We start from the raw sequence: 461,373 nt of genomic DNA, 5'->3' as shown, positions 1-461,373 counted from the left end.
TTAAACGAAGCATGTATATGAGCTATTCCTTCTGATACATTCTTTTTTATTTTTTTTCGTACTCTAGAAGTTATTTTAACCATTTATTTTCCTTTTATACAACTATATAAACAATCATATTATCTTGCACGTATCGCTTTACGCGGCCCTTTTCGCGTTCTTGCATTTGTACGTGTTCGTTGCCCCCTAACAGGGAGGCCCCGTCGATGACGCAAGCCTCGGTAACAGCCAAGATCCATAAGTCTTTTTATATTCATTGATATCTCTCGGCGTAAATCTCCTTCAATAGTCAGCTTCGAAACTTGATCACGTATCAATTCTATCTGATCTTCAGATAAATCTTTAAGCTTTATATCAATATCAATATCAATAGCTTTACATATATCTATTGAGCTTGTTCGACCGATTCCATAAATAGAAGTTAATGCTATACCAATATGTTTATGATTGGGAATATTTACACCAGCGATACGCGCCATTCAATTTCCTTGTTTCTTGTGTATAAAAAAAGATAAGTAATAAATAATTATCCTTGTCGCTGCTTATGTCTTCGATCCTCACATATTACTCGAAGTATTCTATTTCGACGTATGATCTTACATTTTCTACAAAATTTTTTTACAGAAGCATTTACTTTCATAGTATTTATTCCACAAAGGGTTTAAAATTATTATTTAGCTCTAAATGTAATTCTAGCTCTAGTAAGATCATATGGAGTTAAATCGACTGTAACTTTATCGCCAGGTAAAATCCTTATATAATGCATCCGCATCTTCCCTGAGATATGGCCAAGAACGATATGTCCATTTTCTAATTTTACTCTAAACGTCGCATTAGGAAGAGTTTCGAGTATCTCACCTTGCATTTGTATTGTTTCTTCTTTAGCCATCAATTATTATTATATCCCGCTATTTAACATTTAGTTTTCCACTATTAGTTTTAAGATTGGTTTTCTTTAATAAGCTATCATACTGCGAAGACATCACATGCGATTGTACTTGTGACATAAAATCCATCGTAACAATCACAATAATTAGAAGCGATGTGCCACCAAAATAAAATGGCACATTCCATTTCAGAATTAGAAATTCTGGCAACAAACACACGAGTGTTACATATATTGAACCAGCTAAAGTTAAGCGAAGCATTATTTTCTCAATATATCGCGTAGTTTGCTCTCCAGGCCTAATACCAGGTATAAAAGCTCCACTTTTTTTAAGATTATCTGCAGTTTCCTTTGGATTAAAAACGAGTGCTGTATAAAAAAAACAAAAGAAAACAATCATTATAGCGTATAACATTACATAAATTGGCTGCCCAGGAGCTAATGCGGCACTTATATCTTTTAATATTATCATTGAGTCATTATTAGCAAACCATCCAGCCAAGGTTGCTGGAAATAAAATAATGCTGGATGCGAATATGGGTGGTATCACACCGGCCATATTTATTTTTAAAGGCAAATGAGAGCTTTGTCCCCCATATATTTTTTGACCGATCTGGCGTTTCGCATAATTTACCAAAATACGCCTCTGTCCTTTTTCAACAAATACGACAAACCATGTAACCAAAGCAGCAGCTATAAAAATCCCCAGCGCAATGATAAAATGCATTGAACCAGTACTAACTAAATCTAAGGTACCTCCTATCGCACTTGGAAGTCCTGCCGCTATCCCAGCAAAAATTATCAAAGAAATTCCATTACCAATACCTCGCTCGGTAATTTGCTCCCCCAACCACATCAAAAAAATTGTTCCCGTCACCAACGTAATTACCGTTGTTAAGGTAAACATCCCACCTGGATCAATTACTAATCCATTTTGTGATTGAAGCGCAATAGATATTCCATAGCTTTGTACTAACGCTAGAGCAAGCGTGCCATATCTTGTATATTGCGTAATTTTTCTTCTGCCATTCTCTCCTTCTTTTTTTAGCGCCTCTAAATAAGGCACAGCAACAGTTCCAAGTTGCATAATGATAGAAGCAGAAATGTAAGGCATGATACCTAATGCAAATATAGAAAAACGCGAAAGGGCTCCCCCTGAAAACATATTAAACATACCCAAGACGCCACTTTCCTGCGATTCAAACAAATCCTTTAACACAATTGAATCAATACCAGGTACCGGAACGTGCGCACCAATTCTATATACGATTAACGCCAATAACAAAAACCATAAACGTCGCTTTAAATCATAAAATTTATCGACAGGCTTATTTGCTGCAACTTTTATAGCCACTTTTATCCCTTATGCTTCTATAATATTTTTCCACCCGAAGCTTCTATCATTACTTTTGCTCCTTTACTAACATAAAAACCCTGTAATGAAATTTCTTTATCAATCTGATCTGCACCATAAATTTTAACTTTTTTCACTTTATCTGAAATAATATTAAATTTTTTTAATAAATCGATGCTAATCACTTCATCAGGAATTAATTTTATGTCTCTCAATCGCAAACTATGATAATCAGTTTTTTTTAAAACGGAAAAACCTCTTTTAGGCAAGCGCCTTTGTATTGGCATCTGCCCTCCTTCAAATCCTACTTTATGAAAGCCTCCCGAGCGCGATTTTTGTCCTTTATGACCACGACCACAAGTTTTTCCCAAACCTGATCCCATTCCCCGACCCACTCGCACTTTATTTTTAACAGAACCTATACCAGGTTTAATTTTATTTAGGAACATATTAGCTAAATTTTATTAAGTATCGAACTTTATCTATCATCCCAAGAACTTCTGGGGTCTTAACAAGTATTGAACAACTATTTATCTTTTTTAATCCCAATCCTCTGATGGTTGCTCTATGAGATTTATTTACACCAATCAGACTTTTAAATAAAAAAATTTTTATTGTGCCTGGAGTTATATCAGTAGTCATTGTTTTTATCCAAGAATTTCTTTAACTGTCTTTCCACGCTTAGCTGCTATGGCTGCTGGCGTATTCATCATATTCAATCCTTTGAGCGTTGCTCGCACCACATTATACGGATTTGTAGAACCAATACATTTAGCAAGTATATCCGTCATGCCCACAACTTCGAAAATTGCTCGCATAGGACCTCCAGCAATAATCCCTGTCCCCTCAGGAGCAGGCTGCATGTATATCTTTGCAGCTCCGTGAGAAGCTGTTATTGGATGATATATTGTGCCATTCTTTAGTTTAACTTTTATCATTTTTCTACGAGCTTCATCCATTGCTTTTTGAACAGCAACTGGCACTTCACGGGATTTTCCCTTGCCCATACCAACACTTCCATCACCATCACCAACAACTGTAAGCGCCGCAAAACCTAATATACGCCCACCTTTAACAACTTTAGTAACTCTATTGATAGCAACCATTTTCTCACGCAAGTCATCACTTCCTTCATCACTTCCTAAAAGCTTTCCATTTGCCTTTCCAACTTTTACCATCACTAATCCTTCTTTAGAATCTTAATCCATTTTGACGTGCTGCTTCTGCCAACGCTTTAACTCTGCCATGAAATTTATATCCTGCTCTATCAAAAGCGATATCTGTTATTCCACATTCCTTTCCTTTTTCCGCGATTCTTTTTCCAATGAGAGCTGCTGCTGATATCGTGTTACCAGTTGATATCTCCTTTTTAACCTCTGGCTCCAAAGTAGACGCGCATGCAATAGTTCTATGATGCTTATCATCGATTAATTGCGCATAAATATGCAAGTTAGTTCGATGAATTGATAATCTTATGACTCCAATTTCTGCAATTTTGAATCGAGTTTTTTTTGATCGCTTTAGACGTTTATCTTTCAAATTTTCCATATACTTAACTTATTTCTTCTTCGTTTCTTTAAGAATGATACTCTCATTTGAGTAACGAATACCTTTCCCTTTATATGGCTCTGGTTTTCTATACGACCGTAAATCAGCAGCTACTTGCCCAACCATTTGTTTATTTGTTCCCTTAATATGTATTTCCGTTTGTGTCGGAGTTTCAATTTTTATTCCTTCAGGTATTATATAATCTATCGAATGCGAAAAGCCAAGCGCCAGATTAATTCTATCTTGAGTTGCTTGCGCTCTATAACCAACCCCAACTAGTTGCAATTTTTTTTCAAATCCAACGGTCACACCTTGAACCATATTAGCTATAAGCGATCTCATAGTTCCCGACATAGCATTAGCCTGTTTAGATTCTAATACGCATTTCACTCTAATCTCGTTACCAGTCACTTCCAACATTACACTATTAGTTAATTTTTGATGCAGAACACCTAAAGGACCTTTAACAGTTAGGCCAATGTCAGAAGAGCTTACTTCCACGCTGGAAGGAATGACTACAGGATTTTTACTTACACGAGACATTTAAAATATCCTTTAAACAACATAACATAATAGTTCTCCTCCAACTCTAAGCATTTGCGCTTTTCTTTGGGTCATTACACCTTTCGAGGTTGACATAATTGCAACACCCAATCCATTCATAACGTTTGGTAGGTTTTTACTAGATTTATAAATTCTTAGACCAGGTTTACTGACGCGCGATATCTTTTCAATCACACTAGCGCCCGAATAGTATTTCAATTCAACTTCTAAATTAGTTTTAATACCTTCTTCAAAAATATTAAAATTTTCAATATACCCTTCATCTTTAAGAACCATGGCTATTGCTTTCTTGATACGAGAATTTGGCATTATTACAGATTTTTTTTTAGCCAATTGTGCATTACGTATGCGTGTTAGCATATCAGCAATTGGATCACTCATACTCATAATGATATTTACCCACCGATTAGTTATATTAATAAAACCTAATGAACAAGCTTTGATTAACTAAAATATTTCCACATCACCAACTCGCCTTTATTATCCCTGGTATTTTTCCACTCATTGCAATATCTCTTAACTTACCTCTTCCTAAGCCAAATTTTGAGTACACTCCCCGCGGTCTACCAGTTAACGTACACCTGTTCCTTAATCGAACAGGACTAGAGTCTCTCGGGAATTTTTGTAATGCGAGATGAGCTTCATTACGCTCCGCATCACTTAGCTTAGAATCATTTATTATTTTCTTTAAATTTACTCTTCTCTCATTATACTTTTGTATAATTTTATATCTTTTTATATTTCTATTAATAATAGAAAGCTTTGCCATTCTAATCTCAATTTTTAAAAGGAAAGTTAAAAGCAGTCAATAACGCTTTCGCTTCTGCATCACTCTTAGCGGTAGTTGTGATTGATATATTCATACCCCTCAGACTGTCAATTTTATCATAATCTATCTCAGGGAATATGATTTGTTCTTTCACGCCCATATTATAATTACCTCTTCCATCGAAAGATTTGCTCGAAATTCCTCTAAAATCTCTTATCCTAGGTATTGCAATTGTTATCAATCGATCAAGAAATTCGTACATTCTAACTCGCCGCAACGTAACCATACATCCTATTGGATAATCCTTTCTCACTTTAAATGTAGCAATGGATTTCTTAGCTTTAGTAATTACCGGCTGTTGACCCGATATCTTTTTAATGTCAGATAATGCGCTCTCAATTATCTTTTTGTCAACAGTTGCCTCGCCAAGCCCAATATTTAATGTAACTTTAGTTATACTAGGAACCTGCATGACAGAATTGTACTTGAATTGTTCCATTAATTTTTTCACAACCGTATTTCTATAATACTCTTGTAAGCGAGCCATATTTAACCTACTTCCTCTTTACGATTCAATCAAATCACCACTAGATTTAAATATGCGTACTTTATTATTATCTAAGTTAAATTTAAATCCCACTCTATCAGATTTCTTTGAATTAAAATTATAAATTGCGACATTAGAAACATGTATCGGCATCTCTTTGCTTATTATACCACCTGAGGTACCATTAGTCGGATTTGGTTTTTGATGTTTCTTAACCATATTTATACCTTGAACAATTAAATAATCACTTCTTTCAACATGAAGGACAGTTCCTCTTTTTCCTTTATCTTTACCGGCAATAATTATCACATCATCACCTTTTCTTAATTTCTGCATGCTATTTTCCTTCCGTCGCTATAATACTTCTGGAGCTAGAGATACGATCTTCATAAAATGCACACTTCGCAACTCGCGCGTCACTGGACCGAAAATGCGTGTTCCAATCGGTTCAAATTTATTATTAAGTAATACAGCAGCATTATCATCAAATTTTAATAAAGAACCATCATTACGTCTAACGCCTTTTGCTGTTCTAACCACTAACGCATTATATACTTCGCCTTTTTTAACTTTCCCCCTAGGCGCCGCATCTTTAACACTAACTTTAATAATATCACCTATCCCTGCATACTTTCTTTTTGATCCGCCAAGTACTTTTATACACATAATTGACCGAGCGCCCGTATTATCTGCCACTCGTAATATTGATTGCATTTGGATCATTTTTTATTCACTTTTATTAAACTTTATTTTCGATATATAAATACTAGTTTTATGTAATCAATATTTGTATCAATACACAAATTAACAGAAATGATCATAGTATTTACTTATTATTCTCAAATATTGAATCACATAATCTTATTTTTTATTACCAATAGAACTTGTTTATTCTGCTTTTTCTATACTTTATCTATTACTTTCCAATTTTTCGTTTTAGATAAAGGCCGACACTCTTCCAAGAGAACAATATCACCTATAGAATATTGATTAATTTCATCATGAGCATGATATTTCTTAGATCTCGTGATAAATTTCCCATATAAAGGATGCATCAGTTTACGTTCTATTAAAACAGTTACAGTCTTATCCATCTTATCACTAATAACTTTTCCACTTATAGTGCGATTTTTATCATTTTTCATAATTGTTTTGTCGCTGAGTTATGAATGTTTTTACTCTGGCAATATCTCTTTTTATCATTTTTAATTTCTTTGTATTCGACAATTGCTGTGTTGCCAATTGCATTCGTAGTCCAAATTGTGCTCTCAACAAAGAAATAAGTTCTACATTTAATTCCGATAGTTGCTTATCTTTCAGTTCGATTGACTTCATTGCTATCCACCGATTTGCCTTATAGTAAATGTCGTTCTAATTGGAAGTTTAGCCGCAGCTAATCGAAAAGCCTCTTTCGCCAATTCTTCTGTAACACCATCCATCTCGTATAGTACTTTTCCAGGCTGTATCTCAGCCACATAATATTCTGGATTTCCTTTTCCGTTACCCATTCTAACTTCAGCAGGTTTTTGAGAAATCGGTTTATCCGGAAAAATTCTAATCCAGATCCTTCCCCCTCTTTTGATATGTCTTGTCATCGCTCTACGAGCCGCCTCAATTTGGCGAGATGTTAATCGACCTCTTCCTATTGCTTTTAAACCAAATTCCCCAAAACTAACTTTGGCCCCGCGCGTAGCAATTCCTGTATTTCTTCCTTTCTGCTGCTTTCTATATTTAGTTCTAGCTGGCTGAAGCATTTATTCCTCCACAATTCATTTCTTATCAACTTTTTCAATATGCTCAATATAGGTTGAACTATCTTCTAATTCAGCAGAATCTTTATTATTACTTTTCTCATTCTTTGAACCTGAGGCATTTATGAGTGATAAAGAAGATCGTTTATTGTGTTTCTTTTTTTCATTTTCTGAATTCGGATTTGTAATTAAATGATTTACTTGATCACCTTTGCCAAGTAATTCACCCTTAAAAATCCATACCTTAATACCTATTATTCCATAAGTAGTTTTAGCTTCCGATGTTCCATAATCAATGTCTGCTCTTAACGTATGAAGCGGAACCCTTCCTTCCCGATACCATTCAGTACGAGCAATCTCAATCCCATTCAATCTACCAGAGCTCATGATTTTTATTCCTTGAGCACCAAGCCTCATAGCATTTTGCATTGCACGTTTCATTGCTCTTCGAAACATTATTCTTTTTTCTAACTGCTGCGCAATATTATCAGCTATCAATTGCGCGTCGATTTCAGGTTTTCTAATTTCTTCTATATTTACATGAACGGGAACCCCCATTCTTTTTTGTAGTTCACTACGCAGTATCTCAATATCCTCACCTTTTTTACCAATAACGACACCTGGCCTAGAGCTAAAAATTGTAATTCTAGCGTTTTTTGAAGGTCTTTCTATCAAAATCTTACCAACAGATGCATTTTTAAGCCTATTTGCCAAAAAAGTTCGAACCTTTATATCTTCATTAAGCATAGTTGCAAAATTACTACTATTCGCATACCATCTTGATAACCAATTTTTATGCACAGACAATCTAAAGCCAGTCGGATTTATTTTTTGACCCATATCAGTTAGTGCCTTTATATGTAGAGCCACTACCATCACCCAAAGTCAACGATATATGGCAAGTCGGTTTTACAATTTTATTTCCACGTCCCTTAGCTCGAGCACTTGTTCTCTTCATAGATGTGCCTTGATCAACCGTAATTGACAAAATCTTAAGCTCATCAATATCGGCACCATCATTATGTTCAGCATTAGCTATTGCAGACTCTAGTAGTCTATGTATTAGCTCTGCTCCCTTTTTAGGGGTAAATGTTAATATGTTTAACGCCTTGTCTACTGCTACACCTCTTATCTGATCGGCAACAAGACGGCATTTTTGCGCTGAGATTCTTGCACCACGTAATTTAGCAATTGTTTCCATCTTTATATTCTAACGCTTAGTAACAATTTTCTTATCACCAGCATGTCCTTTAAAAGTACGCGTTAATGAGAATTCCCCAAATTTATGGCCTACCATATTCTCGGTAACAAATATCGGTATATGTTGCTTTCCATTATGGACTGCTACTGTTAATCCAATGAAATCAGGCAATATCGTTGATCGCCTTGACCATGTTTTGATAGGGCGCTTATCATTCGTATTTCGCGCTTTTTCAATTTTTGCAACTAAATGAGCATCAACGAATGGTCCTTTCTTTACTGAGCGCGGCATCTAATTAACCTTTCTTTGAATAACGATGACGAATTATCATCACATTTGTTCTTTTATTTTTACGAGTTCTATATCCCTTCGCTGGCACTCCCCATGGACTTACTGGATGTCTCCCTGCCGACGTTCTACCTTCACCACCCCCATGAGGATGATCTATGGGATTCATCGCCACACCTCGAACAGTGGGCCTAATTCCACGCCATCTTACTGCGCCGGCCTTACCTATCGACCTCAAACTATGCTCCGCATTTCCTACCTCGCCTATAGTAGCCCTGCAATCAATGTGCACTTTACGAACTTCGCCTGAGCGCAGTTTAATTTGCGCATAATTACCTTCCCTAGCTTGTAGTTGCACAAACGAACCTGCGGACCTAGCTAATTGAGCTCCTTTTCCAGGCAACAACTCGACACAGTGAACTATAGTTCCCATTGGTATATTGCGTAGTGACAAAGTATCACCAAGCTTAATTTGTGCCAGTTTTCCACTGCCAATTTTCATCCCTACTACCAACCCTTTTGGCGCAATTATGTATTTTCTTTCACCATCGCCATAACATACCAAAGCAATATTTGCTGATCTGTTGGGATCATATTCAATACGTTCTACCGTAGCAATAACATCATCTTTATTGCGCTTAAAATCGATCACCCTATAGTGCTGTTTATGCCCTCCGCCACGATGCCGTGTAGTAATATGTCCATGATGATTACGGCCAGCGGTTTTAGATTGCTTTTCAAGTAAACTTTTATGAGGCCTTCCTTTGTATAATTCTTTATTTATTAACTTAACAACCGATCTGCGCCCAGGCGATGTGGGTTTTAATTTCACAAGTTGCATTACTTAGCCTCTATATTCGCAAAATTTGTAAAATTAAGCTCTTGCTCATTTTTAATACTCACAATAGCTTTTTTCCAATCAGATCTTTTTCCTACAAAACGCCCAAATCGCTTTTGTTTTCCTTTTACATTAATTGTCTGAACTTTTTTAACTTCAATTTTTTGTTCTTTCCATAACAACTCTACAGCTCTCTTAATTTCCAGCTTAGTAGCATCTCTCGCCACGCGAAATATAGTTTGATTATTTTTCTCTCCCAGATAAGTTGATTTTTCTGAAATATGAGGTGCCAATATAATTTTTAACAAATGCCCCTGATTGGTATTCTGATTACTCATGAAAGAAGCTCCTCTATTTTTTTCAAACCATCACTTGTGACAAGCGTTTTCTTAAATTTTAAAAGACTGATCGGATCTATATTGTTTACTTCAACCACAGCAACATTTGGAATGTTGCGCGATGATAAATAAAGATTATTATCAATCTGGCCAGTAATAATCATCACATTACTCAATCCAAGATCTTCTAATTTCTTAGACAATGCTTTAGTTTTATACGATTCTACGCAAAATGATTCAATAACAAGCAGTCTATTATCGCGAATTAGCTGTGACAATATAGAACTTATTCCAGCACGGTACATTTTTTTATTCAATTTTTTCCTAAAATTTTCCCCAGAACTATTAGGAAAAATTTTTCCACCCCCACGCCATATAGGACTTGAAGTCATACCAGCACGAGCTCTGCCCGTTCCTTTTTGTCGCCAAGGTTTACGAGTCGACTTATCAATATCAGATCTACTTTTTTGTGCTCGAGTTGCAGAACGTGCGTTAGATAAGTATGAAGTGACAACTTGATGAACTAGCGCTTCGTTATAATTTCTCATAAAAAGCTCATCAGAAACAGTTATGCTCGCTGTTTTCTGATCGTTACTACCAATAAGCTCTATTTTCATTGCCCATTCACCTTACTTATTTATATTTTGTTTTTATTAATTTATTTTTTTTCTTTTACGCTTGATCGAACTACTACATATCCATCTTTTGATCCTGGAATTGCACCTTTGACTAACAACAAATTTCTTTCACTATCAATTCGTAATATCTCAAGATTTTGTATAGTTCTTCTGACATTTCCCATATGTGCCGCCATACGTTTACCTGGAAAAATACGCCCTGGGTCTTGTGCCATACCAATCGAGCCGGGTTTTTTATGCGCTTTTGAATTACCATGACTTGCTCTATTAGAAGAGAAGTTGTGCAACTTTATTGCACCAGAAAAACCTTTTCCTATCGTAACCCCGGATATATCAACCTTCTGCCCTACTTTAAATATATCGCTCTTAATTTCCATTCCGCTTTGAAGTGGGTCAAGAATGGAGTCATTCTTTACTCTAAACTCTCTAACAATACTTCCAGCCACTACGCCAGCTTTAGCACAATGGCCTGCTGTTGGTTTATTAACTCTTGATATCTTTTTCTGACCAAAAGATACTTGAGCAGCACAATAACCATCAGAAGAAGTTTTCTTTATTTGAGTTATACGATTACTGGCAACATCAATTACCGTTACCGGAAAAGCATCTCCATTTTCTGCAAAAATTCGCATCATACCAATTTTACGGCCAATTAATCCTAAACTCATTTCATCTCTCTTTCTAGGAGCGTTCTTATTTAATTTCTTAAAATAAAAAATATATTAATAAATTATGAGTATTGTATTTTCATTTATAGCTTTATCTCTACATCAACGCCTGCTGGCAAATCTAACTTCATCAACGCATCTACTGTTTTATCTGTCGGATCTATTATATCCATTAATCTTAAATGCGTTCTAATTTCAAACTGATCACGTGAAGTCTTATTTACATGAGGTGAACGCAACACATCAAAACGCTCAATTTTTGTTGGCAATGGGATTGGCCCCTTAACTACTGCCCCTGTTCGCTTTGCTGTCTCAACAATTTCTATAGCCGACTTATCTATCAAACGATAATCGAAGGCTTTAAGACGAATTCTAATTTTTTGATTTTGCATACACTCGTTCCTGAGTTAATAAATTCAATATTTAAATACACCAAACATTGAACTTATTTTTCCTTACGTTCTCTCATATTACTCAATAATTTTAGCAACAACGCCCGCACCAACGGTTCTTCCACCTTCACGTATCGCAAAACGCAATCCGTCTTCCATCGCAATTGGTGCTATTAAGTTTACCGTTACCGAAACATTATCCCCAGGCATCACCATCTCTGTTCCCGCCGGCAACTCTATCGCTCCCGTCACATCTGTCGTTCTAAAATAAAACTGTGGGCGATAGCCAGGAAAAAACGGAGTGTGCCTTCCACCTTCTTCCTTGCTTAATACATAAATCTCCGCCGTGAATTTAGTATGGGGCGATATACTGCCCGGTTTCGCCAATACTTGACCCCGCTCCACCTCTTCACGCTTCGTGCCACGCAGAAGTATCCCCACGTTATCTCCTGCCTGCCCCTGGTCCAGAAGCTTACGAAACATTTCAACTCCTGTGCATACTGTCTTTAGTGTCGGCTTGAGACCTACTATCTCGATCTCTTCACCCACTTTGATTATGCCTCTCTCTACGCGACCCGTTACAACCGTTCCGCGACCAGATATTGAAAACACATCTTCAACCGGCATAATGAAGGCACCATCAATAGCACGCTCCGGTTGTGGAATATAGCTATCCAGCGCATCTGCTAATTTCAGAATGGAAGCCTCACCAATATCACTTTGGTCCCCCTCAAGCGCTTTCAACGCTGATCCAACTATAATCGGCGTATCATCACCAGGAAAATCGTATTTCGATAACAGTTCACGTATCTCCATCTCCACCAATTCAATCAGCTCCGCATCATCAACCATGTCTGCTTTATTCATGTACACAATAATGTAAGGAACACCCACTTGACGCGCCAACAAAATATGTTCCCGCGTCTGCGGCATCGGACCATCGGCTGCAGATACCACCAATATCGCCCCATCCATTTGGGCCGCACCAGTAATCATATTCTTTACGTAATCCGCATGGCCCGGGCAATCCACATGAGCATAATGACGCTTATCCGTCTCATATTCAACATGAGCTGTATTTATGGTTATTCCGCGTGCACGTTCTTCCGGTGCAGAGTCAATTTGATCATAACTCTTAGCTTCTCCACCAAACTTCTTCGTCAATATCGTCGTAATTGCCGCCGTAAGCGTAGTCTTACCATGATCCACGTGCCCTATCGTTCCAACATTCACATGTGGCTTCGACCGCTCAAATTTACTCTTTGCCATGTCTTATCCTTTTACACCCTAAACAATTTCACTACTTTTTATTTATTATGGCTTCCGCCACATTCTTTGGCGCTTCTGAATAATGCTTAAACTCCATCGAATAAGTCGCTCTTCCCTGTGTTGCAGATCTTAAAGCTGTTGAATAACCAAACATTTCTGCAAGAGGCACTTCAGCTCGAATAACTTTAAAACCGGGAATATCCTCCATTCCTTGTATCATACCGCGTCTTGATGACAAATCTCCCACGACATTCCCCATAAAATCTTCCGGTGTTTCCACTTCCACAGCCATCATGGGTTCTAACAGGACCGGATTAGCCTTACGCATACCATCCTTAAATGCTATTGATGCAGCCATTTTAAAGGCATTTTCATTTGAATCCACATCATGATACGAACCATCAAAAAGAATAACCCTTACATCTACAACAGGATATCCTGCCAACACACCGCTTGGCAACGTTTCCAGTAATCCTTTTTCAACTGCCGGTATGTATTCTCGCGGAACGGCACCACCCTTAATTTCATCCACAAATTCAAAACCCTTACCGGTTTCATTGGGCTCCATCCTTAACCAAACATGGCCATATTGTCCACGCCCCCCAGATTGCTTTACAAACTTCCCTTCAATCTCGACTAATTTCTTTATCGCTTCACGATAAGCCACTTGCGGCGCTCCTACATTCGCCTCTACGCCAAACTCACGTTTCATGCGATCAACAATGATCTCAAGATGAAGTTCACCCATTCCAGAAATAATTGTTTGCCCAGATTCCTCATCTGTTCTAACTCTAAAAGATGGATCTTCTTGAGCTAGCCTATTAAGCGCTATACCCATTTTTTCTTGATCCATTTTTGTTTTTGGTTCAACTGCAACATGAATTACAGGTTCTGGGAAATCCATTCTTTCTAGAGTTATTACATTCTGGGAATCACACAATGTATCGCCGGTAACCACATCTTTCAAACCCACTGCCGCAGCAATATCTCCTGCGCGCACTTCTTTAATCTCTTCGCGCTGATTTGCATGCATTTGTAATATTCTACCAATTCTTTCTTTTCTTCCCTTTATCGGGTTATAAACTGTATCGCCTGAAACCACAATACCCGAGTATACCCTGAAGAAAATAAGCTGCCCTACGTATGGATCCGTTGCTATCTTGAATGCCAGCGCCGAAAAGGGCTCGTCATCATCAGCTCTTCTCTTATCAGGCTCACCATTTTCATTTTCACCTTGCACTGCCAAGATATCTGTTGGCGAAGGCATATAATCTATGACCGCATCCAACATTGCCTGAACTCCTTTATTTTTAAAGGCGGTACCACACATCATTGGCACTATTTCATTATTGATTGTACGCGCCCGCAAGCCAGTCTTTATTTCTGCAATATCCAGATCTCCACCCTCTAAATACTTATTCATCAAGTCTTCATTAGCCTCAGCTGCTGACTCTAACATTTTTTCACGCCACGCTTTCGCATCTACCAGCAAAGCTTCAGGAATATCACGCTCTTCAAACTTCATTCCCCTGCTTTCATCATCCCAGTAAATAGCTTTCATTTTAACCAAATCTACTATACCTTCAAATTTATCTTCGGCTCCTATTGGTAACTGTATTGGCACCGGAACCGCTTTAAGCCGTGTTTTAATCTGCTCATAAACACGCATAAAATTCGCCCCTGAGCGATCCATCTTATTCACAAATGCAAGTCGCGGAACTTGATATTTATTTGCTTGTCTCCAAACTGTTTCAGTTTGCGGCTGAACCCCCCCACGGCACAAAAAACGGTACAAGCCCCATCCAACACCCGAAGTGAGCGCTCCACTTCGATAGTAAAATCTACGTGCCCTGGCGTATCAATGATATTAATTCTGTGCTCAGGATAATTACCGCCCATTCCCTTCCAGAAACATGTTGTCGCAGCCGATGTTATCGTAATGCCTCTTTCTTGCTCCTGCTCCATCCAATCCATTGTTGCCGCACCATCATGAACTTCGCCTAATTTATGTGACACACCGGTATAAAATAACACGCGCTCAGTAGTTGTCGTTTTACCAGCATCAATATGCGCCATGATACCGATATTTCTATAACGCTCTATAGGAGTTTTTCTTGCCACAATTTAACGCCTTACGATATTCAATTAATGAATGAACACTTTTTTAATTTTTAAGATCAAAATCTAAAATGTGAAAATGCCTTATTAGACTCCGCCATCCTATGCACCTCTTCACGTTTCTTAACTGCGCCCCCACGGCCTTCAGCCGCCTCAGTCAATTCATTTGCCAATCTTGCATCCATTGACTTCTCACTTCTTTTTCTTGCAGCATCTCTAAGCCACCTCATGGCCAATGCATTACGCCGGACAGAACGCACTTCAACAGGAACCTGATAGTTAGCACCACCCACTCGACGACTTTTCACCTCCACGATCGGCCTTACATTGGTCAGCGCTTGCGTAAAAACCTCTAGCGGATCACTTCCAGTTTTTTTTTCCAATATGCTCTAGCGCACCATAGATAATTCTTTCTGCCACCGACTTTTTACCTCGTGTCATAAGAACGTTAACAAATTTTGCCAACTCTACATTGTGATATTTTGGATCCGGTAAAATTTCCCGCTTTGGAACTTCTCTACGTCTTGGCATTATGCAACCTCATCAGATTTATTACTTTTCCGCTTGCTTTTTTACTATCTAAAAATACTCGTGTCACATGCACCAAATACTATGCACTATGCAGTTTTTGGTTTCTTGGAACCATATTTTGATCTTCCCTGCTTACGATCTTTAACGCCTGCTGTATCCAAGCTCCCCCTCACTGTGTGATAACGAACGCCCGGCAAATCTTTGACACGTCCTCCACGAATCAACACAACCGAGTGCTCCTGAAGATTATGTCCTTCGCCGCCAATATAACTTGAAACTTCAAATCCATTAGTCAATCTCACTCTCGCAACTTTACGCAACGCTGAATTTGGCTTCTTTGGCGTTGTTGTATATACCCTTGTACATACTCCCCGCTTTTGCGGGCTATTCTCTAATGCAGGAACACTACTTTTAACCCGCTTAGCTATACGCGGCTTTCGAACTAACTGACTTATTGTCGGCATTTCTATGTCCTAAAAAACTGCGACGGCTTTTAAGCCGTCCGCAACGAACCTATTGCTGAATTTTATTTTTATCAATTAAAGTAAAAACTAATTACTATTACTCTTCATTTTCATTTTCACAAAAGAAAAGATGCATCAAAAAAGAGAGCGGATTCTATTGGGTTTATATTTTTGTGTCAAGATAAACATCGTTAGCAGATAGCATCATTTTACCAGCATCTTGCTATGTCTTACCATTCATTTTTTATATCATATAAAAAATCAACGGTCTTTATTAATCTCTGAAGTTATGAAACTGCAATGGAAAATTATCAATAGTTTTTTTTATTAATTTTATTACTTCCTGCAATACGTCTTTCTTTGCACCGCTCACACGCACCACTTCCCCTTGGATACTGGCTTGCACTTTGAGCTTACTATCTTTAATACCTTTTATTATTTTTTTAGCCAGTTCTGTTTCCACCCCGGTTTTAACCGTTACTAATTGCTTTACTTTGTTCCCGCTTATTTTATCAATCCGCCCCTTATCCAAACATCGCACATCTATACTCCGTTTTGTCAATTTAGTTCTGAGGATATCTAAAACTTGCTCCAATTTAAATTCATCATCCGCGAATATCGTTAATTGATAATCAACTTGCTCCACTCTCGCATCCGAGCCTTTGAAGTCAAAACGAGTATTTACTTCCTTATTAACTTGATCAGTTACATTCTTGACTTCTTGCTTATCAACTTCCGAAACTATATCAAATGTTGGCATTTTATTAAGATCAAATGAATAAATAATCCTGATTCTTACGTACGCTGCCGCACTTCATGTCACAGACCTGATCTTTCAATTAAATTAATTAGATCGGCTAGCGCTGGCGCTTGGCTGCAATACGCAACCTCAAGGCGTTAAGTTTAATGAATCCTGCCGCATCTCTCTGATTGTAAGCTCCGGCGTCATCTTCAAATGTTGCAATATTTGGATCAAATAATGAATCAGTATGAGAATCTCTACCAACTACAGTGATATTTCCTTTATACAACTTTAACCTCACCCATCCATTTACTCTTTCCTGACTCGCATCTATCAGGACTTGCAGCATTCTGCGCTCCGGGCTCCACCAATAACCATTGTAAATTAGCTCAGCGTAGCGAGGCATTAAATCATCTTTTAAGTGAGCAACCTCTCGATCCAAAGTAATTGATTCCATTGCACGATGTGCACGCAGCAAAATGGATCCACCAGGGGTCTCATAGCACCCTCGCGATTTCATACCAACATACCGATTTTCCACTAAATCTAATCTGCCGATCCCGTTCTTACCGCCTAGCGTATTAAGTTTTTCCAATACCCTGGCTGGCGATAATTCAACACCATTTAATGCGACAACATCTCCGCATCTAAACTCCACATCTAAATACTCAGGCACATCCGGCGCTTTTTCAGGTGATACACTCCAACGCCACATTAACTCTTCCGGTTCAACCGCAGGATCCTCGAGCACTCTCCCTTCATAAGAAATATGTAGTAAATTCGCATCCATGCTATAAGGTGAACCAGTCTTCTTTTTCATCTCAACCGGAATATTATGTTGCTCGGCATATTGCAGCAATTTTTCTCTGGAAGTTAAATTCCATTCGCGCCAAGGTGCAATTACCTGGATATCCGGCTGCAATGCATAATATCCTAGTTCAAAACGTACTTGATCATTACCTTTCCCTGTAGCGCCATGGGAAACCGCATCGGCACCAGTTTCTTTGGCAATTTCAATCTGCCGCTTTGCGATTAATGGGCGCGCAATACTTGTACCCAGCAAATACTCTCCTTCATAGATCGTATTGGCCCGAAACATAGGAAAAACAAAATCGCGCACGAATTCTTCACGCAAATCATCAATGTAAATTTCCTTGACTCCAAGCTGCTTTGCTTTTGCGCGCGCCGGCTCAACTTCTTCGCCTTGCCCAATGTCAGCAGTAAATGTCACCACTTCACATTGATAGGTATCTTGCAACCACTTCAAGATAACTGATGTATCCAGCCCTCCCGAGAACGCCAAAACTACTTTATTTATTTTTTTCATTATTCTTTCTTATCATGTTTTTATATAGCAAATTCAAGCAGATAAATACGCCCACTAAAAATTCCAAATCATTCTATATTCCAGTATTTATTTTACCCAGTAGCAAATACTCCATAAGCGCCTTTTGCGTATGGAGCCGATTTTCTGCTTCATCCCATACTACCGATTGCGGCCCATCCAAAACTTCGGCGCTTACTTCTTCTCCACGATGTGCTGGCAAACAGTGCATAAATAACGCATCTGATTTAGCCAAAGACATCATTTCCTTATTGACACAAAATGCAGCAAAATCATTTTTTCTTTGCTCGATTTCTTCCTCGAATCCCATACTCGTCCACACATCTGTGGTAACAAGATCCGCACTCTTTACAGCTTCGCGAGGATTCGTATAGATTTCATAATGCGCAGTACCATTTAACCCTATCCGCTCAGGATTAATATCGTAGCCTGGCGGTGTTGATACATGCACTTGAAAATTAAAAATTTCAGCTGCTTGCAACCAAGTATTGCACATATTGTTGGAATCACCGATCCATGCTACAGTTTTTTCTTCTATGCTGCCTCTGTATTCGATATAAGTAAAAATATCGCTCATGATTTGGCACGGATGATATTCATCAGTTAAACCATTGATTACCGGAACTCTCGAATTCTCAGCAAAGCGCTTAATCGTGTCATGTTGATAAGTTCGGATCATAATCAGATCGACCATGCGCGAAATCACTCGTGCAGCATCCTCTACAGGTTCCCCACGCCCCAGCTGTGTATCCCGTGTTGACAGGTAAATGGCCGCACCACCCAATTGATGCATACCCGCTTCAAATGATAACCGTGTACGCGTCGAATTTTTGTCAAAAATCATCGCCAATGTTCGATCATTCAATGGCCAGTATTGCCGGTATTGTTTGAATTCCTTTTTTATCCAGCGCGCACGTTCAAACAGATATTCATATTCATCGCGGCAGAAATCATTAAATTTCAGAAAATGCTTAAATTGCATAATAAAATAAATAACCAATCAGTCATTACACAGATGCAAGCTGATTAGTTATTAAAAAACTCCCTTATTAATGAGCAAGTAATATCAACCACCTGTTCAGCTTCGTTTTGCTGCATCACAAACGCAGGCAGCAATCGCACCACTTTATCGGATGTTACGTTAATCAATAATTTTTTCTCCAAGGCTTTCTGTACCAACTCAACACAAGGCACTGAAAGCTCAATACCTATGATCAAACCTTGACCTCTGATCTGTACGACTCCGGCAACGTCAATTAGCTGTTTCTTAAGTCTTTCACGTATAAAATTACCCAATTCGGTAACATGGTCAAGAAGATTTGCATCCGTAATCACATTGAGAGTTTCAATTGCAGCAGCGCAAGCCAGCGGATTGCCTCCAAAGGTAGAAGCATGATTACCCGGCTTGAAAACTTCCGCAGCCACGCCTCTAGCCAAACAAGCGCCGATCGGAACCCCCCCCGCCAAACCCTTAGCCAGCGTTATTACATCCGGCATGATATGGCTATGCTGAAATGCGAACCACTTCCCACTACGCCCGATCCCGGACTGTATCTCATCCAGCATCAAAAACCATCCATTCTGATCGCATAAATCGCGCAATTTCCGCAAATAATACACTTCAGGAATATTAACCCCACCCTCACCCTGAAAAGGCTCCACCAGCACCGCCACAACATCCTTATTGTTAGCAGCAACTTGCGTGATCGCCTCCATGCTGTTATAGGGAACACGTACAAATCCCGACAACAGAGGTTCAAATCCCGCTTGCACCTTACGATTCCCGCTAGCCGTCAAGGTTGCCATGGTACGCCCATGAAATGAACGCTCCATTACTACAATAGTGGGCAAGGAAATTCCTTTATTATGCCCATGCAAACGGGCTAGTTTTATCGCCGCCTCATTAGCCTCGGCCCCGGAATTGCAAAAGAATGCATTATCCATACCTGATAGTTCGATCAGACGATCAGCCAATCGTCCCTGCTTCTGAATACCATAAAGATTAGATGTATGGATTAACCTTCCGGCTTGCTCACAGATAGCTTTGGTCAATCTTGGATGACAATGCCCCAATCCACACACAGCAACACCGGCCAACGCATCCAAATACCGCTCGCCACGATCATCCCATAACCACACCCCGTCACCTTTTACAAAGGTGACGGGTAACCGCGAATAAGTATTCATCAAATTAGACACAGCACTACACTCGCATTTAGTTTAATTTTAGTTGGAAAATTCAATTTATGTGTCCTGACTCAATCAGACATGAAAAGTAAGAAAAATTTGGAAAAACTATTATGTTTACTTATTTAATTTGCTTTTTCAAGCTTTTTTCTCCAATGATTGGCTTATTTTTGCAATTTTACAATGCAAAGAACTAAGAAATTATGACAGCATGTTAGAATGTCGGGGTTTATAAATTTTCTTATATTAAACTTTAAGAAGATACACCTCTGCATCATAACCCGCTGTTCTCACAAAAATCATAAGATATGAATCAATTCGCCAAGGAAACTCTGCCCATCAGCCTTGAAGAAGAAATGCGACGTTCCTACCTTGATTACGCGATGAGTGTGATTGTAGGTCGTGCCTTGCCTGATGTTCGTGACGGCTTAAAACCGGTTCACCGGCGCGTATTATTTGCCATGCATGAACTTTCCAACGACTGGAACAGACCGTACAAAAAGTCTGCACGTATCGTCGGTGATGTCATTGGTAAATACCATCCTCACGGCGATACTGCTGTTTATGACACTATTGTACGCATGGCACAGGACTTTTCGTTGCGCTATATGCTCATTGATGGACAAGGCAACTTCGGTTCAGTAGATGGTGATAACGCTGCTGCCATGCGTTATACCGAGATCCGCATGTCACGTATCGCACATGAATTGCTGGTTGATCTTGACAAGGAAACAGTCAATTTCGGTCCCAATTATGATGACTCCGAAAAAGAGCCTCTAATACTACCGGCGAAGATCCCCAATCTGCTAATCAACGGCTCATCTGGTATCGCCGTGGGCATGGCAACCAATATTCCGCCACACAACCTCAATGAAGTAGTAGAAGCCTGCCTAGCTCTGCTCAAAAATCCGGATATCAGCATTGATGAGCTTATTGATCTAATACCGGCACCAGATTTTCCCACTGCCGGCATTATTTATGGTGTAAATGGTGTACGAGACGGCTATCGTACGGGCCGCGGTCGTGTTGTTATGCGTGCGCGCACGCACTTCGAAGATCTGGAGAAAGGCAGTCGTCAATCTATCATCATTGACGAATTACCCTATCAAGTTAACAAAGCGAACTTACTCATCCGTATCGGAGAGTTGGTTCGCGATAAAAAAATCGAAGGCATCTCCGATTTACGTGACGAATCCGACAAATCGGGCATGCGCGTCGTTATTGAGCTGAAACGCGGAGAAATGCCTGAGGTCATTCTGAACAACTTGTATAAAGAAACACAAATGCAAGATACGTTTGGTATGAATATGGTCGCCTTGCTCGATGGTCAGCCACGATTGTTAAATTTAAAGCAAATTCTAGACGCTTTTCTGCGTCACCGCCGTGAAGTTGTTACGCGCCGCACAGTATTCGAACTGAAAAAGGCTCGGGAACGCGGCCATTTACTCGAAGGCCTGGCAGTCGCACTATCCAATGTTGATGAAATTATCACCTTGATCAAGGCTGCACCAACACCGGCTGACGCCAAAGAAGCGCTAATGGCAAAAGTCTGGCATTCCCAATTGGTTGAAGAAATGCTGACGCGCGCAATGGCGGACGCTAATGCACTACGTCCGGAAGGCTTGGATGACGTGTTCGGACTAAAAGCGCAAGGCTATCATTTATCTGATGCCCAAGCACAGGCCATTCTGGAATTACGTTTGCAACGCCTCACCGGTTTGGAACAAGAAAAGATTGTTGATGAATATAAAGATGTCATTGAAAAGATTATTGACTATCTCGACATTCTGGCAAACCCAGAACGCATCACTCAAATCATTACCGAAGAACTGGATACAATCAAACAACAATTCGGTGACAAGCGTCGCAGTGAAATCGTTGTCGATACACAAGATTTAAGTATGGAAGATTTGATCACGCCGGCAGATGTAGTCGTTACACTGTCGCATACTGGCTATATCAAATCCCAATTGCTGGATGATTACCGCGCACAAAAACGTGGCGGACGTGGCAAGCTGGCAACCAGTACCAAGGAAGATGACTTTATTGACAAATTGTTCATTGCCAACACGCATGATTATATCCTGTGCTTTTCAAGTTTGGGACGTGTGTATTGGATCAAGGTATATGAGGTACCGCAAGGCGGTCGGCAATCCCGTGGAAAGCCGATTATCAACTGGGTGCAACTGGAAGAGGGCGAAAAAATCAATGCGATTCTGCCGGTCAAAACCTTTGATGAAAATCGTTTTGTTTTTATGGCGACATCTTTTGGTACAGTCAAAAAAACACCCTTATCGGAATTTTCCCGTCCGCGCAATAACGGCATTATTGCAATCGGATTGGATGAAGGCGACTTTCTCATTGGCGTCGAATTGACCGAAGGCAAACATGACGTGATGCTATTTTCAGACAACGGCAAAGCCATGCGCTTTAGCGAAAATGATGTGCGTCCAATGGGGCGTACCGCCCGTGGGGTGCGTGGCATGAAACTGGGTTCAGGACATAAGGTCATATCAATGCTGGTCGCTGAAAATGAAGATCTCGCAGTATTAACAGCCACTGAAAACGGCTACGGCAAACGTACTCCGATCAGCGAATACACACGCCATAACCGCGGCACGCAAGGTATGATTGCAATCATTACCAGCGCGCGTAACGGCAAGGTTGTCACGGCAAAACTGGTAAAACCGGATGACGAAATCATGCTGATCACTTCCGGCGGCGTATTAATCCGTACCCGAGTCAGTGAAGTACGCGAAATGAGCCGCGCTACGCAAGGGGTTACCCTAATCAATCTGGATGCAGGTGAAAAACTGGCCGGTCTGGAACGAGTGGTGGAAAGCGAAGATGATAATGACAGTTAATAACTAATCAAAAATTAATCGCAAATAACGCAATGGATCAAATCTATAACTTTAGCGCAGGCCCTGCGGTCCTTCCCAAAGAAGTGCTACAGCAAGCGCGCGATGAGATGCTGGATTGGCACGGTAGCGGCATGTCCGTAATGGAAATGAGCCATCGAGGTAAAGAATTCATGTCTATCGCCGAGAAAACCGAAAGCGATTTTCGTGAACTGGTGGGCATTCCCGAAAACTACAAAGTGTTATTTCTACAAGGCGGCGCTTCCAGTCAATTCTCCATGGTGCCGATGAATCTGTTGCGTGGCAAAACAAAAGCGAACTATATCAATACCGGTCAGTGGTCAACCAAGGCCATCAAGGAGGCTAGCCGCTACTGCACGATCAATGTAGCTGCGTCCTCGGAAAAAACTAATTTTACTTGTGTACCCACCCAAGATAAATGGCATCTGGATCCTGAAGCAGCCTATATCCACTATACCAGCAATGAAACGATTGGCGGCGTCGAGTTTCATTGGATACCCGACATTGATTCGCGCAACGGTATTCCATTGGTAGCCGACATGTCATCCGATATTTTGTCACGACCGCTGGATATCACGCGTTTTGGATTAGTCTACGCGGGCGCCCAGAAAAACCTCGGGCCTGCAGGACTAACACTGGTCGTAGTCCGCGAAGATTTATTGGGTCAGCCACTAACAGGCACTCCAACATTATATGATTATCAGATTCATGCACAAAATGATTCGATGTACAACACGCCACCTACCTACGCCATGTATATTACCGGTTTGGTATTTGCATGGCTGAAAAATAAAGGCGGATTGGCGATGATGGAAAAAATCAATATTACCAAAGCTAATTTACTGTATGACTTGCTGAATAACAACGATTTCTATCATTGCCCGGTAGCAAAAGCGGATCGCTCACGCATGAATGTTCCCTTCACATTGAAAAATCCTGCACTGAACGAAGAATTTCTCAAACAAGCCGACAACAATGGTTTGATTCAGTTAAAAGGCCATCGCTCCGTAGGCGGTATGCGCGCATCGATATACAATGCCATGCCGATTGAAGGTGTAACAAAATTAGTTGCGTTTATGAATGAATTCGCCAATCAGCATGCCTGAACCTCAGTATAAAATCTTCAAGATTCTCACGCTTAACCAGATTTCTCATCATGGTCTGTGCCGCTTTCCAACAGAAAGCTATCAGATTGGCAAAGATATCACTGAACCGGATGCAATTCTGGTGCGTTCGCATAACATGTTAAACCAGAACATTCCCATCAGCGTTAAAGCAATTGGCCGTGCTGGTGCGGGCACCAACAACATTCCGGTGCCCGATATGAATAATCGTGGCATTCCCGTGTTCAATACGCCGGGCGCAAATGCCAACGCGGTTAAAGAACTGGTTCTAGCCAGCCTGCTCGTAACCGCGCGCAATCTGGTGCCTGCTTTGCAGTTTGTTGAAAATCTGCAAGGTGATGATGTGATTCTGAACAAACAAGCCGAAGATGGAAAAAAACTTTTTTCCGGTATTGAATTGCCCGGACGCACACTCGGTATTATCGGCTTGGGTGAAATTGGTCGACTGGTTGCCAATTCCGCACTTAAACTAGGCATGAAAGTAATCGGTTATGACCCTCAAATCACCGTGGATTCTGCATGGAATTTATCGGCAGAAGTTAAGAAAGCCAACAGTATGGAAGATCTCCTGCGCCACAGCGAGTTTGTCAGCGTACATGTTCCATTACTGGATTCCACCCGCCATCTGATTAATGATAAAAACATCAAACTGATGAAGCAGAATGTGATTCTTTTAAATTTTTCGCGTAGCGCAATCGTCGATGAAGAAGCTGTTCTGGCCGGTATCGCCATGAACAAAATCAAAACTTATGTCAGTGACTTTCCCAGTCAGAAATTGCAGCATCAGAAATCGGTTATCACCTTCCCGCATATCGGTGCATCAACACAGGAATCAGAAGAAAATTGTGCGGTTATGGTAGTGGATCAGCTCATTGATTATCTGCAAAACGGCAACATCACTCATACGGTCAATTTTCCCGACATCCGGATGGAACGGGAATCACCTTATCGTGTAGCGGTAGCCAATGCCAACGTACCCAATATCTTGGGCCAAATCTCCACTAGCATGGCCAAGGCCGGATTGAATATTCATAATATGATCAACAAGTCACGAGGCGAAATGGCTTGTACGCTGGTTGATGTCGACAGTCCGGTGCCACAACATGCATTGGATGAAATCGCCGCCATTGCGGGTGTGCTCATGGCGCGTTATCTGCCGCTTACTCAATAGAATTCGATGTCTTATCGTTAAGTCAAAATTTTCACTGCTCATGTCAGAAGAACTCAAACAATTACGCAATCAGATTGACACCATTGACGAAGAACTGCTCCTGCTGATAAGCAAACGCGCCGGGCTGGCACAGCAAATCGGCAAGATTAAAAAGAGCGGCATTATTTATCGCCCCGAACGTGAAGCGCAAATACTGACACGGATGCAAGAACAGAATCCCGGTCCCATCAGTAGCAAACACATCAAACAACTATTTATCGAAATTATGTCGGTATGCCGCGCCTTGGAAAGGCCAATGAGTGTAGCTTACCTCGGACCTAGCGGTACTTTCTCGGAAGATGCAGCGTTAAAACGTTTTGGTAACGCCATTTCAACCCTGGCGTGTGATTCTATCGACGAAGTATTTCGCGCTGTGGAATCGGATTCAGCTAATTACGGGGTGGTGCCAGTGGAAAATTCTACCGAGGGCGCAGTTGGCAGAACCATGGATTTATTGCTGCAAACTTCACTGATCATTTGCGGTGAAATTCAACTGGCTATCCATCAATTTTTGATGGCACAACAATCCGGATTATCACACATCAAAAAAATATATACTCACCCGCAATCTTTCGCTCAATGCCATCAATGGCTAAAAGTCAATTTGCCGCAAATTTCCGATATTGCTTTTGTCACTACCGCCAGCAATGCAGAAGCAGCCCGGCAGGCAGCAGCGGATGCCCATGCAGCGGCCATAGCGAGCAAGAGAGCTGCCGAATTATTCGGGCTTTCCATCTGCGCTGAAAACATCGAAGATGATCCAAAAAATACCACGCGTTTTCTCGTTATCGGTAAACAGCTAGTAGATGCTTCAGGAAAAGATAAAACTTCTTTGATCCTGTCAACCAGCAACCACTCCGGAGCAATCTATAAATTGCTTGAGCCGCTGGCGCGGTATGGTGTCAGCATGAGCCGTTTGGAGTCGCGTCCATCGCGCGCTGGGCTATGGCAATATGTTTTCTTTGTGGATATTGAAGGGCACCAACAAGATCAAAAAGTAGCCGCTGCACTGGTAGAATTACGTGACAAAGCAGCTTTTCTGAAAATCCTCGGATCATATCCAGTAACATAACGCTTCACTATCACCGAATAATCACATTATTGAATTATTCAACTCCCGATATTTTACCCATAACACATTTAATCTTATGAATCTTTGTGACTTTGCTCCGGAATATATCCGTTCGATCCAACCCTATCAACCCGGCAAGCCCATTTCCGAACTTGCACGGGAAATGGGTTTGGATGAAGCACATATAGTCAAACTGGCCTCCAATGAGAATCCGCTCGGCACCAGCCCACTCGCATTAGATGCGATAATAAACACATTGCACGATATCGCACTTTATCCGGACGGCAGCGGTTACGAATTGAAAGCTGCACTCTCCAAGCGCTATCAACTTGATCCGGAACAAATTATCCTGGGTAATGGCTCGAATGATGTATTGGATCTGGCCGCACGTGTATTTCTAAAACCGGGCGCCACAGCTGTATATTCACAACATGCTTTTGCCGTTTATCCGTTGGTGGTAAAGATGATCGGTGCCAATGGCATATCAGTTCCCGCCCGCGATTATGGCCATGATTTACCAGCGATGCTGGATGCCATCACGCCGGAAACACGTATCGTATTTATTGCCAGTCCCAATAACCCGACTGGCACCCTATCCAGCGAAAATGAACTATTGCGATTTATGGAGCGCGTATCGCGCGATGTATTAGTCGTTATGGATGAAGCCTATTACGAATACTTACCCGAGGCGAACAAACCAGATAGTATTAGCTGGTTAAAGCAGTTTTCCAACTTGCTGCTCACACGAACTTTCTCCAAAGCATACGGCTTAGCCGGTGTGCGCGTTGGATTCGGCTTGACACATCCGGATGTGGCTAACTTGATGAACCGTGTGCGCCAACCTTTCAATGTCAGCAGCATTGGCCTGGTAGGCGCTCTAGCTGCATTGCACGATGCCGAATTCGTGCAACGTTCATACGCACTGAACCGTGTGGGTATGCTGCAACTCACCGATGGTTTCCGCAGGATGAGCATTGAATGTATTCCCTCATATGGCAATTTCATCAGTTTCCGCGTCAAGGGCGATCCATCCAACACCCTGACGGTTTATCAGAATCTGCTGCAACAAGGCATCATTGTACGCCCGCTCGGTATTTATGAAATGCCTAATCATCTTCGGGTTACGATTGGATTGGAAGCGCAAAACAAACGTTTCCTGGAAGCGCTGGAACTGGCGTTAAGTGAACTGAATTAATTAAAAGCTCAATCCAAGTGCCACCAATGACACAGACCACAGCGCTCAATAAACTGGTTATTATAGGTGTAGGCCTGATCGGCGGCTCATTTGCACAGGCCCTGCGCAGTGCCGGCCTGGCCAAGCATATCGTCGGTGTTGGGCGTAGCCAGAAAAATATGCAATATGCCATTGAACTCGGGGTAATTGATGAAATTGCAAGCGATATCGCTTCCGCCCTGCATCATGCAGATTTGGTGTTCCTTGCGATGCCGGTAGGCCAAACCAAGCGCATCATGGAAAAAATCGCCCCACATCTGCACGCCGACACCATCGTCACCGACGCTGGCAGCACCAAGCAAGATGTAATCGCTGCTGCACGCCACTATCTTTCGATGCAAAGCCGGCATCATTTTGTCCCCGGTCACCCGATCGCCGGTGCAGAACAAAGCGGTGTACAAGCCGCACAACCTGATTTATATCTTAATAAACACGTGATCCTAACTCCGCTACCGGAAACCAGTTCCGACGCTATTGAACGGGTATGTCAGTTATGGCAGGTCTGCGGCGCACGAGTATCGTTGATGCCTGCAAATGACCACGACCAAGTCCTCGCCGCCACCAGTCATTTACCGCATATTCTCGCCTTCACATTGATGAATCACCTCAGCAACACCAGTCAACCCGAAAACATGCTGCGTTTCGCCGGTAGCGGCTTTCGTGACTTCACCCGCATCGCTAGTAGTTCCCCGGAAATGTGGCGCGATATCTGCTTGGCAAATCGCGCGGCTTTGCTCAAGCAAATTGATATGTATCAGGATGAATTGAAGGTGCTGCAAGTAATATTAAGTACTAATGATGCAGAGGCATTAGAAGAAAATTTTTCTCGAGCACGAAGCCTGCGCGATGAATGGCTGAAAAATAGCATCTAATGCCAGATGAACCTTGACTGCCGCCCAACTTGTCAAGCATATCCAACAATCTGCAACTAAATATGCAATTGCTTAATTCTTCTTTTTCCTGCCCGTCGCAGACCAACACGTTATAAAACCATCATATTATTTCTTCAAGCATCGCCACCCAGCGCAATCCACAAAAATGTAGAAAAATTCGTTCAAGTACTCTCTATTCTAGTCGTTTATTTGGCAGACTGGAAAATGATGCGAGAGCCTTTCTCACTTCAACATTGACACCCTAAGGATATAGGAATATTCTTACAAATTAAAACTCCTCTTTCCGGAATTTTATCTTTCTTATACTGTAATATTTATTCTTGTTTAATAAAATAATAATGATAAATAGCTATATTTTATATACTATTACATGATAGTTCAGCAGTTTATCCCATTATAGAAGCTTAGAATACACTCCCTCATGCACGTTACCCGATCTATCCTAAAGTAATTAAAAAAATCATTTATAGGAAATATATTACATAATTACTGTTATGACTCAATTATCCAAAAGAATTCGGGTCCTCATCGTGGACGATTGTGTGTGTATTCGCACCACATTACGAGCCATGCTGAACGGTGATGAATATGTAGTCGTGGGAGAGCTGAGTAGTGGTGAGAAACTTCTTTCCACAATTGAGATGCTAGATCCCGATATCATCTGCCTTGATCATTTATTACCCAACAAAGATGGTATGCATCTTTTGGGCGAAATCCGCACGGCATATCCTAACCTTCCTGTGGTAATGATTACGGGAAGCGATGACACCACGTTACAACATGTTGCCGCCATGTTGGGGATTGATGGATTTATCTACAAGCCATTTTCTCAGAAGAAAATATTTGATGTACTGCAAGAAATAACCCACGCAAAAAAACAGTTAATGATCCTGACTAGAAAGTATAATAGTTTCCCCGAGGATGATACCTTTCACACAACAGCCGTTGTAGCCGATGATAGCCGCACAGTGCGACGATTGTTGATAACAATTTTGACACAAATGGGGATCGAAGTAGTCGGGGAAGCCTATGATGGCATGCAAGCCACCGAACTGGTAGCAGAACACAAACCCGATATTGCATGTCTGGATTTCGATCTGCCAATGATGAATGGAATAGAAGCCTTAAAAATCATACGCAGTAAAAATGATACAACAAAGATCGTAATGACAACAACATTAGCCAGCCGAAAATTGCTCAAACTAGCTGTGAGCGCAGGGGCTGCAGGTTTTATCATAAAACCCTTCTACCCGGAAACACTCAAGCAAAATATCTCACGAATACTGAAAAGTTAAAAATAACCATAAATATTAACAACTTAAACAAATACTAGCACCACCTCCACCTACTTTCTTCAGTTGTCAAAATCAATAAATCTCGCTCGACACTCAGTATCGCACCCTTTGTGTATTTTTTATCAACTTGCCTAACTTCACAAAATCTATTTGTAAAAATTCATCCTGTACTCGTTTGGCACCCATACCTCATTTATGATCTTCCGGATTTAGCAGGTTGCTTACCCGCAGCACGAAGATCAACCACCTTATTCAATAACTGAAACCAGAATGGAGCACCCAAAGAAGCGGCAAAAGTGGTAATCAGGATACCCATGATTTTAACGATCCATCCCATTAAATCGAATTCCCTGTACACCCAAACATCTTCTCCATCTATCTTTTCCTTCCAACCGATCGGCAGATGCAATGCTTTGATTTGCTCGATTAGCGCTCCAGTATTCTTAGCGGATTGCACCCTATCTTCCGTTGCAGCTTTAATTGCCGTTTGTTCACTGGGATGCACGACAACATCGTCTACGACTGTCGGCTCTTGCTCGGTTGATTCTTGCGGCATCAAACGAGCAATATCCGATGATGAGGCAGCTTCAACCAGCGCTTGCCTGAGCGCGATATCGGTCCAAAGTGTCTGGGAAATTTTGATTGCATCAATATTGAGTACTGCACATATGATGAGTGAGGTCACAAAGATGATAATTTGTGTTTTTTGTTTATACCAGCCGCCCACCCTATCCATTGCATCGTTATACCAGCCTTCAAGATTCCGGCGTGCTTTCTCCACATTATCTCCTGCTTCATGCAGCAGAAGAATAATAGACTTTCCTGCTTCAGTCCGAGCAAATTGACCCTGCCTCTCAATCGCCTCGATTAAGGATTTATTGTCGGTCGGAATCTTGCCCATACTACCCGACATGATATCCATTAACGCCAGAGTAAAGTTCTTGGCCGGAATATAAGAGGGTTTATGCCCCGCTTTTGAAAGCCCGTTGATTAACGGATGATTATAAAGATCGCTTACCAGTTTGTTTCCTGCACCTGATTGCAGCAGGTTTGCCAACCCTGCTTCAAGATTCTTCGCCCGCATGCACAAAAATTGCGCAATCATTTCATTGATCGTGGAACACAGCAAACTGATCAACACGAAAAGAAACACCATGCCTATGGCAATATCCAGTATTGAAGAATTAAGCATTTTTTCTCCCCCATTTTAGTCTCTACATTTATCAGCTTAATTGACGGAACTGAAAGTAGATAGCTTTGTTTAAACCCCAAGCTAAAAAATAATTACCAACAGTATATAATTCCTGCTTTTATTATTGGCTTGTTAAGTAAAAATGCAGAAACCTGAACCTCCCATTATACAGCCATATACCTTTGTCTTCAGTTGGCGGCGTTTTTTACTTCATTGCTCCATCATGGGAATTTGTGTCATGCTGGGCCTGATGACTTGGTATTTTGGTAAACCTGAGAATGTTCGATTTTTTGAAACAAACTCAGAAGAGCAACTTACCGCTTCGATAGCGCCTGGTATCGATATGGCACTCGATACACAGAGTTCTATAGCGGTGAAAGAAGGTCAACCGCTGCAGGTAGAGTTGCTCAAGGGAAACGTTTATTTTGATATTCGGAAGAATGCCGTCAATCAGCTTGAAGTGAAAATTGGCAATACTATGATTAAAGATTTCGGAACCCGTTTCAGTATCCAATTGCACAAAGGTGGCAGCCGCCATATTGCAGTTGCCGATGGTTATATTAAGGTTCACGTAGCTTCCGGGGTTTATCAGATCAGTGCGTTTGAACAGGCTGATTTTGATGATACCGGTATTAGCAAGCATCGTTTGATAGCTGAACGCGATATCGCACCTTGGCGCTCACCACAATAATGCGATTAAGAACCCAATGTCATGCTACACAAACTATTTTTTCAGATTCTAGCCTTTATAATCGCAATCATACTGGGCATATTTACAATCGGTGCAGTTTTGACTGCATCGGCACCGACTGCTGTAGGAATATTAACTACAGATTTTCCAGTTGAATCAGTGCAGATCCCTGCTGCAAACGGACCAACTGTGCATGGTTGGATGATTTATGGAAAACCGGGGAATGGCGTGGTATTACTGGTTCATTCAATGCGCAGCAACCGAGTTGAAATGCTGAGCCGGGCACGGTTCCTGAAGGATCAAGGCTTTAGCGTTTTGCTCATTGATCTGCAAGCCCATGGAGAAACTGCCGGGAATCACATTACCTTTGGTTTGCATGAATCTAGAAATGTGGAAGCGGCAGTCACTTTTCTGCGAAAAACATTTCCGACCGAACGAATAGGTGCACTTGGCACTTCTTTGGGCGCCGCGGCAATAGTTTTGGCTAAGCAAGAATTGAGATTGAATGCTGTTATCCTCGAGTCGCTTCACCCCACTATTGAAGAAGCTGTCGAGAATCGTCTAAAGTTGCATTTTGGAGACTATGGATCGCTATTATTACCGCTGATGCTATGGCAATTATCTTTTCATCTGGATATTTCTATGGATGAGTTAAGTCCAATTTTCCGAATTAATAATCTTCATTCACCCCTGTTGTTTATTTCTGGAACCGATGATATGCATACCACTCAGTTGGAAACCAAAAGACTCTTTGAAGCTGCGAGAACCCCTAAAGACCTATGGATTGTGCCTGGTGCAAAACATTTTAATATGCATACCTATGCCGGAAGAGAATATGAACAACGCGTTAACGCTTTTCTATCAAAATATTTAAGAAAGCATGACGACGAGCAATAACTCTCAGCATATAAATAAAGATAAGTAGAAATGTAATACAGTGCCATGCTGCTGTAGAATTTACATTTTCTCTTGCTCATTGCCATAATCAAAAAATACTTCACATGAACAATTATCAAAATATTTTACTCGCTGTTGACTTCTCCGGATTCGAACATACTGTAGCAGGTAAAGCAAAATCCCTTGCAGTACAATTCAATGCACAACTTCACATCCTTCATGTATTGGATAATATTCCTATGCCAGACACACCCTATGGGTCAGTAATTCCTCTGAATGAAAGCTCATCCTATGAGCTGCTTGAAACAGAGAAAAGAAAATTGATTCAAATCAGCAATGAATTGAACATTGCGCCAGAGCGCTGTTGGATGATATGGGGAGAACCGCAGGAAGAAATTACTCAGCTTGCCGTGAAACAAGGCATTGATTTGATTGTCGTGGGCTCCCATGGACGGCACGGTCTTGCTGTATTATTGGGCTCCACAGCAAAGGGAGTCCTCTATCATGCGAAATGCGATATATTGGCTGTTCATCTGGAAGATCATTAGTCACTGATTCAGAGAAAATTCCGGGGTGTCAGTTTTTCCAAAACTCCCACCATGCTTTAGCACCCACCTCGGGTAATTCCGCGAGAAAAATGCTATCCGGGAAATTAATTCGCATCACACGTTCTGCATCGTCCCGTAAATCATACATTTCCAGTGCTTCATACGCTTTGATCATTATATACAAGGCCTCTTCCGTCGCTGGTGTAGGAGGATACTCCTTGACGGCATTTTGCGCCCGATTAGCAGCTGCAATATAAGCCTTACGTTTCATGTAATATCGTGCCGTATGAATTTCACCCATTGCAAGTAAATTAAGCAAATACGCCATACGCTGCCTCGAGTCTGCCGCATATTTACTTTCCGGGAAACGGGTAACCAATTCCTTAAAAATTTCAAATGACTCATATGAGGCTTTGGGATCTCGCTCACTCATATCCTGTTTAAATGGTCCCTTCAGCAAAAAACCCAGCATCCCCCAACCTTCATTAAAATTTGCCAAACCCTTGATATAATATGCATAATCTACATTCGCATGATTTGGATGCAATTTAATAAATCGATCAGCAGCTGCGATTGCCGAAGCAGGCTCATCGTTTTTATAGTGTGCGTAAGCAACCTCAAGCTGTGCTTGTTGAGCAATCCTCCCATAAGGATAGCGTGATTCTAAAGTTTCATAGAGCTTAATAGCCGCAGGGTAACTACCATCATTCAATTTTTCTTTTGCTTCCGAATAAAACTTATTGGCAGACCAGTCCTCTTGATCATCTGTACGATCCGGCAACAAACCGCATGCTGACAACCCTAAAACCAGAAATAAGGCTAAACTATGTAACATGATAAATTCCGTAAAAAACAAAGATACAACGGGCGATTATAACGTAAAGCCCCTGGCGGCAGTAAGCGACGAATTAACAACGAATGTTGTAAATTTAACGATCCCTATTAATTATGCAGGTTCGCGTCTTGATCAAACTTTAGCAAAGCTTGTGCCAAATTGGTCACGCAGTCGCCTGCAAACCTGGATTGCTGAAAAACGAGTCCTTGTGAATGGGCAAATAGCTACAGCTAAACAGCTTGTATGGGGAGACGAACATGTCGAAATTTTCCCTCTGAAGATCGCGGCTGAATCACCTTTTGTGGCTGAAGCTATCCATTTAAACATTATGGAAGAAGATGAAACGCTCATTATCATCAACAAACCTGCCGGCCTGGTAACCCATCCAGGCAATGGTAACTGGCAAGGCACCTTGCTTAATGCGTTACTGCATCATGCTCCGGAACTGAAGAATATACCGCGCGCGGGTATTGTGCATCGCCTGGACAAAAATACTACCGGGCTATTGGTCGTCGCAAAAACCCTAGCCGCCCAAACAAATCTCGTACGACAATTGCAGCAGCGCACAGTAAAACGGGATTATCTGGCATTGGTTCTGGGGGAAATCAAACAAGCGGGAAATATCGATGCGCCGATTGGTCGTCACCCCATTCATCGTACCAAAATGACCGTCACATCCAAAGGTAAACCTGCGCGCACGAACTATCAAGTGATCGAAAATTTTGATGGCTGCACACTACTGCAATGCAGTCTTGAAACCGGCCGCACGCACCAAATCCGGGTGCATTTAAACGCCATCGGACATGCCTTGGTAGGCGACCCCGTCTATGGCGGCAAACCTGGGAAAACAGCACAAGCGATTGCTCAAATATTGATAGACTTTCCGCGTCAAGCACTCCATGCCCAGAAACTTGCATTGATCCATCCCAAAACTGAACAAGTTAATCAGTGGGAAGCCGCCACTCCGGAAGATATCAATGACTTGCTGCTGATGTTACGACAGAACAAAAAATGATCAGTATACGAAATAAAAAATGCGCCCGAGAGCGCATTTTTCATAATTGATACAGTATAACTATATGCATATCGCATTAGAAAGGCAGTACCGCATCCAGCGAGAAGAGAATCTGGTCTTTATTACCACCGAAAGGCCGGTACGCAGACGCTTGAAGCGATTCATGCAGCGCATCTACACGGTCATAGCGGATATTCGGACGGATATTCAAATTTTTCATCCCCTGCCAACCCATTTTAAGCGTTCTAAGAGCCTTCCAGTTAGCACCAATGGTTACCGCATAATAATCTGCAGGTGTACTGGTACCTAGTAAACCAATATTACTCGCATAGCTAGTTCCAAGATGGTTGGTTGCTGCAGTCACCCTGCCTGGTGCAAAAACACGAAAGCCATCCCGATCACGAAACCATTCAGCACGAACACCCACAGACACATTAGGAGTCACATCATAGTAAAAATGCGAATTGACTCCATACCATTCCGCATCTTTTATGACACCGCTATAAACATTATTGAATAGTATTACGTTATCAGCAAAACCGTGATCATGTTGCAATATTAAATGGGTTCTGTCTGTAAATTTGTGCTGCAGGACAATACTGTACATACCCCAGAAGCTACTATTACGCGTAGACGTCGTACTACCGGTACCACTGACATTGAGGGAGGTATTGCTATCATCGCTGGTCCAGGTAACACCTCCGATTCCGCCCCAGTTTTCCATTTGCTTATCGAAATTGCCATCCCAGCCCCCGGTTCCGCTACCACCGATTGTACCCGCCATCGCAGTGAAGTTCTTAGTAACTGTGTAATTACCCAGTACACCGGTATGTGTGAAAGGTTCCCCGTACTGCATGGTATAGGCATGTGAATAAAAGAAGTTGTTAGGAGCAGGAACCGATTCAAAACCTATCGGCGTATAAAAATGACCTACCTTAACATTTAATCCATTACCAACTGGCGCATAAATCTCAGCATAAGCCTGCGGAATTGCAATGCCATAAGTGCGACTTGAATTACAACATATATCCAGATCCCAATTACCCCGATCTGCCAGCGGTCTACCATTGTTTACATCAAATGCCGGATTACCATAGGCTTGAGTAAAAATTGCATCAGTGCCGAATAAAAAATCAGCTCGGAAACCAATATCCCAACCGGTGCCTTCTGTTTTTACTGCCCGTTCCACAAAGAAATTCAATTGATTCAGTTGGAATCTATTCGCCTGATCAGTAAAAGTGACCGGGCCATTGAAACCATGAGTTGAGCTGGGATTAAATGTCGCACCGCCCTGAATCCAACCACCAGCCGTGATACCAGTACTTTTGAGTGCTTCCATAAAACTATTACTACTTTTCATGCTGTTAGCATAAACACTAGACGCACTCATGCCGATTAATAACAACCCTCCCGTAACGGCACGAAACATCTGGCTTTTATTGATCATTTTATGTTCCATCAACTCCCCCTTTAAAAATGTTCATACAAAAAATACAAACACACGCAAAAACCCTAATCTTCACATGGATAGAACTCTAACACTGAATAACGTGGAGGGTCAACGCGAACTCCCTTGATATTTGCTTTATTGGAAAAAATACAACAAGTTCCAGCTGAATCAATTTTAAAAAGGAAATGATAAAAATCAGAAGTATTTTTTACCTCCACCCATCATTCATAAAACACTTTTGATATCATTAAAGTTTTTAATTATCGTGACCGTTAAGGAATCTAGATAGCCTCTGTAAAAATTAGCTTACTGCACCAAGAATAGATAATTTAGTAATTCAATCCATTAGAAGCTATTTATCTATCAGATTTAATTATTGTAATCATTTGCTAATCCACTCAATAGGATTTACTCAATTACACGCATCAACAAACATCCCGACGCAGATACATTTTCCAAACAATGCAATAACAATTGAGAAATTTTAATAATCTATAAAATGTATAAACAAAATGTAAAAAATGAGCTATCCGAATCAATCAATGATTCCTCAGAAAAAATCAATTTTGAAGACATGCACCTTAGGGTGGGTCAAAAAATGTATTTGGCTACTAATTCTGGTAAACCAAGCAGTCCATACGCAACATCCATGATCGGTTATGTGCAAAATAGTACGTTAATGGTAACCATGCCTTTATCAAACCAATTAATCGGGGAACCCTTCGTTGAAGGAGATCAAGTATATGTGCGCTTGGTAAATGGGCAAAATGCTTATAAATTTTCAGTGTATATCGACAAAGTCATAAAAATACCATTTAAATATTTACATTTATCTTTCCCTAAAAATATACAAGGGCAAAGTGTACGTAAGTCGCGAAGAATTAAGTGCAATTATCAAGCTACCATTGCTGAAAATTCTATTTCAGCCAATATCATAGACCTCAGTATTTATGGCGCTGGGATTAGTTCGACCCTTCCTTTGGGAACATTGAATTCCATAGTAACTTTATCATTTACTATCTTAGTGCATGACAGAGAGATACCAGTATTTATTAAAGCTATCATCAAATCTACTAAACAAAGCTACAAGAATGATCAAAAATTAATCTTCTCGGGAGTCGAGTTTACTGAAATAAAACCAGATCAGGAGTTTACGTTAAGCCATCTGATTTATCAGGAAATAGTTGAACACCCTGAGAAAGTAATTTAAATAATGACCGTAATAAATAATCGCACCCTTATACCCATTTACCAAAAACCCCAATTACCTGTATAAATAATCCAAATGCCTAATATCCCATTGGTCGTAGCGTGTGCAAGGATGGGAGACCACAATGTCCCGCTGCGCATATACAACATATTATAGACAATACCGGCAAACAATCCGGCAAACCATAAGCTATGCGCAATTGCGAAAAGTATTGCTGTAATGCAGAAAGCCTTTACTCCAACTTGTGCGGGATTTACGGCAAGAAAATTGGGGTGGGCAAGCCAGCGCATCAGAAATGACCGCCAGAATAACTCTTCCATTACGGGAACCACTAGAGCCGCGCCAATCAACCTCACAGTTACCAGAAACCAATCCATCTCATTATTATCGCGTGGATCAAAGCCAACAGCTTCTCCCATTACCATCCAGTCTGCAAGCAAATTGATCCAAGCAACGAACACTAGGATACCTGCGATTATTGCAATTACCCAGGTACGAAAACTACTATTGATCGGCCAATGCAGTTCGCTATAAGCGCTTCGCATCGTCCAAAGCAACCCAATCACGACAGTGATTTTGACCGCATAGAGCATACGTAAATCATTAGCTTCCCAGCCAAATTTCAATAGCACGTCCTCCAGTACCATGAAAAAGACATAAGCACCAAAAGGCGCTATGCGGCAAAAATTAGCACGATCAAACATAACAACATCCTTTTAAATTTCCTTCTGATTGCAATGTCAAGCGGTTCTGATTGATTTTCTGCAGGCTTTTCATTTTCAACGCGTCACGACATCAGCGGCAACTCTCTCTGCCAGGGCGCAGTCTCGATAGCGGCATTAACGGAGCAAAGCGTGGTGACTTTTACACCGAGTAATCTAATTCTTTTCTTCAATAAAATTCGCCGCAGACAATCTCCGGCAGCACGACGTATCAGAATCGGGTCTCCGGTATAGGCACTCAATGAACAATCGCGTGTAAGCGTATGAAAATCTTCGAAGCGTAACTTGATACTGATCGTACGCCCAACGTAACCTTTGCGCTTCAAATCATCAGCGACTTGAATACACAATACATTGAATGCTTCAGATAAATCGGAGCGATCCTGACGTGGATGCAAATCCCGTTCAAATGTAATTTCCCGGCTGATAGACTTAGGCTTCGCATCAGTAATTACCGGGCGTGAATCGATTCCGCGCGATGCTTCATAAAGCCAGATGGAGTAACTGTGGCCGAAGTGAATCCGGAGAAAGCTGAGTTCGGCCTGTGCCAGTTCAGCAATCGTAGTGATACCCAGTAACGCCAGTTTATTCGCAGCTTTAGGACCGATGCCATTGATTTTATGTACCGGTAACGGCCAAATTCGCTGCGGGATATCAGACACTCCGATAATGGTCAAACCATCCGGTTTCTCCAAATCCGAGCAAATTTTAGATAACAGTTTATTCGGTGCGATCCCGATCGAACAAGAAAGTCCGGTAGCTTCCTTGACTGCCTGTTTGATGCGTTTTGCCAATGCTAATATTTCATCGGGCAAATCACTCAGATCCATGTATACCTCATCGATACCGGAATCCTCAATTTGTGGAGCAATCCGCGCAACAGCGGCTTTGAACAAACGCGAATAATGCCGGTAAATAACAAAATCCACCGGCAACAGAATCGCATCCGGCGCCAGTTGCGCAGCTTTCATGACACCCATGGCGGAATGGATTCCCAAGGCACGTGCCTCATAAGTAGCGGTCGTAATAACACCACGACCTGTATAATCACGCAAACGGTAAAAATGCCTTCTCCCATCCTCCCCTATCACCGGCTGGTGCTCGTTGCGCCCACCGATTACAACTGGCAAGCCATGCAACTCAGGATAACGCAACAGTTCAACCGAAGCATAAAAAGCATCCATATCCAAATGCGCTATCCGACGTAATGAGTCGTTCATTGTAGGGATCAAGACAATATTCCTGCGGACTGTGATAAATTACACTGACAGATAAACCACATTGTATATGAATACGAAAACCATTCATTTAGAAACATTGACTTGCTCTTGTCCGTGCGGCAGCAGCAAACAATTTTCTGATTGCTGCAATCGTTATATTAATCTGGGCGAGCTGGCCACCACCTCAGAAATCCTCATGCGTTCACGTTACACGGCGTACACACTGAATTATGAGCACTATCTGTTGGCAACCTGGCACCGTGATACACGCCCCGCATCTATAGAAGTAATCGATCAATTGTCGAAGAAGTGGCTAGGACTGGTAATCAAACGCCATGAACATTTTACGGGGAATCGTGCCATCGTTGAATTTATCGCACGCTACAAAATAAACGGGCGAGCTCACCGAGTACACGAAATTAGCCGGTTTATTCGCGAAGCTGGGATATGGTTTTATGTTGATGGAGATATACTGTAACAATAAGAAACATGATGCTTGTGTACTAAAAAATCAAATTATGCCATTACAGCCATAGGAAAAAATCAAACTGCCGCCAATGCTTGTTCCAGATCATCTCTCAGATCATCAACATGTTCCAGGCCAATAGACAAGCGAACCATATCTTCACACACCCCGGCCTTTTTCATCTCATCCGGATTTAGCTGACGATGCGTTGTACTGGCGGGATGACAGGCAAGCGACTTGGCATCACCGATATTCACCAGGCGGGTAATCAGCTTGAGTGCATCTTGGAATCGTACGCCACCAGCAATGCCTCCCTGAACACCAAAGGTCAGGATGCCGGACGCACGCCCACCCATGTATCGCTGCATCAGCGCATGCTCAGGATGATCCGGTAAACCGGCATACTTGACCCAACCCACTTTCGGATGTGCTTTGAGATATTGCGCAACAGCCAAGGCATTCTCGCAAATGCGATCCATCCGTACTGCCAACGTCTCGATACCCTGCAGAATTAGAAAACTGTTAAACGGCGAAATTGCCGCTCCCATGTTACGCAGTGGTACGACGCGTGCTCGGCCGATGTAGGCCGCCGGACCCAGTGCTTCGGTATACACTACCCCATGATAGGAAACATCGGGAGTATTAAGGCGCTTGAACCTTTCCTTGTGCTCCGTCCAGGGAAATTTACCTGAGTCAATCAGCACTCCGCCAATGCTGTTACCGTGGCCTCCCAAGTACTTTGTCAAAGAATGCACAATAATATCAGCACCATGTTCAAACGGACGGCATAAGTATGGCGTTGGTACCGTATTATCCACAATCAGCGGCACGCCACCCGTATGCGCTACCTCGGCCAGAGCAGTAATATCCACGACATTACCCAGCGGATTACCGATAGATTCGCAGTAGACCGCTTTGGTGCGATCGTCGATCAATGTCTGAAAGCCGGATGGATCACGATAATCGGCAAAGCGGATATCAATGCCATACTGTGGCAATGTGTGTGCGAACAGATTGTAGGTACCGCCATAGAGCGTACCTACCGACACGATATTGTCACCCGCTTCGGCAATAGTCATAATCGCATAAGTAAGCGCCGCTTGACCGGAGGCTAATCCAAGACCACCAATCCCACCTTCCAGCTCGGTCATGCGCTGCTCAAGGACGGCAGTGGTGGGATTCATAATACGCGTATAAATGTTACCGCTAACCTTCAGATCGAAAAGATCGGCACCGTGCTGGGTATCGTCAAAGGCATAGGATGTCGTTTGATAGATCGGCACCGCCACTGCTTTCGTAGCCGGATCCGGACTATAGCCGCCATGAATAGCAATGGTTTCGAGCTTCATTAATAGCCTCTATAGAAAAAAGTAAAATTCATTTGAAAAATAAACATCTTCTTAATTGAAAAGAAACGTACTGGAAATTGAAATAAGTGTCAAACCCATTCGAGAATAATAATTTCGTAATTGATTGTTATCAAATAATTATTATTGCTATGCATACTAATCAAAAACAGATATTAAATCCTCTTCTTGCATTGGAGAATGATCGTCTTGACTCAATGCCGGATAAATTCCAGAATTGATCGGGTAGAATACGCGCATTACAGTTTTTCAAAGCGTTCCAAATACAAATATGATGTTACGTAAAATTTTTATTGCCAATCGTGGCGAAATTGCTGTTCGCATCATTCGTGCCTGCGCTGAGATGGGCATTCGCTCGGTAGCTATTTATTCGGAAGCGGATCGTTTCGCGTTGCATATCAAAAAAGCGGATGAATCTTATTACATCGGCAGCGATCCGGTAGCCTGCTATCTGAACATCCATGCCTTGGTTGATTTAGCTCTGGCGACCGGTTGTGATGCTGTACATCCGGGTTACGGATTTCTTTCTGAGAATGCAAAATTTGCGCGCGCATGTAAAGAACGCGGCCTGATTTTCATTGGGCCGAATGCTGATGTCATTCATCGCATGGGCGATAAAACCGAAGCCCGTAAAGCAATGAAAGCTGCCGGCATTCCGGTTACGCCCGGTTCGGAAGGTAATTTGCAGTCAATAGAAGAAGCACAGGAAGTCGCAGCGCAAATTGGTTATCCCGTCATGTTGAAAGCCACTTCAGGCGGCGGCGGGCGCGGCATTCGGCGCTGTGATAACGCTGACGAACTGAAGCACAATTACGCCCGGGTCATTTCCGAGGCCACCAAGGCATTCGGCAGTGCCAATGTTTTTCTGGAAAAATGCATCGTCAATCCGGTACACATTGAAGTACAAGTTCTAGCAGACCAGCATGGCAACGTGATTCATCTCTACGAGCGGGATTGCTCGATCCAGCGCCGTAATCAGAAACTTATCGAAATTGCACCGTCCCCGCAGCTGGACGAAGCACAGCGCCAGTATATTGGCGGTCTGGCAGTGATTGCCGCAAAATCCGTAGGCTATACTAATGCCGGCACAGTCGAGTTTCTGTTGGATGACAACGGCCGGTTTTATTTTATGGAAATGAATACGCGAGTACAGGTCGAGCATACTATTACTGAAGCAATCACCGGTGTCGATATTGTCGAGGAACAAATTCGCGTGGCGGCTGGATTGCCGTTGCGCTTCAAGCAAGATGAGATCGTGCGACGGGGTTATGCAATGCAATTCCGGATCAATGCCGAAGATCCAAAAAATAATTTCTTACCCAGTTTTGGTCGCATTTCCCGCTATTATGCACCCGGTGGCCCAGGCGTTCGGACTGATACCGCGATTTACACCGGTTATGAGATTCCCCCTTTTTATGATTCCATGGTCGCGAAAGTCATTGTCAACGCGCTGACCTGGGAAGATGTGATTAAGCGCGGGCAGCGTACATTGCGTGATATGGGGTTATTTGGCATCAAAACCACTATTCCCTATTATTTAAAGATTCTGAAGCACCCTCAGTTTCGTGCAGCCCGATTCAATACCGGTTTTGTTGAGCAGAATCCTGCTCTGATAAATTATTCCGACAAGCCACGACCTGAAGTTATTGCTAGCGTCATAGCCGCCGCAATGGCTTCGCATACCGGTCTGTGAGCAGACTTACTGGTTAATCAAGGAAAATCATGCAAAAAGTTCATATTACCGATGTTATCTTGCGCGATGCGCATCAATCCCTGATCGCCACCCGGATGCGCACCGAAGATATGCTGCCAGCGTGTTCGATGCTCGACAGCATAGGCTACTGGTCACTGGAATGCTGGGGAGGTGCGACGTTCGATGCCTGCTTGCGGTTTCTTAAGGAAGATCCCTGGGAACGCCTTAGCAAACTAAAGGCCGCGCTGCCCAATACACCACTGCAAATGTTGCTGCGTGGACAGAATCTGCTAGGCTACCGTCATTATTCTGATGATGTGGTGCGCGCCTTTGTAAACAAAGCCGCTGAAAACGGTATGGATGTTTTTCGTATTTTTGATGCATTGAACGACATGCGCAATCTCAAAACTGCCATCCAAGCTGTCAAGGAATGCGGCAAGCATGCGCAAGGCACCATTTGCTACACCACCAGTCCGGTTCACAATGTCAACAGCTTCGTATCACTGGCAAAAGATTTAGCCGATTTTGGATGCGATTCGATTGCCATCAAAGACATGGCCGGTCTGCTGACACCGTATGCAACCCAGGAACTGGTAACCGCACTGAAACAAGCGGTCGATCTGCCCATCCATTTACATTGCCATGCCACCGCCGGACTCGCCGAAATGTGTCAATTGAAAGCCATCGAAGCCGGTTGTCGGCATATCGATACCGCATTATCGTCATGGTCGGGCGGCACCAGTCATCCACCCACTGAAAGTCTGGCAATGGCCCTGCAAGGCACGGATTATGATACCGGCCTGAATCTGCAAAAATTACAGGAAGTCAACGATTATTTCGTCCAGGTTCGCAAAAAATACCACCGCTTTGAAAGCGAATTCACCGGTGTCGACACCCGGGTTCATGTATTTCAGGTTCCAGGCGGGATGATTTCAAATTTGGCCAATCAATTGCAAGAACAAAATGCTCTGGACCGGATTAATCAAGTCTACGAAGAAATTCCGCGGGTGCGCAAAGATTTGGGTTATCCGCCTTTGGTCACACCTACATCTCAGATCGTCGGTACGCAAGCGGCGCTGAATGTTCTGACCGGCAAACGCTATTCCACCATCACCAATGAAGTGAAACGCTATTTGCAAGGCGGTTATGGCAAAGCACCCGCACCGATGAACGCCAGTTTGCAAAAACGCGCGATCGGCAAGGAAGACATTATCGATTGCCGTCCCGCAGATCTATTGAAACCGGAATTTGAACAACTACGCCAGGAGATTGGCCATCTGGCCAATAACGATGAAGATGTACTGAGCTATGCCATGTTCCCGGAAGTCGGCAAACAATTCCTGGAGCAGCGCGCTACCGGCAATCTGGTTCCCGAACCTTTGGAAACGGTTCCAACAGCAGGCGGTAGTGTGCAAAAAGCACCGACTGAATTCAATGTCGCACTGCATGGCGAGTCCTATCACATCAAAGTCACCGGCACCAGTCCCAAAAATGAGACTCTACGGCACTTTTATTTCATGGTGGATGGCGTTCCGGAAGAAGTTGTCGTCGAAACGCTCGATGAGATCGTGCTGGACGGCGGCACACAAGGTGCCGTCAAAAGCAGCATCGCCAGTAAACGCCCGCGTCCTGCCAGTGAAGGCGATGTCGTCGTCAGCATGCCATGCAATGTACTGGACGTGCTGGTGAAGGTTGGCCAAAAAGTCGCCGCCGGACAACCCGTTCTAGTCACGGAAGCAATGAAAATGGAAACTGAAATCACTGCACCGATTGCTGGAGCCATCAAAGCCGTGCATGTGGTGAAAGGCGAATCGGTGAATCCAAATGAGGTGCTGATTGAGATTGAGGCTGGGTAATTATCGAAGAAATCGTGGAGATTTGGTGCGTAGATCGAACCCGGGTATAAAAAATACACACTATTAGCAGATAATCTTCTCATATTCCCGTCATGCAATGTTGACGTTACTACAACATTTTTTCCACTCGTTTTCCGCCTGTTTCTGTCGATCGATTGAATTACAATTGAATGCATCGATCGACCGTCAATGAGAAATATTTATGACATTCATCAGAATGTCATAAATATGTCATGCTTTATTAATATTATTACAACATCTATTAGCTGATAGTGAATATCAATGGAGTAGTTGATGGCTGTAACAATACTGATTGTTGAAGATGAGCTTGCAATTCAGGAATTGATCGCGCTTAATTTAAAAAAGGCAGGTCATATGGTTTTATGTGCGGGAGATGCGACACATGCAAAACTTCTGATCAACAATGTCCTACCAGATCTGGTATTGCTGGATTGGATGCTGCCTGATATCACCGGTTTAGAATTTGCACGCAGCTTAAGACGCGAAGAGCGCACCAAAACCATTCCGATCATCATGCTGACAGCCCGGATTCAAGAAAACGACAAAATTGCCGGGCTGGAAGCCGGTGCAGATGATTACATCACCAAACCATTTTCCCCGCGCGAATTACTAGCCCGGATTAAAGCGGTGCTACGTCGCCGTTTACCCGAAATGTCCGATGAAATTATCGACATCGGCGGCTTGAAACTGGATCCCACGACACACAGGGTTCACGTGTATTTCGAGTATGATCCTGCCAAACTTACAGAAATTATACTGGGCCCAACGGAGTTTCGTTTATTGCACTTTCTGATGGCGTATAAAGAACGTGTACACACACGGGCTCAATTGCTGGATCGTGTCTGGGGCGATCATGTTTTTATCGAAGATCGTACCGTCGATGTGCATATCCGCAGACTGCGCAAAATTCTTGAAACCGTCGGTAAAGAAAATCTGGTGCAAACCGTACGCGGGACTGGTTATCGGTTTTCTGTCGAGCGCAGTGAAGAAAGTATAGGATAAAATCAAAACGGCAGCCCCGCCATGCCATCCTGTTTATGTAACCATCGTTTTCAGATTCTGTAATCAATTCAAGGATGTAACGCATATTACGCGGGGGTCGTCCGCAAATTCGAGCAACAGGCGCCGCACACGTTCCTGCCATGCATTAGCAAATGCAGTCTGTTGCGCCGCATCGGCACAATCCTGCAAGATAGCCATCAGGCGTTCTCCCTGAGCGGGATCAGCCGGTATCAACGAGACATCGAGCGTCACCGCCACGTTTACATTGGTATCGAGACGAGTAAAAACAATGGCTTCCCCTTCGCGTTGCGATGCAAAACTGAGCAATCCCTTGCGCCGGTGGCGTCCGCGTATTCCGTGAAAACCGTTACCTGCGGCAGCGCCCGTCAACAGCGTCAAAACTTGCGCCATGACGCCGGTAACGCCCTCATCCTCCGGTGCCGGCATATGCACGGCTATATTGCCACGCGCGGCAGGCTCATCCGGATAAAGCGCGGCCAGCGCCGCGCGCCCGATCAAAAATGCTCCGGCAACGGTTGGACAGGAATGTCCGGCCAGACGCACGGCATCCAGATAATGATAATCAAACCGTCCATCTTGAGCAGCGCCCAACATGGCAGCAAACGGATCATGAGTACGCACAACTGGCGCTTGTTCATAAAAATCAGGAAAATTCACCATTTTTACCTCTCTGTATAGATTGGGTTGATTCTTCGGTTGCAAAAACAATAGCCGGATGCGATTGTAATTGGGGGAAAAGCACCCGCTCTTCATATCGCACATGCGCAGCCAGCAAATCGCCAAACCGACGCAAACGCGTTGCGGGATCAAGTGCATAAGATTCACAAGCTAGCATGCGCAATTCCTCATGGTCAGCAAGAATACGCGCAATTATTCCAGTATCCAATGCGTCTTGGGCAAGCTGTAATAGTGCTTCCTCCTGAGCAAAATGCGTCACCAACACATCCTGCCAGTGCGCTTCGATGCGTTGCACTGCCGCCACGCAAGTAGCCACGTCATTACTCTCCGCCGCTTTCCGGGCAGCACGCGCGATTACCAACGATGTATGATGTTCACGGGATAAAGGAAGTAAAGCGCCATTTCGGGGCATAATAAACTGACGGTATGATTACAGATAATTTCTGAGAAAAATATTCGTTATATTAATAATAAAGACCTCTGCACAACCGCAAGAATTTTGCTGTAGCGACAGAGAAAATTTTCCAAGTGACACTTGTTGCACGTCACTTTAATAGAAAGTGGAGTTTTTTCCTTTTTTTAGGTGAATTTTTCCCCCTTATGTAATATTTGGACGGATCGCTCCCCTTAATGGTTGGTCTACGAAGATTTTGTTGGCTGCTTTCTTTAGATTCATGCAGATACTTTTCAGTATGACTTGGGCGTTGACTTTCGTCGTACCGAAGTAGCTGGCGCGTTCCATTCTGAATAAGCGTTTGATTGTGCCGAAACACTGTTCGACAATATAGCGTTTTTTACTGATCAATTGATTCGCCAGCTTCTGGCGTGACGAGAGGGGTTTATTCTTGTACGCGCGATGCATGATTGCGCTCTTGATCTTTTGCTTTCTTAGAAATTGCCGATTGGCATTGCTGGCGGATCCCTTGTCGGCATACACCCGATTCGCCTCGATATGCGCACCATCGATAGCGGCTTCGAAATGCATCATTTCGCTCTGGTTGGCAGGGGCGGTGTAAACCCCGCGCACATAGCCGTCTTGTGCGTCCACCACCAGGTAACTGCGGTAGCCAAACTGCGACTTCCTGCCTTTCTTTAGCCAGGTCGCATCCGGATCCGCGCTTTGTTCTTCGATACAGTTGATTCCAGGTTGACTGCCATCTTCAAACTGAACAACCTTACCTTCTTCGGCATCCACTTCCAGTGTGATGGTCTTTTTAGGGCGTGCCGCTGACTCAATCAGCGTGGCATCAATGACCGCTCCTGTCGCACCCTTGATCATCAATCCGTGGCATTGAAGCTGTTCATTAATAGTGGCCAGCAGATCATCTAGCCGGTCGTTGGTTATTAGCCGGTTACGGAACCGGCACAAAGTGGTTTCGTCCGGTATCGCATCCGACAAGGACAGTCCGCAAAATTGCAGAAAATCAATGCGTACACACAGTGCTTGCTCCAACGCAGCGTCCGATAAACTATGCCACTGACCTAGCAGGATCGCTTTGAACATCAACAACCCATCAAACGGCTCTTGGCCTCCACCATGCGATAACTCGAGCTTGTATAAACCCGTAAGTTTCGGACGTAATTCCTCCCACTCAATTAGGGCATCAATCTTCAACAGAACATTATCTCGATTCAATCGCTCTGCTAATTCCAGTGTTCCAAAACTCATCTGCATCTTTTGCTCCAACTGTCTTTTAACCCCCTCTATTTTAGTTGGTTATTGCACTGGCAGGCAAGGTTGTGCAGGAATCTTTAATATCTGATTCGCATATTCAATGGCAAAACCACAGTAAATTGTAAGTTAAAGTTAATTGGTTGATTGGCCATAACTCCAATACAACATAAACCCCGTAAATAGCATCCCGCCCAATAGATTCCCTGCAATCACCGGCAATCCATTCCACAACCACCAATCCGCGATGGTAATATCCGCGCCCAGCCACATGCCCGCGGGAATTACGAACATATTGACGATGGCGTGTTCATAACCAAGACCGAAAAAAGTCATAATCGGCAACCACATCGCGGCGATTTTTCCGCCGGTAGTGCTGGACGCAAAAGCCATCACGGCACCCAACGTCACCATCCAGTTGCATAATATTGCGCTGGTAAAGGCCGTGATCGTGCCATCGAAACCCAATTTGGCGTACTCGAGCGTTTTAGTCTCGGCAATCACGATGGTTCGTTGCAATGCGGGAATGGTTTCCAGATCAATCGTTCCCATTTTGGTCGCCACAATACAATATAAATAGGCATACGTAACGCTGCCAATCAAGTTACCGGCCAGCACCCAGGTCCAATTGACAAGCAAACGGCTCAATGAAGCTCTTTGGGCTTTGACGGCAATTGGAATCAACGCAAAATTGCCGGTGGCCAATTCCAATCCGAGCAGCACAATCATTACGAAACCCACCGGAAACACCAAAGCCCCTGCCATGCCCCATCCTGTCTGCGTGGCTGTCAGAATCGCCAATGTAGTCGCGTAACCGAGAAAAGCGCCCGCCAAAAAACCACGGATCAGCAATTGCCTGACTGGCAGGTTCGCCTTTTTGGCACCTGCCTGCAACATGTTTTCGACAATCTCTTCCGGTTTTACATACGCCATGACCCGACTCTCCCTCCAACCCATTCAAGGCAGCGATTTTAGCGCATTATCGGATGACGTGTTTTCGGGCAAAAAAATTTGCAGCAGATCGTTCAGAAAGCGCCGACCCAGAACAGTGGGTTTAATGCGTAGATGATCATGCACCAGTAAACCGCGCTGTTCGGCCTCATCCAGATGTTGCTGCACGACAGCAATCGGTAAGCCGGTACGCTCCTGAAACAGCGGTGTATCAAATCCGCCGGTAAGTCGCAGCGCGTTCATCATGAATTCAAAGCTCCGATCTTCGACCGTCAATTCCTGCTGTACCTGAATTAATGATTCACCCATCCGGGCTTTGGCCAGATATTCCTTGGGTTGTTTATAACGCATCTGACGCACAATTTTATCGGCAAAGCTGATTTTGCTGTGCGCACCTGCACCGATACCCACATAATCCCCAAACAACCAGTAATTCACGTTATGACGTGACTCCTTCCCTGCATGGGCGAATGCCGAAGTTTCATAATTACGGTACTGATGATTCGAGGTGGTCTGCTCGATCATATCCTGCATCGCTGCAGCTGTTTCATCATCGGGCAGCTTGGGCGGAAAACGATAAAACAGCGTATTGGGTTCCAGCGTTAAGTGATACGCGGAAATATGCGTAACCCCGCGAGCACACGCTGCCTCGATATCCGCCTGAGCGTGTTCCAGGGTTTGTCCGGGTAATGCGTACATCAGGTCGAGATTGATATTATCGAAATACTTCAGTGCAATATCCACTGCCCGATGTGCTTCCTGATCATCATGCACCCGGCCTATTGCCTTCAGATGCCGTGGATTAAAGCTTTGTATGCCGATCGACAGACGATTGATGCCCGCTTTGCGGAAATCCGCAAATTTTTGCGCTTCGAACGTTCCGGGATTAGCTTCCAGCGTGACTTCGGCGAAGTGTTCCAGCGGCAGCAGTGTGCGCACTGCGGTCAACACTGCGTCCATTGCTTCGGCGCTAAATAGACTGGGCGTCCCCCCCCTAAAAAAACGCTGCTGAGTCGCCGCCCCCACACATCCTGAAGCGCAAATTCAAGATCCCGTATCAACGTGGCAACATATTCCTCCTCAGGTACCCGGCTTTCATCGGTGCGAAGTTCGTGTGAATTAAAATCACAATAAGGGCATTTTTTCAGACACCACGGAAAATGAACATATAAACTCAGTGGCGGCAGCGATTTAAGCTTCGGGGTCGGCCAATCAAGCATCGAGTTAACCGATTTTGCGTAACGTCAATAGTGGCGGACTGGATAGCGCTGAACGCGTACCCAGCAAACCTGCCACCAAAACACCGATCACACCCGCCAATGTGCCAACCACCCAGATCCACGGATTAAATGTGTAGTCGAAATGCAGAACATGCTTGCTGATGACATACGCAAGCGCACTGGCCCCGGCCGATGCAAATAACCCGGCCAATCCGCCCAGAATCGCAAACTCGGCAGCCCATGCGCGTGACAATTGCTCTCGCTTGGCGCCCAGTGTTCTGAAAATGGCTGCTTCATAAATGCGCTCATCTTGTGTTGCGGCAATTGCCGCATACAATACGGCGAACCCTCCCAACAAAGTGAATAAAAAAACAAATTCAATGGCTTGAGAAACTTGCTGGATCATTTGCTGCACCTGATTGATAACTACAGCCACATCGACGACCAGAATGCTTGGAAATGTCCTGACAAGTTCATGAATCATGGAAATTTCTGCTGGCGGCACATAGAAGCTGGTGACAAAACTGGCCGGATAGTTATCCAGCAAACCTGGAGGTACCACAACAAAAAAGTTAGCCTTGAAAGTATCCCAATCCACTTTTCTTACACTGGTAATTTTGGCCGTGAAGTGGCTTCCGGCAATATCATAAGTCAGCTCATCACCTAACTTAACGCGAATGGTTTTGGCTATGCCTTCTTCAATCGACAACTCGGCCTCATGAGTACCGGTATTCCACCAAGTCCCCTGAACAATCTGGTTATCCGATGAAAGTTCGTTTGCCCAGGTTAAATTGAATTCACGCCGTATGTGCCTCTCGGCATGCAGATCATCCTTATAGCTTTTAGGTGATACATTTTTACCATTAATCTTGACCAGTCGCCCCTTGACCATCGGATACATCGGCGGCGGCTCTATCTCATATTGCTGAAAAAATTCTTGCAGCGACTGCACTTGATCCGCTTGTATATTTACCAGGAAGTGATTTGGCGCGTTGGGAGGTAAGCTAGCGTGCCAATCATCAATCAGATCATTCTGAATCAGAGTCAGCACAAGCAATGCCATCAATCCCAATCCCAAAGCCACGGCTTGCAATACGCTAGAAATTGCACGACGATAAATACTGGCCAAACCATAGCGCCAGGCACCCCCGGCTTGATGACGCAGACCTGAAAGCACTTTAATCAGCAACCAGCCCAGGCAACCAAAAATAATAATCGCTGAAACAAACCCTGTCACGATATAAAGACCCAACTTTAGATCTTGCGCTTTCCAAATAAACAACAGCGATAAAGTTACCAATCCCAATAAATAACCTGCCAAACTGTGTGCATTGGATAAGCCGATGTCTCTACGCAACACGCGTAACGCCGGAACGCTACGCAAATTCAGCACCGGCGGCAATGCAAAACCGACTAATAACACCAAGCCAACCAGCAATCCTTGCAACGCTGGCAACCAGCTTGGCCAGGGTAATGCAGTATCCACGATACCAATCAGCCAATGCGTCAGAATTTGCTGCGCGGCAAAGCCGATCAAACAGCCGATGGCGCTGGCAATAACACCCAAGGTAGTAAAATAATACCAATAAAGATAAAACAGTTGCTGTTGGCTGGCTCCCAAGCTGCGCATCACAGCACATCCATCCAAATGGCGCTGAGTAAACCGGCGCACCGCCAATGCGATTGCTGCGGCTGCCAAAACCACGCTGGCCAATGCGGCCAGACTTAAGAATTTTTCCGCACGCTCCAACGCGGCTTTAATCTCGGGACGCGCATCGCGAATGCCTTCCACTCTTTGTGCTTTTGTCAGTTGTGGTTTTATCCAATCGCGGAATTGCTGCACTGCCTTTACTTCACCGGCCACCAGCAGCTGATACGAAACACGGCTACCTTCCTGAATCAAATCCGTTTCCGATAAATCGGATGCATTGATCATGGCACGTGCACCCATGTTGATAAATCCTACCGAGTGATCCGGTTCGCGTACAACCAGTTCAGTTACGGTTAGTTGCGCCGCCCCGACATCGACCACATCGTTTGCTTTCAGATCAAGGCGCGTCATGACTTTCTCATCCACCCAAATAGTACCCGGTTGCGGTATGGTGTCTGCGATCGTAATTTCTGGCTGCTCTGCACGCGATATTGACGACCGGCTGGCCAGATGTATACGCCCGCGTAAGGGATATCCCTCAGTTACCGCTTTAATTTCCGTGAGCAAATTATTCTCACCATCAGAAATCATGCTGGGAAACTTGGTTAACGAGGATATTGTTAACCCTAATCGACTGGCCTCATCAGCATAAGTCTCCGGCAAAGGTCGGCTCGAAATGACCAGTAAATCGGCGCCCAATAATTGATTACTTTCACGCGTGAGGGCCAACTCCACTCGCTCGGCAAAAAAACCTACCGTGGTCATACCGCTCACTGCAATGATCAATGCCAACACCAGAACATTAAGCTCACCTGCGCGCCAATCACGGCATAGCATACGGAAAGACAATTTCAAATGGCTCATAATGAAAATTATCACTGTACTGAAAAGATAGAATGAATAGCAATAATGCCAAGCTTCTGCAACTATTGCACCAATTTGCCGTCCGCTAAACGAATCTGACGCGAACAGCGCCGTGACAATGCTTCATCATGAGTAACCAGAACCAATGTCGTACCATGCTCACGATTAAGCTCAAACATGAGATCAATGATCTGTATACCGGTAGCCGAGTCAAGATTCCCAGTGGGTTCATCCGCCAGCAATAACTTAGGATCCGTGGCAAAAGCACGTGCAATGGCAACCCGTTGCTGCTCTCCCCCGGACAATTGTTTAGGGTAATGATTCAGGCGTTTGGCCAGTCCTACGCGCTCCAGCAATTTTCGGGCAATTGCTTCAGCATTTTTGTTCTGTTGAGAAAGCTCCAAAGGCAACATCACATTCTCAATCGCCGTTAATGCTGGCAATAATTGAAATGATTGAAAAACAAAACCCAGAATTTTTCCGCGCAAAGCCGCGCGGCTATCCTCATCCAATGTAAAAATATCGACTGCATCCAGATGAACTTTCCCTGCGGTTGGCAAATCCAATCCTGCCAGTAAGCCTAATAAAGTAGATTTTCCCGAACCGGATGCGCCTATAATTGCAACAGCTTCACCCGCATATACTTGCAGATCGATATCTTGCAATATGGTAAGTTGTGTATCTCCGGTATTGACCTGCTTGGTCAATGCATGAGTCCAAAGAATGGATTGATTAACATGGTTATCTAACATGAAAAAAAAATTCCTGATTATTCTGATTGTTGTTTTTACTATCTGCGCTCCGGCAGTCGCATCGACCAACACTATCATGGTCTTTGGCGATAGCTTATCCTCCAGTTATGGCATATCGACCGAAGCAGGCTGGGTTACATTGCTGGAACAACGATTACAGTCAAAGTATGCTGATTATCGCATCATCAACGCAAGCATCAGCGGCGAAACGGCATTGGGAGGGCGCAATCGAATCCGACAAGCACTTGAAACACATCGTCCCGAGATTGTCATCGTCGAACTTGGTGGAAATGACGGTTTACGCGGCGCATCAATCAAATCCATTTATGAGAATCTGGCTGCCATTATAGAAGAATGTCAACAAAACAATGCATTGGTTTTACTTGCCGGCATGCAGTTACCACCGAATTATGGCAGAACGTATACGCAAAAGTTCCAAGCGATCTTTCCGCAATTGGCCGAAAATTATCAAATCAAATTAATACCATTCTTACTAGCTGGTTTTGGCGATAAACATGAATTCTTCCAAGCTGATGGAATACATCCTACCGAAGTCGCGCAGAAAAAAATTGCAGAAAATGTCTGGGAAGTTTTGCAAACCATGTTTAAAACTGAACAAATTGCCACCAATCCTGATATTTAATTGTATATTGTATCATCGCAACTTCATAAGAAGAACTTAAACTAAGGCGTTAGAATCGATCCAGATCGTCGATGAATTTCTGCAGATCACTGGACAAAGGCGAACGCAGATTCATACGTTGTCCTGAAACGGGGTGTGCGATTTGCAGCGAATGTGCGTGCAAAAACATACGCGTCAGTTTATTCTTCCCACGACCGCCATCTTTAGCGAGACGCTTATTGATCTCAAAATTACCATATTTATCATCTCCTAGGATAGGAAAACCCAAATGTGCAAGGTGAACACGGATTTGATGCGTGCGGCCAGTTTTTATTTCTGCATCCAATAAACTGAAATTATCCCAAGATTTATCCAGCTTAAATATCGAATGAGAAGACATCGGCTTGTTGCCAGGGCGAATGCTGGTGACTACAGCAACCCGTCTTTCACCGCTGGCCGTCACATATTTGTCAAGCGCTAGCTTTACATGCTGTTTAGCATTGCTCCACTTGCCTTTGACCATAACCAGATAGTGCTTCTCCACCAAGCCTTCGCGGATTTGTCGATGCAATTCCACCAGTGCACTGCGTTTCTTTGCCAATAACAGCACACCCGAAGTTTCCCGATCCAAACGATGCACCAACTCTAGAAATTTCCATGATGGATTTTGCGCACGCAATTGCTCGATCACACCAAAGCTGATGTTACTTCCACCATGAACAGCCATTCCACTAGGCTTGTCAATAGCCAGCACTGCATCATCCTCATATAGATGAGTAAAAGAGAAAAAATTTACACAAGTAATTGCGGCTCGATGGAAAGAATCTTTTGTTTCAATCTTAACTGGCGGAATTCTCATCATATCGCCTAATTGCAATCGATAGTTAGCGTCTATCCGCTTTCCGTTAACACGCACCTGACCGCTTCTTATTAATTGATACAAATGATTTTTGGGTACACTCCTAAATCGTTTGAATAAAAAATTATCGATCCGCTGATCATCTCCATCTTCTTTCACACGCTCTTTGATTATTGATGTAATAGATTCCATACTTTAATTATATATTTGATTTAATGAAATCCCAGATATAATATGTAAGCTCGAGGGGGTAGAAAGGGTATTAATCATTATTTCTCTGTAAAAATTAAAGCATTCAAGACAAAATATGCATTATAAATTCGCTGATCAAACCCATGTACTGTGAGAGTAACGAATTGTCGGATTTAAACAAAGTGGCGTTTGGAACTTTATGTAAAATCTGTTACCTTAAACAGCTTGCATAATATCTATAAATATCGTTGAGCTTAAAACTATAAAGCAACTCAACATATTAAATAAATTAATAAAAAGAAACACATAATTGACAAATATTTTTTGTAATTCAAACAATAAACTCAAAACTCGTCATTACAACTACGTACACCGAAAAAATCTATCTATTCGACAGATTATGGATAGTGCATGGACAAATAAAACACGTAAGGTTTGTAAATGAAACGAATGTTATTTAATGCAACACAACCTGAAGAGTTGCGCGTTGCAATAGTAAGCGGTCAAACGCTGGTTGACCTCGATATAGAATCTGTAAGCAAAGAACAACGTAAAAGCAATATCTATAAAGCTGTTATTACACGCGTCGAACCCAGTCTGGAGGCTGCGTTTGTTGATTATGGCTGTGAAAGACATGGTTTCTTGCCATTTAAAGAAATCGCCCCTTCATGTTTTGCTGAAAGTGACACTCCTAATGCGCGAATCCAGGATCTTCTGCAGGAAGGGCAAGAACTCATCGTTCAAGTCGACAAAGACGAACGGGGAACTAAGGGCGCTGCATTAACGACTTATATCTCTCTAGCCGGTCGGTATTTGGTTTTAATCCCTAATAATTCCAATAGTGGCGGCGTATCGCGCCGCATCACAGGTGAAGAACGCAATGATTTACGCGAAGTCATTGCAAAACTTGAAATTCCCACGGATATGAGCATTATTGCCAGAACTGCCGGAATCGGTCGCAGCAAAGAAGAACTGCAATGGGATTTGAACTACTTGACACAACTTTGGTATGCTATTGAAGAAGCTGCCAATAATCAGGACGGTGTTTTTCTGATTTATCAAGAAAGCAGCTTGGTTATCCGTGCAATTCGTGATTATTTTAGCCAAGAAATCGGTGAAATCCTGATTGATAGCCGTGATATCTATGAACAAGCCAGTCAATTTATGGCGCACGTTATGCCTGCAAATGTGGATCGTCTTAAGTTTTATCATGATGATGTCCCATTATTCTCACGCTTTCAAATTGAACATCAGATAGAAACAGCCTATTCCAGACAGGTTTCTCTTCCTTCAGGCGGTGCGATCGTTATCGATCACACTGAAGCATTGGTTTCCGTTGACGTAAACTCAGCCCGTGCAATCCGCGGCCTGGATATTGAGCATACTGCACTCAATACCAATCTTGAAGCAGCGGATGAAATTGCTCGTCAATTGCGATTACGGGATTTGGGTGGATTAATTGTTATCGATTTTATCGATATGGATGTACAGCGCAATCAGCGTGAAGTTGAAGCTCGATTGCATGAGGCATTGCGGCAAGACCGCGCACGTATTCAAGTAGGAAAAATTTCGCGCTTTGGATTACTGGAATTATCCCGCCAACGCTTACGCCCTTCATTAGGGGAAAGCAATTACATTCCATGCACGCGATGCCAAGGCACTGGCTTCATCCGTGGCACCGATTCTTCAGCGCTGCATATACTAAGAATCATCCAGGAAGAAGCAATGAAAGAAAACACCAACACGTTGCATGTTCAATTGCCGGTTGATGTGGCAACCTTCTTGTTAAACGAAAAACGTGCGGAAATTTATGACATTGAAATGCGTCAAAGGATCAATATTGTTCTGATCCCCAATATTCATATCGAAACGCCTAACTATAGTATTAATCGTTTACGCCAGGAAGACCTAAGATCAAATGAAGCAGTCGCCAGTTATAAATTGGTGGAGAAAAATACTGAAGATAACAACCTGGTATTTTCAGAACAGAAAAATAAACCTACCCGTCCACAAGCCGCAGTTCAAGGTATAACCCCTACTCTACCCGCCCCGGTGCGCGAAGATAAATCACGCGACACTTCGTTGCTGGATAAATTCTTCAGTTGGTTTAAACCTGTCAGGAATGAAGAGATCACAACCGATCTTGAAAAAAAAACAACAGATTGACATTGATAAAAACAAGATGTCTCAAGAACGCACGCGGTCGAGAGGGCGGCGTGGAAGAAATCGCAATGAGCGCAATAAAGATGCCTCTATGCACAAGCAAGCTAAACCAGGCGAATTGACAGATTCCGGTGTCACTGAGGCAACACCAGCAGAATACGCCATCTCAGCGGAACCTGGTTATTCACCAGAGCTATCTACAGAACGAAAAAATGTCAGAAACAAGCCTTCTCCGCAATCCACTCCGGATCTTGAAGAAAAATTACTGTCAAACAATACACTGATCAGTGAAACAGAAAATCATGACGGCATAGATGCAAAACCCGTGGATCGTAAACGTACGCGTCGGCATCGCGGAAATAAGAATCGCGATCAATCCGTACGCGCTAAAACTTCGGTTGAGAATCAGGATGCTCCGGATACTCCATCGACTAATGAAGAGAATTCGGCAAATTTTATACAGGATATTGAAACATCAATGCCGGTCATTGAACCTGCTAAGAAGCAATCTGGGAGAAAAGAAATTGCAAAACACCCTGCTGACGATCCTGAAATAACCGGTAGCAATAATCTTCCGGATGAATCGCCTATTGCACAGCAACAACCTGAAGCCCGTGTCACTAAAACACTTCCGGATTTCACGGAAAGTGGCCTCGTGATGATAGAAACACCGCCCGAAAAAGTTGAACTGGTAACCGAAGAAATCATTATTCCTAAAAGACCACGAAGAAGAAAAACCAAGCAAATCTCCGATGCCCCCGTTGAGCCGTTAATGCAAATCGAAACACGCGAATGAGGCCTGTGCACGCTGCACAAGCGCATATAATTTTCTAGTGCGCCTGTTCCCAGTTATCTCCGACTCCGATCTCGATTACTAGCGGTACATCAAGCTGTAAAACATTGCCCATATATTTGGGCAGGCTAGATTTTATTAATGCAACCTCATCATCAGGAACCTCCAGAACCAATTCATCATGGACTTGCATAATCAGCTTGCTGAGTAATTTTTCCTTGTGTAGCCAGTTGTGTACCGCGATCATTGCCAGCTTGATAATATCAGCGGCAGTTCCTTGCATGGGCGCATTAATGGCAGCCCGTTCCGCCCCTTGTCGGCGATTGCCATTGGCATTGTTAATCTCGGGCAACCATAGCCTGCGTCCCAGTACAGTTTCCACATAACCCAGCCGTCTGGCTTTCTCGCGGGTTTGCTGCATATAGCTCTCCACTTTCGGATACCGGGCAAAATAACGCTCCATATAAGCACGAGCAGCACTACGCTCAATGCCCAATTGCGTCGCCAAACCGAACTCAGACATACCGTAAATCAAGCCAAAATTTATCACCTTAGCATAGCGACGTTGTTCTTGACCAACCTGATTCAGGGGAATGCCCAGAATTTCTGCAGCCGTTGCGCTATGGATATCTTCTCCGGCTGCAAACGCTTTTAACAAACCCTCGTCTTGAGAAATATGCGCCATGATGCGTAATTCTATCTGTGAGTAATCGGCTGAAATAATCCGGTATCCCGCAGGTGCTATAAACGCTTCACGAATTCTGCGGCCCTCGCTGGTACGCACTGGAATATTTTGCAGATTAGGATCCGAACTGGCCAGGCGACCAGTTACAGCAACGGCTTGGGAATAATTGGTATGCACCCGCCCGGTATTGCGATCCATCATAAGCGGTAATTTATCCGTATATGTGGATTTCAATTTAGACAAACTACGATAATTAAGTAATAACTTCGGTAATGGATAATCCAATGCAAGCTGTTGCAACACATCTTCATCGGTAGAGGGAACACCCGTAGGTGTTTTTTTGACGATCGGTAATTTAAGCTGGTGAAACAAAATTTCCTGTATCTGCTTGGGTGAATTCAAATTAAATGGCTGTCCGGAAATGGCATAGGCTTGTTGTTCCAGCGCATGCAATTTTTCACCCAGTTCGTGACTCTGCTTTTGTAACAGTTTGTAGTCCAATAAAACGCCATTTCTCTCAATTTCAAATAACACATTTAGTATCGGCATTTCGATTTCACGATAGATGTGATTCAATTGCGCGTTACTTTGGATATTGGGATACAACGTTTGATGCAAACGAAGCGTGATATCCGCATCTTCCGCAGCATACTGCGTGGCGGTATCAATTGCTACTTCATCGAATCCGATACGTTTGACGCCTTTCCCGGTGACATCGTCATAACCGATCGTCTTAACATCGAGATGGCGCAACGCCAAACTATCCATATTATGAGGACGATGAGATTCCAGCACATAGGATTGCAACAATGTATCATGAGCAATACCGTTCAACTGAATACCATGGTTGGCAAAAACATGTTTATCGTATTTTAAATTCTGTCCTAATTTGGGCTTCGTTCCACTCTCCAGCCACGGCTTAAGTTTTTTTAATGCACTATCAAGCGAAAGTTGCTGCGGCACCCCGGGATACCTATGCATCAACGGAAAGTAAGCCGCATGATGGCTCTCAACGCAAAACGAAATACCCACCAATTTTGCCTGCATTGGATTCAGACTGGTTGTTTCGCTATCGATCGATACCAGCTGCGCTGAATCCAATCTAGTTAGCCAATCATCCAATTCCGCGTCTGTAAAGATCGTTTGATAGGTTACTGATTGACCCAAAGCGGCTTTATCGTTTCCGCCATCACTCGTGGTTAGCTGATTTTCACCGACAATTGCTGATCCCGATTGATTCGGATTTGCAGCTCCTCCCTGTTGACGTAACTCACGCAACGACGTCTTCATATCCAGCTGCTCGTAAAGCCGTGCCAGTTGTTCGGTATCCTGAGGCTGCAGAGCTAGATCCGTGATTTTAACCGGTAGATTTACATCACATTTGATGGTGATTAACTGGCGCGCGGTATCGAACCAATCCAATGCTTTGCGTAAATTATCACCTATTGCCCCTTTGATTTCATCGGCATGCACAATGATGTTATCCAGTGATCCATATTGCGTCAACCATTTCACGGCTGTTTTGGGCCCTACTTTGTGCACACCGGGGACATTGTCTGACGTATCGCCTACCAGCATCAGGTAATCCAACATGCGCTCCGGCGACACACCAAACTTGGCTAACACGCTCGCTTCATCAAGTACTTCATTACTCATGGTATTGACCAATGAAATATGAGAATTCACCAGTTGTGCAATATCTTTATCTCCAGTGGAGATGATGCACCGCATATCAGCTTCGACCGCCCGTCTCGCCAAGGTACCGATGACATCATCCGCCTCCACGCCGTCAATAATCAACATTGGCCAGCCCATAGCACGGATACAGGCATGCAAGGGTTCGATCTGGGCTGCCAGTTCCATAGGCATAGACGGTCTATGCGCTTTATACTCAGGATAGATCTTGTCTCGAAAAGTTTTACCTTTTGCATCAAACACGCACGCGCTATAATCCGCGTGGTAATCCTTGTGCAAACGCCGCAACATATTGAGAACACCATGAATAGCGCCCGTTGGTTCATTATTGCGATTACGTAAATCAGGCAATGCATGATAAGCACGGTATAAATACGATGAACCATCAACCAGTAACACTGTTTTCATTTATAAATTTCCTATGAGCTTGCAAGATAAACCTAAATCGATCGCCCCCCTGTCCGTGGACAAACCCTGGTCAGCCAAAGAGTCATGGCGCTTGTTTGGAATTATGGCAGAATTTGTAGAAGGAACAGAACGACTCGATACCATTCAACCCGCTGTCAGCATTTTTGGCAGTGCGCGCACTCATCCCAACAGCCCACACTATAAATTAGCCGAGCAAATTGCCAAACAACTTTCTGATGCCGGCTTTGCGGTAATCTCCGGTGGCGGTCCGGGTATTATGGAAGCCGCGAATAAAGGTGCTTATTACGGAAAATCACCCAGCATCGGTTTGAATATCCAATTGCCACATGAACAACACCGCAACGCATTTCAGGATATCAGCCAGACTTTTCGGCATTTCTTTGCCCGCAAATATATGTTTGTTAAATTTGCTACCGCTTACGTCGTGCTTCCCGGCGGGTTCGGAACATTGGATGAACTTATGGAAGCGTTAACCCTGGTGCAAACAGGAAAAACTCGTAAAATGCCTATTATCCTTGTTTATTCAGAATTCTGGCACGGCTTGCTCGACTGGTTCCGGCACGCGTTGATTGCCGAAGGGTTTATCTCAACCGATGATATGAATCTGATTCAAGTCATCGATGAACCCGAACAAGTTGTCAGCGCAATTTTTCAATATTACGAAACCAGTGGATTTGAGCCATCCGCTGCTGAACGAGAAATTCAACTCAATTTGTAACCCTCAACAGCGATTTTAGGTAGAATACGGGAATCCTGACCCGCCGGGAATCACTCATGTACCTATACCAACTTATTTTAATTGTATCCCTATGTTCTATACTGCCTGCAATGGCAGAGTCAGGACATCCTCAGCAATCGAAGAAACCTAAGCACCCCGACAATCTTATACCCTTACCTGAAGTTCCGGAGCTTCCCCCTGAAACCGATTCTTCACCGCTGCTTCCTGAAATTCCGGTAGATCCTGAGCTGGAAACCGAAGTCACCATTATTAAACGTGGCGAGGATATTATTGAAGAACATCGCGTGAACGGTGAACTTCTGATGATCAAAGTGATTCCGCGTATTGGCCCACCTTACTATCTGAAAAAGAATCCTATCAGGAGTCATCACGACCATGCAGGTGAAGGTGGCATTGATGTTAATCCACCCATGTGGCAAATATTGAGATTCTGATGATAATGAGTATGCAGATATCTATTTCCATGAATAATCGGTACTTCTACTTTCGCACTTTTATTTCTTGCTAATTCATGTCTGTTTTCACACCTGTTACCGATAACCAGCTTAACACTTGGTTGAAAGATTACGAACTTGGGAAACTCATCCATTTACAAGGCATCACATCAGGTATAGAAAATACCAATTATTGGGTCACCACTACGCAAGGCAAATTTGTTTTAACTCTTTTTGAAAAACTTACCAGCCATGAACTGCCCTATTATCTGAATCTAATGGCACATTTGTCACAACATAACATACCCTGCCCCGAACCAATCCCGCGGTTGGACCGGCGGTTACTGGGCGAACTGAACGGTAAGCCGGCAACAATAGTTACATGTTTACCCGGACAATCAGTGATTCATCCAACCGCCACGCAATGCACGGAAGTCGGCACTGTTCTAGCTAGAATGCATTTAGCAGGAGGCTCGTATCACGGAAAAATGAATAATCCTCGCGGATTAAAATGGTGGCAAGCCCGAGCACCCGAGATCACACCTTTTTTATCCCATGCAGAAAATCATCTGCTCCAGACTGAATTGGATTTTCAATTAACACAACCCAAAATCACACTACCCAATGGAATTATCCACGCCGATTTATTTCGCGACAATATTCTGTTTACCGATCATACAGTAGGTGGCGTCATTGATTTTTATTTTGCCTGCAATGATAATTTTTTATACGATCTGGCCATTACTGTAAACGACTGGTGCATGACTCAAAACAAAACTTTGGATGAAACTTGCACACTTTCCCTGTTGAAAGCTTATCATGATATTCGCCCACTCACTACAGCCGAACACGATGCTTGGCCTGTCATGCTGCGCGCAGGGGCGTTACGTTTTTGGATTTCGCGATTGTACGACTATCATTTGCCACGTCCAGGGGAATTAACGCATGCCAAAGACCCAGCACACTTCCGGGAAATATTGGAAAACCATGCCGCAGATCCGATGAAACTGCGGCAACTCTGGCTCTAAATCATTATTCATACTATTCATAGAATTCAACTGGAGAAACATCAATGGAATTTCATCAAGTTAATGCAAAACAGGGACTGCAATGGATCTTAAGCGGTTTCTATCTGTTCCGCAAAGCACCGCTGGCTTGGGTATTTGTGTGCTTTTCCTTGATGTTGATCGCTATCACCATGTCATTGGTGCCACTATTGGGAAAATTTATTTTTACCTTGATTTCACCCGTTTTTCTAGCCGGCATCATGCTGGGCTGTAAAGACATGGAACAGGGTAGACCCTTGGATATATCGCATTTATTCATGGCGTTCAAAACCAATCCGGTGCCATTAATCACGATCGGGGGTATTTATTTGATCGGGCAAATTCTGATTATTGGCTTGGTCATCATGATCGGAGGTTCTCAAATGACGGATATGCTGCTATATGGGAAACGAGTCGACGAAAGCGAGCTTATGGGCGTAATGAGCAATCTCCTTACAGCCTCATTAATCACATTAGCGCTTTCCATTCCGCTCATGATGGCGTCCTGGTTTTCCCCGCTATTGGTAATTTTCCACAATATTCCACCCATTGTTGCAATGCAAAAAAGCTTTTTTGCTTGCTTAAGAAACTTTATACCTTTTCAACTCTATGGCATCACGCTCATCCTTCTAACCATTCTGAGCATAATGCCTTACGGCGTCGGACTGGTGATTTTGATCCCGACGATTTTCACTTCCATTTATGTGAGTTATAAAGATATTTTCCTGAATGAGCCGCTTCGATTCAAAAATAACGAGTCCGGGCACAACTATCAACAAGCCAATTGGGTTGCTGATAACACTGCAGGATCGAAAAGAATCGAAACTGAAACCAAGCAACAATCTCATGAATCGGAAAGCAAAGCGGTAGATTCGAATTCCGGGGAACTCGTTCAGTGCGCACACTGCAACTTATTTGTACCGCAGAGCGAAGCCATCAAAGATAAAGAACAATTTTTTTGTAGCGAGGAGCACCATAAGCTGTACCAACCCAAAAACAAATCTCCCTCATGATCAGGGGCTATTAAAAAATTGAGTTGATCTGATAATAAAAATGCGACAGAAGCCCGGTCTCGACTACACTCCGGAATTCTCTATTCATTACCCCATTCCGGGCCAATAATAACTATCCGGCAATGGCCGCTTACCGAATATCGCCTGCCCAACCCTCACCACCGTTGCGCCTTCTTCAATCGCCAGCTCATAATCTCCCGACATGCCCATTGATAGCTCATCAAATGCCAATCCAGCCGGTGCTTCTTGGCGCAACATGGCTTGGATTTCACGCATTTTGACGAAGCACTCGCGCACCCGATCGTGATCGGAAGAGAAAATAGCCAATGTCATCAACCCCTTAATATGCAATGACGAATAATTAGGGAGTTTCTGCACGAAGTCGCGCACGTCCTCAGGAGGAAGACCGAACTTGCTGGCCTCGCCGGAACTATTGACCTGCACATACACATCAATCGCCCGTCCTTCATTTTGCAGACGCTTGTCGAGCTCCTCGGCAACTTTAAGGCTATCGAGCGCTTGGAATTCATTGGCGAAGCGCGCCAGATATTTGGCTTTATTGGTTTGCAAATGACCTATGACCGCCCATTTGATGTTTAAATCGCTCAATACCTCGGATTTCTCGCGTGCTTCCTGAATCTTGTTTTCGCCCATTTCGTGACAACCTGCAGCGTAGGCAATACGCAATCTTTCTGCTGGAACCGTTTTGGTAACCGGCAGCAATCGCACACTGGCAGGATCGCGTCCCGCTTTTTTGCAAGCGTCAACAATGCGTTGTCTCACGATTGCGAGATTATTCTGGATATCTTTGAATTGCTGCTCTGCATTAAGTTCCACGGGCCGCTCCTGTTATGCGAGAAATTAATTTTTCCTGGATGCTTGGTGAAAAACCATTTTCCACTGGTTTTTCCGGTACTGCCAAATTGAGGTTCTGGTGGATCCTGCGCCATTCATGTGATTCGGTTTGTGCAACGAATAAATCGCCAGCACCATATCATCAGTTAATGCTTTAATACGAAAATCCTTAAAGGTCCATTGAATGTGCTTATCTTTGTGTAACAACCAATCGATCACGTCGTTTCTGGTACGAATTTCTCCGTTACTATCAACTTCTTCAAAATTCTCCGCCAACAATTCGTCGATCAATTCAGGATGCGCAGCCAGATCACTTTGCAATAACTTAAGCTCCAATTGTTGGATCTGTTTAACAAAAACATTCAATTCCATACAGACAATTACTTAACCCGCATTCCGGGTTGTGCACCGGTATCGGGTGACAAAATGAATAACTCACCTGGATTGCCGCTGCCCGCAGCCAACACCATGCCCTCCGATAAACCGAATTTCATTTGCCGTGGCGCGAGATTAGCAACCATCACGGTCAGCCGTCCTTTAAGCAGTTGCGGATCGTAGGCGGATTTAATACCGGCAAAAACCACACGTTGCTCGCTGCCGATATCGAGCGTTAGCTTCAATAATTTTTCCGCGCCTGGCACGTGCTCTGCATTGACAATTTTAGCGATACGCAAATCAATTTTACTGAATTCGTCGATGGAAATGGTTTCGGCAAGTGGCGCAACTGCATGTTGTTTCTTCTCCGCATGCCTTATCGGTACATCTTGCGCTGTAGGCGCCAAACTTTGCGTGTTGGCTGCAATTAACGCATCGATTTGCTTTGGATCGATACGTGTCATCAAATGCTGGTAAGTATTGATCTTATGGCCCGCAGGCAGCAATAGATTGGAAACCGGTTGAGCGTCGCGCAGCTGCGGCCAGGTCAAAGGTGCACAATTAAGAAAGGCTTCTATTTGTTGCGCAGTGGCCGGCAGGATCGGTTTCAGGTAGCGCGATAGCAAATAAAACAATTGAACGCCAAGACTGCAAGTACGTTGCAAATCATCACTACGATCGGGATTTTTGGCGATTTCCCATGGCGCGAGTTGGTGAATCATTTCGTTTGCTTCGTCAGCAAATTTCATGATTTGGCGAATAGCGGCAGAATATTCACGCGCTTCAAATGCTTGTTCAATAACATCCGGCCTCCATGCGGCAAAATGCTTATTCACCATCTGCTGCAGAGCTTGATACTGCGCGCCATCAACCAATCCGCCATCAAATCGTTTGCTGATAAAACCCGCACAGCGACTAGCAATGTTGATGAACTTGCCAATCAAATCTGAATTGACGCGCGCGACGAAATCTTCCAGATTCAAGTCGATATCTTCCAATGTGCTGTTCAGCTTGGCTGCGTAGTAGTAACGCAGCCATTCGGGGTTCAAACCTTGTCTCAAATAACTTTCCGCAGTGATAAACGTGCCGCGCGACTTGCTCATTTTTTCACCATTCACCGTCAGAAAACCATGCGCGAAAATCTTCGTCGGTGTGCGATATCCGGCATTTTTCAGCATCGCAGGCCAAAATAGCGCGTGAAAATACAAAATATCCTTGCCAATGAAGTGATACAGTTCCGTATCGGATTGCGGCTGCCAAAATTCATCGAACTGAATCCCTTGCCGTTCGCATAAATTCTTGAAGCTACCCATGTAACCCACCGGTGCATCAAGCCAGACATAAAAATACTTACCGGGTGCATCGGGAATTTCAAAACCGAAATAAGGAGCATCGCGCGAAATATCCCAATCCGAAAGCTTATTTTCCCCTGTTTCTCCGACCCACTCGCGCATTTTGTTGGCGGCCTCAAGCTGTAAATGATTGCCTTCACAAGCCCAATCCCGTAAAAAATCAACGCAACGAGGATCGGACAAGTTAAAGAAATAATGTTCGGATGATTTATTGATCGGCTTTGCACCCGATACAGCGGAATAGGGATTTTTCAGTTCGGTTGGCACATACGCCGCGCCGCATACCTCGCACGAATCGCCGTACTGATCTTTTGCCCCGCACTTCGGACACTCTCCTTTGACAAACCGGTCCGGCAGGAACATATTTCTGACCGGATCGTAAAGTTGTTCAATGCCACGCACAGCAATTAAACCCGCAGCTTTTAGCTTAGCGTAGATATCTTCGGAGAAATGCCGTGTTTCCGCTGAATGCGTACTGTAATAATTGTCAAATTGAATATGAAATCCGCTAAAATCTCCTAAGTGCTCCGAATGAACGCGCGCGATCAAAGCTTCCGGGGTGATGCCTTCTTTTTCCGCGCGCAACATAATCGGCGTACCATGCGTATCATCGGCACACACATAATAGACCTCATGTCCGCGCATTTTCTGAAATCGCACCCAGATATCGGTTTGAATATATTCCACCAGATGACCTAAATGGATACTGCCGTTGGCGTAAGGAAGTGCAGAAGTAACCAGAATTTTTCGCTTGCTCATTCGCTATTCATAGCTCGCATTGAATAAACGTCAATTGTAACAAACTGTGTACGCATTCCTGATATTTGTTACCATCTCTTTATTAAATTGTTAGCCGCTAACCGGCAGTAATAAGGAGTTTTGGAGTGACCATTTCTGAACAACAAATACAAGTAATTCTCTCTCAGACCATTGATCCAACAACGGGCAATGATTATATCACCGCAAAAACCGTGCGTTCGATTCGGGTTGAGCAAAACAACGCTGCGATTGACATCGAATTGGGATATCCCGCCAATAGCGTTAAAAATGCGGTACAAAATCAGATCATCGAGGCTTTACGTTCAATACCCGGCATTGCAAATATCCAGGTGACGGTGACTAGTAAAATTATCCCGCATGGTGTGCAACGAGGTGTCAAACTGATTCCCAGTGTCAAAAATATCATCGCAGTCGCATCCGGCAAGGGTGGTGTCGGAAAATCCGCAACGGCAGTTAATCTGGCTCTGGCATTAGCAGCGGAAGGCGCATCCGTAGGCATTCTGGATGCCGATATTTATGGACCGTCACAACCTCAAATGCTAGGTATAACAGGACACCCGGAGTCATTTGATGGCAAAACCATGGAGCCAATGCAGGCACATGGTATTCAAGCGATGTCGATCGGTTTGCTGGTTGATGTTGAGACCCCGATGGTTTGGCGCGGCCCGATGGTTACGCAAGCCTTGCAGCAATTATTGAACGATACCAATTGGAAAGATCTGGATTATTTAATTGTTGATTTACCACCAGGCACTGGCGATATTCAATTGACGCTGGCGCAAAAAATACCGGTAACCGGCGCCGTGATTGTCACAACGCCGCAGGATATTGCCTTATTGGATGCTCGCAAGGGCTTAAAAATGTTTGAAAAAGTAGGTATTCCGATTCTGGGCATTGTCGAAAATATGAGCACGCATACCTGCTCACAATGTGGGCATACCGAACCGATATTTGGTACCGGCGGTGGTGAAAAGATGTGTCAGGATTACAATGTGGAATTTCTCGGTGCTTTGCCACTCGATATCAAAATTCGCGAGCATACGGATACGGGAAAACCCAGCGTCGTTGCTGAACCGGAAGGAAAAATAGCCGGAATCTACCGGTTGATTGCACGGCGCATTGCCGTCAAGGTCGCCGAATGCGCCGAAGATCATTCTGAATTGTTCACCAAAATCATTATGGAAAATGACTAGGAGCCGCTAAAGCATGACAATTAAGTCAGACAAATGGATACGCCGCATGGTCCTGGAATACGGCATGATTGAGCCATTCGAACCCGATCAAATTCGTCAAAAGGATAATCAACGGATTGTTTCCTACGGCACATCAAGCTATGGTTACGATATCCGTTGTTCTGATGAATTTAAATTGTTCACCAATATCAATTCAACGATTGTTGATCCGAAGAATTTCGACTCCAACTCATTTGTTGATGTCAAAAATAATGTATGCATCATTCCACCCAATTCCTTCGCCCTGGCCCGCACTGTCGAATATTTCCGTATCCCGCGCAATATATTAACCATTTGTCTGGGCAAATCCACATACGCCCGCTGCGGCATCATTGTCAATGTAACCCCTTTTGAACCGGAGTGGGAAGGGTATGTGACATTGGAATTCTCCAATACCACACCTCTACCAGCTAAAATCTATGCCAATGAAGGTGTTGCACAAGTAATATTTTTTGAAGCGGATGAAGTTTGTGAAACTTCATATAAGGATCGAGGCGGCAAATATCAAGGACAGCATGGCGTGACGCTGCCAAAAATCTAAAGTTGTATTTCTTAATCAGCGTGAAAGCGCTTTGATTTGACGCAAGAAAATTTCACCTTGATCCAGCAATTTTTCGTCTTACTGATGTTTATCTCTCTTTCCGCAGCTTTGCCAGTGGAAGCACAGAATCGTATTTCCTTGCCGCGAACAAGTTTGGGGCCCAATGATATCGCGGTCATCATTAATGAAAACGATCCATTGTCGCGACAAATAGGCAATTACTACCTGCAAGCTAGACAAATACCCGAAACAAACATCATTAAACTACGCTTCTCATCTAAACTTAGCATTATAACCCCAAAGGAATTCAAGCAACTAAAAGCAACTATTGACCAGCTTACCCCTAAACATGTGCAGGCATTCGCAGTTGCCTGGACTACGCCATACCGAGTTGGTTGCATGTCGTTAACATCCGCGTTGGCTTTTGGTTTCGACAAGAAATACTGCGCCGAACCCTGTGGATCGACCGCTCTTAGTCCTTATTTCAATTCGTCCAGCCTTTATCCCTACGACGATTACAAGCTGCGCCCTGCGATGATGCTGGCCGGAACCTCTTTCGAACACATCAAGGCATTGATCGACCGTGGCATACGTTCAGATTACAGCTTTCCTAAAGGCCAAGCCTATTTAATGAATACTTCGGATAAAGCACGCAACAGTCGGGCAACCAGCTTTACACAAGCTGCGGAAGAGCTGGGTGAGCTATTTCCCCTACAAATACTAGCAGCCGATTATATTTCTGAGCGCAAGGATGTGCTTTTTTACTTTACCGGTTTGAAAAAAGTGCCTATGCTCGAAACATTGTATTTTCTTCCAGGCGCTTTAGCAGATCATTTAACGTCAGCTGGCGGCATGTTGACTGATTCTCCGCAAATGAGCAGTTTACGATGGCTGGAGGCCGGAGCTACAGCAAGCTATGGAACCGTTGTTGAGCCGTGTAGTTTTTCACAAAAATTTCCCTCACCCATAGTTACCATGTTTCAGTATGCATTAGGTGCCTCTGCGCTTGAGGCCTATTGGAAAAGTGTTGCTTGACCAGGTCAAGGCCTATTCATCGGTGAACCATTGGCAAAACCTTTCGCTCCGCATATAGAAGAAGTAAGTCCGAAACAGTTTATGTTGAAATTCTTTTCGCCACGTACGGGGCGTTTAAGGATCGAACAATCATTTTCTGCTGCTGGACCTTTTAGCCCATTTATGCAACAAAAAACCATTAGCCGCGGTGAAAATCAATTTCACTTTAAATTTAATGAAAAAACAGACGGCTACCTAAATATACAATGGCACTGACAAGCTATCAGAAAACCCTAAACCTGCTCTAAACTTTTTATAAAACAACCGCCTAACGAGACGATCATTTTATTTAATACAACACATTGTTTCCAATAGTTTATTCTTTGCAATTAAAAATTATTTTTTATATAAAAAATACTTGATTTGCCCACAATGGAGACTATAATGCGTGCAATTTGTTTATCCATAAAATTATTGATGAGGAGGTCATCATGAGAAGTATAAAGAACTTTTTCGCTCCAGCTGATTTAGTCAATATTCATATTCCTGAAACGTAGCGTCATTTAAAGGAGCATTCGCATGCCTAAACTCGCATCTTCACTTCAGCAGCATAATCAATCTGAAGTTCTGTTCGACACTCATCCCGAAATTAGTCTTAATTTTGAACATGTTCAAGATACCCTGAAAAATGGCTATCAACGCCCTTTTTTACTAGTGGACAGCGATATTGTCCGACATAAGTCCCGACGTTTTATTACCGTCATGCCCCGGGTTCATCCACATTATGCTGTCAAAGCAAATCCTGATGAGCGTGTACTTAATACTTTGATCGATGAAGGCGTTGGATTTGAAATCGCCTCTATTGCCGAGCTGGACTTGCTACTTAAGTTAGGCGTACCGGCTGCTGAAATATTTTATAGTAATCCGATGAAATCCCGTGCTTACATAGAATATGCTGCTGCCAAAGGGGTTGAATGGTATGTGCTCGATAGCATTGAGGAACTACGAAAAATTGTCAGCGTCAGGCCGGATGCCAAAATGTACTTGCGTATTGATACACCGAATATTGGCAGTGACTGGCCGTTAGCTGGAAAATTTGGCACGCATCTTGCCGATATTAATGAGATTATTCATGAAGCTGTGAGACTCAAAGCAGATCTGGCCGGCGTCACTTTCCATGTCGGTTCTCAATGCCGTAATCCACAAAATTGGCGCGTTGGTATCGAACGTGCAAAGAAAGTCTTTGCTGAAATGCGATGTGTCGGCTTGAACCCCCGATTGCTGAATGTTGGTGGAGGCTATCCAGTTCGACATGTCAAACCCATTCCTTCAATCGAAATCATCGCAGAAGTTATCAACGAAGCCATTGCTGATTTACCGGAAAGCATCCGCATTATGGCAGAACCAGGCCGTTACCTAGTATCTGATTCAGCTTATTTTGTATGTCGCGTCGTGGGTACCGCAACCCGTAATGGAAAACGATGGATGTATTGGGATGCAGGTATGTTTGGCGGTGTCATAGAAATGACTGAAGGATTGCGTTATGAAATCCTAACAGACCGAAAAGGCAATAACATCCCTTGGTCAATTGCAGGCCCCACTTGTGATTCAGTTGATATCTTGATGCATGAGTTGATGCTACCAAATAATATACAGGAAGGAGATTTCATTTATATACCGAACGCAGGTGCTTACACTACCGCATACGCAAGTAATTTCAATGGATTTCCTTTACCTGATGTGAAAGTGATCTGAACAATCCGCGATCACTCATACCTACAGCAATAATCCTAATAAATGGTGAAATGGCACTTGATGCATAGTTTCACCATTTATATTGGTCATATCATCTATTAAGAGCAGAGATCAATCCTGAAGGATGTTTGAGTCATACTTTACGCTCAAGAATGACAAAATGATATTCGATTTGCGCATCATTCACTGATATATGTTTATCGCGCTGTATTTCTTCCCAGTTGTTGCGATTAAATTCCGGAAAAACTACATCACCTTCAAAATCACTCTGAATTTCAGTAATATACATTCTTTGACAAATATCCAGCGTTTGCCGGTACAGTTTCTCACCACCAATAATAAAGCTTTCCTTATTGATCGTACTGCTTTCTTCGCATATCAACAAGGCATCTTGAAGAGAATTCACTACAGTTGCTCCCGGCACGTCATAGCCTGATTGTCGGGTAATAATAATATTCTCTCGTCCGGGTAACGGTCTACCGATAGACTCATAGGTTTTTCTTCCCATCACAATGGTTTGACCCATTGTCAGGAACTTAAAGTGCTTAAGATCAGCCGGTAAATGCCAGGGCAATTGATTATTTCCGCCAATAACTCGATTCTTAGCCATAGCCACCAGGATAGAAAGACGCATTGAAATCATACGGCTACAGGTGCTTTGATTAATGGATGAGGATCATAGCCCTCCAAGACAAAATCCTCATATTCAAACTCGGAAATTGTTCGTATTATCGGATTTAATCTCATTACGGGCAATGACCGTGGCTCACGCGATAACTGCTCGCGCGCGTGTTCCAAATGATTCAGATAAAGATGCGCATCGCCTAACGTATGAACGAACTCCCCTATCCCGAGATTACTAACCTGCGCAATCATCATTGTTAGCAAGGCGTACGAAGCAATATTAAATGGCACGCCCAAGAAAATATCCGCACTTCGCTGATAGAGCTGACACGATAACTTATTATCGGCGACATAGAATTGAAAAAGAGCGTGACATGGAGGCAATCGCATTCTGTGCAATTCACCTACATTCCACGAAGAAACCAGCATTCGACGCGAATCAGGTGTATCTATAATCTGTTTAATTACCTGCTGAAGCTGATCAATTTCCTGTCCGTCTGCACTCATCCAGGAACGCCATTGTTGACCGTAAATAGGACCCAGATTGCCATTTACGTCAGCCCACTCATCCCAAATTGAAACACCATATTTATGTAGATAACGTACATTGGTATCACCCCGAATAAACCATAACAGCTCATGAATGATTGACTTTAAATGACATTTCTTGGTTGTAACTAACGGGAAACCATCATTTAGATTAAAACGCATTTGATGACCAAAAATCGATAATGTACCAATACCCGTTCGATCTGTTTTTTGAAAACCGTAATCAATAACATGTTGCATTAATTCGAGATATTGACGCATTCTTATTTAAAATCCCCTATTCATGTTTTTTTAATCTATCTGCAACGGGCTATCCCTGCCACAGCATACATAACACGTATATAATAGCAATATTATCTGCAATCGTTCTTTTTGTAATGACTCCCGACATCGCTACACAGAAAATAATATTTCACAGGAAAGCTTTCAATGCTGGCATCCCTTTTCCAGAATATATCATCTATTGATCAATCAATTAAAACACCTCATATTCTCGTAGTACTTCCTAAGTTAGACAAGTTACCCAAGAAATATAGTATTCCCGGTGAAGAGCCTCTGAATAAATTACTATTGCGGCGCAATATGGAATTAACAGAGCTTAGCGAAACTCCCGTGAGTGCAAATCTCCAGAATGGTGAATTATGTAGTTGGGTAATGCTTGATACTGACAAACCCATTTTTGAACAACAAACGCGCCTACGCAAGGCAATAAAATTTCTGCTTCTAGAAAATCCGGATGAAATACATATTGCTGTTTATGGCACCCTGCAGCAAAAAAGAAACTTTGCTGAACTGGCTGTTTACACAGTTTGGATCAATGGAGCTGTATTGCCGATGCGCAAAAGTAAACCGATCAGGAAACCGCTGATTAAGATGTTTCTATATGGCTATCAAGATGCTAATAATTTTTCCTTGCAACGTGCATTAGCAGAAGGAAATTTATTAGCGCGCGGATTAACTGCTCTTCCTGCAAATGAATTAATGCCTAAGACTTATCGACAACAGATCAAGAAACTGGCTGAAAATGAGGGATGGAAGTATCAAGAATTTGATTTTAATAAATTGAAAGAAATGGGAGCAGGCGCTTTTATTGCGGTTGCACAAGGAAGCGACACAGAAGATGCTGCTATTGTACATTTACAGCATAATTGCAAGCCTGGCTCCCAAAATAAAAAAATTGCGATTGTGGGCAAAGGTATTTGCTTCGATACTGGTGGTTACAATATAAAACCAGCTCGCTATATGCAGGGCATGCACGAAGATATGAATGGCTCTGCTGTTGCTTTAGGTATTCTTCTTGCAGCCACACGCGCCGAAATACCTGTCACAATTGATTGTTGGCTTGCCATTGCACAAAACCATATCAGCCCGCGTGCCTATAAGCAAAACGATATTATTTCAGCATTAAACGGATTATCGATTGAAATCGTACACACTGACGCTGAAGGTCGAATGGTTTTGGCAGATACATTGACTTTAGCAAGTCAACAAAAACCTGATCTGATCATTGACTTTGCCACTTTAACAGGCAGTATGAAAACAGCTTTGGGATCCCGATATAGCGGAATTTTCAGCAATCAAGATGATTTATGCCAGAAAGCTATTGTCGCAGGAACGAAAAGTGGAGAACGTGTTTGTGTTTTTCCGATGGATACAGATTATGAAGAAAGTCTTGAAAGCGATATCGCCGATATCAAACAATGTCAGTTAGACGGGGATTTCGATCATATACTTGCTGCATGTTTTTTAAAACGATTCATACAGAACACGCCATGGTTACACGTGGATTTATCCGCGAGCAATCACAAAGGGGGGTTAGGTGCGGTTAACAGTGAGATTACAGGATTTGGTGTTAATTGGGCTATTGAATTTCTTAAAAATATTGAATAGCATTTATTACAAATGCTTACAAGGTTACATGCTGCCTTGGCACAGATTAGCCTCTTAGCATGACCAGCTTCTGACCTATGGACAAATTTTCATCGCTATTATTCCAGTGTTTAATTTGATCAACTGTTGTGCGATAACGCTTTGCAATTTCATATAGGGTATCGCCTTTTTTCACCACATAAACAACAGATTGATTACGTTGTGTTGGTATCTTCCAGGATGATCGAGCGATTTGATTTCCTGCCACAATTTGAGGCACCAATATTTTTTGACCTAGTGTAAGATTTTTGTTTCGAGCAATCCCATTGATTGTTTGGAGCTGTTTTACAGTAGTCTCATGCCGAGTAGCGATCTCATTAATTTTCTCTCCTTTCTTGACTCGATAAAATTGCCATGAAATTCTAGGATCATGATAAGTTTCCAGATTTCTAACAAATATCTCTTTCTTTTCTCTTGGTATCAATAAAGTACGAGGCTCATTACTGACTTTAATAACGTAACGATTATAAGCCGGATTTAGCGCTGTGAATTCAACCTCGGAAATATTAGCAAGGCGTGTAACGAGCGGAATATCGATGTGTTCATGAATCTTTACAGTATCAAAGTACGGGCGATTTGGTATCGACCGTAGCTGTATACCATATTTTTTAGCATTGGCAACGATATCTTTTATGGCCAAAATCTTGTAAACATAATGCTTAACCTCAACCGGCAAATTCACATCATAAAAATTAACGGTCCTTCCTTTATGGATGTGCTTTGCCAGAATTTTGCTTACAGCACCTTCACCCAGATTGTAAGCCGCTAACGCCAGCTTCCAATTATCGAATTTTAGATAAAGATATTGAAGATAATCAAGAGCCGCTTGAGTTGATGCCACAATGTCGCGCCGATCATCATGCCAGACATTTTGTTCCAAGCCCAGGATTCGCCCTGTTTCCGGAATAAATTGCCACAGCCCTGCTGTTTGGCTATTTGATTTTATCAAAGGATCATAAGCGCTTTCTATTATCGGCAGCAATGCTATTTCCATCGGCATTCCACGACGCTCAACTTCCTCCATTATATAAAACAAATAACGTTCACCGTTTGCGACAATGCTGTTAAATGCGTGGGGATTCTGTATATAATTGAGCGCAATCTTGCGAATTGCTTTATTATTCGGAGAAGGTGGGAGGGCTAATGCAAACCCGTTACGAATACGTTCCCACAAATTTGAACTATGCTGAGCTTTGTCGTGCAATAATCGATCTGCAAATGCATTAAACGATAAAAAAGAACACGCAGCGGAAATCAGTAAGAATAATATAGCAAAAATGACATTTCTTTTTATAATCATCTATATATACTTTTATATACCTATATCGCCTGACAGGATATATAAAAATTGACTATTTGCAAACTGTTTTTTTCATACTGCCATATTGCAATATATATATATACCATTACATATCATAATGTTAGACGATTATCTTTATATCAATAATTAATAATCATTCTCGAAAATTTAACTGCCCCGATAGCTCTCCTATAGGAATCATAGACTTAGACATCCATCCTTTTTTGCGATGATCCACGATAATGTTTGTAAAAATGCCACCACGCACATAAAAACGCGCTATCAATCGGATATATCTCGGTTTCAAAACTGCGATGAGGTCATCAAGAATTAAGTTTGTCACCGCTTCATGAAATACACCATCATTCCGGTATGACCAGATATACAATTTTAAGCTTTTAAGTTCAATGCATTTTTTATCCGGAACATAATCCAGAATCAGAGTCGCAAAATCTGGCTGTCCTGTTTTGGGACACAAACAAGTAAATTCAGGAATTTCCATATGAATGTGATAATCCCGATTAATAAATGGATTTGGAAATGTTTCAAGGTTTTTCTCAGGTTTACTGGCCATTCTTCATACTCATAGATAAATTAATTCAGTTACAATAAATGTTCATTGCCTGATGCGCTTTATCTATTATAACTGCCTTATCTCATAAACTGAAAAATTGCGCCTCGCCTATATCAAGTTAGCCGGCTTCAAGTCTTTTGCAGAACCAACTACCGTTCCAATTTCCCATGATCTAGTAGGTATTGTTGGCCCGAATGGCTGCGGAAAATCAAACGTCATCGATGCGGTACGGTGGGTTTTGGGAGAATCAAAAGCTTCAGCCCTAAGGGGAGATTCGATGCAAGATGTTATATTCTCAGGATCGGAGAATCGAAAAGCAATTGGGCGTGCCAGTGTTGAAATTGTATTTGATAATCACTTAAACAAAATTACTGGCCAATGGTCCAGCTATACCGAAATTGCAATAAAACGTGTTCTCCACCGAAATGGTATTTCAAGTTATTTCATTAACAACCTTCAAGTTAGGCGACGTGATATTTCTGATCTTTTCTTAGGTACCGGTGTTGGTAGTCATGGCTATGCCATCATTGAACAAGGCATGATCTCACGGATCATTGAAGCAAAGCCACTGGAATTAAAAAATTTTCTAGAAGAAGCTGCCGGAATCTCTCAGTATCGAGAAAGAAGACACGATACTTCGTTGCGTCTGACTGAAACCCGAAAAAATCTAATACGCTTAGAAGATATTCATCAGGAATTAGAAACTCAGTTGCAACGCCTGGAAACACAAGCGAATACTGCCATGCAATACCAATTGCTGCAAGATGCAGCGCATAAATCTCAATCTTTGCTGTGGTTACAGCGTAGAGCAGACGCTATGCATCAACGCGATGCTGCAAAAAAAGAAATTCAAAAACTTGAAGCGGAATTGGACATCACACTTTCGACTCAACACAATGCAGAAAAAGATTACGAGAATACTCGCAAGAAAGAACAGGCTATCAATGAACAATTGCTTCAAATACAAGGGCAATTATATTCTGCCGATGCTGAAATAGGACGCCTGCAACAAGAAATTACCTATTTGAGAAACACACAAGATCGCTTAACACAGCAAATTCAGCGAACCGATGCCCAGCTCCAAGAAAACCATCAATTAAAAGAAACAAGGTTAGAAAATCTTCGGCACTGGCGACAAGAAAAAGCAGATGCTAAGTTATCTCATCAATGCAACATCATTGTTTATAAAGAGGAAAACAATAAACTTCCTGCTGTTGAAACTGAATTCTTCAATCATCAAAAAAAACTAAACGCATACCGAGACAACCTTTTAATTCTTGAACAAACCAATCAACTTGAAGAAAATCATCTTTCACATGCAGAAAAAAATATTCAACAGCTAGAAACTCGATTTGCGCGCTTATCCAATGAACAGAATGAATTAATCTCGATTGAACCCTCCATGTTAATGGAATTACAGTCAGAAATTGCACACATCGAACGTGCATTAAAAGATGGAACTCTGAAGTGTAAAAGTTTAGAAAATCACCTGTCAGATGCAGCCATAAATAAACAACACATTATCGACAATATTCAAGCACTGCAACATGCATTATCTCAGGCCATCGCCCGCTTTTCCGCACTGGATGACCTGCAGAAAAAACTTAATAATAATCAGGATCTCAATACATGGCTCAGTAAGCATAAATTGGATCTGTTACCCCGTTTATGGCAGAAAATACATATCACACCAGAATGGGAAAACGCTTTGGAAGCTGTATTACGCGAACGACTCAACGGTATCGAATCCGAGCAACTAGATCATGTTTTAAACTGGATCGATGACGCACCAAACTTAAAATGGACAATTTTTGATAAGAACCAACCCAATTTATCGGATGCGGCATCACAATCGGCAACTCATAACCTTGTAAACTGTAGGAAATTGCTTGTTTTCCTCACGGTTGCTCAACCTGAAATCAGACAGGTCTTAGAAAATTGGCTACACCCGGTTTATGTCACAGAAGACACGAAAGAAGGTCTTATTAAGCGTGCAGCTTTAAAACCGGATGAAATAATTGTAACTCGCCAAGGACATATCATTACTCATAATAGCTTTACCTTTTATGCGCCTGATTCGGATTTGCACGGTGTATTGTCTAGACAGCAAGAGCTCATACAAATACAAACAGAAATTGCTCAACACGAATCATCTTTGCAGAAGCAGCGCATTTTATTATCAGAAGCAGAGCAACAGCATATAGAACTGGCAAATATTCTCCGAACGGTTAACGAGAATAACAAACAATTTCAGGAACAATGGCACAAACAACAGCTTGAAGTCGTTAAACTAACTCAGGTTAACGAACGTACGACACATCGTAATGAGCAAATTAATTTCGAATTAACCGAGATCAGGCGAGCACTGGATCATGAGATATCACTACAGAAATCTGCGAAAACAAGATTTGAAAATAATTTGATACAAATCGAAACACTCAAAAATGATGAGAAACAAGCTCAATCCACTTGGGAAGCAACCAATCATGCACTTATAAATTTACGCCAAAAAATATTGCAATCCGCACAAGAAGTACAAGAAGCTGCTTTTCATGTAAAAACTTGCCAGAATAAAATCATTGAGATTGAAATTCACATTCAAGCCATTGAAGCAGATCTTCAAAAGCTCACGGAAAATCATATTAACTTGGTCGGGGAAAAAGAAAAATTAGATGCGAACCGAATCAATACTCTGTTGCAAGATGCTCAGGCACAACGCAAATTAATCGAACAAGCCGCATTACAGGTTCGCCACGAAGCGAGTAATATCGTAAAAGAATTACAGGAAATAGAAAATATTCGCATGACATCGGAACAAAAATCTTACTCATTGCGTGAAACCATAAGTAAGTTCCAACTCAAGGAACAAGCGGCGGCAATTACAATGAGCCAATTTGATACACTAATCAATGAGGCAGACATTGAAGTGGAATTGCTGTTACCACTCCTTAATAAAAAAAATACGACAGCATTACAATCCGAGATTGATCAGATCAATACAAAAATTGCAGAGCTCGGTCCCGTCAATCTCGGGGCATTAAAGGAACTTGAAATTGCGCGCGCACGAGGATCCAATTTGCTGATACAGTTACATGATATCGGCGCGGCCATTGCTACGTTGGACAATGCCATTCAACAGATTGATCGCGAGACCCAAAGCCGCCTGAACGACACTTTCTATCTAATAAACAAATATCTGGATGAAATTTTTCCAGTTATTTTTACAGGGGGAAGAGCTCGGCTTGAATTTTGTGACAATAAAATTCTCGATTCAGGCTTACTGTTGATGGCGCAACCGCCAGGGAAAAAAAACAGTTCTATACATTTATTATCCGGTGGAGAAAAAGCGCTCACTGCATTAGCATTGATTTTTTCATTATTCCGATTAAATCCGGCTCCATTCTGCTTATTGGATGAAGTCGATGCCCCCCTTGATGACAACAATACCAAGCGATTTTGCGAAATAGTCAAAAACATGACCCAACATACCCAATTTTTATTTATCAGCCATAACAAAATAACCATGGAGATGGCACAGCGACTAATTGGCGTTACAATGCAAGAACAAGGTGTATCAAGAATAGTAACCGTCGATCTCGCTGATGCAATTACTATGGGAAAACGCGACAAGCAGGCCGCAATCCAGTGATTGTAGTAAGTCGTACAAAACTGACATAATCTGCTGTCCCCAACAGCAACTTTAAGAAATAGCAAGGAGGTAATATGGAGATTCTTAGCATGAGTGACTTGCAGATAAGTTTGATCATTATCGGCATCATAATTATCGTTGCAGTTGCCATTTTTAACTGGCTGCAACAACTGCGTTATCGTCGAGAAGTACAAGCGGCATTTGAGCATAAACATGATGATATCCTCTTGGACGCACATCATTCTGACGAACCTTTTCAACGTATTGAACCGAAGTTTAATAAAAAAATATCGGATGTAACGCTTGATACTTTGACTCCAGCTGATGATCAAGTTGATTTACCAACGGTTGAATCAAAGAAAACATCAGTTACATCAGCCGCACATCCAACCATCAATATTCCCCAAACAAGCACCTCTATAAATTCCGCAACAACCTCACCGCTGCTTGACTATGATAGTAATACTAATTACATCGTCAATATTCGATCAGGCTCAGTTATTGCCAATACTCACATTGCCAAGCTGTTACAAAGAAAATTTGACTTTGGAAAACCGGTTTATTGGCTGGGACAACATGATAAAAATGAACCATGGGAAGAAATCTCCAATGAATCCAATGTGGACAGTGATGGTTACTGTCACTTGAAAGGCTGCTTGCAACTTGCCGACAGGGCTGGCCCTATCAGCGAGGTCAATTTATCCAAATTCAGGGATTTAGTTCTAGATTTTGCATCACAGGTAAATGCTTCTGCAGAATGTCCTGATATTGTGAGTGCACATGAGAAAGCCGTTATGCTCGATAAGTTTTGTGCTGAAGTCGATGTCATGATAGGCATTAATATCATTAGCAAAGACGACGGTGCATTTGTTGGTACTAAGATTCGGGCACTGGCGGAAGCTTCCGGATTCAGACTGGAAACAGATGGATTATTCAAATATCGCGACGATAGCAATAATATTCTGTTTACATTGAATAATTATGAATCATCTCCATTCCTACCTGAGAATATTAAATCATTAACTACACATGGCGTAACTTTTCTGTTGGATGTACCAAGAGTTGCCCATGGAGAAAGAGTATTTGATCAAATGACGCATTTGGCCAAGATTTTCTCCAATACCCTTGGTGGAATCGTAGTTGATGATAATCGAGTTCCGTTAAGCGATAGTGGATTGCAAAAAAGTAAACAGCAACTGCTGGAAATACAAACTTTAATGAAAAAGAATCATATCAACGCGGGTAGTCCTAGCGCCTTACGATTATTTGTATAACAAAAATTTTCACAAAAATACTAAAGATAAGTACTTTAGTCTCCGTAATCGCTACAAAGTCTGTTGATTATTTATAAAATAAACATTAAAAATATATTGTTATAAAATTCTTCTCGGCATGGATATTAAGATATTAATACAAATTATTGATAATTAATTAAAATTTATACTCAAAAAAACAAGAATAATTATGGATTGCTGTTTTGATCGGAAACCAGGGCACGATAACAGAATTTCAGACTTGGTTACTCAATAACCTTTTAATAGTTCAAAAATTTGTGCCCTATGGAAACAGAACTGAAATCTTTAGAAGAAAAAGTTTCATTACTTTTACGTATGTATCAAGATACCCGCGTAGAAAATAAGAAATTACAGAAAGAATTGGCGAATTCTCATCATCAATGTGAGGAATTAAATGAGAAAATACATGTTGCTGCTGACCGGCTTGAAGCGCTTTTATTGAATATTCCTGAAAATGAATAACTCCATTTTCAATGTAAATATTATCGGTCGTGAATTCAGTATCGCATGCACTGACAAAGAATGTGAAGAACTTCAACTCGCTGCCGTTTATCTGGGTAATAAAATACAAGATATCAAAACAGAAGGAAAAATTATCCATTCCGATCACATCGCGATTACTGCGATGTTAAAAATCACCCATGAATTGTTAATATTAAAAAGCATCACAAGTTTTGACATGGATGAATTTAAGCGTAGAATTATTATCCTAGAAAAGAAAGTTGATGAAGCAATAACAATGGAAGTTTAGAAATAAAATTAAGGTGTTAATCCCTGCGGTGTTTGTTAAGACTTATATTCTTTGAACCATTTTTAGAAAATGGTTGTGGATTTTAGTGATACTGTTGTGCGCGCCATTAATGGATGTGCCTGATGTATCCGTGAAGCAACCGCCTTGGACCTCATGGTTCAAGATGATGGTCTAACGGCATATGTGGGGAGCTTATTTCAGGACAAGAAATGTTTAGAAAATGTTTCTTGTTTTTTTAGTTGCAGTAGTCGCGACCCGCGTATTGCTTCAATCAAAAATCATACTACTTTTAGCGGTACACCTCATCACAAAAAGTGAGGTAATGGACGCCCACTACCCTAAACGGCATCGAAGTGCCAAAGTAGTGGTGCAATAAAGCCCACTAAATAAGAGAGGAGCGTCCGACATGAAGATTACAACGATAGGCATTGATTTGGCAAAAGAAGTATTTCAGATTCATGGCGTGGATATGTATGGTAAGGCGTTGCTGCGCAAGCAGTTGCGCCGTAGCGAGATGTCAAAGTTTTTTGCCAATCTGGAGCCTTGCCTGATTGGGATGGAAGCCTGCGGTAGTTCACACCATTGGGCGAGAAAGCTGTGCGAATTTGGGCACACCGTCAAGCTCATGTCACCCCAATTTGTCAAACCCTACGTCAAGACCAACAAGCATGATATGGCAGATGCGGAAGCGATCTGCGAAGCGGTAAGCCGACCCAACATGCGTTTTGTATCGATCAAGAATATTGAGCAACAAGCCATTTTGTCAGTGCATCGTGCCAGGCAAGGTTTCGTCAAAGCCAGAACCGCACAGGCAAATCAGATACGCGGCCTGCTTTCTGAATTTGGTATTGTTATCCCACAAGGGATCCGTTCGATTATCAATCGGGTGCCGGATATTCTGGAAGATGCTGGAAACGATTTACCAGGATCAATGCGTCATTTACTGAAACAGTTGAATGATCATCTCAAACAACTAAGTCGACAAATAGAAGAGTTGGAATTGCAGATCAAGCTGTGGCACAAGGAGAACGAAGCCAGTCAAAGATTGGAAGCTATTCCCGGTATTGGCCCGATTACGGCGAGCGCCATTGTTGCAACAGTTGGAAATGCCACAGAGTTCAAGAACGGCAAGCAACTTTCGGCATGGTTTGGATTGGTGCCAAAACAGTGCTCCAGTGGTGGCAAGCAGATATTACTCGGCATCAGTAAACGTGGCGACACTTATCTGCGCACTTTGCTGATTCACGGAGCAAGAGCAGTCATCCGTTTTGCTGAAAATAAGGAAGAACCAGAAAGCTGGTTGCGTAAACTGATAGCTCGACGCAACAAGAATATCGCTGCTGTTGCACTAGCGAATAAAAATGCTCGTATTATCTGGGCGTTGCTCGCCCAAGGCACAACATTCCACCATAATCGCGCTACGACATCAGTTGCTGCCGAGCATGATTATGGTGTTGCATAGAAATTTATTGATAGCACTGCAGCAGATTTAAGGAGAAAAATTTCAACCGATTGCACGGGCAATCATGACAATGATGGCGAAACTGGTCAGACCGTGAGTAGCTAAACCTAAACAGCACACAGTGCATAGAGCACGCTGAGGTGATAAGGCGCTACTCAGCAAATTCCATCAGGGGCAGGGGCAATGCGCCTCATACAAAGTCCGGATGTATGGCAGCAATCTTTACCTGCTCAAAATCATTGACTGAAAGCTTGGCAGAAAGTGGGCGTCCATGTATGTGCTGTCAAGAATGGAGTCCATTGGTTTAAGCAACAAGCAAATTTGCATAGTATTGCTGCGTAAATTGTGCTGGTGAAAAATAATCCAGCTTTTTCTGTTTTCTCTGCCGGTTATAGAATATTTCTATATATTCGGTAATCTCCTGGATGGCTTGTTGCCGTGTTTTGAATCTTCTATGATGCACCAGCTCGGTTTTAAGTATCCCCCAGAAGCTTTCCATCGGTGCATTATCATAGCAATCACCCTTACGACTCATGGAAGCAATCATGCCAAATTGTTGCAATACATTCTGGTAATCATGTGCACAGTATTGGCTGCCGCGGATGCCCTTCTAAATGTCAAGCAGCAATTTGGATACTATTGATAAGATTGTTGCGTTTTTTCAGAATGTAATAAACTTCTCGCGCAATATAGCGTTTAAGGCACCGCAGCGCCTCAAGTTTAGTGTGACCCTGAGTTAAACGCTTTTCAACATACTCTTTAGTTTTATTGTCCGTCCTTAGTCGTCCAATAGCGATAATATGCAGTGCACTATTAGCGGCTCTGTCACCGCCGCGATTCAATCTGTGTCTATTGACCTTGCCCGAGGAAGCAGGAATTGGATTTACACCGCATAATGCGGCAAAGCTAGCTTCGGATTTTAATCGATCCGGATTGTCTCCCGCGGTAATGAGTAATTGTGCAGCAGACTCATAACCAATGGCTTTACCTGCAATCAGATCGGGAGCAAGTTCATCAACTATGGCTGAGATCATGACATCCCGATCCGCAATCTCATCATGCAATTCCAGATATCGCCGTGCAAGAGATTTCAATGCGATTTTGTATGCAGTTGATATATTACGATACCCGCCCAGATCTGGCCGCCAAGTGACAAGAGTACGGATTAATTGCATGCGAGTCAGTGCACGGAGCGGTTCCCGAATCGACTCTGGTGCGGAAATAATATTCATTTGGATCATTTGGAGTGCGATACGTCTAGCTGCAATGGCAGTCTTCCTACATACCTTTAGAACTCGTAACGACTCCACCATGCCATCTCGTGTTTTAGGTGTGACGGTTCGTATTCCAGCAAATGCAGCATGGGCCGCATTTTCCGCATCGATTGTATCGTTCTTGCCGCGTCTGCGTCGATCCATTTTATCAGGTGAGGTAACTTCTAAAATTTCGACGTCAAACTGCTGCAGATACCTTAGCAAACCCGCACCATAAGTCCCAGTGCATTCTATTCCAATGCGCTTGACCTCACCAAAAGATTGCATCCAATTCATCAGCATTGATTTGTATCCTTGCCGTGTTGTGGAGAAAGAATTACTGGCAAGCACTCGATCGTAAGTATCGACTACGGCTGCGAAATGTATGTCTTTGTGGGTATCAACTCCTCCAACTATGCCATGATGATTGTCATCCATTCTCAGCTCCCTATTTTTGAATGATGTTATTGATAGGGATTCACCGAAACCGATTGCCGGGACAAGACAGTAATGAGATAAGCGATCAGGCCCTTCTTGGGTCACAGACAATGGCGAGGTGAAACCTCACCGATAGATATTGCCAAATAACCGACAGATCCAGGGAATGACACTATTGACGGTCTATCGCTCTGAGAGTCAGGAAACTTGGCAATTCTTACGGTACCAGAATTCCAATAATTACTCATTCAATAATTGAGTCAAATCATTATTGAAATCTGGTGCAAGTATTCTTACTATCGCTATGGTGAATCACTTTGCCCGGTTTACGAGTGATTAACGCCATGTTCAACGCACTGATCACCAGGCTTGCTGTCATGGTTTCACCGAAAGACCAGCCCACTACCTTACGGCTGAATACATCGATGACCACGGCCAGGTACAGGAACCCTGCCCAGGTAGGAATGTAAGTCATGTCCGCAACCCATAGTTGATTGATGCTAGCTGCCTTGAAATGGCGTTGCACTAAATCCGGTGCAGGGCGGTCACGCTTATTCCGATGAGTCGTGATCACAAAGCCTCGCCTGCGACTCACCCCTTTAATTCCAGCTTCACGCATCAACCTGCCTACGCGCTTATGATTGACCCTGACTCCACGATCGGCTAATTCAACGGTAATGCGGGGACGGCCATACGTACAATCGCTGGTACGGTATATGGCCATGATCTGCTCGATCAATCGACAGTTGGTAATGGCCCGTCGGCTGGGTGTGCGTTTTGCCCAGTCATAGTAACCGCTGTGCGATACACCGAGTGTCTCGCATAGAACACGAGCCGGAAATTGGGCCCGGTTTGCCTTGATTAATTGGTACACCTTCCCCATCAATCCTTGTTGTTTGCAAACCAGGCCGTAGCCTTTGCCAATATGTCACGCTCCATCTCCACACGCTTGAGCTTCTTACGCAATTCCAGCAGTTCCTGCCGTTCGTTGGCACTCAAGGAAGCAACACTCGATGTCGCAGCGAAAGCAATTGCCTGGCTTGATCTAATTGGTACACCTGCTGCTCGACACCAGGTTTGTATCGAAGTGTAGTGGCATCCAAATTCCTTGGATAATTGCTTGGGGCATTTGCCTAATGCTACCAATTCCACCATCTGCTGACGAAACTCCGGTGGGTAAGCAGGTTTGTAGTTTTGTGTCATCTTACTTCTCCTTTAAACAGAACATAATGTGTCCGTTCAAAGGGGGCAACTCCAATGTCCCATTTGAGAGTTATACGTCAACATCAGATGAAGGCGTCCATTCCATTGACCGCCGACCGAAATGATGGTGACATTTGTCGATAGCAACAAAGCGGAATCCGGGGTCGAGCCAATCTGCAATGAAATCTGGATTGCCCCGTCGAGCTACTACGAACACAAAGCGCGCGAGCGAGATCCCGATCGATTGCCTGACCGCATCAAGCGGGATATGAGACTAGAACTTGATATACAGCGGGTATGGAAAGACAATTTCCGAGTTTATGGTGCTCGCAAAGTATGGCGGCAGTTGCTGCGAGAAGGTATTGGTGTTGCTCGTTGTACGGTCGAGCGGTTAATGAAGAAGCTTGGAATACAAGGTGTTCGACGCGGCAAAAAGTGTTGGACAACCATTTCGGACGATTTGCTTGACCGGCCAACGGACAAGGTTAACCGGCAATTTGATGTAATGGAATGGACGCCCACTACCCTAAACGGCATCGAAGTGCCAAAGTAGTAGTGCAATAAAGCCCACTAAATAAGAGAGGAGCGTCCGACATGAAGATTACAACGATAGGCATTGATTTGGCAAAAGAAGTATTTCAGATTCATGGCGTGGATATGTATGGTAAGGCGTTGCTGCGCAAGCAGTTGCGCCGTAGCGAGATGTCAAAGTTTTTTGCCAATCTGGAGCCTTGCCTGATTGGGATGGAAGCCTGCGGTAGTTCACACCATTGGGCGAGAAAGCTGTGCGAATTTGGGCACACCGTCAAGCTCATGTCACCCCAATTTGTCAAACCCTACGTCAAGACCAACAAGCATGATATGGCAGATGCGGAAGCGATCTGCGAAGCGGTAAGCCGACCCAACATGCGTTTTGTATCGATCAAGAATATTGAGCAACAAGCCATTTTGTCAGTGCATCGTGCCAGGCAAGGTTTCGTCAAAGCCAGAACCGCACAGGCAAATCAGATACGCGGCCTGCTTTCTGAATTTGGTATTGTTATCCCACAAGGGATCCGTTCGATTATCAATCGGGTGCCGGATATTCTGGAAGATGCTGGAAACGATTTACCAGGATCAATGCGTCATTTACTGATGCCCTTCTAAATGTCAAGCTGCAATTTGTGCGCTATTGATTAAATTATTTCTCTTTCTCAAAGTGTAATATACCTCTCTTGCGATATAACGTTTAAGGCAACGAAGTGCTTCAAGTTTAGTGTGACCCTGAGTTAAACGCTTTTCAACATACTCTTTAGTTCTGGCGTCTATCCGCAATCGTCCTATAGCAATAATATGCAGCGCGCTGTTAGCCGCTCTATCACCCCCACGATTTAACCTGTGCCTATTGACCTTGCCTGATGAGGCAGGAATTGGATTGACACCACACAACGCCGCAAAGCTAGCTTCAGACTTTAAGCGTTCCGGATTGTCTCCTATGGTAATGAGTAGCTGTGCCGCAGATTCATATCCAATGGCTTTGCCTGTAATCAGTTCGGGGGCTAATTCATCAACAATGACGGAAATCATCACATCCAAATCTGCAATTTCGTCATGTAACTCCAAATATCGTCGTGCAAGCGATTTCAATGCAATTTTGTATGCAGTTGATATATCACGATACCCACTCATATCTGGTCGCCAGGCAGCAAGGGTACGGATTAATTGCATTCGAGTCATTGTGCGTAGTGATTCACGAATCGCTTCTGGCGCAGAGATAATATTCATTTGGATCATTTGTAGTGCGATACGGCGAGCTGCAATGGCGGTCTTCCTACACATCTTGAGAACCCGTAGCGATTCGACCATGCCATCACGCGTTTTAGGTGTGACGGTGCGTATACCAGCAAATGCTGCATGCGCCGCATTTTCCGCATCAATTGTGTCGTCTTTACCACGTTTGCGCCGAATTGTTTTATCTGGTGCAGTAACCTCTAAAATTTCGATATCAAATTGTTGTAAATATCTTAACAAGCCTACACCATAAGTCCCTGTGCATTCTATTCCAATGCGCTTGACCTCACCAAAAGATTGCATCCAATCCAACATTGATTTATAACCCTGTCGCGTCGTTGGGAAAGAATTACTGGAAAGTACTCGATCATAGGCATCGACTATAGCGACGAAATGAAGATCTTTGTGTGTATCGACTCCCCCAACAATGGTTTGATGATTGGATAATGATTGATTATTCATTTTCGTTCCCCATTTTGAATACAGTTATTGATAGGGATTCACCGAAACCGATTGTCAGGACAAGACAGTAAAGAGATAAGCGATCAGGCCCTTCTTGGGTCACAGACAAAGGCGAGGTGAAACCTCACCGTCAGATGTTGCCAAGTAACCGACAGATCCGAGGAATGACACAAATTGTGGTCGATCAGAGTGGGGGTCAGGAAACTTGGCAACCCTTACGGCACCAGAGCTCCAATAATTACTCATTCAATAATTGAGTCAACTCATTATTGAAATCTGGTGCATGTATTCTTACTATCCGAGTGAGCAATGAGTCCTTTGTCCGGATGTTTTTTCGCTGTTGCACGAAATAATGCCTGTATAACCAGGCTCCTGGTCATTCTCTCATTCATGGCATAGCCTACCAGTTCTCCATTAAACAGATCCTTTACGCCAGCCAAATACAGCCAACCTTCGTCTGTAGGGATGTAAGTGATGTCACTGACCCACACTTTATCAGGTGCGTTAACAGCAAATTCCCGGTTCAGAATATTGGGCGCAACCGGTAAATGATGTTTAGAATCGGTGGTCGCCTTGAATTTCAGTTTTTGCTTACAACGCAAGTTCAATTTCTTGCGCAATGTTCTAACGCGGTATGGCGTGGTTTGTACTCCGTGATCCGCCAAGTCATAATGCAAGCGCTCGGCATTGTAGGTCTCTCGTGTACGTTGGTGTGCGGCCAGTATTTCTATTTCCAGTCTTGTATTCTCCTGCTTACGTTTACAGACCGGGCGAGTCCTTTGGGCATGAAAGCCGCTCTCGGAAACATCAAATGCCCGGCACATGAGCGCAATCGGATATTTTTGTCGCATCGATTCAATCAGACCCTCTTTCACCACCAAATGTAACAACTAAGCTTCGCGAAATACGTCACACATTTTTTATAAAATCACGCTCCATCTTGACTTCTGCTAATTCACGTTTAACTCTGGATAGCTCTAACTCAAGTTCAAACAGCGGCTTCTGATGCTTGCCTACTGTAGTGAGCTCTCCTCGTTTGTCAGTATAAACCCAATTCTTTAGTGTCCCTTGGGGTAACGACAGCCGTTTTGCTGCTTCAACCAGAGTCAATCAACTTTCTTTAAAAACTTAACTGATTGCTCCCGAAATTCCTGACTATATTGGGTGCGGGGTAATTCCATTTTCACCCTCCATTTCATGTCTTCATTTTATGAAACTTCGGATTCCTTGAAAATCAGAATACTTCAACTTACTAATAGTTGTAATTGAAAATTGTATTTAAATGCCGCCGCAAAGATTCACTCGTTTGTTCGGAATATAATATTTGCAATTGCTCTCCATTCGCTGCAAAGAAAGCCAATGCAGCCGGACCGAACCCATGGTTATCTGCAAACCGTTTGCCTTCTGGCGTATTGATATCAGCTACGATAAATGCAACATGTTGCTCGAAATCATCTCTTACCGCATTCATGGCAGCCATGGTATCGGTGCTTTGAAGTATATTGCCGTCATGCACCAATACAACCGCGTTAGTCCCTTGACCTACGACTGATAGATCCTGTGAGAAACCTCGTGGAAGCAGGCTTACTGCAATAACGATAACCAACACTATGAATGAAAATGTAATCAGTTTGGGCCAAATATTTTTTGTATTCGATGCTGCATTATTCGTTGTGGGCATGTTTCCTTTTCTCTCTCGATCGTTAACAAAGTCGGCCAGCCAGACTCAAGTAGTTGCAGTGGCTCGGATAGCGCGGGGGTTCTTGTAATTCTGCGGAGAATAGCGAGATTCTGCAACAAAAAATCAAGAAAATGTGAACCGCAACCCCCATTAGCAAAAACCGCGGTTTGTGATGTCACCTTTTACATCTACAATCAATTTTCCTCATCCGCGAGAACTAAGAAGCGATTGAGCAGAAGCTTGGCGACACCGATGCTGATATATTTTCATATGCTATTTGCGGTTACAAACCTCAGAAGCAGCTGACGAAGAAATTCTTCTATACAACCGCTCCGTCATTTTCCAATGGCTTTTTCTCCGGCTTGAGTAGATCCTCGCGCTTGACTCCCAGAAGTACGATGATAGAACTGCCCACCATAATTGAAGAGTAAATGCCAAATAGTATGCCGATTGTCAGAGCTAACGAGAAATAATACAGCACTTCGCCGCCAAATATGAGCATTGCAATTACAACCATTTGGGTACTACCATGCGTGATGATTGTACGCGACATGGTTTGCGTGATCGCACCATCAATTACTTGTGTCACTGAAGCTTTGCGAAGCTTACGGAAATTTTCTCGAATACGATCAAAAATAACTACTGACTCGTTCACTGAGTAGCCCAATATGGCTAAAACTGCAGCTAGCACTGTCAATGAAAATTCCCATTGAAAAAAGGCAAAAAAACCGAGAATGATAATGACATCATGTAAATTTGCAATAATACCGGCTACACCAAATTTCCACTCAAATCGCACGGCCAGGTATGCCACGATACCTAACGAAACGAATAACAAGGCGAGAGCGCCATTCTCCAATAACTCCTGACCCACTTGCGGCCCAACAAATTCCACCCGCCTCATCTCAACCGAAGAATCAACTTCGCGCAGCGCATTTAAAACAATCTCGGATAATTGAGCACTGGAAAACTCTGGTTTAATAGGCAATCGTATTAAAACTTCTCTTGAGGTGCCAAAATTTTGTACACTTGCATCGGACATCTCGAGAGCTGTCAACACACCACGTATTTTTTCCAAGTCTGCGGTTTGACTATAGCCAACTTCAAGTACTGTTCCTCCTGTGAAATCCACGCCCAGGTTGAGCCCCTTTGTCGAGATAAAAAAGACCGAAAGAATAAACGTTGCGATTGATATAATTGCACCCACCCGCCTCCACTTCATGAAAGGAATGGTATGCTTAAATCTGAATAATTCCATGTTGTATCCTTAGTGATGGGTTATTGCTGTCTATTCTTTTTTACGTCGGCTGATTTACGTTTACTTTTAACCTTATCAATTGCTTTGGAAGTCGTTCCGACTTTAGCTGAGATTTTTGTTGAGCTTTCGTCCTGGACCATGACTGATGCTTGACTGACAATATCCGTTTTTACATCACTCACATCGATCTGTTCGCTGCGCTTAGGTTTTGTACTAATTGTGGTTTCAGTAACCTCATTCTCAGGGAAAAGATCGATTTCTCCGTTAACTAAAGAATCGTGCTTCGGTATCCAGACCACTCCGATAGGAACATTGTCAAGTTTGCGAAGATTTCCATACATAAAATTAACCATACCTCTAGACACAAAAATTGCCGTAAACACGGAAGTCAAAATACCCAAACACAGCACTACAGCAAAACCCTTAACCGGTCCCGAACCAAACGCAAATAAGGCAATGCCTGCAATCAAGGTGGTAATATTAGAATCCAGAATAGTGCCAAATGCACGTTCATACCCTGCGTGAATCGCCAGTTGCGGAGAGGCACCAGCCCGCAACTCATCTCTGATACGTTCATTAATCAGAACATTGGCATCGATCGCCATGCCTACTGTTAAAGCCAGCGCGGCCATTCCTGGCAAGGTCAGTGTTGCTTGCATGAGCGATAATAAACCTACCAGTAACAACAAGTTAAATCCCAGTGCAATAGAAGAAATAACGCCAAACGCTGTGTAATAGGCGATGATGAAAATGGCAACGGCGAGAAATCCATACAAGGTTGAATTAAATCCTCGAGCAATATTATCCGCACCCAAACTTGGGCCAACAGTGCGTTCCTCGATAATATCCATGGGTGCCGCTAATGCACCTGCACGTAATAATAGCGCAACATCCCGCGCCTCCAGGCTAGTCATGCGTCCACTGATCTGAACCCGACCACCGCCGATCTCCTCACGAATAACCGGTGCGGTTACGACTTCTGCTGTATTTTTTTCAATCAGCAGAATGGCCATTCTTCTACCGACATTCTCACGCGTTAATTGTTTAAAAATGCGCGATCCATTATTATCCAGGCTGATGTGTACCGCCGGTTGGTTATCCTTATCGAAACCCGGTTGCGCATCGGTAATGCGTTCACCAGTAAGCAAAACCTGTTTTTTAACGAGAATTGGACTACCGCCACGCTCCTGGTGCAGCTCTGTTCCAACCGGAACTCTGCCACGTAAGGCTGCATCAAGATCATGTTCGTCATCAACCATACGAACTTCCAGCGTAGCCGTCCGCCCCAAAATATCTTTTGCTTTAGCAGTATCTTGCACACCCGGCAATTGAACAATTACGCGATCTGCACCCGCTTTCTGAATGATAGGCTCGGCCACACCTAATTCATTGACACGATTACGCAGCGTAGTGATGTTCTGCATTACGGCAGAATCCTGCATACGTATCTGAACTTCCGGTTTGATGGCAGCAATGAGATGATATCGATTCTCGACATCTTCTGTACTTAATGCGAAATCCGCAAAATTTGATTTTAATTCCGCTTCTGCCTTTGAGCGTGACTCAACATCACGAAATTTTATCACCAGTTTTTTGGCTTGCTTCTCAAGACCGGTGTATGAAATCCTTTTCTCGCGCAATGTACTACGTATATCGATACTATAACGATCGAGTGACTTCTCAATCGCCCCTTCCATATCAACCGCAAGCATGAAATGCACTCCACCTCGCAAATCCAATCCCAGATACATTGGCAAGGCTCCCAGGTTTGTAAGCCATTGCGGAGAATTGGGAAGCAGGTTCAAAGCAATGATATACTCGTTGCCCAGCGCGGATTCAAGTAAATCTTTCGCTTTCATCTGCAAATCCGTGTCGGCGAAACGAACCTTAATGCTGCCTTCCTCAAGAATAATTCCATTCATCTCGAGATTGGCTTGTTTCAATGTATCTTCGACTCGTTGCAAAAGTGCGGTATCAGAGCTTGTAGAAATTCGTATAGGAGAAATCTGTATTGCTGGAGATTCGCCATAAAAATTCGGCAAAGTGTAAAGCAAGCCGAGTAGCAGTGAAACCGCAATAATCAGGTACTGCCAAAGTGCGTAGCGGTTCATGGGTATCAGTTAATTAAGTAAGAGTAAAAGACAAACAAAAGCAGGGATTAAATAGCTAACTCCCTTCTTGTCAAACGTAATTATTTCTTTTCGATATTTTTATCAGCTTCAGTGGTAATGACTTCTGCAGTTTCTTCAACAGCTTCAGCTCTATTACTTTCTGATGCAGCTGATTTTGCCATTTTTGATTTGGGCGCTTTACTTTTGGGTTCAATGCTCTTCAGCGTTCCTTTAGGCAATAAGGTTTGCACCGAGGATTTAAGTACCGTGACCTCCATAGCCGGAGCAATTTCGATAATAACGTAAGCTTCACTCACATTGAGTATTTGCCCCAAGATACCACCATTGGTAATAACTTCATCACCTCTTTGCAATTCTTCCACCATTTGCTTATGTTCTTTGGCACGCTTAGCTTGAGGACGAATGAGCAGAAAATAAAATAAAACAAGTATACCGATCATCGGTAATAAGGTGACCCAGCCTGCATCACTTTGCGCTGTTGAAGAAGCCGCTTGTGCAAATGCATCATTAATCAGCATCATGTTCTCCCTTTGTTAAAAGGGCACATATTAGCATGATGACCGCTTATGCCTGAAATTCTTGTGCATATTCTTCAAATCGCCGATTTTCAATCGCACTGCGAATCTCTGACATAAGATTATGATAATAAAATAAATTATGCACGGTATTCAAGTGCGCGCCGAGCATCTCATTGATACGTTGTAAATGGTGCAGATAGGCACGACTAAAATTTAGGCACGTATAGCATCCGCAGTGTTCATCGGGAGGTAATGTATCTAAGCGATAGCGACTGTTACGCAATTTGATGATGCCATTGCGTGTATACAACCAGCCATTGCGAGCATTGCGAGTTGGCAGCACGCAATCAAACATATCAACACCTTGAGCCACTGCATGAACAATATCAGCAGGCGTTCCAACACCCATCAAATAGCGCGGTTTATCAGTTGGCAGCAGCGGTGCAGTGTGTCTTAGAATACGTTGCATATCCACTTTGGGCTCACCGACAGATAATCCACCGATAGCGTAACCATCAAAACCGATCTGATTCAAACCTGCAAATGAATGTGTGCGTAGATGTTCGTACATGCCCCCTTGCACGATGCCAAACAACGCATTTGGATTTTCCCCGTGCGCTTGTTTGGAACGCTCTGCCCATCGCAGACTCAACTCCATCGATAGCTTAGCGGTAGCTTCATCTGCCGGGTAAGGCGTGCATTCATCAAAGATCATCACGATATCGGAATTTAAGATACGCTGGATTCGCATTGATTCTTCCGGAGACAAAAAGCAGTTATCGCCATTGACCGGCGATTTAAAATGAACGCCCTGCTCAGTAATTTTTCGCAACTTCCCCAGGCTATATACTTGGAATCCACCTGAGTCTGTTAATATCGGATTGTGCCAATCAATGAAATCATGTAGCCCGTGATGTACTTCGATTACCTCCAATCCAGGCCGCAACCATAGATGAAACGTATTCCCCAGAACGATCTGTGCATGAACTGCCCGCAACGCCGCAGGGGACATACTTTTGACCGCACCATAAGTTCCCACTGGCATAAAAACGGGTGTTTCGACTGTACCATGCGCCAAAGTCAATGTACCTCTACGGGCTGCCTTATCCGTAGAATGCAATTGAAATTTCATAACTCTCTCTCAATTAGCATAGCGTCTCCATAACTAAAAAAGCGATATTGCCCTTTAATCGCATGCTGATAAGCTTGCCGAATATTTTCCATACCGGCAAAAGCGGAAACCAACATAAGTAAAGTCGAACAAGGCAGGTGAAAATTGGTTAATAATCGATCAATCACTTGAAAGCGATATCCAGGAGTAATGAAAATCCGTGTATCACCATAGCCCGCAACTAACCCACCCTGATGAAGCGATGCGCAGGTTTCCAGTGCTCTCAGAGATGTCGTTCCAACCGCGAGGATCCGCCCCCCCGATATTTTAGCTTGCTTAATTGCATCAGCGGTGGATTGAGGGATGTGATAAGTCTCACGATGCATTATGTGATCGGCAATATTTTCCACACGGATCGGCTGAAATGTTCCCGCGCCCACATGTAAAGTGACATACGCAATAGTTACACCGATGGCTCGCAATTGTTCCAGCATATCAATATCAAAATGTAAACCGGCCGTTGGCGCGGCAACCGCCCCAGGGGTTCTGGCATACACTGTTTGATAACGCGCTTCATCGATCATCGTAGCAGGACGGGCAATATAAGGGGGCAAGGGTAATTGACCATAACTCTCCAGTAATTCCGCAACGGTTTTTTCATGTTCAAAGCGCAAGGTATAAAATTCTTGTTCCCGCGCAATTACGGTTAATGAAATTGCATCAGCCAGAACGAGTTGTGAATCCAGTTTTGGTGCATGACTGGCGCGGACGGTGGCCACAACATGACGATCATCCAGCACGCGTTCCACCAGTACTTCCACTTTGCCGCCACTGGCTTTTTTACCCAATAGGCGTGCTTTGATTACTTGCGTATCGTTAAAAACCAAAACATCCCCAGCGCGCAAGAAATTAGGAAGACTAGCAAATAAGGCATCCTGCCAATGATTATTGATACTATCCAAATAGAGCAAGCGGCTACCAGTACGTTGCTCAGTAGGAAATTGTGCAATTAATTCGGTGGGTAAATAAAAATCAAAATCCTGAGTTTTCATCCTATGTATTATACCGATCAACAGGTTTCTCACCCATGCTGCTGGTAACAACAAATAGAAATGTTCGGTTTTTTAGCAAAAAAGCTATGTTAAAAGACAGGGAAAAGAATATCAAAAATTACTCGAAAATAGGCAGGCTGAACTTTTCTAACTTCCCCCGCCTCACTACTCGTATACCTCGCCCTGTGAGGCGAGGTCGCTCATTGACTATTTCGACCAGAAAAATGATGCTATTGGAACATTTCCAATCGACGGAATTATTTGCAAAACAATATTAGTTTTTTCTATCAAATACTTGCACTATTTCACAAACAGCCATTTATACAAAAACAGCCGTTAACTTTGCCAGCAATCCATCAATCATAGGCTGGAAAACACCCAGGAAACCGGGCAGTTGCAATATGCCGACAATAAGTATCAATAAACCGCCCGCAACTATCCCATATTTAAGACCTCGCACAAAATTTGCCGATGCGGGCGCACGAGTATAGGTTTGATTAGAGAATGCTAAAAATATTTTCAGTATCCCCAGTAAAACACCCGCAGCTATACACCCTAAAAACAAATGCAGCGCACAAAAAATTCTTTTAATTAAAGGTTCATCAGCAAATTCTAGACTTGAGAAACGAAGACAAATGATAATTACAAACAATAAAATAAGGGAGTTCCAGAAACCTCCAAATCTCATTCTGATCTCACTTTCCATACTCATATAATCTCTCCATTTAAAATAAGTACATACAACAGCTTGGTAAAAATCGTTGACACAATTTGTTAAGTTAAGACTCAATCCATCAATTCTGTACAGCCACCTATTTACACTCAGTATCCATAAGACACTCATACTTCTTCACTTTATAGCTTGAAGATTATAGCGAAATTAACCTGGAATGTAGTCACGCGAGCAATAAATTTCTTATTATTTTGATACCTTCATATGCATGTCAGAAAAATGAATATGAATAGCCGGGGTGAAGATTAAGATTTTATACAGGGGTAATCATTAATAGAAATAATCACCCCAGAAAACGCATAGTAAAAGATTAAGTCGCAGAAATTAAACCAAGACTGTCAAAAACATAAGGAAACAGCTTATAGCCAAAAAGCAGAAATCAGCGGATCAAGAGTAGCTGCGTAACTGGATGGAAGTATTGTTTGACCGATCTCGGGTGGTTCAAAACCTGCCATGGCAGTAACTAAACTGTCAACTTGGCTATCCAGCAACATCAAACCTCCAGCCGTTTTAAACTGCTCAACGTGAGCGCCCGAACTCAGGTACCAATCTTTGATTACCAATTTATCATGGCTACCAATGATACTTACTTCAAGATTATTGCCCCCACGCTGGAACCAAATCTGTTCCGGGATGATATCTGACAGAAATTTAACGGTATCCAACACACCCAAAGCGGGATCATTTTCGACAATGATATCCTTGCCATATCCACGCCCGAAGGAGTAAGTATCAGTGCCTGTTCCGCCAATCAGCAGGTCATTACCAACTCCACCATCCAACGAATCATCGCCGGTATCGCCAAGCAAAGTATCCGCACCGCCCTTGCCCGACAACATATCGTTTCCTGCACGACCCCATATAATATTGGCAGCCGTACTCCCGGTTATTTGATTGGCAGTCGAATTGCCAATACCAATAATCGCCCAGGTTCCTGACAACGTTAAATTCTCCAGATTATCACCGAGTGTATACGAAATGGATGCAATCACCGCATCGCGGCCGCCATTAGCATTTTCAACGACCCTATCCCAAAAACTATTCAATAGGTAAGTATCATCGCCTGCACCTCCAGCCATGAAATCAATCCCACTCCCGCCATCCAACCAATCATTCCCGGCGTTACCGTTTAACACATCATTACCTGCTAATCCGCTGAGTGTATCATTTCCATTCCCGCCACTCAGTTTGTCCGCACCTGATGTCCCATTGATATCGATGTCCAAACTACTAATATTGATATCGAAGATATCCGCAGCGGTTAGGTCACCGGTATCTTTGGCAGTAATCATCACGCTCAATTTTCCAGGTGTATCTGGTGTACCGCTGATTGCACCTGTTGTCGTATCAAAGCTGAGCCAGGCCGGCAGTGAACTTCCATCGATCAGGGCCGCACTGTAAATAAGCCTATCGCCATCCGGATCGACAAATGTATTGGGATTCATCACATAGCGGAAGTTCTCGCCCGCAACTGCCACTTGATCTGAGAGCGCAACCTGCAAATGAGGAGCCTGATTATCTTTCAATTTGGCTTTCACTGTTGCCAAATCCCAAACAGTGTCATCCTCCTTGAACTTGATCTCTTCGACAGAAAAGGGGGTCACACCATTATTTTCCAAGTAGCTTTGAATAATAAGTGTATCTCCGGTACCGATAATAGTTAACACTAGATTATCTCCCGAACGGCTAACACGAACTTCATCAGGGATTACGGCATAATCAAATTGCACTACATCGACCTTTCCAGTAGTCGCGTCATAACTATTGATCGTATCCTGACCTGAGCCTAAACTGAATAAGTAAGTATCATCACCGGTACCACCCGTGATAATGTCGTCACCTGTTCCGCCATTTAGAAAATCATTACCAGCACCACCATCAATCGTATCGTTCCCACCTTCACCGTAAATTACGTCATTCTCAGTTTTACCCGTAAGGCTATTGTTCATTTCTTGCGGATTCAGAGTGGGTACAGGGCCTGCAAGCGCGATCAGCTCCGCCATTGTCAATATCATCCCATTACCAAACTGAATACGCTCCAATCCCATACCAGTGAGATCAGTCGAGTTTGGCAGCACAATCTCGACACCACCCCCCGTCCATGTTACGGTCAGGGCAGCATGCATGGTCTGGGTATATAGCGCATCTTCAAATTCAGCCTGGCCCCGCACCCCTTCGACGACAAGTTGTTCCCAGGTAAAAGCGATATCATCCTGGTTAATCCCTATCAACCTAAGCAAGTCCTGTGCTATAGGTTTTACTTCCTGGGTCAAATAAACATTCGGGGCATTCCTGGAATAATCCCACCAATGCGCCAGTTGCGTTCCTGTGTCCCAAATCCTGTCTACTCCCAATTCACCAATGAGCATGACATATGTATCTTGACTGAACTTGCCATCCAGAAAATCAGCCCCATCACCACCGATCAGCGTATCTCTGTAATAACTACCATACAGCGTATCATCCCCCGTATTCCCATAGGAAAATCCACTCATACGCGACTCGGTATCAGTAAAATACGCCACCTCATTACTAAGCCAAGGGATACCGGGCGCATAGAGAATATCGTCCCCGCCACCACCATCGATCATCGATATCTCATCCGAAAAACGATTGCTTCCGTAACCTTCGATAATATTGTCGCTGCCACCGCCCTGGATTCGTTCAATTTGCGTATTGATGGTCCTTGTCGTTTGCCAGTACTGTTGAATCACATCGGGTGACGCTGGAACCTGATTATTCGTTATGAAACCAACAATCACACCATTCTCATATACAAGCTGCATGTCATTGATGACTGTCGCGCCTACCAGAATTCCTTGATTGTAAATTTCATGCCATTCAGAAAATGGAATAAATTGCTGCACTACTGATGGACTAGTTGCTGGAGGAATAGTAGAGGGCGTATTGAGAACATCGATTGTGGAAGATGAAGAATCCCTGCTATAAGATTGGCGTTGAATATTGGACGTATCAGCAGAATTCTCGAGTAATGTAAAACGTTGCACAACGATATTCGCTTCATATGCAGACACCAAACTAGCACGATAGGTGGTTTCATCCACTCGCGCATACAACCCGTGATGCGGGTCACGGGTGTTACCAAGCAAATCATTTGCCCACTGCGCGCGTGCTGCATCCAGAAAATCCATTTGTAATTGCGCGATATCGAGGGCGGGCGCAGGCCAAGCCAGCCAATCAGCCATTCCAACCGCCACGTTATTTTCTGCATGGATTACCCAGGTATGCTGCGATACGTAATAATCTTTGATTGTTAATGTCGTACCGCCACCACGCAACGATAGAATCAAATCATTCCCGGTACGTACGTGACGCAAATCAGTCAGTAATGTACTTTCTGTCAATGCAACAATACTCGTACCTGCTGCTGATTCCACCACCCTATCGCTGCCCAGTGAGGTCCAACCATAAAGATAAGTATCATCACCATCACCGCCCACCAACAGATCATTACCGGCATTACCATCCAGAATATCGTTACCTGCATAGCCTTCAATATGATCATCGGCGACTGTTCCAATCAAGACATCATCGCCCATCGTCCCACCGAAAATATTTGCCGCCAGCATGCTCATTTCATTAGCATCTATCAGCGAATTGTCGTTCAAGCGCAATGCCGTTACATTGGGTCCTTGAGTAAACCAGCTTTGAAAAAGGATACTGTCTTGACTCCCCTCAATACGCATAAGCAGACTACCATCAGCCAATTCAAAGAAACGCAGATCACTGGCAACGATACCCGCGCCTAGTTGAACTTCATCACCAGCCGCATCCTCGCTGTTTGCTGAAGTGATAATATCGGCACCATCTCCACGATTGAATACATAAATATCGGCGCCACTGCCACCCGTATTGTGATCAGCACCGGCGCCACCTTGCAAAGTATCACTGCCCTCTTGTCCGAATAGCGCGTCATTACCTGCTCCGCCGATAATCCGATCATCACCTGTATCACCAAGGAGGTGATCGTCGCCACCATTCCCCTTAAGGGTATCGTTGCTAATACTGCCCTGAATCAAATCTGCACCCGCGCCTCCATAGGCTTCTACGATTGATTCTTCAGAACTGATCTCGATTGATGACAAATTCAGAACCACTGCTTCGCGCAGGTGCTCACTCGTCCAGTTTTCCAGGTCAATTGAATTGCCACCATAATCAAATTGAATCTGTGTACTCATCCCGTAAAGAGCATTTTGTAGATCGAGTACTCCACCATTTCCCAAAGTAATGCGTAAGATATTGGAATCACCTAACCATTTCACACCTGATGGCGCATTCGATGCTACAACGCTGGAATTAGCCAGGGAATCTTGTGGCTCACTGCTTAATTCCGACATAAAACTTACTGGAGCGCCGGTATTTCCGGCATCGGCCAATCTGATAATATTATTCCCTTCCAGGTCACTGATGAGGTCGCCTTCTTCAACATCGATGTAGATATCATCACCCGTCCCGCCATATAACTCATCATTTCCTGTACCGCCAATGAGTGTATCGTTACCACCTCCACCAAAGAGCTGATCTTCGCCTGCGCCGCCATCAAGAAAATCTTGACCCTGATATTGCAAAGAAATCCCTCTCTCATCGCCAACAAGTACATCTCTGCCTGCACCACCAGCAAGAAAATCGGAACCTCCAGCACCCACTAGCCGGTCATCACCATTACCTCCGCTCAAGTAGTCATTACCATGCAAAGATGCATCCAATTCGAAATGAGGATTATCCCCCAGCATCAGATCATCTCCATCATGTCCAAGAATAGTGTCGTTGCCTGCTTCTCCAAAAATCACATCACCATCAGCACCCGCATCAATAAAATCATTACCACCCCCCGCAAAAATCCAATCTTTCCCAGCACCGCTTGAAATCACGTCATCCCCACCAACAGCTTGGGCAACTTCTGCGGGTGACGCACTGAAATTATATTTACGGCTATAGGTGATAATATTATCTTTAGTAATTGTCTCACGACTGATTTTCCAATCTCGATCGACTGACTCGATATTGCGGTCACTTTCAATAGTGTCATCTCCACCCAAACCTATCAAAATATCTTTACCTGCGCCTCCCATCAGAATATCATCGCCAGCATCGCCGATAAGCGTATCATTGCCCACATTGCCATCGAGTAAATCACCCCTTCCTCCGCTACCGATCTGTGTTCTGCTCAGGGTGTAAGCTGCATCCAAACTATACTCGGTTTTTGCATATAGCCTGTCGTTGCTTAATTGCCCTCTGATGATGTCGCTATCGGCATCTCCCACTATGACATCGTCATCTATACCGCCAGCCAGAATATCCTCACCGTCTCCCCCTTCAATACGGTCTTTACCATCCTTACCATCGACTTCGTCATCACCTCCAAGACTTCGGATATGATCATTCTCGGTACTTCCATACAACACATCTTCGCGATCTGCCTCTTCCTCTGCACCGACAACAATATTACCAAACTCGTCAAAATCAATAGGATCTTCAGGTTTCAGATCACCCAGGATGACACGATCCAATACCGGTGCTTCGTCAAGTGCATTATCGCCAAGCGCGACCCCTAATTTACCATCACTCCAATTCTTGATCCGAACCCTGGCACTGTCGGTGCTGCCGACAAAACTGATCAACAGATCATACGTGCCGTTATCTTGAGCAGCACGAAGATAAACCAGACTATTCTTCTGATCCATCCAAGTATCACCGATTCTTATCCAATCCTTATTATTGGATACACCACTTCTGCCCTGAGCAACCACAGAGCCGAATTGAATTACTCCAACCCCATCAGTATCCAGCACGGTATCGATACCATCACCCGGATTGATAATATAAGTATCTAGGCCTGATCCACCTTCCAGATAATCGTTGCCCTCAAGCCCTTTCATTATGTCATCGCCGCCGCCGCCATAAAGGTGATCTTCAACAGCTGATGCCGCAGGATTATCCGCATCGTTGCCACCAAAAAAATAACGTGGTGTGCTGCCTGATAACTCACCTTGTGAAATCTTGTAACCTGTAGCCACATCTTCATAATAATCGTTAATATTTTGATAGCTATGATTACCTGAACTGAACGTAACTGTCGAATCAAGCGGGTTTTTGTCCTCAATATTGAACCAGTTTTTACGTATCAGCATCGTCATGCGATCCACCAGATATGATGATGTCAGCGAACCCGAGCCGCTCTCCGGATTGAAGCGATCAAGCGCCCCGTTCGAATTGAAAATACCATAATCTATACTTACCCCCTCGAGGATGAAAGGATTGAGCGCCACAAGCGCAAAGCGCGCTGCCAGGCCCTGTTGACTATCACTCTCTACCCTGGTGATAATATCGCTGCCAGTTAGGTCGGATAACAATGCTAATTGAACCTTACCCACAGAATCTTTAAATCGAACACTGTTCTGTAATTCGTAAAGATTGGTATAAAATTTGTCGCGATTACCTGTTTCAGTCTTCTGATTATCAGCAAGCATAATTTTGCCACCCGCAGGGTTTAGCAAAATAGTGCGCAAAGCATCAAGTCCGGATTCAAGCGTTTTACTGTTGGATGCTCCAGCCATATCCTTAGTGGAACCAAAAGCATCGATGAGTTTCCTCAATTGTTCTTGATTCAGAGTCGGTGTCAGTTGGGAATAAACTGAATGAACCGCCAAGGCATCGACTAGCAGACTAATGCTATGATTATTGAACGATTTTTCTGTTTGGATACTGACAGACGAACCCAGTTGATAACCTAAGCCTGCGATAACAGGAAAACCCTCGGAACCGCGTATATTCCAAACATTATCTGGCGCTATGTTACTGATACCAAGAACACTACTCACTGCATTTGCTAAATTACCCTGCAAACCACTAACTCCGGGTGCATTGTAGAGATAAGCATCAGTGACCTGCGAATAACTTTGCTTGACTGCTGCAGCCAAATAACCTCCCAGACTGTGACCGCTGACAGTAAAACTGTGATTCTGCAGTACATTGGGATCATTCAACCAAGTATCGATTTGTAATTTGAGTACGATAAATTGAGGATTGAGAAACGGAGGTATTGCTGAAGCCAATATTCCATCAGCAAGTAAATCATTAGCCGCAAATTCGGTTCCCCGTATCGCAAGATATTTAGCACCACCTTCTTTCGCTTCAAAAACAGTGGCTGAAACTCCGGTAATTGGATCGGTGTATTGATCTGCAACTTGCCAGTTATTGACGAACTCGGCAGCTTGAGAAAGAGGCATACCGACAGTATCATTGCTGGTTAGTTCTTCAATTGCAATTGTTTTGCTCAAAAACGTACCATACGCTGCTTGGCTCAATTCAGCTTGAATAGTATATGTTGCGGTATTATTCATTCCTGCTGCTCCTCAATTGATTTTATAAAGATCTTTTTTATCAAAATAGTAGAATTAGCCTCTATAACACTTGGACATTGATACGATGAAGGCACCCATGGCCCCGGTAAATCACCCCCACCTCTGCTATACAAAACAAACTCGCCTAGTAATTTTATGTCAGCTTTTCGAATGATCTTGATATGGGTTCGCTTCATGACTGTCTCTTGAGGTCCATTAGCAGCAGGATCGCCTTTTTTATAATAATGAACATCCCATTTGAAGATATATTTAGGTCCTAGCGATTCTTCTATTTTCTGATCAGATTGGTAGAAAATAACTTCTCCTCGATCATTAAACATATCTGGTGGTAGCGTTACCGTTTTATACACTCTGATACCCCCATCGATCGCACATAGACGATCCACCTCCCTATCCAACCGCGCTTTTTCTGAGAAGAGTGCGGCATAAATGACTGATAAAACAATCATAAGGAAAACGATTCTTTTCATACGGAAAGACCCTTTTATATTTGACGACAATTAATTCAACACAAAGTCGTATTTCACTTTTACCCAATTCCGTAGTTCTAATGATTAATTCATTTCACGACAGAAAATATTTATTGTTATGATATTAATGAATAATTTGGATAAATTCCCCCCTTGCTTTACGACAAGGGTACGCCAATACTTTAATTTTGAACTATGATGGGATTAGTTTGAAAACAGGAGAAAACATACTCAAAGACTCAATCACGTATGCAACTACTTCCAACCACTCGCTATTGAAAGACGATGTAATAATTAAACTAATCTCAGGAAAGGAAAGAATCCGGCTACTTTTCGAATTTGATAGCGCTTATCTCATCCAGCATAGCGCAGTGATTCAGATAATCGATAGCGATGGGAAACACAGCATGGTTGTGCACCAGCCGCAGGGAGGGATAGGAATAAACATCCATGTTTCTTGCCTGTTGAATTTGCTGCTGCAATTCATTTTCCATCGCCGAGCTCGTCAAATCGTCGATAAAGGTTTGCGCGTCCAATCCAATCTCCCGGGCACAGGCGTGCAAGGTCTCTGGCAAAGAGGGATTTTTCGCTTGTTGATAATAGGCGGTCTGAATAGCGCGGATCATTTCCGCCTCGGCATCCGCACGTTGTTTTTTGGCTGCCAGCACTGCCCGGCAAGCCGGATAGGTTGAGCGGATAGGCGTATTACGCGACCAGAAATCCCAATTGAAATAAACTCCGGGAACGGTTTGTTCGATGCGTTGCCAGGCCTGCTGCACCATCTTCTGCGTAGCGGGCGGCATCGGCTCAGTGGTATCCGGAGCGAGCCCGCCCACGACATAAGTAATTTCAACATCCTGCGGCAGATCCCGTTGCAATGCTTCCCAGTTTTGGCTAAATGCGTAGCACCAGCTGCACATGGGGTCATGGATGTAATACAGCATAGTTTTATCCATCTCTTTCATTCTTCGTATTCAAGATTTCTTGTAGGCTTTGATTACGCTTGTTTTCACGGAACCATACCTCAAGTTCTTGCGCCGGTACGGGTCGATGAAACAAGTAACCCTGATAATAATCACAACCGTGCTGATTTAAAATATCCAGTTGCTGCTCGGATTCCACGCCTTCAGCCAGCACATCAAGCTTCAGATTCCGCGCCATGGCAATAATGGTAGCTGCAATTTCACGATCATTAGGGTCATAGGCCAAACCGTGCACAAAACTTTGGTCAATTTTTAATTTATCAATGGGAAAACGTTTTAGATAAGTCAGAGAAGAATAGCCGGTGCCAAAATCATCTATCGCTAAACGTACTCCCAAAGATTTTAGGGTCTTAAGTATTTCGATCGACTGTTCGGCATGCTCCATAAACATACTTTCTGTTAATTCCAGCTCCAGGCAAACCGCGGGTAGTTTTGTCTCCTCCAGTACCTGGCGGATCAATTCGACCAGATTCTCCGATTGAAACTGCCGCACCGATAAATTAACCGCCATAACAAACGGTGGAAACCCTGCGTCCATCCAGGCACGCCCCTGAGCACACGCAGTTCGCAAAACCCATTCCCCGAGCGGAACGATCAATCCGGTTTCTTCGGCAATCGGGATAAATTTTCCGGGAGACACCATCGCTTTATCGGGTGGCTGCCAACGTACCAAAGCTTCGACGCCCATTACTTGGCCCTTTCGTGCATCGATCAAAGGTTGATAATGCAGCACGAATTCGCCGGCGCTCAACGCCTGGCGTAATTGTGTCTCCAGCACCAAGCGCTCATTTGCTGCAATGCTTAAAGCATCGGTATGATAGCGATAAGTATTTCGGCCCTCTTGCTTGGCTAAATACATCGCCATATCTGCGTGCTGGATGAGTTCTGTAACACTATTGGCATCGGTCGGAAAAAGACTGATGCCAATACTGGTATTAATGAATATCTCGTGCCCGCTGGGTAAGGAAAAAGGCGTAGCAAGCAAATCAATCAGGGTTTGCGCTACCATAGCCGGTTCGTTGGAATCTTTGATATCTTCGAGCACGACCAGAAATTCATCGCCGCCCAATCGCGCCAATGTATCTTCTTCGCGCAATCGCTTTTTCAGACGCAAAGCTAACATAACCAGGAGCTCATCTCCGATGGGATGCCCTAAACTGTCATTGACGTTTTTGAATCGATCCAGGTCAAGATATAACGCTGCAATCTGATTGCCATGTCGCAATGTACGTTCAATAGCATGATGTAGCCGGGATTGTACCAATAAGCGATTTGGCAAACCGGTCAAGGCGTCATAGTGTGCAAGATGTGCTAAACGCGCTTCAGATTGTTTTATCTGCGTAATGTCAGCAAACACCCCAACATAATTACAAGGCTCGTTTTTATCATCGAAGACGGTACTAATCGTCAGCCATTGCGGATAAACCTCGCCACTCCTGCGACGATTCCATACTTCTCCACACCAATACCCAGCTTTTGTAAGACTTGCCCACATGACCTGATAAAACAACTTGTCATGACGTCCCGATTTAATAATTTTAGGATTCTTCCCGAGCACCTGGTCTTCACTGTAGCCGGTAATTTCGGCATAAGCGCGATTAATAGCAACAATTCGCGGCTCTAAATCGGTGATCACAACCCCTTCCCGGGTAGATTCGAATACCGCAGCCGCTTGTTTCAATGACTCAGCTGCATACACCTTTTGCACGGCCAAAGCAGTTAGCAAAGCAAACTCATTGATCAGCCCCAGGTCAGCCTGGGAAGGTTCACGAGGTGTCCGGTGATAAATCGCAAAAGTACCCAAAACTTTTCCTGCGTCATTCTTGAAAGGTATTGTCCAGCATGCATGAAGATCGGCTTTACGCGTTAATTCCAGATAAGCTTGCCAATAGGGATGATGATCGATATCAGCCACTATAACGGGTTCACCTCGCCAAGCCGAGGTACCGCAAGAACCTATTCCTTCACCAATTTTCAGTTGATCGATAGCGGCGTTGTAATCATCCGGTAAACTCGGTGCTTCACCATGCTTTAGCCGCCCGGTGTGTTGATCCAGTAGCAAGATCGAAACCAGCATCTCCGGATTAATTGTCTCAAGCCGCTGCGCGATGTCCTTTAGAATAACCGGTAGCGGCTGGTTAGCCACAATCAAATTCAATGCCGATTGATGTGCCTGACGAATTAATTCCTCCCGCTTATGTTCAGTGACATCCAACCAAGCACCAACGACTTCGAGAGGCCTTCCATCCGTGCTTCGTACTAATCTTAATTCATCGTGAATCCAAATGTTTTGGCCATTACGATGCCGGAATCGATAATCATAAGTAAGCTGGCCTAGCGCAAACAACTCTGATTGATGAGTCAATGCCGCTTCACGATCATCAGGATGCACATGTGCACTCCACCAACCCTCAGCCATCACTTCCTCTGGAGTATATCCAAGCAGGCGTTCGATATTTTCGCTGACCCAAGCGAACCGGAATGTTGTCCCCACAATACGTAGGTTATAAAGAATCGTCGGGCTTGCAGCGAGCAAATCCGAAAGACGCAAACTGGTTTTCTTCAAACTAACCCGCTCACGGGCCAATTCCGCTTGATGTTGTACTTTCTCTAATATTGCCGTAGTTTCATAAAGATACCCTGCATGTTTGGATAAATAATCGTCCACACCAAAATGCAATGCACGTGCCACGACAATCTCACTCCCCTGGTCCGTGATCAGCACAATGGGAAGATCCAGTTTCCGTTCGTTACGCAGCAATTTAATGAACTCTAAATCATCCATATCTGCCGTGCAGTACTCGACCAAGAGTACATCAAACTGTGTAGTCTGCTCACTCGGATCAATCGGAAGAAATGCAAGCGCATCATGCACATCAGTTACTGCAGTTAAGTGAATATGGGGCGCGTACAAAGCTAAATGATGACGCATAGGATCGATATCCCTCCCAGTATGCGCGATATACAGCACACGCAGCACCGGTCGATTTCGCTCAACGTTATTGTGAAAATGGTCTAATGAATTACGCAGAATGCGTGGTAGGCGCTCCAGATAATCATCCCGCTTGATCAGATAATCATCCGCACTGGCTTTGAGTGCTGCAATCGCGGAACCCTGATCGCCTGAGCCGGTAAGAATTACAACTGCCGTGGATAACCGTTGTTCCCGCACACGCGCCAGTGCTTCCAGGCCGGAGCCATCCGGCAAAGAAAGATCGGTTAACAACACATCGTAATTTTCTAAGGGAGTCAGTCTTTTCAATCCCTCAGTCAGGGTCGTAACTATTTTCAGTTCTATTTCAGGCGCAGTGCGCGCCAGAGCACGACGAGCCAGATCAGCATCACTGGCGGAGTCTTCAATATACAGAACACGCATCGCAACTATTTCGGCAGTTCATTGATAACACACCAATACAACTCTATTTGCTGCGCCACATCCATAAAATTATCAAAACCTACCGGCTTAACAATATACGAATTAACACCCAAATCATAAGCCACTTGAACATCGCGATCTTCTTTGGAAGTGGTAAGAACAACTACTGGGATACGGCGCAATAGCGGGTGTGATTTTAATGTCCGCAGCACCGTCAGGCCATCTACGCGTGGCATATTGAGATCTAACAGAATCACCGTCGGCAAAGTTTCTCCCGACTCCCAGCGCGGTATCCAAGCAAGTGCCTCTTCCCCATCGCGCGCTACTAAAATGGGATTAGCCAGCTTACGCCGTTGAAAAGCTCGTAATGTCAGATCAACATCAAGTGGATTATCCTCAACGAGTAAAATCGGTGGATACGCGCTCATAATATGTAAAGTACTCCATTACTACGCTTTCAGTATTTTCATCGCAACAGGTAATTCTAAAGAGAAAGTTGCACCCTCACCCGGAGCGCTCTGCGCCCAGACTCGACCACCCATACGTTGCATAGCTTTCTTCACCAATGCCAAACCAATCCCGGTTCCGGGATAATCTTCTAGTCGGTGCAAGCGCTCGAAGATCTCAAATATGCGTTGATTATACTTCATGTCGAAACCAATACCGTTGTCACGAATCCACAGAATCACATGATCTTTATTCCGGCAAGCGCCAAATTCTATTCGCGGACGAGGCAAACCCTGGCTAAATTTGATCGCATTTCCCAGCAAATTTCGTAGCGCCAGCGCCAAACCTTCGCGATCGCCATAAACCTTAAGTGGTGGTATATCAATAATGATCGCAATACGATGCAAGGTAATTTCTTCACCATATTCGGCCAACACCTGATGGATCAATAGCGTTAAATCCAATTCATCGGACTCCAGCTTACACCTTTCCATACGTGAATAAGCCAGTAAATCATCGATCAACTCGTTCATACGCGTTACCCCTGTACGAATGTTGCTTATGAACAAGCGCCCTTCATCGTCTAACCGGTTAGAGTAATCTTCTTCCAGTAATCGGCTGTATCCTTCCACCCCACGCAGGGGCGCTTTCAGATCATGAGACACGGAATATACAAAACTTTCCAATGATTGATTCAAGGTTTTTAATTCTGCAGTACGTTCAGCAATGCGTTTTTCCAAGTCGTTATTAAGTTGTTGCAACGCTGTCTCAGCTTGTTTTTGTTGGGTGATATCCTCGGTAAAAATGACAATACCGCCAATTATATTACTCGTCAGCCAAGGCCGTACTTCCCAGCGAAGCCATTGTATAGTGCCATCAACCCGCACATATCCATCTTCCTCGCTACGAATTACCTCCCCCGCTAGGCACCTCCGATGAATGGCTTTCCACTCAGCACTGATATTCGGAAAAACATCGTAATGACACAATCCAAGCAAATTGCGCTCACCCAGAGAATAATCATTGCACCACCTCTGACTGCATGCAAGATAACGCATTTCCCGATCAAACATGGCCAACGCCGCAGGGGCATATTCAATGAACAATTTAAGCTGCTCTTTGCTCTGTTGCAGCGCTACTTCGGCCAGCTTGCGCACGGTGATATCCTGTACCGTGCCATGCAACGAAATGATTTGATCTTCGGCGTTGCGAATGGCTTCACCCCGAGCAACAACCCAATGGTGACTGCCATCGGGTTTGACTACTTCTGCGTCACATTGATAGCCGATCCCCTCACGCATGCATTTCTCCACAGCTGCAGACAGATTGCTCCAGCTCTCCGCTGTAAAATATTGCGAAACTTCCTGATAGTTTGCCGGCGGCAAATCCAAGTCACGCCCGAATATGTGAAAAATTTCTTCTGACCAAATTTGCTTGTTGCTGTTTAAATCCCAGCGCCAATGGCCGAAATTCGCAATACGTTTGGCATCGTTCAAATTCGCTTCAATTTCTTTGCGAGATTGAATATCTTGAATGATAGTAATGAAATAATCCGGGGTGCAATCTTGCTTCCGTACCAGCGATACGGAGAGACTGACCCAGATAAGACTACTATCTTTGCAGATATAACGCTTTTCCAATGAATAAGTAGAGATTTCACCTGCCAATGTTCGTTGTACATAGCTCAGGTCTGCGTCAAGATCCTCCGCATAAGTGACCTCCTGAAAAGTAAGGAATGTTAATTCGTCATGACGATAGCCCACTAAATCACAGAACTTTTGATTCACTCGTAACCATCTTCCTTCTAAAGAAACTATCCCGATTCCAACGGCCGCCTGTTCAAATGTCGCCTGAAAGCGAACCTCGCTTTCACGCAGTTGTTCCTGGACACGCTGACGCTCGGTTATCAGCCTATTGATTCGCGCGCGTAATTCATCCACGACAAAAGGCTTATTCAGATACTCCTGTACTCCCAGTTTGAGCAGTTCCAACTTGAGCGCCTCATCCACCCTGGCTGTCAACATAATAACCGGCACATCGATCAGTTGTGGATATTGGCGCAATGCCAATATCATTTGATGCCCTCCCATCACCGGCATCATTGCGTCACAGAGAATGACATCGGGAATAGTTTCCAGTGCCTGCTCCAATCCTTGCTGTCCATTGTAAGCGCAGCTCACACGATAATGTTCGCGCAATGTATCAGCAATAAACTGATTCATATCGATGTTATCTTCTACAATCAGAATAAGGTTCTGATTATTATCAGAGACCGGTTCCACGATTAATTCGGGGAATGTGCTTCCTTTTAACCCTTCAACAGCATCATGCAAAATTATTGCATCGAGCGAAGAGGGTTTATCCATCAGTACCGATGTAGCCGGAGCCTTGAGTGACAAAATAATTCTGAATAGCGCTCCTCCTCCTGAAGAATCCTCGAGTGTAACCTTGCCACCCAGTAAGTCGACAAAATCCCTGACAATAGCCAACCCCAATCCAGTACCGCCGTAATTCCGATTCGCAGCGGTTGCATTCTCGACTCGTGTAAATCGCTCAAATACATGCTCACGCATTGCTATTGGAATACCCGGACCGGTATCTCGCACGTCGATCTGCACGTCATGCCGAGTGGAAGTAAGACATAACGTAATGCAACCATTATCAGGAGTAAATTTAAATGCATTTGAAAGCAAATTTAACAATACACGTTGCAGTTTTTCGCTGTCACTCTCTATTACTAATGTTCTTGGGGAAATTATTTTAAGAAGGATATTTCTATCATGCGCCGCTTGCTCGAAGTAACTGGCTGTCATTCTGAGCAGCTTCGCAATATCAAATCTTGCCGCATAAACTTTTGTGCAATTCGCTTCAAATTTAGCCACATCGAGCAAATCAGTCACATGACGATATAGAAGACGAGCATTACGTAGCATTAATTCGATTTCGCGACGCTCTTTAATCGACTTGCCATCCTTGTTCGTAAGCTGGCGCAAACGATTTTCCAATGGCGCGAGAATCAATGTCAGTGGCGTATGCAGTTCATGGCTAACGTTGGCAAAGAATTCTGATTTGAGATGATCCAGCTCGGTCAAGCGTTGATTAGCAACGGATAATTCCTCCAGCGTTGACTTTAATGAACGATTCGCTTCCTTAACTTCAATCGTACGACGCAAAATTTCTGCTTGCATCCGCTCGGCGCGAGCTTCCCCCTTACTCAATTTCGATTGCGCCTCACGAACATCGCTAATGCACTCATGACCGGCAACGAACTCGGTCACATCTTCAATATGGTGGATAATATAGGCTACCCCCCCCTCAGTTCCAAATACAGGCGTATTCACCGGGCTCCAGTATTTGAGCACAAAATGATCGCTGTTGTCCGGTAACGGAATATCGTATTTCTGCACCCCCATGACATCCGGGTGTTTTTTATCGAGCACACGATTCAGAGAAGCACGTAGGTCAGCAACACTTTGACTTGCCGGCTCGTTTGGATTATCAGGAAAAATATCGAACAAACCATAACCAACAATCGTCTGACGATGTGTGCCAGTGGCCTCAAGATATTTATTGTTTACTGCAACAATTGTGAAATTGTCATCCGCCCGCAAAATTAAGTATGGATGCGGGCTCGCTTCAAATAATTGCCGGTAGAATGAAATTTCATGCATAAATATCTCCCAATATGGGGGGTTGCTCAAAAAACACTAAACAATAGCTATCTTTTGATCAGATTTTCAAGCACTGAAGACTTAACTTATTGGTGAGAATTTCCAGATTCAGTATTACAATACAATTACTTGCTTTTATTCTTTACTATAAAATTAGTTAAGGTACTGTAAACAAAGCACTACCGCGGATAATTCAGAAAAACTTGCGCAGAACTTCGGTAAAAGTTTTAATCACTGATTAGTCAGCAAGTACGCCGAATTTGCAAATTGAAAGCTGGTATAACAAATGTTTCTCAGGGGGGTATTTCCTAATGACTCAGATTAGGAAATTTCGACTTAAATGGAAACAATCGACCCAAACTTTAATTACCCTAATGATTGCGTGTCACTGCGAAGCTTGCCAGTTGCAAAAGACATTTTTTATTTTCCGAGTCGGGCAAGGTGGCGATTGCAGCTACTGCAGTTGTCACTTCGGCTTCAGCGCATTTCTTTGCATATTCCAAAGCTGCAGTTTGGCGAATCACATTCAGGACGGGTTGGAAACCATCTTTTCCACCATCTTCGATCGCCTTGCGAATGATATCTGCCTGCTCCTGCGTGCCCATGCGCATGGCATATATCAGAGGCAGTGTAGGCTTTCCTTCAGTCAGATCATCGCCCAGATTCTTACCGATATCATGGTTATTCCCGGAATAATCGAGCATGTCATCTACAAGCTGAAATGCGGTACCTAAATGCATACCATAAACTGCCATCGCATTTTCTTCTTCGGATGTAGCGTTCCCGAGTATCGCCCCGAGCCGACTTGCCGCTTCGAACAATTTAGCCGTTTTAAATCGAATGACCTGTAGATAATTTTCTTCAGAAACTTGTGGATCGCGGCAATTAAGCAGCTGTAAAACCTCACCTTCGGCAATCGTATTAGTCGCATCAGCAAGCACTTGCATCACACGCATATTGTCGACTTCCACCATCATCTGAAAAGCCCTAGAATAAAGGAAATCACCTACTAAAACACTAGCTGCATTACCAAACAGCGCATTGGCGGTTTCCCTGTTTCGTCGTAATTCCGATTCATCCACCACATCATCGTGCAATAGTGTGGCGGTATGAATAAATTCGATAACAGCTGCCAAGTTATAATGAAATTTTCCTGAGTAACCAAAAGCACCCGCAGACAATATAACCAACGCGGGACGCAAGCGTTTGCCACCGCTGTTGATGATATATTCACTCACTTGACGAATCAGCAGGACGTGGGAATGTAATTTTTCCCGAATGACATTATCAACAATGCTCATATCTTGAGCAATGAAGCTTCTAATATATTCTATTGACACAATATTACCTTGTAGAAAACGCTATGTTAGGAATGACAATGCCCAAGTGTCAAGCATAATGATAAATTGTCAGAAATTTTCCACCACAATCAAGGGTTATTTAGGTATAATTCGCGGTTCTGAAAAAGGGAAGCATGGAGTTAAAGTATGTATGCGGTCATAAAAACCGGCGGTAAGCAATATAAAATCCAAGTGGGCGAGAAATTAAAAATAGAGCAGCTGAAAGTGGAAAACGGCAGCGAGCTTATTATTGATCAAGTATTAATGGTGGCTGATGGTGATAAAGTATCGGTGGGAGCACCCCTTGTAAATGGCGCCAAAGTAAGCGCAACAGTGCTCGGTCAAGGACGGCACGACAAGATTCGCATCTTCAAGATGCGACGTCGCAAACATTATCAGAGACATCAAGGTCACCGTCAGAATTACACTGAAATAGAAATTACGGGTATTTCAGCTTAAGGAGTTGATAAATGGCACATAAGAAAGCAGGCGGAAGCTCAAGGAATGGACGCGATTCACACTCAAAACGGCTTGGAGTCAAGCGCTATGGTGGTGAATTGATTTCAGCGGGATCGATCATCATCAGACAGCGTGGCACGCAGGTTCATCCGGGAGAAAATGTAGGCATGGGCAAGGATCATACTTTATTTGCCAAAGTGACAGGAAAAGTAAACTTTAGTATCAAAGGTGCTTTCAAACGCAAAGTAGCAAGCGTCATTCCCGCATAAAGAATAAAGATAGCATAACTCATTTACTCAAAAAGCCCTGTCAGATGTGATGGGGCTTTTTTGTTTGCAGGACAAAATACTACCCAGGAAATTTATACCCCGTTAATTATGAAGTTTTTTGATGAAGCGATTATTCAAGTTTATGCAGGTAAAGGCGGTGATGGGGTCGCCAGTTTCCGAAGGGAGAAATATATTCCCAAAGGCGGACCCGATGGCGGCGATGGCGGACGCGGTGGTAGTATATTTGCTGTGGCGGACCGCAATATTAATACCTTAATCGACTATCGTTTCGCTCGCATTCATCGGGCCAAGAAGGGCGAGAATGGACAAGGTTCAGACCGTTATGGCAAAAGTGCCGATGATATTGTGCTGCGCATGCCGATAGGCACGATAATCAAAGATATCAATACCGGTGAAACCATCGCGGATCTGACTCATGATCAGCAAAAAATTCTTTTGGCCAAGGGCGGATCTGGCGGAATTGGCAATTTGCACTTTAAATCCAGCACCAACCGTGCACCGCGTCAATTCACCCAGGGTGAGCCGGGACAGGAATTGGAATTGAAGCTGGAACTCAAGGTTCTTGCTGATGTAGGGTTACTCGGCATGCCGAACGCTGGAAAATCCACGCTCATTCGCGCTGTCTCTGCCGCTCGCCCGAAGGTTGCAGATTACCCATTTACAACTTTACAGCCGAATCTCGGTGTGGTTCGAGTCGATCATAATCGCAGCTTTGTCATGGCGGACATTCCTGGATTGATCGAGGGCGCTGCCGAAGGCATTGGATTAGGACATCGATTTCTGAAGCATCTGACTCGTACCCGGTTATTGTTACATGTGATCGACATGACACCGCTCAATACAGAAACCAATCTCGTACATGAAGCCCGGGCACTTGCCAAGGAACTGGAAAAATTTGACGAATCTTTATATCAAAAACCACGCTGGCTGGTTTTGAATAAAACCGACATGATGCCAGAACAAGAACGCGACGAGCTATGCCGTCAATTTGTCAACAAATTGGAATGGGAAGAAAATTACTTTATTATTTCCGCATTGACAGGTGAAGGATGCAAACCTCTAATCTATGCCATCATGGAATATCTGGAGCAGCATTTGCCCCCACAGGATGGCAATTCTGCTTTGGAAAATGAGATCCCGAATCAATGTTAAAGCAAGCACGCCGTATCGTTATTAAAGTAGGCAGCAGTCTGGTAACCAATCAGGGCAAAGGGCTCGACCATTCCGCCTTGGCCGACTGGGCAGCACAAATTGCCACGTTAAAACAGATGAATAAAGAAATTGTGCTGGTTTCCTCAGGTGCAATCGCTGAAGGTATGCAGCGACTCAACTGGGAGATCCGTCCTACTGCACTGTACGAATTGCAAGCCGCGGCGGCTGTAGGGCAAATGGGACTGGCGCAAGCTTATGCTTCAAATTTCTCACGATACCATTTGCAAACCGCCCAAGTACTTCTAACTCATGAAGATTTATCCAACCGGAAACGCTATCTTAATGCCCGTTCCACTCTGACCACCTTGTTAAAACTTAATATCATTCCCATCATTAACGAGAATGATACGGTAGCGACGGATGAAATTCGTTTTGGCGACAATGACACGCTAGCGGCACTGGTGACCAATCTGGTTGAAGCTGATGCACTGGTAATACTGACGGATCAGGCGGGTTTATATACGAGCGACCCACGCAAAAATCCGGATGCAGAACTATTAAAGGAAGTCAATGCTGGTGATTCTGCATTGGAAAAAATGGCCGGTGGCGTAGGTAGCAGTATCAGCCGCGGCGGCATGCAAACCAAAGTAATAGCTGCCAAGCGCGCTGCTCGCAGCGGCGCGAATACCATTGTGGCGTCCGGTCACGAAAATAACGTGCTGGTGCGACTGAGTCAGGACGAAGCTATCGGCACACGCTTCCTGGCCAGAGTGCCTGTTCTGGCGGCACGCAAGCAATGGCTGGCTGATTACTTGCCGGTACGCGGTTATGTCACATTGGATCAGGGGGCTGTAAAAGCGCTCTGCGTTGATAGAAAAAGCCTGCTGCCCATTGGAGTCACTAGCGTGGAGGGTGAATTTGAGCGCGGGGAAACGGTAGCCTGCCTCGACGAGCAAGGCAGAGAGATAGCTCGTGGCTTGATAAATTACAGTGCGGTAGAAACACAGAAAGTCCTGCAGCAAGCCAGCAGTAAAATAGAAACCCTATTGGGCTATGTCGATGAGCCCGAGCTCATCCATAGAAATAATCTGGTACTGCTTTAATTTGTAGCTAGAACTATGCACTGAATTTTTCGTCCCGTTGATTTTATCTGCAAAAATCGATGACCATTTCATTCGATAACAGTAACAGCACACAACGCATCGCTGCCATTGATTGGCTGCGTGGAATTGTCATGATACTGATGGCGCTGGATCATGCTTCATGGTATTTCAACACCAACCGGATTTTTGCGGATTCCATCCTGCTGTATGAGCCTGGCGTGCAATTTGCTTCCGATCAATTTTTCACCCGCTGGATCACTCACATCTGCGCGCCAACTTTTATTTTTCTGGCTGGCGCATCCATTGCCATCAGTAATTTCCAGCAACGGCAGCAAGGCATCAATGAGGCGGTCATTGAACGCGAATTACTGCTGCGGGGCGCTTTTATTACCTTGATTGATTTATGCTTGTTTTCTCTGGTTTCTGGCAAACCTATATTCCAGGTGCTCTATGCCATCGGCATCAGCATGATGTTGATGGCTCCGCTACAGCGACTTGGAATCCGCATGGCGCTGTTACTGTCATTGTTAATCATCTTCGGAAGTGAATTATTGCTTATGATACTTTGGCAACCAGGCAGTGAGATTCCGTTCTGGCTGGCCATCACTTTTGCGCCGGTATTCGGCGAAGCTTATACCGTGCTGTACCCGGCATTACCATGGCTGGGTATCATGCTTCTGGGCTGGGTGTTCGGCCAATGGTTCATCGCAACCCCATTCGATTTACGAACAGTAGCACGCCTGCTGATGACCATCGGCTGGTTTATGTTAACTTTGTTTGTAATAATTCGCGGCCTGGATGGTTATGGCAACATGTTCATGCACCTGGAAGGAAATACGCTAATACAGTGGCTGCATGTCAGCAAATATCCGCCGAGTCTCACCTATACTTTGCTGGAACTGGGTTTGATGGCGATTATTTTGGCACTGCTAATGCGTCTGGAGTCTATGAAAAGAACCATCAATCCCAACGGACCTTTGCTAGTCTTCGGGCAAACCGCACTATTCTTTTATCTGACCCACTTCTGCGTGCTGACAGTACTAAAACTCCTATTTGAACGCGGCAGCCTGGAACAAACCTACGCAATCACGCTGGCGGCACTGATCATTCTATATCCAGTCTGCCGTGTTTACCGCTCACTGAAATACCGTTACCGGCAAAGCTTATTGCGTTTTCTGTAAAACGAGCTATGATCGGAGAATGCATGAACAAATATAAAAGGAAACAAATTGATGCGAATAAAAATAATTAATACACTGTGCTTAGGCTTAGTTTTAGCAGGCTTTTTAGCAGGATGCTCAACAACTCAGAAAATAACCAGTTCAGCCAGAACAGCCACTGAACAGTTATTAATAAGCGAAGCGGTGATGCGTAGTATCGCCCAATCATCAGATTTTTCCTTGCCTATTCCTAAAGGCTCGGTAGTTAAGCTTGATTTGTTCGGGATAAGCGGAGATAAGGATTTAGTGAAAGGAGTTGTTGCGGGTTGGCTAGGACAACAAGGTTATATCGCACAAGACGAGTCTGCCACTTATCGCATGAATGTTGTAGTCGATTCTTTAGGAACGGAACACGCCAACACCTTTTTTGGAATTCCTCCAATTTCAGCAGCTTTAATCCCCATTTCGTTACCCAAACTTTCGTTTTATGAAGCAGATTTACAAACAGGGTATGCTCGGTTTCATTTAGACATCTTTGAGATACCTTCCGGTCGTTTCGTAGGTACAACCGCACCGTTTATAGCTGATACACATTTTAATATGCATACCGTGCTATTTTTAATTAAATTCAAAAGAACCGACCTGACATCGCCCCCATCCGTTGGATCTTTCAAGAATATGGTACGCTAACACTCAATGCGGTAACGGCAATTTATCGTTTCCTAAAAGAAATCGGAAGAATTCAGAGAAATGAGGATTACTTTAGAACGGCCCTGTAATTTCATATGTCAGGCCATCCTCGAGTAATCCGGTCTTGCCGCGTATGGAGCTAAAATATAAGCGTGATCCATCCGGACTAAAAGCAGGTCCGGTTATCTCGGAGCTATCCTGATCGACGATTCGCAATATAGGTCTGACTTTACCCTCTGCCAAAGCGACAAGCTGCATATTACCGCCATCTTCAGCAATCAATAGCTCTCCCGCAGCATTGCCCGTAATACTGTCCACTCCGGTAAGTATGGGCTCGAGATACAATGAAGCGTCGTAAATAATCCTCACAGATTGTTTTAGAACATCATACGCCCAAACACGATTATCTCCTTTGGTTGAGAAATAAACGATTCCCCATCGGTACCAGATACCCTCTCCTCCATTAAATGAGGTGCTGACAGAAACTTGTTTACGCGTAGGCACCAAGGTCGCCAATGGATCGGGTACAACATGCCAGTGCACCGCTCCAGTGCTTTTATCCATTACTTCTGCAACTTCCAGCACACCATGATCGAGATCAGGATTTCCTTTCGCATCGATGGTATCAGCAGTGTAGCGATAAAGACGGCCATCCGGTTCATCTTCAGTCAGATAAATTTGTTTTCGTGCGAAATCCACGGCAATCGCTTCATGCCGAAATAAACCTAAAGCGCTTCTGGGTTGCGCCGCCCTTTTCCCGGATGGGTCGCATTCCCATACCATTCCTCTATCGACTTCTTCACATGATAACCATGTCCACCATGGTGTCTTACCACCGGAACAATTACGATCAGTCTGATTTAATATGGAATACGCATCAATCACCTCACCCAGCGGATTGAAGCGTAAAGCACCCACACCGCCGCCGCCATGGTCAATCTCGCTGTTGGATACATAAATCCAACCCCCATCTGCTATACGAAAAACAGCACCGCCATCCGGAGCGTCATGCCAGGCATAGCCAAAAAGTTTTTGCCCTGAGTAGGCCACAATACGGGAAGTAAAACCCGGAGGCAGACATATCCCATTTGCATCTGGTGGTCCCAGGTTTCCCAGGGATAACAATGAAGAAGCTGCAGCTCTGGCTGTTGATGGTAACAAAATGTTGCCAAAAAACGCACCCAGCCCCATAAAGCCGTATTGCAAAAATCTACGGCGATTAACGTCTTTAATATCAAGTTTGCGCATCATCCAACAACCTAATTTTTGGAAAATGCCATACTATGATATTGCCCTTCCGGTACAAGGAACTAATACAACACTATTTCAGCTTCTATTCTGATATATGCAGCCCATTCTTCGCACCGGTATGTTTTCTTCCCGCACCTTCCTGAATACGCATGACTAAATCAGAAGTTGAAATACCGGGGGTATAGGATAATTCCTGAATCATCTCGGCCGGCAACATGTGACATAGTTTATATTTCTCCTGTCGCTCCTGTTCGGAAGCGCAAGCGAACGTGTAAATATCGAAACCGTTCCGCAGCATATATTCCGGCGTAACTCCCGGCGGGGTTTCCGTCATCACGGCATCGACATATTTGCAGGCAGCCACAACCGCGACCCGTTCCGCCTGCTTCATAACCGGTAATTTTCCTTTGTTTTCCATCACGCGCTCGTCAGACACCACACAGACCGTTAAATGCGTGCCCAATGCACGTGCCGCCCGTAAAAAGTTGATATGCCCCTCGTGAAATAAATCAGCTACCATGCGCGTATAGATGCGTTTCTGTACTTGATTCTTCGGCCATGTCGGCATTTCACGGTTTAAACGCACCATCGCATGTTCCATCCATTGACGGCTACGCAATGCAAGGACATCATCGGGGTCTTTCAATACAATTTGGTGTGCATAACACCATGCTTTGGCCAGGTTTCCCAGCAACCAATGTTGTATCAGCCGGTGATATGCGTAACAACGCACCAGCAAAGTAAAATTCTCCAGATTGAGCGCTGACACCACAGTATCCCAGTTGGGATTGGGCGTGCGCCAGTCGCCATAAAATGCCCGCAGAATCTTTTCCGGCTGACGTGGAAACCAAACAGCCCCATACTCAGTGTCTTTCTGAATCAAGTCAAATTTTGGAAAAACCGATACGCGTTGATAGTCATCCGGATAGCCAGGCAAAGCAAAACCCCCCACAATTTGCTTCCCTCTATCTTGCAAACCGCAGACATCCAGCGTAATTCCCAATTCCGGATGCACGTAATCACGATAATTGGCATATTGGATGCGCATCGGTACCTTCTCCCACCCTGCTTGCTCCAGCGCAGCGCAGCAGGCATCCCAGGATTGCATTTGCACCGCGATATCGATATCTTTATCAAAATCCAGTACACAGCCGTTGCGCACTAAACCCAGCAGAGTCCCCGCAAACGGAAATGCGGGAATATCCAATCGAGCTAGTTTCGCGCAGGTGGTCCACAACAATTTTTCCGCTTCACCGGAGGAAAAAACATTCGTCTTGCTTCGTAATGGCTTGGTTTTTTCCTTCTGCGGCGGTATTTTCCCGGATTTAGCCAGCGCCATTAAATGATTTAAAGCCGTTGTAAAATGTAATTGCGATACTGGCAGATCCAGCAAAATAAAACTTGCGGTTCCCAGCACATGCGCCCAATGCGCTTTATAAAAATCACTCTGCACATGGTCATAAATGGCTGCCGCGTAAGCCGGTACTTCAGCCGTGCGCCCGGTACGCATCGCCAAAGAACACCATAAGCGGGCAACGTCCTGAGACAATGGATTCTCACTTCTAAGCCTACCGACTATCTCATCCGCCTCATTGAATTTACCTGCTGCGATCAGATCCCTCCCTTGCAGCAGCCGCTCGCTTAATTTCCGGATCATATGGAGCCCCCCGTTATGCTGGTTTCTATATTTTTTATCATCACTTAAACAAGCCCATTCTGTAGCGATCCCTATCAATGATTGCATTTTAATCATTATTCATTATAATAGGAATCATTCTCATTATGGCTTAATAATGAGACATTAAAAAAATCACATCAATTCAATACATAATCAGGAGATAATATTATGACAGTCAGAACAGAACCTCGCCCGAATCAGGGATCGGGAGCTATTAAATTTATTGATGGTATTGGATTCGACGGTATCGGATCTGCCGGATTTGACGAGAACGATTTACTCATTATCGGTGATGAACTGGATAATATTCTGGAAGGCGGATCCGGTCACGATGAAATCGACGGTGGCGCAGGAAACGATACCATCACAGGCGGAGCCGGCAATGGGATTTTGAACGGCGGCGACGGCGACGATATCATAGATGGGCAGGAAGGTACCGAAAGATTATTTGGCGGCAATGGTAACGACATCTTGCTTGCTGGCGGTAGCGTGCCTGTTAGTCTCGTTGCCCCTGGAGCTGGGGATTTTGACAGACTGAATGGCGGAGCGGGTAATGATACGTTTGGTTTTTATGGCGTCGGAAACTTTGAGATTGCTGATTTCACAATCGGTGAAGATCGCTTGTTTTTTGATTCTGAAGTACTTGGAATCACTCAAGTTTCAGAATTACTTCCGCATATCACCAATTTTGTGGATAACGGCGATGATGGGTTTACTGCTGAATTCCTCGGCGGTGCAGCCTACATTGAGCTAGTTGGTGTAAACTTGAACTCAATCACTGCAGACATGATTGTCTTTACACTCTGATATCACTTGCACCCTATATTATTGATTTCTTAAGTTGATAAATTGCTTCCAGCGTCAGTTGGAAGCAATTTAATATCCTGAAATATGGAATCCTGTTTTCCGGGTAACCACCAACAAGCTTGTAACCGCCTGCGTTCAATCTAATCGCCGAGTCGATTTCATACATCGATTCAAAGCCTCCAGGTTAAATAGCCAAATGTAATTTCTGAGAGCTTTTCTACTCACACGATTCATAATCTATGAGACTACTTAGTTCGGCATTGAACGCGTCTCAGCATCTATCTTCAAAAGCCAGCGATAGAATCGCATCGTTATTGGATGGATAGCCTCCAGAATCCTGACGAATGAGTACCTTGCCATGTTATTCCTTGCGATATCTTTATCGTTGTACAAAATATCAAGTTAAACTATAAAACTTTTTAATTCCGGATCATGTTATGGATGAACAATCGAGTCTGCTGGCATTATTCACCAGCAGTTTCCTGGCTGCCACTCTTCTTCCAGGCGGGTCGGAAGCTGTTCTTGTAGGTGTCTTGCTGGCATATCCTGATCTCCACTGGCAAGCGCTTATTTTGGCAACTATCGGCAATACATTGGGCGGGATGAGTTCGTATCTCATTGGCCGGTTACTACCGGATGAAAAAACATTGCATAAAAAATTGGGTGGCAGTATGCGAAGTCTGGAATGGGTACGCCAGCACGGCACCCCTATTCTGCTTTTATCCTGGGCGCCTCTGATCGGTGATGTGTTATGCGTGGCTGCTGGATGGTTACGAGCCAATTGGTTATGGGCGCTATTATTTATTGCAGTGGGTAAGTTTGCCCGTTATTGGATTATTGCCACGGCAATCAATTAGTGCTAAGCCTCCTTGCACGATTCAGTTTTTTATAGCTGTAAACACCCTGAATCGTGGCTCATTATTCTAACTAAATCAGTTTTCGAACAGTTTCTGCAATTCTCCAGATTGATACATCTCAGTTACGATATCCGAACCGCCGATAAACTCACCATTCACGTAGAGTTGGGGAATAGTGGGCCAATTGGAAAAATCCTTGATACCCTGTCTGACTTCCGGATCTGCCAGAACGTCAACCGAAAAAATGTCATCAACACCACAAGCTTTAAGAATATTCACAGCATTCGCTGAGAAACCACATTGCGGTTGATCCAAAGTACCTTTCATATAAAGCACCACCGGATGTGCAGTAATTTGCTGTTCGATTAAATCTTCAACGTTCATAGTATTAATTTCTCCAAAAGATTATTCCCAAAAGTTTTACACGGAAAGAACAAGAAAACAACTAATTAATTAGTACATTAGAACCATAATGTAATTTTATGGTTTAAATTGACGAACTCAGTTGACCGCCACTTACCCGCATTATGCCAGCCAAATCCGGATAAGAACAAATATTACTAAAATCCTTATCACGTAACAATTGCCGACAAGCCTCAGCCTGATCATAACCGTGTTCCAGTAATAGCCATCCCTCCTTACCCAGATAACCAGGTGCCGCATTAATAATATGAGTAATGCAGGCCATACCGTGTTCCCCCGCGGACAAAGCCATTTCCGGTTCAAATCGCAGATCGCCTTGTTGCAAGTGAGGATCATCCTCAGCCACATAAGGTGGATTTGATACAATCAGATCAAATTTCTCCCCTGAAAGTTCATCAAACCAATTTCCCCTGATGGCATTTAGATTAGCCACTTCCAGAATCTCTACATTGCGTTGACAGACATCGATAGCAGCCGGAGACAAATCAACTGCAATAACTTGAGCTTGAGAGCGATGCTTGGCAATGCTAATTCCGATCGCACCGCTGCCTGTACCCAAGTCCAGCACTTTACAAAATTTTTGAGACGGTATCAGCTCAAGTGCCCACTCAACCAGTAATTCAGTTTCAGGACGAGGAATTAACACAGCCTCCGTGACTTTAAACGTTAAATCGAAGAATGCACGTTCCCCGATTAAATACGCCACCGGCAAGCCTTCAACACGCTGCTGAACCAAGCTGGAAAATTTCTCGAATTGCTGTACAGTCAGCGTTTGATCAGGGTGAGTCAGCAGAAAAGCATGATTCACGGATAACACATGCCGTAGCAATAGAATTGCATCAATACTGTCAATTTCAGAGTATGCCGCAGCCAATGCTTGCGAAATTGTCACAGGTGGTGGCATAGCAATGATTTAGAACGATCAGCAGGCAATGATTATTCTTGTACTGATGCAGCTAACAACTCAGCCTGATGCTCGGCCATGAGCGCCGAACAAAGCTCATCGATGTCCCCATCCATAATTTGATCCATCTTATAGAGAGTAAGATTGATACGATGATCGGTCACCCGTCCCTGGGGAAAATTGTAGGTACGAATCCGTTCCGAGCGTTCGCCGGTACCCACCAATGATTTCCGTGCAGCTGCTTGTTCCGCGTGCTGTGCGCGCATTTGTTTGTCATGTATGCGCGCCGCCAACACGCTCAATGCCTGTGCCTTGTTTTTATGCTGCGAACGTCCATCCTGGCACTCTACAACGATCCCGGTGGGTAGATGAGTCACGCGCACGGCGGAATCGGTTTTATTGATATGCTGACCGCCCGCACCGGAAGCACGAAAGGTATCGATACGTAATTCCGCGGGATTCAAAACCACTTCACTCACTTCATCGGCCTCAGGCATAATAGCCACGGTACATGTAGAGGTATGCACACGACCTTGAGTTTCAGTTACGGGCACACGTTGAACACGGTGACCACCTGATTCAAACTTAAGTTTCGAATAAGCGCCGTAACCAATAATTTTAGCGATAATCTCTTTATATCCGCCAATTTCCGACAAGCTTTGCGAAATAATTTCCACTTGCCAACGTTGTCTTTCTGCATAGCGTGAATACATGCGAAACAAGTTTCCTGCAAACAGAGCGGATTCATCCCCTCCCGTTCCTGCGCGGATTTCCAGAAAAATATTGCGCTCATCATTGGGATCTTTCGGAAGTAATTGCTTTTGTATTTCCGATTCGATCTGAATCAGTTTTTCTTTTCCAGTTTGAATTTCAGTCTCGGCAAATTCACGCATATCCAAATCCGCATGCATCTCCCGCGCTGTTTGCACATCACACTCGAATTGCTGATAAGACCGATAAAGCTCAACAATCGGAACAATTTCAGCATGCTCACGCGTAAGCTTACGATAGTGATCCAAGTCTGCAGTTGCAGATTCGCTGCTCAGCAAATGATTTAATTCGTCCAAACGCACACTCAGACGAGTGAGCCGGTCCATGATATTTTTGTTCATTGGGGACGGTGCAGTTGATATAGTCGATTAATCAATTCGACCAATTCTTCACGCTCATCCGCTGCTGCCTGATTTAAAGCATTGGAAGGCATATGCAAGAATTTATTTGTTAGACCAGTGCTTAAAGCCTCTATAACTTTCTTTGGATCTTCACCTTTTTCAAGCAATTTGGTGGCTCTAGCCAACTCATGCCGACGATAACGTTCACCTTGATCTCGCAACGCGCGAATTGTGGGAACCATTTCACGCGTGGCAAACCAGCGCATAAAATCGACCACATTCGAATCAATGATAGTTTCAGCCTGTGTAACCGCATTAAGACGTGAATCCAGTCCTTCCTTAACGATCTCGGATAAATCATCGACATAGTATAGAAAAACATCATCGAGTTCTGCAACTTCGGACTCAACATCCCGCGGCACAGCGAGGTCAACGATAAATATCGGTCGATGTTTGCGTATTTTAATTGCGCGCTCCACCATGCCTTTACCCAGTATGGGCAAAGGGCTTGCTGTACAAGTTACCACAATATCGTGCAGTGCCAATTGCTCGGGCAATTCGCTTAAAGTAATAGCCTGTGCATTGAAACGATTAGCTAATGCTTCAGCGCGCTCAGTAGTCCGATTGGCAACCGTGATCTTTTTGGGATTACGTGCCGCAAAATGATTAGCGCATAATTCGATCATTTCACCCGCGCCGATAAACAAAACCCGCTGCTCGGCAATATCACCAAAAATTCGTTCAGCTAAGCGCGCAGCCGCCGCAGCCATTGATACAGAACTAGTACCTATTTCAGTCGAGGTTCGAACTTCCTTAGCAACGTAGAACGTGCGCTGAAATAACTTATGCAATAATAATCCTAGTGTCCCGGCATGTTCTGCAGATTTAACCGCACTTTTTAACTGTCCCAGTATTTGCGGTTCACCCAATACCATCGAATCTAAACCACTGGCAACCCGAAATGCATGTTTCACGGCCTGTTCGCGTGGCAATTTGTATATGTAGGGATCCAACTCACGAGTCGGCAAATGATGAAAATCAGCCAGCCATATGACAGCATCTTCCGGTCTTTCGGTGCAACAATATACTTCAGTGCGATTACAGGTGGAAACGATGGCAGCTTCCTTTATTGGATTACGCCCAACCAGATCGCGTAATGCATGCTCCATCGTATTTTCAGGAAAAGCAACTTGCTCGCGCACATCCAGTGGCGCGGTGTTATGATTGATTCCAAAAGCAAATAATTGCATGGAAGATAATGTTGCCAAGGTGAACAATTAGAAAGAAATGATTGGTAATTATAATATTAGGTTTTCTTAAATACCATCAATGCAATTAATTTATTTCACTCGCTCTGGTTACTTAATGCCACGGGGTAATTGGAATTATTGAAATACTATTTTTGGGCGATCCTTCAATAATTCTGTCGCTATAAGTTAAATAAACGAGAACATTTCTTTTGGCGTCATAAAATCGTACTACCTGTAACGATTTAAATAATAGCGATGTGCTCTTTTTAAAAACTTCTGCGCCATCCTCGTCACCATTTTTTACTTTCTCGGGCAAAGAAATCGGACCAATCTGCCGGCATGCAATTGAGGCATCCGAAGTATCTTCAGCAATCCCTACCATCCCACTGACCCCCCCTGTTTTGGCTCGACTCAGATAACAGGTAGCTCCGGCAATATCCGGATCATCAAATGCCTCAACGACAATTTTATCGTTTGCACCTAACACTTTGAACTTAGTAGAAACGCTACCAATTTTTTCTGCCATCACATAAGAAACTGTTTGCAGCATTAAGATACCGATCAACAATGCATTTAATAAGCTCTTGGTACTAATAACTATAAAATATTGCATAATTTTCTCCCGATAAAATTCAATAGCACATACTGATTCCGCTTCTATTTAGCTCCGATCTCTGGCTACAATCTTGCAAATTAATGTCATTGAGTCCTGGCAGATATGTAAGTTGCATACATACCCCATTCTCGGAAACGTTAGTCAAGAATTATAAAACCCGTATCATTCCACTCATTTTTCTTGGAGTGACGCAAGCTGGATAGGTGTCATTAATTCTCAACCCATTCAATCGAAAATAACAGAAGATTATTATTTGATAATTGGTAGGCGCGATTGGACTCGAACCAACGACCCCCACCATGTCAAGGTGGTGCTCTAACCAACTGAGCTACGCGCCTGAAAGAAATGGATTCTAACCGAAACAACTAGCTGCTACAAATAATTAATTGAATTGGATGAATTGATTCACTATAAAAATTCAAAAAATTTTGATTCAAAGCTAAATTTTCCAAAAATAAAAAATCATGAGTTCTGGGTTATATAGTCCTCAGCGTGCAAAAACACTACACATAATAAAGAACATTTCTTATCTATCAAGACTAAATATCCATAATTTTGAAATAAAGTTATTAAAATTTCATCTCTCGGACCCGGTTAAATACCGAATGCTTTATTAGCAAAATTAAATTTTCAATAATGTTCATAATCAAATTTTCGAGTATACTCGCCCGCTGCAAGCATCATCCAGATTAAGTAGAGGAATTAATCTGGAAGCAATAAGTTAGAAGCAATCGAAGAGCTACATATTTATAGAATAATGAATTGGCATTTTGCCGAGGAGAATTTATGCGCAAATTAGTATTAGACTTCTTTTTATTAACATTACTTGTTCTGCCGCTTAGTGTCTTTGCTCATGGAGACGAGGAACATGAACATGAAGAAGATAAACCTGCAGCTGAATCTGTTTCACAGCTGGAAAGCGGTATTGGGTGGCGGGTTGTGCGTACTGTGGAATTAGGAGCTTCAGGGAAATTTGTGCATTTAGTGCTGATTGATCATAGTAAGTATACTGACAAAACGATCTATAGTGCGGCTATTAATAGACTCTGCAATCCCAATGATGAATTTTGCAGAATCAGATTCTGGAGCGAAGAAAGATTTATACCAGAGAAAGCTTCTTTAACTGTAGAGCAAAACAAACAACTGAGAGCTGATTATTTAGTCAATAAAGCGGGTGGTATTCACCATCTTCAATGGTCATGCAGTGTTAATCCTGATAAAAATAATTGTTTCTAAAATATAGATTTGATGTGCTTGGATAAGTAGTGCTGAACTATAACCCGTTAAATATGCAAAGTACGCTTATCCACGCCGAGTGCAGCTTCATGAAAAACTTCTGATAAAGACGGATGAGCATGAACAATGCAGGCGATATCTTGACTGCTGGCTGAAAATTTCATCGCCATAACCGCCTCTGAAATAAGCTCTGACACATGCGGACCAATCATATGCACACCCAGCACACGATCAGTTTTCTCATCAGCCAAAATTTTTATAAATCCACTGGTCTCGTTGATGGCACGTGCACGTCCATTCGCAATAAATGGGAATTGGCCAGCCTTATAAGCAATACCAGCTGCTCTTAATTCCTGTTCGTTTTTTCCTACCCACGCAATTTCGGGCGCCGTATAAATAACCCAGGGTATCGTATTGAAATCTATTGCCTCATCCACACTGGTTTGATTTGTTTCAAGATGCTTAATCATTTCCGCAACAGCCACGCCTTCTTCGGATGCTTTATGCGCCAGCATAGGCCCTCGAACCACATCACCCACTGCATATACATTGGTCAGATTAGTCCGGCAATTCTGATCAACAATAATAAATCCCCGTTCATCTACTGACAAACCATTCTCTTCCAAACCCAATCCAATAGTATTGGGAATGCGACCAATGGCCACAATCAGTTTGTCAACTTCCATGACCTGTTCCTGATTGTTGGAATCACCATAACCAACGACTACAGAGTTACCGGATACCTTAACCGATTTGATATTGACACCGGTGTTGATTTGCAAACCAGGTTCTTTGGCGAAAATACTTTTTGCTTCTTTAGCAATTTGTTCATCGGCTGCCATCAGAAATCCGGGCATTGCTTCAAGAATAGTGACTTCAGCACCCAATCGGCGCCATACGCTACCCATCTCAAGTCCGATCACCCCTGCGCCAATGACTCCCAGCCGCTTAGGTACTTCCATCAAAGCTAAAGCACCGGCATTATCCAGAATCATCTCATTATCGACTGGCGCAAAAGATAATTGCCGTGGTATCGAACCAGTCGCTACAATCACATGCTTTGCCTCGATTGTTTCAGTAGCATCGCTATTGTCAACTTTTATTTTCCAAGCATTGATGGATTCTTCCCGATTCAGCAACGTTCCCCTACCATGCATCGACTTAACCTTATTCTTTTTGAAGAGTGAAGTAATGCCGGCGGTAAACGTGGTGACAATTTTGTCTTTGCGCGCAATCATGGCCGGAATATTTACCGAAACATTTTCTGCAGAAATCCCATGTGCTGAAATTTTATGCTGAATCTTGAAATAATTCTCAGAAGATTCCAGTAAAGCTTTGGAAGGAATACAACCGACGTTCAGGCAGGTCCCGCCAAGGCTGGCTTTACCCCTTGAATTTTTCCACTCATCAATACAAACCGTATTTAAGCCCAACTGCGCACAACGAATTGCCGCAACATAACCTCCTGGGCCAGCGCCAATAATTGCCACATCGAATGTTTCTAACATAATTAGACCTTATGTGAAATTTTTTCTAAGAGGTAATTTTAAAACAAAATAGGCTGTACATAGTTCGCTTTGAGAAATAAATACAATTTACTGTAACGGCAACTCACCACTTTCACATCCAATAATGCTGATTTCACGTACTGCCTGTACATACTCACCATTTTCACGCAATTTTATTATCGAACCGGTATTATTTCTGGCATGCAAACGTGCCAACCGGGAAAGGCTTGTCGCTGACATTTCCCAACGCAATCCATGTAGAACTTCGTCGACCCCTGCAGGATTATTGCAGATTAATATCATGTCGCAACCCGCATCGAGCGCAGCTTGCGCACGTGAAGGCATAGATTCCAAATAATCTCCAGCGCCACGCATACTTAAATCATCACTGAAAATACAACCCTCGAATTGTAATTCCTTACGTAAAATGTTTTGTAACCAGATTCTCGAAAATCCGGCAGGTTTGGAATCGATTTCTGAGTAGATAATATGTGCTGGCATTACCCCAGCCACTCCCGAATCAATCATGTGTTGGAATGGAACTAAATCATCCGCTTCAATCTCAGTGTATCGACGTGGGTCAATTGATTTTTCCAAATGCGAGTCAGTCTGAATATAACCGTGTCCCGGAAAATGCTTTACTATTGCCGGCATACCGCCTTTCTTAAGTCCGAGCATCAAATTATACGCCAAGTCCGAAACAACATCGGCCTCATGATGGAAGGCACGATCACCGATTACAGAATTTTTCCCATAATCCAGATCCAACACCGGTGTAAAACTGAAATCGATACCGCAAACATTTAACTCAGCCGCCAACACGAAACCAACCTGTTTAGCTAAGTGCCGAGCCCGGCTCGATTGCTTATCCCAAATTTTTCCCAACTCACGCATTGCAGGGAGTTTTGTAAAGTTTTCCCGAAAACGTTGAACACGCCCACCTTCATGATCAACCGCAATCAGCAAATGCGGACTTCGTAGCGCATGGATCTGCTGCGTCAATTCAGTCAATTGACGATGGTTTACATAATTGCGGGTAAAAAGAATGACGCCCCCTGTGAGGGGATGTAAGAGCCTCTTGATTTCATCTTCGGATAATTGTGTTCCGGAAATATCGAGCATCACTGGTCCCAGTGGCACGATTATTTCTCCAATACGACAAAAGCACAAACCATATTCACTTCGTCGCTAATAGAAAGATGATGTTGCGTGATTCCATGGTCGAAAAGTAATTGATTGAGTTCAGGGTGAAATTGGAAAAATGGTTTCCCCAAAACATTGTGAGTAATCGTGATATATGTCAAATTAACCGGGTGCCGTAACCCTGTACCCATCGCTTTGGATAACGCTTCTTTAGCCGCAAAGCGACTAGCAAGAAAAAGTATTGGCTTACTACTCGTTTGATACTCTTGCAACTCGCTATCGGTTAATATACGCTGCGCAAAGCGCTCGCCGAAACGACTCAACGATTGTGCAATCCTTGCTGATTCGACAATATCGGTTCCAATACCATAGATCATTTACGCGACTCGAGCATGAGTTGTTTCATTTCTTGTACAGCAAGTTTAAAACCAACAAAAATCGCTCTGGCAACAATTGCATGCCCAATATTCAATTCCGAAATTTCAGGAATGGCTGCAATGGCTTGAACATTTTCATAATGCAAACCATGTCCGGCATTAACTTTCAGACCAAGGTTCCGACCCAGACCAACGGCTTCCTGAACCTCAAGAAAATGCTTTTCCTGCGCGTCAAATGAATGTGCATCAGCATAGCTGCCGGTATGGATTTCGATAACAGGTGCACCCGCTCGGGCTGCAGCATTAATTTGTAGCGCATCAGCATTAATGAACAATGAAACACGTATCCCCGCCTCTCCCAGTTTCTCACATGCACGCTTGATCTGATCGAAATGCTTCACAACATCGAGACCCCCTTCCGTTGTTAGCTCTTCACGTCTCTCAGGCACTAAGCAAATGTCGTGGGGCTTTATTCTAAGCGCGATAGTAATCATTTCATCGGTCACTGCACTTTCCAGATTCATTCTAGTCGTCAGCCGGTTACGCAAAATTTCCACATCACGATCCTGAATATGCCGTCGATCTTCGCGTAGATGTAAAGTAATCGCATCAGCCCCGGCAGATTCGGCGATCAATGCCGCTTCAATCGGGTCCGGATATTTCGTTCCGCGTGCTTGTCGTAATGTCGCCACATGATCAATATTGACACCTAGTTCAATCATTCTCTGAGACTCCCAAGATGCAAGCAATGCTTAATGGTTTATTCATACCCTAGATTTCTTAGCACACTTTCACTATCAGCCCAACCACCTTTAACTTTAACCCAAACTTCCAGATACACTTTCTCCCCAAACAACAATTCCATGTCTTTTCGCGCCTGGCTTGCTATTTGTTTAAGCTTCTCACCTTTCTTTCCAATAATAATTGCTTTTTGATTAGGTTTATCAACCAGGATGGTGGCATACACTTTGTGCAGATGATTTTCCAACTTAAATTGATCAATCACAACACTGGTCGAATAAGGAATCTCATCACCAACCAGGCGAAATAATTTTTCACGAATAAATTCTCCGGCAAGAAAACGCTCACTGCGATCTGTAATTTCATCCTTATCGTATAAAGGTTCACTAACAGGTAAATAGTTGCGAATGGTATTGAGAAGCTCCGCTAGCTGAATTTTATACATCGCGCTCACCGGTATGATGTCAGAAAATTTAACTACTTGAGCTACTTCACCCAGAAATGGCAATAGTCGATTCTTGTCTGCCAATTTATCAATTTTATTGACCACTAAAATAATCGGAACATTCGCGGGTAGAATTTTGAGCACCGCGATATCGCGTTGATCAAGGCACATCGCTTCAAGGACAAACAATATAACATTCACCTCGCGCATACTTTGGGTCACCACTCGATTCATTGCGGCATTTAAGCCACTGGTATAGTGTGTTTGAAAACCCGGCGTATCAACAAAAACAAATTGTGTCTGTTTATCTGTCAAAATACCATTAATTCTGAAACGAGTGGTTTGCGCTTTCTTTGATGTAATGCTGATTTTCTGTTTCACCAGCTTATTCAACAAAGTCGATTTACCCACATTGGGGCGACCAATAATTGCTACGTAACCAGTACGAAAATTGGCATGAAGGGTCATTCTGAAGTGTTGTAGGTAATAATTAGCTTATTAAACACTATTAATTTAGTGCGTATGCTGCAAGCAAATTTTTTCATAGGCTAATTTTGCAGCCACTTGTTCGGCACTCCGGCGATTGGTGCCTTCACCTGCAGTTCGAATATTTAATGTGGATATTACACATTCCACTTTGAATTTTTGTTTATGCGCTTTACCACTGGTTGTAACCACTAGATATTCTGGCAATGATAGTTTCTGGCTTTGTAAAAATTCTTGCAATAAAGTTTTAGGATCCTTAGCAGGTGATTTAAGATCAATATCTTGTATCAGAGGTAAATAGATTGCCATAACTACTGTTTCCACCTTTGCATAATCACTATCCAGGTAAATGGCACCCAACAAGGCTTCAAAAGTATCTGCAAGAATCGATGGGCGATGACAGCCACCGCTTTTTAGCTCGCCTTCACCTAGTCGGAGCAACTTATCCATTTGTAAATTAAGCGCAATGCTCGACAATGCCTTTTGATTCACAAAATTGGCGCGAAGCCGGGACAAGTGCCCTTCTGGCAATTCTGGAAAATGCTTATAAATTATTCCTGAGATTACGCAGTTCAATATCGCGTCACCCAGAAATTCAAGACGTTCATTATGGGGAGTACTGTGGCTTCGATGAGTTAACGCCGTTTGCAACAATTGGGATTGATTAAAACAATATCCTAGACGTTCACAGAATACATCCAGTAACTGTCGGGTATCATTTGATATTGTCTCATCTCGCATAATCTTTCAAGTACTAGTCGCTCACTGCTTCAAAATCAATGCTTAAAGATACATTGGAAAATAGCGGGATTTTTTCTGTATAGCCGACACTCAAAATCACCCGTCCATTTTCTCTACTTATCTTAATATCTTGACCACTGATAGACTTAATATCATCAATCTGAGCACGCCTACTAAATGCCAGTCTTATTTGGTTTAGATTCGTATTTTGCAAACTTGTGTCTTTAGCAATGGCCGATAGATTCTTTTTAATTGCTGAGTATTCTATATAAGCCGGCGCAATTCTCAAACTAGTGATAACAATCAATACCAGAACCACGGACCACATTAATAAGCTGACCAAACCAATACCTTTTTGTTTCAGTGACATCTTGTGATAATTCACATCTCACCTCATAGAAAAAAGCTTATTATTTAATCGACAATCCGATACGACTAAGATCTCCAAAATTCCACCAAATCATGAATGCCTTACCAACAATATTTTCCTCAGGCACGAACCCCCAATAACGACTATCACTACTGCTATCACGATTGTCTCCCAAGGTAAAATAATTTCCAGCCGGTACTTCACAAGTAAAGCCGGTACGACGATACTTGCAGTTATCACGGAATTCAAATTGCCGAACGTTCGAAAACTGGATACCTTTAATATCTGGACTAATAATAATGAAATGACTTTCATCAGCTAAATATTCCGAATAACGATCGGAATAAATATATCCCAACCCGGATTCGACATATTTATAGTCGCCCTCGTATTCCATTTTTATCACTTCCCCATTAATAATTAACTGCTTATTATGGTAAGTAATAACATCACCCGGGACACCGACTACTCGTTTGATGTAATCAATTGATGGATCTTCAGGATAACGGAAAACCAATACATCCCCTCGTTTGGGTTCGTCCATCTCCAAAATTTTCTTATTAATGACTGGTAGCCTTATACCATAGATATATTTATTTACAAGAATAAAATCGCCTATCAATAGTGTAGGTAACATTGAACCTGATGGAATTTTAAATGGCTCAATGACGAAAGAACGCAAACTAAAAACAATCAAAATAATAGGAAAGAAGCTTTTGGGATATTCGATCCACCATGGTTCATTCTCATTCGGTTCGCGCTTTCTTTTCCAGAAAATAATATCTAACAACCAAATACTACCGGTAATTACAAGCAGAATTAAAAGTATCAACGGAAAATTCATGCAATTTCCTTTGATTGTGCATAAGGAGTGCTGTTTTGAATTATTATGTATACGTTTAAATTCAACCTAAAATCCTGCGGAAAAAAAATTTTTCTACTCATCATTATTATTTATTATCGACTTGCAAAATTGCCAGAAACGCCTCTTGTGGAATTTCCACATTGCCAACCCGTTTCATTCTCTTTTTACCTGCTTTTTGTTTCTCCAGCAACTTTCGTTTACGTGAGATATCGCCACCGTAGCATTTTGCCAACACATTCTTTCGTAATGCCTTGACTGTTTCGCGTGCAATAATATGGGCGCCCACAGCAGCTTGTACGGCAATATCAAACATCTGACGGGGAATTAATTGGCGCATTCTTTGCACTAATTCACGCCCCCGATACTGACTGCTACTTCGATGAATGATCAAAGACAACGCATCGACCTTGTCGCCGTTAATCAATACATCCAGCTTTACTAAATCGGAAGCACGAAACTCTTTGAATTCATAATCCAAAGAAGCATAACCGCGACTGGTCGATTTCAATCGATCAAAAAAATCCATAACAACTTCATTCAGTGGCATTTCGTAGGTCAGCATGACTTGCTTACCCATATACTGCATGTTCACTTGATTTCCACGTTTACTAACGCACAAGGTAATCACTGCGCCAACATATTCTTCCGGCACAATAATAGTTGAAGTAATTATGGGTTCGCGAATCTCGGCAATTTTTGACAGATCTGGTATTTTTGACGGGTTCTCAATTTCAATCACCGTGCTATCACGCATCAATACTTGGTAAACAACAGTAGGGGCTGTCGTAATCAAGTCCATATCATATTCGCGCTCTAAGCGTTCCTGCACAATATCCATATGCAACAACCCAAGAAAACCGCAACGGAAGCCGAAACCCAATGCCTGAGATACTTCCGGTTCAAAATGTAGTGACGAATCATTCAGCTTCAGCTTTTCCAATGCAGAACGTAACGCATCATATTGATTGGATTCTACGGGATATAAACCGGCAAATACTTGTGGTTTTATTTCTTTGAAACCCTGAAGAGGATTTGCCGCAGGATGAATTGCAGAAGTTACGGTATCTCCTACCTTTGCTATATTCAATTCTTTGATACCCGAGATGATAAAACCCACCTCACCAGCGCTGAGCAAATCACGATAAACTGACTTTGGCACAAACACCCCTACCTGCTCACATAACTGCACAGCTTTGCTGGCCATCAGCAATATCTTATCGCCAGGTTTTACCTTACCGTCCATCACTCTGACCAAAATCACGACACCGACATAGTTGTCAAACCAGGAATCAATAATTAAGGCTTTTAAAGGCGCGCTCGGATCACCTTTCGGTGCGGGTATTTTAGCGATCAAAGCTTCTAAAACATCTGCTACACCTTCTCCTGTTTTTGCACTGATTTTGACCGCATCTTGCGCATCGATTCCAATTACTTCTTCAATGTTGCTGATGACACGTTCCGGATCAGCAGCGGGAAGATCAATCTTATTTAGAACTGGAACAACTTCAACATCTTGCTCAATCGCTGTATAACAATTGGCAACGGTTTGTGCCTCAACACCTTGGGAAGCATCAACTACCAAAAGTGCACCCTCGCAGGCAGCTAATGAGCGCGAAACTTCATAAGAAAAATTTACATGTCCCGGTGTATCAATTAAATTCAATAAATAAGTTTCACCATTTTTTGCTTTGTAGCTTAATGCCGCTGTTTGGGCTTTGATGGTAATGCCTCTTTCACGTTCCAGATCCATAGAGTCTAATACTTGCGCCTCCATTTCACGATCGGATAAACCACCGCACAGATGAATAATACGATCCGCCAGTGTTGACTTGCCGTGATCAATATGAGCAATGATGGAAAAATTACGGATATGCTGCATCAAGGTATAAAAAATAGAGAGTATATTTTCAGCAGAGCACTAATAACTCACTAGCCAAGCTGAAAACTTAAATATTATATTGGCAATTAAAGAGGCAGCATTCTAACGAAATTTACCAAGATAATCATCTAAAGCTGCTAAATCAAGAAAATAATGACAAATCTCTTGATTGGTAAGCGGTGAAATCAATACTGGAATTTTTTCTCCATAGCGCGCAACCAGCTGTGGATCGGAATCAATATCAACAACCTTGAAATCGAATGATACTTGCTGCTGCAAATTCTGCAGCGCAAACATCATATCTTGGCAAAGATGACAATCTTCGCGGCCATAGATGATCAGCTCCCGTGTTTGATCAGTGTGAAAAGAGTTAGACTCAATTTTCTTTGTCATCGTCGGAGAGTTTCATTGTAATGAAAGTTGTGATCTCCCCTCTTTTTACAAGTAAGGCAATATTTTTTCCACTTTGAACTTGATTGAGCAGTTCATTAAACTGCGCGACACTTTTTACATCTTTACTGTTAAATCCCAGGATAATGTCCCCGATACGAATTCCGGAACGACTGGCAATACCGGATTGCATGTCTTCAACCAGCAAACCATTGGCAATCTCCAACTGTTTCTTTTGCTCATCGGTAACTTCACTTAATGCCAACCCAAGACGATTAGAAGTATCCGGTTTTTTGCTTTGCTTAAGTTTGCGGCTTTCTGATCCCTCATCAGAAAGTGTTTCTCCAACTTCAACCTTAACTGTTCTTAAAGCACCATCCCGCCACATTTGAATGGTTACTTTTGAGCCTGGCTTAGTATTGCCCACTATGCGGGGTAAATCAGAAGATGTTAAAACTTCCTTTTCATCGAACTTCAGAATAATATCACGGGCTTGAACCCCGGCTTTTCCTGCAGGGCCATTTTTCTCAATAGAAACGACTAATGCTCCTCTACTATCCGTTAATCCAAAAGATTCTGCCAATTCTTTAGTTACTTCTTGAATCATTACACCAATTCTTCCTCGGCTTACCTTACCGCTAATCTTTAACTGATCGGCAATTTCAGTGGCAACATTGATCGGTATAGCAAAAGACAATCCCATAAATCCGCCCGTACGGCTATAAATTTGAGAATTAATTCCAACTACTTCACCCTTCATGTTAAACAATGGCCCGCCTGAATTTCCTGGGTTAATTGCAACATCAGTTTGTATAAATGGAACATAATTTTCCTGTGCTAAAGAACGTCCTTTAGCGCTTACAATGCCCGCGGTCACGCTATGTTCAAAACCAAATGGAGAACCGATCGCAATCACCCACTCACCCACCTTAAGATTTTCGGGATTTCCTTGTGCAACTACAGGCAAATCACTAGCGCTAATTTTAATCAATGCTATATCGGTCTTACGATCGGTACCAATAATTTCAGCGACAAACTCTCTTTTATCATTAAGCTTTACGGTTATCTCATCAGCAGTTTCAACCACATGCGCATTTGTCAGAATATAACCATCCGAACTAATAATAAAACCTGATCCCAGCGACTTAGGCTCAGACTTTCTTGGCCCGGGGAAAGGCTGTATATGTCTTCTAAAAAAATCATAAAATGGTGAATTCTCCGGAATTCCTGGTATTTCAGGAATTATCTGATTATTCATCACATTTAGACTCTGTACAGCACTGATGTTCACGACTGCAACACCATGTTTCTCAACTAGTCCCGTAAAATCAGGTAGTTCGGCGGCTTGGACAAAGGTTACCGATGAAAACAAAATGAATGGAATTATTATTAATTGAAACATACCTCTTATCCTTACTATACGCTTATGTAAAAAATAAATGCTGATATACATGATTAACGATCATGATCTTGCATAAGTATTCAAATTTAAATCATGAAGTTAAATAAAGATTATTACTGTTATACTTCTATGAAGGAATAGTAAAATATATAAAATTAAATGACTTAATTAATCTTGATAACAGAATCTCCAATTAATTTTATGGTTTCCATTGGAGCCTCGCCTATTGTAGTTATTTTATTACCCTCCAGCACGCGCACATAGATATTGATTGCGCCGCGATCTTTAAAGAAGCCCGATGCAGGCGTGGGCGTATCTTCTGCCATAGACTCAATAAATACAGATACTGTTGCAAGTCCATCGGATAAAGCAATATGATCTACAAACACTGGTTTCTCAGTCAAATTGCGCTTCATTTCAACTAATTTTCTAAAACCAAAAGGTAAGTTATTGATTTTCCATTCTAATTTTCCTTCTCCGATGACAGAGGTCAATAGATTGGTTACCTTCCAATCCTCTTGCGTCATGAATGAGTTAGGTTTCAATAAATCGGATTGTATTTCTCCGTCGATTTCTAGCTGTGCAAATGCAAATTGTTCAATAATTTGACCGCCATCCATGATAGCACTTTTTAATAGCAAACCTGTTTGGGTATCTATCCAGAATTGATGACCATGACGTAAAGAATCCCTTGGTATCAAAGAAATAATCTGACTTTCGTGATCAATTATGCGCTCGCGTTTGACCTCTTTGATGTAATAATTCTCATCAAGGTTACCAAATGGCTGTGGAAGAATATCTGGGAAAAATTTTCGGAACCAACGTTTCTCGGTATATATTTTTTTGCTTTCTGGCAAATAACATTTCATTTCATCGTTAATACGCAAAACTATTCGCGGCGATCCATCTAAAACTTCAATTCTTTCATGTTCGCCAGCTTGATCATTTTTATGAACAATGCGTGATGCCTCTATATGATTATCCGCATAATAAATGAATACTCCGGAATAGTTATGCCGACGAGGAGCTTCGGCCATTTTTTTCAGCCACTCAAGCGCACCTTCAGATGAGCGGGGCAACTCCTGGGCTAGTACAACTTGAATACCAAATGCTATAAAACATAACAACGAGATAATACTGCGACTAATCATCTACCATATCTTTCGTGATATTCAACGTTATGAATATTGCTCGCTTGCCCACGCATCGTAATTCCCGGGGAAAACTCCCTATGCACGAACAAATAATCATTAATTTCAACTGGGGGATGCGAATAATTATGGATTAGAGGTGGGGATGAAACCATAATGGGAGCGGCACTTAGACTGTTTTCCTGATTCGATTGCTCAGCAATCGTTATTTGCTGCGGTTTATACAAATTATTCATAATTAGACCGGCAGAAATCATTGCAACAACAGAAGCAGCAGCCGCGAGTGTAAACACTTTATACTTCTGTTTTTGGATTGCGCTTGTTATATTGGGAGAAAGTACTGTGGGTTCGGTTATTAATTTTTGACTGACTCTGGAAGATATATTCATGGACAGTCGGGATGACTTTCGGAGCGTATCGCCAATCAAATGATAAGATCTCCACTCGTTCTGTAGATTATCATCTTTTCTGATAGCTTCAATAACATTGGTAACATCCTGTTGATCAAGCTCGCCATCCATCAATGCAGATACTTTACTTTTCACATTACCACCTCTTATCTTTACTTGTCCCTAACAAAGGGCGTAATTGTTCCGAAATTGCTTCACGTGCACGAAATATTCGCGACCGTACAGTTCCAATAGGGCAATTCATGATATTGGCAATTTCTTCATAACTCAACCCATCAATCTCTCTTAAAACAATCGCTGTACGCAATTCTTCCGGCAATGAATCCAACGTCTGATTAACTGTTTGAGCAATTTCCTGACTCATCAGTTCACTCTCAGGTGTATTCATTTCCTTTAGCAAACCACCATCTTCAAAGTCTTCAGCATCTTCATTATCGAAACCTTGCAAAGTTGGTAATTTCCGCCCTTGAGATACCAAGAAATTTTTTGCAGTATTAATGCCGATGCGATATAACCACGTATAGAAAGCACTATCTCCTCGAAATGAAGATAATGCTCGATATGCTTTAATAAACGCTTCCTGCGTAACGTCCTCAACTTCAGCGGAATCGCGTATAAATTGCGACAACAAACGAGCCAACTTGCGCTGATACTTAATCACCAGCAGATCAAATGCCTGCTTATCCCCGCTTTGAACTCGTTCTACTAACTGCTGATCGATCTCCCGATCACCCATACAACTTGATATCCCTGAGCATTTTAAATAAATTTAAACTTATTCTTGTTCCATTATAGGCACCATAATGACACAAATGAATAAGTATACCTATCCAAATGAATCTCGGGAACTATGTAATTCTATATCTATCGTTTTAAAAGACACTTAACCCTACTGATTAGTTCACTATTTGGATTGAACATAATCAATGAAACTGAACCCAATGTACCCAGGATGAGGTATTCTGAGTCTGTTATTATTCAATTTACTAATCATAAAAATAAAACCCAGCTTAATGACTGACAATAATTACGATACACTCATTATCGGTAGCGGATTAGCCGGATTTTCACTAGCGCTACATTTAGCGCAACACCAGAAGGTTTGTATTGTAACCAAACAAACTGCCGAATCTGGAGCCAGTTCATGGGCACAAGGCGGTATAGCAGCGGCGCTCTCAAATGAAGATTCCCCGTCACAACACGTTCAAGATACTTTAATTGCCGGAAGTGGTTTATGTGATGAAGGCATCACACGCTTCGTAACCGAAAATGCGGCTGATGCGATTCATTGGTTGATCGCTCAAGGAGTAATCTTTACCTGCGACCAAACAAGCGAAACCGGCTATCACTTAACTCAAGAAGGAGGCCATAGCACACGACGCATCATTCACAGTGGCGACGCTACTGGTAAAGCCGTACAACAAGCGCTCATTCAAAAAATACGATTGCATCCGAAAATCACTGTTCTAGAGCATCATATTGCTATCGATCTGATAACCGATGATAGATTAACTGATTACACAAAAGACCGAAATAAAAGATGCGTTGGTGCATACATTCTTGACAAGAAAAAAGATAAAGTAATAAGCTTTGCTGCACAAAATACCGTACTGGCAACCGGGGGTGCCAGTAAAGTTTATCTCTACACTACCAATCCCGATACAGCTACCGGCGATGGCATTGCAATGGGCTGGCGGGCGGGCTGCCGAATTGCCAACATGGAATTCATTCAATTTCACCCAACCTGCCTTTATCATCCTCACGCAAAATCTTTTTTAATCAGTGAAGCTGTTCGTGGTGAAGGTGGATTATTAAAACTTCCCAGTGACGAACGCTTCATGCCTTGGCACGATCAGCGCGGCGAACTTGCTCCACGTGATATTGTGGCTCGTGCCATCGACTTTGAAATGAAAAAAAGAGGATTGGATTGTGTTTATTTAGATATATCGCACAAACCTGAAAATTTTTTAAAAAAGCATTTTCCAACAATTTATGCCCGCTGTTTAAAATTAGGTATCGATATTAGCAAAGAGCCAATCCCTGTGGTTCCTGCCGCTCACTACACTTGCGGCGGCGTGATCACCGACAATCATGGCAAGACCGATTTGAGCAACCTATATGCAATCGGAGAAACCGCGCACACCGGATTACATGGTGCCAACCGTTTAGCCAGCAATTCCCTCCTGGAATGTTTAGTATTGGCTCAGACGGCAGGAAGCGACATTATCAATCAACCCACAAATGAATTGCCAAAACTTCCGGATTGGGACGAAAGCCGTGTCACAGACGCCGATGAAGAAATCGTGATTGCACATAACTGGGATGAATTACGCCGTTTTATGTGGAATTATGTTGGTATCGTACGCACCACAAAACGATTACAGCGCGCACAACACAGAATTGAGCTACTGCGCGAAGAAATCAATGAATACTATACCAACTTCCGTGTCACCAGCGATTTACTGGAATTACGCAATCTGGTTGATAGTGCCGATCTGATTGTGCGGTGTGCATTGCTACGTCACGAAAGCCGGGGATTGCACTACAGCAAGGATTATCCTGATACATTACCGCGCGCAGTAAATACGGTGCTAAAAAGAGAAAATTAAGTAACTCTCGACGAAACCTGAAATCGCTCGACCTGAGTCGATCTACCTAGTCGCCCCTGAAATATCACCAAGCCATTGATATTAGGGATAGATTCTATTGATTGCGATGACTATAACGACCGAAAATATTAAAATGACGGTTATTTTCTGGTTGAAATGGTGATTAAGAATGCCAAGACGTAGCAGTACGATTCATCACCGAATTTGTTTGGAACAGATTTGTTGATGCAGCTTGATCCTGCTGACCCATTGCTGAAGCTTGCATCGGCGATACCATGGCAAGCGTTTGAAGAATCATTCTCGATTCATTACACGGCGTTGACAGGAGCGCCCAGTAAACCGATCCGACTGATGGTTGTGGGCTATTGATACTGAAACAGTTAGAGGATCTGAGTGACGAATCGGTGGTATTGCAATGGAAGCGCAATCCGTACTACCAGGCATTTTGTGGTCTGAAAGAATTCCAGCGAAAATTGCCCTGCCACAGCACGGCACTGGTTCACTTTCGTAAGCGCATTGGCGCTGAAGGCGTAGACCGGATTTTTCAAATGAGCGTTGGTCTGCATGGAGACTTGGCACAGGAAGATGTCATCCATGTAGATACGACGGTCCAAGAGAAGAACATCACATACCCGACCGACAGCAAGCTTGCAATTAAGATCATCAATCGCCTGAACAAGATTGGCAAAGTGCATGGTGTTACACAACGACGTACCTTTGTTAAGGAAGTCAAATCATTGCGGCTGGCGATCCGGCATTTCCGTCACGTTACCAAACGAGCGCAAGCCAAACGTGCCCTGAAGCGGCTTAGAACCATTGCCGGTATTTTGATGCGGGAGCTCGGGAGGCAATTACCGCAACACTGTTTGTTCGAGTGCTACCAAAGGGATTTTCTCTTGTATGAACGGATTCTTGCGCAACAGCCGAAGGATAAAAACAAGATCTACTCGCTGCATGAATCGCAAGTGTACTGTGTGGCCAAGGGAAAAGATCACAAACAATACGAATACGGCAGTAAAGCATCGATAGCCAGTACCGCAAAAAGCAATTTGATTGTCGGTGTTGTCAGTCATGAACAAAACCGACATGACAGTCATACGTTACCGGAAATATTGCGTCATGTGGAACAATCGCGCGGGAGAGCCGCTAAGCAAGCCGTATGCGATCGCGGCTACCGTGGCAAACGTGAAGTCAAAAGATTCCTGCACAACCTTGCCTGCCAGTGCAATAACCAACTAAAATAGAGGGGGTTAAAAGACAGTTGGAGCAAAAGATGCAGATGAGTTTTGGAACACTGGAAAGCAGAGCGATTGAATCGAGATAATGTTCTGTTGAAGATTGAAGCCCTAATTGAGTGGGAGGAATTACGTCCGAAACTTACGGGTTTATACAAGCGCGAGTTATCGCATGGTGGAGGCCAAGAGCCGTTTGATGGGTTGTTGATGTTCAAAGCGATCCTGCTAGGTCAGTGGCATAGTTTATCGGACGCTGCGTTGGAGCAAGCACTGTGTGTACGCATTGATTTTCTGCAATTTTGCGGACTGTCCTTGTCGGATGCGATACCGGACGAAACCACTTTATGCCGGTTCCGTAACCGGCTAATAACCAACGACCGGCTAGATGATCTGCTGGCCTCTATTAATGAACAGCTTCAATGCCACGGATTGATGATCAAGGGTGCGACAGGAGCGGTCATTGATGCCACGCTGATTGAGTCAGCGGCACGCCCTAAAAAGACCATCACACTGGAAGTGGATGCCGAAGAAGGTAAGGTTGTTCAGTTTGAAGATGGCAGTCAACCTGGAATCAACTGTATCGAAGAACAAAGCGCGGATCCGGATGCGACCTGGCTAAAGAAAGGCAGGAAGTCGCAGTTTGGCTACCGCAGTTACCTGGTGGTGGACGCACAAGACGGCTATGTGCGCGGGGTTCACACCGCCCCTGCCAACCAGAGCGAAATGATGCATTTCGAAGCCGCTATCGATGGTGCGCATATCGAGGCGAATCGGGTGTATGCCGACAAGGGATCCGCCAGCAATGCCAATCGGCAATTTCTAAGAAAGCAAAAGATCAAGAGCGCAATCATGCATCGCGCGTACAAGAATAAACCCCTCTCGTCACGCCAGAAGCTGGCGAATCAATTGATCAGTAAAAAACGCTATATTGTCGAACAGTGTTTCGGCACAATCAAACGCTTATTCAGAATGGAACGCGCCAGCTACTTCGGTACGACGAAAGTCAACGCCCAAGTCATACTGAAAAGTATCTGCATGAATCTAAAGAAAGCAGCCAACAAAATCTTCGTAGACCAACCATTAAGGGGAGCGATCCGTCCAAATATTACATAAGGGGGAAAAATTCACCTAAAAAAAGGAAAAAACTCCACTTTCTATTAAAGTGACGTGCAACAAGTGTCACTTGGAAAATTTTCTCTGTCGCTACAGCAAAATTCTTGCGGTTGTGCAGAGGTCTTGTCAATGGAACCCAGATCATTTTGCCTGGAAAAGGACTCAAGAAAGATACCCGGTACCAGAAAGACAAGAAGCGAAAACAATGCAGGAGGCGTGCCGCGATTGAACCCATCATAGGCCATTTGAAATCGGATTATCGCATGACGAGAAACTATTTGAAGGGTGCTGTGGGTGATCGCATTAACCTGCTGATGGCTGCCGCCTGGAATCTCAAACTAATGGCTGTTGCCCATTTTTTTGTTTTTCTTCCCGTGGCGAAGATTACAAGTTTCACAGATTCTTTGATAGATCAAAATTAGCCTGTTCGTTTACTTTATTGACAAACCATCTTTTGAAACCACTGATACAAATATAGCGATTGATGGGGTTTTTCAGGGACGACTAAGTAGTTGTCATTTCACAATCGTGTGCGTTACACTCATAACCTTCTTCCGCCCCTTCATGAGCAATGCAAGCCCACTGGACCAATCCGAACGTCATAAACTGGTGTCAATATCTTCTCGACAGCTATGTTCACTGGACCAAACTGGAGCTAATGGATCGTAGCGGCACTTTGCTGACACAAGCCGAGCGACTGTTCAACAGTGCGTTTGTTGTGGCATCGCATGGCGCGGAAGCTGATCCCATATTAAATTATGGTAACCAGGCAGCCCTTAATTTATGGGCCATGGATTGGCAACAATTCACACAAACACCCTCACGCCTCACAGCTGAGTCACCCAACCGTGAAGAACGTACACGCATGCTGCAACAAGCTAAAATACAAGGCTACATTTCCAATTATCGCGGTATCAGGATTTCCAGCACAGGAAAACGTTTTCTGGTTAATCAAGCCACCATTTGGAATATACACAAACCTGACGGCACAGCAATTGGACAAGGCGCCACTTTCTCCAATTGGAAATATTTGGACTGAATTCAATTTCTTCAAATCTACTCAACACAAAACAAATTTGCCCGAAACCAAGAACTGGTTTATTCTTTGCCCCCTGCTGATTAGCACCCTGGAGAAGTGACCGAGTGGCTGAAGGTGCACGCCTGGAAAGCGTGTGTACGGCTTAAACCGTACCGCGGGTTCGAATCCCGCTTTCTCCGCCAGCGCATCAATAAAATCAATAAGTTACAAAACGATTAATTATAAACCCCACATACTACCCAACAACTAAAAACAGCTTCAAACAATAATAAACCCGCCACTCGGACGGGTTTATTAAAAGTTTTATTCTTCTAACCGGCATTTATCGCGATGTTTATCCAGATCATGGAAAACTTTTCTTTTCTTTACACTCTTATAAAGCAGAAATTCAAGATAAGTAAAAAATCCAACATGATATCCTTTCGCGCATGAATCATCGGTGAAATCCATATCTTCAACTATTGAGCCAAGAAGATTAATTTCTACATCATTAGGATTATTCTTTAGATACTGAACGAAGTGCGCAGCATACTCAGCGCCAATATTACAAGCCAAACTGTAGTCGTTTATGGGTTTTACGTCCCAATATTTTTTACCAGGCTTAGACCGATCTTGCTTTGATACAAACGGCAAAGCAAGCGCACTAACTTCTTCTAATTCTGCCTTGTAATTTCTGCGTGCAGGAAATAAATCTAATGTGATAGGGGCTTTTATTTTCATGATTAAGCCCCTTTAGAAATTTTAAGGCCGCGCTTGCCACCGACAGGAAATGGAATTACTTTGCACTTGGCGATGGATTCACCAAGCAAGCGACGGATTTCTTTTATTCCAGTTACTGGATCGCCCCAAGGGCATACATGCCCTACTATCTTCATTGCCGGACTATCCCATGGATTGGCTTCCATGAAATCAAGTATTTCTTTCTTTGCCTTTTTTCTGCGTAGCTCGTAGGTTAAATGTGTGGGTTTTGTAACTGATTTGGTTTTGCGACGTGCGGGTGCACGGGTAGATATAGTTGTCATGATTGACTCCTTGTTGATTTTTTGATGATTGCCCTTTGTTGGGCGGCCAGGTGCTCAAAACCGCAACAAGACGGCTGGCATATTTCCCGCAAGCAGGTATTTTATTAGCCTAACGCCCGGCCATAACAAAATTTGGACGCAAAAAAGCCACGACTATCGGGCGCGGGTATGTCCGCTTGTTGAGTGTTTTGAGCACTTAAAGAAAGAATAATCCTGAATGGATGGGGTGTCAATAAATAATAATTTTAAACTTTAATGCTATTTGTATCACCAGGTTTTAATGGCTTTTGTTTTCTAAATATTTTCTAAAAATATCAATTAGTTCTTTAAAGAGGCTTTGCCAGATCGAAACACTATCTCCGGAATCATCTTTGGTTTTTGGGGCAGTATAAATTACGCGCAACAATGCTAATGGTAGAACAATACTAATTGCGGCTAAAATACCGATAATAGTTAACCGCTCAGGCAGAGGAATTGTTTCACCAAAGGATTGTATGGAAATACGAAAACTTATAAACGTTATTAGCAATATAAAAGTCGTTACGAATGCACTACTAATACCCCAGAAAAGCCAACTTTTAAATATATTTCGATTCTGAATTTCCAGAAGTTCTTCAGCTATTAACTCTTGCTTAAAATTTGGTAGTGGATCGCTTGAAGATAAATCATTTATTACTTTAATAGGATTCTTTAAGAAAGAACGCTCACTCACTTCAGCTTATCAACCCAAGATTTTTTAAACGAAATTGCATGGCAATCTGAGAAACTTGCAACATACTAGAAAGCTTGGCTATATCCTTTATTCCTTTTTTAAAAATTAAAAGATTTATAACGGCTTCAGGCATAAGCAATTCCGCTGCAAATCGGTTTGCTGCAATTTCTAAGGGATCATGATTGGCTAACGAAAATTCTTCAGGGTTATCTCGATACGCCCCACCATGCCCAAGGACAAAATGTCCAAGTTCATGAGCTATAGTGAATCTCTGACGTACCTTTGATTCTGTATTATTGTACTGAATTAAAGGGCCATCGTTAGTGCAGTTGAATTCCCCACTTGTGGCCAAATCGGGATCAGCCTTTACCTCAGCGCCCAACGCATTGGCTAACTTTATGGGATCGATAGGTATTTCCTTATCCCAGTATTTTTCAAGTATTTCCCTTGCTTGTGTAGACATAGCTAGTTAATTTTATTTATAGGTTAGATTATGCTAATTTGCATAGTACTTGTTCTTTTCTCTATTAGTCAACACAACTGGAATCGATTTCAGGTTTCTCAATTTTGCTCTAAAACTTTATCGGCTTCTTCACCAAAATTTTAAAGCCAATGTCCAATATGTAATTTTTTACATACAAAAAAACTTTTTTGGTTAGGATTAGCAACAGAAAGGCTAGGCATGGTTTCTATAATTAAAATTCGTGAAGATAGGCGGTGGCCTGTTACCTATGTACTTTTCTAGATCGTTCAATGTAGCCCCCTTAGAACGCATAGAATCCAGCTCATTAAGCAATAGTTGCTTGGTCTGTTCTGCGTAAGTAAGACCAAAAGCATGCGATTTGCGATTAACTAGGCTCAATATCTCTTTTGGTAGCTTTTGTTTCATATTACCTCGTGCGTGAGCGCATATCCGGGTGCGGGAAATTATGGGTTAGCGTTAAATCGAAGGCTAATTGCGGTTTATGTAAATAAAAAAATGTAGAGATTTGGTTCCCGGTTACTAAAAACCGTTTTTATTGTTTTGCACGTGCGATTATTTGGGCTAGTGGCGGTTTATCAAATCTATTTTTTCCAGAGACTGAATGCCCCGGCTCCTTCTATTAGATTCCCTCCACCAAAGACTATGCTCTCTTGGTGTGAGCATAGCCTAAGCGAGGGATGACGGGGTTTTATTACAGTGAGGCACTGCCCGTCTAATCCTCAATCCGCTCTTATATTCCCCTCGCGGCAAGGGGTTGCTGCATTGTTACTAAACTACTGTTTTCAACTGGCGATAGAGTGAGCCGGGTTGCACTGTGTAGAAAGCTCCTCTCATGTATGCAATCATTAAATGAGAAGCAGATCCAGGGCGGTGCCAGCGCACGATTTCAATCCGCAACTCAGACCGTATAGCCAGCAATACCGAGCGTTCAAAATCGCCCATCAATGCCTTACCAGCAGTCATGTGAGTACTAAACAAGTCTTTCATAGTTGCCAAGGGAGGAGGATTTACCAGCCATTGACCATCTCCTGAAACTTGGCTTATGCGTTTAGCGTAGTCAGATGCATTGCTGATAACAGTTTTCGGCCATTCATTATCAAGGGCTATAGACGATCCTGCTGCTTGCAAAAGCCCGGCCCATGTCTCTGTATCTTGGCTTACAGCTGATTCTTCGATTGCACTATCTGCTAACAGTGCTGCGATTCCTAGTTGATCAATTTTTTTTGCAATAGCAGCGGCAATACTTGTCTTTAAAAGTAAATTTAAATTTGCCGAATCTTCCGCAACTTCCGCGCTTAATGGGATCTGTACCGACAGCATATTGGGATTTAATTCGATAGGCGTAAATACTGGCAAGCTCTCATCAATGTCATCTATACCTTCGACATGGCTGTGGCAGACAGCATCCGTGTCAATCCGTGCGATAATGGTCGCGCCGTCGATTGGTAGAGTTAATGCACCGGAATTAATCAATGTGCTTTTAGCTCGCACCGCATCCACAATTTGGCTGCTCAAAAACTCAGGCGCATTTGCTGAACCTCTTTCAACAACGCTATTTTTAATATTGCTTAAACCCATGCTATTCCGAACGAAATCTTGCAAATTCCATTCTTGTTCACCGTTTGAAGATTGCGGACGAAAATAGCTTGCTAGACTATCCTCCCTAGCCAAAACTGGGATTTTTTTCCCTGCAACTGTAATCGCAAATCGATTCGGTTGAGATGCCTCCGGCTTGGGAACAGTACCAAAAGGCCGGTTTAACAATTCCTCGATTCGATCTGTCTGGCTATACAGCTCCTCGATTTTGCTATTCAAAGCATTATCGCGTTGTTCGAGATTCTTATCGTTTGCGTTTTTGTATTCGCTGAAAGCGTTCATTACTACTTCTACCGCTCCACCGTTTGATTTCGGTTTATCCATTTGCTGGTTCATTTTGTGCATCCTTTTAAATTGAAATAAAGTTTTTTGCTCCAAAATGAATATTTCGTTTCGAACCCCGCCGTCTCGGAAGGCATATCCAGAACTCGATATTTCATTCTTTTTCGATAGCATTGCCAACTTCACATTGGTTTATGCTCTCGTCACCCCACCATCGTCACGGCAGTGGGAAATTTTGCCCATTATAACACATAACATATTGATTTAATACATCTATATGTAATTTATTGCTGGTTTTTTATTCATCATATTCCCCGTTAGCATGACGATAAAAGTATTCCAGTGCCTCGGGGTCAGCTTTGCATTTAACCAGCACAAGATGATGATCTTCTTCAGCCTCGCCGATTTTATAAAGCCATGCCAGTATCATCTCGATTTTAAACTGATCGTTTTTTTCATCTTCGCAGCTTGCTACGGCTACACTTGCTACTTTTGCTGCATTTGGCGCTGTTTTCTCGGTATGTGTAGCAACTGTAGCGCCTGTAGCTGTAGCAAATTTGTTTTTGCGTATGATTTCCAGTAATGTCATGAGGCCTCCTTATTCAGGATTTTAGGATTTAACCAGATAGATATTTTCTTTCCATCTTTCCTAATCTGAATACGATCCAACGATTCAAGCTCACTAATTGCAGCTTCAAGCCGTGCGGCGTCTCTGACCGTTCCGTATTGCTGAGCAAATCTTTTTGCTACAAAGTGCGTTTTGTTCTGGCTGCAATGCTGCACTAACCAATCATTTAGCCTTGATGCGTTGGCAATTTCAGCAGGCAAGGCGATCTCACCAAAGAAACGCCGGGATTCGTTGAGGTGCCATGCCACAATAGCACTGGCCCTTTCAAATGCATCCTCACTAATTGCACCAATCCCGCCATCAAAGACATGAAATAACGCTGCCAGCCTGGTGGCATTGTCTGCAATTTTGCTTGCCACATCGCGTACTTCAAACAACACACCGCCACTAGCTAACTGAGATTCGATACCATCATGGAACTCAATCCACATGATCTTTGCTTCAGGTGTCAAGGTAAGCATCTGCGGAATGAGTGCGCCGTCTTCATTTATTGGTGCGGGGATATTTAATATCTCAGTTATTCGTCGATTGAATGCGGCAAGTTTTGGCCAGCTATCAGGCGCCTCAGTGAAAGACCTATAACCTTGTGTCGACTCAGGCCAACTAATAAGGAATCGTGCCAGGAATCCCGTTCCCCGTGCTAATGCACCGGATTTCTCAAAAAAGCTGTTGAGTGTTTCGGTTTGTACCTGCAATGCAACTGTTAATCGTGCGCCATGCACCGCAAATGATTCGCTGGTTTTACGATCTATTTTTAAACTCACGCCATCCCATAACTGGTTGAGTGTAGCGAGATTACGCATAACCGAATCTTTCCCCATACCATGCGATCCGAACACTATTCCCGCTTCAGCTGATACAACCCCGCCGCTTGGCCATTTCTTAGCTAGATCATATGCCAGTGCTTCAGGTGTAACATCTGCATACAGTAGACGCGGAATTCGTGGCGGTTCTGGCTTGTCATGCTCTAATTCTCTAAGTTCTGCTTCCTGACTCGATGTTGATTTTCCGCTTTTCGCATCGGTGCGGATTCTGTCCTTTATACCGCCTCGCTTGGCTTCCCATGAATCCATATCAGCATTGTAATTTTTGATTTCTGTTTTTGCGGCTTCAGCCTGCGCAAATTCATAATCATTAATAGCCTTTGAAAAGAATCTGTCACAAGTCGTTTTTCGTTCGCCGCTATCTGCAATGGTGAGCAAGAACAAGCCTGTTGGCGAATTCAATGCGCTTGCCCTTTCAATGTCATAATGTGCCTGTATGGCCAAAGACATAGCAGATATTGCCGATGCTGCTACCAGTGGCAAAGGTGCTTTAACAAATCCATGCACTTCTTCTACTGCGGCTTTAACAGATAAGGGCAATGCTTCTATAGGATAGGATTCCTTCTCGATTTTGGAAGTTAATGGCTGGGGCTCTGCCCATTCAGGGATATCATCATTGATGGAATCAGCAACAGCTTCAATATATGCTGTTTGAATCTCTGCGGGGGCTTGCATTGTTTTAAAGGCCATTTTTGATAACCTCCCATGCTGGGTGAATCAAAGTAGATGCTGAATATGTCGGGTCATTCTGCTGTGCTACATCAAAATTAAATACCGTCAATATTTTTGGCTTAACTTTGAGAATTGCATCAATGAGATTGTTGACTAACTCGGCTTCTCCGGCATGATGTACGATTTGCACCGATAACCCCGCCAAGTAAGAAAAGATTAATTGATCAATGTTTGCATCAACAGGAATGACGATGCGCGGATATGCTGCCCCTAATTTCCAATCAGTAGATACAATGACACGCTGAATCGGTACTAAACCATTGCGTCTGAGTTCATCAAATCGCCTGCCGTACGGAGGAAATTTCTTTGTGATATACTTCGTTTTGTTGTCATTATTATTGCCGCCCTGTTCCCGCAGGGCGTTCTTTTTGGTAAGCATGGTTTTATACCCCCCCTCTTGAATCAGCCCATTTCTGAACATCTTCAATTTTCCAACGTGAACAACCTGGGGAAAGTTTTACCGGTTTAGGAAATGCTCCATTTTGAACCCATCGCCAAATTGTGGCGCGTGAGACTCCAAATTGCTTTGCTACTGTAACATCAGGAATATAGATTGATTGGTTCATGGTAACCGTCCTTGTTATTGAATGAGACGGTTACCTATTATCAGGATGGAAACGAAAATTACCTCACGTCATTTTTGTTTTTTTTCTCGTCTTTTAATATCTGCCTTACTCTAGTGGATGTTATGTGTAGTTTTCTTGCTATTAATGAAGCTGTGCTTCTAGTTGGTGTGATGCTTTGATATATTTTTAATACTTCATCTTTGGTGTTATTACCCTGCTCTTCCAATTGCTCTTTTCGAGTTTTGCCGGATTTCTTTCGCCCTTTAATCATATTCAGTCTGACTGGAATCTCCTTATCATGCATTGCATTACCCCAATTCTCTTGAATTTCTTTTATAAATCGCATTGTTAGCATTGGCTCATTATTATGATGAGTCTTTCGAGCTGTTTTTATAAGATCTATCATAGGTTGCTTTTGCTCAACCCCATTGGATAAAGCATTAATTTCTTTCTCTGCATCATTTAGCCAACACGGTACGTTCTTCATCCAAAGAGATACATCCTTAAGCTGATCTATGTCCGCTTGCGCCATAAGAATTGCAGCTTCAATCCTTTTATAGGAGGCAAGACGTTGCTCTTTCTTTTCATCCATTAGACGATCTCCCTAATTGGTATTACAACGCCCTGCAAAGTTTGAGTATTCAGATATTTGCACCAGTCATCCATTAAGCGTGTACGTTTCGCCAGTAAATCACCGCGCCGGTATGCTTTCTCAACTCCACTGGCAATGGTATGAGCAAGTGCCATTTCTGCCACCTCATGAGGGTAATTTGTCGATTCACTACACCAATCGCGAAAAGTGCTTCTAAATCCATGCGGGGTTGCGTCAATCTTCATACGTCGCATAACTGCTGATAAAGTCATATCGGATAATTGACCGCCTCTTGCAGCAGGGAAAACCAAATCATTATTTTCGAATCTCGGTAATTGGTTAAGCAGGTTTATAGCGTCTACGCATAATGGAATGACATGTTCTTTGTCGGCTTTCATTCGCTCGGCTGGAATCGTCCAAACTCGCTCGTTTAAGTTTATTTCCTGCCACAGTGCCCCACGTACTTCACCTGATCTTGTGGCGGTCAATATTAAGAATTCCAGGGCTTTAGCGGCTGTACCTTCACACTTCCTTAACTGCACCATAAATGATGCAGCAGATTTCCACGGCACCGCTTTATGATGCTGCACCTTTTTAAGTTTGCCTGGCTTTGGTAATACCCCATCAAGATTATCTTTCCATCGCGCCGGATTTTCCCCGGTACGATAACCAGATACTTTTGCCCATGTAAGCACAGATTCAATGCGCCCTCTTACCCTTGTAGCTGTTTCAGTCTTGGTTATCCATAAAGGCTCTAACACCTGCACTATATGAGGTAACTCAACACTATCAACGCGCATGCTACCAATTACGGGAAAAGCATAAGTTTCAAGGGTAGTTTGCCACTGAGCAGCATGCTTAGCATTTTTGAATTCAGATCGTTTAATAGTTAAAAACTTGTAGGCGGCATCTGCAAAGCTTATTAATTTTCCATTGGATGCTATCAAAGCAGCTTTAACGGCCTTTCTTTGCTCAACAGGGTCAACACCTAAGCGTATCTGTGCCTTTAATTCTCTGGCATTAATACGCGCCTGTGCAAGGGTAATATCTGGGAATCCTCCCAATCCTATATCACGTCGCTTTGCTCCTACTATCGTTCGTAATATCCAGCTCTTTGTTCCTGTGCCTGTAATTTGTAGTAACAATCCGGAAACACCACCTGCGGCATGGTGCCCCGGTTTTGTTAATCGCTTAATATCTAATGCGCTTAATTCTCTAGCTTGCTTTGGCATGATGGCGGTAATATTAAATTGTTAGGCGGAAAAATACGGATTCGGATTCCAAACTATCAAAACTTAAATGCTAGAATTTCCAACCCAACATTAAACCCAACATAAATAATATCATTAATTGAGATTATGTGCGACAGGATAAAACAAGATATTTATATTATTTATTGATATTTATAGATAATATAATACTAAATAAGACTAATAATTACAGCGTAAAACAGCTAAAAGGCGGCCGCCTTCTCCGCCAGTAAGCGGTATAATCCAGACCACTCAAGACCAAACAAGACCCATATAAAACAGGGTGTTAGTTCAATTCTCACAAATTCCCCTTAGTCCCGATTGATCTCCAAAGGCCTCGGTTGTGGCACAAAAATGACACAAATTTGCCACAAGTTATTTATGCCGATAACCTCACTGAAGCGTATGGAACAGAAAATTGCCGTCGCATGCGGCGCCATATTTTCAGCGAGCTTTCACCGATTGCTGGGGACTTGGCGTCTCAATACATCAAAACGGCTGAACGTTCCAACTTTGAGCAAGCAAACCATGAACTGCAAGATATTTATAATCAGCTGCGCATTGAAGATCTGAATCTATGCGCTGATCATGAAGAATTGCTTAATGCCGCCCGGCGTTATGCAGAAAAATGTTATCTGGCACGCAACCGCGCAAAATCCCCTTCTGACCAGGTCACTACGGAAACTTACCATGCATATAGAAAATAGCCCTGACTTCAAAACTGTCTGGCAATTAGCGCATAACTGGATAGGCGCTGACCTAGACAAGACCAATTCAAACGCAATCTCACCTGAGTTAAAAACAGCTATTCATCGCTTGATGCAGGCAATGTCAAGCATGGAAATTACCGGCAGATGGAAAGGGTTTCGAATCTTTATGGATAATTCCTTTCTCTCATCGATTTTTGATCTTTACCACACCGTTAAATTTTATCAATGCTTCAGAAAAAACAAATTCGATAAAGCCTATTTAGACAGCTTTTACATAAAGCGTAATGAAGTTCTAAGCTGGTGCAAAAATGTCATTTATTTAGATCCTCCACCCTGTTGGGTATTAAAAACAATATCATCTAATGACGACATAACTGCTGAAGTTGAAGACACTGATGATGAGAACAATGGCTGGTACGACAAAATATCAAAGCGACGTCGACAAAGAATAGTTTGTATCGAATTAGCAAAACAGCTCTGGGAGCAATATCCGGGCATAAGCTATGAAGAAATGCATAGGCATCCAACTATGGAACAATTGGGCTATTCATCTACTTTTTCCTTCAAATCTTTTAAAAATTTGGTTCGATCCGTTGCATCCGAACCCGCTCAGCTACCTGGAGCACCTGCAAAAACAAAAGAATAGAAAATCGTAATTATTTCTAAAAAAATAAATATATTTCTATTTTTTTAGCATCTTTTATTAATCCGTCACTTGTCGCAAATTGACTTCGTATTCATCAACTCACGGAGTCAACCATGCAAAACCCTTTACTCACTACTAAACAAGCTGCACAAATCTTAGGCGTAAGTATCGCATTCCTGGAACGCGACCGCTGGGCAGGGGCGCGGGTTCCTTTCGTCAAAATAGGTTCGCGGGCAGTTCGCTATCGCCATAGCGATCTGCTCGCTTATATTGAATCTTGCACTCATTATTCAACTAGCGAGTACTGAGGTGTGTATGCACACGTCAGTACATGACAGTCAGAAATTGTTTAGTCCCAGTGAACGCATCGCCGAGAGCATATTAAGTTTACTCGATGAACCGGATGGCAATGATAAACGCTGGCGCGCGCCGATATTCCGGCAATTGCCGAAGCGCTTCGGCAAAATCGTTGCCCACGATTACAAAGAAACTTATATCTTTGACGGCAGGCAAAGCGCCAATCATGGTTTGCTTAATGCCTACGGATCGATCACTAAAAACAGCATTGCACTCAATGCCAGCGATGACGACCTGAAGGATTTGGCGAAAAATATTGTCAAGGAAATGCAGCAAATCAGCCGCATATATTTGAAGCTGGAACATGCCGTTTCTTCGATGCTTCACCGAACACAAAAGTATGAAATCGACCGATCATCGCTAGAAGATCGAGACATTACGATTACCGGCATCTATACCCGCCTGACTGATGAAACCTGGTGGTTGCAGCGACTACGCAAAGTTCATGCGCAAAAGCTGGAACAGGATGCTATCCGCTTAGGACTAGTGCATCAACGCGCCGGCCGCTATGTCAGCGATGAAACACTGAAAAGACGAAAGGAGCAGAAGAAGCGCATCCGTCGTGTTCTTGATGGATTGTTGGCAACCAATGAACTCGGCCAGTGCTTTACGTTAAGTGAGCTGTCAGAACTGGGTCTAGCCAATCCATATATCCGGCGCAGCGAATTGATGGTGCGCATTTCCGGGTTTGAATACATCGCCAAGGAACTGGGACATGCCGGTGAATTCTATACTATCACTTGCCCATCCAGAATGCATGCCCGGCACTCCGGCAGCGGTGAACGTAATTCCAAATATGACGATATCACGCCGAAACAAGCGCAAAAGCACTTAAATCAAGTCTGGTCACGAATTCGCGCCAAACTCAAACGTGACAATCTTCCTGTGTACGGTTTCCGCATTGCTGAACCACAGCACGACGGCACGCCGCATTGGCACTTATTGCTATTCATGCCGCCTGAACAAACCGCAAGGGTGAAAACTATCATGCAGCATTATGCCTTGCAAACCCAGGGTGATGAACCCGGTGCAAAAATTCACCGTTTCAACGCAACCCCCATTGATAAAAGCAAAGGCAGCGCTGTTGGTTATATCGCCAAATACATCTCAAAAAACATCGACGGCCACGGCATGGAACATGATACTGACGGCAGCCCAATACAAGAAGCGGCTGAGCGGGTCGAAGCTTGGGCGTCAACCTGGGGCATCCGGCAATTCCAGCAAATCGGCGGCGCACCAGTCAGTATTTGGCGTGAACTCAGAAGAATTCACAATGCGCCAGAAGGTATTCTGGAACAAGCCCAGCAAGCAGCCGACCAAAACAGATGGTGGCAATTCATTCAATTAATGGGCGACACGACTGCAAAACGCAAAGACAATCCTATCAAACTGATGAAAATCGACTCAAAAGAACGGGGCAAGTATGGCGACCCAATAGGAAAGAAAATCTCCGGTGTTGAGACTGATACTATTCAGCTACCGACACGCTTGCATCAATGGCAGTTTCAGAAAATTACAGTTGATACAGAACCACCTGAACGGCGAAGCGCAAAGCGCCTGAGCGGGAGCGACAACGGCAGCGACCGCGAGGCCGCATTTGCGGCGCAGCCGCCTTGGAGTTCTGTTAATAACTGTACGAAAATTCGGCAATACCTTTGTTAATTATCTAGCGTTAGGTTTAGCTTTCTACTGTAAAATATTTGTCATCAGTAAAAGAAATTATCTTGAATTAATACTTAATACTCAATGATCAAATTGTCAGGCCTCGCGAAAAAATACGCTGATGAGTCAGTGCTTGTCTGTCAGCGTTCTGACATGACACCGCTTTTAACTCATTCTGGTGTTTTGCCTGCATCTCCTTTAATCTGGAAAGCAATATGTCATGCCACACCAATGAGAAGGATTAATGCGGAATCTGATACATCAGTTATTCAATTGGTATCGTATTTTTTAATCTTACATAAGGGCAAGTTTTTAACGCATCGACGTACAAAAAGACAACCAGAAAAAAGGCTTACTGATATAAGATCATTAGGTTTTAGTGGCCATATTTGCAAGCATGATACCAATCACCTACTTGGAAATGATCTTTTTGAACCTTCATTTGAAGATGCACCATATCTCAATCGTGAATTGGCCGAGGAAGTAAGCGTTAAACTCGAAAGTAAAAATCCAATTAGATTTAGTGGTTACATTTGGGATCCTTCAGATACTCTCGGTTTACAGCATCTGGCACTTCTTTATATTGTTCCTACTAACGGTGACTATAAAATTCTGGAACCAGGTTTGATAACCGACGCTCGTTTCGAATCGTTGCTTGAAATAAAATCAAAGCTAGAGCTTTATACTACATGGTCGCGCCTTCTTATCAATGAATTAGAAGTTAACAAAACAAACTTTCTTGAAAAATTAAAGTGAGCTATCCTTTTTTGCCGTCAGAATGGACATTACCAGTAACTCAAAGTATCTATGCTGGATTAGTCCTTTTATTGATACAGGTTGCATTAAGTTATTTAGTTAGAAAATGCTGCAACTCTTCTGATAGTAAAAAATTAAACGCTACCCAGTTAATTGCAATAATTAGTATTGTTGTCTTAATAATTGAGATCATTGTATTTACAACTATGATTAAGGAGGTAACATTAATCCATTTAATAACAATATTTTTAAGTGCTTTAATTCCAATCATAATTCTATATTGTAAATCAGTAGTGTCCGGCAATTTAGTTGAATAGATTCAGTTGGTTGTTGTTATGGTGAGTGATCATTTGCATCTCAGTATTTTTAAGTAATTGATCTAGGTTAGTTTTCTCGAAAAGAGTTAGGCTCAGGATTTGTAGGATTGTGTAAAGTGAAGTCTCGGTATTGAGTCGCTTTTTTACGATGGCAACCAAGACATAAACCGAGATGGCAATCCATATCTGTGTCTTGACTGCGTTTTCAGTGGTTCCGTAGAATTGCTTGATACGAAGATGTTGTTTGATCCACTTGAAGAATAGTTCGATCTGCCAGCGACAACGATAAAGCTGAGCGATGGTCAGTGCAGGTAAATCGAAGTTGTTGGTTAGAAATACCAGATGCTTGTCGTGTTCGGCATCATAGAACTTAATACGTCGTAGGTGCTGCGGGTAATCCTTGCTGGCCTTCGTAGCGGTCAATGCAATGGTCTGATCGCATCGCAGTCCCGTGGATTTGTCCACTGAGTGAGAGTAGACACGGCGAAAAAGGAGACTGGATTTAGCGCGCGTTACAAAAAATGCTTGTGCTTGATGCATAGTGAACCAGCGAGCAAAGTCGGTAAAGCCCCGATCCATGATGTAAAAGCTGCCAGCTTCGGGGATCAGGAAATCGAGCACATTGACTTCGTGCATCTTGCCGTCGCTGATATGGATGAACGTTGGAATGTTGCCGCGTAGATCAAGCAGTGTATGCATCTTGACGGCAGCTTTGGTCTGACGAAAGCGCGCCCATGGAAAGACGCTCAAACACAGATCGATGGTCGTGGTATCGAGTGCATAGACTGTCTGTTCCAACTCCACCGCTAAGCTATCGCTGGAGTAAAGCTTTCTGGCGATCTGGATCAAGCTCATCGCGAAATCCATGTAGATGCGACAATCGCGCTGCTCGTTGGCATCGGCCAACGTACTCTTGGCGATGTTGCCTCGTATGCCCAAGTGATAAAGCTTAGCTTGGTGAGCGCGCAGACAGGTTTCGATGTTGCGCAGACTCTCGCGGTAAGTCAGCTGCGCGAAAGCCATGCAAAGAAATTGATCGAGATGCGAAAGAGTCTTGGTGGGATATTTGGAAGGGTAACGCTGTACACAGCGGCGGAATGTGTGAAGGGGCAAGTAATCCATGAGTTGTGCGAATACCAATTTGCCTGAATGCATGATAAGAAGCCACGTAGGGAAACCTCCAGTTTCGCAAAAAATTCACTTTCAAATCGGTGACACCCCCAAACATACCATTTCATTCTACAGATCAATCTGTTATACAATCATCTTGGGTAAATTGCCGGACACTACTGATTGTAAATATAGAAGCAGTAACATCATATTATTAAAACTCGCAAGTGCTGGTATAGATGACGCAATCGAAGAACCCACCATTGAAGATTACAAACAGCTTCTTTGTAACGCGGTCAGTAATTTTTCAATGTTAGGGGTTGGCGCTGATAAAATCACAAGAGATTTTGACATTTTTAAGGAAACAATGAATCGATGTGCTTCTAATGACAAGCCAGCAAGGTTTCTCTTAGTTGCACCTGATGTTGATTGGGTTAATCATGGGGCAATCCGACGTGGACTTGGAGATAATCATTTCAGCAAAATACTCATTAACTCTTTAAGAAAAATTGCTGAATTGAAGTGCCAGAATGGAATGCCGATTGAAGTTCGTTTCTATCGGTCAACACCCCTATTTAGAATGATATTTGTTAATGATGAAGAATGCTGGTTTGGCTACTATAGTGAATCTGTGGTTAATTCAGGTGAGAACGAATTCGTAAATAAAAGCCATACTAATATTATAATCCGTCGACCTAAGAACAAACCGCCGGATAGAGAATTATATGGCGCAATTGAGGCCTACTATAATACTCTTTGGGAAAAATCAACAGACGAAATATGGGATTTCAAGAAATATCTAAGCTAGCATGCATACACGGAAGATTCCAACCTTTCCATCTTGGGCATGCTAATTATCTTCAGGAATGCATTAAATTATGGCCGAATGTATTAGTAGGTTTAGCTGCTCCAACTCCAGTGAAAATTACAACCCCTGGAGTAGAGCATCGAACCACAGCTATAGCTAATCCATTAACTTACACAGAAAGAGTAATTTTAATTAGAGCAGCACTAAATGATCTTGAGATGCCGCAAACAAATATTGAATTTCTCCCCTTCCCAATTGATGAACCAGAGAGTATTAAATACATACTTCCACAATCAGTTCTTTGTGTTACAACTAAACTATATGAATGGAATGAAGAAAAAATTCGTCGCTTAAATAAGGCTGGCTATAATACATTTGTATTAGAAAAATGTATAAAGTTTGACTTTAATGGTTCATTAATTAGGCAATATATTATTGAAAATAATTCTGCGTGGAAAGTTATGGTATTGCCATCGGTTGCACAATTACTTCAGTCTTGGCAATTTCGTGATCGTCTTTTATCCCTTCAAAAAGAATCTAAATAAATCAATTTATATTATTTCTTAAAATTGAACCTCTCAAATTAGCATAGAACAAAAACAAGTGTAGTTCTTTTAATTTTTTAATTTCACTGTGCAATTTCCCGCTCTCATTCGTCCTATTTGTCGCACACAATCAAAGCCGTTCATTCGGAAAATATTTAACACATTCTCGACACTGCTTGTAGCACAGGTTACCAATAATCCCCCGCTAGTCTGTGGATCACAAAGTAACACACGCTGTGATTCAGTTAATTTTCCATCTATTTCTAGTGAGCTTTTGTAATTAATCCAGTTTTTATTTCCACCACCCGTTGAAATACCTTGGAGCGCCAGTTCCACAGCTGTTTCAATAAGAGGGATATCATTAAATATAATTTCAGCTCCCAAATTTGATCCTTTACAGACCTCCAGAAGATGACCGACTAGCCCGAAACCTGTGATATCAGTCATTGCATGTATCCCATTTAGATTTCCCAAAATAGAGCCGACGCTATTAAGTTGAGTGGTATATTTAATCATTTGATGGTAGCCAATATCACTAAGAAGGTCATTTTTTAGCGCTGCACTAAGAATTCCTATTCCCAATGGTTTACCTAAAATCAAAACATCGTCAATTTGAGCTCTGTCATTGCGCTTTACTTTGCATGGATGCACAAGACCTAAAGCAACTAATCCATAAATCGGTTCAGTAGTCTCAATTGAATGACCACCAGCCAGAGGAATACCTGCCATATCACAAACCGATACGCCACCAGCCAATATTTGTTGAATAGTTGACATTGATAGTTTGTTGATTGGCATACCAACCACAGCCAGCGCTAAGATTGGTCGACCACCCATTGCATAAATATCTGATAGCGCATTTGTTGCAGCGATTCTCCCAAACTCATATGGATCATCAACAATTGGCATAAAAAAATCTGTAGTAGCAATAATAGCTTGTTGCTCATTGAGATAGTAGACAGCTGCGTCGTCATTGTCGCCAATGCCTACTAAAAGATTTGGAAATACTTTTTGAATAGGCAATTTTTCCAGCATTTGCCCAAGAACATTTGAAGCAACCTTGCATCCGCAGCCCCCGCCACGAGATAACGCAGTTAGTCGTATGTCATTCATTAGTAAAAACCAATAATTTCAGTAAATGTAACATATCAATTTATTTGCCTCCACCTACCGGACTCAAAACTAGGCAGTTGATAATTATCGGTTTTCTGTGCAAAAATATAAATTTATAAAGGAACTAGCACTAGGTTAATTTAAATCTCCCTTGTCTTTGGCTATGTATTCACGGATCTTATTTCAAGAAATGATATTCTTTGAGATTTCGCTTGTAGAGTGCCGGAACAGGAATCGAACTCAGGATTTTCAAGTACAAATTTGATTGGTTTAATTAGTTAATTCGACTGAGAAATATAAAGATGATGTTTTTAATGCTTAATTTGTGTCTACATTGCGTTTATATAAATTTGTTTTGATATCTAATAGATACAATTTATTGTATCTATGGTGCTGTTGAGAGGATTCGAACCTCCAATCTACTGATTACGAATTTAATTTACTTAACAATCAATTTCTTAACAACATTTCTTGTCTGTATTTGATTTCGATCTGCTGTCTACATATCGTCTACATGAATAAAAAATATTTATTGATTGAATTATAACTCATTGATTTTATGGTGCCGACACCAAGAATCGAACTCGGGACCTTCTGATTACAAAACTTATTTACAAATTTTAGTTACATATAAATCAATTACTTACAATGCTTGCCAAGCATAAAAACAGTCTCACACAACCACAAACGATGACACTTACAGAGTAGTTTGGCACAAATTTGACACAGTCAATTCCGCATCTTATTTCGTTCTCGCATAACGATGTTCCTTTGATAACACAAAATACCTAAGATCATTCTTCCCAAGGATTGATGACGGGCACTCCGGCAGCGATAAAAGGCGCAGTATCTCGAGTCGCTACGGTGAATCCATGTACGACCGCGATTGCAGCAATCTGACCGTCTGCCACAGAGATGAGGCGACCGTTAGTCCTAGCTCGACCGACTATGGGCGCATATGCTATTGCAGCCTGTTGATCGAATGATACTATGCGCGACCCAAAAAGCCTCTCCATCAGCTTACTCAACGCGGCATCAAGTCCTTCTTTACGCTTGCCTTCTGGTAAGATCTCAATACCGACCAGCAATTCGGAAAGGCTTGTTGCTGTCAGATAAAGTGTCTCGGCCGTCTGCCGATCAAGCCAAGCCTGAACGGCGGGATTGCCATTGGGTTTCATCGGCTCGGATATGACATTCGTATCCAGAATAATCATTCAAACACTGCCGGATCAGTCGGCGTCTGATCACGAGTGTGATTAAAATCAAGCCCTCCAAAGGATTGCCCAAAAGCAGCGAGTTCTGATCCAATTTTGACACGCGTCCTAGGACGCACTGCCTCTTCCAGAATTTCCCGGATTTCAGCTTCGGTGCTACGTCCATGCTGAGCAGCACGCAGCTTAAGCGCGCGATGCGTTTCTTCAGGCAAATTGCGAACAGTAACAACAGACATTTGATTTCACTCCTTATCATATGAAGTCAATGATAGCATATACTAACAAATGACATCAATTCATGATATGCACTCATACGATACTCAACACTGGGCTTGTTTCTTAATAAGGTTTTAATGGAAAATCTGAGGTAAGTTCAACTGAATATTGGATCAAGGATAATGACAAATGCACAGAACATACACGATTGGGCGATTAAGAATGTAGAGCGCATTAAAAACTGATGAATTTCGCATCCGGACGGGATACATCTTGATGCAGATCATCCATTCCTCCAAATATAGCATTCTTCACCAGCATATCTTCTCTGATGGTACGCGCCTCAGCACAAGGTTTGCACACGAGAACCTTAGCATTCGAATTGGAAAATACTTCAGCAAATTTTGAAGGTGGACCGAAAGGAATCATTTTCTGATGGGTTCCATCAATAGCAATAGTTACAGCATCATGAAAAAGCATGATCATCACCGTATCTTCTGCTTGTAGTGCGGAGGCAGCAAATATGAACGGTAACGCAGCCCGCGTGACATCGGTTGGGCCCCAAGTCGTAGAAATAACGTAATGCATATAACCTCCTGGGTCTTTGAGTGAAAAAGAGAATTATTAGCGTATAACTTGTGAGAATCGTTAGAGTTATTTACAGATTGAAGAAAAAGTTTGTTAATTTTTCATACGGAGTCATGTTACTAATTCCGGTATGAGGTTTCACCGTATTATAGAAGTTAACGAATCTGACAAGACTGAGTTCACGATCTTTTCGTGAAGTAAAGATTGTTTGTTCATGCCACATCTCCAAAATAGTTTTGATCACGCGTTCAGCCTTTCCATTCGTTTGAGGATGCCGAACTCGCGTAAATTTCTGAGCGATACGATTGGTTTTGCAAAGGGCAACAAAAGCATGATCCGGGGTTCCTTTATATTCCGTGCCATTATCAGAATAGGCGCATTCAATCGTGTAAGGGCATTCCTCGATAACCTGCTTAAGAAAAGTGGCCGCAGAATTTTGTGTCTTATCAGGAAGAATGGCCGCATACAATTCCCGCGAAAAATCATCGATGCCTACAAACAAGTAATCTCTCGGCAAAGTTTTGACCTCACCCCTGAGCAAAGGTAGGCGTTTTGTATCAAAATGAACCATCTCACCGGGATAGCTTTTATTATAGCGACGAGCTGCCGATTTCTTCTTGATCTCAAGAGAGGATTCAACCTTTGCCAGCCGTTTCATCCCATACTTTGCCTGTAAGAAGCGCTTGTTGGTCGATTTCCGGGGAGAAAATTCCTGCTTCCTCGCTCGCTCAATTACCTTGTAAATCGTAGGACGAGATACTCGAAACTTCTGTGCAAGTGCTACAATCGTCCAATCACGCGTGCCATACAGTCGCCAGATCTCTTCTCGATCAGGGGGGTTAACCGGGTTCTTTTGTGTATATTCATGTTCACATCCTCTCAAAATGATGTAAACAACGCTAATAAAAATCACATATAACTTGTTCAAATCCTATAGAGGATTTGCGCGACTAAAAATAAGCATTCTCATTGTATACCCAACCTTGCATTTGTGATCACTACTATCCCGTTAACTTTCACAGTAGAGCAAATTTAACCAGTGGCATTGGAAATGAAACGGCTCGTTTTTTGGAATTTCCTAAGAGCTGCTTCAATCCCAAAAAGTCTCGCAAAAATACTTCCAATATTGGCCCGAGAAATCTGATAGTTGCTGGAGTAGCAGAAGAAAATCCCAGCCACGAGTGATACCGGAAAGGATAATGATTCGGTCAATCAAGTCTGCCCAATCTGCTTTCTTACTTTCATCAATAGTTGCATCAGTTTTGGCTCCATGAGCCATGGAGAAAACGCGACGAGCGAGTACAGAACCCGCACTATAACCAAGCAGCACAATGCTCTTTATATCGCTTGTGTAGAGCGCGCCTTCCGCAGCCAAGCACGGTGTGGTTCAATGCCAAAACTTTACGTTACCGTGGCTTGGCCAAAGCACATGCCTGGCATATGTTAGTAGCTATAGCATATAACCTGAAAAGGTTACCAAAATTGTTCACTGAAAGCTTGATGAGACAGGGAAAATACGTCTTTTAAACAGAAAGCCAGTAAAAATACCCAAAAAACAAGGCAGATTTGTATTAATTTACGTATTTTTTATAGAAATTCTTAAAAATTTGGGAAACCCAGATTGGAATCGCTCTATATTTACTCGATTTTATGAAGTCAGCCGTTTTGCAAAGGTCTCTTAGGGAAACGCTGAGTAATTCATCGCTCAGCAAAATCTTTGACTTTTCGTGCTAACTGAATCGGAATACAGTCATTTTTTGATCGATTATCACCGTGTTTGACAACTGAGCCAGCTTTCAGTACATTCAGTCCATAGGGAGAAGGTGGTATATTTTTCCTATACCTCGAGCTATCGCTTTACTACAAGGAGGTAGTCAATGCCACTATCCGCCCCCACCATCAAATCCCAAGTTTCCGTTTGCAGTCAGCATGTGCTGACCGAAGGCAATCTTACCGGCGCTGCCGTCGATATTTACCAGAACGGCGCTACCCATATCGGCCAAGCAATGGCGAGTTCGTCGCAAACCTGGGTACCAATCAATCCCGGTGTCACCCTGGCGCAAGGCGATCTGATTACCGCGACCCAAACTCTGGGAACGGATTTTAGCGGACCTTCACCGCAACCGAAGGAAGTGCAAGGGATACCGGGCACGCCGCCGGCGCCGATTTTTAAAACTCACTTGTTCGGTTGCGCTGCCTGTTTGTGGTTGGGCGGGATGGTTTCCGGCGCCAAGTACCGGGTTACTGGCCAAAATCAAGCCACCCTGGCCGATGAAGTGAGAGCGGAGGCCGTCACCGGTTCCGGCTCTTCCCATGTCGCCTTGAATCAACCGCTGTGGAACGGGGAAAAACTGAAAGCCGAACAGGATGCTTGCGGCGTGGTGTCCGGCACGGCTAACAGTCAACCGGCGGAAACCTATCCTCTGTCGAAACTGCCGACACCCACCGTCGACACGCCCCTGTTCGAATGCGATAGCAATATCTACGGCAGCGACTTCGTGGAAGGCGCCACCGCGCACATGCGGCGGGAAAAAATGGGCGCCCTGGTACAGGAGAGCGCAAGCTGTTCACTCGGATCGGTGAACTTTACCGCATCGCCCCATCTCGACGAAGGCGAAGAAGTGTGGATGTGGCAGGATTTTAAAGGCTACGGTGGTGCCGGCGGAGATGACAAGCCGGACGACAATCCGTATAGACGCGGATGCGCTGATCGCAGTGACAACTCCGAAAAGAAAGTGGTGCTACCGGTATCGCAAGTGGAACCGCCGCACATCATTGAACCACTCTGCGCTAATGGCAAGGTGGTTACGCTTAGCAATTTGCGTCCGGGCGCGAAAGTTGTTATCACCCATGACGGCGTTGATTTTATCGGCCAGGCCGTAAGCACAAACGCGCAGGATTTCTATGTGGATCCCTTGCAGGGCGGTAAGTCCGTGGTCGCCCGCATGGAAATTTGCGGTTTTAAAACTGGCGACTCCAATACGGTGGATGTCAATCCGCAACCGGCCAACATGCCGCCACCGAAAGTGCAGGATCCGCTGTACTCCTGTACCGACGTAGTACGTGTCCGCGATATTCATCCCGGTGCTCTGGTGCTGGTGTATTCCACGTTCGTCGGTGAAATCGGAGCGGCTTATGTCTATGACGACGAAGCCAACATTACCGTTACCCCGGCATTAATGGATGGCGATGAAATTTTCGCGGTGCAAAAAGGCTGTGGTTTAGTTTCCGACAAGTCCAATGTCGTGCAGGTCCAAAAACCCCGTGAGTTGCCGCGGCCGGTGGTGGTTACGCCTCTGTATAATTGCGGTGAATACGTCAAGGTGGAAAAAGTCGTGCCCGGCGCCATCGTCGAAGTTTATGTCAACGGTAACTTTGCTGGCGGCGCCACGGTCGCGGAAGACGAAGGCAGTGTAAAAGTTAATGTCATGCTGGTAGCGAAGGACCAAGTCGAAGCCCGTCAACGCCTGTGTGATTTAATTTCCAAATTCAGTACCGAAGTAACGGTGCAGGAATTCATCGGCGCTTGGGAGGAGAAGGGCTGGTACGATACCAACGGCAATCCCATCAGTGATTCCGACAAAATACTCGCAGTGCATGCCAGCCTGTTGCGCAGCGGCAAGATTCTGTTCTTTGGCGGCGATCAACACACCGGCTCGCTGAATGACAGCGATGATATCGATCACACCCGTTTAATGGACGCGAGAACTTTTCGTATTCAAAAAATTACCGGCCTGGTCAGCCCGCCCAGTGATATTTTTTGCGCGGGTCACGCCCAAACCGCAAACGGAGATCTTCTGGTCGCCGGTGGAACCTATGACTGGCGTTTGGAAGGCGAACACATCGATCATGCCGCCGCCAATCATTTCATCGGTTCACGGGACTCGTGGATATTTGATGTAGCCAGTGAATCCTGGGTGCGAAAGGGATTGCTCAACCACGAGCGGCCCGCCGATTTCGTCAGCGAACATCTGGCGCGCTGGCAGGCAGCCAACCCGTCGGCGACGGCGACGCAAATCACGGCGAAAACTAATGAGCTCACCGCCCAATCAGATCCCAGCGATCCTAGTGCATTAATTCACCGCACCGGCGGCAAATGGTATCCCACGGTGATCACCCTGCCCGACGGCAAATTGCTGTGTGTCTCCGGACATCCGCGGGAAGAGGACAGTCGCCACAACAATAACAGTCTCGAAACCTACGACCCGGCCACTGGCGCGTGGACATTGGCAGGTCCCAAGGACGCGGATTTGGTACCGCGCGTGGTGGGACGCAGTTACGAATATCCGCGCTTAATGGTGTTATCGGATGGAACAGTGTTTTCTTCCTACAACATGCAAGACGGCAATGTGCACAAGTGGACCGTGGGTAATGACGCCGACGCCTGTACCCAGGTCGCCGGTAGTATTCCGGGCACGCCCCACAGCGGTTTAAACGGTTCGGCCACGCTGTTGCCTTTTTGGTTGGTGCCGGTCGCCGCTGGCGCCTACACGCCCGATAAAGTTTTAATGACCGGCGGCGTAAAACCACAACTGATAGAACCGCTGTCAACGTTGCCCAACTGGTTTGATACGGCCGCGCGCCAATTGCAAGTCAGCGGCACGCCGCCGCTGCGGCGTAATCACAACACCGTTATCCTTCCAACCGGTGAAATTTTTGTCGAAGGTGGGGTGCAAGTTGAAAATGATGATGGAACCGGCGTACTCGAAGCGGAACTGTACAATCCCCAAGCAAACACCTGGCAAACCCTGCCGCCCGCGAACGTGGTGCGCAACTACCATCACGTTTCCCTGTTACTGCCCAACGGTTCGGTCTATGTCGGTGGCAGCAATGTCAAAGCCGCGTCCGGCTTGGGCGCCCGCGTGTTTGATATCGAAGTGTTTAAACCCTGGTATTTTTGCCGCAATCGGCCTGTGTTGGGCGATGTGCCCAATACACTTTGCCACAACAGTGAAGTAAAAGTGACAAGCCCGGATTACGAACGGATTGCCAAGGTCGTTATCGTGCGGGCCGGCACCACCACGCACAACTTTAATTGCGACCAGCGCATGCTTGAACTTGAGATGCGTAAATCGGAAGAACTTGGCGAACTCACGGTAAGACTGCCCAAGGTGCCGAATATCGCCATTGTCGGCTACTATCTGCTATTCCTGCTTGACCGCTCCAACGTTCCGTCCGAGGGAAAGTTCATCAAGGTTTGCAAGGAAAGCTCCTGCTTTATCGCCACGGCGCTTTACGGATACGACAGTGACGAAGTGCGGGTACTGCGGAATTGGCGCGATGAGATTAACTACCACGTTGTTGGCAGGGCATTTATTCGCGCTTATGAAACCCTCAGCCCTGGAATAGCCCGGGCTCTGAAGCGTCACGCGACACTGCAAGCACCGGTACGCAAGGTGTTAAATCGATTGGTGAGCCGACTTAGAGCGAACCGCAAGCAGTAGCCCGCAATTTGGCGCACGTCAAGGGGGTTGTCTCCTTAAAGAAGTCTCACGAGAAACTATATTTCACTATTAACATTAATTCTTCAAGATCCCCCAACTGCGCAGCAGCTACTGACAAATTAAATAATTTATCTATCTCAATGTTCGTGTTATTGCCTATGTACAACTTCCATTCATCAACTATTGACAAAGTAGTAGGATAATTTTTCCCACCAATACTTATACTTATTGAATAAGACGAAGGAGCAGGCTTACTCTTAACTTTGGCTATGAACATAATACTGGCAATGGTTGTAGTATCTATTACCTGAGCCAGGTAGGGCAGTCTGAATTTATCAATTATCAAGTCCACGGAACCATTATTATTGAATAAATGCCATTCATTTGGTAAGTCATGCTTCATATTCAGAGCAATATGCAAACCTGTTTCACTGATTCGTTGCGTTATTGCAGCCAAACTAGTTTTTAAGGCTTTCTCAGCTAACCCACGTAGCGTTGAGCCACCTTCTCTGGCTGTATATTTCACATGCAGAATCACATCAGAAATGGTCTCGTAATCAAATTGCCTTACTTCTTTTGGAAGTTCAAGCCGCCATGAATTTATTGCACCGCAACCCTCAAAAGGAAGGTAGCGTTCATCTCTGAAATTCAATTCAAAGACACCACTGTCGTTTTGGGCATTGCTGGCAGCAATTGATTGGATTGCTCCAACATTGTAAACAAAACGCTCATCGTTGCCGGGATCCTCAAGATATTCAGTAGTAGCGAGATTATCAGGATTAGAATTCTTCCTGTATCTGTTGCTGACCAATGACAACTTAGCGCTCACCGAGATATAAGGTCCTGCAATACATGGCAAACTGATACTGACGGATTTTAATCTTCTGAAGTAGTGGCCCGGATGATCCATATCATACAAAACCTCGGGTACTTCAAAATCACAAACACCGGTGGCTCTGAGCATTACCAAAGCCAATGGATCTAAAAGGGAAAGAGAAATATGCTTGGTAAGCTCATACTCTCGTTTATTCTTATCAAGGTAACTGGTTTCCATGCGCTTGATATCATGAATAAGATGATCGGCACTTTGCAACCCTTTCTTCATGCTATCCCAGTAGCCATAGGAGATGAATGAATCATCATTTCCCAATTCAAAGCGATAACTTCTTTCGGCCTTTTTAGCAAAATCATGGGCCAGTTGATAGGCTCTGAAATATACCGAACTGATTTGCCCAATCATCCAATCATACAATTCTTTGTTGGTAAATTTAGAATGCATGAATTCATCGGTCTTTTTGGCATTATCAATTTGCAACTCATGATTTTTTAGATCTGTTTCAGCAATTTCTTTACGGATTTCTGCTGCTACAATCTGTTTATCAATTTGAAGAAGTTCTTTCTTAGCTAACCGTTCCTGTAATTTCCAATCGTCAAACCTTCTATCATATCCACCGCGAACAGATGCTCTTGAAGACTCGTTTGAAGCCAACATTCCCAAGAATGATAAGATATCACTTGCAGCATTCGTTGCTTGGCCAATATTAAGTCCCCCGATTTTGAATTTTGCTATTGGTGATCCACCAAACCCAGAAGCACCTAAATCAATATCTGGTAACAATGATATGATTGATGCCGCCAGTTTCACTCCTTGTGCAGCAGTTTGAAAATCATGCGATTCGCTCAATTTATCTAAACTTAATTGCTCATTGCTATTAATTTTTTGTATATTTGTATAGTATTTGTTCCGCTCATCCGTGACTGCTTTTGTTCTTTTCAGTACTTCAATCTGTTCTTTTGATTCTTTAATTTGTAGTAATTTCACATCTTTCACAGCACTTAGGACTTTTATTTCCAATTCACTACGCAGTAAGGACATGGCTTCCGCATCTTTCTTTTCCAATGCTTGCAACAATGAGCTTCCCAGGCCCCTTACTTCCTGTGCCAACTCCGTTGCTTTTTGAGACAATACATTAAAACGATAATAAGGCGTGGGGGCGTTGATGCCTGCCAGAATGGACGATATATCCAGACCCGCGGCAGCCGCACGAACCAGCATACCGGGATCAATGGGAGGCGCAAACAAAGCAAGACTGCGCTCCACACCATCGATGTTTTGGCAATGACGAATTTTGAACAATCGGTCTGCGATACGATCCCAATATTCCAGCATTTTGTCATTCTGTGGAATACAGAAATAAAGCATAGACAACGTAATCGGTGCAGGAGGTAATTCCGCTCCACCTTCTGGCAAGGCTGACAAATCCGGCAAAATATTTTCCAGGCCAATTAAGGCATTACCAAAAGCATCCAGCTTAGCTTCCATCTGGTTATAGGTTTCATACGGCACTTTTATGACAGATGGGATAATTCGGGGTTTGGACCCTAATAGTTTATCCGCCAAAATATACATCTGCGTAGCCTGAACAATGGACTCCATCGTATCCTGGCGGAACAAGTAATCGCCCCATTCAGTAAGGTTGTCAATGTACTTCATCAACACTGCTTTTTGGTAGGCTACCGGCCTAAAACGTGCTACAACATGCGGTTTAAATGGCTTGGTCCTCCATTGGTCAATGGCAAACTCCAATTCCTTCCTTTCTGGTGTATTGGGATCGGCAATCTTGTAGAGCAAGGTATCAATTCTCTGATTGATATAGTCACTATCATTGGTCAGATAAAAAGGCTTAGTTACCCAGTATTTCTGTGGAGCTGTCCCCTCCAATGCTCCGGTTGGATTGAACATATAATGAAACCACTTTAAGGCTTCTTCAAAGCGCTGATTTTTTGTCAACCTTGTGGCTAATAAGAGCGGAACGTGGAAAAATAACTCCCAGTTATAGCTGCTATAACTGCCGTCTGTTGTAAAGTCTAAATCCTCAGCAGGGTAGGATAAAGTTTTTACACCCGCCTTTTCAAGAATATAAGTTTTCGGAACGATACTGGCATTTGGAACAAAGTTTTTCTCAAAATCAAATGGATTTTGTTGCAATTGCGTTTCCCTTTTCATCAACGCCGGAATGCCATCTCTATAAAGTACTGTTCTCAATGAACAAATCAAAGGGTGGTACATATTTTTAAATTGCTCGCCATAGGATAGGCTTGAATAAACCTTTAGCTCCTTAATAATTTCCTGATAGTCATTATCTTTGAATAGCTCCTGAATCAACTTAGAAATGTCATGTGTTGGATCAGCCTGTAATTTAGCTATATATTTGATAAATAAAGATACAATATCCTCAATCAATTGCATTACATTTGAAGCTGTTCTTGCTACATAAAATGGATCACTGGTTTCTGATTCTTGGATAGTTTTATAAAAGCCAGGAATTATCACATAAGCATGGTTGCTATCTTCCATGTAATAAGGAAGAAATGTGCCTAAAGGAATTTTAAAAGATCCCCATCTACTTCTGGCATATGTTGCATGGCCTGTATTATCCCCATAATTACCACCATAAAAATATATCAGTAAGTATTCAAAAAATAATGCTAGCTGGTCAATAACTGTCAGTTGATGCGGATACGACAATCTGAACTTTCCTGGAGTTTTATCTAAAATCTCATAAAAATTGAAAAATGAGATTCCGTTTCTAACAGACAAATCATCAGGATTGCTTCTAAAAGGATCATTAGGTTCTACGGGTAGTTCATTATATCTTTGTGACTTCAACAAGGTATCTCTAAAATCAGGCAAAAAGTCTGGAAAATCTTGTTTGCCTTGAAAAACCAATTCTGGATAGCCTTTGCACCCTGCAATATTAAAGATACCATTTATCTGATGTTGTTCATATTCGCCTTTAACAGTTGTACTAAAAATTAAAATCTTTTGGCCAGTTTCAAAGTACACTAAATTATATTGGTCTCTCCTTAGCTCGTCCTCATCGGGAGTAAAATCTTTAGGTGTTAACATTCCATCCTTAGAAAGTTTCTTTGATTGCCATTTTTTATTGGCAAATTCACTAATAGCGAGTTGGATTTTCAACTTCCGTGCGGGCTTATCATTATCTATTGTGCTCCCTTGATCACCATCACTAGGCACTTTTGATTTTTGAATTGGATTAGGTACCTCACTGAATACTGGCCAAGCCAAACACAAGCGATTATTTCTAACAAACGCCAACAGATGATCGCCTGTAATATCCAATTCCACTTTTTCCCAAGGAGTCCAATATCGCTCCTGTTCGAACCTCCGGTAATAGTAAATTGCAGGATCGCCGCCTTTCGTGCGGGCAAAAACATGCATAGTTTTGATATCGGATTGATACCAAGTGGCAAGGACTTCCAAGAAAGCAATATTGTCGAGTTTTTCAAGATACTTGATTAATCCTTCTTCGGCTGTGAATTCGGTCAGCTCGTTTTGTAACAGTTCATTTTCCAATTCTGTAAATAGGAAAGATTTGTCATCTCTAAGTTCTGCCTCAATCCAGTTCTCAGGATAAAGAAATACCTTGCGGTTGGCTTCCCACACCCGATAGTTTTTCATCCACTTCCACTGATCCCAACTTCCATCATTTTTTACATCGGCTGCATATACGTCTGCTGCTGCTTTAGGTTCTAATCCCATTAAGCACCGCTGCACAAAAAGCTGAATAGTTCCATGTGCCTGAACAATTCTGGATGAAGGCATACAAGCCTCCATTTCCACGTCAATCAGGAAATAATCATACAGATCATTTTCGTCCTTCATTTGAGGGTTTTCAGCCAGCAGATACGCAACCAAAGCATCCCTTTTTTGAGGACGGATAGCGCCCATGATCTCTTTGAGTGTGCTTAACCACGTATCTTCGTCATAACGTGCCTTCAGTGCGGTTCGCAGAAGATAGGTATCGGTCCCTGTTAATATCGGTTTGATATATGCCTTGACCTGATCAACGATCGAGCCTAACTTTCTTAAATGTTCGGCACAGTCACTAATACTTTGCCAGGTATTTACATCCCTATAATTGCTTAGGTTGAATACAGGGAATAAATGAGCATCAATGGCATCTATATCTTCTTTGAAGTGGCCTGTCAGTAACGAAAATACTTCTATAAATTGGCTCCTTGTGGCGCTGCTAGTTGGCAAAAGCATTTCTGCCACGGACAAGAAAGTGATAGGATTTTCCACATCTACTGGATTAGGCACAGGTGTCAGCTGTTTTGACAGATCAATCATTCCGGCAAAAGAGGAATACTTGATATAGCTAACCGATGTCTGACCAGTTTTGTATGGGATAGCATCAAATTCAAACCAGCCAAGGTCTTTATTATTTTTGAGAAGCCACTCGGTCTGAATGGTCTCCAATTTGAAAGAATTAATAAGGGGAATTAACTTGTGTAACAACCGTAACGACTGAAATTGCTTTGGAAACGCTAATTCAGTAACACCTGGCAAAATTGGCGTTGTGTTAACAATGTCTATCAGAGCATCAGTCAACAATAAATCACCAATTAATTCAGATCCTGGAGCAAGTTGTTTTAACTGCGAATATTTCAATACAACTTTTATCAACTCCAAATCCGCCTTAAAAACGCTGGCAAGACTTTGCTCAAGGATATTCAACTTACCCAACTGGAGTTGGTAATCCGCTATGGTATCTAAAAATGCTTTGACTAAATCTTTCTGTTCATTACTGATATCTGGACCGGGAGCAGCATCTAAAGCGTCAATACTGTTTTTAATACGCGTAGTATCAAAATTATCTCTAACTATACTAGTTGCTTTATCAATATATGCTAATTTGTCATCTGTAAATGACTTGGCTGAAATTACTGATACCCAGTCTTTATCTATAAATTTAATAAATGTTTTTACATCTTCCTCTCCAATGCCAGTCAATTTGGAAAGAACATTTTGTAGTGTTTCTTTCTGCTCATCTGCAGATAAATTGACATTAAAAGACGACCTATTAGCAGTAAAATTGCTTTGGTAATCTTTTTGCAGCTTCTCCAATATTTGTATTATCCTGCCATCTTTGATTTCTCGATCAATAAGATCAGCAGGATTATTTGCTTCATGACGAAGCATGAACTGAACGTCGGCAACTTTTAACGAGGATTTCTGAGCTAACTTGGCAGCTTTAACAAAGTCTAAAGTTGCTTGCGGTGAATCCTGAATATTTATGCCTGTGAGTTGTACAAGAATAATAAAATCTTCCGCCTTGAGTTTTATTTTCCTCATTAAGCTTGAAGCAGCAAACAGGTAACTGAGATTGGAAAAGGTTAAGTTACCGTCAGGCAGCAGCTGCAATAACTTATCATCCGCTAAATCCTGTTCTTTTAGTTGTAAACATACCGCAATACTGGTTTTGAGATTTTTCAGTAATTGTGAGCCATCCACTTTTTCAGGCAACAAGCTTTCATCAATAAATCCATTCTTGGCTTTATTCAGAAACAACCGATGATAAAGAGGTTTTACTGCATCATCATTCAATGTCTGGTGTGGAATCTCGCCATAAAAGCCAATCAAATCTTCTAATTTGATTCCAGCTTCTTCTGAAAGCTTAGTCAACGATGCCGCATGAATTAAGCATTCGTCTCCATTTGTTACGCCATCACCATTGTCGTCAGCGTCATCAAGTTTTCCTTTACCCAGTTTACTTTGTAAAATGATTTCGTCCAAAGTTTGGAATTTCCAGCCTGTCTTCTTTTGAAAACGTAAGAAACGATGGATGCGATCTAATGCAATATCGTCCAGATTGGCTATTTCTTTTTTCTCTGTGTCACATGAAAGATCAAGATGCTTAATAAAAAGTTTATCTGCCGGGTCAATAAAATTTAAATATAAGAGTAGATCAAGCTCCTTATAGGTAATGCCTGATTTGGTGAGAAATGTATCCACCACCTTCATTTCAACAGAAGCATCGGCACTGGTTGTGTTCCAATATTTCTGTTGATTGGCAGTGTCCGGTGTAATAATTAATAATCTTTCCGCATCCGTTAATCCTAATTTCTCTGCGGCGATGGCTTTATCAGCCGGATTGCCTGCTGACTGAAAATCTTCCATGAGCTTAGCTCGGGAAATGTCAAATCGCGTAAAATAGGCTTTGGCTTCGGTATGGTCTAAATCGAAAGGAAGCTTGAATGCGTATTTGGCGATTTTTAAAGCATTGTAAGCACCTGAATTCACATACTCAGGTGCAGCTGCTAATTCTTGCTCGGAAGAAAGGGTTTGTCGCAGCCGGAAGACTTTATAGTTATTTCCTCCAGTAATGACGATTTTGCAAACCGCTTTTTTGTCCCGCAAATAATGCGGCAGTGTCGCTGATGAACCGGAAGAGATTTCTGTTTCAAAAATCTGTGCTTGATCGGTTACAGGAATACCCGCAGCCACTAACGCAGTAACCAGCGCATTGGCTATTTTGCCTTGCAACGGATCTGATCCATCCGAGAGCACGCCTGAATAATCTATACCGGCATCGGGTGCAATGGCGTCTTCTAATAATTCACAAACCAGATCGATATAAGGAACAGGGGTATTGGCATTTTCGCAGCCTAAATCAATCTCACCCAGATCAGGTCTACGTTCAAATAAAACATCTTTTGCAATTTTTGCAGTGGGACGAACTGCGGGTGGAGGTGGCGCAGGAATAGTGAGATCAACGACACTGCGCTTATCCAAAAACTGCAATATTTCAACCAAATAGGCTGCTGGGCTATACACCGAAAGACAGTGCTCGCAGGCACATGTGTCAGTCAGTTTGAAGAGTGATTTCAGATTAGGGAAATCTTTGCCAACCGCTTCCAATTTTTTGGAAAGTGATTTGGTTTCTATCGCCGAAACATCCATAGCCCGCATGGTGTCCGTTAATTCTCCAACGATAATCATAGCAGCCGTATTAGTACGCTCGGCTCTGCGGAAAATATCTTTGGCTTCTTTAGTCTCTATTCCTGCTTTTGGTGCTATTTCCTTAAGAAATCGGGTTTCGCCTATAGCCGCAATGCTTTGTGCAGAATGGATTTTCTCCATTAATAATGCATTCGTTTTACTATAGTGAGGGACTAATTTAAAAATACGTTGTATAGACTTCAGTTCATTGCGTATAGATTCAATGTTATTGTTATCTATATTTTTCTCTTTGGTGAGAGGAATCGATTTAATAATACGCTGTATGAAATTCGGTTCTTCCCCTTTAACTTCAACGTCTTTGTTGTCTATATTTTTTTCTCTGAGGAAAAGATCTATATTGCTATGTTGTAAGTCAAAATCGTCATATTTCGTAAGAATCTGATAAATAGTTTCCTGATTTCTATAGATATTAATCTTTTCTCGCCCTAATTGCGCGGTAAAAGCAGTTGTTGGAAATTCCTTCTCCATTTTACGAACCAAAGATGACGCATGCAGATCAATGAGCTCTTTATCTAAAGGTTTTCCGGCAATCACAATATTATCTGCCGACTTGATAAGCGCTTCTTTCCACCCTGCTTTGTTCAAAGCTGCCAGTTTCTTGATATCTTCAGTTCTTTTGATTGCTTGCGATTCCATTATCTGGGCTATGATGGCTCCATCAAATCCCAACAACTCGCCCAATGCCAAGGATGTTTCTGCTTCTTTTGCTGTTGCATCGCTCTTAAAAAAGGAAGGATCAGTAACTTTTTTAATAAAACCATTCAAGTCGTTTTTATTTTCCTCGAAGAGTTTGCCTATTGCACTGACTTTATCTTCCAACACAAACCGGCTGACTAGGTTGAGTACTTTTCGTGGATGCTCGTTTCGGTAGTATGCTTCAGCATCATTCTTATACTTTTGTAATTGCTCTACATAATTCCGCCATTCCTTCGCCACTTTTTCAGCAACGATCATTTCTTTGGCAGCCGCTTCAACATCACTTTTTATAGTTTCCGGATTAACTAATGCTGCGTCATACAGTAAGGGTAATATCTCGGTATTGATATCTATCACCAACCTTGCATGAAATGACTTAACAAAATCATTTTTGAGCAGCGTATTTTTCCGCAACAGGGCATAAAAGAATGCCGCATCAATTTTTGACTCGGCCTGAAGGCGATGGGAGACTACCAAAAGTTCTATTTTCTGCGCCGGAAATTCAATTTCTTTGGAGAGAAAGGTGATGTCCCTGTTTTGTTCAGTTTCCTGCAAATCGGGAATGGCGACTTTATTGGCAAGGAAACGAACTTCTTTTAAGAGATAGTCATATTCCACCACTTCCGGCTTAATAACCGTTCCAATGGTAATATTGATCTCTTCCCGTGGCGTAGCATTAAACCGCACGGCATCTATATCGGAAGCAAAGAGCAGGGTCTTATTTTCCCTGGTAAATACTTTAATCAGAATATCCGCTTCTTTTCTGCCCCTACCGCTTAACTGACTGTGCAGCCAGATAATTTCATATTTCCCCTCCCGATCAGTGATATTTTCGCCCAACAATTCTTCACTGCGCATATCCCTATCGAAGGCCTGGACGATGAGATTGGACAAGGGACGATTGAGTTGGTCAATTACCCGTCCGAGAACTAGATTCTCTTTCTTTTTTTCGATTTGATTTGCCATGATTCCCTCCTTCAATTCGGAATGGTTTAATACAAAAATTTTTATGTAGTAGGGCAATATCACCCAAGCATCAATTATGGAATGATCGTTCCCGTTTGGTTGCCCGTTCTACCTCTCGCAAATCGACAATTTGCCGCTCCAACAAACCCCGTCTCTGATCCAGCAAGTTCACCGTAAAAAAAGTACGTCCCGCCAGGAACCCCCGATAACGTCGATAATTCTGCATACTAATCAATTTCAAGATTTGCATAGAGCGATATCCCAATAGAGTTTTATGCGCTTCGGGTAGATCCGCAAATCCAACTAATAACTTCAAACATCCAATCAGCCATTGAGCGGCACATGAGGCGGAACAGCTCGCAGCTTCCGCCTATGGGCTTCACCATAGAAAAATATATCTCACCGCACAATTTCGCCGATAGCTCGGCATCTTAATCTTCTCAACAATAAATATGATTCGTAGCGAAGCGACAATCCACCATACTCAATCAAACCAGCAACTTCAAAACACCTCTCATCAATAGTGCGTGATATGCTGAGGAACTCATAAAAGGTTCTGCGGTACGAGGTACGCGTTTGGTAGGGGGTGGTCATGGCTCAATATCTTCAGGATGTATTCGTTGCTGTGTTTGCCGAAATTGTTGTAATAATGTTTGCATTTGTTGAGCATCAGCATAAAAAGGGTCGGTTGTAGACACTCTGGATAAATCCTGATTTGTCAACATCATTTCCAACCATCTAGCTGCTTGGTCACTTGAGCTAAACTCGCTATTGGCTACCTTTTCACCAAATCTATAACCGACCCAAGTAAGCAAGATATCCTGATAACTATTTCCTCTTTGGGAATCATTTATAGAAATCAAATCAAGGCGTCCTCTAATAAAGTTTTGTACATCATCACTAGAAGCCATAAGCGGTGAAGCTAAAGTTGAAGTGATACCCCAGCCAGAGAAAGCTCGATCGGCAATTAATTCATGACCAATCATAGCTCTCATATATTGTTCACGTTCAAAAGCATATTGCACAGCCATATCAGTTGTAGGACTAAGCATGTCTCTTACAATTGACTGGTAAGGATGCTCTTTTCTATACGCCGCTTCTTGTCGATATTGTTCACGGATATAGTTGTCCCGCTCTCTAAGGGAAAAACCAAAACTTACAGCGCTCAAAAAATGCCCGATCTGATCACTACTCAACCGATGCATGGGGATATCAGTACCACTAGCATCACGGCGATAACGAATACTATCCCTCAGTTCTCTTCTAAATCCTGAGTCTCCACTTCCTCCTGTATCTGTGCCGATTTGGCGAATTGTGTAAGAATCGAAATTGGCCGAAGGTGCGTTAGGATTACCTCCTGTCAATGCCAATATTGACATTAGCCTATCTCTTACTGCTCCACCTGATATACCTGTATCCCTGAAGGCTTGAATTAATGTTGAAACATGAGCCGTAGGTCTATTAGAAGCTTGTCTTTCATCAAAAATTTGCCTAAATCGAATTTGATCAGCGGATTGTTTTCCAGTTGTATCATTGTTTTTGAGAGGATTATTCTCGCAATACCCATAAACATTTATTCCATCCCCAATCCCAATCGGATCACAACTCCCCCACCTCCCCAACCAAGGCAAATAATACCTGGACGAATGGTATTCCAAGCCACTCTCCTCATCCCGCTCCATCCCCGTATACCGATAGCACTTAGCCGCCGCCTTAATCCCCGCATTCTTCGCCTGAAATGCCGTCGTACCATAGGGATGGTATTCCTCATAACTGATCACTTTCGCAATATTGGAGCCGTCCAACTCTAAACTGGCCGAGCCAATATGGTTGTGCAGTTGGTAGCGAACCAAGTGTTTTTCGGTGCCGTCATCCACATCGTTGCGCGTTTCTATCATGACGAAGCGATGCTGTTTATCCATCAAGCTAAGGCTGGTGCGCTCCAATCCTGTGTCCGTACCACTGTGCTTTTTGTAAAGTTCATAGCCAGCGATGTAAATCCGTTCTTCTTTTCTGATTGGCTTAACTCCAGGATTGGCGGTATTTTCAGTTAGCTTCCTGAGGCGTTGCCCTTGACCATCGTATTGATAATAGGTAGTTTCCGGCGTACCTCCATCGGTGCGGCGTTGGCGGATGGTTTTGATTAATTCTTCTTTGAAGTTCCAGCCCATCCCTTCCAAATGCGGCATCGCAGTCATAAAGCCGTGTCTGGGATGGTGAGGATAGCTATAAGTATTTGTGCCTATTTGAGTGTTAATGAGCTGATTGTTAGTCACCTGATAATTATAATCTCGTATCCAGGTGTTACCTACAGCTTGATGGTGCAGTTTCTGAATATTGCCGACCACATCATAGTGGTAATTCTGGGTATAGTTTCGCATCGCCATCGGATCACCTGGATTTAACTGCCGCATGAAAGCCGCATCGTTCCAGTTATCTTTGCTGTCAAATGCTAGGGAAGTATTGTTCTCCCGACCAGTAGCTTCCACTAGTCGATAAATGGCATCGTAGGTATAAGTAGAAACGCCGGTAATTTTTTGGTTATCAAAAAATACCACGGGGATACTTTTGTCTTCGATGTGGGTGATATTACCCGCCGGGTCAAAGGTGTAATGCCAATCCTGTAACGGGTCGTTATTTTGCCGTTTGGTTTCTAAACGGTTAAGCCGGAAGGTTTCTTTGTCGTAAAAAAATTGACTGATAACGTTGTTGCCATAAACAATTTTATTGCGTTGGCCTTTTTCGTTGTAATCAATGTCTTTGATGTAAATGGTAGGACTGGCAAGATGCGGATGAAGCACCGTTTCTGCATTGAGTAATCCGGCCTCATTGTAAGAAGGCGTAATGATGCTGCCATCAGGAGCGGTTTGCTGCGTGACCCTGCCCAACGCGTCGGTTTCAGTGATAAACCTGAATTCTTCAGCTTCCAAATCGTTAGCCAAATTGGCATCAATCCAGTTTGCTACGCCTTTATAATCTTTAAATAACCGTCGCGTAGTAGTTAGTAGCTGTCCTTTAAAGTCATAGGCAGGGGTATCTATTAAACCGCCTGTGTCGTAATGTTTAACAACCTGTCCTCTAAGATTTTTTAGCTCAGGATTCGGTTCGGTTTCGCCATAGATTATTCGGTCAAAAATATGATTGAGCAACGTATCACCATCGCCGCCTAATACCTTGCTTTGTGTTGGCCGGTGCAGGATGTCATAAAAATACTGAAACTCATGATGGCGTTCGTCCCAGGTGCGTAACGGGTTACCTAAGATATTTATTAACAACCAACGCTGGCCAGCATCCATACTGTTCTGATAGATTTTGTTGCCAAGTATGTCGTATTTGTACTGCATCACAACATTGCCACGATCGTCGATTACGCTACGTAGATTGCCTTCTATGTCAAGATTAACTTTGGTAAGGTAAAATTCATCGGCATCAGTTACCAAATTTTTATTATGGTCAACCAATAATACCGGCCTTCCCAACGTGTCGAAATACTGGATAGAGGGTGTTCTGGCATGTTTGGCAGCTTTATCAGCAGCCATTTTTTCTCTGTTGGGGTCTTTGCCTGCCGCAATGAGTTCGGCATTAATGAGATGATTGGTGCGATTGTGATACCAGGAGGATTCGGATTCTAAGACAGTATCATTGGGGTCATAGATGACTTGTTTCCATGAGTCAAATTCAGTGCGGGATAACGTGCCATCGGGCATTTTGGTTTTGATGAGCCGCCCCATCGCATCGTAATACATGATGGGGGTGACACCGGTTTCAACCAGTTCTTTCAGGTCTTCAAACTGATGAGTTACGGAAAAATAAGGCTCATACTGTTTAACTGCATTGCCTTTGTTATTGAGTATGGTTCTGCCATTGCCGACCCAGCGCAGTTGTTTAGGATTGAGTGTGGCAGTATTAATGTCGGCAATGGTGTACGTATTATTTGGATTGACGATGACTTTCTTTGCGAGACCCGGTTCAGCCTGCGCCTTTTTCATCACGACTTGCCCAAGGCCATTGGAATATTCAAAGGCAAGCTGTATGGGTGAGTTGTTATTTTTCTGAAAATGCTCCTCCCTGACAATGGAAGCGACGACTACCGGTTTACCAGAATTTTTATATTCATCTAAATCATAGACAAATCGGGCGGTGGCGTGCTGTAGCAGATTTCTACCACGCGTAACCAATACATCGGAAGCCGGTGCATGAAAAAAGTCACTGACCAATGTATCTTCTGTAACAGAAGAAAATTCATTCAAACCTATGAGATCATCGGCTTCACTTCCTTTGCCAAATAACGACAAAGCTTTTACCAAACCCAGCTCATCCACCATGACTTCTGAAAAATTGCCATTAGCATCTTTCATTCTTTTCGGTGCAAGGGTACGGAAATTGAAACTTTCAACCTTTTGTTTATTGCCTAAAGCATCTTCCGTTTCTTCAATGAACAAGAAATAGTTGCTGTAGTACTTTACTTTCGTTTTAGCACCGTAAGGGTTGGTATAGGAAATGGGAACATAGAAACGGTTTTGAGCATTAGCTACGGTTTCTATTCCTCCAATAAATTGAGTGGTCCCCGAACGAATCCACCAGTTATCGTCGCTCTCGCTATGGGTGAATTTCCCTTCCAGCATCAGCGCGGCATTGACCTTTGTACCAAAAATATCGGTGATAAGAGTTGGTGTATAAGCTAGTTGGTAGCTTTCAAAAAACACTGCCATTGATTGCAATTGATGCAACAGCAAAGGATCTTTTAGATTGTTACTGCGGTACAGGGTACGAATGTGTTCGATTAATCTTTTTTGCGAAGTTCCGGGCGCAGGATTAGTATCAATTTGATGATAATTGACTTCTCGAGCAGCCGTAAGAATATTGTCAAAATTACTTAATGTATATAGTGGCTTGGATTTACTCACGCCCTTCAATTCGTAAGTTTTTACTTCTGATGGAAGCCTTAAGCGGTATGAATCGGCTGCATTGATGTCATTGGTAAAGCGGTTTTGTGAATAAATAATATGTATTTTGTGTTGTGCTTCTTGTGTTTCTGATGGTAAAGAAATATCCGCTGCTAGTCTTGGATATACCACCGAGGCAGATTCCAATACATTGCCGTATTCATCTAGCTTTATATTTAACGTATGAGCAATGCGTGGGTCTTCCGTGTTACGCTCATAATTATAGGTGATGGCCTCACTTTCTTTTACCGCGAAAATGGCGTATTTGTTTTGGCCCTTGGGTTGCAATACTTCAATAACGCAATTGTGCGTAGCAACAGAATAGGGCGTTAGTTCCTTCTGGCGTTGTTCTGGTGTTGCACCAACAAGCGGCGCATCTTTGGCGAATACTTCAGAACGCAACCCCATACCCTTACAAGCACGCAAGGCTTGTTGCCATTCCTCGAAACTGAGATGATCAATTAACGATGCATCTATTCCTGGTGCTGTAATCAATCGGGCATCGGGCAATGGTGTTTCAGGATTAACTACTGTAAAACCCTGTCGGCTCATTTCCTCATACCAGTATTCATGGGCGAATTGATTGAGTATTTTTTCCCGGCTCAAAAATGCACCGGTATGAAACCATGATCTGGTTACGACAGGTTCCTGATGCAACGTTTTATCAGTAATATTCGTTGCATCGCCTTTTACCCAATGATCAAAATGTTCACTATCAGTTTGTTCCACCATGCCGAAACCTCTGAATTCCCGTTCAGCATGGTCGTAATAGCCATGATGGTATTTATAGGAACTGACAAAGCGATAGCCGGATATCTTATCCCGAGTTTCTGTTTTGGAGATGCAATGCACAGGAAAATGCAGTTTGGTAATCCAGGGTTTACCGGCAAGCTTGTCGGCAACATAAAACTTGGTTGAAGGTGTGTATTCCAGCGAGACTTCTTTACCCAAATTGTTTTTGTAAAAGACCATGATGTGTGGTTTTTTACTGTTCATCAGGTCGATATATTTCAATGGCGACTGAGCATTTTTTGCCAAGCTGCTTGACCAGACAATACAGGCAACTCCATTACCGAGCAGATCGGTAACGGTAATTTTCGCTTGATTGTGAATTTCCGGAAAACTATCTATTTCAAACGGCTTGTCACTGAATGCGTTACCACTCAAATTCATCCAGCAACTGAACTTATTTTTTCCTAAGTAAATGACATCGGTCGTGCCGGAGCCGTCGATATCCGCCAGGCGTAAATAGGCAGGATTGAAAGCATCGGGCGCATCAAATACCGGCGCATGATCCATTGCCACCTTCGACCCAAATCTTCCATAGCCCAGATTCGGCCAGTAGCATACTTCACCATTCCGAATCCGGACGATGTCGGTCAATCCATCACCAGACATATCAGCCAAAAAGATGGTTTGTTTACTATCCGCAAAAACGATGTGCGGACCTGCTTCTTCATCAATTGACTTTGTTGTTCTTAAAGCGGCTTTAAATCCTTTCCTTCCGAAAGATTCATACCAAGTAAAAACTTGATCTTCAGTAATTAAAACTTCAGGTTTACCATCGCCATTAAGATCAAGCATGCGGGTATTTGCATCACCCATATTGATATTGGGCAAGCATTCAAATGACCGAAAAACTTGCCACTCTTCGTCATCATTTAATTCGAAATAACCCTTTGGTTGGCTATTTAGGTTAACCAGTTGTTTGCCACCGTCTGCATCCAAATCCATTAACTGCAAATGCGAGCCGAGTCCTACAAAAGAAGGTTTGGGAGAAACTAACTTAGCTCGTTCAAACTGACCATTGCCTAAGTTGTATTTGTAATACCAACCACCACTTTGTTCGGTCAGGATGCCTGAGAGCCCCTCATTGAATAAATCCGTAAATTGATAGTCAGCTTCGTCTAACCCAATCGGATCATGCACCAAATCCTCAGACGAAATGGTCTTAACTTCTTTATTCCAAGTGTGATGTTGATATTCAAATTCATTTGCTGGAAGATTCTTTGAGGTATAAGTGCCATTTGGTTTTTTGATATACCCGAATGGAGTCATGGATTTTAGGAAAGTAAAATCTTGTTGCTGAGAAGTGTCGTATTCAAAATTCAGGGATTTTACTAATGCCGAACCACCCGGTAATTCACTAAAAAAATGAAATAGCAATACGCGACTACAAAGGCGAGTGGTTCTTATTTCAAAACCGGATTTATAGTCCGAGAAGGCATCTGGTCTAAACTGCCAGTCAGCTATCTTGGCATAGGGTGCATTGGTATCGTATTCGCCATAATCGAATAGGGTCTGAAACATATAATCAGTCTCAGCAGGATAGGGGTCATTGAATTTCTTGTAAGGTGTTTTATTACCATAGAGTACCTTTTCCAAATAAAGGTTGGTATAGGTAATACTACCGTTCTTAATGCGATTTTTATGGTGTAGCCGCTTATCATTAAATCCCTTATCATCTTCTTTCTTATAGAGATAATGAGTGCAGTTGCCTTTATCATCAAAAACAAATTCTGGTAACCACTCATAAATTCTACTGCTATCTGCTGGGTCAACAATGACGGAATTAGCACTCCAGCCAAACAATGTAGTGATATTCTCTCTGGTAATCACTCGCCATTTGATGATGCCGCTTGTTTTATTCTGCCATCTCTCAATCCGAGCAAATAATCCTTCAATGCGAGGTCTATAGAATCGAATAACAAACTGACCATCCGCTGAATCATTTTCTTTGATGATATAGCTCTGCTGCGCATCCTTGCTAAAGCTGCCATCCGATTCTTTTTTGAATTCCGGGACAAGGTCTTCCGCTTCTGAGAAAAGAAAAATATCCGAATCTATATGATCGTAATACTGGGGAAGTTTTTTATCGGTCTTGCGCTTGATTGAAGATAAACCAAGTCCCCACCCGAGCCCGAAAACACCATTACCTCCTCCCGAACTATAGGATAAATTGAGAGTTGGTGAAGCACCTCGAGCTGGAGATACAGGTAAAGGAATAGAAAAAGAGGCTGTGCCATTTACAGCGTTAACAGAAAACTTTTCATCAATGCCTTTGATAGCACCCCCACCTTTGGGCAATGCAATTGATGGAATCTCAATTGCATTGGATTTAGTTTTACCCCCATCCGTTTTGAGGATTTCAGGAGATAATTTTTTCTTTTCCGGTTCACTTTTCATAGAAATTAGCTGTTGAAATAGAGATTTAAGTTATCAAAAATTTCTCTGCTACTTTGCTACTATTTCGATAGTAGCATGATACTGAATTAGATTTTATTGTTAAGTGATAAAAATCACACTTGCAACGTGGAATTAATAACTATGTCAATTTGATCAATTGCGCTAACTGATGTACGTTGTCAAAAATGGAATCCATTGATTAAGCAGCAAGTAGATTTGAGGTATGCTGATTTTCAAGAAGTCCGAAGTTTCATAAAATGAAGACATGAAATGGAGGATGAAAATGGAATTACCCCGCACACAATATAGTCAGGAATTTCGGAAGGAATCAGTTAAGTTTTTCAAAGAAAGCGGATTGACTCTGGTTGAAGCAGCAAAACGGCTGTCGTTACCCCAAGGGACACTAAAGAATTGGGTTTATGCTGACAAACGAGGAGAACTCGCTGCAGTAGGCAAGTATCAGAAGCCGTTGACTGAACTTGAGTTAGAGCTATCCAGAGTTAAACGTGAATTAGCAGAAGTGAAGATGGAGCGTGATTTTATAAAAAAGTGTGCGACGTATTTCGCCAAGGAGTCACAGTGAGATACGGTCTGATTGAGTCGATGCGACGAAGCTATTCGGTTGGGCTCATGTGTCGAGTATTGAATGTTTCCGAGAGCGGCTTTCATGCTCAAAGAACGCGCCCGCTTTGTAAACGTAAGCGGGAGAATAGAAGGCTGGAAATAGAAATACTGGCCGCACACCAACGTACACGAGAGACCTACAGTGCAAAGCGCTTGCATCATGATTGGCGGATCACGGAGTACAAGCCACACCATACCGCGTTCGAACAGTGCGCAGGAAATTGGGTTTGCGTTGTAAGCAAAAGCTAAAATTCAAGGTGACGACCGATTCTAAACATAATTTACCGGTTGCGCCCAATATTCTGAACCGGGAATTTTCTGTTAATGCACCTGGTATTGTGTGGGTCAGTGACATCACTTATATTCCTACGGATGAGGGCTGGTTGTACTTGGCTGGAATAAAAGATCTATTTAATGGCGAACTGGTGGGCTATGCCATGAATGAGAAAATGACAAAGAGCCTGGTTATACAGGCATTATTTCGCGCAACGACAAGTAAACATCCGGATAAGGGGCTCATTGCTCATACAGATCAAAGTAGTCAATACTGTGCACACGATTACCGGAATTTATTGCAACAATTTGGCATGATCGCCTCCATGAGCCGCAAGGGGGACTGCTATGATAATGCGCCGATGGAAAGCTTCTGGGGGGATACTTAAAACCGAACTGGTGCACAATCGGAGATTCATAACACGGCAACAAGCCATTCAGGAAATTACCGAATATATCGAAATATTCTATAACCGACAGCGCAAGCAAGAAAAATTAGGTTATTTATCGCCGGCACAATTTTCGCAGCAGTACTATGCAAATCTACTCGCTGCTTAAACCTATGGACTCCATTTTTGACAACATATCTCACTTACAGAGTAGTTTGGCACAGTCAATTCCGCATCTTATTTCGTTCTCGCATAACGATGTTCCTTTGATAACTACCATTAACACAAAATACCTAAGATCATTCTTCCCAAGGATTGATGACGGGCACTCCGGCAGCGACAAAAGGCGCAGTATCTCGCGTCGCTATGGTGAATCCATGCACGACCGCGATTGCAGCAATCTGACCGTCTGCCACAGAGATGAAGCGACCATTAGTCCTAGCTCGACTAACCATAGGGGCATATGCTATCGCAGCCTGTTGATTGAATGATAGTATGCGCGACCCCAAAAGCCTCTCGATCAATTTCCTCAATGCGGTATCAAGTCCTTCTTTACGTTTACCATCTAGGTAGGATTTCAATGCCGACCAGCAATTCGGAAAGGCTTGTTGCTGTCAGATACAGTGTCTCGGCCGTCTCCCGATCACGCCAAGCTTGTACGGCAGGATTGCCGTTAGGTTTCATCGGTTCAGATATGACATTCGTATCCAGGACGATCATTCGAACACTGCCGACTCAGTCGGCATTTGATCACGAATGTCATTAAAATCAAGCCCCCCAAAGCATTGCCCAAAAGCAGCGAGTTCTGATCCAATTTTGACTCGCGCCTTAGGACGCACCGCCTCTTCCAGAATTTCTCGGATTTCAGCTTCGGTACTACGTCCATGCTGAGCGGCGCGCAGCTTAAGCGCGCGATGCGTTTCTTCGGGCAAATTGCGAACAGTAACAACAGACATTTGACTTCACTCCTTACTATGTGAAATCAATGATAGCATATATTTACAAATGACATCAATTCTTGATATGTGCTGTCAGAAATAGTGTTATCAACGCCAAAGTTACAATCAGGTGTGGCTGAAGCACAGTGCGCGGCTTCGAAATGTAGAAGGTAATGTTTATATCAAACCAGAGCGCCTACTATTGCTGATACTCATAATTATATTGCTTACTATAACACTCAGCGTATTCAAACAACGATTGGCAATCGTGACACCGGTAGAATTTGAAAAGGACTTATTGCTCCGGAACGAATTATTCATGATTTTGTGTGTTTTTGTGTTTTTGTGTTTTCTATACACATACAGAACAAGTACTTACCTGCAGAAAGATTCATGGACAAATCGTTCCGGATCTATAATAATGTATCCGGTAACAATATTGCCAACAAATCTCATTTCACTTATAAACCTATTCATTCTTTTTAGTTGGCACAATCAAATCATAGGCCAATCCACTTTCCCCTTCACTGCAAAGCAGCCGTTGGTGAACTTCCGCTACCAGCCTTCTCCGCTCGTTGGTCCTGCGCGGGTGCTCTCCTTTCACTGGCCAGAACAGGTTGGCCATAGACAGGAGCAGCACCGCGCCCAACACATCGGACTGCTTAGGGGCGCTTCAACGGTAGGGCATGGAGACCTTCTTTCCGTTTCGGCGTACACAGACAGCGGCGCAGGGCCGTGGTGTCTATGCTCATCTTCTTCATGGTGTCAAAGTCGAGCCCGCCAGATTTCTCGAAGCATTTTAGCAGCCCGCAGAGTGCATCTAGAGTGCTGGGGCCGGGCAACGGATCGTCCCCCTTGCGCCAGACAACGGCTGAGCGCAGAGCCTCACGGGTCCAGGCCGAGCCGCGTGCGTTTCGACCTTTTGCGAGGAAGCGAAGACGGTACGCGCCGGGCAGAGCAGCAACCATACTGGCTACGAACTCGCCATCTGCTTGCTCTGTCAGGTGTAGATCAAAGCGCGCTCCAGAAGGGGGCGTGACCTCAACTACAACATTGGCGCCCCTTGATGGAGGCATACCGTACTCGGTGATGATGGCCCCGATCCGTACATTTGATCCAGGAATCAGACTGGATTGCAGAACACTTGGCGCCATTCGCAGCACTGAACGCGCTTGCGCGACAAAGCTGTAGCGCAGCCCATGAGCCAAAGATCGGATCTGTTCTGCAGTCAGATTTCCGTCCCCGGCTTGGGTCGCGGCCGTCCCTCTTTTCAGCTTTTCTACGTAGCGACCCCAACCCTTTTCGTCGAGTTCGATGACTGCATGCCAAGGCCGTGAGGAATTTTGTTCGCCCACAGCGGACACCGGCAGGCTGAGCCGATAAAAGGCAAGTTGGCGATCAACTACATAGCGAGAAACTGGCTCTCCAGCGAGCATAGGCGGCGTGATCACTTGGCCATCTGGCGTTTCCAACCAATAGCGGACAATGCCTGGCTCTGGCGTGTGCAACACCGCATCCACTTGCCATTCGGTTTCATTGACGTGGATGGGTATTCGGACCTTTTCTCCAGGCTGCAGCCAACCATCGGGATCGACCACGATCTCGAGGTTTGACACACCCGCCAAAATTTGCTGGTAGTACTTGGCTAGCAAGAAATAATCATCCGAAGTCATTGCACCGGTCATGAGCAGGTAACCTTCGCGATCGCCAGTCAGGGTAGCGAGGGCTGCCGGCTGAATGTTCTCGACTGTTCCGAGGCCGATCGCAAAGACTTGGCCATCAATGCTGCCTGCAGGCAGTTCGGACAAATACAGACTCTCAGTCTCTCGGCCATCGGTCAGCACCACCATCGCCTTGACCGCATAACTTGCGGGAGCTGCATCCAGCAAGTCCTGCGCAGCTAACACGCCGTCACCGATCGCTGTCCATCCGCCAGGGTCTGTAACGTGGCCAGATATGTGGGACTGCAGCGCGATGCGACCCGCGCCAAAGACCTCAATACCGGCATCTTGGATCGCCATGGCTCCGGCAATGTCGGCATCGGTGTCCCAAGATACCGCCCCAAGACCCGTATCCTCTTGCGCAAGGGACGCCACCACGACGGCGCTATCGCGCAAGACATTTATCTTCAAACGCCCGTCCCCTGCGGGGTCATCCATGCTGCCCGAGCTATCCATGGACAAAACAAGGGCCGCGCGAGGGCGTTCGATAACGTTGGCGCTGATCGGGATGGTCCAGGTTTCGCCTGTTTCGTCGCACGATACATCGACGCTGCCCGACGCTATGTCGTTCGCAACCGTTGCGGTGTATCGCAACCAGATGCGCGCCGTCGTGGCAACGCAGTCGAAACGCCCAATATGACTTGCACTGTCCACCGAATGCAGGACGAAACTATTGGCAGGACCAACCGTAGTTGTCGGTCCGCTGGTAACGCGGAACGTATGGTTTCTAGTGCTTTGGACCCTGAATGAGACGGCGCGCAAGGTGGGCTCACCTTCAGGTACATCTATGAAGGCGACCGTCGGGGTGAGAAGCTCGATCACGGTCCGCGCAACACAAACGGCTTTCTCGGCATCGACTCTGCCAAAGCCATACCAATTGCTGTAATCCGCTGCGCCATCGCCGTCGGTGTCACGCCACTCGCCGTCCGGGTCAGTGTTGTTGAAATCGATCTTGACTGCGGTCCTTTGCAGAATCGTTCGCACCTCTTCCCATGTCAGGCTCGGGTCCATGCTGCGGACAAGCGCGGCTATCCCCGCCGTGAAAGGGGTGGCTGAAGAGGTCCCGCCAAAACCGTCGGTGTAGTCCATGCCGCCGCCGGTGTGACCTGCTATGTTGCCTCCGCCGGGAAGGGCCGTTGTGGTGATCTCGCGAAGTCCGACCGCGGCGTCGCTGCTCGGCGCGCAAAGGTCGATGCCATCTCCAAAGTTCGAGTAACTTGCCTTCACATCCGTCTCGGTGGAGGCGGCGACACCAATGGTGCGCGGATGATTTGCCCAAGGACGCAGCGCGGCAAACTCCATGTCAGCGTTGCCAGCGGAGAAACACAGCACAGTGCCCACGCCACCCAAGGCGTTGTCTGTGATGTCTTCAAAGGTGGCAGTCATCAGCGCCGAAACCGGAAAGACTGCCGGGTTGAGGCCCCCATGACTGTTCGTGATCACATCTGCGCCACGTGCCAAAGCAGGTGGCCAATCTGGATCTGTCGAAGCGTGTGGGCGCCCCGAAGTCCAGAGATACATATCCGAGAAGACCGTTTCAGGTCCACCAACCGGGGCCTGGATGGCGACCAGACGGCAGTTTGGCGCGCCGCCCGCCACCCCTTCTTCTTCACCCGCAACAGGCGATGCGTTGAGCGCTGTAGCGACTGCCACGCCCGCGCACTGAATACCGTGATCGCCGTCCGGAGAATCATTGTTGGATTCCATGTCGGCGAAATTGAAGAAGGTGACGACCTTGGACTGTCCGTTAGACACGCTGCCCTGGAACTCGGGATGGTCTGAGGTCACATTGCCCGCCGCGTCAGTCACTGACTGGACGCCTGAGTCGACAACCGCCACGATAACCTCGGCGCTGCCAAAACTTCTGTCAGCAGCCGATCCCAGAATCGTTCCTGGCGGATTGGCATCTCGCAAGTTTTGCCAAGCCTGCGGAAGCCGGGAAAGCGTAAGGTGCCATTGCTCGTCAACAAGTTCGTCGGTTGGCGTGACCGCGTCGTAGTCCAAGCTATAGGCCAGTTCGGGTTCGGCCGACAGAACGCCAGAGGTCTGAGACAGGGCCTCGCAAGCGGACAACAGTGTTTCGAGATCAGGCTCCTCCATCGTCATGACAAAGAACCCTTTCAAGGTGAGCTTGCGCTGGACGGACATGCCGTGAGTCTTGGCGAGTTCTTCGGCGGAACCTTCTTCTGACGGTGCCAGTTGGACGATCACGCTGCCGGTGAAGTAGGCCATGCTTTGCGGTGTGTCATACGCGACGGGTCCGGCGGCCAAGACTTCTTTCCGACCTCGCAACTCGCGCACAACTGCCGCGGTGCGCCCTTTCTCACTTTGGATGCGCATCATTCGTGGCGCCAACATCTCGAAGCCCTTGACCGCACTATTCAGCTTGGCACCAATTTTTGACACCGCATCAGCTTGATCGCGGGATGCCTTTCGAAGGGTTACGCCAACAAGCTCATTCGGCGGATCAAACGGCACACGGGCACCACTGCGCCGGTAGAAGAGTTGGCCGACACGTCCAAGAATGACTACGGCATCGTTGCGACCTCGGACGATGTCAATATCGCGAATTTCTTCCTGTAGACCCTCTGCGAAAACACGGACGCGAACCGTGCCGAGCTTCAGGCCTTTGGCCTCATAGTGACCGGATTTAGGTGACGGTTCGATCTTTTGACCGTTGACTTCGACATTGGCGTTTAAGCAATGCGCGCGCACTTCGTCGAAAACGCGAACGGTCAAGCTGTTGGTTGATGACATTTAGGTTCTCCTAAAATGTGAACGTGGCGGTTACGTTTGCTGGAGGTATAGGAAAAATAAACCACCTTTTCCATGGAACAACAAGCGAACAAACTATTCCAAAAACAAACGAATAGTTTCGATGATTTTATAAAGCTAGGATTTTATTATCTGTGATAAAACTCACAGTGAATATCAAATTTAAAGAACTATTAATTTTTCATACCAACGAGCTGGTACGTCTACTTTATATCAACACCGATATCTCTGATATTTCTATATTTTGGGTTTGTAGGTAGGTAAAACAGCAATAATGGGCTAAAGAAATCTAGTCCATTATTACGGTTCTCGGGATACGCTTTCCGTTGGATGACAATTTCATTCTAGTCATTTGACGGCTTGATTCTGGAGACCAGCTGACGTGTATAGGCCTTTCTGAATCAGAAAAATATATTCTGTCAAAGTTTGTGTTTTTACATACCCATGCTACGACTTCTTCCATATCTTCGTTTTCAATCAGTAGTGTCCGGCAATTTAGTTGAATAGATTCAGTTGGTTGTTGTTATGGTGAGTGATCATTTGCATCTCAGTATTTTTAAGTAATTGATCTAGGTTAGTTTTCTCGAAAAGAGTTAGGCTCAGGATTTGTAGGATTGTGTAAAGTGAAGTCTCGGTATTGAGTCGCTTTTTTACGATGGCAACCAAGACATAAACCGAGATGGCAATCCATATCTGTGTCTTGACTGCGTTTTCAGTGGTTCCGTAGAATTGCTTGATACGAAGATGTTGTTTGATCCACTTGAAGAATAGTTCGATCTGCCAGCGACAACGATAAAGCTGAGCGATGGTCAGTGCAGGTAAATCGAAGTTGTTGGTTAGAAATACCAGATGCTTGTCGTGTTCGGCATCATAGAACTTAATACGTCGTAGGTGCTGCGGGTAATCCTTGCTGGCCTTCGTAGCGGTCAATGCAATGGTCTGATCGCATCGCAGTCCCGTGGATTTGTCCACTGAGTGAGAGTAGACACGGCGAAAAAGGAGACTGGATTTAGCGCGCGTTACAAAAAATGCTTGTGCTTGATGCATAGTGAACCAGCGAGCAAAGTCGGTAAAGCCCCGATCCATGATGTAAAAGCTGCCAGCTTCGGGGATCAGGAAATCGAGCACATTGACTTCGTGCATCTTGCCGTCGCTGATATGGATGAACGTTGGAATGTTGCCGCGTAGATCAAGCAGTGTATGCATCTTGACGGCAGCTTTGGTCTGACGAAAGCGCGCCCATGGAAAGACGCTCAAACACAGATCGATGGTCGTGGTATCGAGTGCATAGACTGTCTGTTCCAACTCCACCGCTAAGCTATCGCTGGAGTAAAGCTTTCTGGCGATCTGGATCAAGCTCATCGCGAAATCCATGTAGATGCGACAATCGCGCTGCTCGTTGGCATCGGCCAACGTACTCTTGGCGATGTTGCCTCGTATGCCCAAGTGATAAAGCTTAGCTTGGTGAGCGCGCAGACAGGTTTCGATGTTGCGCAGACTCTCGCGGTAAGTCAGCTGCGCGAAAGCCATGCAAAGAAATTGATCGAGATGCGAAAGAGTCTTGGTGGGATATTTGGAAGGGTAACGCTGTACACAGCGGCGGAATGTGTGAAGGGGCAAGTAATCCATGAGTTGTGCGAATACCAATTTGCCTGAATGCATGATAAGAAGCCACGTAGGGAAACCTCCAGTTTCGCAAAAAATTCACTTTCAAATCGGTGACACCCCCAAACATACCATTTCATTCTACAGATCAATCTGTTATACAATCATCTTGGGTAAATTGCCGGACACTACTGATCGCATACCTGCAATACTGCGCAGACGATGCTGGGTTGCTGTGAACCAAAAAGAAAACGAATGGATCCGTCAGGCCCCGAAACCGGCTTTGTGCCGGTGGGATTGACTGCCTGCCATTTCTTAGCCAGATCAATAGCAGCACGTTCCTGTGGGGTTAGTTGCGGGTTCTTATTGGCGAAATACGCTTCTGACAATCCGTTGGCATAGCTTGGGGCAACGAATCCGATGGACAAAATCAATGTGCTCAGGATACTTAAAGCGAATAACGGTTTCATGATGAGTGACCCCTTTATGTTTGTTTCGACCAGGAGAAATCCTGGATATAAATACCCAGCGGGTTATTTCTAATCTGTTCTTCCGTCGTGCTTTGCGTGATCGGTTTGTTATAGATTCTTAGCAAAGCACGCATCTTGAAAGGCGGCTCGTTTAAGTGTCCCTGCCGGTCATAGACCTTTTCCAACCAATCCACCTACCAGGTCTCCGGTGATTGGGGAATCACTGATATGATTTCAACATTCACCGTTTGTGTTTCAGCCCGTTTGAAGGGACTGCTGGCTTCACTGCTATTGAACCATTCGTTGGCTTTTGCCGTGGCGGGATCGTTATTGGACAGCATGGCATACGCACGAAAGATGGCTTTACGCTGCAAAGCGATATCCGGTGTTACCATGCGCAAATCATTGATGAATGCTGCCACGGACGCATGCACTACGCGCTGATCGGCCACAGCAGCGATATCCGCACGCGAAACCGCGATGGCTTCACCCAGTTTATTGACCTGCACGACATAGGGAATGAATTTGGACTGGCTGCCGATGACAATCACACCCCCCACTCCTGCCAGCGCAATCAACAAACAAAGTAACGCCAGCATTTGCCACATAGTGCGCGAAGCAATTACTTCCCGCATATGGTCATTCCAGGTACGCCGTGCTGACAAGTAGGGGTTTTCATTTTCACCGCAGCGGCGACCGCCTTCCATCACATCGTCATTGACACGCACAGTTTCATCCGCACCCGGCTTTAACTTGAATAGCTCGTTGATTATATTCATGCGGCAACTCCATAATCAGATAACGTTAACCCTTTGATCGCCAGCCATTCGTTAACCCAACGGTCGCCATACTTGTCACACAGGTTTTTAATCGTGGCGATTGATTCCTTATCCGTAGATCCTATAAGCGCAAGTGCCAATGGGCCAAGCGCCAAGTCGTAGAGCCGTCGACCATTCTCGGACACCGTGTAATATTGCTGTTTGGGAATGGCAGAAGCCAGGATTTCAGTCTGGCGTGAATTGAGGCCCATGCGCCGATACAATGCTGATGCCTCTTCATCACGCGCAAATACGTTGGGTAGAAATATCTTGGTGGCGGTAGATTCAACAATTACATCGAGAATCCCGCTGTTGGCCGCATCAGTCAGACTTTGTGTTGCCATCAATACTAAGCAGTTATTCTTACGCATAACCTTGAGCCATTCGCGGATCTTGGCGCGAAACACCGGATGACCCAACATCAACCAGGCTTCGTCCAAAATGATGGCGGAAGGTTGCCCATGCAGACTGCGCTCAATGCGACGAAACAGATACAACAACGTCGGCAGTGCGTATTTATCACCGAGATTCATCAGTTCCTCGATCTCGAATGTGGTGAAGGTCGACAGATTCAATCCATCGGCTTCAGCATCGAGTAAGTGCCCCATCATGCCTTCGATGGTGTATTGCCGAAGACACTCGCGAATAGTTTCATCTTGGATCGTCACCAAAAAATCCGATAAGGTTTTTGAGCCGCTTTGATGCATGTTAGTAATGGCCTGGCTGATTTCGTTACGCTGTAACGGGGTGACGGTGATGCCGTTCAGTTCTACCATCAAACAAATCCATTCCAGCGCCCAGGCACGATCTCCCTTGGTCTGCAAGAACTGTAGTGGACAGAAAGACAGTGATTCATCATCGCCTGCTACCGTGAAATGCTGACCACCTACCGCTTTGGTCAACGGATACATCGATAGTCCCTTATCAAAGCAATAAATCGACATACCCTGATAACGCCGCAATTGTGCGGCAATCAGTGCCAAGTGCGTGGATTTACCGGCGCCGGTCGGTCCGAACATGAAAGTGTGACCTAAATCGCGCACATGCAGATTCAGCCGAAAAGGGGTAGCGCCCTGAGTGACACAGTGCATCAACGGCGGTGAATTGGGGGGATACATCGGACAGGGTGCTATGGGTTTGCCTGTCCAGATGGTATTGACCGGCAATAAATCCGACAAATTCATGGTATTGATGAGGGGTCTGCGCACATTTTCAACACCGTGGCCGGGCAGACTGCCCAGATAGGCATCCATCGTGTTGATGGTTTCCACCCGCGCAGCAAATCCCAGATGATTGATGGCTTTCTCTACCTTTCGCCCGGCTTCTTCCAATGCTGCCCGGTCTTCCATCATCAGCACCACCACGCTGGTATAGTACCCTTGGCCGACAAAACCGCTGTTGGTCTCTGCAATCGCTGACTGCGCATCTTCAGTCATATTCAGCGCATCTTCATCAATGTTGCTGCTTTGCAAATTAAACACCTGGTCAAAGAATCCACGAATTTTTTGTTTCCAGCGTCTGCGGAATTTTTCCAGATGATTGACTGCTTCATGCGTATCCATAAAGATAAACCGCGATGACCAACGATACACACCCGGCAATTCTGACAATAGATTTAACATGCCGGGGGAGGATTCGAGCGGAAAACCTTCAATCGAGACAACCTGAACAAAATTGCGGCCAATCTTAGGCACCACTCCACCCCACATTTCTTGGCCACCGAGCAAGGTATCCAGATACATCGGATTAGCCGGTAGCACCATCGGATGATCCAGGCCGGTCACGCATAATTGCAGCCACTGTAAGAAATCATCCTGCGTGATGGTTGTACCGTCTTCATCGACCAGTTTGCGGCTTTTTAAGCGCGACAAGTGAAACACGCTGGATAATCGGGATTCAAAGTTGGCACATTCGCGCTGGAAATATTCCAGCAATCCTTGAGTACGAGCCTTCTGGTCGGGTGCCTGGGTATCGTCATCAAACATCAGTTCAACGAACTTGCGCTGTGCCAGCATCGGCGGCAAATAGGTCAGTGACACAACAAAGCAACTCTCGTACATTGTGCCGATACGCTCGAATAGATTGCGCCGCTCCTGGTCAATGGCAGCGGTCACAGGATCGGGATAATTGGAGTGCGCTTTATCTGAATAACCTTGCGCAGGTTTGCGGATGGCATCGACATGAATCATCCAACCATTGCCCAAACGTGATAATGCTTGGTTAATGCGAAATGACACGCGCTCACGCTCAATCTCGGTACTACTGGCCGTATCATCGCCACAAAATACCCAGGCGGCCATCAATGAACCGTTCTTGCCGACAATTACGCCATCCTCCACCACGGCTGCATACACCAGCAGATCGGCAAAACCCATTTCTTTGGATCGATGTTGATCCAGTCTTAATTCTTTGCCCGTATCACGGATACGGATAAACAGTATCAAGAGCAGCGCAGCTCCAGAGATTGCGATAAGAATTGTGATGGCGGCAATCATAGATGCTGTTTTTCCTGTGTGAGCGTATTGTCATAGAAGGGTGTACTTCGCGCCGGATAGTATTTTCTGTATTGCATCTGGCGTAAGTAAACATGACGCAGTTGCGGATCATTTTTAGCCATCAGTCGTAGTGCAAACAGTGCAAAAATCCACAGTGCTATGCCAAAGAGCGTGGCCTTGAGTTCCATAGCCACAAAGATGGATGTCGCTGCAATCAGGATAGAGAACATAACCAGTTCCCGATCTCCCCCCATAAACAGGTTAGGACGGTTTCCAGATTGACGGATAGGTATGGTTCGAAGCGCCATGAGTTTGCCTCCTATTCCTGTGAATTTACGATTGATTCCTGGTCTTTGGGTATTTCACCCGGAATGACCGCGCCTTGAAACAAATTAGTCATGATGTTGTTGGCACCCACAAGTAATGCCATAACCAGCACAATAAAAATCAATGTGCGGAAAAATGCATTGAGTTCGCCACCAAAGATCAGGATGCCGCCTGCAACCACAATACCGACAATGGACAAGGTAAAAGCAACCGGACCGGTTACGGAGTTTCTGAGACTCACCAACCAGGTTTCATAGGGAAGTGCACCACCTGCGCCAACAGCGGCTTGTGCGTTATCAACAGATAACAACAGCGCAAACAAAAAAGCGATTGAGAAGAAACAAAAGAATGGAGAGATATCCTTGATATGAATCAGTTTCATAGACTGGCTCCTATGGATGATTTACAACTTTTTGATCTGGTAACTTCCTCTTTTAAAACCTTGCACTTCGATAATCTGCTGGATTTTCCTACCATGCGGTGTGCGCGTGATATGCACGACCATATCAACCGCCTCTGCGATTAATGGCATAATTTCTTTCGGTGCTGAAGGATTGCGTGAAATCAGGGATTCCAGGCGAGTCAGTCCTGACATCGCATCATTGGCGTGCAAAGTTGCAGCTCCACCCTCATGGCCGGTGTTCCAGGCATCGAGCAAATCCAGTGCTTCAGGGCCTCTAACTTCACCCACCAGAATGCGATCCGGGCGCATACGCAAGGTTGTTTTGAGTAATTGCGTCATGTCGACATTGAGTGTGGTGTGATACTGAACAAAATTCTGGGCAGCGCATTGAATCTCACCGGTATCCTCCAGGATAAAGATGCGCTCATCTGGATCACTCTGAACCATTTCATTGATAATGGCATTAATCAGGGTCGTTTTGCCTGATCCGGTGCCACCAATGACCAGAATGTTGCGGTGCTTGCGCACAGCCTCTTTAATGACACTACTGTGTTTTGGTGACAGCACGCTGGTTTCCACATATTGCTCGAGTGTGAAAATCTTGATGGCTTTTTTGCGGATGGCAAAAGTGGGCGCTGTAACAATGGGGGGTAATTGACCGGCAAAGCGTGAATTATCAAGTGGAAACTCACCTTCAATGATTGGATTGAATCGATTGATTTCCTTGCCATGAAATCCGGCAACGGTTTTGATGACAGCCTCAACCTGAGCAGCCTGGATATTTCCGATATGCTGTATCTTTTGACCCAGCTTCTCTTGCCAGATACGGCCATCGGCATTAACCATGATTTCAACCGTCTCAGGATCTTGCAGTGCGGACAGTATTTCCCGTGCATCGCGCTCCAGCTTGCTCTTGGCTCGATCCTTAACGGTTGTGATGTTAGGAAATTGATCTTGTAGTGTCATGCGAATACTCCAACAACTTACACACGACATTACAATATAACGTAATTATATTTTGCGCAATACCTTTTTACTGTTTTTCTACTGCTTTTTATTACTTTCTCTATTTCTTACTTTTTATTTTTTAATAAAAACGCTCTGTTCTTTTTATCCCATTGCTCGACTTGATAAGCCTCATATTCACTCAGCACGCCACCTTTCCAGACAAAGCCTTTAGGCAAATGCTTTAGTTTTCGATTGGTTAATGCTTCAAGATCAGCCGTGCTCATATCCGAACTATCCAATAGCATTGGCAGTGGGGTCTCGAGTGCTTCTGCGACGGCTTCTATAATCCTGAGTGATGGATTGGCTTTGTCATTGGTCAGATCAGTAAAAAAAGAAATGGAAACACCCGCCTTCTCTGCTAATTCCGACTTGGTCATATCCTTTTCATCAAGGATACGCAAAATATTTGTGATTAAGATTAAATTGTACATATAATAGCCCTGCCATTTTTAGGGTTTAAGCAGCTTAACTAATCAGCACCATTGTTTTTCAGCAGTTTTGCTGCTATTTTAATCTAAAATAAAAACACAAATTCATTAATTCAATGGAGGGCTAAAAAATAGTTCGTTATATACATAGTTTGTGGATAATTATTAATAATAGGATTAAAATGGAAATCAAATCAATAATTACTTACATCGTTGATTTTTATAAATATAATAAATATTGATAGTTACCTTAGAATGCTATGGATAGAGGGTAGATGAGTAACTAATAGAAAATCTTGAGAATCTAAAAACGTAAGCCGTTTTCTGATACGAGGATCAAGCATTCAATAATAAACTGATTAAGAAGGACAAAAACACCGAAGTGCAAAGATAATTTTTTTGCACAGTTTTATTTATTGATAATTGCATCCATAGTTTCTATCTTTCCACCGAGTATAACGAGCGCAAGTTAGGCTCAAGATAAAAATGATAGAAAAAAAAAAGGATAATAAAAAAGGGCTCGTTGCGCCTACCGGCGCGACAGAAATTGACATCACGCTGATCAGCGAAGATATCCATCAGCCCAGGAAGGAATTTAATAAGGAAACGTTACGAGAATTAACGGAGACGATTAAGTTACGTGGAGTAAAATCACCCATATCGGTGCGTCCCAATCCGAATAAACCGGGAACCTACATCATTAATCATGGGGCGAGACGCTATCGTGCCAGCATTAATGCCGGATTAACAAAGATTCCTGCATTCATTGATACCGATTACAGTGAAGCTGATCAAGTAATCGAGAATCTGCAAAGAGATGATTTAACCTCCAGAGAGATTGCTGACTTCATTGGGCGGCAACTGGCAGGCGGTAAAACCAAATCTGAAATTGCCAGGCTGATCGGCAAAACAAATCCTTATATCACCATGCACGCCACACTCCTTGATCTGCCTGACCCACTAGGAGAAGTGTACCGGACAGGCCGCTGCACCGATGTCACAGCACTCTATGATTTAACCAGACTGTATAAAGCCAATACAGAAGAAGTAATCACCTGGCTGGCACTCAGTACACAGGAAGAAATATCACGATTGGACGTATATCAATTCAGTCAATTCTTAAAGCTAAAAAAAACACCCTCATCTAATTCTGTGGATGATCATGTATCCAGTGCTGGAGGCAGATCCAATGCCACTCCAGATAGTAAGAACGATCAAAAACAAAGTGCCTCGCCTTCATTGCTGGACTCTATTTACAATCTGATTAAAAAAGACAAACGCAAGCCACAGGATTTAATGCGTGACCTATCTAACGATAACAAGGAATTTCTCCAAAGCAAAATAAAGAACTATTTTGAGCAAGGCAGAAATTGCCCAAATATCGTTCAGTTCACAATAAAAGCGTTGCAAGATGGCAGCTTCTCAACCAAGGGCAGCGGCGCACTGCAGTTGATCGCCTTTCTGCATGGCATAGAAAGATCAGAGCCTTTTGATCTCATGAAAATACTGGAAGAAATTGCCGGACAACAGGAAGCAGGATAATTTAATCTTGCCAGTAATCCTACTTACAACTAATTTGAAATGACGACACCCGCAAAACTACGAATGATTGTAATGAATGGACAAAAGATTCTACAAACTAAAAATAATAATGAATGGGAAACAATGGGTACCATCAAGAAGGCTGATGAAGGTATCAAACCGGGCGTCTACAATATTTATTTAGCTACAGCACCCGTTGATAAAAACCAGTATCAAGGACAAATTATTTATATTGATAAAGAGAATTCTGTTTTTTATCAACAGGTCAAGAAGGATTTTATTGTGCACCAATTAAATGCTATTGATGGTAAACCTGTTGCTGGGAAAGATGTGGCTATTACGTATGATGGAGAGAAAGCTACATTAACTCTAATAGATGCACTTAAGAATAAAAGAACTTTGAAAATATGACACTAGGTTACCGAAATAAGAATTTCGGCAAAAATACACACAAGTTTTAGGTGCCGCCCAATTTTTCCAATAAAACCATCATGTATCCATCTTTATTTTCAAATAATATTATAAGAAATTATATCAAGTTACATTATCGAACATAATAATGTTGCCAGCTTAGATCCAACAGCTCTTTACCTAGCAATTCGTACAATCATGGTTTCAGACAATACCGGAAAATTTGTTCACTCATCTCGTTATCTGCATATAGAGGCATTCGATTCACTTAGTCTAACGGATTTAGAATTAATAGCAGATGCAGAAAAACTTGCGCAAGTTACTAAAGGCATTAATTACAATGTGGTTCGAATCTCTGAAAATAAAGAATCCATTTCCTTTCTCCATTATCCTGGTTTTTTTGATCAACCTTTTCCCAAACTAAATGCAAGTTGGCGTGTTGAACTCCATGGATCTGGACGAATCCATAATCGTTCCTACGCTGATTCACTTAACCCACCCATCCTTCATCGTAAAGAACTTCTACTTCCACCTGATCATAAAGAAATTTCAAAATTTCAAGCACTGACCAGTACTGCTGAGACATTAGGACTTTTCGATGATCCTTCTAGAATTGGTTTTCACAATCAGTGGGAGAAATTGATCGCCGGAAGAGGCTATCGTTTGATAGATAATGAGTTTGTTCCTCTTGGCAACGACTTTTCAGAAATAGACGGCATTAGTGAAAGTTATACAGCCACTGTTGGTGAAGTGCAGAGACATTTGACAGCTCTTGTACGATATGGTTTTTCCGCTCCTATTCAAATGCTCGTAAGATTTGGTTTTCTTGATGGTTCACGTAGTGTTTTTGATTATGGCTGTGGTCGTGGAGATGATTTACGTGGTTTGCAAGAAAATGGTATTCGAGCAATAGGCTGGGATCCGCACTTTGCGCCAGAAAATCAAAAGAAATTATCTAATATTGTTAACCTAGGTTTTGTCATTAACGTCATTGAAGATATCAATGAACGTATTGAAGCACTTCAAGGAGCCTATTCCTTAGCTCAAGAATTACTTGTCGTATCGGTGATGTTAACAAACCAATACGCAGTTAAAGGTAAGCCGCTTTATGATGGAATTCTGACAACTCGCGGTACCTTTCAAAAATTTTATACACCAAGTGAACTAAAAATCTTTATCGAGCAAAATTTATATGAAGAATCAATCCCCGTAGCTCCGGGTATATTTTTCGTTTTTAAGGACAAAGATGCGGAACAACGTTTCTTGGTTGACAGAAGCCGTTCACGTTCTAATCTATTGCGTGCTGCTAGCCAGGTACAACGTGCATCAAAACAAAGTAAGATCGAGAAAGATCTCGCACGCTATATCGAACATCAGGCTCTGCTCGATTCGATTTGGCTTCAATGGTTAGAAAATGGACGTGAGCCGGAAAAAAGTGAAGTCATAAATTTACCTCAAGTACTTGGAGCTTTTGGCAGTTTACCTAGAGCACTTCGTTTCTTGCGAAGTCAAAAAAATGATGTCATCCTGGAAACTGCTGGCAGGCTCCGGCAGAATGATTTATTGGTTTATTTTGCGCTTGGAATGTTTGAAAAGCGTAAACCCTATCGTCATCTTGATCCTCAATTGCAACGCGACATTAAAGCTCACTTTGCTGATTATGGATCTGCCCAGCTAGAGGCAAGGGAACTACTGTTTCAAATTTCGCAACCTGAACGCATCGACGCGGCCTGTCGTGACGCGGCATCAAAAGGTCTTGGTTGGTATATCGAAGGCGAGTCATTACAACTTCATTCAAGTCTTGTCGAGCGACTTACCCCCATTCTTCGTATATATGTTGGTTGTGGTGCAGCGTTATACGGTGATATTACATCTGCTGATCTAGTCAAAATTCACATACGATCAGGAAAACTTACCCTAATGCGGTTTGATGATTTCTATGGAAAACCACTTCCTAAAATGATACATCGTGTAAAAATATTATTTTATAAACAAGAGCTTCATTTTTTTGAATATGGAGAAGAATTTGAACCACCTTACCTTTATCTGAAATCACGATTTATGAATGAAGAAATGGATAGTTATGTAGAACAGATTGCATTTGATAATCAACTAGAAGCTTTGAATCTTTTTGATCTATCAGATTATGGACCAAATCCAACAGAATTCATTCATAGCCTTAGTCTTGCACGCTGGCAAGTCGATGGAATGCGTTTAATTCGGAGTCAATCTATTCCCGATCTTGACACTCCATGCGGCAAGTATTTTACTTATCGCGACTTTATTGTATGTGGCGAAACGCAAGCCAGAACAGGTCTTCCTAATTTACCGAAAGAAGCAGATACCCATACAGCCATATATGAACTTGCTACAAATATTCTTGATCCAGTTATAGATTATTTTGGAATGATTAAACTAACTTATGGTTTTTGCTCGGCAGAGCTTGCAAAAGAGATATCTGGAAGAATTTCGCCAAATCTAGATCAACATGCTGCTCATGAAAGAAAACGAAACGGTAAATTTATATGCGAACGATTAGGCGCCGCTTGTGATTTTATTATTGAAGACGAAGATATGGAAGAAGTCGTAGCGTGGGTATGTAAAAACACAAACTTTGACAGAATATATTTTTATGATTCAGAAAGGCCTATACACGTTAGCTGGTCTCCAGAATCAAGCCGTCAAATGACTAGAATGAAATTGTCATCCAACGGAAAGCGTATCCCGAGAACCGTGATAATGGACTAAATTTCTTTAGCCCATTATTGCTGTTTTACCTACCTACAAACCCAAAATATAGAAATATCAGAGATAGCAAAACTACATATAGGTGACTATTTTATTAGCTTAATTTGCACACTTTTAGTACCCTACTGGGCACATTTTTGCTCCACTATTTTATCTCTATAGATACGAATTAGATTTCTGGGAGAAGCATCTCATATGGACAAAGTTGGTCAACCTTCATTGTCTAAGCAGATCGCTTCAACCACCGAAACGATGTCATCGTCTGGCAAATATGGTGCTTGAGCAAAGATCAGTCCTTGCTCTCCATTCAATTTTGCAGCTAGGTGTCCTTTTCCTAACAACATCTCTGCTCCTGGACGATCCAGAGCAATGCGCGAAGTTGCTTCGCTGGACACTTTCAAAATCAACCGATTGCCCAAATTCTCACGTAATTGCATCGGCATCACGTCTTTATCCGGTCGTTGGGCAGCAAAGAAAAGGTGAATACCCGCCGCGCGAGCCTTCACGCCGAGGCGTTGTACTGCCGCACTGACCGTTCCCTTGTAACCGTCATCCAACATCCAGTCTGCGAACTCATCATGAACCAAGAATACCATCGGCATACGGTTTTCTGGCAATGACTTGGCGTTATAAGTTGACAAATCACGAGCTCTCGCAGCAGCAAAAGTCCTATAGCGCTCTTCCATTTCCTCAACCAACCCATTAAGTACTTCGACGGATCTTCCACGGGTGGTGATGATCGCTTCCCGTAAGTGTGGAAGAGTAGCCAAGCCAATGTAATCCACACCCATTTTTGGATCTATCAGGATAATATTAGCCAAACAGCTTGGATTTGTGGCAGCAATGTCTAGCAGTAATGCTTGAATCAACACCGATTTCCCACTGCCTGTTGATCCTGCAATCAAAGAATGTGGTTCGTGCTGAGATAAGCCGCCGAAGTCACTACCTAGGTTCAAATACAGTACGTTGCCAGTCAACTCTTGGAGACCAAGCACAAACGATGTATTGATCCCAGCAATATTTTGGTTCAGCTGACGCATCGCCCAGATGTCCCATAAAGAAACAGGTTGGCGCATTACGCCTGCGATTGAAACAATGATCTCGCCCGGTTTCGGTTGTACCGTTACCAATTGGATACTATGAGTAGTCAGTAACTGTGTTCGTTTCGCATCAATGTCTTCCACCCGAAGACGATCAGATCCTGAAAGACGGATCAAACAGCCGTTAGGGGTCAATCGAGTTCCGATGATGTTGGCCTGAAAACCATAGCTATTGAGCGCTTTTTTAAGATTGACCTTAACTTCATTAGCCCAGGTTTCCCGATCATCTGCCAGTTGGTCGCGTTGTGCCAAATGTTCGGCCACGAGACTCATCAGAGCCGTACCTTGGGTGAGCTTAGGTTTGATCGATTTAATTTCATCAAGAATGGTCGTGATGCTTGGTGCCACAACGGGCGTATCTAATGGGAAAGCTACTTCAGTTTGCAAGGTCGTTTGTGGCTCAACAGCACTAGTAATAGTGCTTACATCCGAGGGGATTTCGTTAGATAGATCTGATTCTGACTGCGTAAGTCGATCGATCATGTTAGTCCAGGTCACACGTTTCGCAAGTTGCTGAACGTGTATTTCATCCCATGGGGTACCTAGTCCGATAGCTTGGCGAACTACCAGTGAGTTTTCACGACGAGCGTATGCTTCAATCAGCTTTCGCAAATCAGGACGGTCAAACACCTCTTGATATGAGTTGACGCCATCAGTTTCTTCAATGATGATTCGTTCTGATCGAGAAGCAGCCTGACCGGATTCTGACGTGTGAATGAAAATATTCGAATAGCCCCGAAGCGTAATCCCTACGTTAGCATCCCGTATCGCAGCTCGAACGCGCTCGAGCAATGCAGTTTGTCCAGGAGGGATCACTGCGTCGATCAATAGATCAGCTATCCTTGATAGCCACAGGTCCCGGTCAAGACGGCCGGGATCTCCAAAAAAAGCTTCCCTAATTATCGTCAGTGTCGCAAGCAACTGTGCTTTAGAGGAACGCCTAGCATCTGCTTCACCCACTCCAGCCACGTACTTTGATTCAACAATGCTTAAGTGAAGTCGGATACCTTCTGCCGAATCATGGATACACATCCCCAAAAGGTCAGCTATACGACTTTCCCGTTGCGCTAGCCAGCTAGCATAATCGTCCAGCAAAAAGAAAACTTGTATGGAGGGCTCGTTAGCACCTCCACAGATGATTTTAAACTCATCTTCCATCATAAAACGGCTCAAAACCAAGCCGATTAATTCTCCCGCTGATACCCCTCTCTTGGCTGCTCGTAGCACGATATCACCAGAAACGCTAATCGCATCGTCGATCAGGCGTTGGGTGGTCGCATTGAGTTCTTCCTCCGTTAGCGTGAGCCCCAACTCTTGAATACGTCGCTTGGCCAGAACGTTCAGCAGCCGAAGTTCAGATGTTGAGCTGACGATCATGTTGCGGCCGTTGGTTCGGTTACGACGGTATCGCACTACATTGATTTTATTGGCTTGTAGTTGCCTCTTATCAAGCAACTCGTCGTAGGTGGCCACCCACTCGGCCAGGTTATGCGCATCCTCGAACACGCTGCGAAGACGATCGCTCTGCAAAGAAATTTGGCGGGCAGGTACCAGATGGTGTTGCAGGGATACATCTTGTTGTCGCACCACGGCACCGACCATATCAACGTACGCACGCCCTGAGGCAGTTTGCTGAGGGCATGTTAAGAACGTGGTCGATTTCAGTTCATTTTCACCGGATACGCTGCGGTATGACCACCGCGAGGGTGCGTGTTCGAACACCGGTCGATCGTTAAGCCAATCCACGGAAATCCACTCTTCGGTAGCAGTTCGAGATACCACATCGTGCAAGAAAGCAATGTCAAACGGACGAAAGCCATCCTCGGGTTTAGTGATCGTGATGTTTGGTGGGGACACTGAAATGCGAAGCTTGGACATGAAGTTGTCGGAAGTCTCGCTAGCCACGGACAAATCGGGGTCAGCATCCGATTTACTCACCAATTCGGCGTATATCCTTCGAAGTTTTCCTGAATCTTGATGGCGCACTGACACGTTGCAATTAAGTTCAAAGTCCTCTTGCAGGTTCGTCAACTCCCGGACCGTTGCAAGCGGCAAATCTGCAGCATCAGCGTTGTAGAGCAAAATGCTTAAGTTCGAACGCTCGTGCGGCTGAAGGCCTACATACCGTTCCAATAGCTCACGGATTTGGCGTGCAGCTTCCACCGGATTAACGTCAGTGAGTTGTTCGTCATCCGCCCGAACCGGTCGTTCCAACAGGCTATATCCATTGACGGTACTGCTTTCGGTCACTAAAACTGGCGTCCCTGATCGGTCGGTAACAGCGATTTCAGGGTAAAACGGGTGCTCCAACTCTTCGCTGAATTCTTGGAAGAAGATGTTGCGATCTCCGAAGGTAACATACTGACCGACCAATAGGTGCGTAATCAAGCCAGCTACTCGGCGGAGTTTCACGGCCAGTGCCTTCATCCGTTCCGGATGCCAAGGAGGGACGATGATGCTGGGTTGGTCGCCTGTCAGGCGAACCGTTCCTACTGTCAGCACTTCTGATACTAGCTTGGCGCGGGCTACGTCTCCCCGTGCGTGAATTTTCAACACCCGTAGCAACGCCCCAAAAGATTCCGCTTGGTTCAAGATGGCTTCGGTGTGCAAACCGCTTTCGAGAAAATGCTTGATAGCATCGGAGTAGTCCGATTCAAAGGTGATCCAAGCGGCCTTGATTTCTTTTAGTTGCTCAGCAGTTAAGCGGCCATCGTTATATAGCTCGTCAATGCGACGCTTGATTTCTGCTCGAAGGCTCTTGATACGACCGTGCGGCGGAACCAGCGACCCCGCATCGCGTCCGAAGGTAGCTTCCAACGTGTTCACATCTAATAAAGACACGCTTTGGACACCACCTTTCTTGCTCACCATCCGTCGCAGTACTTCTGTGCAGGCAATACCTCCCTTTTCCAGCAATCGCTTCATGTCGTCGTGAAGTGTTAACCCGATGGCCTCAGGGCGTGCCATCCATAATAATTGGGTTTTCTCAACTGTTTGATCGTTGCCCGCATGCTGTTCGACTAAGCTCACTTCAAACTTGATCTGCGTTTGCAGTTTAGAAGCGGATGTACTTGGCTTGAGCTTTCCACCTTTTCGTTTGTTTTCGTACTCGAAAAATGCAGGGTAATCAAAAAGAGGATCAGGAATATCTGTCGCTCCCATCTTTTCCACATGCCATTGTACGCGTTCGCACAATAGCTGCGGCAGGCCACGGTACATGGTGGAGAAGAAAGCACCGATATCGTGATTGAAGCGTTCACGCCATTCGGTACGCCCCTTGGTAACACGGACTCTAATAAAACGATCTGTGGTTGGCTCCCCTGCACGAACTACTAGCCGCTGAACGGCCGTTACCAAGCCATCCAAAAAATCAGTGCACTCGATGGGCTTCCCGAACACCACCTTTTCCCATCGGCCGCGAAGCTTTGGATCCTGGTCAAGGTAACGCCGGTGCACTTCGAAGAACTCCTCATCGACCTCGTTCCAATCGGATCGCCTCTCCCGAGCTTTGAGTTCCTCAAGATGCTTCTTCCAGGCATCCGTTAAAACACCCGGGTCGGTGCAGTCGTTTTCAAAAAAATCGAGGGTATGATCGGCCAATTTTTGTTGCTTTTCTTTGGGGCGATCGAACAATAAATGTATGCCATCGCTCTCCCATTCGAGTAGGGATAGCGCTTCCTTCGTATCTGGATCCCCGGGTTGCGCCTGAATGAAAGCTTCAATAACAGGGTGAGCAGCTAGTTGGATAAATTCAAAGTTGTCCGTATACCTTTCCCTCATCTCTTCCGGATCTATTGCTTGTCCCGTTTTGTGTTGTTTGAGCAATAGCGGTGCGCGGTCGGAAAATAGCTTTTCGAAGGTCTTGCGCCACGGGCCGCTGGCCGTACCAAACGATTTAGTATTCGAAAATAACGTGGTATCCCGAGGTAGTGCCAGACGTGGTAGTGCCCAGCCCAGCGCATCTCGAATGGGATGGCCTTCTATTCGGGATGCTTCGCTAATCTGGGCGCAGTAGTCTCCAAGCTGAAACAGCGACATGTCGGCAACTGCTAAGAGTCCTTTCAATGCAGCCTCAAACACCCGACGATCTTCCGGTGCCAAGGGCAAGGCAGTGGTGCGAACGGTCGCTTCGGCCCAAGCATCCTCGTGCGCCCGAAACTCCTGAGCGCCCAATGCAGTGACGTAACCAAGGGTGTCGGAAATGTTTGGTTCGTTGCCGTTGGCAGTGAGTAATGCGGCTTTGTCTGTACCAATGTTTCGGACAGCACCTGCGTTCTCGTCCGTCAACACTTCCGACGGAAGCCCTAGACCAGCTACCAATACCTCGGGAATCTTAACCTCTATTTGTTCCCTTAGATCCGGGGCTGCTAATACTTCGCGAACCACCGACGCTATTTGAGAGGCATTGAGACGATCGAGACGAAATAGAGCAGCGGCACCGTCTGAAGTAGGAACAACACCGATGCGCCGACGCAAGATGTCGGCGCCGACGCGACCTACGATTTTGTCCGCTGGCGTCACATGTCACCTTGTCGATGAAATGGGTTTTCTACAAACGCACAAGAGTCAGAAAGTCGGCGAACCAACCCCAGGCCATACAGTCGCGTTTCCAAATGCTCCGCGTTGATCATCAACGCTTCTTGGTCCACTTGGTTGTTTTGAATGTGGCGGATACCTTCTACGTGACCGATAACCAATCCGTAGCGACGATAAATTTCAGCAAGGAACTCGCCAAACTCCATCCGATCGTCGACAACAGTCACTACCAACGCCTTCAAAAGACGATCGTTCGGAGCGTAGCGAACCCGTCTGGCCAGACGACGTGAACTGAGACCGATGGCGCGGGACCACGTACTATGAATCTTCTCGACATGCTGCGCATGGCGAGTTTCCGCCTTTTTGAGGAGTTTCTCGATCAGTCCCTCCCCAGACAGCTGGTGGATGTCGATTTCATCATCTTTGTCGTACTGGAAGCGTTCCGCCATGATGTGAGCGCATTCGCCTTTCGGATCCTCCGAGTTCAAGGCCGCTTCCCATTCAGGAGTTGTTCGGATGTTTTCGACCAAAGCCTTTACGGCTCGTAGCGAAATAGTTTGGTTAGCTTGGAACGACTCGCCCGACAATGCTCTGACTTTAGTTCGTTGGCTTGAAACCACCTCGCAAACAATCTCAACAGGTTCTACATCACCTAAAGAATTTTTACCGCGTTCAAGAAAGTATAAAAGAAGGTTCAACCCAGTCATGGTAGTGATATGGTCGAGACCATCATAGATGGGAATGTCTCTGGCTAGGATGGCCAGCCAGTCGTCGCAAAGACGATCGAACCTAGGAAGCTGGGCATAGGGCAAATAACCAACATCACGTCGGTTTGGTGCTTGCTGAACCGGCCCTTGTAATACCTTGACCAACCGGTTCATGTTGGACGGTTGCCGAAACAATCGCTCAACGAGTTGGTGGCCCAGAACTCTACCGTTACTGGCTCGTCCTAACATCAAGTATAGGAGCTCACCGGTACGGGCGAAGAACCGCCGATCGTTGGATACATTGTCATTTGCATCGAATCTCAAGTCTTCGTACAAAGCATCGGGGCCGAACGGGAACACAAATTTTGAGCTCCAACGTTTATTGCTTTTTCCTTCAAAAGCCGACGACCGGAGCAACTCAATCGATCGCGCGAAATCGTCGAAGGATATGAACGATTTCCGAAGGTGATCGAAAAACATATCTCCCATTTCGACCGCGTCGCGCTTGAACAGCTCTATCCATGTGTCCCACTTAGTGTCGTCAGGGATTTTCCGCGCTCGTACGACTTCAACATAAGGATTGTTGAACAGCAAGCTTCTGAGGCGGATTTGATGCTGGGGCTGATAGCTTATCTTAACGGAGGACGGTGCTCTCAACGGATCGTTGAGGTTTGATTGCAGTACGTTCAGAAATTCGAGAATGACCAGGTGAGGCAGTTGCTCGTCGTAGAGTCGGTGACCCCAAATGTGCTCATCGACGGCGAAGGAACCATGTTCAATACGTGGTGCCATTATGCGTTCCTCACTGAGATCCGTTTTAAAAATCCGTGACCGTTTTGCTCGATTTCAATGAAGGTTAAACCCAAGCCAGCATGTTCTTCCGCCGTATCATCGTCGTCGCCCTCATTCCCGTGACCCTGTGTCTGCACTAGCTCAGCTTTACGGAGAAGTCTTGCCTTAAACGCAAGCAAGTCTTCGAAGCACTCGTTGGAAAAACTGCTGGGCAATGCACCTTCAGCCACTCGGCACAAAAACTCGAATCGGACTGGGGTAAGGTCAAATTGAACTGAACCCTGATTCCCACCGCCGACCGAAATGTCCAAGCAGGGCCTCTGCCCATTTTTTTCCCACCGGATATGCATCCCCATGCCACCAGTACGATAACTAGGAACAGCGCTTTCGCATAGGACGCTGATTTTTGATTGAGTGAAACCACCGGAGTTGGCAATGAACACCGTGTCCGGGTTGTCTAGCAAAAGGCCTGTCATAACCCGGTTAAGGCCCTGAACCAAGCGAGAGCGAATTTTTTCTTCCACCATTCGTTTGGACTCTCCTGGAACGACACTACCCAGAAGACGGAGGTAATCACCCGCGAACCGGAAAGTCGTAAGATTCCAGAACGGGTATTTGCTATAAACCTCATCCGGCAACGTGAAGAAAAGCCGTTGACGTTGATCTGCCAATCGATCCAGGAAGAGGCTTGCACCCTCTTCTAAACGTACAAACTCTTCGCCCTCGAGATAGTGTTGTTGAAGGGCCAGGTATTCCCTCGTGGCCCCGTACACCCTGTCAGCGCCCACGAATTGGTCAAAGTCCGCGCGCAGCCTGGTATCGTCTGATCCATAAACCAACAAACCGTCGACACCGTTCGTAGTTTCTTCGCCGATACCAAAAGACCGTAAAGTCTTGAACACCGGACGCGCCATGGCACGTCGGTAGGGCAAGTTAGCTGCAAACACGTTTCGATAAATGCTGCCTTGGTCCACTGCATCGCCATCTTGAATTTGAACAACGTCTGAGCAGCTCATGAGTCCTTCCTTCACAGAAGGATGGCCGTGACCCAAGAGCAAGTTTGCTGCCAATGCAAGTAAATCGCGAACAGGTAAGTGGGCACCATTCAGACGCGCGATCTCAATCAGGTCTCCCAGACGACGAGCAAACCGGCCGCCATCCTCCAGGCCGATGGCTCGCTTTCGGTTTTCAGCGATCGGACAGATGCGTTCTCCTTGGTTAAGCTCGCAGCTCAAACACCGATCCCATTCGGGGTGTTCCATCACCGCTTTGATGACGGCCGACAAGGACTGCCGATGCCCTGATCGACTCAGATCAATGACTTTGAGCCGCGGATGTTCGAACCCGTCTTGGAAAAAAGCATTCTGAACCGGCGCCAGCAGAGGTGAAGGGACGCCTTCTGCGTCTTTGCTCTTACGAAGTCGGTCGAGGATTTGACCGTGATTGCAAGCAATCACGTAAACGGTAGTATTTTCGTTCCCTTCGACGGACTGTTCTAGACCATTAAGGATTTTTTCGCCTTCTGGACCTTTCAGCTCACTGAGGTCCTTCACAAAAATAACGGAGCGCCCCGGCAACTCCAATGTTTTGATCTTTTCCCGGGCTGCCCATTTCTTCTCATCACCACCAAGCCGCAACCATAGTTGACGGGCATGATAGGTTTTCCCGTCGCCAGCTGTACCCGCGATTAGCAACGATCCGTTGTTGTCGGTTTTAACATATGCCAGCATCTCATCAACATAAGGCGTTGGTAGTGAAATTGGACTGACATTCGCTTGACTCAACGCAACATTGACGTGTTCGTCAAAGAGGTTACTATTTGTAGGTAGGGGACCATAATTTCTAAGGAATCGTACCCACTGGAGAGCTGGTGGAGTCATGTTTTGATCTTACAGTTATTCTGAATTTTATAGAAACAAGGACATAAGTGACTGCATGCAATCTACTTACTTTACAAGCTACAAATAAGACAGGACTCATCGACCTCTTCCTCTGCAATCATAGCAAGCTTATCTTGCCAGCTTACAGCCGAGATTGATTTTATCTTTTGATTTGCATTTTGCTTAATAGCTTCTGCGCGGGCTTCTAACTCATCTAAGCTTTCACCTTGAGACCAGGTATAACGTGCACCAGTTTCAGGATCAAATTTTTCATATTGTTTTGCGTCTTTAAATAATTGTGGGTGGCGTTCTTTGAGCCCAACCCATTCGGATTTACGCTGAAAAAAACAAAAATAACACCCTGACCTGCTACGCCATTCATAGTAAGCAGGAATACCAAGACCAGAATCATTCAAAATGCGCATGATATCAGCATACATCAGACCAGATTCCTTAAAAGGAAATACAGCTTTGATATTAGCTTTAGTACTTACATATCCTTCGCGATCTTCATCGGCACGTATTCCTACATAACTAATAACTTCATCATTGCCCGCAAACTCTTCAAACGGTCTTATCTTAAGTTCGCGTGTACACCAACGCGTGTTAGGAGACGGAAGAAAATCGTTATACTGAGTTTTGAGAAGGTGATCAAAAGTTCGTGTAGCGTTAATGCGAGCGATAGGCTTGCCAAGATAGGCCTCCAATTTATCCAAGTATTCATAAGTTTCTGGAAGCTCTGCACCAGTATCTGTAAAAAAGTATTCCATTCCTGGTACCTTATCTCGCATAAAAATGGCAAGTGCAGAACTATCCTTTCCTCCAGAGAGACCAAGAACATGACGAATCTTCTTATCGCTCATTGCCTGCTCCTATTTCTATTGTAGATGATAAATCATTATCTCTATTCTTTTGATCCACAATGTATTCTTCAAAGAGCTGCGCCAAAAGTGCTAAACGCAGATCTTCTGAAGGTAAATCCTTCATTACACGCTGGATTGAATCCAATTTTTCACTGACTGCTTTCTTTTTAGATTCATCAAGTGAAATAATAACATCATGATCATTTCCGCCTTGGCGCACTGTTCGAAGCATTACCACCTCTATTTGACTGTTCTTAGAAGATTGCGCACTATCTTCATAGTGAATACGCAGTCGCTCCAGATCACGCAAACGTTTCGAGAGCTCAACAAGTCGATAGTCTGCAATATTGATATCTTCATCTAGCCATTTTTCAGGGGGCTTACGAGCAATGAAAGTTGCTAGACTATTTAGCCAATGACCATCATCGCCATGGTGGTCAGCCAAGCGGCCCAAAAATGCCTTCAGACCATGCGTGTCAATCGTATAAGCTTGAAGAGGACCGTAACGACCTCGTAGACGCTCGCGCAGCTCTGAAAGTGAGATTTTCTCATTCTCATTAAATGAGTTTTTGAGCAACAATCGAAATTCACTAAGCAGTGAGTGGTAAGCAATTCGAAGTTCTGAAAATACTAACTTTAATTCTCTGGAAAATTCTTCAAGCACTTCAATTGTTGTTTCTGCACCAATAGGTTTGAATCCACAGGCGATCGGCAATTCTTTAAACAACAATAGGGTAGGTGATTTTGCTGCAAAGAAATGTTCACGAACTTTCTGTGCTTTTTCAGAGACACGCTTGGTTCGCTTTGTATAATCCGGCAAATTGACCATAAACCGGGACAGTGGTTTAAGTACTGCTATCATATTAATGTCCGCATGATCATCAAGTGTAATTGCTTCAGCATATTTGGTGAAAAGCTGATCTCTTAGATGATCAATTCTGAGACGCTGAATTGAAAACAACTCAGGTGACTTCAGGATTTTTTCCAATAATTCCTGAGTTAAGAATGGTGAGTAGTAACCATCTTCGTAGAGAACAATCTCCTCCTTATAAACCAAATAAGCGGCAAGAAAGAGTACTGGTAGTAGACCCGATTTAATGCCGTAAGGTGGATTTAATAACTCTTGATAGAGTTGAAAGATCGATAGAGGATCCTGTTCGGTACGATCTAAGAAATTCTCAATTGCTTGCCACAGTGGTTGAATACCTCTATCCGATGCTACTTGGGGACCTGGCACTGTAAATTGCCACCCCTGATTCGTCTTAGTATGAAGACCGGTGGCTCTCAGAATTGAACGATAGATTGCTTTTTCCGGTGGGAATTTCTCAATTCCTAGATCTTCGGTAGACTCCATTTCAAGCATAGCTAGTAGTAATTTTTTGCGGCCAGCTATAGCGCTTGAAGAAGGTTTCTCGCGGTTGATCAGCTCATTATGTAAATGCGGTGTTTTAGTGTAATTATTTTTCAGCACTATAGTTAATAACTCTTGAAACGCACGTTTATTATTGACTTCGTAGCGGCGAGTACCCCATTGCCAAGTCGATTGACTTGGTTCTTCCATAATGCCTGAAATAGCCTTTCTCTCATTCCTGATCGCAACACTCAGTCTATCTTTGAGTTCACGTTGAGCAATCGGATCGGATGCTAATTCAGGGCTACTATGTTGAACCCTTTGCAAGGCAATAACCTCAAGCAAAGACTCTTTCACTGTTTCACTTGAGCCCACAATTGCCCCGACTGTTAGTGAACACTTGAGCGTATTCAGGCAACGTTCAAAAAGCGCTTCATCTTCACCTGTTTCAGACAAGCATAAATATAGTGTTGGCTCATCTGTTGAAACGATTTGAGTCGTATTGAATCTATCAATAAATATTGGTCTAAAATATCGTAGAGTACCTGTCTCAATTCCATAGCGTCGAGCGACAACGGGTTGTAAAGGTTTTTTGTCATTGAGTATTTCTGCAAGCTGTGCACCAGTCATTTGTGCCTTTTGCTCTTGCACGGAAGCTTCTAGATCAAAATCACTACCTTGCCATACACGATATTCAGAATTGTATTTCCGGTATGTGATAATAGATTTCTCCTGTAGCGAATCTAGTGTGTGATTGATAGTTTTCTCATTACCATTTCCACAAAGAGCGATAATTTCTTTTGATGCTTTTAATCCGCCTTGAGCACCGATAATGTTAAGTAGTCCAATAGTTTTGAGTAGTTGGATTTCTTCAATAGGTGCATCCCCTAAACGTTCCAACGCCATCACGACTTCTGCCCAACGGCGGTGAGTTGCATGATCCGTGGTTAATCCTGGTTGATTTAAAATGAAATACTGATAAATTTCCCAAGGCATTATCCAGGGCAATTCTTCATCTGTGATTTCAAGATGATTTAGCGTTTCAAGAAAACCGTATGGCTCTTTACTGCCTAAATAGGTAAATAAAGTACGTTCATTTTGTGCTACTTTTTGGCATAACGTAGGCAACAATAATAAAGTTAAAGGATGCAAGGGATAGCAACTCCCAAATAATTTATGAGCAGTAGAAACTTCCATTCCTAAAGGTAAGGCATTGACCAAAGAGAGTGATTTCACTATGTGGTCACATTGAGTAGATTTTCGTACGATAACATCGTTATCAAAATTTGAAATCAACGATGCCGAAAGAATTTGTAGAGTTTGTTCAGTGGATTCAAGAAATGGTACATTTTCAAAACGACCTTGTACTTTTTTCCACTCATTTTTCAGCTTCTCACCAAACCTCTGGAAATATTGTTCGAAAGCTTGATGTAATAGAACTACAAAATGCAGTGGAATTAAATTGGGCTTAAAAGCAGACTCCGCAATTGCTTGTAATAAAAACACATCATTAGCATCGCGATTCTTCGCTTCGAATTCGAGAAACTTGCCTAACTCATCAATTATGATAAGGATGCCAACTCCTTGCGCTCGATGAACAGCTTTCTGAAGCTCTGAAATTAGTTCAGTAACTTCTGAAGTGGTAACGAAATCAGATTCTGACACAGCCTGAAGCTGCTTAAGAATTTCGGGCAAAGGCTCTTGCTTTTTACCAAAAAAAACTTGGGCACTTGTAAGCATAGCTTTCGTAAGTCTTTTACTAAGTGCTTCTGGACTGCCCGTTAAATTGATACAGCAATAACCATCAGTTCCGGTGAGTTCTTGTGCAATCTTTTTGGCTAGGCTCTCATCTGCACGTTTTAATACATTCATTGCATGTTGCCATGTTGCAGATCCTGGGTTACCTAATAATTGGCTAAGAAATAAGCCAAATGCTGATTTCCCTGATCCATAAGGCCCTACTAGTGCCCATGCACGGGGCGCTTCTTTAGTATTAAATGTATCGACGACACGACGCAGCGTTTGAACCGCACGATGTGTTGGAATATAAGTACATACACTTGAATCCTCTTCAGAATCTCGTTCCAAATTAATCGATCGGGTGTAATGTGTGTTAACCTTCAAAAGATTTCTCAGTCTCATGCTCTTATCTCCACCAATCGTGACTCGTTAGATTCTTCGTAATATTTATCTAATACATCCAATGGTTCAATTTGCTTAAGTTTGTACAATTGATGAATACCGGCAGTTTCTCTAAGTTCAAAAACGCCAGGTAACCAAGCTATCATTTCTTCTAGTTTATTGATTAATCCTTCTTCATTTAACCTATAGACGGCTCCTGGAGCAGCATAAAAGCCATCACTGATCATCAATTTCTCGATAGGTAGGCTAGATAATCTAGAAAATTTAAAAACTTCGAGAACCGCATAGCTAAATGGTACGACTGGAAGATTCCAACGATTTTCAAGTTTAGATTCGTGATATTTTGAATTACCAATTTCATTAATCAACCCGAGAATAGCTAGCGGAGAGTCCAATCCTTCTTCAATTGGAGTTTTCTTAAAATCTATTGTTGGTTCGAACGTTCGTAGCATTAATGTGATATCACTTTTCAAAGTATTACTAGCAACTCGGCTGCTTATATTCTCATGTACAAATACTTGCAAAGTTTCAAATAATTCTTTTTGCGTAAACTCAGGTTTGTGGAATAAATTAAAAAACCAGAAAAATGCTGTCGCATTCTCGGCATTTGATGCAATTAACCAATGAAGAAGCCAAATGGTAGCATCGTCCTCTAGATATGGATCAAGTCCATTTTTAATATCAAATAACCGTTCTCCTAGCAGGGTAGATGTTAATGTATGTTTATTAGCTTTTAGAATTTGGCACGCAATAAGCCAATAGCGAATCGCATGAACCATGTTTTTACCCACGCCCAGAACAACTGTTGCATCATCCTTTTCAAAAATTGAGGGGTCTTCGCACCATGCTTTGAAGCCTTTTGTTAACCAACCAAAACGAAGTGTAAAGGTCTCATGACGACCAAAAGATACAGCACAAGATTTATCAAATGGTTTCATTTTAAAGTATCCTTCATTTGATGTTCATCTTCATCAAAAGGTAAAGATCCTTGCGTGGTATTAGTCAAATAATTTTCCGCTGATAGAACGAACCAATCTTTAAGTGTAAGACCATTCTTCATTAATGTTGCATGCAGTGTCTTCTTCAATGCAGGATCAATCTCAATCACTACACGTCCGCTTCTTCCAATGCTCATCTATCCCTCTATATGATGTAACTTATGTAATATTACAAATTGTGTTCCAATTTCTGGATTTAGTAAAGATGCTCCTGATTTCGCAATTTTAATTATCGCATTCATTCCTCATGCCCAGCAGCACGTTCTAAATCCGCATCAATCACCGTTTGCTAACTATTAACAACCCAATATAACAATAAGGTATCTTTTTTATCGGCGGCAAATATTGCGTAACTAATGACTGAAAAAATTGGAAAGATTCCGACCGTTGGTGAGATTTATCCAAGAGTATGATCCTATGGTGTACCAAATCATGAGTATTGGTAACTACTGAATAAACCGGCGAGAAAAAATAAAATAATTGAGGCCTCTGTATAACCGGTTTCCTTCTTTGTAAAAACTTGTGCGCACTTGACTTGAATATGCTGAAATCGAAATCGAACAGAAAAGCTCAAAAATACAGTTATGCTGTGGTCTTTAATAAAATGACAAAGCGCAGCCACATAATCCCGCCTATAAAGAAGATCCAATACATAGACTTAGAGCAATCTGAAAAGCAATTCATTCAGGATTGAAATCCGACTGTGTCTTATATTTGCAAATAAAATAAGTTTTCAGGTGAAAAATGTATAAGTTGAGTAAAAGTTATTGATTTTTCACATTATACTGCCCCAACGATCTGGTGAAATATCTTGGAAAGCACCCCAAAGCCTGTTGCTCAAATATGGCATATCAACCAGTAAAGGGAGTTCTGGGTCAATGGCAAAGCGATTCGGATGTTTGATCCAGGTGCGTTCATAGATAAAGCGGTAGTTTTCCCTACCACGGCTTTTATGGATTTCCAGGTGACCAATGCGATACAATTGTCCTTGCCAATCTAATGAAACAAGCAGGTGGGTATCATTCATTTAGAAACTCTGACTCGTTTGGGTAGTTTTTCATCCATCAGATCCAGACCCAGGGAATCATGGGTACGATCCATCAGCATTTCGAGTTCATCAGCTTTACCAAGGATGTATAACGCCATCGCGTAATTGCCCATACTGGTATTAGGCTCACCACGTTCAATTTTTGCAACTGTTACCCGTGTAACGCCCATGCGCTCAGCCATCAATTGCACAGTAATTCCTCGGCGCTTTCTTGCGTCACGAATGTCACCACCGAGTTTCTTCAGGACTTGTTCAACACGAAATGATCTGACAGACATAATGAATACTATAGAGCACATGCAATGGTATAAAGATCACTATAGTATACTATATAAGTATTAAATACCGAATAACTGTCAGCGTGTACGACTTTTGCGTTTGCCCATTCCACCATCTTCCTTCACAAAGGCTCTCGGCTTCCTAAAAATGGCACTTATTTCACCGGGCATTGACGCAAATAACCCTTCTTCCCGCAATGAGCGATAATCAGAGCCCTCTACGGTTAGCACATCTTTTAGTATGCCAACTTCACAGGCTTTAGATAATACTGGGTGTCTATAATCATTAGCATTCGTGATGGCAAATACCGTATTGACGCCAGAATTGCGTGCAAAATTTTGTAGTCGCGCCAGTAGCAGATTTTTAGGATGAGTAAGTACAGATAGGGGTAACTCACTTAACGACAATACAAAACCTGTTGCACTGAGTCCTATCAAGTTAAAAAACTGATCCCGTTTTTTTAAAGCATGGCCTATCTTTGCAAGATCCTCCGGTGAGGCTATTTTCTCCAGGAGCAGTTCATGACTTTTATAATGATTATTCTGATAACCTCCTGCCTGATCACCCATCCAATTCACTAAATCGACATGACCGTCTTTATCAATGACACTGTATTGACTGGTATTGATAACGACATGACCTTTGAAACTCGGAACAGTTGATGCAAGTATTTCTGTGAGCCTGACATCCTGACTCGATGGCGTAGCATTACCCGATGGATGGTTGTGTAATAACCAGTAACCATCTGCTTTAACATGTCGTTTGGTCTTTTCTACCAAAGCACCCAGATCATGTTTGGCATATCCAATCTTTTCCAGATAGACTGCACCCGGTAATCTGGAACTCACAGCAGTATGATGAATGATGCGATTCATACGGATATAAAATATTCTCAGCGTCTCATAGCGCGGGTCGCGCAGTATTTGCGCCATTATTGCCAGATCATGACCTGACTTAATGGGCTGATTTAGGAAGGTGGTTCCTCCTTCTTCTCTGAAATTTTTGGGGAAATCACAACCCAGTAAGGTGCCACCTGCCCATCGAGCATGAGCTTCGAGCAGTTCTGTATAGGCACTTCGCCCTGCTTCTTTTTGCTTTTCGGTAGTGGCGGGACGAGTCTCAATTTTTTCATAAAGATCACCTTCATCAGAATCGAATGGGTTTCCTGGAAGCTTCAGCATATTATCGCGCATCTTGCGGCCTCCTTATCAAATTACCTGATCAATGCCCGTTTTTGCTTGATTTCCTGCTGCTTAGGTTCAATAGGGACTTGTAACTTCAATAAGCTGTCCTGTTTAGCCTGCTGAGATATTTTTTCAACAACCGATCCAACTTGTCGTTTGACTGCCTCAATACCCAACGCGCTTTTATTGGCGAGATCATTAAAATCATTTAATTTCTTTGAGTCCTGCTCACCCGGCGCAAAAACCGGAAATACTGCCACACCATCAACTAAACTTGCTGCTTCAAGCGCTTTTTCCTTGCCGGGGTTTTTGCCAAGGGTGGATTCCAGGTGATTATCATCGTCACCTGCGATGACGATTGGCTTGTGCGGGTATCTATGATGTAAATCCTGCGCGACTTTGGGTAAGTTACCTGAATCAAAAGCGGCTATAACAGGATAATTCAGCGCCTGAGATAATGTATCTGCGGTGGCATAACCTTCAGCGATCACAATGGCAGGTGCAGCATCCAGTGCTGTGAGTCCCTGGCTCTCGCCACCAACGACATGAAAGTTATTCTCTTTCTTGCTACCCGCTGCAAAAAGCTTTGCGCCACTCGGCTGTATCGTTTGCACACTCCAGATTTGTCCATGAACATCATGTGCGGCCAGCAATAAATCACCGGCTGTCAGCACGATACTGTCTGGATTTTCTTCACGCAGTCGCTTGACTTCCTGCCAGTTCTGACCGATTTTGATAATTGAATCATGGGGTAAATCATCCCCATTCTGCGGCACGATCTTTAAATCTCCAGGTCTCGCATGTTTATCCAGTAAGTAAGGATGATCGGAATCGGCTGCCGGTGCAATTGCGAGCAATTCTTGAAGTGCATCAGCAACCTTGATGTGCAGTGCCTGTTGTTCAGCTTTTCTATTTTGCTGCTTAATAGCAGCCTGCATTACCAGTTCTGCTTTTTGCTCATCGGTGAGGGAATACCCCTTAGCCTTCCAGCGAATCTCTATACCGGTTCGATTATTCTTGAAATATCCGGCAGGATGACCATCCAGATGCGCCACATAAAAACCTGATTTCTCACCGAATTTGTCACCTTCCACTTTAATTCTGTATTTGCTGCCATCCATCACCGGATGATTGCCATCAACCAGACAACTATTTGCGCGCAACAATTCAGCAAATTCCACGTGAGGATCTATCGCAGGTTCCTGTCGACTGGAAACATTCTCCGGCAGCCAACGTTGTAATGTTTGAATATCTGCTTCTGACCCTACATACCAAGCCTTGGCGGTTTTATCCCAACGAGCTCCAGCGGCCTTTGCTAAGTCTTTTTCCGTATAAGGAACAATCAAATATTGACGAACATTGTCATCGTTTTGCTCGGTCTTGGCTCCTGATATCGATACTTCAGTGCTAATTGGATCATTTCGAATGCGGTTTTGATGAATATTGGCAAGCTTAACGGCCTTTTCATGTTCATTCTTTTCTGCAGCGACATCGATGAGTGCAAGCAGTCCAGCTAAATCTTGCGCCTCCTGTATAGATTCACAGTCTTTCACCCAATGGAAAGTCTGATCATCACGCTGCGTATACACGCCCCAAAATTGTGGCTCCGTGTTTATTGAATCAGCGGATACTATAGACTCAATACCATTTTCATCGGTTTGAATCACGTTACCCTGAATCTGTATCTGTCCATTCCAGTCAGCCGGAATTCTAAAACCCAGTTTGACTTCTGTGACCTCTTCAAACTCCAGATTATCAATGCCGCCGCCCCTCGAAAATTTTAGAGCATCGGCTACCAGAATGATGTCATCCTGATCCTTAATAGGCATGGTTTGTGTCAGATCATTAAACCGTTGGATATTGCTGGTAACGATAGTTGCCAGATCAGGCGAAAGATTCTGCAAATAAGCGGCGGTGTTTTGCTTGATTTGATCCATCTTGATTGCCTCCTGCGTATCAATTTCTTTTCCAATTTCCTGTTGTTGTGACAATGCCAGCACATAATCCTGGATTTTTTCAGCATCAGCAGCAGCACGAAATATCTCTGTCGGATCTTCCTGTAGCGCTTTGATCCATGAACTTACATAAGCCACATGCTGCCCCGGATCATGACCAATCCCCAATTCACCGCTGAGCAGCATGCTGGCAATCTCGGCGCGTAGTTCTTCTTTTGCGTAGCCTTCGCTACCGAATGGATGCGATAGATCACGACTTAAGCGCGACTCATGACCTGTCCAATGGCCTAGTTCATGCAGGGCGGTAGCGTAGTAGCGATCGGGGGTCGGAAACTGATGCTTATGGGGTAAATGGATACTGTCGGTTGATGGCCGGTAAAATGCATTGTCTGCCTCACCATGACGAATCACGGCATTGGATGCCTGTAATATGTGTTCAGCCCGCTCCAGCGGATCCCAGTCAGGGGTTTTAATGCTAAGTTCTGGCAGATTATCCATTTGTTCAGCATTAAATACGGAGGCGTAGAACACCCTGGGGCGCTCAAGTCTGACCTGCTCTTTAAGGGAATTGCCTTCACTATTTAAAACAGGATTCCCGCTATCATCTTTTTTGATGTGCTCCTCAGTAAATTTCCAGTATTGCACGAGCGTGCTTTTTTCACCTTTACGCACCTGCGCACCCAGGCTCATCGCTTGCTTGTACGTGAGCCAACGCGGATCAGTATGCGCACGGCTCATCAGGTTCAGGCTATTAATGCCCCGGTAGCGTTTGCCGGTTGTTGGATTGACCGGTAAGGTAGCCAGAAGATCGCCGGGTTCCCACGGCTTTTGCCAGGGCGCAACGCCTTTTTTGAGTTGCTCAATCAGATTCTCAGCGACTTGTTCATGAAAAGCCTTCTTAGCCTCTTTCATCGTCAACCTCCGCTGTCTGATCGATCGTGCTCTCGAGTGCATCCTGTTCACTTAAAGCATCTTCCTTGAAAGCGCCTAACATTTGTGCTTCCAAAGGATCAAATTCAGCTTGGAAGCCCGGTATTTCTGCATCGAGTAGCTTTTCCTGAATGATTTCTTTTATGTCAGGATTGCTGGTTTCAGCATCAGTCGGTGGTTTATGCATGGCTTTGACTCCTGTTAATTTCTGATTAATGACTCCAGGTAAAAATTGGACGGACAACTTGCTTAATCTGATCACGCGCAATCAGTCCAAAATAGCGCGCATCAAAGGATTGAGGGTTCACATTGGATAGCAACAGATATTCAGAATCATCTAACACCCTTTGATCTAGGTGGTATTGCGGCAATGCATGCCCTTCAGCATCAATTTTCAATTGGGCACTGTTGGGTAAATGTTCACCATTCACAAAGATGCCCGCCTGATCGATCAAAACTCGATCTCCGGATCGTGCAAAAATACGTTTGAGCAACAAACCATAGCCGCCAGGGCAATCCCCTGAATTGATGTAGGATCTATCCATAGCCATATCAAAAACCGCATCTTGTGGCGGGCAGAAAGCGACATAAGCGCCGCTGACAATAGGTTCATCAGCGACTTTGTAGAAACCCACCGGCAAGCTTGGCGTAGTATTGATATAAATCTCGCTGATCTGAAAACCAATACTTAGCACAAACAGGCTAATGCTCAATGCCAGAACAGAAATAGCCAGGATTTTGATGGGATTTTTCATGAAGTTGACTTTCATACGTGTGGGGTATCTCACAGTCCGGTTAATTTATCGCTGAAGCTTGGGGGATTCACTTGTGCCCGTGCAGTAAAGGTTTCATCCTGGAAATACAGAGGCTGGGTGCCATAAATGGCAGGGAAACCAGCAACATAAATAATCATGTCGCCCGGCTTGGTGATCCTGCCTTCAGCATCTTTCATGGGGCCGGGTAGCCGCATACACTCATCCGGCGTTAATAATGCGCGCTGCGTCTCCTGCAGGGTGCGGGTGACATGTCCATGCATCATCGATGATCGGCGGCCGCTGGTGGTAATCTGCTCTTTGATGACCGTGGTTTGTCCGGTCAGTTTGGATAAGTGTTCTGCCGTTTCAATCCGGTTAGGTGCAAAAGCGGTCTGGATATGACAATTGGAAGTAATCGCTTCATCATGTCCGTAGCCGATTTCACGGCTTTTGAGCTGATTCAAGTCCTGGCAGATCAGATAGGCTTTCATGCCATAGCCTGCGATAAACGCGAGTGATTCCTGGAAGATTTCAAGCTTGCCTAAGCTTGGGAATTCATCCAGCATTAATAGTAGTTTGTGTTTGTAATGCGCGCTCGGTTGACCGCCTTTAAACGTGATTCTATCGGCCAGCTTTCTGATGATCATATTGATCAGAATGCGGATTAAAGGACGCAACCGGGATTTGTCATTGGGGTGTGACACGATATACAAACTGACAGAGCTCTCATGGTGCATGAGGTCACGGATCTTGAAATCGGAATCACTGATGTTGCTCGCGACTAGCGGATCTCGGTACAAAGATAGATAGGATTTTGCGGTTGATAGCACGGAACCCGCTTCCTCCTCTGGACGATCCAGCATGTCACGTGCACTAGCAGCAATCACGGGATGACTCCTGCCATCCAGATAATCCTGCATGGCCATTTCCATCCATAATTCCCTGATATCGCGATCAGGATCAGATAGCATTGCGTCGACAGTCGACAAAGTGGCAGGGGTTCCTTCTCGCTGCGATTTATACAAAACATGCAAAATCACACCTACAAGAAGTGCCTGGCTGGTTTTCTGCCAGTGGGTTTGTAATCCTTTACCATCCGGATCAACGATTAAGGTGGTCAGGTTTTGAACATCGGCGACTTCGGTGCCGCTGCCAATCTGGATCTCATCCAGCGGATTCCAATGCGCGCTACTGGTTGATGCCGGATCAAAACGCAGCACCTTGTTTTTGGCATGATGCTTTCTCCAACCCGAAGTGAGTGCCCATAACTCACCTTTGAGGTCAGTAATGACCGTACTCTGAGCCCAGGAAAGTAGGGTAGGTATAACCAGACTGACACCTTTGCCTGAGCGGGTCGGGGCATAACACAACACATGTTCCGGGCCGCTGTGTTTCAGATAGTGGGTTTTGCCGGAATTATCCCGCCAGCCGCCGACATAAACGGCGTCGTTATTGTTACTTTTGCTATTCTTGCTGGTTGCCAATAATCCTGCGGCTACAATGTCCTGCTTATCCACCCATCTGGCCGATCCATGTAACCCCTGATTGGTTCTGGATGAGTTAGCCAGCACCATTTTAATGACCAGCACCAATATCAAACCGATGCTGGAAAATAAAATGCCGAAACCTGCCGCCAGATCGAAGATGCCCGAATACTCGCCATACCATTTATTTGCCCATAGCAGAATTGCCCAGGGTTCATAAATATGAAAAAGTTGCGCGCCTAATTGTGGCTGATAATTGAATTTATAGGCAAAATACTGGGTGGCGACTTGGAATCCGCCAACAAGACACACAACAGACAATAGCCGGACGATAAGTGTGTCTTTTGTAATATTTCTGCTGTCTTTAGAATCAAAATTGGCTTTATTCATCAAAGACTCCTTCGGATGGTGGAGGTGGAGGTGGAGGTGGAGGTGGAGGTGGAGGTGACGGATTGTTTTTGACCTACCGATTGCGCTCTACTTAAAGCATGCTGTTTCATTAATTGCTGACGGTATTGTTCAAGCCGCTTATCATCAAAAGTAATGCGCATTTGGTTTTGTACTACAACCTGTGCTATCTCAAGACGAAACGATTCAGTTCCATTGATCGCCAGGTGGCTACCGTACTTCTTCATGGCCACTTGTAAAATATCCACCAATGCATCTTGTGTTGTATCCGGCAGGACGATTAAACGCTTGCCGTCATCGCGGATGGTGGTTGATCCTGCTTTATAAGAGACCGTGCCGATTTTGGTGATCGATTCAACAGAACTGTTTTTAATGAAGCCATCCTTGAAGTAGCCATTAGTTTTATCATTGCTTGGCTTAGCCGATACCTGGTTGTCCTTAAATTGACCAATTCTTCTGGATCGCAAAACAGCCAATGCTTCAGCATTACCATTTTTTGCTTCTTTTGTGAGCCAATCCAGCCACCCCATCCTGGAATGACGGGTTTTAGAGCTTTGATAGTGTTTTTGGTAATCGCTTTTAATGACTGCTATCGTTGTTTTGAATTGCTGATATGTGGTTGCATACAGCGCTTTCTTGGCCAATCTTCCAGCATGAATACTTTTAATGAGGTTGCGCTTGAGTTTCGCTTCTCGTTTGGTGCGATCAATGAGTTGATCCCTTGTGTGTCGCAGCATGGCCCATTGAGTAGTGCGCTGTCTGGCGCTATCCGTCTGCTCTTGTTGGTACCGCGCATAAAGCTCTGAAGTATCGATTCGATTCTGCAATGGTCTTGGCTGGTATTGTTTGGCGTTTTGTTGTGACGATTTTGCAGAATGCTCACTAGGTATAAAAGCGCCCAGTCTTTGAGTTAAATTCCCTTTGGACAAAGATCGATCAACTGAACTGGCTTTAACAGCCACGCCATTGTTGGCAACCAATACAAACCCGTTGCCCCTTTCCTTGATTTCAAGTCCATGTCTAACTAGAACCTGATGCAAATCCTGCCAGTTGTCCGACTGCGTCAATTCATCCAAGCACTCTCGCTTGATCCAGCCCAGCAAACTCTCCACGCCTGTTCTGGCTTCAATTTCCTGCGCTACTCTGGACGATTTATCGCTCACGGCTTCATGATTAATTTGTGTTAAGCCATATTCCTGTTCGATTTGCTCGCAAAGCTTGGCTACTTTCTTGTAGTCATAGTAGGGGTTATGGATTGTGAGGTTTTTGGGGTGAATCTTGTTGATTGCGATATGGATGTGCAGGTTATTGGTATCGTCGTGGACTACGCTGATGCGTTGATGGCCACCAAAACCCAAAGCATCGCAAAACCGCTCTTCAATGGCATTCAGATCAGCAAGGGATAAACGCTCTCCTTCCGGGAAGCTCAACACCAAATGACATGTTTTGTCTGATCTGGCGCGAGTGTTCATTTCCTGCGTGTTTTGTATTTCAATCAGCGCTGCTGTCTGATCGTCTGAATAACAGTTTGATACCTTGATTTGACTGATACGCTCACTCTTGTCTTGAGGATCGGTCAGATACTGTATCAGCGCAGAGAAGTTACTTTTACGCACTGATTTGATGGGTATGATTTTAGCGATCATCGTATTTAAGCTGCTTAAGTAAAAAAATGACTATTCCGGAAGTTATTTTTTAAGCTTCACAATGACATCCAGCATCGTGCTTTGCGTATTTCGGATACTGTCCAAGGTTAAATGCAACTGCGACTTGCCAATCAATTTTGTGCGCTTGTCGTTGGTGAGCCAGAGCTTGATTAATCCACCCAGCCTGCCAAGATCACCGTTAATTTTTAGCAGACTATCTACCTGTCTGTTGTCAACAATACTGGGTACTTGATAACCCAGGCCCAGATTGCGCAGATACTCGGCCACAGTTAATCCGACATCCGTTGCTTTACTCTTTATTTCAGCTTCCTCTATTGGCAAAACAGGAACCCTGAGCTTCTTATCTCTTCTTTCTTTTTTGATTGTCTTGGGATTCTTTTTGTCAATCATTTCAGTTTTCCTCGAAGAGCAAGATCAACGTTGAGCACAGAGTGCGAATAAGTTGAGGTGGAGATGGCCATCTCCACATATCTTGCCCGGTTCTGTGAGTTTCAAGAAATATACTAACACTATAATCGATGTTTGCAAATAGTTTATTTTCGTTATATCATAATTTAAAACAGTATAAAAATACTTGAAAGAAGCTTTATTCAACTAAATAACAGTCACTTGGAAACAAAAAGAAAGGATAAGCAATTCAAAGAAATTGAAAACAACAAAAAGAAACCGAAAGGAAAGCAAAAGTAATTCAAGAACTGTTTGTACGCCAAGATAAATATTTTTGTGGAAATTGTGTGATGACTAAATCCTTATCAGATCGAATCGCACTTTATGCGGATAAAAACAAAAACACCGGTAAGCAATTTTTACCGGCGTTCATTGCGTTGAAACCGGAAATTGAGCAAGCACTCAAGGATGGCTGGACGATTCGCCAGATCTGGAACATTTTGCACCAGGAAGAAAAAATTACATGTTCTTATCAATGGTTCAGGACTTTGGTCAATCGACATATTGGTGAGAACAGAAAGCAGCATTCGCGTATTGATCAAGGAAAGTCAGCTGGGAATGGTCATGAAGGATTTCGTTTTAATTCTGCAACTGAAAAAGAGGAGTTGGTCTGATGGCTAAAATACATATGATTTTGCAAGGAAAGGGCGGAGTAGGCAAATCGTTCATATCATCCACGCTAGCACAACATAAGTTTGCCAAAGGCGGCAATCCATTATGCATTGATACAGATCCGGTTAATGCCACTTTTTATGGATTTAAAAAACTCAATGTTAAGCAGATTAATGTGATGAACAATGATGAGATTGATCCGAGAAAGTTTGATGATCTGATTGAACTCATCGCCAAAGCAGACAATGACGTCATTATTGACAATGGTGCCAGCACCTTTGTACCGATGTCGCATTATCTCATCAGCAACCAGATACCAACCTTGCTTCTGGATATGGGGCATGAATTGGTTGTGCATACTGTCATCACCGGTAGTCAGGCTTTACTGGATACACTCAATGGCTTTGTGCATTTGATTAAACAGTTTCCGAAAGAAGCACTGTTTGTTGTCTGGTTAAATCCCTATTGGGGAGAAATCAGCATGAATGGCAAACAATTTGAGGAAATGAAAGCTTATGTGGATAACAAAGCGCGAGTATCCGCCATTATCCGAATCCCGCACTACAAACCTGAAACTTTTGGCAAGGATTTGAGTGAGATTCTGCAATCTAAATTCACCTTTGATGAAGCGCTGAAGAATAGTTCTTTGCCGGTAATGGTACGCCAAAGATTAACGATTATCCGCAGGCAGCTTTTTACCAGCATTGAAAATGTGGCTGCGGTTTTAACATGAGTACCGCCAAATTGGATGAGCTCATTGAAAGAGTAGCATCGGAGCATGGCATCGTTCTGTCGCAGGATGATCCGGTACTCATGATGCACACATTGAACGAAGTGTTGCTGGAACAAAATAAAGAAGCTCATGCTGAACTGCTAAGCAATTACCAGGCTATATTGGAAGAAAACTTTAATCGGTGGTGTGAATATTCGACCAAGAAATCCAATGCCATTATCAGTGCATCCGTGAGTAACGCGCAATTAACACGAGACCAGCTCCTGGAAAGCTGTATTCAGCTGATCGATGAGAAGATAAAAAGCGGGGTGGATCAGGAAGCTTATGATCTAGGCAGAATTTCCAGGCAAGCAGCCATCATTAATTTGATGGCATCAACCTTAATCTTGATTTCAGTTGTAACAGTTTTTTTTGATTTTGCTATAGCCAATTTTTTTGACAATGCAATGGAATGGCGCATGAGAACATTAAATTTAAGTGAAGCTGCCCAATTCTTGAAATTGCACCCTGAAGAAGTACGCCGTCGCGCTAAAGCGGGAATTATTCCGGGTGCAAAATTAGGTAAACGGTGGGCATTTATTGAAGATGATCTTGCTGATCACATTCGCTCGTTATATGCTTGCACTCGGCAAGCGTTGCAAGTGGGACATGAGGAGAAACAATTATGTCACTCTGTAAACGTGGTAAGACGTGGTGGATTAGTTTCACCACACCAAGCGGCGAGCGAGTTAGATGCTCTGCTGCTACTGAAGACAAAACCCAGGCGCAAGAATTCCACGATAAGCTGAAAGCGGAATCCTGGCGTGTTGCAAGACTGGGGGATAAGCCAAAGCGGACTTGGGATGAGGCGGCTTATAAATGGCTGATGGAGACGCAACATAAAGCATCACATAAGCAGGACATGAAGCAGGTTGCGTGGTTTCAACAGTTTTTTAGGGGCCAATTACTTTCTGAATTAACTCGGGAAGCAATAGCTGAAGTGGGTGAGATAAAATGCAAAGAAACCTCACCTTCAACAGCTAATCGTTATTTGGCTACAATTCGGGCCATTCTACGAAGAGCGGCTTTAGATTGGGAATGGATTGAGAAAGCACCCTTTATCCGGTTATATAAGGAACCCAAACGGCGGATTCGTTGGATAGCACCTGAGCAAGTACAAATATTACTAAATGAATTACCTGAGCATTTGGTTGATTTGGTAAAGTTTTCACTTTCAACAGGATTGCGCAAACGCAATGTTACTGATTTGGAATGGTCGCAGGTTGATTTGCAGAGAAATGTTGCATGGATTCATGCAGATCAAGCCAAAGCAAGAAAAAGTATTCATATTTCACTGAATGCAACGGCGATGGAAGTTCTGAGAAAGCAGGTTGGCAAACATTCGTTAAGAGTGTTTACTTACCAAGGAAAACCAATTATTCAGGTCAATACCAGGGCATGGCGGAAAGCATTAAGAAGGGCAGGAATAGAAGATTTCCGTTGGCATGATTTGCGCCATACTTGGGCCAGCTGGTTAACTCAAAAAGGTGTACCGTTAAATGTAATTCAAGAAATGGGGGCTTGGGAGTCAACTGAGATGGTGAAACGTTATGCTCATTTGGCGCCCGAACAATTCAGAAAACATGCAAAAGACCTCTGCACAACCGCAAGAATTTTGCTGTAGTGACAGAGAAAATTTTCCAAGTGACACTTGTTGCACGTCACTTTAATAGAAAGTGGAGTTTTTTCCTTTTTTTAGGTGAATTTTTCCCCCTTATGTAATATTTGGACGGATCGCTCCCCTTAATGGTTGGTCTACGAAGATTTTGTTGGCTGCTTTCTTTAGATTCATGCAGATACTTTTCAGTATGACTTGGGCGTTGACTTTCGTCGTACCGAAGTAGCTGGCGCGTCCCATTCTGAATAAGCGTTTGATTGTGCCGAAACACTGTTCGACAATATAGCGTTTTTTACTGATCAATTGATTCGCCAGCTTCTGGCGTGACGAGAGGGGTTTATTCTTGTACGCGCGATGCATGATTGCGCTCTTGATCTTTTGCTTTCTTAGAAATTGCCGATTGGCATTGCTGGCGGATCCCTTGTCGGCATACACCCGATTCGCCTCGATATGCGCACCATCGATAGCGGCTTCGAAATGCATCATTTCGCTCTGGTTGGCAGGGGCGGTGTAAACCCCGCGCACATAGCCGTCTTGTGCGTCCACCACCAGGTAACTGCGGTAGCCAAACTGCGACTTCCTGCCTTTCTTTAGCCAGGTCGCATCCGGATCCGCGCTTTGTTCTTCGATACAGTTGATTCCAGGTTGACTGCCATCTTCAAACTGAACAACCTTACCTTCTTCGGCATCCACTTCCAGTGTGATGGTCTTTTTAGGGCGTGCCGCTGACTCAATCAGCGTGGCATCAATGACCGCTCCTGTCGCACCCTTGATCATCAATCCGTGGCATTGAAGCTGTTCATTAATAGTGGCCAGCAGATCATCTAGCCGGTCGTTGGTTATTAGCCGGTTACGGAACCGGCACAAAGTGGTTTCGTCCGGTATCGCATCCGACAAGGACAGTCCGCAAAATTGCAGAAAATCAATGCGTACACACAGTGCTTGCTCCAACGCAGCGTCCGATAAACTATGCCACTGACCTAGCAGGATCGCTTTGAACATCAACAACCCATCAAACGGCTCTTGGCCTCCACCATGCGATAACTCGAGCTTGTATAAACCCGTAAGTTTCGGACGTAATTCCTCCCACTCAATTAGGGCATCAATCTTCAACAGAACATTATCTCGATTCAATCGCTCTGCTAATTCCAGTGTTCCAAAACTCATCTGCATCTTTTGCTCCAACTGTCTTTTAACCCCCTCTATTTTAGTTGGTTATTGCACTGGCAGGCAAGGTTGTGCAGGAATCTTTGCAATGGTTGTAGATGAAATTCTGAATGACACAATTTTGACACAAGTGGAAAATTAGAAGATTATAAAATCAACCTAACTCATTGATTTTATGGTGCCGACACCAAGAATCGAACTCGGGACCTTCTGATTACAAATCAGCTGCTCTACCATCTGAGCTATGCCGGCAATTAATTCAGTACGAAAGGGTAATTTCAAATCAATAGATTTATTTGATTACCCTAAGTTTTGGCTTGCGTATTTTCTTTTCCTGCAGTATTTGAGGATTTTGATTTAAATTACCATCTCTAAGCGTATTCATAGCTTCCTGGCTTTCTTTTCTTTCATCAGAAAATGTGATACCTTGATTCACCTCTTTAGCAAAGATGCTATTGATCGCATTCATTGGTATCTCCAGCTTTCTTTCCACACCGTTAAATCTTGCAGCAAAGCCTACAATATTATTATTAATAATGAGTTCGTTAACAGCGTTTATACTTATATTAAAAACAATTTCATTTTCTTTAATATATTCCTTTGGAACATTCAATTCGGGAAATGCTTGAACAGATATATAAGGCGTAAATCCACTGTCTATACACCAATCATAAATTGAACGAACTAAATAAGGCTTTGTTGAGTTAATTGTCATTTTCGCATCACTTTCTCTGAAGCTGACAATGCATCAATGAATAGTGGTCGACTGAACAGTCTTTCAGAATATTTTAGCAACGGTGCTGCTTGTTTTGGAAGACGTATTCCAAAATGCTCTAAACGCCAAAGCAACGGTGCTATCGCCACATCAAGCATAGAAAATTCATCACCCAACATGAACTTTTGCTTCTCAAAAATTGGTGAAATGATCGTGAGGTTATCGGATATGACGGTTCGGGCTTTGTCCACTGTTTTTTGATCTGCACCTTCAAACGCATCAATGTGACAAAACAATTCTTCTTCAAAACGATACAGCAATAGTCGTGCACGAGCACGCATAACCGGATCAGCTGGCATCAACTGTGGATGCGGAAAACGATCATCGATGTACTCATTAATAATGTTTGATTCATACAATACTAAATCGCGTTCCACCAGCACCGGTGCTTTACCATATGGACTCATTATCGCCAAGTCCTCTGATTTATTATTAGGATCGACATCAATCACCTGGAAATCCATATCTTTCTCGTGCAATACAATTCTGCAACGATGACTGTACGGACAAGTAATTGTTGAATATAACGTCATCATAATTATGATTCTCTGACTCTGAACTATTTTATATATGTAATAAACGACGTCAGTGAATATCTCTCCAATATTCTTTCTTCAAGAAGTAAGACAATGCCAGCATACCCAACAAGAAAAGTATCACTTTAACACCTAATTCTTTCCGAACGTTAGCATGTGGCTCACCCAAATAAACCATATAATTCACTAAATCACCTACAAACTTATCAAACTCTGCCGCAGTCATTTGGCCTGGTTTATCCAGAGTCAAGCTCTTCTGATCGCCATTAACTTCCAATTTTTGCTCACCTTGCAGCTGATAAAGTACGTGAGGCATCGCGGCGCGATCAAATACCAAATTGTTCCATCCAGTTCCAGTTGCATCATCACGATAAAAAGCTTTTAAATAGGTATATAGCCAATCGGCCCCTCTTGAGCGAGCTATAACCGACAGATCAGGCGGAGCGACACCAAACCATTCCTCGCCTTCTTTCTTGCGCATAGCAGATAACATCAAGTCGCCCACTTTCTGTCCTGTATGAACCATTTTTTCAAGTATTTCTTCATTCGTATATCCAATATCACGGTGACGGTTATAGCGCATATAACTTGCGCCATGGCATGTCAAACAAAAATTAACAAAGCTTTCAGCACCGCGTTGCAAAGAAGCATTGTCAGTGATGTCTACTGGAGCTCGCTCTAGCGGCATGCCAGATTCAGCAGCGTACACACTGAACGGAACTATGCATAAGATTAATATAGCAACAATGGTTATTTTCTTCATTTTTTTACTCTTGTAGTCTTTTTGGCTCAGGTTTGGTTTTATCAATCTTGCTGTACCATGGCATCAAAACAAAAAATGCAAAATATATCACGGTAAAGATTTGTGCTAACAAAGTATACAAGGGGGTTGGAGATTTCGTACCCAACCAACCTAATACGAAAAAGCTGATAACAAACAATGTTAAAGCGATTTTAAAATAAGGGCCTTTATAGCGTACCGATTTAACGGGACTTCTATCCAACCATGGCAAGAAACAGAAAATTACCACTGATCCCGCCATCAATATTACACCCCATAATTTAGCGTCTATTCCCAGAAAGTTCACAGTAACAGCACGCAGCATTGAATAATAAGGAGTGAAATACCACACTGGCGCAATATGATCAGGTGTTTGTAATGTATTGGCAGGTATAAAATTATTATATTCCAGGAAATATCCACCCATTTCAGGAGCAAAGAAAATAATCCCGCAAAAAACAATCAAAAACACTACTACACCTACGATATCTTTAACCGTGTAATAGGGATGGAAGGGTATGCCGTCAACAGGAATTCCGGTGGAAGGGTTTTTATTTTCTTTTATTTCAACCCCATCCGGATTATTTGATCCGGTTTCGTGTAAGGCAAGGATATGCACGAATACTAAAACCAGCAACACCAATGGTAACGTTACGACGTGATAAGCAAAAAAACGATTAAGTGCCGCATCAGAAAGGGTGAAATCACCCAATAGCCATTGTTGAAGCGTCTCGCCAATTGCCGGAATCGCTCCAAACATACTGACAATTACTTGCGCGCCCCAGTAAGACATCTGCCCCCATGGCAAAATGTATCCGGTAAAGGCTAAGCTCATCAGCACAAAAAATATACACATACCTACCAACCACAAAAGTTCCCGTGGTTTACGATATGAACCATATAGCATTCCCCGGAACATATGCAGATAAACCACGACAAAGAACATCGATGCACCCGTAGAATGCATATACCGGATTAGCCAACCGTAATCTACATCCCGCATGATATATTCAACCGACGCAAAAGCCTGACTGGCATCCGGTTTATAATTCATGGTTAGAAAAATACCGGTAATTAACTGATTAACTAATACCAGTAAGGCCAAGGAACCAAAGAAATACCAGAAATTAAAATTCTTTGGAGCATAATATTCGGAAAGATGGGCCTTCCAGTTAGACGTCAATGGAAAACGCTTATCAATCCATTCAATCATGGAGTTAAATATATTACTCATTTACGCAGATCCCTCACTTTCAGATCCAATTAAAAGACGACTATCACTCAAATACACATGAGGAGGTACAACCATATTCGTGGGAGCCGGCACATGCTTATAAACGCGACCCGCCAAATCAAATTTTGAACCGTGACACGGACAGAAAAAACCACCCAGCCAATCAGGTCCCAGATCTGCTGGAGCAATATCTTTCCTAAATACAGGAGAGCAACCCAAATGTGTGCAAACACCCTCGGTAACCAGTATTTCAGGTTTGATTGATCGTGTGCGATTTTTTGCATATTCCGGTTGCTGATTCTTCTCCGAATTTGGATCAGCCAATTCACCCTCTACTTTTTCCAGGGTTTCCAACATTTCTGGCGTACGATTCAACACCCACACGACTCTTCCTCGCCACTCGACCATTAAAAGCATACCTGGCTCAAGTTTTGATATATCCACCTCTACCGGCGCACCGGCTGCTTTAGCTCGTTCACTTGGCATCATACTTAATAAAAAAGGCGTTGCTATCGCAGCGCCCGCTACACCACCAGCTACAGAAGTTGCTGCGACCAAAAACTTTCTTCTGCCGCTCATCTTCTCATTTATGCTGAAACTATCTGCCATCATAATCAATCATTCCATCAGTAATTTTTTCACGTAACCATATCAATAGAAATGAAATTCTTATCTAACCCCTATCACTTCTGCTAATTTATCCGCTAATGCTTGCTACAAAAGCGCGCAGTATACCACAATCATTTTAAGGATTATAGAAAACTCGATACAGATTGTATTGGCTGAAAGTCAAGTAAACAAAGCTGTAAGTGTATTATTTACAAACTAATTACTTAACCTTTCCGTGACATTGTTTATACTTTTTACCGGAACCACAAGGACATGGTTGATTACGCCCTATTTTCTCGTTATCACGTACAAATGGTTGACTCTTTTCTGCTTGAATATTGCTGCGACTCGAGTCTTCTTCTGAAGCCTCGGTATAATTATCGTGGTGATATTGCACATTTTCTGGCGATCGCAGCGTTTCAGTCACTGCTTCCACTTGCTGTTCATTTTTTATTTGAACTGTCATTAATATCTTTGTTACTACGCTTTTGACCTCTTCGAGCATATTGGTGAAGAGTCCAAAGGCTTCTCGCTTATATTCTTGCTTCGGATTCTTTTGTGCATAACCACGCAGATGTATACCCTGGCGCAAATGATCTAATGCCGCTAAATGCTCGCGCCAATGAGAGTCTAGAATTTGTAACATCACAACACGCTCATAGTGATGAATTATTTCAGCGCCCACCACCTCAACCTTTTCCTGATACTTTTCATTGGCCAGATCAATGATCCGCTGACTCAAACTTTCCTCATGCAAATCTGGTTGTTGTTCAAGCCATTTTTTCAATGGAAAATGCAATTGAAAATCTGTTGCAAGTACTTTTTCAAGTCCGGTCACATCCCATTGCTCTTCAACACTTTGTGGTGGTATATACAAATTGAATAAATCGCTCAATACGCTTTCACGAATCGCTGTGATAGTCTCCGAAATATTCTGCTCCGCTTCCAATAATTCATTGCGTTGCTGATAAATTACTTGCCGCTGATCATTAGCGACATCATCGTATTCCAGCAATTGCTTACGCATATCAAAATTTCTTGCTTCGACTTTGCGTTGCGCATTCTCAATAGCTTTTGTAACCCAGGGATGCTCGATAGCCTCCCCTTCCGGCATATTAAGACGCGTCATAATATTTGCGACTCGATCAGAGGCAAATATGCGCAGGAGCGGATCCTCCAATGATAGAAAAAAACGACTGGAACCCGGATCACCCTGCCTGCCCGACCGACCGCGCAATTGATTATCCACTCGACGCGATTCATGCCGCTCGGTGCCAATAATATGTAACCCCCCATTTCTTAATACTTCTTCGTGAATTACTTTCCATTTCTCCGAAACTTCATTAATCTGCTTGAGCTTAGCTTCTTCGCTTATTTTTTCATCGTGCCGAATACGTTCAATATCCGGTTCCGGATTCCCTCCTAGCACAATATCAGTCCCACGGCCCGCCATATTGGTGGCAATGGTAACCATTTTAGGACGCCCAGCTTGGGCAACAATACTCGCTTCACTTGCATGTTGTTTTGCATTCAACACTTGATGCGGTAACTTCTCTCGTTCCAGCAACTTGGATAATAACTCATTACTTTCAATGGATGTCGTACCCACCAGTACCGGCTGCCCTTCCTTATAGCACTCTTTGATTTCTTGAATAATGGCTTCATTTTTCTCTTTCGTAGTCCGAAACACCAAATCCATCCGATCATCACGAATCATTGGTTTATGCGTCGGGATAATAACGGTCTCCAATCCATAGATTTGTTGAAATTCGGCTGCTTCCGTATCGGCTGTTCCCGTCATACCAGAGAGCTTCTGGTACATACGAAAATAATTCTGAAAAGTAATTGAAGCCAGTGTCTGATTTTCTTTCTGAATAACCACCCCTTCTTTCGCTTCTACAGCTTGATGTAATCCATCGGACCAACGACGACCAGCCATCAAACGTCCGGTAAACTCATCAACAATAACCACTTCACCATCTTGCACAACATAATGTTGGTCCAGAAAATATAAACTATGCGCGCGTAAACCCGCGTTTACGTGATGAATCAAATTGATATTGGCTGGATCATAGAGACTGGTTCCTGGTTTCAGCAATCCAGCAGATGCTAATAATTTCTCAGCGTGCTCAAAACCAGATTCACTTAATGTAACCTGATGAGATTTTTCATCGACGCTATAATCACCCGGACTGTCTTCCGTTTCTTGGCGAATCAATTTAGGAATCAGCACATTGATACGCACGTAGATCTCTGTATCACCTTCCGCTTGCCCGGAAATGATTAATGGCGTACGTGCTTCGTCAATTAAGATCGAATCCACCTCATCCACGATCGCAAAATTAAGTACGCGTTGCACTCGTTCATTTGTATGCGTCACCATATTGTCACGCAAATAATCAAATCCATATTCATTATTCGTACCGTAGGTTATATCCGCGGCATATGCAGCCTGTTTATCACCATACGACATCTGTGCATAAATAACACCGACACTCAACCCAAGAAACTGGTAAATTTTTCCCATCCAATCAGCATCACGTTTTGCCAGATAATCGTTCACGGTAACAACATGCACGCCATTACCCGATAATGCATTCAGGTAAGCTGGCAAAGTTGCCATAAGCGTTTTACCCTCACCGGTGCGCATCTCTGCAATATTACCTTCGTGCAATACCATGCCGCCGATAAGCTGTACGTCAAAATGACGCATTTGCAACACTCTTTTACCCGTTTCACGTACAACAGCGAATGCTTCCGGAAGTAGATCATTCAGCTCCTCTCCATCTTGGATACGCTGCTTAAACTTGTCCGTTTGAGCACGCAAATCAACATCGGATAACTCTGAAATGACCTGCTCCATTTCATTAATAGCACGCACGACTTGAGAATACTGTTTAATCATTCGGTCGTTGCGACTACCGAAAATTTTCTTGAGTAGATTACCTAACATAAATAATAAGTCTCTAATGATTCCGTGTTTGAACAATCTGTTAAGAAACGAAGTGTGAAATTCTTTCTCGCCCTGAAATATATTACAGGCTGCTGAGAAACTATCTGGAGTAGTATTAAAAACGGGCGCGGAATGTTCTTCCGAATTATTAAGAGCGCCTTAACCCATTCTGTCATGCATCCACTTCCTGGAAAGTTTTTTAACGATCTATTAAGGCTCAATTCAACCCGGCTTTTTCAGAAATTTGGCTGGATTTTGCGGTTTATCTTTGTGTCGAATCTCAAAATGCAAATGGGGTCCGGTAGAACGCCCGGTACTGCCAACCTCAGCTATCTTCTGCCCCTGCAATACAACTTCCCCAAGCTTTACTATCCGCTTCGATGCATGCGCATACCGACTCACCAAATCGTCGCCATGATCAATCTCAACCATATTACCATATTCAGAATGGCGATCTGAATAGATCACTACTCCGCTTGCAGCAGCTTTTATCGGTGTACCTGTTTTTGCGGCAAAATCGACACCCTCATGAAATGCCTTCTTCCCGGTAAAAGGATCAACCCGATAACCAAAACCGGAGGAATACCAATCAGTTTCAACCGGCATTTCAGAAGGTAAAACAAATTTGGTTACCCTGCCATAACGCAATAACGAATCGAGAGCCCCCAGCTTATCTGCTCTTTCGTCAAGCATAGTGGACAATTCCTGGAGCATATCGTCAAACTCTCCAACAGTTAGCTCGTCCGCCAAAAGATCGAGACTACTTTTTGGCCCGCCTTGTCCCGGCGCTTCTTTAAACAGAAAGTCACGTGATTTGATTCCTGAAGATTCTACCAAGCGCTCACCCAAGGCATCCAGGCGAATTAATTGCGCTTGCATATGCCCAAGTTTACTGGCCATAATATTCAAGTTTTCTTGTAAGTGGGCTTGGATTTTCTGGTGTTTCTCTTCTTGCGGATTAACTAAAATCGCTCTTAATAATGGAGCATCGATTTTGTCAGCATAACGTAGCGAAATAAAATTCAACCCTAATGCCGCTATTACAACTATGGCAGAAAAAACACCTAACAATAATATGATACGCGATCTTGTCAGTGTCAGTTTGCGCGCGCGCTCCGTATTACTTGAAATAAAAATAATATTCATACTTTATACTCACAGGGTATTTTTAAATAACCATGCTTCCTCTTAAAGTTGATTCATATCTTGATCTTCTGGGCAAAACGCCCGAATATGCAAGCCTGCTTTCATCGGCACGTCGATTGAATGAAGCTCAATTAACATTCTCTAAACTCATTCCAGCACAGTTAAAACAATATTGTCGTCTGGGTCTAATTCTGGACGGCAAGTTAACCATCCTGGTAGAAAATGGCGCAGTTGCCTCAAAACTCAAGCAAATTTCACCATCGCTGCTAATTAAACTACAGCAGCGTGGCTGGAAAGTTACTGCATTTCAAATATTGGTGCAAGCACATAACTCGCCCAAAAACTCAAGACCATTTGAAAAGCAAGGACATAGTAAAAGAAAATCAAAACTGAGTCAGACGGGCAAAGAATGCTTAACTCAGCTCGCTGCTACGATGTCAGATTCAGAACTCAAAAAAAACCATCCAATTCTTCGTAAGAAAACATCAAGACACCTCAATTGATTACAATGATTCAGAAACGTAATGCAAATGATGGGACAGTTCTAGTAACGAGGCTCATTATTTTGACACATCCGGCGCATCAATTGTCCCAGCCAATCAATGTCCTAGAGAAATTACCGCTACTCTTGCCCACGATTGTCTACTTGATTTTTATTTTCTGTAACCGTCTCGTATATAATGCGGGAATATTGATCAGGTTTATACATGCCAAAGCAATTACACTTAACTGTATGTTAAAACCTTTATTTTTCCGATGATGATTTAATCTCAAAGTGTCAGTCTAGTTCCGAATATCCGACTGACCGTATAAAAACCCTATGAATGTTTTTTATGAAGAAGCTGGAACCTTCAAGATAGGAACCATATTAGCTGACAATAATACCTCGCTACAAATAGAGGCTATCCATGGCAAACGCTCAAAGATTAAAGCCACATCGGTGTTATTCAAATTCGATACGCCTCCGCTATCCGAATTTATGAGCCATGTCCATAAAATTGTTGAAGAATTGGATCCGGATTTTCTTTGGGAATGCTGTGCTCAGGAAGTCGAATTTGCCAGCAATACGCTTGCTGCCGATTATTTTGGACACTCACCCAACCCGGTTGAATCTGCTGCCACATTGATGCTGCTTCAGAATGCTCCGATGCATTTTTACAAAAAAGGACAAGGACGTTACAAGGCAGCACCGCCCGATGCGCTCAGAGCGGCCCTCGTCAGCCTGGAGAAAAAACGCCTGCAAGCAGAACAACAAGCGCGCTATATGGAGCAACTTAACCAATTCATTCTGCCCGAGGAATTTAAACCGCGGCTTCCACAATTGCTCTACAAGCCAGAAAAAAATTCCATCGAGTGGAAAGCGCTCGAAGCTGTTTGTGCCGAAACCAAGCATACTCCTGTAAAGCTAATGGAAAAGTGTGGCGCCATACCCTGTTCACATGATTATCACTTCAATCAATTTGTCTGGCAACATTTTCCCTCCGGCATCGATTTTAATGAATTAGATTCACAACCGGTAGCTAATAATATTAACGACTTACCCTACACAGATGTAGCTGCGTTCAGTATAGACGATGCTTCAACGACCGAAATTGATGATGCATTCTCTGTTACATCCCTGTCATTGGGGAGCTTCCGCATTGGCATTCATATTGCTGCACCTGCTCTTGGAATTGATCCTGATTCTCCACTCGATAAAACCGCTGCCACACGATTATCGACGGTATACTTACCCGGAAACAAAATCACTATGCTGCCGGAAGCAATCATTAATCACTTTACACTCGCGGAAAATACAATATGTCCGGCACTTTCATTATATCTAGACGTTTCTGATGATTTTACCGTCATAAAAACCGAAAGCCGGATCGAGAAAATAAAAATTGTTGCAAACTTGCGTCACAACGAATTAGAGCAACACTTCAATGAAATCGCATTAAACAAAGGAGATTTCCAACATACCTTTAGCCAGGAATTAAGCCTCCTATGGAAATTTGCCTGCAAAATGGAAAATCAGCGTGGCAAGGCCAACGATATCAATAGCGACAAAATTGATTACAGTTTTGAAATCAAAAACAATCGTGTCACAATCAGCGAACGCAGACGCGGATCCCCCATTGATAAGGTAGTCTCCGAATTGATGATTTATGTCAATATGGAATGGGGTAAACAGCTCGCTGATGCGGGCATTACGGGTATTTTTCGCAGCCAGACAAATGGAAAAGTCAGAATGAGCACTTCCCCTGCTCCACATCAAGGACTCGGGGTTTCGCAATATGCCTGGAGCAGTTCTCCCATGAGACGCTATGTGGATTTAATCAACCAACGGCAAATCATAGCGCTATTACGTAATGAACCTCCGTTTTACACCAAAAACAGCGACAAAATTTTAATTGCGATGCGCGATTTTGAAATGATCTATAGTATTTATGGGGAATTTCAACGAGCAATGGAACGTTACTGGTGCTTGCGCTGGTTGGTGCAAGAAAGAATTCAAACCATCAATGCTCAGGTTATTAAAGAAAATTTAGTGAAATTTGACCATATTCCTTTCATCACGCGAATTCCTTCATTACCGGAAATGGCGCCCAGCACTTACGTCAAACTTCAATTATCCGAAATAGATTTACTGGAGCGAACTTTGCATGCAGAATTCTTGCACAAACAGGATGCATGAGATTTATTTATACGGAAACTTAATGAGCCATGCGGCAAGCAAAAAGCTATCTCCTAAAATACCGCAATCTTTAGAGATCTTAGATTTAACTTTCAAGGTTTGATTCTTTGGCTGTGATCTTTCAAACACACGCAATTTCATCCATGGCATCGAGTGGTTATCAATTTTTACAAACCAATCGCATCTTTGTTGCGATAGTATCTTCGCTATTGTTACACATCATTATATTGTTTGGAGTGACTTTTCAATTTCCGCAACCCCAAATTGACAAAATTGCATCCTCCCTCGAAGTAGTGCTGGTTAACAATAAAACCTTGAGCCAGCCTAAAGAAAGTAAATTACTTGCGCAAGATAATCTGGACGGTGGCGGCAATACAGATGATGACCGCAAGGCAAAAACCCCTCTCCCTGTTCTGCCGAAAAGTAAGCCTATCCTCAATGAAAAGGTAGCACAACAAAAAGTAAAACAACTGGAACAGGAAGCTAAGAAATTAATGGCTGCTGTCAGCGATATCCCGAAAATCCAGGCACTCGACACGCAAGGCAATGAAAATGAAGATGAAAACAAGCCGGTGGATGTCGATGCGAATGAATTATTACTACGCAGTCTTGATATCGCCCGACTCAGAGCGCAGGTGGATCAAGATCACGATAGCTATCAGAAACGTCCCAAAAGAAAATTTGTTGGCGCACGCACCAGAGAATATCGCTTTGCGCGTTATGTTGAAGATTGGCGTTTGAAAGTTGAGCGTATCGGCAATTTGAATTACCCGGAAGCTGCCAGAAAAGAAAAATTATACGGCAACTTGCAACTCACCGTTGGGATTCGTGCTGACGGCAGCCTCGAATCAATCGAAGTTAACCGTTCATCCGGGAAAAAGATTCTTGATGACGCCGCCATCAACATCGTAAAACTGGCCGGACAAAATGGATTTGCGCCCTTCCCACCCGATATTAGTCAAGATACGGATATTTTACATATTACCCGAACGTGGGTATTTGCATCCTCTGACACATTGCTCAGTCAATAATTTTTTATTGAAGCTGGAATTTCCTTATCTTTAAATTTAATTAAAAAGTTTCTTACTTATGCCTGATTTGTATGCCGTGATCGGTAACCCCATATCACATAGTAAATCACCACTGATTCATACCGCTTTTGCCCGACAAACAAACCAATCCATACAATATGACGCCCGCTTGGCTCCGCTTGATGGTTTCATGCTGGCTGTGGAAAATTTCCGTCAACAAGGTGGCAAAGGATTGAACGTCACCGTGCCCTTCAAGCTGGAGGCTCATCACCTATCAACTCACTTGACGGAACGAGCGAGAATCGCACAGGCAGTTAACACTCTAAAATTTGAAAACAATGGGATATCAGGTGATAACACGGATGGGGCCGGACTCATTCGCGACATCGAATCGAATCTGGGCCTCTCTATTGCGGGCAAGCGCATACTGCTGCTCGGCGCCGGTGGTGCCGCACGGGGCGTGATTCTTCCACTATTGCTGCAAAATCCCGCTTTACTGGCTATAGCAAACCGCACACCGCACAAAGCTGAAGCATTACAACAACAGTTCACTTCACATGGTCATATCGTAGCAGGTGATTTTATAGCTTTCCCGGAGGAAAAATTCGACATCATTATCAATGCCACTTCCGCCAGTCTACACAATGCACTACCCCAAATACCCGCCAGCATTTTTTCACATGCCGCACTTGCTTACGATATGATGTACAGCCATGAACTCACTCACTTCCTTAAATTTGCTCAATTACATGGCGTGCAACAACTGGCAGATGGTATTGGTATGCTGGTCGAGCAAGCCGCTGAATCTTTCTTTATCTGGCGCGGCATCTATCCTCAGACAAAGCCAGTCATTACAATGTTAAAATCATGCCTGTAAGGCCAGTCTTACGTGCTTCTTCTAATATAGCCGTTGTAATTTCATCAAACCGATTTAACCAAGCGTAGCATCGACCCACAATTTTATAGTGCTGAAGCCGCAACGCGGTTTATACTCACCGGTCATCAAATTGCAAACTGTCCGGCGTATAAACAGTCTGAATTTATTCTCAATAAAAAGACTATTCTTGCAAGCATAAACCCGTTATGACCGAAACGAACAACAATAATCAGGAAAGCTCATCGAATCCATTACAACAAGTCACTTTTCTGTTACATAAATATAAATTAGTGGAGGGTCTGGTTAATTTGCAAGATGACACAAACCCGTCACTCAGCGAATCGGAAGTCCAGAAGCAAAATCTAACCGAACTGCAGGTTTTTTTGGATCAACTTCATCCTGCTGATATCGCAAACATTTTGGAAGCACTACCACTCGAAGATCGTCTTCTGATCTGGGGTATGATCAAAACAGACCGTGACGGTGAAGTATTGCTGGAAACCTCTGACGCCGTTCGTGCCTCGCTGATCACTGATATGGGCACTCAAGAGTTGGTTGCTGCTACGGAATATCTGGACGCCGATGAAATCGCTGATCTTGCACCTGATTTACCGCAGGAAGTGATGGATGATGTTTTCCGTTCATTACCCATAGAAGAACGCGAGCAACTGCGCGCAGCTATGTCGTACCCGGAAGACTCCGTAGGTGCACTGATGGATTTTGATGTCATCACCATTCGTGAAGATGTGAGGCTGGAAGTGGTTCTACGCTATTTACGCCGCCTCGATGAAATGCCGGATCATACCGATCAATTATTCGTCGTGGACCGGAATGAACAACTGAAGGGAGTATTGCTGATCAATCGATTAATCGTCAGTGACCCTGACATCCTGGTTGCCGAAGTGATGACCAAGGAAATGATTAAACTGCGGCCGAACGATGTCGCACAACAAGCTGCTAACGCTTTTGAACGCTATGACCTGGTTTCAGCTTCAGTGGTAGATGAAAACAACAAATTACTTGGCCGTGTCACTGTCAACGTCGTCATCGACTTCATCCGAGAAACAGCAGAAAATGAAGCGCTGAACTTAGCGGGGTTGAGTGAAGAAGAAGACCTTTTTGCCCCGATTCTAAAAAGTGTCAAGAACCGCTGGGGTTGGCTGGCGATCAATCTGGTCACTGCCTTTATCGCATCACGGGTTATCGGTTTATTTGAAGATTCTATCGAGAAATTGGTCGCTCTCGCTGCGCTCATGCCGATCATCGCAGGCATTGGCGGCAACTCAGGCAATCAAACCATCACCATGATCGTACGCGCACTTGCATTGGATCAAATCAATACCCGAAGCGCCTGGAAATTGATCACCAAGGAAGTCGGTGTGAGCATCGTCAATGGCTTGCTATGGGGAACTGTAGTCGGCTTATTCACCTTCGCTATTTATCAAAATGCCGAACTGGGTTTAGTAATGACTCTGGCCATGACGCTCAACTTGCTGCTAGCCGCATTATTAGGCGTCATGATCCCATTGACCTTACGCAAACTTGGCCGCGACCCGGCTTTAGGTTCCAGCGTGATGATCACCGCGGTAACAGACAGCGGCGGTTTTTTCATTTTTTTGGGTTTGGCAACCTTTTTCCTGCTGTAAGGAGAGGTACGTATATACTAATCTTACAAACTTATTAAGATTCCTGCACAACCTCGCCTGCCAGTGCAATAACCAACTAAAATAGAGGGGGTTAAAAGACAGTTGGAGCAAAAGATGCAGATGAGTTTTGGAACACTGGAATTAGCAGAGCGATTGAAGCGAGATAATGTTCTGTTGAAGATTGATGCCCTAATTGAGTGGGAGGACTTACGTCCGAAACTTACGGGTTTATACAAGCGCGAGTTATCGCATGGTGGAGGCCAAGAGCCGTTTGATGGGTTGTTGATGTTCAAAGCGATCCTGCTAGGTCAGTGGCATAGTTTATCGGACGCTGCGTTGGAGCAAGCACTGTGTGTACGCATTGATTTTCTGCAATTTTGCGGACTGTCCTTGTCGGATGCGATACCGGACGAAACCACTTTGTGCCGGTTCCGTAACCGGCTAATAACCAACGACCGGCTAGATGATCTGCTGGCCTCTATTAATGAACAGCTTCAATGCCACGGATTGATGATCAAGGGTGCGACAGGAGCGGTCATTGATGCCACGCTGATTGAGTCAGCGGCACGCCCTAAAAAGACCATCACACTGGAAGTGGATGCCGAAGAAGGTAAGGTTGTTCAGTTTGAAGATGGCAGTCAACCTGGAATCAACTGTATCGAAGAACAAAGCGCGGATCCGGATGCGACCTGGCTAAAGAAAGGCAGGAAGTCGCAGTTTGGCTACCGCAGTTACCTGGTGGTGGACGCACAAGACGGCTATGTGCGCGGGGTTCACACCGCCCCTGCCAACCAGAGCGAAATGATGCATTTCGAAGCCGCTATCGATGGTGCGCATATCGAGGCGAATCGGGTGTATGCCGACAAGGGATCCGCCAGCAATGCCAATCGGCAATTTCTAAGAAAGCAAAAGATCAAGAGCGCAATCATGCATCGCGCGTACAAGAATAAACCCCTCTCGTCACGCCAGAAGCTGGCGAATCAATTGATCAGTAAAAAACGCTATATTGTCGAACAGTGTTTCGGCACAATCAAACGCTTATTCAGAATGGGACGCGCCAGCTACTTCGGTACGACGAAAGTCAACGCCCAAGTCATACTGAAAAGTATCTGCATGAATCTAAAGAAAGCAGCCAACAAAATCTTCGTAGACCAACCATTAAGGGGAGCGATCCGTCCAAATATTACATAAGGGGGAAAAATTCACCTAAAAAAAGGAAAAAACTCCACTTTCTATTAAAGTGACGTGCAACAAGTGTCACTTGGAAAATTTTCTCTGTCACTACAGCAAAATTCTTGCGGTTGTGCAGAGGTCTTTATTTAGTAATATCAATCCAAAGGCTTATCAAATCTAAAATCAGCTACTTGAATTTTGGTTATCAAATCAGCCAAAATCAATACAGCCTGAATTTTAGGATGGGAACTTAAATCATCAAAAGATATATTTTTATGAACAAACTCGTTGCAACTTTTTCTCCAAGAGAATAATTTTTGGGCTTCTTTTCAGTAACGACAAACTCAATCAATAACTCCCGGCTAAGTCTGTTTTTTATCTACAACGAGAACCTCCTGTTACCTGATCAGGAGGTCATTTATTAATTTTACAGAAGAATATCAATACTAAGATTTAATGCAGGCGCACCCACTAGTTGAATTTTTATATCTGCTCCACCAATCACATCACCAGTCAAAATGCCATTAACATAAGTTCCAACAGTAAATGCTTGATCTCCAGGAAGAGTTAGATCTGCATCTATGGGGGAAAGATTTATCCTATCACCCTGTGTTCGATTAAAATCGGTTATTTTATCCATTCCTCCAACCGGGCTATCTGAAACAGAAAAATATCCAAAATCGTCTGCACCACTTCCACCGAAATAAGTATCCGCCCCACTTCCGCCGTTAAAAACATCGTTTCCATCACCCCCATTAAGAGTGTCAATACCCTTGTTACCCACAAGAATATCATTGCCGCCATTGGTCACGATAGTATCATCGCCATCAAGACCAACAAAAGTATTAGCGCTATTATTGCCCAATAAGGTGTTACTAAGATTATTTCCTGTGCCAGAACTAACAGTTCCCTCTAAAAACAACCACTCAAAGTTTGCTGGTAACGTAAAATTGTTCGCAGACGTGTAAACTTTATCAGTACCTGAATTGGCATTCTCCGTTAAGTATTCATTAGCTTGGTTTATATAATATGAATCATCGCCTGCCCCCCCCTTCATCGTATCTCTGCCCTCCTGACCGTCCAGAATGTCATTCCCAATACCGCCCTCTATATGATCGTCACCACTATCCCCTAATATTGTATCGTTTCCATCTTGGCCATATAAAGAATCATCAAGTGTGCCACCGTAGATTGTATCATTGCCTCCAGCACCATAAATTGAAAGATAATAATCAAAATCAGGCGGCTCAAATGAAGTCAGCACAAAAGAATACAAATCTTCATTACTATTTGTGCCATACCACGCTGCATAATAAGTCATTATAAATTTCTTCCTTGTTAAGATATTTTTAGAAATACATGAGATTAGAATTTTCTATCATTAGCAAAACATTACTCCCATAAACATAAAATAAAATAAAATAAAATAAAATAAACAACAGATTGCCTCTCTTGCTTATCAATCTTATGATAACTGATAAGCCTGAATAATTCACTTGTTTTCTGCATCTTATAACCTCTCATTGTGGTAACTTTGAACCTTCTTCTGGAGCATATGCTCGCTTGTGGCGATCAAGTCAGAATACTGAGTATTCTGGAAACCCCACAAGGTAGAATGAACCTCTTCCCTGTGACCGACAAGAAAAGGCAACGTTACTATCACGCGTAGATTATCTTGTCTTTCCAAGTACTTGTCGATAGTATTGGTTTGGTCATCTATGTGACGCGGATTCCATGTAACCAAATTGTGCAGAGCCTTCTCACTATAAATATTGCAAACCATACTGGTCATTTTGTCGAGCGTCACAAAACATATGCCTTGAAAGGTTTCAACGTGGAGAATCTGGGCTTTCTCATGCAATACAGCAATAACTCCGGAAAAAACGTCCCAATGATTATGTTTTGTATCCAGGTAACTCTGCACAATGCTCATTTTCTCCTCGAATTCATCTGGCAAGAGCACATCATCTTCGAGAATTGTTAACCGCTTGATTTGATGCTTTATCGCATGACGCGCCAGGTTTACGTAGGATAAGCCGCACCCCACCCAGCCAGGACGTAATCGTACACCATCGAATACAGCACAATTTTGGGGTTGATTGGCCTCATAGACACGGCGACGAAAAATTGCCTCTGGCATTGATAAGGCAATACGAGAGACATCTTGCGGCAGTGGTAACTTATTTTCAGCCAGTTTCTCAAGTGACAAAAAACCCATGGCGATCAAGAATCGATCAAACATAAATACAAAACGCTCTGAACTGCGGACAGCAGCCTTATGCACTATTTCTGGTGCAATAGGTTGCGCTAATGCATTTCGAACCGCATCAAGCATGGCTTGCACATTACCTTGTTCGAAGAAAGTTACAGCCTCGGAAATTTCCGGATAATCGGCCAGATCTTGAGAAGTTTCAGACACCACAGGAATACCCAGAGAAAGACATTCCTGGATACGTGGCATTTCCAGCAGCGCATTTTCGTAATAATGTAAATTGATGACGATTCGTGCGCGGCGAATCTGATTAATCATGTCAAGACCAAAAAGCTCGGGACTTATATGTACATTAAAATTCTTCTGTAGAGCATCCAACATTTTGCGTCGATGCGGCGAACTGTTGGAATCACCATAAAACAGTACATCACAATTCTTATCCGTCGATGGAACGTGATTCATGTAATTTGGATCGGCACCCACGGGCAAATAATACACATGAGGATAAACTACCTGTTTGCTAGCCAGAAATTCTAAATTGACCAAAGCGTACTCCAGTACAGCTAGCGAACCATTCAATATATGGATGTAGTTGTCAGTAAACCAGCGTGAGCTGACTGATTGCTCCATTTGATAAGCTATACGCCTTTCACCGGGAGGTAGTTTTTTGAACATCTGCGAACAAATCACAATGTACATATCATGTGGGAAACCATTAGGTGCACTCGTCAGAATGTCAACTTCCCAACCATGTATACGAAGGCGCGAGGCAATCAGATGTGCGATAAACAAAGTATGGGGTGTTGCCATGATGCCCCAGCGTTTAGGGGGTCCCATCACGGTAAAATTCTGCATAGCCTGCTCGAGCTGAATCGATCTGAGTCGACTGTATAGACCTTTGAAATCTCCTCGAGCGACATAACGAAAAGCTGCACGAGCTCGGCGCGTGAAAGCACCGATACGACCCATCTGTGTCATGAAGACACGAAGAGGATGTGTAATGCGCCATGATCTTGACTGGTACAGGCTAGCAAAGAGGCGATCATGCTCGGTGACGACCTGATTAAGCTCAATTATCTGCCGATCACGTTCGGTTAGTATTTGGTTAAGCTCGATTATCTGCTTATCACGCTCAATGGCAGCTTGACTAAATTCGATTATCTGCCTATCGCGCTCAGCAATCTGATTATCATGTTCAGCTACCGCTTGTTCAAGGTAACTGAGTTTATCTAACAGAGCAGACTGCCGGAGTTGTGGAGATCTGTTGAGGCGCCTCTCAAATACGCCATGCTTAATGGCAAAGAAATATAGATCATGCGTTTCCATGCCTATTGAAAATTCGGAAAACTGAAATGTATCCGGTATATTTATGGCTGTTCGAATGTCATTTTCATCTAGGTTACGATAATAATCCGCCCATTCAGCATCGATATTTGCCAGAAGTGGAGCATCGTCAGGCGTAGTGCGACGCGTACCATGTTCAGGGCGCCCTATCGTCGCGCAAGTAATGAGCAACACTCCCCCAGGACGCAACATGCGCATTGCATTATTCAAAGTTTGTATCCAATATCGATCATGTTCGAGGCACTCAGTGGAAATAATGATATCGAATGTTGCATCGGGCAGATCAAGTAAATGTGCTTCAGATACAACATCAACATTGCGACCCTGCGCTACGTCAACGCCCAAATAAAGACTTTCGACATCGAATAAATACTGATTATTTCCGTTGATATCGAGAGAACCAATATCCAAAACCATTACACCCGTAAAAAATTGCGGAAAGCGCGCTTTGATGGATTCACAAAATTCTTGCTGTTGAACATGTGCCATTAGTTTTTCCTAATTTCGAATTGTATTCTTGGTTTTTTGTGTGGCGATATCGATATGTACCATGGGTATGCCAACAAGCCCTGTAGATACACTGCTAGACTCGGATTTAAATAGCACCGCATCGGATATCCAGTGATGCTGGATATGTTGATCCTGCGTGCCATTTGCAATTGCCGTAGCAATGCTGTAGTCACCCGCGGGTAGTATGGGCATAAAAAAAGTAAACTCTGCTTGGATTTCGTCTCCAGACTCGCATAACAAAGGGGTATCCATAGCACTAAGATATGTATTATCACCAAAAAGCGCCTGGCCCAAGCGATCCTTGATAACAAATCCAATAATAGGTGAATCCAGAACTACACGTGCGATTGCTTTTATTTGCAAGGTAACCTGCTCACCCCCAACCACCCACGCCAGAACAGAACCTTCCTTGTCAAGAAATTGAACTTCTATGATTTGCGCACCATGTGTTCCAAATGATGGCGCATCCTGGTCAAATTCAAAAATTTCTAGATCGTTGCGCAAATTGCTAGCATTAATAAAATCCCGACGTTGATCCATTCTCACAGAAGAACCGTTTCTCTTACTTTGCAACCCCGCATTAGTTGGACTTATTTTGCCTTGTTGTGCTTCATAATATGCTTTCAGATACATCTCGCATACATCTTTCGGAGTGCCCTCCTGCATTACTCTCCCTTGTTCTAGCCAAATTACCGAGCGACATAAATTTTTTATTGCACCCGTATCGTGACTCACAAAAAGAACGGTACCGAATTTCATAAAACTTCGCATAAAACGCATGCATTTCTGTGTAAAAAATGCATCGCCCACTGCCAGTGCTTCATCAATTACCAGAATATCTGCATCTACGTGTGCAATTACAGCAAAAGCTAGTCTAACCACCATTCCACTCGAGTATGTTTTAATCGGCTGCTCAATAAATTCTCCGATATCGGCAAAGGCCACAATATCATCAAATCGTGCGTTAATCTCTTCCTGACTCAGACCCAGCACGGTAGCGTTCATGTAAACATTTTCCCGTCCGGTAAACTCCGGATTGAAGCCTGATCCCAATTCCAGCAACGCGGCAATACGCCCGTGGGTCTGAACATTCCCACTGGTCGGATTCAACGTGCCGCAAATCATCTGCAGTAAGGTAGACTTGCCACAACCATTGCGACCAATGATGCCGACGGTCTCGCCCTTCTTGATCTCGAATGAAATATCCCTCAACACCCAAAACTCACGAAAAAATTGCTTAGGTTTCCGTCCGGCCAAGCGTTGCAAACGGGGAATGATGATTTGCTTGAGGAAATCGCGCGGATGATCGTAAATCTGATAGCACTTGCTAAGGCTCTCGACCTTAACGGCAATGTCAAAGGACATTGGCAAATCCCTTACGCGTTTTCTGAAACCAGGCGAAACCCAGCCATGCCGTTACTGTGGCAACTGACAAGTAGATAATCCATCCCTGCCAACTTATCCCATTCCCCCAAATCATCACGCCACGAGCCTGTTCAATGACAAATGTCAGGGGATTGACTTGCAAAAATTGATGGTACTCCGGGGGCAAAGCAGTAATCGGATAAAAAATTGGCGACAAAAACAACAGTGCAGTCATCATAACGCCAACAATCTGGCTGACATCGCGTAAAAATACTCCCAGCGCCGCTAAAAACCAGCTAAGCCCTAAAATCAGCAATAAGAATGGAATCAACAATAAAGGAAATAATAAAAGTGTGACTTGCGGCACACCAAAAAAGACCAAATAAAAGATCAGCCAAACCAGAAAACTGATCAAGAAGTGAAAAACTGCAGAACCCATGGCAACAATGGATAGTATTTCCAAGGGAAACACCACTTTCTTAACATAATTTACATTTCCCAGCACCAACCCCGGAGATCGATTGATGCACTCTGCAAACAAGTTATAGATCATTAAGCCGGCAAACAAAACCAGTGCAAATTCTGTTCTGGAATCCGTGCCGCCCTCCCATCGCGCTTTGAATACCACGCTAAATACAAATGTATAAATAATCAACATCAAGACGGGATTAAAGAATGACCATAATATCCCCATAATGGAACCCCGATAGCGACCAATAACCTCTCTTTTGGCCAGAGAATAGATCAGACTTCGATGGGTCTTGAGGGTGTTGATTAAGGTAAATGGAGAGATCGATCGAGCAGCGTGCGGATTCAATTTTAAAATTCCAAGCTTACAAACAAATTTTTAATCCTGCAAAATGCGCAAATCATTCCTGAAAGACCTTCCGCAATGAACCGGAAGAAAAATTGCACCAATTCATGTTGCTAGATTACAAAATTATGACAATGATAACAGGTGCGACATTATCTACAAAAACGTGAATTAGAGCGAGTCATTTATCGGGAAAGCCGTTGAAAAACATAATTGAGGCAATCATTATAAGAAAAAACAAACGGAGAAACCTAGTTATATGCTTGATCCACATCCTTGACTTCAAAAACATAGAAAATTCATGTATTACATTCCCCGTACCAAACCCTTTGTCATCGCCTTGCCACTATTCAATGCATTATTCTAGTAAAATTTTCCAATAGCTAATGTGATTAATATCACAGGACATGAAAGCCAAATCACTTCCGGCAAAGTCAAAAGTTTATACTTATTGATCCTTCCAAGAGAAGAAAGCTGGCACCCTGCCTTAAATACCGCATCAAATATCCAGTTTGAGCTGATCATAATGCTCGCCTTTCTTTTCTGGGCTAAAATGTATTTTCCTAACACGTCTCTTTGCCCAGATAAAAAAGACGGATGAAAAGACTCAAAATATTCGCCAGGTCCTCTGCGACATTCCGGATTTTAAGAATGGAAGCACCGTGGCATAATCTGCCCTCTTCCTCATCGACCAAAAGAATTCTCGTCTTCGATTCTGCCGCTGATACAATGGAGTCACATGAAAATCTTTGCTGAATCGGTCGATGACAATCTGGATTATGAGTAGCTGCTGATACCAATCATATCAAAGTTCATGCGTACGCCACTGGCGCACAGGAAATGAAGTTATTAAATCGGCGAGATAAGAGCTTTTGCCAAACCAGCATCGAATGCAGTGATCCACACAGCAAAGCCTTTGAGTTCAGTATCACGGACAAAAAAACTTGAGCCGTTTCTGCTGCAATTAATCTGACAAGAATATTCCTACATATATTAGGACATATTCAGTACAGCGTTACTATAAAATTAAGGCGGCCTGTCACTTATTATTTGAGAGCTATAAGAATATTATTCAACAGACCAGACAGAAAGTAGGGGCTAATGGAAAAGTTAGAAGTAGCAAGCTAAAGAGCAACAATATAGTGGGCAAGTGAATAGCGCTTTATTACGGACAATGCTTTGAATGCAAAAGCTCAAAACGGTCTATCAGTATTTTAATAACCTTATCTGGTATATGTAATTGAGTATTCATTACTTGCAGACCTATTCGCCCGCTGTAAATTAAGACCTGCTATGAGCAAAAATCGATTACAGAGAAAACTATCATTGAGTATTAGTCGTCGAAAGATATGTCGGCGTCATAACTCTCTCATCTCGGAACGTTTGCCACTGACTGAAAAAGCTACAAAGCTGCGATTTTTATCACACTGATCAGTATTAAACAGACCTACAATGTAGGCTTGCTTTTTTAAATTTTTTATACTTTACAATTTAATAATATTCCGACAAGAAGTTAAGATATTTATAATATAAAATAATAATCAGTAACTTATAATTCATACTAATTTTTAACAAATAGGATCAAGTGTCTTATATGAATGGTTCAAAATGACCTTAAGAAATTACATTAAGAATTTAAATTTAGCTATACACAGGAATTAATATTCTTTATCAGGTTATTCACAAATAATGCAGAATTATTATATCCACTAACTAGAGGTACAAGAATGAAAACTAGTTTTTTTCAATATCCCGTAACATTATTTGCCCTCCTCATACTACTTTGTATCAGTAGCAATAAAATTCATGCCCATAATCCGCATGATATGGTATTTGGATTAGGCATTTCCCCTAATTACGCTACTGATAAGACTCTCTTTCTGTCCACCGATGCAGAGGCGACTTCAGATCAGTATACAAACATTCTGCGATCATCCGATGGCGGCGCGACATGGATTCGATTGCCAAACGGATTGGATAATGTATTTGCAGATATCTCTATTCGCGTTTCGCCAAACTATGGTACCGATAATACGGTCTTTGCCACCACTAAGGGAGATGGGGTATATCAATCCGTAGATCAAGGAAATTCCTGGCAGCTTTCTAATACCGGCCTTTTTAATCTCAAAGTAAAGGAATTGACTATAGCCAAATTAGGAAACAATGATTACGTGGTTTTCTTGACAACTATGAATGGCCAACTTTACCGGCGTTCCCGGACAGAAACGACCTGGACTAGAGTGCAAAATTCAACCCTAGGCATACAGTTGGTAGCCGTATCACCCAGCTTCACAACCGATCTGACGGCCATCACTGTCAACAAAACAGGAAATCTGCAGAAATCTACCGATGGGGGTTTCACTTGGAACAGTATCGGGAATATCGCAGGAACAACCTTTCATGACATCGCAATGTCAGGAGGGAACCCTAAAGAAGTATTTCTGGCTACTGCTGACGGAATCTATTACAGCAATAATACAGGCGCGACCTTTACCCTCAAACCAGCCAATCTACCATTGGAAGCAATTAACAATGTATCACTATCTCCAAACTATTTAACTGATCGCACAGTTTTCTGTACCAGCTTAACAAAGGCTGTATATAAATCGACGGATGGCGGCGATAGCTGGACTTATCATGCATCAGGAGCGGCAGTTACCGGACAAACAGCTGCATTGGAAGAATTCAGTGAGCTGCAGGTATCCAATACATTCTCGGCAGACCAAACAGTCTTTCTGTCGGCGTATGATGGGCTTTTCATTTCGAAAGATGGTGGTATCACATGGGCTCAAAAACAAACCCGAAGAAATCTGCTCACCGGAGTGGCTTTGTCACCCAACTTCATCAATGATCAATCTGTGATTGCAACAACATACTTCGGTGGGGGTATATACACTTCTACCGATCGTGGTGCGACATGGACCATGGATAGAACAGGGTGGCCAGTCCCAAATAGCCTGAGTCTTCCAATGAGTGCTTTCGATGTCAATTTCTCCCAGAATCAATCAGGCTCCCCTACGGCTGTTGCCTCACGGAATACTGGACATATTGGATTTTCGAACGACTTCGGACAAAACTGGACTACAAAATTTATTCCGAAAATTACTGAGATATCGCCATTTGCTGTCTATATCAATGCATTCGTTTTGTCACCTACATTTGAAACTGATCGGGAAATCTACCTAGGAACAAGGTCACATGGAATTCTTCAAACCCTTGATGGCGGTAACAGCTGGCGCTGGCTGCGGGGTGTCCCCACTACATCCCATATCGTAAGCTTGGCTATTTCGCCTAACTACGCGAATGATCGTACTGCCTTTGCCGCAAATCGCGCTGGAAAAGTTTGGCGCACAACGGATGGCGGTAACAGCTGGTTACAATCACTGAGATTCGATTCAATCACACTACGCGGCCTACCGGGACAGCAGCATTTATCAATTGCCGTTTCCCCTCAATTCGCCACGGACAAATTAGTCTTTATCGGCACAAGCAATGGCTTATATCGCTCAAAGAATGGTGGCAATGTGTGGACTACAATGACTCAGAATCATATAGGCCCAGGAAACGCAATCCATCAAGTTGAATTTTCTCCCAATTTTTCCAATGACCGACTTATCTTCGTCAATGTTCATGGAAAAGGATTATATAAGATTACACTTAACAATCAAGGAAATATAGCAACATCTAAAAATATAGGTACTTCATTGTTGCAAGAAAATATTCAATTTACTGAATTCCGCCTTTCTCCTGGTTTTGCGCTTGATGCCACCATTTTAGGCGTTGCACGAGACAGCACTTACATTTCAAATGATGGCGGCTTGACTTGGACATTAGCGGGTAAAGTTGAATGGTAATACAGCTGATTCCAAGTAATTCCTAATTAGTAACCCTTTCCCACGCTATAGTGTGGGAAAGGGTTACGTGGCATTAATTCGAAAGAAAAATGATCTGGCTAAGCTGATTAAATAATCAAATTTTTATTGACATCATTATTCGTACTATACGCGGGCTGTTCTGTATTGATTATGGTATCACCTTCATTAATTCCTCTTGCCGGCAATTCGAACCAAAAAGTACTTCCGACACCCAATTCACTTTCCACACCAATGCAACCACCCATCATTTCAATGACTCGTCGCGTAAGCGATAATCCTATCCCTGTACCTTCGATGGCACTCCCTGCAGCATCAAGACGATTAAAAGGTTGAAACAACTCTGTCAATCTATTAGCAGCAATACCCATCCCGGAATCGGTAACAATAATTTTTAAATATCCCGAATTATCCGAATTCTTAAGTTCGATATGCACCCACCCGCCTTTCCGATTGTATTTAATCGCATTGTGAATTAAATTGAGGATAATTTGTTTGAATCGGATTCGGTCGGTATATATAACCTTATCCGCCATTTCACTGTGTGTCAGCTTGATATCCTGTCCATCTGCTTGTATTTTCACCAAGTTGAGGCATTCCTCAACAACAGTATAAATATCTATCCACTCGAGTTGCAAATCTATGCGCCCCGACTCAATTTTTGCCAAATCCAGTACCTCATCAATCAATGCAAGCAAATGAATACCCGCCGACTTGATTCCCTTAACGTATGTCAGATGCCGATCATCCAAACCCTCCAACTCAAGCAATTGACTAAAACCAAGAATCGCATTCATCGGCGTGCGCAATTCATGACTCATGCTGGAAAGAAATTCGGATTTAGCCTTATTTGCCCGTTCCGCTTCATATCGAGCCGTAATGAGTGCCTGCTCTGCTTGAGTGCGTTCGGTAATATCTTCAACCATCGACCAGATTAATTTCCGGCCAGAAACATCGCAGATCACCACCCCGTTAAGCTGAACCGGGTAATGACTGCCATCCTTGCGAATATATTCTTTTTTATAGGATGCAAAACTACCTGTCATTTGCATACTTTCAAGTTGTTGGGCCTCCCGTATCGCATAATCTTTTGGTGTAATGTCCCAATAAGTAAGACTTAATAACTCTTCTCGCGTGTAACCGGTTGGAACCAACAATGCCTCATTGACGTCAATAAATTTTCCTGTTTTATAATCATTCAACGCGATACCAATTGGGGACATTACGAACAAGGCTTCAAGCCGGGCTTCGCTATCCCGTTTCTTTTGTTGAAACTTCGCAACTAAAACAACGGGTAACAAAATCAAAAGACCTGTGAATACCAAACCCAAGCGAAAGACAATACTCTCGTTGCCGATGATCGACCACCCTCCTTTAGGAATGGCAGCGATCTGCCAAGAACCATAGGGTAAGGAAATATCCAGCAACATAGGATTTTGCTCAAATAATTGATCAGTACCGAAAAAAACCTCGCCCGCTTTACCTAACGCATCTTTGCCTCGGATCGAAATATCAAATTCTTTCACAAAATCCAATAAACCACTTGCTTGATATAGTTTGTTCACATCAATCACGGCCGAGATCATGCCCCAGAAAACTTTCTTTCCTGATTCAGCATTATCAAGAAATACCGGAATCCGCGCGATAAATCCCAATCCACCTTGAACCAAATCAACCGGTCCGGCGATAATAAGATTTCCGCTATCCCGTGCGCGCAATACCGACTCAAGCTGCTGTGGATGTTCCCGAAAATTGAGACCTATCGCCGCCTCGTTGCCCTCAACCGGATACATATAACGTATTACCAAGTCAGGAGCAGCACCAATATTGCGAAGCTGTGACCGGCCCTTAAATAAATATTGCGCTAATTGGGTAAATTTTTCCATCGACAAATCCGGCTCAACAGAGATAGATGCAGCGAGCCCCTGTACTAGTTGAGCATTACTGATGATTTTTCCTTCCAGGTTAGCACGCAACAAACTTAAGTGAACAAATGCCGCATCACGTATTTCACGTTCCAAATTACGTGAATGCAGGTGATCCGCATAAAAACCCATCACTAATAAACAAATCCCAACCAGCACAGCGGGAAAAAAGAACAATTGCCTTTTATGCAAAAAAGTCTGAAGACGATCTACACTGTTACTCATAAACTGGAGCCTAAAAGACTATCAATACCATTGAGAATGAGCACATACCAATCGAAGATTTAAATTTGCGTTGTGTGGGATTGCAGGTCATGAACCACTTACCCTTCTCATTGTGTCCGTACCTTCGCAGACAGATAATTATGATTAGAAATCATAGCTTGTATACCGCCAAGCCAAAATTTTCACAATACTAGCTGATCAAAGCTAACTTATTCATCGATCTTGTTTTAAATAAAAACCTCAGAAAAGATAGCCTTTCACACTTCTATTCATTCCCTACTTATTTCTTTTGCTTTCTATAATGATAAATATGAACACTGTTCAGTGATTCTAGAGGTAATTCACTTCAAGTATCAAGATAAATAATTGACCTGGCCATCCTATAAGAATACTCAGAACCCTATTGTGCATTAGTCTTATTTTTTAATTGATTATGGGCCATCAAGATGAATGAAATTGTATATCAAGAAATGGTAATCCATTGCGGGAGCATACTATGATTAACCCTATTGATTTGAAGCGATCCCTCGAGCACATCCACACACTGCCCGCCATGCCAGTTATTGCAAGAAAAATGCTGGCGTTAGCATTAAATACCGATGAGGGCGAAACTCAATTACTCAAACTCATCGCACAAGATCCACAAATTTCTGCACGTATTATCGGCTTGTCAAACGCTTCCTTATTTGGTTCTCCAGGCATGATTTCTTCTATCAGCGATGCAGCCATGCGTCTAGGATTAACACATATTAAATCTGTTGCCATCGGTATGGCAGCCATTTCAGCATTCACCAAGCCGCCTGAAGGAAAGCTGAAAGCAAGGGATTTATGGACTCACAGTCTCACTATCGCTTCTGTAATGCGCACCATCGCCAAACACATGCCCCCACGAATCCGCCCCATGGAAGATCAGATTTTCCTTGCAGGTCTCTTGCATGATATTGGCTATAACGTTCTAAGCTTCATCGCTAAAGATCTCAGCGATGCACTTCACGAAAGATTGAGAACAACTCCCGAAGCATCACTATTAGAGATAGAACACGGGCTACTGGACACTGACCATGGTGAGATCGGCGCACAACTTGGAACTTATTGGGAACTACCGGCGGAAATCATCGCCGTGATACGTTACCACCATATACCCGACAAAATGGATTCGCAAATGAATCAATCCTTAGCCAGACTGGTTAATATCGCAGAAAAATTACTACCTGACTTCGGGATTACTGAACACGCTGCACAAGAAATTACTGAACAGGAATGGATTAATCTAGGTATCGATCCCAGCGAAGTCGATGCAATTGCAGAAGAAATCCGAGTCATTGTTGTACAAGTCACACAGCTTGCCAATGCTGCTTGAGTACTCAAGATTTGATCAGAATTTTCTGATTTCTCATCTGAGCACTCCAGCATATAGCTAATCAGGAGAACATAAAATGCGAAAAAGTAATCATCGGTTATATATCGTACAGTTAGCATTTTTTGCTTTTCTTATCCTGACCATCGCACTCACCAGTTCATTAACACACGCAGCGTTTAACTCACATTCAACACAAAATATAAACTGCCTCGACTCCCCAACGAAGGTAATTTAGCTCAATCAGTTAACTTTACAAGCAAATCTGAAAATTTATTTTCGAGCGCTCTACAAGTATCACCTTTGCAAGCGAGCAATTCAGCGAGGGCACTCTGTAAAGAAGCAGAAGATTCACCCGTTAATTTTTCTGCAATATTATAAACAAGATCGGGATCCAACTGAGTATCGTACAGCTCTTTTAAAGGCACTCCCTGGAATGCGGATTCAAAATATGCATAGCTTTTAAATCGAATCCCAGCTTTCTGATCTACACCTGTTTCGATCAAAAAAGAGTTTCTGCTAAATGTTGTTTCTCTTGTTGATGTCTCTATCAATGTTCGAAATGATCGGCCATCGTAGCTGCTTCCAGAAAGCGAAACAGAAGCTAGCTCTAATATTGTTGGAAAAAAATCGGTATTGACAACAAGATCGTTACGAACCAAACCGCGCTGAACATTCGGCCCAGCCATTGCAAATGGAACGTGATGAGATTGATCATACAAATCAGCTTTCCCAACTTTGAAGCGATGTTCCCCAAACCAGTATCCGTTATCAGATGTGAAGATGAGGTAGGTTTCCCGTTCCTTAGAAGAATTTTGCAGCTGATCAATTAATTTTCCAACCATTTCATCTACAGATTGTAACGATCTTATACGCGCACGAAAATTATTGTCAATCCACTCAACATCTTCTGGTAGCAATAAAGAGTTGTTGCGCACATTAAAATTTTTCTTCGAAACATCTTCCTGATTAAATGATGCAAATCTAGGTGCATTCATGCCATTAAATAGATTCTTATGTCGCGTAGCGGGTATCGGCTGACGAGGGGATTCCGTTGATTCAATTGATGCATGAGCAGCATAGGGTGCAATCATCATAAAAAAAGGAGAATCCCCTAGTAGGGCTGCCTCAAGAAAATTTCTAGCGTGCATAGCAATAACATCTGTACCGTATTCTTCAGCGCTATCCCCGTAACTTTTAGTTATCCCATTCTCGTTAAGCTTATAGTTGAAGTACTTTGTGTTGACAAATGTGTACCAGTAATTCCAACCCGGGGGAATATAGCTTTCCGGATCTACTAAAGTCGATGTCCCATATTCGTTGAAATATTTGCCGAAGTAGGCCGTGCTATAACCGCTTTCCTGCAATTTTGTCGCGATTGTCGCTGACTCCAATCCGCTGTTATAGAATGCATCAAAACCACCGGATGGCCTAACATTGGATCTTACACCATGATTTGTCGTATACCTTCCGGTCAGAAAAGTTGCCCGTGATGGACAGCAAGCGGCATACGATACAAAGGTGTTTGTGAATCGAACGCCATTGACAGCAAAATACTCCTGTGTTCTTGGCATAAAACGTAGATCATCAGGGGTCATGTCATCTGTCAGTATGAATATGAAATTAGGCTTAGCTACTGCCGAGATGGGCATAGCAAGAAATGATGCTGAGAATACTAGAATTACTGCTAAAAAAGATTTGCTCATGGTTATATAGCTCTCTAATTAATAATTATGAAAAAATTTCTCTCACTAAACCAGAATTTTCAAACAAGCCATCCAATTTTCACCATTCCTGTTAGAAGTTCGTCAATCCCCCTTTTGCTGCGAAACATAAACATACCCCCCGATTCCACCCAGAATAATCCCCAGCGGGGCTGCAATAAAGATTCCGATCATGGGGCCTTGGTTGGTGTCTTTGGCGATAACCATCGGCCCTAAGAAACCTAGCGTAAAAAATAATCCTCCAAGAATTAACGCGCCTCCAATGACAGCAATGAGCGTATTCATTTTTTCTCCAGCAATCAGTTTCCATGCAAACCCAGCCGCTAGCGCAGCACAGGTCAGAGAAAAAAGTGTATTAAACCAATTGAAAAAGCTAGTCGTGATTGTAAGTATTGTGTTGATAAAAAACAGCACGGTTAAAAACATTAGAAGCGATACAATTGGTTTTAATATATGAATCATTGCTTAATACTTTCATCCCATAGATATAAAAAGATGCCGCATTGTAAACTATCTCGCCGCATAAAACCTGGTGTCTATCGTGAGGTTTAATACATAAGGCTATATGTAAAATGAAAATATCAGATCTAAAACGGCGTAAATTATTGCAGTATGGATTTATGAGCTTAGGGACGTTTTTTGGCAATACCCTGCTGCCTTCTCCAGTCAAAGCTGCCACTATGTCATTATCGCTAGCTGCACGCGGCAAACTTTTGTCGCCGGATCATAATGGTGTACGTTTACCAGCAGGGTTTACTTCACGTATCGTGGCGCACTCAGGTGAAAAGCTTTTTGACTATACTTGGCACGCCGCACCGGATGGCGGCGCCACTTTTGCTTCTCGGGATGGTGGCTGGATTTATGTTTCCAACTGCGAGCTGGAGAATCAAGCAGGCGGTGTAGGCGCATTACGTTTCAATGCACAGGGAGAACTGGTTAATGCGTATTCGATTTTGAGCCAAACCGACCGTAACTGTGCAGGTGGACATACGCCTTGGCAAACATGGCTATCATGTGAAGAAACCGATAAAGGACAGGTATGGGAATGCGATCCATTTGGCCACAAACCAGCACAGGCTAAAAAATCCTTAGGCTTATTTCGGCATGAAGCCATAGCGGTGGATACGCGCAACAAGCAGCTATACCTGACCGAAGACAAACCGGAAGGCCGATTTTATCGCTACACTGCACATTCATTCGATACTGCTGGTAATCCTAACCTGGATGACGGTGTTCTTGAAGTTGCCGAGGTAATTGACGATGGCACCGGCGCAATCCGCTGGCACGCGCTGACAGATCCATCAGCAGCCAATATGCCAACACGCAAACAAGTTCCCCGTAGCACCGCATTCGATGGCGGTGAAGGCATCTGGTATCACCAGAATTTTATCTACTTTGCCACTAAGGGGGATGATTGTGTGTGGGCTTTTGACATACAGAAACAACGTCTCAGCATCCTCTATAGTGCGGCATCAAGCCTCTCACCGGTGTTAACCGGCGTTGACAATATCACCGGCAATGCCGCAGGTGAATTGCTCGTGGCTGAGGATGGCGGCAGTATGCAAATTGTGGTGCTATCTGGAGATAATGTTTTACCCTTATTACAAGTAATTGGTCATGATCGTTCAGAAATAGCCGGCCCAGCTCTGAGCCCCGATGGATCACGGTTATATTTCAGTTCTCAGCGAGGCAAAACCGGAAATAGCGCGGATGGTGTGACATTTGAAATAACCGGTCCATTCTGACGTGATTTCTCGGATCTTCAGGAATCCGACAAGACTTCCAGCATTTGATACTTCCACAAATGAAAGTGATTGAAAAATTGTCTCAAATAAAGAAACAGAACAAGCAATACCTTATCTTATAGATTAAGAGTATCAGTCTGAAATTCAACCATTGAACACTATTTTACTCTCTCAAAAACAACAGCAATTTCTTGGACATGACACAAACAATTTCTCATTTGGATAATTTAAAACGTGCTCTTAATTATCGAAATGCGTTTGTGCATGGCAATCCGAAATCATACATATACCACCGAAACCTTTCATCGCGGGCTGCAACTCATTAAGTACTTTCTGTGCCAGATCTTCCTTACAAGCAAAAATTGTCACGGCATTTTCATCGGGTAGAATTCTATCATCAGGATTTCGGAGACCTCGCGCCCCCCGCCCTCCTGCATCCTTAATAACGGTATATCCGCGTATTCCGGATCTTTTGAGTAATTCAATTAACGCATCATGATATTCTATTTCTACAATGACTTCGAATCTTTTCATTGCTATTGAATTGTTCATTACTTCCTCCCAAAAAACATCATAATCACTAAATAACTTTAGGAAATTCTGATTAAGCTCTTCGACAAGCTTGAAACGAGACTGTGACGTATTGATTTTATGTGCCCTCAACATCCAAGATCACAAATGAATTAACCATATCAAAGCATCATTCAAGATATTGTTTTATATGTGCAGCGCGTTGTTTTATGAAACTATTCCTCTTCATCTCCCAGCCAATCCATAGGCCAATGACTTATGAAATGAAAGAGCATTCTTAGAGAGCTTCTGCTGAAAATGTTAAATCGGCATCAGTGAAACAACATATAAATTTGTCAATATACCCAGCGCGTTCAGCTTGTTATGCTTAATACCCCATTGTGCTTTCAATTAATTCCTCTCAAACATTGAGGCATGATGCCATCTTAATAGAATCGACACGATGTGCCTATTAAGGAAACTATTGTTTTTCCTTAAAGGAAACCATTAAACAAAGTAATCCAAGCGCTACAACGAGGAACAAAGAAAGAAAGGAATGCAATGAATGGTAAAGAAAATCGACACAAATATGTCGCTCGGTGTATAACGTGAAAGAAACTATGACTTACCTGAATGATGGAGACAGAGATCGTTTACCAAGCTGATGGTATTCAGAATAAGTATTCCTAACCAATGGCATAGCTTATCGGATGCAGCATAAGGAAATAAGGGGAAAATCTCCTAAAACATATATTGCAAGGTATCATCTGGAAATTATTCCCCATCAGCACAACAAAATTCTCACGGTTACGCAGAAAACTTTTAATGCTTACGAAAATGCCACGAACCTTAATCTATACAAGCTGCATACGCTGCTGGACATGCAGGATTCAACCCGCCAGCAGGGGTGTTTTTTTGTGCACTCATATTTAACACCTCCAATACTTGCTCGTAATGCTCTTCCCGTGTCCAGAAAATATAGTTGGCATGCAGGGTATCGCGTGCGAAAGCTAAAATCTGTGCAATAGTTGGCACATAGCCAGTTCCATCGCCTTTCGTATTTTCATAATTCTTTGGCATAACCGTTGGAACCATAGGTATCATCCCAGAGAAATCTGCATAGTAATTATAGATTCCCTTATCAAGTTCAAATTTCGTTATTTTATAAAGCAAACCTTCCTCCTCAATAAAAGTATCGGGACTACTCAATGCCGTCCCAATATTTTTTAGACTGCCTACGAATGATGCGAGGATTGAACGAGGATAGTTTACTTCTTGAATCGTCATTGTATTAGGAAAAAACAAACGCATTTGCTGATGCACGATGATCTTATTATTATAAAATTCAGCAACTTGAGCAATTGACAATGGTTCCTTAGGATTTCCCAGAGCGGTTTCTATCATGCTGATACCCTCAAAGTTGGGATGCGAGTTGTAACGCTCTCCCATTGCTTTGAATAAAGCAATCAAGCGATCCCGCACTTGGGGATTCCATAATTTAATATTCCGTCCTCTTATTACTGTGCTGCCATAGTCGCTAGTATAAAATTCACCACCATCATATTCGGCTGTCTTCAAATAATTGGGCACGACTTGCCTGCCATTAAATGATTTAGTTTGTACTTGAATAACAAGACGCTTCCCCCGGGCAGCCAGCTCGGCAAGACGTTTATCAATGGATGAGAAATCATACACACCTTCTGAATCTTCCAGATCCATCCAGAAATACCGGATCATCATTCCCTTCAATGCGGGCGTTGCATCGAGTTCGCTATATACCTGCGACAAGTATTCAGTGTTGTTTTTTCTCGAACCCTTTATTATGTAGTAGTGTCCCGGATGCCACTTCACTGCTGTGGAATCCGACGTTGCTGCTACAGCTCCTAATGGAACTAAAATCATACCTATACAAAATAATAGTGCAGCCCCAAAAATACATGCTTGGTTATTTTGCTTGTCAGTGATCGATGTCCTGAGACTGATTCCCAATAAGGTTTGAATATTACTTCTCATATACCATTCCCTTCTAAAGTTGAAAAATCAGAACTGTTTGAATGAAGCGCGTGATTTCATTTCAGAGACTTGTACAATCTATATCAGAAAGTAAAATGAGAGCGCTGTCCAGCAATTCTGTTATTTTGATTTGCTTTACCTCTGGGGTTTGCCAGATATCCAGTAAGGCATTGAAAAATTTTTAAGAATTGATCAGACAAAAAACCATATATGTCTAATCATTAAGCCTGTTTTCTCAGCATAACAGCGGCGACACGAAGGCATACGCCCCGAATGATGAAGGCCCGAATCTACAAGGGATATTAAAATTGTTGCGAGCTAAGCTCACGCAATGACAATCAAATCGAGACAAACGAACAACAATTTAGCACTGATAGATAATAATCGAAACAGATTCTTTGAGTGTAAAGATCCGGATTATATCTAATTGGCTCCCCGACCAGGGCTCGAACCTGGGACCTGCGGATTAACAGTCCGTCGCTCTACCGACTGAGCTATCAGGGAACTGGTAAGATGCGCATGTTAACGTTTTGAAGCTTTATGGTCAACCATGATATTCACTCAAATACAAAAATCATACTAAAAAAATTTTTGAGCCCTTACAGGCTTTGAGCTACTACCACAACAACATCGAACCGCACCTAATGCGCTCTACTGTATTCTATATTCCCAGCACACAGTTGAAAAAATATTCCATTTGCCGTCACAGTGATATATAACAACCTGATCACTCGGAATAAGCAGAGCAGCTCATGGATTATATGAAATAAACTAGCGGATAGTCATTAACGTGTATAGCAATTATCTTGCAGACCGCAAATCAAATAGCCTTGTTATTTATGTTCGCATGCTTCAACCTGTTCCCCCCATCCCCCGCTCGAATGCAGCCATTGGTACTCTAAAAAAAAATGATGTTACTGAGGCTGTTGTTATATAAAGCTTATTCAATCTTACGATCTCCCAATATAAATATACACTTAAAATGGATTAAGAAGACATAACGATCTTCTTTTAACAACCCAATCCCCTTCCATCGACAATGTTTATTCCATCAAAATTAAAAAAGTTCAAATCGTAAAGTGAATTTCTCATAGTCTTCGACTATATGATTGAAATAAAGAAATAAGTTAATTTCATAATGCTTCTTGTCCCATACTTCGTATAGAAAACCAATATACTTTGTTGCAGAATTAAGTGACAAAATAAAACGACAACAATCGAATTATCAAATTGAGAATCTACGCGACCAGACCTTTAACAAAGCACACCAATTTATCCCAATCATTTCTTTGTCTAGAAAATAAATATGCCCTCCCAATTAATTTCTAAATTACTGACTATTATTCTAATTTAATAAAATAACAGTGCGCTTATCCCACTTAAACAATATTGTTCTTGGACTCTTATTATGTCTTACTAATTCGTTGAATTGCTATGCCCAATTGAGTGGAAGCATTACTGGAACAACAGATTATTTTTGGCGTGGCTACTCGAAGAGTAACGGAAAACCAGCAGCGCAAGCCAATATGGATTATGAATTCAAATCCGGTATCTACCTGGGCTCAAATATTACAACTGTTAATTTTGCTGACTTTGGATTTGAAAATCGTTCTAATTTGGAATTCCGCCCTTACTTAGGCTGGGCCTATAAGGTATCTGATAACTGGCGATTTAATGCGGAATGGACACGCTACATTTTTAATGGAAAGATATTCGATCAAAAGGCCGATTATAACGAATTTTATATCTCAGGCCATTTTCGTGACTTACTGACATCCAATTTCTTTTTTTCTGAAAATAGCTATCAACAAAATCACCCGGCATTCGGATATGAGATTATCGGACGCTACTCAATTACTAATTCAATCCAAATATCCAGCACCTTAGGCTATAATAATCAGAAAAATATACTACAGTATAATTATCTTTACTGGACTGCCGGAGTAACTTGGCATTTTGCCCGCAATATAGGCGTAGATGTTCGTTATTATGGAGCCACGCATACTGCAACAAAGTATTATGCTCCATCATCTCTACATTGGGAGTTTCATCCACATGCCGTTGATGATCGTATATTATTCTCCTTTACTGTAGGATATTAATTTTTCAAAATTGCCTACCAGAATGAACCTTTTATTCAATATAAGTAATTAACGGGTAAATTTTAGTTGGCGTAGAATCAGTACAATAAATTTAATAAAAAACATGCGGAAATACCCGACTTAAAAATGATGCAAAAACCCTTTAGCTCGCAAGAACAACAGGCTAAGGAACGGCATTTGATCGCAGAAGCCGCGGCTGGCAATGGAAAAGCTTTCGAACAACTCTATCAACTCTATTTTAATCGGCTATATCAATTTATTTTTCGTGTTAATAGGCACCATGATTGTATTGAAGAAATTATCAATGATGTAATGTATGTGGTCTGGGAAAAGGCCGCCACTTATGATCAAACGTGTCGACCGTCAACATGGATTTTAGGTATCGCTTATTTAAAATCATTAAAAAGCGCCAAGCGGAATACAAAAAGAGAAGATGAGTCAGTTGAGTTTAATGATGAGCTAGATTACTTCCCTGACCGAAGAGTCCACTGGGTCTCGCAATTAGAAGACAGTAATTGGCTTGAAGCCGCACTTGAAAAGCTATCGGCGGAACAACGTGCCGTTGTGGAAATGACATACTTTCAAGGATTACACTACAGTGAAATTTCAGAAATTATGCAATGTCCGGAAAATACAGTAAAAACCAGAATGTTTCATGCACGCAAAATTTTAGCTAAATTTTTTCTAGAGCTTAATAGCAGGAGTTAACGGATGGTATTCACGCAGATCAAAATGACCAGTCAAAGTGAACATCAAAAGGCATGGGATCTTTTACCTTGGTATATAAACCGATCGTTAGATCCTATTGAACATGCGATTGTAAAAAATCATATTAAGACCTGCATTACGTGTAGAATCGAATTAAATCAACAAGAGCGACTGTTCAGGGATATTCAGCAAACTGATTTGCTACAACAAGTATCACAAGCATCTTTTGCTCAATTGAAAAAACGGATTGAAACACAACCAGAAGTTTATATTTCGAGTAAAAATACTGTTTTAAATAAAAATTTAATATTTCTTCCCTTCCAAATCCGGTTTCTTAGCTTTGCAAAATACACTGCTTTAGCAGCTAGCTTGCTCTTCCTGGCAGCACCGTTCATGTTTAATTCTTTGACTGTTCAGCCTGAAATAGAAGGTGCATACAGAACGCTAGCCAGCTCAACTGAAAGTGCAAACGATACAAATAACGTCGTTAGGGTTGTTTTTGCGGATCACCCTGATTCAGAGCAAATTGACGCCGTAGTGCACAGCGTTTCAGGACATATCATTAAAGGGCCCTCTCCAAATGGCGTTTACGAAGTTCGAATTGGTGATCATCAAACAGATTCTCAGCAAGTAAATGATGCAATTTTTCGTTTGCGAGAGCACTCATCTGTTATATTTGCTGAATTGGCTCAAGGGTTATCCGTGTCTGAATAGGTTCATACTTTGATGTTAAATAGCCATTTAAAAATCTATCTGGGTATTGCCTTATGGTTAATGGCAATGGTTTTTGCTTTTCCGGCAAAAGCCGGGCGGGACTTATTTATCGATCCTGAAGTTTATGATAGCAAACAAACAAATCGCATCATATTAGTAACCTACACTGATATGCACATCAGCAGCATCCCCATTGGGATGTCCAATCTAACCTATCGCCAAAGGGGCAGCTATAGCAGTTCGACCTGGAGCAAAAGAATAGCATCCAGTATTGGAGATGACTACAAATTAAAAATTCTTTCCCAGTGGTCAATCAGTGAGATTGGTGAGCACTGTGTTGTATATGCAATTGATGAGAATCGTTCTATCGATGAGGTCATTAATGCATTAACCAATGACCATCGCATCAGTGGTGTTCAAACAATGAGCACATTCCAAGTTATGGCAAGTAGTGAATACACTGATCCTTATTACCGCCTGCAAGCCAACATTCAATCAATGAATATCAATGAGATACATAAGCGGACTACGGGCAAAAATGTAACTATCGCAATCATTGATACCGGTGTTGATACCAGACATCCTGACTTGGAAGGCCAAATTCAGCACAGTAAGAATTTTGTTGCGCAAAAATCACTGGAACAGCAGCCAGCCAGCGAACTTCATGGTACAGCAGTTGCTGGAGTTATTGCAGCCAAGGCGAATAATGGGGAAGGCATAGTCGGTATTGCCCCGGATAGCAATGTAATCGCACTAAAAGCTTGTTGGGAAGTTAAAGCAGGTAGCCTTGAAGCCATCTGCAATAGTTTTACACTAGCATTAGCAATTAACTCAGCTATCGAGATGGAAGCAGATATTCTTAATTTAAGCTTAACTGGACCGTATGATCCTCTCTTGGCTAGATTGATCGAGAAAGCCGTTCAGCGCGGCATCATTATCATTGCTTCGAAAGCTGATAAAGACGACGAAGAATCAGGATTTCCAGCCCGGCAACCAGGCGTCATCGGTGTTAGCAGCATAAACGCCAACAATATCATGCAATCGTTATACGAAGATCATCTTCTTACCGTATATGCGCCGGGTGAGGAGATATTAACGACCTTGCCCAAAGGTACCTATGACTTTGTTTCCGGAAATTCTTTAGCAACAGCGCATGTTTCAGGTCTCACTGCTTTATTACTACAATTGAAGCGAGATTTAACGAATCATCAACTTTTCAATTTGTTAGTAAAAGCAAACGAGCCGAGCTTTCATAAAATATTCAGAAACCGTCAATTAAATAATGCAATTAAACTCACATTGAGGTCTGAAAAACAAAGCAAAAACAGAGTTAATTAATTGATTTATAAATAACATTAAATTATCTTGCAATAGAAAATAAATCTTTGGGATCCCATCAGTTAGTTTCATACAGCACATTCTATCAGTGCTCTCTAATCTTAATATTTACAGGTGCGCGGTTACTCTGAACCGACGTGCGAGTCTGATTTAACCCTAATACTGTAATGCGCTGTGCGACACTGAAACTGGGCACACCATCTTTGTCACGCAAAATAGATGACACTTTGTATTCTAGGCTTCTTGAATTTGAGTCAAAATGAATATCGTGTAACCAAATCCCGGCTCGTTGCACTTGCTGCTGCTCACACTCATATGAAAGATCCCAGCCGGTCAACAATGGTACAGCATAATCAAAGGGTAGATCTCTGATGCGGAATGTCTGAGTGCGAACAATACCATCGACATTTTTGCGGCAAATATCGGTTTTTCCAGTGCGGGAATTCAACGCCAAAAAATCTGCGCGCAATTTAACGCTAGTGCCACGGATCATTGCAGCACGTGCCTTGATTCGGTATGTGCGCGTGCTATTATCCTTAAACAATGTCTGCACGGCCCAGTGCGGACTGCCATCCAAACTGGGAAACATGCCGGATTGAGAGAGGCTGTACGCGGCTTGCAACAAGCGATAATCCACGCGATCTCCCCACTTGCAAGGCGGGAATCGCCACTCGCACTCAAATGTATCATCGAACTGAAAATCAAATCCACGCGGAATAATTGCAATGGTGGCGTTACCTTTTAACGTACCTCTGCTTCCAGTATTTTCCAGCGTAGCAAGTGCGCCCTGATTTTTGTCCTGTAGTGTTGAAACCTCAACTCCGTTGTAATCGTCTTCAATCGTGGCATCAAAAAAAACTGAGCGAAAGCCAAAACCGCTATAAAATACACAAAATTCATAAGCATCTTTGCGATTCTGATCATTTAGTCTACCTTGTGCTTCAAATACTAAAAAAGTAGAACCCTCACTCTTGATCACCTTACTATGCGTGATGTCCGCAAGCATCGAATTGACTTCGCGGTCGCCATGCAAGAATCGCAGATCCCAGCCATTCAATACCACTGTGCCTCTATCCACGTAACTCGGTAGTTCAATCCATTGAAGCACAGTAGCCGTCTCTTCACCACTGTCATGCTGAACACATTTACTTCCTTCAATCAGAATGAATTTTCCTTCATCTTCAAAAACCGTTCTTCCTTCTGACTTGAAGGTCAGTTGTTCAAAGGATGTCGGAGCTTTTATTTTATTCGTTGAATTGCTCGCTTTTTGTTCCTTGTAGTTGCTGGCGCAGGCGGGAAGCACGAGTAAAATGAATAACGCAAGCAACATATACCCGTAGCGAATCATTTACTCTCTCCAGAAGTTAGTATCGTCATATCACAACAAGCTTTCTTAATTCATTTTTGCAAAATCCTGTTGTTACTAGAATAACAAAATAATCCTGGCGGCTGGAATAATCAGGTTAAAAAATTGGTGATTGCAACAAATTTTTCCACTGATAAATTTTCCGCACGTAACCCAGAATCAATATCCAGCGCGCTAAAATCCTCCACAGTTAAATATTGTTGCAATGCATTACGCAAGGTTTTACGGCGCTGCGAAAATGCTGTTAATACAATTTGTGAGAATAATGTTTCATCAATAGCCATCAACAATGGTACCGGCCGGGGAATCATGCGCACTATAGCTGATTCGACCTTCGGTTGCGGACGAAAAGATTCTGCTGGGACGTCAAATACATATTCCATGTCGAAGCGGTACTGCAACATGATGGAAAGCCGCCCGTAATCGGATGTCCCCGGCACACCTACCATGCGCTCGACCACCTCCTTCTGCAACATGAAGTGCATATCCAGAATATGCTCAGAAAACTGGCTCAGGTGAAACAGTAACGGTGTAGAAATGTTATAAGGTAAATTACCGATAATTCGCAGTTGATTGCCAAGAGCAGAAAAATCAAACTGCAATGCATCAGCCGCATGAATGGTCATATTTTCATGCGAGAACTCGATCTTCAATTTATCGACAATGTCACGATCGATCTCCACCACATGCAAATGATCAATCACTTGCAGTAGAGGCCGCGTTAACGCCCCCAAGCCCGGTCCTATTTCAATGATGCGATCATCTTTCCGCGGATAAAATTCCGTTATAATTTTATTAATAATGTATTGATCAAAAAGAAAATTCTGACCGAAACGCTTACGGGGATTATGTCGCATGACTATAAAAGGATACTTGGTTACCGGCCAGTTGAGCAGCCATGTCAATGGCTGTCAATAGACTTCCGGCATTTGCCTTCCCGGTTGCAGCCAATTCCAGAGCCGTGCCATGATCAACTGAAGTTCGAATAATCGGCAATCCTAATGTGATATTTACGCCACCGCCAAAACTCGCGTGCTTCAAAACAGGCAACCCCTGATCGTGGTACATGGTGAAGATGCAATCATATTGTTTAAGTTGTGCAGGACTAAATAACGTATCCGCCGGAATAGGCCCGGCTAACTGCATGCCTTCAGCCCGTAGTTTATTCAAAGTGGGAATAATGATATCAATTTCTTCGCGTCCCAGATGACCGGATTCGCCCGCATGCGGATTAAGTCCCGCGACCGCGATACGTGGTTTATCGAGCATGAAACGGGTGATTAAATCACGCTGAAGAATACGCAATTTACATTCAATGCTGTCTGCAGTAATCGCCTTTGCCACATCCTTGAGTGGCAAATGAGTTGTCGCGAGAGCGACACGCATGTTTCCACCCACTAGCATCATGACAACCGGGCTATGCATCAATTCCGACAAGTACTCTGTATGGCCGGTAAAAGAAAAACCGGCATCATTAATCACTCCCTTATGCACCGGTGCAGTCACCGTGCCGTTAAATTGTTCTGATTTACACGCTTCAACAGCGCGATCCAATGTGGCCAAAACATATCGTGCATTTGCCGGATTAAGCCTCCCTGGTACTACCGGTTCCGCAGTAGGAATGTGCAAAATCTGCAAACTTCCCGCAGTATGCTGAGCCGGAGAAATCGCAGAAACCTCGATCAGATTTAAAGGAAGTCCAAGTTGTTTCGCACGTTGCAGCAATACGTCGCCATCTGCAATCACCACCAGCTTGCATGACAATGATTGTTGTGCGATCTGTACGCATAAATCGGGACCGATTCCTGCCGGTTCTCCTGCAGTAAGTGCCAATGCCGGAATGAATTTTTGATTCATAATTCCTGATCCAGACGATATTCGATATAGGCTTGATCACGCAATTGCTGTAACCAATCCTGAATAACCACATCGGCCTTGCGAGTCCTTATCGCTTGTCGCGCTGATTGTCTGCGTCGGTCAAGACTGATATCCTGAGTACGACGCTCCATAACTTGAATTAAATGCCAGCCAAATTGAGATCTTACCGGATCACTGATTTCACCGGGTAACAGCGCATTCATCACCCGCTCGAAATCCGGCACGGTATCCCCGGGTGAAAGCCAGCCCAAATCGCCACCGGATGATGCACTGGCATCTTCAGAGTAGAGCTTGGCAACCTCTTCAAAACTTTCCCCTCGATCCAATCGATCTTTAAGCGCAAGAATTTTTAGCTTCCCATCGTTCTCAGAAGTCAATTCATTGATCTTTATTAATATATGACGTGCATGAGTTTGGTCAATAATGACCGTCGGCGTTTCCTGAGCACGCCTACCCAGTAATTTAAAGATATGAAAACCATTCGGGCTTTGCACGATTGATGTGATATCACCTGGCTGAAGCACTTCCAGTATTTGAGCAAAAGCCGGTCCCATTTGAGAAATTGGGCGCCATTCGATGATACCGCCATTTTTTGCATCTGCCGCATCAGAAAATTCAGAAACTATCTGTGAAAATTCAACACCTTCTCTCAATCTGGTCAAAGCCATTTCAGCACGTTCGGCTCTTTGCTGGATCTGATCTGCGGTCATGTTTTCCGGTACCAGGATCATAATATGAGCGAGACGATACTCATCATCACCCACAGCCGATGCTTCCTGAGTCTGCAAAAAATTATCCACTTCTCCTTCTGTAACATTGACCTGATGTTTAACCTCCCGTTCTTTAAGTCGTGCGATAATCATTTCTTCCCGAATTTCTTCGCGAAACTTGTTATAGCTGATGCCGTCATTCTCCAGCACAGTATGAAATTCAGGCAAAGTTAATTGATTATCTAGGGCAATGCGGTTAATAGTTTCATCCAATTCAGGTTCAGCAACGGACAAACCGACTTCCTGTGCATGTTGGATCTGTATGCGTTTGGTAATAACAGACTCCAGTACCTGTTCTTCCAAAATATGCTGATCCGGTATTTGCATTCCTTGTTGCTGCATTCGGCTGATAGCTGTTTTTATTGCCTCATCAAGTTCATGGCGGGTAATCACGTCTTCATTCACAACAGCGACTATGTGATTAATCGGCTTAGCTTCCGGAACAAACGCCAATTCTTGTGCGGTAATTTGAGCTGGTATGAGGATAATGGTCAGTATCAGAAAAATCCAAAAATCGTTTTTTTGATGCATAGAATGATGATACGTGATGAATACAATAATGCAAAACCAATATAATTAATGAACGCTGGTATATCCAGGAATCGTCTGCTGCAATACTTGCAGCGGGTTGTTACCTAGCCCCATCAATCCTTTGAGCTCCAGTTGCAAAAAAAATGCTGTTGTTGTTGTCTGTGTTGCTGTCGTCAATCGTTGCAATACTACCCTTAAAGCCCAGCAACAAGAGTTGTATTCAAGTCCTGCCAGACCTGCCAGAATTTTATCGTCGTTTAATGAATAATTTACCCGCGTAACACCACGCAAATTCCCATAAATAGGCCACTGCATCGACGTGTCGACTTGTTCAATGGATGTGTCGACTTGTTCACGTACATCACGTGTAAAGCGATAACCAAAGTTTAGGACCTTTCCAGGTTCCGGTTGATAACTGATACCACTGCGGATTTTTTCAATCACCCCTTTGGATTGATCGATCTGAACATTCGAATCGGTGCTGATTTCCTGGGTTAAACGACCTGAGATGGCAGCAATAAAATCCGATCTTCCGCTGGTCACCTGCGGCAACGGCAACTGAATTCTGGGGTCAGTGAAATTCACCATCTGACCGACAGCCAATCGCAAAAATTCGATGCCTGTATCCTTATCAACGAAACGGGATGTAAGGGCCGCTACCGCACGATTGGCATCGTTAATACGGTCACCGCCACTGAACTTGTTTTCGGTCAGCATCTGCGCAAAGCTGAAGTCATTGACTGCCGAATCGAAATTCGGCAAATAATCCTGATTACGATAGGGTGCATAAACATAAAACAAACGTGGCTCAAGCGTCTGAATAATATTCCTATCACCCAAATTCAATTGACGATCAAATGCAATTCCACTATCCAGACTTACAATGGGAACCGTGCGATCCACGTTTTCCCCCTTGGTATCGACCGGGGCCGCCAGATTATAATGCGTGTAATGCAAGCCGAATTTGGGGGTAATATAGCCATATTCATTGCGTAATGGCGCACTGACGCTGGGATAAAAAATAGTCCGATTTCCGTCCACAAGCGTCGGATGATAAAAATTCGTCCAACTACTCTGCAGTTCAAAATCCAGTTTCCCACCCACATTATATTTGGCCGCATTCACAGCAAAATGCGGCAATCTTTCATAAGGTGACACAATTAATGCAAAGGGTTCCTGAATAGTCTGAAAACGTTGCGCAAATCCGGTGAAATTCAATACACCGTCTGTTCCCAACCTACCGTTATAATTCACCCCTCCCTGTTGCGACAAGTTGACCAAACTGGTTTGCGCCAGATTGGGTGTTAGCTCACGAAAATAACGATCATCCGATACTTGGTTGTAATTCATAAAGCCCTGCCACCCTTTCCCAAGATTTTGCGTGTGCGTAAATAAAATACCCCAGCGGGTTTGATTTCTAACAATATCATGCGGCAAGATATCAAGCTGCAGATGGCCGTTCATATTGTTATTACCGATATACCGAAACTCATTACTCAGCAAGAAACCGCGCTCAGTCATAATCCGTGGTGTTATCGTGGCATCAATATTGGGGGCAATATTCAGATAAACCGGCAAACCTACATCAAAACCGGTTCTAACGTTATACCCCGCAACAGGAGTCAGTAACCCGGACTTACGTTTACCGCTATAGGAAAAATCCAGCCAGGGTGAATATAAAAGCGGAACATCTTTAAACACGACACTGACATGACGTGCAGTGCCCACTTCTTTTTTGTTATCAATTTCCAATTCCTTGGCACGCAAATACCAATCATGATTTCCTTCCGGGCAAGCAGTATAGTTGGTATCTTTAATCCGGTAATTATCTTTACCTTCGAACAACAAGATATCGCCTGCACCGCGCCCCTTGCCTTCTTTCATCGAATAACGCGGCTCGGTTAACTGACCTACTTCGGTTTTAAGGTTAATTTCAAGCCGTTGCCCTTGCAGGACATCGTTGGGTCGTTCCAAACGAACACTACCTTCAACCTCTGCATCTTCCGTTTGCTGATAATATTTCATCCGATCCGCAGTGAGAACATTATCGCCATGATGTAACACCGCATCTCCAACCGCTTCGATTTCCTGCTTGTAATAACCAGTAATCCTGTCAGCCTCAATCAGTACCGGTTTTTTCTGCGGTTTTATGATTGATTTTTGCTCGCTTTCCAGTTTGACGGGAGATGATTCATTGCTCCAGCAGGTCAGCGGCAAGCCAAGCAAAATGAGAAAGAAAATGCTTCGGATAATTTGTTTCATTATTTTACTGCTAGTTTAGAAAATCCCGGTGAAATTGATTCAATTGCGCACTTTTTCTTTTGTTTTGATTCATACACCCGGATAACCTCAATATGACTATTCAAATTACTAGCTATTGTACTATCTCTTTTAACAGGCAATCTATCAAAAAACAGAATTATAATTCAGCAAGATAGCAAAATTATAATTATTTATCGCGCGCGAAACATAAAATAAACCGCTCCCATCATGCACAACGCAGCCCACAAATAATCCAGCTTTAGCGGCTCTTTCAAATACAGTAACGCAAAAGGCACAAAAACCGTTAGTGTGATTACTTCCTGGAGTATTTTAAGTTGTGCGACTGACAACACGGTATATCCGATCCGGTTAGCAGGAACTTGCAACATATATTCAAAAAATGCAATGCCCCAACTGATCAATGCGGCAATTATCCACGGTTTGTGATTGAGTTCTTTTAAATGGGCATACCAGGCAAATGTCATAAAGACATTGCTGATAATCAATAAAAAAAACGGTTTGCCAAATCTCACGCAAAATTAAATCTCCAAATCACTCCAGATTGCATCAATTCGTTGCTTGATCGCCGCATCCATCACAATCGGCGTTCCCCACTCCCGATTTGTTTCACCTGGAAATTTATTCGTCGCATCCAGCCCCATCTTGCCACCCAACCCCGAGATCGGGCTGGCAAAATCCAGATAATCAATCGGTGTATTTTCAACCAGCAAAGTATCGCGTACCGGATCAACCCGGGTAGTAATCGCCCATATCACTTCTTTCCAGTCGCGCACATTAATATCTTCGTCGGTGACAATAATGAATTTGGTATACATAAATTGACGTAAAAAACTCCAGATACCGAACATCACGCGCTTGCTATGCCCTGCATATTGCTTTTTCATACTGACTACCGCCATACGATATGAGCATCCTTCAGGCGGCAGGTAAAAATCAGTGATTTCCGGAAATTGCTTTTGCAGCAACGGTACGAACACTTCATTCAACGCCACACCGAGAATCGCCGGTTCATCGGGCGGTTTTCCGGTATAAGTGGAATGATAAATCGGATTGCGTCGCATCGTAATGCGATCGATCGTAAATACCGGAAAAGTTTCCTGTTCATTGTAATAACCGGTATGGTCGCCGTAAGGCCCTTCCAGCGCAGTTTCTCCAGGATGGATAGCGCCTTCCAGCACGATTTCTGCGCTTGCCGGTACTTGCAGGGTATTGCCGATACATTTCACCACTTCCGTTTTGGCACCACGCAACAAACCGGCAAATTGGTATTCGCTTAAGGTATCAGGCACCGGGGTCACCGCACCCAGGATAGTCGCTGGATCAGCGCCCAACGCCACTGCCAAAGGATAAGGCTTGTCGGGATATAGCAGGTTGAATTCACGAAAATCCAGTGCCCCACCCCGATGTGCTAACCAGCGCATGATAACTTTATTGGGACCAATCACCTGCTGGCGGTAAATACCCAGATTCTGACGCGTTTTGTGCGGCCCTCGTGTTACCGTCAGACCCCAGGTGATCAATGGCGCAACATCCCCCGGCCAGCACGTTTGAATCGGTATTCGGCTTAGATCGACATCATTCCCCTCCCACACCACTTCCTGACACGGCGCACTGCTTAATTCTTTGGGCGCCATATTCAGCACTTGTTTCAGTACTGGCAATTTATCCCAAGCATCCTTCAATCCTTTCGGCGGATCAGGTTCTTTCAGATAGGCTAATAACTTACCGACTTCGCGCAACGCTTCGACTGATTCCTGCCCCATCCCGAGTGCAACCCGTTTTGGTGTACCGAACAAATTTCCCAGTACCGGTATGTCATATCCTTTTGGACGTTCAAAGAGGATTGCCGGCCCCTGTTTTTTAAGGATACGATCACAGATTTCCGTCATCTCCAACACGGGATCAATTTCTGTTTGAACACGCTTCAGTTCACCCATTACTTCCAGCTGTCCCAAAAAATCGCGCAAATCTTTATATCGCATAAGAAATCCTTAATGCTGAAAAATCAGGAAGTCGAGCGCGATGCCAACAAACACCACCAAGCCTACCCAGTTATTATGCAAAAATGCTTTAAAACACAACGCTCGCTCACGGTTACGAATTAACGTGTATTGGTATGCGATCAACCCCGCTGCCACCACTAGCCCGGCGTAATAGGCCAAATTCATCTGCTGCCACTGACCGATTACAACCATAACCACAATAAAACAAACATGACATATCATCACACCCAATACATCGAACTCACCCAAAGTAATCGCCGAAGTCTTGATTCCAATTTTCAAATCATCCGGCTTATCGACCATGGCATATGCAGTGTCATAAGCTATGACCCAAAACAAATTGGCCAGCATTAAGATTCCGGTAATCATTGGCAAGCTATTCGTTTGCGCAGCAAAAGCCATCGGAATGCCAAAACTGAATGCGATTCCCAGATAAGCTTGCGGCATTGCAAAAAAACGTTTAGTAAAAGGATACGTCCCTGCCAAGAAAAGAGCCGGCACGGATAGGAGAATAGTCAATTGATTTAATGGCAAGATTAGCAAGAACGCTCCCATACTCAATCCCGCCGCCAGCAGCAAGGCTTCTTTGGAACTGACCCGGCCCGCCGCCATCGGTCGATTCTTAGTGCGCTCGACATAAGGATCAATTTCGCGATCGGCAAAATCATTGATAACACAGCCCGCCGAGCGCATCAGCACGGTGCCCAAAACAAAAATAAGCAAAATATGCCCATCGGGTAATCCCTTTGCCGCAAACCACAGCCCCCAAAGCATCGGCCACAACAAGAGCAAAATTCCAATCGGCTTGTCCAGCCGCATCAATTGTGAATAAGTTTTAATTCGATCAGCAATATTCACAAGGGTAAATCCAAAATTGCTGGCAAAAATACCTCCGTTACTAAAATCGATTGCTCGTGCAACGTAAATAAAGAACGCCGAGCCCATAGATAATGGGGTTTTTCTGGCAAACATGCGCAAGCCCGATCATACAAAAAATGGCCACGGCTTATTTTTTTAAATTCCAGTGGTGTGCGCTTGATTCTTGGGTTGGTAAATAACACCGTCCCTAAAGATTTATTACCCAAGCCACTTAATCCTCGCCACGCACCTCGCAAGTCTTTATGCGCTACCACCGAATGCGCAAACACTACAGGCGTGGAGTCACAATAGAGATACACTTCCCGCACCATCGCCAACTCACTCGCGCGCAATCCCATCATTCTTTGCTCATCCTCATAAATTCTGCTGAGTGATTGAAAAACACGCTTGACACAAAACTTCACGCAACGATCCTGGATACGGCGCGTCAAGGATCCCCGGTCCTGCAACCAGACACGGTGATGGTATGAAATACATGTCAGTGCAGCACGCCATGCCAATGGATGGACTTTATTCATTGTGGCAAAGCAAATAATTGGGATAATTGCATGACGCGTAATTTTCTACTGCTACTGAAATCAGGCAAGCCGCTCTAAGCTAAGAATTGTTGGAACGGAATTATACAATAGTCTCAATGCCGGAATGACATAGCCCGCTAAAACTATCGTAGTGGATCAAACAACCAAAACCACATAAATATATAACTATCAATAATCAATTTCTTATCGTAACCATGGTAACTGTTATTATCTATATAATATTTGAAATAATTCCTTAAAATTGTTTGATGTCGAGAGAAAAATCAACTACGGTGATAGAAATACTTCTATGGTATCCATCTCATTTCATGAACTATAAATGAATACTGCGCCCGCCATCCACTGCAATAATTTGTCCTGTAATATAAGGCGCATCAGCAATTAAAAATTGCACGGTTTTAGCAATATCATTCGGTTCACCACAGCGCTTGAGCAAGGTACTGGCGATTATCTGCTGACGCGTTGCTTCATCCTCCCAGATACCATCTTGGGGCCATAAGATGGGGCCCGGAGAAACTCCATTGACACGAACATCGGGCGCCATCTCCACCGCCAGGGATTTGGTCAGCGCTAACAATCCGCCTTTGGCGGCATTATAAATCACATAATTCTTCAGCGGCCGCTCGGTATGAATATCTACAATATTCACGATACATCCCCTCTGCTCTTTAAGATATGGCGCTACTGCTTGGGTCAGAAAAAGGGGTGCTTGAAGATTGCTGCCAACAAGATCGTTCCAATCTTCCAATGAGCATTGAGAAAGCAGTGTCGGAAAAAAACTTGAAGCATTGTTAATCAGCACGTCCAGTTGCCCAAAACAGTTAACTGCCTTTTTCACCCATTTGGAAAATGATCCAATCTCTAACAAATTGGCCTGCACCAAAGCCACCGAATCAGCCCGTTCCCGATTCAATTCATCATGCAATAACTTGGCCTCTTCGAATGAAGACCGATAATGCACAATCAATCTGGCACCCTGTGCATGCAATCTGCGGCAGATAGCTGCGCCTACCCGTTTCGCCCCCCCCGTAACCAGAATCACTTTTCCCTGCACTCATACCTCCTTCAAGTACTGCTACACTATTTGCTTTTGCAATTTACCATAAAGAAACTTGCTTATGTCTTTACATACTTCCTTCCCTCTTGCCAGCGAAATCGCGCTGGCTCACAGTCAATCAGTATTGACCCTGATAAAAGAGCAGATTCTTGCTTCAGGCGGATGGATTTCTTTCGAGCAATTTATGAATCTAGCGCTGTATGCACCTGGAATGGGTTACTACAGCAGTGGCGCAACCAAATTAGGTAGTGCCGGAGATTTTGTCACCGCGCCAGAAATTTCTTCATTATTTGGTCGCACTCTGGCACTCCAACTAGCGCAAATTTCCCAACAGCTTAAGCAGGCTGCTATTCTGGAGTTTGGTGCGGGATCGGGCAAGCTGGCGCTCGATATATTGCTCGAGCTGGAAAAAACCGCTGCATTACCGCAGAAATATTTGATTCTGGAAGTAAGCGCCGAACTGCGCCAGCGGCAACAAACGCTACTGACTAGCGAGGCACCCCACCTCATGCATCGCGTGGAATGGCTGGAGCAGCTACCCGATCCATTTAGCGGCATTATACTAGCCAATGAAGTACTGGATGCAATGCCGGTGCATTTGGCCGTATGGCAGGATGATGCCATCTTAGAACGTGGAGTGATCTGGCAAAACAATCAATTCGCCTGGCAAGATCGGCCCGTGCACGATACTGATCTTTATGCAATTTGCAGTCAATTAACACCCCGCATTAATCCCGACAATCAATCAGGTCTTGAATATGTCAGCGAGATCAATCTTGCCGCGGCTGGTTTTATACGCAGCTTAGCCAAAATCCTCCAGCAAGGCGTTATCCTATTGATTGACTATGGATTTGGATGCAATGAATACTATCACCCTCAGCGCAACCAAGGCACATTAATGTGCCATTATCGCCACCACGCCCATGACAATCCCTTTTATCTCCCCGGCCTGCAGGATATCACCAGCCATGTTGATTTCAGTGCGATCACGGATGCCGCGGTCGATAGCGACCTTACACTTCTGGGTTATACGACCCAGGCTTTTTTTCTGATTAACTCCGGAATTACCCAAATTCTGGCACAAACACCCATCGAAGATATTACCCGCTACTTGCCACAATCCAATCAATTGCAAAAACTGGTCAACCCTGCCGAAATGGGCGAATTATTCAAAGTTATCGCCTATGGAAAAGAATTTACTGAACCGCTGATCGGGTTTGGCACTGGAGATATGAGCCGCTTATTATAAAATATTCCGAAAAAACAGCGCCCGACAATCACAGGCCCTGCGCCACACGGTATTTTATTGAATCACCTGAAAATTGCTTGGCCTGCAATTCTCAGGTAGCGTATCCGCTTCAAAATCCACGCAAGCCAGTACCTCAAGCAATGACCAAGAAATCTGAAGCAGAAAGCGTCGGATGAATACTTGTTCCAATCAGGGCAACCTGCACAGCTGCACCGGCCCCCGAACCATTGACATCGTAATAGAGCGCACCCGTTGACGAGTTGTAGACGATCCGATCAAGCGTATCCAGCGCGGATGCCCCAACATGAAATTTGTTCGCTGTCAGGGCCGCACCGGCAACAGTTCCCGTAATGCCCAACGCAGTGAAGATGTCATCGTCAAGCATAATTTTGTCGATACCATGAGCAAAATCAGTGATCGTATCGATGTTGCCTGTACCCGGCGCCGTATCAAAAATGAACTTGTCTGCGCCAGAACCACCGGTTAACGTATCTTTGCCTCCTTTTCCGAATAATCGATCTGCACCTGCTGCTCCACTGATTATGTTATTTCCTGCATTCCCAGTAATGCTGTTTGCCATGCCATTGCCTGTACCATTGATCGCTGATGTACCGGTCAGAGTAAGATTCTCCACATTGGCGGAAAGCGTATAAGTTACGTTACTGTTGACCTTATCAGTACCTTCATTTAGGTTCTCAGCAACGACATCACCCACATTGTCTACAACAAACGTATCATTCCCCAATCCACCAACCATAGTATCCGCACCGGCACCGCCATTGAGCATATCATTGCCACTATCGCCAAAAAGGCGATCGATACCACCCATACCTTTCAGCACGTCATTACCGGAGCCACCAAGCATGAGTTCCTTAGCACCGCCACCGGTAAGCTTATCAATGCCTCGTCCACCATAGTAAATGTTATAATTCGCGAATAATGGGGCTGTAAGTGTATCGTTTCCTGAATTTGGCACTACTGAATTGACCCCACTAAGACGGCCATCGACAATAAAGTAGTCTTCTTCTCCACTTATACCCCTCTGCCCGCCAATGTAAACAGATTGGTCACCTGTTTCATTGAGTATCCGATCCCAGGCGACGTTGTCTACGCTATCAACCATTTGACGATAATAATCCATTGAATGGAAATGACTTGAAACACCAATAGTTTTGTCCCCAACAAAATGAATATTGCGGCCATTGTCAATTCCAGTATCTGCAACAGGATCCCCCGCAATTTCAATGAGGGTCATACGAGGATCATTAGTACCCCTCAAATCATAACTAGCTGTAGCAAAGGTAATCGCTTCATAGTCGGCTCCAAAGCTTCTATTTGCATGGTCATTCATAAATTTTATGGCCATGGCACCACCAAGACTATGGCCGGTCACATAAACCTTATGAATCCCTTCAGCTACTATATAACTTTCGACTGCTTCTACCAGAGGACGCATCAAATCATAATGAGCAGATTTGTCAGTCCAGTCAGAAACATCCGGAGAAGAAAACTGACCGTTATCATTTGTTCCACGAAATGAAATAACGATTGCATCATTACTACGGGCTACAAAAGCGGCTGCATTATAGTTGGTATAAAAACCATCTTGCATTTGATTAGTCGTAGTGATACTTGAAAGGGTTGGTATATAAAAGTAGGTATCGAGTGATTTAAGCGTTGGAGTAAGATTAACTGGCTCCCATCCCTTATTCTCTATATAAGTAACTGCTTCATCAGAATATTTAATTGAATCATTAATTGAAAGATTCTCCCAGCTCTGCAAATCGTAAGCTGCCTTGGAAAAATCAGCCATTACCTTGATCTTGCCAGCTTCAAGACTTCCAATATTACTATCATCACCATCATCGCCACCGGTAACCCCTTCTAGTTCAAATAGTGCGTCGGCTGTAGGTAGCGTATTTGGGCTAACAGTAGCGCTGAAAGACTCATCGGTATATATGTTAGAAAGACTGATTACTCCAGAACTCAGTTGACTGGCAACAGAAGAGCTATCACCGCCATAAGGTACATTCCCCCAAGTTATTACCGATCCATCAGTACGCAGCGCAGCAAAAGCGCTACCTGTTGAATAGATTTGAATCACATCTATGGTGCCATTCAATGCACTGGCTACACTGGAACTATTGCCGCCATGCTGCCCCCCCCAAGTGACCACCGATCCGTCAGCGCGCAGCGCAGCAAAGGCATTGTTTGTTGAATAGATTTCCGTCACATCTATGGTGCCATTCAGTGCACTAGCAACACTGGAGCTATTTACACCTTGGCCCCAAGTTACCACCGAACCATCAGCACGCAGCGCAGCGAATGTATAATCTGTTGAATAGATTTGAGTCACATCTATGGTGCCATCCAACGCACCGGCCACAGTGGAGCTGTCGCCACCACCAGTACCCCAAGTAACCACCGAGCCGTCAGCGCGCAGCGCAGCAAATGAATAGCCTGCTGAAAAGATTTGAGTCACATCTATGGCGCCATCCAACGCACCGGCCACAGCGGAGCTGTCGCCACCATTATAAATCTGCCCCCAAGTGACTACCGAACCGTCAACGCGCAGTGCAGCAAATGCATCTCTTGTTGAATAGACTTGTTTTACATCTATGGTGCCATCCAATGCGCTGGCCACGCTGGAACTATCGGCACCATGACCATTCCCCCAAGTTACCACTGAACCGTCAGCACGCAGCGCAGCAAAAGCATAGCGTGCTGAATAGATTTCTGTCACATCTATGGTGCCATTCAGTGCACTCGCAACACTGGAGCTATTGCCTCCATAAGCACCCCAAGTTATTACTGAACCGTCGGCACGTAGCGCAGCAAAACCACCTTCAGTTGAATAAATCTGCATCACATCATTGGTGCCGTCCAGCGCGGTAGCCACACTGGAGCTATTGCCACCAATCTGAGCAAAGCCCCATGTATACACCGACCCGTCAGCGAGTAGCGCAGCAAAAGCATTTTCTGTTGAATAGATTTGAATTACATCTATGGTGCCATTCAACACATTGGCTACGCTAGTACTGTCGCTACCAAGAAAAGGACCTCCAAGATCCCCCCAAGTAATCACCGACCCGTCAGAGCGTAATGCAGCAAAGGCTCTGTAATTTGAATAGATCTCGACTACGTCCATTGCGCCATTAAGTGCACTGGCCACAGCAGAGCTATCGCCACCTACATAAGCATTTCCCCAAGTTACCACCGATCCATCATCTTTAAGTGCTGCAAATGCAAAAATATTTCTAAACTCTCCTAGCGTATGTCCAGGAAATGATTTTGTATTGTTTGTAGCCATGATTGATTTCTCTTATTTTTAATGATTTACCAGAATATCTGAACTGATATATGTATCATCCGTCGGTTGTTCCACAGTCAGAGTTAAATGTGTATTTTTTACATTTACATACCAATCCGCCTTTCTTTTTAGCAGGTACAGGATACTCTAAATTATTTTGCAAACGTTTACACCCTTCATATGAAGGATAGAAGTGTCTTTTTTATGTTCGCAAGAGCAAATTAATTAGACGCAACAGATCGATCTGGCGGCGGGTGGCGGTTTTTGAAAAAATGCTACTCAGCTGACTACGAGCGGTGCTGATCGTAATGCCTCCATTAAGACGGTAATCGTTGAGTGTCATGCCGTCTGTCAGGGCACGGCATAGTCTGACCTCGGCTTGAGTTAAAGCGAATTGCTCTGCAAAGAAAAGCCAATGCTGATCAGAATATTGATTCACATCGTGCAACTTGATCAGGAACATGGCAGCAGACAAATTGGGAATGGAAGGCTCGGGCAAACGAAAACAGGTCATTAATAACATGGCCCGGTTATTTTCATTTGTCAGTTGTAGAGCGAGTGGACCAGACGGGTTGTTGCTTCTGTTGAAAAAAGCTTCAATTCGGGAAGTATTCTGCCGCGTGAACAGCGAGAATCTTGGTGTTAAGGTAAACAGCTTGTTTGGGTTGTTAATAATTGCATGCATCTTTGTTGTAGCGTATAAGGGTCGCCTCTCATGATCCAGCAGCAACACAGCATTTCCCACACGCTCTATGCATGCGTGGCAATGGGGTGTAGAAAATGTTTTGTATAAATCTTCGGTTGCGCGATCAGACATCCTGCGGGGTTGCACACGAAGTTCTTTCCTAAAGGGTGGAATTGTCATGTTGGCAGATCCGTTCAATAGACATCATGCAATTTGTGGATGGTTAAGGGTTGGCGATTGCTTCAGATTTAGACGAAACCTAATCATTATTCGATTATAGGTCAGTCAGATACAATCAGTTCTGTCGAATAGAACGAGAATTATAGGACAAAACCACCTTATTACTATAAGAGCAGATTGGTGATGCGAGGACTCGGAATTAAGTCGTTAGTAATTAAACAGGAATGATCTGAACACCGGCATTTGCTCCAGCACTCCGAGAATCCCGGTAATGTTGCAAAGTGCATTCTGCTTTGTACTTTAGGGCACTTCTAAAAATTCAGAATTTTAAACAAGATGAGGCGAGAACAAAAAATGTTGACGCAGCATATAATTGATATGTAAGGAAACATTTTTTGTGAACAACAACGTTTTGTGACGAAATGTGGATTTTTAGAGATGCCCTTTATTTATAGAAGTATCCTGCATTTTAGGTTCTCACACCACCAATAAGACGAGTTAGCTGGAGAAGATTCGGTTCAAGAAACGATTGTAGCAAGCGTAATCCACGCATGACAGTAGAAAACCTGCTGTATCGTGCGAGTTAGTTATCCGTAGTGAAACTTGTCCAAAGCCTTTGAGGGCTGGAACTCAGTCTACAAAAGATTCAATCTTAGAAAATTCGAATCTTTCAGCATTCGCACCAGACAAATTACAAGTAGATTATTATTGATAACTTGAGTCATCGGCGTTAGATTGAGTTAAAATAGGCGCCTATGAGCAATTCATATCGTCCAGAACAGATCATTCGACCGGAAATTCTTGCACTTTCTGCTTATCATGTTCCGTCCGCTACGGGCATGATTAAATTGGATGCTATGGAAAATCCTTACCCATTATCACCGGAACTGCGTGACGAAATTGCCCAACTGACAGCAAATGCACCAGTAAATCGTTATCCCGATTCCAGTGCCGTTTTGCTTAAGGGAAAATTACGCCAGACTTTGGCGATTTCCGATGACATCGACATTCTGCTTGGCAATGGATCAGATGAAATTATTCAAATCATTGCGATGGCTGTAGCCAAACCCGGTGCGGTATTAATTAGTGTAGAACCCTCTTTCGTGATGTTCCGGATGATCGCCACATTCGCAAACATCCAATATGTCGGGGTGCCCTTAAAACAGGATTTCTCGTTAGATCTGGAAACCATGTTGACCGCAATTGCCAAATATAAGCCTGCCGTCATCTTTCTGGCCTACCCCAATAATCCGACAGGAAATCTTTTTGATTATGCGGCGATTTTAAGCATAATACAGGCAACTTCCGGTATTGTTGTAATTGATGAAGCCTATCAAGCTTTTGCTGATGCAAGCTTTATTAACGAAATAAATCATCATCCCAATTTATTATTAATGCGCACGTTATCCAAATCAGGGTTGGCAGGCTTAAGATTAGGATTATTACTTGGCAGGTCTGAGTGGCTGACGCAACTGGAAAAGATGCGTTTACCTTATAACATTGGCATAATGACGCAGATAATCGCCGAAAAGGTATTACACCATACTGTGGTTTTGTCGGAACAAGCGGAAGCCATCAAATTAGAGCGTGCGAAAATGAGTGCTTTTCTTGCTACAATAGAAAATATTAAAGTATATCCTTCGAAGGCTAACTTTATTTTGTTTCGAATCCATGCTGCCACTCAAATTTTTCTAGCGCTGAAACAACAAAAAATATTAATCAAAAATTTGGATGGCACTCATCCTTTATTAGAAAACTGCTTACGTGTAACTATAGGCACACCCGACGAGAATGCTCAGTTTTGTTCAATATTACAAGCCATACTGAGTAAAACAGTTTAAAATCAACTTTCAACTTTAGATCCGTTATCTTATTCAAGATTTCTCCCTATGCGCAAAGCACAAGTCATTCGTAACACACTAGAAACTCAGATCAGCATCAATCTGAATCTGGATGGAACGGGGCAATCTATTCTGGAAACCGGGGTGCCATTTCTTGATCACATGCTTGATCAGATAGCTCGTCATGGCATGGTCGACCTTGAAGTGGTTGCTAAAGGTGATTTACATATTGATGCACATCATACCGTTGAAGATATCGGCATTACTCTAGGCCAGGCACTGACGAAAGCAGTGGGGGATAAAAAAGGACTGCGCCGCTATGGTCACGCTTATGTTCCACTTGATGAAGCACTGACACGCGTTGTAATAGACTTATCCGGTCGGCCCGGCTTGGTATTTAATGTTGATTTTACTCGTGCTCATATTGGTGATTTTGATGTCGATTTGATTCACGAGTTTTTTCAGGGGCTGGTAAATCATGCCCTGATAACTTTGCATATCGATAATATTGCCGGAAGAAATGCGCATCATCAGGCAGAAACTGCTTTTAAAGCATTTGGACGAGCTTTACGTATGGCAGTCGAACTTGATCCAGCAGCAACCGGCATTATTCCATCCACCAAAGGTACTTTGTAGGTTATTTTCATCAACTAGATCATCATATGATTGATATCGCAATTGTAGACTATGGAATGGGAAACCTGCGTTCCGTTCACAAAGCATTGGAACATGTTGCACCTACTTTATCGATTGCGGTAACCAGTGATCCGAATGTCGTGCGAAAAGCGAAACGTGTCGTAGTACCGGGACAGGGTGCAATGCGTAATTGCATCCAAGAGCTTGAAACTCGCGGAATGCGAGAAGCCGTAATAGAAGCGGCTACCCACAAACCCTACCTCGGTATATGTCTCGGTCTACAGATGCTATTTAAAGAAAGTGAGGAAGGAAATGTCCAGGGCTTGAATATTTTACCGGGGAAGGTAGTGCGCTTCCCTGCCGCAGTCATGATAACACCGGATGGACAAAAGCTAAAAGTACCTCACATGGGGTGGAATCAAGTGTATCAGGCTATAAAACATCCGCTATGGGAAGGTATTCCTGAAGATGCACGCTTTTATTTTGTGCACAGTTATTATGTCAAAACCCTTGTTGAAACATCAATCGCTGCTCAAAGCCAGTATCCTTTTTCATTTGCCTGCGCCATTGCACAAGATAATATTTTCGCGGTACAGTTTCATCCAGAGAAAAGTCAATCAGCAGGATTAACTCTATTGAGCAACTTTACCAAATGGACACCCAATTTCTAAAATCACAACGTAGTAAACTGACCTTTTTAATCAACTATTAACTCTGATTAAACTATGCTGATTATTCCTGCAATAGATCTTAAAGATGGCCACTGTGTTCGACTAAAACAAGGGGTAATGGAAGATGCTACAGTATTTTCCAAAGAACCCGGTGAAATGGCATCCCATTGGTTAAGTCAAGGCGCACGCAGACTCCATCTAGTAGATTTAAACGGTGCATTTGCCGGCAAACCAAGAAATGAAGTAGCAATACGGGAAATTGTCCAATCTCTCGATGATCAAATACCTATTCAATTAGGCGGCGGCATTCGTGATCTTGATACAATCGAACGTTATCTTGACGATGGTATCTCCTATATAATCATCGGTACTGCAGCCATCAAAATACCAGGCTTTCTGCAAGATGCCTGTAACGCTTTCCCAGGACAGATTATGGCTGGACTGGATGCCAAAGATGGCAAGGTAGCGGTTGATGGTTGGTCTAAAATTACCGGCCATGATGTCATTGATCTAGCAAAGAAATTTGAGGATTATGGAGTAGAAGCGATTATATACACAGATATCGGCAGAGACGGCATGCTCAACGGTATTAACATTGAAGCAACCATCGAATTAGCCAGAGAGCTTACTATACCGGTTATTGCCAGCGGCGGTATTACCAACATCAGTGATGTTCAGAAATTGTGCGCAATCGAATCCGAAGGAATTATTGGAGCCATTACTGGGCGCGCCATCTATGAAGGCTCTCTGAATTTCAAAGAAGCTCAGCAATTGGCTGACAAACTGAGTAAAGATAACGGTATATCGTAAAAAATCCTTTTTTAGAAAATTAATACCGCGCATTTTCTTCCTTACTTACAATTGACCTTTTACACTGATGAGTCTTGCAAAGCGTATTATTCCATGCCTGGATGTAACCAATGGGCGTGTAGTTAAAGGTGTTAATTTCGTTGAACTGCGTGATGCAGGAGATCCGGTGGAAATTTCGCGCCGCTATGATGAGCAAGGCGCCGATGAACTCACTTTTCTGGATATTACAGCCAGTTCTGATAATCGCGACCTGATTCTACACATTATTGAAGATGTTGCCACGCAAGTATTTATTCCTTTGACTGTTGGCGGCGGCGTACGTCAGATTGAAGACGTACGCCGGTTGCTAAATGCCGGCGCTGACAAAGTAAGCATTAATACATCGGCTATTCTAAATCCGCAGCTGATAGCCGATGCAGCCGAGCATTATGGTTCTCAATGTATTGTTGTGGCAATTGACGCAAAACAAGTTAGCGCATCCGGCAATTCACCGCGCTGGGAAGTTTTTAGTCACGGAGGACGTAAAGCAACAGGCATTGATGCTGTTGAATGGGCAATAAAAATGCAATCTCTGGGTGCCGGTGAAATTTTACTTACCAGTATGGATAACGATGGCACACGTGGCGGTTTTGACCTTTCTTTAACCCGCGCAGTATCGGATGCTATCAATATACCAGTGATCGCCAGCGGCGGTGTTGGCAATCTGGATCATTTGGTTTCCGGCATTCTGCAAGGACACGCGGATGCCGTATTGGCAGCCAGCATTTTCCATTATGGCGAATTCACCGTACAACAAGCAAAACAATATATGGCACAGCATGGCATTGAAGTGCGGTTATAATGTGAAAATCATAAAAAGTTGATAAATTTAACTTTGTAAGTATTGCTATATCATGCCTACAGATATCTGGCTTAGCAGAATTAACTGGTCCGAGGACGGACTGATACCGGTCATCGCTCAAGAAGCACATAGCGGCACTATCCTCATGGTTGCGTGGATGAATCGAGAAGCGCTTAAGTTGACAGTAGAAAAAGGTGAAGCAGTATACTGGTCACGTTCACGCAAAAAACTCTGGTATAAAGGTGAAGAATCTGGTCACACGCAAAGAGTAAAAGATATTTTTCTTGATTGTGACGAAGATGTATTGCTTCTTATTGTGGAACAGACTGGTGGAATTGCCTGCCACACTGGCAGACACAGCTGTTTTTTCCGGAAATTGGAAGGTAATCACTGGATTCTTACTGCACCTGTTATCAAGGATCCTGAAAAGATTTACAATAAAAATGAATGATATAACTATTCTCCGTCGTCTGGCGCAAACCATTGAATCACGCAAATTGGCTGAAACAAACAGCTCTTATGTAGCTAAACTGTTTCATGGGGGACAGGATAAAATACTTAAGAAAATCGCTGAAGAATCGGCTGAAACTATCATGGCTTCTAAGGATGGCAATACCGATCAGATTATTTACGAAACCGCAGATTTGTGGTTTCACTGCCTGATACTACTCGCTTTCCACGAACTCTCACCTGATGATGTATTGAAAGAATTGGAAAGACGTGAGGGCATATCCGGCATACAAGAAAAAGCTTCAAGAACATCGGATTAGAGATTATGGAAAATTGTATTTTTTGTAAAATTGCAAGAAAAGAAATACCTTCTAACAAAATCTACGAAGATAAAGATATTCTTGCCTTTAATGACATCAACCCTGCCGCTCCGGTCCATTTCTTATTAATTCCAAAATTGCACATAGACTCACTCATTGATGTTCAAGACATTCATCAGAGTTTGCTTGGAAAAATGCTATCATTAGCTCCACAGTTAGCGAAAGAGCAGGGATGTGAAAATGGTTTCCGCACTATTATTAATACTGGGCCTGCAGGTGGACAAGAAATATTTCATTTACATTTCCATATCATCGGTGGCCGGGAGCGTTTGCCTGGAATGATTCACCCAGGTTAGACCAACCCCGTTCCATTTAACAGGAGGAAGTAATGGGTACATTTAGCATTTGGCATTGGATTATTGTACTGGCTATTGTCGTTCTGGTATTCGGAACAAAAAAATTACGTAATCTGGGGGGGATTTAGGGAGTGCCTTAAAAGGCTTCAAAGAAGGAATGAAAGAATCAGAAACCGAGAATCCGCCTTCATCCACCAATCAGTCAGTTTTTGAAGTTACCACAAACAAAGATACTGTTCCCAATAGCTTTAAAGAAAGTAAATCAACCACCGAAACCGGAAGCAGTGCATCGCAGCCATCGGGTACCAATATACAAGCCGACGACGCGGAATTTAAGGAAAATCAAACCAAGACCTGAAAATCAAATTGTATATTATCTGCTGTACCGGGTTCTGATCGAATTTCTATTCATGCAATCTCAATTAACGGGACAACATGTTTGATATCAGTTTCATGGAGTTACTGATCATTTTGATGATAGCCTTAATCGTTATCGGACCTGAGCGACTACCAACTGTTGCACGAACAATAGGACATTTATACGGGCGTTGCCGTAATTTTATGTATAGCATCAGAACTGATATTCATAATGAAATGCGTATGGAAGAACTAAAAAAAATGCAGTCTTCCGTGCAAGACACAGTCGAATCGCTGGAAACTTCAGTTCAAGAAAGTGTAGAGCAACTAAAGACCGCTATCACCAATGATCCTCAGACTACGGAAAAATCACCCGAAGACTTGGTAATACCGCCATCACAGTTAGAATCTGGGCAATTAAAGCCAAGCGATAACAGAACTTCGCAACATGCTGATATACAGAAAGAAAAATAGCGGCTTGCAGTGTGTCGATTCCACAACTTCTAATATAGAAAACTATGCTTGAAGGTTCATTCCTATCTCATTTAGTGGAATTACGTGCCAGGATGATACGTATTCTGGGTGTACTCTTGTTAGGCTTTATCCCATGTGCTTTTTTTGCACGGGAACTCTATACCGTGCTGGCACAACCATTACTGGAAAAACTTCCACAAGGTGGTCAAATGATAGCCACGGATGTAGCAACGCCTTTTTTTGTACCCATGAAAGTCGCCATGATGATGGCCTTTGTCATTACGTTACCGCATACCTTATATCAAATATGGGCTTTCGTTGCACCCGGACTCTATTCTCACGAAAAACGCATGGCACTGCCTTTAGTTTTCGGTACCAGCTTACTGTTCTTTGCTGGAATGGCATTCGCCTATTTTGCAGCACTGCCGGTGGTATTTGAGTTTATTACTTATTTTGCACCGGAAGGTGTAGCGGTAATGACGGACATCAGCAAATACTTAAGCTTTGTTTTGTCCATGTTCATGGCTTTTGGGGTCACGTTTGAAGTACCCGTATTTGTCATCGTTTTAGTTAAAACAGGTGTGATTACCATTGAGAAGCTCAAAGAAATGCGCCCTTACGTGATTGTCGGTGCATTTATCGTTGCTGCTATTTTTACACCTCCTGATGTTATTTCACAATTTATGCTAGCAATACCATTGTGCCTGCTCTATGAACTTGGAATACTCATCGCGGCATTGATGATCAAAAAACGTAACCGGGGAATTCACTCAAGCCCTTCATCTGAATCTAAGAAAATCTCTCCAGAGCAAAAAGATAGCTGAGGGAAATAGATCAAAATACGCATGCCCGCAAAATTTACGCAGACAGCAGTCATAATAAAATGCAACCATCTCAGTCCCGTTTAATCTAAAAGCTTTAAATTGATTTTGATCTGTATGTTGAAGGAGGCTGGCAATGTCAAACAGTTACCATTTCACTGATTTAAAAGTACTGGTTATTGCTATAAGTCTTGTATTGGGCACATCCCACGCTAGTTTTACCTTTCCACAAATGACTAATAGTGAGCATAACCACTCATTGCCGCCAAAAACTCAGAATCTGACAACCCAATCTTTACCGCCACACATCCCTCTTGATTCAAAACCACCAAGAACCATTCACCGTATTGGCACAGCGATTAGCACACCTCGCAATAGTATCAGCATCAAAAGCACGGATGCTGGAGCTATTCGTCGGCAATCACCAGTATCAGGGTGTATCAACTGTGGAATTATCCATTCAATCAATAAAATTGAACAAGGATCTGGCATGAATGCGATAGCGGGCGGAATCGTTGCCGGAACTGTTGCGCGGGAGATCATTCGCCAATCTCCTCATCCACATAACCCAGACTATCCACAGGCTCCAGGTGATAATTATTACAATCAGGGAGGAAATATTATCTATCCTGGGAATCAATATCAGATCAATATCACTATGGATGATGGCAGGCAAGCAATTATCGCACTCCCTGAAGGAGCAAGCTTTCAGCAAGGAGATAGGGTTAAATGGATTGATGGTGCATTAATGTTGGATCGTCATCAATAATTACAAGTAAATTAATGATCGGGAAACGTTGTTGAATTCATCGTCTTTCAGACAAATTGAATTGCCAATCGAGGGTATGACATGTGCCGCCTGCGCTGCGCGTATTGAAAAGAATTTAAACAAACTTTCGGATGTTCAAGCTTCAGTCAACTTTACGAATGAAAAAGCTCATGTAAATTATGATGAAAAACAAGTAAATACGGGCACATTGATTAATGCCATCGAGCATGCCGGTTTTTATATTGGACCACGATCGGTGCAACTGCAATTGCATAAAATGACTTGTGCGGCCTGTGCAGAACATATTGAGAAAGCATTGAACAAACTACCCGGCGTCACAGCCACTGTCAATATCGCAACAGAAACTGCAAAAATCAATTTCACCCCGGGTTTGGTAACTGTCGAAAACTTAATTGATGCGGTCATCAAAACAGGCTATAGAGCGAACGAAATCAGTGATTCCAGTCACATCACACGACGTCAAGCTGCCTATCAAGCTAAATTACGTTTATTCTGGATTTCCACAATTTTCACATTACCATTAGCACTTCAAATGGGCTATGTTTATCGACCATGAGATGGACATGTTACCTCATTGGCTGCAATGGCTATTAGCTACCCCGGTACAATTCTGGGTTGGACGTCGTTTTTATATTGGCGGCTGGGTATTCCCTCGTGGCGGTAATGCCAATATGGATGTATTGATTGCGTTAGGTACAAGCATGGCTTATTTTTTAGTACCGCACAGTCACAATATTTGGACTGGATCAACATGTTTATTTTGAAGCCAGCGCAGCCATAATCACTCTTGTTCTGCTAGGTAAATTAATGGAAGCACGCGCCAAAGGAAAGACATCCGAGGCCATCGAAGCACTGATCAAGCTGCAGCCCAAGACAGCCCGGATTGTGAGCGCAACGGGAAAATTCTCAAAGTACCCGCAGACAGCCTGCAAGTCAACGGCGTCTTCATTGTGCGTTCCGGTGAAAATTTACCAGTCGATGGGGTTGTGATTGAAGGTTCCTCCAGCGTTAATGAATCCATGTTAACCGGGGAAAGCTTGCCCGTCGGCAAACAGAAAGGCGCAAAAGTATTTGCCGCTACGATTAATCAGCAAGGTTTGCTCAAATGCCGTGCAACCAGTGTTGGCGCCCGGACACAACTCGCCGCAATTATCCATCTGGTGGAAGAAGCACAGGGATCTAAAGCACCGATTCAACGCATAGCTGATACGATCTCAGGAATCTTTGTCCGTAATCAGCATCCTGACATTTGGAGTAACCTGGTGGCTTACTGGGGCTTTTGTTACTGCTCTTATCAATGCAGTCGCAGTTTTGGTCATCGCTTGCCCCTGCGCATTAGGATTAGCAATGCCAACTGCCATTATGGTTGGCACTGGACGCGGCGCGCAAATAGGTGTCCTGGTTAAGAATGCGGCGGCATTAGAGCATGTAGAGAAAATCCAAACACTTATAATCGACAAAACAGGCACGCTTACCCAAGGCGAGCCCGAAGTTACCGACATTGTAACGGTGCAATCCATTAGCGAGCAGGATTTATTACAAATTGCAGCTTCCTTAGAGCATGGTTCCGAGCATCCGTTGGCACGGGTTGTGCTCAATTGCGCGCTACAAAAACAATTACAGCTTCAACCAATTAACGATTTTAAAGCGATTACTGGCAATGGCGTTACGGCTCGCTTGCATGGGATAAAGTACCTGCTTGGTTCCCCAAAATTTCTAATACAACATAATATTGCCATTGATAAACAGTAAATCAGCAACTTACAGGCAAAAGGAAAAACCGTTATTGGTGTGGCCTCCGTTACTCATGACACTGGCAAAATACTTGGATACCTAGCCATCGCAGATCAGCTACGCAACACTTCTCTCCAAGCAATCAAAGAATTGCAATCCTTAGGTATCGAAGTTATTATGCTAATCGGTGACAATACTGCAACTGCAGAGACAATTGCCAAACGTACCGGCATTACGCAATATCGCGCTGAAGTGTTGCCGCAGGATAAAGCCGCAGAGGTAGCGAAAATAAAAGTCAGTGGCAAGTTTACGGGAATGGTCGGGGATGGCATTAACGATACACCCGCTCTAGCTGCTGCGGATGTTAGCTTTGCTATTAGCGCAGGCTCGGATGTAGCAATTGAAGCTGCAGATATCACTTTGATTCGCAATGATCTGATGAGTGTCGTCGATGCTATATCTCTATCGCGCACCACACTTCAAAAAATCCGTCAGAACTTATTCTTCGCTTTTGTCTACAATATATTGGGAATTCCATTAGCAGCCATTGGCATGCTTAATCCGGTAATTGCCGGCGCCGCCATGGCTATGAGCTCTGTTTCAGTTGTCAGCAATTCGCTGTTATTGAAACGATGGCAGACCAATCATGAATAATCTTCTTTAGGAAAAAGTACGATGCAAACTGCCATCATCATAATAAAAGGCATGACCTGTATGGGCTGTGTTAATAGCGTCAAAGCGGTTCTCAAGAATCTATCAGGAATAGCCCGAGCGGAAGTAACACTCGAGCCTGCTCAGGCAAGCATCCAATATGACTCGAACAATATCAATATTGATCAAATCAAAGAAGCTATAGTTGATGCAGGCTTTGAAGTAATAAATTAAGATAATCTGCCACACAGCGCGTTACTAATTGATTGTTCCCAGGATACACGCATGCATTCGATAGAAAAAACAAGTTTCTTTCTGATCACCATGGAAGCAGTGATTGAATTATTATTGACCATCTAAAACAAACCAGATTTAAGATTGATAAGAAACTATCTGAAGGGCGTGACGATACATCAATTTACCTGGTCATGCCCCTTCCTATGTAGAGCTTACTCAGAAATACAGCGATCAGATATGCGCTGCCAAGTAAGAATTCCGGTTTGAGCTGAATTGGCAGGCACGCGCAAACGGAATTTCTCTTGGCATACTTTTTTTTGTCACCCAGGATGCTATTTTGGCAGCAAGATTCCTCAGGCAAATAAAAACCCGCACCAAGATGAGCAGATTCATGACCAGGAAGATGCTATTGATCCATGCGACAGAGGTGTCAGCCCGCTTGGCTCGGATATTGTTGAGTCGATATCCATACTTTCCTTGGCCAAACTTCCCTTCAATCGGAATGCGCTCGCGATATTCCGGTCGACGTTGTGCTTTCATGCGCATCAATTCATCTTTGTTTTCAGGCGTGATCTTTGGTGGACGTCCCAGTGGTTTGCCTGCGAAGCGGATATGATTGCGTGCCAGGTAGCTGCGATTATCACGTGAACCATATAGCGTGTCAGCAATGACGACTTCGGGATAATAGCCGTAACGTTTTTTGTAGGCCTCAACTTGCGCTTCAAGATCATGACCTTCGTGCTGTGCGTCCCAGTGCAGCTTGTCGACATGTGCCAACCCTTTGCCTGTCAAGCTCATGCTTATTTGGCGCCAAATTCCACTGTCTTGCCGGGCTTTCCCCTGATAATGGGTCGAATATACGGCTGACTGATACTGACGATGCGATCATCACAACGTCTGGTGTTGGTTTTGTACATCTCAAAGATTCCTGCACAACCTCGCCTGGCAGTGCAATAACCAACTAAAATAGAGGGGGTTAAAAGACAGTTGGAGCAAAAGATGCAGATGAGTTTTGGAACACTGGAATTAGCAGAGCGATTGAAGCGAGAAAATGTTCTGGTGAAGATTGATGCCCTAATTGAGTGGGAGGACTTACGTCCGAAACTTACGGGTTTATACAAGCGCGAGTTATCGCATGGTGGAGGCCAAGAGCCGTTTGATGGGTTGTTGATGTTCAAAGCGATCCTGCTAGGTCAGTGGCATAGTTTATCGGACGCTGCGTTGGAGCAAGCACTGTGTGTACGCATTGATTTTCTGCAATTTTGCGGACTGTCCTTGTCGGATGCGATACCGGACGAAACCACTTTGTGCCGGTTCCGTAACCGGCTAATAACCAACGACCGGCTAGATGATCTGCTGGCCTCTATTAATGAACAGCTTCAATGCCACGGATTGATGATCAAGGGTGCGACAGGAGCGGTCATTGATGCCACGCTGATTGAGTCAGCGGCACGCCCTAAAAAGACCATCACACTGGAAGTGGATGCCGAAGAAGGTAAGGTTGTTCAGTTTGAAGATGGCAGTCAACCTGGAATCAACTGTATCGAAGAACAAAGCGCGGATCCGGATGCGACCTGGCTAAAGAAAGGCAGGAAGTCGCAGTTTGGCTACCGCAGTTACCTGGTGGTGGACGCACAAGACGGCTATGTGCGCGGGGTTCACACCGCCCCTGCCAACCAGAGCGAAATGATGCATTTCGAAGCCGCTATCGATGGTGCGCATATCGAGGCGAATCGGGTGTATGCCGACAAGGGATCCGCCAGCAATGCCAATCGGCAATTTCTAAGAAAGCAAAAGATCAAGAGCGCAATCATGCATCGCGCGTACAAGAATAAACCCCTCTCGTCACGCCAGAAGCTGGCGAATCAATTGATCAGTAAAAAACGCTATATTGTCGAACAGTGTTTCGGCACAATCAAACGCTTATTCAGAATGGGACGCGCCAGCTACTTCGGTACGACGAAAGTCAACGCCCAAGTCATACTGAAAAGTATCTGCATGAATCTAAAGAAAGCAGCCAACAAAATCTTCGTAGACCAACCATTAAGGGGAGCGATCCGTCCAAATATTACATAAAAGGGGAAAAATTCACCTAAAAAAAGGAAAAAACTTCACTTTCTATTAAAGTGACGTGCAACAAGTGTCACTTGGAAAATTTTCTCTGTCGCTACAGCAAAATTCTTGCGGTTGTGCAGAGGTCTTTCTCATATTGTTGTTGGTATAAATGGGGCAATACCCAGTAGCGGCGTAACAACCCATTGGGTATTGGTATGGGCGTGCCATGTGGATATTCCGTCAGCATTTCTTCAATATGCTTTAAATTCCGCTGCAGGAACTGCAATTGCTGCCTGATACCAGCACGCCGTTTTCTGCTGGATGGCCGTCTTAACTTGACCAGGCTGAGGTAGGCTTTTCTGGCAATCTCGCGATAAGTGCGCGGCTTCTTTTTCTGTGCCCGGTTACTTTTGGCATGCAGTTCATCAATGATACGCTCACTTAATTCACGCGCTTCGTTCAGCAGTCCAAGATCTGTCGGATAGCGTATGGCCTGTTCTGCAACGGTCGCATCCAGTATTAATTTGCCGTGATTGCGCGGAAGCTCATCGGCCAAAGATTGGTCTGCCTCCATTGCGGTACCCGCGTCATTGCTGCCCGTATCACCGCTATTTGACACATCATTGCCGTCGTTGTCATCATCACTTGCTTTGAATGACTTCTTTGTCCGTCGAGGTTCAACCGTTTCGATGATCGCCTCATGAAACTCATCAAATACTGTCTGACCCATGCGCTTGCGTATCTCAACCAGTAATGATGACGCAAAGGGTGCCTGCGCTTGAAAACCTTTCAGACCAATAAAATATTGCAGGTACGGATTTTCTCGAATCTGTTCAACAGTCTCTTCATCTGAGACCGATAATTTATGTTTAATAATCACCGCTCCAATCACAATTCCGGCATCTTTGGCTGGGCGGCCCAGATTTGAACATAACGTCTTATAGTAGCTCTCGGACAACTCATCCCACGGTATGCAATCTCTCAGTTTTACCCAGCGATTAGTGGGATCAAGTATCATGCCTGGCGGTGTATCAAATCCTTCGAGGGGCAGTTGCTTTTGACTGACATAACGAATCATAGTGCACGGCTTTTGGTGTTAATTCACATATTTACGTGCACTATTTTACCAAAAATATACCATTACTCAATATAATCAGATACTTATACTTTTTGAGTAAGCTCTATTTAGAGCCTGAAGCAAAACCTATCAGCCATTTTTGTTTCCTCCAATGACATCAAGATTCAATAATTCCTCCCCGTTGATTTGAATAACTAACCAATATTATCGAACAAAATCTTCTGGAAAAGATATATTCATTTTCTCACGATTTAGCGCACTTATTTGCAAGTTTAGTTGATCAATATCTGACCACCCCCAGTGATCTACAGATGGAATCCAACGTGCACGCAAATATCCCTTTCTATCTATGAGAAACTCCATATGGTCAGGAGTTGTTCCTTGGCCGATAATATCAGGATGACTCAACGTTCTACGTGATAATGCAAAGCTGGTTGCAATTTCAGCAGCACCTTGAGTAACAATTGGAAAAGGTAGTTCTTTAGCTACTAATTGCTTCATATCTTCCACAGCAAGATCTTTATTTGGCACTGCAAGCAGCATAACATTTTGCTCTTTTAATCTTCCATAAGCCTGTTTTAATTGTTCCAAACGACTCATAGACTGAGGCCACGAAAAAACGACCATTAAAACAACTTTATTTTCTCGAAATTCTTGCAATGCGCCTGAACTTCCATCATGGCCCTGGTATGAAAAAACTGGCGGTTTTACATATGCTTTATTGGGTATAATCTCCGGCGTTAAAATCCGTGCCTGATAGCCGCGAGATAATGCATGAATATAATTAACCAGATCCCATCGATCTTCATCAGATAGTTTATCGATGTAACCGGGCATATCCGTATTCACCATACCGTTCGTGATCCAGTTATAGAAATCTCCCGGCGTATGTTCTACAGTATGCGGCTCAATCAGTAAATCCGGCAATTTTGTGGATAAAGTCCGTGACTTAATACCATTTCCCATCCCCTGAAGCCCATGACACTCAACACAATGCTTTGCAAATAATGTAGAACCATGCGCCACAGAAATCACATCAAAAAGTACAGGTGGTCTCCGATAAGTTTCAGGATAAGCTTGGATTGTCAGAGCTTGCAATGCAATCGCTCCCCCTGATATAAACAATATAGTTGGAATAAAAATTAGACGCTTTATCCCCCAGTTTCTTAGCCAACCTAGTTGTAAGATCACTGCAGCAAACACCAGAACTCCCAAACCACTCCAGACTTGAATAGCAACATTAGGTTGATTCCAAGTGGCAATAACCGAGAAGCGAAATGAAAATGGCCAATTTTCAATAAGTGCATGCTTTGCAGGCGTTGTATTGGTAATGATCGTGGCTAATAGAAGTAGCAACAACGCCAAAATAAATTCAATAGGAACCCATCTTTTGATTCCACGATTACCGTTACTAACATCAGAATCTTGCTTACAATCTAATAAAGGCAACCAGTAAGAACGTACTCCCATGGCAATTAAGAGAATAATAACTAATAAAAATATTTTGGCACTTAAAAACCAACCATAGGGAGTAGCAACTAATGCAGCATAATAGCCATCAAATATTTGATCAGCGACTACTAATCCAGTAAATATAATTAATAGCATCACCGGGAATGCAATTGATGAGAATCGTTTTAATACTTCAAATTTATTTGTCTTATTTCGTTTATCAAAGATTAGCAATATAAAAGCCGGCAAAGCTCCAAACCATACACCAGCAAGAATGAGGTGAAGCACATATGGCATTACAGCGGTTACTGAAAGTTCTTCCGCTGCGGCATGACTAGCTAACGAACTTGCAACAAGCGGTAAAGCTGCAATTACAGCACAACAAGCGTACCACCACCGCGCTCTAGATACCTTGCAAAGGTATAAAATTGCTAGCAACAGTAGTATTGCCGCTGAGAAACGTAAAATCCAAATCTGTCCTACACGTGTATCCGTTAACAACCCCAGCCAAACCTCATACTCTCCCAAGCTGTTAGCACTTCCCGTTATCTGCACTATGGTCGTAGCTAGTATTACAAGCAAGCCTATCGGAATACTCACAGCTAACCATGGAAACAGGCGTTCTAGACGCCCTATCCATGCTTCTGAATGGGTTCGCTTTACAGTGCTCGTAATTATTAAAAATAAACAACTGCCAAGTAAAATCAGATTTGATACAAGCTGAACCCAACGTGCTAATGTTGCAATTGCATCTACCATTTATTGCATCAAGTTATTTTTAACACTAAAATCATATTTTGACTCAATGACATGACCATCTACTGACATTACACGATAATGAACGGTATAAAGCCCCGGTGGAATCTGAGGCAAATTTAATATGATAGATTTTGAATCATCTATAAGTATCTCTGGCATACTTTCGGTAACTAGTTTTTTATTTGAGTCTTCTACTGTTACTGATGCATAAGATCCCTCGATCTTCTCATTAAACCAGAGCTGTATTTGTTTAGGGGGGGTAGAAAGTATAGCCCTGCGTGGTGGCTCAGATTTAACTAAGGTAGCATGTGCTATCGCAGGATTAACTTGAAATAATAAAGGAAGTAGCATTAATAAGGCAACAAAAGCTGTCACTTCTCTAATACCATATTTTGATAATCGCTTATTTTGCACAATTTTTCCTCAATACTTTGTTTACTATTATTTTCCAATATTTATTGGATACTCTTCGTAAGGATGAGTTCATCGCTCATCCTTAATTCAATCTCATAAATTACTCACTAAGCTGCTGCACCTCGTTCGTCAGTTTTACGTTTACGCATCATCATAAAAGCTGCAGCTCCTGCAATCAGCACCACTATTGGTACAATGATTGCAATCTTCGATACCGGGCGACCCTCTCCTACCGAAAATGGAAATCTCGACACATAATCCTGCGCACCCCCCGTTACCGTCACCAGCCCTACAAACTTACCCTTTTCCGGAAAAACATGCTCTACTGTAATTGATGCAGAGGGATATATTTTAGGTGGCAAGTGATATACCGTAATCTCATCCAGATTTTCTTCCGAACCCGTATCTCTAATTATCCTTACCTCTGTCGTCAACGGACGTAGTTCCTCCTGAATATAATCCAGCGCTATCACAGTCTTACCTACTTCCGGTATATCCTCACAAAATTCCTCTTCCTGTGATAATGGTTGATAGCCAGTAAAATGCATCCGATATGGTCCAATTGTTAATATACACATATCATCCGCTAAAGCCAGCCCACCATGCGCTTGTACTTGCGCTGCAAGCAGCATGCTCATCGCAAGCAATGCCGTCAATAATACTTGTTTCATTTTTATTAATCTTACTAACATTTAAAATTTCCCTGTATCGATAAATGGTTGTTGCTAAATTCTCTTGATGTTGAATTGTCAATGTTATTTAATTCGGCTTTGCGCGGCGCGATACCAACCAATTCTTGAAGCGCCTTGATCTAAGCAGCTTATATATTAGTATCGTGGCCAACAACAAACCCACGGCAGGTCCTACAGTGGCTCTGAATACATTCGCATAATTAACCATTTCCACTCGCAGATGATATTCATAATTCAACGGCGGCAAACCTTCGGCTGTAATCAGTACCAAATACTTCCCCTGATCCAATACATTTTGCGTGCTAATTACACCATCTTCATATAATGCAGGTCGCAAGCTGGTAATTGCTTCACCTTCGGTTGCATTGCTACCTCTTATTATCTTTACTCCAACCGGTATATCTCGCAACTCAGGATCAACCAAATCTATAACAAGTATGGCATTACCGGCTTTGGGTATATCTGTACAATAATGACCTTCCTTATCAACTTGAGGTTGATAAGCACTGAGGTGAATCATGTTCTCCCCAATCCGACGCATACAATTATCTTCTTCCATGGCTACCTTGCCATGCGCACCAACTGTACTTGTGTGAAGTGCCATAATAAGTATAAAGACTGCAATCCCTGCTTGTATTATTTGTCTGACCACGACAAATCCTCCTCTTGGGTAAGCGTCTCTAATTTTTCCAGTTCCATTATCCGCATTCTCTTGTGGTACCTTAAAATTTCACTCTGTTCTTACTTATAAAAAAACCGGTACACCGGCTGTCTTCCGACAGTGGTGTACCGGTGTATTGAAGCTATACCAGATTATAACTTGGTAAAGACTGGAATTACCGCACCAGCAATACTGTTAATATAACGATTGCCGTCATCATCCCATGTCATCAGCAAACCACCAAAGCGACTTTCCGGATCACCCAACAGAGCCATCAAACGTTGTACTTCCCACAACGCGTCTTTGGCTTCCATCTTAACTTCACGGGTTTCTCCAGGTTCAATCCCTCTGTCGTCATCCATTGTCAAACCAGTAGCTACCAGTTCTTTTGGATAATCAGGATCCAGATGTTTCTGACCCAATGGATTTACAAAACGAACACCCGCCGTCGTAAACTCTCCGATGTTAACCGCTGAGTCTCCGTTGTTGGTGATTTCCATCGTCACGCGTAATGCACGTCCAGGAACGTCATAGTTAGCATGCGTTACCTTGATCGCTACCGGATTCGGTGCAATCGGCATTGGTTCTACCTTGGATTCACCCGCTTGGATCGGTATGGTATAAGGGTGTACGCTTTCAGTATAACGATAGCCTCCCCATACCAGCGCGCAGGTCAGTATCGCTATCGCCATACCAAATTTCCTGTCTGTCGGTGATGTCAGTAGTTCGTCACCATACGCCAGCAATACACGACTGCGCGGCAAAAACATCGGTTTCGCTACAAAATAACCAATCCAGAATACCCCTAAGCCTGTCCATAAAACGTGCCAGAATATACCATTGCTGAAGTTAAACGTCTCCAGATCAATCGTTTTTCCTGTCAATGTGGTTACAGGGTTGGTAAAGTCATCCCAGCTACCTGAAATGTTCATCCACGCCGCTGGTCCTGCAATAGGGCCCGCATCTTTTACGTTCACCATTGCATGCATGTGATGACGGCCTGGAATACGCGCTTTCAGTTTAACTTCAAACTCATAGTCACGACCAATGATCAATGGCCCTGATATGAATGTCGGTTCGCCATTCAGCTTGGTGCTCAAACGTACAAACACCGGACTTGGGCTACCTACGTTAAAGAATGCACGATCAGGCTTACCTACCGCACGTGGCCAATCTTCTGCCAGGTGAAATTTCCCTGTCATGGTTGCAATGTCATTTACTTTGGTGACTTTAGGTTGCCATTTCAGGTCATACCATTGAATACTACGCATACGCAGAAACGGTTCTTGTGAACGTTCACCGTGTGCCGCCGCTGTATTAACATCTACCGTCAGCGTCAGCGCCAGTGAGGCCGCCCCTATCGCCGCTCCATACAGGCCTAATACGCCCAGTTTAAAAATGCTTTTTATATTCATTATTTAATCCCCTGTGCAAAGCCTTTTTCACCAAATGCCGTTACGTCGTGCTTCATCGATATACGTCCTCTTTCTCCTTTAACATAGTAGAAAGCGGTACAGTATAGTTTGCCAAAGTACCACCATACGCAGAACATCAGCATAGATACAAAGGCTGAGAAAAACGCAGCAATCACCGTGGTGTGACCACCAAAGGTACGCAGCGATCCTTGCTCAATCAGGCGAACATATTCCGGTGTACCTGTACGTACATACAGAAAACCTGTGTAGTCGGCTACTGACAGTAATACACCTTCTACAACCAGCGGCAAGTGGGTTGGACCAAAAATAGGCCAGTTGCCCGGATAGAAAAATAAACCCCAGAATCCACCGCCTAACAGTGCGGTTACCAGCCAGTTACCCGTCAATAATAAAATCGTATCCAGCATCAGTGCACCAGGAATCATGGTCGATGGCAGTACAAAATTGATCGGATAATGCGACCACCAGTAAAAACCCCAGTAACGGGTCAGCCATTCACCTACTAACAGGCATACAATACAAAGTGTCGCGCCAAATGGCAGGCGATAGTTTACCCACAGGTAATACATCAGCGCCGCACAGTACATGACACCTACAATCGGTGTTACTACAGGCCACCATTGACGATCTTTCCAGTCAAGCCAGAAATCCCAGTCCCCTGCCAGTAGCATGAAGTGCATGTGATACGTTCCTACCAGAAGAATACAGAGAATTGGAAAATAAACCGCATCTATATATCTGGACATCTTGACCGCTTCCGGCGGCATCTTCGCTGCCGCTATAATTTCGTCTGTTCTACTCACTAGACCCTCCCTTCATTTCATGTGATATTAAATATGAAAACATGACGATACGCTTCCCTTACTTCTCTTTATCGTCAGCCTATAGGCTTGTTCCCATTAGTACAAAAACTTAGTCGAGATATTCCTTACCTCCCTCGTCCTTTTCCTGGCAGAGGAAGGTAAGTTCCATCCAAATTAAGGAACGATACGATTGTTCAGAATTTCTCTGTTTGCGTTGTTCCAGGTTACATCGGTCAGGTTAGAGTAACGGGTGATAATCTGTGCCGCTATACCACCTGAGAATAATCCCGCCCAGCCCAGAATCACAAAGCCCCAGTGCAACGGCGCGCTAAACAGCTCTTCCATGAACCAGAATGCATGTCCCCATTCGTTCAACCCTACGTTCGGCAGAATCATCAATGGGCCTGCAATCGCCATTACCAACGGGAAAGATGTACCGCGGCTATACAATGGCAGACGTGTCATCGCGTACAGGTATGCCGCTACTCCGCATACAATGTACATCGGGAATGAGCCATAAAACACCACTACGTGACTCGGTGTAAAGCTCGTGTCTCGTATAATCACCTGGTGCCAGCTGGCATCTTGTTCGGTAAAGAAGCTGCCGCCCCAGTAAACACCAAACAAATATACACCCAGCCACATCATCCAGTAAAAATAACGTTTGATTTCAAGCTTGGTGTCCAGATTGTCCAGTTGTTCCTTGGTATCGCGGGTCTTCAGTATCCAGCCCCAGGTTACCAACGCAAACAATGGCATCAGTGTCATGTGGACGCGCCACAGTCCCATCCATACCTTGTCAAATTCCGGCTCCATCGAGTCCATGCCATGTGAATACGCAAATGTCCTTTGGTACCAGATCCAAAATATCGCTACCAAAAGCATCGTTAACATGCCTATCTTGTAATATTTCGAGTCGTACCACAGCGACATGTCATAGTTGGCGCTCGCAGCGCCGCTAGTTGTGCCATAGGTTGTTGCCATGTTTCTACCTCCTAACTGTTAATCAAAACTACTTCTCGTTCTTCTCTAATACTACTACTCTTATACTTCTTACTTACTTAATACTAATTAATTAGTACTCCTAAATTCGGTAGCCAAAACCTTCATATAACTTATAGTATTCTACCCCGCTTTTAGCTACACCTCTCAGGCTAGTCGACCTTGGGGTTCAAAGTCAAGTCATTTGTCATAAAATTACCTTCCTCTTCAAAAGGATTTTTACTAACGTCTTCCTTAATTTCATTTTTATACAAATACTAATGACTATAATTCAATGTGAACAATGATATTTTTCAATCTTTATACTAAATCAAAGGCGGTGCATTATGCAATATGATTTCGTATCATGCTAAACAAATCATCTGCAGTAAATGGTTTTGTCAAGTAACTGTCAGATCCTGCTATTCTACCTCGAGCTTTATCAAATAGACCATCTTTACTGGATAACATAATTACAGGAATCGACTGATAGATTGGATTTTTTTTAATCAGCATACATGCTTGATAACCATCTAGTCGTGGCATCGTGATGTCAATAAAAATAATATCCGGGTGGTTATTTACAATTTTTGACATTGCTTCAAAGCCATTCTCTGCTAGAATAATCTCGCATCCAAATGGTTTTAAGAAAATTTCAGCGCTTCTCCGAATCGTGCTACTGTCATCAACAATCATAACCTTAATACCTTTCAAAGCACCGGCACTATCCATAAAAACTCCTTATGCCTACCAGGCAAACCTCATTAATCCGGGTATGCATTATTGGTCATATTTTCTATTAAGCTTATGCTACTCGGAAGTAAATTATCACCGTTCATGGTTTTTTCAATCAGGAAAGCTTATTTCCTCCAAAAAGCAGGCACAAAAATAGCTAGCACTGTGAAAAATTCTAATCTACCCAGAAGCATAGCAAAACTACATATCCATATTTGAAGATCCGTCAGCAGCGCATAAGTCGTTGCTGGGCCAATACCCCCAAGACCTGGACCGAGATTATTAATACAGGCTACTGCTGCTGAAAAAGATGTAACAGCATCCAATCCACTTAATGTTAGCGCCAGTGCCATTAATAAAATGCTTGCAGAGTACACGAATAAAAACACCAGCACCGAAAAGATGACTCGGTTAGCCAATACACTTCGTCCTACCTTAGCTGGAATAACTGCATTAGGATGCATGAGCGTAACAATTTCGCGATATACTTGCTGATATAGAATGCGTACCCGGATCATTTTCATGCCACCGCCAGTAGAACCTGAGGAACTGCAAAAGGCAGATAAAAATAACATCCATAATGGAGCAAACATCGGCCACAAACTATAATCGGTATTACTATAACCAGTAGTCGTTGCAACAGAAACTATATTAAAAGTAGCATAACGTAAAGCAATCAGCGGCTCGGTGTAGACGTTATTGAACCAGAGATAAAATGCTAACCCAAAACAGCTGAAAAAAATAATTACCACACACCAGCCCACCTCGGAATCATAGCGATAAGGAATTAAATTTTTTCCCCGCCACGCCAAAAAGTGTGTCGCAAAATTTATCCCGGCAATCAACATGAAGATAATTGCGACTGACTCTATAAGAGGCGAATCCCAATAACCATAACTAGCATCATGTGAGGAAAAACCACCCAAACCTAAAGTCGTAAAAGCATGCATAACAGCATCGAACCACTCCATGCCGGCCCATTTGTAGGTAATAGCACACATCACGGTCAAACCTGCGTAAATTGACCATAGCCCTTTAGCTGTCTCTGCAATACGCGGAGTTAGTTTATTCTCCTTCATGGGCCCTGGTATTTCAGCATTCAGCAACTGGCGACCTCCCACCCCCAATAGTGGCAAAATTGCAACTGCTAAAACGATTAAGCCCATTCCTCCGAGCCAAACAATCTCACCGCGCCATATATTAATTGACGGAGGCAGCTTATCCAATCCCGATAACACTGTACCGCCAGTAGCTGTTAATCCGGAAACCGCCTCAAAATAGGCCATACTGAGATTAAGCTCAGGCAAATAAAATAACAATGGCAGCATAGCAAAAGCCGGCAGTACCGACCAAACCAACACAACCAGCAAGAAGCCATCTTTTATTTGCAGCTCACGATGATAGCGGCGCGTCGCTAACCACATGACCAAACCACTACTGAAAGTAATTACAATAGATTCTTCAAAAACTGGCTGCGCACCGTCGTCGCCCCATAATGCTACTCCAAGCGGAATAAACATGGTCAGTCCGAACACCAATATCATCTTACCCAGCACATTTACAACAGTAAACAGTCGATTCATGTGATTTTGGGCTACAAAAAACCAACATTAACCTGAAACAGTCTTTCTACTTCCCGAATCATTTTTCTATTGATCACAAACAAAATGACATGATCCTCTGATTCGATAATCGTGTCATGATGCGCAATGATAACCTTGATCGCACTATTTTCATGAGCTACCTGACTTTGCTCCAAACTCGGATTTTCACCGAACCACTCTTCCAATTTGGGTAATCCACGGACGATAGCACCTATTGTCGCGCCTTTGGGCAACTTAATCTCATCTATCCTGCGTCCAACCACGTTGGACGATTTCGCATCACCATGCGCTACCAATTCCAATGCTTCCGCTGCGCCGCGACGCAAGCTATGGACTGCGGCAACATCACCATGCCGGACATAAGCCAATAATGAGCCAATCGTAACTTGCGCAGGCGAAATAGCGATATCTATCCCGCTACTTTGCACCAAATCTACATATGCGCTTCGATTAATCAGCGCAATGACTTTATGAGCCCCCATACGTTTTGCCAATAATGCTGACATGATATTATTTTCATCATCATTCGTCAGCGCGCAGAACATATCCATCTCAGCTATATTTTCATCTTCAAGCAAGGTTTCATCCGTCACATCACCATGCAATATCAACGCATCACTTAATTCACTCGCCAAACGCTCGCAAGCCTGATGATTACGTTCAATTATCTTGACCCGATAATCTTTTTCCAGTGTTGCCCCGAGCCTTCTGCCAATTCTTCCACCACCCGCAATCATTACATGCTTGACCGGATTATCCATTTTCCGCAATTCTCGCATTACAATCCGAATATCTTTAGTAGCGGCAATAAAAAATACTTCGTCTTCAGCTTCAATCACGGTATCCCCCTCGGGAATAATCGGCCGATCTCTACGAAAAATAGCCGCAACGCGTGAATCTACATTAGGGACATGCTTACGTAATTCCTGTAATTGTTGCCCGACCAGAGATCCGCCCTTTAAGGCGCGCACGGCAACCAGACTTACTTTTCCAGATGCGAAATCAAGTACTTGCAGAGCCTCAGGAAATTCAATCAGTTTTTCAATATACTCGGTCAGAATCTGCTCTGGACTAATGGCAAAATCAACGCAGAAATTCTTGGCTGAGAAGATTTCCGGATACGCCGAATATTCAGTCGATCGAATCCGCGCAATTTTAGTGGGCGTATTAAATAAGGTAGCTGCCAGCTTACACGCAACCAGATTGGTCTCATCGTGCTCGGTTACCGCCAGCACCATATCTGCATCATGCGCACCAGCATTGACTAAAACGGAAGGATGCGAGGCATTACCAACCACGGTGCGTAAATCCAAACGATCCTGCAATAGTGTCAAACGCAATGGATCAATGTCGACCATGGTGATGTCATTAGCTTCACTTACCAAACTTTCAGCAACTGTTGACCCAACCTGGCCGGCACCCAGAATAATAATTTTCAATAGTTTTCCCTATTCCTTCCGATTTGCGCGCACCCAATCGCGCCACTGTATAAATAGCCCAGGATCCAATGCCGCTATTACAGATCGATGCCACAGCGAACCCGCCCAATAATCATCGTCGTCAAAACCGCACATACTGCCACCCGCTTCTTTAAGAATCAGTGATCCAGCCGCATAGTCCCAAGGTTTCTGCCCGCCATGCAAATACAAATCAAAATAACCCGCAGCGGTATAACACCACTCCAGCGCACATGCACCGTAGTTTCTCTGTGATGCGAACGGTGGATAGGCAGCCACTTTGGCTGCAAATCTTCGGTCGAGTCGTTTCAAATCAATGTTTGCCATAGCGCTTGATAATGTCGGAACATATCGCTTGAGGGGTAACGCGATCCCATTTAAAAAAGCACCACCGTCTTGAGTTGCATAAAACATCTCATCGGTTGCCGGATTATAAATCACGCCCAAAACACCTTTTCCTTGCTCCATGAAAGCCACAGAAATCGCAAAATAAGGCAACCCATTGAAAAAATTGGAAGTGCCATCAATCGGATCTATGCTCCACAATCCTGTATTTCCCTTAATCCATTGTGCCTCTTGCTCCTGTTTGGTCATTTCTTCACCCATGGCAGCAGCGGGACGAATTTTTTGCAATTTATCTAGTAAAGCATTTTGTGCCGCAACATCCGCCTCGGTAAAAAAACTGCCATCCGCCTTAAGCTGCCTGTCTACCTTCAGATAACGCGGCATGATGACTTGCTGGGCAACCTCCTTGACAGCTGCAATAACATCCTCTAGCACTATGACTCCGAACGCCACTTGATCGAGCAACCAATGCTGGGAATCTGCTCTTCCGGCCCATGACCGGTTTTTGCAACCTGCACCATGGCTTGAAACAAATCGCGGCGAACATCTGCAGGTGCCGCTTCTTTGCGCGATGCATCCAAACGTCCACGATATTGCAACTCCAGCTGATTATTGAAACCGAAAAAATCGGGAGTGCATACTGCCCCATATTGCTTAGCTATTTCCTGGGTTTCATCCCAGACATAAGGAAAAGGATAATTCAGCTGTTTCGCAATTAGAGCCATATTCTCAAAAGAATCCTCCGGATAGTCCGCGGGATCATTCGACATGATCGCGATAGCATTTACACCATGGCGTTTCAATTCATCGACATCGCGAATAATCCGATCTTGCACCGCCTTGACATACGGACAATGATTGCAAATAAACATCACTAGCAGTCCGTTTTCACCTTTTACAGACGCCAGGTTATAATGCCTGCCATCGACACCCGGCAAATCAAAATCAATGGCTTTCCAGCCAAAATCGCAAACCGGTGTTTCCAAACTTGCCATATACATCTCCTCCACTTGAGAATGTTGCAGAAATTTATTTTTTCAGCTTGCTGCCTTTAAAATCTACTCACTGGGCAAACAATGCCAAACTCATAACGTGTTATATTAACATGAGTCCATTTATTGAATTTGTCACTTGCTCTGTCACTTTCCTGACACCAGTTCATCATGCATGCACGCTTTTATCATCCTGAAGAGATCACTCTAGGAAAAATCATCGAATTATCAGCTGAAAACAAGCATCATGCAACAAGGGTGCTACGGCTGAAGAATGGTAATCCAATTACTATATTTAATGGGCTTGGTGGAGAATTTTCTGCACATATTGAAGCAATCAGCAAATCCAGCACCACGGTGTTGATCGATGCCTATCACAATACCGATCGGGAATCGCCGCTATCTATCGAGCTCGCTCAAGCCATCTGTATCAACGAAAAAATGGACTGGATCATACAAAAATCAATAGAACTAGGCATAACTCGTATTCAACCGGTTTTAACTGCTCGCAGTATCGTGCATTTGTCCGATGAACGCTCTTCTAAACGTCTCCAACACTGGAAAAAAATTATCATCTCCGCCTGCGAACAATGTGGCAGAAACTATTTACCGCAAATCCTCCCATTAATTCCGCTAGCGGAATGGTTGAGCCAGAAGAAAACGCCTCATCGCGCGAATGATGTGCATCTCATGCTGTCCACCAAAGCCACGAACGATTTAAAAAGCATGTCTAAACCACCTGGTGATGCCAATATTGCACTTGTAATTGGACCTGAAGGCGGGTTTACAGCGGAAGAAGAAACAGCTATTTTATATTCCGGTTTCATCCCTCTACGGCTAGGAAAACGCATATTGCGTACTGAAAGCGCGGCTTTAGCGACGATTGCAGCCATGCAGGCGCTCTGGGGAGATTATTGACAATGACTATCAACAATAAAATGAATGCCATGACTGAGTTTGTTTCCTGGTTTCGCTCGGTCGCTCCCTACATTCATGCATTTCGTGACAAAGTTTTCATTCTCGGCTTTGGTGGTGAAATAATCACCGATGCAAAATTTGTGCACTTCATTCACGACATTAGCTTGCTTGCCAGTCTTGGTGTCAGACTGGTTTTAGTGCATGGTGCACGTCCTCAAATTCAGTTACGCCTGAATGAATCACAATTGGAAACCCAAACCGTCACGGGTATGCGCGTAACTGATCCTGCATCATTGCAATGCGTCAAAGAAGCCGTAGGACGTGTGCATCATGAAATTGCTGCGTTGCTGTCAATGGGATTACCCAATTCACCGATGGCCAATGCGGCTATTCGTGTCACCAGCGGGAATTTTGTCACTGCATGTCCGCATGGGATCATACAAGGCGTTGATTTGATGCACACGGGGAAGGTACGTAAGATCAATGCACAAGCAATTCATTCGCGTCTAGAGCAAGGTGATGTAGTGCTGATTTCACCTTTGGGTTACTCACCAACTGGCGAGATATTCAATTTGACAATGGAGAATGTAGCCACTGAGGTGGCAATCGCACTGCATGCCGAGAAGCTGATTTTTTTACTTGATACCGCGGATTACGATTCATCCGATACTGACAAATCGGAATTACTGCCTCGCGAACTCACGGTTGCGGAAAGCAATTTATTATTAAGAAATAAAACTCCGGAACCAACACCGTTATTAGCGGATACGATTCGTCCCTGGCTGCAATCGGCTACCAAAGCCTGTGAAATGGGTGTGACACGCACCCATTTGATCAGCCGTCATAACGATGGTGCCATCTTGCAAGAGCTTTTCACCCATCATGGCATCGGTACGATGATCTCGCAAGAAACGCTGCAAACGCTCAGAAAAGCCAAAATTGAAGATGTCGGCGGCATTCTGCAACTGATTGAACCACTGGAAGCCGAAGGTATTCTGGTCAGGCGTAGCCGTGAATTATTGGAAATTGAAATCGACCGCTTTACAGTGCTAGAGCATGACGGCAGTATGCTGGGCTGCGCAGCTCTGTATCCCTTCTCCGAAGAACACGCTGGCGAACTTGCCTGTCTGGCAATTCATCCGAATTATCGCGACCGGGGATATGGAAGCCATCTGCTTAAACATATCGAAAAAGAAACCATGTCTCAAAATATTTATACCCTATTTGTACTCACCACACATGCAGCGCACTGGTTTATTGAACACGGCTTTAACGAAGCCACAACTGCTGAATTACCACCAGCCAAACAGAATTTATATAACTATCAGCGTCGCTCGAAGGTTCTAATCAAACACCTGTAGCCTTATCGTGCAAAATATGTGCAGACGGTTTACGCGACGGAATCTCTCACAGCGACAGTTTTTTCCTTTTGAATATCTTTTTTGATTAATGTGGAGCATTAAATGACAAGAATGGTTAAATGCATCAAACTAGGCCGAGAAGCCGAAGGCCTGGATTTTCAGACCTACCCCGGAGAATTAGGTAAGCGTATCTTTGAGAATGTTTCCAAGGAAGCATGGCGTCAATGGATCGAACACCAAACTATGCTAGTTAACGAAAACCGTTTGAATCTTTCAGACGCAAAAGCACGCAAATATTTAGCAGAACAACTGGAAGCACACTTCTTTGGTTCAGGTGCGGAACAACCAGCTGGCTATATTCCTTCAAAAAATTAATCATGAATTCTGACGGAGCATTCATGAATTCTGACGAAGCATTCAAATTTCAGTTATTCATATTACAATCATAAATACAGCCATAATCCAAAAAACCAATAAATGATTAAGTTAATAAAAATAATAACTTATTTTTGCACTGTATTTTCCTTCGGAAGCATTCAAACATTAAACGCCGAGATCGCATTTGAAGATCAAACTAAATCGGCTGGTCTCACAACTACGCTTCGAGCCGGTTACGGTTCAGCGTGGGGCGATTTCAATGGAGACGGTTGGCTTGATATCTGGGTTGGCAACCATACAAATCGACCTCAATTGTATATAAATAACGGCAATGGTACTTTCATCGAGAGGCTGAGTGAGTTTTGGGAAGGAGATTCTTTCCGCGATGCTCATGGCGGTGCCTGGGCTGATTTTGACAATGATGGTGATCAGGATTTGATTGAACTGTACGGAAACCGGGGAGGCAAAGCCGCCGACGATAAGGCATTTTATGTTAACCATACGAACAAGCTAATCGATGAAGCCATAGTGCGTGGATTAAATGATAGTTTTGGACGTGGCAGGACACCACTGTGGCTGGATTGGAATAATGATGGTCTGCTGGATCTCTATATGGTCAATAAAAAACGCCCGCTTGACGACCTCGGACCCAGCCGATTAATGTTGCAGGAAAAAGACGGGACTTTTAATGCCGCGCCTGAAATGACGAAACAAACTATCGGAGAATTCGCTCAATTGGCTTACTTCGATTCTGCCGTACACCTGCTGACATCCGGTTGGGTATTTTATCCCCAGGACCTATACCGGCTAGGTGACACCACACCTTTACCTATACTCGAGGAACCTCGCTATAAATTCAAATACTTACAGGATACTGCGGTTGCAGACTTTGATGGAAACCTGGAAGATAATCTGTTGGTTTTGCATACTCCAACGGTAAGCTCATGGATACTGGACCCCAAAACCCGCCGGCAGGTTACTGTCGATGCACATGGAATATCGTCAATAGAAAAAGGAAGTCTGAATTTCTGGCTGCAAGGACCAACCAGATTGGCTATCCGAGTTTATGGCGCGTTTGATCCTTGGACTCCGAGCATGATACACGTCGGTGAGTCCGGCAGTAACTTAGCGGAGCTTGTTTCCGAGGTTGTCCGGGGTCAGCTTCGGTATTTCATCAAATTAAAGTTGGATGCCACCAACCCTGAGATGAGCGGTATCGTAAACTTGGGGCTGCAAACGCTCCCCGGCATTTATGTCGGTTGGGTGCCGCATATCGGACAATGGCGGGTTGAGATTCGCGGGGCGGATGCTTTTCGAGCAAAATTTGGAGCAATCGATGCTGAATTTGAGAAAGTAGTTTCAGATGGGCGTGAATTTTGGACTAAAGATCTTAGCAGCAAGCTGGTAATGCTATCCCGGCACGAAGGTGAATTTATTGTTGATGAAAATTTTGGCTATGAACTGACAGATTCGTGTCGCTCGGTGGCTGTTGGGGATTTCGACAATGACATGGATCTCGATGTTTACCTTACATGCGCTAATGGTCTGCGCAATCGACACAATGTCTTACTCGAGAATATTGACGGAACATTTGTGCTTGTGCCCGATGCAGGCGGAGCAAGCACCAGAAATATTGGCAAGGGTGGAAAGGTCAGCGTGGCCGATTATGACAATGATGGCTATCTCGACCTGCTAGTTACCGACGGAGGGGAACTTGAATATCCATTTAATTACGGACGCCAATTTCTCTTGCGCAACAAGGGCGGAAGCAACCATTGGTTGAAGATTGATCTTATTGGCTGCCAATCCAATCGCGATGGTATCGGTGCACGAGTTGTAGTCACGGCTGGCGGCAAACAACAAGCTCGTCTGCATGCGGGAGGAATACGCAATGGCGTTCAAGACGATCGCCGACTTCATTTTGGCCTGGCAAATAATTTAATTGCCGAAGCGGTGACTGTCGAATGGCCTTCCGGGGTTCATACAAGCCTTACAGATCTCGCTGCTGACAAGATTCACTTAATTCGGGAAGACCCAGGATGTGCACGTTTGTAATATAACGATTACATACCGTGTACAGGGAGTCATTCCTAGCTGCACACAGGTAAGTTCATCTATAAATCATTTTACTATCATCATTTCCGCCAGGAATGCCGCAATATCCGTGTGTCTCCCAGCCGAAATGATGAATAGAGTATCCTGTAGTAAGTGATGGGAAAACTATAAACACGCTTCAATCCACCAATTCTCACCCCATCTTCGTCCCAAAAACCGGGAATCAAATAATATATTGAAATTTAATCGCCGTAACTTATCTGTATTAACTCCACCTTTTGTAGCGACTGCCTCGATAGCAATTGACAAACATTTTTCAGAATCTATTAAATAGATACAATACGGGTAATTCGCGAAATATTCTCGCCTTACAATCATTATCCAAACATGTCGACTAACGTTCTAGATTCATCTCAATTACGTATTACTATCAATCCGGATTCACTGGGATTTTCCGATACATCGGAATTATTGCAGCGCCCGTTATCCTGGATTGGCCAGGAAAGGGCGGAAGTAGCTGCACGCTTTGGTTTAGGTATGATGCAGCCGGATTATCATTTGTTTGTCCTAGGAGAAGCGGGATCAGGACGCACTACCCTACTGCATCAAGCTATGACTAATACAGCAGCCGCGAGGCCTCCGTCACCGGATTTGTGCTATTTGTACGATTTCATTTCCCCAGAGAAGCCTTTGGCCTTGTACTTACCAGCCGGGCAAGGACGAATGTTGCGTCAGTCACTGTTACAATTTGCGAAATCGCTACCGACTGAAATAAACCAATGTTTAAATGGGCAAGATTTCAAGCTTAACAGTAATCACATTGAAAAAAACTTTAAAATCGCAGCTGATCAGGCTTACATCGAACTGGATAAGTTTGCCGAATCTCTGCATTTCACTATACATCGGGAAAACGAGCAGATTGTTTTTACCTTGTTGAATGAAAAAAATGAAATTCTTACGGCAGAAAATTTATTGAAGTTGCCCAAGATACGCAAGGTTGAAATAGAGCAAGCCGAGCAGGCATTGCGTGAAGCGATCGAACAGTATTTTGGCGAATTCAAACGCATAGAGAAAGAAAGGGACCATGCATTGACTTTACTGCAAAGGCGTCTTGTTCAACCTATGCTGAATCTTGCATTGGAGAACATCTGGAAAGGATTGCAGCAAGAATTAAAGCACAATGACCAGTTGAAGACTTTTTTTTCGCAGATAGAACTGGATATTCTCGATAATTTGATAGCGTTTCAGACAAATAATCTCGAGGAAGAAAAGCAGCAGACGGAATTAAATCGAATTTTCTCCCGTTATCAGATCAATCTGGTGGTGGACAACGCGGATGTACAAGGCGCACCGGTTTTTATCGAGGATAATCCTTCCATATCTTCATTGTTCGGTAGCATCGATTATCAATTCGAAAATAGCAAGCTGAAGACCGATTTCCTGCGCATTCGCGCCGGTAGCTTGCTAAAAGCGCATGGTGGGTTTCTTATGCTGCACCTGGATGATTTATTAACCGATGATTCTTTATGGATAAAACTGCGGCGATTTTTGCGCAGCAAGCGGTTGCAAATCGAAGAGCCCGGTTCATTATTGACTTCCAGTGCACCTATGTCTCTGGAACCCGAAGCGGTCGAAGTAAACGTCAAAATTATTTTGATCGGATCGCAAAGCGCATATTATGATTTGCAGGAAATCGATCCAGAATTCATGCGGCATTTCCGGATTAAAGTTGATTTCGCTGCAAGCTTTATCGCCAGCACGAAAACTTATCAAGCATCAGCGGTACTTGTGGCAAATGCCTGCGCTGCGGCACAACTGCCGCATTTCACAGCGACTGCGGTTGCGCGCTTGCTGGAAGAATCGCATCGGGAGGTGGAGGATCAAAAACGGCAGAGCGCTATCTTCGCCAACACCGAAATGCTGTTGCTGGAAAGTGCCGCATTTTGCAATTCACGTAACGGTCACAGGGTGGAAGTGGCAGACATTTCAGCAGCGTTGCAGGCACGTTTAATACGCCATAATTATCCTGACTTGCGTCTGCAAGAAACTATTCTTGAGGGTGAAATCGCTATAGCAGTGCATGGAATAGAAGTAGGTCAACTTAATGCACTGACGCAGATTGATTTGGGCGATCACAGTTTTGGCACCCCTGTGCGTATTACCGCGCGCGCATTCGCGGGAGAGGATGGGGTGGTCAATATTGCCCGGGAAGTAGATATGTCTGGTCCAATTCATGATAAAGGCATGTTGATACTGCAAAACTATCTGACCGGATTGTTTGCCCATATTGCGCCACTCGCACTAAGCGCATCGATTGTATTTGAGCAGGAATATACCAACATCGAAGGAGACTCTGCGTCTTGCGCGGAATTCTACGCACTGTTGTCGTCGTTATCAGGGGTGCCGTTAAAACAAAGTATTGCGGTAACAGGTGCTTTGAATCAATACGGTGAAATCTTGCCGGTAGGAGGCATTAATGACAAGATTGAGGGTTATTTCAGACTGTGCGAGAAAGTAGGTTTAACCGGTGAGCAAGGCGTATTGATTCCTTATCAGAACCGGTCGCATTTAATGTTGAATCACTCAGTTATTGAAGCCGTCAGGCAGGGTTTATTTGCAATTTATACGATGCAGCATGTTATCGAGGGATTGGCGTTGTTAACCGGACTTCCCACAGGGATTAGCACAGATAGTCCACCAAATGATTATTCTTCCGATACAGTTTTAGGTTACGCACAAAAAACACTGCTTACCTTCCGTCGTGCTTGTCAATTGTTACAACATCCTAGAAACGAACATCGACGATTACCGACACGATCGGGTAAATGATAGTAAGCAATCCAATTCTTCTATTCAATATATCTTTATCTCATCAATCTTAAAATTAACCAAGTATAGGTAATGATATACGACACTACAAAAAGAGAATTGCACACCTAGTTTGGTTCAAACTGATAAATCTTCAGGAAAAGCGTGGAAGTACTGGAAGAAAGTTCGCCTATGCTTTTATAGTATAGGCGAACTCGTGAACTTATCAGAAAAACTATTAATCAGCGCACGATGAATAAACTGTGGGGCAAGTAGAGTTTAGTCCTCCAACAGGATCGTTTCTTTGCTCACTCCAATTTAATACCTCCAACACCTGATCTTTATATTCCGGAACCCGTGACCAAAAAATGTAGTTTGCATGCAAGGTATCGCGGGCAAAAACAAGAATTTCGGAAACAGTAGGCACATAACCTGTTCCATCATTTCTCGTATTCTCATAATTTTTCCGCATAACCGTTGGGGCCATAGCCATCATGCCAGAAAAATCCGAATAATAATTATAAACTCCTTGGTTGGGATCGTATTGTGTAGCTTTAAAACTCAATCCATTTTCATCCTGGAAAGTATCCGGACCACTTAGCGTTGCTCCCATATCCCTGAGTTGGGTTACTAGTGAATTAAGAATTGGGCGTGGATAATTGACTTCCTGAATCGTCATTGTATTGGGAAAGAACAAGCGCATTTTCTGATTCACTTGAATCATATTCACATAAAATTCATCGGCTTGGACGCTTAATATGGGCTCAAGGGGCTGACCCATAGCACTTTCTATCATACCAATACCTTCAAAGTAAGGATGCGAATTATAGCGCTCTCCCAATGCCTTAAATAAGGCAATCAAACGATCACGCACTTGAGGATTCCACAGCTTAATGTTATACCCCCTAATAGTGGTTGAGCCATAATCCGAAAAAGGAAATTGCCCACCCTCGTATGCAACACCTTTCACATAGTCAGGCACGAGTTTCCAATTCGGATCAAATGATTTCGTTTGTACCTGAATGACCAGACGTTTATCCCTGGCAGTCAGTTCAGCGAGGCGCTTATCAATAGATGAGAAATCATATACACCTTTTGATTTCTCAAGCTCTGCCCATAGATAACGCATTTGTATTCCACGTAATGCTGGGGTTGCTTTGATTTCACTATATACCTGAGATAGATATGCAGAATTGTTATTGCCCCAACTCATGATTGTATAATAATGACCCGGATGCCATTTGACCGCAGCAGGGTCTGTTGTTGCAGCTGATACATTCAATGGAGCTAAAACCATACTGATAATAAGCAGTAATGAAGCGACTAGAATACGTGCCGGTTTAACTCTTATACTGGTGTTTGGTGTTATCGAATTGATAACCAATAATTGATCATTGGTTTTCATAAGTAATTCCTCCTTAAAGTTTAAGGTAGGAACTGCATGGATACGCTCTGAAGTCTTATTACTCGAGACTCGTCCGTCCTCATACATGAGTAAAACGAGTGGCGTTACCTGGCAGTCCTGCCATCCTGGGGCATTTGCCCTTTAGATCAGTGACTTTGCGTCCCCCGCTTTCGCAGAGTTTGCCTTTTTCATATTGCGACTTTGGGTGCGGTTATCGCTACCGTAGGATTATGTTCATTTGATTCCTCCTTTTAGTTTAGTTAAAAGGCAGGAACTGCGTGGATACGCATCGAAGTGGTATGGCTCGATTCGTTTTATTCACATGCGTGATTAAAACGAGCTGCGGTATCTGGCGGTCCTGCCATCATGGGGTGTTTACCCTTTAGATCAGTGACTTTGCGTCCCCTGCTTTCGCAGGGTTTGCCTTTTTCATCTTTCAATTCTCAATTGCTATTGCTATTGCTATTGCTATTGCTATTGCTGCAGCTGTAGATAGGTCTCCATATTTGAGAAACACTTGTTTAAAACACAAAATACATTATTCATATATAAGAAATTTAGTAATTTCAGCTAATACTTCCTATCTACGCTGTAACGCTCTAGCACATTAAAAACACAAGACTTCATCCCGTCAGTTTATCGGGAATATCATCGCTATTTCACACAAGATGAATAAGAAGCAGGGCAAACAGGATTCAATCCACCTGCATCAGTCGTCTTTTGCGCACTTTGATTTAATACCTCCAGTACCTGAAGGTAATGTGCTTCCCGTGTCCAAAAGATATAGTTAGCATTCAATTTATCGCGCGCAAAAGCCAGAATCTGAGAAACAGTTGGCACATAACCGCTTCCATCACCCTTCGTATTTTTATAATTCTTTGGCATAACCGTAGGAACCATAGGTATCAAGCCGGAGAAATCCTCATAGTAATTGTAAACTCCCTTATGTGGATCATATTTTGTTCCTTCAAAATTCAAGCCTTTTTCTTCGATAAAAAGATCCGGACTACTCAATGCAGTTCCGATATCTTTGAGGCTACCCACGAATGACGCGAGAATTGGGCGTGGATAATTAACTTCCTGAATCGTCATCGTATTGGGAAAAAATTGACGCATTTTCTGCTGCACAATGATCTTATTATTATAAAATCCAGCAATCTGAGCATTTGTGAGCGGTTCGATAGGCTGTCCAAAAGCAGTTTCTATCATGCTGATACCCTCAAAATTAGGATGTGAGTTGTAACGCTCTCCCATTGCCTTGAATAAAGCAACCAAGCGAGTCCGCACTTTGAGATTCCACAATTTGATATTACGCCCTCTTATTTCTGTACTGCCATAATCCGTAGTGTAAAATTCCCCACCTTCATATTCAGCTGTCTTCATATAAGTTGGCACAACTTGTCTTTTATTGAATGATTTTGTTTGCACCTGAATAACAAGACGCTTTCCTCTGGTGGATAATTCAGCGAGACGTTTATCGATGGATGAAAAATCATACACACCTTTTGCTTTTTCCAGATCATTCCAGAAATAACGAATCATCATTCCATTCAATGCCGGTGTTGCATCAAGCTCGCTATATACTTGTGACAAGTAGGTTGCATTATTTTTGCTGGAACCCTTTATTATGTAATAGTGCCCCGGATGCCATTTAACGGCCGTAGGATCCGCTGTTGCCGCTACTACGTTCAAGGGTACTAAAATCATACTGACAATAAATAATAGTGCGGCTACTAAAATATGTGCTGGCCTAATGCTCGTGCCGATAGTTAGTGTTTTCGAATTAATAATCAGTAATTGATTATTGGTTTTCATAAGTAATTCCTCCTTAGAGTTTCAAGAAAGGAACTGCATGGATACGCTCTGAAGTTTTATTACCCGTGACCTATCTAGTAAGTACGTGAGTGAAACAAGTGGCGTTACCTGGCAGTCCTGCTATCATTGGGAGATTTCCCTTTAGATCAGTGACTTTGCGCCCTCTGCTTTCGCAAAGTTTGCCTTTTTCAAGTTACAGAACTAACTAAGCACAAACTGTGCCACAATTTAATTCTTTACGATGCGCATTACATTCTTAAAAGCTAAGAATGCTGTACAAATATTGCTATAAAAAGAAAATTAAAAAAGTAAAAGCTTTATGCAGTGCCAGGATATTATTTACATGGAATGCTACTTTTCCTATTTTTGATCAAAAAATATGACATTTTTTGTCACATCCCGACAAAATAGTAAGAAATAGCTTTTCTTTATTTTACAAACTGAGATTGGAGGTGGGCATTAGTTGAGCATTAATTATGCAGTCTACATTTCATGCTAATTTTTAATCTGGGATCAACGCCTCCCATCGTACCAAATCGGAAGCTTCTTCTTGTTCTGCAGAGCCTTGCGAGGACTGAATAATACGCTAAAGAATTGCATGGCAATTTCTCGCCCGGTGTACAGTTGCACTTTGCGCGGTGATGTGATCAGCGGATGACGAGTCAGAATGGTGAATTTCAGACCGCGTTTGTGTCCCCATTTTTTCAACAATTGACTTAAATCGATTTCATCAGCAGCGAATAATTCCTGGTTAAATCCACCGACATCGCGGAATGCGTCAGTGCGACATACGACTAGCGCCCCGGATGCCCAACGGAAGGTAATCGATAGCACGGTCCAAAGCTGCATCGCAGCATTGCCCCACCACGGTAAATTGGGCATGTGCATGACACTACCGCAACCGACGTATTTTCTGCTTTCAATCATTTGCAAAATATCGGCAACCATATTGACATTCAATAAACTATCGGCATCGACAAACAGCAACCAATCTCCTGTGGCGACTGCCGCGCCGGCATTACGCGCGCGCCCGATTTGATTGATCGGTTCAAATACCACTATCGCTCCGGCTTGTGTAGCAAGTTGCGCGGTTTTGTCGGTTGAATTGTTGTCGACAACGATAATCTCATAAGTGAAACCGGGTTTTGAGTTTGCGCTGACAGATTCCTGGATGGAGTTCAAACAATCCAGAATCAGCTGCTCTTCGTTAAAAGCGGGAACGATAACGGATAGGTGCATGTGCCAACAAAATTATTTTTGAGCAATAAACAAGAGTAGTACTGATAGGGAGAGCGAGGACAACACTCTCCCTTACAGACTTAGAACTCGCCTGACTTAATATAAGGTTGTGACCACAGAATCACTTGCATCAGCACCGATTTACGCCATGCGTCTTGCATGCGATCCACGTCGTCACGGGAATGGCCACCTTTTTCCAAAAACGGACGCAGTGTAGTGGTAATCGGGATCAACAACGCAAAGATATAATGGATATGAATGATAGGTACGGATTTTACATTATCGGTAGTATTTTTCTTTGAGCTGTGATGACGCAATCCGATTTCATATTGATAATTGAGCCAGTCTTGATTGTACTCGGCGTTGGCAGTATCAAGAATCCATTGTCCAAAACGTTTACGCACACCACCCAGGTAATCCATATTAGGTTGACCATCAGCTGCATTAGTGAAATAGTGCAATAGAAAAGGGGTTGAGCCGACAAAGCCGTACCATACATCCAGGATTTGTTCGACTTGATCTTTCAGCACATCGTGCGACATTTTCAGGTAACGTACATCATCATCGCCAAACAGACTGGCTTGTTTAAGTTTGGCAAAATCATCTATGGATACGGGAGATTTTTGCAGCGAAGTGCTGCCATAGGTATATCCGGGTATATTGGTTGTCATAAGGCTTCCTTTTGAAAGGTTAAACAATAAGCATGACTCAATCCATATTTACGCTATGTAATTGATATCATGCCTCTATAAATGGAGACAATAAATTATAAAAATCTGATCATGCACAGAAGTGCCACTCGCGATGCGCGATTTTACAGGATTGATTATTCATTCGGGTAGACTTTTTAAAACTAACCGTGAGGGGGACTTAATAAAGCATCCAGCCATTCTTTCCAACGCCGATACTTTTTCATGAGTACAGTGCCTGTTTGCTTATTTTCTATTTTTTGCATCTCCCGATGATAGATTGCTTTAACTCCACAGACCAATGCGGCAGTACCTTGCAGACTGGCTTCCTTTTGCTGCAAGTGATAAACCGGAAAAATAACACATTGTGCAATGCCATATTGCAAGCAGGGTAACTCGGATAAACCGCCGGATAAATAAACCTGATTTAACGGTGCGTGCTGGTGAAACTCTTCCAGGATACGCGCAACCCGGAAAATAATCGCTTCGAGCAACAGTAAAGCAACTTGTCGTGGGGTAAACCCTGTGAGGGGCTGAGAAAAATGAATGCCCCAATCGTTGCGAAAGTAAGGCGCACCCAGGCCACTAGGTTCTGCCAAGCAGAAAATATCGTTGCACGCCAGATCTTCGATGCAACATTCATTGACCGGGTAAGGCGCAAGCGCTGAGGCGATGGAATTAAGCGTCCCTTCGATAGCAAATTGCACTTGCCGGTTTCTGTTTTGATAAACCAATGTTTGTAAATATCCACTAGACGCCACTTCTCTCTTGGCAAACGAACGAATCACAAAGCCACCCGTACCCAGATTGACCAAAGCTTCGCTCTGATTATTTGCCAAACTGGCAATCAACGCCGCCGATTGATCGCCGACGCTAGCTTGTAAGATTAATCCATTATCTAAAGTAAGATTCAATTCTGTTGAAGGTCGGATTTGCGGCAAAATCGAACGAGGAACATCGAAAAAGTCACATAAAGTGTCTGACCACTGCTGCTGATGAATATCCATCAGCAGCGTGCGCGCGGCCATTGATGCATCGGTGATAAAGTGCCGCTTGCCTGTCCAGCGCCAAATCAAAAACGTATCCAGGGTACCAACCAGCCATTCACCTTGAATAAGCTTCTGCCGCCATGGCGGGTTTTCCTGCAACAGTACACTCAACTTAGGCCCCAGGTAATAAGGCGTTAAACGTAAGCCGGTAAGTTTGTGAATAGTATTTGAGGGCATCCGCAGACGATCGCAACAACTTGCGCCACGATCATCTTGCCAGGAAATTAATGGCGTTACCGGTTTACCGGAGGTTTTATCCCAGAGTAAAAAAGACGAACGTTGACTGCACAATCCCAACGGTGGATTATTCTGAGTTTGGGTTTGAGCAAGGCATTCTTTGAGAACCTGTTCAGCAACGACAGCATACTGCAGTGCATGGCTTTCGTATCGCCCATGGCAGCTGTCGATAGCAGGTGCCGGGTGAGTAACAATGTGCCGAAGCATTCCGTGATGATCCATCAAAGCTGCTTTGATGGATGTCGTACCTAAATCGAGTGCGATCGCCACTATCACTGCATGCTCCGATAATTTTTGCAACGTGTAATTTCCTGCGCAATCTGCGTATTGCTCCAATTCAAATTACCCGCTACGCGCTGCGCAATATGCAGCAATTGATCTTCAGTAAGTTTTGTCAGAATGAGTAATGGCAAACGGCGGCGCAGCAGATCATCCAGGTGCATAACCATCTCGGTTTCGGCACAATACATCAGGTCGGCACGAATAAAGGGTAACGCTGGAATAATGCGTTGCGCCAAATCAGGCTCCGTTTCGATCCGCTGGAAAATTTCTACGACACGCACACCATGGCGACGCAATAGCCATTGCGCACTCTCCGCATCAATACCTAGTTGCATCGCTCGTTCAGATATACGGGCAGACCAAACCGTGAAATTTTCCTGCGGCGCCCAAGGAAACGGACGATCCTGAGTAGCGCAAGGTAGTGAAATACCCAGTTGTGTGCATACTGCATCGACAATATGTGCAGCATCCTGGCGTGACGAAGTGATTTTTCCACCAATAGCATAATGTACGCCATTAGACGCAGATTTCAATTCCCAATCACGGCTGATTATTGAAGGTGAGCTGGAGGCGGTTGTCGATGCATTTTGCTTAAAAACCCGCAAACCGGCAAAGCTACCGATGATATCGCTGCGTGTCCATGATGTTTTCAAATAACTATTGGCAGCGGCAAGCAGATAATCGATGTCGCTGTCTTCAGCCAAAACCTGTTCCACATTGCCCTTGAAATCGGTATCGGTGGTTCCAAGGAGTGTTAAGCCGTACCAAGGAATCATAAAAAATACACGACCATCTGATTCGGTGGTCAGCAACAAAGCTTCAGTACTCAACAAAGCGGGCATGATCAGATGAACGCCCTTGGCAAGACGGCACCATGCATTGCTTGGCGTCTCTTTAGTCAGCCACTGACCCGTCGTAAAAACAATTTGTTTAGCATCAATTCTTTGTTTGTTCTGGGTGAGTTGATCTTGAATGAATGCGCCATTAGCTTTGCCATCCACTTCCAGCACCTGAACCAGCCGGCAATAATTTACGCAGCAAGCACCGGCAGTCTGTGCACCTGCAATCAATTCCAGGGTCAATCGTACGTCGTCCGTTTGTGCATCAGCGTAAGTGAATCCTCCTTTCAGATTGTTCGCACTAATCATGGGAAAATGTGTGCTGAATTGCTGCACATCATAATAGCGATGATGCATGGATGTATTGGCGTCACCAGCCAAATAATCATACAACGACAAGCCCAATTTTAGTTGCAATCGGTTGAGACGCTGCTGTGCGTAAACCGGCACACCGAAGTGCAAAGGCCATACACGATGCGGTGCCGCACGCAGCAGCATGGTACGTTCTTTAAGGGATTTACTGACCAGTTTGAAATCGTATGTTTCCAGGTAGCGCAAACCACCATGAATCAATTTGGTCGACGCGGAAGACGTTGCGCTAGCCCAATCGTTTTGTTCGACGATAGCCACTTTCAGGCCGCGAAGCGCCGCATCATAGGCTGTCCAGGCGCCATATATGCCGCCACCGCAAATCAAAAGATCAAAAGATTGAGCGGATAATGCTGCAAAATCCCGTTTCATTGATCGCGCAGTGCCAGCGCTTTATTAGGTAAATCGCTGATCAGAATATCAACGCCCAGCTGCAAGGCCTTATTAATCTCAACATCGCTGTTGCAGGTATATACGCTGACACATTTGCGATGATCATGCAATAAATCGACAATGGCTTGATCGGTGCTTGAAATCGGCAGACAAAAACCATACAGAAAAGTATGGGTAGTGAGTAACCGACGTGCATCGGTAATGGTTTGGTCGGTTTCAAAGTTATAAATCAATGGAGCCCCCGCCCGATGGTAATGGGCATACTCAAGACTCGCAAGATTGAAGGAAGAAACCAGTATATTTTGATCAGGATCATTGCCAATCAAATCCAGCGTTTGGCGCATTTTTGTTTGATGACGAGAGGATGATTCCCACTCACGATTTTTAACTTCAATCAATAAATGGCAACATTGGCGGTAAGTCACCAGAAAATCCCGCAGAGTCATAATGCCTTCATCCTCAGAATCCGGATTAATCAGCGTTTGTAATTGCTGATAATCGAAATCATCGATGTTCTTATCGTTCAGTCCGATTTTATTAAGAAAACGATCATGCCACAGCACCGCGACTTCATCGCGGCTCAGCTGCACATCGGTTTCAATGCCGTCAATAGCATATCGTAGTGCTTTGTCGAAAGCACCACGGGTATTTTCCATGGCTTCCCGATTTGCACCGCGATGCGCGAATATCTTGCATTTTTCAGGTAGCGAGTTCATATTCGCGCATCGTGGTTATGAATAGCATTACATGATTATTGAGCGGTCTGCAACAACTCGATAATGACTGGGTCTTTAGCAATTTCAGCCGCAGTCTTTCCGGTTTTGCTTTTGATTTTTGCGTCAGCCCCTCTGCTCAGCAACACTTTTACCGCATCTGCATGATCATGCAAGCCCGCCCACATCAATGCCGTTATGCCATCTTCATTTTGCTGATTAATATCAGCGCCGCTATCCAATAAAATTTCCACAACCGGCACGTGTCCGTTTTGTGCAGCCAGAATCAGCGGGGTAAATCCATTATTGGCTTGATGGCGAACCGCAGCGCCATGTTTGATGAGCGTCTTTACTACCTCAGCATGACCCATTAATGACGCCAGGATCAAAGGTGTTGCGTCATTTTCGTCCTTTACGTCAACTTTGGCACCCTTTTCCAGCAGGGCATTGACAATATCAAGATGGCCATTCTGTGCAGAAACATACAACGGTGTAGTATTGTTGACGGCTACCAGGTCAACGGGGGCGTTTTTTGCCAATAAGGTTTCGACGATCGCCGTGTGTCCATTTCTTGCAGCCATGTATAGCGCAGTGGTATTGTCGGATGCCTGCGCATCAATTTTCGCTCCCTTGGCCAGAAGCTTATCGACAATGGCGCTTTTGCCTTCCATGGCGGCAATGATCAAGGCGTTAAGTTTTTCCTGGGTTTGCAGCTGAACATCCGCACCTTTTTCAAGCAGTGTATCGACAATCGCTTCATGGCCTTTTTGTATTGCCAGCATCAGCGGCGTAATACCGTCGGTGGTTTGAGCATTAATATCCGCACCTTTGGCTAGCAGCCTATTAACAATGTCAGCATAGCCATTTTTTGCGGCAACGGTTAATGCAGTGACATTACCCGCGTTTTTAATAGTGACATCAGCATTCTTTTCCAGCAACTGATCGACGATATCGGTATGTCCAAATTGGGAAGCGACAATCAGTGCGGTAAATCCCATTTCATTTTGGTAGTTAACATTGACACCTTTTTCCAATAACTGCTTAATGGTTTCTATATTTCCGGAAAATGCGGCTTTAAGAAATTCGCTTTCGTCTTCGGTTGCCGCATGTGCAAAAGATGTCACTAAAAAAATAAATATGATTGTGCGTGCGAAAAATTTGTACATGGTATTAATTGATTTTTTTATAGCATTCATTGTTACACCTATATCAGACTTGTTATTATCAACTATCGGGGTTATTAACGCGATTGAGTGATCAATGCAACATGCATTGAAATAGATTGGGCCTCATTGGCAATATTTTAACTCAGAAACATCTATTCTTAGGTTTAATTCGATGTGCGCGCAAGCATTCTGATGATTACAATTAAACGCCTGTAAAATTTATAAATAGTATATCTCGATGCTTTTCCGAATAACACGTAATGTTCGACAACTATGCATGATTGGATCATTCCTGATTGGCCTGCACCCAGTAATGTAAAAGCACTGTTTACAACGCGTACAGGTGGTGTGAGCCGTGGTGCAAAGGGTGTTTATTCTTCGCTGAATTTAGGTACACACGTTAACGATAATTTGGCTGATGTAACCCAAAATCGGACTTTACTACGCCATTACTTACCCGCTGAACCCAGGTGGTTGAAACAGGTGCACGGGACCATACCGATCGCGATAGATCATGCGACAACGGAAATTCCCGAGGGAGATGCAGTTTTCAGCCGTAAACAAAAAACAGTTTGCGCGGTGATGGTAGCCGACTGTCTGCCGGTATTGCTCTGTAATACTGCGGGTACTACCGTCGGTATCATACATGCAGGCTGGCGCGGGCTGGCCGGAGGAATTATTGAGAAATCCATTCATGCTATGCAAATCGATCATGATCAGCTGATAGCGTGGCTGGGGCCGGCAATTGGCCCGGATCACTTTGAAGTCGGACCCGATGTGTACGAAACCTTTGTCCACCATGATGCACAGGCGGAACAAGCATTTGCAGTAAAAAACGATGGGCATGAAAGAAAATGGCTGGCGGATATTTTTTTATTGGCACGGCAACGCCTGGCAAACAGTGGCATTACGCACATTTATGGTGGAGGGATCTGTACTTTCAGTGATCCCGAACGTTTTTTTTCGTATCGACGAGACAGCGAAACCGGGCGCATGGCTGCTCTAATCTGGTTTGAGTAAACTCTTCCTTAAGTTTATTGCAATGCAACAGCGTATAATCCCGCCTTTCTTTTTTAATTCGTGTTATGTCAACGCTTACCTGGATTATTGCTGTCAGCTTGCTGGGCGGTGTATTAAGTTTGATAATTGCGGCCATATTGGCGCTCAACGCTCGAATATCCTGGCTTTCAGTATTAATATCCTATGCCATTGGTGCATTATTGGGCGTCGCTTTTTTAAATACTCTGCCAGAAGCCCTTGAGCATGCAGACAACCCAACGCAGGTAACCCTCTTTGTATTATTCGGCATCTTAGTTTTTTTTATTCTGGAAAAGCTGGTGTTATGGCGCCATTGTCATTTGGAAGACTGTGAAGCTCATGATCCGCTGCATAGCATTGCGGCAACTCCGAACAGTCATCATGAGCATGATCATGGACGCAGTGGAATCATGGTGATCGTAGGGGATACCTTCCATAATTTTGTCGACGGCATTCTGATCGCAGCTTCATTCATGGTGGATGTGCAACTCGGCATCGTGACATCGATTGCGATTATTGCGCACGAGATACCTCAGGAAGCCGGAGATTTTATTATTCTGTTGAATTCCGGCTATACGCGCCGCATGGCATTTCTACTGAATGTAGTGTCCAGCCTTGCTACTCTGGTAGGAGGCGTACTTGCATATTTCATGCTGAATAAGATGGATTTTTTAATCCTGCCCTTGTTAGGAATTGCTTCCGCGAGCATGATTTATGTAGCGATGTCGGATCTGATTCCCAGCTTACATAAACGTCCTGAGATTCATGCTACTGTTCAACAAGTTATTCTTATTTTATTGGGAATTTCTTCCATCTGGCTGGTAGGAAATATTTTTCCCCATACTTAAACCGAGCTTAACCAATGAAATGATGATAACGTACAAAAATTTTAGAGATTTTTTCATGACAAAACAATTATTCGCGATATTACTGCTGTTTCTATTTACTCATGTTGTGCATGCCAATGAAAGCGATATCCTGGAAAAGGTTGAGAGTAGTGCGCGCTCATGGCTAGGATTTGTTGATCGCGAACAATACCAAGAAAGCTGGGAAAACTCATCGTCATTATTGAGAGCTAAAACACCTGAAGCCACATGGATAAAATCAATGACTACGCTCAGATCTTCGCGTGGCGCAATAAATACCCGATTTATCGCAACAGCGGGTGCAACAAAATCATTATCCGGATTTCCTGACGGAGATTATGTGGTTTTACAGTTTTACACCACATTTGCCGGAAAAGGCTTGATTCTGGAGACAGTCACGTTAGCCAAGGCACCAGATGGAACGTGGCAAGTTTGCGACTATGCGATCAAATAAACAATCTCGTGTAAAACTACGGAAAGTGCACGCTTAACATGTAATCCATAAACCGCCTAGAGCACAGTTTTTCTCTTCTTCCATTTCATTGGTTAATCGTATATCTGCGTTCATCCAGTGGGTTTGCGTATTTTAAATAAATCGAATAACTAAAAATCAGCCTGATGGACAAAAACAGAACCGCGGAACAATCATTGATAGTACTTGGCATGACCGCAGAAAAAGGCAGATGGCTGCTCGTTCTAGTTGGATTATTGATCAATGTTTGCTTAGGTTCCATTTATGCGTTCAGCGTTTTCAGAAAACCGTTAGAAGGCTTATGGGACATTACGTCCAGCCAAAGCGGTTATCCGTTTATGGTTTTTCTGGCAGTATTTGCAATCGTGATGCCCCTGGCAGGCAATTTAATCGCACAATGGGGGCCAAGAAAGACCACCATGCTTGGCGGCATGCTGGTGGGAATAGGATGGATTGCTGCAAGTTTCTCACCGGATATCCTTACCCTGACGATTTTATATGGAGTAATCGGCGGTACCGGGGTCGGCATCGTTTACGGCTGCCCGATTGCGGTGATCGCGAAATGGTTTCCGCTGAAAAGTGGATTAGCGATTGGTTTAACAGTCATGGGATTTGGTATATCAGCGCTAGTCACAGCACCCCTGATGAAAGCGATGATCGACAATCCGGATATAGGCATCATGAACACGTTCCTTTATTCAGGGATAGCATTTGGTGTAATCATTACGCTTCTGGCGCAGTTATTGAGCTTTCCCGCGGCCAAATGGACATCTGCGGAATCGGAAGCAACCGCTACGGCTATATTGCCAGCTTTAAACTTATCCAGACAAGAAATGCTAGAAACTCCCAGCTTCTATGCGTTATGGGCCACCTACACCATCGGTTGTCTGGCCGGATTAATGGCGATTGGCATCGCATCCCCGGTGGGTACGGAAGTAGCCAAACTGGATGCGACCATGGCAGCGCTGGCTGTTTCACTTTTTGCGATATTTAATGGCTTGGGACGACCCATATTTGGCACTATAACCGATAAGCTGGGCCCGAAAAATACCGCGATGCTCTCATTTACCCTGATATTTGCAGCATCCCTATTGATGTTTTTTTTCGGACAAGAAAACGCGATGCTGTATGTAGTCGCATTCTGCATATTATGGATGTGCCTGGGCGGATGGCTTGCGCTGGCGCCCACTTCAACCGGAATCTTCTTCGGAAAGCAGTACTATGCCCAGAATTACGGAGTAGTGTATACAGCCTATGGCGCTGGTGCAATTCTGGGAACACTGATATCGGGTAATATCAAAGATATCACCGGTAGCTATTTGGATGCATTTCCCATAGTGGCGGGGTTAGCGCTGCTTGGGATAATTATTGCCGCGCTCGGATTGAATCCCGTTAAGCGCCAATAAACCGGTTAAAAAGTAGTGCTGAAAAACCTTATCGTATTAAGCAGATGAAACCATAGCCGAACCGCACATGACTGTTCCTTTCGAATTTTGGCTGCACCACGCAATCTTCTACGCATTACTTTTTCTTATTCATTATGTGTGCGGATTACTCGTTATCCATCGAAATTTCAAAGTTAACTACACACGCAAAATAAATCATTTCGCATTTTTCTTTCTGCCGCCTTTGCTGTCACTGGCCATTGAATATACATACAGCCCGGCAACATTTTTCATCGATTTAATCTGCGTATTCATTTTCCTGACATTCTTTATAGAGCCCTTGCGCAATAAAGTTAGAGTGCTTTCCATAATGTTCTGCTCGTTTGATCGGCCGGAAGATAGGCCATTCACCTTGACTTGGCTGTACACCCAGTTTATCGCCAGTTACTTGGTATTAATCCCGTTGCTGGTTTATTTCGAAAGCCGTGAGATGCTGCCGCTCGTGATGATCATCATCATTGCCAATGGCGTGGGCGATGGGCTTGCGGAACCGGTCGGCATAAAATTTGGCAAGAAAAAATATACCACTTATGCGCTTTTTACCCAGCAAAGGTATGTTCGAAGCTATATCGGCAGCGCTTGCGTATTGATATCAACTGTTATTGCAATATTGGCATTTCACCAATTTTTCAATGCTACTCAGCTCGTGGTTGCTCTACTGGTAATGCCAATTCTGATTACTTTAGCCGAAGCTTTTTCTCCACATACCTGGGATAGTCCGCTCATCTATGCATCCGGCGGCGTATCATTAATTGGTATTTTTCATTATTTGTGAAGAGAAGAGCAATTCACCGGCAACATCGCTTTTTCCTTCATCAAGCATACCGGCGAGCACCCTTTCCTCGCCATCGGCTTATTGCCTAACGACGATCCCAAAGATCCGCGCTTGTCGGTGGGTCAGAGAAACGGCGAAAATGACGAATGCTGGTTCCGCGCGCCACTGGCCGAGCAATTGTTGAACGGCAATCCTTACCCCGTGCAGTTTTACATCCAAAACGATTTCAACCGGAAAATCCACCTCAGTTTGTTCGAAGGCATCGCCGCCCCGGCACCTTTTGAGCAAGTATCTAACGAAGACACGCTCACGCTGATCGGCCATGACCGCGCCGCCGACATCCAGGATGTTTACATGTTACTGGAACGCAGCCAGATAACGGACTATGAATTCCTGGCGGGCTATCGCTACAGTATTTCCTACCTGAATCAACCGGAAATCCACAGCATCGAAGACCAAATCGGCCTCGGCGCGGACGAAATCCGCCTCACCCTAACCGCCGATGACATGGCCACCAATTTCCTCGATTTTACCGACGAAGATTTCGACGACGACGAACCGCAGATGCTCAACTCTTATTACCCCAAAAATACCGCGTTCAACGACCGGCTCAACATCACCGTGTTCGAACTGGACAGCGGCGAAGACGACGACGGTCCCTTCACCGCCATAATTTCCGCATCAAAGAAAGGCGAAAACAGCCGGGAATCGTCGCTCATCATCGAAGCGGAAGGCGCGGAGTACCAGATCAGTTACAAACTGAGCCGGAATCCAAACTGGTGAAGGTGGAATGCATTTATTTTTTGGGCAGCTTGTTTTTGGCTTCGTAAGACGGATGCCCGAAGGATAATCCGTCAAATCAAATCCAGTAGTAACCGATTATCCAGGGAAAACACTTTCATTCGGTGGAACGCTTTCAGCTTCCGCCTTACGTGGGTTAGTTTTTATAAGTGCTGTTACAATATGGGTGCGAAAGTTGAGCATTGTCAAAACTGCCTGTTCCACCATCTTCTTTTCGGATTTTGTGGTCGATAGAGATCGATTTTGGATGAAGTATTCCACCACATATCTTGCATCTCGGAGCCGAATTAATAGCCTCCGCTATATATGCTGCACTTTTTGTTGATTTTGAAAAAGAAGTTGAATCAGTATCAGATTGGTGAATCTCATCCAAGTCTATATATGAAAACTCATGAGATTTACCTAATTCAACAAGAACATCATCTGCATTAGTTGCGGAAGCCAGCTTTTCAAGAATCGCATGGAAAAACCTAACTAGGGGAACCACTGCTTTATTAGCTTGCCTTGCTTTCCTAACAATTTGTTGAATTACAATATCTGACTTGATAATTATATTTTCAAACTCAACCCTGTGCTTTGTAAAAACTTTTAACCTACTTGACTCTGATAATTCTTTCGAAAAAACAATTATTGCGTGAAAACAGCTAACTCTAAAGTTACCAGATTGGCTATAGATATATACAGCTGGATGAAGGCCTAATGATGATTGGTGACTATCGTTAACTCGCTGCAAAGATTTCTTGATTTCAACTAACGCTTTAAGCGTCTCTTCTCCATTTTTATCCTCATCATGACTATTGGCTCCCAGCAACTTAACAAGTTCGAAAACCATCGATAAAGAATTGCTCGCGTGGTTTTTCCCACCCAAAGGTAAGTCTAAAGTCTTAATCGGAGTTAAAAGCTGCGGCTTAAATATCAGATCGTTAATTATTTCTGCTTCATTCTGAATCTTATTAGATAGTTCTGGCTCGAAGACCTTCCAGTATTTGTATCCTTGCCCACCTCTCAAAATTGCCCTTGAACACAAACCCGCTGGCTTTCTTCTAGCTTCTAATATGGCAATTTCCGTATCACTAATGGGTGTGGATTTCTGATTAATCTTGAAAAAACTACTTTCAGCTTTTTTTGAATCTCCATCTACCCATTGTAATTGCAAAGCTCTTGTGCCGAAATTCTTAAGCCGTTTTCTAACATGCTCAGCAGCAACTTCTGGTTCAAATAATGCGTCTTTAAAATCCTTGAAGGAACCAATTTCTTGATTGATAATTTGACGAGCTTTTTTTGCAGCTTCTATTTGTTGTTCTGGTATGGCATTATCGAAAAACTTTCTAGAAATTTTACCATCACCATAATCATCGTTAACCCAAGCAGCTATTGCACTAATCCTATGGGCACCATCTATCACAAATGTATAACTATCAGCGTACTTCCAAAGAATTATCGCTGGCACTAAATCACCGTCCAAAAAACTTTCAACAAGATCTTTTACCTTCTCAACATCCCACTCATTTGTTTCACGCTGAAAATCAGGTTTTCGTAATGATGAGAAGAAGAAGCCAGGAATTTCAAAGTCACTATAACTCAGAGTTGTCTTATGTGGCCCTTGAGAATTGTGTGCTTGATCCTGAACTTCAAAGTCGTCTCTTCCGATAAGAGCATCTAAGAATAATTTTTGGGGCATTTTACATCCTTATTTTTGAGCAACTCGACTCATAATCACAATCAAACATCCAAAATAACTTGAGCTAAAACTTCAGAGTAATATCCAATCCTGCAACATTCACTCTATCCTCTTATTTTTTATAAAACCGTCACCAATTTAGGTTTTATCATCAGAAGGTATCAGATCCATACCAGCGAAGCATACCCCCCAATCGCCGTCCCGTGCAATTAATAGCTAAATCTGCGGATCAACCCCCACCATAACAGACTCGCTAAAATGCAATAATGGATTCGCGATGCAATTACAAGCGTTAAGGAAGCTTCAAGCAAAATTATGATTACTTTATATGGCATTGAGTGGTCACGGGCGAAATATGTATTGTTCACACTGGCGGAACTTGGCCTGAATTTCCAGTATGTCCGGATAAACCCATTCGAGAAAGTGAAGAATGCGCCCGAGTATTTAAAGCTGAATCCACTGGCGCAGGTGCCCACGCTGGTCGATGGCGATCTGGTGCTGACCGAAGCGGTGGCGATTAATTTTTATCTGGCTAGAAAATACGGTGCTGGGAAGCTATGGGTAGATCGGCTCGAAGACGAAGCACAAATCTACAAATGGAGTCTGTTTGCTCTCACTCAAATGGAAACTGCCTGTGTGAATCTTATTCTGCACCGGAAAGTTTTCGATGCGAAAGTTAGAAATCCGGACATCATCCAGGTGGCTGAAAAGAAACTGACGAAACCGCTTGAGGTATTGAACAACCATCTTGCCGGTAAAGATTTCCTGGTGGCCGGCAAATTTACCGTCGCAGATATCAATATGGCGGGTGTATTGTCCTTTGCGCTGGGCGGCGAATTTGATTTTTCGCCCTATCACCATGTGGCGCGGTATTTGGATGCTATTTTATCGAGATCGGCGTGCAAGAAAGCGAGAATTGCTCCCTATACCTAAGGAAACGCTGATTAATTGGACGAATGCGATGAAGCACAAGACGCATGGAACGCAGCAACTGAGACATATCAATAAGATAGGCGAAGGCGCGAGTACCGCGCAACGAAGTGATTCGCTCGTGCAGTCAATTAATCAGCGTTTCCCTAAATTCGCGCATCATTGATGCGCATGTAATGCCCGATACCGTTTTCTTGCTTCTTCTTCCTTCAGCGTGTCATCAATTTCACGCAGAACGCTTTGCAGGTTGACCGGTTTTTCAATACGTTCGAAGTGCCCGGTCAAAACGCTGTCCTGATGGAGTTGTCCGCTTTGGTAGAGTGACCATATCTCCATGCCATAACTCGTCGTTAGCAATTCAGGCGCAAACTGACCGAAATAAATTGCCAAGTTCTCGACATCGCGTAGCAGCATTTTGCACGCTTGGTTATTGGCAGATGCGTCGATCGCTTGCGGCAAATCGATGATCACAGGCCCGCTACTGTCGACCAGCACGTTATATTCGGACAGATCGCCGTGGATAATCCCTGCACATAACATGCGAACCACCTGCGTTATTAGTGCGCGGTGATATTCACGCGCTAATTCGGCAGTCAGCACAAGTTCGCTGAGCCGCGGGGCTGCATGGCCATTGCTGTCGGTCACCAGATCCATCAGCAATACGCCCTCATGAAAATGATGCGGCTTGGGTACACGCACCCCCGCAGCAGCGAGCCGGTACAACGCATCCACCTCTGCGCTTTGCCAGGATTCTTCCTGTGCTTTGCGTCCGTAGCGGGTGCCTTTTTCCATGGCGCGTGCGCGACGGCTGTTTTTTACCTTGCGGCCTTCGGTGTAATCCGTGCTTTGGCGGAAACTACGTTTGTTGGCTTCTTTGTATACTTTAGCGCAACGTATCTCTTCTCCACAGCGAACCACATAAACCGAAGCTTCCTTGCCGCTCATTAATTGACGGATAACCTCATCGATAAAGCCATCCTGGATCAGGGGTTCAATTCTTTTTGGAGTTTTCATTCGTGTAAATACTACGCTTATATTGTGATATTCGTCTTAGCAGACCGTTGAAAAACTATCTGCGGCGTTAAAAACAGGACTTGAATGATGCTATCCGGAATGTTTAACCGTACATTGTACCGATTTGCCGGTATTTCAATAGGGGTGTTTTTATATGTTTGGCGGGATCATGCGAAGTGGAGCATTTTTAATCAGCGGAACGCTTCCAGCTTCCACCTTACGCGGGTTTATGCGCTTGTCATGCATTTTTACCAGCCTCTTATTGAACGCAATTTAGCTTGCAACGACGCTGATAGCTCAGCAAACCCTTCGCCCTTTGGCAAATAACGGATATGGCGTAAGTGGCGAAGGTCAAAAGGTATATCATGCTCAGATTGAGTTATTAGCCTCACTTCTTTGCCTTTTGCATGAGCAATGCCTACCTCATAGAAAACATAGGATTTTTCCCCGAGCAGTCGCAAACCGCAACCTTAGCTCTAGCAATGATATTTACGATATCCTGAATTACTGCACGGTGCTCCCAAATCATCTGCCCGTACGCAAGAAAAGCCGATTGAGGTTGTTGCTTGCTGATATGCGTCCCTTTCCAGCAACCATCATGCGCAGGTATCCGCTTTGATTACAGCTGCCAATATCACCGGCATCATTCACATAACAATTAGTGTACACTTATATCGTGTACACGATATCAGCAAAGGATGCAATCGATGAAAAATATTACATTAAGCGCGGATGATAAATTGATTGAAGCCGCTCGGGAACGTGCACGCGCCGAGCAAACCACACTGAACGAACAATTCCGCCGCTGGCTGGCAGATTATGTGCGGCAGGAACAACAAACCGGATCCGCCATGACATTGGTAGAGGAATTACGTGGACAAGTACGCACGGGCGGGCGCAAATTCACGCGGGATGAAATGAATGAGCGGTGAATTCATCGATACGAACGTTTTTATCTACCTGTTCGACGAAACCGATGCACGCAAGCGCGGAATCGCGGACCGATTGGTCCGGAGCGCACTGGAGACGCGCAGCGCCTGCATCAGCCATCAAGTTGTCCAGGAAACGCTCAATGTGGTGACGCGCAAACTACCTTTTCCCATGAGTCCCGAAAATGCGCAGCGCTTTCTGCAACAGATTCTGACACCCTTATGGCGGGTCATGCCCAGTCCAGCGCTTTATCAGCGTGGCCTTGACCTGCAAGCACGCTATGATTTTAGTTTTTACGATGCCTTGATTGTCGCCGCAACCCTTGAATCCGGCAGCACGCGCTTGTACACGGAAGATTTGCATCACGGCCAGAAAATCGAGGGATTGCTGGTTGAGAATCCTTTTATTGATTGAGCTGAAAGGCGATTGCGCAAATAATGGATACACTGATTAATTCGCCGGGCAAGATGGATGGCGTGCAAAGAAATTCGGCGGAACGTTTTAAGCTTTCGCGTTGCGCGGGCTAAGCCACGCTGCGAAGCGTCGTCGGCTTGCATGAAATAACAGACCGCTCACGTCTCAGCCGCGAAAGGCCGCATCGATTGCGGCAATATCGATTTTCTTCATCGTCATCATCACATCAAAGGCTCGTTTGGCGGCAATGCGGTCGGGACTGGTGAATGCTTTCGTCAGAGCAACCGGCGTAATCTGCCAAGAGATGCCCCACTTGTCCTTGCACCAACCGCAGTCGCTCTCCTGACCACCGTTGCCGACGATCGCGTTCCAATAGCGATCCGTTTCACTTTGGTCTTCGGTCGCAACCTGAAAAGAAAAGGCTTCGTTGTGCTTGAACGCAGGCCCGCCATTGAGTCCGAGGCACGGGATGCCCATTACGGTGAACTCGACAGTCAATACATCCCCTTCTTTGCCCGATGGAAAATCCCCTGGAGCGCGATGCACCGCGCCGACGGACGAATCGGGAAATGTCTCGGCATAAAATCGCGCAGCCCCCTCGGCGTCGTTTTCGTACCAGAGGCAGATCGTATTTTTTGCAATCTTGGTCATGTCATATTTCCTTTGAATTGAGAGATTATATGGTTCCGCATTGCTTCAGCTTCGTAGGACGGATGCCCGAAGGGTGATCCGTCAAATCAAAACCGGCATCAACCTATCATTCAATGCTGCCATCATTCTTATTCAGCAGGATTGCATGGGCTAATAAATCATACGGATGGCATACCTTTATTACGCAAGTTATGCGTATCATGCACTATACGTTTAAAGATTTGCGACATCGGCTTGTAATTCACATTTACACCATCAATATTGGCATTAATCCACTCATTCGGTTGTATGTTCTCCCAATCAAGATCATAACCGGCAGCAAGAGAAAGATGCTCAAATAACAATCGTTGGACTCTTCCGTTGCCTTCTCGGAAAGGATGTATCATATTGAACTCACAGTAATATTCAGCAAGCTTATCGCAAAAATCTTCCTCGGATAGATTCTTTAACCAATTGTTTTTGTCTAAACTATTGAATAACCTTTGTGATTCAGGGATCAATCTTGCACAGTTACAGAAGCGCGTGCCGCCTTTCGATATATCCACACTACGCAGCTTACCTGCCCAATCATATAAGTCAGAGAAAAGCTGGCGGTGAAGGTGTTCCATATACTTCAAGTCATACGGAGGAGGTTTGAAAACTATCTTTCCGGCCGTTATTGCTGTGATTTCTCTTTCTGCTTTTTCAAGCTCATCCATATTCTTAATGTTAAGCTTATTTTTTAAGATTGTGGTTCCTTGGTAACAGTAACAGTCATTCGCCGCATCATACTTATCCATGAACTTACCTTCTGTATTTCGCTAGCACACTTTCTAATGATGTGCTTTCATCTGGGTATTCGATTTCAATGCCTTCAAGCTTCGAGCTATTTTTGAATTTTTTTAATTTTGTTCTTTCATAATGCTCGTAGGGGTCGAAAAAACCTGAGCTAAATGTTGTGATGATTAAACTGGCTTTATGCTTTAATTCCTGCCGATCTCTCGCTTTTATTTTCAGTTTAAGGATATTGGATATCTCTTTCTTTGACTCTGTAAAAGAGTTTCTTTCACATACTGAAACTAAAAGCTTATAATTTAAGGAAACAATTTTCTTAAGACTATGAATCTTAAAAAATAAAGACTCCCATCCATTAACTCCCAATTTATTACCAATCTCCTTTTCCAGGATTTTCTTGATATCAAAATAGGAGCCAAATGACCTTAGCTCAAGCACACTAGATGCTGTCAAAATTTCGCTTACTTTCATATTAACTCAGCATATTCAATAACAAAATTAAGCACATAATACAGCTTCTGAAAGCAAAATGTCCCAGATTATTTGGGATACGCACAACTACCATTAGACGTCTGAAATAACGTGATATATTACGCTTAGAGCAATAGTTAAACCCGCAGTATCCATTCTATCTCATTATTTTTTATGAAATTGTCACTGTTCTGAGCTTCATCGTTAAATATCGCCGGAAAGCATTAGATCCACACCCTAAAATTCCATACCCGCAAAGCATACCCTTCAACCTCAGCTTCATGCAATTGATATTGACACGCACCATAACTAAGCATTTCCATTGAAAAACGTTTAGAATATGCGCCCCTTTCTTGCAACCATCATCCGTAGGTATCTACTTTGATTACAACCGCTAATATCACCATGCAATTCGGCGCCAAGCCGCTGTTTGAAAATGTTTCCGTTAAATTTGGCGGGGGTAACCGTTATGGATTGATCGGCGCAAACGGTTGCGGCAAATCGACGTTTATGAAGATTCTCGGGCGCGATCTTGAGCCCACTTCCGGTAATGTCGCGGTTGACAGCGGTGAACGGGTGGGCAAGCTGCGGCAGGATCAATTCGCGTTTGAAGATTGTCTGGTGATCGATACGGTCATGATGGGACACGCCGAATTATGGCGCATCAAGCAGGAACGCGACACCATTTATGCCAATCCGGATGCTACGGAAGACGATTATATGCATGCTGCCGAACTGGAATCCGAGTTTGCCGAGCTGGATGGCTATTCGGCGGAAGCGCGCGCCGGGGAGCTATTGCTTGGGGTGGGCATTCCCTCTGACCAGCATCAGGGATTGATGAGCGCGATTGCGCCGGGATTCAAGTTGCGCGTGTTATTGGCGCAGGCCTTATTTTCCAATCCGGATATCTTATTGCTGGATGAGCCGACCAATAATCTCGACATCAATACCATCCGCTGGCTGGAAGATGTCATCAATACCAGCAAGAACACCATTATCATTATCTCGCATGATCGGCATTTTCTGAACAGCGTGTGCACGCATATGGCTGATCTGGATTACGGTGAACTGCGAATTTATCCCGGCAACTATGATGACTATATGACCGCATCGACCCAGGTGCGCGAGCGCATGTTGGCCAATAACGCCAAGAAGAAAACACAGATTGCCGATTTGCAGTCGTTTGTCAGCCGTTTCTCCGCCAATGCGTCGAAAGCCCGCCAAGCAACCAGCCGTGCGCGACAGATCGAGAAAATCAAACTGGAAGACGTCAAACCATCCAGTCGCCAATATCCTTTTATTCGTTTTGAAGTTGATGATCGGGACAAGCTGCACCGACTGGCCGTTTCCATCAAAGCAATCAGCAAGGGCTTCCCCGGATTGGATAAGCCTTTATTCGATTGTTTCAGCCTGGATATCGAAGCCGGCGAGAAAGTCGCCATCATCGGCCCCAACGGCATCGGAAAAACCACGCTGCTGCGCTGTCTGGCAGGTGATCTGATGCCGGATTGTGGTGAGATCAAATGGCCCGATAAGGCGCATCGCGGTTACTATGCACAAGATCATGCGGCTGATTTTGAAGAAGAACTGTCATTAACCGAATGGATGGATCAATGGCGGCAAGGCAATGATGACGATCAAACAATACGCGGCACGTTGGGTCGGCTACTATTCTCAGGCGATGACATCAAAAAATCCACCCGTGTGATTTCCGGCGGAGAAAAGGGCCGCATGCTCTTTGGCAAGCTGATTCTGCGGAAACCGAATATTCTGCTGATGGATGAGCCGACCAATCACCTGGATATGGAATCCATCGAATCACTGAACAGTGCGTTGGAGAAGTTTACCGGCACCTTGATTTTTATTTCCCATGACCGTGAATTCGTTTCTTCACTAGCCACGCGAATTCTTGAAATGAAACCGGATGGAATTAATGACTTCAAAGGTGATTATGAAGATTATTTGAGATCGCAGGGGATTGATTAATTCAGCGTGCTCTCCAATTTCCCGTTGGCTGCGGCATCTGCCAGCCCGTTCTCGGCTTTTTACTTAAGCTGTAATCTTAGACAGAATTTTTCTTAGTCATATTGGACTTGAGAAATTCATTAGGCTGTATGATGTTGGGATTCCTATCGTTATTCCCAAACTACTTACTTGTTGGCTTTGCGTCCTGTGATTGCTTCCAATCGCGATTTTAGAATTCTTTTTAAATCTGTAACATTCTTGTACTCTGGGCAGTTATACGCAGCAAGATCAAAATGTATTTTTGTACCTTGCTTTCTATAAAGAATTACTCTCCGTCCGAGCGAATGTGCATATCCTACTTCATAATAAACACTCGGCCGTTCACCGGTTAAGTCAGCAATCAGAAATTCCGAGCTTTCAATTTCTTTGATAATTCTAGCAGTGATAATCTCTTCGTGCTCTATAATATCCGCCCTCACAGCAATTATCCCAAACTCTTCAAAACAGTCCTTTATGGTTTCATATATATCTTCTAGTGCGTTCTCGCCGGGATCGATCCACATCATTACAAATGCAGTGCCGGGTCTATACTCCGTAGTTACTTGTGGATTCGCGTCGTAATCATTGGCACCAACTGTCGGCGACACTTCAATTAGATCAATCAATCCCAAAAGATTAGCAATATCTTTATCAAACTCTCGTTTAGCGAGTTCTGGCTCTAGAGGATTTTCGTCTGACTGACCAGGTGGTTTTACTCCCAGGACGTGACCTTCGTCATGAAGTATCTCGGTATCCCATACATGATACTTGCGTAGCCGTAATGAAGATCGCAGAGATTTAGTCCAATGACTCAGGTCACGTCGATCAACTTCAGTAACAAGAGCAGAATTTCGTATAGAGTTCCCTATCTGCTGTATTAGCAACATTAATTCTCTTTGGATAAAAATCGACTCTTCCTGCTCGTTGATTTTAAGTTTGTTCCAGTATATATCCGAACAATATTCCACGCCGACAGGGACTGAAACGTCACTAACGTAATCTACCTTATGAAAAAATTTCCCTGAGCGATGTCTCAGCGACTCAACTGAATCACGAAGTTTTTGTAATGATAATGCCATTGAAACCTCATAAGATAACTATAGTAATACCTTCGTAATGACGCAAACCACCTATTAAACTAGAGCTAACATCTGACACGCTAGTTTATGGTTTCATCATAACAAACTTTGTCATATCCATAATGTGCAGCCGACGAGCACAATCACGCCCTCCTCAAAAACTACAGTACGATTTGCCGCCATTATTGGGGAAATTCGAAACGATCAATGATGAAATGTGAATACCTGAATCGCACACACAAAAACAGGAAAAATTCCATTGATGACATACATTACTCGACGCAGGGAGGCCAATTTTTTGGGAATCGCCTGCTCTTACTGAAAAAAGGCGGTCAGCGTTTTGTGGAAGTTTTACTGACCGGATAAAACTTTTGAAGTTGCACAACAATTGGCTGTTAGCCTAGTGTAACCACGACGCCATCACTACCCGCGCTGCTTCTTGTCGTTTTCAATCAACGCATACGCGGAATGGTTATGAATTGACTCAAAATTCTCTGATTCCACGACATACGCATCAATCCGTCCATCATGATTCAGAACTTCCGCAATATCCCTTACGATATCCTCAACAAATTTCGGATTATCGTATGCCTTCTCGGTCACATATTTTTCATCCGGCCTTTTCAGCAAACCGTAAAGCTCGCATGATGCATTATTCTCAGCAATCTGGATAATATCTTCAATCCACACAAAACTGTTTGTGCGTACAGAGATGGTGACATGCGAACGTTGATTATGCGCGCCATAATTGGATATCTTCTTGGAGCAAGGGCATAGGCTGGTGACAGGAACGATGACTTTCATGGTGAATAAATATTCACCATTTTTCATCTCGCTGATGAATGTCACTTCATAATCCAGCAAGCTTTTTACTTGTGAGACAGGTGCCGACTTATTGATAAAATAGGGGAAAGTCATTTCGATATGACCCGAATCCGTCTCCAGTTTTGTAATCATCTCTTGCAAGATGATTTGAAACGACTCTACTGAGATTTCCCGCTCGTGGCTATTCAGGATCTCAACAAAGCGGGACATGTGTGTGCCCTTGAAATTATGCGGCAGATTAACATACATGTTAAAAACCGCCACAGTATGCTGTACACCATCATCTTTATCGGCCACAACCACGGGATGGCGGATCGCTTTGATTCCAACCCGGTCTATCGCAATACGCCGGGTATCTAATGAGCTTTGCACATCGGCAATTGGCATATCTATATGTTTATTCATATTTTCTCCTGTACGACCAAGTGGCCCTGCTAACAGTAAATCAAGCAATTGATCGATTGTTAATGATTATTCAGGCAATACTGCTCGTACTGATTTGATGATGCCACTGCTATCCAATCCGCAATCCGCAAGCATCTGCGCATGATCGCCCTGTTCAATAAAAATATCCGGCAATCCAAGCTGCAGTACCTCAACTTGAATTCTCTGACTATTAAGCGATTCTATGACAGCACTGCCAGCACCACCCATCACGGTATTTTCTTCCACGGTCACCAGCAAATCATGATCAGCAGTCAGCGATGCCAAAAGATCATCATCCAGCGGTTTGATAAAGCGCATATTAACCACGGTGGCATTCAGCTCATCTCCCGCCGCCAGGCAAGGTGCCAACATGCTGCCAAAAGCCAGTAGAGCAATTTTCTCCCCTTGACGCCGTATTTCTCCGCGTCCGATAGGCAACGCCTGCATCTCCTTTTGAACCTGTATACCCGGCCCAGTTCCCCGGGGATAACGAACTGCTGTTGGCGTATCCAGTTTAAAGGCGGTATACAACATTTGCCTGCATTCATTTTCATCTGCAGGTGCCATCACGGTCATATTTGGAATGCAGCGCAAATAGGTCAAATCAAAACTTCCCGCATGCGTGGGTCCATCCGCCCCGACCAAGCCGGCCCGATCAATGGCAAATACCACAGGTAAATTCTGAATCGCCACATCATGAATCAATTGATCATAGGCACGCTGCAAAAAAGTTGAATAAATCGCCACAACCGGTTTTAAGCCATCGCATGCCGCACCCGCCGCGAATGTAACCGCGTGCTGCTCGGCTATGCCCACGTCAAAATAACGCTCGGGATATTCTTCTGAAAAACGAACCAATCCCGAGCCTTCGCGCATCGCCGGTGTCACACCGATCAGACGGGAATCCTGCGCTGCCATGTCACATAACCAATCGCCAAAAATTTGTGTATAGGTGGGTTTGCCATTTGATTTGACCACAATCCCTTTATTCGGATCGAACTTTCCCACGCCGTGATACAAAATGGGATCTTCTTCCGCCACTTTGTAGCCTGCGCCTTTACGAGTCACTACATGGAGGAATTGTGGCCCCTCCAGCTGCTTGATATTTCTCAGGGTAGTAACCAATACATCCAAATCATGGCCATCGATCGGCCCAATATAATTAAACCCGAATTCTTCAAATAAAGTGCCCGGCGTTACCATACCTTTGACATGCTCTTCAGCCCGCTTGGCCAATTCCAACACGGTCGGAACAACCCCTAATACCTTCTCACCCGCACGCCGCGCCGTCGCATAAAACCGTCCTGACATCAGCTTGGCCAGATAATTGTTAAGCGCTCCCACCGGACGGGATATTGACATGTCATTGTCATTCAGAATAACCAGTAAATTCGCATCCATCACGCCAGCATTATTCAATGCTTCAAATGCCATGCCCGCGCTCATGGCACCATCACCAATAATCGCGATAGCTCGCCGATCAGTTCGGTTTAGTTGCGCAGCAACCGCCATACCCAACGCGGCACTGATCGAAGTACTTGAGTGCGCAGTACCAAACGCGTCATATTCACTTTCATCCCGTCGTGGAAAACCGGCCAGACCGTCCTGCATGCGTAATTTATTCATTCCATTGCGACGGCCTGTCAGAATTTTATGCGCATACGTCTGATGTCCCACATCCCAAACCAATTGATCGTGAGGTGTATTAAACACGTAATGTAAAGCAATGGTTAATTCAACTGTGCCTAGATTGGAAGAAAGGTGTCCGCCGGTTTTTGCGACTGAATCTATCAGGAAACTACGTAATTCTTTAGCAAATTGCGGTAACTTCTTCTGATCCAACTCTCGTAATTGGAAGGGTAAATTTATGGTATCTAACAATGGATACATTCAATGCCTGAAAATAAAAGATGTAGAAAAAATTCTTGGAATCAGAATTTACGTTTAATTATAAAATCAGTTACCTGACGCAGCCTTAGCGCAGCTTCATTAAAACCATCCAGCGCTTGATAAGCATCATGCTGAAGTTTCTCAGCCAGCTCGCGTGCCTGACTGATGCCAAGAATGCTGACATATGTCGGTTTATTATGCTCCGCATCTTTCCCGGCGGTTTTACCTAATGTCGCTGTTGTTGCTTCAGTATCCAGCAAATCATCAACCACCTGGAATGCCAAACCGACACACTTGGAAAAATGATCCAGCTGAGCCAGCTGTTCATCGCTCAAACAGCTACTGCAACGCGCTCCCAACATCACCGCAGCACGAATCAACGCACCGGTTTTATGGATATGCATGAACTCCAGTTCTGGCAAACTGAGCATCTTACCGACACTGTCCAGATCAAATGCCTGTCCTCCCGCCATACCCCGAGAGCCTGACGCCAATGCCAACTGCGCAATCATCTGCAGTTGCGTCTCAGGTATATCCGCCAACGGTTTTTCCGCCAGCAATTCAAATGCAAGCGTCTGCAGGCTATCGCCTGTGAGCAACGCGGTAGCTTCGTCATATTCGATATGACAGGTAGGTTTTCCCCGCCGCAAAATATCGTCATCCATGCAAGGCAAATCATCATGCACCAAAGAGTAAGCATGAATCAGCTCCACTGCAGCAGCCACCACGGTTATGCGTTCTAAATCGGCAGCGACAAGCTCACCCGCTGCAAATGATAATAATGGACGCACTCGTTTCCCACCACCCAGCACCGAATAGCGCATGGCTTTATGCAATCGCTCAGGAACACAATCGGCAGCCGGCAATCTCGCTTCCAAGAATGTTTCGATACGTGCCTGACAACTACCCGCCCAGCTCTGAAAATCAGGATTCATTGCTATCAGATCGATTAAAGTTTTTTAACATTCCGGCTTCAAGCACACGCACTTGCTGCTGCGCGCCTTGTAATTTATCCTGGCAATATTGCAATAATTCCGCGCCACGCTGATAGGCTGAGAGCGAGGCCTCCAATGTCATTTGTCCTGCCTCCATGGCCGCCACTATTTTCTCAAGCTCGGCGGATGCCGCTTCAAAACTCTCGGGCTGAGTCGAAGCAGCATGTTTAGATGATTTGTTCATAAAAAACTTTAGCCAGCAAATAAGATACTGATAAAAATCATAGGTGATTCTATTACAAAAAACAGATAAAAATAACGCAAGAAGCAATATGAGGTCAATGCAAATTTAGCAAAAGCGGTTTCAATTTTCCGCAAAATTGAATAACAATTATCCACAACCTCCCACAAACACAGACAACTTTCATCGTTTGGGAAATAGCTTCCAATTCTCTCAGTTACCCTCAATTTTACTGTACTAACCGGTAATATTGATACATAGGCCTTACTATGGCAAGATACGGGCTTCGGTCAAGATCGCTGGAATTGTGAATATTTGTTCTTCAGAAGAAATTTAAACCATGTACATTCATCATGGTTCCAAATCACGACCGCCTATTTCGGTAACCAGGGTTTAGATTTTCAATACTTAAGCCCATTCTGTATTTCAAATGCATTTAAATTGAGACGACATTGAACGACGAAAATATTAATCAAATTGTTGGGTACTTCGAAACCGTGCCACTATGGCCATTTGTATTATTTGGCTTATTAGGAATAGTAGCTATTATGGTGGATATCATTAACCGTAAACGTCGTGCTTTAGCCATCGATAATTTTCGTTACACGATTGAAAAGGAGTTTGCCGATATGTATCCGGAGCATAAACGCTGGCCAAAAAATATTAACCATTACCTTACAGCCCGTTTGCCGGAAATGTATCATAATTTTGAAGTACTACGCGTATTCATTCCACAGGATCGCTTACGTGAATACAACATAGATTGGAACAATTTCCGTGATTTCTGTCGTAATCTTACCGATGAAAAGATTACCGCAGCCGAACAAAACTCCACTGCCACGAATCAACCTGCCAGCACCGAACCCGATCCCAAGATTGAATTTCATCAACTCCTCTCGAAATTACTCAAACATACGCATATTTAAACATTCTTAGTGGATCTATCAAACAAATACAAATTAACAGCAAATTGATTCGTAATTAATTAATTTTACTCGAATTTATACAGAAACATTCATACAGTATGACCAAACACGATAAACCGGGCAATCCCTTAGTGACGGTGCGACCGGTGATGACGTATCGTGATATGAGTAAGTTTATTGATGTGCCCTGGCATATCTACGCAAATGACCCGATGTGGGTACCTCCCTTGCGTCTGGAACGACGCTTTCATTTCTCCCGTTATAATCCTTTTTTTAAACACGGTGAGTGGCAAGCCTGGGTAGCATTTCAGAACGGTCGACCCGTTGGCCGCATCAGCGCGCAAATCGACTCGCTACACCAGGAACGCTACGGAACAGACAGCGGCCACTTTGGTTTAATGGAATGTATCGATAATTCGGAAGTGTTTGCCGCGTTGATGCTTCACGCGGAAGCATGGTTAGCTTCCCGGCAAATTCGCCGTATCAGCGGCCCGTTCAATCTTTCAATAAATCAGGAATGCGGCATACTGGTAGACGGATTTGATACGCCTCCCGTCATCATGATGCCGCACTCAGCGCGCTGGTATGATCGCTTATTGACAGAGCAGGAATATTATCCGGTCAAAGATTTATTGGCGTATCGGATTAGAGTTGATTTTGAAATGCCACTTGCCATGCAAATGCTGATCGATCGATTTTCTTCAACAATTATATTCCGTACACTGCAACGCAATAAATTTGACGAAGAAATGGAAGCGCTGCGCGATATCTTTAACGATGCTTGGTCTGAAAACTGGGGATTCATCCCATTTACGCAAGAAGAGTTTGCCGAACTAGGGAGCAGCCTGCGCCTGCTGTTACCGGACGAATTCATCCAAATTGCCGAAGTCGATGGCAAACCTGCGGCATTTATGGTGAGCTTACCCAATCTGAACGAAGTTTTAGCCAAATTGAACGGGAACTTACTCCCATTCGGTTGGCTTAAGCTCATCAAAAGTATTAGAAACCAAGAAATTCGCTCCGGCCGCATACCATTGATGGGTGTACGCAAACAATTTCACAATACGCCGCTTGGCTTGGCATTAGCCTGTCTGGTTATCGATGCTCCTCGGCAAACTGCGATCGCCCGCGGTATTGAGGAAGTTGAAATGTCATGGATACTGGAAGATAACATGGCAATGCGCAATATTCTCGATCATCTGGGTAGTGAGCAGTACAAGCGCTATCGCATCTACCAAAAAATATTATGAGTGATGCATTCAATCCGGCATCGCAGCAATTTGTTGCGCTGGTTCTAGCCGCTGATCGCACCGGTAAAGATCCTATCACGCAACATACCGGTGCGGCTTGCAAAGCCTTCGCGCCGGTTGATGGCATTCCGATGATTATCCGCGTCCTGGATACGTTGATGGCTTGTAATCAAATTTCCAGCATCATTCTATGCGGTCCTCCGGAATCTTTGCACGCCCATTGCCCGGAATTAAAACAGCGCATCGTTTCAGGGCAAGTAAAATGGCTACCCAACATGGACTCTCCCAGCCGCAGCGCGGAAAGCGGCCTTAACCACGTCTGCCGCAATACACCGGTATTATTAACCACTGCCGATCATGCTTTACTCACACCCGGCATTGTGCAGAATTTTTTGCAAAAATCACTCGCAGCAAATAGCGATGCCACCGTCGGCGCAATCAATCAGAACGTGATCGCGGCTGCATTCCCAAATGCCAAACGCACTGTCATCCGCTTGAATGATGGCGGATTTTGTGGTTGCAATCTGTTTACATTCAAGCCGCAAGGACGCTCAGTGGTAAGATTCTGGCGCAAAGCGGAAGATTTGCGCAAACGCCCCTGGCGTTTAATTGCACAAGTACTCGGATTCAAAACGGTATTATCTTATTTGTTGGGATCCTTGACATTGCACCAGGCGTTAGCGGCAGTATCGGAAAAATCCGGGGTAACCATACAAGCCATTATGCTGGACGATCCACGCGCCGGAGTAGACGTGGATAAAGTCGAAGACTTAGTACTGGCTGAGTCGATACTCAGATCAGAGTCATGAAATTAATCGAACGCTATATCGCACGGGAAATAATGCTGCCTTTCACGGTAGTGATTCTCATCCTGATCGGACTATTCGCCAGTTTCAGCAGTGCCAGGCTTTTAGCCGGTGCCGTCACGGAAACCTTGGGAATCGCCGGTTTGATTAAACTGGTTTTTCTCAAAACCCTGATCGCATTGGAGGTGTTAATTCCCATCGCCCTCTATATTTCAGTCATTATGGGCCTGGGAAGACTCAACAAAGATCAGGAATTGAATGTTATCCGTTCAGTGGGCATCAGCGGCCACCGCATCGTTATTGCGGTGCTGACCGTCGCGATACCGGTGGGTATCATCAGTGGCATGTTGTCATCGTATGTTCGTCCTTGGGCTTACGGAGAAAGCTACATTCTCGACGCCCAGGCAGAAGCGGAACTCAATACCAATCGATTTCAAGCCGGACGGTTCTATGGTAGCGAAAAAAGCGGCAGGGTAATCTATGTACGCAATAAAGATGAAGCCGACAAACAAATGCAAAATATTTTTCACTACATCAAGAAACCTGACAGCAGTGAAATCGTCATTGCCAAACAAGCTCAACAATTTAAACCCACGGCAGAAGACGATAGGCCGCACATTCAGTTATCAGAGGGGATCATCTATCAATTGACAAACATCGCCAGCACCGATGATGTCATTCAGTTCAAAAAGATGATTTATTTCATCGATAATGATTTTGTTACGAATTACCGGCGCAAAGCGGCCGCGACAAGAACACTGTGGGAATCGGATCTGCCGCGTGACATAGCCGAGTTGCAATGGCGCATCTCGCGTCCGCTTGCTACCATACTACTGGCGCTCATTGCCTTAACTTTTATTCATACCTCTCCCCGCCAGGACAAAACGGAAAAAACCTATCTCATTGCTGCCTTGGTTTTCGCCGCATACTATAATCTGAGCGGATTAGCAAAAACCTGGGTAGAACAGGAAACTATCGGCAGCGTGCCTGGCGTATGGTGGCTGGAACTGCTCATGCTGCTTGTGCTCATCACGTATGCCCTGATTGTTAGACAAAAACACTTATCACGCTCAAGATAATGATTTATCTATACATCTCTCGTCAGGTATTGATTGGCTTCTTGATTGCCATCGCTGTGATATTGCCGCTTTTCAGTTTCTTTGACTTACTTGATCAATTGGATGATGTAGGTAGAGGCACTTATCGCATTACCGATGCGTTTCTCTATACCACGATGCTGCTACCACGCAGATTTATTCAAATCGCCCCTTTTGTAGCTTTATTAGGCACGGTCACGGCACTGGGAAAATTGGCGATACATTCGGAATTGATTGCCATGCGAGTTGCTGGACTCTCTCCCTGGCGCATCAGCCTCGCACCTTTAAGTGTCGGCATTTTACTTTTACTGGGCGTTGCCATTTTAGAGCAATTCATTGCGCCGCAATTGCAACAAAAAGCAATTACTTATCGGGCTATTGCATTAGAGCAAAGTGCTGAACTCGGAAGAAACCTGGGGATCTGGACACGCAATGAAAAGAATATTTTGCGTATCGGTCAAATCATCAACAATAATAAAGCAGCCACTATTGAAATCCTGCAACTGGATCAAGAGGGCTTTTTAGCTGCCCATGTCTTGGCCCAAACCGCAGAAATTGTTGATAATGAAACCTGGGAACTCAGCAATGTTATCGTCAGAACTTTTGCAGATAATCAAATCACGGTAGCTCACCATAATACTTTAAACTGGTCTTCCTTTGTCAGTCCGGAAGACATCGCCACGTTGACTAAACCACCCGAAAGTTTATCGCCACTTGAGTTGTTCCGGCATGTTGAATTTCTACGCAGCACCGGCCAGGAGGCAGATTCTTACGCACTGGCACTATGGCGAAAAATCGGTAGTGCGCTGATGACCATCGCAATGCTGTTATTATCCATTCCTTTTGTTTTTGGATCGATCCGCAGCGGCTTGAGCAACAAATTGGTATTCGCTTCGCTGATTGGTATCGCGGTTTACTTGCTCGATCAGATTATTGCAAATACGGGCTTGATATTGCAATTAAACCCGGCACTGATAGCATTGGCGCCCGGCTTTACTATAATCATGGTGGCCAATGTATGGTTACGCAGAACTCACTGATTCAAAATCTTCAGTAGAGAGCTGCGCGCCAAGATCCAACTTTGGAACTAAATAAATACGAAAAAATGGGACAATTTGCGGTAATAGGCTTAGGTCGGTTTGGTTCAGCAGCATCGTTGGAATTAATGCGCCTTGGTCATTCAGTAATCGGCGTGGATATTAACGCAAAAATTGTGAACCAAATAGCAGATCAACTGACCCTTGCAGCAGTAGCGGACGCAACGGACGAACATGCGCTTAAAGATCTGAACATAACAGCTTGTGATGCTGCGTTGGTAGCAATGGGAGAAAGTCTGGAAGCCAGCATATTATGTGTACTGTTGCTCAAAAGCATGGACATCAAAGAAATTTGGGTCAAAGCCACTTCAAAACCACATCACACCATTCTCTCCAGGATTGGAGTTTCCCGAATCATTCATCCTGAAGAAGAAATGGGCATGAAAGTGGCCCAATCGCTCAGCTACCCTATGGTTAATCAATACATGTCGATCGGTCATAGTTTATATGTCGTTGAAATTAAAATAACCGAGAAATGCCAGGGCATATCAATTGCAGAATTGTTAAAAGAAGTTAAAGACTCTATAGATCCTTTACTGGTGCGGCGAAAAAAAAACCATCTTCAAACGGATTGAACCCAGCTTTACCTTGGAAATGGATGACTCTCTCGTATTGGCAGGATCATTAAATGCGCTTAAAACAATTGCACCAAGGCTAGCGTAATCATGAAACCATGGGATCCCCATGTTTCACCCTATAAACTATCTGCAGCAAAAAAGTATGCATTTAATGTTAGCCCGCCGGCAGTTCTATTTCTCGGATTCATTTTGCTTATTGCAATCGGCTCTCTACTACTAAAACTGCCATTCGCCACACATGCTGAAACCAGCTGGTTACAGTCTGTATTTACTGCAACTTCAGCAGTGACAGTTACGGGGCTGGTAATTCTCGATACAGGCACTCATTTTACGTTATTTGGCCAGATCGTCATTGCACTGCTGATTCAAATAGGAGGCCTGAGCTTCATGACTTTTGCAATTGTTGCGGCATTGAGCTTAGGCACAAAACTGGGAATCGGGCAACAAATGATCGCGCAAGAGGCATTTAATCAAACCAGTCTGGAAAAAGTTGCTCACACTGCAAAATATGTACTGATTTACTCTTTGTTCATCGAACTAATCGGATTTATAGCACTAACAGTAATTTGGCTCAATGATCTGGGATTCGGCAAGGCTGCCTACCATGCATTCTTTTATACCATTTCATCATTTAATAATGCTGGGTTTGCGTTAAACAGCAATAGCCTGATGCATTATTTCGACAATTTATCAGTCAATCTTGTAATCACGGCTCTTTTTATTATTGGCGGTATTGGTTTTTTGGTCTTGATAGATATAAAAACACAAAAAAAGTGGCGCAAACTAAGCGTAAATAGCAAAATTGTATTAATCAGCACATTAATTATAAATCTCTTCGGATTTGTGCTTATCTGGATTCTCGAAGCCGGAAATCCTGCAACATTAGGTCAATTATCTATTGCCGATCAAGCAATAGCTTCCTGGTTTCAGGCGGTAACACCTCGAACGGCGGGATTCAATACCTTAGCTATAGAAGAGTTGACTAATGCTACAACAACGCTGATGATCCTATTGATGTTTATCGGCGGAGGTTCGTTAAGCACCGCCAGCGGACTCAAAATAGGCACATTTGTGGTCTTGATCATGGCTACTTATACCTTTCTACGTCGCAGAGATGACGTGGTTATATTGCAGCGTACTATACCGCAACAACAAGTCATGAAAGCGTTGGCGCTAGCAATTGTATCTATTACCATAATATTCATTGGAATATTTATATTGACTGCAATTGAAAAAGCACCATTTATTGATATCGTCTTCGAGGTAGTATCTGCGCTCAGCACTGTAGGTTTATCCAGAGGATTAACCGCACAGTTGAGTATGGGAGGCGAGATATTGATTATATTTATGATGATCGTTGGGCGTGTAGGACCACTAACTTTCGCGTACTTTTTGGCCACTCCAAAGAAGAAACATATTAAATATGCCAATGCAGACATACAGGTAGGGTAATTCCAATGATTAAGAATAATTTATGATCCGTTTAAGGTTAAAAAATATTTAACTGAGAAATACTTACAGACATACAATCCAATAACTACTACACCACAGCATATGCCAGCTTCAACCTATATTCATATTTTCGGTGACAATGAAATAACCATTTGGGGGTTAACCGGATACGAGCGTCTGCAACGTATGCTGAAAGCATACGAATATGTCACCCTTGCCGATGATGTCGAGAAAATTCCCACGAATGCCAGCACGTTGTTCCTCAATGCCAATTTTCTGTTCGATACCCGTGTACTTTCGGTATTGCTCAAACTGGATAAGAATATCGCTTTATACAGTGAAGATGGGTGCCCTGCTGCGATACGCACCGATGGCAATCAGGCACCGCGACTGCTTAGAAATCTGAACAATAACAAGAACCAGAATTACAAATTCGCACTGCTGACCATTCCACGAATTGGCTTGAAAGATTTGAAAATTGGTTTTCAACAGAATCTGAAGAAAAAAGACCCGCCATATATTTTGCCTGTCAGCGAGGAAAATCGCTCGCTACTGGAAAAAGAACTATTTTCCGGATCATACAAAGGTGTTACCGACCTCGTTACCAAATGGGTATGGCCATTACCGGCATATTGGGTTACACATTTCTGCGTACGCCGGGGCTGGCAGCCCAATCATGTGACATACCTCAGTATCGTGCTTGCCATTCTGACCGGACTCGCCTTCTGGGCCGGATTCTTCGGCATTGGATTGTTGATGGGATGGTTCATGACTTTCCTGGATACGGTAGATGGAAAATTGGCACGGGTCACAGTGACTTCGAGCCGCATAGGAGACGTTCTGGATCACGGGTTGGACATCATCCATCCGCCGTTATGGTACCTGGCTTGGGGAGTGGGATTAGCAGGCACGCAAACCGCTATTCCCGGTCTGGAAATTTTCATGGGATTGATGTTTCTGGGTTATGTGGGCGGACGATTGTGCGAAGGCACATTTCAACTATGGTTAGCGCCGTTTGATCTATTTATCTGGCAAAAACTGGATTCATTTAACCGCTTGATTACAGCCCGGCGTAATCCCAACCTACTTTTTCTAAGCTGGGGTTGGTTGATTGATCGTCCGGATATCGGATTGTATCTGGTGGTATTCTGGCATTTGATCTCAACCGCATTTCTCGCATGGCGCGTGCTCGTAGCGTGGCGCACCAAAAATAGGGAAGGAACACTGAAATCCTGGCTGCAGGACATCGACCCGGCACGTGACCGGGAGATATTGGCGGTTAGAATTTTTACGCGCCCCCCGATCGATCTTAGGAAGCCGTTTCCGCTATCCTGAAATTTCACGGCTCACAACACAACATCTAATGACTTTACAATCGCGAATAAATCGCATAACGGCGGGAACCGCCAAGGTCGGCTGCTTGCTTAACCCCATGAGCGGCCAGGTGCGTAAAAGAAAGCCAGCCATCCGCCAAGCATTGGAAACCATACCGGGCATTCTCATATGCGAAACCAATGATGACCCCGGTTTTAGAAGCGCCATTAATCAGTTCATCCGGGAAAACATCGACTTACTACTCATCGTAGCAGGAGATGGCACCACGCATGCAATTCTGGGTCATCTGTTCACATCACTGCAACCTGAACAATGGCCACTCATCATGATTGTCCCGGGTGGAACCACCAATATGACACCATTGGGTTTGGGAATTCGCGGCAAACCGGGAAAAATTATCCAGCAACTGCATGACTTTCTGCTTGATCCATCCGCACCCAGACTGGTACAACGCCCCGTGCTGCGCATCGAGCAAGCAGGAACAGGCTCGATTTACGGCATGTTTTTTGCCGCTGGATTGGTCGCGCGCGGCGTCAAATTTTCGCGTAGCTCGGTAAAGCAAATAGGGATCACTGGCAGTATTTTCACCTCGTTGATTATGCTGCGGTCTCTTATTGGTTTAATGACTGGCAGGATACTTGGCCGCCATCAAAAGGAGTGGATGCCGATCAAAATGGCGATGACAGAAGCCAATGGCCGGAATCATCAGGGCACCTATTTATTTGTATTGGTCAGTGCACTGGATAACCTGCTACTCAATATCCGCCCTTATTGGGGCACAGAACCCGAACCGCTCCATGTAACATGGGTTGATCAACAATACAAACGCTTGTGGCGCTCATTATGGCCGCTACTTTCAGGTGGAGGTGAGACGCTACAGGAAAAAGATGGCTATTATAGCCATAACACCTCCGCTTTGACTGTGCACATGAATGATGAATACATTGTAGACGGTGAATTGTATAGATCGAATAATACACAAAATCCCCTGCAAATTACCGCAACTAACCCCGTAACGTTTTTAGTACTCAAGGACTCCGCTATTACCATGACCTCTCCCGTACCGCTACCCACCCAAGAGCTACCCATTCGATTGATTAGCGAAGTTGCCTGGGAAAACAACAAGGAAACATCGCCTGATCTCATACCGCTAATAGACGCTCTGATTATGCGCTTTGGCGAATCACTGGATGCCGTAATGCTTTATGGTTCCTGCCTGCACTCTTCCGTCAGCCTGGACGAAGGCATAGTCGACCTGTATGTCATCGTTAATAGCTACTACAAAGCTTATCCGGAAAAATATTTAGCCAATTTGAATGCCTGGCTGGCGCCCAATGTTTTTTATCTCGAAATACCGCACCAGGAACGCACATTACGCGCTAAATACGCGGTTATTTCGACCAAGGATTTTGAACGCGGCGCACAATTCTGGTTTCATCCTTATATCTGGGCGCGCTTTGCACAACCATCACGACTGCTATATTTTCGCGATGATGTCGTACGAGAACGCCTGTATGTCGCACAAGCTCACTCTGTGATTAATTTCCTGAAATCCGGTGTCTCTGCAATCGATGCCGGCATATGGGATGTAGAAGAAATCTGGACTCGCTGCCTGACACTCACCTACGCCGCCGAATTACGCGCTGAGCGGGAAACACGCGCGCGTCATCTGGCTCAAACTAACCTCAGCGCATTTACCCGCCTGACAGATGTTGCGAGCCCCATGCTGAAAGAAATACTGGAAAAACAAGATAACGGAAAATATCGTTGCCTGACCACACCAGAGATGCAACGGCAAGCACGGTGGCATTGGCGTTTGCGCCGCTGGCAGGGAAGAATCCTGTCCATCCTGCGCTTATCCAAAGCTACATTGACATTTAACAATAGCGTAGCTTATGCCGCATGGAAAATCGAGCGACATACCGGTGTGCATGTGAAAGTCACACCGGTATTACGCCGTCATCCCATTCTGTGGGGCTTGAAAGTAGCCTGGCAGTTGTTACGCCACGGTGTGATACGCTAAACAATTCAATCACGTTATAAAGATCAAGATTAATAACCGGTTACCTGATAATAAAATTACCAACCGAATTTTCTTAGGGAGATAATCATGAATCATCTGCATCGCTTATTCTTACTTCCGGTCCTTTTATTACTTACTGCTTGCACTACGATGTATCTTGAGGGCCTGGAAAAAGTCGGCATTCCCAAACGGGATGTCATGGTTTATCGTGTTGAGAAAGCGCGCGACACGCAAGAAGAAACCAAAGAGCAATTCAAATCCGCTCTGGAACAATTCACTGCCGCCACTGACTTCCAAGGTGGCGATCTCGAAACCACCTATAACAAGCTGAATGACGCGTATGAAGCCAGCGTCAGCAAAGCCGAGGAAGTAAATAGCCGCATTGCGGATATCGAAAGCGTTTCTGAAGCATTATTTTCAGAATGGAAACAAGAGATTACGCAATACAGTAGTGCATCGATGAAACAAAGCAGCCAAAAGAAACTGGAGTCAACACAAGCACACTACCGCCAATTGATCACCTCAATGAAACAAGCCGAAGCCAAAATTGAACCCATTCTCCGGGTTTTCCAGGATCAGGTCATGTTCCTCAAGCATAATCTGAATGCGCGTGCCATTGCTTCCCTTAAGAATGAATTGGGCACGATCAAATCCGATGTATCCGCACTCATTGCTTCGATGGAACAATCGATCAATGAAGCTAATGCATTTATCAGCACGATGGAAAAATGAATCACCTCAGGACGCTTCGGATTAGCTCATCAGGTACTATTCCGAAGCTTCCAACAACCAGGAAGTACCAGTGGCTTTAAAACCAACCATTTATAAATTCAAGATTGCACTAACGGATCTCAATCGCAATTACTACGACACACTCAATCTGACCATCGCCCAGCACCCATCCGAAACGCTTGAACGCATGATGACCCGCATGCTCGCATTTTGCATTAATGCTCAGGAATCGCTGTTGCTCACCAAGGGGTTGAGTACCGTCGAGGAACCTGACCTCTGGGCACATAGCCCGGATGGCCGAATTACATTGTGGATCGATATCGGCGAACCCGCTCCGGAACGAATCAAAAAAGCGACGCGGCTTGCTGAGACGGTCAAAGTGTATAGTTTTAACTCCAAATCGAATATCTGGTGGATACAGGAACAAGCGAAATTTAATGCATTGACGGCATCTATTTTCCAGTTTCAATGGCACAACATCCAGGCACTGGCAAAGTTAGCCCAACGAACCATGGATATCTCCGTCACGATCTCTGAAGAATCTGCTTATGTGGCGACGGAATTAGGGGAATGTGAGATAGGCTGGGTATCGTTATGCGCTTATTGAGTCTCGTAAAACATAAGAAACAAATATCTCCAGGCTTAATACAATTCAATTTCTGAAATTAAATTTCCTACAATCTCCAACATTGCAATTAAGCCGGCTTCGGAAATATTGCTCTAGTATGTCAGTCACTCCCTATTCTCAAGATACTCTCTGAGTACTATCGCATGGTTATGTTCTTCATCCTTCGCGCCATAAACGAGCGTAACCGCACCATGATTCACGTGCTTGGCGAGTTGCTCGACAGCTTCCGAATTATGACGAAGTTCCAGAAAATAACGATCTCGAAATTCAATCCATTTTAATCGATCATGGCCAAACCATTTGCGCAGAGAAGTACTGGGCGCCACATTCTTGAGCCATAAATCAATATGTGCTGAATCCTTGGAAATCCCTCGCGGCCATAACTGATCGACAAGAATTCTAAATCCGTCACTTGGCACATACGGTTCATACGCTCGCTTAAGCAGTATGGGCATCAGAGCTCGTTTACCCGGCAAAACCGATAACCCAGAAATGACTGAATCGAATAAGCCAGCATTGGTTTTAACTAGACCCCCTCAATCAATACAAACCGTTTCCGCTATATGCCGAAACATCGAATTAGCCGAGAAACCAAACCACTCTCTGGATTCTCCATGGCGCGCACCGATCACCATGCCTGTGGCGCTTTTGTCCGGATATAGCAGCATCGTGATTGAGCGGGCTTTATGATAGGTACAATCAAACTCATACAAGGTTTTAACTGCATGATGCCCGCCTTTTTGCTTCTCATCATAGCTGGAAAGCACCCAAACTTTCCTGAATTGATCGTTCTTCTGCATCGTCTCAGGATCAAAATAATGGGTTTCACCCTGCTTTGTGGCCATATCCAACTTAATCCACTTGGCGTGTACGGGGATGACAACGAATAACAGGAGTAGTACGGGTAAATATTTCTTCATCATTAATTGTTATAATTTGAGCATTTGATTTGTTTTCTCATTCTACTCAATGCCTAAACAGCAGGTAATTCGAACAGGTTTCATTTTTGTGCAACAAAACTATAAATGTGAGTCATTTTGCCATTAAATAGTTCCAACTGCTGGTGTTTTCAACTATTCTTAGCATCCATACGGCCTGTGATATTGGGCTCTTTATCCGCAGATTTTTAAAAAAATGCACGACAATACGATGATTGCAGCTTTGCTGATCGTTGGGACGAATCTGCATCGCGTAAAGATATTCCGTATCGGGTGGACGCTGCGGAAAGTTCTTGTACTAAAACAATCATCCAATGAACACGACGAGCAACGATAGTTTTATGAACAGCCTTAATCTGGAGTTAAATATAATGGAAGAATTGAATCAAGCCTGGATCATGTTAAAGCTTGGTGGAATTATTATCATACCGCTGGTCTTATTGGGGGTTATTGCGGTGGCAATCATGCTTGAGAAGGCATTTATCTATTGGCGCTATGCGCGCCTTTCCAGCGATTTGCTCAATCTGGTGGAAACCTATGGTTTCAAATGGAACGATCTGGAAAAAATACTTTCCGGACTGGATAGTCGTCATTATTACAAGCGTTTCTTTGAAGTGGTGATTTCCAACCGGCATCAGCCAACCTGGTGGACGGAATCCCGTGCCGCCGATGAGGCGCAGATTATTGAGGAATCGCTTGCGCGTCGATTATGGGCGTTGGAAACCATTGTTACCGCGGCACCGCTGCTTGGATTGGTAGGGACGGTGATCGGTATGATGCGTGCCTTTCAAGTGATCGGCAGCGAAGGTCTGGTCAACCCTACAGCGGTTACCGGCGGGGTTGCCGAAGCGCTCATTGCTACCGTGGTCGGTTTGGCAATTGCGTTGGTAGCTTTGTTTGGATTCAACTATTTTTCCCGCCTGCAATCGCTCACGATGGATGAAATGGAACGCCTGGGTACGCGACTGATCGACAATATCCGTCGAGATCAACAGGATTATCACAATGAAACTGCGTAAATCCCGCATCATTCCGAAAGGCAAAATTGAAATCATTCCAATGATCGACGTGATGTTTTTCTTGCTGGCAACATTCATGCTAGCTTCTTTATCGATGCAAAATTTGGATTCATTGCAGGTCGATTTGCCCGAAGGACAAGCAGAAAAGCTTAGCGCGGAAAAGCCGGTCACACTGACGTTAACCAAAGACAGCAAAATCTATATTAATCAGACCATAGTCACGCTGGACACGCTGGCAACCACACTCAAACCGTTACTCGCGGACTCCAAGCAAAAATTGATTGTATCCGCGGATAATGAAGCACCGCAAGGCGTCGTCGTACAGGCCATGCTGCGCGCCCGGTCCGCCGGAGCCCAGCATTTTCTGATTGCGGTCAAACATAAATAACACCTTAAGAATGGCAAGTTCCCGATCGAAAGAAATTCGCCTGTGGTGGCCGCTGCCATTGGCTACGCTGATCTGGCTGCTGACCATCTGGGGTCTAGGATTCTTTTTATCGTTGCCGGAGGTGGAGATTGAAGCGCCACCTCCCATCGCTGCCAGCTTCATCGATTTAGAAGAATCCAAAGATGCTAATAATTCGCTTCCCGCATCACAACCCAGCACACCCGCTCCGCAACCCGAGAAACCCAAAACAGCTGAAACTAAACCCGCACCTAAAACACCACCGGCACCTGCTCAGCCACCGCCGTCAAGACCGCCAACCAAACCTAAGGCACCCGAGAAGCCGAGCAAACCCAAAGCGCCAATCCCGGCGCAGGAAGTTGCAAGAATCAAAGCACCTCCGGAGCCTCCTGCGGATGCTCCCACGGATCTCTCCGAGTATATTAATCAAGCAAAAGCACGTCGCCGCGCTGCGGAAGGAATCTTCGATTCCCAGGAAAATACTGCGTCCAGTAGCGCCGCTAAACAACCTTCAGCGGATGAAATCCGTATGGCGAATGTGCGGCGCAATCTGCAAAACCCAGGTACCAGCGGCATATTCCAGATTCTTCGCATTGGCCCGCGCACGGCGGAATTTTCTTTCCGCGCCTGGACTACCGGTCAAACCAATCCGCGGTTACAGATGATTCGGGTCGAAGCCGGAACCGATGGCGATATTGAACGCGCCATCATCCGCCGTATGATCCAACTGATTCGGGAGTATTACAAAGAAGATTTTAATTGGGAATCGCATCGCCTGCATCGTGTCGTCGTTCTATCCGCGCGAGAAAGGGACACTGCAGGATTGGAAGATTTCTTGATGCGCGAATTTTTCATTAATCCATCACGTTAAATCTTCTCAATTACCTTAAGAAATACTCTAAAAAAGTCGTAATTATGAGAGACAGAGATTAATTTTGTTCTCTCCATTCTGATTAAGAATATCAATTAATTATATTTTATTATTTTACCGACTCTTCCGTGATGCGTGATGATAAGCAATAGCACTATTGAGGTCTTTGTCAATGATTTGCAGCTCGGCATGTATATCAGTGACCTCGATCGTCCTTGGCTTGAAACACCCTACCCTATACAAGGCATCCTGATTCAATCACAACATGATATCGACGAACTTCAGCGTTATTGCAAGCACGTTTACGTGGACATTGACAGGAGTGAGCCATTCGCTGTTCAGCAGCACTTATCAAGCACCTCACATGACTCCCGGTCTATTTCAGATCAAGATAAACCGGCGACAGTAGTATCACATGAATCGAACGCTTCCTCCCATGCTACTTCTACAGTCTCAGATCGGAGTAAGCAGCTAACATCGCATGAAACCAAGTCGCTCGACTCGCTGCTACAACGCGTTAATACCTACAGTGACATCTGCACTGCGGCACAAGAAATTCCAGCGGCCACTAAGGCGTATAATATTGTCTCCACATTATTTACCGATATTAGTACCAACCTCGAATGCAATACCCGAATCAATATGCGCGTAGCGCACGAAGTGGTCGACACATTACGCGAAAGCGTTATTCGTAATCCCGATGCAGCATTGCTGCTGGCGCAACTTAAAACCACCGGAAAAGAACTCTATGACAATGCCATTAAGACTTCAATACATTTGCTTGCCTTCGGCCGCCATCTCGGCTTACCCCACAAGGAATTAACCATTCTTGGACTGGGCGGATTGCTGATGGATATTGGAAAACAGCGCCTGCCTAAAGAAATCCAAAGCAAAAGAAATATGTCACTCACAGCGGATGAACGCAAATTAATGAAACAGCACATCGCGTATGGAGAAGAAATTATCACTCAGTTAAGTGATGCGCCGGAAGAGGTGGTCAAAATTGTTCTGCAACATCATGAACGCGAAAACGGCAACGGCTATCCTTCTGGATTATACGCCAATCAATTACATCCCTATGCGCGCATGGCCGCCATTATTGATTGCTATGAGGAACTTATCTGGGGGGAATCGCAAATTCCGGGTATAAAGCCTTTTCAAGCCCTAAAAGAACTCAAAGATAACGCGCAAAACGGGCTCAATTATACTTTGGTGGAACAATTTTCGCAGTGTATCGGCATGTTTCCGGTAGGCAGTCTGGTTGAACTAAACAGCGGCGAAATTGCCATTATTCTGACTCACAATCGAACACAGCGATTTCTTCCTCAGATCATGATCATCTGCGATGCGCAGAAGAAGCCCTATGATCTTCCTGTAACCTTGGATCTAAGAATCGCCGGTAACAATCCAGGCGGAGTTGAGTACGTCATTGTCAGTGATCTCCCCCAAGGTGCTTACGGAATTGATCCAAAGAAATATTATTTATAAACACCAAAATTTATGACTATCCTAGCTTATCAACACTTTTTACAACAAGCTTCACGAAGATTACACGACGAGTGCCAATCGGGTCGTCGCAATGCCGTGCTGATCATCAACTTTGAGCGCTTAATAGAATTGGATGGCATCCTTGGATTTACAATTGTTGATAATACGTTACAGCAAATTGCCCAACAATTAAGAGATGCTCTGAACCCGGACGATCTGGTCGGCATCACCGGACGCTATCAAATATGCTGCTTACTGGTCGATTTGCTTACGGATGCACATGCCATGCTGGCTGCACATAAAATCCTGCGGATCCTAACGCCCCCATTCGTACTTGACAGGAAAAATATCATCCTGGCTCCACGTCTGGGCGTGGCAGTAAACAGTGCAAGCGGTGATGAGTTGGATCAGTTGATGTGTAACGCAAGCGCGGCCGTGCGCCAAGCAAAACTGGAACAGCTTCCGATCAAGCTCTTTCATACCGAAATGCAAGATCCTCTCCTGTTTCAAATCGATCTCTGGTCGGATTTAGGTAACGCTATCGAGAACGGCGGATTATATTTAGGTTACCAGCCCCAGATCGACATTGTCAGTGGCAAGATCAAATCCACTGAAGCCTTGTTACGATGGCATCATCCACATCACGGGCCGATCCGCACCGATAAACTTATCCAGGTTGCTGAGGGTACCGCGCTCATGTCCAAACTCACACTGTGGGTCTTCCATACCGCATTAAGGGAATGTTCTGAATATCGTAAAGCAGGATTAAATGCCGGTGTTTCGATCAATTTTTCTGCTGACGACCTGCGCGACCCTGAACTTACCGAACTTGTTTTGCAAGGGTTATCTCTATGGAACGTGCCGCCAGAAGATATTACCATCGAGCTGACTGAAACAGCTGTTATGGACAATCAAGCAGGAACTCTGGATACCTTATGCCAGCTCAAGGATATGGGACTGAAGCTGGCCATGGATGACTTTGGAACCGGTTATTCATCGATGGCACGCATGCTGGACTTGCCTCTGGACGAAGTCAAGATCGACATGGTATTTGTCAAACATATGACAACACATCATAAACATGACCGGATCGTCGATTCGATGATCAATCTTGCACATCGGCTGAATCTATCCGTAGTTGCCGAAGGGGTGGAAGATGTCGCAACTTACGAACGCCTACGGACATTAGGATGTGACGTCATTCAAGGTTATCTCATTGGAAAAGCCATGCCGCTACCGGAGCTCATCAAAACTGTCAACGATCAATTTCCTGCTCACTGCTTTCGGACAGCATCGCAAATAATCGCATAAGAAAATCTGTAGTCATGGTTAAATTTCATTCATCAACAGAGACTTACTTATCAATTACTGATTAGAGATACCTTAGCTCCGCCACTGTTTGTAATCAATTTCTTCGTTGCTTTTGCAAAATCCATCAATTCCAGAAACCATAATAGCATGCGGGAAATTTTGATTTTTAGTTAATTAAGTCCCGGGATTTCGAATTCATTTTGATCAACCTGTAACCCGGTGCGCGTAAAAAAATCCTCGCTGATTTCTGAAATCGGAACATTTTGACATTCCAGATTAGTAATCACTTGATGGTTTTTTTCCACCGCAACGCCGTCTTTCGTCCCCCAACCTTTACCGATGGCGGTATACACGATGTAATGATACTGTCCGTTGATAAAACGCAAGTAACCGCCGCCACCGCCCGCAAATATCCAGGTTCGCGCCCGAATGAATTGAGTAACCGGATCGGATGCGTTCATCGCTGGGAATATCAGCTCAGACATACCGAGCGACCCGAATCGATATTGCAAATAACCACTGTGAGCGGAAAAATTCTTCGAAGCACAGACTGAAACTGTTTTTTCCCCCACGGAACAGGAAAATATCACTTGTTCCTGTATCTGGCAATGCGATTCCTTTGCATCCACCAGAGCTGGAAAAAAGAGCAGGCCTATCAAGCCGCTAATGTAAATAGATGCCGTTCTCAAGCCAGTAAAGCGTAATAATTTTTGAAATGTGCGATGCGATCCTCCAAGCCATTAAGACCGCCATTTACTTTCTTAGTGATTTGGGTCACCACCTCGTCTCCGGCACCTTTATCGGCCAGTGAATTGAGTGATCGGATACCCCAGAACCATGCGGCCGACAGTAAAGGATATTTTGAAGCCACCAAGTCAGGATCATTCAGAATGTCATCGCTGGTACTGTTAGAAAAAGCGCTGTAGTTGTCTTTGCCGGTCAACTGAATATACCCCCTGCCCCGGTATTTATACCCTTCCTTGCTGGCTTCGTCCCCATTGCCCATTCTGCCACCATACACTCGTGAGGCTATTTTTTCAGGTTGACGGGCATAACTTTCCGCCAAATTACCCGGGAAATATTTGGCAAATACTTTTTTCAGGCCTGCAGCAGAATAATTCAAATTTTCTTCCCGCGCCTTAAACTCTGCACTTTCATGCGCACACTGAGCAAGAAAGTGCGCTAGGCGCAAGGGCGTATTAATACTAAATTTTTCAGTACAATCAGGAATCTGACCAAGGACAACATCCGGAACATGGGTTTTCAATCGGTCTATCGCTAACATCATCCCCTCCCAAATTTTCTGCAGTTAATGATCCTGCCAAAGTACAATGGATATTCAGTTACACATTATAATCACTACATTTAAAAATCTGCTGAACATGGCTACGATTAAACCGCTTCCTGAGTTATTAATCAATCAAATTGCTGCTGGCGAAGTGGTTGAGCGCCCGGCCGCAGCACTTAAGGAAATTCTGGAAAATAGTGTCGATGCGGGTGCCACGAAAATTAACGTACAACTTCAGCAAGGCGGTGTAAAGCAGATTCGCGTTGCCGATGATGGCTTCGGCATTGCCAAAGATGAGCTGCAGCTAGCCCTGACTCGCCACAGCACCAGCAAAATCAGCACACTGGAGGATTTGCACCAGATCACCAGTCTGGGCTTTCGTGGTGAAGCATTAGCCAGCATTGCTGCGATTTCACGCTTGAGCTTGGCCAGCCGCCAAGTAGAGCAAATCCATGCCTGGCAAATTCTGGTAGAAGGCAAATCGGTCTCGCAGCCTATGCCTTCATCATTGGCACAGGGCACTACGTTGGATGTCAATGATTTGTACTTCAATATTCCTGCCAGACGCAAATTTCTAAAGTCGGAAGCCACCGAATTTGCGCATTGCGACGAAACCTTTAAGCGTATTGCCTTATCGCAATCAGGCATTGAATTCGTTCTACAACATAATGGCAAAGCCCGACGGCATTTACGCGCTGGCGATCCTGCACAAAGAATTGCCTCAGTGTTAGGAGAAGAATTCAAGCAAGCCGCCGCATGGATTGACGAACAGTCGGCTGAGATGCATTTGCACGGCATGGTTGCGTTACCGGCTTATGCACGATCATCGCGCGATACGCAGTATTTCTTTGTCAACCATCGTTTCGTCAACGACAAGCTAATTTCGCATGCGCTGCGCGAAGCCTATCGGGATGTGCTGCATCTGGGGCGGCATCCGGCTTTTGTTTTGTTTCTTGACATTCACCCGGGAAGCGTTGATGTCAATGTACACCCGACTAAAACAGAGGTACGTTTCCGCGAACCACGCGCGCTGCACCAATTTATTTTTCATGCGATTAACAAAGCACTGGCTTCACCGCATAAAGAACTGCCATCTGGAGAACTGACATCAATCGCCCGGCCTTACCAGATTTATCCAAAAACCGATCAGACTCAGGGCGGTACAGTATCCCAACCGACCAGCTTTTACGGCACCTTGTTTGGCACGGAAGCACGCTCTATCCCTACACTCCCGGTTAACATAGACCCTACCGCACCTGCAATTAAACCTGACAAATCGATCGCGATCGAAAATAATCAGGATAATCATCCCCTCGGTTTTGCGCTCGGACAGCTACATGGCATTTATATTCTGGCGCAAAATGCACGCGGCCTGATTGTTGTCGACATGCATGCCGCACATGAACGCATTTTGTACGAAAAACTCAAGCAAGCACTTGATCAACATGAAATATCGATGCAACCGCTGTTAATTCCGGTCACTTTTTATGCCGAGCATCTGGAAATCGCCGCAATCGAAGAAAACCAGGCAATCCTGGATCGATTAGGATTTGAGATTGCAGTGCTTTCACCTACGACAGTAGCAGTGCGCGCAGTACCGGCCACACTGCAACATGCCGATATCGCACAACTGGCGCGCGACATCCTGCGCGAAATCCGTGAGTATGGCGCAAGTCAGATTCTGGCCGCCAAACGCAATGAAATACTTGCAACGATGGCTTGCCACGGCGCGATTCGCGCCAACCGCAAGTTGACCCTTGAGGAAATGAATGCCTTGTTGCGTGAAATGGAAATGACCGAACGTGCCGCTCAATGCAATCACGGCAGACCCACCTGGTTTGAAACCAGTTTAGCTGATCTGGATAAATTATTTATGCGCGGAAAGTGAATAAGCCTTCACCCCCTCGCGAGTGTTTAGGGCAACGTAAATATGAACAGTGCAAACTGATTATAGAATGCGGGGAAGTAGCCGTCATCCGATCACGAACGGCCCAAGTGACTATACGTTGCGTTTACTAATCTTACCGAATTCAATAAATTTGCAATTTTACAGAACCGTTTCATCAATATAGGGTTGATTAGCCTGGAGACGAATAATATTTTCGGTTGTAATACGCGCTATTTCACTGAGCGCTTCATGGGTGAGAAAAGCTTGATGTGATGTCATCAGAACATTGGGATACGCCAGTAAAAGATTAAGTTCATCATCTTGCAGAATATGTCCGGAATGATCTTCAAAAAAGACCCCCCCTTCTCTCTCGTAGACATCGAGTGCGACACCACCGATACAGTCTGCTTTAAGGGCTTCCAGGAGGCCGGTAGTATCAATCAATCCTCCCCGACTGGTATTGACAAGATACACGCCTTGTTTCATTTGCTTGAATGTCTCACGACATAGCAAGTGGTAAGTTTCGGAATTAAGCGGAAGATGCAGGGAGATTATATCGCTTTCATTTAATAAACCGGATAAGGACGTATATTCGATTCCTTGTTGAGCCGCCCAATCATGACATGGGCTGATGTCATGGGCGATAACCCGACAATCAAAACCTCGATAGATTTTGGCGGCAATACGACCAATTTTACCCGTTCCCACAATGCCCACAGTCTTTCCTGCAAGGTCAAAACCAATGAGTCCGGTGAGAGAGAAATTGTGCTCGCGTACACGATTATAAGCGCGATGAATATGCCGATTAAGCGTTAATAGAAGACCTACGGAATGTTCAGCTACAGCGTGAGGAGAGTACGCAGGTACACGCACGATGGTAAAACCAAACTCCTTGGCGGCTTTGAGATCTACATTATTATACCCGGCACAGCGCAAAGCAATCAGCTTTACCCCGGCTTTGGAAAGTTGAGCGATGCAAGTACGATCCAAGCAATCATTTACAAAAATGCATACCGCATCCATCCCTGTGGCAGTAGCCGCTGTTGATGCGGAAAGTCGGAATTCATGAAATTGCCAATCAATTTTTTCATGGAATAAAGCATTCTGGAAATATTCGCGATCATAAGGTTTCGTATCATATAACGCTGCGGAAATCATTTTAAATCTTCTCTATTTTCCTATACTGGAAACTTGTAAATGGCGGAGTCATAATGTAACACTGAAGCGCACTATTTTTCGCCGCGATAGCAAAATATAAAAGTGTAGCAGCCTGAACATATGCTATGCACACAAAATTGCTTTTTCTACACATCATTGAATATGAATCTTAGAATTCTATTGATTAGAATTAAGTTTAAGATTAAAAGTGAAATGGATGAATACATGTGTTCCATCTAATAGTTTGAGCTTGCGACTGGCTATCAGCACTAAGATATAATCAGTTGCAAAAGCACCGAAGCGCGAAAACACCTATTCTATAAGGATTGCAAGTTATGACTCACGAACATCACAAGCATGTACAGCATAACCACGATCATCACACGAATCACCATGCTAAAACGACCGATCCCGTTTGCGGCATGACGGTTGATTCACAAACTGCGAAGCATCGCGCAGAGCATGATGAGCACACTTACTATTTCTGCTCTGCCCACTGTCACGATAAATTCGTGGCCACACCCGATATTTATTTAGCGGGCAAGATTCCAATCGAGGAATCTGCATCCGACACTATCTATACCTGTCCGATGCATCCACAAATCCGGCAGACCGGACCGGGAAGTTGTCCCCTCTGCGGTATGGCATTGGAACCGGCAGAAATCTCGCTTGACGACGCACCCAATTCGGAGCTTGTCGACATGACCCGCCGCTTCTGGATCAGCCTCATGTTGACAACCCCGGTCTTCATCTTGGAAATGGGCGGCCACCTGCTCGGCTTGGCACATCTTATATCTGCACAGATTTCCAATTGGATACAATTATCATTGGCAACACCAGTCGTCTTGTGGGCAGGGTGGCCGTTCTTCGTGCGCGGCTGGCAATCGATCAGGAACCGCGCACTTAATATGTTCACACTGATTGCGATGGGTACCGGCGTGGCATGGATCTATAGTATCGTTGCCACTATTGCACCTGACCTCTTTCCCGATACTTTTCGCAGCAGCGATGGATCGGTCGCAGTTTATTTCGAAGCTGCGGCAGTCATCACCGTCCTAGTGTTATTGGGTCAGGTGCTCGAATTGCGAGCGCGCGAACGTACCTCTGGCGCGATTAAAGCCTTACTCAATTTGTCACCAACGACGGCCCGTCGTCTTGGCGACGACGATACGGAAGAGGAGATCAATCTGGATCAGGTAATGATGGGGAATCGCCTACGGGTACGTCCCGGCGACCGGATACCGGTCGATGGCAAAGTGATCGAAGGCGGTTCAAATGTCGATGAATCGATGGTAACCGGTGAATCCATGCCCGTTCGCAAGCAATCCGGCGATAAGGTAATCGGCGGCACCATCAACGGTCAGGGCAGTTTTGTGATGCATGCGGAAAAAGTTGGACGTGACACCATGCTGGCACAAATCGTCCGCATGGTATCGGAAGCACAACGCTCGCGTGCACCGATTCAGCGCTTGGCGGACATCGTGGCTGGCTGGTTCGTTCCAGCAGTCATGCTGATCGCCATACTTGCTTTTGTCGCCTGGTCGATTTGGGGTCCGTCGCCCGCTATGGGGTATGCGCTGATCGCCGCCGTCAGCGTGCTGATCATCGCCTGTCCATGCGCACTGGGTCTGGCGACACCGATGTCGATCATGGTGGGCGTCGGACGGGGCGCGACCGAAGGTGTTCTGATCAAAAACGCCGAAGCATTAGAACGCATGGAAAAGGTCGACACCATTGTGATTGATAAGACCGGTACGCTGACCGAAGGCAGACCCAGGGTCACGGCAATCCGCGCTGCTGGCAATATTGACGAAAACGAGCTGCTACGTCTTGCGGCCAGCCTGGAACAAGGAAGCGAGCACCCTCTGGCTGCCGCCATCGTCGCTGCAGCCAAGGAGCGCTCGATTGCGCTGATCAAGGCGACCGACTTTGACTCACCTACTGGCAAAGGCGTAGTCGGTACTGTCGATGGACACCGCATTGTCCTGGGCAATACCAAGTTTCTCGCAGAATTGAATATCGACACCCGGGTGTTGGAAGCACAAGCAGATGACCTGCGCCAACAGGGAGCGACAGTAATCTTCGTGGCAGTCGATGGAGCGACAGCCGGTATTGTCGCTATCGCCGATCCGGTGAAGGAGTCGACACCCGCTGCTATTGACGCTCTGCACGCCGACGGCATCCGCATCGTCATGCTGACCGGTGACAATCGCATTACGGCTGAAGCAGTCGCCCGGCAACTGGGTATCGACGAAGTGGAAGCGGAAGTGTTACCCGATCAGAAAGCGGCAATCGTCATGAGATTGCGCGAACAAGGGCGAGTGGTCGCCATGGCGGGGGATGGAGTCAACGATGCTCCGGCTTTGGCCACCGCCGATGTTGGCATTGCTATGGGTACGGGCACCGATGTCGCGATTGAAAGCGCAGGGGTAACCTTGCTGCGCGGCGATTTGCTGGGTATTGTCCGGGCGCGACGTTTATCCGAAGCAACCATGCGCAATATCCGCCAGAACCTGTTCTTCGCCTTTATCTACAATGCAGCTGGCGTACCGATCGCAGCCGGGGTGCTTTATCCGTTCTTCGGTATCTTGCTGTCACCGATTTTTGCTGCGGCAGCGATGTCGCTATCTTCGGTCAGCGTAATCGTCAATGCATTGCGGCTACGCGCCATTAAGCTGAGGTAAGTATAGAAAGTTTCAAACAACGCTTCTGAATTTTTAATTTTATAAGTAATGTAAAACGAGTACTATCAAAATTTGGCAAAGTTTTAGTTCACAATCCCATAAATCAGGAGGTGCAACATGGCAAAGATTCTTGTTTTGTATTACAGCATGTATGGTCATATTGAAATCATGGCCAACGCGGTAGCTGAAGGTGCGCTCAACGTCGAGAATACAGAGGTTGTCGTTAAACGTGTCCCCGAGCTCATGTCGGAAGAAGTGGCACGAAGGGTCGGTGCCAAACTTGATCAGCCAGCGCCCATAGCGACGGTGGATGAATTGCCCGATTACGATGCCATCATCTTTGGTACACCTACGCGTTTCGGCAATATGTGCGCGCAAATGCGCAATTTTCTGGACCAGACAGGCCGGTTATGGCTCAGCGGTGGACTGATAGGCAAAGTAGGTAGCGTGTTTACGTCTACCGGCACCCAGCACGGTGGCCAGGAAACCACGATCACCTCATTTCATACCACCTTGCTCCACCACGGCATGATCATCGTGGGCGTTCCTTATTCCTGCCAGGAGATCATGAACATGAGCGAAATCACCGGTGGATCACCTTATGGAGCAAGTACGCTGGCCGGTGGCGATGGGAAACGTCAACCATCAGAAAATGAAATAAAAATTGCGCGCTTTCAAGGTACTCATGTTGCGGAAGTGACCGGCAGATTATGTCGTGAATAAGCCAACTTAATAAAGTGATATTACTCAAATTTAAAAAATGTACTGCCTCTCTACCAGCAGACGATTTTAACGATGACAAACCAAATATCACAAGCGCTTTCACCAGTTTTATTTTTACCGCACGGTGGCGGGCCATTACCGATTCTGGGCGACAAAGGGCATGAAAAGATGGTTTCTTTTCTGCGGAAAATCGCAAGTGAGCTGAACGAGCCATCCGCGATTTTAGTCATCAGCGCCCACTGGGAAGAGGAACAGGCAACGATAACCAGTGGCAATCATCCTGAAATAATTTATGACTACTATGGATTTCCTGCCGAGGCCTACAAAATTCAATATGCGGCACCGGGTAATCCCGTGTTGGCGAAAAAAATTTACACCCTGTTAATGGCGAGCGACATACCGGCGAGACTCGATGAGCAGCGAGGTTTTGATCATGGCTTATTTGTGCCGCTCAAGCTGATGTTTCCGCAAGCGCGGATTCCTTGCATTCAGCTATCGTTGCTAAAGAATTTGAATCCTCAAATGCATATTGCGCTTGGAAAGGCAATTGCGTCTTTACGTGAGAAAAATATTCTGATTATCGGTTCAGGCATGTCATTTCATAATTTGAAAACATTTTTCACAAACGATATCGATAGCAGCAGAGAAAACAATGCGTTTGATCATTGGTTGATTGAAACGTGCACCCATCCGGAGATTTTATCTGAAGTGCGTAAACAACGATTGATTGAATGGGAGAAGGCACCGTTTGCCCGATTCTGTCATCCGCGAGAAGAACATTTATTGCCTTTGCATGTTTGCTACGGTATTGCCTGTGCCGGTACGCCAATAGCAAAAGTTGTATTTAATGATGAGATTATGGGGGAAAAAGTAACAAGCTTGCTGTGGCAGTAGGATCATGGAATGGAGAATCCGTATGAAAAAGACAAAATTGGAAAATTGGGTATCCGGTTGCATATTCGCGATCTTTTTAACGATAAGCAACGCGTGGTCAGCGGAGGATGAGAAAACCACTCCTGGATTTGCATGGAAAGATGGTGCAGAAATTTACGCCAAAATTTGTGCATATTGTCATGAAGCGCAAGTCGGGCCGCAAATTCGCCATCGCGACCTTCCCGCAACTTATATTCGCGCAATCGTCCGCAATGGAAATCGTGCCATGCCAGCATTTCGCGCTTCAGAAATCGACGATGAATCATTAGTCAAACTGGTGGATTTCATTTCAAAAAAAGAAACTCAGCATTAAGGAGATCACATTCCATGGATGAAACGCGACGTAGCCTCATCAAAGGCATGCTGACTGGCGGAACCTTGCTGGCTTTCGGTATTCCTACCGTTACGCAAGCGGTGTCCATCGGCCAAACACTGTCAGATAGTGCGCGCAATTGCCAGTTGTTACTGGGGAATACCCCGATAGACGAGGCATTTGCCAAAGGTGCTCAAGCTGCTTGTACCCGATACAGCAGCTTCAGCCAAGAAGGCGCATTATCAACATTTCAATTAACAAATGAACTATTAATCGACCCTCTGCGTATAGCCGAATTATTGACGCAATCCCGCAATATGCGCTGGGTAGCCATCATGGATTATGCCAATGCGGCCATATTCACCGAGTTGGTGCGAAACTCTGAACGGCGTCTCCTTGCATTAGGCTCGCATATGTCCACATCCAGCAATAACGCCTCCCTCCCGCTGCGCCATGTGTGGACTACCGCATCGTCGGCATACAGCGCCGGAGGACTGCTGGCATCCCTGCTTGTTCAAAATCAACCTGATTTCTCTATTGTCGAAAATTTTCTTGAACAAGCGAAAGCAGATAGCGCAATGAAAGATTCATCACTAGCGGGATTCTCATCTTATTTGCTGGCTGAAAAACCTGCAACTTATTTGCATTGCGCTGGCATTTCTCCGCTGGAAGCCAGTCAACTGCTTGGCTGGAAAGCATCCAAAAATTGGGAATCGGCATCATCCGGGGGCGATGAATCTTCCATCAATCAAGACCAAACAGCGCCGGGGGCAACACTTGAACATCTCCGATTTGACAACTGGATAGAAGCTACCGGCTATGCGGTTGTGGCAACTGCAATGGGTATGGGAACACATCAGGAACCTTGTTCCAGCCGCGCATTCGTGCATCAATCAGGTCAGCGCCGTCTGGATCATCAAGGGTTATCGGGAAATCATTTCGCTTCGTTCGTAATCGACGTGTAGGGAGAACACAGCATGACCAGTCAATATATCTCATTGCCTAAAGGCGTATCGGAAAAAACCTTCGATGCGGCCATCCGTGATTTTCGCAAGATACTCGGCGACGCTTCCGTACTCACCAGCGCGGAACAGCTTGCACCTTATATCAAGACGATGATGCCGGTTTCCGATGCCGAACATACGCCGTCTGCGGCACTATTGGCCACAACCGTCGAGCAAATCCAGAAAATCGTTGCGATTTGCAATCAATACAAAGTACCGATCTGGATGATTTCCACCGGGAAAAACCTGGGCTACGGCTCGGCAGCCCCGGCAGAACGTGGTCAAGTGGTGCTCGATCTCAAACGCATGAATCGCATTCTCGAAGTGGATAAGGATTTAGCCTTTGCATTGGTTGAACCGGGTGTAACGTATCAACAACTCTACGATCACATCAAAGAACACAAGCTGGGCTTATGGCTATCGATGCCCGCACCCTCCGCCATCGCGGGACCGGTTGGTAACACGCTGGATCGTGGTGTGGGTTATACGCCCTATGGCGAGCACTTTTTGTTCGCTTGCGGCATGGAGGTCGTGCTGGCGAATGGAGAAGTACTGCGTACCGGCATGGGCTCGATGCCCAATTCCAACACCTGGCAGGTATTCAAATGGGGCTATGGCCCCTATCTGGATGGCATTTTTACGCAATCCAACTATGGCATCGTCACCAAATTCGGTTTCTGGTTGATGCCTGAACCACCGGCATTCAAGCCGTTTGTGATTCAATACCAGAATGAAGAAGATATCGTGGAAATCGTCGAAACAATTCGCCCGTTGCGTATCAGCGGTGTCATTCCGAACGCTGTGGTCATTGCCCATGCGCTCTATGAAGCACCGGTAAAAGCCAAGCGCAGTGATTATGTGTCCGGGCCGGGTTCAATTCCGGATGAAGCGGTGTATCGAATTATGAAAGATCACAAATTAGGAATCTGGAACGTTTATGCCGCGCTTTATGGCACGCAAGAGCAGATTGATGTGAATTGGAAGATTGTGACACAAGCATTCAGTCAATCGAACAAGGCCAAGATACTGACGGAACAGGAAGCAAGTGATGATCCGGCATTTGCTTACCGCGCCAAGCTCATGCGTGGAGACATGACGCTCACGGAATTTTCGTTGTATAACTGGCGCGGAGGTGGCGGTTCGATGTGGTTTGCGCCCGTCTCTCAGGCGCGTGGCAGTGAGACCCTGAAACAAATGGCACTGACCAAGCAGATACTGGCCAAATACGGACTGGATTATTCCGGTGAGTTCATCGTCGGAATGCGCGATATGCATCACATTGTCGACGTCCTGTATGATAAGACCGATCCCGAGCAGACGAAAGCGGCCTATCAATGTTTCGATGAATTGCTGACCGAATTCTCCGCGCGCGGGTATGGAACTTATCGCGTCAATACGGCATTTATGGATAAAGTCGCCGAAACCTATGGCCCGGTGCAGAGAAATGTTCACAGAACACTTAAAAAAGCGTTGGATCCCAATGGCATTCTTGCGCCGGGAAAATCAGGCATTCGCTAGTTTCATTTTTACCTTGAGTAAGACCTAACGATTTCAAAGCGAAGTTACCCGTGAAAAAAATCAAGGCAGCTGTTATCCGCAAGAAAGGCGGCCCTTTTCAGATTGAAAATCTGATGCAGGATGATCCGCAAGCGGATGAAGTGCGAGTTCGCATCGTAGCGGCGGGAATGTGCCATACCGATATGGTTGCGCGCGATCAACTCTATGAGGTGCCCCTGCCGGTAGTGTTGGGGCATGAAGGCTCCGGTGTGGTCGAACAGATTGGCAGTCATGTGAAGAAAGTCGCGGTTGGCGACCATGTGGTGCTGACCTATATGTGGTGCGGCAACTGCAAACCCTGTTTACGTGGCGATTTGACTTACTGCGAGCATTTTTATGCGTTGAATTTTGGCGGTACGCGCGAAGACGGCAGCACGTCCACTTTTGGTGCAAACAATACATCAGAGCCAATTCACGACCATTTCTTCGGGCAATCGTCGTTTGGCACATTTGCGCTGGTGCACGAACGCAACGTCATCAAAGTTCCGAAAGATGCGCCCCTGGAGCTTCTTGGCCCACTGGGTTGCGGCATTCAGACCGGTGCCGGCGCCGTCATCAACGCACTCAAAGTCAATCCGGGCAGCAGTTTTGCAGCTTTTGGCGGCGGTGCAGTGGGACTCAGTGCCGTGATGGCGGCACGTGTTGCCGGTGCTACGACCATCATCTCGGCCGATGTGGTTCCTTCGCGTCTGGCCTTGGCGATGGAACTCGGCGCAACCCATACCATTAATAGCCGGGAAACCGATCCGGTCGAGGCGGTTCGTAAAATTACCGGTGGCGGCGCTGATTTCGCGCTGGAATCGAGCGGGCGCCCAGCCGTACTGCGTCAAGCCATTGATGCGCTGGCTATTCGCGGAACATGCGGCATTGTCGGCGCACCGGCCTTAGGAACGGAAGCGAGCTTCGATGTGAACGGCGTGATGACCACAGGAAAACGTATTATCGGAATCGTCGAAGGCGATAGTAACCCCGATCTCTTTATCCCGGCACTGGTCGAGCTTTATCAGCAGGGGAGATTTCCTTTTGACAAACTGGTGAAGTTTTATTCCCTCGACCAAATCAATCAGGCCGCTGAAGATAGTGAGAAGGGCATCACGATTAAACCGATCATTCGACTGTAGTACACATTTGTGTATTTCACTTCGAGTGAGTTTTCCACGAAAACACGCACGAGGAATGCTTTATGGAAAAGAAATTAGAATCCCGATCATCTTATTCGAATTTCGACCGACTACTCATCAATGGCCAATGGCGCCACGGCAAAGGCTCTAAGATTTTACACGATCTCAATCCTTATGATGGTAGTACGCTGGTCGAAATACCTCATGCCAATCGCGATGACATGGACGAAGCCTATCGCGGTGCCGCCAAAGCACAGCACGCATGGGCGGCATTAATACCGGGCCAGCGCGCAACCATCATGCGCCGTGCGGCGCAGATTATGGAAGCGCGCCGTGAAGAAATTGTGTCGTGGATCATTCATGAATCCGGCGGCACGCGCATCAAAGCCAATCTGGAATGGAACGCAGTACATGGTGTACTTCTGGAGGCAACTACCCTGCCTTATTTGGTAGAAGGCCGGATTCTTCCGGCGGACATTCCCGGCAAGGAAAGCCGCATGTATCGTAAACCCGTGGGAGTTGTCGGTGTGATCAGCCCCTGGAATTGGCCATTTCAACTTACCGCCCGCTCTGCAGCGCCCGCGCTCGCGGTTGGTAACGCGGTCGTGGTCAAGCCAGCCAGTGATACTCCAATAACGGGCGGGCTGCTGTTTGCAAAAATCCTTGAAGAAGCGGGATTGCCTGCGGGTGTACTCAGCATTATCGTGGGTGCAGGCAGCGAGATTGGCGATGCGTTTGTCACCCATCCTATTCCTCGTGTCATATCGTTTACCGGTTCGACGCCGGTTGGTCGCAATATCGCAAGATTGGCAGCCGAAGGACCCATGCTAAAGCGGCTTGAATTGGAATTGGGTGGTAATGGCCCATTTGTGGTATTGAATGACGCCGATCTGGGACAGGCCGTGGAAGCCGCCGTGTTCGGTAAATTTTTACACCAGGGCCAGACCTGCATGAGCGTTAACCGCTTCATTATTGAAGATCGGATTCACGATGAGTTTGTCGAGCACTTTGCTGATCGGGTACGGCAACTGAAAGTAGGCGATCCGAATGCAGCAGATACCATGATCGGTCCGATTATCAATGAATCCCAGTTAAATAGTTTGCAGCAACGGATCCACGATGCCATTTCATCTGGAGCCCGCCAAATGGCGGGGGGTGAAGCACAAGGCCTGGTGCTTCCACCGCATGTATTCTCTCAAGTCACCAATCAGATGCCATTGGCGCAAACGGAATCATTCGGCCCCATAGCACCGATCATACGCGCGCGCAATGAAACGGATGCGTTGAATATCGCCAACGACACCGACCTTGGATTGGCTGCCGCGGTGTTTACGCAGGATGTTGAACGCGGCCTACGGTTCGCGCAACAACTCGAATCGGGCATGGCGCATATCAATGACCAACCGGTCAATGATTTACCTTATAACCCCTTCGGCGGTGAAAAGAACTCAGGAGTCGGCCGCTTCAATGGCGTCTGGGCCGTCGCAGCATTCACGACCGATCAATGGATAAGCATTCAGCATACGCCGCGCCACTACCCATTCAACGCACAGACCATTGCCTGATTTAAAGGTGCGGCAAAAAGATTTACTCATTTTAAAAGTCCTTACCAAGGAAACGCAGAACAAGTTACATGATTTTTTAATCGAAAAATCAACGATAACTAGAAGTATCGGAAGCAAATAAGACCCGTGTATTTTCAGCCGCTTTAACAAGTGGCATATCCGGTTATTTTACCAAGGCAGGGATATTGCATGAATTGCCCGAGTCGTTCTATTGGGCCATGTCATATCATTAATCAATCAAACATGATGTATTATTATGCATGTAACGCTTTATCCGCATAGATTCAACCCCCCAGCATCACAGTACACGAAGAAGAAGTAATATGAAAAAAAATCTTTTGGTTACCAATAACGTATCAATGCTAATAGCTCTGGCATTAGTACTGGGCTTCCTTTATTGGGCAAGGATAATTGTTATTCCTATCGCGTTATCGATTCTTTTAACTTTTCTACTTGCGCCAATCGTAGCATGGCTACAGCAGCATGGTGTCGCTAGAGTCGTAGCGGTTGCCCTAGCAGCTTCGCTGGCATTAAGCACCATTGTAGGGGCAATTTGGGGGGTAACCAGTCAAATTGGAAGCTTATTGGATACCTATCCCCAATATGAAAACAATATTTTATCCAAACTCAATCAAATCACCGAGCGCGACCGTGATGGGATATTAGACAAGTTACAGGTTGTAACAGAACGCATTACCGAGAAATTGACAAATAATCCGGCAATTGAAGACAAATTACCCATCCCTGCCGACAAAAAAGAAAAAATAGAAGCTCAACCCGTACGTATTGTAGACGATGGCCCTTTTCAACTTTCACAATTATGGTCTGTTTTTGGTCCGATGCTAGAACCTCTGGCTAATGCGGGATTAATCATTGTGCTGGTTTGCTTTATGCTGCTTAATCGTGAAGATTTACGCGATCGTGTCATTTCGTTGATCGGTGTAGAACAATTAGCCCATACAACCCGAGCATTCGAGGATGCGGGTGAACGCGTCAGCAGGTATTTGCTGATGCAATTGCTGATAAATTTAGGATACGGTGTCGCGGTGGCTCTGGGTTTATGGTTACTCGACGTTCCTTACGCAGCGTTATGGGGGTTCTTTGGGGCGCTGTTACGTTATATTCCTTATCTCGGCGCATGGCTGACTGCAATCCTACCCATTACGCTGAGTTTACTGCTCTCACCGGACTGGTCATTGGCGATAATGGTGCTCGCAATGTTTTGCGTACTTGAGCTGATAACCAATATGATCATCGAACCTATGCTTTATGGTCGTGGCATCGGTGTATCTCAGGCAGCTTTACTGGTTTGTGTCGCGTTTTGGACATGGCTGTGGGGACCTATCGGCCTTATCTTAGCTTCACCACTGACTGTTTGTATCGTAGTGCTGGGTCGATATGTTCCTTACTTAGGCTTTCTGGATACGTTGCTCGGCGACCGGCCCACCCTGTCAGCCGGACAGCGCTTTTATCAACGATTATTAGCCGATGACATCGATGAAGCTTCTGACATAGTTGAAAAACAGCTTTCTGATACTGATCATACCTTAGTACAAGCATTCGACAGTTTAGCCATTCCTGCGTTAATGCAAGCCAGGACCGATTTACGCCACGGTAAAATTGATACCGATGAACAAAATGAATTAATCGATAATTTAACAGCAGTCATTAAAGAATATGAAGAAGAAACCAAAGAAAATGAAAAGCAAGAACAGACTGAGCGCAATATTATTTTAGTCATTCCAGCATGAGATTCGATTGATGATCTGGCGGCACAAATATTAATAAAATCAATACCCCATGAAGATTTTGAATGCCATCAACTTAATTCATTAGGGCTTGCAACTGAAACGCTAACGGTCATTGAACAATTAAAAGCCAGTATTGCCGTTATCGCTTCAGTTTATCCAGGCGATCTAGCGCATACAATCTATCTTTGCAAACGCATACGTACACGATTTCCGGAGATAGTCATTGTTGCCAGCAGATTCGGTATGAACGACCCTCAATCGGTCAAAAATAACTCTAATAAACTACAAGCGGTGGGAGCCAATCGAGTTACCAACACGCTTCAAGAGACTATAATAGAGCTCGAAAAATTGGATCTTCTTGATTTATCAAGCACTAAGTAGAAGGCAACTCAAGTTCATAGAAACGATCCGGCTGAAGAGATGCGGATCTATTACCCATAAATTCTCTCCGGACACGCGTTCCTGGTCCAGATGGTGCGCCGTTGCCAAGGTCTTGACAGCGTGTTAAAAGTAAAGGTTTTAAGAGAAAACCAGCGCAAAAATAATACCGAGCTATGCGCTATGATTGTTATTAAATTAGCGGTACTATTGAGCTTGCTACGTTTCATACAATCCTATTGATAACAAACAAAATCGAAAATACATGATAAAACTATTAGCTTTGACAATGACTCTGATCAGTACCAGCGCGATGGCGGAATGGACCAAAGTAGGTGAAAGCAGTCTCAATGGCGGCTATACCGCCTACGCCGACGTGGCTTCGATCCAGAAGGCCGGAGACCGCGCCAAAATGTGGGCTTTGTTTGATTACCAAACCGTGCAAAAAACCTCCGGTGTTGAATATTTATCAGAAAGAATCCGCCGCGAGTACGATTGTAATCAAAAGCAAATGCGCAAACTGGCTTACAAGTTTTTCAGCTGGAATATGGAAGGCGGCGATCTGATCCGTTCCTACAATCAACCGCAAAAATGGGTACCGATCCCGCCGGATAGCGTCGATGAAGCAGAATGGAAAGTAGCCTGTAACAATTGACTTATTGCTGAGAAGTCATCAATTGTGTAACCCTTGTGATTAAACAGAAAGTAAATTCCTGGCAGCAGGCAATCTTTCCCGATTTTATGAATTATAATCCCGTCAGGTATCCGTTAACACGTATATCGTTCTATTTGCTGCCTGCGTGCGGGAGCTTACCTCGATGATTTCCCTCGTGAACTGATCCCGCCCGACTCTAAGCGGTAACGTCCAATAACGGAATACCCAACGCATCAGCAATACCTTTTCCATAAGCGGGATCAGCCTTAAGGCAATGCCGGATATGGCGAATCTGAATCTCGCGTGGAACACCACTGATCGAGTTAGCCGTGTTGGCAAACAAAGTTTGTTGTTGCACCGGCGTCATCAAACGAAATAAAGCACCGGGTTGTGAATAGTAGTCGGTATCTTCACGATGATTCCAATGATCGGCGGCGCCTTCAACAGACAAGGGCGGCTCACGAAAATCCGGTTGCTCCTGCCATTCGCCATAGCTATTGGGTTCATAGCCGAGCGTAGCACCATGATTATCGTCGACGCGCATCTGACCATCACGATGATAGCTGTGAAACGGACAGCGCGGAGCATTCACCGGGATCAAGTGGTGATTGACACCAAGCCGGTAGCGCTGCGCATCGCCATAGGAGAAAAGACGGGCTTGCAGCATTTTATCGGGCGAAAAGCTGATACCTGGCGCAACGTTAGCCGGATTGAAAGCTGATTGCTCAACTTCGGCGAAAAAATTCTCCGGATTGCGATTGAGTTCCATCACACCCACTTCGATCAGCGGAAAATCCTTGTGCGGCCATACCTTGGTCAGGTCAAACGGATTATATGGCAATTGGGATGCAGCAGCTTCCGGCATAATCTGTATTTGCAACACCCACCTCGGAAAGTCACCCCGCCCGATAGCTTCATACAGATCACGTTGATGACTTTCGCGATCTTTGCCAATAATCGCTTCGGCTTCTGCATCGGTCAGATTCTTGATGCCTTGCTGGCTCTTAAAGTGGAACTTAACCCAAAAACGTTCGTTACCAGCGTTGATAAAACTAAAGGTGTGCGATCCAAAACCATGCATGGTGCGATAACTGGCAGGAATACCGCGGTCAGACATGACAATGGTGATCTGGTGCAACGCTTCCGGTAACAACGTCCAGAAATCCCAGTTGTTCTTTGCGCTGCGCATGTTGGTACGCGGATCACGTTTCACAGCATGATTCAAGTCGGGGAACTTCAGCGGATCACGCATAAAGAATACCGGCGTATTATTCCCAACCATATCCCAGTTGCCTTCTTCAGTATAAAATTTAACCGCGAAACCACGGATGTCGCGCTCGGCATCTGCCGCACCACGCTCACCGGCCACTGTAGTGAAACGTGCGAACAGATCCGTTTTTTTGCCAATGTGCGAAAAAATTTTAGCCCGCGTGTACCGGGTTATATCGTGTGTCACCGTGAACGTGCCATAAGCACCGGAACCTTTTGCATGCATGCGCCGTTCAGGAATCACTTCGCGATCGAAATGTGCCAGCTTCTCGAGCAGCCATATATCCTGCAGCAAAGCGGGGCCCCGGGGTCCGACCGTCATGGTATTCTGATTATCGGGTACAGGCACACCGGCGGCCGTGGTCAATTTTTTTGAATCACTCATAACAATCTCCTTTTTACGTGGATCAATAATTTTCAGTTATTCAAACCAAATAGACAACGGATTCAGGCAAATATCTTCGGCCAAATTGTTTCACTCTGCCGGTATTCAATCGTTAAGCACTCAGTTAGCCACGTGCTTAACTAATTATAATCATAGCATTATGAACTCCCGTCACGAAGATTGAATCTTCAAGATGCGAATCAAAATAATAAAGGCTTGAACTTTGCCAGTAAACGTGTATCGTATACGGGTCTTTTGGATTCAAGTTGTGAAATGTGATGCGATTGCTTGAGCTTTTTCCTTGATATTCGATGACTACCATGGATTCTCATGGTTGCAACATAAATTATTAATTATTAAGGAAATAGATATGGCAACAGGTACAGTAAAATGGTTCAATGATTCTAAAGGTTTTGGTTTTATCACCCCGGATGATGGTGGAGAAGACATATTTGCTCATTTCTCTGCAATCAGCAGCGGTGGTTACAAATCACTCCGAGAAGCTCAGCGTGTTACCTTCGATATCACAACCGGCCCCAAAGGTAAACAGGCATCCAATATCGTACCGCAGTAAATGTAGATTAATTAAAAAAGCCCGACCGTTTACGGCCGGGCTTTTTTAATTGCGGCATCTCTCGAAGGCTTATAAACAGCAAAACTGTTTACCATTTTGATAAAAGCTTTAAGTCAATAATGTTTAAAAATTTCCTCATCGATATAAACAAAATTGATGTGTTCCGTCATTATGGAGTTCCATATGGTTAAGCAGTGGCTTATCCGCTTTCAGCAGTTTGATAATATCGCGCTTCTCGTGATCCGGTAAGTTCCATGTTCAGCAACCAATTGAATAAAAATGGAGAAAGATTAGCATGGGTGCGCCGGGGTATGGCGGGCGGTCGTTGGAATTTGCGCGGAATTCCTGAAAACCGATCCGGATTGCGGTAGCATAGCGGCATTTCAATCCCTGTGGTGAATTGCTATGCCTGTCAATATTTCCCCCTTAACTGCTGAACAACTGCTGCCCGTCGCGGGCGTGACCCTCGGTATTGCCGAAACCGGCATCAAGAAGGCAAATCGCAAGGATTTGCTGGTGATGGTACTGGACGAAGGCACGAGAGTCGCCGGGGTGTTTACGCAGAACCGTTTTTGCGCCGCGCCGGTGATCGTGGCCAAGCGGCATCTGGCGCAATTGGTACGCGCGCTGATAATCAACACCGGCAATGCCAATGCCGGAACCGGTGAATCCGGCATTCTCAATGCGCAAATGACGTGCGCAACATTGGCCAGGCTCCTGGGCCTTGCACCGCAACAGGTGTTGCCGTTTTCAACCGGTGTGATTATGGAACCGTTACCGGTGGATCGGATCATCCAGGGATTACCGGCGGCGTTGGAAAACCGTAGAACCAATAACTGGTTCGATGCAGCGCATGCGATCATGACCACGGATATCGTGCCCAAGGCGGCGTCGAAGCAAGTGCAGATCAAAGGCAAAACCGTGACAATCACCGGCATCTCTAAGGGTTCCGGCATGATCCGCCCGAATATGGCAACCATGCTGGGCTATATCGCGACCGATGCAGCCATCAGTCAGCCGATGCTGCAAAAGCTGGTACAGCATGTAGCGGATCGCTCGTTTAACCGCATTACCGTGGATGGCGATACCTCGACCAACGATGCATTCATCGTGATGGCAACCGGAAAAGCTGGTAACCCAGAAATTGTTAATCCCCACACCGAGGAATTCTGCCAGTTGCAGGATGCGATCACCACGGTTGCTGCCGAGCTGGCGAAAATGATCGTGCGCGATGGCGAAGGCGCGACCAAATTCATTACCGTGCAAGTCGAAGACGGCCAAAGCAGAGATGAATGCGCCAGAGTAGCATATGCAATTGCGCATTCACCGCTGGTCAAAACCGCATTTTTCGCGTCCGACCCGAATTTAGGGCGTATTCTGGCCGCCATCGGTTATGCGGACATCGATGATTTGGATGTCGATGACATTCAACTTTATCTGGATGACGTGTTGGTGGCGGAAAAAGGCGGTCGGGCAGGGAATTACCGCGAAGAAGACGGGCAGCGCGTGATGCATCAGGCTGAGATCACGATCCGTGTCGTACTCAATCGCGGCACCGCCTCAACCACCGTATGGACCTGCGATTTTTCGTATGATTATGTCAAGATTAATGCGAGTTACCGCAGCTGAGAGCCTGCGGCGTCAATATTATGAGTGATTGGGACAAACTGTATAAGCGTGCAAACAAACTGCTGGATCGCTTGGAGTATTTCTTGCCGGTGAATCATCCGCAACCGGATTGGCATGCTTCGACAGCTTTTCGATGGCGCAGGCAAGGAAACTCAGGATTTATTCAACCGGTGACGCACCCGCATCAAATTACGCTGGACGCATTATGCGGCATCGATGATCAGAAACAGCGTATCGATCAGAATACACGTCAGTTCGTACAAGGATTTCCGGCCAACAATGTGCTGCTAACCGGTGCGCGTGGCACGGGCAAATCGTCATTGATCAAGGCATTGCTGAACAAGTACGCTGAAGGCGGACTGCGCCTGATCGAAGTGGAAAAGCATCATCTGATCGATGCCCATGATATCGTCGAAAGAATTTATCAACGCCCGGAACGTTTTATTTTGTTTTGTGATGATTTATCGTTTGAAACCGACGAGCCGGGTTATAAAGCGCTTAAAGTGGTGCTGGATGGCTCGATTGCCACAGTTTCCGATAATGTGTTGATCTATGCAACGTCGAACCGGCGCCATATGGTTCCAGAGTTCATGCGCGACAATCTGGATACGCGGCATATCGGCGAGGAAGTGCATCCGAGCGAGACCGTCGAGGAGAAAATCTCATTGTCAGAGCGCTTTGGCTTATGGGTATCTTTTTATCCGTTCGATCAGGATCAGTATCTGAAAATTGTGCATGGCTGGCTGGTTTATTTCGGTATCGGCAAGCTGACCCCGCAGACTCGCGCTGAAGCATTACAATGGGCGCTGCAACGCGGATCGCGCAGCGGGCGCGTGGCCTGGCAGTTTGCACGGGATTTGGCGGGAAGAACAAAGTCGGTCAGCGGCAAAACCCCATGAGTCATATCACCCTTCCCAGTCCTGAATTCATTCCTATCGTTGAAGTTGTCGCTGCCGTCATTCTGCAACCGGATGGCCGGTTTCTGCTGGCACAGAGACCGAAGGGCAAGGTATATTCGGGCTACTGGGAATTCCCCGGCGGCAAGGTTGAGTCGGGTGAGTCCTTGTTGTACGCGCTGGAGCGTGAGCTATGGGAAGAATTAGGTATCCATGTCCGTTATGCCCAGCCCTGGATATCACGGACTTTCACCTATGCGCACGCGACTGTGCGGCTGCATTTTTTTCGCGTGGTGGAATGGGAAGGCAAATTGATACCCAGAGAAATGCAGGCTGTATCCTGGCAGATGCCTCAAGAAATTGCAGTTTCTCCCATCTTGCCGGCAAATGGGCCGATTTTGCAGGCATTGTTGCTGCCACCGCTTTATGCCATCACAACTGCAAGCGAGATCGGGATCGAATCAGCCTTGCAGCGAATTGATCTCGCATTGCAAAACGGTTTGCGCTTACTGCAAATTCGCGAGAAACAAATGGAGAAAGATAAGCTGCGCGAGTTCGCAGAAAAAATAATTGCGCTGGCGCATCTCCATCAAGCAAAGGTCCTGATCAATAGCGATGCCGAGTTAGCGCGCGAGACCGGCGCTGATGGCGTACATTTGACATCAGCGCAACTGATGGAGATATCATGTCGCCCCGATCCGGAATATGGTTTATGTGGCGCATCCTGTCACAATGCCGAAGAACTCTATGCCGCGGAGCTGTTAAGGCTTGATTTTGTCGTATTGGGACCGATTCAATCGACCTTAAGTCATCCGGGACTACCACCACTGGGCTGGCGCAAGTTCGCTTCGATCATTCGCGACTATCCGTTGCCGGTTTATGCGCTTGGCGGACTCAGTTCGGAAGACTTGGTCATTGCGCAGGAAATGGGCGCGCAGGGTATTGCCATGATGCGCGGAGTCGCATAACTCATAATTTTCTATAAAATCGGATTGGTATACACAACCACCTGATTTCTTCCGCCTTCTTTGGCCTCATATAGGGCTTTATCCGCTCTTTCCAAAAGGGTTGTACAGATAAAGTCAGCATCTTGCTGCAGTACAACCGGTAAGTCTCGCAAACTGGCCATACCTATGGATACCGAGATGTTGAGTTGCTTGTCATAAAGAATAATCGCCGAGGAACAAATTGCTTTGCGTAATCGCTCAGCAATTTCATGTGCAGCGTGCAAGGCCGTTGAAGGCAGTGCCACGACGAATTCTTCTCCGCCATAACGGGCTACAATGTCGCAGGATCTTACTTGCTCCTTGATCAGGTTCACCATGTGTCTTAACACCGAATCACCTGTTTGGTGACCATGGCTATCATTGATTTTCTTGAAATGATCGACATCGAGAAACATACAGATTAAATCATCATTCCAGCGAATGCATCGGGCAATTTCATCTTTAAGACGCAAGTCAAAATAACGCCGGTTGTAGGTTTGCGTTAGCGCATCCTGATAACTGATTTCCTTGATTCTCTGCTGATTGAGGCAGTTTTCTATTGCAACCGCTGTCATGGCGGATAGTTTCTGCAAAAAAAAAGTCCCAATGCCCTTTTGGTAACGATGTGGATCTTGGCTCAACAGCATCATCGCACCAATAACCTGATTACTGCGCAGCAGTGGTAAAAAAGCCGCACTTTTGACTTGATTCGATGATTTTAAACCATTTATCATCCAATGATATTTCTGTAGCGCTTCGGTTCCCAACATCGGATTAACGATGAATGACTGAATGATTTCCGCATCGTTGTTAACATCAAGAATCAATAGTTTATTTGCACAGCCTAAACGCGCTTCTTCGTCATGTTCAAAAAATAAGCGATCAGCGTCCTTATGATGGTCCACGAGACACAGCACCATATCCAAGAGCTGGAAACGCACAATACTTTGGGATAGCAGTAAATCGCGCAACTGTTTGGGGGTGCTGGCACCAATGATTTCAAAACCAAAGGTTTCGTATAACTCCTGTTTTTTTTCATTGGCTCTGGCCTGTTTGATGAAATGATCCAGCTTACGCTGTAACTCACGATTCTTATCATAAACCGACTCATCCATTCTCTAAAGACTCAGTTATTTTCTTCTTCCCGAGTATTCGCAGGCTCCGGAATTCGGTAAGATTCTTGAGCCCACTGCGACAAATCCGCTGTTTTGCACCGCTCTGAACAAAAGGGCCTGAAACGACTAGTAGCTTCCCAAATTACTTTTTCCCCACATTGTGGACAGTTAACTTTACGCTGTTGCATGAAAGAAAATCCTTACACCGATAATAGACAATAAGGCAATCTCCCTATTTTGGCAATGAAAAGTTAGATTATTGTTATTCAAGTTATTTTTACTAGTATAGCGGATAGTAAGAAAAAAGCTGCCAACGTAATATTCAGCTATGAATTTTACAAAAATTTTACATAAGTTAGGTTAAACTTTTCTGACTTATTCTTGAATACTTATCTAAAGGTTGACAATCCTGGCTACTCGACAAGAACTCTCAGATTTTTTGATTGAAATCGAGAGACGTGCTTATAAGCAAGCTTTATTTGCAGTGCAAGATACCCATGTAGCCCTAGACATCGTTCAGGACTCCATGATGAAACTCACAGCAAAGTACGCAGCGAAACCAATCGAAGAGCTACCGCTTTTGTTTCAACGCATATTGCAAAATACCATCCGAGATCACTACCGAAGGCAAAAGATCCGCTCACTATGGACTTCTTTGTTTTCATCGTTTACGCCTGACGATCGGGATAAAAATCACGAAGACTTCGATATTCTCGAAACTTTACCGATAAAGCAGGAATCCAACGACCCCAGTACCCAACTTGAGAAAGCCCAGTTGATCCGGTTAATTGAAGAAGCGATAAAAACTCTTCCGTTGCGTCAACGCGAAGCTTTTATACTGCGTTATTGGGAAGAAATGAGTTTGGCGGAGACTGCTATAATTATGAACTGTTCGGAAGGAAGTGTAAAAACGCATTGTTCACGAGCAACGCATACATTAGCTACAATACTCAAAGCGAAAGGGGTGAAATTGTGAACGAACAAGAATTTGGAAAAAATATTGCCCGATTGTTGGATCAGAGTAGCGACGAAACTATCAATCAAAGTACGCTGTATCGGCTGCAATCAGCTCGCCAAGCCGCGCTGGAGCAATGCGAGCAGGAATCAGTAAAACTCATGAATTCAGGTCGCAATATTTCTGTTTATGGCAGACACGGTGGATATTCTACCGGTGGAAAGCTATTGCTATTGTTAACCGCGATATATATTTTGATGAATATCATGCTCGCCCAATTTGCTGAGCAGGAAAATAATGCAGCGATTGATACCTTGATACTGGCTGACGATTTGCCAGTGGATGCTTACATTGATAATGAGCTTGAGAAATGGCTGGATATCGATTAATCACTTTATGCGGGATATTCTTTTTCTTTATTTCTGAGGTTCTTGCTGATTCCCATCAGCTCGACTGGAAAGATCTGACAAATCAACAGCAAGAAATTTTGGGGCCGCTGGCGGAAGATTGGAATGTCATGAAACTGGAGAGAAAGAAAAAATGGCTCGGCATTGCAAAACGCTATCCCAAAATGAGTCTGAAGGAACAGCACCGCATACAATCACAAATGCAAAGCTGGCATGCACTGACTTCTGAACAAAGAAAGCAAGTGCGCGAAATTTACAAAAAAATGGAACAACTGCCCGCTCAGAAAAGACAAGAAATCAAGCAACGCTGGCATGGTAATTAACCGTTGCCAGAGGCTCTGAAAAATCCCTCAATCGTTGGTGTCATTAGCCTGTTTCATCAACAAAACCGTTTTTATCAGCAGCAACAGCAATCATTCCATTTGAAATCCAGGCCCATTACTTGTTTCATACCAGATAATTTTTTATTTTGCCTTTTTCGCAGTTTAGCTCATGCTGCGAACTGATTATTTAACTATCAATCATCTTCCCATCAATTGGGCCGATGAGGTTGCATCACAATTAATCGATCAAGAAAATATACTGACTTGGCTCCCAATCGACCTCGATACCCAGCTGCATTTCTCAACAGGCTTGATCGTGGTAACCAATAAACGCTTACTGGCCAAAATGTTTGGCGACGAAACATGGCAGGCATGGCACTACCGCAACGGATTGTCATTAACGCAGCGTGATTATGCAGGCATTGGTTGCCTGGAGATATATGATCCGCATGCACGACTTTCTTTTTGGCGTTATCGCCTGGGTAACGATGCCGCAGTAAGCCACCTGATTCACTGCTTCACTGAGCAACTGGATTATCATCTTACCGGTAAGCTCCCGCCATCCTCCGATACGCTTGCGCAGTGCCTAACTTGCTCTGCATTTTTATCTTCCAAAGAAGAATGTACAGTCTGCGAAAAACAAAATCATACTCCCCCGTCAACCTGGGCTTTATTTCGCTTGTGGCGTTTTGCGAAGCCCTATAAAGGGCGTTTGCTCATTGGGTTTCTGCTGACTTTATGCAGCACGGCTGCAACCTTGGTGCCACCCTATTTAACCATGCCACTGATGGATAACGTACTGATACCCTATCAAAATGGTCAACCCATCAATACGGACTTGGTGACACTGTATCTCTCAGGCTTGTTGGGCGCATCGATTCTTGCGTGGATATTAGGGTGGACCAGAACCTATATGCTGGCCCGTGTTTCCGAGCGAATCGGCGCTGATTTGCGCACCACAACCTACGAGCACATGCTGAATCTTTCGCAGGAATATTTTGGGGGCAAGCGAACCGGTGATCTGATGGCGCGTATCGGTGCCGAAACCGACCGGATAAATCTGTTTCTCTCTCTACACCTACTGGATTTTGCCACCGATGTCATCATGATTGCGATGACTGCCGTAATTTTAATTTCAATCAATCCCTGGCTGGCGCTGGTAACGCTGGTACCGTTACCTATTATTCTCTGGTTGATTCATAGTGTGCGTCACCGGCTGCGCATAGGTTTTGAAAAAGTCGATCGGATTTGGGCCGAAGTCAATAACGTTCTTGCGGATACCATTCCAGGCATCCGGGTGGTTAAGGCATTTGCCCAGGAAAAGAGAGAAGCAGCGCGTTTCCATGCTGCTAACCAGCGCAATTTACACGTCAACGATCGCGTGAACCGGGTTTGGTCATTATTCACGCCCACGGTCACATTGCTGACTGAAATGGGTTTGCTGGTAGTATGGGTGTGCGGAATTTGGCAAATCTCCAGAGACGAAATCACCGTCGGTGTACTGACAGCCTTTCTGGCCTATATCAGCCGCTTCTACATTCGCCTGGATTCAATGAGCCGTATCGTTTCCATTACGCAGAAAGCCGCAGCAGGCACCAAGCGTATTTTTGATATTCTGGATCAGGTATCCAGTGTCCCGGAATCACCTAATCCCGTGCACTTATCCGCGACTCAAGGCCGGATTGAATTACGCAATGTCGCCTTCCGGTATGGGACGCGCAGCATTGTGCGTGACATCAATTTAACTATCCAGCCGGGCGAAATGATCGGCCTGGTCGGACACAGCGGCTCAGGAAAAAGCACGCTGGTTAATCTGATCTGCCGTTTCTATGATGTCACGGGAGGGGTTATTCTGATCGACGGACATGATATTCGCACCTTATCGATTGCTGAGTATCGCAAACATATTGGCCTGGTACTTCAAGAACCTTTTCTGTTTTTTGGCACGATTTCTGAAAATATCGCTTATGGCAAACCCGGCGCAACACCGGAAGAAATTGTATCCGCTGCGCGTGCTGCGCATGCCCATGAATTTATCCTGCGCCTGCCACATGGTTACGATTCGCTGGTGGGGGAACGCGGGCAAGCGCTTTCAGGCGGCGAACGTCAGCGCATTTCAATTGCCCGCGCCCTTCTGATTAATCCACGCATCCTGATTTTGGATGAAGCAACCTCCTCTGTGGATACAACCACCGAAAAAGACATTCAACAAGCCCTGGATAATCTGGTGCGTGGCCGCACCACGATTGCCATCGCCCATCGCCTGTCAACGTTGCGCGAAGCCGACCGGCTCATCGTACTTGATCGGGGTATGATCGTTGAGATCGGTACCCACATTGAATTGATGGCGCAGCAAGGCTATTACTACCGCTTATGGCTGGCACAGGCACGCAATGTGGATACGGAAGACAAGACTATGGCTCCGATTGAAGCGCACAGTAGCCGCGGGAGCGTATAAATGAACATAACTGTTGATTACCAATTAACCCGGAATTCGTATGGAAAGCTTGTTCTGATGAATCAATTCGGCATAATGCACGAAGGCGTAGTGCCAATCCGGGCATTTCCAATCACCGATCCGAATCATGGCATTGCACTGATTGATTCACAGGGACATGAATTGATGTGGATTAACCAGCTTGAAGATTTGCCGCAGCATTACCGGGAACTGATTGAATCGGAACTTGCGCAGCGTGAATTTATGCCGGAAATCAAACGCGTATCAAAAATATCCGGTTTTATCACGCCCAATACCTGGGAAGTTGAAACGGATCGCGGAGAAACTGTTTTTATTCTTAAGGGCGAGGAAGATATTCGCCGCTTATCAGCAACATCGTTAATCATCACCGACAATCATGGCATTCATTTCCTGATTCAGGATCGCTTGGCGCTGGATCGCCATAGCCGTAAATTGCTGGATCATTTTCTTTGAAAACATGCACTGGAAAGATGCGAGGAAATTTGTATTCCCTCAATCGCTTGCAGAGGATTATCCCTTAATGCACACCACTTGTTTCAGGGTATGGACGACCTCCACCAGAGAACTTTGCGCCTGCATGACAGCATCGATATTCTTGTAGGCCAGCGGAATCTCATCGATTACGCTGGCATCCTTGCGGCATTCTACATGGGCTGTTGCCGCGATCTGATCGGCAACCGTAAAACGGCGCTTGGCTTCGTTGCGGCTCATAATACGTCCAGCGCCGTGACTGCATGAACAGAAAGCTTCCGGGTTACCCAGGCCACGAACAATGTAGCTTTTAGCGCCCATGGAACCGGGAATAATGCCCAGCTCACCTTTCTGCGCAGATACCGCACCTTTGCGCGTTACCAGAATTTCCGTGCCGAAGTGGATTTCCTTTTGTACGTAATTATGGTGACAATTGACCGCCTCCACATCCGCTCTGAACGGCTTGGCAATAACCTTGCGTGCAGCGGCAATGACATTCTGCATCATCACCGCGCGATTACGCCGCGCATAATCCTGCGCCCAACCCACGGCTTCGACATAATCCTCGAAATGCTCGCTGCCTTCTTCGAAATAAGCCAGATCGCGATCCGGCAAATTGGCAATGTGATGGCGCATATCCGCTTGCGCCAGTTCGATGAAGTAGGTACCTATGGCGTTGCCGACGCCACGCGAACCCGAATGCAGCATGAACCACACGCGATCAACCTGATCCAGGCAAATCTCAATGAAGTGATTACCCGTGCCTAGCGTGCCCAGATGCTTGTAGTTGTTGGTTTTCTTCAACCGCGGATATTTCCCGGTAAGGCGATCAAACCCAGGAATCAGGCTCGCCCACATGCTATCCACGGATACCGGCGGCGTATCCCAGGCGCCTTGATCGCGCTGGTTGCGTTTTGAAGTGCGGCCATGCGGTACGGCGCGCTCGATGGCGCTGCGCAATTCAAACAACTGATCCGGCAAATCCTGCGCTGATAGTGTCGTGCGCACAGCCATCATGCCGCAGCCGATATCCACGCCCACCGCCGCCGGAATGATGGCACCCTGCGTGGGAATCACGCTCCCTATGGTCGAACCTTTACCCAGGTGCACATCCGGCATTACCGCCAGATGCCGATAGATAAAGGGCATACGGGCCGTGTTCATCAGCTGTGTGCGGGCATCGTCCTCGACGGGTACGCCGCTGGTCCATAGCTTGATCGGCTTGCCATTCTCAACTTGCAATACTTGATATTCCACGCGACACCTTTAATACTTGATCAATACAAATGTTTTCAAATGCAAAGCAATAAAATTATTTGCCATTACTTAGATAGTGTCGCCGCGATATCCCGGAAACTATTCAATCCGGCTTCCAGGTTCTCGATAATGTCGCCCACCAATTCGTCCGGTTCCGGCAAATTATCCAGATCGGACAAGCTTTTATCCTTGATCCAGAAAATGTCCAGGCTGGTTTTGTCGCGCGCCATGATCTGATCGAAGCCGTATTTGCGCCAGCGGCCTTCCGCGTTCTGCTCGTTCCAGGTTTCCTGCCGCTGATGACGGTTTTGCGGGTTATAGCAGGCGATGAAATCCTGCAAATCCTCGAAGCGCAACGGCTTCTTTTTCAGCGTATGATGAATATTGGTGCGGTAATCGTAATACCACACCGCCTTGGTCCACGGCTCCTTGCTGGCCTCGCGGTTATCGAAAAACAGCACATTCGCCTTCACGCCATTGGCGTAGAAAATACCGGTCGGCAGCCGCAGAATCGTATGCAGATCGGTAGTCTCAAGCAATTTGCGCCGTACCGTCTCGCCCGCGCCACCCTCGAACAGCACGTTGTCCGGCACCACCACGGCGGCTTCCCCGGTGGTTTTCAGCAGGGTGCGGATATGCTGCACGAAATTCAGTTGCTTGTTCGATGTCGTCGCCCAGAAATCCTGCCGGTTGTAGGTCAGCTCGTCTTTCTCCTGCTCGCCTTCCTCGTTGGTGAAACTCATTGCGCTTTTCTTGCCGAACGGCGGATTTGCCAACACGTAATCGAAGCGCTTGCCGGAATCGGCCACCAGCGCATCGTTGGGGGAAATCATGCTGTCGCCGTCGATCTCGCCGATGTTGTGCAGAAACATGTTCATCAGCGCCAGGCGCCGCGTATTGGCGACAATCTCGTTGCCGTAAAACGTCTCGTGCTTCAGAAACGCTTTCTGCGTTTTGTCCAGCGCGTATTCAGCCACCAGAAAATCGTATGCCGCCAGAAAAAACCCGCCGGTACCACACGCTGGATCGGCGATAGTCTTGCCCGGTTCCGGCCGCACACATGCCACCATCGCGCGAATTAACGCCCGCGGCGTAAAGTATTGCCCCGCACCGGATTTGGTATCTTCCGCGTTGCGTTCCAGCAAGCCCTCGTAAATATCGCCTTTGACATCCGCGCCCATCGTTACCCACTGCGTTTCATTGACCATATCGATCAAGCGGTACAATTTGGCCGGATCCTGGATTTTGTTCTGCGCCTTGGTAAAAATTTGCCCCAGCATCCCCGACAACTTGCCCAGCTCCATCAGCAGCGCCACATAATGCACCTCCAACTCCGCACCACGCTTCGCTTTCAAACTTTGCCAGTTGTACTCAGCGGGAATGCCTACTTGACGGTTGTACGGCGGCTGGCTGTACTCATCCGCCATTTTAAGGAAAATCAAATAGGTGAGCTGCTCCAGGTAATCGCCATAACCCACGCCATCGTCTTTCAGAACTGTACAGAAACTCCAAACTTTGGAAACGATCGATGCGGTTGCGCTCATGCCGAGACCCTCAGCAAGTCAGTATTCAACGCTCCCGTCATTCCCGAGACGATTCTAATCGGGAATCCAGTCTCTAGCTGGCTAAAATTCTGGATCCTCGATAAAAACACTCGAGGATGACGAACTACGGCGATCTTACTCATACTAAGGAAACACTGATTAATTCGGCGAACGAGATGAAGCACGAGACGCCCGGAACGCAGCAACTGAGACATATCAACAAGATAGGCGAAGACGTAAGTACCGCGCAACGAAGTGATTCGCTCGTGCAGCCAATTAATCAGCGTTTCCCTAATTCTTCCCATAAATCCTTCCATGCCGGATTCATCTTCTCGATCAAATTTATTTTCCATTGCCTATTCCATTTTTTAAGTTGCTTCTCGCGCTGAATCGCTGCTTGCATCTCTTCATGCATTTCATAATAAACCAGGAAATGAGCACTGTACTTCTTCGTAAATCCTTCAACCAAGTCCTGTTTATGCTGCCAAATCCGCTGAATCAAGTGACCGGTTACCCCAATGGTCAACGTACCGTTGTATCCACTCGCCAAAATGTAAACCGGAGACTGTTTCACCATGATGCAACCCCAATCAAACGCTCACATCCAAATCATCTTTCGCATTATTCACATGCCCTTGCCGACACCACTTTATCCATCATGAATCTTTCCCGATCACACCCGCCACCCCTCGTCGATCCACTCCCGCTCGCCGCACCCGCCATCCCTCGTCACACTCGTCACCGTTCGTCGCATCCGTCATTCCTGCGGAGCTTGTCCCGGTACGCTTTCAGCCGGGAGCGGAAATCCAGATTTTCAGAGTAATGTGGATTCCCGCTTCCCCCCGCCTTCGCGGGGGTGACGAGGAATGACGTGACAAGCAAGCAAATTACCGTTAACTTCGCCCACCCTTTCGACGGACAACCAAATTGCCCTGAGAGGCCAGCCGTTCCGCCTTGATACGCGCCAGCAATTCCGAGGCAGGTTCGTCGTTCGGGTCTTGCGGCACCAACTGGCCGGAGAAGGCTTTTTTCAGAATGGATTGGCGCAGGGCTTCGGCTTGTTGTAAGGATGTCGTGATGGTTTGATCAAGCTGGTCGATTTCGGATAATTTCATTTCTATCGCGTCAACAACCTGATTTGCCTCTTCGATTGAGCACATGGGAAATAGTGTATTTTCGATGATGCTTAGATTTAAATTCGGCTGCACACCACCTGAAGACTTTAGGCGAATATCGCCATAGTTCTTTTGGAAAAACCATTTCATGTATTTTCGAAGTTTTTCTGACATACCTTCTTGGACTATAGCTGCAATTGCTTGATTGGTTGCGGCCTCAATCAAAAGTTCCGAGCACTTTCCTCTCGTCTTCCCTTCACCATACAACGCAATAAGCAATGTATGCTTTGGATAAATTCGGAGATTGGTTTCTTTCAATGCTAGATCGGTAACGTAGTCTGATGCCTCGGTAACGAAATTATCGTTGAGCGCACCGCTCGTGACCCACGGAATATTTCCGTTCGCGTAAAAATCGGAGCGCCCTTTAAGTGGAGTTATACCAGTACCTACTGAGCTAACAGTGCCGACTTTCACCCACCCCCACCCCTCCGGCAATTCAGGTAATTCGGCCAGTTCTTCGGCGGTGAGTGGCGGCAGGGTTTGGGGAGGTTTGGGTTTTGAAATCCCCCCTCGCCCCCCTTTTTCTAAGGGGGGGATGGGTGCGGTGCTGGTTGGCTTCCCCCTTTGTAAAAGGGGGACCGAGGGAGATTTCTCCCACTCAGCGAGTTGTTGCTGGTAGCGTTGTGCGCGTTCTTGCTGGATGCGCTTGAGTAAGGCTTCGGCGGTTTCGAGGGGTTCGTCATTCCCCTCCCAGCTTCGTCATTCCCGCGCATTGCCTGCCCCCGCGAAGGCGTGGGGCGGGAATCCATGTCATTCAAAAGCTGGGCCCCCGCCTGCGCGGGGGCGACGGTTTGTTTGGCACGGCGCTGCGCACGCCATTGCGCGGTGAGTTTGCCTTCAAATGCGTGTTTCAGCAATGCCTGACGGTACACCTTGAGCTGCGCCTGGGCGGTTTTCAGGTTTTCGATACCTTTGTCCAGCTCGGAAAACAGTTCTTCGATTTTGGCGACGATGCGGTGTTGTTCGTTGAGCGGGGGAAGTAAGAGAGGTATTGAAGCAATGTCACCCCGACGAACAGAAGGTACGGCGGTAGCTACTGCATATTTACCAAAATCTTGCGTGATCAAAAAGTAGTAAAGAAAATCTCCGCTAATGATTTCCACATCTGGGATTATTCCCATGACATTATTATCAAAAAGCATTTCTCTACTGGTAACCACTCGGGAGTTACCTCTTAGAGCCTCTCCGATCTTAGGGAAAACAATCGTTCCTTTTGGAAAGACTCTAGCCTTGATTTCGCTCCTTACTTCTTCGGAGATGAAATGACCAGCACTACCTATATATTTTTGTTTCGCGCGAAATACTCTTGAAATATCACCTACTTTTGCAAAAGGATAATGACCAGTCGAATCGCCTTGATGTTCCTTTGGAAAGCCTGAACCAGAAATTATTTCTGACGATGCCAATTCAACACTTATCTTCTCCCATCCTTGTGGAGAAATTTTCTCGCTACTCATCACCCCACCAACACCTCATTCAATTCATCCAGCAGCGGCTCCATCTTCGCCCCAAACAATTGATGCATCCTGCCCAGTCCGCCTTGCGCATCGAACGGCGCCATTTCCAAATCATCGCGCTCGATGTGGAACGAGTTGGCGACGTGGTCGCGGATCATGTGCAGCCAGCGCATTTGTTCTTCGTTGAATTTTTCGCCGCTGCCGGCGTGGTGTTGCATGATCCAGCTTTGGAAATTGCGGCGCACGGTGTCGTCGAAGGGGGTTAGGGTTTTGTCCCAGCCGCATACCCGGCGGATCAGCGCGACTAGTGCCGTAAGTTCATTGACTGGATTCCCGCCCCACGCCCTCGCGGGGGCAGGCACTGCGCGGGAATGACAGGATTCCAGTTGTTGGTACGCTTGCCATACGCGCAGTGGCGCAAGTTTAGGTTGATCGGTCTTAAGTTTATCCAGCACTTGACGGATCAGCGCGTAACTCAATTCGCGCCGCCGGTACGGCTGGCTGAAAAAGATCGTCAGCGCGGTGATCTGGTCTTGATGGGTTCGCAAGTATTCGGCGAATTCATCGGCTAATGCTTGCGCGTTGCTGGCGGCGTCCTTGTCCCATCCGACGCGCACCAGTTCGTCAAGGTTGCCGTGGTCGATGGTTTGTTCCTTGTCGCGGCGAATGCTGTCGATCAGTTCGACCAGTTCGCCGTTCAGTACGCGTGCCGCCTCGCCGACCAGTTGCGTAAGTTCCATGCCCGCCAGATCGCGGATGCGGCGCTGGTCGTCCGCATCCAGTTGCTTGTTGAGCCGCGCCAGCCGTCCGGCTAACGAGCTGATGGTATCTTCGTCGGCAGCACCCATCATCACTCGCATCGCCAGATCTTTCAGTGGTATGCCGGGTTGGGTGATGAGCGGCTGGCTGGCAGTTTTGAGCGAGCGGGTGACGCCGATGGCGTCGACGATGACATAGTGCGTTTTGGCGCTGACCGCAGACGGCGTGACTTTTCCCAGATCGTCCAGATCCAGTGTGCGCGTGCCGCGGCCTTTCATTTGCTCGAAATAGTTGCGGCTTTTCACGTCGCGCATGAACAGCAGACATTCCAGCGGCTTCACGTCGGTGCCGGTGGCAATCATGTCGACGGTAACGGCGATGCGCGGCATGTAGTCATTGCGGAATTGCGCCAGCAACGATTTGGGGTCTTCGTCGATTTTGTACGTCAGTTTCTTGCAGAAGGCGTTGCTTTCGGCAAATTCCTCGCGCACCATCTGGATGATGTCGTCGGCGTGACTGTCGGTTTTGGCGAAGATCAATGTCTTCGGCACTTCGCGTCGGCCCGGAAAAATTTCCGGCCATTTGTCGCGGAATGCGCGGATTACGGTGCGGATCTGATCCGGATTGACGATGCTGCGATCCAGTTGGGTAGCGGAGTAGGTTTCGTCTTCGTCCTGCATTTCCCAGCGTTTCTTGCGCGTCAGTTTCTCGCGTTTTTCCACTTGCTGCTTGGCGGCAATCTGCGCACCTTGTTGCGTGATCTGCGTTTCGATCAGGTACACCTCGTTGCCGACGTTGACGCCATCGGCGACGGCTTTTTCGTGGCTGTACTCGCTGACCACATTTTTGTTGAAAAAACCGTAAGTGCGGTTGTCCGGCGTGGCGGTGAGGCCGATCAGGCTGGCGTCGAAATAATCCAGTACTTGTTGCCACAGGTTATAGATCGAGCGGTGGCATTCGTCGATGAAAATGAAATCGAAGAATTCCGGCGGGACTTTGTCGTTGTAAACCACCGGCAGGGATGCTTTGGCTTGCATCAATTCCGCCGGATGGATTTGTTCCGTGGCTTCGTCCAGTTCGCTGCCTTTGAGAATCGAGTACAGCCGCTGGATAGTGCTGATGCAAACCACGCTGTTGGTGGGAATATACGACGATTTCAGGCGTTGCGTGGCGTAGATTTCGGTAAATTTGCGGTTGTCGTCGAGCGGCACGTACGACATCATTTCCTGTTCGGCCTGCTCGCCAAGATTGCGGGTATCGACCAGAAACAAAATGCGTCGGGCATCGGCGTATTTGAGCAACCGGTACATTGCGGTAATCGCAGTGTAGGTTTTGCCCGCACCGGTTGCCATTTGAATCAACGCGCGCGGGCGGCCTTCGCGGAATGAGATTTCCAGATTGGCAATGGCGGTTTCCTGGCAGTCGCGCAAATGCAGCGCATGGGCGGTTAAATGATCCGGGTTGAGCAACGGAATGTGTTGCAAACGCTGGCGCAGGCTGGCATCTTGCGCAATCCATGCTTTGAGCATTTCGGGGCGGTGAAAATTGAACACTTCGCGCGAGCGCGGCTTGGGATCACGGCCATCGGTGAAGCGCGTAATGATGCCGGTACTTTCGTACAGGAATGGCAACGGTCTGGTGTTGCTGATCCACTTTAACCGGGCGCTGGCGTAGCCTTCAGTCTGCTGCTCCACTTCGGTGATTTTATGTCCCAGATCCGCCTTTTTGGCTTCAATCACACCCACCGCTTTTTTGTCCACAAACAGCACGTAATCCGCCGGGCCGACATCGGTCTGGTATTCACGTACCGCTTGCCCTAACCCGACATTCAGATCGATTTTCCGGACGGATTGAACCACCCAGCCCGCTTGGTTGAGTCGCGTGTCGATATGGTCGCGGGCTTTTTGTTCCGGATTCTGGTTGAGCGTCATATAACAACAGCTGAGTGACAAAACAGTATTTGATCATAACACGCCGCTTCAATATATCTTAAACTCGGCTGGACTTAGCGGATCGCTGCGGAATTAAAGCTATTTGCCAATGCAAAAATGCGAAAAAATTTCCCCCAGCAGGTCATCCGCCGTAAATTGACCCGTGATGGTTGATAATGCAGTTTGCGCCAGCCTAAGTTCTTCGGCAATAAGCTCCAGTTGGTATTCGTTTTCAGTATATTCCTGCGCATTTTGCAAATGTGCGCTTGCTAGTGTCAACGCCTCCAAATGACGCTGCCTGGCCATGAATATCCCTTCACCGGCATGATTGAATTGCCAGCCTGCCAGGTGCAAAATCTTTTGACGCAGCAATTCGATACCCGCACCGGTTTTGGCAGAAAGATGAATGCTGCTGTTGTGTTCATCCTCTTCTATCTTTGGATTCTCATTGCGCAAGTCAATTTTATTGAACACGGTGATTTGGGGTTTGTCATCAGGGATGTATTGTTTTATCGGATCGGGCGCGGCTGGCTGGTGCTGACTGCTATCCAGCAGCCGGAGCACCAGATTGGCACGTTTAATCGCCGCCAGTGTTCGCTCAATGCCTTTTTGTTCGACAATATCACCGGTTTCTCTCAGGCCGGCAGTATCCACGATATGAATTGGCATCCCGCCCAGGATAATGGTGCGTTGAATAGTATCCCGAGTGGTTCCCGGTATTTCCGTAACAATCGCGGCATCCTCTTCGACCAATTGATTCAGCAAACTGGACTTGCCGACATTGGGCGCTCCCGCCAAAACGATCCGGATGCCTTCTTGCAGCAGATTGCCCTGCCGTGCACCGGCAAGTGTTTGCTCCAACTGCGCAACAATATGATCCAGTTTTTCGCGAATTTGCAAAGTCTTCAAATTATCGAGCTCATCTTCCGGGAAGTCCAGGGTTGCTTCAATCAGCATCCGCAACGTGATCAGCAAGCTGACCAGTGCTTCGATCCTGGCGGAGAAATGACCTTGCAAAGAATTGACCGCGCAACGCGCCGCCTCATGCGTACTGGCTTCGATGATGGCAGCGACACTCTCGGCCTGAACCAAATCGATTTTATTATTGAGATAAGCACGTAGTGTAAATTCGCCGGGTTGCGCTAAACGGGCGCCAGCGCTGAGACAGCTTTTGAGTAGTAAATTCATAACCGCCGGGCCGCCATGCCCATGCAGCTCGAGTACATCTTCACCCGTGTACGAATGAGGCCCCGGAAAGTAAAGCACAATACCTTGATCGATAATCTGTCCCTGGGCATCGAGAAACTTACCGAGGCTAGCATGGCGTGGCCTGGGGAGCTTGCCGAGGATTACTTGGGCGAGTTTTTCTAAGTTATTGCCGGAAATGCGAATTACACCGATTCCACCGCATCCGGGCGGTGTCGCAATGGCTGCAATGATATCAGGACTAACTATGTATCAACTCCCTAACCAGGCATTGAAAAACTACCTGCGTTGCCACTGCGGTATTAAAAACAGGCGAGAAAACGCAGTCTATGCTTAATAAGCGAGCATTTTTGGCCCGTTTTTGCCTTGCATCAACTGCTTCGATAACGTTTCTCAACGATGGCTGTATGAGTGGCTAAATTACCGATTATCCACGCAACAGATAACCGGTAATCATGATTATTTTTTCTTTATTTTCTTAGCAACCGAATTGCTCTTTGGTTTTACGGTCGCCTTATTTCTACCCGCAACAGCTGTTTGCTTTATCTGCGGTTTTTCATTTTTATCTGTACTCACTACAGATGCCGCTTCGACCGGAGCATTATTCGCTTCCGCATTTTCAACAGAAGCCGTCAACTGAAGATTTTCCTTAACGGGTTCCGGGCTGTTTTTAGTTTTCTTCTTATTTCTATCTTTAGTAGCCTCCTCTGCAGCTTTGTTCTCATACATGCGCGTAATCTGCCATTGTTGCGCGATCGAAAGAATATTGTTGCAGAGCGAATAAAGCACAAGTCCTGCCGGGAAAAAGAAGAAGAAAATGCTGAACGCAATCGGCATAATTTGCATTACTTTTGCTTGTATTGGATCAGCGGGGGTGGGACTGAGTTTTGATTGAATCCACATCGATACGCCCATGATTACTGGAAGCACATAATAGGGATCGGGCACCGACATATCAGTTATCCACAACGCTAATGGTGCGTAACGTAATTCGACAGCAGCCAATAACGTCCAGAATAATGCAATAAATACGGGAATCTGAACCAATATGGGCAAACACCCGCCCATGGGATTAATTTTCTCTTCCTTGTAAAATTCCATCATGGCCTGATGCATACGCTGCCGATCACTCGCGTATTGTTCGCGAATCCGTTGCAATTTAGGTGTCACTACCCGCAATTTGGCCATCGAGCGATAGCCCGCGGCGGATAATGGGAAGAAAATCAGCTTGACCGTCAGGGTAAGGAGAATGATTGCGATACCCCAGTTATCCGTCCAGGAATGATAAAAAGAAAGTAGCCAGAATAGCGGTTTAGCCAGAACGGTCAGCCATCCGTAATCTACTGTCAACTCAAGCCCGGGAGCCAATTCAGCCAGTTTATTCTGTTCTTGCGGACCGGCATAAAAAGGCATGGAAATGTTTTTAACCTGGTCCGGCTCCAAAGCGCCAACAGGGGCAATAACACCGGCAGTATATTGGTTGGGAGCCAACCGTTTGGCAAAATATTCCCGGGGCGAACCGGGTTCAGGCAACCAAGCAGTCAGAAAATAATGCTCCAGCATGGCTATCCAACCATTATCCGCATTGGTTGGATATTCCGCTTTGTTCTTGTCCAAATCCGAGAATTTGATTTTCAGAAATTTTTCATCATCCGTATACATCGCGGCACCGGTATAAGAATGAACCAAGGCGCCAGCTCCGACAGGCTCATTAGGATCCCGCAGCATCTGGAAGTAAGAAAACGGAATGATCGTTGCTTCACTATGATTGGCGATCTCAAATTCAACATCAATGACATAGCTGCCACGATGAAAGGTATATATTTTTGCAACCTGTACACCATCCACCTCGGGTGCCACGAGCCGTACTACAACCTTTTCCTGACCGGGTTCCAGTTGATAGGAATACTTATTATCCTCTACGGTATATTTTGTTTTGTGATTGGGCAATCCGTCGCCAATCAGTCCGGATTGTGCGACTTGAAACCGCGCAGTCTTATCCAATAAAAGCTCGTAGGGTTTATTGATATCTTCCCGGGATGGATGCTCGATCAAACCCAGTTGCCGGATATCACCGCCCGCTGTATCAATCTCAGCAATAACCATGTCCGTTCTTACCTGAATCTTTTCCCCAATAGGGAACAGATTAGGTGTTACGGATGGACTGACGCCTTCGATCCCTAAAGCAGCGCTGGATTCAGCTGCTGAAGCAGCTAATTCATCCCCGGGAACCGGCAGAGGATCATGACGTTGATTGGAAGATTCTGTTGAAGTTGCGCCAGGCATTACTTGTGAGCTGGGAGGGTATAATTCTTTTTGCCAGGCATCCCACAAAAACAGTAATGAGGTGGAAAAAATGATGATGAGTAGAAGTTTTTTTGTTTCCATTATTTTTCAATCAAGTTGGTTTTCTCGATAAGGCTATCCATGTACTACTTGCTCCAGGAAATGCACTTAGCACACGACATATAATCAATCGTGGCCCAAATATCGGCCAGATATTTCCGTATGCTTCGCATACATATTGCGAATAAGTTGAGCTAAATCGGTATATAGTCGCCAGGATAGGAGTCTTGCAATGTCGATAAAATTTTTTTATGCTAATTATTAATCGTAACATCGCTTAATTCGAGCATTAATAATTGCATTTCGGTGACCAATCCTTTGGATTCACTTTTGATCATAGGGCGTCTTAATCGTATTAACCAATCCATTTCTTTTATTTTATCGCCGCCCCGTTTTCTCCGAAATGTTTCTCGTAAAATACGTTTAATCCGGTTACGCCGAGTGGCATGGCGTTCAAATTTTTTTGAAACAATCAACCCTAGACGCGCGTAACCCAGTCCATTCGGCTTTGTATAAATTTGAAGTAAATCCCCACTGAGCTGACACTTAAAATTAATTATTGCAGCAAATTCCGAGGCTTTATGTAATCTACAATTCTTTGGTAAAGATTGAATTTCAGCAAATCTAAAAATAAAAAATATAACCCAAAATTATTTAAACACTCAATCGAGTCCGGCCTTTTGCGCGACGAGCGCGGATTATCGCAGCACCGCTACGCGTTTTCATACGCACTAGAAATCCATGAGTACGTTTTCTTTTAGTTACTGAAGGCTGATAAGTACGTTTCATTTGACGCTCCTGTGAATATTTATTTTATCAATAGAACCGCGTATTACAACTTGTTATGGGGTTAAATGTCAATATTCTTTTCAAAGAAAATCAATCTTGTTTTTTTGAGAAGCAAGATTAACAGATAAGGAAATAGGTTAATAGTTTTAATTTGGCAACAATTTGATTCAAGCTATCGCTGAAACATTCCAGCAATTGGCTTGTGGTAATGCAGTGATAGAATAGATATTAAAATTTTTAACCAAGCCAGACAGAATTGAGCTTGAATACTCAAATTCCCCAAATAGCTTTGATACTTATTTCAGAGTATTAGAAGATGCTCATCCATACAAATCGTACCCTTCAAACATGAATCTGTTCTCCCCAAACAACCCGGTGCATAAGGCATTGACAGTCAGTGAGTTAAACAACAATACCAAACAGTTACTGGAGCACAATATTCCATTATTATGGATTAAAGGCGAAATATCCAATCTAAAGCGCTATCAATCAGGTCATTGGTACTTTTCTCTCAAGGATAATCAAGCACAAGTGCGTTGCGTGTTATTCAGTCACAAGAATCAATTTATTGATTGGCACCCCATAGATGGCATGCAAGTGGAAGTGCTTGCATTAGTCACTCTATATGAGCCGCGCGGTGATTTTCAGCTTAATGTGGAAACTATGCGGCGCGCAGGGCTAGGGGAGTTATTTGCAGCGTTTGAAACGCTTAAATCCAAGCTGCAACAAGCCGGATTATTCAATTCCGAGAAGAAAAAACCATTGCCTGTTTTTCCGCAACAAATCGGCATTATCACTTCCCTGGATACTGCAGCACTACAAGACATCTTATCGACACTACAACGTCGCATGCCCTCTTTGTCGGTCATTATTTACCCCACTTTGGTACAGGGAAAAACAGCCGCTAATAACATTGCAGAAGCCATTAAAACAGCGTGTCAACGAACGGAATGCGATGTATTGATACTCTGTCGCGGTGGTGGCAGCATTGAAGATTTATGGGCATTTAATGAAGAAACTGTAGCGCATGCTATTGACGCTTGCTCAATTCCTCTTATCAGCGGCATCGGACACGAAACAGATTTTACCATTGCGGATTTTGTTGCAGACATGCGTGCCCCCACACCCACAGCAGCTGCAGAGATGGCTAGCAAGGACCGGATAGAGCTGAGCCATCGATTGAATGTATTGCATCAGCGCATGTGCCGTACCACTTTGCATCGTATCGAACGCGCTATGCAGCAAGTGGACATTCTGTCGCACCGATTAATTTATCCTGGTGACAAAATCAGGCAACAAGTCATTCACCAACAGCATCTGCAAGATCGGCTCATCAAAACATGGGCATATCAGCTGGAGAAAAGACAATGGAAATTGCTCGATTTCAATCAACGGTTAATGACAGAACGTCCACAGGTTGTACGATTACAAGAACAACACGATGAATTGGTTTCACGTTTATGCTATGCCTATTCCCGTTATTCCGAAATATTGTTTTCCAGGCTAAAACACTTACAGATACAGTTATTACATCTAAACCCGCAATCGATACTGGACCGAGGTTATAGCATCGCTCATTCCAAGGACGGCACTATCATTCGTAGTAGCAAACAAATTCATTCCGGTGATAGAATTAAGGTAAAATTCGCGCAAGGAATGTGTAAAGCGGATGTCAGCGTGATCCGCGATTCCGACCCATAGTCGATAGTTTATTCCTCCATATTTAACAAGAACAATGAGATCCCGATGTCAAGAACTTTTCTAATTTTAGGCATATTGAATGCATTATTATGCATCGCATTAGGTGCCTTCGGTGCACATGGATTGAAAAGAATGTTATCAGCCGATATGCTTTCGGTATATCACACCGGCGTGCAATATCATTTTTATCACGCTTTTGGAATCATCGTCATCGGTCTGCTTTTGCTGCATTTCCCCAAGTCTCGTTTAATGCCAATATCCGGTTGGTTAATGATGATTGGCATTGTTTTGTTCAGTTTCAGTCTTTATGGGCTTAGCATAACTGACATGCGTGCACTCGGCATGATCACACCCTTTGGCGGTATTTCATTCCTCACAGCTTGGGCTTTACTTGCTTATGCAATCTGGAGAGAAAAATAACGGATGGAATCACATCGGCATGGTATTTGTGTACTATAAAAATAAGCTGGATTTCTCAAAAAAACCTTCATAATCGTGTATGAATTATGAAGGTTCTGGTATTGGAATCTCGGAATGTGATAATCCAAACTATTTGTTAATTTATATAAAACAATCCCCTGATCTATTTTGCCATTTTCCTATGAGCAGCAGCCATATCCTCATTTTGTTTTGCCGCTTTAGTATATTCTCTTAATAAAGCTTCATGGTGTGAATGGAATTCTTGCCCTGCCCGACCGTAGTATTCACTATGTTCTTCATACTCTTCCAGCATCTTTCTTTGTTCTTCTGCTTTTGCATTCATTTCCTTGGATTCCTTTTCGTAATGCTCAGCTAATTTGATATGATAAAGACTGGTTCCTACACTCGCTTTAGCTTTAGCTTCACCGACATTTGCTGATTCTCCAGCCAAGGATACACTTGAAACCAGAAAAGTAAGAATAATTAGAACCAAGAAATATAACCTTGCTTGCATGGTGAATCTCCTTGAATTGATGATTGAAAAAAATTCCACAACAACTACTGACATCCTACGAGATGAATATGTCTATACTTTATACCGATTATTGTTCCGAGACCTTGTTTTACACTGGTATTTTTCTTGTTTGCCCATCATAGCAAATTGTATGATTTCCACAAACGATTTATGGATAAACTATCCCATCAATTAGATTCCGGTAATAAAACACCAATGAGATTATTCTTTCTATTCATCTTACTAGTTTGTATCGGACTTCTGAGCTACGCCCAATATCTACAACATGTAAAAGGCTTATTACCTTGCCCGCTCTGTGTTGCACAACGTCTGGCGTATTGGTCATTGGCATTAACAGCATTTGTTGCGCTTCTTCATAACCCTAAATCCTTTGGACTTCACCTCTATAGTTTATTGATAGTTATATTTGCGTTCATGGGAACAATCATTGCCGCACGGCATGCCTGGTTGATTCGATATCCGGAATCGTTTGAATGCGGTATCAGTCCTGAAGAAGCCCTGCTGAACTCATTGCCCATTGCCAATTGGTGGCCCGAAATGTTTGAAGCTAATGGCGATTGTGCTAATGTCGATTGGACATTTTTATCGTTGACAATTCCTGATTGGTCATTATCTGTGTTTGTTGGCCTTGGAATTCTGGCGCTTTATCCTCTATTGACCAGAAGATAGTCAAATTTCGGATTATCCGCGTGGATGATGCGTGGCGTGAAGCTGTTTAAGACGTTCTCGTGCAATATGTGTGTAAATTTGGGTAGTTGATATATCCGCATGCCCCAATAGCAATTGCACAACACGAAGATCAGCACCATGATTTAACAAATGAGTGGCAAATGCATGGCGTAACGTGTGTGGCGATAACTGTTTGGCAATGCCCACCAATTGCGCATACCTTTTGATAAGATACCAAAAAGCTTGGCGTGTCATAGCGGCACCACGAGCTGTCACAAATATTGTATCCGTAACGATACCATTTAACAGCAGAGGCCGCGCCTCTTTAGTATAACGATTCAGCCATTGGAGTGATTCTTCCCCCAGCGGCGCAAGGCGCTCTTTTCTCCCCTTACCCATGACCCGCAATACACCCATATCCATGCTGACTTGTGAATACTTAAGGTTGATCAATTCCGATACCCTTAATCCACTGGCATACAAAGCTTCAAGCATGGCACGATCGCGCAAGCCAAGCGGCTGCGCCAGATCAGGCGCACTTAGCAACAGCTCAACTTCTTTTTCTGAGAGGCTTTCCGGCAAGTGGCGTTGCAGTTTAGGCGTTTCAATATTAAGACTTGGGTCAATTGCAATTTTTCCCTGACGCAGTAGAAATCGATAAAAACGCTTTAAACTGGATAATTCGCGGCTCGTGGTACTGGCTTTCATCTTAGCTGCAACTCTAGATGCAAGAAATTCCAGCAAATCAGAATTTGTCGCCTCGGTTAACATGCTATTACTCGGATTACGTCTCCTCAACCATTCACTAAAAAGTTGCAGATCATTGCGATAACTATCCAGCGTATTACGCGACAGGCCATCTTCGAGCCATAGAGCATCAGAAAATTCATCCAGCAGTCCGGCATTTAACTCAGGAACTCTCATGCTGCAACAACCAACGTTTAATCTCTAAAGGATTTCCTTCACTCGCATTCATAAAACCTCCTATTCCACCACTCTTGGAAATAACCCTGTGACACGGTATAACAATCGGAATGCGATTGGCACCGCACGCTCGACCTACCGCTCTGGGTGCTGAATGCAGTCGCGTTGCTATTTCTGCATAGCTACTTGTCATTCCACATGGAATAGCTTGAATAGCATGCCAAACACGCTGCTGATGCGTGGTACCATGAATATGTAGACTCAAGTCAAACGTAAAATTTGGTTCATTCAAGTAAGCAAATAATTGCCTGCACACTTCTTTTGCCAACACAGTTTGTGGTGCCAGAGTTGGTGTATCAACGGGCAAATAATCAATATTCGTAAGCCAATCCTCTTCAGTTTTAATACCTAAAACAGCAAATGGCGCCAGTAACTTCGCTTGGTAGGTTTTTACTGAATCGATTGCCTGATTATTCTTCGACCTCACCATTAGCTCGCTTGATTTTACTCGCAGAATTTATAACAGCACGTTTTACCTGTTCGAAAAATGGACATTCGATATAGCCAGAAGTTTCACATTGCAGCTTTCAATTTTCCGGCATCCCTAGAACTTATTAGGGGAGTCCACGCTCATAAAATATTTACGATACTTAAGACTTTAACAGTAACAATTCGTTGAGTCTTTTGACGAACGCAGCTGGATCTTCGAGCTGACCACCTTCAGCCAATAAAGCTTGATCAAACAATATCTGACTCCAGTCCTCAAAATTTTCCACTTCAGTATTTAATCGCTGCACCATTGGATGATGCGGGTTAATTTCCAGTATTGGTTTGGTATGTTGTATTTTTTGCCCCGCCGATTTCAATAATCTTTCCAAATTACCACCCATATCATAAGTGTCTGCCACAAGACAGGCGGGAGATTCAGTCAAGCGAAACGTAACACGCACATCTTTTACTTGCTCACTGAGTGCCTCTTTCATTTTTTCAGTCAATTCTTGAAAAGCATTGGTTTCTTTCTCGCGCTCTTCCTTTTCAGTCGCATCTTCCAAGTTTCCTAGATCCAACCCGCCCTTAGCTACTGATTGCAGGGGCTTTCCTTCGAATTCAGTTAGATTGCTTACAAGCCATTCATCAACACGATCAGACAGCAAGAATACTTCAATATCTTTTTTGCGAAAAACCTCAAGATGCGGACTGTTTTTAGCCGCCTTGAGACTATCAGCGGTCACATAATAAATTTTTTCTTGAGCTTCTTTCATACGCTGCAAATAGGTTTCCAAAGAAACTGTCGGTTCATCGGAATCACTGCTTGTTGTAACAAAACGTAATAGCTTGGCAATGCGTTCACGATTAGAAAAATCTTCCCCTACACCTTCTTTTAGAACCTGGCCAAATTCCCGATAGAATGTTTTGTATTTTTCTTTACCGTCATCATCTTCGTGTTTTGATAAATCTTCAATTAATCCCAGAATTTTCTTGACTACACCCGCCCTGATTGAATCAATATCTTTGGATTCCTGCAAAATTTCTCGTGACACATTTAGAGGTAAATTATTCGAATCAATCACACCTCGTACAAAACGCAAATAATTGGGCAATAGCTTTTCCGCATCATCCATGATGAAAACCCGTTGCACGTACAACTTAATCCCATGGCGGCGCTCGCGATCAAATAAATCAAAAGGCGCTCGAGCGGGAATATATAGTAACTGTGTATAATCTTGCTTACCTTCTACCCGTGCGTGCACATAAGCAAGCGGAGGCTCAAAATCATGCGCCACATGTTTATAGAATTCATTATACTGTTCTGTAGTAATTTCATTCTTTGAGCGCGCCCATAATGCATTCGCCTGATTAATGGTTTCATCTTCATCAAGAATTTTATTTTTGCTCTCTTCTTGCGACCATTCCTCCTTTTTCATCACAATTGGCAAGGTAATGTGATCTGAATATTTTCGGACAATATTACGAATCCTCATTCCATTCAGAAACTCATCCTCTTCCTTGCGTAAATGCAGAATTATTTCGGTTCCACGCGTGGATTTCTCGACAGTTTCCAACGTGTAATCGCCTTCACCACTAGACTCCCACCTCACGCCATGTTCAGCAGTCAATCCGGCGCGTCTGGTAATCAAGGTCACTTTGTCAGCAATAATGAAAACTGAATAAAATCCTACACCAAATTGACCAATCAAATGCGCATCTTTGACTTGATCGCCGGTTAATGAATTAAAAAATTCACGTGTACCTGATTTTGCAATAGTCCCTATATGATCAATAACTTCTTGGCGAGACATGCCGATACCATTATCGGATATGGAGATAGTTCGCTCATTAGTATCATAACTAACGCGAATTCTGAGATCCGAGTCCGATTCATAAAGTGCAGCATCAGTAAGAGCTTCAAAACGTAATTTGTCTGCTGCATCAGAGGCATTTGAAATCAGTTCACGCAAAAATATTTCCTTATTGCTGTATAAGGAATGAATCATTAATTTTAGTAGTTGCTTTGCTTCCGCTTGAAAACTTAATTGTTCTTTAGTTGTTGCATCCTGCATGCTTACCTCCTTAAAATGTTTTGCCTAGATATGGGATTTAAAACTGAAGAATTCAAGCTAATTGATCATAGATCGATTATAAAACTTATCAGATGTTATCTAAACAAACTTTCATAATCGATAATTCAAGGAGTATCGTTAAGATTCTCCAGTTCGGCAAGATAAGAAATTTACTTCGATCTTCTGTGAAATGCAGTTACGTCACAACAGAGGATTTCTCGAGAAAACACCCTGTCTATTGTTGACTACATAGAATTTTGGATTGCATAAAGACTTAATCCCATGAGTCCCTGTGGGAATATGCCTAATGCTAAAACTGCAAACCCATTAGCGCTTAATAAAATTCTAACATTGCTATTAGAGACAAGAGGCTCTATAGTTTCCGGGTCATCAAAATACATTAATTTGATAATACGCAAATAATAAAAAGCGCCGATCAATGAAAATAACACTGCCATCACAGCCAGCCAAATATAGCCGGCATTGACAACTGCCTGCAGCACAGCAAATTTTGCATAAAACCCAATCATTGGCGGAATACCTGCCAGTGATAACATCAATAATAGTGTAATGAATGCATACCAGGAATTCCTCTTGTTGAGTCCCTTAAAGTCATCAATGTTTTCAGCTTCAAATCCGTATCGACACAACAGCATAATCATGGCAAAAGTACCAAGAGTCATCAGTACATAAGCAATGATATAAAACAAAGCCGAGCTATAGCCATTCGCATCAGCGCTAATAAATCCAAGCAACAAAAAGCCCATATGCGAAATAGTCGAGTAAGCTAGCATGCGTTTGATATTCGTTTGCGCTATCGCAGCAATATTACCAACTGCCATTGATAAAACGGCCAAAATTACTAGCATCCCTTGCCAGTCATTAACCATTTCACCCATTCCTTCTATTAATAGCCGCATTACAAAACCAAATGCCGCTAATTTTGGTGCCGAGCCAATAAATAGTGTTACCGCAGTCGGTGAGCCTTGATAAACATCCGGCGCCCACATATGAAAGGGCGCTGCACTTAGCTTAAAAGCAATACCTGCTACAATAAAAACTAATCCAACAACGAGCACCTCTTTACTACTTGCTCCGCTTTGAATAACTTGCGCAAGCTGAGATACATGGAGCGTTCCTGTCGCTCCATAAACCATTGACATACCATACAACAAAAAACCTGAGGCCAACGCCCCCAATACAAAAAACTTCATAGCTGCTTCTGTCGCTACCAAGGAATCACGCCTTAGTGCAACTAATGCATAAAGTGATAATGAAAGCAATTCCAGGCCGATATATAGAGTCAGAAAATGACTGGCTGAAATCATAACCATCATGCCCAGAGTTGCAAATAGTATCAAACTAAAAAATTCTCCTTTTAGCATTCCTCGATCACTTATATAGGAATGTGAATATACGAGTACAGCTGATACCGTACCATAAACCATCAACTTAAGAATATCGGCCATGGAATCATCAACGAACATACCGTGAAAAGTGCGGGTTGATTCAGTGGAGAATGATATGAAAGTAAGTATCGTACAACCTAGCAGCGTAGTTTGTGTCAACAAATATGCAATATAACGCCTATCGCCAGCGGCAAGATCTGCGAGCATTACCACGCACACCATGATAAGCATAAAAATCTCGGATGAGGCTGGCGCAAAATCAGGTGGTATAAAATTCATTAACTCATTATCCTTATAACAGGAACGGTCACCGTTCTGAAATTTCTGTATTACAATTTACTAGTACTAACATGAGTTAGAAGTTGATCAACTGTTGCATGCATCACTTCAGTTAATGGGAATGGGTAAATACCAATCCACAAAACTGAAATCGCCAGAATTGCCAACAAACCGAACTCTCGCTTGGATATATCCTGCAAGCTTTCAACCGCAGGACTTGCCACCGCACCAAAAATGACGCGCTTATACATCCACAAAGTATAAGCAGCTCCAAATATCAATGTGGTTGCAGCAAGAAATGCGTACCAAAAATTTACTTTAATGGCACTCATGATCACCATGAATTCGCCTACGAAGCCGCTCGTCCCTGGTAAGCCCGCATTCGCCATCGCAAATAGCATGAAAAAGGCCGCAAAAACAGGCATTTTATTTATGACCCCGCCATAATCGGCAATCTGACGGGAGTGTAATCGATCGTAAAGCACGCCGACACAAAGAAACATCGCACCGGAAATGAAACCATGCGAAATCATTTGTACCATTCCACCTTCAATACCATAAGCGTTCAGCAAGAAAAAGCCTAATGTTACAAACCCCATATGTGCTACCGATGAATAGGCTATCAACTTCTTCATATCGGCTTGCATGAGTGCAATCAACCCGATGTAAACTACAGCAACTAGCGACAATACAATCATCATTTCTGCTAAGTAGTGACTTGCGTCCGGTGCAATTGGCAATGAAAAACGCAAAAAACCATACCCTCCCAGTTTAAGCAGGATTGCTGCCAGAACAACTGAGCCACCCGTTGGTGCTTCAACGTGCGCATCTGGCAACCAAGTATGTACTGGCCACATAGGGACTTTAACCGCAAATGCCAGAAGAAATGCAATAAATATTAAAATCTGTGGTGTCATGGGTATTGCTAGCTTGTGATAATCCTCTATAGAGAAACTCCCTTCTGATGCATGATACAAATAAATAAATACAATTAACATCAACAAAGAACCAAGCAGCGTATAAAGAAAAAATTTGATTGCTGCATAAACGCGATTAGGGCCGCCCCAAATACCAATGATTAAGAACATCGGTATTAACGATGCTTCCCAGAACACATAAAATAAAACCGCGTCCAGTGAAGAAAAAACACCATTGACAATGCCAGACATCACCAAGAATGCCCCCATGTATTGAGATACACGTTCTTTAATGACCTCCCATCCTGCAACAACGACCAAAGGAGTAATAAAACAATTCAACAAGATTAATGGCATAGAAATACCATCTACGCCGATATGATAGTTAACGTTAAAACGTTCAAACCAAATATGATCTTCCAGAAACTGCATAGCTCCCGTTGTAGAATCAAAATTGGTATACAGTGGAATCGCTACTAAAAATCCCAAAATCGAACCAATTAAAGCAATCCAACGAGCAAGTCGTGCATTGTGATCGCCTCCAGTTGCAAAAACGGCTACACCAAACAGAATGGGTAGCCAAATAATTAAACTTAATAGTGGGAATTCAAACGACATACATATTCCGTTTTATTTGTTAGTAGTACTTATATACTTTTAGGTATTTTATTTATTGATATCTACAAACAACAGCATATTCCATTACTTATTTACGCAAACTAGTACAGCCATAACGTCAATAGAAAAAATATGCCAACAATCATTGTAAATGCATAATGATAGATATAACCTGTTTGATAGCGACTAACGATTGCTGAAGTTAGTGCAACCACTCGTGCTGCACCATTGACAAAGAACCCATCAATAATTTTGATATCACCATACTTCCACAGTACCGTACCTAAAGCACGTGTTCCTCCAGAAAAAAGCCATGAATATAGTTCGTCAATATAGTATTTGCGATCAAGCAAGTTATACACCGTACCAAAGCTCGCTTTTATTTTTTCTGGAATATCAATTCTTACACAATACAAATACCAAGCAGTAAAAATACCTGCCATAGAAAGCCAAAATGGTGCGGTATACAACGCATGCATTATCATTCCACCTATCCCAGAAAATTCTGCACCTAGTTTCTCGATCGCATCATGGTGTGGTAATACATGTATCGCACTACTGAAATAGTCACCAAAAACCATTGGACCAATAAACCATCCGGCCGCTATAGTCGGTATAGCCAATATCACCAGTGGAGCAGTCACTACCCACGGCGACTCATGCAAATGTTCCCTAGTATGCTGATCCATCCGGGGTTTCCCATGAAACGTCATGAAGATTAACCGGAAAGTATAAAGAGCTGTCACAAATACCGTTGTCACAACACAGAAATAGGCAAAACTGCCACCCGGAATATCAGCAAAGTAAACCGCCTCGATAATTGCATCTTTAGAGAAAAAACCAGAAAACCCGGGAACACCCGCACTGGCTAATGCAGCAATAAACATTGTCCAATAGGTAATTGGCATATAACTTTTAAGTCCGCCCATTTTCCGCATATTTTGCTCATGATGCATGGCGATAATGACAGAACCCGCACCTAAGAATAAAACGGCTTTAAAAAATGCATGCGTCATCAGATGGAAAATTGCTGCGGAATAAGCGGATGCGCCCAGTGCCACAGTCATATAACCTAATTGAGATAGTGTGGAATAGGCAACAACTCGCTTAATATCATTCTGAACCACGGCAACAAGTGCCATAAACAATGTAGTAATCCCACCAATTACTAAAATAACTGACAAGGCTGTATCGGATAACTCAAAAAGCGGTGACATACGTGCCACCATGAATATGCCCGCAGTTACCATTGTTGCTGCATGAATCAATGCTGATATGGGTGTTGGTCCTTCCATTGAATCAGGCAACCATACATGTAAAGGAAATTGCGCTGATTTTCCCATTGCACCTATAAACAACAATATACAAATAACCGTGATCACAAGCCAGGATATACCAGATATTAATTCGATATTTTCATCGACGATATCCGGCGCCTGTGCAAACACAGACGCATAATCAAGCGTACCAAAATAAGCCAATATCATGCCGATACCTAGGAGGAAACCAAAATCTCCGACACGATTTACTAAAAATGCCTTCATATTGGCATAGATTGCAGTAGGGCGCGTATACCAAAAACCGATTAACAAGTACGAGACCAGTCCAACAGCCTCCCAACCGAAAAATAATTGCAAGAAGTTATTTGACATCACCAACATCATCATCGAGAAGGTGAACAGCGAGATATAACTGAAGAAACGCTGATAACCCGGATCACCATGCATATAGCCAATAGTATAAATATGCACCATTAGTGACACTAAGCTAACAACAACCATCATGGTTGCCGATAACTGATCGATTAGAAAACCGATCTCGAATCGCGTATCGCCTGTTATTAACCAGGTATAGACACTGCCGTTATAGCTATTACCTTCTAGAACATCCCAAAAAATAACAATAGACGCCATCAAGGAAGCGAATACTAATGCAATGGTGACACGATGACTCCAAACAGGCCCAATAAGACGTCCCAATAATCCCGCGATAAGCGATCCAAAGAGCGGAGCCAACGGAACCAATAAATAAAGTTTCTGCATCTTGATTAATAATTCTTATAATTATAAATACTTAAAATATTCCTTAACTAACCTTTAAGCTTATCTAAATCATCAACATTAATTGTATGCATATTGCGAAATAGTACTACGAGGATTGCCAAACCAATAGCCGATTCAGCAGCTGCCACTGTCAAAATGAAAAATACAAAAATTTGTCCTGATATATCCTGCAAGTAGTGCGAAAAAGCAACAAAGTTCATATTCACCGCCAGCAGCATTAATTCGATCGACATTAGTATAATAATGACATTTTTTCGATTCAGAAAAATACCGACTAATCCAATCGCAAACAATATCGCACCGAGTACAAGGTAATGAGACAATGAAATCAAAGGCCACCTCTTTTATATTTTATATAGTCATCAAGCAGAAATAAGTATGTACAAGCTCGCTCATTCCTTTTTTTCTGCCGACATGGTCACTATACGAATTCTATCTTCTTTTTTTACTTTGACTTGTTTAAACGGATTTGTAGACTTCTTATCTTCACGATGACGCAGTGTTAGCGCTATCGCCGCAATCATCGCAACCAGCAAAAGTACAGCCGCCAATTCAAACGCATACACATATTCGGTATAAATCAATCGCCCCAATTCCTTGGTATTACTGTAGTCTGCACCTTTTGGTTCAGGTATAGGCATTTCTTCGTACCCAAAATATTTACCCATCAGCACCATTGATATTTCTACCACTATAACCAATGCAATCATCGCACCAAACGGAAACCATTTCCAGAATCCTTCGCGTAACCGGTCCAGATTAATATCCAGCATCATTACTACAAATAAGAATAAAACCATGACAGCACCGACATAAACCAATACTAGAGTAATCGCAAGAAATTCTGCTTCTAACAGCAGCCATAAACCAGCACATGTAACAAATGACAATACCAGCAATAAGGCTGAATTTACTGGATTACGCACTGTAATCACACCGAGTGCCGATACAATTAGTATTGCTGAAAAAGAATAAAATAAAATATCTTGAAAAATCATTAGTATTTACCGGAAAGATTTAACGATAGGGTGCATCGACTTCTCTGTCTCTGGCAATCTGTTCTTCATATCGATCTCCTACCGCCAATAGCATTTCTTTGGTATATATAAAATCCTCTCTTTTTTCACAGTGATATTCCAATATGCGTGTTTCAACAATTGAATCAACCGGACAGGATTCCTCACAGAAACCACAAAAGATACATTTGCTTAAATCAATATCATATCGTGTAGTTCGCCGCGTACCATCCGCACGTTGTTCCGATTCTATGGTTATCGCCATCGCAGGACAGACAGCTTCACATAATTTGCAGGCAATACAGCGTTCTTCTCCATTTGGATAACGGCGTAATGCATGCAAGCCGCGAAAGCGCGGTGATTGAGGTGTTTTTTCTTCTGGATAATGTACAGTTATCTTTGGTTTAAAAAGGTATTTTCCAGTTACTGCCATACCTTTTAACAATTCAAATAATAAAAAAGTACTAAAAAATTTTTTGATACGATCCATTATATTCTCTCAATTTTAAAACCAGATGTTTAACGGAAACGCATTTCGTATTGATTCAGGCAATTGTATTATGGCACCTAATAAAACAATCCATACTAGTGTTATAGGAATAAATATTTTCCAGCCTAATCTCATAATCTGATCATACCGATACCGCGGAAAGGTCGCACGAAACCAAAGAAAAAAGAACAAAATAAATGCAATCTTTAATAGTAGCCAAATAAAACCAGGCACTAGTGTAAATGGTGCAATATCAATCGGCGGCAACCATCCACCCAAAAACATAATAGATGTTAATGCTGCTACCAATATCATATTGGAATATTCGGCAAGAAAAAATACGGTAAAAGCCATACCTGAATAATCAACATGAAAACCTGCAACAATTTCTGATTCGCCTTCAGCGACGTCAAATGGTGCACGATTTGTTTCAGCCACGCCTGAAATTAAATAAACCAGAAACATCGGAAACAATGGAATCAAATACCAATTTAACAGACTGCTACCTTGCTGGCCATTCACAATATCACCCAAATTCAAACTTTGTGACATCATTAAAACACATACTAAAGCAAACCCCATTGCCAGCTCATACGAAACTACTTGAGCAGCTGAGCGCATGGCACCTATAAAAGCATATTTCGAATTAGATGCCCAACCCGCGATAATGATCCCGTATATACCCATAGATGTCATTGCCAGAATATAAAGCAATCCGGCGTTGATATCCGCGAGTACAAGTTCAGGTGAAAAAGGGATCACCGCCCAAGCAGCCAACGCCGGCATGATGGTTAGCACAGGTGCCAGAATAAAAAGAAATTTATTTGCACTTGTCGGAATTATTATTTCCTTCATGATTGCCTTTACTGCATCAGCAATCGGCTGTCCCCAACCGCGTAACCAAGGTATACCAAAAAAAGTTACTCTATTCGGACCTACACGAATTTGCATATAAGCAATTATCTTACGTTCTGCAAAAGTAAGGTACGCCACACCCAATAACAATGGAATAACAATGGCAAAAATAAATGTCATGTTTGACGCTAAAGAGAACATCATGCTTCCCCATTCTGCACCCAACACATCTACAAACTGTTGTTGAATATTCTCCATTAATAAACTCCAACCATTGACATCACAGTTTCTCTATTTTTACTTCACCAAACAAAGCGCCTAGTGCGACTGTTTTAGGATGTGCACATGCGATACGAACACAATTAGACGGCAATTTTTCATCTAATCCAGCTTCAAGCTGCACAAGCCCTTCTCCTTGCTTAATTTTTATTTTATCACCTACGACAATACCTAATTTTTCCAACATTCCACCCGTCATCCAGACCTTGGGCGATTCAGCATCGTGTGTAACCTGTAGAGATTCAGCCCTACGAACAATCGGGTCTGCTTGATAAATCGGCACTTCCCCAATACGCTCGATACCTTCTTTCTCAACTATCGAAATGGCTACCTCAAAGGTTTCTAAACTATTATTCAAATACCGGCTAATCTCGAACCCATTAGGAAAAATCTCCGCACGTATTTGCTCTGTTGTTTCATATTCGAATTTTTCCAGCTCTAGCAAATTAGCTAATACACGCAATACCTTCCATGCAGGTCTAGCTTCACCTAATGGCGAAACTACTCCATTAAAACTCTGCACCCTGCCTTCTGTATTAACATAGGTTCCTGATGTTTCAGTAAATGGCGTAACTGGCAGTAATACATCTGCATAATCTTTAGCATTTCCTTGGTAAGCACTCAATGACACCACGAACTTACTTGTTTTAATTGTTTCTACTGCTTGTTGCGAATTATAAGAATCATATTCCGGTTCTGTATTCATTAATATAAAAGCACTGCATCTTTCGGCTATTCGCTCATTGTCGAATCCAAACATTTGAGCAGCATTCAATCCAGATTCTATATGATCCGATCTTTCAAAAACTGAGAATGCTGTAGTTGTGGAGTTAATTTCCGGTATGGCACCGGCAAGATAAGCACCTACACTATTGGCAGCCTCACCCAATACGCCATAACTTGCACCACTTATTTTAGCAATCAATCCGGCAAGCCAATTTAACTTCGCATAATCAGGGTGGTGTTGCGCGATATTACCCAAATAAATTGCAGCCGGTGTGCTTTCAATCAAGCTAGATGCAATAGCAGTATCAGTTGTGCTCGGAACATCTAACGAATTAAGGATTCGTTTCAACTCATCCGTTTGCTCTATTCCTTTTATTTCAACCACAGCTTTTGTAATCTCAGCCAAAGTTCTGACCATTAAGCTCGGAGCAACGATTATTTTGTTTGCAACATCAACTAACAGATCATCATCTACTGGATTTACAATATTCATTTTCATGCCATTCTTAACAGCCTGTCGCAAGCGCTGCGCTATAAGGGGATGATCTTTACGCAGCGTACTGCCGATAATTAAAACTGACTTTAGTTGCGAAATATCTGCAATGCTAGTACCCAACCATGGAATACCCTGCATTTTCTTGTCTGCACTAAAGTCGGATTGACGTAGGCGATGATCAATATTGTTACTCCCCAAGCTTCGCAATAATTTTTGCAACAAATAAAGCTCTTCCATAGTGCTATGCGCAGATCCTAATGCAGCAATTTTATTTGCACCATATTGATGTTTTATTGCCTCAAGAGTCTTGGCTGTAAATTCCAGTGCTTCTTGCCAATCACACTGAAACCATTCACCATCACGTTTGATCATGGGGTGTATTAATCTGTCTTCAGAATTCAACCCTTCATAAGAAAATCGATCTTTATCAGATAACCAACATTCATTAATTTCCTCATTGTCTCGAGGAAGCACCCGCATCACACGATTTTGTTTAACTTGAACAACAAGATTCGACCCTAAGCCACAATGCGGACTAATTGATTTTCTGCGAGATAACTCCCATGTACGAGCCGAATAACGAAATGGTTTACTGACCAATGCGCCAACAGGGCAAAGATCAATCACGTTGCCCGACAATTCAGAATCGACTGTTTTACCGACAAACGCAAGTATTTCCGAATGCTCGCCACGTCCAGCCATACCAAGCTCCATAATCCCGGCGATTTCCTGACCAAACCGAACACAGCGCGTGCAGTGTATACATCGCGTCATATCTGTTGATATCAATGGTCCCAAATTCTTGTTAACAACCACTCGCTTCGCCTCGGAGTACCTTGATCCGCTCGAACCATACCCCACAGCCAAATCTTGTAGTTGGCACTCACCGCCTTGGTCACAAATAGGACAATCTAGTGGATGATTAATTAGCAAGAACTCCATTACACCTTTTTGCGCAGTCACGGCTTGCTGAGAATGCGTATATACCTTCATTCCATCCATTACTGGTGTTGCACAAGCGGGCAACGGCTTTGGTGCTTTTTCTACTTGCACCAAACACATACGACAATTAGCTGCAATAGATAATTTTTTGTGATAGCAGAAATGTGGAATGTATATACCAACTTGCTTTGCACCATCCATAATGGTGCTCCCTTTGGGTACAGATACTTGCTTACCGTCGATTTCTATATTGACCATCGGTTAAAATTCTTGTGTTAATCACGAATAATTAAATTGACGCGCTCTGAATTATTAAATTACTAATAATTAGATCATGCATTTTTTATGTTCTATATGGTAAGCAAACTCGTCACGAAAATGTTGAAGCATCGCCCGGACAGGCATGGCTGCAGCATCGCCCAAGGCGCAAATAGTCCGTCCCTGTATGTTGTCAGCAATATTATCTAGAAGATCAAGATCTTCAGATCGACCCTTACCATGCTCAATGCGATTGACAATACGATAAAGCCAACCAGTCCCCTCTCGGCAAGGCGTGCATTGTCCGCAAGATTCTTCATAGTAAAAATAGGACAGGCGTTCCAGTGCTCTTACCATACAAGTCGTCTCATCCATGATGATAACAGCACCTGAACCAAGCATTGATCCTGCTTTAGCGATGGAATCGTAATCCATATCTGTTTGCATCATGATATCGCCAGGCAATACCGGCATTGATGATCCGCCGGGTATACATCCTTTCAATTTTCTTCCGCCGCGCATGCCACCAGCCAATTCCAATAATTTTGCAAAGGATGTACCGAGTGGTATTTCATAATTTCCTGGCTTATTGACATGGCCCGATACTGAAAATATTTTTGTACCACCATTATTGGGTTTGCCAAGCTGAAGATACTTCTCCCCACTGTTACGAATTATCCAAGGAACTGAAGCAAATGTCTCAGTATTATTAATAGTAGTCGGCTTTCCATAAAGACCGTAATTAGCAGGAAAAGGCGGCTTAAAGCGCGGTTGACCTTTCTTGCCCTCTATTGACTCTAATAATGCCGTCTCTTCTCCGCAGATATAGGCGCCATATCCATGATGATTATACAGTTGAAAGCTAAATGCTGAACCTAGAATATTATTTCCGAGATAACCAGCTGCTCGAGCTTCTTCCACGGCCTCTTCCATCCGTTCGTATGTTTCCCATATCTCTCCATGGATGTAGTTATAACCCGCTTTTACGCCCATCGCATACGCTGCTATTACCATACCCTCGATCAGTATATGAGGGTTATATCGTAAAATATCACGATCCTTAAAAGTTCCCGGTTCTCCTTCATCTGAATTGCAGACTATATACTTATCGCCTTCATAGCCTTTAGGCATGAAGCTCCATTTCAATCCTGTAGGGAACCCTGCTCCACCACGACCACGCAGTGCTGACTTCTTAACTTCCTCAATAACTTCTTCAGGAGTTATTTTTTTTATTAATATTTTCTTTAGAGCCGCATATCCTTCGCGTTTCTCATAGCTTCTAAGCCGCCAATTCTGAGAATCAGATGGATCAACCCCATTCATTAAAGTCTGTGGATACTGATTCATTCGCCCAGTTCCTCCAGCAATCTATCGATCATTTCTTCAGACATAAAACTACACATACGTTTATTATTCACCAACAAGACCGGCGCATCTCCACAGGCTCCAAAACACTCTCCCTCTTTTAGGGTAAATTTCCCATCTGGTGTTGTTTGATTGAATTCAATGCCTAATTTTTGTTTTATATATTTTGCACTGTCATTACTACCCGATAAAGCACAAGGTAAATTTGTACATATCGTTATTTTGTACTTACCTGCTGGCTCCAGATTGTACATATTATAAAAAGTGGCTACCTCATAAACCGCGATTGGCGGCATACCCAAATATTCAGCGACAAAATTCATTGTCTCATTGGCTAACCAGCCTTTTTCTTCTTGCGCGATTGCGAGTGCTGACATAACAGCTGATTGTTTCCGGTCGACCGGATATTTAGCGATCTCACGATCTATTCTTTTAAGAGATTCAGCACTTAACATTGTTATCTATCTATCTCACCAAATACTATATCTTGCGTACCAATAATTGCGACTACATCTGAAATCATGTGCCCTCTGGACATTTCATCTAAGGCAGCCAAATGCGCAAAACCGGGCGCGCGTATTTTCAGTCGATATGGTTTATTGGCGCCATTAGATACCAGATATATACCGAATTCACCTTTGGGATGCTCAACCGCAACATAAGCCTCACCCGGAGGCACATGAAAACCCTCTGTAAACAACTTAAAATGATGAATCATTTCTTCCATATTTTGCTTCATCTCGACTCGAGATGGCGGTGCAACTTTATGATTATCAGTAATAATCGGACCTGGGTTCTTACGCAACCAATCGACACATTGCTTAATAATGCGATTTGATTGACGAAACTCTTCCATACGTATCAAATATCGATCATAACAATCGCCATTTACGCCAATAGGTATGTCGAAATCAAGACGATCGTAAACCTCATAAGGTTGTTTCTTCCTTAAATCCCATTCCACACCAGATCCGCGCAACATTGGACCAGTAAATCCTAATGCTTTAGCACGCTCAGGAGAGACAACACCAATATCAACCAAACGCTGCTTCCAGATCCTATTATCCGTCAACAAAGTCTCATATTCATCGACATAAATTGGAAAGCGATTGGTAAAATCCTCAATAAAATCTAATAAAGAACCTTCTCTATTTTCATTCCGTACACGAGTCTGTTTTTCGCTATGTATTTTTGAAGACTGGTACTTAGGCATGGAATCTGGCAAATCGCGGTACACCCCGCCAGGACGATAATAAGCAGCATGCATTCGAGCACCTGATACTGCCTCATAGCAATCCATCAAATCTTCTCTTTCGCGAAAAGCATACAAAAACATCGTCATAGCACCAACATCAAGCGCATGTGCACCAATCCAAAGCAAATGGTTTAGAATACGAGTAATTTCATCAAACATTACGCGGATATATTGCGCTCTAATGGGCACTTCAATTTGCAACAACTTCTCTATGGCCATCACATAAGCATGCTCGTTGACCATCATGGAAACATAGTCTAACCGATCCATATAAGGGACTGATTGGATATATGTTTTATTTTCTGCCAATTTCTCAGTCGCACGATGCAACAAACCAATATGCGGATCTGCACGCCGAACAACTTCTCCGTCTAATTCCAGAACCAACCGAAGCACACCGTGAGCTGCCGGGTGCTGCGGTCCGAAATTCAAAGTGTAATTACGTATTTCAGCCATAAGTTACTTTTTGCTTGAAAACTCTTTAAAAAACACAATTCAAGGTGAGATCCTCAGGACTCACTATCCCCATAGTATTCCTCACGTATCACGAGCGGTGTTATCTCTCGCGGCTCAATACTAACAGGTTGATAAATAACACGTCTCTGTTGTTCATCATATCGCATCTCAACATGCCCAGTTATCGGAAAATCCTTACGAAAAGGATTCCCGATAAACCCATAATCAGTCAATATACGACGCAAATCCGGGTGATCGGCAAAGACAATACCATAGAGATCAAATGCCTCACGCTCAAACCAATTAGCAGCAGGCCATACTTCTGTAACTGAGTGTACGACAGGAAATTCATTATTCTCTGCTAAAACTCGGACGCGCAGCCTTTGATTTCGCTCGATCGATAGCAAATGATAAATTACTGCAAAACGTCTATCTTTCAAGTCATATTTAACTGACAGATCATCACCATAAGTTAAAAAATCAATCCCGCACAAATCGATCAAAGTATCAAACATAAGTGCCGTGTCATCACGCAATACTTTACTGACTCCCAGAATATCCTCGGCATTTACTACGATGGTTAATTCACCTCGCTGCATTTGCAGATTAATTAATTTATTCTGCAGCAATCTCCGCAATATTGCAGCAAGAGTTTCTTGTTGAATAGTAGACATACTAATTAAAATTTAGCGCGCGATTGTGTTAGTACGGTTAATCTTATTCTGTAGCTGAATGATGCCATACAACAAAGCTTCCGCGGTCGGTGGGCAACCAGGCACATAAATATCAACCGGCACTATACGATCACACCCACGAACTACCGAGTAAGAATAATGGTAATACCCGCCCCCGTTCGCGCATGATCCCATAGATATTACCCATCGGGGCTCAGCCATTTGATCATAGACCTTACGTAAAGCAGGTGCCATTTTGTTACATAACGTTCCGGCAACAATCATAACATCCGATTGACGTGGGCTTGGACGAAATACTATTCCAAAACGATCAAGATCATAACGAGAAGCTCCTGTTTCCATCATTTCGACCGCACAACATGCCAACCCAAAGGTCATTGGCCACATAGAGCCGGTTCGCCCCCAATTAATAATCGAATCCAGACTAGTAGTAATAAAACCCTTTTCAAGCGTTCCTTCTATACCCATAACATTAATCCCACTCTAACGCACCTTTCATCCATTCGTAAATAAATCCCACCACCAAGATGCTTAGAAAAATCATCATTGCTAGAAATCCAAACAATCCAATTTCATCTAGTACAATCGCCCATGGAAAAAGAAACGCAATTTCTAGATCAAATAAGATAAACAATATTGCTACCAAATAGTAGCGCACATCAAACTTCATCCGCGCATCTTCAAAAGCCTCAAATCCGCACTCATAAGGTGAAAGCTTTTCACTATCTGGATTGTTCGGCGCAAGTAGCCATCCACAAAGCATGGGTACAACTCCTACCAGAAAACCAACAATAAGAAATAATAGTATCGGAAAATAGTTCTCAAGCATCTTAAATTTATACGTTATAGTTTAAAGGAGAATCAACTACTGCACATGGTGCCGACGGCGAGACTCGAACTCGCACAGCTTTCGCCACCGCCCCCTCAAGACGGCGTGTCTACCAATTCCACCACGTCGGCGGCAAAACCATGCTTTATCTTATCACTAAGCTTCTATACTAATTCTATTGTCGAAGTGTTACTCAGGTATTTTGTTAACTATTGAGCTGCCATCATCTTCAAACATATTGTCATCAAGTCCAGAAGTCGATGATTCATTCACTTCTGTCCCTGCAGCACTCCCAGTCTCGTCCAAACCATCCATGATACTACCCATTACACTTCCCCCCGAAGTTTGATTCATCGAGAAATAGGTTAAGCTCAAGCTCGTGACAAAAAACATTGCTGCAACAAAGCTTGTAGCACGACTTAAGAAAGTAGCTGAACCACTCGCTCCAAACAAACTACCTGCTGAACCACTACCAAATGCAGCCCCCATATCTGCGCCTTTACCATGCTGCAATAATACCAAAACTATTAATACGATCGCTAGCGAAACATGCGCAGCCCAAACCAAGATTTCCAACGTTATACTCCAAAAAATTTAATGACGTAATGCGCGACAAATTGTTATAAAATCATTTGCAATAAGCGAAGCGCCACCTATTAAACCACCATCAATATCTGGCATAGCAAATAGCTCAGATGCATTACTGCCTTTAACGCTCCCGCCGTAGAGAATAATCACTTGATTTGCCACATTCGAATTCTGCTTAGCTAAGCCTTCCCTAATAAATGTATGTACATCTTGCGCTTGTTCTGGCGATGCAGTTATACCTGTTCCAATGGCCCAGACCGGCTCATAAGCAATAACGGCCTTGTTTAGTGACTCGATTCCTGCCAAATTAATGACCGACTTTAATTGTTGCTCAATGACTTGCTCAGTATTGTAAGCTTCACGTTGCTCCAATGTCTCTCCAACGCATAAAATTGGAATTATTCCGGCGTTTTGAGCTGCCACAAATTTTTCTGCAACCACATTATTGTTTTCACCAAATAGCATTCTTCTTTCCGAATGCCCTACAATAACATATTGACACCGAAAATCACTCAACATTGATGCTGAAACTTCTCCTGTGTACGCACCCTTTTCATATTGACTCACGTTCTGAGCGCCCCAAGCTATACTCGAACTCTGCAATTGGTTTTGTACAGACGGCAGATAGAGGTAAGGCACACAAACGGCGATAAGATCTTCGTGCAATCCGTCTAAACTAGAGATTACCGCATCAAGTAGCTGTTTATTCTCTAACAAATTACCGTGCATCTTCCAGTTACCAACAACCATCTTTTTACGCATTTTGCTTCTGGCTCCGACTTTCCGAAATGGGCGATGCTACCCTTGATTCTTTATCAAGTCAATTACACAGCATCGGCGCCACTCATATAATTATTCCATGCATTATGTAGATTTTTATCCGATGCGTGACAAAATAAACTACTGTTGCAGGTACAACCTAGATAGAAAAATCATCTCCGAAGAAGAGATTAAACCTGCAAGAAACTAAAAAACTCGATTGCTTATTTAAACAATTGCTATTCATTAACCAAAACGACCAGTAATATAATCTTCGGTTTGCTTATTTTTAGGTTTAATAAATATTGTATCTGTTACATTAAACTCAATTAACTCGCCTAAATACATATAAGCAGTGTAATCCGACACTCTCGCTGCTTGCTGCATATTGTGAGTAACAATGAGTATAGTAACTTTAGTCTTTAAGTCGGTAATTAATTCTTCAATACTAGCCGTCGCTATTGGATCAAGTGCAGAGGTTGGTTCGTCAAATAGCAAGATCTCCGGATCTGTTGCTAAAGCACGAGCAATACAAAGTCTCTGCTGCTGCCCTCCTGAGAGGTTAAAAGCTAGATCGTGTAAACGATCTTTGACTTCATCCCATAACGCCGAATTGCGTAAAGCTATCTCTATTTTTTCATCTAGAATTGCTCGCTGTTTAATCCCTCTTACACGCAATCCATAAGCTACATTCTCATAAATTGATTTAGGAAATGGATTTGGCTTTTGGAACACCATACTTATCCTCATCCGTACTTCAATCGGATCAACATTCGAGGCTAAAATATTTACATCATCAGGGTACAAAATTATTTCGCCGTCATAACGATTACCTGGATACAAATCATGCATACGATTAAAGCATCTCAAGAATGTCGACTTACCACATCCAGATGGACCAATCAGTGCTGTAATTTTTTTATCGTGCAACACCATATCAATATTCTTAAGCGCATTAAATTCTCCATAGTAAAAGCTGAGGTTCCTTACTTCAGATTTATATTGAGCAGACTCTGCAATTTCTTTCGATATATGCATCATTTTACCATTTAATGTTTTTCCGCATTCTGTAGCGTAAATAAATTGCCAACCCATTCATGGCAAGAGTCATAATGACTAAAACCAAGCCTGCTGCAGCCGCATTCAACTGAAAAGCTTCCTCTGGTCGTGACACCCAGTTAAACATTTGTATTGGCATCACTGTAAAAGGAGCCGTGAGCCACTCAAAAGATATAAATGGAAATTCATTTTTTACTGGAGATGGGGGTAAAAAAGCAATAAACGTCAATGCTCCAATCGTAATAATTGGAGCAGTTTCACCAATTGCTCGGGCCAAACCAATAATAATTCCTGTTAGAATTCCTGCAGCTGAGTATGGCAATAAATGATCCGAAACTGTTTGCCACTTGGTTGCGCCCAATGCATAGGCTCCTTCTCGTATGGTAATGGGAATTGATCGTATCGCCTCGCGTGTAGCCACAATAACAACCGGCAGAATCAATAACGCTAAAGCTAATCCAGCTGCCAAGATACTCTGCCCAAAGCCTAATTGATACACAAACAATCCCAATGCAAGCAAACCATATATAATTGAAGGAACACCCGCCAAGTTGGTGACATTTATCTCAATGATCTCGGTCAACAAATTCCGGGGGGCGTATTCTTCCAAATATATGCCTGACCCTATTCCCAATGGCACCGCTGCTACTGCCGTTACGAGCATAACCAAAGTAGTACCAACCCAAGCAGATAAGATGCCGGCAGACTCTGGGCGACGTGATGGAAATGATGTAAAAAACTCCCAAGATAAGCGTGGCAAACCATCGATCAACATATGTGCAAATAAGGCCACAAAAGTCATTATCGCGATCATTAACGCAATAATGCCAGTGATCATAAAAATCAAGTCCCATCTTTTATGCAGGCTGATGATTCTTCTAATTTCTTCGAGGCTTTTCCCGCTTCTCATTGTATGCTTCCACTAGCAAACATCTTAAGAAATTATCTATCGCAACAAAACGCTAATAATCAAAATTGTCTCCAATTCATCAATAAATCTCGCGATATCGTTTCCGCAACAAATGTCCAATGATATTAAATACGAGTGTTATTAACAGTAAAGTCAAGCCAGCAGCGAATATAGTCTGGTAACCGATACTTCCATGCGGCAAATCTCCTAAACTTACTTGAACAATATAAGCTGTAATTGTTGCCGCAGGTTCCATTGGATTCCATGTCAAATTCGGCTGCATTCCAGCGGCAATTGCCACTACCATTGTTTCACCAACAGCACGCGATATGCCTAAAATATATGCAGCGGCTATACCAGAAAACGCTGCCGGCATAACTACGCGAATAGATGTCTGAAAACGTGTAGCGCCCATAGCGTAAGAACCTTCACGCAGATTCATTGGAACCGCGCGCATAGCATCTTCAGTCATTGAACTTACATATGGAATGATCATTATTCCCATTACCAATCCAGCGGATAGTAAATTAAAACCTGGCAATTCCGGGAAAATAATTTGCAACAATGGGGTTACAAATAATAGTGCAAAATATCCGTAGACAACTGTCGGCACACCACCCAATAATTCGAGGGAAGGTTTTGCAATTTCACGCACAGAAAATGGTGCAAACTCAGAAAGATATATGGCAATTATGGTACCCATAGGAAGTGCAACCAGCAACGCAATCAAAGAACTTACTATCGTTCCAGAGATTAGCGGTAGTATTCCATAATGAGCATCATCAAATAACGGTGTCCACTGCGTATCCGTTAAAAAATCCCAGATAGATACTTGCCGAAAAAAAACTACCGACTCCTTCACAAGCATCACAATGATTGCAAGCATAATTGCAACCGAAAGAATTGCTGACAAGAATAAAAAAGTTTCTATAAATCTTTCATGCAAATGCCGACGAAAGCTATATCCAAGTTTTCCAGCATAAACCAATTTATTTTGTGACTCTTCTGCCACAGTAAAAGCCCTTCTATAAATTGAAGCATTATAGTAAGAGAGTTGTTAACTGATGAACAAAATTCAACTATTAATCAGCACTAATCTATGATTAATGCTGATCTACTTCAAAACGATTCTTATTAATACCGAATTACTTCACACAAGACTATTACTTTCTGAGTATTAATAATAATTATCAAATAACGATTATTTCTTTTTGAGACAATTTTTATATCCTACCTCTCCTCTGGAGATATGCCATCTCCAAAGCTTTGGCACCTATGACCTCTTAAGCGTGAAGGGAATTATTCGTCATCGTCATCCTCTTCATCATCATCCTCTTCGCTTGCGGTTACCTCACTAGCACTATCCTCGTCTTCTTCCTCATCTTCTTCGTCGTCTTCATCTTCTTCATCTTCGTCCGGCTTCAACACCATCTTGCCCGCAGCCAAACTCGCATTCAGATCCGTCATCGGCGCTTCCTCATGCACCAGATTCTGATGACAGTCTATACACGTCGCTCCTTCCGTTTTCATCTTCTTATGCGCTTCCTGGGCATCCGCTCCAGGCGGATTCGGATCTCTATGACAGTCACGGCATGTTACACTGTCCCATTTCTTCAAATTCATCCGCGCATCATGCGCCATAATCAGCCGACGCTCATTAAACTTCTCCAACGTCGAATAATCATTAACCAATTCCAAATAAAGCTCTCTCGCACCATCTACCGCATGCGTATATAACGCTAAATGAAAATTCTTGAATCCTTGCGGTATATGACAGTCCTTACAGCCAGGATTCACCCCTAGTGCCCCATAATGAGTCGATTCCTTGAGTTCCGTCTGCGTATATGTCATCGAGTGACAGCTGGTGCAGAATTCTTCGGTAGATAGCGCCGCTTCTCCTCCAAATACCACCGCTACCAGCAATATCCCCAATAACCCGCCTGTCAGTAGTGTCCCTATCGCACCTTTCTGTAAGCCGCTCATCAGTCTTTTCCTTTTTTATCTTTTTTATCTGCCACTTTCTCTTTGGCATTCGCTTGAAATTCATCATGAAACTTGAACTTGGGTTCCCCTACGAATGTACCATCAAGCTTGTAATGCTCATGCATCGCTTTGACATCCTTCACCATCTTGTCAAAATCAAATGTGTATTTCGCGTCAACTTCCGGAGTAAATGGCGTATAGGGAGCTTTCGCACCTTTCCATGGCGAACCTTCGTAGTTTAAATGACAAGCACTGCAAGCTTCTTCAAAATGAAAGTCTTGCCCTTTGTCTGCCAATACTTTGCGTTGCATGGTAGTGCCTTTGCTTTCAAAGGCCTGACCTCCCTTACGGTGATCTCCCCGATAGCTCTTCCCAGGTCCATGACAGGATTCACAACCAACTGCCGCTAGCGGCTTCTTCGGTGTTTCTACCGTATAGCCACCTTTCTTGCCCCATCCATCAACATGACAGCCTACACAGTCCTTGTCTTGCGTGTAGTCCTTATCCGGATCCAGCTTCGCTTTTATCTTAGCTTCCTTGCGTGTGCCCGGTTTTAACGATTCCATCGCTTTGGCATGCGCCGTGTCATTCCATGATTTAGCTTGCGATTTGTGACATGAACTACATTTCGTACGACCTTCAAAATCCGCCGCCAACACTGTGCCCGAGAAAAATGCAGTCATCGCCAGTATGGCCAATATATGGGTTATCGCGTGTTTCATCTCTCCTCCTTTATACTTTTTTAATTCAAATTTTATGGGTTCGTATTGTACGCTATCATCGTTTTGTGTAAATGATTATGTGTCCGCTTTTTTGGGAGTTTTATTGTCGCTCAAGGCTATTTTTTATTTCTAAGGTAGCTTATATACCCAATAGCCTCCTTGTTGGTAGATCAGTTGCGCCAGATCTTGTTCCGTCGGCGCAGTCTTATCTACAAATGGCAGCATCCTTGCCAACAACGTCTGACTACTTTCTTCATCACTCAGGAAAAATACTCTGATCTCATTGTCTGAAACAGATTGCAGTGTATAGGTGTCAAAATTATTTTCCTTAACTTGCACTTTCATTTGATTGATCATGCCATGCATATTCCCTGTCATCGGAAAATTCTGGTAGGCAACGCCTATACTTTCCGGGTACATGAGCCCTAGTTTATAGACATCGGTCACGTGTACAATCAGGTAGGTCTCACGATCAGAACCAATCAGTTGCCGCAGTTGCTTAATACCGTCTTCCGCTGGTGCCGCCAGTGCCCGACTGAAGTGTTTAAATCGTTCCAATTCCACCGAATCCGCTTTGCTTTGCCAGAATTGTTTTTCATACGCCTGGATCTCTTTGCTGTGCTCCAGCCAAGGAGCCGGTATCATGAGGGGTTCGTTCAGGTGATGAGTAAAAAACGTGTCGTGCCCTGTAAGCAGTTTGATTTGCCGGGAGGTGTCCCACCAGGATAGTATCAGCGCATCTTTCGGAGCGTACTTGCTGATCGCCTCGGCCAGAACAGTAAGCTCCGATGGCTTTCTGTCAAAATTGTAGAGCACTTCATTGGTGCTATTCTTCCAGTAGATCAGTACCGGCGCTCCATCATTTTGCCTTGCAACAATGAATTCAGCGATCGGCTTGCCTACTCCGTCAGCTTGTACTTTGTACTGACCAAGCTTTAAATCCGGCCAACCTGTCAAATCTATTTTACTAAACTTGCTGCTGTCGCTTTCTTCTACCAATTGATATTGATAGGGAGCCGGTATCGGTTTAAACCAAAGATACACAAACCAGCCCAATAAAAGCAATCCTCCCGTCACCAGAAAAATTCCTAATGACGGGAGCAGCCTGTCTCCTGACCGCACCACCGGAGCGGCGCGGTCTGTCGTGTCAGCGCCTATCAAGCTTCACTTTGCTTACGTTTGCGCCAACCCGCCAAGGCCAGTGTTCCGGCGAGCAGCATGCCGCCACCTAAACCACCCAGTGAGATCTTCTCAGCTGTGCCGTCCAAGTCAAGTAAACTGGTGCGTTTCGATTCAAGATTCTTCACCCGTTCCTGCAGTGCAATCATCTCGCGGATACGAGTATTTTCGTCTTGAATTTCAACATACGCACGGTTAATCGGACCCCAGCCTTCCGTATAAGTCCATCCACCCGGATTTACGTGCGCCAAGCCTACATGCATCTTCGCCAGGTCATTTTCGTGCATTTCCAGCACCTTGAGCTCAATCGCCGCAGGGCTGTTGCCTTTCGACCAGAACAACTGTGCAAAATATGCATAGCCTTCTTTCTCCGGTGGCGGTGGAGCAGGACGATTAGTTTTTTGGCCTGTCAACAAACCTTCCTTGTACAGTGTATGCACAATTTCATTAGCTTCCTGATACTTAGCCAACCCTTCCAGCGTGCCTTTGTCCATCAATTCCAAATATGAACGTGCAAAACGCTCCGAGTGACATTGGGTACAGGTAACCACCCACGAGTCTAAACGAGCTTCCGACCATTCGCTATTAATGTTTTCCGCTATACCTGGAACAAATGGATAGTTCGCCCACCGAATCTTCCTTACCATGTTATGGCTATATTCACCTTCGTATTCCATGTGACAACCCGCACAGGTCGGTGCATTTTGACCGCCCAGTTCATAGGCGTCTTTCAACTGTACTTCCCAGTTCCATTTGTCTCCCAGCATCGACACCATCTTGCCGTGCTTGGACATGGAGTAAGCTTCCCAGTTGTTGTGATCCACACCACTATGGCAAGTGGCACACGCTTCCGGCTTACGCGACTCCGCAGCTGAAAATTCATGGCGCGTATGGCATGAGTCGCATTTGTTCTGATTCGTATGACACATCGAGCAGCCTTCAGCTACTTCGCGTTGCGGCATCGCTGCCCAAACAGTGGTTTCTACGTTGGCTTTATAGTCCAGCGCGTGCGAAGGGCGTCCATCGGGCCATTGGCCGTGCGGCCAAATCATCGTGTCACGTTCCGATTCCCGTTCCACAAATTCCTGCAAGTGACATTTACCGCATACATCCGCTGTCGGCATAATGATGTCTTTGGTGTGATCCGCTTTCTTCTTCGCATTAACATCCACGTGACAGTCAATACACCCCACTTCCTTCAGGTTCTCGCCTTCCGCCAATTTACCCAAAGAGCGCAAATTCTTCTCTACGTCCTCAAGCTTGCCTTTCTTATAAAAGGTAGGGTCATCCGGCTTAAGATTACGAATCTTGTCTAAATTCGCATGGCTACTACGCTTCCATGCCTGAACCCATACCGGCGATTCATCCGTGTGACATTCTACACATTCCTTCCGGCTCGCTATCTCTTTATTCGAAGTCGGCGATTTGTAAAATGTCGCAGGATCCAAATATATTCCATACGGTATCGGTTCCCAATACTGCGCCATCGTTCCAGGCCCCGCTCCTTGCTCAGGATCCTTGTAGCGCTTCACCACCGCTTCGTATACTTCCTTCGGCGTCGCCTTCTCACGATCCAACTTCAATGCTTCATACAATTCGTCCGGAACGCTCGGTATGTTCGCATGCGCCGTCCCTATCAGCATAGCTCCTAACAGCCCCGCTATTACCCCAGCCCATCGCTTGGCTTTCATCTTTCTCTCCTTTGGTTTTCCATAATTTTTTTCCCTTCTTATCTTCCCGGCCTCTCAAAAGACCACCTTCCTTCGCTTCATAGCCCCCAACCATCCATCCAACTTCAACAGATAGCCCCTCCCTTAGACTACTTAGTCAGCCTTGTACTGTCAAGGGTTTTTGACAGACAAAATTAAACCACAAAAACTTCTTGGCACCTATCTCTTAATCGATTCAATAAATTAATTGTGTGACTAACACCATACAATTATAGGTTAAATTATACGGATGCTTCAGATGCTTTTTTGCGTCGCATAAAATAAAAAGCAGCCCCACCGCCCGCTATAACCAATAGCGCAATCTCCATTAACCCAATTCCACCCCCATGGCTACCGTGCCCCCCACCTTTTCCAACATTTAATGGAATCTTTACTACTGTCTTAACATTACCCGCATCATCCTTTCTTTCCAAATGAATAGCATACTGACCTTTTTCCTCGATATTAGCTGCGACCACAATAATTCCTGATCTATGCATCTCTGGAGGCATATATACGATGCCATGCTCAGTGATTTCATGCTCCATATGTTCACCATGTTCCATACCCTCATGCCCCGAATGATCATCTACAACTGCCGGTTTATGATTGATGGCAGCACTACTATGCTGCTCTCCGCTATGCCCACCATCATGCCCCTCTTTTACCAAGCGTACGGCTAAAAGCATTTGGCGCGCCTGTTGGGGCAACTCAACAGTCAAATTCACCTTACCGGTATTAGGCAAATTTTCGCAGAATGAATGCATGGGTGGTATACCACCTTCAGGTACTTCATACGCACTAAATGTTATTGGAAATTCACCCGTTTTAATCGTACAACCACCTGCATCATGATGCCCTTCATGCGCCAGCATCAACTGCGCATGCACGGGCAATACCAGCAACGAGGCTAAAATCACACCACCAAAATTTGTTACCCAAATATTCCTAGAAACTGCCTTCATATTCTCTCCAAATTATATTTGCATCTATCTGCGAACCCAATCTATTAATGTATGCTCAGTTATTTCAGCCGAACAACGAACAAATTAAGCTCGGGATTGTATAACAAAAATTTTAGAATATTAATCGAAATTAAAATATTTGTAGCGTAAATACTTATTGTTTGGCAACGAGTATTTTTCAACGGACTCTTCTTCCTTCCACCATTCCTTGGCTAATGAGCCGAATGAAGTAATACTTTTAGAAATGAATACACCGTACACGAATCTCTCGTATTCGCTTAAAAGTATCGGTTCTATACTGTGTTTCAAGCTAAAATTATAATAAAATGCTAAGAATCTTTAAGTCTTCTTAAAATTATTCATTCTGCTTTTCATGAAAGGTCAATATGAAAAAAATTGTTCTCCTACGCCACGGAGAAAGCACTTGGAATCAAGAAAATCGATTTACTGGTTGGACAGATGTTGATTTAACCCCCACCGGCATTCAAGAAGCTCAAAGTGCCGGACAGCTTTTACGCGAGCATGGATTTACATTTGATATCGCCTACACATCCGTTCTCAAGCGCGCTATTCGGACTTTATGGATAGTGCTGGACGAAATGGATCAGATGTGGATTCCAATAGAACATACGTGGCGATTGAATGAGCGGCATTATGGCGCACTGCAAGGTCTTAATAAAATTGAAATAGCAACCCAATATGGTGACGAACAAGTCCTGATTTGGCGGCGAAGCTATGATGTCAGACCACCTGCGTTGAACATTGATGATCAACGTTATGCGGGAGCTGACCCACGTTATAAAGATTTAGCGCGTAACGATATTCCTTTAACTGAGTGCCTTAAAGATACAGTTACACGATTTTTACCCTATTGGAACACAACTATTGCACCTCAGATCCAAACTGGCAAGAGCGTGATAATTGCCGCTCATGGAAATTCATTAAGAGCACTTGTCAAATATCTAGATAATGTTTCCGACAATGATATTCTCAATTGCAACATCCCTACCGGTATTCCATTAGTATATGAACTGGATGATAATTTAAAACCAATACGGAATTATTATCTTGGAAATCCAGCTGCTATTCATGAAGCAATGAAGATTGTAGCTAACCAAGGAAAACCAGTTGGTTAATATAGTCCTCTATTTATTCAAGTATATGCATAATGCACATTGCATTAATTCGAATAAATCACACCTTTTGGGAAATTAGTACGTTTAATTTGATTCATATACAGTGTGTTTATTTAGTGCTGGTGGCATGTGTGTTGACTTTTATTTGTCCCCTTTCAGCATCCTCAAGTAATCAAGAAAATCTCAGACTGTTACGTGAACGCATCCAATTACTCCACAAAGATTTAGCTAATAAAGAATCATTAAAGCAAAATACAACGAACACATTACGTAAAACTGAACAAACAATCAATGACATCTCTCACAAATTGACCGAACTCATTGCAAATGACCGGAAAGCCATTGAAGAATACAAACAACTACAAGCTCGGCATCATATAATCAGTGAAGAAATCAAAATCGAACAAAGTCGACTAGAGAAATTGCTTTACCAGCAATATATCGGAGGGCAGCACAATTATTTACACTTACTGTTAAACCAATATGATCCCAATCAAATTGCTCGAAACGCCTATTATTACCAACAATTCGCGTTTGCTCGTTCGGATAGCATTACGGCTCTGAGAAAGAATCAACATGAAATTTTGACGCTCACTGAAATGAGTCGCCACAAGAAAAAAGAAATTGCTGCCATCCAAGCCCAATATCATGATGAGCGCAAAAAACTTGAGCATGAAAAAAACAAACAGCAAAGGATACTATCACAAGTATCTGATAGTATTACTCAGAAACAACAAGAGCTTAACACGCTTAAAAATGACGAAAAACGCATTACTCGCTTAGTTAATGAGATTAATAAGTTCATCGCTCAAGAGAAATCCAGCACCAATTCTCAGATTAATACTAAGCTCCCGGATGCTTCTATAGCAAATACTCCTTTCCCGTCACTCAAGGGTAAATTAAATTTACCTGTGCGCGGGAAACTTGTGAATACTTTTGGAGGTCAACGTTCAGGTAAGCATATAACGTGGAAAGGTCTGTTTATACAAGCGCCTAAAGGCAGCGACGTTAAAGCCATTTCAAGAGGGAGGGTCGTATTTGCTGACTGGTTGAGAGGTTTTGGTAATTTGATAATTTTGGATCATGGAAACAACTATATGAGCCTTTATGGTAATAATACAACACTCCATAAACAAGTAGGTGACATGATTCTCGGTGGAGATACAATAGCCACCGTAGGAAATAGCGATGGTAATGCAAATTCAGGTCTATACTTTGAACTTCGTCATAGGGGCAAACCCTTCGATCCTTTGACGTGGATAAAAATAGAATAATTGCGGTAAACCATTTACACAAATTTGATCAGTGCGGAGATAGCATCATGAGTAATGTAATCAGAAAAACAGGTTTAATTCTAATTGGAGTAATTGCTGGAATTATGCTCAGTTTGAATTTCTCCGCCATTGCCAAAAAAGAAAATATTGAAGCCATCCATCCATTACCAATCGAAGAATTACGCACCTTCGCGCAGGTTTTTGGCCGTATCAAAAGTGACTACGTTGAATCGGTAGAAGACAAAAAACTGATTACTGAAGCTATCAATGGCATGCTTGTTGGATTGGATCCTCATTCTTCGTATCTTGATAAAGACGAATATAAGGAACTACAAATTGGAACACAAGGCGAATTCGGTGGGCTAGGTATCCAAGTAACTATGGAAGACGGTGTAGTAAAAGTAATTTCCCCCATCGAAGACACCCCGGCATTTCGTGCGGGTATTAAAACTGGCGATCTGATCGTCAAATTGGATGACACCATTGTAAAAGGCATGTCGCTCAATGATGCGATCAAGCTCATGCGCGGCAAACCCAAAACCTCGATAAAAATTACGATAGTACGGGAAGGCGAGACAGAACCACTGATTTTTAATTTAGTACGTGACATCATAAAAATTCAGAGTGTCAAATCAAAAATGCTCGAACCCGGCTACGCTTATATCCGAATTACGCAATTTCAAGAGCAAACTGGCGAGAATTTGGCGCAAGCAATCAGAACTCTATTCGGTGAAAACAAGGGAGAAATGAAAGGTCTAATATTGGATTTGCGAAACGATCCAGGAGGATTACTTAATGGGGCAGTTGCAGTCTCGGCTGCTTTTCTGCCGGAAAATGCACTGGTCGTTTACACTGAAGGACGTAGCCCGGACGCAAAAATGAAATTACATGCCAACCCGGAGTTTTATTTGCGCGGACCTGATAAAGATTACTTAAAAGGCTTACCCTCCGCAGCAAAAACCGTACCCATGATTACGCTGGTCAATGGTGGCTCCGCTTCAGCATCCGAAATTGTTGCAGGCGCTCTACAAGATCATAAACGCTCCATCGTTATGGGATCACAAACATTTGGTAAAGGATCGGTGCAAACAATATTGCCATTAGGAAATAATACTGCGATTAAATTAACAACCGCGCGTTACTACACGCCCAATGGACAATCTATTCAGGCACAGGGCATTACACCTGACATTCTGGATGAAACTGACGACAATGATGATCAACGCCTGCGTGAATCAGATTTGAATCGCCACTTGTCCAATGGCAAAAAAACTGAGAAGACAATGACTTCCGGAACAGAGAAAACAGGATCAAAACCTGCAGGTGACAAAAAAGATAAGAAAGATAAAAAGAACAAAGACACAAAAAATAGTGCTCCTCTCGAGTTCGGTTCGGAAGAAGATCAACTATTAAAACAAGCCATGAATTACTTTAAAGGCATTCCCTCATCCCCACCAGAACCCAGTGATGAAAGCGATAGCTGATTAAAAGTTTATTTAAGGATTGTGAATGACCACCAACTGCTGCGATACAGCCGCCATATCCTGCTCCCACAAATTGATATTGCGGGGCAGGAAAAACTTAATCACTCTCGCGCATTAATTGTCGGAGCAGGCGGCTTAGGCTCTCCCATAGCACTTTACCTTGCTGCCAGCGGAATTGGCAACCTGATCATTTGTGATGGCGATCAGGTTGATTTGACTAATTTGCAACGACAAATTATGCATGATAGCCAATCAATCGGTATTGCAAAAGTTGTTTCAGCTAAACAATCACTGGCCAGAATCAACCCGGAAATCAATGTCACTGCAATCCATGAGCAAGTAGGCGCTGATAAATTACTACAACTCACAGCGGAAGTTGATGTAGTTATTGATGCCAGTGACAACTTCAATACGCGATACCGTATTAATCAAGCCTGCGTTATTAATAAGAAACCCTTAGTTTCAGGTGCTGCAGTGCGTTTCAATGGCCAGATCAGCGTGTTTGATCTACGTCATGACGATAGTCCCTGCTATCACTGCCTATACCCGGACACAGGAAATCAAGAAGATATGCCCTGCGCCATCATGGGCGTTTTTTCACCGATCGTGGGCATAATCGGCTCAATGCAGGCCGCAGAAGCACTAAAAATTCTGCTGAATATTGGCGCAAGCCTGAATGGCCGCTTGCAATTACTCGATGGCCTCACGATGAATTGGCACTCCATCCATCTACATAAAGATCCTGCGTGCCCCATATGCCAATCATCAGTACCAGTATAAAACCACCGCCAAGCGGTGTGTGAAATCTTCCAGATCAAAGTAGCTTGGAAGGTAACAAAATCAGTCGCTGAACTTCCCAGTCTGCCAGGGGATCCCGCGCAAATTCACTTTTGACGAACTGATACCAGCGGCCAATCACAAAGCACAACAATAAATTAGCGCACGCCGTAACATTCACATTTCGATTGATCTGTCCGTCGGAAGCAGCAAAGCGTAACGCTTGTTTCAGGGTGGCTTCCAATCTGTCATGTAACTGGTTAACGCGAAATTGTAAATGCTCATTTTCATTGATCAAGACATCGTTCACCAGAATGCGCGTCATGCCCGGATTCTTGCGCGAAAATCCTAACAATAGCAGCAACAAATTTTCAATCTTTTGGGTAGCGGAATGCCCTTCTTGCAAAATCTTATTGATCAGCACAAACAAAGTCTTTTCAATAAATTCTATCAGCGCTTCAAACATTTGCGCTTTATTGGGGAAACAACGGTATACGGATGATTGAGAGATTCCCAGCTTCATGGCTAATGCTGCAGTGGTTATCTTGAGTCTCTGCGGATGCTCCAGCATCTCCGCCAAAGCTTGCAAGATCTCATCTTTTTTCTCACTTGATTTTTCTGATGAAGATATATGTTCCAATGTAATAACCGCAAAAGAAAGGACAAAGCCGGGAATATAGCAAAATACTGGATCGGTGTGAAAACTATTCCTATGTAATGGATCTTCATCGATTGTTTGGTTTATCGGAAGTCCTTTTAAATTCTCGCATACCGAAGACTTTTTGGATTTTTATTAACACAGAGTAACTATTAACTGAAAAGTGACAACCGCACAATTAAGAATTACCAATCAAGTAACCGTTTTTATTTTCTGAATTGAACAGCAATCCTTAAGATTCTTAAATACAAAACCTGATGTTTATCATCTTGATGCTATTTTCCGATACTTTCTTTTGCATCTCTTAATTTCATTCAGTCCGGATTCATACAATCTCCTATACAGTGTATCCATTAGGAAATCACCTGAGACAAAGGATTAAAGGAGAAACGAAATGGATGCCACAGAAATCAAACCATTCCTCTTCAAGATACTAAGCACTCATGCGAGACACCATCCAGGATTTATATTTTCTCCATTGAATTTTTCCGGTAATCATGGTTTGTTGCTGCTCTTGCTGGTAGTTTTTCTGCTCGCCGGTTGCAAAACAGTTCCTGTCATGGATAGAAATCTTGCTGAAGCCGGTGGTTTATGGGAACTGAATGAACATACCGGCGCTCGCTTTCATCTTAGCACTGTGCCTGATGATGCAACCATCGGATTGATCCAATCATCAGGCAAAAACGTGTTGCTCAATGGCTCTTCAGTAAATGAAATGGAGCAAGTAAAAAATCATTCGTTCGTCAGTAGCGGCCCTCGGAGTGGTGCCCGTATTCGGCTCAAGTCATCGGGTTCATCCTGTCTCATTCGTGTGGACGATTTCAAAATCGGCAATGCATTCACGGAAACATCAGACTGCGAACAAAGAATCGAAACCTTGCACGCCATCATCCATGCCAAAAACGCGATCCTGCATCTCAATGTATCGCAACATGAAACAGAAGTCACCGTCATCAGTGGCACGATCTCGGTGACGTCACGGGGGAATCCAACCGATTCGATTGATATCAACGAAGATCATGAAGTTACCGTAACGCTTGATACCGTCAGCCCCCTTCGATCAATAACCTCCGATGAAATTTGGCAACGCATTCGCTGGCGGGACGATTTCCGGATCTATAAAACAGTTATCGACTGGAATAAAGTCATAGCCGGTGCTGTTACGGTCGCCATTATCGCCGTTGTAATAATTTTCGGTAAAGGTCGTAGTGGGGTCGGCCAGGGAAGTGGATTTCCCAGGCATCGCTAGTTGCGGTCATCTGTCTTATGTTGCCTATCCGTTTTCTTTGTTCGAGCCTAACCCTATTTGGGTGGCATATCATTCTGAAAAACACGATGGTAGACCCTATTTGTGCCAACGCAGAGTTAGCCTTCATAAAGCAGAGACCGAATGCGTGCGTAAACTTGCTGCAACTCACGAAGAGTAACTAAGAATGAATTTGGCTCAAAGCCGAACGCACCTTCCCAAGTCTTGCCGTTCCCACTTATGGGATACCGATGGCGCTGATCTTCAGGAGCCTTTCTTCTATGTTCTTCAATATAAGCAAGCAACTCGGCGAGTTCATTAGGGGCCATTTTTTCGATTATTCCAGAAGTCTCATACCGAAATGGCACTTCAAATTGAAATTCTTTCTTCGGATAAAGCCTGAAAAAGCGTTTAGAGAGTGCATCCAAATCGTGACCTGCCTTTCCGTTAAACTGTTCTGCAGGGAACGACCTCAAGATGCAACCTTTGAAGAAGAGCTCAAGCGAGTGAAACGCGAGGGACATGACCACCGCCCCATGCGCATAATTCGCGCGTTCCTTGTCAGAATATAGGTTATTACAAAGCACTTCCGCTGAGTCGAGATACGCACCAGCGAATACGAGCATCTGTTCGTGAACAGATAGCTGCTGTAGGTCCGAAAAGTAGAGCATCCGCCAGATCATGTGAAGGTTAGCTAGAATTAGGCGCCCGAAATGACGCAATACATTACGTCAAAAATGAGATCTATTATAGTAAGTATCATATTATGTCCCTAAGTTTCATGAAGATTGATCTATTCAACTTTCACACATTTCCTTTAGGAAAAAGCTCAAAAAACCATCACATGATCAACCCAATACTTTCCATTTTTATGTACCAACACCATCTCGGCGACAAACTCACCCGGTGCTTTCGTAAACGATTGTTTCCACACAATGGCTACTGAGTCAGGGCGCCGGAAAACAGCGACCGGCATGCGAGTGGAGAAATATCCTTTCTCGGCTTGGTATTGCTGGCAAATGCGCTGAAAATACTCCGGAGTCACGATGACTTTCATCCGCTCAGTAAAATCCCGCACATGCTTCGCGTGATCGAGTTGAGTCGAAGCATCCATCAAGTTATCCATAATGGGATTGGCGATATCCCATAGTTGCTGATCGCCCATTTTCTCAAAGCTCATGATGCTGTCATTTCGGCTCGTTTCCTCTGCTGAATTGCTTTTTGTACGCTGCATATGAAGCACTGGTACTCGACAAACAACAATCGCGTTCCTGTTTTGATCCATTAACCGGTAGCAATCGTTGCGTTGCCACGATTGCCCGGTGGCGTAAAGTTGGCTCCGAATCCGGCAATCAGTACCGCCGTTGCAAGCCGATAATCGCGATGTTTGATTTCATTCGGTGCAATCGGTCGTCACGACATTGATCATCCAACTGATACCGAAACGGTCAGTGAGCATGCCGAAGCACGGTGACCAGAATGTTTTGGCCAATGGCATTTGCACCTGGCCGCCATTGGAAAGCGCAGAAAAATAACGATTCGCCTCGGCTTCGGTGGTAACCGAGATCGACAGGGAAAAACCTTTGAATTCCTGGCCTTCTTCGCAACCGTCCGAAGCCATTAACACATTGTCGGCGATGCGAAAACTGGCATGCATGACCTTGTTTTCAAAACCCGGCGGTAGCATGCCGGGTGGGGTGGGATCCGGGCTTTCCTGGAAGCGCATCAGCATATCGATCTGCGCATCCAGAGCGGTACGGTAGAATTCGAGCGCCTCTTCGCAGCACCCGCCGAACATGATATAGGGTTGAATCAGTACGTTTGGCATGTTATCTCCCTGATGATAGGATGAATCGTTTTTTCCCGGTATTGTCATTTGATGACGTCACCAATTATTGCGTCACTATCCACCGCGACGCGTCATATTGTTAGCTTGGTGTGGTGAGCTTAAGGCCGATGATACCTGTAATGATGAGCGCAACACTGATTAAACGTGCCGCATTCACGGGCTCGCCAAACAGAACGATCCCGAGAGTCACGGTACCAACCACGCCCACGCCTACCCAAATGCTATAGGCCGTACCAACCGGAAGTGATTGCATGGCAATGCCCAGCAACCAAAGACTGATGATGATCGCAAGAATCGTTCCGATCGTGGGCCACAATTGCGTGAAACCTTCCGTATACTTCAATCCGATCGCCCAACCAACTTCAAACAGCCCCGCAGCAATAAGAATAGCCCAAGCCATATCAGCTCCTTTTTGAAATATGGGGTCGTCCCCTTAAAGATATTGAAGCGGTGAGGTCGTCCTCACTTCCTACCATAACTCCCTTTGCGCCTTTGCATAACAGCTTCTACATAACCGGTATAAAATTACAAGGTCTTCAGATATTCAATAATAGCAAAAGCGCCTGGTTTGTCGCCAGACCAATTGAGACGATAGGTTTTCTTACCTTCCACGATATCCTTATCGTGTCCCTTGTTGCTCAGAGCCGGAATCGCATTGGCCTGAAACAGATAGCCCTCGTTTGGTTTGGCTGCTTGCTCAGCATTCCAGACAAAGCCAAGATATTGGGAGTCATAATCAAGTCTACTCTTGATAAAACTAGCTGGACGTTCATCCGGCACTAGCAGGTGATAAACCGTTGGTACCGTGCCATTGTGCAGATAAGGCGCTTGCGCCCAGATACCGCTTAGCGGCCGGGCATTGTAACCGCGATGTTCATTGTTGGGCGACATCAGCAAGTCTTTTTTACCATCTAAAGAAACCCCATCAAACTCGGCACAGGGTTTGATATCTTTACCCTCCAACTGAATGGTCGTATCCGGTGCACAGTTTGCATACAATTGTTTGTGGGCGGCATAATTCAACAGTGTGCCCACCACATAAGCCCTTTTCATGCTGGTACCGAGATTATCGTAAACCTTGCCGTTCTTAGGTTGATGGCAATCGGCGCAGTGCTCTGCAAATAACGCTTGCCCCTTTTTAGCCAATCCGATATCCACATTAAAAGGATAAGGACTGGCCGGTAATCCATCGAGCAATTCTTCAGCAAAGGCAGCCACCCGGACATCGGTTTTTTCCAGACCCAAAGTCAGCATGGCGATCAGGTTACGGTAGATCGGCATCGGTACATTACCATTCCACTGGCCGCCACCATTGATAAGTCTGGTATGACTCTCGCCCCAGCTTGCCCGGCGTTTGTCTTGCTCCCATACCGACATAAAATCAGTGATGCCGGGCTCGGGTGGAAGCGTGACACTGGCCAGTCCTTTAATAATTGGAATCTTACGTAGACTGATATAGCCGTTGATGGCACTCAAACCCGTCGCGTCCGCCATTCCAGGAAAACCAGCCAGCATTTCTGATTCAAGACCGGCATAGTTCTTGGCGATTAACGCGCCAAAACCTTCATACTCGGCTTCAGCGCGCTGCGCAAACTGCTTGATCGTCTGTTCAGCATTTTGTTTAAACAAGGCGATCTGCGCAGCTTCATAACCGGCATCAAAGTTTCTATCGCCTGTTTGGAAATTATTATAAAAATAAATCGGATTTTGCTGATGAACGATATCCAATGCGTCCAACAACTTCTGCGTTAATAATTGGTATTTGGTGTCTCCGGCTTCACCTGCATAAGCCATTTGTAAGGTCTGATACAGCTTGACGCGAAATAACGCGATATTGAAAGTCGTATTCACGCCGCCATCGAGATAATCGATCTGCCCGCTCTCAAGTCGCACACGGCCGATGTGGCAAGCACCGCAAGTGAAGGATGCGTAATCAATATTCCCCTGCGCCTCAGCCCGGGATAAGCCGCTGAAGCCAATACCGCGCGCAACCGGATAGGATTGCTGCCGCTCATCGATAAACAACCCAACCGCATCAAGAAAATTTTCGTCACTTCCCCACAACCGGGGCGCCAGCTTGGGTAAGAGTTTCAACGCAATATAGGGAATGCCATCGATTTCGCTAAAAGCAAAATTGCCAAACCAATCGTAAGCAACTGAATGAGACTGAATATAATTTGATTTTTCTTGATATTTTCTGGCTTGCGCCTGTTCCCAGTTTTCCGGCACTTCACTCACTACCGCAGGCGGTAAAGGCGCCTCTAGCGGATGCGCAATACAACCGGACAACAAAACGGCAAAAAGAATACTGAGCGTGATTTTCATGATATCTAGTCCTGTTGAGTGAAGATCGTATTCAGTGTAGCAGCCTACGGTAAAGTTCTTGATACGCCATCGCGCTCGCGTTCCAGCTGAAATCCTTGGCCATGCCATTCTTCTGCAGGCTTTGCCAGGTTTTTTTATTGTGATAAGCAAGTACTGCACGCTTTATGGTATCCAGTAAACTGGCTGCCGTCATGGAATTGAACACGAAGCCGCTGGCAGTATGATTTGCCAGTGTTACCGGGGTACAATCCACCACCGTATCAAGCAGACCACCTGTGGCGTGAACTATCGGCGGGGTACCATAACGTTGACTATACATCTGATTCAGTCCACAGGGCTCGAACCGTGATGGCATCAGGAAACAATCAATACCGGCTTCAATCAAATGGGATAAAGCTTCGTTAAAACCAACGTGCACTGCGATTGACTTGGGATAAGTTTGCGCCAGCGTGGAAAGCAAGTGCTCCAGTTCAGGGTGGTCGCTGCCCAAAACCACCAATTGGACGGGTATTTTTATTAATTGCGGAGCAATCTGGATCAGCAGATCAATCCCTTTTTGGTGGCTCAAACGACTGACCACACCCAATAGAGGGACATGTGCATCGACTGCCAACCCCATTTGTTGTTGCAATGCAGTTTTATTAACTGTCTTATTCGACAGGCTTTTACTATTGTAGTTTTTGACTAGGTAACGATCCGTTTCAGGATCCCATTCAGTGGTAGCAATGCCATTGATAATACCGGTGAGATCAGAATGGCGAGCAGCCAATAATCCTTGCAACCCGAACCCCAGCGGCTCTATCTGTATTTCTTTGGCATAATTGGGGCTGACTGTAGAAATCTGGTCGGCATAATATAGCCCGGCTTTGAGAAAAGATAAATTACCATAGTACTCCACCCCATTGATATCGAAACTGTCTGGCGGCAACCCTAGTTGCACCACGCTTCCAGGGGGGAAAATACCTTGAAATGCCAGATTGTGGATAGTCATCATCGTGGCAGCTTTTTTTCCCGAATAAAAATGCAAGTAAGCCGGGGTGAGTCCACTCTGCCAGTCATTGCAATGAACTATATGCGGACGCCAGGCAATCGGACTG

At 44.0% G+C, this 461,373-nt stretch carries 407 protein-coding genes, 5 tRNA genes, 1 other RNA gene, 14 pseudogenes and 3 riboswitches (2 of these 430 only partly in view); of the genes and pseudogenes, 161 read left to right on the top strand and 266 right to left on the bottom strand.

Going from position 1 to position 461,373, the window contains the following annotated elements; translation table 11 throughout:
- The 34 genes and pseudogenes from rpsK to ATY38_RS08505 all read right to left on the bottom strand — a co-directional run.
- Window positions 1-83, bottom strand: partial view of a 30S ribosomal protein S11 gene (gene rpsK / locus ATY38_RS08665; protein ID WP_062558951.1) — the start only. 307 nt of this gene lie to the left of the window's left edge; the window shows 83 of its 390 coding nt (coding positions 1-83); it begins with the start codon at window positions 81-83; its stop codon lies beyond the left edge, outside the window.
- A 36-nt stretch (window positions 84-119) separates the two neighbouring features.
- Window positions 120-479, bottom strand: a complete 360-nt coding sequence (gene rpsM / locus ATY38_RS08660; RefSeq protein ID WP_062558950.1) for a 30S ribosomal protein S13 — start codon at window positions 477-479, stop codon at window positions 120-122.
- Between the two features lie 47 nt (window positions 480-526).
- A complete protein-coding gene (rpmJ, locus tag ATY38_RS15480; RefSeq protein ID WP_074702129.1) occupies window positions 527-640 on the bottom strand; it encodes a 50S ribosomal protein L36 in 114 nt (37 codons plus the stop codon).
- Window positions 641-670: 30 nt separating this feature from the next.
- Window positions 671-889: a translation initiation factor IF-1 gene (infA, locus tag ATY38_RS08655; protein WP_013647126.1), complete on the bottom strand. Its 219-nt coding sequence runs from the start codon at window positions 887-889 to the stop codon at window positions 671-673.
- A gap of 19 nt (window positions 890-908) precedes the next feature.
- A complete protein-coding gene (gene secY / locus ATY38_RS08650; RefSeq protein WP_074702127.1) occupies window positions 909-2,240 on the bottom strand; it encodes a preprotein translocase subunit SecY in 1,332 nt (443 codons plus the stop codon).
- A gap of 17 nt (window positions 2,241-2,257) precedes the next feature.
- Window positions 2,258-2,689: a 50S ribosomal protein L15 gene (rplO, locus tag ATY38_RS08645; RefSeq protein WP_062558949.1), complete on the bottom strand. Its 432-nt coding sequence runs from the start codon at window positions 2,687-2,689 to the stop codon at window positions 2,258-2,260.
- Window position 2,690: 1 nt separating this feature from the next.
- On the bottom strand, window positions 2,691-2,882 hold the full coding sequence (gene rpmD, locus ATY38_RS08640) for a 50S ribosomal protein L30 (RefSeq protein ID WP_097107133.1): 192 nt from the start codon (window positions 2,880-2,882) through the stop codon (window positions 2,691-2,693).
- 5 nt (window positions 2,883-2,887) lie between these two features.
- On the bottom strand, window positions 2,888-3,418 hold the full coding sequence (gene rpsE, locus ATY38_RS08635; protein ID WP_062558948.1) for a 30S ribosomal protein S5: 531 nt from the start codon (window positions 3,416-3,418) through the stop codon (window positions 2,888-2,890).
- A gap of 13 nt (window positions 3,419-3,431) precedes the next feature.
- Entirely contained in the window at window positions 3,432-3,788 is a 357-nt protein-coding gene (rplR, locus tag ATY38_RS08630) for a 50S ribosomal protein L18 (RefSeq protein ID WP_062558947.1), read from the bottom strand.
- A gap of 9 nt (window positions 3,789-3,797) precedes the next feature.
- On the bottom strand, window positions 3,798-4,331 hold the full coding sequence (gene rplF, locus ATY38_RS08625) for a 50S ribosomal protein L6 (protein ID WP_062558946.1): 534 nt from the start codon (window positions 4,329-4,331) through the stop codon (window positions 3,798-3,800).
- A gap of 12 nt (window positions 4,332-4,343) precedes the next feature.
- Window positions 4,344-4,739, bottom strand: coding sequence for a 30S ribosomal protein S8 (gene rpsH, locus ATY38_RS08620; protein ID WP_062558945.1), 396 nt, complete (start codon window positions 4,737-4,739; stop codon window positions 4,344-4,346).
- 76 nt (window positions 4,740-4,815) lie between these two features.
- Window positions 4,816-5,121, bottom strand: coding sequence for a 30S ribosomal protein S14 (gene rpsN / locus ATY38_RS08615; protein WP_062558944.1), 306 nt, complete (start codon window positions 5,119-5,121; stop codon window positions 4,816-4,818).
- 7 nt (window positions 5,122-5,128) lie between these two features.
- Window positions 5,129-5,668 (bottom strand): 50S ribosomal protein L5, encoded by a 540-nt coding sequence (rplE, locus tag ATY38_RS08610; protein WP_062558943.1) that lies wholly within the window; start codon window positions 5,666-5,668, stop codon window positions 5,129-5,131.
- Window positions 5,669-5,686: 18 nt separating this feature from the next.
- Window positions 5,687-6,004 (bottom strand): 50S ribosomal protein L24, encoded by a 318-nt coding sequence (rplX, locus tag ATY38_RS08605; protein ID WP_062558942.1) that lies wholly within the window; start codon window positions 6,002-6,004, stop codon window positions 5,687-5,689.
- 18 nt (window positions 6,005-6,022) lie between these two features.
- Window positions 6,023-6,391 (bottom strand): 50S ribosomal protein L14, encoded by a 369-nt coding sequence (gene rplN / locus ATY38_RS08600; protein ID WP_062558941.1) that lies wholly within the window; start codon window positions 6,389-6,391, stop codon window positions 6,023-6,025.
- 179 nt (window positions 6,392-6,570) lie between these two features.
- The gene (gene rpsQ, locus ATY38_RS08595; RefSeq protein WP_062558940.1) at window positions 6,571-6,813 is read right to left on the bottom strand and encodes a 30S ribosomal protein S17; all 243 of its coding nucleotides are present in this window, start codon (window positions 6,811-6,813) and stop codon (window positions 6,571-6,573) included.
- Window positions 6,803-7,003: a 50S ribosomal protein L29 gene (gene rpmC, locus ATY38_RS08590; protein WP_062558939.1), complete on the bottom strand. Its 201-nt coding sequence runs from the start codon at window positions 7,001-7,003 to the stop codon at window positions 6,803-6,805. The genes rpsQ and rpmC overlap by 11 nt, the downstream gene beginning before the upstream one ends.
- 2 nt (window positions 7,004-7,005) lie before the next feature.
- Complete coding sequence (gene rplP, locus ATY38_RS08585; RefSeq protein WP_062558938.1) at window positions 7,006-7,422, bottom strand: 50S ribosomal protein L16; 417 nt, start codon at window positions 7,420-7,422, stop codon at window positions 7,006-7,008.
- A 15-nt stretch (window positions 7,423-7,437) separates the two neighbouring features.
- On the bottom strand, window positions 7,438-8,259 hold the full coding sequence (gene rpsC, locus ATY38_RS08580; RefSeq protein ID WP_062558937.1) for a 30S ribosomal protein S3: 822 nt from the start codon (window positions 8,257-8,259) through the stop codon (window positions 7,438-7,440).
- A 1-nt stretch (window position 8,260) separates the two neighbouring features.
- Window positions 8,261-8,620 (bottom strand): 50S ribosomal protein L22, encoded by a 360-nt coding sequence (rplV, locus tag ATY38_RS08575; RefSeq protein WP_062558936.1) that lies wholly within the window; start codon window positions 8,618-8,620, stop codon window positions 8,261-8,263.
- 9 nt (window positions 8,621-8,629) lie between these two features.
- Complete coding sequence (rpsS, locus tag ATY38_RS08570; RefSeq protein ID WP_062558935.1) at window positions 8,630-8,911, bottom strand: 30S ribosomal protein S19; 282 nt, start codon at window positions 8,909-8,911, stop codon at window positions 8,630-8,632.
- A gap of 4 nt (window positions 8,912-8,915) precedes the next feature.
- Window positions 8,916-9,749 (bottom strand): 50S ribosomal protein L2, encoded by an 834-nt coding sequence (gene rplB, locus ATY38_RS08565; RefSeq protein WP_062558934.1) that lies wholly within the window; start codon window positions 9,747-9,749, stop codon window positions 8,916-8,918.
- Entirely contained in the window at window positions 9,749-10,084 is a 336-nt protein-coding gene (gene rplW / locus ATY38_RS08560; RefSeq protein WP_062558933.1) for a 50S ribosomal protein L23, read from the bottom strand. Before rplW ends, rplB begins: the two co-directional genes overlap by 1 nt.
- The gene (gene rplD / locus ATY38_RS08555) at window positions 10,081-10,701 is read right to left on the bottom strand and encodes a 50S ribosomal protein L4 (RefSeq protein ID WP_062558932.1); all 621 of its coding nucleotides are present in this window, start codon (window positions 10,699-10,701) and stop codon (window positions 10,081-10,083) included. The genes rplW and rplD overlap by 4 nt, the downstream gene beginning before the upstream one ends.
- 41 nt (window positions 10,702-10,742) lie before the next feature.
- Window positions 10,743-11,390, bottom strand: coding sequence for a 50S ribosomal protein L3 (gene rplC / locus ATY38_RS08550; RefSeq protein WP_062558931.1), 648 nt, complete (start codon window positions 11,388-11,390; stop codon window positions 10,743-10,745).
- 83 nt (window positions 11,391-11,473) lie between these two features.
- Window positions 11,474-11,782, bottom strand: a complete 309-nt coding sequence (gene rpsJ / locus ATY38_RS08545) for a 30S ribosomal protein S10 (protein ID WP_013647104.1) — start codon at window positions 11,780-11,782, stop codon at window positions 11,474-11,476.
- 78 nt (window positions 11,783-11,860) lie between these two features.
- A complete protein-coding gene (tuf, locus tag ATY38_RS08540) occupies window positions 11,861-13,051 on the bottom strand; it encodes an elongation factor Tu (RefSeq protein ID WP_013647103.1) in 1,191 nt (396 codons plus the stop codon).
- 31 nt (window positions 13,052-13,082) lie between these two features.
- Window positions 13,083-15,172 (bottom strand): annotated as a pseudogene (gene fusA / locus ATY38_RS08535) (elongation factor G).
- Window positions 15,173-15,228: 56 nt separating this feature from the next.
- A pseudogene (gene rpsG, locus ATY38_RS08530) lies at window positions 15,229-15,700 on the bottom strand (30S ribosomal protein S7).
- Window positions 15,701-15,786: 86 nt separating this feature from the next.
- Window positions 15,787-16,164: a 30S ribosomal protein S12 gene (gene rpsL / locus ATY38_RS08525; RefSeq protein WP_062558929.1), complete on the bottom strand. Its 378-nt coding sequence runs from the start codon at window positions 16,162-16,164 to the stop codon at window positions 15,787-15,789.
- Between the two features lie 274 nt (window positions 16,165-16,438).
- The gene (locus tag ATY38_RS08520) at window positions 16,439-16,924 is read right to left on the bottom strand and encodes a YajQ family cyclic di-GMP-binding protein (protein WP_062558928.1); all 486 of its coding nucleotides are present in this window, start codon (window positions 16,922-16,924) and stop codon (window positions 16,439-16,441) included.
- Between the two features lie 97 nt (window positions 16,925-17,021).
- Window positions 17,022-18,233, bottom strand: coding sequence for an argininosuccinate synthase (locus ATY38_RS08515; protein WP_062558927.1), 1,212 nt, complete (start codon window positions 18,231-18,233; stop codon window positions 17,022-17,024).
- 73 nt (window positions 18,234-18,306) lie between these two features.
- Window positions 18,307-19,233: an ornithine carbamoyltransferase gene (gene argF, locus ATY38_RS08510; protein WP_062558926.1), complete on the bottom strand. Its 927-nt coding sequence runs from the start codon at window positions 19,231-19,233 to the stop codon at window positions 18,307-18,309.
- A gap of 44 nt (window positions 19,234-19,277) precedes the next feature.
- Window positions 19,278-20,438 (bottom strand): aspartate aminotransferase family protein, encoded by a 1,161-nt coding sequence (locus ATY38_RS08505; protein ID WP_062558925.1) that lies wholly within the window; start codon window positions 20,436-20,438, stop codon window positions 19,278-19,280.
- Between the two features lie 308 nt (window positions 20,439-20,746).
- Here ATY38_RS08505 and gyrA point away from each other — a divergent pair, with 308 nt between their 5' ends.
- The 7 genes from gyrA (at window position 20,747) to ATY38_RS08470 (ending at window position 30,148) form a co-directional block, all read left to right on the top strand.
- A complete protein-coding gene (gyrA, locus tag ATY38_RS08500; RefSeq protein ID WP_062558924.1) occupies window positions 20,747-23,302 on the top strand; it encodes a DNA gyrase subunit A in 2,556 nt (851 codons plus the stop codon).
- A gap of 32 nt (window positions 23,303-23,334) precedes the next feature.
- Window positions 23,335-24,426 (top strand): 3-phosphoserine/phosphohydroxythreonine transaminase, encoded by a 1,092-nt coding sequence (gene serC / locus ATY38_RS08495; RefSeq protein WP_062558923.1) that lies wholly within the window; start codon window positions 23,335-23,337, stop codon window positions 24,424-24,426.
- Window positions 24,419-25,615: a 3-phosphoglycerate dehydrogenase family protein gene (locus ATY38_RS08490; protein WP_062560158.1), complete on the top strand. Its 1,197-nt coding sequence runs from the start codon at window positions 24,419-24,421 to the stop codon at window positions 25,613-25,615. Before serC ends, ATY38_RS08490 begins: the two co-directional genes overlap by 8 nt.
- 40 nt (window positions 25,616-25,655) lie before the next feature.
- A complete protein-coding gene (gene pheA / locus ATY38_RS08485) occupies window positions 25,656-26,726 on the top strand; it encodes a prephenate dehydratase (protein ID WP_062558922.1) in 1,071 nt (356 codons plus the stop codon).
- Window positions 26,727-26,802: 76 nt separating this feature from the next.
- A complete protein-coding gene (gene hisC / locus ATY38_RS08480) occupies window positions 26,803-27,921 on the top strand; it encodes a histidinol-phosphate transaminase (RefSeq protein WP_062558921.1) in 1,119 nt (372 codons plus the stop codon).
- A gap of 26 nt (window positions 27,922-27,947) precedes the next feature.
- Entirely contained in the window at window positions 27,948-28,832 is an 885-nt protein-coding gene (locus tag ATY38_RS08475; RefSeq protein WP_062558920.1) for a prephenate dehydrogenase, read from the top strand.
- Between the two features lie 551 nt (window positions 28,833-29,383).
- Window positions 29,384-30,148 carry a response regulator gene (locus ATY38_RS08470; RefSeq protein WP_235590225.1) on the top strand — a complete coding sequence of 255 codons (765 nt, stop codon included), beginning with the start codon at window positions 29,384-29,386 and terminating at the stop codon, window positions 30,146-30,148.
- A gap of 193 nt (window positions 30,149-30,341) precedes the next feature.
- Here ATY38_RS08470 and ATY38_RS08465 read toward each other — a convergent pair whose 3' ends face one another.
- Window positions 30,342-31,340: a hypothetical protein gene (locus ATY38_RS08465; protein WP_062558918.1), complete on the bottom strand. Its 999-nt coding sequence runs from the start codon at window positions 31,338-31,340 to the stop codon at window positions 30,342-30,344.
- A 142-nt stretch (window positions 31,341-31,482) separates the two neighbouring features.
- Between ATY38_RS08465 and ATY38_RS08460 the strand changes: the two genes are divergently transcribed.
- From ATY38_RS08460 to ATY38_RS08450, 3 genes are all read left to right on the top strand, one after another.
- Window positions 31,483-32,031 carry a FecR domain-containing protein gene (locus tag ATY38_RS08460; RefSeq protein ID WP_062558917.1) on the top strand — a complete coding sequence of 183 codons (549 nt, stop codon included), beginning with the start codon at window positions 31,483-31,485 and terminating at the stop codon, window positions 32,029-32,031.
- 21 nt (window positions 32,032-32,052) lie between these two features.
- Window positions 32,053-32,928 carry an alpha/beta hydrolase gene (locus ATY38_RS08455; RefSeq protein ID WP_062558916.1) on the top strand — a complete coding sequence of 292 codons (876 nt, stop codon included), beginning with the start codon at window positions 32,053-32,055 and terminating at the stop codon, window positions 32,926-32,928.
- 104 nt (window positions 32,929-33,032) lie between these two features.
- On the top strand, window positions 33,033-33,476 hold the full coding sequence (locus ATY38_RS08450; RefSeq protein ID WP_062558915.1) for a universal stress protein: 444 nt from the start codon (window positions 33,033-33,035) through the stop codon (window positions 33,474-33,476).
- Window positions 33,477-33,504: 28 nt separating this feature from the next.
- On the opposite strand, the gene ATY38_RS08445 is transcribed toward ATY38_RS08450, so the two are convergent.
- Window positions 33,505-34,311: an outer membrane protein assembly factor BamD gene (locus tag ATY38_RS08445; protein WP_062558914.1), complete on the bottom strand. Its 807-nt coding sequence runs from the start codon at window positions 34,309-34,311 to the stop codon at window positions 33,505-33,507.
- On the opposite strand from ATY38_RS08445, the gene rluD reads away from it, so the two are divergent.
- Window positions 34,310-35,326 carry a 23S rRNA pseudouridine(1911/1915/1917) synthase RluD gene (gene rluD, locus ATY38_RS08440; protein ID WP_062558913.1) on the top strand — a complete coding sequence of 339 codons (1,017 nt, stop codon included), beginning with the start codon at window positions 34,310-34,312 and terminating at the stop codon, window positions 35,324-35,326. The two genes, ATY38_RS08445 and rluD, sit on opposite strands and share 2 nt — an antisense overlap.
- A gap of 76 nt (window positions 35,327-35,402) precedes the next feature.
- Here the strand turns inward: rluD and ATY38_RS08435 are convergent, their stop codons facing one another.
- Window positions 35,403-36,785 (bottom strand): porin, encoded by a 1,383-nt coding sequence (locus ATY38_RS08435; protein WP_062558912.1) that lies wholly within the window; start codon window positions 36,783-36,785, stop codon window positions 35,403-35,405.
- 490 nt (window positions 36,786-37,275) lie between these two features.
- Here ATY38_RS08435 and ATY38_RS08430 point away from each other — a divergent pair, with 490 nt between their 5' ends.
- On the top strand, window positions 37,276-37,986 hold the full coding sequence (locus ATY38_RS08430; RefSeq protein WP_062558911.1) for a flagellar brake protein: 711 nt from the start codon (window positions 37,276-37,278) through the stop codon (window positions 37,984-37,986).
- Between the two features lie 38 nt (window positions 37,987-38,024).
- On the opposite strand, the gene ATY38_RS08425 is transcribed toward ATY38_RS08430, so the two are convergent.
- Both ATY38_RS08425 and dinB read right to left on the bottom strand, forming a co-directional pair.
- Entirely contained in the window at window positions 38,025-38,690 is a 666-nt protein-coding gene (locus ATY38_RS08425) for a CAAX prenyl protease-related protein (protein WP_062558910.1), read from the bottom strand.
- Window positions 38,691-38,773: 83 nt separating this feature from the next.
- Window positions 38,774-39,928 carry a DNA polymerase IV gene (dinB, locus tag ATY38_RS08420; RefSeq protein ID WP_062558909.1) on the bottom strand — a complete coding sequence of 385 codons (1,155 nt, stop codon included), beginning with the start codon at window positions 39,926-39,928 and terminating at the stop codon, window positions 38,774-38,776.
- A gap of 67 nt (window positions 39,929-39,995) precedes the next feature.
- Here dinB and ATY38_RS08415 point away from each other — a divergent pair, with 67 nt between their 5' ends.
- Window positions 39,996-40,406 (top strand): YchJ family protein, encoded by a 411-nt coding sequence (locus tag ATY38_RS08415; RefSeq protein ID WP_062558908.1) that lies wholly within the window; start codon window positions 39,996-39,998, stop codon window positions 40,404-40,406.
- Window positions 40,407-40,471: 65 nt separating this feature from the next.
- On the opposite strand, the gene ATY38_RS08410 is transcribed toward ATY38_RS08415, so the two are convergent.
- On the bottom strand, window positions 40,472-41,743 hold the full coding sequence (locus ATY38_RS08410) for an O-acetylhomoserine aminocarboxypropyltransferase/cysteine synthase family protein (RefSeq protein ID WP_062558907.1): 1,272 nt from the start codon (window positions 41,741-41,743) through the stop codon (window positions 40,472-40,474).
- Between the two features lie 292 nt (window positions 41,744-42,035).
- Between ATY38_RS08410 and ATY38_RS08405 the strand changes: the two genes are divergently transcribed.
- The 3 genes from ATY38_RS08405 (at window position 42,036) to phoB (ending at window position 46,333) form a co-directional block, all read left to right on the top strand.
- The gene (locus tag ATY38_RS08405; RefSeq protein ID WP_062560157.1) at window positions 42,036-43,454 is read left to right on the top strand and encodes an acetyl-CoA carboxylase biotin carboxylase subunit; all 1,419 of its coding nucleotides are present in this window, start codon (window positions 42,036-42,038) and stop codon (window positions 43,452-43,454) included.
- A gap of 29 nt (window positions 43,455-43,483) precedes the next feature.
- Window positions 43,484-45,310, top strand: a complete 1,827-nt coding sequence (gene oadA, locus ATY38_RS08400) for a sodium-extruding oxaloacetate decarboxylase subunit alpha (RefSeq protein WP_062558906.1) — start codon at window positions 43,484-43,486, stop codon at window positions 45,308-45,310.
- Window positions 45,311-45,604: 294 nt separating this feature from the next.
- The gene (gene phoB, locus ATY38_RS08395; RefSeq protein WP_062558905.1) at window positions 45,605-46,333 is read left to right on the top strand and encodes a phosphate regulon transcriptional regulator PhoB; all 729 of its coding nucleotides are present in this window, start codon (window positions 45,605-45,607) and stop codon (window positions 46,331-46,333) included.
- A gap of 63 nt (window positions 46,334-46,396) precedes the next feature.
- On the opposite strand, the gene ATY38_RS08390 is transcribed toward phoB, so the two are convergent.
- The 8 genes from ATY38_RS08390 to ATY38_RS08360 all read right to left on the bottom strand — a co-directional run bounded on the left by ATY38_RS08390 (window position 46,397) and on the right by ATY38_RS08360 (window position 54,142).
- The gene (locus tag ATY38_RS08390) at window positions 46,397-47,014 is read right to left on the bottom strand and encodes a hypothetical protein (protein ID WP_201011884.1); all 618 of its coding nucleotides are present in this window, start codon (window positions 47,012-47,014) and stop codon (window positions 46,397-46,399) included.
- Window positions 46,998-47,444 (bottom strand): hemerythrin domain-containing protein, encoded by a 447-nt coding sequence (locus ATY38_RS08385; RefSeq protein WP_062558904.1) that lies wholly within the window; start codon window positions 47,442-47,444, stop codon window positions 46,998-47,000. Before ATY38_RS08385 ends, ATY38_RS08390 begins: the two co-directional genes overlap by 17 nt.
- Before the next feature lie 186 nt (window positions 47,445-47,630).
- A complete protein-coding gene (locus ATY38_RS08380) occupies window positions 47,631-48,707 on the bottom strand; it encodes an IS5 family transposase (RefSeq protein ID WP_062558903.1) in 1,077 nt (358 codons plus the stop codon).
- A 132-nt stretch (window positions 48,708-48,839) separates the two neighbouring features.
- Window positions 48,840-49,637: a formate/nitrite transporter family protein gene (locus tag ATY38_RS08375; RefSeq protein ID WP_062558902.1), complete on the bottom strand. Its 798-nt coding sequence runs from the start codon at window positions 49,635-49,637 to the stop codon at window positions 48,840-48,842.
- A gap of 24 nt (window positions 49,638-49,661) precedes the next feature.
- Window positions 49,662-50,615: a radical SAM family heme chaperone HemW gene (hemW, locus tag ATY38_RS08370; RefSeq protein WP_335337896.1), complete on the bottom strand. Its 954-nt coding sequence runs from the start codon at window positions 50,613-50,615 to the stop codon at window positions 49,662-49,664.
- Window positions 50,600-50,875, bottom strand: coding sequence for a hypothetical protein (locus ATY38_RS16950; protein ID WP_335337895.1), 276 nt, complete (start codon window positions 50,873-50,875; stop codon window positions 50,600-50,602). The genes hemW and ATY38_RS16950 overlap by 16 nt, the downstream gene beginning before the upstream one ends.
- Before the next feature lie 4 nt (window positions 50,876-50,879).
- Window positions 50,880-53,390: an ABC transporter permease gene (locus tag ATY38_RS08365; protein ID WP_062558901.1), complete on the bottom strand. Its 2,511-nt coding sequence runs from the start codon at window positions 53,388-53,390 to the stop codon at window positions 50,880-50,882.
- 62 nt (window positions 53,391-53,452) lie between these two features.
- Window positions 53,453-54,142 (bottom strand): ABC transporter ATP-binding protein, encoded by a 690-nt coding sequence (locus ATY38_RS08360; protein WP_062558900.1) that lies wholly within the window; start codon window positions 54,140-54,142, stop codon window positions 53,453-53,455.
- On the opposite strand from ATY38_RS08360, the gene ATY38_RS08355 reads away from it, so the two are divergent.
- Window positions 54,141-54,785 carry an arylesterase gene (locus ATY38_RS08355; RefSeq protein WP_235590224.1) on the top strand — a complete coding sequence of 215 codons (645 nt, stop codon included), beginning with the start codon at window positions 54,141-54,143 and terminating at the stop codon, window positions 54,783-54,785. The two genes, ATY38_RS08360 and ATY38_RS08355, sit on opposite strands and share 2 nt — an antisense overlap.
- A 49-nt stretch (window positions 54,786-54,834) precedes the next feature.
- On the opposite strand, the gene ATY38_RS08350 is transcribed toward ATY38_RS08355, so the two are convergent.
- A complete protein-coding gene (locus tag ATY38_RS08350) occupies window positions 54,835-55,815 on the bottom strand; it encodes an RluA family pseudouridine synthase (RefSeq protein WP_062558899.1) in 981 nt (326 codons plus the stop codon).
- Between the two features lie 441 nt (window positions 55,816-56,256).
- Between ATY38_RS08350 and ATY38_RS08345 the strand changes: the two are divergent.
- Window positions 56,257-58,774, top strand: a pseudogene (locus ATY38_RS08345) (Rne/Rng family ribonuclease).
- 34 nt (window positions 58,775-58,808) lie between these two features.
- On the opposite strand, the gene polA reads toward ATY38_RS08345, so the two are convergent.
- Window positions 58,809-61,559, bottom strand: coding sequence for a DNA polymerase I (gene polA / locus ATY38_RS08340; RefSeq protein WP_062558898.1), 2,751 nt, complete (start codon window positions 61,557-61,559; stop codon window positions 58,809-58,811).
- 13 nt (window positions 61,560-61,572) lie between these two features.
- Here polA and ATY38_RS08335 point away from each other — a divergent pair, with 13 nt between their 5' ends.
- The 4 genes from ATY38_RS08335 (at window position 61,573) to ATY38_RS08320 (ending at window position 64,812) form a co-directional block, all read left to right on the top strand.
- Window positions 61,573-62,298: an LOG family protein gene (locus ATY38_RS08335; protein WP_062558897.1), complete on the top strand. Its 726-nt coding sequence runs from the start codon at window positions 61,573-61,575 to the stop codon at window positions 62,296-62,298.
- A gap of 110 nt (window positions 62,299-62,408) precedes the next feature.
- The gene (locus ATY38_RS08330) at window positions 62,409-62,753 is read left to right on the top strand and encodes a DUF2782 domain-containing protein (RefSeq protein WP_235590223.1); all 345 of its coding nucleotides are present in this window, start codon (window positions 62,409-62,411) and stop codon (window positions 62,751-62,753) included.
- Between the two features lie 77 nt (window positions 62,754-62,830).
- Complete coding sequence (locus ATY38_RS08325) at window positions 62,831-63,781, top strand: homoserine kinase (protein ID WP_062558895.1); 951 nt, start codon at window positions 62,831-62,833, stop codon at window positions 63,779-63,781.
- A 44-nt stretch (window positions 63,782-63,825) separates the two neighbouring features.
- Entirely contained in the window at window positions 63,826-64,812 is a 987-nt protein-coding gene (locus ATY38_RS08320) for a BPSS1780 family membrane protein (protein WP_062558894.1), read from the top strand.
- Window positions 64,813-64,899: 87 nt separating this feature from the next.
- Here the strand turns inward: ATY38_RS08320 and ATY38_RS08315 are convergent, their stop codons facing one another.
- From ATY38_RS08315 to metG, 3 genes are read right to left on the bottom strand one after another with little or no spacing between them, the layout of a single operon-like run.
- On the bottom strand, window positions 64,900-65,649 hold the full coding sequence (locus ATY38_RS08315; RefSeq protein ID WP_062558893.1) for a YggS family pyridoxal phosphate-dependent enzyme: 750 nt from the start codon (window positions 65,647-65,649) through the stop codon (window positions 64,900-64,902).
- A gap of 24 nt (window positions 65,650-65,673) precedes the next feature.
- Window positions 65,674-66,039 carry a nuclear transport factor 2 family protein gene (locus tag ATY38_RS08310; protein ID WP_062558892.1) on the bottom strand — a complete coding sequence of 122 codons (366 nt, stop codon included), beginning with the start codon at window positions 66,037-66,039 and terminating at the stop codon, window positions 65,674-65,676.
- An 8-nt stretch (window positions 66,040-66,047) separates the two neighbouring features.
- Entirely contained in the window at window positions 66,048-68,153 is a 2,106-nt protein-coding gene (metG, locus tag ATY38_RS08305; RefSeq protein ID WP_062558891.1) for a methionine--tRNA ligase, read from the bottom strand.
- Between the two features lie 125 nt (window positions 68,154-68,278).
- Here metG and apbC point away from each other — a divergent pair, with 125 nt between their 5' ends.
- The 5 genes from apbC to ATY38_RS08285 all read left to right on the top strand — a co-directional run bounded on the left by apbC (window position 68,279) and on the right by ATY38_RS08285 (window position 72,716).
- Window positions 68,279-69,367 carry an iron-sulfur cluster carrier protein ApbC gene (gene apbC, locus ATY38_RS08300; protein ID WP_062558890.1) on the top strand — a complete coding sequence of 363 codons (1,089 nt, stop codon included), beginning with the start codon at window positions 68,279-68,281 and terminating at the stop codon, window positions 69,365-69,367.
- Between the two features lie 13 nt (window positions 69,368-69,380).
- Window positions 69,381-69,947: a dCTP deaminase gene (gene dcd / locus ATY38_RS08295; protein WP_062558889.1), complete on the top strand. Its 567-nt coding sequence runs from the start codon at window positions 69,381-69,383 to the stop codon at window positions 69,945-69,947.
- 36 nt (window positions 69,948-69,983) lie between these two features.
- Window positions 69,984-70,982 (top strand): TIGR03790 family protein, encoded by a 999-nt coding sequence (locus ATY38_RS08290; protein WP_235590222.1) that lies wholly within the window; start codon window positions 69,984-69,986, stop codon window positions 70,980-70,982.
- 30 nt (window positions 70,983-71,012) lie between these two features.
- Window positions 71,013-71,237: a hypothetical protein gene (locus tag ATY38_RS16525; protein WP_235590221.1), complete on the top strand. Its 225-nt coding sequence runs from the start codon at window positions 71,013-71,015 to the stop codon at window positions 71,235-71,237.
- 303 nt (window positions 71,238-71,540) lie between these two features.
- Window positions 71,541-72,716: a type III PLP-dependent enzyme gene (locus ATY38_RS08285; protein ID WP_062558888.1), complete on the top strand. Its 1,176-nt coding sequence runs from the start codon at window positions 71,541-71,543 to the stop codon at window positions 72,714-72,716.
- Between the two features lie 133 nt (window positions 72,717-72,849).
- On the opposite strand, the gene ATY38_RS08280 is transcribed toward ATY38_RS08285, so the two are convergent.
- Entirely contained in the window at window positions 72,850-73,359 is a 510-nt protein-coding gene (locus ATY38_RS08280) for a dihydrofolate reductase (protein WP_062558887.1), read from the bottom strand.
- The gene (locus ATY38_RS08275; RefSeq protein ID WP_062558886.1) at window positions 73,356-74,150 is read right to left on the bottom strand and encodes a thymidylate synthase; all 795 of its coding nucleotides are present in this window, start codon (window positions 74,148-74,150) and stop codon (window positions 73,356-73,358) included. Before ATY38_RS08275 ends, ATY38_RS08280 begins: the two co-directional genes overlap by 4 nt.
- A 168-nt stretch (window positions 74,151-74,318) precedes the next feature.
- On the opposite strand from ATY38_RS08275, the gene ATY38_RS08270 reads away from it, so the two are divergent.
- Window positions 74,319-75,779, top strand: coding sequence for a M17 family metallopeptidase (locus ATY38_RS08270; protein WP_062558885.1), 1,461 nt, complete (start codon window positions 74,319-74,321; stop codon window positions 75,777-75,779).
- A 46-nt stretch (window positions 75,780-75,825) separates the two neighbouring features.
- Here ATY38_RS08270 and ATY38_RS08265 read toward each other — a convergent pair whose 3' ends face one another.
- Both ATY38_RS08265 and queF read right to left on the bottom strand, forming a co-directional pair.
- Complete coding sequence (locus tag ATY38_RS08265; protein WP_062558884.1) at window positions 75,826-77,118, bottom strand: LysM peptidoglycan-binding domain-containing protein; 1,293 nt, start codon at window positions 77,116-77,118, stop codon at window positions 75,826-75,828.
- Between the two features lie 154 nt (window positions 77,119-77,272).
- On the bottom strand, window positions 77,273-77,692 hold the full coding sequence (gene queF, locus ATY38_RS08260) for a preQ(1) synthase (protein ID WP_062558883.1): 420 nt from the start codon (window positions 77,690-77,692) through the stop codon (window positions 77,273-77,275).
- Between the two features lie 97 nt (window positions 77,693-77,789).
- On the opposite strand from queF, the gene smc reads away from it, so the two are divergent.
- The 6 genes from smc (at window position 77,790) to ATY38_RS08230 (ending at window position 84,849) form a co-directional block, all read left to right on the top strand.
- Window positions 77,790-81,341, top strand: coding sequence for a chromosome segregation protein SMC (gene smc, locus ATY38_RS08255; RefSeq protein WP_062558882.1), 3,552 nt, complete (start codon window positions 77,790-77,792; stop codon window positions 81,339-81,341).
- Between the two features lie 89 nt (window positions 81,342-81,430).
- The gene (locus ATY38_RS08250; RefSeq protein WP_235590220.1) at window positions 81,431-82,615 is read left to right on the top strand and encodes a cell division protein ZipA C-terminal FtsZ-binding domain-containing protein; all 1,185 of its coding nucleotides are present in this window, start codon (window positions 81,431-81,433) and stop codon (window positions 82,613-82,615) included.
- A 285-nt stretch (window positions 82,616-82,900) separates the two neighbouring features.
- Entirely contained in the window at window positions 82,901-83,098 is a 198-nt protein-coding gene (locus ATY38_RS08245) for a hypothetical protein (protein WP_062558880.1), read from the top strand.
- On the top strand, window positions 83,091-83,387 hold the full coding sequence (locus ATY38_RS08240; protein WP_062558879.1) for a cell division protein ZapA: 297 nt from the start codon (window positions 83,091-83,093) through the stop codon (window positions 83,385-83,387). The genes ATY38_RS08245 and ATY38_RS08240 overlap by 8 nt, the downstream gene beginning before the upstream one ends.
- A 17-nt stretch (window positions 83,388-83,404) precedes the next feature.
- Window positions 83,405-83,581: non-coding RNA, 6S RNA (gene ssrS, locus ATY38_RS08235), on the top strand.
- A 212-nt stretch (window positions 83,582-83,793) separates the two neighbouring features.
- Window positions 83,794-84,849 (top strand): IS110 family RNA-guided transposase, encoded by a 1,056-nt coding sequence (locus ATY38_RS08230; protein WP_062558878.1) that lies wholly within the window; start codon window positions 83,794-83,796, stop codon window positions 84,847-84,849.
- Window positions 84,850-85,153: 304 nt separating this feature from the next.
- Here the strand turns inward: ATY38_RS08230 and ATY38_RS08225 are convergent.
- The 4 genes and pseudogenes from ATY38_RS08225 to ATY38_RS08210 all read right to left on the bottom strand — a co-directional run.
- Window positions 85,154-85,450 (bottom strand): annotated as a pseudogene (locus tag ATY38_RS08225) (IS3 family transposase); the annotation flags it as partial.
- Between the two features lie 16 nt (window positions 85,451-85,466).
- Window positions 85,467-86,540, bottom strand: coding sequence for an IS110 family RNA-guided transposase (locus ATY38_RS08220; RefSeq protein ID WP_062558876.1), 1,074 nt, complete (start codon window positions 86,538-86,540; stop codon window positions 85,467-85,469).
- A gap of 268 nt (window positions 86,541-86,808) precedes the next feature.
- Window positions 86,809-87,423, bottom strand: coding sequence for an IS3 family transposase (locus ATY38_RS08215; RefSeq protein ID WP_062558875.1), 615 nt, complete (start codon window positions 87,421-87,423; stop codon window positions 86,809-86,811).
- Window positions 87,423-87,743 carry a transposase gene (locus ATY38_RS08210; protein ID WP_062558874.1) on the bottom strand — a complete coding sequence of 107 codons (321 nt, stop codon included), beginning with the start codon at window positions 87,741-87,743 and terminating at the stop codon, window positions 87,423-87,425. The genes ATY38_RS08215 and ATY38_RS08210 overlap by 1 nt, the downstream gene beginning before the upstream one ends.
- Window positions 87,744-87,900: 157 nt before the next feature.
- Here ATY38_RS08210 and ATY38_RS08205 point away from each other — a divergent pair.
- Both ATY38_RS08205 and ATY38_RS08200 read left to right on the top strand, forming a co-directional pair.
- Window positions 87,901-88,242: pseudogene (locus tag ATY38_RS08205) on the top strand (IS3 family transposase); the annotation flags it as partial.
- Window positions 88,243-88,337: 95 nt separating this feature from the next.
- Window positions 88,338-88,880 (top strand): annotated as a pseudogene (locus ATY38_RS08200) (IS110 family RNA-guided transposase); the annotation flags it as partial.
- A 12-nt stretch (window positions 88,881-88,892) separates the two neighbouring features.
- Here the strand turns inward: ATY38_RS08200 and ATY38_RS08195 are convergent.
- The 16 genes and pseudogenes from ATY38_RS08195 to ispB all read right to left on the bottom strand — a co-directional run bounded on the left by ATY38_RS08195 (window position 88,893) and on the right by ispB (window position 116,132).
- Entirely contained in the window at window positions 88,893-89,975 is a 1,083-nt protein-coding gene (locus ATY38_RS08195) for an IS110 family RNA-guided transposase (protein WP_062557699.1), read from the bottom strand.
- Window positions 89,976-90,241: 266 nt separating this feature from the next.
- Window positions 90,242-91,156: pseudogene (locus ATY38_RS16520) on the bottom strand (IS3 family transposase).
- A 71-nt stretch (window positions 91,157-91,227) separates the two neighbouring features.
- Entirely contained in the window at window positions 91,228-91,656 is a 429-nt protein-coding gene (locus ATY38_RS08180; RefSeq protein ID WP_062558872.1) for a hypothetical protein, read from the bottom strand.
- A 319-nt stretch (window positions 91,657-91,975) separates the two neighbouring features.
- On the bottom strand, window positions 91,976-92,914 hold the full coding sequence (gene secF / locus ATY38_RS08175) for a protein translocase subunit SecF (RefSeq protein WP_062558871.1): 939 nt from the start codon (window positions 92,912-92,914) through the stop codon (window positions 91,976-91,978).
- A 20-nt stretch (window positions 92,915-92,934) separates the two neighbouring features.
- Window positions 92,935-95,025 (bottom strand): protein translocase subunit SecD, encoded by a 2,091-nt coding sequence (secD, locus tag ATY38_RS08170; RefSeq protein WP_062558870.1) that lies wholly within the window; start codon window positions 95,023-95,025, stop codon window positions 92,935-92,937.
- An 80-nt stretch (window positions 95,026-95,105) separates the two neighbouring features.
- Complete coding sequence (gene yajC, locus ATY38_RS08165; protein ID WP_235590219.1) at window positions 95,106-95,567, bottom strand: preprotein translocase subunit YajC; 462 nt, start codon at window positions 95,565-95,567, stop codon at window positions 95,106-95,108.
- 43 nt (window positions 95,568-95,610) lie between these two features.
- Window positions 95,611-96,696 carry a tRNA guanosine(34) transglycosylase Tgt gene (gene tgt / locus ATY38_RS08160; RefSeq protein ID WP_062558868.1) on the bottom strand — a complete coding sequence of 362 codons (1,086 nt, stop codon included), beginning with the start codon at window positions 96,694-96,696 and terminating at the stop codon, window positions 95,611-95,613.
- Window positions 96,693-97,727 (bottom strand): tRNA preQ1(34) S-adenosylmethionine ribosyltransferase-isomerase QueA, encoded by a 1,035-nt coding sequence (gene queA / locus ATY38_RS08155; protein WP_062558867.1) that lies wholly within the window; start codon window positions 97,725-97,727, stop codon window positions 96,693-96,695. The genes tgt and queA overlap by 4 nt, the downstream gene beginning before the upstream one ends.
- A gap of 319 nt (window positions 97,728-98,046) precedes the next feature.
- Window positions 98,047-98,439 carry a hypothetical protein gene (locus ATY38_RS08150; RefSeq protein WP_150102843.1) on the bottom strand — a complete coding sequence of 131 codons (393 nt, stop codon included), beginning with the start codon at window positions 98,437-98,439 and terminating at the stop codon, window positions 98,047-98,049.
- A 380-nt stretch (window positions 98,440-98,819) separates the two neighbouring features.
- A complete protein-coding gene (locus tag ATY38_RS16860) occupies window positions 98,820-105,824 on the bottom strand; it encodes a calcium-binding protein (protein WP_062558866.1) in 7,005 nt (2,334 codons plus the stop codon).
- The gene (locus ATY38_RS08140) at window positions 105,821-106,315 is read right to left on the bottom strand and encodes a hypothetical protein (RefSeq protein ID WP_062558865.1); all 495 of its coding nucleotides are present in this window, start codon (window positions 106,313-106,315) and stop codon (window positions 105,821-105,823) included. The genes ATY38_RS16860 and ATY38_RS08140 overlap by 4 nt, the downstream gene beginning before the upstream one ends.
- Window positions 106,316-106,641: 326 nt before the next feature.
- A complete protein-coding gene (locus tag ATY38_RS08135; RefSeq protein ID WP_235590218.1) occupies window positions 106,642-107,259 on the bottom strand; it encodes a DsbA family protein in 618 nt (205 codons plus the stop codon).
- 4 nt (window positions 107,260-107,263) lie between these two features.
- A complete protein-coding gene (locus ATY38_RS08130) occupies window positions 107,264-110,674 on the bottom strand; it encodes an EAL domain-containing protein (RefSeq protein ID WP_176767922.1) in 3,411 nt (1,136 codons plus the stop codon).
- 5 nt (window positions 110,675-110,679) lie between these two features.
- Complete coding sequence (locus ATY38_RS08125) at window positions 110,680-111,102, bottom strand: response regulator (RefSeq protein WP_176492658.1); 423 nt, start codon at window positions 111,100-111,102, stop codon at window positions 110,680-110,682.
- A 21-nt stretch (window positions 111,103-111,123) separates the two neighbouring features.
- The gene (locus ATY38_RS08120; RefSeq protein WP_062558862.1) at window positions 111,124-114,792 is read right to left on the bottom strand and encodes a PAS domain S-box protein; all 3,669 of its coding nucleotides are present in this window, start codon (window positions 114,790-114,792) and stop codon (window positions 111,124-111,126) included.
- Between the two features lie 371 nt (window positions 114,793-115,163).
- On the bottom strand, window positions 115,164-116,132 hold the full coding sequence (gene ispB, locus ATY38_RS08115; RefSeq protein WP_062558861.1) for an octaprenyl diphosphate synthase: 969 nt from the start codon (window positions 116,130-116,132) through the stop codon (window positions 115,164-115,166).
- Window positions 116,133-116,279: 147 nt separating this feature from the next.
- Between ispB and rplU the strand changes: the two genes are divergently transcribed.
- The 6 genes from rplU (at window position 116,280) to ATY38_RS08085 (ending at window position 120,986) form a co-directional block, all read left to right on the top strand.
- Window positions 116,280-116,591, top strand: coding sequence for a 50S ribosomal protein L21 (gene rplU / locus ATY38_RS08110; protein WP_062558860.1), 312 nt, complete (start codon window positions 116,280-116,282; stop codon window positions 116,589-116,591).
- A gap of 11 nt (window positions 116,592-116,602) precedes the next feature.
- Complete coding sequence (gene rpmA / locus ATY38_RS08105) at window positions 116,603-116,860, top strand: 50S ribosomal protein L27 (protein ID WP_062558859.1); 258 nt, start codon at window positions 116,603-116,605, stop codon at window positions 116,858-116,860.
- Window positions 116,861-116,968: 108 nt separating this feature from the next.
- The gene (cgtA, locus tag ATY38_RS08100) at window positions 116,969-118,033 is read left to right on the top strand and encodes an Obg family GTPase CgtA (protein WP_062560150.1); all 1,065 of its coding nucleotides are present in this window, start codon (window positions 116,969-116,971) and stop codon (window positions 118,031-118,033) included.
- Window positions 118,027-119,136, top strand: a complete 1,110-nt coding sequence (proB, locus tag ATY38_RS08095) for a glutamate 5-kinase (RefSeq protein WP_062558858.1) — start codon at window positions 118,027-118,029, stop codon at window positions 119,134-119,136. The genes cgtA and proB overlap by 7 nt, the downstream gene beginning before the upstream one ends.
- Before the next feature lie 59 nt (window positions 119,137-119,195).
- Window positions 119,196-120,317 (top strand): acetyltransferase domain-containing protein, encoded by a 1,122-nt coding sequence (locus tag ATY38_RS08090; RefSeq protein ID WP_062558857.1) that lies wholly within the window; start codon window positions 119,196-119,198, stop codon window positions 120,315-120,317.
- 51 nt (window positions 120,318-120,368) lie between these two features.
- A complete protein-coding gene (locus ATY38_RS08085) occupies window positions 120,369-120,986 on the top strand; it encodes a hypothetical protein (RefSeq protein ID WP_062558856.1) in 618 nt (205 codons plus the stop codon).
- Window positions 120,987-121,058: 72 nt separating this feature from the next.
- On the opposite strand, the gene ATY38_RS08080 is transcribed toward ATY38_RS08085, so the two are convergent.
- Both ATY38_RS08080 and ATY38_RS08075 read right to left on the bottom strand, forming a co-directional pair.
- Complete coding sequence (locus tag ATY38_RS08080) at window positions 121,059-122,237, bottom strand: alkaline phosphatase PhoX (RefSeq protein ID WP_074701828.1); 1,179 nt, start codon at window positions 122,235-122,237, stop codon at window positions 121,059-121,061.
- Between the two features lie 82 nt (window positions 122,238-122,319).
- Window positions 122,320-123,894, bottom strand: coding sequence for an FAD synthase family protein (locus ATY38_RS08075; protein WP_062560148.1), 1,575 nt, complete (start codon window positions 123,892-123,894; stop codon window positions 122,320-122,322).
- Between the two features lie 189 nt (window positions 123,895-124,083).
- On the opposite strand from ATY38_RS08075, the gene ATY38_RS08070 reads away from it, so the two are divergent.
- Both ATY38_RS08070 and ATY38_RS08065 read left to right on the top strand, forming a co-directional pair.
- A complete protein-coding gene (locus ATY38_RS08070; protein WP_062558855.1) occupies window positions 124,084-124,722 on the top strand; it encodes a calcium-binding protein in 639 nt (212 codons plus the stop codon).
- Between the two features lie 437 nt (window positions 124,723-125,159).
- Window positions 125,160-125,579, top strand: coding sequence for a YqaA family protein (locus tag ATY38_RS08065; RefSeq protein ID WP_062558854.1), 420 nt, complete (start codon window positions 125,160-125,162; stop codon window positions 125,577-125,579).
- A gap of 75 nt (window positions 125,580-125,654) precedes the next feature.
- On the opposite strand, the gene grxD is transcribed toward ATY38_RS08065, so the two are convergent.
- The 6 genes from grxD to ATY38_RS08035 all read right to left on the bottom strand — a co-directional run bounded on the left by grxD (window position 125,655) and on the right by ATY38_RS08035 (window position 130,222).
- Window positions 125,655-125,963 carry a Grx4 family monothiol glutaredoxin gene (grxD, locus tag ATY38_RS08060; protein WP_062558853.1) on the bottom strand — a complete coding sequence of 103 codons (309 nt, stop codon included), beginning with the start codon at window positions 125,961-125,963 and terminating at the stop codon, window positions 125,655-125,657.
- A 103-nt stretch (window positions 125,964-126,066) separates the two neighbouring features.
- On the bottom strand, window positions 126,067-126,906 hold the full coding sequence (gene prmC, locus ATY38_RS08055; RefSeq protein WP_062558852.1) for a peptide chain release factor N(5)-glutamine methyltransferase: 840 nt from the start codon (window positions 126,904-126,906) through the stop codon (window positions 126,067-126,069).
- 32 nt (window positions 126,907-126,938) lie between these two features.
- Entirely contained in the window at window positions 126,939-128,018 is a 1,080-nt protein-coding gene (gene prfA, locus ATY38_RS08050) for a peptide chain release factor 1 (protein WP_062558851.1), read from the bottom strand.
- Window positions 128,015-129,268: a glutamyl-tRNA reductase gene (gene hemA, locus ATY38_RS08045; RefSeq protein WP_062558850.1), complete on the bottom strand. Its 1,254-nt coding sequence runs from the start codon at window positions 129,266-129,268 to the stop codon at window positions 128,015-128,017. The genes prfA and hemA overlap by 4 nt, the downstream gene beginning before the upstream one ends.
- A gap of 112 nt (window positions 129,269-129,380) precedes the next feature.
- Window positions 129,381-129,881 (bottom strand): CreA family protein, encoded by a 501-nt coding sequence (locus ATY38_RS08040; RefSeq protein ID WP_062558849.1) that lies wholly within the window; start codon window positions 129,879-129,881, stop codon window positions 129,381-129,383.
- A gap of 264 nt (window positions 129,882-130,145) precedes the next feature.
- Window positions 130,146-130,222, bottom strand: a tRNA-Val gene (locus ATY38_RS08035).
- 448 nt (window positions 130,223-130,670) lie between these two features.
- On the opposite strand from ATY38_RS08035, the gene ATY38_RS08030 reads away from it, so the two are divergent.
- Window positions 130,671-131,120 (top strand): hypothetical protein, encoded by a 450-nt coding sequence (locus tag ATY38_RS08030; protein WP_062558848.1) that lies wholly within the window; start codon window positions 130,671-130,673, stop codon window positions 131,118-131,120.
- Window positions 131,121-131,167: 47 nt separating this feature from the next.
- Here the strand turns inward: ATY38_RS08030 and lpdA are convergent, their stop codons facing one another.
- The 14 genes from lpdA to rpoE form a co-directional block, all read right to left on the bottom strand.
- The gene (gene lpdA / locus ATY38_RS08025) at window positions 131,168-132,628 is read right to left on the bottom strand and encodes a dihydrolipoyl dehydrogenase (RefSeq protein WP_062558847.1); all 1,461 of its coding nucleotides are present in this window, start codon (window positions 132,626-132,628) and stop codon (window positions 131,168-131,170) included.
- An 87-nt stretch (window positions 132,629-132,715) separates the two neighbouring features.
- A complete protein-coding gene (gene nagZ, locus ATY38_RS08020) occupies window positions 132,716-133,768 on the bottom strand; it encodes a beta-N-acetylhexosaminidase (protein WP_062558846.1) in 1,053 nt (350 codons plus the stop codon).
- Window positions 133,769-133,770: 2 nt separating this feature from the next.
- Window positions 133,771-134,148 (bottom strand): holo-ACP synthase, encoded by a 378-nt coding sequence (acpS, locus tag ATY38_RS08015; RefSeq protein ID WP_062558845.1) that lies wholly within the window; start codon window positions 134,146-134,148, stop codon window positions 133,771-133,773.
- The gene (gene pdxJ / locus ATY38_RS08010) at window positions 134,145-134,870 is read right to left on the bottom strand and encodes a pyridoxine 5'-phosphate synthase (protein ID WP_062558844.1); all 726 of its coding nucleotides are present in this window, start codon (window positions 134,868-134,870) and stop codon (window positions 134,145-134,147) included. Before pdxJ ends, acpS begins: the two co-directional genes overlap by 4 nt.
- 38 nt (window positions 134,871-134,908) lie before the next feature.
- On the bottom strand, window positions 134,909-135,802 hold the full coding sequence (gene era / locus ATY38_RS08005) for a GTPase Era (RefSeq protein WP_062558843.1): 894 nt from the start codon (window positions 135,800-135,802) through the stop codon (window positions 134,909-134,911).
- 45 nt (window positions 135,803-135,847) lie between these two features.
- Window positions 135,848-136,561: a ribonuclease III gene (rnc, locus tag ATY38_RS08000; protein ID WP_062558842.1), complete on the bottom strand. Its 714-nt coding sequence runs from the start codon at window positions 136,559-136,561 to the stop codon at window positions 135,848-135,850.
- Between the two features lie 13 nt (window positions 136,562-136,574).
- A complete protein-coding gene (locus tag ATY38_RS07995; protein WP_235590217.1) occupies window positions 136,575-136,931 on the bottom strand; it encodes a DUF4845 domain-containing protein in 357 nt (118 codons plus the stop codon).
- A 40-nt stretch (window positions 136,932-136,971) separates the two neighbouring features.
- On the bottom strand, window positions 136,972-137,775 hold the full coding sequence (gene lepB, locus ATY38_RS07990) for a signal peptidase I (protein WP_062558840.1): 804 nt from the start codon (window positions 137,773-137,775) through the stop codon (window positions 136,972-136,974).
- A gap of 106 nt (window positions 137,776-137,881) precedes the next feature.
- On the bottom strand, window positions 137,882-139,678 hold the full coding sequence (gene lepA, locus ATY38_RS07985) for a translation elongation factor 4 (RefSeq protein ID WP_201011883.1): 1,797 nt from the start codon (window positions 139,676-139,678) through the stop codon (window positions 137,882-137,884).
- Between the two features lie 99 nt (window positions 139,679-139,777).
- Window positions 139,778-140,068, bottom strand: coding sequence for a glutaredoxin family protein (locus tag ATY38_RS07980; RefSeq protein WP_062558838.1), 291 nt, complete (start codon window positions 140,066-140,068; stop codon window positions 139,778-139,780).
- The gene (locus ATY38_RS07975) at window positions 140,052-141,467 is read right to left on the bottom strand and encodes a DegQ family serine endoprotease (RefSeq protein ID WP_062558837.1); all 1,416 of its coding nucleotides are present in this window, start codon (window positions 141,465-141,467) and stop codon (window positions 140,052-140,054) included. Before ATY38_RS07975 ends, ATY38_RS07980 begins: the two co-directional genes overlap by 17 nt.
- 164 nt (window positions 141,468-141,631) lie before the next feature.
- Window positions 141,632-142,618 carry a MucB/RseB C-terminal domain-containing protein gene (locus ATY38_RS07970; RefSeq protein ID WP_062558836.1) on the bottom strand — a complete coding sequence of 329 codons (987 nt, stop codon included), beginning with the start codon at window positions 142,616-142,618 and terminating at the stop codon, window positions 141,632-141,634.
- Window positions 142,615-143,163 carry a sigma-E factor negative regulatory protein gene (locus tag ATY38_RS07965; protein ID WP_062558835.1) on the bottom strand — a complete coding sequence of 183 codons (549 nt, stop codon included), beginning with the start codon at window positions 143,161-143,163 and terminating at the stop codon, window positions 142,615-142,617. The genes ATY38_RS07970 and ATY38_RS07965 overlap by 4 nt, the downstream gene beginning before the upstream one ends.
- Window position 143,164: 1 nt before the next feature.
- Window positions 143,165-143,764: an RNA polymerase sigma factor RpoE gene (gene rpoE, locus ATY38_RS07960; RefSeq protein WP_013646992.1), complete on the bottom strand. Its 600-nt coding sequence runs from the start codon at window positions 143,762-143,764 to the stop codon at window positions 143,165-143,167.
- A gap of 277 nt (window positions 143,765-144,041) precedes the next feature.
- Between rpoE and nadB the strand changes: the two genes are divergently transcribed.
- From nadB to ATY38_RS07930, 6 genes and pseudogenes are all read left to right on the top strand, one after another.
- Window positions 144,042-145,637 carry an L-aspartate oxidase gene (gene nadB / locus ATY38_RS07955; protein ID WP_062558834.1) on the top strand — a complete coding sequence of 532 codons (1,596 nt, stop codon included), beginning with the start codon at window positions 144,042-144,044 and terminating at the stop codon, window positions 145,635-145,637.
- 169 nt (window positions 145,638-145,806) lie between these two features.
- Window positions 145,807-146,830: pseudogene (locus ATY38_RS15470) on the top strand (IS5 family transposase); the annotation flags it as partial.
- 93 nt (window positions 146,831-146,923) lie between these two features.
- Window positions 146,924-147,985, top strand: coding sequence for an IS5 family transposase (locus ATY38_RS07945; protein WP_062558833.1), 1,062 nt, complete (start codon window positions 146,924-146,926; stop codon window positions 147,983-147,985).
- A gap of 197 nt (window positions 147,986-148,182) precedes the next feature.
- Window positions 148,183-148,393, top strand: a pseudogene (locus tag ATY38_RS07940) (IS5/IS1182 family transposase); the annotation flags it as partial.
- A 163-nt stretch (window positions 148,394-148,556) separates the two neighbouring features.
- Entirely contained in the window at window positions 148,557-149,024 is a 468-nt protein-coding gene (locus ATY38_RS07935; RefSeq protein ID WP_062558831.1) for an MEKHLA domain-containing protein, read from the top strand.
- Between the two features lie 90 nt (window positions 149,025-149,114).
- Window positions 149,115-149,206 (top strand) — tRNA-Ser (locus ATY38_RS07930).
- 121 nt (window positions 149,207-149,327) lie between these two features.
- On the opposite strand, the gene ATY38_RS07925 is transcribed toward ATY38_RS07930, so the two are convergent.
- From ATY38_RS07925 to ATY38_RS07875, 11 genes are all read right to left on the bottom strand, one after another.
- Window positions 149,328-149,744 carry a hypothetical protein gene (locus ATY38_RS07925; protein ID WP_062558830.1) on the bottom strand — a complete coding sequence of 139 codons (417 nt, stop codon included), beginning with the start codon at window positions 149,742-149,744 and terminating at the stop codon, window positions 149,328-149,330.
- Between the two features lie 2 nt (window positions 149,745-149,746).
- Window positions 149,747-150,046, bottom strand: coding sequence for a hypothetical protein (locus ATY38_RS07920; protein WP_062558829.1), 300 nt, complete (start codon window positions 150,044-150,046; stop codon window positions 149,747-149,749).
- Between the two features lie 277 nt (window positions 150,047-150,323).
- Window positions 150,324-150,758, bottom strand: coding sequence for a hypothetical protein (locus tag ATY38_RS07915; RefSeq protein ID WP_062558828.1), 435 nt, complete (start codon window positions 150,756-150,758; stop codon window positions 150,324-150,326).
- A gap of 1 nt (window position 150,759) precedes the next feature.
- Window positions 150,760-151,221, bottom strand: a complete 462-nt coding sequence (locus ATY38_RS07910; protein WP_062558827.1) for an ImmA/IrrE family metallo-endopeptidase — start codon at window positions 151,219-151,221, stop codon at window positions 150,760-150,762.
- Between the two features lie 789 nt (window positions 151,222-152,010).
- Entirely contained in the window at window positions 152,011-153,294 is a 1,284-nt protein-coding gene (locus ATY38_RS07900; RefSeq protein WP_062558825.1) for a phage major capsid protein, read from the bottom strand.
- Window positions 153,295-153,418: 124 nt separating this feature from the next.
- Window positions 153,419-153,709, bottom strand: a complete 291-nt coding sequence (locus ATY38_RS07895; RefSeq protein ID WP_062558824.1) for a hypothetical protein — start codon at window positions 153,707-153,709, stop codon at window positions 153,419-153,421.
- The gene (locus ATY38_RS07890) at window positions 153,706-155,262 is read right to left on the bottom strand and encodes a YfjI family protein (protein ID WP_062558823.1); all 1,557 of its coding nucleotides are present in this window, start codon (window positions 155,260-155,262) and stop codon (window positions 153,706-153,708) included. Before ATY38_RS07890 ends, ATY38_RS07895 begins: the two co-directional genes overlap by 4 nt.
- Window positions 155,252-155,725 (bottom strand): hypothetical protein, encoded by a 474-nt coding sequence (locus tag ATY38_RS07885; protein ID WP_235590214.1) that lies wholly within the window; start codon window positions 155,723-155,725, stop codon window positions 155,252-155,254. The genes ATY38_RS07890 and ATY38_RS07885 overlap by 11 nt, the downstream gene beginning before the upstream one ends.
- A complete protein-coding gene (locus ATY38_RS17050; RefSeq protein WP_074702210.1) occupies window positions 155,688-155,870 on the bottom strand; it encodes a helix-turn-helix transcriptional regulator in 183 nt (60 codons plus the stop codon). The genes ATY38_RS07885 and ATY38_RS17050 overlap by 38 nt, the downstream gene beginning before the upstream one ends.
- A gap of 58 nt (window positions 155,871-155,928) precedes the next feature.
- Window positions 155,929-156,462 carry a hypothetical protein gene (locus tag ATY38_RS07880; RefSeq protein ID WP_062558822.1) on the bottom strand — a complete coding sequence of 178 codons (534 nt, stop codon included), beginning with the start codon at window positions 156,460-156,462 and terminating at the stop codon, window positions 155,929-155,931.
- Window positions 156,462-157,694 carry a tyrosine-type recombinase/integrase gene (locus tag ATY38_RS07875; protein WP_062558821.1) on the bottom strand — a complete coding sequence of 411 codons (1,233 nt, stop codon included), beginning with the start codon at window positions 157,692-157,694 and terminating at the stop codon, window positions 156,462-156,464. Before ATY38_RS07875 ends, ATY38_RS07880 begins: the two co-directional genes overlap by 1 nt.
- A gap of 383 nt (window positions 157,695-158,077) precedes the next feature.
- On the opposite strand from ATY38_RS07875, the gene ATY38_RS07870 reads away from it, so the two are divergent.
- From ATY38_RS07870 to ATY38_RS07850, 5 genes are all read left to right on the top strand, one after another.
- Entirely contained in the window at window positions 158,078-158,419 is a 342-nt protein-coding gene (locus ATY38_RS07870) for a hypothetical protein (protein WP_235590213.1), read from the top strand.
- Complete coding sequence (locus ATY38_RS07865) at window positions 158,403-159,068, top strand: hypothetical protein (protein ID WP_062558819.1); 666 nt, start codon at window positions 158,403-158,405, stop codon at window positions 159,066-159,068. Before ATY38_RS07870 ends, ATY38_RS07865 begins: the two co-directional genes overlap by 17 nt.
- 113 nt (window positions 159,069-159,181) lie before the next feature.
- Window positions 159,182-159,376, top strand: a complete 195-nt coding sequence (locus tag ATY38_RS07860) for a helix-turn-helix transcriptional regulator (protein WP_062558175.1) — start codon at window positions 159,182-159,184, stop codon at window positions 159,374-159,376.
- A gap of 7 nt (window positions 159,377-159,383) precedes the next feature.
- Window positions 159,384-161,087 carry a replication endonuclease gene (locus tag ATY38_RS07855; RefSeq protein WP_062558818.1) on the top strand — a complete coding sequence of 568 codons (1,704 nt, stop codon included), beginning with the start codon at window positions 159,384-159,386 and terminating at the stop codon, window positions 161,085-161,087.
- Between the two features lie 153 nt (window positions 161,088-161,240).
- On the top strand, window positions 161,241-161,843 hold the full coding sequence (locus ATY38_RS07850; protein WP_143023543.1) for a hypothetical protein: 603 nt from the start codon (window positions 161,241-161,243) through the stop codon (window positions 161,841-161,843).
- A gap of 305 nt (window positions 161,844-162,148) precedes the next feature.
- Here ATY38_RS07850 and ATY38_RS07840 read toward each other — a convergent pair whose 3' ends face one another.
- Complete coding sequence (locus ATY38_RS07840) at window positions 162,149-163,315, bottom strand: IS4 family transposase (protein ID WP_062558265.1); 1,167 nt, start codon at window positions 163,313-163,315, stop codon at window positions 162,149-162,151.
- 112 nt (window positions 163,316-163,427) lie between these two features.
- Here ATY38_RS07840 and ATY38_RS07835 point away from each other — a divergent pair, with 112 nt between their 5' ends.
- On the top strand, window positions 163,428-164,078 hold the full coding sequence (locus tag ATY38_RS07835; protein ID WP_143023503.1) for a hypothetical protein: 651 nt from the start codon (window positions 163,428-163,430) through the stop codon (window positions 164,076-164,078).
- Window positions 164,051-164,623, top strand: a complete 573-nt coding sequence (locus tag ATY38_RS07830; protein WP_062558814.1) for an adenylyltransferase/cytidyltransferase family protein — start codon at window positions 164,051-164,053, stop codon at window positions 164,621-164,623. The genes ATY38_RS07835 and ATY38_RS07830 overlap by 28 nt, the downstream gene beginning before the upstream one ends.
- A 69-nt stretch (window positions 164,624-164,692) precedes the next feature.
- On the opposite strand, the gene selD is transcribed toward ATY38_RS07830, so the two are convergent.
- From selD to ATY38_RS16065, 6 genes are all read right to left on the bottom strand, one after another.
- On the bottom strand, window positions 164,693-165,736 hold the full coding sequence (selD, locus tag ATY38_RS07825) for a selenide, water dikinase SelD (protein ID WP_062558813.1): 1,044 nt from the start codon (window positions 165,734-165,736) through the stop codon (window positions 164,693-164,695).
- A gap of 794 nt (window positions 165,737-166,530) precedes the next feature.
- Window positions 166,531-166,950 carry a type II toxin-antitoxin system VapC family toxin gene (locus tag ATY38_RS07820; RefSeq protein ID WP_062558812.1) on the bottom strand — a complete coding sequence of 140 codons (420 nt, stop codon included), beginning with the start codon at window positions 166,948-166,950 and terminating at the stop codon, window positions 166,531-166,533.
- Window positions 166,947-167,186 (bottom strand): FitA-like ribbon-helix-helix domain-containing protein, encoded by a 240-nt coding sequence (locus ATY38_RS07815; protein WP_062558811.1) that lies wholly within the window; start codon window positions 167,184-167,186, stop codon window positions 166,947-166,949. The genes ATY38_RS07820 and ATY38_RS07815 overlap by 4 nt, the downstream gene beginning before the upstream one ends.
- A 214-nt stretch (window positions 167,187-167,400) precedes the next feature.
- Window positions 167,401-167,754, bottom strand: a complete 354-nt coding sequence (locus ATY38_RS07810) for a DsrE family protein (RefSeq protein WP_062558810.1) — start codon at window positions 167,752-167,754, stop codon at window positions 167,401-167,403.
- 70 nt (window positions 167,755-167,824) lie between these two features.
- On the bottom strand, window positions 167,825-168,667 hold the full coding sequence (locus tag ATY38_RS07805) for an integrase core domain-containing protein (protein WP_201011882.1): 843 nt from the start codon (window positions 168,665-168,667) through the stop codon (window positions 167,825-167,827).
- A 177-nt stretch (window positions 168,668-168,844) separates the two neighbouring features.
- A complete protein-coding gene (locus ATY38_RS16065) occupies window positions 168,845-169,129 on the bottom strand; it encodes a hypothetical protein (RefSeq protein ID WP_062558809.1) in 285 nt (94 codons plus the stop codon).
- 5 nt (window positions 169,130-169,134) lie between these two features.
- Here ATY38_RS16065 and ATY38_RS17170 point away from each other — a divergent pair, with 5 nt between their 5' ends.
- Both ATY38_RS17170 and ATY38_RS07795 read left to right on the top strand, forming a co-directional pair.
- Window positions 169,135-169,281 carry a transposase gene (locus tag ATY38_RS17170; protein WP_158441765.1) on the top strand — a complete coding sequence of 49 codons (147 nt, stop codon included), beginning with the start codon at window positions 169,135-169,137 and terminating at the stop codon, window positions 169,279-169,281.
- A 350-nt stretch (window positions 169,282-169,631) separates the two neighbouring features.
- On the top strand, window positions 169,632-173,198 hold the full coding sequence (locus ATY38_RS07795) for a galactose oxidase early set domain-containing protein (RefSeq protein ID WP_062558808.1): 3,567 nt from the start codon (window positions 169,632-169,634) through the stop codon (window positions 173,196-173,198).
- Window positions 173,199-173,244: 46 nt separating this feature from the next.
- Here the strand turns inward: ATY38_RS07795 and ATY38_RS07790 are convergent, their stop codons facing one another.
- The 3 genes from ATY38_RS07790 to ATY38_RS07780 form a co-directional block, all read right to left on the bottom strand.
- Window positions 173,245-182,688 carry a Tc toxin subunit A-related protein gene (locus ATY38_RS07790; RefSeq protein WP_062558807.1) on the bottom strand — a complete coding sequence of 3,148 codons (9,444 nt, stop codon included), beginning with the start codon at window positions 182,686-182,688 and terminating at the stop codon, window positions 173,245-173,247.
- Window positions 182,689-182,758: 70 nt separating this feature from the next.
- Window positions 182,759-182,938 (bottom strand): hypothetical protein, encoded by a 180-nt coding sequence (locus ATY38_RS07785; protein ID WP_062558806.1) that lies wholly within the window; start codon window positions 182,936-182,938, stop codon window positions 182,759-182,761.
- A gap of 340 nt (window positions 182,939-183,278) precedes the next feature.
- Window positions 183,279-190,820, bottom strand: coding sequence for a SpvB/TcaC N-terminal domain-containing protein (locus ATY38_RS07780; protein WP_082633017.1), 7,542 nt, complete (start codon window positions 190,818-190,820; stop codon window positions 183,279-183,281).
- A 283-nt stretch (window positions 190,821-191,103) separates the two neighbouring features.
- Here ATY38_RS07780 and ATY38_RS15460 point away from each other — a divergent pair.
- Window positions 191,104-192,275 (top strand): annotated as a pseudogene (locus ATY38_RS15460) (IS3 family transposase).
- 130 nt (window positions 192,276-192,405) lie between these two features.
- On the opposite strand, the gene ATY38_RS07765 reads toward ATY38_RS15460, so the two are convergent.
- The 12 genes and pseudogenes from ATY38_RS07765 to ATY38_RS07710 form a co-directional block, all read right to left on the bottom strand.
- Window positions 192,406-192,687 carry a PIN domain-containing protein gene (locus ATY38_RS07765; protein WP_235590212.1) on the bottom strand — a complete coding sequence of 94 codons (282 nt, stop codon included), beginning with the start codon at window positions 192,685-192,687 and terminating at the stop codon, window positions 192,406-192,408.
- The gene (locus ATY38_RS16490; RefSeq protein WP_235590211.1) at window positions 192,665-192,826 is read right to left on the bottom strand and encodes a PIN domain-containing protein; all 162 of its coding nucleotides are present in this window, start codon (window positions 192,824-192,826) and stop codon (window positions 192,665-192,667) included. The genes ATY38_RS07765 and ATY38_RS16490 overlap by 23 nt, the downstream gene beginning before the upstream one ends.
- Window positions 192,823-193,062: a FitA-like ribbon-helix-helix domain-containing protein gene (locus tag ATY38_RS07760; RefSeq protein ID WP_062558804.1), complete on the bottom strand. Its 240-nt coding sequence runs from the start codon at window positions 193,060-193,062 to the stop codon at window positions 192,823-192,825. Before ATY38_RS07760 ends, ATY38_RS16490 begins: the two co-directional genes overlap by 4 nt.
- Window positions 193,063-193,706: 644 nt before the next feature.
- Window positions 193,707-197,522, bottom strand: a complete 3,816-nt coding sequence (locus ATY38_RS07750) for a S8 family serine peptidase (RefSeq protein ID WP_062558802.1) — start codon at window positions 197,520-197,522, stop codon at window positions 193,707-193,709.
- Window positions 197,523-198,035: 513 nt separating this feature from the next.
- On the bottom strand, window positions 198,036-199,202 hold the full coding sequence (locus ATY38_RS07745; protein ID WP_062558265.1) for an IS4 family transposase: 1,167 nt from the start codon (window positions 199,200-199,202) through the stop codon (window positions 198,036-198,038).
- 131 nt (window positions 199,203-199,333) lie between these two features.
- Window positions 199,334-199,615, bottom strand: coding sequence for a TrbG/VirB9 family P-type conjugative transfer protein (locus ATY38_RS07740; protein WP_062558801.1), 282 nt, complete (start codon window positions 199,613-199,615; stop codon window positions 199,334-199,336).
- Window positions 199,616-199,629: 14 nt separating this feature from the next.
- A pseudogene (locus tag ATY38_RS07735) lies at window positions 199,630-200,322 on the bottom strand (VirB8/TrbF family protein).
- 68 nt (window positions 200,323-200,390) lie between these two features.
- Complete coding sequence (locus ATY38_RS07730; RefSeq protein ID WP_062558800.1) at window positions 200,391-202,928, bottom strand: VirB4 family type IV secretion/conjugal transfer ATPase; 2,538 nt, start codon at window positions 202,926-202,928, stop codon at window positions 200,391-200,393.
- Window positions 202,925-203,236: a conjugal transfer protein TrbD gene (locus ATY38_RS07725; protein ID WP_062558799.1), complete on the bottom strand. Its 312-nt coding sequence runs from the start codon at window positions 203,234-203,236 to the stop codon at window positions 202,925-202,927. Before ATY38_RS07725 ends, ATY38_RS07730 begins: the two co-directional genes overlap by 4 nt.
- Window positions 203,237-203,247: 11 nt before the next feature.
- On the bottom strand, window positions 203,248-203,637 hold the full coding sequence (locus ATY38_RS07720; RefSeq protein WP_082633016.1) for a TrbC/VirB2 family protein: 390 nt from the start codon (window positions 203,635-203,637) through the stop codon (window positions 203,248-203,250).
- Between the two features lie 21 nt (window positions 203,638-203,658).
- Entirely contained in the window at window positions 203,659-204,624 is a 966-nt protein-coding gene (gene trbB / locus ATY38_RS07715) for a P-type conjugative transfer ATPase TrbB (RefSeq protein WP_062558798.1), read from the bottom strand.
- A 107-nt stretch (window positions 204,625-204,731) separates the two neighbouring features.
- Complete coding sequence (locus ATY38_RS07710) at window positions 204,732-205,097, bottom strand: helix-turn-helix domain-containing protein (RefSeq protein WP_062558797.1); 366 nt, start codon at window positions 205,095-205,097, stop codon at window positions 204,732-204,734.
- A gap of 483 nt (window positions 205,098-205,580) precedes the next feature.
- On the opposite strand from ATY38_RS07710, the gene ATY38_RS07705 reads away from it, so the two are divergent.
- From ATY38_RS07705 to ATY38_RS07695, 3 genes are all read left to right on the top strand, one after another.
- Complete coding sequence (locus ATY38_RS07705) at window positions 205,581-206,636, top strand: ParB/RepB/Spo0J family partition protein (RefSeq protein WP_062558796.1); 1,056 nt, start codon at window positions 205,581-205,583, stop codon at window positions 206,634-206,636.
- 39 nt (window positions 206,637-206,675) lie between these two features.
- Entirely contained in the window at window positions 206,676-207,047 is a 372-nt protein-coding gene (locus tag ATY38_RS07700; RefSeq protein WP_074701941.1) for a KfrB domain-containing protein, read from the top strand.
- Window positions 207,048-207,245: 198 nt separating this feature from the next.
- Window positions 207,246-209,795 carry a DNA phosphorothioation-associated putative methyltransferase gene (locus tag ATY38_RS07695; protein WP_062558794.1) on the top strand — a complete coding sequence of 850 codons (2,550 nt, stop codon included), beginning with the start codon at window positions 207,246-207,248 and terminating at the stop codon, window positions 209,793-209,795.
- A 209-nt stretch (window positions 209,796-210,004) separates the two neighbouring features.
- Here the strand turns inward: ATY38_RS07695 and ATY38_RS07690 are convergent, their stop codons facing one another.
- The 16 genes from ATY38_RS07690 to traJ form a co-directional block, all read right to left on the bottom strand.
- Window positions 210,005-215,002, bottom strand: a complete 4,998-nt coding sequence (locus tag ATY38_RS07690; RefSeq protein ID WP_235590210.1) for an FtsK/SpoIIIE domain-containing protein — start codon at window positions 215,000-215,002, stop codon at window positions 210,005-210,007.
- Window positions 215,003-215,412: 410 nt separating this feature from the next.
- Window positions 215,413-216,930 carry a methylation-associated defense system protein MAD7 family protein gene (locus tag ATY38_RS07685; protein WP_062558792.1) on the bottom strand — a complete coding sequence of 506 codons (1,518 nt, stop codon included), beginning with the start codon at window positions 216,928-216,930 and terminating at the stop codon, window positions 215,413-215,415.
- Window positions 216,930-218,714, bottom strand: a complete 1,785-nt coding sequence (locus ATY38_RS07680) for a hypothetical protein (protein ID WP_235590209.1) — start codon at window positions 218,712-218,714, stop codon at window positions 216,930-216,932. Before ATY38_RS07680 ends, ATY38_RS07685 begins: the two co-directional genes overlap by 1 nt.
- A 167-nt stretch (window positions 218,715-218,881) precedes the next feature.
- On the bottom strand, window positions 218,882-219,673 hold the full coding sequence (locus tag ATY38_RS07675; RefSeq protein ID WP_062558790.1) for a phosphoadenosine phosphosulfate reductase family protein: 792 nt from the start codon (window positions 219,671-219,673) through the stop codon (window positions 218,882-218,884).
- On the bottom strand, window positions 219,663-223,166 hold the full coding sequence (locus ATY38_RS07670) for a hypothetical protein (protein ID WP_062558789.1): 3,504 nt from the start codon (window positions 223,164-223,166) through the stop codon (window positions 219,663-219,665). Before ATY38_RS07670 ends, ATY38_RS07675 begins: the two co-directional genes overlap by 11 nt.
- Window positions 223,163-224,104, bottom strand: a complete 942-nt coding sequence (locus ATY38_RS07665) for a DUF4007 family protein (RefSeq protein WP_062558788.1) — start codon at window positions 224,102-224,104, stop codon at window positions 223,163-223,165. The genes ATY38_RS07670 and ATY38_RS07665 overlap by 4 nt, the downstream gene beginning before the upstream one ends.
- On the bottom strand, window positions 224,101-224,301 hold the full coding sequence (locus ATY38_RS07660) for a hypothetical protein (RefSeq protein ID WP_062558787.1): 201 nt from the start codon (window positions 224,299-224,301) through the stop codon (window positions 224,101-224,103). The genes ATY38_RS07665 and ATY38_RS07660 overlap by 4 nt, the downstream gene beginning before the upstream one ends.
- Window positions 224,302-224,939: 638 nt before the next feature.
- Window positions 224,940-225,191, bottom strand: coding sequence for a HipA N-terminal domain-containing protein (locus tag ATY38_RS07655; RefSeq protein ID WP_062558786.1), 252 nt, complete (start codon window positions 225,189-225,191; stop codon window positions 224,940-224,942).
- Window positions 225,188-225,490: a helix-turn-helix transcriptional regulator gene (locus ATY38_RS07650; RefSeq protein ID WP_062558785.1), complete on the bottom strand. Its 303-nt coding sequence runs from the start codon at window positions 225,488-225,490 to the stop codon at window positions 225,188-225,190. The genes ATY38_RS07655 and ATY38_RS07650 overlap by 4 nt, the downstream gene beginning before the upstream one ends.
- A 78-nt stretch (window positions 225,491-225,568) precedes the next feature.
- A complete protein-coding gene (locus ATY38_RS07645) occupies window positions 225,569-226,684 on the bottom strand; it encodes a JAB domain-containing protein (RefSeq protein ID WP_062558784.1) in 1,116 nt (371 codons plus the stop codon).
- A gap of 20 nt (window positions 226,685-226,704) precedes the next feature.
- A complete protein-coding gene (locus tag ATY38_RS07640; protein ID WP_062558783.1) occupies window positions 226,705-229,542 on the bottom strand; it encodes a zincin-like metallopeptidase domain-containing protein in 2,838 nt (945 codons plus the stop codon).
- Window positions 229,529-229,747, bottom strand: a complete 219-nt coding sequence (locus ATY38_RS07635) for a hypothetical protein (protein WP_062558782.1) — start codon at window positions 229,745-229,747, stop codon at window positions 229,529-229,531. Before ATY38_RS07635 ends, ATY38_RS07640 begins: the two co-directional genes overlap by 14 nt.
- Before the next feature lie 25 nt (window positions 229,748-229,772).
- A complete protein-coding gene (gene traF / locus ATY38_RS07630; protein WP_062558781.1) occupies window positions 229,773-230,315 on the bottom strand; it encodes a conjugative transfer signal peptidase TraF in 543 nt (180 codons plus the stop codon).
- A gap of 29 nt (window positions 230,316-230,344) precedes the next feature.
- Window positions 230,345-232,189 (bottom strand): type IV secretory system conjugative DNA transfer family protein, encoded by a 1,845-nt coding sequence (locus ATY38_RS07625; RefSeq protein ID WP_062558780.1) that lies wholly within the window; start codon window positions 232,187-232,189, stop codon window positions 230,345-230,347.
- Window positions 232,189-233,853 (bottom strand): TraI/MobA(P) family conjugative relaxase, encoded by a 1,665-nt coding sequence (gene traI / locus ATY38_RS07620; RefSeq protein ID WP_062558779.1) that lies wholly within the window; start codon window positions 233,851-233,853, stop codon window positions 232,189-232,191. The genes ATY38_RS07625 and traI overlap by 1 nt, the downstream gene beginning before the upstream one ends.
- Window positions 233,854-233,895: 42 nt before the next feature.
- Window positions 233,896-234,264 (bottom strand): conjugal transfer transcriptional regulator TraJ, encoded by a 369-nt coding sequence (gene traJ / locus ATY38_RS07615; RefSeq protein ID WP_143023495.1) that lies wholly within the window; start codon window positions 234,262-234,264, stop codon window positions 233,896-233,898.
- 347 nt (window positions 234,265-234,611) lie between these two features.
- On the opposite strand from traJ, the gene ATY38_RS07610 reads away from it, so the two are divergent.
- The 4 genes from ATY38_RS07610 to ATY38_RS07600 are packed head-to-tail and all read left to right on the top strand — an operon-like array spanning window position 234,612 to window position 237,329.
- Complete coding sequence (locus tag ATY38_RS07610; RefSeq protein WP_062558778.1) at window positions 234,612-234,935, top strand: TraK family protein; 324 nt, start codon at window positions 234,612-234,614, stop codon at window positions 234,933-234,935.
- Window positions 234,935-235,666, top strand: coding sequence for a nucleotide-binding protein (locus tag ATY38_RS07605; protein ID WP_062558777.1), 732 nt, complete (start codon window positions 234,935-234,937; stop codon window positions 235,664-235,666). Before ATY38_RS07610 ends, ATY38_RS07605 begins: the two co-directional genes overlap by 1 nt.
- Window positions 235,663-236,454, top strand: coding sequence for a helix-turn-helix domain-containing protein (locus ATY38_RS16485; protein WP_082633015.1), 792 nt, complete (start codon window positions 235,663-235,665; stop codon window positions 236,452-236,454). The genes ATY38_RS07605 and ATY38_RS16485 overlap by 4 nt, the downstream gene beginning before the upstream one ends.
- Window positions 236,364-237,329, top strand: coding sequence for a tyrosine-type recombinase/integrase (locus ATY38_RS07600; RefSeq protein WP_143023497.1), 966 nt, complete (start codon window positions 236,364-236,366; stop codon window positions 237,327-237,329). Before ATY38_RS16485 ends, ATY38_RS07600 begins: the two co-directional genes overlap by 91 nt.
- A gap of 90 nt (window positions 237,330-237,419) precedes the next feature.
- On the opposite strand, the gene ATY38_RS07595 is transcribed toward ATY38_RS07600, so the two are convergent.
- From ATY38_RS07595 to ATY38_RS07555, 9 genes are all read right to left on the bottom strand, one after another.
- Window positions 237,420-238,496, bottom strand: a complete 1,077-nt coding sequence (locus ATY38_RS07595; protein WP_062558775.1) for an IS5 family transposase — start codon at window positions 238,494-238,496, stop codon at window positions 237,420-237,422.
- A gap of 170 nt (window positions 238,497-238,666) precedes the next feature.
- Window positions 238,667-238,742 (bottom strand) — tRNA-Thr (locus tag ATY38_RS07590).
- A 40-nt stretch (window positions 238,743-238,782) separates the two neighbouring features.
- Window positions 238,783-239,205 carry a ClpXP protease specificity-enhancing factor gene (locus ATY38_RS07585; RefSeq protein WP_062558774.1) on the bottom strand — a complete coding sequence of 141 codons (423 nt, stop codon included), beginning with the start codon at window positions 239,203-239,205 and terminating at the stop codon, window positions 238,783-238,785.
- On the bottom strand, window positions 239,202-239,801 hold the full coding sequence (locus tag ATY38_RS07580; protein WP_062558773.1) for a glutathione S-transferase N-terminal domain-containing protein: 600 nt from the start codon (window positions 239,799-239,801) through the stop codon (window positions 239,202-239,204). Before ATY38_RS07580 ends, ATY38_RS07585 begins: the two co-directional genes overlap by 4 nt.
- A gap of 49 nt (window positions 239,802-239,850) precedes the next feature.
- On the bottom strand, window positions 239,851-240,564 hold the full coding sequence (locus tag ATY38_RS07575) for a cytochrome c1 (RefSeq protein WP_062558772.1): 714 nt from the start codon (window positions 240,562-240,564) through the stop codon (window positions 239,851-239,853).
- Window positions 240,565-240,568: 4 nt separating this feature from the next.
- A complete protein-coding gene (locus tag ATY38_RS07570) occupies window positions 240,569-241,816 on the bottom strand; it encodes a cytochrome b (RefSeq protein ID WP_062558771.1) in 1,248 nt (415 codons plus the stop codon).
- Window positions 241,817-242,425 (bottom strand): ubiquinol-cytochrome c reductase iron-sulfur subunit, encoded by a 609-nt coding sequence (petA, locus tag ATY38_RS07565; protein WP_062560144.1) that lies wholly within the window; start codon window positions 242,423-242,425, stop codon window positions 241,817-241,819. It lies immediately after the preceding gene.
- Window positions 242,426-242,645: 220 nt separating this feature from the next.
- Window positions 242,646-245,378 carry a preprotein translocase subunit SecA gene (gene secA, locus ATY38_RS07560; RefSeq protein WP_062558770.1) on the bottom strand — a complete coding sequence of 911 codons (2,733 nt, stop codon included), beginning with the start codon at window positions 245,376-245,378 and terminating at the stop codon, window positions 242,646-242,648.
- Window positions 245,379-245,600: 222 nt separating this feature from the next.
- Complete coding sequence (locus ATY38_RS07555; RefSeq protein ID WP_062558769.1) at window positions 245,601-246,524, bottom strand: M23 family metallopeptidase; 924 nt, start codon at window positions 246,522-246,524, stop codon at window positions 245,601-245,603.
- Between the two features lie 116 nt (window positions 246,525-246,640).
- Between ATY38_RS07555 and ATY38_RS07550 the strand changes: the two genes are divergently transcribed.
- The 6 genes from ATY38_RS07550 (at window position 246,641) to ATY38_RS07525 (ending at window position 253,946) form a co-directional block, all read left to right on the top strand.
- Window positions 246,641-247,027: a DciA family protein gene (locus ATY38_RS07550; RefSeq protein WP_235590208.1), complete on the top strand. Its 387-nt coding sequence runs from the start codon at window positions 246,641-246,643 to the stop codon at window positions 247,025-247,027.
- A 317-nt stretch (window positions 247,028-247,344) separates the two neighbouring features.
- Entirely contained in the window at window positions 247,345-249,201 is a 1,857-nt protein-coding gene (locus tag ATY38_RS07545) for a ribonuclease catalytic domain-containing protein (protein ID WP_062558768.1), read from the top strand.
- 143 nt (window positions 249,202-249,344) lie between these two features.
- Complete coding sequence (locus tag ATY38_RS07540; protein ID WP_062558767.1) at window positions 249,345-250,232, top strand: energy transducer TonB; 888 nt, start codon at window positions 249,345-249,347, stop codon at window positions 250,230-250,232.
- Window positions 250,233-250,290: 58 nt separating this feature from the next.
- On the top strand, window positions 250,291-251,109 hold the full coding sequence (gene aroE, locus ATY38_RS07535) for a shikimate dehydrogenase (protein ID WP_062558766.1): 819 nt from the start codon (window positions 250,291-250,293) through the stop codon (window positions 251,107-251,109).
- A 206-nt stretch (window positions 251,110-251,315) separates the two neighbouring features.
- Entirely contained in the window at window positions 251,316-252,755 is a 1,440-nt protein-coding gene (mgtE, locus tag ATY38_RS07530; protein WP_062558765.1) for a magnesium transporter, read from the top strand.
- Between the two features lie 114 nt (window positions 252,756-252,869).
- The gene (locus ATY38_RS07525) at window positions 252,870-253,946 is read left to right on the top strand and encodes an IS5 family transposase (RefSeq protein WP_062558764.1); all 1,077 of its coding nucleotides are present in this window, start codon (window positions 252,870-252,872) and stop codon (window positions 253,944-253,946) included.
- A gap of 409 nt (window positions 253,947-254,355) precedes the next feature.
- Here the strand turns inward: ATY38_RS07525 and ATY38_RS15755 are convergent, their stop codons facing one another.
- From ATY38_RS15755 to ATY38_RS07505, 4 genes are all read right to left on the bottom strand, one after another.
- On the bottom strand, window positions 254,356-255,249 hold the full coding sequence (locus ATY38_RS15755; RefSeq protein WP_062558763.1) for a calcium-binding protein: 894 nt from the start codon (window positions 255,247-255,249) through the stop codon (window positions 254,356-254,358).
- Window positions 255,250-255,438: 189 nt separating this feature from the next.
- Window positions 255,439-257,973: a methyltransferase domain-containing protein gene (locus ATY38_RS07515; protein ID WP_062558762.1), complete on the bottom strand. Its 2,535-nt coding sequence runs from the start codon at window positions 257,971-257,973 to the stop codon at window positions 255,439-255,441.
- A gap of 9 nt (window positions 257,974-257,982) precedes the next feature.
- Window positions 257,983-259,359, bottom strand: coding sequence for an ABC transporter ATP-binding protein (locus ATY38_RS07510; protein ID WP_062558761.1), 1,377 nt, complete (start codon window positions 259,357-259,359; stop codon window positions 257,983-257,985).
- Window positions 259,349-260,176, bottom strand: a complete 828-nt coding sequence (locus ATY38_RS07505) for an ABC transporter permease (protein WP_062558760.1) — start codon at window positions 260,174-260,176, stop codon at window positions 259,349-259,351. Before ATY38_RS07505 ends, ATY38_RS07510 begins: the two co-directional genes overlap by 11 nt.
- 1,724 nt (window positions 260,177-261,900) lie before the next feature.
- Here ATY38_RS07505 and ATY38_RS07500 point away from each other — a divergent pair.
- Complete coding sequence (locus tag ATY38_RS07500; protein ID WP_062558759.1) at window positions 261,901-264,027, top strand: WD40/YVTN/BNR-like repeat-containing protein; 2,127 nt, start codon at window positions 261,901-261,903, stop codon at window positions 264,025-264,027.
- Between the two features lie 107 nt (window positions 264,028-264,134).
- On the opposite strand, the gene ATY38_RS07495 is transcribed toward ATY38_RS07500, so the two are convergent.
- Complete coding sequence (locus ATY38_RS07495) at window positions 264,135-266,195, bottom strand: ATP-binding protein (RefSeq protein ID WP_062558758.1); 2,061 nt, start codon at window positions 266,193-266,195, stop codon at window positions 264,135-264,137.
- A gap of 496 nt (window positions 266,196-266,691) precedes the next feature.
- Here ATY38_RS07495 and ATY38_RS07490 point away from each other — a divergent pair, with 496 nt between their 5' ends.
- Complete coding sequence (locus ATY38_RS07490; protein WP_062558757.1) at window positions 266,692-267,555, top strand: HDOD domain-containing protein; 864 nt, start codon at window positions 266,692-266,694, stop codon at window positions 267,553-267,555.
- A gap of 236 nt (window positions 267,556-267,791) precedes the next feature.
- Here the strand turns inward: ATY38_RS07490 and ATY38_RS07485 are convergent, their stop codons facing one another.
- Together ATY38_RS07485 and ATY38_RS16480 are read right to left on the bottom strand one after the other, a co-directional pair.
- Window positions 267,792-269,258 (bottom strand): sulfatase family protein, encoded by a 1,467-nt coding sequence (locus ATY38_RS07485; RefSeq protein WP_082633012.1) that lies wholly within the window; start codon window positions 269,256-269,258, stop codon window positions 267,792-267,794.
- A gap of 102 nt (window positions 269,259-269,360) precedes the next feature.
- Window positions 269,361-269,561 (bottom strand): hypothetical protein, encoded by a 201-nt coding sequence (locus ATY38_RS16480; RefSeq protein ID WP_235590426.1) that lies wholly within the window; start codon window positions 269,559-269,561, stop codon window positions 269,361-269,363.
- A gap of 287 nt (window positions 269,562-269,848) precedes the next feature.
- Here ATY38_RS16480 and ATY38_RS07475 point away from each other — a divergent pair, with 287 nt between their 5' ends.
- Entirely contained in the window at window positions 269,849-271,021 is a 1,173-nt protein-coding gene (locus ATY38_RS07475) for an alkaline phosphatase PhoX (protein ID WP_062558755.1), read from the top strand.
- Between the two features lie 240 nt (window positions 271,022-271,261).
- On the opposite strand, the gene ATY38_RS07470 is transcribed toward ATY38_RS07475, so the two are convergent.
- The 3 genes from ATY38_RS07470 to ATY38_RS07460 all read right to left on the bottom strand — a co-directional run bounded on the left by ATY38_RS07470 (window position 271,262) and on the right by ATY38_RS07460 (window position 274,048).
- Window positions 271,262-271,573 carry a P-II family nitrogen regulator gene (locus ATY38_RS07470; protein WP_062558754.1) on the bottom strand — a complete coding sequence of 104 codons (312 nt, stop codon included), beginning with the start codon at window positions 271,571-271,573 and terminating at the stop codon, window positions 271,262-271,264.
- An 807-nt stretch (window positions 271,574-272,380) separates the two neighbouring features.
- Window positions 272,381-273,544 carry a glycoside hydrolase 5 family protein gene (locus ATY38_RS07465; protein ID WP_062558753.1) on the bottom strand — a complete coding sequence of 388 codons (1,164 nt, stop codon included), beginning with the start codon at window positions 273,542-273,544 and terminating at the stop codon, window positions 272,381-272,383.
- Between the two features lie 428 nt (window positions 273,545-273,972).
- Window positions 273,973-274,048: transfer RNA gene (locus tag ATY38_RS07460), tRNA-Asn, on the bottom strand.
- Between the two features lie 938 nt (window positions 274,049-274,986).
- On the opposite strand from ATY38_RS07460, the gene ATY38_RS07455 reads away from it, so the two are divergent.
- From ATY38_RS07455 to ATY38_RS07440, 4 genes are all read left to right on the top strand, one after another.
- On the top strand, window positions 274,987-275,646 hold the full coding sequence (locus ATY38_RS07455) for a TorF family putative porin (protein ID WP_235590425.1): 660 nt from the start codon (window positions 274,987-274,989) through the stop codon (window positions 275,644-275,646).
- A 126-nt stretch (window positions 275,647-275,772) separates the two neighbouring features.
- Window positions 275,773-276,354 carry an RNA polymerase sigma factor gene (locus tag ATY38_RS07450; RefSeq protein WP_062558751.1) on the top strand — a complete coding sequence of 194 codons (582 nt, stop codon included), beginning with the start codon at window positions 275,773-275,775 and terminating at the stop codon, window positions 276,352-276,354.
- Between the two features lie 24 nt (window positions 276,355-276,378).
- A complete protein-coding gene (locus ATY38_RS07445) occupies window positions 276,379-277,068 on the top strand; it encodes a zf-HC2 domain-containing protein (RefSeq protein ID WP_235590424.1) in 690 nt (229 codons plus the stop codon).
- A 12-nt stretch (window positions 277,069-277,080) separates the two neighbouring features.
- On the top strand, window positions 277,081-278,406 hold the full coding sequence (locus ATY38_RS07440; RefSeq protein ID WP_062558749.1) for a S8 family peptidase: 1,326 nt from the start codon (window positions 277,081-277,083) through the stop codon (window positions 278,404-278,406).
- Between the two features lie 85 nt (window positions 278,407-278,491).
- Here ATY38_RS07440 and ATY38_RS07435 read toward each other — a convergent pair whose 3' ends face one another.
- The 10 genes from ATY38_RS07435 to ATY38_RS07390 form a co-directional block, all read right to left on the bottom strand.
- On the bottom strand, window positions 278,492-279,754 hold the full coding sequence (locus ATY38_RS07435) for a hypothetical protein (RefSeq protein WP_062558748.1): 1,263 nt from the start codon (window positions 279,752-279,754) through the stop codon (window positions 278,492-278,494).
- Between the two features lie 110 nt (window positions 279,755-279,864).
- Window positions 279,865-280,629, bottom strand: a complete 765-nt coding sequence (gene rsmA / locus ATY38_RS07430) for a 16S rRNA (adenine(1518)-N(6)/adenine(1519)-N(6))-dimethyltransferase RsmA (RefSeq protein ID WP_062558747.1) — start codon at window positions 280,627-280,629, stop codon at window positions 279,865-279,867.
- Window positions 280,619-281,629, bottom strand: a complete 1,011-nt coding sequence (gene pdxA / locus ATY38_RS07425) for a 4-hydroxythreonine-4-phosphate dehydrogenase PdxA (RefSeq protein ID WP_062558746.1) — start codon at window positions 281,627-281,629, stop codon at window positions 280,619-280,621. Before pdxA ends, rsmA begins: the two co-directional genes overlap by 11 nt.
- A complete protein-coding gene (locus ATY38_RS07420) occupies window positions 281,626-282,951 on the bottom strand; it encodes a peptidylprolyl isomerase (RefSeq protein WP_062558745.1) in 1,326 nt (441 codons plus the stop codon). The genes pdxA and ATY38_RS07420 overlap by 4 nt, the downstream gene beginning before the upstream one ends.
- Before the next feature lie 45 nt (window positions 282,952-282,996).
- Window positions 282,997-285,213, bottom strand: coding sequence for an LPS-assembly protein LptD (locus ATY38_RS07415; protein WP_062558744.1), 2,217 nt, complete (start codon window positions 285,211-285,213; stop codon window positions 282,997-282,999).
- A gap of 191 nt (window positions 285,214-285,404) precedes the next feature.
- On the bottom strand, window positions 285,405-285,698 hold the full coding sequence (locus ATY38_RS07410; RefSeq protein ID WP_062560142.1) for a DMT family protein: 294 nt from the start codon (window positions 285,696-285,698) through the stop codon (window positions 285,405-285,407).
- 54 nt (window positions 285,699-285,752) lie between these two features.
- A complete protein-coding gene (ubiD, locus tag ATY38_RS07405; protein WP_062558743.1) occupies window positions 285,753-287,216 on the bottom strand; it encodes a 4-hydroxy-3-polyprenylbenzoate decarboxylase in 1,464 nt (487 codons plus the stop codon).
- Window positions 287,217-287,225: 9 nt separating this feature from the next.
- Complete coding sequence (gene ubiA / locus ATY38_RS07400; RefSeq protein WP_074701846.1) at window positions 287,226-288,095, bottom strand: 4-hydroxybenzoate octaprenyltransferase; 870 nt, start codon at window positions 288,093-288,095, stop codon at window positions 287,226-287,228.
- Complete coding sequence (locus ATY38_RS07395) at window positions 288,092-288,634, bottom strand: chorismate--pyruvate lyase family protein (protein ID WP_062558742.1); 543 nt, start codon at window positions 288,632-288,634, stop codon at window positions 288,092-288,094. Before ATY38_RS07395 ends, ubiA begins: the two co-directional genes overlap by 4 nt.
- 334 nt (window positions 288,635-288,968) lie before the next feature.
- Window positions 288,969-289,709, bottom strand: a complete 741-nt coding sequence (locus ATY38_RS07390; protein WP_062558741.1) for a pteridine reductase — start codon at window positions 289,707-289,709, stop codon at window positions 288,969-288,971.
- A gap of 64 nt (window positions 289,710-289,773) precedes the next feature.
- On the opposite strand from ATY38_RS07390, the gene ATY38_RS07385 reads away from it, so the two are divergent.
- Window positions 289,774-290,961, top strand: coding sequence for a class I SAM-dependent methyltransferase (locus ATY38_RS07385; RefSeq protein WP_062558740.1), 1,188 nt, complete (start codon window positions 289,774-289,776; stop codon window positions 290,959-290,961).
- A 133-nt stretch (window positions 290,962-291,094) separates the two neighbouring features.
- Here ATY38_RS07385 and ATY38_RS07380 read toward each other — a convergent pair whose 3' ends face one another.
- On the bottom strand, window positions 291,095-294,271 hold the full coding sequence (locus ATY38_RS07380) for a lipase family protein (RefSeq protein WP_062558739.1): 3,177 nt from the start codon (window positions 294,269-294,271) through the stop codon (window positions 291,095-291,097).
- Window positions 294,272-294,473: 202 nt separating this feature from the next.
- Complete coding sequence (locus tag ATY38_RS07375; RefSeq protein ID WP_143023482.1) at window positions 294,474-295,136, bottom strand: helix-turn-helix transcriptional regulator; 663 nt, start codon at window positions 295,134-295,136, stop codon at window positions 294,474-294,476.
- Window positions 295,137-295,891: 755 nt separating this feature from the next.
- Here ATY38_RS07375 and hisC (ATY38_RS07370) point away from each other — a divergent pair.
- The 17 genes and pseudogenes from hisC (ATY38_RS07370) (at window position 295,892) to ATY38_RS07305 (ending at window position 306,122) form a co-directional block, all read left to right on the top strand.
- The gene (gene hisC, locus ATY38_RS07370; RefSeq protein ID WP_062558737.1) at window positions 295,892-296,977 is read left to right on the top strand and encodes a histidinol-phosphate transaminase; all 1,086 of its coding nucleotides are present in this window, start codon (window positions 295,892-295,894) and stop codon (window positions 296,975-296,977) included.
- A gap of 48 nt (window positions 296,978-297,025) precedes the next feature.
- The gene (gene hisB, locus ATY38_RS07365) at window positions 297,026-297,613 is read left to right on the top strand and encodes an imidazoleglycerol-phosphate dehydratase HisB (protein WP_062558736.1); all 588 of its coding nucleotides are present in this window, start codon (window positions 297,026-297,028) and stop codon (window positions 297,611-297,613) included.
- A gap of 26 nt (window positions 297,614-297,639) precedes the next feature.
- Entirely contained in the window at window positions 297,640-298,284 is a 645-nt protein-coding gene (hisH, locus tag ATY38_RS07360; RefSeq protein ID WP_062558735.1) for an imidazole glycerol phosphate synthase subunit HisH, read from the top strand.
- Window positions 298,285-298,338: 54 nt separating this feature from the next.
- The gene (gene hisA, locus ATY38_RS07355) at window positions 298,339-299,094 is read left to right on the top strand and encodes a 1-(5-phosphoribosyl)-5-[(5-phosphoribosylamino)methylideneamino]imidazole-4-carboxamide isomerase (RefSeq protein WP_062558734.1); all 756 of its coding nucleotides are present in this window, start codon (window positions 298,339-298,341) and stop codon (window positions 299,092-299,094) included.
- Between the two features lie 67 nt (window positions 299,095-299,161).
- A complete protein-coding gene (hisF, locus tag ATY38_RS07350) occupies window positions 299,162-299,935 on the top strand; it encodes an imidazole glycerol phosphate synthase subunit HisF (RefSeq protein ID WP_062558733.1) in 774 nt (257 codons plus the stop codon).
- A gap of 52 nt (window positions 299,936-299,987) precedes the next feature.
- Window positions 299,988-300,386 carry a phosphoribosyl-AMP cyclohydrolase gene (gene hisI, locus ATY38_RS07345; RefSeq protein WP_062558732.1) on the top strand — a complete coding sequence of 133 codons (399 nt, stop codon included), beginning with the start codon at window positions 299,988-299,990 and terminating at the stop codon, window positions 300,384-300,386.
- Complete coding sequence (locus ATY38_RS07340; RefSeq protein WP_062558731.1) at window positions 300,379-300,705, top strand: phosphoribosyl-ATP diphosphatase; 327 nt, start codon at window positions 300,379-300,381, stop codon at window positions 300,703-300,705. Before hisI ends, ATY38_RS07340 begins: the two co-directional genes overlap by 8 nt.
- Before the next feature lie 5 nt (window positions 300,706-300,710).
- The gene (locus ATY38_RS07335; RefSeq protein WP_062558730.1) at window positions 300,711-301,061 is read left to right on the top strand and encodes a histidine triad nucleotide-binding protein; all 351 of its coding nucleotides are present in this window, start codon (window positions 300,711-300,713) and stop codon (window positions 301,059-301,061) included.
- Between the two features lie 32 nt (window positions 301,062-301,093).
- Window positions 301,094-301,263 (top strand): annotated as a pseudogene (gene tatA / locus ATY38_RS16475) (Sec-independent protein translocase subunit TatA); the annotation flags it as partial.
- A gap of 233 nt (window positions 301,264-301,496) precedes the next feature.
- A complete protein-coding gene (gene tatB / locus ATY38_RS07325; RefSeq protein ID WP_062558729.1) occupies window positions 301,497-301,892 on the top strand; it encodes a Sec-independent protein translocase protein TatB in 396 nt (131 codons plus the stop codon).
- A gap of 44 nt (window positions 301,893-301,936) precedes the next feature.
- Window positions 301,937-302,716 (top strand): twin-arginine translocase subunit TatC, encoded by a 780-nt coding sequence (tatC, locus tag ATY38_RS07320; RefSeq protein ID WP_062558728.1) that lies wholly within the window; start codon window positions 301,937-301,939, stop codon window positions 302,714-302,716.
- 133 nt (window positions 302,717-302,849) lie between these two features.
- Window positions 302,850-303,482, top strand: a complete 633-nt coding sequence (locus ATY38_RS07315) for a hypothetical protein (protein ID WP_062558727.1) — start codon at window positions 302,850-302,852, stop codon at window positions 303,480-303,482.
- Between the two features lie 31 nt (window positions 303,483-303,513).
- The gene (locus tag ATY38_RS16945; RefSeq protein WP_335337911.1) at window positions 303,514-304,059 is read left to right on the top strand and encodes a copper ion binding protein; all 546 of its coding nucleotides are present in this window, start codon (window positions 303,514-303,516) and stop codon (window positions 304,057-304,059) included.
- A gap of 7 nt (window positions 304,060-304,066) precedes the next feature.
- Window positions 304,067-304,267 carry a hypothetical protein gene (locus ATY38_RS16940; RefSeq protein ID WP_335337910.1) on the top strand — a complete coding sequence of 67 codons (201 nt, stop codon included), beginning with the start codon at window positions 304,067-304,069 and terminating at the stop codon, window positions 304,265-304,267.
- A gap of 39 nt (window positions 304,268-304,306) precedes the next feature.
- On the top strand, window positions 304,307-304,909 hold the full coding sequence (locus ATY38_RS16935) for a P-type ATPase actuator domain-containing protein (RefSeq protein ID WP_335337912.1): 603 nt from the start codon (window positions 304,307-304,309) through the stop codon (window positions 304,907-304,909).
- A pseudogene (locus tag ATY38_RS16930) lies at window positions 304,791-305,891 on the top strand (heavy metal translocating P-type ATPase); the annotation flags it as partial. The gene ATY38_RS16935 and the pseudogene ATY38_RS16930, both read left to right, overlap by 119 nt.
- Before the next feature lie 21 nt (window positions 305,892-305,912).
- On the top strand, window positions 305,913-306,122 hold the full coding sequence (locus ATY38_RS07305) for a heavy-metal-associated domain-containing protein (protein WP_062558726.1): 210 nt from the start codon (window positions 305,913-305,915) through the stop codon (window positions 306,120-306,122).
- A gap of 234 nt (window positions 306,123-306,356) precedes the next feature.
- Here the strand turns inward: ATY38_RS07305 and ATY38_RS07300 are convergent.
- Window positions 306,357-307,042 (bottom strand): annotated as a pseudogene (locus tag ATY38_RS07300) (transposase); the annotation flags it as partial.
- 82 nt (window positions 307,043-307,124) lie between these two features.
- Between ATY38_RS07300 and ATY38_RS07295 the strand changes: the two are divergent.
- On the top strand, window positions 307,125-308,201 hold the full coding sequence (locus ATY38_RS07295; RefSeq protein ID WP_062559453.1) for an IS5 family transposase: 1,077 nt from the start codon (window positions 307,125-307,127) through the stop codon (window positions 308,199-308,201).
- A gap of 91 nt (window positions 308,202-308,292) precedes the next feature.
- Here the strand turns inward: ATY38_RS07295 and ATY38_RS07290 are convergent, their stop codons facing one another.
- The 13 genes from ATY38_RS07290 to ATY38_RS07230 all read right to left on the bottom strand — a co-directional run bounded on the left by ATY38_RS07290 (window position 308,293) and on the right by ATY38_RS07230 (window position 321,592).
- Complete coding sequence (locus tag ATY38_RS07290; RefSeq protein ID WP_235590422.1) at window positions 308,293-309,258, bottom strand: transposase; 966 nt, start codon at window positions 309,256-309,258, stop codon at window positions 308,293-308,295.
- A gap of 204 nt (window positions 309,259-309,462) precedes the next feature.
- Window positions 309,463-311,469 carry a CopD family protein gene (locus ATY38_RS07285; RefSeq protein WP_062558724.1) on the bottom strand — a complete coding sequence of 669 codons (2,007 nt, stop codon included), beginning with the start codon at window positions 311,467-311,469 and terminating at the stop codon, window positions 309,463-309,465.
- Entirely contained in the window at window positions 311,470-311,883 is a 414-nt protein-coding gene (locus tag ATY38_RS07280) for a copper resistance CopC family protein (RefSeq protein ID WP_062558723.1), read from the bottom strand.
- A gap of 107 nt (window positions 311,884-311,990) precedes the next feature.
- Window positions 311,991-312,554, bottom strand: coding sequence for a hypothetical protein (locus tag ATY38_RS07275; protein ID WP_418006994.1), 564 nt, complete (start codon window positions 312,552-312,554; stop codon window positions 311,991-311,993).
- 88 nt (window positions 312,555-312,642) lie between these two features.
- Window positions 312,643-313,227: a hypothetical protein gene (locus ATY38_RS07270; protein WP_062557703.1), complete on the bottom strand. Its 585-nt coding sequence runs from the start codon at window positions 313,225-313,227 to the stop codon at window positions 312,643-312,645.
- A 161-nt stretch (window positions 313,228-313,388) separates the two neighbouring features.
- The gene (locus ATY38_RS07265) at window positions 313,389-314,651 is read right to left on the bottom strand and encodes a methane monooxygenase/ammonia monooxygenase subunit B (RefSeq protein WP_062557704.1); all 1,263 of its coding nucleotides are present in this window, start codon (window positions 314,649-314,651) and stop codon (window positions 313,389-313,391) included.
- Window positions 314,651-315,475 carry a methane monooxygenase/ammonia monooxygenase subunit A gene (locus tag ATY38_RS07260; protein ID WP_062557705.1) on the bottom strand — a complete coding sequence of 275 codons (825 nt, stop codon included), beginning with the start codon at window positions 315,473-315,475 and terminating at the stop codon, window positions 314,651-314,653. The genes ATY38_RS07265 and ATY38_RS07260 overlap by 1 nt, the downstream gene beginning before the upstream one ends.
- A gap of 174 nt (window positions 315,476-315,649) precedes the next feature.
- On the bottom strand, window positions 315,650-316,459 hold the full coding sequence (locus ATY38_RS07255; RefSeq protein ID WP_062558566.1) for a methane monooxygenase/ammonia monooxygenase subunit C: 810 nt from the start codon (window positions 316,457-316,459) through the stop codon (window positions 315,650-315,652).
- Between the two features lie 342 nt (window positions 316,460-316,801).
- Window positions 316,802-317,188: a response regulator gene (locus tag ATY38_RS07250; RefSeq protein WP_062558721.1), complete on the bottom strand. Its 387-nt coding sequence runs from the start codon at window positions 317,186-317,188 to the stop codon at window positions 316,802-316,804.
- Window positions 317,189-317,316: 128 nt separating this feature from the next.
- Window positions 317,317-318,774: a TrkH family potassium uptake protein gene (locus ATY38_RS07245; RefSeq protein WP_062558720.1), complete on the bottom strand. Its 1,458-nt coding sequence runs from the start codon at window positions 318,772-318,774 to the stop codon at window positions 317,317-317,319.
- A gap of 11 nt (window positions 318,775-318,785) precedes the next feature.
- On the bottom strand, window positions 318,786-320,234 hold the full coding sequence (gene trkA, locus ATY38_RS07240; protein WP_062558719.1) for a Trk system potassium transporter TrkA: 1,449 nt from the start codon (window positions 320,232-320,234) through the stop codon (window positions 318,786-318,788).
- 9 nt (window positions 320,235-320,243) lie between these two features.
- Entirely contained in the window at window positions 320,244-321,032 is a 789-nt protein-coding gene (locus tag ATY38_RS07235) for an inositol monophosphatase family protein (RefSeq protein WP_062558718.1), read from the bottom strand.
- Window positions 321,032-321,592, bottom strand: coding sequence for a thioredoxin family protein (locus tag ATY38_RS07230; protein WP_062558717.1), 561 nt, complete (start codon window positions 321,590-321,592; stop codon window positions 321,032-321,034). Before ATY38_RS07230 ends, ATY38_RS07235 begins: the two co-directional genes overlap by 1 nt.
- Window positions 321,593-321,760: 168 nt before the next feature.
- Between ATY38_RS07230 and ATY38_RS07225 the strand changes: the two genes are divergently transcribed.
- From ATY38_RS07225 to ATY38_RS07205, 5 genes are all read left to right on the top strand, one after another.
- On the top strand, window positions 321,761-322,507 hold the full coding sequence (locus tag ATY38_RS07225) for a 16S rRNA (uracil(1498)-N(3))-methyltransferase (protein WP_062558716.1): 747 nt from the start codon (window positions 321,761-321,763) through the stop codon (window positions 322,505-322,507).
- A 2-nt stretch (window positions 322,508-322,509) separates the two neighbouring features.
- Window positions 322,510-323,868 (top strand): amino-acid N-acetyltransferase, encoded by a 1,359-nt coding sequence (gene argA, locus ATY38_RS07220; protein ID WP_082633011.1) that lies wholly within the window; start codon window positions 322,510-322,512, stop codon window positions 323,866-323,868.
- Between the two features lie 102 nt (window positions 323,869-323,970).
- The gene (locus ATY38_RS07215) at window positions 323,971-324,243 is read left to right on the top strand and encodes an oxidative damage protection protein (protein WP_013648382.1); all 273 of its coding nucleotides are present in this window, start codon (window positions 323,971-323,973) and stop codon (window positions 324,241-324,243) included.
- Window positions 324,244-324,345: 102 nt separating this feature from the next.
- The gene (locus ATY38_RS07210; protein WP_062558715.1) at window positions 324,346-326,301 is read left to right on the top strand and encodes a CRTAC1 family protein; all 1,956 of its coding nucleotides are present in this window, start codon (window positions 324,346-324,348) and stop codon (window positions 326,299-326,301) included.
- A gap of 387 nt (window positions 326,302-326,688) precedes the next feature.
- Complete coding sequence (locus ATY38_RS07205) at window positions 326,689-329,130, top strand: Lon protease family protein (protein ID WP_062558714.1); 2,442 nt, start codon at window positions 326,689-326,691, stop codon at window positions 329,128-329,130.
- Between the two features lie 217 nt (window positions 329,131-329,347).
- On the opposite strand, the gene ATY38_RS07200 is transcribed toward ATY38_RS07205, so the two are convergent.
- From ATY38_RS07200 to ATY38_RS07165, 8 genes are all read right to left on the bottom strand, one after another.
- A complete protein-coding gene (locus ATY38_RS07200) occupies window positions 329,348-330,514 on the bottom strand; it encodes a hypothetical protein (RefSeq protein ID WP_062558713.1) in 1,167 nt (388 codons plus the stop codon).
- Window positions 330,515-330,621: 107 nt separating this feature from the next.
- Window positions 330,622-330,708: riboswitch (cyclic di-GMP riboswitch) on the bottom strand.
- A gap of 154 nt (window positions 330,709-330,862) precedes the next feature.
- Window positions 330,863-330,949, bottom strand: a riboswitch (cyclic di-GMP riboswitch).
- A 219-nt stretch (window positions 330,950-331,168) separates the two neighbouring features.
- Window positions 331,169-332,329, bottom strand: a complete 1,161-nt coding sequence (locus tag ATY38_RS07195) for a hypothetical protein (RefSeq protein WP_062558712.1) — start codon at window positions 332,327-332,329, stop codon at window positions 331,169-331,171.
- 107 nt (window positions 332,330-332,436) lie between these two features.
- Window positions 332,437-332,523, bottom strand: a riboswitch (cyclic di-GMP riboswitch).
- A gap of 319 nt (window positions 332,524-332,842) precedes the next feature.
- A complete protein-coding gene (locus ATY38_RS07190; protein WP_062558711.1) occupies window positions 332,843-333,568 on the bottom strand; it encodes a glycosyltransferase in 726 nt (241 codons plus the stop codon).
- A gap of 80 nt (window positions 333,569-333,648) precedes the next feature.
- Window positions 333,649-334,239: a protoglobin domain-containing protein gene (locus ATY38_RS07185; RefSeq protein ID WP_062558710.1), complete on the bottom strand. Its 591-nt coding sequence runs from the start codon at window positions 334,237-334,239 to the stop codon at window positions 333,649-333,651.
- A 182-nt stretch (window positions 334,240-334,421) separates the two neighbouring features.
- The gene (locus ATY38_RS07180) at window positions 334,422-335,843 is read right to left on the bottom strand and encodes an FGGY family carbohydrate kinase (protein ID WP_235590421.1); all 1,422 of its coding nucleotides are present in this window, start codon (window positions 335,841-335,843) and stop codon (window positions 334,422-334,424) included.
- The gene (locus ATY38_RS07175; RefSeq protein ID WP_062558709.1) at window positions 335,816-337,405 is read right to left on the bottom strand and encodes a glycerol-3-phosphate dehydrogenase/oxidase; all 1,590 of its coding nucleotides are present in this window, start codon (window positions 337,403-337,405) and stop codon (window positions 335,816-335,818) included. The genes ATY38_RS07180 and ATY38_RS07175 overlap by 28 nt, the downstream gene beginning before the upstream one ends.
- Complete coding sequence (locus ATY38_RS07170) at window positions 337,402-338,142, bottom strand: glycerophosphodiester phosphodiesterase (RefSeq protein ID WP_062558708.1); 741 nt, start codon at window positions 338,140-338,142, stop codon at window positions 337,402-337,404. The genes ATY38_RS07175 and ATY38_RS07170 overlap by 4 nt, the downstream gene beginning before the upstream one ends.
- Window positions 338,143-338,177: 35 nt before the next feature.
- Entirely contained in the window at window positions 338,178-339,335 is a 1,158-nt protein-coding gene (locus ATY38_RS07165; RefSeq protein ID WP_062558707.1) for an ankyrin repeat domain-containing protein, read from the bottom strand.
- A 243-nt stretch (window positions 339,336-339,578) separates the two neighbouring features.
- Here ATY38_RS07165 and pgeF point away from each other — a divergent pair, with 243 nt between their 5' ends.
- The 4 genes from pgeF (at window position 339,579) to ATY38_RS07145 (ending at window position 343,087) form a co-directional block, all read left to right on the top strand.
- Window positions 339,579-340,325 (top strand): peptidoglycan editing factor PgeF, encoded by a 747-nt coding sequence (gene pgeF, locus ATY38_RS07160; RefSeq protein ID WP_062558706.1) that lies wholly within the window; start codon window positions 339,579-339,581, stop codon window positions 340,323-340,325.
- A gap of 65 nt (window positions 340,326-340,390) precedes the next feature.
- Complete coding sequence (locus tag ATY38_RS07155; protein WP_062558705.1) at window positions 340,391-341,191, top strand: ZIP family metal transporter; 801 nt, start codon at window positions 340,391-340,393, stop codon at window positions 341,189-341,191.
- A gap of 55 nt (window positions 341,192-341,246) precedes the next feature.
- The gene (locus ATY38_RS07150) at window positions 341,247-341,663 is read left to right on the top strand and encodes a DUF4019 domain-containing protein (RefSeq protein WP_062558704.1); all 417 of its coding nucleotides are present in this window, start codon (window positions 341,247-341,249) and stop codon (window positions 341,661-341,663) included.
- A gap of 164 nt (window positions 341,664-341,827) precedes the next feature.
- Window positions 341,828-343,087: an L-lactate MFS transporter gene (locus tag ATY38_RS07145; protein WP_062558703.1), complete on the top strand. Its 1,260-nt coding sequence runs from the start codon at window positions 341,828-341,830 to the stop codon at window positions 343,085-343,087.
- A 195-nt stretch (window positions 343,088-343,282) separates the two neighbouring features.
- Here the strand turns inward: ATY38_RS07145 and ATY38_RS16465 are convergent, their stop codons facing one another.
- On the bottom strand, window positions 343,283-343,435 hold the full coding sequence (locus ATY38_RS16465) for a hypothetical protein (RefSeq protein WP_235590420.1): 153 nt from the start codon (window positions 343,433-343,435) through the stop codon (window positions 343,283-343,285).
- A 43-nt stretch (window positions 343,436-343,478) separates the two neighbouring features.
- Between ATY38_RS16465 and ATY38_RS16460 the strand changes: the two genes are divergently transcribed.
- Both ATY38_RS16460 and ATY38_RS07135 read left to right on the top strand, forming a co-directional pair.
- Window positions 343,479-343,901 (top strand): hypothetical protein, encoded by a 423-nt coding sequence (locus ATY38_RS16460; protein WP_235590419.1) that lies wholly within the window; start codon window positions 343,479-343,481, stop codon window positions 343,899-343,901.
- An 81-nt stretch (window positions 343,902-343,982) separates the two neighbouring features.
- On the top strand, window positions 343,983-344,684 hold the full coding sequence (locus tag ATY38_RS07135) for a hypothetical protein (RefSeq protein ID WP_062558701.1): 702 nt from the start codon (window positions 343,983-343,985) through the stop codon (window positions 344,682-344,684).
- Window positions 344,685-344,838: 154 nt separating this feature from the next.
- Here ATY38_RS07135 and ATY38_RS07130 read toward each other — a convergent pair whose 3' ends face one another.
- Window positions 344,839-346,383 (bottom strand): HNH endonuclease, encoded by a 1,545-nt coding sequence (locus tag ATY38_RS07130; RefSeq protein WP_062558700.1) that lies wholly within the window; start codon window positions 346,381-346,383, stop codon window positions 344,839-344,841.
- 315 nt (window positions 346,384-346,698) lie between these two features.
- Between ATY38_RS07130 and ATY38_RS07125 the strand changes: the two genes are divergently transcribed.
- Together ATY38_RS07125 and ATY38_RS16815 are read left to right on the top strand one after the other, a co-directional pair.
- On the top strand, window positions 346,699-347,316 hold the full coding sequence (locus ATY38_RS07125; protein ID WP_062558699.1) for a glutathione S-transferase family protein: 618 nt from the start codon (window positions 346,699-346,701) through the stop codon (window positions 347,314-347,316).
- A 28-nt stretch (window positions 347,317-347,344) separates the two neighbouring features.
- Window positions 347,345-347,479: a hypothetical protein gene (locus ATY38_RS16815; RefSeq protein ID WP_256325501.1), complete on the top strand. Its 135-nt coding sequence runs from the start codon at window positions 347,345-347,347 to the stop codon at window positions 347,477-347,479.
- On the opposite strand, the gene ATY38_RS07120 is transcribed toward ATY38_RS16815, so the two are convergent.
- On the bottom strand, window positions 347,473-348,327 hold the full coding sequence (locus tag ATY38_RS07120) for a PA4780 family RIO1-like protein kinase (protein ID WP_062558698.1): 855 nt from the start codon (window positions 348,325-348,327) through the stop codon (window positions 347,473-347,475). The two genes, ATY38_RS16815 and ATY38_RS07120, sit on opposite strands and share 7 nt — an antisense overlap.
- 707 nt (window positions 348,328-349,034) lie before the next feature.
- On the opposite strand from ATY38_RS07120, the gene ATY38_RS07110 reads away from it, so the two are divergent.
- On the top strand, window positions 349,035-349,259 hold the full coding sequence (locus ATY38_RS07110) for a hypothetical protein (protein WP_062560138.1): 225 nt from the start codon (window positions 349,035-349,037) through the stop codon (window positions 349,257-349,259).
- A complete protein-coding gene (locus ATY38_RS07105) occupies window positions 349,249-349,671 on the top strand; it encodes a PIN domain-containing protein (RefSeq protein WP_062558696.1) in 423 nt (140 codons plus the stop codon). The genes ATY38_RS07110 and ATY38_RS07105 overlap by 11 nt, the downstream gene beginning before the upstream one ends.
- Window positions 349,672-349,836: 165 nt before the next feature.
- On the opposite strand, the gene ATY38_RS07100 is transcribed toward ATY38_RS07105, so the two are convergent.
- From ATY38_RS07100 to ATY38_RS07090, 3 genes are all read right to left on the bottom strand, one after another.
- Window positions 349,837-350,322: a VOC family protein gene (locus ATY38_RS07100; RefSeq protein WP_062558695.1), complete on the bottom strand. Its 486-nt coding sequence runs from the start codon at window positions 350,320-350,322 to the stop codon at window positions 349,837-349,839.
- A 158-nt stretch (window positions 350,323-350,480) separates the two neighbouring features.
- Entirely contained in the window at window positions 350,481-351,101 is a 621-nt protein-coding gene (locus ATY38_RS07095; RefSeq protein WP_062558694.1) for a putative adenosine monophosphate-protein transferase Fic, read from the bottom strand.
- A gap of 4 nt (window positions 351,102-351,105) precedes the next feature.
- Window positions 351,106-351,567, bottom strand: a complete 462-nt coding sequence (locus ATY38_RS07090) for a hypothetical protein (RefSeq protein WP_062558693.1) — start codon at window positions 351,565-351,567, stop codon at window positions 351,106-351,108.
- A 381-nt stretch (window positions 351,568-351,948) separates the two neighbouring features.
- Here ATY38_RS07090 and ATY38_RS07085 point away from each other — a divergent pair, with 381 nt between their 5' ends.
- Entirely contained in the window at window positions 351,949-353,553 is a 1,605-nt protein-coding gene (locus tag ATY38_RS07085; RefSeq protein WP_062558692.1) for an ABC-F family ATPase, read from the top strand.
- Between the two features lie 164 nt (window positions 353,554-353,717).
- Here the strand turns inward: ATY38_RS07085 and ATY38_RS07080 are convergent, their stop codons facing one another.
- Window positions 353,718-354,650 carry a TIR domain-containing protein gene (locus ATY38_RS07080; RefSeq protein ID WP_062558691.1) on the bottom strand — a complete coding sequence of 311 codons (933 nt, stop codon included), beginning with the start codon at window positions 354,648-354,650 and terminating at the stop codon, window positions 353,718-353,720.
- 207 nt (window positions 354,651-354,857) lie between these two features.
- Between ATY38_RS07080 and ATY38_RS16055 the strand changes: the two genes are divergently transcribed.
- A complete protein-coding gene (locus tag ATY38_RS16055; RefSeq protein ID WP_158441764.1) occupies window positions 354,858-355,016 on the top strand; it encodes a hypothetical protein in 159 nt (52 codons plus the stop codon).
- A gap of 57 nt (window positions 355,017-355,073) precedes the next feature.
- Here ATY38_RS16055 and folE2 read toward each other — a convergent pair whose 3' ends face one another.
- The 4 genes from folE2 to ATY38_RS07060 form a co-directional block, all read right to left on the bottom strand.
- A complete protein-coding gene (folE2, locus tag ATY38_RS07075) occupies window positions 355,074-355,880 on the bottom strand; it encodes a GTP cyclohydrolase FolE2 (RefSeq protein WP_062558690.1) in 807 nt (268 codons plus the stop codon).
- A 66-nt stretch (window positions 355,881-355,946) separates the two neighbouring features.
- Window positions 355,947-357,791, bottom strand: a complete 1,845-nt coding sequence (dxs, locus tag ATY38_RS07070) for a 1-deoxy-D-xylulose-5-phosphate synthase (protein WP_062558689.1) — start codon at window positions 357,789-357,791, stop codon at window positions 355,947-355,949.
- A gap of 41 nt (window positions 357,792-357,832) precedes the next feature.
- Window positions 357,833-358,726 carry a polyprenyl synthetase family protein gene (locus ATY38_RS07065; protein WP_062558688.1) on the bottom strand — a complete coding sequence of 298 codons (894 nt, stop codon included), beginning with the start codon at window positions 358,724-358,726 and terminating at the stop codon, window positions 357,833-357,835.
- On the bottom strand, window positions 358,716-358,970 hold the full coding sequence (locus tag ATY38_RS07060) for an exodeoxyribonuclease VII small subunit (protein ID WP_062558687.1): 255 nt from the start codon (window positions 358,968-358,970) through the stop codon (window positions 358,716-358,718). The genes ATY38_RS07065 and ATY38_RS07060 overlap by 11 nt, the downstream gene beginning before the upstream one ends.
- A gap of 449 nt (window positions 358,971-359,419) precedes the next feature.
- On the opposite strand from ATY38_RS07060, the gene ATY38_RS07055 reads away from it, so the two are divergent.
- The 11 genes from ATY38_RS07055 (at window position 359,420) to ATY38_RS07005 (ending at window position 370,870) form a co-directional block, all read left to right on the top strand.
- Window positions 359,420-359,893, top strand: a complete 474-nt coding sequence (locus tag ATY38_RS07055) for a hypothetical protein (protein ID WP_062558686.1) — start codon at window positions 359,420-359,422, stop codon at window positions 359,891-359,893.
- Window positions 359,894-359,991: 98 nt separating this feature from the next.
- The gene (locus ATY38_RS07050) at window positions 359,992-361,143 is read left to right on the top strand and encodes a hypothetical protein (RefSeq protein ID WP_062558685.1); all 1,152 of its coding nucleotides are present in this window, start codon (window positions 359,992-359,994) and stop codon (window positions 361,141-361,143) included.
- Complete coding sequence (locus tag ATY38_RS07045; RefSeq protein ID WP_062558684.1) at window positions 361,140-361,952, top strand: nucleotidyltransferase family protein; 813 nt, start codon at window positions 361,140-361,142, stop codon at window positions 361,950-361,952. The genes ATY38_RS07050 and ATY38_RS07045 overlap by 4 nt, the downstream gene beginning before the upstream one ends.
- Window positions 361,949-363,028, top strand: a complete 1,080-nt coding sequence (lptF, locus tag ATY38_RS07040; protein WP_062558683.1) for an LPS export ABC transporter permease LptF — start codon at window positions 361,949-361,951, stop codon at window positions 363,026-363,028. The genes ATY38_RS07045 and lptF overlap by 4 nt, the downstream gene beginning before the upstream one ends.
- Complete coding sequence (gene lptG, locus ATY38_RS07035) at window positions 363,028-364,086, top strand: LPS export ABC transporter permease LptG (RefSeq protein WP_062558682.1); 1,059 nt, start codon at window positions 363,028-363,030, stop codon at window positions 364,084-364,086. The genes lptF and lptG overlap by 1 nt, the downstream gene beginning before the upstream one ends.
- 41 nt (window positions 364,087-364,127) lie before the next feature.
- Complete coding sequence (locus ATY38_RS07030) at window positions 364,128-364,718, top strand: potassium channel family protein (protein WP_201011920.1); 591 nt, start codon at window positions 364,128-364,130, stop codon at window positions 364,716-364,718.
- Window positions 364,719-364,808: 90 nt separating this feature from the next.
- Entirely contained in the window at window positions 364,809-366,173 is a 1,365-nt protein-coding gene (locus ATY38_RS07025) for a TrkH family potassium uptake protein (RefSeq protein WP_062558681.1), read from the top strand.
- Between the two features lie 102 nt (window positions 366,174-366,275).
- Window positions 366,276-367,508 carry a CDP-alcohol phosphatidyltransferase family protein gene (locus ATY38_RS07020; protein WP_062558680.1) on the top strand — a complete coding sequence of 411 codons (1,233 nt, stop codon included), beginning with the start codon at window positions 366,276-366,278 and terminating at the stop codon, window positions 367,506-367,508.
- Window positions 367,509-367,536: 28 nt separating this feature from the next.
- A complete protein-coding gene (locus ATY38_RS07015) occupies window positions 367,537-369,531 on the top strand; it encodes a diacylglycerol kinase family protein (RefSeq protein ID WP_062558679.1) in 1,995 nt (664 codons plus the stop codon).
- Window positions 369,532-369,618: 87 nt separating this feature from the next.
- Window positions 369,619-370,263, top strand: a complete 645-nt coding sequence (locus tag ATY38_RS07010) for a DUF2959 domain-containing protein (RefSeq protein WP_062558678.1) — start codon at window positions 369,619-369,621, stop codon at window positions 370,261-370,263.
- A gap of 70 nt (window positions 370,264-370,333) precedes the next feature.
- Window positions 370,334-370,870 carry a YaeQ family protein gene (locus ATY38_RS07005; RefSeq protein ID WP_062558677.1) on the top strand — a complete coding sequence of 179 codons (537 nt, stop codon included), beginning with the start codon at window positions 370,334-370,336 and terminating at the stop codon, window positions 370,868-370,870.
- Window positions 370,871-370,995: 125 nt separating this feature from the next.
- Here the strand turns inward: ATY38_RS07005 and ATY38_RS07000 are convergent, their stop codons facing one another.
- Both ATY38_RS07000 and ATY38_RS06995 read right to left on the bottom strand, forming a co-directional pair.
- Window positions 370,996-371,346 carry a DUF488 domain-containing protein gene (locus ATY38_RS07000; protein WP_062558676.1) on the bottom strand — a complete coding sequence of 117 codons (351 nt, stop codon included), beginning with the start codon at window positions 371,344-371,346 and terminating at the stop codon, window positions 370,996-370,998.
- Between the two features lie 81 nt (window positions 371,347-371,427).
- Entirely contained in the window at window positions 371,428-371,814 is a 387-nt protein-coding gene (locus ATY38_RS06995) for a surface-adhesin E family protein (protein ID WP_235590418.1), read from the bottom strand.
- A gap of 386 nt (window positions 371,815-372,200) precedes the next feature.
- On the opposite strand from ATY38_RS06995, the gene ATY38_RS06990 reads away from it, so the two are divergent.
- From ATY38_RS06990 to ATY38_RS06970, 5 genes are all read left to right on the top strand, one after another.
- Window positions 372,201-372,848, top strand: coding sequence for a MotA/TolQ/ExbB proton channel family protein (locus ATY38_RS06990; protein WP_041363162.1), 648 nt, complete (start codon window positions 372,201-372,203; stop codon window positions 372,846-372,848).
- Window positions 372,835-373,236 carry an ExbD/TolR family protein gene (locus ATY38_RS06985; protein WP_013648430.1) on the top strand — a complete coding sequence of 134 codons (402 nt, stop codon included), beginning with the start codon at window positions 372,835-372,837 and terminating at the stop codon, window positions 373,234-373,236. Before ATY38_RS06990 ends, ATY38_RS06985 begins: the two co-directional genes overlap by 14 nt.
- A gap of 10 nt (window positions 373,237-373,246) precedes the next feature.
- The gene (locus ATY38_RS06980) at window positions 373,247-374,125 is read left to right on the top strand and encodes a hypothetical protein (RefSeq protein ID WP_062558675.1); all 879 of its coding nucleotides are present in this window, start codon (window positions 373,247-373,249) and stop codon (window positions 374,123-374,125) included.
- A gap of 138 nt (window positions 374,126-374,263) precedes the next feature.
- Window positions 374,264-375,613 (top strand): HD-GYP domain-containing protein, encoded by a 1,350-nt coding sequence (locus tag ATY38_RS06975; protein ID WP_062558674.1) that lies wholly within the window; start codon window positions 374,264-374,266, stop codon window positions 375,611-375,613.
- Window positions 375,614-375,625: 12 nt separating this feature from the next.
- Window positions 375,626-376,924, top strand: a complete 1,299-nt coding sequence (locus ATY38_RS06970) for a putative bifunctional diguanylate cyclase/phosphodiesterase (protein ID WP_062558673.1) — start codon at window positions 375,626-375,628, stop codon at window positions 376,922-376,924.
- 170 nt (window positions 376,925-377,094) lie between these two features.
- On the opposite strand, the gene ATY38_RS16455 is transcribed toward ATY38_RS06970, so the two are convergent.
- Window positions 377,095-377,409, bottom strand: coding sequence for a hypothetical protein (locus ATY38_RS16455; protein ID WP_235590417.1), 315 nt, complete (start codon window positions 377,407-377,409; stop codon window positions 377,095-377,097).
- Between the two features lie 200 nt (window positions 377,410-377,609).
- A complete protein-coding gene (locus ATY38_RS06960; RefSeq protein WP_235590416.1) occupies window positions 377,610-378,212 on the bottom strand; it encodes a glycoside hydrolase family 19 protein in 603 nt (200 codons plus the stop codon).
- A 94-nt stretch (window positions 378,213-378,306) separates the two neighbouring features.
- Here ATY38_RS06960 and mutL point away from each other — a divergent pair, with 94 nt between their 5' ends.
- Window positions 378,307-380,100, top strand: coding sequence for a DNA mismatch repair endonuclease MutL (gene mutL, locus ATY38_RS06955; RefSeq protein WP_062560136.1), 1,794 nt, complete (start codon window positions 378,307-378,309; stop codon window positions 380,098-380,100).
- 159 nt (window positions 380,101-380,259) lie between these two features.
- Here mutL and ATY38_RS06950 read toward each other — a convergent pair whose 3' ends face one another.
- Complete coding sequence (locus tag ATY38_RS06950) at window positions 380,260-381,258, bottom strand: 2-hydroxyacid dehydrogenase (RefSeq protein ID WP_062558670.1); 999 nt, start codon at window positions 381,256-381,258, stop codon at window positions 380,260-380,262.
- Window positions 381,259-381,593: 335 nt separating this feature from the next.
- Between ATY38_RS06950 and ATY38_RS06945 the strand changes: the two genes are divergently transcribed.
- The 10 genes from ATY38_RS06945 (at window position 381,594) to ATY38_RS06900 (ending at window position 393,942) form a co-directional block, all read left to right on the top strand.
- A complete protein-coding gene (locus ATY38_RS06945) occupies window positions 381,594-383,942 on the top strand; it encodes a heavy metal translocating P-type ATPase (protein ID WP_062558669.1) in 2,349 nt (782 codons plus the stop codon).
- A gap of 117 nt (window positions 383,943-384,059) precedes the next feature.
- Window positions 384,060-384,665 carry an NAD(P)H:quinone oxidoreductase gene (wrbA, locus tag ATY38_RS06940; RefSeq protein ID WP_062558668.1) on the top strand — a complete coding sequence of 202 codons (606 nt, stop codon included), beginning with the start codon at window positions 384,060-384,062 and terminating at the stop codon, window positions 384,663-384,665.
- Between the two features lie 72 nt (window positions 384,666-384,737).
- The gene (locus ATY38_RS06935) at window positions 384,738-385,559 is read left to right on the top strand and encodes a DODA-type extradiol aromatic ring-opening family dioxygenase (protein WP_062558667.1); all 822 of its coding nucleotides are present in this window, start codon (window positions 384,738-384,740) and stop codon (window positions 385,557-385,559) included.
- A 22-nt stretch (window positions 385,560-385,581) separates the two neighbouring features.
- Entirely contained in the window at window positions 385,582-385,911 is a 330-nt protein-coding gene (locus tag ATY38_RS06930) for a c-type cytochrome (protein ID WP_062558666.1), read from the top strand.
- A gap of 14 nt (window positions 385,912-385,925) precedes the next feature.
- The gene (locus ATY38_RS06925) at window positions 385,926-386,876 is read left to right on the top strand and encodes a hypothetical protein (RefSeq protein ID WP_062558665.1); all 951 of its coding nucleotides are present in this window, start codon (window positions 385,926-385,928) and stop codon (window positions 386,874-386,876) included.
- A 12-nt stretch (window positions 386,877-386,888) separates the two neighbouring features.
- On the top strand, window positions 386,889-388,433 hold the full coding sequence (locus ATY38_RS06920; RefSeq protein ID WP_062558664.1) for an FAD-binding oxidoreductase: 1,545 nt from the start codon (window positions 386,889-386,891) through the stop codon (window positions 388,431-388,433).
- A gap of 50 nt (window positions 388,434-388,483) precedes the next feature.
- Window positions 388,484-389,593 carry an NAD(P)-dependent alcohol dehydrogenase gene (locus tag ATY38_RS06915; protein ID WP_062558663.1) on the top strand — a complete coding sequence of 370 codons (1,110 nt, stop codon included), beginning with the start codon at window positions 388,484-388,486 and terminating at the stop codon, window positions 389,591-389,593.
- Window positions 389,594-389,655: 62 nt separating this feature from the next.
- On the top strand, window positions 389,656-391,158 hold the full coding sequence (locus ATY38_RS06910; RefSeq protein ID WP_062558662.1) for an aldehyde dehydrogenase family protein: 1,503 nt from the start codon (window positions 389,656-389,658) through the stop codon (window positions 391,156-391,158).
- Window positions 391,159-391,481: 323 nt separating this feature from the next.
- Window positions 391,482-392,909 (top strand): AI-2E family transporter, encoded by a 1,428-nt coding sequence (locus tag ATY38_RS06905; RefSeq protein ID WP_235590415.1) that lies wholly within the window; start codon window positions 391,482-391,484, stop codon window positions 392,907-392,909.
- Between the two features lie 643 nt (window positions 392,910-393,552).
- On the top strand, window positions 393,553-393,942 hold the full coding sequence (locus ATY38_RS06900) for a surface-adhesin E family protein (protein WP_062558661.1): 390 nt from the start codon (window positions 393,553-393,555) through the stop codon (window positions 393,940-393,942).
- Window positions 393,943-394,138: 196 nt separating this feature from the next.
- On the opposite strand, the gene ATY38_RS06895 is transcribed toward ATY38_RS06900, so the two are convergent.
- Window positions 394,139-395,596: a catalase gene (locus ATY38_RS06895; protein WP_062558660.1), complete on the bottom strand. Its 1,458-nt coding sequence runs from the start codon at window positions 395,594-395,596 to the stop codon at window positions 394,139-394,141.
- Between the two features lie 370 nt (window positions 395,597-395,966).
- Here ATY38_RS06895 and ATY38_RS06890 point away from each other — a divergent pair, with 370 nt between their 5' ends.
- From ATY38_RS06890 to ATY38_RS06875, 4 genes are all read left to right on the top strand, one after another.
- Window positions 395,967-396,170 (top strand): cold-shock protein, encoded by a 204-nt coding sequence (locus tag ATY38_RS06890; protein ID WP_013648451.1) that lies wholly within the window; start codon window positions 395,967-395,969, stop codon window positions 396,168-396,170.
- 405 nt (window positions 396,171-396,575) lie between these two features.
- Window positions 396,576-397,799, top strand: coding sequence for a bifunctional glutamate N-acetyltransferase/amino-acid acetyltransferase ArgJ (argJ, locus tag ATY38_RS06885; RefSeq protein ID WP_062558659.1), 1,224 nt, complete (start codon window positions 396,576-396,578; stop codon window positions 397,797-397,799).
- Between the two features lie 20 nt (window positions 397,800-397,819).
- A complete protein-coding gene (locus ATY38_RS06880) occupies window positions 397,820-398,698 on the top strand; it encodes an ATP-binding protein (RefSeq protein WP_062558658.1) in 879 nt (292 codons plus the stop codon).
- Complete coding sequence (locus ATY38_RS06875; protein ID WP_062558657.1) at window positions 398,695-399,663, top strand: Nudix family hydrolase; 969 nt, start codon at window positions 398,695-398,697, stop codon at window positions 399,661-399,663. The genes ATY38_RS06880 and ATY38_RS06875 overlap by 4 nt, the downstream gene beginning before the upstream one ends.
- A gap of 11 nt (window positions 399,664-399,674) precedes the next feature.
- Here ATY38_RS06875 and ATY38_RS06870 read toward each other — a convergent pair whose 3' ends face one another.
- Both ATY38_RS06870 and ATY38_RS15435 read right to left on the bottom strand, forming a co-directional pair.
- Window positions 399,675-400,796, bottom strand: coding sequence for a diguanylate cyclase (locus ATY38_RS06870; protein WP_062558656.1), 1,122 nt, complete (start codon window positions 400,794-400,796; stop codon window positions 399,675-399,677).
- An 11-nt stretch (window positions 400,797-400,807) separates the two neighbouring features.
- Window positions 400,808-400,984 carry a DNA gyrase inhibitor YacG gene (locus ATY38_RS15435; protein WP_074701472.1) on the bottom strand — a complete coding sequence of 59 codons (177 nt, stop codon included), beginning with the start codon at window positions 400,982-400,984 and terminating at the stop codon, window positions 400,808-400,810.
- 221 nt (window positions 400,985-401,205) lie between these two features.
- Here ATY38_RS15435 and ATY38_RS06865 point away from each other — a divergent pair, with 221 nt between their 5' ends.
- From ATY38_RS06865 to ATY38_RS06845, 5 genes are all read left to right on the top strand, one after another.
- Window positions 401,206-401,772, top strand: coding sequence for an RNA polymerase sigma factor (locus tag ATY38_RS06865; protein WP_074701485.1), 567 nt, complete (start codon window positions 401,206-401,208; stop codon window positions 401,770-401,772).
- Window positions 401,769-402,140: a DUF3619 family protein gene (locus ATY38_RS06860; RefSeq protein WP_062558654.1), complete on the top strand. Its 372-nt coding sequence runs from the start codon at window positions 401,769-401,771 to the stop codon at window positions 402,138-402,140. The genes ATY38_RS06865 and ATY38_RS06860 overlap by 4 nt, the downstream gene beginning before the upstream one ends.
- A complete protein-coding gene (locus tag ATY38_RS06855; protein WP_062558653.1) occupies window positions 402,122-402,481 on the top strand; it encodes a DUF3106 domain-containing protein in 360 nt (119 codons plus the stop codon). Before ATY38_RS06860 ends, ATY38_RS06855 begins: the two co-directional genes overlap by 19 nt.
- A 169-nt stretch (window positions 402,482-402,650) precedes the next feature.
- The gene (locus ATY38_RS06850; RefSeq protein ID WP_062558652.1) at window positions 402,651-404,939 is read left to right on the top strand and encodes a cyanophycin metabolism-associated ABC transporter; all 2,289 of its coding nucleotides are present in this window, start codon (window positions 402,651-402,653) and stop codon (window positions 404,937-404,939) included.
- Complete coding sequence (locus ATY38_RS06845) at window positions 404,940-405,413, top strand: cyanophycin metabolism-associated DUF1854 family protein (RefSeq protein WP_062558651.1); 474 nt, start codon at window positions 404,940-404,942, stop codon at window positions 405,411-405,413. It abuts the gene before it with no gap.
- 57 nt (window positions 405,414-405,470) lie between these two features.
- On the opposite strand, the gene ATY38_RS06840 is transcribed toward ATY38_RS06845, so the two are convergent.
- The 10 genes from ATY38_RS06840 to rpmH all read right to left on the bottom strand — a co-directional run bounded on the left by ATY38_RS06840 (window position 405,471) and on the right by rpmH (window position 417,895).
- Window positions 405,471-406,595 carry an RtcB family protein gene (locus ATY38_RS06840; protein ID WP_143023437.1) on the bottom strand — a complete coding sequence of 375 codons (1,125 nt, stop codon included), beginning with the start codon at window positions 406,593-406,595 and terminating at the stop codon, window positions 405,471-405,473.
- A 158-nt stretch (window positions 406,596-406,753) separates the two neighbouring features.
- Window positions 406,754-408,232 (bottom strand): class I SAM-dependent DNA methyltransferase, encoded by a 1,479-nt coding sequence (locus ATY38_RS06835; RefSeq protein WP_062558649.1) that lies wholly within the window; start codon window positions 408,230-408,232, stop codon window positions 406,754-406,756.
- A gap of 280 nt (window positions 408,233-408,512) precedes the next feature.
- Window positions 408,513-408,809 (bottom strand): GIY-YIG nuclease family protein, encoded by a 297-nt coding sequence (locus tag ATY38_RS06830; protein ID WP_062558648.1) that lies wholly within the window; start codon window positions 408,807-408,809, stop codon window positions 408,513-408,515.
- A 316-nt stretch (window positions 408,810-409,125) separates the two neighbouring features.
- Window positions 409,126-409,842, bottom strand: a complete 717-nt coding sequence (locus ATY38_RS06825) for a restriction endonuclease subunit S (RefSeq protein WP_074701475.1) — start codon at window positions 409,840-409,842, stop codon at window positions 409,126-409,128.
- A gap of 89 nt (window positions 409,843-409,931) precedes the next feature.
- Entirely contained in the window at window positions 409,932-410,864 is a 933-nt protein-coding gene (locus tag ATY38_RS16215; protein WP_062558647.1) for a restriction endonuclease subunit S, read from the bottom strand.
- A complete protein-coding gene (locus ATY38_RS06815; RefSeq protein ID WP_062558646.1) occupies window positions 410,864-413,554 on the bottom strand; it encodes a type I restriction endonuclease subunit R in 2,691 nt (896 codons plus the stop codon). Before ATY38_RS06815 ends, ATY38_RS16215 begins: the two co-directional genes overlap by 1 nt.
- A gap of 99 nt (window positions 413,555-413,653) precedes the next feature.
- Entirely contained in the window at window positions 413,654-415,009 is a 1,356-nt protein-coding gene (mnmE, locus tag ATY38_RS06810; protein ID WP_062558645.1) for a tRNA uridine-5-carboxymethylaminomethyl(34) synthesis GTPase MnmE, read from the bottom strand.
- 210 nt (window positions 415,010-415,219) lie between these two features.
- Window positions 415,220-417,148, bottom strand: coding sequence for a membrane protein insertase YidC (gene yidC, locus ATY38_RS06805; protein WP_062558644.1), 1,929 nt, complete (start codon window positions 417,146-417,148; stop codon window positions 415,220-415,222).
- Window positions 417,149-417,360: 212 nt separating this feature from the next.
- Window positions 417,361-417,720: a ribonuclease P protein component gene (rnpA, locus tag ATY38_RS06800; protein WP_256216488.1), complete on the bottom strand. Its 360-nt coding sequence runs from the start codon at window positions 417,718-417,720 to the stop codon at window positions 417,361-417,363.
- Between the two features lie 40 nt (window positions 417,721-417,760).
- The gene (gene rpmH, locus ATY38_RS15425) at window positions 417,761-417,895 is read right to left on the bottom strand and encodes a 50S ribosomal protein L34 (protein ID WP_074701480.1); all 135 of its coding nucleotides are present in this window, start codon (window positions 417,893-417,895) and stop codon (window positions 417,761-417,763) included.
- Between the two features lie 348 nt (window positions 417,896-418,243).
- Here rpmH and xseA point away from each other — a divergent pair, with 348 nt between their 5' ends.
- Both xseA and ATY38_RS06790 read left to right on the top strand, forming a co-directional pair.
- A complete protein-coding gene (gene xseA / locus ATY38_RS06795; protein WP_062558642.1) occupies window positions 418,244-419,596 on the top strand; it encodes an exodeoxyribonuclease VII large subunit in 1,353 nt (450 codons plus the stop codon).
- 45 nt (window positions 419,597-419,641) lie between these two features.
- The gene (locus tag ATY38_RS06790) at window positions 419,642-420,016 is read left to right on the top strand and encodes a DUF423 domain-containing protein (RefSeq protein ID WP_062558641.1); all 375 of its coding nucleotides are present in this window, start codon (window positions 419,642-419,644) and stop codon (window positions 420,014-420,016) included.
- Between the two features lie 163 nt (window positions 420,017-420,179).
- On the opposite strand, the gene ATY38_RS06785 is transcribed toward ATY38_RS06790, so the two are convergent.
- The gene (locus tag ATY38_RS06785) at window positions 420,180-420,530 is read right to left on the bottom strand and encodes a hypothetical protein (protein WP_062558640.1); all 351 of its coding nucleotides are present in this window, start codon (window positions 420,528-420,530) and stop codon (window positions 420,180-420,182) included.
- Window positions 420,531-420,701: 171 nt separating this feature from the next.
- Between ATY38_RS06785 and ATY38_RS06780 the strand changes: the two genes are divergently transcribed.
- Window positions 420,702-421,220 (top strand): disulfide bond formation protein B, encoded by a 519-nt coding sequence (locus ATY38_RS06780; protein WP_082633009.1) that lies wholly within the window; start codon window positions 420,702-420,704, stop codon window positions 421,218-421,220.
- A gap of 12 nt (window positions 421,221-421,232) precedes the next feature.
- Here the strand turns inward: ATY38_RS06780 and xerD are convergent, their stop codons facing one another.
- From xerD to ATY38_RS06640, 28 genes are all read right to left on the bottom strand, one after another.
- Window positions 421,233-422,144: a site-specific tyrosine recombinase XerD gene (gene xerD / locus ATY38_RS06775; protein ID WP_062558639.1), complete on the bottom strand. Its 912-nt coding sequence runs from the start codon at window positions 422,142-422,144 to the stop codon at window positions 421,233-421,235.
- A complete protein-coding gene (locus tag ATY38_RS06770; protein ID WP_062558638.1) occupies window positions 422,131-422,634 on the bottom strand; it encodes a methylated-DNA--[protein]-cysteine S-methyltransferase in 504 nt (167 codons plus the stop codon). The genes xerD and ATY38_RS06770 overlap by 14 nt, the downstream gene beginning before the upstream one ends.
- Before the next feature lie 160 nt (window positions 422,635-422,794).
- A complete protein-coding gene (htpG, locus tag ATY38_RS06765; protein ID WP_062558637.1) occupies window positions 422,795-424,705 on the bottom strand; it encodes a molecular chaperone HtpG in 1,911 nt (636 codons plus the stop codon).
- Window positions 424,706-424,950: 245 nt separating this feature from the next.
- Window positions 424,951-426,393: an NADH-quinone oxidoreductase subunit NuoN gene (gene nuoN / locus ATY38_RS06760; protein WP_062558636.1), complete on the bottom strand. Its 1,443-nt coding sequence runs from the start codon at window positions 426,391-426,393 to the stop codon at window positions 424,951-424,953.
- 50 nt (window positions 426,394-426,443) lie between these two features.
- Complete coding sequence (locus ATY38_RS06755) at window positions 426,444-427,928, bottom strand: NADH-quinone oxidoreductase subunit M (RefSeq protein WP_062558635.1); 1,485 nt, start codon at window positions 427,926-427,928, stop codon at window positions 426,444-426,446.
- Between the two features lie 101 nt (window positions 427,929-428,029).
- Window positions 428,030-429,970: an NADH-quinone oxidoreductase subunit L gene (nuoL, locus tag ATY38_RS06750; RefSeq protein WP_062558634.1), complete on the bottom strand. Its 1,941-nt coding sequence runs from the start codon at window positions 429,968-429,970 to the stop codon at window positions 428,030-428,032.
- 47 nt (window positions 429,971-430,017) lie between these two features.
- Window positions 430,018-430,323, bottom strand: coding sequence for an NADH-quinone oxidoreductase subunit NuoK (gene nuoK / locus ATY38_RS06745; protein WP_062558633.1), 306 nt, complete (start codon window positions 430,321-430,323; stop codon window positions 430,018-430,020).
- Window positions 430,324-430,383: 60 nt separating this feature from the next.
- On the bottom strand, window positions 430,384-430,989 hold the full coding sequence (locus tag ATY38_RS06740) for an NADH-quinone oxidoreductase subunit J (protein WP_062558632.1): 606 nt from the start codon (window positions 430,987-430,989) through the stop codon (window positions 430,384-430,386).
- A 19-nt stretch (window positions 430,990-431,008) separates the two neighbouring features.
- Window positions 431,009-431,497, bottom strand: coding sequence for an NADH-quinone oxidoreductase subunit NuoI (nuoI, locus tag ATY38_RS06735; RefSeq protein ID WP_062558631.1), 489 nt, complete (start codon window positions 431,495-431,497; stop codon window positions 431,009-431,011).
- Between the two features lie 15 nt (window positions 431,498-431,512).
- Window positions 431,513-432,610 (bottom strand): NADH-quinone oxidoreductase subunit NuoH, encoded by a 1,098-nt coding sequence (gene nuoH, locus ATY38_RS06730; protein ID WP_062558630.1) that lies wholly within the window; start codon window positions 432,608-432,610, stop codon window positions 431,513-431,515.
- Between the two features lie 22 nt (window positions 432,611-432,632).
- Window positions 432,633-435,053: an NADH-quinone oxidoreductase subunit NuoG gene (gene nuoG / locus ATY38_RS06725; RefSeq protein WP_062558629.1), complete on the bottom strand. Its 2,421-nt coding sequence runs from the start codon at window positions 435,051-435,053 to the stop codon at window positions 432,633-432,635.
- Between the two features lie 69 nt (window positions 435,054-435,122).
- Window positions 435,123-436,400, bottom strand: coding sequence for an NADH-quinone oxidoreductase subunit NuoF (gene nuoF, locus ATY38_RS06720; protein ID WP_062558628.1), 1,278 nt, complete (start codon window positions 436,398-436,400; stop codon window positions 435,123-435,125).
- Complete coding sequence (gene nuoE / locus ATY38_RS06715) at window positions 436,397-436,873, bottom strand: NADH-quinone oxidoreductase subunit NuoE (protein ID WP_062558627.1); 477 nt, start codon at window positions 436,871-436,873, stop codon at window positions 436,397-436,399. The genes nuoF and nuoE overlap by 4 nt, the downstream gene beginning before the upstream one ends.
- A gap of 2 nt (window positions 436,874-436,875) precedes the next feature.
- Complete coding sequence (locus ATY38_RS06710; protein WP_062558626.1) at window positions 436,876-438,129, bottom strand: NADH-quinone oxidoreductase subunit D; 1,254 nt, start codon at window positions 438,127-438,129, stop codon at window positions 436,876-436,878.
- A 53-nt stretch (window positions 438,130-438,182) separates the two neighbouring features.
- Complete coding sequence (locus ATY38_RS06705; RefSeq protein WP_062558625.1) at window positions 438,183-438,803, bottom strand: NADH-quinone oxidoreductase subunit C; 621 nt, start codon at window positions 438,801-438,803, stop codon at window positions 438,183-438,185.
- Between the two features lie 12 nt (window positions 438,804-438,815).
- Complete coding sequence (locus ATY38_RS06700) at window positions 438,816-439,292, bottom strand: NuoB/complex I 20 kDa subunit family protein (protein ID WP_013648486.1); 477 nt, start codon at window positions 439,290-439,292, stop codon at window positions 438,816-438,818.
- Between the two features lie 4 nt (window positions 439,293-439,296).
- Window positions 439,297-439,653: an NADH-quinone oxidoreductase subunit A gene (locus tag ATY38_RS06695; RefSeq protein ID WP_062558624.1), complete on the bottom strand. Its 357-nt coding sequence runs from the start codon at window positions 439,651-439,653 to the stop codon at window positions 439,297-439,299.
- A 46-nt stretch (window positions 439,654-439,699) separates the two neighbouring features.
- Window positions 439,700-439,784 (bottom strand) — tRNA-Leu (locus ATY38_RS06690).
- 58 nt (window positions 439,785-439,842) lie between these two features.
- Entirely contained in the window at window positions 439,843-440,229 is a 387-nt protein-coding gene (gene secG, locus ATY38_RS06685; protein WP_062557486.1) for a preprotein translocase subunit SecG, read from the bottom strand.
- Window positions 440,230-440,247: 18 nt separating this feature from the next.
- Entirely contained in the window at window positions 440,248-441,003 is a 756-nt protein-coding gene (gene tpiA / locus ATY38_RS06680) for a triose-phosphate isomerase (RefSeq protein WP_062558623.1), read from the bottom strand.
- 243 nt (window positions 441,004-441,246) lie between these two features.
- On the bottom strand, window positions 441,247-442,041 hold the full coding sequence (gene pstB, locus ATY38_RS06675; RefSeq protein ID WP_107786128.1) for a phosphate ABC transporter ATP-binding protein PstB: 795 nt from the start codon (window positions 442,039-442,041) through the stop codon (window positions 441,247-441,249).
- A gap of 1 nt (window position 442,042) precedes the next feature.
- Window positions 442,043-442,969: a phosphate ABC transporter permease PstA gene (gene pstA, locus ATY38_RS06670; RefSeq protein ID WP_062558622.1), complete on the bottom strand. Its 927-nt coding sequence runs from the start codon at window positions 442,967-442,969 to the stop codon at window positions 442,043-442,045.
- 79 nt (window positions 442,970-443,048) lie between these two features.
- Window positions 443,049-443,981: a phosphate ABC transporter permease subunit PstC gene (gene pstC, locus ATY38_RS06665; protein WP_062558621.1), complete on the bottom strand. Its 933-nt coding sequence runs from the start codon at window positions 443,979-443,981 to the stop codon at window positions 443,049-443,051.
- Window positions 443,982-444,268: 287 nt separating this feature from the next.
- Window positions 444,269-444,952 (bottom strand): NapC/NirT family cytochrome c, encoded by a 684-nt coding sequence (locus ATY38_RS06660; protein WP_062558620.1) that lies wholly within the window; start codon window positions 444,950-444,952, stop codon window positions 444,269-444,271.
- Window positions 444,952-445,674 (bottom strand): cytochrome c-550 CycA, encoded by a 723-nt coding sequence (gene cycA, locus ATY38_RS06655; protein WP_062557487.1) that lies wholly within the window; start codon window positions 445,672-445,674, stop codon window positions 444,952-444,954. Before cycA ends, ATY38_RS06660 begins: the two co-directional genes overlap by 1 nt.
- A gap of 129 nt (window positions 445,675-445,803) precedes the next feature.
- Window positions 445,804-446,835, bottom strand: coding sequence for a hydroxylamine oxidation protein HaoB (gene haoB / locus ATY38_RS06650; RefSeq protein WP_235590251.1), 1,032 nt, complete (start codon window positions 446,833-446,835; stop codon window positions 445,804-445,806).
- The gene (locus ATY38_RS06645) at window positions 446,832-448,544 is read right to left on the bottom strand and encodes a multiheme c-type cytochrome (RefSeq protein ID WP_062557488.1); all 1,713 of its coding nucleotides are present in this window, start codon (window positions 448,542-448,544) and stop codon (window positions 446,832-446,834) included. The genes haoB and ATY38_RS06645 overlap by 4 nt, the downstream gene beginning before the upstream one ends.
- 260 nt (window positions 448,545-448,804) lie before the next feature.
- Window positions 448,805-449,527 (bottom strand): hypothetical protein, encoded by a 723-nt coding sequence (locus ATY38_RS06640; protein ID WP_062558619.1) that lies wholly within the window; start codon window positions 449,525-449,527, stop codon window positions 448,805-448,807.
- Window positions 449,528-449,913: 386 nt separating this feature from the next.
- Between ATY38_RS06640 and gpmA the strand changes: the two genes are divergently transcribed.
- The 4 genes from gpmA to ATY38_RS06620 all read left to right on the top strand — a co-directional run bounded on the left by gpmA (window position 449,914) and on the right by ATY38_RS06620 (window position 454,201).
- Window positions 449,914-450,663: a 2,3-diphosphoglycerate-dependent phosphoglycerate mutase gene (gene gpmA, locus ATY38_RS06635; protein WP_062558618.1), complete on the top strand. Its 750-nt coding sequence runs from the start codon at window positions 449,914-449,916 to the stop codon at window positions 450,661-450,663.
- 131 nt (window positions 450,664-450,794) lie between these two features.
- Complete coding sequence (locus ATY38_RS06630; RefSeq protein ID WP_235590414.1) at window positions 450,795-451,937, top strand: murein hydrolase activator EnvC family protein; 1,143 nt, start codon at window positions 450,795-450,797, stop codon at window positions 451,935-451,937.
- Between the two features lie 47 nt (window positions 451,938-451,984).
- Complete coding sequence (locus tag ATY38_RS06625) at window positions 451,985-453,421, top strand: S41 family peptidase (protein ID WP_062558617.1); 1,437 nt, start codon at window positions 451,985-451,987, stop codon at window positions 453,419-453,421.
- 21 nt (window positions 453,422-453,442) lie between these two features.
- Window positions 453,443-454,201, top strand: a complete 759-nt coding sequence (locus ATY38_RS06620; protein WP_062558616.1) for a HesA/MoeB/ThiF family protein — start codon at window positions 453,443-453,445, stop codon at window positions 454,199-454,201.
- 34 nt (window positions 454,202-454,235) lie between these two features.
- Here ATY38_RS06620 and slmA read toward each other — a convergent pair whose 3' ends face one another.
- A complete protein-coding gene (slmA, locus tag ATY38_RS06615; protein ID WP_335337908.1) occupies window positions 454,236-454,838 on the bottom strand; it encodes a nucleoid occlusion factor SlmA in 603 nt (200 codons plus the stop codon).
- 412 nt (window positions 454,839-455,250) lie between these two features.
- Here slmA and ATY38_RS06610 point away from each other — a divergent pair, with 412 nt between their 5' ends.
- Window positions 455,251-456,105: a hypothetical protein gene (locus ATY38_RS06610; protein WP_062558615.1), complete on the top strand. Its 855-nt coding sequence runs from the start codon at window positions 455,251-455,253 to the stop codon at window positions 456,103-456,105.
- A 116-nt stretch (window positions 456,106-456,221) separates the two neighbouring features.
- Here the strand turns inward: ATY38_RS06610 and ATY38_RS06605 are convergent, their stop codons facing one another.
- The 6 genes from ATY38_RS06605 to glgA all read right to left on the bottom strand — a co-directional run.
- Window positions 456,222-456,785, bottom strand: coding sequence for a hypothetical protein (locus ATY38_RS06605; protein ID WP_143023468.1), 564 nt, complete (start codon window positions 456,783-456,785; stop codon window positions 456,222-456,224).
- A 146-nt stretch (window positions 456,786-456,931) separates the two neighbouring features.
- Window positions 456,932-457,336, bottom strand: a complete 405-nt coding sequence (locus ATY38_RS06600; RefSeq protein WP_235590413.1) for a hypothetical protein — start codon at window positions 457,334-457,336, stop codon at window positions 456,932-456,934.
- A 159-nt stretch (window positions 457,337-457,495) separates the two neighbouring features.
- On the bottom strand, window positions 457,496-457,930 hold the full coding sequence (locus ATY38_RS06595; protein ID WP_062558613.1) for a VOC family protein: 435 nt from the start codon (window positions 457,928-457,930) through the stop codon (window positions 457,496-457,498).
- A 100-nt stretch (window positions 457,931-458,030) separates the two neighbouring features.
- Window positions 458,031-458,351 (bottom strand): quaternary ammonium compound efflux SMR transporter SugE, encoded by a 321-nt coding sequence (gene sugE, locus ATY38_RS06590; RefSeq protein WP_062558612.1) that lies wholly within the window; start codon window positions 458,349-458,351, stop codon window positions 458,031-458,033.
- Between the two features lie 125 nt (window positions 458,352-458,476).
- Entirely contained in the window at window positions 458,477-460,276 is a 1,800-nt protein-coding gene (locus ATY38_RS06585) for a c-type cytochrome (RefSeq protein ID WP_062558611.1), read from the bottom strand.
- A 31-nt stretch (window positions 460,277-460,307) separates the two neighbouring features.
- Window positions 460,308-461,373, bottom strand: partial view of a glycogen synthase GlgA gene (glgA, locus tag ATY38_RS06580; protein WP_062558610.1) — the 3' portion only. Its footprint extends 410 nt past the window's final position; the window shows 1,066 of its 1,476 coding nt (coding positions 411-1,476); its start codon lies off the right edge, out of view — the gene reads right to left on this strand; it ends in the stop codon at window positions 460,308-460,310.

The sequence above is a fragment of the Nitrosomonas ureae genome, from assembly GCF_001455205.1.
Taxonomy (GTDB): Bacteria; Pseudomonadota; Gammaproteobacteria; order Burkholderiales; family Nitrosomonadaceae; genus Nitrosomonas; species Nitrosomonas ureae.
This window is presented reverse-complemented; position numbering and strand designations above follow the sequence as displayed.

Bases quoted from the DNA above. Each gene is read 5' to 3' on its own strand.
- rpsS (WP_062558935.1), bottom strand. From the start codon at position 8,911: ATGCCGCGCTCAGTAAAGAAAGGACCATTCGTTGATGCTCATTTAGTT.
- pdxJ (WP_062558844.1), bottom strand. From the start codon at position 134,870: ATGATTGAACTAGGTGTCAATATTGATCATGTGGCGACATTACGACAA.
- gyrA (WP_062558924.1), top strand. From the start codon at position 20,747: ATGAATCAATTCGCCAAGGAAACTCTGCCCATCAGCCTTGAAGAAGAA.
- rplC (WP_062558931.1), bottom strand. From the start codon at position 11,390: ATGAGTTTAGGATTAATTGGCCGTAAAATTGGTATGATGCGAATTTTT.
- selD (WP_062558813.1), bottom strand. From the start codon at position 165,736: ATGAATGACATACGACTAACTGCGTTATCTCGTGGCGGGGGCTGCGGA.
- ATY38_RS08080 (WP_074701828.1), bottom strand. From the start codon at position 122,237: ATGATGCGCAAACTTGATATTAAAGACGTTAATCGCCGTAGATTTTTG.
- ATY38_RS07670 (WP_062558789.1), bottom strand. From the start codon at position 223,166: ATGAGACTGAGAAATCTTTTGAAGGTTAACACACATTACACCCGATCG.
- rpmD (WP_097107133.1), bottom strand. From the start codon at position 2,882: ATGACTACTGATATAACTCCAGGCACAATAAAAATTTTTTTATTTAAA.
- ATY38_RS06895 (WP_062558660.1), bottom strand. From the start codon at position 395,596: ATGAGTGATTCAAAAAAATTGACCACGGCCGCCGGTGTGCCTGTACCC.
- ATY38_RS07395 (WP_062558742.1), bottom strand. From the start codon at position 288,634: ATGAATAAAGTCCATCCATTGGCATGGCGTGCTGCACTGACATGTATT.
- ATY38_RS07795 (WP_062558808.1), top strand. From the start codon at position 169,632: ATGCCACTATCCGCCCCCACCATCAAATCCCAAGTTTCCGTTTGCAGT.
- ATY38_RS07245 (WP_062558720.1), bottom strand. From the start codon at position 318,774: ATGAATCGACTGTTTACTGTTGTAAATGTGCTGGGTAAGATGATATTG.
- rplU (WP_062558860.1), top strand. From the start codon at position 116,280: ATGTATGCGGTCATAAAAACCGGCGGTAAGCAATATAAAATCCAAGTG.
- ATY38_RS07675 (WP_062558790.1), bottom strand. From the start codon at position 219,673: ATGAGCGATAAGAAGATTCGTCATGTTCTTGGTCTCTCTGGAGGAAAG.
- ATY38_RS07125 (WP_062558699.1), top strand. From the start codon at position 346,699: ATGATTACTTTATATGGCATTGAGTGGTCACGGGCGAAATATGTATTG.
- yajC (WP_235590219.1), bottom strand. From the start codon at position 95,567: ATGATGCTGATTAATGATGCATTTGCACAAGCGGCTTCTTCAACAGCG.
- ATY38_RS07450 (WP_062558751.1), top strand. From the start codon at position 275,773: ATGATGCAAAAACCCTTTAGCTCGCAAGAACAACAGGCTAAGGAACGG.
- ATY38_RS07925 (WP_062558830.1), bottom strand. From the start codon at position 149,744: ATGAAAATAAAAGCCCCTATCACATTAGATTTATTTCCTGCACGCAGA.
- metG (WP_062558891.1), bottom strand. From the start codon at position 68,153: ATGAGCAAGCGAAAAATTCTGGTTACTTCTGCACTTCCTTACGCCAAC.
- ATY38_RS08320 (WP_062558894.1), top strand. From the start codon at position 63,826: ATGGAATTTCATCAAGTTAATGCAAAACAGGGACTGCAATGGATCTTA.
- rplN (WP_062558941.1), bottom strand. From the start codon at position 6,391: ATGATCCAAATGCAATCAATATTACGAGTGGCAGATAATACGGGCGCT.
- ATY38_RS08410 (WP_062558907.1), bottom strand. From the start codon at position 41,743: ATGAAGCTCGAAACCATTGCTATTCATGGCGGCTATAGTCCGGATCCG.
- ATY38_RS07595 (WP_062558775.1), bottom strand. From the start codon at position 238,496: ATGCAGATGAGTTTTGGAACACTGGAATTAGCAGAGCGATTGAATCGA.
- ATY38_RS16490 (WP_235590211.1), bottom strand. From the start codon at position 192,826: ATGATCGTCCTGGATACGAATGTCATATCTGAACCGATGAAACCTAAC.
- rpsM (WP_062558950.1), bottom strand. From the start codon at position 479: ATGGCGCGTATCGCTGGTGTAAATATTCCCAATCATAAACATATTGGT.
- ATY38_RS07250 (WP_062558721.1), bottom strand. From the start codon at position 317,188: ATGGATAGTGCCGGTGCTTTGAAAGGTATTAAGGTTATGATTGTTGAT.
- rplW (WP_062558933.1), bottom strand. From the start codon at position 10,084: ATGAGTAATCAGAATACCAATCAGGGGCATTTGTTAAAAATTATATTG.
- prmC (WP_062558852.1), bottom strand. From the start codon at position 126,906: ATGCCACCACCTGTGACAATTTCGCAAGCATTGGCTGCGGCATACTCT.
- ATY38_RS08220 (WP_062558876.1), bottom strand. From the start codon at position 86,540: ATGGATGACAATCATCATGGCATAGTTGGAGGAGTTGATACCCACAAA.
- ATY38_RS06770 (WP_062558638.1), bottom strand. From the start codon at position 422,634: ATGGTGAGGTCGAAGAATAATCAGGCAATCGATTCAGTAAAAACCTAC.
- ATY38_RS08425 (WP_062558910.1), bottom strand. From the start codon at position 38,690: ATGTTTGATCGTGCTAATTTTTGCCGCATAGCGCCTTTTGGTGCTTAT.
- ATY38_RS06840 (WP_143023437.1), bottom strand. From the start codon at position 406,595: ATGAACACGGCCCGTATGCCCTTTATCTATCGGCATCTGGCGGTAATG.
- ATY38_RS07185 (WP_062558710.1), bottom strand. From the start codon at position 334,239: ATGACAACCAATATACCCGGATATACCTATGGCAGCACTTCGCTGCAA.
- ATY38_RS06985 (WP_013648430.1), top strand. From the start codon at position 372,835: ATGAAACTGCGTAAATCCCGCATCATTCCGAAAGGCAAAATTGAAATC.
- ATY38_RS06925 (WP_062558665.1), top strand. From the start codon at position 385,926: ATGGATGAAACGCGACGTAGCCTCATCAAAGGCATGCTGACTGGCGGA.
- ATY38_RS07660 (WP_062558787.1), bottom strand. From the start codon at position 224,301: ATGAGCATTGGAAGAAGCGGACGTGTAGTGATTGAGATTGATCCTGCA.
- ATY38_RS06785 (WP_062558640.1), bottom strand. From the start codon at position 420,530: ATGCAAGCAAGGTTATATTTCTTGGTTCTAATTATTCTTACTTTTCTG.
- ATY38_RS08140 (WP_062558865.1), bottom strand. From the start codon at position 106,315: ATGAAAAGAATCGTTTTCCTTATGATTGTTTTATCAGTCATTTATGCC.
- ATY38_RS07810 (WP_062558810.1), bottom strand. From the start codon at position 167,754: ATGCATTACGTTATTTCTACGACTTGGGGCCCAACCGATGTCACGCGG.
- prfA (WP_062558851.1), bottom strand. From the start codon at position 128,018: ATGAACAAAAATATCATGGACCGGCTCACTCGTCTGAGTGTGCGTTTG.
- ATY38_RS07255 (WP_062558566.1), bottom strand. From the start codon at position 316,459: ATGGCAACAACCTATGGCACAACTAGCGGCGCTGCGAGCGCCAACTAT.
- ATY38_RS08120 (WP_062558862.1), bottom strand. From the start codon at position 114,792: ATGCATGAAATTTCATTCTACCGGCAATTATTTGAAGCGAGCCCGCAT.
- ATY38_RS08240 (WP_062558879.1), top strand. From the start codon at position 83,091: ATGAATAACTCCATTTTCAATGTAAATATTATCGGTCGTGAATTCAGT.
- aroE (WP_062558766.1), top strand. From the start codon at position 250,291: ATGCCTGATTTGTATGCCGTGATCGGTAACCCCATATCACATAGTAAA.
- tpiA (WP_062558623.1), bottom strand. From the start codon at position 441,003: ATGCGTAAAAAGATGGTTGTTGGTAACTGGAAGATGCACGGTAATTTG.
- ATY38_RS07935 (WP_062558831.1), top strand. From the start codon at position 148,557: ATGCAAGCCCACTGGACCAATCCGAACGTCATAAACTGGTGTCAATAT.
- ATY38_RS08465 (WP_062558918.1), bottom strand. From the start codon at position 31,340: ATGCTTAATTCTTCAATACTGGATATTGCCATAGGCATGGTGTTTCTT.
- rpmC (WP_062558939.1), bottom strand. From the start codon at position 7,003: ATGAAGTCAATCGAACTGAAAGATAAGCAACTATCGGAATTAAATGTA.
- rplO (WP_062558949.1), bottom strand. From the start codon at position 2,689: ATGTTCCTAAATAAAATTAAACCTGGTATAGGTTCTGTTAAAAATAAA.
- rplB (WP_062558934.1), bottom strand. From the start codon at position 9,749: ATGCAACTTGTGAAATTAAAACCCACATCGCCTGGGCGCAGATCGGTT.
- folE2 (WP_062558690.1), bottom strand. From the start codon at position 355,880: ATGAATAAACATATAGATATGCCAATTGCCGATGTGCAAAGCTCATTA.
- ATY38_RS07000 (WP_062558676.1), bottom strand. From the start codon at position 371,346: ATGCCCATACTGCTTAAGCGAGCGTATGAACCGTATGTGCCAAGTGAC.
- ATY38_RS07275 (WP_418006994.1), bottom strand. From the start codon at position 312,554: ATGAAACAAGTATTATTGACGGCATTGCTTGCGATGAGCATGCTGCTT.
- ATY38_RS07050 (WP_062558685.1), top strand. From the start codon at position 359,992: ATGACCAAACACGATAAACCGGGCAATCCCTTAGTGACGGTGCGACCG.
- queF (WP_062558883.1), bottom strand. From the start codon at position 77,692: ATGGCCAGTAAACCTGAGAAAAACCTTGAAACATTTCCAAATCCATTT.
- rplV (WP_062558936.1), bottom strand. From the start codon at position 8,620: ATGGAAACAATTGCTAAATTACGTGGTGCAAGAATCTCAGCGCAAAAA.
- mutL (WP_062560136.1), top strand. From the start codon at position 378,307: ATGGCTACGATTAAACCGCTTCCTGAGTTATTAATCAATCAAATTGCT.
- ATY38_RS08065 (WP_062558854.1), top strand. From the start codon at position 125,160: ATGGATGAACAATCGAGTCTGCTGGCATTATTCACCAGCAGTTTCCTG.
- ATY38_RS08285 (WP_062558888.1), top strand. From the start codon at position 71,541: ATGCCTAAACTCGCATCTTCACTTCAGCAGCATAATCAATCTGAAGTT.
- ATY38_RS08430 (WP_062558911.1), top strand. From the start codon at position 37,276: ATGTATAAACAAAATGTAAAAAATGAGCTATCCGAATCAATCAATGAT.
- ATY38_RS07025 (WP_062558681.1), top strand. From the start codon at position 364,809: ATGAAACCATGGGATCCCCATGTTTCACCCTATAAACTATCTGCAGCA.
- ATY38_RS07545 (WP_062558768.1), top strand. From the start codon at position 247,345: ATGAATGTTTTTTATGAAGAAGCTGGAACCTTCAAGATAGGAACCATA.
- tgt (WP_062558868.1), bottom strand. From the start codon at position 96,696: ATGAAATTTCAATTGCATTCTACGGATAAGGCAGCCCGTAGAGGTACA.
- nadB (WP_062558834.1), top strand. From the start codon at position 144,042: ATGACTGACAATAATTACGATACACTCATTATCGGTAGCGGATTAGCC.
- ATY38_RS07490 (WP_062558757.1), top strand. From the start codon at position 266,692: ATGATTAACCCTATTGATTTGAAGCGATCCCTCGAGCACATCCACACA.
- ATY38_RS08515 (WP_062558927.1), bottom strand. From the start codon at position 18,233: ATGAAAAAAATAAATAAAGTAGTTTTGGCGTTCTCGGGAGGGCTGGAT.
- rsmA (WP_062558747.1), bottom strand. From the start codon at position 280,629: ATGCGACATAATCCCCGTAAGCGTTTCGGTCAGAATTTTCTTTTTGAT.
- ATY38_RS07580 (WP_062558773.1), bottom strand. From the start codon at position 239,801: ATGATGACGTTATATTCAACAATTACTTGTCCGTACAGTCATCGTTGC.
- ATY38_RS08070 (WP_062558855.1), top strand. From the start codon at position 124,084: ATGACAGTCAGAACAGAACCTCGCCCGAATCAGGGATCGGGAGCTATT.
- ATY38_RS07745 (WP_062558265.1), bottom strand. From the start codon at position 199,202: ATGCATTCAGGCAAATTGGTATTCGCACAACTCATGGATTACTTGCCC.
- xerD (WP_062558639.1), bottom strand. From the start codon at position 422,144: ATGAGAGTTCCTGAGTTAAATGCCGGACTGCTGGATGAATTTTCTGAT.
- ATY38_RS08405 (WP_062560157.1), top strand. From the start codon at position 42,036: ATGTTACGTAAAATTTTTATTGCCAATCGTGGCGAAATTGCTGTTCGC.
- ATY38_RS07790 (WP_062558807.1), bottom strand. From the start codon at position 182,688: ATGGCAAATCAAATCGAAAAAAAGAAAGAGAATCTAGTTCTCGGACGG.
- nuoI (WP_062558631.1), bottom strand. From the start codon at position 431,497: ATGGATCGTATCAAAAAATTTTTTAGTACTTTTTTATTATTTGAATTG.
- ATY38_RS07465 (WP_062558753.1), bottom strand. From the start codon at position 273,544: ATGAGAAGTAATATTCAAACCTTATTGGGAATCAGTCTCAGGACATCG.
- ATY38_RS07495 (WP_062558758.1), bottom strand. From the start codon at position 266,195: ATGAGTAACAGTGTAGATCGTCTTCAGACTTTTTTGCATAAAAGGCAA.
- ATY38_RS08270 (WP_062558885.1), top strand. From the start codon at position 74,319: ATGCTGGCATCCCTTTTCCAGAATATATCATCTATTGATCAATCAATT.
- oadA (WP_062558906.1), top strand. From the start codon at position 43,484: ATGCAAAAAGTTCATATTACCGATGTTATCTTGCGCGATGCGCATCAA.
- ATY38_RS07640 (WP_062558783.1), bottom strand. From the start codon at position 229,542: ATGAAAGAGGCTAAGAAGGCTTTTCATGAACAAGTCGCTGAGAATCTG.
- ATY38_RS08125 (WP_176492658.1), bottom strand. From the start codon at position 111,102: ATGAGCGCGTATCCACCGATTTTACTCGTTGAGGATAATCCACTTGAT.
- mgtE (WP_062558765.1), top strand. From the start codon at position 251,316: ATGACCGAAACGAACAACAATAATCAGGAAAGCTCATCGAATCCATTA.
- ATY38_RS06950 (WP_062558670.1), bottom strand. From the start codon at position 381,258: ATGATTTCCGCAGCGTTATATGATACGAAACCTTATGATCGCGAATAT.
- traJ (WP_143023495.1), bottom strand. From the start codon at position 234,264: ATGATTGACAAAAAGAATCCCAAGACAATCAAAAAAGAAAGAAGAGAT.
- rpsL (WP_062558929.1), bottom strand. From the start codon at position 16,164: ATGCCGACAATAAGTCAGTTAGTTCGAAAGCCGCGTATAGCTAAGCGG.
- rpsE (WP_062558948.1), bottom strand. From the start codon at position 3,418: ATGGTAAAAGTTGGAAAGGCAAATGGAAAGCTTTTAGGAAGTGATGAA.
- ATY38_RS07015 (WP_062558679.1), top strand. From the start codon at position 367,537: ATGACTTTACAATCGCGAATAAATCGCATAACGGCGGGAACCGCCAAG.
- ATY38_RS16815 (WP_256325501.1), top strand. From the start codon at position 347,345: ATGAAGCACAAGACGCATGGAACGCAGCAACTGAGACATATCAATAAG.
- rpmJ (WP_074702129.1), bottom strand. From the start codon at position 640: ATGAAAGTAAATGCTTCTGTAAAAAAATTTTGTAGAAAATGTAAGATC.
- ATY38_RS07095 (WP_062558694.1), bottom strand. From the start codon at position 351,101: ATGGATAAGTATGATGCGGCGAATGACTGTTACTGTTACCAAGGAACC.
- ATY38_RS16480 (WP_235590426.1), bottom strand. From the start codon at position 269,561: ATGAATACGCTCATTGCTGTCATTGGAGGCGCGTTAATTCTTGGAGGA.
- htpG (WP_062558637.1), bottom strand. From the start codon at position 424,705: ATGCAGGATGCAACAACTAAAGAACAATTAAGTTTTCAAGCGGAAGCA.
- ATY38_RS08310 (WP_062558892.1), bottom strand. From the start codon at position 66,039: ATGGAATTGAATGTTTTTGTTAAACAGATCCAACAATTGGAGCTTAAG.
- ATY38_RS16465 (WP_235590420.1), bottom strand. From the start codon at position 343,435: ATGGAAAGCACTCTAACTTTATTGCGCAAGGGCTCTATAAAGAATGTC.
- ATY38_RS06660 (WP_062558620.1), bottom strand. From the start codon at position 444,952: ATGAGCGGCTTACAGAAAGGTGCGATAGGGACACTACTGACAGGCGGG.
- ATY38_RS07655 (WP_062558786.1), bottom strand. From the start codon at position 225,191: ATGAATGATACCCACCTGCTTGTTTCATTAGATTGGCAAGGACAATTG.
- pgeF (WP_062558706.1), top strand. From the start codon at position 339,579: ATGCATGATTGGATCATTCCTGATTGGCCTGCACCCAGTAATGTAAAA.
- ATY38_RS07875 (WP_062558821.1), bottom strand. From the start codon at position 157,694: ATGCCAAAGCAAGCTAGAGAATTAAGCGCATTAGATATTAAGCGATTA.
- ATY38_RS08275 (WP_062558886.1), bottom strand. From the start codon at position 74,150: ATGCGTCAATATCTCGAATTAATGCAACATGTTATTGATTACGGTTTT.
- ATY38_RS06970 (WP_062558673.1), top strand. From the start codon at position 375,626: ATGACTATCCTAGCTTATCAACACTTTTTACAACAAGCTTCACGAAGA.
- ATY38_RS08350 (WP_062558899.1), bottom strand. From the start codon at position 55,815: ATGGAATCTATTACATCAATAATCAAAGAGCGTGTGAAAGAAGATGGA.
- cgtA (WP_062560150.1), top strand. From the start codon at position 116,969: ATGAAGTTTTTTGATGAAGCGATTATTCAAGTTTATGCAGGTAAAGGC.
- ATY38_RS07760 (WP_062558804.1), bottom strand. From the start codon at position 193,062: ATGTCTGTTGTTACTGTTCGCAATTTGCCCGAAGAAACGCATCGCGCG.
- ATY38_RS08520 (WP_062558928.1), bottom strand. From the start codon at position 16,924: ATGCCAACATTTGATATAGTTTCGGAAGTTGATAAGCAAGAAGTCAAG.
- ATY38_RS06755 (WP_062558635.1), bottom strand. From the start codon at position 427,928: ATGTCGTTTGAATTCCCACTATTAAGTTTAATTATTTGGCTACCCATT.
- rplP (WP_062558938.1), bottom strand. From the start codon at position 7,422: ATGCTTCAGCCAGCTAGAACTAAATATAGAAAGCAGCAGAAAGGAAGA.
- polA (WP_062558898.1), bottom strand. From the start codon at position 61,559: ATGAAAACAGTGTTACTGGTTGATGGTTCATCGTATTTATACCGTGCT.
- sugE (WP_062558612.1), bottom strand. From the start codon at position 458,351: ATGGCTTGGGCTATTCTTATTGCTGCGGGGCTGTTTGAAGTTGGTTGG.
- ATY38_RS07170 (WP_062558708.1), bottom strand. From the start codon at position 338,142: ATGAACTCGCTACCTGAAAAATGCAAGATATTCGCGCATCGCGGTGCA.
- argF (WP_062558926.1), bottom strand. From the start codon at position 19,233: ATGCAATTTAAGCATTTTCTGAAATTTAATGATTTCTGCCGCGATGAA.
- ATY38_RS16950 (WP_335337895.1), bottom strand. From the start codon at position 50,875: ATGCTTGATTGGCCGACCCCGAAGCTTAAATCGCTGCCGCCACTGAGT.
- ATY38_RS07555 (WP_062558769.1), bottom strand. From the start codon at position 246,524: ATGAATATTATTTTTATTTCAAGTAATACGGAGCGCGCGCGCAAACTG.
- ATY38_RS06975 (WP_062558674.1), top strand. From the start codon at position 374,264: ATGATAAGCAATAGCACTATTGAGGTCTTTGTCAATGATTTGCAGCTC.
- rpsC (WP_062558937.1), bottom strand. From the start codon at position 8,259: ATGGGTCAAAAAATAAATCCGACTGGCTTTAGATTGTCTGTGCATAAA.
- ATY38_RS07980 (WP_062558838.1), bottom strand. From the start codon at position 140,068: ATGACAAAGAAAATTGAGTCTAACTCTTTTCACACTGATCAAACACGG.
- ATY38_RS08215 (WP_062558875.1), bottom strand. From the start codon at position 87,423: ATGGGGAAGGTGTACCAATTAATCAAGGCAAACCGGGCCCAATTTCCG.
- ATY38_RS06695 (WP_062558624.1), bottom strand. From the start codon at position 439,653: ATGCTTGAGAACTATTTTCCGATACTATTATTTCTTATTGTTGGTTTT.
- ATY38_RS07635 (WP_062558782.1), bottom strand. From the start codon at position 229,747: ATGCATAAACCACCGACTGATGCTGAAACCAGCAATCCTGACATAAAA.
- ATY38_RS07780 (WP_082633017.1), bottom strand. From the start codon at position 190,820: ATGAAAAGTGAACCGGAAAAGAAAAAATTATCTCCTGAAATCCTCAAA.
- ATY38_RS06995 (WP_235590418.1), bottom strand. From the start codon at position 371,814: ATGATGAAGAAATATTTACCCGTACTACTCCTGTTATTCGTTGTCATC.
- ATY38_RS07090 (WP_062558693.1), bottom strand. From the start codon at position 351,567: ATGAAAGTAAGCGAAATTTTGACAGCATCTAGTGTGCTTGAGCTAAGG.
- ATY38_RS08455 (WP_062558916.1), top strand. From the start codon at position 32,053: ATGCTACACAAACTATTTTTTCAGATTCTAGCCTTTATAATCGCAATC.
- secF (WP_062558871.1), bottom strand. From the start codon at position 92,914: ATGGAATTATTCAGATTTAAGCATACCATTCCTTTCATGAAGTGGAGG.
- ATY38_RS06700 (WP_013648486.1), bottom strand. From the start codon at position 439,292: ATGGGTATAGAAGGAACGCTTGAAAAGGGTTTTATTACTACTAGTCTG.
- ATY38_RS07730 (WP_062558800.1), bottom strand. From the start codon at position 202,928: ATGATTGCCGCCATCACAATTCTTATCGCAATCTCTGGAGCTGCGCTG.
- ATY38_RS07445 (WP_235590424.1), top strand. From the start codon at position 276,379: ATGACCAGTCAAAGTGAACATCAAAAGGCATGGGATCTTTTACCTTGG.
- ATY38_RS07740 (WP_062558801.1), bottom strand. From the start codon at position 199,615: ATGAAACCGTTATTCGCTTTAAGTATCCTGAGCACATTGATTTTGTCC.
- ATY38_RS06600 (WP_235590413.1), bottom strand. From the start codon at position 457,336: ATGCAGCGTACAAAAAGCAATTCAGCAGAGGAAACGAGCCGAAATGAC.
- ATY38_RS07785 (WP_062558806.1), bottom strand. From the start codon at position 182,938: ATGCAAATCTTGAAATTGATTAGTATGCAGAATTATCGACGTTATCGG.
- lptG (WP_062558682.1), top strand. From the start codon at position 363,028: ATGATTTATCTATACATCTCTCGTCAGGTATTGATTGGCTTCTTGATT.
- ATY38_RS08335 (WP_062558897.1), top strand. From the start codon at position 61,573: ATGAGCTTGCAAGATAAACCTAAATCGATCGCCCCCCTGTCCGTGGAC.
- ATY38_RS07470 (WP_062558754.1), bottom strand. From the start codon at position 271,573: ATGAACAATTCAATAGCAATGAAAAGATTCGAAGTCATTGTAGAAATA.
- cycA (WP_062557487.1), bottom strand. From the start codon at position 445,674: ATGAAACACGCGATAACCCATATATTGGCCATACTGGCGATGACTGCA.
- rplD (WP_062558932.1), bottom strand. From the start codon at position 10,701: ATGAAAATAGAGCTTATTGGTAGTAACGATCAGAAAACAGCGAGCATA.
- ATY38_RS08245 (WP_062558880.1), top strand. From the start codon at position 82,901: ATGGAAACAGAACTGAAATCTTTAGAAGAAAAAGTTTCATTACTTTTA.
- ATY38_RS06900 (WP_062558661.1), top strand. From the start codon at position 393,553: ATGATAAAACTATTAGCTTTGACAATGACTCTGATCAGTACCAGCGCG.
- ATY38_RS07570 (WP_062558771.1), bottom strand. From the start codon at position 241,816: ATGAGTAATATATTTAACTCCATGATTGAATGGATTGATAAGCGTTTT.
- ATY38_RS07100 (WP_062558695.1), bottom strand. From the start codon at position 350,322: ATGACCAAGATTGCAAAAAATACGATCTGCCTCTGGTACGAAAACGAC.
- ATY38_RS07335 (WP_062558730.1), top strand. From the start codon at position 300,711: ATGGAAAATTGTATTTTTTGTAAAATTGCAAGAAAAGAAATACCTTCT.
- ATY38_RS07200 (WP_062558713.1), bottom strand. From the start codon at position 330,514: ATGAAAACCAATGATCAATTATTGGTTATCAATTCGATAACACCAAAC.
- nuoL (WP_062558634.1), bottom strand. From the start codon at position 429,970: ATGCAGAAACTTTATTTATTGGTTCCGTTGGCTCCGCTCTTTGGATCG.
- ATY38_RS07315 (WP_062558727.1), top strand. From the start codon at position 302,850: ATGTCAAACAGTTACCATTTCACTGATTTAAAAGTACTGGTTATTGCT.
- ATY38_RS07295 (WP_062559453.1), top strand. From the start codon at position 307,125: ATGCAGATGAGTTTTGGAACACTGGAATTAGCAGAGCGATTGAAGCGA.
- dinB (WP_062558909.1), bottom strand. From the start codon at position 39,928: ATGAACGACTCATTACGTCGGATAGCGCATTTGGATATGGATGCTTTT.
- ATY38_RS06830 (WP_062558648.1), bottom strand. From the start codon at position 408,809: ATGGTGAAACAGTCTCCGGTTTACATTTTGGCGAGTGGATACAACGGT.
- ATY38_RS07515 (WP_062558762.1), bottom strand. From the start codon at position 257,973: ATGGCACATGTTCAACAGCAAGAATTTTGTGAATCCATCAAAGCGCGC.
- ATY38_RS07815 (WP_062558811.1), bottom strand. From the start codon at position 167,186: ATGTCTGTTGTTACTGTTCGCAATTTGCCTGAAGAAACGCATCGCGCG.
- ATY38_RS16215 (WP_062558647.1), bottom strand. From the start codon at position 410,864: ATGAGTAGCGAGAAAATTTCTCCACAAGGATGGGAGAAGATAAGTGTT.
- lpdA (WP_062558847.1), bottom strand. From the start codon at position 132,628: ATGTTAGAAACATTCGATGTGGCAATTATTGGCGCTGGCCCAGGAGGT.
- hisB (WP_062558736.1), top strand. From the start codon at position 297,026: ATGCGCAAAGCACAAGTCATTCGTAACACACTAGAAACTCAGATCAGC.
- ATY38_RS07420 (WP_062558745.1), bottom strand. From the start codon at position 282,951: ATGCATCAAAAAAACGATTTTTGGATTTTTCTGATACTGACCATTATC.
- rpsQ (WP_062558940.1), bottom strand. From the start codon at position 6,813: ATGAAAAATGATAAAAATCGCACTATAAGTGGAAAAGTTATTAGTGAT.
- ATY38_RS06585 (WP_062558611.1), bottom strand. From the start codon at position 460,276: ATGAAAATCACGCTCAGTATTCTTTTTGCCGTTTTGTTGTCCGGTTGT.
- ATY38_RS07285 (WP_062558724.1), bottom strand. From the start codon at position 311,469: ATGGTAGATGCAATTGCAACATTAGCACGTTGGGTTCAGCTTGTATCA.
- ATY38_RS07150 (WP_062558704.1), top strand. From the start codon at position 341,247: ATGACAAAACAATTATTCGCGATATTACTGCTGTTTCTATTTACTCAT.
- ATY38_RS07110 (WP_062560138.1), top strand. From the start codon at position 349,035: ATGAAAAATATTACATTAAGCGCGGATGATAAATTGATTGAAGCCGCT.
- acpS (WP_062558845.1), bottom strand. From the start codon at position 134,148: ATGATCTATGGTATTGGAACCGATATTGTCGAATCAGCAAGGATTGCA.
- ATY38_RS16860 (WP_062558866.1), bottom strand. From the start codon at position 105,824: ATGAATAATACCGCAACATATACTATTCAAGCTGAATTGAGCCAAGCA.
- ATY38_RS08390 (WP_201011884.1), bottom strand. From the start codon at position 47,014: ATGGTGAATTTTCCTGATTTTTATGAACAAGCGCCAGTTGTGCGTACT.
- ATY38_RS08435 (WP_062558912.1), bottom strand. From the start codon at position 36,785: ATGGAACATAAAATGATCAATAAAAGCCAGATGTTTCGTGCCGTTACG.
- hisC (WP_062558737.1), top strand. From the start codon at position 295,892: ATGAGCAATTCATATCGTCCAGAACAGATCATTCGACCGGAAATTCTT.
- ATY38_RS08475 (WP_062558920.1), top strand. From the start codon at position 27,948: ATGACACAGACCACAGCGCTCAATAAACTGGTTATTATAGGTGTAGGC.
- ATY38_RS07650 (WP_062558785.1), bottom strand. From the start codon at position 225,490: ATGTCTGTCAGATCATTTCGTGTTGAACAAGTCCTGAAGAAACTCGGT.
- ATY38_RS07840 (WP_062558265.1), bottom strand. From the start codon at position 163,315: ATGCATTCAGGCAAATTGGTATTCGCACAACTCATGGATTACTTGCCC.
- hemA (WP_062558850.1), bottom strand. From the start codon at position 129,268: ATGCAATTATTTGCTTTTGGAATCAATCATAACACCGCGCCACTGGAT.
- ATY38_RS06855 (WP_062558653.1), top strand. From the start codon at position 402,122: ATGGCTGGATATCGATTAATCACTTTATGCGGGATATTCTTTTTCTTT.
- ATY38_RS06910 (WP_062558662.1), top strand. From the start codon at position 389,656: ATGGAAAAGAAATTAGAATCCCGATCATCTTATTCGAATTTCGACCGA.
- ATY38_RS07380 (WP_062558739.1), bottom strand. From the start codon at position 294,271: ATGGCTACAAACAATACAAAATCATTTCCTGGACATACGCTAGGAGAG.
- rnc (WP_062558842.1), bottom strand. From the start codon at position 136,561: ATGCGAGATGAGACAATATCAAATGATACCCGACAGTTACTGGATGTA.
- ATY38_RS06930 (WP_062558666.1), top strand. From the start codon at position 385,582: ATGAAAAAGACAAAATTGGAAAATTGGGTATCCGGTTGCATATTCGCG.
- ATY38_RS08330 (WP_235590223.1), top strand. From the start codon at position 62,409: ATGGCAGAGTCAGGACATCCTCAGCAATCGAAGAAACCTAAGCACCCC.
- ATY38_RS08130 (WP_176767922.1), bottom strand. From the start codon at position 110,674: ATGCGTGTTCTGTATATTGAAGACTCCGCCAGTGATGCTGATCTGGCT.
- ATY38_RS07155 (WP_062558705.1), top strand. From the start codon at position 340,391: ATGTCAACGCTTACCTGGATTATTGCTGTCAGCTTGCTGGGCGGTGTA.
- ATY38_RS07685 (WP_062558792.1), bottom strand. From the start codon at position 216,930: ATGGCACCACGTATTGAACATGGTTCCTTCGCCGTCGATGAGCACATT.
- ATY38_RS06780 (WP_082633009.1), top strand. From the start codon at position 420,702: ATGGATAAACTATCCCATCAATTAGATTCCGGTAATAAAACACCAATG.
- ATY38_RS07440 (WP_062558749.1), top strand. From the start codon at position 277,081: ATGTTAAATAGCCATTTAAAAATCTATCTGGGTATTGCCTTATGGTTA.
- ATY38_RS16055 (WP_158441764.1), top strand. From the start codon at position 354,858: ATGATGAAATGTGAATACCTGAATCGCACACACAAAAACAGGAAAAAT.
- ATY38_RS07865 (WP_062558819.1), top strand. From the start codon at position 158,403: ATGCATATAGAAAATAGCCCTGACTTCAAAACTGTCTGGCAATTAGCG.
- ATY38_RS07910 (WP_062558827.1), bottom strand. From the start codon at position 151,221: ATGTCTACACAAGCAAGGGAAATACTTGAAAAATACTGGGATAAGGAA.
- ATY38_RS07895 (WP_062558824.1), bottom strand. From the start codon at position 153,709: ATGACATTACTGGAAATCATACGCAAAAACAAATTTGCTACAGCTACA.
- ATY38_RS06920 (WP_062558664.1), top strand. From the start codon at position 386,889: ATGACCAGTCAATATATCTCATTGCCTAAAGGCGTATCGGAAAAAACC.
- wrbA (WP_062558668.1), top strand. From the start codon at position 384,060: ATGGCAAAGATTCTTGTTTTGTATTACAGCATGTATGGTCATATTGAA.
- ATY38_RS08360 (WP_062558900.1), bottom strand. From the start codon at position 54,142: ATGTTAGATAACCATGTTAATCAATCCATTCTTTGGACTCATGCATTG.
- ATY38_RS07225 (WP_062558716.1), top strand. From the start codon at position 321,761: ATGCATGCACGCTTTTATCATCCTGAAGAGATCACTCTAGGAAAAATC.
- ATY38_RS06790 (WP_062558641.1), top strand. From the start codon at position 419,642: ATGTCAAGAACTTTTCTAATTTTAGGCATATTGAATGCATTATTATGC.
- ATY38_RS07060 (WP_062558687.1), bottom strand. From the start codon at position 358,970: ATGAACAAATCATCTAAACATGCTGCTTCGACTCAGCCCGAGAGTTTT.
- ATY38_RS07210 (WP_062558715.1), top strand. From the start codon at position 324,346: ATGATTAAGTTAATAAAAATAATAACTTATTTTTGCACTGTATTTTCC.
- argA (WP_082633011.1), top strand. From the start codon at position 322,510: ATGACTATCAACAATAAAATGAATGCCATGACTGAGTTTGTTTCCTGG.
- ATY38_RS06990 (WP_041363162.1), top strand. From the start codon at position 372,201: ATGGAAGAATTGAATCAAGCCTGGATCATGTTAAAGCTTGGTGGAATT.
- ATY38_RS06850 (WP_062558652.1), top strand. From the start codon at position 402,651: ATGCTGCGAACTGATTATTTAACTATCAATCATCTTCCCATCAATTGG.
- ATY38_RS07575 (WP_062558772.1), bottom strand. From the start codon at position 240,564: ATGAAGAAAATAACCATTGTTGCTATATTAATCTTATGCATAGTTCCG.
- ATY38_RS07475 (WP_062558755.1), top strand. From the start codon at position 269,849: ATGAAAATATCAGATCTAAAACGGCGTAAATTATTGCAGTATGGATTT.
- ATY38_RS07970 (WP_062558836.1), bottom strand. From the start codon at position 142,618: ATGATTAGTCGCAGTATTATCTCGTTGTTATGTTTTATAGCATTTGGT.
- tatB (WP_062558729.1), top strand. From the start codon at position 301,497: ATGTTTGATATCAGTTTCATGGAGTTACTGATCATTTTGATGATAGCC.
- ATY38_RS07920 (WP_062558829.1), bottom strand. From the start codon at position 150,046: ATGACAACTATATCTACCCGTGCACCCGCACGTCGCAAAACCAAATCA.
- ATY38_RS07190 (WP_062558711.1), bottom strand. From the start codon at position 333,568: ATGCACCTATCCGTTATCGTTCCCGCTTTTAACGAAGAGCAGCTGATT.
- phoB (WP_062558905.1), top strand. From the start codon at position 45,605: ATGGCTGTAACAATACTGATTGTTGAAGATGAGCTTGCAATTCAGGAA.
- ATY38_RS07975 (WP_062558837.1), bottom strand. From the start codon at position 141,467: ATGTTTCAATTAATAATAATTCCATTCATTTTGTTTTCATCGGTAACC.
- lptF (WP_062558683.1), top strand. From the start codon at position 361,949: ATGAAATTAATCGAACGCTATATCGCACGGGAAATAATGCTGCCTTTC.
- nuoE (WP_062558627.1), bottom strand. From the start codon at position 436,873: ATGTTAAGTGCTGAATCTCTTAAAAGAATAGATCGTGAGATCGCTAAA.
- petA (WP_062560144.1), bottom strand. From the start codon at position 242,425: ATGGCAGATAGTTTCAGCATAAATGAGAAGATGAGCGGCAGAAGAAAG.
- ATY38_RS07230 (WP_062558717.1), bottom strand. From the start codon at position 321,592: ATGGCAAGTTTGGAAACACCGGTTTGCGATTTTGGCTGGAAAGCCATT.
- ATY38_RS06935 (WP_062558667.1), top strand. From the start codon at position 384,738: ATGACAAACCAAATATCACAAGCGCTTTCACCAGTTTTATTTTTACCG.
- ATY38_RS07645 (WP_062558784.1), bottom strand. From the start codon at position 226,684: ATGCGCGATAATATGCTGAAGCTTCCAGGAAACCCATTCGATTCTGAT.
- ATY38_RS06875 (WP_062558657.1), top strand. From the start codon at position 398,695: ATGAGTCATATCACCCTTCCCAGTCCTGAATTCATTCCTATCGTTGAA.
- ATY38_RS07610 (WP_062558778.1), top strand. From the start codon at position 234,612: ATGACTAAATCCTTATCAGATCGAATCGCACTTTATGCGGATAAAAAC.
- xseA (WP_062558642.1), top strand. From the start codon at position 418,244: ATGAATCTGTTCTCCCCAAACAACCCGGTGCATAAGGCATTGACAGTC.
- ATY38_RS07410 (WP_062560142.1), bottom strand. From the start codon at position 285,698: ATGACATTTGCCTGGTATGCCCATTTAAAAGAACTCAATCACAAACCG.
- ATY38_RS07830 (WP_062558814.1), top strand. From the start codon at position 164,051: ATGGGATTTCAAGAAATATCTAAGCTAGCATGCATACACGGAAGATTC.
- ATY38_RS07890 (WP_062558823.1), bottom strand. From the start codon at position 155,262: ATGGCCTTTAAAACAATGCAAGCCCCCGCAGAGATTCAAACAGCATAT.
- ATY38_RS07750 (WP_062558802.1), bottom strand. From the start codon at position 197,522: ATGTCATCAACCAACAGCTTGACCGTTCGCGTTTTCGACGAAGTGCGC.
- ATY38_RS17050 (WP_074702210.1), bottom strand. From the start codon at position 155,870: ATGAACCAATCAATCTATATTCCTGATGTTACAGTAGCAAAGCAATTT.
- ATY38_RS08385 (WP_062558904.1), bottom strand. From the start codon at position 47,444: ATGCCCCGAAATGGCGCTTTACTTCCTTTATCCCGTGAACATCATACA.
- ATY38_RS07020 (WP_062558680.1), top strand. From the start codon at position 366,276: ATGCCAGCTTCAACCTATATTCATATTTTCGGTGACAATGAAATAACC.
- ATY38_RS16455 (WP_235590417.1), bottom strand. From the start codon at position 377,409: ATGTCTGAGCTGATATTCCCAGCGATGAACGCATCCGATCCGGTTACT.
- ATY38_RS06815 (WP_062558646.1), bottom strand. From the start codon at position 413,554: ATGACGCTCAACCAGAATCCGGAACAAAAAGCCCGCGACCATATCGAC.
- ATY38_RS07710 (WP_062558797.1), bottom strand. From the start codon at position 205,097: ATGTACAATTTAATCTTAATCACAAATATTTTGCGTATCCTTGATGAA.
- ATY38_RS16485 (WP_082633015.1), top strand. From the start codon at position 235,663: ATGAGTACCGCCAAATTGGATGAGCTCATTGAAAGAGTAGCATCGGAG.
- ATY38_RS06870 (WP_062558656.1), bottom strand. From the start codon at position 400,796: ATGGATGAGTCGGTTTATGATAAGAATCGTGAGTTACAGCGTAAGCTG.
- ATY38_RS06640 (WP_062558619.1), bottom strand. From the start codon at position 449,527: ATGAAGGCAGTTTCTAGGAATATTTGGGTAACAAATTTTGGTGGTGTG.
- ATY38_RS07705 (WP_062558796.1), top strand. From the start codon at position 205,581: ATGATAGAAAAAAAAAAGGATAATAAAAAAGGGCTCGTTGCGCCTACC.
- ATY38_RS08380 (WP_062558903.1), bottom strand. From the start codon at position 48,707: ATGCAGATGAGTTTTGGAACACTGGAATTAGCAGAGCGATTGAATCGA.
- ATY38_RS07010 (WP_062558678.1), top strand. From the start codon at position 369,619: ATGAATCATCTGCATCGCTTATTCTTACTTCCGGTCCTTTTATTACTT.
- rpsN (WP_062558944.1), bottom strand. From the start codon at position 5,121: ATGGCAAAGCTTTCTATTATTAATAGAAATATAAAAAGATATAAAATT.
- hisH (WP_062558735.1), top strand. From the start codon at position 297,640: ATGATTGATATCGCAATTGTAGACTATGGAATGGGAAACCTGCGTTCC.
- ATY38_RS07045 (WP_062558684.1), top strand. From the start codon at position 361,140: ATGAGTGATGCATTCAATCCGGCATCGCAGCAATTTGTTGCGCTGGTT.
- rpsJ (WP_013647104.1), bottom strand. From the start codon at position 11,782: ATGCAAAATCAAAAAATTAGAATTCGTCTTAAAGCCTTCGATTATCGT.
- queA (WP_062558867.1), bottom strand. From the start codon at position 97,727: ATGAAAACTCAGGATTTTGATTTTTATTTACCCACCGAATTAATTGCA.
- ATY38_RS08460 (WP_062558917.1), top strand. From the start codon at position 31,483: ATGCAGAAACCTGAACCTCCCATTATACAGCCATATACCTTTGTCTTC.
- ATY38_RS08505 (WP_062558925.1), bottom strand. From the start codon at position 20,438: ATGAATACTTATTCGCGGTTACCCGTCACCTTTGTAAAAGGTGACGGG.
- ATY38_RS06945 (WP_062558669.1), top strand. From the start codon at position 381,594: ATGACTCACGAACATCACAAGCATGTACAGCATAACCACGATCATCAC.
- ATY38_RS07290 (WP_235590422.1), bottom strand. From the start codon at position 309,258: ATGATTCGTTATGTCAGTCAAAAGCAACTGCCCCTCGAAGGATTTGAT.
- rluD (WP_062558913.1), top strand. From the start codon at position 34,310: ATGATAAATTCCGTAAAAAACAAAGATACAACGGGCGATTATAACGTA.
- ATY38_RS06610 (WP_062558615.1), top strand. From the start codon at position 455,251: ATGGATGCCACAGAAATCAAACCATTCCTCTTCAAGATACTAAGCACT.
- ATY38_RS07120 (WP_062558698.1), bottom strand. From the start codon at position 348,327: ATGAAAACTCCAAAAAGAATTGAACCCCTGATCCAGGATGGCTTTATC.
- ATY38_RS06890 (WP_013648451.1), top strand. From the start codon at position 395,967: ATGGCAACAGGTACAGTAAAATGGTTCAATGATTCTAAAGGTTTTGGT.
- infA (WP_013647126.1), bottom strand. From the start codon at position 889: ATGGCTAAAGAAGAAACAATACAAATGCAAGGTGAGATACTCGAAACT.
- pstB (WP_107786128.1), bottom strand. From the start codon at position 442,041: ATGATGCATATATCGAAAGAAATTGCAGAGTCTGCTCAATATAAATCT.
- ATY38_RS08445 (WP_062558914.1), bottom strand. From the start codon at position 34,311: ATGTTACATAGTTTAGCCTTATTTCTGGTTTTAGGGTTGTCAGCATGC.
- gpmA (WP_062558618.1), top strand. From the start codon at position 449,914: ATGAAAAAAATTGTTCTCCTACGCCACGGAGAAAGCACTTGGAATCAA.
- ATY38_RS08415 (WP_062558908.1), top strand. From the start codon at position 39,996: ATGAATACGAAAACCATTCATTTAGAAACATTGACTTGCTCTTGTCCG.
- ATY38_RS07510 (WP_062558761.1), bottom strand. From the start codon at position 259,359: ATGTCCTTTGACATTGCCGTTAAGGTCGAGAGCCTTAGCAAGTGCTAT.
- nuoF (WP_062558628.1), bottom strand. From the start codon at position 436,400: ATGAATCAGTATCCACAGACTTTAATGAATGGGGTTGATCCATCTGAT.
- rplR (WP_062558947.1), bottom strand. From the start codon at position 3,788: ATGGAAAATTTGAAAGATAAACGTCTAAAGCGATCAAAAAAAACTCGA.
- pheA (WP_062558922.1), top strand. From the start codon at position 25,656: ATGTCAGAAGAACTCAAACAATTACGCAATCAGATTGACACCATTGAC.
- ATY38_RS07700 (WP_074701941.1), top strand. From the start codon at position 206,676: ATGACGACACCCGCAAAACTACGAATGATTGTAATGAATGGACAAAAG.
- ATY38_RS07435 (WP_062558748.1), bottom strand. From the start codon at position 279,754: ATGATTCGCTACGGGTATATGTTGCTTGCGTTATTCATTTTACTCGTG.
- ATY38_RS07665 (WP_062558788.1), bottom strand. From the start codon at position 224,104: ATGAAACCATTTGATAAATCTTGTGCTGTATCTTTTGGTCGTCATGAG.
- ATY38_RS07585 (WP_062558774.1), bottom strand. From the start codon at position 239,205: ATGACAATTAACTCAACAAAGCCTTATTTAGTTCGTTCAATTTATGAT.
- ATY38_RS06980 (WP_062558675.1), top strand. From the start codon at position 373,247: ATGGCAAGTTCCCGATCGAAAGAAATTCGCCTGTGGTGGCCGCTGCCA.
- ATY38_RS06905 (WP_235590415.1), top strand. From the start codon at position 391,482: ATGAAAAAAAATCTTTTGGTTACCAATAACGTATCAATGCTAATAGCT.
- secA (WP_062558770.1), bottom strand. From the start codon at position 245,378: ATGTTAGGTAATCTACTCAAGAAAATTTTCGGTAGTCGCAACGACCGA.
- ATY38_RS08180 (WP_062558872.1), bottom strand. From the start codon at position 91,656: ATGCCCACAACGAATAATGCAGCATCGAATACAAAAAATATTTGGCCC.
- proB (WP_062558858.1), top strand. From the start codon at position 118,027: ATGTTAAAGCAAGCACGCCGTATCGTTATTAAAGTAGGCAGCAGTCTG.
- ATY38_RS07065 (WP_062558688.1), bottom strand. From the start codon at position 358,726: ATGAATCCTGATTTTCAGAGCTGGGCGGGTAGTTGTCAGGCACGTATC.
- ATY38_RS08280 (WP_062558887.1), bottom strand. From the start codon at position 73,359: ATGATTTCAATGCGTCTTTCTATCCTGGTGGCTATGGCTAAGAATCGA.
- ATY38_RS08135 (WP_235590218.1), bottom strand. From the start codon at position 107,259: ATGCTGTATTACATCCATGACCCCATGTGCAGCTGGTGCTACGCATTT.
- ATY38_RS07130 (WP_062558700.1), bottom strand. From the start codon at position 346,383: ATGCCCCAAAAATTATTCTTAGATGCTCTTATCGGAAGAGACGACTTT.
- ATY38_RS07415 (WP_062558744.1), bottom strand. From the start codon at position 285,213: ATGAAACAAATTATCCGAAGCATTTTCTTTCTCATTTTGCTTGGCTTG.
- rpoE (WP_013646992.1), bottom strand. From the start codon at position 143,764: ATGGGTGATCGGGAGATCGATCAGCAGTTAGTAGAACGAGTTCAAAGC.
- ATY38_RS08075 (WP_062560148.1), bottom strand. From the start codon at position 123,894: ATGATCCGGAAATTAAGCGAGCGGCTGCTGCAAGGGAGGGATCTGATC.
- dcd (WP_062558889.1), top strand. From the start codon at position 69,381: ATGACAATTAAGTCAGACAAATGGATACGCCGCATGGTCCTGGAATAC.
- ATY38_RS06595 (WP_062558613.1), bottom strand. From the start codon at position 457,930: ATGCCAAACGTACTGATTCAACCCTATATCATGTTCGGCGGGTGCTGC.
- era (WP_062558843.1), bottom strand. From the start codon at position 135,802: ATGACCCTTCATGCCAATTTTCGTACTGGTTACGTAGCAATTATTGGT.
- ATY38_RS07305 (WP_062558726.1), top strand. From the start codon at position 305,913: ATGCAAACTGCCATCATCATAATAAAAGGCATGACCTGTATGGGCTGT.
- ATY38_RS07080 (WP_062558691.1), bottom strand. From the start codon at position 354,650: ATGGCATTATCATTACAAAAACTTCGTGATTCAGTTGAGTCGCTGAGA.
- ATY38_RS07860 (WP_062558175.1), top strand. From the start codon at position 159,182: ATGCAAAACCCTTTACTCACTACTAAACAAGCTGCACAAATCTTAGGC.
- serC (WP_062558923.1), top strand. From the start codon at position 23,335: ATGGATCAAATCTATAACTTTAGCGCAGGCCCTGCGGTCCTTCCCAAA.
- dxs (WP_062558689.1), bottom strand. From the start codon at position 357,791: ATGTATCCATTGTTAGATACCATAAATTTACCCTTCCAATTACGAGAG.
- ATY38_RS06960 (WP_235590416.1), bottom strand. From the start codon at position 378,212: ATGATGTTAGCGATAGACCGATTGAAAACCCATGTTCCGGATGTTGTC.
- ATY38_RS07525 (WP_062558764.1), top strand. From the start codon at position 252,870: ATGCAGATGAGTTTTGGAACACTGGAATTAGCAGAGCGATTGAAGCGA.
- ATY38_RS07720 (WP_082633016.1), bottom strand. From the start codon at position 203,637: ATGAAACTGATTCATATCAAGGATATCTCTCCATTCTTTTGTTTCTTC.
- ATY38_RS07165 (WP_062558707.1), bottom strand. From the start codon at position 339,335: ATGAATGCTATAAAAAAATCAATTAATACCATGTACAAATTTTTCGCA.
- ATY38_RS08265 (WP_062558884.1), bottom strand. From the start codon at position 77,118: ATGATTATAAAAAGAAATGTCATTTTTGCTATATTATTCTTACTGATT.
- ATY38_RS06740 (WP_062558632.1), bottom strand. From the start codon at position 430,989: ATGATTTTTCAAGATATTTTATTTTATTCTTTTTCAGCAATACTAATT.
- ATY38_RS06845 (WP_062558651.1), top strand. From the start codon at position 404,940: ATGAACATAACTGTTGATTACCAATTAACCCGGAATTCGTATGGAAAG.
- rplX (WP_062558942.1), bottom strand. From the start codon at position 6,004: ATGCAGAAATTAAGAAAAGGTGATGATGTGATAATTATTGCCGGTAAA.
- ATY38_RS08090 (WP_062558857.1), top strand. From the start codon at position 119,196: ATGACCATTTCATTCGATAACAGTAACAGCACACAACGCATCGCTGCC.
- ATY38_RS07215 (WP_013648382.1), top strand. From the start codon at position 323,971: ATGACAAGAATGGTTAAATGCATCAAACTAGGCCGAGAAGCCGAAGGC.
- rpsH (WP_062558945.1), bottom strand. From the start codon at position 4,739: ATGAGTATGAGTGATCCAATTGCTGATATGCTAACACGCATACGTAAT.
- nuoH (WP_062558630.1), bottom strand. From the start codon at position 432,610: ATGGAGAATATTCAACAACAGTTTGTAGATGTGTTGGGTGCAGAATGG.
- ATY38_RS08375 (WP_062558902.1), bottom strand. From the start codon at position 49,637: ATGGCGTATGTAAAACCGGAAGAGATTGTCGAAAACATGTTGCAGGCA.
- ATY38_RS07485 (WP_082633012.1), bottom strand. From the start codon at position 269,258: ATGAGCAAATCTTTTTTAGCAGTAATTCTAGTATTCTCAGCATCATTT.
- ATY38_RS07105 (WP_062558696.1), top strand. From the start codon at position 349,249: ATGAGCGGTGAATTCATCGATACGAACGTTTTTATCTACCTGTTCGAC.
- ubiD (WP_062558743.1), bottom strand. From the start codon at position 287,216: ATGCGATATAAAGATTTGCGCGATTTTTTGGGACAGCTGGAAGTAATG.
- ATY38_RS08040 (WP_062558849.1), bottom strand. From the start codon at position 129,881: ATGCAATATTTTATAGTTATTAGTACCAAGAGCTTATTAAATGCATTG.
- rpmH (WP_074701480.1), bottom strand. From the start codon at position 417,895: ATGAAACGTACTTATCAGCCTTCAGTAACTAAAAGAAAACGTACTCAT.
- ATY38_RS07145 (WP_062558703.1), top strand. From the start codon at position 341,828: ATGGACAAAAACAGAACCGCGGAACAATCATTGATAGTACTTGGCATG.
- rplF (WP_062558946.1), bottom strand. From the start codon at position 4,331: ATGTCTCGTGTAAGTAAAAATCCTGTAGTCATTCCTTCCAGCGTGGAA.
- ATY38_RS08150 (WP_150102843.1), bottom strand. From the start codon at position 98,439: ATGAGTATGGAAAGTGAGATCAGAATGAGATTTGGAGGTTTCTGGAAC.
- grxD (WP_062558853.1), bottom strand. From the start codon at position 125,963: ATGAACGTTGAAGATTTAATCGAACAGCAAATTACTGCACATCCGGTG.
- ATY38_RS06605 (WP_143023468.1), bottom strand. From the start codon at position 456,785: ATGATCTGGCGGATGCTCTACTTTTCGGACCTACAGCAGCTATCTGTT.
- ATY38_RS06625 (WP_062558617.1), top strand. From the start codon at position 451,985: ATGAGTAATGTAATCAGAAAAACAGGTTTAATTCTAATTGGAGTAATT.
- nuoN (WP_062558636.1), bottom strand. From the start codon at position 426,393: ATGAATTTTATACCACCTGATTTTGCGCCAGCCTCATCCGAGATTTTT.
- lepB (WP_062558840.1), bottom strand. From the start codon at position 137,775: ATGAATTTTCCGTTGATACTTTTAATTCTGCTTGTAATTACCGGTAGT.
- ATY38_RS07175 (WP_062558709.1), bottom strand. From the start codon at position 337,405: ATGAAACGGGATTTTGCAGCATTATCCGCTCAATCTTTTGATCTTTTG.
- ATY38_RS08230 (WP_062558878.1), top strand. From the start codon at position 83,794: ATGAAGATTACAACGATAGGCATTGATTTGGCAAAAGAAGTATTTCAG.
- ATY38_RS07500 (WP_062558759.1), top strand. From the start codon at position 261,901: ATGAAAACTAGTTTTTTTCAATATCCCGTAACATTATTTGCCCTCCTC.
- ATY38_RS06710 (WP_062558626.1), bottom strand. From the start codon at position 438,129: ATGGCTGAAATACGTAATTACACTTTGAATTTCGGACCGCAGCACCCG.
- ATY38_RS06645 (WP_062557488.1), bottom strand. From the start codon at position 448,544: ATGAAAGCCAAGCGATGGGCTGGGGTAATAGCGGGGCTGTTAGGAGCT.
- ATY38_RS15755 (WP_062558763.1), bottom strand. From the start codon at position 255,249: ATGACTTATTATGCAGCGTGGTATGGCACAAATAGTAATGAAGATTTG.
- hisI (WP_062558732.1), top strand. From the start codon at position 299,988: ATGCCTACAGATATCTGGCTTAGCAGAATTAACTGGTCCGAGGACGGA.
- ATY38_RS08250 (WP_235590220.1), top strand. From the start codon at position 81,431: ATGAGTGACTTGCAGATAAGTTTGATCATTATCGGCATCATAATTATC.
- ATY38_RS07995 (WP_235590217.1), bottom strand. From the start codon at position 136,931: ATGTCACTGAAACAAAAAGGTATTGGTTTGGTCAGCTTATTAATGTGG.
- ATY38_RS06835 (WP_062558649.1), bottom strand. From the start codon at position 408,232: ATGAGCGCAACCGCATCGATCGTTTCCAAAGTTTGGAGTTTCTGTACA.
- ATY38_RS07695 (WP_062558794.1), top strand. From the start codon at position 207,246: ATGGTTTCAGACAATACCGGAAAATTTGTTCACTCATCTCGTTATCTG.
- ATY38_RS07900 (WP_062558825.1), bottom strand. From the start codon at position 153,294: ATGCTATCGAAAAAGAATGAAATATCGAGTTCTGGATATGCCTTCCGA.
- ATY38_RS07340 (WP_062558731.1), top strand. From the start codon at position 300,379: ATGAATGATATAACTATTCTCCGTCGTCTGGCGCAAACCATTGAATCA.
- ATY38_RS07880 (WP_062558822.1), bottom strand. From the start codon at position 156,462: ATGGATGAAAAGAAAGAGCAACGTCTTGCCTCCTATAAAAGGATTGAA.
- ATY38_RS08365 (WP_062558901.1), bottom strand. From the start codon at position 53,390: ATGAGCCATTTGAAATTGTCTTTCCGTATGCTATGCCGTGATTGGCGC.
- hisC (WP_062558921.1), top strand. From the start codon at position 26,803: ATGAATCTTTGTGACTTTGCTCCGGAATATATCCGTTCGATCCAACCC.
- ATY38_RS08195 (WP_062557699.1), bottom strand. From the start codon at position 89,975: ATGAATAATCAATCATTATCCAATCATCAAACCATTGTTGGGGGAGTC.
- hemW (WP_335337896.1), bottom strand. From the start codon at position 50,615: ATGGACGCAGTGTTGACCGCAGTGCGCACACTGCTGCCGCTGGAACAC.
- ATY38_RS08490 (WP_062560158.1), top strand. From the start codon at position 24,419: ATGCCTGAACCTCAGTATAAAATCTTCAAGATTCTCACGCTTAACCAG.
- ATY38_RS15435 (WP_074701472.1), bottom strand. From the start codon at position 400,984: ATGCAACAGCGTAAAGTTAACTGTCCACAATGTGGGGAAAAAGTAATT.
- ATY38_RS07385 (WP_062558740.1), top strand. From the start codon at position 289,774: ATGTCTTTACATACTTCCTTCCCTCTTGCCAGCGAAATCGCGCTGGCT.
- ATY38_RS07205 (WP_062558714.1), top strand. From the start codon at position 326,689: ATGTCGACTAACGTTCTAGATTCATCTCAATTACGTATTACTATCAAT.
- ATY38_RS07885 (WP_235590214.1), bottom strand. From the start codon at position 155,725: ATGTTCAGAAATGGGCTGATTCAAGAGGGGGGGTATAAAACCATGCTT.
- traI (WP_062558779.1), bottom strand. From the start codon at position 233,853: ATGATCGCTAAAATCATACCCATCAAATCAGTGCGTAAAAGTAACTTC.
- secD (WP_062558870.1), bottom strand. From the start codon at position 95,025: ATGAACCGCTACGCACTTTGGCAGTACCTGATTATTGCGGTTTCACTG.
- ATY38_RS07725 (WP_062558799.1), bottom strand. From the start codon at position 203,236: ATGGCGCTTCGAACCATACCTATCCGTCAATCTGGAAACCGTCCTAAC.
- ATY38_RS07855 (WP_062558818.1), top strand. From the start codon at position 159,384: ATGCACACGTCAGTACATGACAGTCAGAAATTGTTTAGTCCCAGTGAA.
- ATY38_RS06705 (WP_062558625.1), bottom strand. From the start codon at position 438,803: ATGTCTACTATTCAACAAGAAACTCTTGCTGCAATATTGCGGAGATTG.
- ATY38_RS08085 (WP_062558856.1), top strand. From the start codon at position 120,369: ATGCGAATAAAAATAATTAATACACTGTGCTTAGGCTTAGTTTTAGCA.
- ATY38_RS07605 (WP_062558777.1), top strand. From the start codon at position 234,935: ATGGCTAAAATACATATGATTTTGCAAGGAAAGGGCGGAGTAGGCAAA.
- ATY38_RS07850 (WP_143023543.1), top strand. From the start codon at position 161,241: ATGACACCGCTTTTAACTCATTCTGGTGTTTTGCCTGCATCTCCTTTA.
- hisF (WP_062558733.1), top strand. From the start codon at position 299,162: ATGAGTCTTGCAAAGCGTATTATTCCATGCCTGGATGTAACCAATGGG.
- yidC (WP_062558644.1), bottom strand. From the start codon at position 417,148: ATGGAAACAAAAAAACTTCTACTCATCATCATTTTTTCCACCTCATTA.
- ATY38_RS16940 (WP_335337910.1), top strand. From the start codon at position 304,067: ATGTTACCTCATTGGCTGCAATGGCTATTAGCTACCCCGGTACAATTC.
- argJ (WP_062558659.1), top strand. From the start codon at position 396,576: ATGCCTGTCAATATTTCCCCCTTAACTGCTGAACAACTGCTGCCCGTC.
- rplE (WP_062558943.1), bottom strand. From the start codon at position 5,668: ATGGCTCGCTTACAAGAGTATTATAGAAATACGGTTGTGAAAAAATTA.
- ATY38_RS06880 (WP_062558658.1), top strand. From the start codon at position 397,820: ATGAGTGATTGGGACAAACTGTATAAGCGTGCAAACAAACTGCTGGAT.
- traF (WP_062558781.1), bottom strand. From the start codon at position 230,315: ATGAAAAATCCCATCAAAATCCTGGCTATTTCTGTTCTGGCATTGAGC.
- trbB (WP_062558798.1), bottom strand. From the start codon at position 204,624: ATGACACTACAAGATCAATTTCCTAACATCACAACCGTTAAGGATCGA.
- ATY38_RS08210 (WP_062558874.1), bottom strand. From the start codon at position 87,743: ATGACACAAAACTACAAACCTGCTTACCCACCGGAGTTTCGTCAGCAG.
- ATY38_RS07195 (WP_062558712.1), bottom strand. From the start codon at position 332,329: ATGAAAACCAATAATCAATTACTGATTATTAATTCGAAAACACTAACT.
- ATY38_RS07540 (WP_062558767.1), top strand. From the start codon at position 249,345: ATGGCATCGAGTGGTTATCAATTTTTACAAACCAATCGCATCTTTGTT.
- nuoG (WP_062558629.1), bottom strand. From the start codon at position 435,053: ATGGTCAATATAGAAATCGACGGTAAGCAAGTATCTGTACCCAAAGGG.
- ATY38_RS07375 (WP_143023482.1), bottom strand. From the start codon at position 295,136: ATGACAATTCCACCCTTTAGGAAAGAACTTCGTGTGCAACCCCGCAGG.
- ATY38_RS08355 (WP_235590224.1), top strand. From the start codon at position 54,141: ATGAAAAAAAAATTCCTGATTATTCTGATTGTTGTTTTTACTATCTGC.
- ATY38_RS07265 (WP_062557704.1), bottom strand. From the start codon at position 314,651: ATGAATATAAAAAGCATTTTTAAACTGGGCGTATTAGGCCTGTATGGA.
- ATY38_RS08450 (WP_062558915.1), top strand. From the start codon at position 33,033: ATGAACAATTATCAAAATATTTTACTCGCTGTTGACTTCTCCGGATTC.
- ATY38_RS08325 (WP_062558895.1), top strand. From the start codon at position 62,831: ATGTCTGTTTTCACACCTGTTACCGATAACCAGCTTAACACTTGGTTG.
- ATY38_RS08030 (WP_062558848.1), top strand. From the start codon at position 130,671: ATGCGCAAATTAGTATTAGACTTCTTTTTATTAACATTACTTGTTCTG.
- ATY38_RS07820 (WP_062558812.1), bottom strand. From the start codon at position 166,950: ATGATTATTCTGGATACGAATGTCATATCCGAGCCGATGAAACCCAAT.
- rpmA (WP_062558859.1), top strand. From the start codon at position 116,603: ATGGCACATAAGAAAGCAGGCGGAAGCTCAAGGAATGGACGCGATTCA.
- tatC (WP_062558728.1), top strand. From the start codon at position 301,937: ATGCTTGAAGGTTCATTCCTATCTCATTTAGTGGAATTACGTGCCAGG.
- hisA (WP_062558734.1), top strand. From the start codon at position 298,339: ATGCTGATTATTCCTGCAATAGATCTTAAAGATGGCCACTGTGTTCGA.
- pdxA (WP_062558746.1), bottom strand. From the start codon at position 281,629: ATGAATCAAAAATTCATTCCGGCATTGGCACTTACTGCAGGAGAACCG.
- pstA (WP_062558622.1), bottom strand. From the start codon at position 442,969: ATGAGAAGCGGGAAAAGCCTCGAAGAAATTAGAAGAATCATCAGCCTG.
- ATY38_RS07625 (WP_062558780.1), bottom strand. From the start codon at position 232,189: ATGAATAAAGCCAATTTTGATTCTAAAGACAGCAGAAATATTACAAAA.
- tuf (WP_013647103.1), bottom strand. From the start codon at position 13,051: ATGGCAAAGAGTAAATTTGAGCGGTCGAAGCCACATGTGAATGTTGGA.